Below are 461373 nucleotides of genomic sequence, written 5' to 3'. Positions count from 1 at the left end.
ATTGGCTATCTCCTTATGTCCATGGCCGTACTTGTCTATATGGTGTGTAAATGGTGGAGGTTGCATTATGAGTTTAAAAAGAAGGCGATCGTTTTCCACGAAGGCGTTTTCGTCCGTAGGGAAAGAATAGTTCCGGTCGATAAAATCCAGAATCTCCACACCAAAACGAATATCGTCCATCGGATTTTCGGGCTCACGTCGTTGACGATCGAGACGGGTACTACGATGGGTGAATCCGCCATTGTGTTCAAAGTGCTTACACCGGAAGAATATGATGCTATTGCCGTTTATCTTAACAGCTTGGATACAGGCGAAGAAGCCGAGCCAGCTGTTCCGGTTCGTGAGGTTATGTTCAGATCGACAATGAAGGACAATGTGAAAGCGGCATTCACTTCTTTTAGTTTTTTGGCGATCTTTCCGGTCTTGTTGGCGGTTTATTCGAAAATAGATGAAGTCTTCAATTTAGATAAGAAAGCGGGTTCTATTTTCTCCTTCTTCGGCGACCATCTATTGTTTTTGCTTCCTTTGGCGATTGTTGCTTTGTTGTTGTCGGCGGCCTTCGGCTTTGTCCAAACAATGATTAAATACGGCAACTATGAGATTTCAGAGGATGAAGAAAGGATTTATATTAAGAAAGGGATGCTTGAGCACAGTTCGTTTTCTATCCAGAAAGACCGTGTCCAGGCGATTGAAGTCAGGCGCCCATTGCTTAAACGGCTGTTTGGCATGGCTGAGATCAAGTTAATTTCAGCTGGCAATATAGGAGATGAGGACGATCAAACAAATTCCTTATACCCATTCATGCCAAAGGATGAAGCGTATGAATTGGTCAACGCTTTGCTGCCAATGTATGAAATTGAAGAACAAATGATGAAGCTGCCGAAAAAAATCCTTTGGCTGCGGTTGATCCGTCCTTATTATGTAACACTGGCTGTCTTCATTGTTATGCTTCTCTGGCTGCCTGAATGGCTGTGGATTGCTGCGGCTGTTTTCTTGATTGCGGTCGTCTTCCGTATTCTTGATTTTGTGTGGACAGGCTACAGGCGAAAGGGGGCATTCATGCAAATCCGGAAAGGGGGCTTCATGAACGAGACCTTCCTGACAAGAGTGGAGAAAATCCAGGAAATCCAAGTCCGCCACTCTTGGCTCCAGCGTAAATTCAATGTGGCCACTATTGAATTTACGAACCGGGCCAAACCAATCAGGGTCAACGAATTGAAGGACCTTTCCATCGACGAGGCGAGCGGATTTTTTAATTGGTACCATGAATCTATAAAACAGACAAAAAAACGCACCTGAACTAAATATCAGGTGCGTTTTTGCCTATGGTTCTATCTATTTATTTAAGGGAGTATGCGGATCATTGTTCACTGTATTGTTGTTTGTATAGTGCGTAGACTTCTTGCGGATAAAAGCAGCGTATGAACAATTCAGCCTGTTCCGGTTTAGTTGTGAATAAAAAATCCAGGATACGGGGGAAGAATGGATTTTTAGATAGATAAGGGCGCTTTAATTCAAGCGAGAACTCTTTGGACAGCTCATCTATAAGATGGTTGACCGTTTCATTCGGAAAATGGGCTTTCCAAAGTTTTAACCGTTGCCCGGCCGTTTGGGCAGTGATCATTTTTTGTTCTGCGTTTGCTGTGATGGACATCTAAATCACCTCGAATGGTTGAATAATATACGATGATTTTTCTACGAACCAATCATACTAGCAATCTGTGTAAATCCCGTGAAATTCATGTAGATATTTATCATATATTCCTGGAAATGTATATTAAATTATAAATATTCAGAAATAAAAAAGGTTGAAAGTAAGCTTTAGTGATTCTGTGAATTAATAAAGAGGATGGGGGATTGGCGAGTTTGTGCGAAAAGCCTTAATTGCAATGAAAGGTGCGGAGGTGAGATTTCCGCTTTTTTGCTTGGTTTGAAAAGAGAGGGGAAAGCAGCCGTTTATGAAAAATGTTTTTTTGCACATGAAAGAAGCGGATCCGTCCTATTGGGGAATCCGCTCCTTCAAAAAGCTTTATTGTTTCTTTTTTTGTTCCCGGGTTTCTTCGGCCGCCCGTAAGACTTCATCAAGGGATTTGCCCATTCCTGCTTCGACAGCTGCTACATAGCTGCCTTCGACGAATGGGGCATCAGCAATTTTAATGGAATCGTCTTCTGCCAGCTCCACCGCCATTTCGGCATTCATCAGTGAGCTCCCGAGGTCAAACAGCAGCAGCGTTCCTTTATCGGAATGCACCTTTTCGATGGCTTGCTGGATCTTTTCCAGGCTGGTGCCGATTTCTTCTTCATCGGTCCCTCCTGCAGTCGCAATCGCCACGTTTTTGACGGCCTGCGAGAGCAGATCTTTTAGCCCATCGGCTATTTTGGGGCTATGGGATACAAGGACAATGCCGACTGTACTCATAAGGACACCTCTTCCTCATCGATGATTTGGGCAAGAGTGCTTAATACATAGTAAGAGGATACGGATCCCGGATCAAGATGGCCGATTGACCGTTCCCTCAGATAAGAGGCGCGACCTTTTGCCGCCTTCATGTCTTTGGTTCGGTCCATGGCCTGTTTGGCTGTTCTAAGGAAGCCTTCTGTATCCATTTCATTCTGTGTCTCCATATAATATGCGACTGGGGACCACACATCGATCATCGTCTTCTCCTGTTCAGCTGCCTTGCCACGTTGCTTGATGCCATCGGCGGCTGCAGTGATGGCTTCAGAAAGGGAGCGGTAGTCGATTTCTTCCTTGCCTTTCAGAGCCAGCGCCATCTTTAGGAAAGCGGTACCGTAAAGAGGGCCTGAAGCGCCGCCCACCTTGGAAATTAACGTCATCGAGCAGTCTTTAAGGACATCTGCCGGTTCGTTGTAGGAGCCTTCGCTGAGTTTTTTTGCTGTTTCCTCAAAACCGCGGGCCATGTTGAAGCCGTGGTCGCCGTCACCGATTGCTTGGTCGAGGTCGGACAAGTATGCTTTGTTTTCCTGGATCGTTTCGTTTGCCTTTTGAATCCATTTAATCATCTGTTGAGTGGTCAGTCCCATGATATCCTTCCTTTCTGTTATTGGATCGTAAAATGTTGGGCGTCTGAAGGGGCAAGGAGCAGTTCTTTTAGTTCTTCATCGAGCTTCAACAGCGTGACTGAAACCCCGGCCATATCGATTGCCGTCATATAATCGCCTACGAAGGTTCGGCAAACATTCAGTTTCCTGCTTTTCAAGCGGTCCAGGACATTACCTGCCAGGATATATTGTTCCATAAGGGGCGTGCTGCCCAGTCCATTAATCATTAAGGCGACTTCATCGCCTTCCTCATATATGCCTTCCTTTAAAATTGGAGCAAGCAGCTGATCGGCGATTGCATCGGCGGGTGAGAGGGGAAGAGTCTCGATGCCGGGTTCGCCGTGAATGCCCATTCCCAGTTCCATCTCATCGCTTGCAATCGTAAACCCTGGTTTGCCAGCCGCCGGGATGGTGCAGGCGCTGAGTGCCATTCCCATGGACCGCAAGTTTTGAATGGCTTTTTCGGCTGTTGCTTTCACTTCGGCCAATGAGGCACCGCTTTCCGCTTTTGCGCCGGCAATCTTATGTACGAATACAGTGCCGGCGATTCCTCTTCTGGAAGCGGGGTCCTCGATGGCTACATCATCGTTGACGATGACTTGTTCTACTTCAATCTCTTCCATTTTGGCCAGTTCCGCCGCCATATCGAAGTTCATTACATCGCCGCTGTAATTCTTAACAATCAACAACACGCCTGCGCCGCCATCGACCGCTTTGATGGCTTCCTGTACTTGGTCGGGTGTCGGTGATGTAAAAACTTCTCCGCAGACAGCGGCATCAAGCATGCCCTTCCCGATATAGCCGGCATGTGCCGGTTCATGGCCGCTTCCGCCGCCGCTCACCAGCCCGACCTTGCCTTTTACCGGGCTTTCTTTCTTCGCCACAACGGTTGTGCCGGGCAGCTGCTTCAGTACACCGCCATGCGCCGCTACCAGCCCGGCTAACATATCCTTCACAACTTGGTTGGGGTCATTAAGGATTTTTTTCATACAATCGCCTCCTTGTTTTTTGGTATTTTCATGGTGTCTAAAAAGCCTTGGCAAAAACTCCGCTGTAAGATGTATACCCATATCAAGACAAGTTTTGAACCTAAAAAAGGAGATTGACAGATCTATTTTTATATGACATATTTTTCCTTAAAATAGTATGGAATTTTATTGGTACAAGAAAAGGCAGGAATAAATGGACACATTAACGGTAAGAGTTAAATGGAAAGAAAAAAGCGAGATATTGGAAAACTTGGATGGTTGCCGGTTCAACGAGTTTCCGATGAAGCAAGGCCTGGAAGCGGAAGTGAAAATGGTGGAGGCTTGCGGGCACTTTTTCGTTCTGAAAATCTTGAATAAACAAGCAAAGCCGGATGCGGAAAAACAATTCCGGCTGTTGAAGGCATTGGCTTGCCAAGGCATCGCTGTTGCCGAACCGCATGGATGGGGAACGGCGGAAAATGGCGCCCCGGTTCTGTTGACTAGTTATGATGGAGAATGCATGCGTGAAGTGGCGCCTGATAAGCTGGTATCCATGGCCGATGCGCTTGCGAGTCTGCATGATATTCCAACCTCTATGAAGAATGAAATGCAGCTTGGGGTTAAAGATTTTCCGTCTTACTTTTTTCCGGCGTGCTCTGAATATCCAGATTTGCAAGAGAAACTCGAACAACTGTTATCCATGGTGGATATTCGGCAGTTTGATATGATCCATGGCGACCTTCACTGGGAAAATGTCGTTGAGAATGAAGGGGAAATGACCATCATTGATTGGACGAACATCCAGTTTGGCGACCGCCGTTATGATGTCGCCTAGACGCTGCTTTTGATGCAGATCTATCCGTTGCCTGGAGATGTACCAGGTCTCTTCCTGGAGCACTATTTGGCGCGCATGCCGATGACTAATGATGAGCTCATCCTATTCGAAGGAATCGCTCTCATCAGATGGATTCTTCTGTATCGCAGGAGCGGTATACCCGTCATTGACGGCACCAAACGAACGGCTGAAGCCATCATCCGCAGGAACCGATATATGAATGATGTCCGGCTGGATGGAAGGCTTTAGCCCAAAGTGGAAGGAAGATGAACATGGAAAGCGATGTTCTGTTCGGCCAATTCCCTGTGCTGAAACATAGCGGCATCCTCTAGAAAAAGATAGAGGCAGTACATCTGGATGAGCTATTTGTGCTTTATGACAGAGCGTGTGTTCCGTATGTGCGGGATTACGCCGAAGCATATAAAAAACGGTGGAGAAGACAATCGGCCATTTCGAGCGCGCGACTATGGGAGGCATTCTAAATTGAAGTGGGGAATATGTGAGGACAGGAAGGAAGAGTTAATCGGCTTTATGGATGTGTTCGCCCTCGATAAAAAAGTTAATGCCTTAACAATTGGATACCTTGCTGCAGGAAAAGCATTGGGCAAGGGGATTGCGCAGGGCGATTGGCTGTGCACTCTCCTTCCTTTTCACGGTAGCGGGGGTCAACCGCGTCCAGGCAGAAGTTCTTCCGGAGAATAAGGCCTCTAAAAAGTGCTGTTGAAAAACGGATTTAGACTGGAGGGGGCACTTCGCCAATTTGCTTTCTGGGGCAATCAGGGTATGGTAGACCTGGAAATCTGCGGCATATTACGTGATGAGTCTATCACTGGGCATATTGAATAATGAAAGCTGCCATGGCGATGGCGGCTTTTTCTGTATTCGTTTTTTTAAATATTTATCCAAAAAATAGGGGTATTATGAATAAATTATTGAATAAAATAGGTTATTTGAAAAATCGTTCGGTGCATGGGTTGTATATTTACTCAAATTTATTACAATAGAATAGAAGGCTGCTGCTGCAGCAAGGCTAGGAATAGCAACTCTGAGATAAAGTGAAATGTTGAACGGTGAGGGGTTTCATTTTCCATGCCGCTCATTCCTTGAACCACCCTAAGTTCTTACTGGCGCTTGATGTCTCGCTTCCCTTCTTCGTCGAGCAAGTGGGGGAATCAGCTAGTATTGGGGAAATGAATAAAGGTTATTTCGCTTTTATCTCTTTTTATATATAATGAAAGAGTTGAAAACGCATAAAAAGAGGGTCTTATTTCATTGATGCATAATCAGGCTTATACATTAAGGATGATATGCAAACAGGGGAGGCAATAAGATGGACAGCGAAATTAGAATTTTAGTAGTGGATGATGAAGAAAGAATCCGCAGGCTATTAAAAATGTACTTAGAGAGAGAAGAATATATGATTGACGAAGCGGCAGACGGTAATGAGGCATTGGCCAAAGCATCTGCGAACGACTATGATCTTATCCTTCTAGATATCATGATGCCGGGCAAGGATGGCATTGAAGTGTGCCGTGAACTGCGAGAGAAGAAATCGACTCCGGTTATCATGCTGACAGCAAAAGGAGAAGAAATCAACCGTGTCCAGGGATTCGAAGTGGGTACGGATGATTATATCGTCAAACCTTTCTCACCGCGTGAAGTTGTGCTGCGCGTGAAGGCATTGCTGCGCCGGTCTTCCAAAACAACCTTTATTCAAGCGGATACAACGACAAAGGATATTATCGTCCTTCCGCATTTGACAATCGATAATGATGCCCATCGTGTGACAGCCGACCAGAAGGAAGTGTCGCTGACACCGAAAGAATATGAATTGCTGTATTTCCTAGCGAAAGCTCCGGACAAGGTGTTCGACCGCGAGCAATTGCTGAAAGAAGTTTGGCACTATGAATTCTTTGGAGATCTCCGTACAGTCGATACGCATGTGAAACGATTGAGAGAAAAGCTGAACAGGGTATCCGAAGAGGCTGCCAAAATGATTGTTACGGTTTGGGGAGTTGGATACAAATTCGAGGTTGTGAATGAATAATGATATTTCTAAGGAGCGTCGTTGGTAAGCTATGGCTTACCATTCTATTGTTAGTATCTTTTGTACTGCTCATATTGACGGTGCTCCTCCTGGAGTTTTTTCAAAATTTTCAGGTTCATCAAGTGGAAGATGATTTGCTTGTGACAGCCAACCGGATTGTACAGATACTTGAGTACCATGAAGATCCGCGCTATACCTTAGAGATATCATCACAATTATTAGGCCGTTCAAAGAAAATCATGATTGTAAAGGACAAGGATCATATCTACTTCTCTGACAATAGCGATAAAAAATTTCAGCTGTCATTACATACAATCGAGAAGGACAAGCAGCTTTCGTCTGTATTCGAGGACGGCAAAACAGTGAAGAAGGAACTTGTGCTTAACAAGTCGACGGAGGATGAAATGCCGGTTATGATTGTCGGTGTCCCGTTGAAGGACGACAAGCAGCAGGGTGTTATATTTGTGTACCAATCCCTTGATACGATGAGGGCGACCATCCAGTCGACAACTAAATTTATTATCCTTGCTGCCGGTGTAGCCATTATTCTGACGACGATTTTCGCCTTTTTCCTCTCGACCCGGATTACTGCTCCGCTCCGTAAGATGAGGGAAGCCGTTTTTGAAGTGGCCAAGGGGAAATTCGACACAAAGGTGCCGAGCCCATCCAATGATGAAATCGGTGAATTGGCGCATGCCTTCAACAAAATGGGCAAGCAGCTGAAATTCAATATGGATGAGTTGAGCCGGGAAAAAGAGAATCTTTCCAGTATCTTGAGCTCGATGGCGGACGGTGTCCTCACCATCCGTGTCGACGGTACAATCCTTTCTACTAATCCTCCTGCAGATGTATTCATGGACTATTGGAATAAAGGAAAGCATGGGGCCCGTTCGATCAAAGAAGCTCCGGAAGAACTGCAGCAGCTCTTCCAGGCGACGGTCGAAAGGGAAGTGGAACAGATCGGCGAAATCAAGTTGTCGGACCATTATTGGGTAATCATTGTCAGCCCATTATATAATAATGAAAATATTCGCGGCGCCGTGGCTGTTCTTCGCGATATGACCGAAGACCGCAAGTTGAATAAAATGCGAAATGATTTTATCGCGAATGTTTCCCATGAATTGCGGACGCCGATTTCCATGCTTCAGGGATACAGCGAGGCGATTATTGATGATATTGCCCAAACGGATGAAGAGAAGAAGGATATGGCACAAATCATTTATGATGAATCTCTCCGGATGGGAAGATTGGTGAATGATCTCCTTGACCTGGCAAGGATGGAAGCAGGTTATATTAACCTGAGTTATGAGGAAGTTGAGCTCCGGGATTATCTAAAACGGATTGCTTCCAAATTCTTCGGGCTTGCTAAAGAGAAAGGCATCACGGTCCAAACGGATCTTCATGACCCTGACTATATCTGGGTCATGGATCCAGACAGGATTGAACAGGTCCTGACGAATTTAATCGATAATGCCATCCGCCATACACCGGCACCAGGCACAGTGACGGTCATACAAGACATCGTGAATGACCAATTGATGATCCAGGTGCAGGATTCTGGTTCCGGCATTCCACAGGAAGACCTGCCGTTCGTTTTTGAACGTTTCTACAAAGCGGATAAAGCAAGGACACGCGGCCAATCTGGGACTGGGCTTGGTCTCGCAATCGCCCAGAATATCATCAAAGCTCATAATGGGGACATTTCTGTCGTTTCCGAAATGGGAAAAGGAACGACATTTACTTTCACCATTCCGCAAAGTACGATCGTTTATGATGCTGATTAAAATGTTTGCCGAAAAATATCGTTACATAAGAAACGGCTTACTTTTTTGGTACATTAGGCAATAAATAGGCTATCAAAGAGATCCTTGTGATCTCTTCTTTTTGTTTCTTGGGACCAGAAGGATGAAAAAATGGTTTGTTCAAGATGTCAGATGGGGTGATTAGTCTCTTTTGGTGAGGAAGAAGGCCGGAATGCGATGAGAAACCATATGAAATGGACCAGCATCCCGGCTATGCAAAGACCGATGATGGAAGTTAAATAAACCCAACCGATCTCTTTAAATTCCGCCATTATAAGTGCGAAGACCAGAAAGAAGGAATTCGCCAGCAGTCCTATGCCGCAAAACAAGGCTAAGACGAATTTCATCATGCGAAGCCCCGCCGTATAGATGATTAGGGGAAACAAATAAAACAAAAGCACCATTCCTAATTCCATCCACATTTCGACTGACCCAAATTGGTTGGCATGCTTGCCGGTTTCCGCTAGAGGAGACATGGAGGTAATGGTCAATAATGCACAAAAAAGGATGGCGGATAGGAACGTTGCGGTCAGTATCCCTATTCTTTTTTTCATGGGTAGGCACTTCCTCCTCTAATGTATAAATGTAAAAATTATACATTATATGTTACCATAAAAAGAATGGTTATGGGCTTGCGGATAGGTGAAACCTTGTTTAATATTTTTCTTCACTACTCAGCCAAATAATTGTTCATGCCAGCCTAATAGATGAATAGCAGGTACAAGCCCTGATCATGTGGTCAGGGCTCATTCCATTCACGGCAGCCTGCTGGGCAATAGCCGAGGTGGCACAAATAGGTAAGGGATGGTATGATTGAACACATCGTTTATGATGCAATTATAGGTACAGCAGGCTTTTTTCTAGAATGCTTGATATAAAAATGAGAACGATAGACAGAAGGACGAGAGGGAAGAACAGCCAATATTTCGTTATTATGCTGCGTATTCCAGGGGTGTTTAGGGGAGTGTAACCTTTTCTCGAAAGAATACGACAAACTAATGACGGAGGGGGAAGAAATATGGACTCCGTTTTCCAAAATTTATACGAGAAGTATCATCAGGAACTTTTTCAATTTTTATTTTATATGGTGAAGGACCGTCAGACTGCAGAGGATTTAATGCAGGAAGTTTATATCAAAGTGCTTCACGCATATCATCGTTTTGAAAATAAAAGCAGTGAGAAGACATGGCTATATTCGATCGCTAGAAATACAGCGATCGACTATTTCAGAAAGCACAAAAGCTGGAAGCAGCGGCTGCTGGATAATTTTGATTGGAGCAGGGACAGTGTGGCCGACATTCAGCCGTTGCCTGAGGAAATCGCGGAAAGCAATGAAGAAACAAGAATGGTTTATAGATGCTTGGAGAAATGTTCGACTGACCAGCGGATGGTTATCATCCTTCGTTATATTCAAGCATTGTCAATCACAGAAAGCGCCGAGGCTCTTGGATGGACGGTCGCTAAAGTGAAAACCACACAGCACAGGGCATTAAAAAATTTGAAGAAAATCATGGAGGAAGAACAGCGAAAGGAGGCTAAGGCCGATGAAGGAGTCAGATTGGAACGGAAATAGGCTGGAAGAGTACTTGGCGCAGATGCCATCTATTCGTGACCGCAGAGATCCTGAATGGGTCAGGAGCCGAATTGAGGAACGGATGAACCAGGACCGGCTCAGAAAAAAACGCAGATGGTTGCCATTCGCTGTTTCATCGGCTGCTGTTGCCTGTGTGGCTACATTCGCAACCATTTCACTTTGGCAGGATACATCTGGGGAAGAAAAGAGCGATAGCCTCCAGGATAGGCAGGAGTTATCCCTAAAACCGGAAACACCGCAAAAGGATCAGGTGAAGGAAACGGACGATGCTAGAAAGGCATCTGTAGCGAAAAAGAAAGCAATTCCCACAAAGGAGGAAACCGGAAATCCGCCTGCGAAAGCCAAACAGAATGCCAGCCAGGGAATCATGGCGGCGGGTGTAGGAAGTGCTTCTTTCTATAATCAAGAAGCAGTGCAGTCGAGCTATGCTACGATAGCGCTTCCCCTGAAGGACAAGCAGATGGTCGTGCCCATTACAGTCCCTGTCAAGGATGCGACAGTAGAAGGGAAATTAGCTGCTTTTTTAGCGATGATCAAAGAAAAGGATTACAGTAAATACGGTTTAGATTCATTTAGCCGGGATATGGGATTGCTGTCCTATCTCCCCGACCACCAAGCTGTAACTCTTGAGACATCCGGACAGCTAGGCGGAGAAAGTGATCCTGATAAGCGGTGGCTTGATTCGCTTATGGAGACAATGAGATATATAGGCATAACCAGGCTGATCATACAGCAGGACGGTGAATCTGGCGAAATGGAACAGTCCATTGCTGTCAACCCCTATCCGCAGAGGGCTGTATTGGTCTATCAAGGCCAACATTCCTCCTCTTCTTTATTTGTTCCAACTCAGGAAAGCTTCAGCGACTTGCTTCAAGCTTTGCAGGCGATGAAACAGGGAGGGGAAGAGCCGGGAATGCTGGCTAGTATTCCTGATTATGTAGACTTTAAGGATATACAGAAAGAGGGGGATGCGGTCGTTGTCACTTTTGCTGATGGCTGTTCGATGGAAGATAACGAGGAGGGGATCACCGGTATTCATGCGATCTTGCTGGCTGCACGCGAATTCGGCTTTAAAGCGGTGCGTTTCCTTAACGCTGGACTGCCTATGATTGGCACCATCAATTTGGAAGAAGAAGTAGATGTGCCAAATGCACCTAATATGCTTGCCGCCGATTAAAGGCTGATTAGAGAGTCGTGAAGTGCGCCTCTCTTTTTTTGTTCCTTGTGGCTTATTGGCGAAATAAGGGCCAGGGGAGATGAAAAAATGCCCTAAAAGGTCCATGCATACTTTTTAAGGGATGGAGAAAGCTAGTAAACGTGGTTATTTTGGTAAAAAGATTGCCAATTGGTACATTTGCAGTTCTGAAATTCTCTCTTTCCGCATACGTTAGGGAGGAATGAATTCAGTAGGAGGCACTTTATTATTATGCTTGATTACGGCAAAAGAGTATTGATTGCATTAATTGTTGCAGCTTTTATCGGCATGCTGTTTATAGGCGGCACAACTGGTAAAGCAGCAGCCCCTTCCCATGAAGGGTTTGGAGAAGAATGGATTTGGCCCGCCCGCGGGGAAATCAGCGACCATTTTGGCGCCCGTGGGGGCACTCATAAAGGCATCGACATTGCCGGTGAATATCGTTCACCGGTCGTGGCGGCGAAGGACGGGGTGGTTTCGAAGTCCTATACATCGCAAACGTATGGAGAAGTTGTATTTATCACCCATTCTAACCATTCATATGAGACCGTATATGCACATCTTTACAAGCGGTTCGTTAAGGAAGGACAATCTATCAAGAAGGGGCAGCGTATCGGAGAAATGGGTAACACCGGTGCATCCGATGGCGTCCATCTTCACTTTGAAATACATAAGCCTGAATGGACATTTGATAAACAAAATGCGATTAATCCTTCAATGGCTGTTGGAGGCGTACCGTCAGAACAAGAAGCCATGCCAGTCATGAACAGCAGAAGCCAGATGAAATATATCGTGAGGGAAGGCGATACATTGAGCAGCATCGGCAACCGCTATCATGTGCCGGTGTACAGGCTGCTTCAGCTCAATAAATTGGATTCTGACCAAATTTTTATCAATCAGGTACTGATTCTTAATGAATGAGGAAATAGAAAAAGCGCCCCCTGAAAGGAGATCCCTCTTTCCAGAGGGCGCTTTTGATTTTGGCTGCTCTGTAAGAAGAGAATTGTTTGGCCGTTAAATCGGTTGTCTTCTCTTCATAGGGAAATCCGGTGGAGCGATGTGATATCTTCTGCTGCCATCAATAATGACAGCATTTGATCGGAAAGCGGCTTATCGAACGACAAGACCATAATGGCTTCTCCGCCGATTTGTTTCCGGCCAACCTGCATGGTAGCAATGTTGATAGCATGATCTCCAAGGATCTTGCCTACCCGTCCGATTACGCCTGGGCGGTCAGTATGTTGGATGTAAAGAAGGTGCCCCTCTGGTACAAAATCAATGGCGAAGCCGTTCAGGCTAACAATGCGGAGACCGTAATGGTCTATATATGTTCCTTTGATCTCTAATTGCGTTTTATCGCCTTTTACTGTGGCGGAAATGATATTTGTGTAGCCGGACGTGTTCTGGGAAATCTTTTCCCCGACAGTAATGCCGCGTTCTTGGGCGACAAGCAGGGCATTCACTTCGTTGACAGCATGGTCGATCCGTTGGTTCAGGAAACCTGACAGCAAGCTTTTGGTCAGCAATGTTGTTTCGAAATCAAGCACCGAGCCGGCATAGGTCACAGAAATTTCGTTGACGCCTTCCTTGATCGCTTGGGAGGCGATTTGGCCGATTTTTTTTGCCAATCCATAGTATGGCTGTATTTTTTCGAATATTTCCTTCGATATAGCAGGAAGGTTAATTGAATTGGAGACAGGGTTCCCCTCAAGGTATGCCAATACTTCATGGGCAACCTGGGTTGCTACATTTAATTGGGCTTCTTTGGTCGATGCGCCGAGATGAGGGGTTGCAATCACCGAATCCAGTTCAAGCAGTTTATTAGTAACGGCTGGCTCTTCGACGAATACATCTAGCGCGGCACCGGCCACCTGTCCCTGTATGAGGCACTCATAAAGGTCATCTTCATCAATGATTCCTCCACGGGCACAGTTCAGTACATAGAGGCCTTTTTGCGCTTTCATCAGCATTTCTTTATTGATGAGTCCCTTTGTCTCCTTAGTCAAGGGCGTATGGACGGTGATGATATGGGATTTGGCCATCAATTCATCCAATGAAAGATTGAGAATGTTCAGTTGCTTGGCTCGTTCTGCCGTCAGGAAAGGATCGTAGGCAACGACGTTCATGCCGAAAGCTTTCGCCCGCTTCGTGATTTCTCCCCCAATCCGCCCCATGCCTATGATTCCGAGGGTTTTCCCGTTTAATTCTGTCCCCACATAAGCTGAACGTTTCCATTCTCCTTGTTTGACGGAGGCGTAGGCCTGCGGAATATGGCGTAAAAGAGAGGCCATCATCGCAAAAGTATGCTCGGCTGTGGAGATCGTATTGCCGTCCGGCGCGTTTACGACGACGATCCCTCTCTTTGTTGCTGCATGGATATCAACATTATCCACTCCAACGCCTGCCCGGGCGATGATTTTTAAGTTGGGCATTGCTTCAATCAAGTCGGCGGTCACTTTTGTTGCGCTTCTTACAAGGATTGCATCTACTTCATGAAGTTGTTCAGCTGCTTTCTCTACGGTCTGTTGGATCAATTCGATTCCTGAAGCGTGGAGAAAAGGTGTCAGCCCTTCAGGTTTTATAGCATCAGCCACCAATATTTTATACACTGACATACACCATCCTATAATAGTCAAAATATTTTAAAAAATGAATTAACGACATTCTACCGTTGAAAAAAGCAGTTGTCAATTTGGCACGGATTATGTAAACGCTTTATTATGTATTATTTTTAAAAAATAATGCGGCTAATAGAAAGTGGGCTATTAGAGTTTCCTGTCGTCCTTTACACTATTTGAAAAATTTAATTTCTTGTATTTTAGATTTCCTTGAGCTAAAATATAATCAACTAGATAGCTATAGGTGCATACTTATGTGCTATGAAGTTATAATACTAAAACAATTAAATGATCTACTTTCGGGGCAGGGTGTAATTCCCGACCGGCGGTGAAGAAATATTTTCTGAGCCCGCGAGCCTTGAATCTGCAATTTGGGTTCTTGGTTGATTTGGTGAAATTCCAAAGCCGACAGTATAGTCTGGATGGGAGAAGGTGGAGGTTCGAGCGTTTTGCTTTTTAAAAATGAAAGGCACAACGTTTATTTGACCTTGGAATTTTCTCCCTTTAGCGTAAGTAAGCTAAAGGGTTTTTTAATGCCATCGTCACAGAACCTGTCCTCTTTTCGTGGAATAGATCAGAAAAGAAGGAGAGAGTTGTATGAAAGACATGAATTTGAAGAGATTTGTAGCAATCGCTATGTTCAGTTCCATCGCCTATATCTTGATGCTGCTGAACTTCCCGATGCCGGGATTCCCAGTGTTCCTCAATGTTGATTTCAGTGATATTCCTGCCTTATTGGCAGCAGTCATTTACGGGCCGCTTGCCGGGATTGTCGTTGAAATGCTTAAAAATATCTTGGATTATGCCATGACGGGAAGCGAGACAGGGGTTCCAATTGGGCATATGGCTAATTTTATTGCAGGCATCGCGTTTGTTTTGCCTTCCTACTTTATCTATAAAAAATTCACCAGTAAGAGAGGCTTAGTGGCCGGTCTTTCAGTCGCTACTGTTTTTATGGCAGTACTGATGGGAGTTTTGAATTATTTTGTCATTCTGCCGGCGTATGCCACTTTCGCCAACTGGGGAGTGATGACATCTGCTGAAACAAGAGCAATGGTCATAACCGCCATTTTTCCATTTAACTTGATTAAGGGCGTGTTGGTAACAAGTATCACATTGATTTTGTTCGGCAAGCTGAAAGGTTGGCTTGAACGATTGTCGCCAATTTACCAATTAAATAAATAAAGAATTGACATATATACAAAACAGCCTTGCTTTGAAGTGAGGCTGTTTTGTTTTTCGTATTTGTTTGTTTCTTAACCATGCTGAAAAATGGCGTTGCTCAATATAACTAAGTATTTAGTATTTTGGAAGGGAAATTGAATGGGGAGATTAGGGGTAGCTCTGTTGTTTTTACTTTTTATTATGTTGGCCGCTTGTAGTAAGCAAAACCTTGTAGTTAAGCTAATAGCAAGCGAAAAAACGTTGCCCTTTCATTTTAATACGATAGCACATAAAGAAACTCACGGTTGTTGAAGACGAAGTAGAGACCGATGTTCCGCTAACAGAGCCGTTTTGATCCTACGTTAAAAACCACTAAATAACCAGTGCTCGATATTCATTCGGGCCATGGGTATTTAGTGGTTTTCTTTTTGTTTGGTACTTGGGTCATGAAAAAAGCCTTTTGTTTGTATGGAGCAAACTGAGGGCTACCGCTTTTCTGATCCAGCTCCGGCGGCCAGGGACCTCGCATCTTCTTCTACGATAAGTCAAAATCGGCTCGTACCTTCGCCGTGTTTCCTTTATCTCAAAGAAAGCTACTCCAGTTTGTACGTCGCTAAACGGAGGGCTTCTGCTTTTCGGTGATCCAGCTGCAGGGCACAGCTCCTAGCAAACTTTACGTTTTTCTCTACGATAAGTCAACATCAGCTCTCTACGTTCGCTGTGTATCCTTTATCTCGAGAAAAACGCTCCAGTTTGTACGTCGCTAAACGTGCCCTTCCGCTTTTCTACATTATTCATTCAAATTTGAAAGGGTCGCCTTCAAATGGTTCTTCTGCAACTTTGATGGATTCTGTTGGGCATCCTTCGAATGCGTCCATCATATCGTCTTCCAGTACTTCTGGAATGGCTTCTGTTCCTTGGTTGTCGTCAAGGATGTTGAAGGCGATGCCTTCGTCGTCGTAATCGTAAATATCAGGCGCTGCGGCTCCGCATGCTCCACAAGCGATACATGTGTCTTTATCGACAATTGTATACTTTGCCATGATATAACCTCCCAATCTATGTACATGAATCGTACTGATATAATAATTAAACCACGTGTTTTATTGTATATGTGTGCAAATAACTTTTCAATAGTATTTACTTTGTTTGTGTGGAACTATACTGGTATTGTCTAGAAATTGTTCCTGATTTTTCACTGAATGTACAAAAAATGTTTTTCAGCAAATTATGCTAAATTCTGATAAAATTAATGTATCAATACGACAAAGTTTAGGATTGTGATTATAATGGTGCATTCGTATTTGGAGGCCATCATTCTGCATTGCCTGGCGCAGATCGGCGGGGAGCGGACGGTCTATTCGGTCTACCATATCCTCTACGGAAAGAAATCTTCGCAGACAATCCAGGACAGCCGGTTTTTTTATATAGAGTCTTTTTTCAGGACTTGTCCCTCCCTTGGCAGAGAGCAGTTCCAGCAGCGAGTCGATTCCCTTGAACGGGAAGGCCTGCTTTCGATTTTGAATGAAAAAGGCAATTTATACGCTGACAGATAAAGGATGGCGATCGTTGAAGGCGTATGTGGAAAAGAATCCTTTGCCGATCCATATGAATGGTTTTGCTTTTCATATGGTAGCCATTCCTTTTTGGAAACGGCTTTCGTTTTTGTTTCAAGTTTTATCGAATGGCGTTCATGGAAACGCATCTTATTATCCGATTGAACAGGATATCATCATTCAGAATTGGATCAAGCATTTGTTATTTAAATATAGTAATATGAACGTCTTGGCAGGACTGCTGCATGCCGAATTGAAAGCTGTTCTTGAGGAATGCCCGCCGGAAACGGCGCAGATCTTTCTGTGGAAGCTGACAGGGTTCCATAGGGCGGGTTACAGCAACGGACAAATTGCCGACCGATTAGGGAAAGATGCCTACTTTGTCCATTTTGCTTTTTTGGATTGCCTGCATTTGTTGCTTCAGCGTTCCATTGAGGAAAGTAAAAGTAATCTCTTATCGGAATTGACGGCGGATTTGTTTGAAAATCTTTCCTCCCCTATTACGCGAAGCAGTATGTCGACGCTCGTCTATCTAAAAAAAGGCTATAGCGTTTCTGAGATAGCAGTTGTGCGCCAATTGAAAGAAAGTACAATCGAAGACCATATCGTGGAGCTGGCTCTTCATACGTCAGAAATCAAATTGGATGACTATGTAAGTGAGCCGTTAATTGAGGAGATACGGCGGGTTGCAAGAAAACTGGAAACGAAATCACTTAAAGCGATCAGACAGGAACTGGCCGTTGAAGCCAGTTATTTTCAAATCAGGCTTGTGCTTGCGGAAGGGAGATGAGAGCGGTGAATCAGGAACTGGAACGGCAATTGAAGCATTACTTCGGCTATAGTGCTTTCCGGCCCGGCCAAAAAGAGACGATCGAATCGGTCATGAACGGCAATCATACGATTTCCACCTTGGCGACAGGGACAGGCAAGTCACTTTGCTATCAATTGCCGTCCTATCTGATGAATAAACCGGCGGTCATCGTTTCTCCTTTGCTGTCCCTGATGCAGGACCAGGTCGACCAGCTGAAAATGAATGGAGAAAAGAAGGCGGTTGCGTTGACTTCTTTCCTGAATTTCGGCGAGAAGGCAAGCGTCTTAAGAAGGCTAAATGAATATCGTTTTATTTTCCTGTCGCCTGAAATGCTGGCTATGCCCAGTATCATTTCGGCCCTGCAGCGATTGGATATTGGCTTGTTCGTCGTCGATGAAGCACATTGTATATCGCAGTGGGGTTTTGATTTCCGCCCCAATTATCTGCAGCTGGGAGAAGTTAGAGAACGTCTTGGCAATCCTTTGACTCTGGCTTTGACTGCCACGGCGACAGAGGAAGTCAGAAAAGATATTGGCACATTTCTTCATCTGGAGGAATGCAGGGAAATCGTCAGCTCAGTCGACCGCCGCAATATCGGGATAATGATCGAAAAACTTTCGACGAATGAAAATAAGCAGAATCGGCTTCTGCAGCTGGTCGAGTCTTTGCGTAAACCGGGAATTATTTATTTTTCTAGCAAAAAAACGGCAGAGAGCATGTCACGCTGGCTTGCGGACCAAGGTGTGGAAGGGGTCGGTTTCTACCATGCGGGTATGGAGCAGGAGCAGCGGGTGTTGATCCAGCAGCAATTCCTCCAGAATCAGCTGCAGATTATATGCGCCACGAATGCATTTGGCATGGGAATCAATAAGGATAATGTCCGTTTTGTGATCCATTACCATCTTCCGTCCAGCATGGAAGCTTATCTGCAAGAAATCGGAAGAGCTGGCCGCGACGGCAAGGAAAGCGCCGCTATTTTGTTATACACAAGCGGTGATGAATCGTTGCCACTGTTTTTGATGGAAAGCGAACGGCCGACCCCGATGCAGCTGGACCTTTTTATGGAGTTTATATCAGGGATGTATGGCGATAAGATTTCAGGCCTTTCAGCGGAACAACTCCAGGCGGGCTTCGACCATGTGCAGTTTTCTGAAGTGCAAACCAGGCTTCTGCTGTATTTTATCCAGCGGGAAAATGGCGCCATCGCTAGGGCCGTGCATGAGCTTACTCAGTCCATGGAAGAGGTGGCCCGTAAGAAGCAGGTAAAGTGGTCGAAATTTTATCAATGGCTGATGGACGAAGGTTGCTACCGGAAAGGCATTCTGCATTATTTCCATGAAAAGACTGATCAGCCACGCCCTGTCCCTTGCTGTACGAATTGCGGTTACGAAGCGTCGCATTATTTTGGTAAGGAAGATGAAGGGATGAATCTTGAATGGCGGGTCCTCGAAAATGACTGGCGGAAGGAGCTGGATTATTTCCTGACACCGCAAGAGGCGGAGAGACATGAACAATAAGCAGGCAGATCTCATTAAAGAGTTATCGGATGATGTCCTTCTAATGAATGTATGGCTTACACAGGGGATTGTGTTGGCGGTGGCGTTGGTTCTTAATTTGATCCTGTTTGATTCGTTCGGGGACTTTTTTAGGCTGTTTGATTGGCATGACAGCCGAATCCTCCTGGTTGGGGGAGGGGTGGGCGTGTTGGTGGTGGCACTTGATTGGCTGATGATGAAAATCGTGCCTCCGCGTTATTATGACGATGGGGGAATCAATGAAAGGATTTTCAGCAGTTCCTCGTACGGGCAGATACTTATATTGACGGCTGCCGTATCGGTCTGCGAAGAGCTGCTATTCCGCGGTGCCATCCAGACACATACGAACCTGTGGGTGGCGAGCATCATTTTTGCGCTTGTGCACTATCGGTATTTATTCCATCCGTATTTATTTATAAATGTGATGGTGCTCAGCCTATTATTCGGCTGGATTTTTGAGCAAAGCGGGAATTTGCTGGTGACGATCGCCATGCATTTCGTTATTGATCTTCTTCTAGGATTATACATAAAAAGGAAAGCTGTGAAAACAACTTCACGTACTGATGATTATTGTGGAAGTGAGTGATGCATATGAAGGATTTAAGACAGAAAGACCAAGCTGATAAATTGCGGGAAAAGGTCCAGTCCGATCGGGACGATTTCGAATGGAACACCTCTTCCTTGCCTTCAAGGAAGGAAGTCCATAGCCGGAAGAAACAGAAGGTGAAGATGAAAATCAAGTTTCCGTTGGTTAAACTGCTGGCCCTATTCTTCGTATTGTTGGTTATAACGACTTTTGCCATTTATTCGTTTTTGACAAAAGATGACGAACCAAGCAAAAAAGCAAGCGGAAACGAAGATTCTTATTCTGAGAAAATCATCATTAACCATTCGTCTTCTGACAAAAAAGCTGTGAAAGAAGAGGCTTCTGAACCAAAGAAACAAAAAGAAGAGGCAAAAGCTCCAGAAAAAAAAGAAACGGCTGTAAATGACAGCAAAGATCAAGAGCAGAATAAAGAGACAGAAAAAGCGCCGGAAAAAGCGCCAGATCAAGATCAGACAGATGCAGGCCAAAAGCAGCCTGTTACTATTAAGCCGGAGAAGAAAGAAGTGGCTTCCGGGACAGCAGGGAAGGAAAGTAATCCGGAAAACAATCCAGCGGAAAACAGTCATTATACGATGGAAAATGGGTATAAGGTGTATAAGCATACCGTTCAACCAAAGGAAACTGTCTTTCGCATTGCAATGAATTATTACAAGTCGCAGGCAGGCATCGAGTTAATCAAGCAATGGAATGGCTTAGCGGACAATAACATTTCAGTAGGACAAGTATTGAAAATCCCGGTTAAGCCATGATCTTGTGACATCCAGTTCTAAAGATGGGGTGGGCGGACATACACTTCTTTATTATGAGGAGTGTGAATGATATGGATCCAGCCATCATACAATTGGATGATTCAGTGACTGACTTGGCAACGAAGCGGATGCTGCAGAATGTAATAGAACGGAAAAGGAAGTTCGACCGTCTTAAGAAAAAGCATTTCAGGACAACCATCGTTACCTTAATTTTGGGTTTATTACTGATTCTGTATATATACATTCTCTACGTCCGGCCCTATTCTTCCTCGTTACTCGATGTGCTGACTGAATTCATGGGCCACAACACTTCGCTGCTTTACTGTACCGTTGCCTTTGGTGTATATGGCTATATGCTAATCCTGAAAAAGAAAATGGATAAGGCAGAGAAAGAATACCATGCGCTGCGATGTGAGATTGTGGACCGCAGCAAGGACTTGTGGAAGCAGGAAAACGCCTGGAAGGAGCGCCATAAGATTTTTCAGGTAATGAAGGAAATGTACGATATCAACCTGTTCCATCAGAATAAATGAAAATTTTTGACTGTCCGCTCTGAAAGGAGACATGTTCGATGTTTGTTAAAAGCATTATGAAGCCAAGCTTCGAGTGTATAACTGTCCAAAGTTCAGATTCATTGCGCCTCACGTTAGACCGGATGGATGAAAACGGAATTGATGCGGTTCCGGTACTTGAAGGAAAGAAGTACAAAGGGATTATTACCAGACACCATATTTTTGAATATTATTTCAACAAAGGTGGAGACCGTACTTCTTTTTTGAATGAGAACAAAGCAGGCGAAAATGTGACGCATCAGGAAGAATTCTTGACGGGGGATGAAATTTTCGAAAATACGGTCATTGCGCTCAAAAATTTTCCGCTGCTGGCAGTGGTAGGGCCGCAGGGCGACTTTCGGGGCATCGTCACCCGCTTTGATGTTCTTGAACAGTTCCAAAGTGCATTCGGCATGCAGCGGAAAGGTGTTCGGATTGCCTTTACATCGGTCGAAACAGAAGGGCGCTTGGCAAAGTTTACGGATATCGCCCATCAATACCATGAACATATCATTTCTTTGGTCACTTTTGATGAAGGAGACCGGCTTGTCCGCAGGATTGTCATGAAGATTGAGCAGACAGCGAACCTCGATAAATTCACAAAGAAACTCGAGGAAGCAGGGTTCCGTATTCTGAGCATAACGGAAGATTGACCCATATTTATAGCCCTTTCCGACCGTAGGAAAGGGCTTTTTTCTGACTGGTACAATCAGAAGTGCAAGTCATATGCTAAACAGTGCAGGTGTGATATGATTTTGGTAGTTTGATGTTAAATTTTTTTTGGAAATAAGGAGTTTATATGGAATATATATTATGGAGCGCTGTTGCCATAGTGGCAGCCGGTCTGGCTGGCTGCCTTTATATGTGGCGGCTCGCTTACGAAAATAATGTGATGGAACACTCTTTCTCATTTATGGATTTCCCTGCCGGCTTCGGTACGGTTTCTCTTTTCTTCATATCGGATATCCATAAGCGGTCCATCCATGACAGTATTATTAAAAGTGCCAAAGGAAAAGCAGAATGCGTGATCATTGGAGGCGATCTTGCTGAAGGGGGCGTTCCTTTTTCATTGATAGAAGAAAATATCCGCAAACTGAAAAGTATTGGACCGGTATACTTTGTCTGGGGCAATAACGATTATGAGCTTGATTATCATGAACTGGACGCCCTTCTCCTAAGCTTAGGCGTAAAAATCCTCGATAATACCTCTGTAACCTTCGAATCCCCGACAGGAGACAAAATGTCGCTGCTTGGCGTCGATTATTGTGACGGGGGCAAGGCAAGGCTGGATTTAGCCTTGCAGGACAGCGAAGAAGGCACCTTTAAGATATTGGCCAGCCATAGCCCGAGCATCATGCGAAAAGTGGATCCGGCCCACGGAATTTCATTCATCCTTGCCGGCCATACCCACGGCGGGCAAATTCGGCTATTCGGTTTCGGACGGTACGCCCATGGCGGAGTGACAGTTAAGGGCAATACTACAATGTTTACATCGAACGGATATGGAACGAGTGTCTTGCCGCTGCGCCTTGGAGCAAAAGCGCAAACCCATATCATTCATTTATCCCGATGTAACTAATCCGAACCCGCTTCATGGATGCTTAAAGAATTCGTGAATGGGCACCGCTTATTTGAGTGTCTCTTTAAATGATGGTCTTTCCATCGAATCTAACAAAGGATATGCACAGCGCGCATGGCTATTCATATGATGATGTAGTAAATTGTATTTACCGTCGGGAGGCATGTGCGTTGAAGCTTGAGCGAATGAATCAAAATGTGCTTAAAATCTTTCTTACCCTTGATGATTTGTATGAGAATGGATTGGAGTTGGAAGACGTCAAAAGTGATAGCCTTAAGGTGCATGCCATCATAAAAGGGATGATCGAACAAGCTTGCCAGGAAGAGGATTTTCCATTCAAGGGATTGATCGAGATCGAAATCTTCTCTCTCCATGCCCAGGGCGTCATCATGATCATCAGCAGGGATGATGAAACAATCTGCGAGGAAGATGACCTCTTGGATCTGCGGCTGTATAACGCCACAAGGAAAGATTTCCTGTATTGCTTCCAGTTTGAAGAGCTGGTCCGATTCGCTGGGATGGCAAGGAATAAGATGATGGATGTGGAAAATTCTATTTATTTTCTGCAAGAAAGATACTATCTTTATATAGATAAAATGGATGCTGGCCATTATGATTTTATTGTTTCGCTAGCATCTGAATTTGGCGAGGCAAGTACGATCACACTGTCCCGCTTGCAGGAGTATGGAAAAATAATTGTGGAAGGATGTGGGGTTTCTACTTTCTATGATTACTTTACCTAAATAATGGATTTTGTAAGCCTCTTATCGAACAGCCATTTACGACCGGGAAAAGACGTTTTAACGGTTGAAAAGAAAGGAATAAACCAGTAATCTATTATTTCTGAATGTTTCATATAATGGCTTGATTAAAAAATGCAAGGTGTATACTAACAACTGGATGTTGGTATATATTTTACCAATCGTTGATTTTCTAGGAGGTCCTTACATGGCAGCTCAAAATAATACAGACCAAACAAAGTCTACTCAGACAAATAAAAATGATGTGTTACTTTCGACCCAAACAGTGATCCATAAGGCGTTGGATAAATTAGGGTATCCCGAGGAAGTGTATGAACTTCTGAAGGAGCCATTGCGTATGCTGACGGTCAAGATTCCCGTTAAAATGGATGATGGAAGTGTAAGGGTATTCACAGGCTATCGGGCCCAACATAATGACGCGGTCGGGCCGACAAAAGGAGGCATTCGCTTTCATCCGGGCGTCACAGAGCGCGAAGTGAAGGCGCTGTCCATCTGGATGAGCCTAAAATGCGGAATTGTGGATTTGCCTTATGGCGGCGGTAAAGGAGGAATCGTCTGCGATCCCCGCACGATGTCCTTTGGTGAATTGGAACGTTTAAGCCGTGCCTATGTGCGTGCCATTTCCCAAATTGTCGGGCCTACGAAGGATATACCGGCACCTGATGTTTTTACCAATTCGCAGATCATGGCCTGGATGATGGATGAATATAGCCGGATTGATGAATTCAATTCACCGGGCTTCATTACGGGCAAACCTTTGGTCCTAGGGGGTTCTCATGGACGTGAATCGGCTACAGCAAAAGGTGTCACAATAGTCATTAGGGAAGCCGCCAAAAAGAGAGGAATCGATTTGAAAGGCGCCAAAGTAGTTGTCCAAGGATTCGGGAATGCGGGCAGTTATTTGTCGAAGTTCATGCATGACGCCGGTGCAAAGGTTGTAGGCATTTCCGATGCATACGGGGCACTCCACGATCCTGAAGGTCTGGATATCGATTATCTGTTGGACCGCAGAGATAGTTATGGAACCGTAACAAACTTGTTTGATCATACGATCTCTAATAAAGAATTGCTTGAGCTTGATTGCGATATCCTTGTGCCCGCTGCCATTGAAAACCAGATTACTGAAGAAAACGCTCATAATATCGCTGCAAAGATTGTGGTGGAAGCGGCAAATGGCCCAACCACTCTGGAAGGGACGCAGATCTTAACCGACCGCGGTATATTGCTTGTTCCGGATGTTCTGGCTTCAGCCGGTGGTGTGACTGTCTCTTATTTTGAATGGGTTCAGAACAATCAGGGATATTACTGGACAGAAGAAGAGGTAGAGGAAAAATTAGAAAAGATTCTCGTAAAGTCTTTTCAGGCGATCTATGAAACCGCCCAGACAAGACGCGTCGATATGCGCTTAGCCGCCTATATGATCGGCGTCCGTAAAATGGCCGAAGCTTCACGCTTCCGCGGATGGATTTGACCGAGTATTCTGCATGGCGGGTTCTTTTTATTGAATTATTGTAAGAAAACTTCTATCTTTAAGATAGGAGTTTTATTTTTTATCTAAGGAGAAACTATTTGTCCGTAGGTGAGCCTTATGAGGAGTGATCATGTGGAAAAGAAAGATGCTATCATAATCGGTGGTGGCCCGTGCGGACTGGCGGCGGCCATCGCTTTGCAGGAAATTGGATTACAGCCGGTCGTTATTGAAAAAGGAAATGTGGTCAATTCCATTTATCATTATCCTACGCACCAGACGTTTTTCAGTAGCAGCGACCGCCTGGAAATCGGCGACGTTGCGTTCATTACCGAAAACAGAAAGCCTGTCAGAAACCAAGCGCTGTCCTATTATAGAGAAGTAGTGAAACGCAAACAAATCAACGTCCATGCTTTTGAAAAAGTCCTAAAGGCCACAAAGGAGGCTGATGGTTCTTTTGTAGTGGAAAGCGACAAAAATACGTATATAACGCCTTACGTAGTCGTGGCAACCGGGTATTATGATCAGCCTAATATGTTGAACGTTCCCGGCGAAGAGCTTCCCCATGTCTTCCATTACTTCAAAGAGGCGCATCCTTTCTTTGATTGCGATGTGACGGTCATCGGCGGCAAGAACTCAAGTGTGGACGCGGCGCTCGAACTTGTGAAAGCAGGGGCAAGAGTGACGGTCCTGTATCGCGGAAGCGCCTATTCTCCAAGCGTGAAGCCGTGGATTCTTCCTGAATTCGAATCGCTTGTCCGCAATGGCACGATCAAAATGGAATTTAATGCAACCATCGATTCCATCACAGAAAACGATGTACATTATCAAATTGGCGGCGGTGCCATACAGAAGGTGAAGGCAGATTATGTGTTCGCTATGATCGGTTACCATCCCGACCAATCGTTCCTGAAGCAAATGGGTGTGGAAGTGGATCAAGAGAGCGGCCGCCCTGTATTTGACAGTGAAACGATGGAATCCAACGTAAAAGGGTTGTTCATCGCTGGCGTCATTGCGGCCGGGAATAATGCGAATGAAATCTTTATCGAAAACGGCCGATTCCATGGCCCGCAGATTGCCGCATATATACAATCACAAAGAGAGAACGACTGAGCAGTCGTTCTTTTTTTGTATCAACGTTAGTGGGGCAGGGAAAGGTCCCAATGGCGGGGATGCTCACCGTTTGCTCTACGGAAAGGGAGCATCGGGAGCAGTTTTTTAGGGTGGTTCCTACTTGCAAGAAGGGACGTTTTGGCTGATTGGAGAAATTTACTGCAATCAGTCAAACTGGTTAGGAAAACACTAATAATATGCCGGCAAAACGGCGATATTGTTTGTTAAAACAGCACTACCGCTTTTTGGGTTTGATATAGTATCATAGTGGTGAGGTGTAGATATGATTAAGAAAAAAATTACGCTTATAACAACCGGCGGAACAATCGCCAGCAAAGAAATCAACAAAGGCTTGCTTGATTCCGGGGCAATTAGCGGTGAAGAGTTAGCTTCATTATGCGATTTGCCGCAAGGATACGATATCCATATCGTCGATATCATGGGCGTCCCTTCCATGCATATCAATTTTTCCAAAATGGATTTAATCAGGAAGGCGATAGAGGAAGAACTGAAGGATGAAAGTGTCAGTGGAATTGTGGTTACACATGGTACTGACAGCCTTGAAGAAACCGCTTATTTTCTGGATATAACTATAAATGACCACCGTCCCATCGTGGTGACGGGTTCCCAAAGATCCCCTCAAGAGGTGGGCACGGATGTGTTTTCCAACTTGAAAAACTCGATCTATACGGCTTCCAGCGAGCTGCTGCATAATGTCGGCGTTGTCGTGGTTTTCAATGAACGGATCTACTCGGCTAAATACGTCAAAAAGGTCCATGCCTCCAATCTGCAGGGCTTTGAATCGTTCGGCTATGGATATTTGGGCATTATCGATAATGATATCGTGTCCATTTACCAAAAACCTGTCCGAAAAGAAAGTTTCGACTTGTGCAGGCCATTGGGAAGGGTCGATATTATTAAATGCCATACTGGACAGGATGGAGTGTTCATTGATGCCAGTGTCGCTGCGGGCGCTGAGGGCATTGTACTGGAAGGCGTAGGGCGCGGCCAGGTGACGCCGATGATGATTCCGTCCATCCAGGCAGCCCTTGATAAAGGGATCACAGTCGTAATGACTACAAGTGCCGAGGAAGGGAAAGTCTATCCTTCTTATGGATATGAAGGAAGCGCGCATGACCTCAAGCAAAGAGGCGTCCTTCTCGGGGAAGATTATGACAGCAAAAAGGCGCGGATCAAATTGGCAGTACTGCTAGCCTCCCAGGATCGGGTAAGCCAATCCGATTTTTCTTATTAAAGCCGAATAGCTACTTAACGAGTTCATATACTAGACATACAGCAAGTAAAACTTTGATTGGTGGGCGTTTTTATTCATTCACCATCGGTCTGGCTGGAGCTAAGACTTCCGCTAATACTTCTTCGTTTCGTTCAGCATTTGAAGTGGGAGTCTAAGCTTCATTTATAATGGGATCATCTCCGTGAAAGGCGAAGCTGGCTAAGCCCAGCTTCCCCTTTTTACTGTTTTTCTAGGTCTGAGGAACTCGTTTTTGTATATGGGCTAAAATGTTTAAAAAAGATTCAAATGCTGATTTTTTTCGTTCATCATGATACGATAGTAGTAAAATTGCCATGAAATGGGGTCGGCGGATGCTGGTCATTTTTACAGCTGGTCTTGCGCCTGGACTGGCATTGTTGAGTTACTTTTATTTAAAAGATTATTATGGGACCGAGCCGATTTTTGTGGTGGTTCGGACATTTCTATTCGGGGCCGTACTTGTCTTTCCAATTATGTTCATTCAGTATGTGCTCGGGACGGAAGGCTTGATTTCCAATGATGCAGTGTCGTCGTTTTTGGCGACAGGCTTTCTGGAGGAGTTTGTCAAGTGGTTCGTCCTCATGTACACGATTTATTCCCACGTGTCATTTGATGAACCTTATGACGGGATTGTCTACGGATCAGCAGTTTCTTTAGGGTTCGCCAGTGCTGAAAACATCTTCTACTTGATTTCAAACGGCGTTGAATTTGCGTTCGGCAGGGCATTGCTGCCGGTATCAAGCCATGCGCTTTTTGGCGTCATCATGGGCTATTATCTAGGCAAAGGAAAGTTTGCCAGCAACAGGGAACGTGCATTTATGTGTTATGCTTTAATAATTCCGGTCTTTCTGCATGGGGTATACGATTATATTCTCTTGAAGGAAAGCATTTGGTTGTATGGCATAGCCCCATTCATGATTTTCTTATGGTGGTTCGGCTTGCGGAAATATAAAAAGGCGAGAAGGCTTTCGGATGTATATGCTGTTGAAATGATGAGGTAAAAGAAGCATTTTTTTGGAAGATGCTTCTTTTTTGGTGTCCGGAACCATATAAGCGTATTTCTTGATGTTCTCCGCCTAGGTCTGTATCCTATTAAACATGGCTTTTTAATTGGGATTAAAGGCTAATTGTTTAATGGCTAGACAGAAAGGGTGGTAACATCAAGAATAAGCATACTGTTTTGACTGTATCTGTATCAATTATCGCGTTATTTATCGTGTGGGGCGTACTTCCGGCCAGTTGGGCAGGATCATGGTCATTGGAACGGACTATGTCTGCCGGAAATCAGTTCTTACTAGAAAAGTTCGGCTGGTTTTACAGCATGCTGTTGACAGGGATTGTCATCCTGGCCGCTTATTTTGCTTTTTCTAAATACGGAAAAATTCGCTTGGGAAAAGACACAGACCGTCCGGAGTTCCGTTATCTGACCTGGCTATCGATGCTTTTTGCAGCCGGAATGGGTATCGGATTGGTCTTTTATGGTATATCAGAGCCAATTACGCATATGACTTCGCCGTTAGTCGACGGCCAAAGCGACAGCGAAAAAATGAATTTTGCCATGCGTTATTCCTTCTTTCATTGGGGAATCCACCCCTGGGCCATTTATGCAGTGGCCGCTATGGTTATCGCCTATTTCACCTTCAGAAAAGGGAAATCAGGCACGATTTCATCGACCGTTGCTCCTTTATTTAAGGCATCTTCTTCCTCTGTATTTGGCCGGATCATCGATATACTGTCCGTGTTGGCCATCGTGTTTGGGGTTGTTCCGACTGTGGGAATCGGGGCGCAGCAAATTGCGGGAGGATTGAGCTACTTGTTTCCGGGGATCGAGAATACAACTGGTTTGCAAATTTCTCTGATTGCAGTATTTACGGTTATATTCCTGCTTTCGACTCAAAGTGGCATAAAAAGAGGGATTAAATATCTGAGTAACTTCAATCTCATCCTGGCAGCATGTTTATTGTTCTTTGTGCTGTTCGCCGGACCGACGTTGTTTATCATGGATTTTTTCACCGATTCATTGGGACGGTATATTCAGACTCTGCCAGAAATGACGTTTAAGTTGAATCCGCTGAATGAGGATGAATCATCCTATATACGCAGCTGGACGATCTTTTATTGGGGTTGGTGGATTTCTTGGACGCCATTTGTGGCCAATTTTATTGCCCGGATCAGTAAAGGCCGAACCATCCGCGAATTCATCAGTGGAGCTGTATTGGTTCCAGCGGTGATTGGGACTTTCTGGTTTGCGGTTTTTGGCGGAACCTCCCTGCATTTGGACGTGGCAGAAGGGGCGGGGATTGCCAAGGACATCCTTACGAACGGACCAGAAGTCGGTTTGTTCTCGTTGCTCAGCAACCTGCCGTTTGCGCAAATTACACAGGCACTGGGTATCGTTCTGATCGGTACTTTCTTTGTTACGTCCGCCGATTCTGCTACCTATGTAGTCGCCATGCAAACGGCGAACGGTTCGCAGACTCCAAGCAATAGGCTCAAATTAAGCTGGGGAATCATTATTTCTGTATTGGCTATGATTCTTCTTGGTGCAGGCGGACTTAACGCCTTACAGACGACCGCGCTCGTTGGCGCCTTTCCATTCGCTTTTGTCATCATCCTGATGGTGGTTTCATTCATGAAAGAACTGAGAAAAGAAAACGTGGGATAACCCAAAGCATCCGGAATGTCCGGATGCTTTTTTCTTTGTGGAATTATTCCGTATAAAAACGGCCTGATTGAAAAAAATAGGGATACTTCCATTATTACTATTGTTAGGAGTGTTCCTTAGTGAAATTTATATTAAGTAAGCATCTTCGTTTGGCATGCCTTAGCTTGATGTTAGCCGGGGCGTTTTTGATGGGGCCCAGTGGCGCGGGCGCTTTTTCTCCCCAGGTCATCCAGAAAGGGGCTACAGGCGATGACGTAGTCGAACTTCAGGCGAGGCTCCAGAATATCGGTTTTTATCATGGAAAAATCGATGGTGTATTCGGTTGGGGTACATACTGGGCATTGCGCAACTTCCAGAATGATTTCGGTTTGCCGATCGACGGCTTGGCGGGTTCCGCTACCAAGGCTAAATTGGTGAAAGCTTCGCATTTCAACAGGGAATTTGTGCATGGCCAGATCAACAAAGGAAATGAGTTTACGTATTACGGCAACGTGCCGATCGAAAAGCAAATAAAGCCAAGAAAACAAACAGGGACAGCCAATAAGCAACCTGCTTCAACGAAAAAAAATACAGCCCAAAATATTCCGGCCGGTTTTTCGGAAAATGATATTCAGTTGTTGTCAGCGGCGGTATTCGGTGAAGCACGCGGTGAACCGTATGAAGGACAGGTGGCTGTAGCTGCGGTAATCCTGAACAGGCTGGAAAGCCCTTCATTCCCGAATAGCATATCCGGGATTGTCTTTGAACCTTTAGCCTTCACGGCAGTGGCGGATGGCCAAATTTATCTGCAGCCCGATGAAACCGCCAGAAAAGCAGTAATCGATGCCATTAATGGGATGGATCCTTCTGAGAACGCAACGTACTATTTCAACCCGGAGACTGCAACAAGCAAATGGATCTGGTCCCGTCCGCAAATCAAGAAAATTGGTAAGCATATATTTTGCAAGTAAGAGGAGCGAAAAGTATGGCTAAAAATATTATTATTGCCCTTTTGGCTATAGCCGTGGCAGGAACAGGCTTTTACGGCTATAAAGAGCATAGAGAAAAGAACGCAGTATTGGTGCAGGCAGAGAATAATTACCAAAGGGCTTTCCATGACCTATCTTATCAAATGGACCTTCTGAATGATAAGATCGGGACTACGCTGGCCATGAATACAAGAAAATCGCTATCCCCCGCCTTAACGGATGTGTGGAGAATCACTTCTGAAGCGCAGAGCGATGTCGGCCAGCTGCCTTTGACACTGATGACATTCAACCAGACTGAAGAATTCCTGAACAATATCGGCAACTTTAGCTATCGCACAGCGGTAAGGGATCTGGAAAAAGAACCTTTATCCGAGGAAGAGTACAGCACGTTGCAGAGACTGTATAAACAATCAGCCGAAATCCAGAACGATCTGCGCCAAGTGCAGGCAAATGTGATGGCCAATAATCTGCGCTGGACAGATGTGGAGCGGGCCATGAATACAGGCAACTCACCGAAGGATAATTCGATTGTAGATGGCTTCAATATGGTTGAGAAGAAAGTCGGCGGTTATGCAGAGGCTTCGCAATTTGGCCCGTCATTCGTTGCCCACAAGGAAAAGGATGAACAATACCGCCAAATAAAAGGCAAAGAGATCACTAAGGAAGAAGCAGTGAAAATCGCCAGAAAACTGGTTCCGAACAGCTCTTCGGCCCAAGCAACTGTCGTTGAAAACAGAAAGGGATCCGATTTCCCTTTTTACAGCGTAACGCTGAAAGACACTAATTCAGACCAAGTAAGCACTGTCGATTTAACAAAGAAGGTCGGTTATCCGATTATTTATATGAACAACCGTGACGTGAAGGAAGCGAACATCAGTTTGAATGAAGCTGAGAAAAAGGCGAAGAGTGTACTTGATAAGCAACACTTCACGTCTATGGAGATGTATGAAAGCTCCCAATATGATTCAGTGGCGATCTTCAATTTTGTGCATGTTGAAAAGGGTGTCCGTGTTTATACCGATTCCATCAAGGTCAAAATAGCACTGGATGACGGAGGCCTCATTGGCTATTCGGCGGAAAATTATTTGAAGACCAATAAAGAGAGAAAATTGGATAAGCCGAAGCTTTCATTAGAAGAAGCGAAAAAGAAATTGCATAATAAAGTCAAATTGATGGAAAACCGCCTTGCAATCATCACTGACCCGGGTGGAAAAGAAGTATTGTGCTATGAACTGCTGGGAGTCATGAACAATGAAACATACCGGATTTTCATCAATGCAGATAATGGCGATGAGGAATTGGTTGAAAAGTTGAATGAAAGCGAAGCGGTCAGCTCTCTATGACGGAATTCCAAGAAAGGAAAAGTGTTTTTCAATACTTTTCCTTTTTTGGATTGTCTGTCATAATAAAGATAGTGCAAACGATGCGTGCCATATTACATATATCAATTGGGGAAGAGTGGGAGATTAGAATGAAGGTCGGAGATCGCCTTGTATTAGAGAAAAAAGGCGCAGGGACAGTGGAAAAGTACAAATCAAAAATCTTGGAGATGACAAGGGGAAGCATTTTTATTGATTATCCTTTAAATACGAAGACGAATAAAACCGCTTTTTTGGTGGACGGAACTAAATTGAAGGCGACTTATGTCGGACAGGAAGATGTAGCTTATTATTTTTCGACTGAAGTAATAGGGAAAAGAAAAGCGGCTATACCGCTGATTCAATTAAGCTGCCCTCCCGAGGACCAGCACCAGAAGATACAGCGCAGGGAATATGTAAGAATTGAAACGAATGTGGATGCGGCGGTGCATAGCGCGAATCATGAATTCCTCCCTTTTACAACGGTATCAGAGGATATCAGCGCAGGCGGTGCGGCTTTGCTAGTGCCGAAGCAAGTGCAGGTGAAGGAAAATAGCATGGTCTCCGTATGGATGGCCCTCCCGGCGAGAACAGGGGAAATAAACTACGTGAAGGTGGAAAGCCAGGTGGTCCGGTTGATTGATCGGCCCCAGGGGAATCACCGAATTATGACGCTGCAATTCCATGACCTGTCCGATAAAGAGCGCCAGCAGTTAATCCGATTCTGTTTCGAGAAGCAGTTGGAGCAACGGAAAACGAGAGATTGATGTATGGCATTCCGTCTAAACGACCAAACTAATCACCAAAAAGGTGACAAGAAGATGAGACGGATAGAAAGATGGTTGATTAAGCTTATATTGATCCAATTTGCCTTCCTTGTATTTTTTCAGTTTGGCTTTCATCGTGCCGGCACATTCGAAGAATGGAAGAGACTTTCCTTATACGAAGGCGTCTACTTGGATCATTATGAAAAAATTGCCGAGGTTTTCGATGCGCAGCTGAAATCCTCCGCCGGCATGAAATAACTTCAACTTTATGGCTCCGTTTTTTTCTTAGAGCCCCCTGGCTGCGGGAAAATAGCATAAGTGCTGTAAACGACCTGTGCACACTGTTTATTTATGATAGAATAAAGGGTGAATTTTATTTATGGTGTAACAGTTACAGGAGGAAATATGGGAAAAAACATTTCAATCGCAATCGATGGACCTGCCGCAGCCGGGAAAAGTACAGTGGCCAAAATTGTGGCAGAACATTTTTCATACGTTTACGTAGATACGGGTGCTATGTACCGGGCACTAACATTAAAAGCTTTAAAACAATCAGTGGATGTGGAGGATGAAGAAGCGCTATACCATTGCCTGCTTAATAGCGAAATCGTGCTGGAACCGGGTATCCAAGGCCAAATGGTATTCCTTGACGGCAAAGATGTGTCCAAGGAAATACGTATGGCGGAAGTGACAAGCAACGTATCCGCCGTGTCCAAGCATGCTTCAGTGCGCCGAGAAATGGTGCTGAAACAGCAAGCAATGGCTGAAAAAGGCGGAATCGTCATGGATGGCCGCGACATCGGTACGCATGTATTGCCGAACGCGGAGCTCAAGGTATTTCTCATTGCGTCCGTCGATGAGCGCGCAAAACGCCGCCATGCGGAAAATCAGGCGAAAGGATTCCCGTCCGACCTTGAGACGCTTAAATCCGAAATCGCAGCCCGCGATAAATATGATTCTGAGCGGGAAGTCTCTCCATTGCGCAAAGCGGATGACGCCATCGAAATTGATACGACTTCTTTAAGCATAGACGAAACAGCAAAGCGCATCATATCTCTTATTAAGGAAAGGGCCTTGTGATATGACCTTTTATAATTTTGCCAAAAATGTCGTCTATGCTGTGTTGAAGCCAATTTATCGCTTTGAGGTGATCGGCCGGGAGAATTTTCCGAAAGAAGGGGGAGTTCTTCTCTGTTCCAATCACATCGACAATCTGGATCCGCCGGTAGTCGGGGCCAATGTTCCCCGTCCGGTCCACTTCATGGCGAAAGAGGAACTGTTTTCCGTACCGGTCCTCAAAAAATTGATGCCACATATCAATGCTTTTCCGGTTAAAAGAGGGATGAGCGACCGGGAGGCGTTGCGTACGGCGCTCAAGTTGCTCAAGGATGGGAAAGTTGTGGGGCTGTTCCCTGAGGGTACCCGTTCCAAGACCGGCGAACTAGGAAAAGGGCTGGCTGGTGCAGGCTTCTTTGCTCTGCGGACGGACGCGGCGGTTGTGCCATGTGCGGTAATCGGCCCTTATAAGGCTTTCAGAAGATTGAAGATTGTCTATGGCGAGCCAATCGATTTTTCCAAATATAAGGAAGAAGGCGTAAAAATGCACGCAGAGCAGGCAACAGAAATCATAATGGAACATATTGCCACGCTAATTAGGGAGAATAAATAAGCCGTTTCTCTTGACAAAAAGAGTAAATTATAAGAATTTTATTTATAAGGATATTTATTCCTAACAAATTATGACCGCTACGGAATAATGTTGTGGTTGCTATTAATAATTGCGCATTTTATGTTTGAACCTAGCAATAATAGGATATAGCATGGTTAATAGTATATATTAAACCTTTCAGCAGTCATGGGTAAGGAGGAGTACATATGAATGAAGAACAATATGAAGTAAAAGATTATAAAGTTGGCGATCATGTAACAGGTACCGTTACTAAGGTAGAAGACAAACAGGTGTATGTTGATGTAGCCGATAGTAAAATTGACGGTATTATTCCGATCAGTGAATTAAGCAGCTTGCATGTTGAGAAAGCATCTGATGTCATTTCTGAAGGCGAAGAGTTGGAGCTTGAAGTGACAAAGGTGGAAGAAGAAAGCTTGATCCTATCTAAACGTAAGGTGGAAGCCCATAAAGCATGGGAAAGATTATATAAACAATTTGAAGACGGAGAAATCATTGAAACTGAGATTAAGGATGTCGTAAAGGGCGGCCTTGTTGTTGACTTGGGCGTTCGCGGTTTCGTTCCTGCTTCATTAGTGGAAGATTATTATGTAGAGGACTTTTCTGACTATAAAGGGAAAACCCTCAGCTTTAAGATCGTTGAAATCGATCAGGAAAATAACCGCCTGATCCTTTCCCACCGTGCAGTGGTACAAGACGAAAAGAATAAGACTAAACAAAGCCGCCTGGAAGAAATCGAAGCGGGCCAAGTGCTTAAAGGGACTGTCCAACGATTGACTGATTTCGGTGCTTTTGTTGATATCGGAGGCATCGACGGCCTTGTCCATGTATCGCAATTATCGCATGAGCATGTAGAAAAGCCGTCCGATGTTGTCAGCGAAGGCCAAGAAGTGCAAGTGAAGGTTCTTTCCGTGGATCGCGACAATGAGCGCATTTCACTTTCCATCAAGGAAACATTGCCTGGACCTTGGGAAAACATCAGCGAAAAAGCACCAAAAGGCTCTGTTCAGGAAGGGATTGTACGCCGCTTAGTTTCCTTCGGTGCGTTTGTGGAAATCTTCCCTGGCGTGGAAGGATTGGTACACATTTCCCAAATTTCCCACAAACATATTGGCACTCCGCATGAAGTGCTTTCTGAAGGCGAGAAGGTGAAAGTAAAAGTGCTTGACGTCAATGAAGATGAAGAGCGCCTGTCCTTGAGCATTAAAGATCTTCAAGAAAAAGAGCCGCAAGACCATGATTACGAACTTCCGGAAGAAACAACAGGCTTTTCTTTCAGCGATGTAATCGGTGATCAGTTAAAAAAATTAAGAGATTAAAATGGTGATAAAATTTGTCAAGAACACAACGTAAGTTAGAGCATATTGAATACGCCCTTAAAACCGGCCAAAGTAGGTTGACAGGGTTGGATGATATCTCTTTTGTTCATATGAGCTTACCGCAAATGTCTCTTGATGAAGCTAGCCTTTCTGTAAAATTGGGTGAACTTACTTTAAGTTCACCCTTTTTTATAAATGCCATGACGGGCGGGGGCGGCCAAGAGACAGAAAACATCAACCGTGATATGGCAATCGCCGCGCGAGAGACAGGGATCGCCATGTCAGTCGGTTCCCAGATGGCCGCATTAAAGGATAAAACGCAGGCCGCTACCTATAAAATTGTCCGAAAAGAGAACCCCAAGGGAATCATCATCGGAAATATCGGCGGGGAAGCAACCGTTGACCAAGCGAGACAAGCAGTTGACCTATTGGAAGCGGATGCTTTGCAAATCCATCTGAATGTTATTCAGGAGCTTGTCATGCCTGAGGGGGACAGAGATTTCACGGCTATCCTGCACAATATAGAAGCAATCAATGAAAAAATCGATGTGCCAATTATTGTGAAGGAAGTTGGCTTTGGCATGAGCAAAGAAACGGTCGAAACATTGTCTGGAATAGGCGTTAGATATGTGGATGTGGGTGGATTCGGCGGCACCAATTTTGCGGCCATCGAGAACCACCGGAGAAGCCGGATGCTTTCTTATTTCAATAATTGGGGCATTCCTACCGCTGTATCCGTCCGGGAGGCAGCGAGCGTGCAGGGAATGACTGTCCTGGCTTCTGGCGGCATTCAGCATGCTTTGGATGCTGCAAAATGTCTTGCGCTTGGAGCCAAAGGAGTCGGCATGGCAGGCCGTTTGTTAAAAGTCTATAAAGATAACGGCCTGGAATCGCTTATTGAAGAAATCCATTTTTTGCATGAAGATTTGATGATGATCATGACTGCTTTGGGAATAAAGACATTGGTGGATTTTCCCGACGCTAAGCTTGTGATTTCCGGCCCGACCTATCATTGGCTGTCACAAAGGCAGATGGGCTTTTCGGGCTTGCACGGGCAGGCACCAATGGCGGGAATACAAAAGAATGATTAATAGGAAAGGCGGTCCCTGTAGCCAGGGGCCGTCTTTTTGCTGCTTCCACGTTTTATGGCGAGGAAGAAGGATGCTTCCTGAATCATTAAATCAATCTATAAACTATACTAAGAAACAGAGAAGGCCCCCTGCCTTGGGGGCTTTCCGGCTTAATTATGTTGATTGATTTTCCTTGCTTCTGCTGGTGTATCAAGGACAGTAGCTCCATCGTGGTGCAAAGACTGGTCACGGTCTGACTCGACTCTTTTGCTTTGCTTCAGCTTTTTCTCCTGGCGATCTTTTCCCATAAGCTGCACCTCCTACGTTAAATGTCATGGTAGCTTGCCTGAAAATATTATGCGCCTTCCGGTTTTATCAGCCGGAAAGCTGACCATACTGAATCTGAAAGGAGTGTTTGTATGGAAGGTTTGATATTTGTATGGAGTTGCTGGCTGTTGCTCATTTTATTCGTTTTTTTCTTCCACACTAAAGTTCCATCCTCCTTCAGCATACATTTATTATGTCTCTTGTTCCTCTCTCAATTCACGTTGGGCGATGATCGCCTGACTGTAAACGCAGCAGCGCTTTATGTCGTTCTGGTGCTCTGCTTTTATATGTCTGTTTTACGGTTCAAAGCAATGAACATGCAGATTATGGCTTCCATTACGATTGCACTCTGCTTAGGCAGCTATGAATTATTCCGTATGATGGAACCCATCACATTTCTATGGATGCCTGACTGGTCAATTGCGGTACCCATGGTGCTGATCAGCATAATCATGTTAAAAGACAGCAAACAGCGTATGCTAGCCCTTATGATGGGGATGATTGTACATGAGGTACTATTTTTGCTTCTATATGGGCGTTTCGGCATTATATATCCGGTTTTCTCGCTGTCATGGCTGGACCGAGCGGCAAGTGTGACGCTCTGCTATCTTGTGTTTGCGCTATGCCAATTATCAGCATTCCGTTTGATGAACTCTAGTAAATTAATTCAGCATAAGAAAGAGGTATGACCAGATGCATGCATATTTTTGGCCCATTGTTGTTGGCGCGCTAGCCGGCATTATAACCCGTTTATTCATGTTAAAAAGCGATTACCGCCAGTATCCCACCTATCTGCACGGCAAAATCATCCACTTGGCGTTAGGGGTGATTGCCGCTGGTTTGGGTAGTATTGTTGTGCCCGCCCTCTTATTGGAGGAATACACGGCTATCACCTTCCTGACGGTTGCCGCTTCCCAGTTCCGCGAGGTTCGCAATATGGAAAGAAACACGCTCACTGGCCTTGACGAATATGAACTTGTCAAAAGGGGCAATACGTATATCGAAGGTATTGCCATTGCGTTTGAAGGACGCAATTATCTCGTCATCTTTACATCTATACTGGTGACTGCTGCTTATATTTTTTTCAATGTTTGGGTTGCCCTTGCCGCCATGGTCGCCTGCATAATCATTTCCAAAATGCTGATGTCCGGCTCGACATTAAGGGACCTGGTCGATATCGAATACTGTGAACTGCGCTTCGATGGAGCGGGCTTATATATCGACAATATTTATATTATGAATATCGGTATTCCGGAAAGGCAGGAAGAGATCCTCCGCCACGGCCTAGGTTTTATCCTTAAGCCGAAGAACTTCAATGTCCGGACAACAATCTCCAATCTTGGGCAGCGGCAGGCGATTCTCCATGATTGCTCGGTTGCTCTTGGTGTATACAGAGATTCGGGCACACCTGCGCTCGTTCCCCTTGCGAAAAGGGACTTGGACGATGGCCGAGTGGGAGTCTTCATTATTCCGCAGGAGAGAAATATTCAGAAGGCGATCAAAGTGATCGGAAATGTGCCAACTTTGGAAAATGCCATCCGCCTGCCGAGCAAAATCGATAAAGAAAAGGAAGGGTTGCTCTAATGGTGTTAGAAAAATATATTCTGGCAGCCGTCACTACTGCCAAACAAAAAGTTCCTATCGCCCCGGCACTCTTCTATTGTGATACAATAGAAGAAATGGATACTTTCGCCGTTAACCTCGAAGCGATTCTCGACGGAATCGCACATAAATTATCGGACGATGTGTACATAATTGTGAAACATTAGGCATCCGCCGGTATGGATGTTATTGTTGGAAACAAAAAAATTTGGTACTATAGGATAGTTGCACCCTTCTTATTTTAAGAAGGGTTGTTTTGCAGGGCGAGAAGTTAAATGAAAATAAGAAATGTGTCAGAAGCACTGAACTAATAATCATTTCCTTCCAAAAAAATAAAGTGTCCATAGATGATAAATGAAAGGATGATGATCATGCCAAAACCTGTAGTTGCCATAGTGGGTAGACCTAACGTTGGTAAATCAACAATCTTCAATCGGATTGTAGGAGAAAGAGTATCGATTGTGGAAGACATACCAGGAGTGACCAGAGACCGGATCTACAGTTCCGGTGAATGGCTTAATCATGATTTTAATATAATTGATACCGGTGGAATTGATTTAGGGGACGAGCCGTTCCTTGAGCAAATCCGCCAACAAGCGGAAATCGCCATTGACGAAGCGGACGTCATTATTTTTATGACGAACGGCCGTGAAGGGGTTACCGCTGCTGATGAAGAAGTGGCAAAAATCCTTTACCGTTCGAAAAAGCCGGTCGTGCTGGCGGTAAATAAAGTCGATAACCCTGAAATGCGCGACCAAATTTACGATTTTTATGCCCTTGGTTTTGGCGAGCCTTTCCCGATTTCCGGAACGCATGGCCTAGGCCTTGGGGATTTGTTGGATGAAGCAGCCAAGCATTTCCCTTCACAGGGCGGCCAAGATTATGACGAAGGTGTCATTAAGTTTTCTTTGATCGGGCGTCCGAATGTAGGGAAATCTTCACTTGTTAATGCCTTGCTTGGCGAGGAACGTGTAATCGTCAGCGATATTGAAGGCACAACCCGGGATGCGATCGATTCCCCTTATAAGTACAATGGCAAAGAATATGTCATTATCGATACCGCCGGGATGCGCAAAAAGGGCAAGGTATACGAAAGCACAGAAAAATACAGCGTTCTTCGTGCATTGCGTGCGATCGAGCGTTCCGATGTGGTGCTCGTTGTCCTGAACGCGGAGGAAGGAATCCGCGAGCAGGATAAGAAAATCGCAGGTTATGCTCATGAAGCTGGGCGTGCGATCATTATTGTCGTGAATAAATGGGATGCGATCGAAAAAGATGAAAAGACCATGAAGGATTTTGAACAGCAAATTCGCGATCATTTCCTTTTCCTTGATTATGCGCCGATTATTTTCTTGTCGGCCAAAACAAAAAAACGGATTCATACGTTGGTGCCTGTCATCGATCGGGTGAGTGAAAACCATGCATTGCGGGTACAGACTAATATCCTGAATGAAGTCATCATGGATGCTGTCGCTATGAATCCAACGCCGACCCATAAAGGCCAGCGCCTGAAAATTTATTATACGACGCAAGTGGCGGTTAAGCCGCCGACCTTTGTTGTCTTTGTGAATGATCCAGAACTGCTGCATTTCTCATATTCGAGATTTCTTGAAAACCGAATCCGTGACGCCTTTGATTTCGAAGGTACACCGATTAAAATCTATGCAAGAAAAAGAAAATAAGAAAGTAGTGATGAACATGGAGAAACAGAAAAAAGTGGCAGTTGCCGGAGCAGGCAGTTGGGGAACTGCGCTGGCAATGGTCCTTGCTGACAATGGCTGCGATGTGAGATTGTGGGGAAACAAACCTGCCCAGATTGAAGAGATTAACGGCAAACATACGAATGAGGCGTATTTGCCGGGAGTCACCCTTCCGGAAAACATTGTAGGGCACTCGTCGCTTGATAAAGCGCTTGAAGGCGTCGATACAGTTATCGTGGCTGTGCCCACGAAAGCAATCCGCGATGTGGTCAAGCAGATCAATGAAGCTGCTAAGCAGCCGCTGACAGTAGTGCATGTAAGCAAAGGGATTGAGCCGGGAACACTCATGAGGATCTCCGAAATGATCGAAGAAGAGGGCGATGCCGCCGTTGTCAAGGATGTGGTTGTTCTTGCGGGTCCTAGCCATGCTGAAGAAGTGAGCTTGCGCCATCCGACAACTGTAACGGTCTCTTCAAAGAACATGGAAGCTGCAAAGAGTGTCCAAGATCTGTTCATCAATCACAATTTCCGGGTTTACACAAATCCTGACCTAGTGGGAGTGGAAATCGGCACCGCCTTGAAGAACATCATTGCGCTTGCTGCCGGTATCACAGATGGCCTGGGCTACGGGGATAATGCCAAGGCAGCCCTTATGACCCGGGGGTTGGCTGAAATAGCCCGCCTCGGCACCGTGATGGGGGCCAATCCGCTCACGTTTGCCGGTCTGACTGGCGTCGGCGATCTAATTGTCACCTGTACGAGCGTCCATTCACGCAACTGGCGTGCGGGCAACATGCTCGGCAAAGGGCAAAAACTCGATGATGTCCTTGAAAACATGGGAATGGTGGTCGAAGGTGTACGCACTACGAAAGCCGCCTACCAGCTGGCTGAGAAGTACAATGTGAAAATGCCGATCACCATGGCATTGTACGGCGTTTTGTTTGACGGCAAAGACGTCCGGGATGCAGTAGATTCTCTTATGTCCCGTGACAAGAAGTCGGAAATGGATGATTTAGTGAATATCCTGCAGGAAAGCAAGTAATCTTTGCCGGAAAATCACACCGACGCGGGCACCTGCTTTACCAAGAATGCATATGATGCATGGTAATGCACAGATAAAAGTGATAGACCTGGAAGGAATATGGATTTTAGTCGATTGACAGGGAAAAGTAATTTGCTTTTCCCTGTTTTTTTATGTCCATGAGGGGATGGAGTGTGCCGTAGCCGGAAAAATTTCTTTTTAAACAGGTAATTATGCAAGTATTGCATTCATTCATGTAAATTTTATACTATAATGGAAAAGATGGCCGGTGTGCGTTTTTGGTTATTCAGTAATTATTTGGGGGAGTGACACTAAGGATGACGCCAGGATTGCAAAAAATGTGGATATCGTTTATAGCGATGGGATTTATGATTATCTCGCTATTCAGCATTTATTTCAGCCGCTATAAGTTGAAAGGTTTTTTTAAGATTGTTACGGCTGTTATTGCCTACATATTGATGGTATTGGCAGGGCTTATTATTCTGTTTGTCGTGCTTAGCGGGCCTACAAACTAAGAAAAGATGGGGATCATTTATGAAGAAAACATATCTGGCAACAATGGTGATGGTGATGCTGGCTTTGCTTTCGGGCTGTATGTATCCGCAGAGCGAGAAAAGCGAGAATAAGATAGGCTATGAGGATCAGATCGCATCGGTCCAGAAGGCGGTGGATCAATACCGTTCCGATTCGGGTGGCCTGTTGCCGATTAAAAACCAAGAGGCGACGGTGCCTTATTACCAAAAATACCCGATCGACTTCACTAAATTGAAAGCAAAATATTTGGCCGAACCGCCGGGCAATGCCTATGAGAGCGGGGGAGTGTTCCAATATGTCCTTGTTGACGTGGAAAAGAAGCCAACAGTCAAAATCTATGACTTGAGGATCGCTGATGTGATCCAGGATTACCATATGCGCCTGTCGGTGTACCTCGATAAAAACAAATATCCGCCTTATAAAGAAACATTGGCTAAATCGGTGTTTCTGCTGGACTATAAAAAGCTCGGATATAAAGAGGCACCGGTTGTGGAAAGCCCTTACACCCATGCGAAGCTTGGGCTTGTCTACGATGCCAAGGGAGGAGTTTATGCCGATTATACGCCGGACCTGATGGCATCGCTTAAGGAAAGCAAACATGTTTATAAAAAGGGAGAGGATATACGGGCTGTATTGATGGAAGATTCATTTTATGCTCCCGCATTTTCATTGCCCTATACAATTGATGAAAAAAACGAGCCAGTATTCTTATTGAAATAGGCATAACCCTTTTTCTGCAAAATATATTGTAGAAGAAGGGTTTTTTTATACATGAAAATAAGGAATTTCTATCACCTTTTCATACATCATCCTGCTGTTTTATGTTTGTTGAGCAAGCGGATGAATGGCTGGCGGGGGTTTAAAATACTGAAGTTTGGCGGTTTTCGGTATGGAAGAACCAAGCAATGACTGCCAGATCTTTTCGGTGAAGGAGGAAAAAGAAAGCATATTTTTATAGGACAACATCATAGATATATATTGTTTTAACTAAATACATCTGGATATCATATCCCAAGCATTCTAATATCGGGAGGGAATCTCGTGGAAAAAGTCGATATTTTTAAAGATATAGCCGAACGGACCGGGGGGGACATTTATCTGGGGGTTGTTGGCGCCGTTCGGACAGGTAAGTCAACTTTCATTAAGAAATTCATGGAATTAGTTGTTATTCCTAATATGGAGAACGAAGCCGACCGGGCGCGGGCGATGGATGAATTGCCGCAAAGCGCAGCCGGCAAGACGATTATGACAACAGAGCCTAAGTTTGTTCCAAATTCAGCGGCAACCGTGCGGGTGGAAGAGGGGCTTGAAGTGAATATCCGCCTGGTGGACTGCGTCGGATATACGGTTCCGGGAGCAAAGGGCTATGAGGATGAAAACGGGCCGAGAATGATCAATACGCCGTGGTACGAAGATCCGATCCCCTTTCACGAGGCGGCAGAAATCGGTACCCGCAAGGTCATACAGGACCATTCTACGCTGGGTGTCGTCGTTACGACGGACGGGACGATCGGTGAGATTCCGAGAAAAGATTATCTGGAAGCGGAAGAGCGTGTCATCGAAGAGCTGAAAGAAGTAGGGAAACCCTTCATCATTATCATAAATTCTGTGCAGCCGTACCATCCTGATACGGAAAATCTCCGCCTTAAGCTGGAAGAGAAGTATAATATCCCAGTGCTGGCGATGAGCGTTGAGAGCATGCGTGAAAGTGATGTCATGAACGTCCTCAGGGAAGCCTTATATGAGTTCCCTGTACTAGAGGTGAATGTCAATCTTCCAAGCTGGGTAATGGTGCTGAGAGACAATCATTGGTTAAGAGAAAGCTACCAAAACGCTGTGAAAGAAACGGTTAAAGATATTAAGCGGCTCCGGGATGTAGACCGGGTCGTCCATCAGTTCGTAGATTTTGAATTTATTGCGGACGCTAGTTTGGCGGGGATGGAAATGGGCCAGGGTGTAGCTGAAATCGATCTTTATGCGCCGGATGAACTGTACGACAGCATCCTGAAGGAAATCGTTGGGGTAGAAATTAGGGGCAAAGACCACTTGCTTGAATTGATGCAGGACTTCTCGCATGCGAAGGCGGAATATGACCAGATTGCAGACGCGTTAAAGATGGTCAAACAGACCGGCTATGGTGTTGCGGCGCCTTCATTGGTTGATATGAGCCTGGATGAACCGGAGATTATCCGCCAAGGGCCTCGTTTTGGGGTCAGATTGAAAGCTGTCGCCCCTTCTATCCATATGATTAAGGTGGATGTTCAATCAGAGTTCGCGCCGATTATCGGAACTGAGAAGCAAAGTGAAGAGCTTGTCCGTTACTTGATGCAGGATTTTGAGGAGAATCCTTTGTCAATCTGGAGTTCAGATATCTTCGGCCGCTCCTTAAGCAGCATTGTGCGCGAAGGCATTCAGGCTAAGCTTTCATTGATGCCTGAAAACGCCCGCTACAAGCTGAAAGAAACACTTGAGCGCATTATCAATGAAGGATCGGGTGGACTGATCGCAATCATTTTATAGGCAAAAAGGCTGTTCCATAACTGGAACAGCCTTTTTGGTATGCATGTCATAAAGAAAAATCAAGAGATTTGCTGCCGATCCCAACGGGAGTAACAATTGTCACAAATATTTAATAAAAAAGGGATTATGCCACCCTTTTTGGGGAAGAATGGCATAATAACATGGTAATTCCAAAATAAATGCAACAATTCCTCAAAAGATTACCATTATTTATTGAATTCTCTTGATAACGAGATTTTATTATGATAATCTACATACAGTAAATCAGATAAAGTGTTGATTTTATAGGGTTTTACTCCGTTTTTTAACTTCTAAGGCATGTTGTCGGGCTCGATTGCCACTTGATTTCTTTTTGGAGATAGAGTAGGATAAAAATCGACTTTTGACAGTCTTTACTGTCTGGAAGTTATTAATAAACATAACATTAAAACGAACTTTCATTCTACAACATGTATGGATTAATACGGATGTTGAAAATGAAATTCCCTTTGGGAGGAGGTGAATGGCATGAACAAGACAGAACTAATTAATGCAGTTGCAGAAGCTAGCGAACTTTCTAAGAAAGATGCAACTAAAGCTGTTGATGCTGTTTTTGATACAATCTTGGATGCTTTGAAATCTGGTGATAAAGTACAACTTATCGGATTCGGTAACTTTGAAGTGCGTGAGCGTGCTGCACGTAAAGGTCGCAACCCTCAAACTGGGGAAGAGATCGAAATCGCTGCAAGCAAAGTGCCTGCATTCAAACCAGGTAAAGCACTTAAAGATGCAGTCAAGTAATGCTAACCTGTTAGTGCGGGAGGCTTTATAAGCTTCAGCATTAATCAGGCACTGCCTGGCATATCTACATAAAACCCCTCGCATGCAATGTGTGCGAGGGGTTTTTTCTTTTGTTTGGCACAGAACAGGAAGAAAAAGGACCGGCGGAAAGTGCCCCTTTTTTTGATTGTGTTTTCGTATCTGTGCTAATATGATAATATGACTTTTTTATGATGGATAGGAGACAGAACAGGAACCGGGCTGCTTGATGGAAGAGGCAGCCGTCTAGCTTCATCTCTTTCTTGGATGGAGGCAGCTTAGTTACGCCTTTTCCCATACAGGGCAAGGCTGTTTCCCAAAATAGCTTGATAAATACATACGATAATCATTTGACTGATAGATGGTTTGATTGATGGAGGAAGAAATGGGTATGAATAAAGTAGACCATGCGAAAATTGAACAGGCAATTACGATGATTCTTGAAGCAGTAGGCGAGGATCCTGAACGTGAAGGGCTTGTGGATACGCCGAAAAGGGTGGCAAGAATGTATGAGGAAATTTTTTCGGGATTGAATGAGGATCCAAAGGAATATTTCCAAACCGTGTTCGGCGAAGAGCATGAGGAATTGGTGTTAGTGAAAGATATTCCTTTTTATTCCGTTTGCGAGCACCATCTTGTTCCTTTTTACGGACATGCCCATGTGGCATACATTCCCCGAGGCGGAAAGGTCACCGGTTTAAGCAAACTGGCTAGGGCGGTGGAATCTGTTTCGAAAAGGCCGCAGCTGCAAGAGCGGATTACATCGACAATTGCAGACAGTATTTTAGAAAGCCTTGAACCGCATGGTGTGATGGTTGTCGTGGAAGCAGAGCATATGTGCATGACGATGAGAGGTGTCAAAAAGCCAGGCGCTAAGACAGTCACCTCGGCTGTGAGAGGAATATTTGCCTCCGATGCCCGGTCGCGTTCAGAAGTGCTGTCACTGATCAAAAACTGAATGGATTTTTAGCGAATGGAGGTGGATTAGAGTGGCAGAGAAAAATGAAGAGTATGTCATCATTAAGGCGAAGGAAGACGGCGTAAATGTGATCGGATTGACAAGAGGGTCCGATACTCGTTTCCATCACTCGGAGAAATTGGATACAGGCGAGGTAATGATTGCTCAGTTCACCGAGCATACATCAGCCATTAAAGTACGGGGCCATGCTCAGATCTTGACGGCGTTCGGTGAAGTCGAAAGCGAACGTAAATAAGAGCGTCGTTACCTAAGTCCCCAATAGGGAATGGTGTGGGGGACAAAATCTCTGCACTGGCAAGAACCTACTCAAGTTTTTTTATGCTATAATAACAATGGCTTTTCGTTGTGAAAAGCCTGTTAATAGTCAAACATAATAGGAATACCTATCCTATTTCACTATCAAGGTACAAGGGTGATAAATAATGGAAAATATTTTTTCGTACAGTAGGGACTTGCATGAGTACATCATTTCAGAAGCATATCATCCATACTTGCGCCGATACTTAAATGAGCCTGTGATTGAAGAACAGAAGCTCTTATTGCTGATTTTAATTTTGAATGAACTGAATATCCCTGAGGAAGATAGAAAACAATACATAACCGCCACTCTCCTTGTCCAGGCCGCGCTAGATGTCCATAATGACGTCACATCGCCGGATGGCCATGCTGAAAACGATGCATTGAAATTGCGGCAGCTTACCGTGCTTGCAGGTGATTATTACAGCGGATTGTACTACAGCCTCCTCGCAGAAACGGAAAATAATGATTTGATCCGTCTGTTGTCGGAAGGCATCATGGATGTCAATGAAAAGAAAATCATTTTTTATGAACAACACTATAGCGATCTGGCGTCGTTGTTGGATGCGGTTAAGGTGATAGAAGCTGCGTTGATTGTTAAGCTTGAAGAATGCTTCACCGTTCCGCGCTACCGGAATTTCATTGAAAACTTCCTGTTGCTTGAACGGCTGAAAAAAGAGCGCCAGGCTTTTATCGAAAAGGGAGATGCGCCATTCTATCAAGCTTTGTCAGGATTGCTATTTTCAGAGAAACTGGCCAGCCTTGCAGAAGAACAGATAGAGAGCTTGAAGCAGCAAGCTGAAACGATCATGCAGGAAGTCCAGGCATTATGCATAGAAGAACTGCATCAACAGGAATTGAAAGGATCGTCGGTAGCTGGTTTTTATGCTGGGCGACTGGCAGAAGAACCAGTAATTTTGACGTCAAACGGGGAAGAAGGGTAAACATGCAACCATCAAAGAATGAAAAGGAAGAAAAAGTACATAAAGTCTTTGAAAATATTTCTCAAAATTACGATAAGATGAATTCTGTCATATCGTTTCAACAGCATATTAAATGGCGTGACCGTACCATGAAAATTATGGGCGTCCAACCGGGAAGCAAGGCCCTGGATGTCTGCTGCGGGACTGCCGACTGGACAATCGCATTAGCTGAAGCTGTCGGCAAGGATGGGTTTGTCACCGGTCTGGACTTCAGCGAGAATATGCTAAGTGTCGGACAAGAGAAAGTGAAGCAGCTGAAGCTGGATAACGTCAAACTCATACACGGCAACGCGATGAGCCTTCCGTTTGAAGACAATAGCTTTGATTATGTGACCATCGGTTTTGGCTTGCGGAATGTGCCTGATTACCAGACAGTGCTTAATGAAATGAACCGTGTGCTGAAGCCGGGAGGAATGGCAGTCTGCTTGGAAACATCCCAACCGACCATGCCGGTATTCCGTCAAGGCTTCTACTTTTACTTTAAGCATATCATGCCGCTATTCGGAAAGTTCTTTGCAAAGAGCTATCAGGAATACTCCTGGCTTCAGGAATCGGCTTCGGAGTTCCCTGGAATGAAGGAACTTGCCAAGATGTTTGAAAAAGCAGGCTTTACGAATGTGGCCTATAAAGCCCATACTGGCGGTGTGGCTGCCACACATATTGGTTATAAAGCAAGAAATGAAAGCAATTGATGAAAATAAAGCTGGGTGGTTCGTATGAAATATAAAATGTTGTCCTCCTTGTTGAATGGAGATTTGCAAACAATTGAAAAAGAGTTGGAAAATAGCATCCAAGCGAGCGATCCTCTGCTCCATGAAGCATCGCTTCATTTGCTGCAGGCAGGGGGCAAGAGAATCCGTCCGGTTTTTGTTTTGCTTGCCGCCAAGTTCGGTACATATGACATAGATGTTGTCAAAAAAGTGGCCATGGCGTTGGAATTGATCCATATGGCTTCGTTGGTCCACGATGATGTTATTGATGAATCGCTTCTCCGCAGGGGGGCGCCGACCATCCAAGCAAAATGGAATAATAAAGTTGCCATGTATACGGGCGATTATATATTTGCCCGCGCCCAGGAACTGATGACGGAGGTCGGAAAGCCGGCAGCCCATAAATTGATCTCTAACACGATCGTAGAGGTATGCATTGGCGAAATCGAGCAAATCAGGGACAAGTACATATTTGATCAAACTGTGAGGAATTATTTTCGGCGCATCAAGCGTAAAACAGCTCTGCTAATTGCGACAAGTTGTCAGCTGGGCGGCATTGTCTCCGGCGTGGATGAGCGGACCCATAAGACCCTTTTCCGATTCGGATACTATGTAGGCATGTCCTACCAGGTGATGGATGATATCCTCGATTTCACGGCTTCTGAAAAAGTGCTCGGCAAACCGGCTGGAAGCGACCTGAAACAAGGCAATATCACCATGCCGGTATTATTCGCCCTTAAGCATAAAGAATTGCGGGAAAAGATTATAACTGTCCACGAAGGCATTTCCGATGAGGAAATGCAAGAGATCATTGAGGAGATCAAGAAATCAGGCGCAATTGACCAGTCCATCGAAATCAGCGACAGATTCCTGCAAAAAGCCTTCGATGAGTTGAAGAAGCTTCCGAACGGAAGACCGAGAAAGAATCTCCAGGATATCGCTAAATATATCGGCAAACGCAAATTCTAGCCGATTGATAGATCACGCTAAAACAATGTCCAATGAACTGCAAGGGTTTAGGGCATTGTTTTTTATGGAGTTTTATAGAGTTTTAGGTTAATAGATTTGGGAACCTCGCATCTTTTTTCTACGATAAGTCAACAATGAAATGCTAAACCGGTGCTTACCCCCGANCTATCAGGAATACTCCTGGCTTCAGGAATCGGCTTCGGAGTTCCCTGGAATGAAGGAACTTGCCAAGATGTTTGAAAAAGCAGGCTTTACGAATGTGGCCTATAAAGCCCATACTGGCGGTGTGGCTGCCACACATATTGGTTATAAAGCAAGAAATGAAAGCAATTGATGAAAATAAAGCTGGGTGGTTCGTATGAAATATAAAATGTTGTCCTCCTTGTTGAATGGAGATTTGCAAACAATTGAAAAAGAGTTGGAAAATAGCATCCAAGCGAGCGATCCTCTGCTCCATGAAGCATCGCTTCATTTGCTGCAGGCAGGGGGCAAGAGAATCCGTCCGGTTTTTGTTTTGCTTGCCGCCAAGTTCGGTACATATGACATAGATGTTGTCAAAAAAGTGGCCATGGCGTTGGAATTGATCCATATGGCTTCGTTGGTCCACGATGATGTTATTGATGAATCGCTTCTCCGCAGGGGGGCGCCGACCATCCAAGCAAAATGGAATAATAAAGTTGCCATGTATACGGGCGATTATATATTTGCCCGCGCCCAGGAACTGATGACGGAGGTCGGAAAGCCGGCAGCCCATAAATTGATCTCTAACACGATCGTAGAGGTATGCATTGGCGAAATCGAGCAAATCAGGGACAAGTACATATTTGATCAAACTGTGAGGAATTATTTTCGGCGCATCAAGCGTAAAACAGCTCTGCTAATTGCGACAAGTTGTCAGCTGGGCGGCATTGTCTCCGGCGTGGATGAGCGGACCCATAAGACCCTTTTCCGATTCGGATACTATGTAGGCATGTCCTACCAGGTGATGGATGATATCCTCGATTTCACGGCTTCTGAAAAAGTGCTCGGCAAACCGGCTGGAAGCGACCTGAAACAAGGCAATATCACCATGCCGGTATTATTCGCCCTTAAGCATAAAGAATTGCGGGAAAAGATTATAACTGTCCACGAAGGCATTTCCGATGAGGAAATGCAAGAGATCATTGAGGAGATCAAGAAATCAGGCGCAATTGACCAGTCCATCGAAATCAGCGACAGATTCCTGCAAAAAGCCTTCGATGAGTTGAAGAAGCTTCCGAACGGAAGACCGAGAAAGAATCTCCAGGATATCGCTAAATATATCGGCAAACGCAAATTCTAGCCGATTGATAGATCACGCTAAAACAATGTCCAATGAACTGCAAGGGTTTAGGGCATTGTTTTTTATGGAGTTTTATAGAGTTTTAGGTTAATAGATTTGGGAACCTCGCATCTTTTTTCTACGATAAGTCAACAATGAAATGCTAAACCGGTGCTTACCCCCGAAAGCATAAGAACCCTCTCTACAGGAAACATGGGTTTCGTTTCCGAAAGAGAGGGGCTTATGACTCGAGGGGGTGACCGGTGAAGCTAGACACATCGGCTCGTACCTCGCCGTGTTTCCTTTATCTCAAAGAAAGCTACTCCAGTTTGTACGTCCCTAAACGTGCCCTTCCGCTTTTCTCGGTGTCCAGCTGCAGTGACCAGGGACTAGCAAACTTCGCATCTTTCTTCTACGATAAGTCAACATCGGCTCGTACCTCGCCGTGTTTCCTTTATCTCAAAGAAAGCTACTCCAGTTTGTACGTCCCTAAACGGTCACTTCCGCTTTTCTGTGGTGTCTAGCTCCAACGGTCAGCGACTAGCAAACTTCGCTCTTTTCCCTACGATAAGTCAACATCAGCTCTCTACGTTCGCTGTGTTTCCTTTATCTCAGGAAAAGGGCTCCAGTTTGTACTGATATGCTCCCCATTAGGTAGACAGATAAAAAAACTAAATCTGTTTAGCTAAGGGGAGTATTTTTATGGCACGAAGTAAGCACCCATATGAATTGAAATTAACGGTTCTTGATCTATTAAGCCAAGGCCATACTTCTTTACGTGAACTGAGTAGGCAATTCCAAGTATCACACAAAACCATTAAACGGTGGAAGATTAGATATGAAACGTTTGGAGAGGAAGCTCTTAGAGAAGCGACTACATGGACCCGATATCCAAAAGAATTAAAAATGGCAGCCGTACAGACCTATTTAGATGGTGGCTATTCGTTGACCCAGGTGATCGCTAAATATGGAATTACCAGTGAGTCTGTTTTAAGGAGATGGATTAACCAGTATACTAGTCATAGTGAATTAAAAGATTCGGGTAAAGGAATGAGCCAATCTATGACTAAGGGAAGAAAAACAACCTTACAGGAACGCCTTGAAATCGTTTCTTATTGTCTTAGCCACCAGAAAGACTATCAGTTAACAGCTGACACTTTTCAGGTGTCTTATTACCAAGCATATAGCTGGACAAAAAAGTTTGAAGCAGAGGGCGAAGAAGGATTAAGAGATAAACGTGGACGAACAAGGAGCGAAGCTGAATTAACGCCTGATGAAAAAATAAGATTACAGATGAAACGGTTAGAAAAGGAAAATGAACGTTTGCGTGCAGAAAATTTATTTTTAAAAAAGTTAGAGGAAATCGAAAGGAGGCGTCGTTAGCGAAGATTCGCCACAAAACCCACTATCAAGCGATTCAAGAATTACACGAGAAAGACCATCTCCCTATTCTTTTATTATGTGATATTGCGGGCGTTTCGCGCGCAGCTTATTACAAATGGCTTCAGCGTTCCCCTTCCAAACGAGAGACAGAAAACCGTTCAATCCTGGAAGAAATCCAAGCGATCTATACACAGGTAAATGGCATTTATGGATACCGTCGAGTAGCCTTAAACATCAATCGGAAACGCCAAGCTGAAAACAAACCAAAGGTGAATGTGAAACGCATATACCGCCTTATGAATATAAGGGGGTTAAAGTCGGTCATCCGCCGAAAACGAAAACGGTATGTGTCTTCGCCTGCCCAGCACTTAGCTGAAAATAGGCTGAATCGGGAATTTACAGCTGACAAACCGAATGAAAAATGGGTAACGGACGTGACAGAACTCAAGTATGGCCAGTCACAAAAGGCTTATTTAAGTGCCATTTTGGACCTTTATGACGGCTCCATTGTCAGCTATGTATTAAGCCATTCGAATAATAACCCATTAGTATTTGATACACTTAATCAAGCAATCTCATCGTTAAAAGAAGAAAAGCCTTTGATTCATAGTGATCGTGGCTATCAATACACATCGCATGGGTTCAAGGAAATCATCACTAAAGCCAAATTAACACATAGTATGTCACGGGTAGGGAAATGCATCGACAACGGACCCATGGAATCGTTCTGGGGCACATTAAAATGTGAAAAATATTATCTACATACATATAAGACGTATGAAGCGTTACAAAAAGCGATTGATGAATACATAGATTTTTATAATAATGACCGTTTTCAAAAACGATTAAACGGCTTAAGCCCATTAGAATTTAGGGCTCAAGCCGCTTAAAGCATTTTTGTTATTTCGGCTGTCTACTTGACAGGGAGCAGTTCATACGTCGCTAAACGACCGTTTCCGCTTTTCTATGATAGTTTGCTAAAATTCTGAATATGTGGTAGTATTTTGGAGGAATTGTGCTGTTTTGTGTGATTCTTATACATAATTAAAGGTTAAGGAGTGTTTTACGATGGAAAAAACTTTTTTGATGGTTAAACCTGACGGTGTTCAGCGTCAATTGATTGGCGATATAGTATCACGTTTTGAAAGTAAGGGTTTCCAATTGGTTGGTGCTAAGTTGATGCAGATTCCTACAGAGCTTGCAGAACAGCATTACGGTGAGCATAAAGAACGGCCTTTCTTTGATGAATTGGTGGATTTCATCACTTCTGGTCCGGTATTTGCTATGGTTTGGCAGGGTGAAAATGTAATCGCTGCTGCACGTACAATGATGGGTGCTACAAATCCGAAAGATTCCCAACCAGGAACAATCAGAGGCGATTATGCAGTGACTGTTTCTAAAAATATCATCCATGGTTCTGATTCTCCTGCAAGCGCTGAAAGAGAAATTGGCCTGTTTTTCAAACAGGACGAGCTTCTTGAATATTCAAAAGTAAACAATGAATGGATCTATTAATTCCCGGTGAAGGAATGAATAGATCATAAATCCTGCGATCTAATCGTAGGATTTTTTTTATCTGGATGCCTATTTTTATTAAAAAACTGTCATCCAGTCGTCCGTAATTCGTTATACTATAAAGAAAGAATTCCAGTCGAATGGAGCATGGGGGATATGGGGAACGATTTCGTAGAATTTATACAAAATATCAAGAAATTATGTGGCATTGACCTGGCGCTCTATAAGGAAGCGCAGATGAAGAGGAGATTGATCTCTTTATATGAAAAAAAAGGATTGAGCTCCTTTCAGCAATATTTCCGATACATAAAAGAAGAACCGCAGGGTTTGGAAGAGTTCCTTGATCGAATGACGATTAATGTGTCAGAATTCTATCGCAATGCCAAGAGGTGGGACGTACTGGACCAAAAAATCCTTCCCCGCTTGGTGAGCCGCAATGGGGTGCTTAAAGTATGGAGTGCAGCTTGTTCGACCGGGGATGAGCCTTATACGCTGGCGATGCTTCTATCCAAGCATCTTCAGGCCGACCGGTACCATATCCTTGCGAGCGATATTGATGAAGCTGTGTTGAACCAAGCCAGGTTGGGGCGCTATCATGAACGTTCAATGAAGGAGCTTCCGCTGTATTTGAAGGAAAAGCATTTCACTCAAAATGGAGATTACTATGCCATACATGAAAATCTAAAGAAGAATATTCTTTTTAAGAAGCAGAATCTATTATCAGACTCTTTCGATACGGGCTATGACTTGATTGTATGCCGCAATGTAATGATTTATTTCACTGAGGAAGCGAAAGATATGCTTTACCGCAAGTTCAGTGCATCGATGAAACCCGGAGGCGTATTGTTCGTGGGAAGTACGGAGCAAATATTCAATGCCGCCCAATATGGGTTCGAAAATGAGGATACATTTTTCTATAAAAAGATATAGATGCTTTTATCATATTTGAATGACAATATTGAATATTTTGTGATATATTGTTACATAAAAGCTTTAAAGCGCTAAAAGGAGATGAGGATTGTGCGATATTTGACAGCGGGAGAATCACATGGACCACAATTAACAACCATAATCGAAGGGATGCCTGCTGGTATGCCCCTTACTGCTGAAGACATCAATCAAGACCTTGCCCGTCGACAGAAGGGACATGGACGCGGCAGAAGAATGAAAATAGAGAAGGACCAGGCCAAAATCACTGCCGGTGTCCGTCATGGAAAGACGTTAGGCTCACCGATTGCATTGGTTGTAGAGAATAATGACTGGAAGCATTGGACAAACATTATGGGTATTGAACCAATCGATGAACAGGAAACTGAAGAGATGGGCAGGGTGGTTACACGGCCGCGTCCGGGGCATGCAGACTTGAACGGCGGCCTGAAGTATGGGCACCGCGATTTGCGCAATGTTCTTGAACGGTCGTCTGCCCGGGAAACCACGGTCCGTGTGGCGGCAGGGGCCTTGGCAAAAACCTTGCTTTCACATCTTGGGATCAAGATTGGTTCGCATGTTGTTAAAATTGGCGGAATACAATCGAACGTGAACACCTATGAATCAATAGAAGATTTGCAGCGTATTACCGAAGAATCTCCTGTCCGCTGCCTTGACCCGGAAGCGGGGCAAAAAATGATGGATGCTATTGACCAGGCAAAAGCGGCTGGCGATTCCATCGGAGGGGTTGTCGAGGTAATCGTTGAGGGCATGCCGGCAGGAGTAGGCAGCTATGTCCATTATGACCGCAAGCTTGATTCAAAGCTTGCCGGGGCAATCCTAAGCATCAATGCGTTCAAAGGGGCGGAAATCGGCATCGGTTTTGAGGCCGCCGATCGTTTCGGATCAGAAGTGCATGATGAAATTGCCTGGAGTGAAGAAAAAGGTTTTTACCGTCTGACTAATCGCCTTGGGGGCGTGGAAGGCGGTATGTCTACAGGCATGCCGATTGTTGTCCGCGGTGTTATGAAACCAATCCCAACACTCTATAAGCCACTCAGAAGCGTGGATATCAACACCAAAGAGGAGTTTACGGCAAGCGTGGAGAGATCCGATAGCTGTGCGGTACCTGCAGCAGCAGTGGTAGCGGAAGCGGTAGTGGCATGGGAGCTTGCGGCTGCAATCGTGGAGCAATTTCCGAGTGATACGTTCACTGGATTGGCGGAATACTTGGAAACCTATCGGAAACAGCAAAAGGAGTATTGAAGCCATGAAGCAATTGACAATTAACACAGCATCTAAGACATATCCGGTTTTTGTAGGCAAAGACGTGCTTGATTACTTGGGGGAATTTATGCAAACCGAGCTGGATGAGATATCCAAAGTCTGGGTTATTGCGGATGAACAGGTAGCTGGCCTCTATTTGCAGGAGCTATTAGATGCCATTGTTCCTTATTACAAGAAAAAAGTGGTGACGACGATTGTTCCTAGTGGAGAGAAGGCCAAATCGTTTTCTGTTTTTGAGTTTTGCCATAAAGAAGGCCTGGAACATGAGATTAACAGAAATTCGGTTGTCCTAGCTTTTGGCGGGGGAGCGATCGGTGATCTTGCCGGTTTTGTAGCGGCCACGTACATGAGGGGAATCCGGTTTATCGGTATCCCGACAACCTTATTGGCCCATGACAGCGCCGTGGGAGGAAAAACTGCAATCAATCATCCACTGGGCAAAAATATGGTCGGGGCCTTCCATCAGCCCGAAGCTGTTTTTTATAATTGGCGTTTTATCAGCAGCTTGAGCGAGCGTGAGCTTCGTTCCGGTTTTGCCGAAGCGGTGAAACATGGATTAATACTGGATAAGGATTTCTATCTTAAACTGTTGGATGATGTACAGGATATATCCGATTTGCACGGTGATTTATTGGAACATATCATCATGAAGGGGATCGCCATCAAAGAATCCATTGTCAGTCAGGATGAGATGGAGAAAGGCGTCAGGGCTTTTCTTAATTTCGGGCATACGCTGGGGCACAGCATTGAAGCGAATGCAGGATATGGAAATGTGACCCACGGAGAAGCGGTCTGGACAGGCATGTGGTTTGCTTTGCAAATAAGCATGGACAAACTTGGATTGGCATTCGATTTGGGGCAATTTGAACAATGGAGCGCTAAATTGGGCTATCGTCTTGACTTGCCGCAGTGTTCGCATGAGGATTTACTTGAAAGCATGAAGAAGGACAAGAAAACAACTGGGGAAAACATCACTTTTGTTTTACTAAAGAAAGTCGGAGAGCCTGTCACTCTTTCTTTGACAAAAGAAGAAGTTCTAGACAGTTTGAAGAGGTATTTCGATTGATGGGAGGAAAATGTATGACACGTGGAGTCAGAGGAGCAACCACAGTAGACCGTAATGACGAAATTGAAGTGATCGGCAAGACGGAAGAACTTCTGTTGGAAATGATTGCGCAAAATAATATTGTGGCTGAAGATGTCTGCTCTGTTCTGATTTCTGTAACAGCTGACCTTACTGCCGCGTTTCCGGCAAGGGCTCTCCGTACGATCGAGGGATGGACATATGTTCCTGTGATGTGCGTGAGGGAAATAGAAGTGCCAGGCTCGCTCACACAATGTGTGCGTGTTATGCTTCATTGGAACACAGATAAAAAGCAGCGGGAAATCCGCCATATTTATCAGCATGGAGCTGTTTCCCTCCGGCCTGACCTCGCTGAAAAGCATACATAGACACCCGAGTTCTATAAGAGTTCTGCTAAGCTGGCAATCTGCATTAAGGTATATAGCGATGTAAAGGGAATCTGTTGTTTCTCTATCGTTTTTATATAGATAAAGTGGTGGAAAATTTGAGTTGAAAAGGGGACGATCCATATGAAATGGAAAGAAAAAATTATCGGTTTGCAATCCTACCAACCAGGAAGAACGATTAATGAAGTGAAGCAGGCTTACGGGTTAGAAAACATTACAAAATTAGCAAGCAATGAAAATCCATATGGCTATTCACCGACTGTAAGGAAAGCCTTGCAGGAAGGCACCACTCAATTCGAACTGTATCCTGATGGCGCGGCTTCCTCTTTGAAAAAAGCATTATCAGATTATCTGCAACTTCCAACTGAACAAATCATTCTCGGCAATGGTTCCGATGATCTCCTGAGCATCATTTCCCGCAGCCTTTTGCAGCCTGGCAATAATACCGTGATGGCGAACCCTTCTTTCTCTCAATACAAACACAATGCAACAGTGGAAGGGGCGGAAATCAGGGAAGTGCCCCTAGTGGACGGTAAACATGATTTGCCTGCCATGCTTGAGGCCATTGACGAGGATACTGCAGTTGTGTGGGTATGCTCACCGAACAACCCGACAGGTGTCTACATAACGAGCGAAGAATTGACTGCTTTCTTGGATGACGTGCCCCGCGACGTTTTGGTTGTGCTTGATGAAGCATACCGTGAATATGTCACTGCCGAAGATTACCCTGATAGCTTGGAGCTGATCAAACGATATCCTAATCTGATCGCAGTGCGCACCTTTTCCAAGATTTATGGATTGGCCTCTTTCCGTGTAGGCTATGGCTATGGCAATCTAGACATCATTTCTCAATTGGAGCCTGTCCGCCAGCCTTTTAATGTGAATACACTTGGCCAGGCGGTCGGCGAGATTGCTTTGGGCGACCAAGATTTTATTAAGGATTGCCGGGAGAAAAACCGAAAAGGCTTGGAGCAGTTCTATTCATTCTGTGAAAGAGAAGGATTACACTACTTCCCTTCGCAAGCAAACTTCATTCTAATGGACGTGAAGGCTGATGCTAATAAAGCTTTCGAATATCTTATGAGCAAGGGATATATTATCAGAAGCGGCCAGGCCCTTGGATTTCCTACCTACATCCGCGTGACGGTTGGCAGTGCTGAGGAAAACGAAGGATTCTTGGAGCAGTTGCAGGGCTTCCTTGAAACACAAAGAACGGGCAAATTAGCCTAATAGCAAAGGAGAGATCTTCATTGAGAGGAGAAGTCTTTGTCATCGGGCTGGGACTGATCGGCAGTTCGGTTGCTTTGGCGATAAAAAATACGCATCGCGATGCGACAGTCAGTGGTTTTGATATCAACCAAAACCATTTGCAGCTGGCCAAAGCCCTTGGTATTATCGACCATATTTCCTCGAATATGAAGGAAGGGGCGGAAAGAGCTGACTTAATCATAATAGGCACTCCAGTCAAGCAAACGGAGGCCATCCTAAAAGAGTTGTCTGCCTATGATTTGAAAGAACGGTGCATTATAAGCGATGTCGGAAGTACAAAAGTGAAAATAACAGAAACGGCTGCTGTCCTTGACGGGACTGGAGCCACTTTTATCGGTGGGCATCCAATGGCGGGCTCCCATAAGACCGGGCCGGCTGCAGCCAAAGCCCATCTTTTTGAGAACGCTTTTTATCTACTGACACCCGGAACCGGCGTGGAAGAAAAGAAGACGGCCGAACTCAAGGCATGGCTTCGGGGGACAAAGGCCAAATTCCTGGTCGTTTCTCCCGGCATGCATGATCAATTAACGGGCATCATCTCGCACTTTCCCCATATCATTGCTGCTAGTCTCGTCCATCAGGCGAAAAAGGGAACATTGGAAAATGAATTGATCACCCGGTTGGCTGCTGGCGGCTTCCGTGATATCACGAGAATTGCGTCAAGCAGTCCGGCAATGTGGCGGGACATTCTTCTGCACAACCGCGATATTCTTCTCGGCCTTTTAGAGGAATGGATGGTCGAGATGAAGGCGGTTCAGGCGTTTTTGCTGGATAATGACAGTGAGCGGATTTATGCTTTTTTCCAAGAGGCCAAAGAGTTCAGAGACGACCTGCCGGTACGGTCCCAAGGCGCTATTCCAGCCTTTTTTGATTTGTATGTGGATGTACCGGATTATTCGGGGGTCATTTCCGAAATAACAGGCTACTTAGCGAAAGAAAAAATTTCCATCACTAATATCCGAATATTAGAGACAAGAGAAGAACTATACGGTGTGCTCGTTATTTCGTTTCAATGTGAAGAAGATCGCAAAGCAGCGGAAGCATGCCTTGAACGTTATACAAATTATGGCGTATATATTGCCTGAAGAAAGAGCAGGGTGAAACAATGAGTCAATTATCCTTACAAACAGGAGCCAACAAACTTCAGGGAACTATAGCGGTCCCCGGAGATAAGTCAATTTCGCATCGGGCCATCATGTTCGGTTCTCTGGCTGAAGGACGGACAGTGGTCGAGCATTTTTTGGAAGGGGAGGATTGCCTGAGCACAATCTCTTGCTTTCGTAAATTAGGCGTGGATATCCAAAGGGAAGGTTCACGCGTAATCATTAACGGCAAAGGGATAGACGCGTTGCGGGAACCGGGCCAAGTGCTCGATGTAGGCAATAGTGGAACAACCATCCGCCTGATATCGGGGATACTGGCTGCCTTGCCCATCCATACGATTTTGGTAGGCGACGAATCCATCGGCAAACGCCCGATGAACCGTGTAGTGGACCCTCTGCGTGAGATGGGAGCGGCGATCGATGGCCGCGAGCATGGGAAATTTACGCCATTGAGCGTCCGCGGCGGCTCGCTGAAAGGCATCACTTATGAAATGCCTATTGCCAGCGCCCAGGTGAAATCGGCTATCCTGCTGGCAGGATTGAATGCGGAAGGGACCACAACAGTCATTGAAAAAGAGCCGACAAGAAACCATACAGAAACCATGCTGCGGATGTTCGGCGTTAAGGTCCGGACAGAAGGCAAGAAGGTTTCCGTTGAAGGCGGCCAAAAGCTTAAGGGGACAAGCATAGAAGTGCCCGGCGATATTTCATCTGCTGCGTTCTTTATGGTAGCAGCTGCCATCGCTAAGGACGCTGAATTAGTACTTGAGCGTGTGGGACTGAATGAAACCAGGGCCGGAATCATTGATGTGATGAAGGCAATGGGAGCGGATCTCCATATTGAACAGGAATCTTCCGAGGAAGGCGCCGAGCCGATGGGAACCATCACAGTGAAGCATTCCAAGCTAAAAGCGACTGAGATTAAGGGGAGCATGATTCCTAGATTAATTGATGAAATTCCGATTATTGCGCTTATGGCCACCCAAGCGGATGGGAAAACGGTTATAGCCGATGCTAAGGAATTGAAAGTCAAGGAAACCAACCGGATCGATACGGTCGTTGCCGAGCTGCAGAAAATGGGAGCGGATATCCGCGCTACAGTTGACGGAATGATCATTAATGGACCGACACCTTTAAAAGGCGCAGAGGTGGACAGCCACGGCGACCATCGCATCGGGATGATGTTGGCGATAGCAGCCCTCATTGCAAACGGTGATGCGACACTAGCAAATGCAAACAGCGTGGCGGTATCATATCCTTCATTCTTTGAAGATTTAAAGAGTGTGATTAGACAGTAACGCGAAATCCAGACTGCCTTCCCATGAATCTGGGAAGGTTTTTTGGTTGATTGGTTTCTGGCAGTCTCCAATCTCTATTTAAAAGATTTTCCAAAAGTGTTATTCTGTTAAAAGCATTTAAAAATCAGATATAATATAGTAGAGGGAGAAAAGTCCTCTTTTCGGGATGAGGCATGTGTTTTTAGAATATTGGGTTCATCATGTTCATATATTGGCGTATAACCGAAAGGAAGAGGTCTTATGCCATATATTGTTGAACATTTGTCTCTTTATGAGAACGGCATGCTGAAGAAGACGAATTTGGTTGTGAAGGGTCAGGTCATCCATGCGAGAGATGTGTCTGTAAAGAGGATGAAATATGTCCGCTTAAACATGGACAGGCAGATTATGATTGCGGCGGAAACAATATTCGGAAATCTGGAAAGCTGGGAGCAGCAAGGGATGTATTATGCCAAGGAGTGTCTATCCAAAGGTGCGACCACTGTCATCTTTCCCGTTTCATTGGATTACGAAAAAAAGCTCGATCTGCGCCTTGATCAAGCAAGGAAATCGCTGATGACCTTTCCATTGGACTATGTACTGATTCTCCGTATTCCTTTGTCGCTAGTGCGGCCTTCTCTTCTAAGACGCTGTAAGCAATTGCGCATCCCGGCGTTGCTCGTTGCCTTTCATTCAACGGAGGAATTAGATGCTGTTGCCTGGAGTTGGATGAGGGAGGCGGTTTTTCCGTATAAGCTGGTTCTGGTCCCAGAGTACCTTGATGGATCCTGCGAGCCCTCACGCTGGGAAGAATGCATGATAAAGGAGAAATTCCCTTATCTGCCGCAAGCAGTTTTACACGAGCCTTTGCCGAAAGACAGCCTGAAGAAGCTGGGGATTTTCCCATATAGGGGCATAATCCGCCACGATGGGGATATTTCCTATAATGTGATAGAAGAAAATCGTCTGGAATGTTTAATTCCTGACAAAAAAACGTATGATGATTATATACAATACACGGTATTCCATAATAGGGTGATCCGTGCCGGCGACCGGTTCTTCCTTGACGAGGGGCCGGGCGAAGAGCTGAGGATCACAGTGCCGGGGTATTTCCAATAAGAAAGCTTTAAAGCAGGAAGGATTAATATGATAACGGTTGATAAAGTAATAGAAAAGATAAATAATGGTGAATTCGATGAGGCCTACCGGCATATACATACAATACAAAATAGCGGTCTTGAAGACGATATCTTTGTATTGGCAGAAAAATTGTCGGAGATGGGTTTTCTTGAACAAGCTTATCAATTATACGAACAATTATTAGCGGTGCATCCTGATGAAGGGGAGTTGCTCCTTTCATTGGCCGAAATCTTAATTGAGCTTGACCGCGAGGATGAAGCGTTGGATTTGGTCAAAAAAGTAAAGAAAGATGACCCAGTCTATCCGAGCGCATTGCTGTTGGAAGCCGATCTGTATGCTCTGACCGGAATGGAGGAAGTGGCGTACAATAAATTGAAGGAAGCGAAGAAAATCATGCCGGATGAACCGCTGGTGGATTTTGCGCTTGGCGAGCAATGTTATATGCAGGGAAGCTTTCTTGAAGCGATTGAATGCTTTGAATCTGTGCTGAAAACGGAAGATGAAGTAGCGGGAATCTCTATTAATCAACGGATTGCCGAGTCTTACAGCAATATGGGCAAGTTCGAAGAGGCTCTTCCATATTATGATAAGAGCCTTAAGCAAAAGACTGAGCTCCACACTTTATTCCAATACGGTTTGACAGCTTTCCAGGCAGGCCAATACCAGACTGCAGTTGATAAACTGACAGAACTGAAACAATTGGACCATGAATATCATTCTCTGTATCTGTATCTTGCATCGGCCTATGAACAACTGAATGATTATAAAAATGCCTATGAAGTAGTGAAGGAAGGCATCAAGCAGGATGAATTCAATAAGGAGCTCTATTTCAAGGCGGGAAAAATGTCCATGAAGCTCCAAAAAGAAGAACAGGCTATTTCTTATTTCCGCCAGGCGATTGCCCTAGATCCTGGTTATCTGGAAGCAAATATCACGCTTGCGAAGCTGTTCATAGCGAAGGAAATGTATGAGGACTGCATCGAAACAATTGAGAGTGTGCAGGAATTCGGGGAAAACGACCCGCAATTTGCTTGGCTGCTCGCCCAGTGCTACCATGGGCTCGAGGAGTATGATAAGGCGCGCTCCTGCTATGAAGAAGCGTATGAGACTTATAAAGAAAACACTGATTTTCTGCTTGATTACGGATATTTTTCATTAGAGGAAGGAAACCGGGCGATCACTCTCGAAATATTTAAGACGCTACTTGAGAGTGATCCTTGGAATGAGGAATATCTTTCTGTAATAGAACAATTGGAGAATTGATTGAAGGACGGCGGCAGTGCAGTTGAGGCCGCCCTTATCCCGAAATGATGAATCCCAAATAAATGCTACAGAGGAGGGAAATACAATGGCAGCCCCTGTTTCTGTGAACGAGAAAAAAGAATTTATCCGATGGTTTCTGAACCATTACCAATTAAAGCGAAGAGAATGCGTATGGATTTTGAATTACTTAATGAGCCATGACCAGCTGATGAAGAATGTGCACTTTGTGGAGGACGCACAGTATTGTCCGCGCGGATTAGTGATGGCTGCTCACTGCGTGGAAGAAGCACCGTTCAAATTTTATAAATCCAACGTAATGACAACGGATGCGGAAAAATCCTTTCACGATATTCGGCTGAACCGTGAAGAAGATATTTATATTACTCTTCATTTTCGTTCCGCCTATTCTTCTTATCATTATGCAGCGGTTCTGGAAAAGAATCCTTTTGTACCAGAAAAGATGGAAAGTAATGAGAAGGACAAAATGATTGCGGAGCAGCTGCTTGAGCAATCACTAGTTGCTTTTCAACAGGACGCATTGCTAAAGCAAATCGATGATGCACTGGACCGCAATGATTTTGAAGCGTTTAAACGGTTGACCGACACGCTCAAGAGCGTCCAGCGTAAATAAGCGATAGGCCATTTTCATATTAGTGAAAATGGCCTATTTTTTATATTTTTTTAAATTGCCCAGCTGGTAGGACGATTAACAGATGGAGGAGTAGCTTCAAAGCTCTTTATAACAGGCAAAAGTTTTTTTATACTGTTAAATCAAAAGCAGCCAACAGAATTTAGGGCTGATTTTTCTGGGGGAAAAGTGTTATTATGGTATTGTTTTACAGTTTTAGTAAAGGGGTGCACTTTTATGAAATGGACAGCCAAAGATATGGAGATGTACAGCAATGCCAAAGAATATGTGGACACGGTGATTCTGCCGCTTGTCGGGATTGATTTTCGCCGCCTTCAGAGCGGAAGTGAAGCAGATTATATAACAATCCTTGCCCAAGAGATTGAAAGGCAGTTCAAGGGCCGTGTATTGCTTCTTCCTGCCATGATTTACAATGCGGGTGAAGAATCTGCGAAAAAGCAGGTACAGGCGGAGGAATGGGTTCGCCTGCTTACGGAAGAGGGGTTTGCACACGTCTTTTTGTTGACGGGAGACCCTTTTTGGAAGAAGGAGGCCAAGGAGCTGGATGAGCAGCTGATCACCCTTCCTGCGGTCCCGCTTGAGACGATGGATGAATCATATAAACGTGATATTATAGCGGAACAAGTAAAAAAAACATTGAATATGATTATCGAAAAATGGGCAGGATGACTGTCTAAGTAATTAGGAGATATGACACATTCTTGCCATTTATTGTGTTGTCGGAATATTGACCAAATTTCCATATTGATATATCATTGTAATGTCCTAGTTTTATAGAATATTTTGGTAAAGTTGGTTGGTCTTAGTTTATCTGACAGAAGGGGGGAAATTGTATGAGCAAACAACGTGTTTCCAGACGCCAATTCCTTAATTATACCTTGACTGGAGTTGGAGGGTTCATGGCTGCTGGCATGCTGATGCCGATGTTAAAATTCGCTGTCGATCCTGTTTTGAAAACGGATGCAAAAGGAAATTTTGTCGCGACCAAGCTGAAAGAAAGCGAAGTGACGGAAGAGCCTCAGCGCGTGAATTTCACCGTTGATCAAGTCGATGCCTGGTATGAATCCGAAGAGACGAGAACTGCTTGGGTGTATAAGAGAGGTGACGAAATCGTTGCACTTTCGCCGGTATGCAAGCATTTGGGCTGCACCGTGGATTGGAATACCGATAAGAACAATCCGAATGAATTCTTCTGTCCTTGCCATTACGGCAGATATAAGAAGAACGGGGCGAACATTCCTGGCACACCGCCTACAGGACCGCTTGATATGTATGAAGTAAAGGTGAAAAAAGGAATTTTGAACTTAGGGCCGATCGTCCCTAATAAGGAGGTGTAAACTGTGCTGAACAAAATCTATGATTGGGTCGATGAGCGTCTGGAAATTACGCCGCTATGGCGGGATGTCGCCGACCATGAAGTGCCTGAACACGTCAATCCGGCACACCACTTCTCTGCCTTTGTTTATTGCTTCGGCGGGCTGACTTTTTTCGTCACAGTCATCCAGATTCTCTCCGGAATGTTTTTGACCATGTATTATGTGCCTGATATTAAAAACGCCTGGGAATCCGTCTATTACTTGCAGAATGAAGTCGCTTTCGGACAAATCGTCCGCGGTATGCACCACTGGGGTGCGAGTCTGGTTATAGTCATGATGTTTTTACATACATTGCGTGTATTCTTCCAAGGAGCCTATAAAAAACCGCGTGAGCTGAACTGGATTGTCGGGGTACTAATTTTCTTTATTATGTTGGGGCTTGGTTTTACAGGCTATTTATTGCCATGGGATATGAAAGCGCTCTTTGCCACTAAAGTAGGCCTGCAGATTGCCGGCTCGGTGCCTTTGATCGGCGAACAGATCAAGGTGCTCTTAGCGGGTGACGCCTCCATTATTGGCGCGCAAACGCTGACACGTTTCTTTGCAATCCATGTGTTCTTCCTGCCTGCCGCATTGCTCGGTCTTGTGGCTGCTCACTTCCTGATGATTCGTAAACAAGGTATTTCAGGGCCGCTATAAAATGATTGAATGTTTAGAATATGATTTATGACCTTTTTTATGAACGAAGGAGGGAAATGACATGCATCGTGGTAAAGGGATGAAGTTCGTTGGGGACTCGCGTGTTCCTGTTGAACGCAAACCTAATATTCCGAAGGATTACTCGGAATATCCGGGAAAAACGGAAGCTTTCTGGCCAAACTTCCTTTTGAAAGAATGGATGGTAGGTGCTGTTTTCCTGGTTGGATTTTTATGCTTGACGGTAGCTCATGAGCCGCCGCTTGAAAAGATGGCCGACCCGTCCGCTAGTGGATATATTCCGCTTCCTGACTGGTATTTCTTATTCTTGTACCAGTTGCTTAAGTATACTTATGCTTCAGGGCCGTATAATATTGTCGGGACACTGGTCATTCCCGGACTTGCTTTTGGCGGATTGATGCTTGCGCCGTTTTTGGATCGCGGTCCGGAAAGACGCCCGTCCAAGCGCCCATTTGCAACCGGTTTTATGATGTTGGCGGTCATTGCGATTTTCTATCTGACTTGGGCTTCAGTAGCCCATCATGATTGGGATGCTGCCAAGAAACAAGGGGAAATTGTAAAAGGTCCGCAAATCGACAAAGCCGACCCAGGCTATGCGGTGTACCAGGCACAAAGCTGCATCGGCTGCCATGGAACCAGCCTGGAAGGATCGGCGATGGCTCCTAAGCTAAGCGGCACAGGGCTGTCGGCTGAAGAAGTCGCAAAAATCGCTAAAGAAGGTAAAGGCAAGATGCCTCCCGGACAATTTAAAGGAAGCGACGATGACTTGAAGAAGCTGACCGAATTTATTGCCAATCTAAAAGAATAACGATTGTTTGAGCTGACGGCTAAAGGGCCGTTGGCTTTTTTTGATTCAGCCAAAGATACCATGAAGTGATATCTGCCAAAAAGATGTGCGTTTTCTTTTGTGTTGAAGTTGTTTTATTATGGAGGTAATACATAAGGTTCCACAGAATGCAGGTAAGCTACTATTCTGGCAGCCTTTCTTGCAGCGGTGGACGAAAGAGGGAGATCAACGATGATAAACATTCTTGTAACGGATGATGACAGACATATCCGCGGATTGGTAGCCACTTATTTACGCAGTGAAGGATTTCATGTCTTTGAAGCAAGTGATGGCAATGAAGCTATTGCTGTGCTGGAGCGGAATCCGGTTCAATTGGCTGTCGTAGATATTATGATGCCGAACAAAGATGGGTATGAAGTGTGTAAGGAAATCAGGGAATACTACGATATCCCTGTTATTCTCCTGACAGCCAAAGACCAGTTGCCGGATAAAGAGAGAGGGTACTCAGCTGGGACCGATGATTATTTGACGAAGCCATTCGAACCGAAAGAGCTCTTATTTCGAATAAAAGCATTGTTGCGCCGATATGAGATGGCCAGCGCGGAAAAAGTCGTTTTGAACCGTGTGATGATTGACCGTAAAAGCTATGAGGTCAATTGCGGCGGTAAAATTTATATGCTTCCTATGAAGGAATTTGAACTGCTATTTCAGCTGGCGAGCTATCCGGATCGAGTGTTTTCGCGTGAGGAACTGATCGAGCTGATATGGGGCGCTGATTTTGAAGGGGATGACCGGACAGTGGATGTCCATATCAAAAGGCTGCGCGAACGGTTTGCGGCCTACAATGAGGATTTTCGGATTCAAACAGTGCGTGGAGTCGGCTATAAACTGGAGGTTCCGGTTCAGTGAAAACCTTATACCATCGTATCGTGCTCACGACGATAGTTGTCATGCTCTTGAGCAGCACCATCGCATTTGTCATTTCAAATGCATACTATCAGTATAACTTGAAACCGAATAACGATCAGAAATTAACCCATATGGCCAACGATATCGTTTCCTTCTACAAGGATAATCCTTCCGTGGATGTCGACGACTATTTAGATAGTATCGGGAAATTGGGCTATCAAATTTATGTAGCGGACAGCAAGGACAATGGCACTTTTTACGGTGGTGAGTTCCGGCTGAAAAATCTGGACTCATCCATCGTCCAGCAGGTAGCTGCCGGCAAACCTTATCATGGTATTGCCGCTTTTCCATCCAGCGCTTTTATCACAGGTTTCTTTGATAATACTTTGTCCAATACGGTCGGCGTCCCGATTACGCTGAAAGGCGAGAACTATGCATTGTTTATACGCTCCGACACGGAGGTGCAATTTGGGGAACTCCGTGTTTTCTTTGCTCTCTTATTGGTTTTGACAGCTGGCTTGAGCGTGCTGGCATTCGTTATTAACACCCGCTTCCTTGTAAAGCCGATTACCAAGTTGACTGATGCAGCTAAAAGAGTATCCAAAGGACAATATGATATTAAGCTGCAGGTAAAAAGGAACGATGAAATCGGAACGCTTGCCAATCAATTTTCAGAAATGGCGCGCGAATTGAATCAAGTAGAATCGATGAGGCAGGAATTTGTTTCAAATGTCTCCCATGAGATCCAGACGCCGCTTGCATCGATAAAAGGGTATGCACAAATGCTGCGATCCGGGCATCTGACTGAAGAAGACCTGTTCCGCTATTCATCTATCATTGAAAATGAAAGCAACCGGCTTTCCCAATTGAGCAAGCAGTTGCTCGTGCTTGCTTCTCTTGATAAGGAAGGCCGCCATCTGGAGAAAAAAGAATTCAATGTGTCCCAACAGATTAAACAAATTATATCCATGACTGAATGGAGCTGGAGGGAAAAGGACATGGTGATTGAATTGGATTTGCCTCCCGTGTATGTGAAGGGTGATCAGCAATTGCTCCATCAAGTATGGAGCAATCTGATCACAAACAGCATCAAATACTCCGATGAAGGCGACCGCCTTTCCATTTCCGTCCGGAAGGTGAAAAAAGGGTGCCAAGTCACCATTTCCGATACCGGAATCGGCATTTCTGCAGAAGACCTGCCCCATATTTTCACGAGATTCTATAAAGCGGATAAATCCCGGAACAGAAAGGAAGACAGCAATAGCAGCGGTCTTGGGCTTGCCATCGTGAAAAAAATTATTGATTTGCATCAAGGCAACATCTCGGTGGAAAGTGAACCTTTGAGAGGGACAACATTTGTAATCGTTCTACACGACTAAAGCTGATTGTTCATGCTGCGTTCATATTTCCTTTATATACTATTGCTTAGTTAGAAAAATGGTTTCAGCTTTCCATGCATGCACGTATATAAAAAGAAATGGAGTGAACGTAGATGTTTTTAGCAATCAGGGAAATGAAACACAGCAAATTCCGTTATCTTTTAATCGGTCTGATTATGGTGTTGATTTCCTTTCTGACCTTATTTATAACAGGGCTGGCAAATGGGCTTTCAGCGGATAATGCTTCTGCTCTTCAGGAAATGAAGGGTACCCACTTTGTCGTTGACAAAAACGCGGACCAGCGATTGACTCGTTCGCAGCTGGCTTCTTCGGAGGCTGATAAGATTTCCAAAGAAGCAGGAAAAGGAGCGGCGGCGCCATTGAATGTCATGATGGCCACATTGCTGAACGGCGATAAAAAAATAGATGCCACTTTCTTTGCTGTCGATGCCAATAGCGATCTTTTGCCTAAAGTAACAGAAGGAGAGAGCATCACAAATAACAGCAGCAATGAAGTGGTGGCAGATGAATCATTAAAGGAGCACGGTCTATCCGTCGGTGATAAAGTGAGGGATGAACGTTCCGGCCGTGAATTCATGATTAGCGGGTTCACAGCCAATGCTTCTTTCTCGCATTCTCCTGTCTTATTCATGAATTTCAAGGTTTGGTCGTCCTTGCAAGGAACGCATGCAGTTGATGGGAAAAGCAATGGCATCAGTGCCTTGGTCCTTCAAGTCGATCAGAAGAAAGGAGAGGAATTGGCCAAGAACCACTCTGGCGTCGAAATCATCACCAAGGATCAAGCTCTTAAGGGAATACCTGGTTATTCGGAAGAACAGGGATCACTGCTCATGATGATTGCGTTTCTGTTCGTCATCGCCGCTTTTGTATTGGCCGTATTCTTCTATGTGATCACCATCCAAAAGCTGAATCAATTCGGTGTGATGAAAGCAATCGGCGCGAAAACGGGATACTTGGCGCTTAACTTAATTTCACAAATACTGGTTGTAACCGTCCTAGCACTGGCTTTTAGCATTGCATTGACATACGGAATCGCTGCTTTGCTGCCTGCATCCATGCCGTTCCAGTTGAGCGCAGGCATGGTTGGATTATGTTCCGGATTGTTCCTGGCCGTTTCATTGATAGGTTCACTGATTTCCTTATTTAAAGTGGCAAAAATTGATGCAATCGAAGCAATCGGGAGGGCTGCATAATGTCTGGAAAATTAGTATTGAAACATGTAACCAAGGAATATGGTGACGGGCAATCGACCATCAAAGTATTGAATGATGTGAATCTGGAAGTGAAGGAAGGCGAATTTGTAGCGATTGTGGGACCTTCAGGATCCGGCAAAAGTACATTCCTTTCCATAGCCGGTGCCTTATTGTCGCCTACATCCGGTTCAGTTCTTCTGGATGGGGAGGAAATTCAGCATTTTACCAGCAGGCAATTGAATGAGATCCGGCTGAATAAAATCGGTTTTATCTTTCAGTCCGCCAATCTTATTCCCTATTTGACGGTACGGGATCAATTGCTTTTGATCGGCAAGCTGGACGGAGAAGACCGTGCAGAAGTAGAAGAGCGTGCTGACGGATTGCTGAACCGGCTTGGGCTAGAACACCGGAAGGATCTCTATCCTGAGATGTTATCGGGCGGTGAGCGCCAAAGAGTGGCAATTGCCAGGGCCTGGATGAACAATCCGGAAATCATACTTGCGGATGAGCCTACTGCGAGCCTTGATTCGGAACGTGGCCGGGATGTCGTCGTGATGCTGGCCCACGAAGTTAAGCACAGCCGAAAAGCGGCAGTGATGGTGACGCATGACCATCGGATGCTTGATTTGTGTGACCGGGTTTTATTCATGGAGGACGGCTGTTTAACTCCATATGACCCTGCAAAACAATAAGATAGCTGTAATAGGGAAGAGTATGTATATACATGCTCTTTTTTGCTATCATGCTAGAAGTTGGTTTTTTACTGGTAAACTTGTAGAATGAAAGAAGTCGGGACTGTTTTGATGCGAACCCGGCAGATGATTTTAGAAAGAGGTTACATACATGAATATAGTTTATGCGATGCTGCGCAGTAAGCCGGTCCTGTGGCTTTTGCTGGTGGTTAATATTCTAGGGACTATTTATGGCTATTACTGGTATAAAGACCAGTTGGCCTACAGCAAACTTGTTTTTATTCCTTTCATTCCGGATAGTCCGACCGCTTGCCTGTTTTTTGTCTTTGTACTGGTAGCTTTTCTGTCAGGAAAGAATTGGGGTTTATTTGAAGCGCTTGCGATGGTTTCCTTATTCAAATACGGAATATGGGCTGTGCTGATGAATCTATTTATGCTGATCGTGGAGGGCTCTCTGCATTGGACGGGCTATATGCTGATGGCATCCCATTTTGCCATGGCACTTCAAGGGCTTTTGTATGCGCCGTTCTACAGAATCAAGGCATGGCACTTGATGGTTGCAGCCGTGTTCACCCTACATAATGAAATAATCGACTATGTGTTTTTGCAAATGCCCTGGTACGGCGAACTGGAATTGTATATCAAGCAAATCGGTTATGCCACTTTCTGGCTCAGCATTCTCTCCATTTTCATCTGTTATTATGTTGGCATGAAAAAGCCCAGATGGAAACTTACCATGTAATCCATACAATAGGTCTACTCTTGTCCTTTCCTTCATATAAGTAGTATGAAAGAGGAGGGACATAGAAATGTTCAAAAAAATAGTTGTGCTGTTAATGATCTTCCTGCCTTTGACGATGCTAAACCATGTAGCCAGTGCCTCTTCGCAACTGGATTTATTTGATAGAAAGAGCGATGAAGCCTTGCAATTGGCCAAGTTGCAGCGCTATGAAGATAGTATGGGGGCATTAGAGGCCTTTTCTGTGGGCGCCTTGCAAAAAATGACCAGCCGGGCGGGTTTCAAGGTGGAAGAACAAGAAGTGGCGATCAGTGCCTACAACCAGGCCATTGAGGCTCTGGAGGATAGCAATGCCGATCTTGCCGATAAGGTGACCGCCTTGACCAAGCTACGCCTGGTTGCAGATGCCATTCAAACAGTCCGGCATCCGCTTTGGACAGAGATGGAGGGGCAGATGATGGCGACCTTCGAAGAGGCGAAAAGGGCGGTGGAGGAAAAGGATCAGAATCAGTTCCATTCATCGCTGAATAAGTTGCTGTCGCAGTATGATTTAATTTATGACAGTATGAAACTCAACCTGAATGCTGAAACAATGCAAGGCCTTGATTCTAAATTTCAGTATATCAATGTGATTCGCCCCCAGCTGTTCAAGCAGGGAGCCGATCAAAAAGAATTGGATGTCCTTCAATACGATATGAAGCAAATTTTTGATAAAATGAAGGAAGATGAAGCGGATCCTTCCTTGTGGTGGGTTATTTTCACAACCGGAGGCATCATTATTTCTACATTATCTTACGTGGGATGGAGAAAATACAAAGGGTTGAAAGAGAAAGTAAAAGGCAAAAATGATTTGAATGATTGACATGGTGAATACTTTGTCACTAGAATAGAAGGTAATACATTACTAGGAGGTTAAAATGGGTAGCTATTTAATTTACTTGGCGATCATCGTTTTGATTCCAATCTATGCACAAGCTAAAGTAAAGGGAACTTACAATAAATATTCCAAAGTTGCTTCTTCCACAGGCATGACCGGCGCTGAAGTGGCCAGACGGATTTTAGACGATAATGGGCTGTATAATGTAACTGTAGAAGAAACTAGGGGGTTCCTGAGCGACCACTATGATCCGCGTTCGAAGGTCGTTCGCCTGTCTTCTGACAACTATCATGGACACTCATTAGCTGCTACGGCCGTTTCTGCGCATGAGGTGGGACATGCCATCCAGGACCAGCATGATTATGCATTCCTTCGTGTCCGTGCATCGCTTGTGCCAGTTGCAAACATCGGTTCCAATCTTTCGTGGATCCTGATCATGATTGGGATTTTTGCCAATCTTCCGGGCATGCTGTTATTTGGGATCGCAGCCATGTCTGCGGCTGTTTTATTCCAAATTGTGACGCTTCCGGTGGAATTCAATGCATCCAACAGGGCAATGGACCAAGTAGTATCATTGGGGATTATCTCCAACAGGGAAGAACGTGAAACCAAGAAAGTCCTGAATGCTGCGGCGATGACATATGTTGCAGCAGCAGCAGTAGCTGTTTTGGAATTGGTTCGTCTAGTGCTCATCTATACAGGTATGACAAGAGACGAATAGACATAAAAAATACCCTTAGTGAAGTGACTCTTAAAAGGTAGATACGGTTATTTCATTAGGCAGCGTCTTAGGCATGAGTTCGATATTGGTTCGGACTCATGCCTTTTACTTTTTGTTTTTAATACTTTTAGTATAGGTGTTCTAATACCCATGAAGTAACGGTGATCAGTTTAAAAAAGCACCTCCAATTGTTAGATGGTATGTCTAACAATTGGAGGTGCCGTTTTTTTAATGCCGTTCAATCGGATTTTTGTTTTCATCGAGCGTAAAGCCTTCTCCAAGTACGTCATGGACGACCGACACAGAGACGAATGCATGCGGATCGACTGCCATGATGCAGTTCCGCAGGCGGACGATCTCATTCTTGCCGACGACGCAATAAAGAACTTCGCGGTCCTGCTTAGAATAAGAGCCGTATCCTTTCAACACTGTCACTCCACGTTCCATTTCTCGCATGATCGTATCTGCAATCTCGCTGTTTTTCTCCGATATGATCATAGCTCCTCTTGCTGCATAGGAACCTTCCTGCATGAAATCAATCAGCCGGGCGCCGATAAATACGGCAATCAGCGTATACATCGCTTCACGAAGTTCCAAATAGGTAACGAGGGATAACGTAATGACGCATGCGTCGAAGATAAACATGGTTTTGCCCATGCCCCAGCCGACATATTTATGGACAAGCCGGGCGATAATATCGACGCCGCCGGTTGTGCCTCCGTACCGAAAAATGATCCCCAAGCCGATTCCAATGAAGCTTCCGGCAAACAGGGAAACCAGCATCATGTCGTTTTCCAATGGAATATGGAATTGATATTTCTGGAAGATCCATAGCCAGACCGATAGGCCGACAGTCCCTAAAATAGTATAAATAAATGAAGTTCGTCCTAAAAACTTCCACCCAATAAAGAAAAGTGGAACATTCAAAATAATATTGGAATAGGAAGGGTCAATTTCCCACAGTTGATAGAGGATCAGCGTTATGCCTGTGAAGCCGCCTTCTGCCAAATGATTTTGCATGTTGAAATGGACCAGACCGAAACCGAATATGGCAGCGCCCAAAATAATAAAAAAGATATTTTTAATTTTTAATCCGTAAACCATCGACTACCTCCTTTTAACTGCTACGTTGCAAATCCAATGCGTTCATTATTATATAGGAAAAATCATGAAATAGCCAATGAAGCAATCATTTCATGCAAGCATGCATGGGTGTTTTATACAAATACGGTAAGATTCCGAGAGCATGCGGGTATCCTATAGCATGTCTTTTGCATAATCACTTTATCCCATTCTAACTGGGCTAAAACGCTTGCTTCCATCTTATATAAAGGCAAAGATGCGTAGGTTGAGATCAAATCGCCAGTTGGAATCGGTTGGGTTCAACTAGGATAGTAGGGGGAATTTAATGAAATTCACCATTTCATATTGTAAAAAAGAAAAGAAACGCGCTTTCCATCGTGTTGGCGAAATCTTTTGTTATAATGAAGAAGGATGGCCATATGCCTGCCGTTTCCGGGTAAAAAGGCCAGGTAGGAATCATTGGGGCATATGTATGAACAACCTTATACGTTTTTTTGGAAGAAGGTGTTTTTAATGGCTAAAAGTATGGAAAAGATGCAAAAGGAAGTCGATCAATACATAAGCCAGTTCAAGGAAGGGTACTTCAGCCCTCTAGCTATGCTGGCCAGAATGACGGAAGAACTAGGCGAACTTTCGCGCGAGGTGAACCATTATTACGGAGAGAAGCCGAAGAAAGCAAGTGAAGATGAAAAAGAAATAAAAGAAGAATTGGGCGATATGCTCTTTGTTCTCATCTGCTTCGCCAACTCTTTGGATATTAATCTTGAAGAAGCCCATGACTTGGTTATGGAGAAGTTCCGCACCCGCGATAAAGATAGATGGACCAAAATTGAGGAAAATGAAGGGCAGGATTGACATGAAGACGATTAAAATTGTTGTGGCTGGGCCACGTGGCCGCATGGGCACTGAAGCGGTGAAACTCGTACATGAAACGGAAGGATATGAGCTTGCTGCTGTCATCGACCGTAAGCATGACGGCCAAGACTTGAAAGACATCGGCGGCTTTGGCGGCATCAGCGCGAAAATATATAGTGATATCGACCGTTGCCTTTCAGAAGTTAAGGCTGATGTACTGATTGACCTGACAACACCGGAGGTTGGCATGAAGCATACCACTGCCGCGTTGAAGCACGGGGTAAGGCCGGTTGTCGGAACTACAGGCTTTACTGATGAAAATCTAGCAGAGCTCGAATCCCTTTGTGAAGAAAAAGGATTGGGATGCATCATCGCGCCTAACTTTGCTGTCGGCGCCGTGTTAATGATGAAATTTTCGCAGATGGCAGCGAAATATTTCCCTGATGTAGAAATCATCGAAATGCATCATGACCGCAAATTGGATGCTCCTTCCGGGACAGCTGTGAAGACAGCGCAGATGATTGCGGAAGTAAGAGAACAAAAGGAGCAAGGGCATCCCGATGAGCATGAAACATTGAAAGGCGCACGCGGGGCAAACATGCAAGGCATGCATATCCATAGCGTCAGATTGCCAGGCCTTGTCGCTCATCAGCAGGTGATGTTTGGCGCTGATGGCCAGACGCTGACTTTGCGCCACGACTCCTATAACCGGGCATCATTCATGTCAGGCGTCAAGCTGGCTGTCGATGAAGTAATGAAAATCAATGTCTTGGTGTACGGCTTGGAGAATATTATCGAATAAGCAAAAAGGAGAGGTCATCATGAATATTGCTTTGATTGCGCATGATCAAAAGAAGGAAGATTTGGTACGCTTTGTGACTGCTTACCGCAGTATTTTTGCCAAACATACACTATTCGCTACCGGAACAACAGGTTCGCGCGTGAATGAAGCAACCGGTCTTCCGGTAACCCGCTATCAATCAGGCCCGCTTGGGGGAGATCAGCAAATCGGCGCCAAAATTGCGCAAGATGACATGGATATCGTGATTTTTTTCCGCGATCCATTGACAGCGCAGCCTCATGAACCTGACGTATCAGCATTAGTACGGCTATGCGATGTCTATTCGATTCCGCTGGCCACCAATATGGGGACTGCTGAAGTTCTCATCCGCGGTCTGGATCAAGGGGACATTGAATGGAGAGAGATTAAAAAGTAAGGTGATTAGAATATGCAGACAGAAGAAGTAGACATCCTGGCGTTCGGCGCCCATGCAGATGATGTGGAAATCGGAATGGGTGGAACGATCGCTAAGTACACCGAACTGGGGAAGAAAGTAGTTATTTGTGATTTAACAAAGGCTGAGATGTCTTCAAATGGGACAGTCGAAAGCCGCTTAAAGGAAGCCGAGAAAGCGTGCCGGGTGCTTGGTGTTGCCAAAAGAGTGAATGCCGGGCTGCCGGACCGGGGGTTATTCCTCACACCGGAACATATAGAAATGGTGGCTGGCATTATCCGTAAATATAAGCCTAAAGTCATTTTTGCGCCTTATCCGGTCGATCGGCATCCTGATCACGGCAATTGCGCTAAGCTTGTGGAGGAGGCTTCCTTTTCCGCCGGTGTCCGTAAATTCCGTGATTCGGAGCAGCAAGATCCGCATAAAGCGGAAGCCATTTATTATTTTATGATCAATGGATTTCACAAGCCTGATTTTGCAGTGGATATTTCCGGCCAAATCCACCAGAAGATCTCCAGCTTGGAGTCCTACAGCAGCCAATTTAAAGTGAAAGAAGGCACTTTTCAAACGCCACTTGTCGGCGACTATATAGATAGTGTAGTATCAAGAGAAAAAATGATTGGAAAAGAAGTAGGCGTTGACTACGCAGAGGGATTTTTCAGTACAAAGCCTCTTTTACTATCAGAAGATCTATTAGGGGGCAGAAAATGAGTCTAAATATTGGTATCATTTGTTACCCGTCTGTGGGCGGGTCTGGAGTTGTAGCTACGGAACTGGGAAGGCAGCTCGCAGATAAAGGGCATAACATCCATTTTATTTCGAGTTCATTGCCGTTTCGTTTGAAGAAAATGCATCCGCGCATCTTCTTTCATGCGGTTGATATGAATTTTTATTCGGTCTTTCAATATCCACCCTATGACCTTTCACTGGCCAGCAAGATTGCCGAGGTTGCAAAGCGGGAGAAACTTGATGTTCTGCACGCGCATTATGCGATCCCTCATGCGGTATGCGCCATATTGGCCAAACAAATGGTCGATCATGATCTGAAAATCGTCACTACCCTGCATGGTACCGACATTACGGTGCTGGGCCTTGAGCACAGTATGCAATCGCTCATTAAATTCGGCATTGAAAAATCCGATTATGTGACGGCAGTTTCCAATGCGTTGGCTCATGAAACGAATGAATTGATCCATCCTGACCGGCAAATCCACACGGTCTATAATTTTATAGATGAGAACGTCTATAAGCCGCAGCCTGCCAACAACCTTAAGGAAGAATTGGGGCTGCATGACGAAAAAGTGCTGATCCATGTCTCCAATTTCCGGGAAGTCAAGCGGGTCCACGATATTGTTAAGGTATTTGCCCGTGTTCAGGAAAAAGTACCATCCCGGCTTTTGCTTGTCGGGGATGGGCCGGAAATGAGTTCAGTATGCGAATTGGTGGATGAACTGGGCTTGAACGATTCTGTCTTGTTTATGGGGAAACAGGATAATTTACAAGAATTATATAGCATTTCCGACTTGATGCTTCTGCTTTCTGAAAAAGAAAGCTTTGGCTTGGTTCTCCTAGAAGCGATGGCATGCGGGGTTCCTTGTATTGGCACAGATATCGGCGGCATCCCGGAAGTGATTGACCATAACAGCACCGGGTTTGTATGCGGCATGGGCAATATCGAGGAAATCGCCGAGCATGCTGTCTTGCTTTTGACGGATGAAGACATGCACACCAGATTTTCTCTTGCCGCCATGGCAGCCGTGCAAAATAAATTCCAGTCTTCGCAAATCATAGAGCAGTATGAAGCCATTTATCATCATTTATTAGCAGGAGCGAAGGCATAAGATGATGAACGAGCAATTCAAGAAGGCAGTGCCAGTCCTTGAAACTATCGAAAAACATGGGTTTGAGGCGGTTTTTGTGGGCGGTTCCGTCCGGGATTTGATTTTGGGAAGAGACATCCATGATGTAGATATCGCAACGTCTGCCGTTCCCGAAGAAGTTAAACGCATTTTCCCGGCTACGGTCGACGTGGGGATTGAGCATGGAACAGTCATTGCGCTTATGGGCGAAGATGCATATGAAATTACAACCTATCGCGCCGAAAGTGAGTATAAAGACTTTCGCAAGCCGAATGAAGTAACATTTATACGCTCTCTGAAGGAAGATCTGCAACGCCGTGATTTTACGATGAACAGTATAGCGATGACGAAAGAAGGGACCCTTATTGACCCTTTCCACGGAAAGGAAGCCATCCAGGCCAGAGTGATCGATACGGTCGGGAAGGCGGATGACCGTTTTTCAGAGGATGCCCTCCGTATGATGAGAGCGCTGCGGTTCATGAGCCAGCTTTCTTTTTCATGCTCGCAGGAGGTGCTTTCATCTTTGGAGAAACAGCATCACCTTCTCCGGCATATTTCCACTGAGCGGATAACCGCCGAGTTTGAAAAATTGCTTGAAGGAGAAAACGTCAAGCAAGCATTTTCATTATTGCTGGATACAGGTCTCTATTTGGAATTGCCTAGATTCTCAGATAGGGGCGATCAATTGAGAGCGGCGGGCGGATATGATTTTCGCCATCTGCCAGGGTCCATTGAAAAATGGGCGGCTCTTATGGTTCTTCTTACTGTACCGGAAGAGATTGACCCGTTCCTGCGAGAATGGAAACTTCCTGTCAAAAAAATCCGCCAGATCAAAACGGTTGCGTCCTTGGCCAAAGAGGCTGTATTCGATGATCCTTATCTGCTTGTGACCCACGGACTGGAAACAATGAGGAGTGCGGTTGCGGTCGCTTATTTTCTAAAGCATGCCTCTTGGGAAGAACCGCTTTTGCGCCTGGAGGACATGTGGAACCGTCTTCCTGTGAAGCATAGTTCTGAGCTTGCGGCCAATGGAAACGACCTGATTAGGTGGTCCGGGCGCAAACAAGGCCCGTGGCTAAGGGATCATCTACAGCATCTGTTGCGCTTGGTAGCAGAAGGAAAACTTGCGAATGACAAAGAAGAGATCTACAAGGAGGTGCAGCGATGCAATCCCAAATAAGGAAAAAATTGATTGAAGCACTCTCCAGGGATGATCATCAGTTTGTATCCGGCCAGCATATTGCTGAATTGACGGGTGCCACGCGGACAGCGGTGTGGAAGCATATCGAGGACCTGCGCAAAGACGGCTATGAGATTGAAGCCGTCAGACGTAAAGGGTACCGCATTGTTTCGGTGCCTTCCACCCTATCGGCAGACAGCATTCGAATGAACATACATAGCGCTGTCTTCGGAAAGAACATCCATTACCAGGAAACAATAGGATCTACCCAGAAAACAGCGAATGAACTTGCGAACGAAGGGGCAGAAGAAGGCACGATTGTCGTAGCGGATGAACAGACGCTTGGAAGGGGAAGGCTGGCACGAAAATGGCATTCGCCCAAAGGGACCGGCATTTGGATGAGTCTTTTAGCCAAGCCGCGCATCCCTCTTCAGCAAGCCCCGCAGCTGACCCTTCTGACCGCAGTCGCTGTTGTACAGGCGATTGAAGAAGTGACAGGCTTGCAAGCACAAATTAAATGGCCGAACGATATCCTGATTAAAGGGAAGAAAGTCACTGGCATCCTGACGGAGATGCAAGCGGAAGCTGATGGTGTCCATAGTATCATCATTGGAATCGGCATGAATGTGAACCAGGTCGCAGCCGATTTTCCTGAGGAACTTAGCGACAAGGCTACATCACTGAAAATCGAAACAGGTTTAACGCATTCCCGCGAACAAATCATTGGGGAAATCCTTTATAAATTTGAAAATCTATATCATATCTATCAAAGCAAAGGATTCAAGGTGATCAAGGCATTATGGGAAAGCTATGCGGTCAGCATTGGCAAGGTCATTACTGCTACAACCATGAATGATAAAATCATAGGCATTGCAATGGGCATAACGGATGAAGGCGTCCTGCTTATCAAGGATGATAAAGGCCGAGTCCATTCCATATACTCGGCTGATATTGAAATATAACTATCAAAAGATGCGATACATAGATGTGTATCGCATCTTTTTTGATTCTTAATTTTTTGAAAATAACTCTTTGAATTAGGCCTGATTTGTTTTAAAAGGACTAACAGATTTGCTTATAATATTTTGGAATTGTAGTCGCTAACTATTTCTTTTTTAGCTTTAAGTTGCGAAATGAGATATTGTGAGATGATCAAACCTGATTAACTAATCGGCATAATTTTGTTAATAAAAGTAATAGTTAATAAAATTACATACTAATTGTCTAAATAATTTTTAAGCTCGTTATCAACTTTTAAAATTATCTCAAGAATTTGTTCATTACTAAATTTTTCTAATCTCTCTAGAGGAATATATGAAAGACTATTTAAATGAAATCTATTTATACTAATTAACATATCTTTTGCTTCATTATAATCTCTCTCTCTTGTATAAATGAATAGAAGTGCATATTCCTTTGTGGCATGGGTAATTGTATTTTCCATTGATTTTTCTAGTTTGAAATTAATTTCTTTAAAAATATATTTACAATAAAGTAAAAAATAATAACAAATCTTATACTGTAAATATTTCTCTAAACTTTTATAATTACTAGGATTCACATCATCCATATAAGCAAATGTTTTATATGATAAAAACGCTGACTGTAAACGTTTATCTCCATAATGAATTTTTTTGAACATTTCATCCAAATTTTTAGAAATATCTATTTCCTTGTCTATTGATTTATCATCAATTAGGCGGGTGACTGCTGATGGATATCTCAATACATCAATTAAATGTTCCGATATAAATTTTTCAAATATTTCCTGTTTATATTTCTTTTTTTCTCTTTTATAAATTAACCAATTGTTTAAAAATTGAGCAATTATTGCTGCTGTTAATGCTACTGATGAAGTAATAATAGCTGGAATATAAGTTTCCGGAATTATATCTTTTAAATACATTAATTTCCTCCTTTTTCAATAAACATGAAAGAGCTTTCTAGGCTCTTTAATTTTATACTAAAAGGCTGTTCTTTCAATAACTTGTTTTATTATTCTTCTGCAACTATTTTTATTGAATATTTGCGATAATTAAAAAATAACGATATAAACCAAGTACTTGTATAGCTTAAGAAAATGCATGTCTATCAATAAAAGGCGATGATCTAATAAGATGACTGTTATAAATATCACGTTCAGTTAATATTTTCAATTTCAGTCTCAAGAAAAGAAACACATCTTTTGCAAAGGATATATTAGATAATAACTTTACAAACTTTTCTCATCTATATATTGCACTTATACAACTGGGAATGTAGAGCATCGTTGCATGGCAAGTCAACTATGAAGGATTAAGATTGGAAGGGGCTGACCGGTGAAGCTAGACACATCGGTTCGTGCCTCACCGTGTATCCTATATCTCAAAGAATAAGGCTCCAGTTTGTACGTCCCTAAACAGTCACTTCCGCTTTTCGATTTGTCTAGCTGCAGGGCACAGCGACTAGCAAACTTCACGTTTTTCTCTACGATAAGTCAACATCAGCTCGCTTTGTTCGCTGTGTTTCCTATATCTCAAGAAAAACGCTCCAGTTTGTACGTCGCTAAACGTGCCCTTCCGCTTTTCGATTTGTCTAGCTCCAGACCTCCAGCTCCTAGCAAACTTCGCACCTTTCTTTTACGATAAGTCAACATCAGCTCGCTTTGTTCGCTGTGTTTCCTATATCTCAAAGAAAGGCACTCCAGTTTGTACGGAGCTAAACGGAGGTCTTCCGCTTTTCGGGGTTCCTTGGTATACTGTATTTGGGCAGTATCGTTTGTGAACTGCACCTGGCGCTTTTTGTTTATTTGGATAGTTATGAAAAGTCTGCCTAGATCCGTTTGAGGACCAGGACAGAGGGATGAAACGTATGCTTTTTTTGGCCTGCATTCCTTCTGTGTTCAGAAGGTTTTTTTGTTGGCTAAAAAGCAGCGAATGTGTTTTGTCTCCTCTAAAAAAAGGAGGAAAAAACATGAAGCTTTACAGTGAGTTTGTCAAGATGAAAGAAAGTAAGGAAAAAATCGTGATGCTGACTGCGTATGATTATCCGTCTGCGCTGCTTGCGGAAGAAGCGGGAGTCGATATGATCCTAGTCGGCGATTCTCTGGGGATGGTCGTTTTGGGTTATGATTCTACCATACCTGTGACTGTCGATGATATGATCCATCATACGAAGGCGGTCAAGCGAGGGGCTAAGGATACGTTTATCGTCACCGATATGCCTTTTATGAGCTATCATCTTTCGGTTGATGAAACACTGAAAAATGCCGCCCGCATTATGCAGGAAGGCCAAGCAGATGCTGTGAAGGTCGAAGGAGCGGGTGATGTTTTATACAAAATCTCTGCGCTTACAGCAGCCGGAGTCCCTGTGGTTGCCCACCTGGGTTTAACGCCGCAATCTGTCGGTGTTCTGGGAGGATATAAAGTCCAAGGGAAGAGCGCTGAGGAAGCGCGGGCGTTGATGGAGAATGCGAAGAAATGCGAAGAAGCAGGCGCAATTGCGCTTGTTTTGGAATGTGTACCTCATCAAATAGCCAGAAAAATCAAAGAAGAACTACACATCCCGACCATTGGCATCGGAGCCGGAGAAGGGACTGACGGCCAGGTGTTGGTCTACCATGATGTGATTCAATATGGAGTGAAGCGTTTGCCTAAGTTCGTTAAATCCTATATGAATGCAAATGAGCAAATTTCCGCTGGGTTGGCTTCTTATGTGAAAGAAGTCAAATCAGGTGAATTTCCATCGTTACAACATTCATTTTCTATGAAGGAAGAAGAACTGACGTCATTATATGGAGGCAAATGATGAAAATTATTACGAAAATCAAAGATTTGCAGAGTGATTTGTTACTGTTGAAAAGCAATGGGAAAAAAATCGGCTTTGTCCCGACCATGGGCTATCTCCATGAAGGGCATGAGGCACTTTTGGCCCAGGCAAGAGCGAATAATGATGTGGTGGTGCTCAGCATTTTTGTCAATCCGCTTCAATTTGGAGAAGGGGAAGATCTGGACACTTATCCGCGGGATATCGTCCACGATGAGCAAGTAGCCAAGAAACATGGGGTGGACTATATTTTTTATCCGACCGTTCAGGAAATGTATCCGGATGATATGTCTGTAACTGTCAAGGTGCACAAGAACACCGACGTACTTTGCGGAGCATCAAGACCGGGGCATTTTGACGGTGTAGCAACAGTATTGACGAAGCTGTTTAATATTGTTCAACCGCACAATGCTTATTTCGGCATGAAAGATGCCCAGCAGGTTGCTGTAGTAAAGGGATTGGTCAAGGATTTTAATTTTCCAATCGAGATTATTCCTGTCGACATTGTGCGTGAGGAAGACGGCCTGGCAAAGAGTTCGCGAAATGTCTATCTGTTGAGCGAAGAGCGCGAAGAAGCGCCGCACCTCTATAAGAGCCTGCAAAGCGCTGCCGAAAAGATTGCCGAGGGAGAACGCAACGCGAACCGGCTTAAGCAGGAAATCCGGGGATATATCGAAAAACATACCAGCGGCATTGTTGATTATATAGAAATCTATAGCTATCCGGAGTTAGGGGAACTAACAGAGTTGAAGGGCCAAATCATCATTGCCATTGCTGTGAAATTCAGCCGGGCGAGATTGATCGACAATGTAACGGTAGAAATTGGATAGGAAAAGCAATAGGGGGAATATACATGTTTCGAACGATGATGAATGGCAAAATCCATCGTGCCACTGTGACGGAAGCAAATCTAAACTATGTCGGGAGCATTACCATCGATGAAGATATTCTCGATGCGGTCGATATGCTGCCCAATGAAAAAGTGGCTATAGTTAATAATAATAACGGCGCACGGCTTGAGACATATATCATACCGGGCAAAAGGGGAAGCGGCGTTGTCTGCCTGAATGGCGCTGCGGCCCGCCTAGTGCAGCCTGGAGATATCGTCATTATTATCTCTTACGCTGTTCTTTCTGAAGAGGAAGTGCGCACCCATCAGCCTAAAGTGGCTATAATGGGAGAAGGCAACGTCATAAAGGAAATAATCAGCGATGAACCGGAAGCGACTGTGATTCTTTAGAAGACTGATAGGTTGGAGAGGCTAAAACTCTCTGAATTAAAGCTGACTGCATTGTATTAAAGCCTTATAATCATGTAATATAGATTATATAGCTTTGGCAAATATGCAGTTGGCTTTTCTTGTATCGACAGATAATTGACTGTCACTGAAGGGCCAATGCCCACTCTGCGAAAGCGTAAGCTATTTACTCTGTTTGCAGAATAAGGGGAAAGTTATAGAGTATGCTTTCTTTTTGGGAAAAACATGATTTACCAGATTGTTTCTCGCTTAGGAAGCCATTGATTTTGAGGTGTACAAACATGACACAACGCTATGTTGTTGTGGATTTAGAGACGACAGGAAACGCAGTGAAAAAAGGCGATAAGATTATCCAATTCGCCGCTGTAGTGATCGAGAATGACCGCATTGTTGATACATATTCCACTTTGATCAATCCGCAACAGCCTATTTCACCATTTATAGAGGAATTAACCGGCATTAAGGAAGAAGATGTAAAGGATGCGCCCTTATTTGAAGAGGTAGCGCCCACCATCAACTCATTGTTGAGACATTCTACCTTTGTTGCACATAATGTGCTGTTTGACCTGCCTTTTCTGCAGGATCAATTGCAGGAAGCCGGATTTGAAGGGTTTTTCGGTTCGACCATCGACACGGTCGAATTGGCCAAAATTATGAGGCCCGGCGCTACAAGTTATAAATTATCGCATTTGGCGTTGGATGAAGGGTACGAACATGACCGCCCGCATCAGGCGGATAGCGATGCGTATGTAACAGCGGAGCTTTTTTTGCTTTTTAAAAGGGAAATGGCCGAGCTTCCTCTCGTGACATTAAAGCAATTGAATAAGTTGTCTTTTTCGTTGAAAAGCGAAATCTCCGACTTATTATCACAAATCCTTCAGGCCCGGATGGCACAAAGCCCGAAGCATCACCCTGGCCTTGCCATTAATAAAGGGATTGCTTTCAATAAACCTGTGTCAGAAGATGCCCCAAAGCAGGATGTTAGCCAACACTACCCGGTAAGCAAAGAAGAAAAAATGGAGATGCTGTCGAAGGCGTTTAGCCGTTTTGAACAGCGCAGCGACCAGCTTCTGATGATGGATCAAGTATATAAAACATTGACCGAGGGGCAAATATCATTGATTGAAGCAGGAACAGGCCTTGGCAAAACGCTTGGCTATTTGCTTCCAGCTGCTTACTTTTCAGCACAACGCCAACAAAGCGTTATGATATCGACCTATACAATCGATTTGCAGAACCAGCTGCTTCACAAGGAGCTGGACAATCTGAAGAAGATGATCCCGTTTAGCGTGAAATCAGCTGTCCTTAAAGGGCGCGCCAATTACCTGTCCTTGGCCAAGTTCGACCGGGCATTGCGGGCAAGAGATGATCATTATGACAGCGCGCTGACCAAGATGCAGATCTTGGTATGGCTGCTGAAGACAACTACAGGCGATAAGGATGAACTAAATCTCACGAGCGGCGGGGAACTGTTTTGGGAAAAGCTCCATTGTTCGCCAGGACTGGCGAGCGAACACACAAGTTCCTGGGAAGCCTATGATTTTTATGAGAGAGCCCTAATGGCAGCAGGAAATGCAGATTTAATCATCACCAATCATTCGTACTTGATGTCGGATGTGTTCGGCAAGAAGAATCCGTTATTAAAAAGCCGGACGCTGATCGTCGATGAAGCGCACCACTTAGAAAGTGCGGCCTTGAAGTACCTCGGATCATCCATCGACTATGTCAGTATGAAGATGCTGACCAACAAACTGGGGCAGCTGGGACAGAATCAATTGCTTTGCAAACTTGAAAAAATGGTGTCCGGTATTGATGCCTGTTATAAACAAAAGATCGGTGATGTGGATTTTCTTCTTCAGGAGGCTATTTTTGAATGGGAGCAATTCTTTACGCTTCTTTCAAAAATCTGCCAAGAAGAGAGTGAAAAGCAAGGCTTTAAGCAGGCATTGCCGCTCGGGCTTCTGCTTGAAGGCACCCATCAAAGCCAGCCTTTGTACATGCTGGCAGAGCGCTTGGCCGAACATTTCAAACGGATCGCCTCCGCATTAAAGGAAATGGTTCAGTTGGTCGTCCAAAAAGGGCATCCAGGAAAAACGCAGTTGTTTTACTTGAATGATATTGAAGACATCGCTTCTTCATTGAGGGAATATGCGGGGTTATTGCAGGAGTTCTTTTTGCGCAATAAGGAAGACATCCTTTATTGGGCTGAGTGGACCCGGAACAGCCCAAGCCAATATGTGTATTTATATTCACAGCCTATCACCGGTGGGAGCGAGATGTGGTCGAATTACTTCTCACAGCTGCAATCGGCTGTGCTGACATCGTCCACGTTGACCATCAAAGGTTCTTTTGAATACATGAAGAAGAAGCTCGGTTTCGATGGCCAATCGATCGAGACGGCTATTTATCCTTCTCCTTTTGACTATAAAAATAAAGTGCGTTTGCTTGTTGCTGAGGATATTCCGGAAGTGAGCAATGTTGCGATGGATGAGTATGCATCGCACATCGCCGACTATATTGAACAAGCGGCAATCGCCACCAAAGGCAGGATGCTGGTGCTTTTTACCTCCCATGAAATGCTAAAAGCGACACATGAATATGTGCGCAATAAAGAGGAGCTGATGGATTTCAATATCCTCTCACAGGGGATTTCCAGCAAAAGCAAGACAAGGCTGATCAAATATTTTCAGAACTACGATAAATCAATCCTGCTTGGTACGGCGAGTTTCTGGGATGGGCTTGATCTGCCCGGAGAAACGCTTGAATGCCTGATGGTCGTCCGGCTGCCTTTTTCACCGCCGAATGATCCGGTGACCGAAGCACGCTTGCGCAAAATCAAAGAGCAGGGAGAAAATCCATTTACAGCATATTCACTGCCAGAAGCGATTGTCCGTTTCCGGCAAGGGTTTGGAAGGCTGATCCGGACGGCGGAAGATAAAGGTGTTTGCATCATTTGCGATAAAAGGATTGTTTCCGCTTATTACGGCCAGGACTTTTTGCAATCCATCCCGGCGGTGCAGACTGATCGAGTTGTGGCGGGAGACTTGCAAATGAAGATTAAGGATTGGTTCAAGGGCCAGGAAAAATAAACTGAAACTTTGGAGGATGGGATTTTCTTTCTTCCCTCATCGGTCATTCGTAGAATCGATCGATTTTTCGGGCGCTAAGACTCCTGCTTCTTCTTCCTTTTCGTGAGGAAGCGGGAGTCTTAGCGCCAGTTAGAATGGGGGGATTCGCATTTTCCCGTAACTTTTAGATAAATGTTTATTTTTTCAACAGAAAAACTGGTATAATGTTGACAGAATCACTCGGTGTAGCGTTGGCTGGCACTGATGAAAATGAGAAATGAAATACATAATTCTGTTGCCGGGGGGCATATGCATGCAGGATAAACCAGAAGTGATTTCAACGGTAAAAGTTCAATACCAGCCTGATCTGTATAAGATCGTGGATGCATTGAACCGCAATCTGAAATATGATCAATTAATGTTCGGCCTCGCTCTTGACAGGGAGAATCAGGAAATGGCCGTCATTACGATCTATCGAACATAAAGTGAGTGGTTTTATTGAAAAAATGGATTTGGATTATTAGTTTACTCATCATTCTGATAATCGGCTATGTAATCGCCAGTTTTATGGTAGGCGTTAAAGGCCACACCAAGGAAGAAGAAAAAGGAATCGCCCTTGCCAAGGAAAAAGGCGGATTGGAAAGCGTCAGCGAGTTTTATAAATTTAATGGCAAGAAGGCATATTACGTAGCAATCGGCAAAGATAGCAAAGGGGTCAAACAAGTAGTTTGGATTCCTAAAAAGGGTGATGATCCTGCTATCTTGAAAAGGAAGTATTCCGAGGGTGTAACCAGAAGTGAAATCCTGGAAAAGGCCAATTCCCTGAATCCTGCTAAAATCATTTCCGCCAAAATCGGCATGATTGAATTTAAAGGTGATAAAAACAGGGAGATCTGGGAAGTTGTCTTCAAGGATGATAAAGGAAAACTGAATTATTATTATTATGATTTCTTTACAGGAGAAATGTTGAGAAATTATGAAAACATATAGGTAGGGGGAGTATTTAAGATGAAATTGGCAAAACGTGTTCAAGCTCTTACACCATCATCTACACTTGCAATTACCGCTAAAGCGAAGGAGCTTAAAGCACAGGGACTGGATGTCATTGGACTGGGTGCAGGGGAGCCTGATTTCAATACACCACAGCATATCATCGACCAAGCGGCTAAATCCATGAACCAGGGGCAAACAAAATACACGCCTTCCGCAGGATTGCCGCGCTTGAAGCAAGCCATTGTCGATAAGCTAAAGAGAGATCAGAACCTGGAATATAAACCATCTGAAGTAATTGTGACATCCGGCGCCAAGCATGCGCTTTACACATTGTTCCAGGCGATTTTGGATGAAGGCGATGAGGTGATCATCCCAACTCCATACTGGGTAAGCTATCCTGAACAAGTGAAACTGGCAGGAGGCGTTCCTGTCTATTGCGAAGGCAAAGAGGAAAATGGATTCAAGATTACACCGGAGCAACTCCAGGATTGCATAACAGAGGCCACACGAGCTGTTATTATCAATTCTCCGAGCAATCCGACAGGCATGATTTACACAGCTGAAGAATTGGCAGCCATCGGAGAAGTTTGCCTGAAGCATAACCTGACGATTGTCTCGGATGAAATCTATGAAAAGCTTGTATATGGTGAGAGCAAACACGTCTCCATTGCCCAGCTTTCTCCGGAATTAAAGGAACATACCATCATTATCAATGGTGTCTCCAAATCGCATAGTATGACCGGCTGGAGAATTGGCTATGCTGTTGGAAATGAAAAAGTCATCAAAGCGATGACGAATCTTGCCAGCCATAGTACGTCCAACCCTACGACAACCGCCCAGTACGGGGCGATTGCAGCCTATGAAGGCCCGCAGGATGCGGTAGAGGAAATGAGACAGGCGTTTGCGGAAAGATTATCGATCATCTTCGAACAGCTCACAAGTATACCTGGCGTTTCTTGCATCAAGCCGCAAGGGGCGTTCTATCTGTTCCCGAATGTGAAGGAAGCGGCCATTGCATGCGGCTATCAAAATGTCGATGAGTTTGCGACGGCGCTGCTCGAAGAAGCCTTGGTAGCGGTCATCCCGGGTTCCGGCTTCGGATCAGAAGACAATATCCGGCTTTCATATGCGACTTCACTGGAACAATTGGAAGCAGCTGTCGACCGTATTTCTGCATTCGTAAAAGAAAAAATGAAACATTGATTGGCTATTAGTTGAACCAATCGAATTCTTAATTGTTGCTTATGATTCTCTTTTGAAGGGGAAGTCCTAAAGCAACAGTGAAAATTGGACAAAGTGACCATAAATAAAGGTTCAAGGGGGCTAAGCGAACGCTTAGCTTTTCCTTTGCTTATGATTTTTCGCCATTTTCAGCTAAACTGATTCGACAATCATTGATAGTCAGCAAACTGGAAGGTATAATGGTAAAGGTACAAAGAAGTGCTTTGTAAAATATGGAGGGAATAAGCAATTGAAAACGACTATTTCGCAAGTAGATAAATATGTAGATCAAGAAGTGACAATTGGTTGCTGGATTGCCAACAAACGTTCCAGCGGCAAAATCGCTTTCCTGCAGCTTCGTGATGGAACTGGCTTCCTTCAAGGCGTTGTGGTGAAAGCAGAAGTTGGAGAGGAATTATTCCAAAAAGCTAAATCTCTAACTCAGGAAACTTCATTATATGTTACAGGCAAGGTAACTGTAGATGAGCGTTCGCCGTTTGGCTATGAGCTGCAGGTGACAGGCCTGGAAATCATTCATGAAGCAACAGATTACCCAATCACTCCGAAAGCACACGGAACCGAATTTCTGATGGACCATCGCCATTTGTGGCTGCGTTCCAAACGCCAGCATGCGGTCATGAAAATCAGAAATGAAATCATCCGTGCTACATACGAGTTCTTTAATGAAAATGGCTTCACTAAAGTGGATCCGCCGATTTTGACAGGAAGCGCCCCAGAAGGGACAACCGAACTATTTGCAACAAAATATTTCGATGAAGATGCCTTCCTTTCCCAAAGCGGACAGCTTTATATGGAAGCGGCAGCAATGGCGCTAGGCAAGGTATTCTCATTCGGCCCTACCTTCCGTGCGGAAAAATCGAAAACAAGACGCCACTTAATCGAATTCTGGATGATCGAGCCGGAAATGGCTTTTGTTGAATTCAACGAAAACCTTGAAGTGCAGGAGCAATATGTATCTTATATTGTCCAATCTGTCTTAAAGAACTGCCAATTGGAACTAAAAACATTGGACCGCGACATTTCCAAATTGGAAAAAATCCAAGCTCCATTCCCACGCATTACGTATGATGATGCGTTGGCATTCCTTCATGAGCAAGGTTTCGATGATATTGAGTGGGGAGATGACTTCGGATCTCCGCATGAAACGGCGATTGCTGAGCATTATGAAAAACCGGTTTTCATTACGCATTATCCAACATCGTTGAAGCCGTTCTATATGCAGCCTGATCCTGAACGTCCAGAAGTCGTACTATGCGCGGATTTGATTGCTCCGGAAGGCTATGGGGAAATCATCGGTGGCTCAGAGCGTATCCATGATATGGAAATGCTTGAGAAAAACATCGAGAAACATGGTTTGGATGCTGCGGCTTACAAATGGTACACAGAATTGCGCCAATACGGTTCTGTTCCTCACTCAGGCTTCGGTCTTGGATTGGAACGAACAGTCGCATGGATCAGCGGCGTTGAACATGTCCGTGAGACCATCCCATTCCCTCGTTTGCTTAACCGTTTATATCCTTAATAGGAAAATCAATCAGAAAGCCCGGAAGCCTTTATGGCAGCCGGGCTTTCTACATTGAAACCGCAGGCAGAGAAAGCAAGATTTACTTGTTCTTGCTGGTCCATTTTTCGTGATATACTAGTGGAGAGGTGTCTCTATATGATAAAAGAACAATTACTATCTTGGCTGCAGGAAGGAACGGTCTCTATTCCTTCTTTTCTTTTCGTGCATTACGCCGAAATGGGCTTGAATGAGCAAGAATTGATGCTGCTTCTGCATCTTCAGCATTTCCGCGCTGCCGGAAATGAATTTCCGACTCCCAACGAGCTAAGTGACCGTATGTCCATTTCGCCGATTGAATGCATGAATTTATTGCGTAAGTTGATCCAAAAAGGATACCTGGAGATACAAGAAACTTTATCACCGGACGCTGTCATGTCAGAAGCATACAGCATGGTTCCGTTGCAGAAAAAAATGATTGACCATTTCCTTTATAAACAGAATGTAGAGGAAAAAGTGAAGCAGGAAAGCAATGAAAAAAGCTTATATTCCATCTTTGAACAAGAATTCGGACGTCCGCTTTCTCCTTTCGAGTGCGAAACGTTGGCGATGTGGTCGGATGACGACCAGCACGACAGCGCAGTGATCAAACAGGCGCTCCGTGAAGCGGTTGTTGCGGGAAAATTAAATTTCCGCTATATTGACCGGATTCTTTTTGAATGGAAGAAGAATGGCATCAAAACGGTGGAACAAGCAAAGTCCTATGGAGAAAAGTTCCGTTCTTATCCTAAGCGGGAGAAGAAACAAAATTCGCCCTCTAAAGAGGTACCATTCTATAATTGGTTGGAAAACTAACTGTAAGTAAAAGGGGAAAAGGCTGAATGCTGAATAAAACACAAACCTTATTTTGCATAGAAAAAATGAAAGAGATGTTCCCGAATGCCCATTGTGAGCTGGTGCATGCCAATCCTTTTGAATTGGTCATTGCTGTTGCTTTGTCTGCGCAATGTACAGATGCATTGGTGAACAAGGTTACTGCTTCGTTGTTCCAAAAGTACAAAACGCCGGAGGATTATTTGGCGGTACCACTGGAAGAGCTGCAGGAGGATATACGTTCAATCGGCCTTTTCCGCAACAAAGCGAAGAACATCCAGAAGCTATGTAGGATGCTTCTGGATGAATATGGGGGAGTCGTGCCATCAGAACGCGATGAACTAGTCAAACTGCCGGGAGTAGGGCGGAAAACGGCCAATGTCGTTGCCTCTGTGGCTTTTGGCGTGCCTGCCATCGCAGTCGATACCCATGTGGAAAGGGTGTCCAAACGTCTCGGTATCTGCCGCTATAAGGATAGTGTCCTTCAGGTGGAAGAAACATTGATGAAAAAGGTGCCGAAGGAAGAATGGTCATTGACGCACCATACGATGATTTTTTTCGGCCGGTATCATTGCAAGGCGCAGAACCCCAAATGTGAGATTTGCCCGCTGAATACGCTCTGCCGAGAGGGGAAAAAACGGCTGAAGGCGAAGGAAGCGGCGAAAGGGAAGTGAACAAAGTGGGAAATATCGATATACCCGCTCAATTGAAACTGGAATATTTCGATCATAAAATAACTGCAGCAGAATTGGAAGGAGAGCAATATAACTCGCTTTGTATGGAGCGGCTCGATATTTTTCCTTATGAGCTTCTCCACTACACAGGCATTGCGGCTTTTAAACCATGGAAACAGCCCGAGGAAACAGTCCCTTCCTTATTTGCACAGTGGAAAAATATACGCTCTGAATTAGAGCCGCTGTATCAACAGAGGGATGTTAAAGCTGCCGCTCCGCTGATGAAACAGGGGATTGCGCTTTGTTTTTCAGCTTTATTTTGGATGAATGAAGAACCGGTGACTCTTATGCAGTGGCAGGAAAAAACAGCCTCTTTGCCATTCAGTACGGTTAATTTTGCGGAAAGGATGCAATTCATTCTTCAACGGCCAGCATTGTTTCAATCGTTCAAAACGTTAGAACAATTAATGATTGAACTGGAAAAAGCCTTTGCCCGCAGTCTGATCAAGAAGAAAAAAAGATAAATGCTAAAAGAGCAGGTATCAAGATATTCCTGTTTTTATGTTTATATATTTAGAAAAGAGGACCATTCCATTTCAAGGGATGGTCTTTTTGATATTGAATGACCGAAACGTTTAACCTATTCTAAACTGGCACTGCATTCATTTCACAAGGAGATCAGCTTGGGTTTTCAACACACAATGAAAAGGACCATTCCTCTTATGGAATGGTCCTTTTCGGTCTATATGCTTATAGCCATGGGAACAGTTTTTCTAGCTTGCTTCCGAACGTGAACAGCATGATCTGTTGGATGACTGTAGCAGATCGCTCTGTATTTTGCTGATTGGTTTTGTTTCCGTTGGAATTGGTTCCTGAATTCTGCTGGCTGACAGCAGCAGATCGCTCTGTATTTTGCTGATTGGTTGTGTTCCTGTTGGAATTGGTTCCTGGATTCTGCTGGTTGCTGTTAGGCGTTGTTCCGGAGCCGGATGCCCCGCCAGTGCCGCCAGTACCGCCAGTAGCGGGAGCGGTATTGCTATCGCCTGAATTGCTTCCGGAGCCATTTGTGCCGCCGTTATTGGCTCCGTTATTGGCTCCGTTATTGGAACCATTTCCACCGTTATTGGCATTATTTCCGCTGTTATTGGAGCCGGAATTATTGGAATTTCCGTTATTGGTTCCGTTCCCTTGGCCGTTTTCATTATTGTTTCCTGGATTAGGGTTGGCGTTAGAACCGCCGTTATTGGAACCATTGTCTTGGCCATTGCCTTGGTTGTTCCCATTATCAGGAGTTGTTGTTTCTTGATCCTCATTGTTTTCAGCATCTTCGTCCGGATTTTCGTTCTCTTCGTCATCGCCTGGCTCTTCTTCTTCACCGCCAGGGATTTTGATGGTAACGGACGCTGGATCGCTCTTAGAACCGCCGACGATTGCTTTCACATAGAGTTTATAGGTAGAGCCTTCTATCGGGTTAGAAATGGTCAACTCTTTATCCCCGGTCGTCGTGATGACTTGTTGCGCTCCGCCATCTACGCTTTGTGAAACTTCGAATGTCGGTTTTTCCTCATCTTCGTTGTCTTTATAATTCCAAGACAGCTTCAATGCTTTTGCCTCATCGTCATATTCGACATTGAGACCGGTAGGTTTTGCTGTTTTGTTATAGGCTGTCGAGGTTTTAGTCGGTCCATAGCCTTTCACGAATAATTCGTATACTTTCATATTATCCGGTGTATTAGGGCCCGCTTTCTCGGCAGGATCTGATCCTTTGGCGATTGCATATTCTTCTACTGAGTTTGGTTTCTTGAAATCTTTCGTATGCTTGTCTTTGGAAACTTCGCTTATTAATGCCTTGAACATTTTCTTTGCAATTGTTTGTGACTGGGTTCCCAGATAGTCTTTTCTCTTTTCATAGCCAGTCCAGATAGCCGCCGTATAGTTAGTCGTATAGCCGGCGAACCATGAATCCGGTACGGCGTCTTTCTCATATATGCCGAATTTTTGTCGATCTTCTTCTGTATAGTTGGTAGTACCTGTTTTACCGGCAATATGCAGTCCAGGCACGTTTGCCATTGTACCGGTACCTGATGTCATTACACTCTTCAGCATATCGGTGATCATATAGGCAGTGTAATCCTTCATGGCCACTTTCGGTTCAGGTTTCATGTCGATTGTCGTCTTTTTATCGGCAAGGACAATTTTTGTGACCGCATGCGGTTCATTGTAGATTCCCTCATTACCGAATGCACTGTATGCTCCCGCAAGGAGTAATGGCGACATATTGGCTGCACCACCGATTGAGTAGGACTCATAAAAATGCTCTCCAAAATCGAGACCGAGCTTTTCCCCAAATTCCCGCGATTTATCTGTCCCTACTGCTTGCATCGCTTTAAGGGCAGGGATGTTCAAAGACTTCGCTAATGCATCACGAGCACTCATCTTACCTTGATGGCGGTTATTGTAGTTGTTGATCGGCGTTCCATCCGTATATTTATATGGTTCGTCGACGATTTGTTCATAGGTGGACCAATGCTTATATTCGATAGCTGGGCCGTAGTCGAGAATCGGCTTGATTGTCGAACCTGGTTGTCTGCGCAAATCTGTAGCGTAGTTGAAACCGCGTTTGACGGTTTGCTTTCTGCCGCCGCCGATCGCTTTGATTTCACCGGTTTTTGTGTCAAGCAATGTAATGCCGGCCTGCAGCTTGTCGTTCGGATAGTTGATGACCTCATCGGTATTCAGCATTTTATAGACATATTTTTGTGCGTCCGGATCCATTGTTGTATAAATCTCCAAGCCGTCTGTGAACGGGTTATAATCCGTTTTCGTTTGGACTTCTTCGATGACCTGGTCAATGAATGAATCATATTCAGTATCGTCATTCGTTGCCCGGTCTTTTTCCGGTAAGAGAGTAGATTCAATCGGTACGTTTTGAGCTTCCTTCATTTCGCTTTCTGAAATATAGCCGTGGCGATTCATCAGTTGAAGGACGACGTTTCGTCGTTTTTCAGCGCGTTCCGGGTGCTCGAACGGGTTATAACGTGATGGGCTTTGCGGCAGTCCGGCAAGGGTGGCAGCTTCCGGCAGAGTCAAGTCTTTCAGGTCTTTGCCGAAATACGTTTTAGCCGCGGTAGCAACACCGTTCGCACGTGAACCGTAGAAAATCTTATTGATATACATTTCGAAAATCTCTTCTTTGGAGTATTTTTGCTCCACTTTCAAAGAAAGCCATAGTTCTTGCGCTTTCCGTTTTAATTTCTTTTCATCGGTAAGAAATGAACGTTTCACAAGTTGTTGCGTGATCGTACTTGCACCCTGTGAACCGAAGCCGTTCGTCACGTTCGCAACGACTGCGCTCCCTAGTCGAAGGGGATCTACGCCGTGGTGCTTGAAGAAACGGGAATCCTCAGTGGCAAGAACAGCGTTCACCACTGTATCGGGAATCTGGTCATACGTGACATAATCACGTTTTTCCTTACCGACTTCGCCGATTAGTTTCTTATCTTGCGTATATATTTTGGATGATACAGGGTCCTTAAGTAAGGACTCATCCAATTTAGGAGCCGAACTGACATAGTAAGCAAATGTGGCAGCTCCGCCTATGATGCAAATGACAATGAACGCCAAAAGGCTAAGCATGATTTTTTTGAATAGACCTTTTGGTTTCTTCTTTCTGTTTGAACTGCCTGCTTTTTTCTGCTGTTGCATACTTCTGCGCCGTTCTTCTCTTGTTTGAAAATTATCAGCCATTACAGCTAACCTTCCTTTCTCGAAACCCTTCTATTCTTTCGCAATCAATTTATCTATGACTTTGATGTAGTCAATTCTAGGTTGAAAGGTGATAGGGATCTTATAAGAAGTGGATTCCACTTCTTGTTTCGTTATTGATTTTCTCCCTCCGGAGAGCATTCGATTCCAAAAAGCAATCAAATGGTGAGCTTCCATAAGGTAAATTTCTTCAAGGGTCGCAAACCGGATGATGATAAATGCAATCCCTTGTTGCCGGAGAACTTGCTCCATATGAAGTATCTGGTGTTCATGGACATTTTGCAAGGGGAAGGATGTTGAATTCCGCGTTTCCTTCGCTTCGAAATCCAGGTATTTACCCTTGTATACTCCATTATAGTCGGTTGTGGATGCCTGTTTAAAATAAGCTTCCTTTATGACTGCCGCACTTCTCTTCGGATAATGGACGTCCACGATCTGGATGGGCGTTGGTTTTTTATGGACCACTGCGATCGATTGCGACAAATAGTATTGGTTGCTTTCATTGAGATCTTCTTCAAGCGTCATCCCACGTTTGCCATAGTTGATCTGCAATGGCCGAGAAGTGCTTAAGTCCCCATACTTGGTTCCGCTAGCATACTTTCTGCCGTTCGGATAATGAAAGACCATTTTGCTACCCCCTTTACCACTCATCTATGATACCAGATATAGAATTGAAATGTTGAATAAAATAATTGGAATTCTTTCAACCTATACATGATTATACACTTTTTGTATTTATTTGAGGAAGGAGGAAATCCAATGTGGCCCGTTTCTAGGGATTTAGGCGCTTGCAATAGCGACCCATCTCGCCTTGTTGCAAAGATCAACAACCTAACAGCCCTATATAATAAGGATAATATTAGCAGAACTGCTGCCTATTTCTCATTTTTTCAACTATATCCTGAAATCAAATGGGCCTTTCTTGCTAGCATGGTATCGCGGAATGCGGGATGGAATATGTGCGATCTTGAAGGTGCGACTTTGCCGAAGGTGCTTTCTCTTAGTTACAGGAGAAGCTTGTTCATGACTTATGAAGTGGCTAATTTTCTAATCTTTCGAGATGCATTTCCCCAACTTTTGCTATACCACTATTCGACGAAAGTAAACAGGTCTTTGTTTCATTTTTTGCCTTCTTTTTCTGTCAGTTCATTTATGGCAGAGGAGTGGGGCGCCTTTTTGAAGGGAAGGGATGAAGAAAGGCTGGTGACGGCGTTGATTATCAATGAACAAAATGTCATTCAGAAGCCGGTCATTGAAGGGGTTGATCTGCAGGAAAACGTATTCCGCTCCTCTTTATTTGCCGTCCAGGACAGACTTCATTTCAGCACTGTCATCTTCCCGACTGAGAGAGGGGAGTTATACGGGGCTACAGTAGCTGGATTCAGAAATGTGTCTTCCCGCATTGAACTGGGCAAACAGTTGGCCAGCATTCTATTCCATTCCGAACAATTTCCGTTATTCTTTCAATTTGCAAAATCGACGGAACATACCGGCTCCCGCTGGGATTATGAACAGTATTATCCATACAGAAAACAAAGGGAAACACCGTACTTACGAAGTATTTATCCAGTCATCCGCCATGAATTGGCCCATCGGGAATGCTGGGACCGGTATACGCCCATCAAGAAAAAATGGCGGAAACCGGCCCCGCTGCCTGATTGTATAAATATGACACATCAGTATGAACAAAAGCAAAGGAATATCCGTCTATTATCAGCTATCAAAAATTTTTTTGTCCCATTCTAATTGGCCTAAGACTCCGGCTTAAATGGATAAGAAGTGTAAGTTACCTTGGCCGATCAAAGTTTCGCATTATGTAAAAGAAGAAAGGCTGGAACCTTCAATCGCCTCTATGGGCGGTTGCGGGTTCCAGCCTTTTTAAATCGCATTATGTGGATGGATGGTCAGGGCGGTCGAGCTTCGGATTTCCTTGCCCCGCTCTATTTGGCTGTTGCTGTTTATTTTTTTGCTTTTTCATTTCCTGTTCTTTTGAATCATTTCTTCCCATGATCAACACCTCCTGAAGATAGTTTTTCTCTCTGTCCGGAAAAAATGCATTGTATTTGTCGAAGGAAGTCCCCGTTCCGCTTTCTTTGCCGATATAGTTCTAGTTTTGTCAAAGCCAAAGGAATCATTTTCAGAAAGGAGAATAATTATACTATCAAAGATCTTGGAGGAGGAAATGCGATGGGTGAAAAAATGGCAACAGCCGGTGAGATGATTGCGCTTATAGATGAGATTACTGCTATATTGGATCGTTTGGAAAGCAAGCTGCAGCATGCGGTTGAAAAAGAAGCGACTGCTTTGCATGCCCAGCAAAAGGAAGCGTTGGATCAATTGGAGACACGGTTGGACCGCACTGAGGAAGATTGGCTGAAGCTGGAGAGCAATAAACAGGTTCACTGTGTTGCGGCTAGCCGAGCGGGCTTCAGTTATTGACAAAACCGCCTTCTTTTTTCTTTGAGTAAATGCCTGTTTTCCTTTATTCTTAATAAAAAGGCATATAGGAGGTAGAAGGCCTAATGGAAAAGACAGTAATCGAAACCCAGCTTCTGTATGATAAGCTCCAAGAAATCAATGATATTTATGATAAAACACGACAAACGCAAGAAGAATATGATTTTTATGAAGTGGTGGAGCCTTTTGCAAATGAGGTGAAGCAGTTGTCAGAAGAGTGGCTTCGTTCGATTAAAGAAACCATTTCTTTGCAAAAAGGATATATATATGGTGAAAAGCAATTAGATCAAGTGGTGGATAATATGTGCCAACTCAGTGTACAGGCTTTCCACTACAAATCCAGCTACAATCGTTTTAAAAGCTATGTACAATCAACCAAGTTTTTGTTAAGCACATTAGAGCGCCAGTTGAAAAGCTGACGTTTTTTCTTTTATCCCGTTTTAACTGGAAGGTGTAAGTGGGGAATTAAGCGCCAATAAGAATCTGATTGGATCCACTAATAATTGGTGGATGAAAATGTTACTTTATCTAGTTCGGACTGGCCCGCTTCGAAATAAGAGTGCGGGCAAAGAAGCCTAAGTGGGAAATTAAGCGAAAGTATGCGTAATGCGGGCACTCACCCTTAAGGCTCTGGATACATAATATGAAGCGTAGAGGTCTGCCATATTCTAAAGAAAGGAGCTTTCGTTCAATGAGTAGACAGATGATTAGAATGAGGGTGCCGTCCGGCCAGGTGCCTCCGATGCCCATGCAGCAAGACGGGGTTTATCACGCGGGTTTCCAGCCATACAATATGCATTTATACGAGGGCGGCAATGCACAGATGCCACTTTATGCGGATGATTCTTTGATGCAGACGATGCCTTACCAGTTGCCTTATGGCCAGCAGATGCCATCATCTTATATGCAGCAAAGCGGTTATCAGCCTAATTACGGACCTTATGGACAAAATCCTTATCCATCAGCTCAAACGGATATGTATTCACAGCCATTTCCACAACAGCCAATGGCAGTAAACCAGGCTTATAGCCCGTCCAATCCATCTTTTAACGGAGTAACTCCGTTTTCACAGCCTTTCCCTATGGCAACAGCGAATAAAAAAGGGCTTTCTCCTTTTGCTAATCCCTTGCAGCAAAAAGGGCCTCAACCATCGTACAATGGAATCCCGCACCCGTATCCTAAACAAGCAAGCATACAAAAAGAACAGCCATCGGGCTTTAAATCGATCATGAATCAATTTAAGACACAGGACGGCTCAATAGATGTCACTAAAATGATGAATACGGCCGGCCAGATGATGGGGACTGTGAATCAGGTGCAGAGTATGTTTAAAGGAATCGGCGGTATATTTAAGACGACCGGAGGCAGTGTATGATTTATTATGCTATAAAGGGCTTCTCCAGTCAGTTTGATTCCGGGCAATAAAAAACGGCAAGCTCACGAGCTTGTCGTTTTTTATTGGCTGATCCGTATTTCTTTTCCTTTCACTTTCGGAACGGTGATTTCTAGTAGGCCATCTTTGTGTTCGGCTGTGATTCCTTGATCGTTAATCGGCTTGACAAATGTAATATTGCGCTGTATATGTTGGTATGCTTTTTGGGAACGGATTGTTTCTCCCAAAGTATTTTTCTGTTCGAGTGATTCTTCGTGCCGCACAACGATGTGAAGCGATTGATTGATGACTTCGATGTTGATCCGCTGCCTGCTGATGCCCGGCAGCTTGGCTCTTACGATATAAGCGTGTGATTCTTCAATCATTTCAATTGGGAAGCTTCGGTTCAATTTAGAGTTCTGGAAAAAGCCGTCCATCGACTGAAGAATATTTCCTAGCGGCTTTCCGCTGAACAATTGATCCATATTCAGTACAAAATCGGACAGGATCTCCGGATTTTTCTTTTGGAGAGAAGAAGGGCGTTTTTTTTGTTCCTCATTTTGCATAAACGGCACTCCTTTTGTCGGGATATATAGTCTATTTCTTCATTATTACCATATGTTTTAAGAGCGGGGGATGTGACAAATGACCAGATGTTAATAACATATTGAATGATAAATGTCAAAATTAAGAGTTGTTGGCTTAGAGAAGAACGTGTAGAATGGATAGCGGTAACTATACGCTTTAATGAAGTGAGGGAACAAAATGCATAAGGCGATTCTATTCATGTTTTTCTTTATTCTTTGTTTGACGATTGTCTTGTTTTCTGTATTGAAGGGAAGCTCATACGCTTTTTTAGGATAGATAAAGGGAAACAGTCGATGGGGATTTTTGTCCATCCACTGATCATTCGTCGGACCAAACCGAGTTCATTCAGGGACTTAACATTCTACTAAGATTTTTTTGTCTTCATCCACGTGCTGAAGTGGGTGTTTTAAGCTCCAGTTAGAACCGGATAAATGAGCCATAAGGCACCGGATTGCTCCTGTCGACATATTCTGTATAGTCAGATTAAAAGTCTGAAAGGGGAGAATCAGCCATGAGGCCGATCAACGTAAGAGGAAGAAACAGGCCATTTATGGGCTGGCGGGCTCATCGGACGCCATCAGGATTATACAGCCAGCCTATTGCCCGGCTGCCGGCCATGCAAATCCCGGCCCAGCTTGCGAGTAATGGAACGAGTGATCAGACGGTAACAGAGCAGGTAGCCGCTCCGGTTATCCATCCGGTCACCCATTATGTCAAAACGAATATTATTAAGCATGTCGTCCCCCATTACCATTTTGCCAAACCGTACAAAGGCCATCATATGTTGCCGGGAGGCGGGGGAGGAGCCGTGGAACCGGGGTACTGGACAGGAGGCCTGAACAAGCCTTTTTCGTGAATATATATGGGGCTGCACTATTTACAGCCCTTTTCTTTTTTGCCCTGCGTATGGTACACTACAGCAACAATCTACATGGCTTTGCTGATTCAGGAATGAGGAAGTGGTGTTTTGAAGGTCCTATATGTAACAGGTTACAAAAGTGCGGAGTTGGGTATTTTTAAAAATGACGCACCGGAAGCTTTGGTTATCAAGAAAGCAGTACATAACCGACTTCAGACGCTGGCAGAGGAAGGTTTGCAATGGGTCATCATCTCTGGTCAATTAGGGGTGGAGCTATGGGCCGCAGAAGTGGTCCTATCGATGATGGAAGAATACCCGGATTTGAAATTGGGCGTTTTAACGCCATTCCTGGAGCAAGATAGCAAATGGAATGAGAAAAACAAAGAATATTACGAATACATATTGGCGCAAGCAGATTTGGTTGATTCTATTTCAAAAAAACCATATGAAAGTCCGCAGCAATTCAAGAATCGAGATCAATTCTTACTGCATAAGAGCGATGGGCTGCTAATCGTTTACGACGAAGAGAACGAGGGATCGCCTAAATTTTTATGGAAAGCAGCAAAAGAATACCGGGAAACGCATGAATATGAGATTATGCAGATTGATTTTTATGAACTTCAGCAAATAATAGAAGAAGCGACCTATGAACATACTAATGAATGGGATGGACAATAGGCTTTCAGCAATAATATTTTTACGAATTGCATAAGATAAATTGACAAAGTCTGATGTTTTTGAAAAAATAGTACTAAAGATAATGAATGGCATATGTATAGAGGTGAATCCAATGCTGTCAGATAAAATTAAGTTAACTGCAAAAGATATATTAGAAAAAGAATTTAAAGCAGGTATGCGTGGTTATAAACCAGAAGATGTCGATCAGTTCCTTGATTTGGTTATCCGCGATTATGAAACATTCCATCAAGAAATCGAAGAATTGAAACAGGAAAATCTAAAATTGCGCAAGAAGCTGGAAGAAGGCGGCAGCCGCCAACCGGCATCCTACCAACAAGCTGCTCCAGGGACAACAAACTTCGATATTCTCAAACGTTTGTCTAATCTTGAAAAACATGTTTTCGGCAATAAATTATACGAATAAGACATTGTTCTAAAAAAAAATGGATTTAATCACATTTATCTCTTGATATTTATGTGAGAAGCCCATATAATAATTAGTGTTATGTTTGATGACGTTCGGGTAATCGCTGCCGCCTTTCGAGAGCGGTAGAGGAAAGTCCATGCTCGCACAGGCTGAGATGCCTGTAGTGTTCGTGCCTAGTGAAAAAATAAGCTAGGGCAGCCTTGATGGGCTGACGGCCGGGATACTGCCTAAGTCCTTATGGATATGGCATGACCCTATAAAAGTGCCACAGTGACGTAGCCTTTCCAGAAATGGAAAGGGTGGAACGGGTAAACCCCGCGAGCGAGAAACCCAAATTTAGGTAGGGGAACCTTTCACCGCGGAAATGAACGGGGTAAAGGACAGAATGTTTTTTCTGTAGATAGATGATTGCCGCTTTTGTACGAGGCCTAACAATGGCCATTTGCAGTACGAAAGAACAAAACATGGCTTACAGAGCGTTTTTCAATCTAATAACATTGACTATTCAAGCAAAGGCTCTCCTTTCAGAGGAGAGTCTTTATTGTTATAATAGTGTCTATACTGTTAGACAGAATAACCATTAGGTTTGTTACTATAATTAAAAGGTGATGTAATGGCTCAATATACAATAATTGCTACAGCGGCTATGGGTCTAGAAGCGATTGTAGCACAAGAAGTACGTGATTTAGGCTATGAATGTACGGTTGATAACGGGCGAGTGACGTTCAAAGGCGATGAAAAAGCAATAGCTCGTGCCAATATGTGGCTGCGGACGGCTGACCGTATCAAAATAGAGATCGGCCGCTTTAAAGCGTTCACCTTTGAAGAGCTGTTCGAGCAAACGAAAAAACTTCCGTGGGAAAACTTCATTACGGAGGACGGGGAGTTCCCTGTGTCAGGCAAGTCCGTGAAATCAAAGCTGTACAGCATTTCTGACTGCCAAGCCATCGTCAAAAAAGCGATCGTCGAACGGTTAAAAGTGGCATACAAACGAATTGCCTGGTTCGAGGAAAACGGTCCGCTTTTTAAGATCGAAATATCCATGTTGAAAGATGTGGCAACATTGACTTTGGACACATCAGGTGTCGGCCTGCACAAAAGAGGATACAGAGCTGAACAGGGGGAAGCACCGTTGAAAGAAACGCTGGCGGCCGCATTGATCCTAATTAGCAGATGGACTCCTGACCGACCGCTGATCGATCCATTCTGCGGTTCCGGCACCATTCCGATTGAAGCTGCATTGATCGGGCAAAATATTGCTCCTGGCTTCAACCGTGAGTTTGTATCTGAACAATGGCCATGGATTCCTGCCTCCGTGTGGGAAGAGGTGCGCGAGGAGGCCGACCAAAAGGCCAACTACGATCAGCCACTCAACATAACCGGTTGCGACATCGACCACCGGATGATTGAGATTGCTAAGAAAAATAGCTTGGAGGCTGGATTGGGCGACTTGATTACGTTCAAACAAATGCAGGTCAGCGATCTGACTATCAATGAAAAGTATGAACAATCAGGCGTCCTGATCGGGAACCCTCCTTACGGCGAACGTCTCGGCGACAAGCCAGAAGTGGAAAAAATGTACCGTGATATGGGAAGGATCTTTTCCCAATATGAAACTTGGTCTGTCTATATGTTGACATCCCATGAAGGCTTTGAGCGCTTTTATGGCAAGCCCGCTACGAAAAAACGTAAACTGTTTAATGGTTTTATACGGACCGATTTCTATCAGTACTGGGGCAAGCGGCCGAAACGTAAAGAACGGGACTGACACGATACATAATTGCTTCCGCGTTGGCATATAATGAAGATATTGCTAATGAGGGAGAGAGTAGACGTGATTAATCAAACCCATGATTTTCAGTGTATACTGAAAGCTATTTCGAATACGTACAATCAGCTGCAAGCTATACCTGACCATCCATCAGAAGGGGAAAGGCGGATCGAAGAAGCAAAAGATGATGCTTCCAGGGCGCTGATCCATCTATTGATGAAAAAGGGATATCAGTGAAAAATGAAATTGGCAGAAAGGAAGCTTTCTAGCCAATTTTTCTTTTGTATAACGTATTTATCTAAAGTAGGAAAGGAACCACTATATGCTGAAAACTCTCCCATTTACTGTCTCAAAAAATGAGGCTTTTTACGATAAGCTCTCCGAATGGATCGGGGACGTGTTCTATGACATCCTTCCGGAAAAGGGATTCGAGGAACGAGATGAACAAATCTATATGGCCTTTCAGCTAGAGAAAGCCTTCAAAGAGAAAAAGACGATATTTGCCGAAGCCGGTGTGGGTACAGGCAAAACGATTGTCTATCTTTTGTATGCGATCTGCTATGCCAGATACCGCAATCAACCCGCTATTATTTCTTGCGCAGATGAAACGCTGATCGAGCAGCTGGTAAAGGAAGAAGGAGATATTGCCAAAATTTCCGAAGCATTGGGCCTGGATATTGATGTCCGTTTGGCTAAATCGCGCGACCAGTATGTCTGCCTGAATAAATTGGAGAAGGCGGTCATGAGCGAAGACAGCGAGAATATCGACATGCTTCATGATTCGCTTCCTGATTTTGTGCATGACCATTCCAGCATGAATGCTTTCGGCGTGTACGGCGACCGCAAAGAATATGCCTATCTTACGAATGACGAATGGAATAAGGTTGGCTGGGATTCGATGCAGAATTGTTTCTCTTGTGAAAAACGCCACCGCTGCGGCCAAACATTATCGCGCGACCATTACCGCAAGGCGCAGGATTTGATTGTCTGTTCCCATGATTTCTTTATGGAGCATGTATGGACGAAGGAATCCCGCAAGCGTGAAGGCCAATTGCCATTGCTTCCGGAATACAGTGCGGTCATTTTTGACGAAGGGCATCTGCTGGAATTTGCGGCGCAAAAAGGGCTTACGTATAAGATTTCTGAAGATATGATCGATGAAGTCCTTACTGCCTTGCTGGCGAATGATATGCGTGAGGAAACATTATTGTTGATTGAAGACACCATCTATCTTAACGAAATGTTCTTCCGCAATCTCAAGGAGACCAGTAAGCATATTGAAGGATCGCACCGATATGAGTTGCAATCCACAGCTTCCTTGCAGCAGAAAGCGAAGGAACTGCAGGACCATATTGAAAATGTACTGGAGAGCCTTGTATTCGAAGCCGAACTGCATACGGTCGATGAATATAGCGTGAAGATCAGTGAAGAGTACCTCGAACAAATTTCGTACTCGTTTTCCTTATTTTCGCGGGGCCAAAATGCTGTTGTCTGGCTGGAGCGGGATGATGTGAAAAGTTCTTTGGTCGTTATGCCTCGATTGGTCAGTGACATCCTTGCAGAGGAGGTCTTCTCTAAGGATATTCCTTATATCTTCTCTTCAGCGACACTTTCTGAAAAAGGCTCCTTCGATTATATTGCCAGCTCTCTTGGCATCAAGGAATATGCCCATTTCTCAGTCGATTCGCCATTCGATTACGATGAAGTCATGAAGATTTCCCTGCATTCATATGCAAAGAATGACACGGCAGCCAAGAATGCCAATACATTTGAAAATATCAAAGCCAATAACGGATCGACACTGGTTCTGTTCCCGTCCTTTGAAGAAATGCAGCAATTCAAATCGTATATGGTCCAGCAGGAACTGCCTTATCCGGTCTATTTCGAAGGTGACGAGGAAATCAGTGAAACGGTGAAGAAATTCCAAACACATGATGAATCGGTCTTCTGTACACACCATCTTTGGGAAGGGCTTGATATTCCGGGCAAATCGCTCAATAATGTCATCATTTACGGCTTGCCATTCCCTCCGAGCGATCCTGTCTTCCAGGCGAAACGCCAAGCGGTTAAACAGCCATTCGAAGAAGTCGATCTTCCGTATATGCTGCTGCGTTTGCGCCAGGGGATCGGCCGCTTGATCCGTACGAGCAGCGACCACGGCCACGTGCATATCTATTTGGATACAGAGCTTCCGGCAGATGTACGGCAATCGGTAAAAGATGTTCTGCCTGTAGAACCTGTCATTCTATAAAAATGCAGTAAAATTAGCTCAAAAAAACGCTTGGGATTTGAAGTGCATCTTCAATTGTTGTGTTTAACAATCGGGGTGCAATTCACTTCCAAGCGTTTTTTATTTGATTTTGTCTAAAATCGCTTTGATGAAATCGGTTTTTTCCTCCGCATATTTATATTTGTTATTTTTGTTTAAAGCTGACAGTGTTACTTTAAGTTGTTCATATTCAGATTTTGCGTTCTCGTTGTTTATCAAATAATCCCTGAATTTCAACTGTTCAAGTAAATATCTATTTCCGCTTTCATACATATGGATTTGGTGGGTTCGGGGTTCACCTTTATTAAAATAATACCTGTCAGGCAGAATATGTGTTCCTTTGCATGAATAGCCTAATTCCTCTAGAGGCGAGATACATGTTTCGCCTTCACTAAAGCCTTTGATTTCAATTGCAATATCAATAATTGGTTTTGCGCTTAATTGTTTAACAGCCGTGCTCCCAATGTGATGGATATCAACTATGTATGTACCTATTTTATTTTGTATTTTTTCCTTTTCTATAAAGAATTCTCTTTCCCATTCTTCGGTCCAAGGAATTAAAAAAACTTCCCCTTTTGGCAACCCTAACATCTTCAACACTCCTATTCCCCGTTATTCATTAATTGTAACATTCTACCAAATCAATTGCTATCCAGGGCATTCGGCCGATCAACATAATAATAGTGTCTATTGGTGTACAGAAAGTTTCGGTATACAAAATAATAGCATCCCCTATTAGGTGCTTTATGGTAAAATAAGAGGAAAAAAGGGGGAAAAAGAATGACGATTAAACAAGAAGAAACCAAATTTCTTGAGTTGGTCAAAAAAATGGCCGCATATAACGAAGCACTTGCCTTGATTTATTGGGACTTGCGTACCGGAGCGCCGAAAAAAGGAGTGGAACAACGTTCTGAAGTCATAGGAATGTTATCTTCGCAGATGTTCGAAATGAGTACTTCCGATGAAATGAAAGCATACATAGAAGTGTTGAGCACAGACGAAGCCAAGGAAGAATTATCTGAAATTACTAACAAATTGGTGCAAGAGTGCCGTAAAGAATATGACCGCAATAAAAAGATACCGGCTGATGAACATAAAGAATATACGATGCTGGTCAGCAAGGCGGAAAGCGCTTGGGAAGAGGCAAAGGAAAACGCTGATTTCCCGTCTTTCCAGCCGTATCTTGAAAAAATTGTGGAATTTAACCGCAAGTTCATTGAATATTGGGGGTATGAAGGCAATAAATACAATACTCTGCTTGATATATACGAACCGGGCATGACCGTAGATATTTTGGATGATGTATTCGGCAAATTACGAAAGGAGATTGTTCCGCTTGTCAAAAAGATTTCTGAGAGCGCGAACCAGCCGGAATCTTCTTTTTTGTTCAAACATTTCCCGAAAGAAAGCCAGAAGGATTTCAGCTTAGGAATTTTAAAGCAGCTGCAATATGATTTTGGCGCCGGCCGTCTGGATGAAACAGTCCATCCTTTTGAGATTACGATCAACCGGAACGATGTGCGGATCACCACCAAATACGATGAGAATGACTTCCGTTCCGCTGTCTTCGGCACAATCCATGAGTGCGGGCATGCCATCTATGAGCAAAATGTTTCCACTGATTTAATGGGGACGCCGCTGGCATCTGGCACATCAATGGGTATCCATGAATCCCAATCATTATTCTTTGAAAATTTCATTGGCCGCAATAAATCCTTCTGGAAGAAAAATTACAAAGATTTGCAGGCGGCATCTTCGCAATTCGAGGGTATTTCCCTTGAAGACTATTACCGTGCCATCAATGAGGCGAAGCCGTCCCTTATCCGAATTGAAGCGGATGAATTAACGTATCCGTTACATGTAATGGTCCGCTATGAAATAGAAAAGGCTCTTTTCAATGGCGAAATTGAAGTAAAGGATTTGCCTGCCATTTGGAACGCCAAGTATAAAGAATATCTTGGCGTTGAACCGGCTAATGACGGAGAAGGAGTGCTGCAGGATGTACACTGGGCAGGAGGAAGCTTTGGATATTTCCCTTCATATGCACTCGGCTACATGTATGCCGCTCAGTTTAAGCATGCCATGTTAAAAGATCTTCCACATTTCGATGAATTATTGGAAGGAGGAAACCTAACACCTATTAAAGAATGGCTTAACACCCATATCCACCAATATGGCAAAATGAAGGAACCGCTTCAATTATTGAATGACATCACGGGCGAAGGATTGAATGTCCAATATTTAATCGATTATCTCAAAGAAAAATACAGCACTGTCTATTCATTATAAAGACCAGCCAAGGGGTATACATTCCCCGACGGTCATTAGATGAACCAATCGGATTCTAAAAGTGACTTGAGTTCAACGTTTTTTAGAGAATGGTCTTATAGTTAGAAATGGATATCATTAGAACAAGGGAGATGGCTTCATCTCCCTTTTCTTTTCATAGGGGGTATTATGGGAAAAACAGCCTTAACATCCAGCTTGTTCGTATTGCTGGCGGCCTTTTTTTGGGGATTGATCGGTGTGTTTGTGAAAGGCATTGGACAGGCGGGGCTCGATGAATTGGAAATTGTAACTGTCAGGGTGCTATTTTCTGCACTTATTTTGTTTATGATTGGCATGGCCAGCTTCAGGCAGGAATTGAAGATCAAGTGGAAGGATTGCTATCTATTCATTGGCACAGGCCTTCTAAGCATCGCTTTTTTTAACTGGGCGTTTTTTACGGCAATCAATATGCTCTCCCTGTCGGTGGCAGTCATCCTCTTGTATACAGCGCCTGCTTTTGTCATGGTTATGTCGGTTCTTTTTTTGAAAGAGAAACTGACCCTCGGTAAAATCGGACTTCTTGCAATGACATTGATCGGTTGTTTGCTCGTGGCTGGTTCAGGCGGCCTTGTTGGAGGGGGAGGCAAACTAGGTTATGTGATTGGACTTGGAGCAGGGTTCGGATATGCTTTGTACAGTATTTTCGGGAAATTCGCCTTAAAGAGATATTCTCCGTTTACAATTTCATTTTATACTTTCTTTGTCGCTTCACTTGTGCTTGTTCCTTCCGTAAGAATTTGGGAAGTGCTGCCGAGATTGCTGAATGTAGAAATGGTGATGTTCATTATTGGTTTATGCGGGTTGTCGACCGTACTGGCTTTTTTGTTATACACGGAAGGATTAAAAGGGATAGAAAGCAGCAAGGCCTCTATTCTATCAACTGTGGAGCCGCTGACCGCCATGCTGATCGGGATCCTGTTTTTTGGTGACCGGATATCGGCAGTCCAGCTGGTGGGGGGAGTGATTATTTGCTTCAGTGCAATGGCCGCTAGTTTTGATAAAGGTTTGTCTTGGCCGCGTAAAACGGGCATAAACAAAGAAAAGGATCATTCTGTTAATGGATGATCCTTTTTCGTCATTCTATTTGCAAGATTGGCTAAGGCAAGTTAATCAGAAGAACTTATAGCCTTTAGAACCCGGCGGTGCATTTTGTATCATATCGATAAAAGGAATCGTATAGGCAAATAAAATCAATACGACTGTTATGCCAAGCCACAGCTTCCAGTTTTCGAAAACCATCGGGGCCTTTTCTCCATTTTCTTCGCTTTCGCCGACAGGGAATTCCTGATCGCCCTTCGGAGCAAAGAAAGCTAGTTTGATAAAGATATAGAGAACGAGAATAATCCCGATGAATAATATGGTTCCGCCGATTGCCTGGGCGATTTGATAAGGAATCCAATCAATTGCCTGCTGTGATTCCCCGTAAGTTGAATAAGAAGAACGGCGCGGAGCACCCAGCAAGCCGGCCGCATGCATGGCACCCGACATGAAAGCCATGCCGATCGACCATAGAACAGCTTGGATGATCGCCAGCTTATTCATTTGTGGAGTAAGCACTCTTCCGGTCAGATGCGGTACAAGCCAGTACATGATGCCAAAGAATGTAAGCACTACTGATGTGGCCAGTGTCAGATGGAAATGGCCTGTTACCCAGACAGTGTTATGGACAACTTGATTTAACTGGTTGGATGCATTGACCATTCCGCCTGCTCCGGCAGGAATAAACGCAACCATCCCGATAAATGGGACAACGAATCGGGCGTCTCCCCAAGGAAGTTTCTTGATCCAGCCGAACATTCCTTTAGCCCCTTTTGAGCGTCCATACATTTCGAAGGTGCCGAATAGCGAGAATGCCGTCATAAGAGAAGGGATAACCACCAGGAAGGTCAGGATGACTTGTAGGAACTTCCATGCAGGGTCGATTCCTGGCTCAAGCAATTGGTGATGGAATCCGACAGGCACTGAGAATAACAGAAACAGAATGAAACTCATCCGTGCAAGCGAATCGGAAAATACTTTTGTTCCCAATACTTTAGGGATGACGACATACCAGCACATATAAGCAGGCAATAGCCAGAAGTATACGAGCGGATGCCCGAAATACCAGAATAAGGTACGGCTGACAAGCACGTCGATTGTGTCGACCAATCCTAGGGACCACGGCAGCATTTGCAATAGGACCGTTGCTGCGACGCCGATTGTAGCTACTATCCACAAAACAGTATTGATGACAGCCATGAAGGTCAACAGAGGGCTGATTTTCCCCGGATTTTGCTTGCGCCATCTGACATAATTGGAGATCAATGCCCCTCCTGAAATCCAACTTCCCACTACCACCAAGGTAAGGCCAATATAGAAAATGGGATGCGCTTGCAATGGGGCATAGAAAGTGAATAGGACAGTCGCTTTATTGAGCAGCACCATCGCGGCAGCCATTGCGGTTCCAATGGTCATCAGCGTAAAGCCAATCCATCCGGCTTTACGGGCCTTGTTTCCCAGCGCGCCCGTTGTCCGGCTCACCGCGGCCAATTGAAAGCCGATAATGAAAAAAGTAGTAAGAATAAGCCCTAAAAGTACTCCGTGGACAGTAAGGACTTGGTAATAGGTAATGCCAAACGGCAGCTCGAACTTGCCGGAGCGCACCAATACCTGCAATAGCCCGGCCAATCCGCCCAATGCTAAAGCGGTAAACGCGACATACAAATGGGCCATGGATAGTTTTGCATCCTTGGGATCAACTTTAACATTTGGACTATTTTGCATGGTCAACCACCTCGATTCTTGAATTCATCATGTGATGGCCGACACCACAATATTCATTACAAATAATCAGATGTTCACCCGTTTTATTGAATGTTGTTGTATATTCAGAGATGAACCCTGGCTCAACCATCATATTGATATTTGTTCCTGCTACTTCGAAACCATGAATGACATCCTTGGTGGCCACCATGATTTTTACTTTCGCCCCTTTAGGTATTTCGATTTTCATTGGAGTATAGGAGAAAGCCTGTGCTACCAAGACAAGCTCGTAATCCCAGTCCTTGCCTTTGACCTTATGCAGCCCAGGTTTATCGAATGGAGCCGTTTGATCCACTTTCTCAGGATCGATCGTAGCAAGGCAGCTTGGCGGTTGGTTTCCTAAATAAAAGGCACTTATGCCCAGGACGGTAAGAAACACTAGCAGTGCGCCTACCCCGAAAATAAGCCATATTTTTTCATATTTATGCATATGCATGGCATGGTTCCCCCTTAACGTCTATAAACGATTCACAAAAAGAAAATAAACACTTACCCAAGTTACAAGAATGACGAGTCCGACTATAAAAACAGAAGCGAGCGTTCCTTTAAGGGATGAATGTTCGTCCGTATGGGCCTCCGGTTTTTTCTTTAATTGAGTTTGTGCCATTTTTTTCACTCCCTTCAAAAAATTAGGAATTACGATGAGTACATGTTTATCATACAAAAGTCCGATTGGTTTGCCAGACGCTTTTTTCCACTTCACAAATTATTCAATTATCATATTTTCACTGCCTAAATGGTGTAAAGTTTATTTATGAGGAAAAATAACCCTTTTTTCTGAAGTTGAAATGTGAAATTAGTGTGAAGTGTGGTTCCTGCCAAGGGCGTATGCCTTGTTGTATTTATGCTTTTAGAGATACGCTACTATTTTTAGGCAGACAAAAAATAGAAACTATGTGATTTACTATTAGAATACGAATGTACTATGCAAATGCGTATAATGTGATATAATATGCAAATATAAAACAATAAACTTTCTCTCATATAATCGCGGGGATATGGCCCGCAAGTTTCTACCGGGTCACCACAAATGACTTGACTATGAGTGGACATTTTTTCTTGAGATGATATAGGCTCAGGCTTGATTGTTGCACTCTTTTTTTGAGAGTCCGGCAGCAAAGCCTGAGCCTTTTTGCATACAAGGAACAAACATGGAGGGTTTAACGATGGAATTATTGAAAAAGAAAATTCAACAAGAAGGTAAAGTATTATCGGAGACGGTGCTAAAGGTCGATTCATTCATCAATCACCAAATGGATCCGGTGCTGATGAAAGAGATTGGCAAAGAATTTGCACGCTGCTTCAAGGAGGCAGGGATCACAAAAGTGCTGACGATTGAATCTTCGGGAATCGGGCCGGCGCTCATGACTGCTCTCGAACTTGAAGTGCCGATGGTTTTTGCACGCAAGCGTAAATCGTTAACCCTTACTGAAGGGTTGATAACGACCAAAGTTTACTCTTTTACCAAACAAGAGACCAATGACGTCACTATTTCCAGCCATTTCATTGAAAAAGGGGAACGAATTCTGATTATTGACGATTTCCTGGCGAATGGCCAGGCCGCCCTTGGTTTGATCGATATTGTGAAACAAGCAGGTGCAGAGCCTGTCGGAGTAGGAATAGTGATAGAAAAATCATTCCAGGATGGCCGCCAGCTCATCCTTGAGACAGGCATCCAGTTGGAATCCCTTGCAAGGGTCGCTTCATTAGCAGATGGAACAGTTACGTTTGTAGACTAATTATTGGGAGGAACTATAATGAACATGAATCCGTTTAAAATTGCCTCATTGGGTATCCAGCATGTCCTGGCTATGTATGCCGGAGCTGTTATTGTTCCGTTGATCATCGGCGGCGCCGTCGGCCTGTCGCAGGAGAATTTGACGTTTTTGGTGTCGGTCGATATTTTGATGTGTGGCGTTGCCACTATCCTGCAGCTTTTCCGTAATAAGTTCATGGGCATCGGTTTGCCGGTGATGCTTGGTTGTTCATTCACTGCCGTTGCGCCTATGATTGCAATCGGCAATGAATATGGATTAGGCAGCATGTACGGCAGCATCATTGCTTCAGGCATGATCGTCGTCCTGATCAGTAAATATTTTGGGAAATTGGTTCGTTTCTTCCCGCCGGTTGTAACAGGTTCTGTCGTAACAATAATCGGCATCACGCTTATACCGGTTGCCATCAATAATCTGGCAGGCGGCCAAGGAGCCGAAGATTTCGGTTCACCGGCAAATCTTGCTTTAGGTTTCGGTACGTTATTATTCATTGTTATTCTCTATCGTTTTTCAACAGGTTTTATGCGATCCATCGCTGTTTTGTTAGGATTGGTGCTGGGAACGGTCGCTGCTTACTTTATGGGAATGGTTAATATGGAATCAGTTGCGGAAGCATCATGGCTCCATATGCCGCAGCCTTTCTTCTTGGGCACGCCCACTTTTCACTTAACTCCTATTCTAACCATGACGTTGGTGGCGATTGTGAGCTTAGTAGAATCAACAGGGGTATACTTTGCGCTTGGCGATATCTGTGAAAAGAAAATTAGCGAAAAAGACTTGGCCAATGGTTACCGGGCAGAAGGGACAGCGATTGTTTTAGGGGGAATCTTCAATTCATTCCCGTATACAACCTTTTCCCAAAATGTAGGTTTGGTTCAGATATCGGGCGTCAAAACGAAGAATGTCATCTATGCCGCAGCCGGATTCCTGATTGTGTTTGGCCTTGTTCCGAAAATCGGCGCTTTGACCACAATCGTTCCTTCAGCTGTATTGGGCGGAGCGATGGTAGCCATGTTCGGCATGGTAGTGGCTTCGGGCATTAAAATGCTGAGCCAGGTAAATTTTGCTTCACAGGAAAATCTGTTGATTATCGCTTGTTCTGTTGGCATGGGCCTTGGTGTAACAGTAGTGCCGGATTTATTTGCACAGCTTCCTGAAAACATTAAAATTTTGACCAATAACGGAATTGTGGCTGGAAGCTTAACTGCTATTTTCTTGAACATTATCTTTCACGAACTTTCTGCTAAAAAAGAAACAAGTTATACAGGAATAGAAGCAAGAAAAGCATCTTAATAGAGTAAGCCCGCTGCTGACAGCGGGCTTCTTTAAATTCCCGAAAATATCAGATAATTAGGGATTATTATTTCACTATCTGGGGCGTTGATCTAAGAGATTAATGCTTTTTTGAAGTTCTTATTGGACAGACGAGATTGATTAGCAGAAGAAGGAAAAGAAACTTTGAGTGTAGAAAGGAATTAGATGGGTGTTATTTTTTAGTGATGGGGGATGTATATGTCATTTGAACAATGCCGGAGTATTCATTCATTAATGTCAGGCTATGATAAACCGTGGTTTATTGCTGGTGGCTGGGCGATTGATCTTTTTATTGGTAAAGAAACAAGGGAACATACTGATATTGAGTTTGCTGTTTTTAGAAAAGACCAACTATATCTAAAAGATTATCTAAAAGAATGGAAGTTCAAAAAGGTTATTAATGGTGAATTTTATACTTGGGAAAATGAGTTTTTAGAGTTGCCCATTCACGAAATACACGCTTTGCATTTGAGAAACAGAGACAAAATAGAAATTCTTCTTAATGAAACAAGTGAAAATGATTGGGTCTTTAGAAGAGATTTAAGGATTTCCTATCCACTTAAGTCCATTAGAAGTTTTACTGTAACTGGTATTCCGTACTTAAATCCTGAAATTGTCCTTTTATATAAGGCGAAAAATCCAAGAGAAAAAGATGATCAAGACTTTTTTGCCATAAAGGATGATCTTGAAGAAGAGAAGAAAAAATGGCTTCTACATGCTTTAGAAATTTACGAACCGGAACATAAGTGGATTGAATTTTTAATCTAAAATTTTATTTAACTAAAGTTATCCAACCTGTAAAACAGAGTTGTCTTTGAGACTGCTTTTTCTTATGCCGTTAACGGGACAGCACAGTTTATCAAGAAATAGTAATGGATGGGGACAAAAATGGGGAAATATGTGGTGAAGCATATAAATAATCTCTTGAATTTTGATTTGGATCGTTTAGTAAAGCAAAGCAAAGAAGAGGGGTTTCGTTTTGTAGAAAGATTAATAAATGAATATAAAAATGGGAGTAATACGTTTACCCATTTTGGCGAAGGTTTATTTGGTGTGTTTAACGAAGAGGGTGTACTTGTTGCTATTGGTGGGTTAAATAAAGACCCATTTTCAAATGGACAATATATTGGTAGGGTGAGAAGGTTTTATGTCGGTAAAGAGTATAGAAGAAAGGGTATAGGAAGCCTTTTGGTGAAAAAGATAATTGAAGAAGCAAAAAGATATTATACAGTTTTGGTGCTTCATACAGATACGGAACAAGCTGATCAATTTTATTCTTCTATCGGATTTATAAAGGGAAAGCTTTATCTAAATTCAAGTCACTTTATGGAGTTTAAAAGTTAAAGTGTTATTTAGCAAATGGGTGTGTCTGTCCAATAAGAAGTAAAAAACTTTATTATTCATTTTTTAAGTATCTTGAACAGATCAATGTCGTTTGAAACAACTTAAAAGAGCCTTGCTGCGTATAGTACATATCAAATCTAAGGAATGATGTTCCAATCAAAGCTGCTGCAATAAAAGTGGAGAATGCTGTCACTTTCTTTGGTAAGAAGAAGGCATTAAGGAAAGGAATTTAGCAGGAGGAAAAAAGAAAGGGCTAACCAAATTATGGTATAATATGGATTATTAATTGTGTTTGAAAGAAGAGGTTTGTACAAGTGGAAAAAAGGAACAAAAAGAAAAAAGATAAGTGGTATTATTTTATGATCGAAGCAGCGGTTGAATTTGCCGAATTGCTTTTTATGCTTGTTAGATGGATCATTAAGGGTATTTTACATCTCATACCATGATTACGCTGGGTAATTGAGTGAAAAAGAAGATATGAAGGCAGTCAAAAAGGCAGCCTCTAAACGAAGCTGCCTTGGATTAGTAATTTAGGTTAATTACATTTTTTGAACGTTAGTTGCTTGAGGTCCGCGTTGTCCTTCTTCAACTTCGAAAGTAACAGTTTGACCTTCGTCCAAAGTTTTGAAACCTTCAGATTGGATAGCTGAGAAATGTACGAATACGTCTTCTCCGCCTTCGCGCTCGATGAAACCGAAACCTTTATCTGCGTTAAACCATTTTACTTTACCTTGTTCCATGTTTGTTGCCTCCTAGTGTGATCTTCACACATTGTATTACTATCTTTGTCTCTTTTTTGACGAAAAGTGATACACTTTAACATTCAATCCCGAACAAAAATAATTCTCCTTTATAATAACAGAAAAGATTTCAAAATGCAAATTCAATTAATCAAAGCATTTTTTTTGCTTCTATTTATTTTTGCTTCTTCACGTCAACGGTTCTTTATATATAAGATGAAAGAATATTGTGATATAATAAATAATAGAATAGGCAAAAGAAGGGATCAGATATGAAAATCATTTGTTTCGGTGACAGCCTTACCAGGGGAGTATCCTTTGCAAAGGGCCGTCTCCGCATATTGAAGAAAAATTATCCTGCCATTTTGCAGAACATCTTTTCACGGGGCGGACATGACATAGAAGTAATTAATAAAGGTGTGTTCAACGATGACTCTGACAAATTGCTTGAACGCGTGGATAAAGATGTGATTGAGCTGAAACCGGATTTGGTGATCATTGGAATCGGCGGGAACGATTGCAATTTTCGCTGGAAGGAAGTAGCTAAAGATCCCGAAGGAATCCATCATCCGATTGTGCCGATTGACCGTTATATCGAAAATGCCAAAAAGTTAGTGGCGATCCTGAAAGAAAAAAATATTGTTCCTGTTTTCTTAACGTTGCCGCCTTTGGATCCTGCCCGGTATTATCAATATTTAACGACACAGTTCGGATCGGCTCTGGGACACTGGATAAGCAGAATCGGAGGGATTGAACATTGGCATGGCCTTTACAACAGAGCCCTCAATAAATGGACCGAAAAAGAAGGCGTTTTAAAAGTGGATGTCAGAAATGCAATCAAGCAATCTGGAGAGATCAGCGATTTGATCAGTGATGATGGCATTCATTTAACAGAAGAAGGCTACCGCGCTTTGAGTACGATGCTTGCTGAAGCATTGGTTCCTATTATAGCTTCAAGGGAAATCGATTATCATACTATATGAAGAAAAGCCGCTTCCCAAAGAAGGCGGCTTTTCTTGATGATCAAAACGGAAACCGTTACGCACCAGCTACCGAGGAGATTGCGGCTGATTGCTATGATTGGATTGCTTGTATTATGGATGGAAACATCACGGTTAATACTTTGACTTCTTCGCAGGCAACCAACCCTGCACTGGACATATTTCGCTGTTTTTTCTTATTCCGGTTATTCCAATCCATTTATAAGTGAGAGAGTTTCTGCTGTATCCCATTATTCTTTTGATCATGTCTTTCTGATTTGCTTCTATGGCTGCGGAAGCCTCCATTTTATTCCTTAGGTATGCAACAGCCGGCATGTTTCATAAAAAAGGGACATACCTTTATATGATTGCCGCTGTAATGCTTCTAAATCGATGAACATACGCATATATCTAAGAATACATTGTAAAAAAGGATGTGTTCAAGATGGAGAAAAAGTATTGCGTACATTGCCGGCGGTTCATAATGGGTGAGAGCATATGTGAAGGGTGCGGTAAGGACCATTTCAAGGATATTGTGATCTCGGTGCAGGCACAGCCGGATCACTTCAAAAACAATAAGCGGTAAGCCAGAAGTATACAGGCTGTTGGCAATATATATGTGCAAGAAGGATTGTTGAAAAGCAGTTCTTCTTTTATAAGCCTTTTCCTGAAGAAACGCATATTCTTGGTTGATAATGATTATCATTTCTGATAAGATGAAATTAATGATAAGTATTCTCAATAAGAATTCAGGAAGGTGATTGAAATGACTGCTGTGTTTGTAGCTGGGACAATAGCTGTTTATTCATTTGTAACCGTTCATGTCTTGAAGAATGTCAGTAAACCTACAGAGGTTCACTCTCGATAAATAAGTGGTATAGAAAGAGGCTTTCCTAAACTGCCGTAGCGTAACGGGATTTTTGGAAAGCCTTTTTTGGCGTGTCTTGGTTTATTGGCTCTAAGTAGAGATACATGGTCATCCCTTTTCCTTTGTGTTTTAGCTAGGTTTCATTCATCCGTGTAATGCTCGTTCTCTCTATTCGTTCCTTGATTTTTTGTTCAGATAAAGAAAGATCTATATAAACCTCACTCAAAGAATAGATGAATGAGGCTGGCGGATTTGTTTAGATGCTCTAAAAGCTTTCTTTCCAATTTAAAAACATCACGACATAACAACAACTATTTGAAGCATCTTTCGGTAACAACGTAATAGAAATTCCTCCTGGAGTGTACGAGACAACAGCCCTGTTTTCAATGGCAAGGTTATTGATCATATAATGAACGGTTTGGTGATCCGATTGTGAAGCCGCATTTACAAGGCGCTGGGAAAACTCAGGAGAAGTCCTTATTGTTTCATTCACTATAACTAAATCAGACAAAAGGGTTTTAGTATGTTCAGCTGATTTTCGTAGTCGTTCGGGTTGAGTAGGGGGAAGAATTCTTTGGTGATCTTCACTTAAAGGGTGTTGTTGATTTTGAGAATATTGGTTTGCCGGTAAAGGAATATTGTATTGAAAGTAAGGAGAATAAGGATTATTCATTGTATACCTCCCATGTAAAATGTAATCCTTATAGTGTATTGTCAGGGGTGGCAATTTGTGTATGGCTGAAATTCTTTTACCCAATGTAGAAGTAGGGGATCAAAGTTTCGCTTTATACAATTGTATTATTTACGATCATGGGTAATTTTGTGACCATGTGGTGCCGCAAGAAAGGGAAATAACCTGAAAATGAAGGCTTGTTTCTTTAAACGCAATGTTAATTCTGGGAAATAGGTTAAAAATGGATTACAATAGAAGAGACGAAAATTGCGGAACAAGGGGAATGATTCATGACAAATACAACAACGAATCATACAGGGGTGTTAAATCTGCTTGCAGCTCTATTCAACGAGATGGAGAGCAGGGGAGATTCACATACGGCCGCTAAGGTGAAGCAGCTATTGCTGAAAGCGGATGAGAAGGAAGTCCAGCTTGCATTTTGCGGACATTTTTCGGCAGGCAAGTCCAGTATGATCAATTATTTAATGGGACGGCAGGTACTGCCTTCGAGCCCTATACCGACAAGCGCGAATATTGTAAAAGTAAAGAAAGGGCAAGATGCATTCACCGTTTATTTCTTTGATGGCACGCACACTGTTTTTCCCGGCAATCATGATGTGAATGAAATAAAAGCATATTGTAAAAATGGAGAGAGCATCCAATCTATACATATTCATTCCGGCCTTTTTCCGCTTCCGGAAGATTGCGCAGTCCTGGATACTCCAGGGATTGATTCAACGGATGATGCCCACCGTGTTTCGACAGAGTCGACGCTTCATCTGGCGGATATCATACTATACGTAATGGATTATAACCATGTGCAATCGCAGGAAAATTTCCTGTTTGCGAAAAAAATGCAGGAGAGCGGCAAAAAACTGTATTTGGTAGTGAATCAAATCGATAAGCATGATGCGCATGAATTGGATTTTGGCCATTTTAAAACGAGTACGGCTGATGCGTTTCGCCAGTGGGGGATTCGCGCCGAAGAAATCTTTTATACATCACTTCGCGACCTAAGCCATCCTAATAACCAGATTGGAGAGCTTAAGCAATTCATCCATGAAAAGATTGAGTATGAACGGGGCCACCTGGATGAATCGGTTCTCCGTTCGGCCGCCCAGCTGGCCAAAGAGCATCTGGCTTTTGTATATGAACAGCAGGAAGGCGAACGAAGCCAGGCGGAACATTTGTTAAGGGATTTCGATGAAAAGCGGCGGGAGACCATACCGCAGGAGTTAGCCAGATATGAAAGCCAGCTTCATGAACTGCAATCTTTGCCAGAGCAAAAACGATTAAAGTCAATCGAGGCTTTGAATGAACTCTTGAAGAATGCATATTTGCTATCCGCGGATAGCCGCCAGTTGATCAAGGACTATCTGGAATCTCGGCAAAAAAACTTCAAAATCGGGATGTTCTTCACGAAAGGCAAAACAGACACTGAAAGAACGAAGCGGGAAGATGCACTGCGGGATGAGTTGGAGGAAAGAATAAAGACACAATTGGTCTGGCATTTGCGCGAGTTCGCCGGAAAGGCCCTTGCCCAAGCAAATGTGGAGTCTACCTCATTGGAAAACGCTGCGCAAAACATTTCGATTGAAGTGGATATGGATGAACTCAAACAGCTGGTCGCCAATCAAGGAGATATTACCGGCCAATATGTACTTAGGTATAGTGAGCAGGTCGGGGATATCATCAAGAAAAAGGCAAAAAGCCAGATGCTTCTTTTTTTGGAAGAGGTGAAGCAGACCTCCCTGCAACAGCTTAGCGAGGAAGTGTCTGAGCTGGATGGGCTTGTCCGCCATTTCCGGCGCCTGCAGGAAGCTCTTTTGGCTGTAGGGAAATTGGATGAAGAATATCGGGTGATACAGGAAGGGCTCCAATTCATTATTGACAACAAACGAGTGGCGTCCGATCAGGAGACTGCCGGATTAATGGAGGCTTTTAAAGCGGAAGAAGAAGCTATGTGTATTTCAATGCCATTACCGGAAGAAGACGATCAACCCATTGACAGGGAAGCCACAGCGAATCAGCCTATGGCAATAGAAGCGGAAATGGCCGGCTCCCGCGGAGAGTCGCTAACGCACTGGAGTATGAAGCTCAAGCAGGCGGCAGAGGACCTGGAGAATACGGCCGGTTTTGCCACCCTTGTTGAGGAAATGAAAGAAAAAGCAGAGCGTATGGACAACCAATATTATACGATTGCTTTATTTGGTGCTTTCAGTGCAGGGAAATCTTCCTTCGCCAATGCGTTGCTGGGGGAAAAGATCCTGCCTGTATCGCCGAATCCGACAACTGCGGTCATTAATAAAATTATGCATTCAAGCGATGAAGCAGAGCACCGGACTGCCCGAATTGAGATGAAAAGCCGTGAAATGCTGCTTGCGGATGTCAAGCTGGCTTGTAATGCCCTTGACTACTCTCCGGCCGATTTAGAGGATGCGTTTGTTTTTTCTGCTTCTTTGGAGATGGACTCGTTTAAAGGGGATGGCAGGGAAAAGGCGCATTTATCGTTCCTTAAAGCTTTCTCAACCGGATATGAAGCCTACAAGCAGAAACTTGGCTCAACATTTATAGTTGATTACGAGGAATACACCGCTTTTGCAGCGGAAGAATCAAAATCTTGCTTTGTGAATGAGATTGTTTTGTACTATGATTGCCCGATGACACAAAAAGGCATTGTTCTAGTTGATACACCTGGGGCGGATTCTATCAATGCCAGACATACGAATGCGGCTTTCCATTATATCAAGAACAGCGATGCGATTTTATTCGTCACATACTATAACCACCCTTTTGCCAAAAGTGATAGGGAGTTCCTTATTCAACTGGGCCGGGTAAAAGATTCGTTTGCCATGGATAAAATGTTCTTCCTGTGCAATGCGATTGACTTGGCTCAAACGCAAGAGGAATTGGATGATGTAACAGGATATATCAGGCAGCAATTGGAAAGCTTCGGTATCCGGTTCCCGCGCCTGTTCCCGATTTCGAGCAAAGAAGCCTTGCGCGAACTTCACAGCGAAGATGCCGCCATGGAGCACGCTTTTCTTGAAGATAGCGGCATGCCTCGTTTCCAGCAGGCTTTCAATCATTTTATCCAGCATGAATTAATAGAGCTTGCGTGCAGTTCGGCACGGTCAGCTATTAAACGCGCCGCCGATATGCTTCATGAACTGATTGTCACAGCGACGTCTTCGGAAGAGGAAAAGGCCAAGCGGCTTCAGGAAGTGAAGGAAGAGTACACTGATTTGGCATCTAGCATTGAACAGATGCCGACTGAAGTAGAGGAAAGCAAATTGGCGAAAGAAAGCGACGAGTTGCAATACTATATCTTCCAGCGCGTGTTTCTCCGCTATAATGATTTCTTCAAGGAATCTTTCAATCCAGCTGTTTTGCAGGATGATGGCAGGGATTTGAAGCAGGCGCTCCGCAAGGCATTACGGGAACTGATTGATAGTGTCGGCTTCGATTTGGAGCAAGAAATGCGGGCCACTTCTTTACGCTTGGAGCGTTTTATCGCGAAATTGATTGCAGAAAAGCAACAGCAATATCAGCATTTGCTCAACAAAACATGGAAAGCGGTACAATTGGGGGAGTTCCGTATACAGTCATATGAAGTCCCGGACTACGGGAAAGCATTTGCATCCCTTTCCTCCGCTGATTTCAAGAAAGAGCTGGCGCTATTTAGAAATCCGAAATCATTTTTTGAGAAAAACGAAAAACAAAAAATGGCCGAACTGCTGCAACAGGCATTGCGGCACCCTGCCCAAGAATACCTTGAAGAACAAGGATTGGTAGCCAAGGGCGTCTATAACCATCATTTGCTCTCAGAACTGGATGCTTTGAAAAAACAAACGCTCCATTTAATCGAGGAGGTTTGGGAAAGCTATCAGGCGGCGCTCGGCAGCCAAACAAACACGGAAGAACTATTAACAAAAGAAAAAACATTAGTCCAACTGCTTTCATAAAGCACGCTTTGTTTGGCGGGGTTTTCATTTCCCACAACAATATTAGCTGCAGCATCCATCGTTCTTACTGGTGCTTGATCTCTCCATTTATATTCCTTCATCTTTATGCATTTGTGGGATTAGCGCTAGTTTGAACGGGATAAATGGAGCAACAAATGAAAGGAGAGTGTGAACATGATCAAAACGGCCGAATGGCTAACTAATCATCTGTCTGATAGCCGGATACGGATTATTGATTGCCGCTTCAAATTAAACGACCCGCTCTACGGACGGAAAGCCTTTGAAAAGAGCCATATACCGGGTGCTGTTTTCTTTGATCTGGAAAAAGACATTTCCGGGGAAGTACGAGAACATGGCGGGCGCCACCCGCTCCCCGATGTGGATGAATTTGCGGCAAAGCTAGAAAAAGCAGGCATTAGCAATGATTTGATTCTGGTCGCATACGATGATGGAGAATGCTCATACGCATCTCGATTTGTGTGGATGATGCATTATCTGGGTCATAAAGAGTCATATGTATTAAACGGCGGCTTCTCACAATGGATCGAAAACCAACTGCCCGTGGAACAATCAGCCTATAAGCCAGAACCGACGAACTTCCAGGTGAATATCCAAGAGACGTTGTTGGCTTCCTATGAGGAAGTGAAGGAACTATCGGAAAAAGGGAGTAAGGAAAAAGTGCTCGTTGATTCCAGGGATAGACGCAGATATGAAGGACTAGAAGAGCCGATCGATAAGAAAGCCGGCCATATACCAGGTGCGGTCAATTACCCGTGGACGGATGGTTTGGAGGATCGTCAATTTTTGGATGGGGACCGGATGAAGGCACGCTTCAAAGAGCTGGATCCCAATAAGAAAATCATCGTTTATTGTGGTTCAGGAGTCACGGCTTCCCCTAATTATTTGGCACTGAAGCAAGCAGGGTTCCCGAACGTAAAAGTATATATCGGCAGCTACAGTGACTGGGTATCTTATGAGAATAACCCAGTGGCTACAAACTAATCGCTAAATCCCCAAAAGCATGTATCGCTTTTGGGGATTTTTAAGTGCAGGAAAAAGGAACAGATTGGGGAATATATCTTCTATTTTAACTATGTTAAGATTATGATAGAACAATATAGAGGTGAATAGACTTTGATGAAAACAGATAAACCGTCTTTTATGATAGTAGATGGCATGGCGCTGTTGTTCCGTGCTTTTTATGCGACAGCCATGTCCGGGCAGTTCATGGTTAATTCTAAGGGACTACCGACGAATGGTGTCCAAGGGCTACTTAAGCATTTATTGCTGGCAGCAGATCAATTCCAGCCGGACCATTTGGTTGTATGTTGGGATATGGGCAGCAAAACATTCCGCACAGAGATGTTTAAAGACTATAAAGCAAATCGCAGCAAGCCTCCAGTGGAAATGATACCGCAATTTGATCTCGCTAAGGAAGCCGTGGCGGCATTCGACATCCCCAATCTCGGAATTGCAGGCTTTGAAGCCGATGATTGCATCGGTACATTGGCCCGTTCGCAAAGCCAGGATTTCCAGATCAGCATTTTAACGGGTGACCAGGACTTCCTTCAATTGATTGATCCGGATATTTCCGTTATTCTGCTGAAAAAGGGCTATGGCAATTATGAAGTCCATAACGAAGAAACCTTTTTCGAATGGAAGGGAATTACGCCTAGACAGATGATTGATCTCAAGGGAATGATGGGTGATTCAGCGGATAATTATCCGGGAGTGAAAGGGATCGGAGAGAAAACGGCCATTAAACTGTTGCAGCAATACCAGAGCGTCGAAGGCATCCTGGAAAACTTGGATCAGTTAACAAAGGCCCAACGGACGAAATTTGAAAACTCGCTTGAGATGCTTCATATGTCACGTGAACTGGCTACCATCAAATGCGATATTCCGCTTCAGTGTCCGTTGGATGACTCTATTTTTATGTTCGACCACAATAAAGTCGCGGATATGGTTCGTGAGCATGAGTTAAAAACCTTATACCGCCGCTTTTCATAAAGCAAGAGAAAAAGGCTGCCTTTTGCAGCCTCTTTTTATGTCTAAATTATTGTGCCCGACTGCTTATTTCAGATGAAACGAAAGCAAGTTCCTCCTGGAGGTTAAGTAATCTAGTGGCTTTATCGTCTTTATTTTGGATAATTCAGGTAAGTGAATTATGATCTTCGACAGATTGGCTAAAATCTCCCTTTTTCCATCTCTCCGCTATTTGTAGCAATTCTTCTTTAAAGGGAGGATTTTCAAGGCGGATGACTCGTAGAATCAGTTCTATATTAGCCTGATCCATCACAAATGCTCCATATCCACGGTTTGTGTCCACCTTTTGATGCACCATCATATCCATTGTCCTTACGATTATTTTCATGTTTGGTTTTTTGCCAAGAAGGCCGTTATGGCGCTGATCAAGTTTCTCTTTTGTTAACATGCCTGTTAATTCATTTCGTTCTTGTACATATTCTAACCAAATTTTATCCTTTTCTTTTTCTTGCTGATTGTAAGTCCACCAATAAGTAACTAGAATGAGCAAAGCCGCTATTGCTATGGCGCGCATTATCCTGACGATTGCGGTTGCTTGTGTTTTCCTTACCATTTTTCCACCTCACTTTATACCCATATATTAACAAAAATAGATTTTTTACACTATATGTAATTGAGCCGCTATAATGAGTTTTGGCAGCGATTATGAGGCATTGGAAACTTTTTCATTATTTAATCGTATACAAAGAAGGGGGGAATCAAGAATGAATACATATGAATACAAAACAATTAAAATTGAAAGTAAAGGTTTTTTTAAAACAACAATCGATAACGATGCTTTATTGAATGAATATGGGGAAGCGGGATGGAAAATGGTTACTTCCTTCGCAGAACAATTTAACGGAACCACGACAGCTGTGTATTATACATTCATGAAGGAAAAATAATGGGAAGATAGGGCGGTTTTCTTGGCTGTAGAATCGCCCTTATTTCGCATGGGTTTTAGCATAAAAATAGGCGGAAAGCCGTGAATGCAAATAGTGATATAAGCTACATTCAGAATGACGAAACATACAGAAAAACATAGTATTTTGAATCATTTTACGATAAGATGGTGATAGAAAACGAACTTTGTCGAAAGGGTTGTCGCTTAAGGATGACTGTAGATCAGTATATTGAAAAGCTTAGCTATAAGGGGTTTTCTTTTGGAGAGGATGCCTTAGGTTTCATTTATTTTGGCAAGGAATTGACCGGTTCCAGTGATTTAGTAGTCAATACAGCCATTGAAATTACATTGAAGGCGCAAAAAACATTTGATGGCAGTTTCTATGTTTCGTTATTGGAAGGTCTGAAAAAAGAAGGGATCACGACCCGAAGAGCGGCTTTCAGATTTGCGGAATCATACAATTTGCTTGTATAAGCATGGAAGGTAGCCGTAAATGGCCATGCAAGAGCCTAAGATGAATATTATTTATAAATGTATTTCGTTCTTGGATATACCTAAACCACAAATAACGCCGCAGGGGATCGGGGTTATTTTTTATGTTGTCGTTAGGCTGGCCAATGCAAGGAGGTTGATTTGGAGCGTGCACGCATTGGCCCGTAAAAGCCGAATGCATGCACTTCATTAACTAACTTCCTCCATTATTTCTTCATCCGGCATCTCTTCTTTCTTTTTCACAGGGATTTCGGCTGCGATGATACCAGCAAAAATCAAGCAACAGCCCACAACCATGCTGATTGTGAATGTTTCGCCGATCATGATGAATGATGTCAACGCAGCGAAGACGGGTTCCAGTGAAAAGATAAGGGCAACCCTGGCGGCTGTGGTATATGCTTGGAAATACGTCTGCGCCAAAAAAGCAAAGGCTGTAGCGAAGATCGCCGTGATCAATAAGGCAAAGACTACTTCTTTTTTCAGCAGAATATCCAGTTGGAACTGGGTTTTCGGATGTTCGAAAAGCAGGCTGCAAATAAAGGAAAGGGCAGAGACGGTTCCGATTTGGACCAGCGTTAAAGGAAGAGCACTACAGTGTCTAGCATATTTTCCGGTCGTAATGATGTGCATCGCAAAACTGATTGCGCTGAGCAGTACGAGAAAATCACCCATGCCGAACGAAGATGCCTGCAGCGCAGTGATCATATAAAGGCCGATCGTTGCGCTAGCTACCCCGATCATCATATTTTTGTTTAAACGTTGTTTTAACAAGAAGAAAGAAAGGAGCGGAACAAGAACTACGCTTAAACCGGTAATGAAGCCGGCCTTGGCAGGGGTGGTATAGAGCAAGCCAAGCGTCTGCAGGCCATAGCCAAGACAAAGCCAGAATCCCAGGATGATACCTGAAGTAACGCTTTTTCTTGTAAAGTGGCTTTTCTTTTTGTCCGTAAAAAAGAGATAAAAAAGAAACAATGCCAAGAATGCAAGGAAGAATCGGATACTGTTAAAGCTGAATGGGGCCAAAAAAGAGATAGCGTCCTGGACGACTACAAATGTCGCCCCCCATACAAATACCACCGCCAACAAGGATAGGTCGGCAGTTACGGATTTATTCATTACGCATCCCTTCTTTACTTTTAATGATAGCCCGGCGCGCCAGCTCATCGGCGCTTTTATTTTGAGTGCTTGGAATCCATTTGATGAAGAACAGCGGGATATTCCTGCTCAATGAGACTGCTTGTTCGAGTAAATCGGCATATTTTTTATTTTTGGCGAATTCCTTTTCCATAGCGGACCAAATCGCTTGTGAATCGGTGCGAAAGGAAACGGACTGGATGTTTTTTTTACAGCAGATTTCAAGCGCTTTAATCAGGGCCCAATATTCTGCTTCATGATTATCCATCATGCCGAGCGGAATGGAATAGCGTTCGACCGTTCCATCGATCTTCATGAAAATGCCAGCGCCGCTTGGACCGGGATTACCGGCGCTTGCCCCGTCTATATATACTTCAATCACTATATTCTCTTCCTTTCAATGTATGTTTCTTTCTTTTTACTATATCTAAATTTTTAACCGTTTAAAAGGGTAAAGAAAGTTAGTTTCCAATCGGTTTCTCCTTATTTTCGCAAAAAAAGGAAGCATTACGCTTCCTTCGTCATAGTTTCATCTTTAAATGTAAATCGTTTCGCGATGTAGCCGAATGGCGTATCAAGTACGGAAACGATGAATTTCAGCAAGTAAGTGGTAATAAAGATTTCAATCCACACATCCATAGGATACTCCCCGATAAAAGCGATGGATGTAAAAACGAGCGTATCAAAGAATTGGCTGATAAGAGTGCTGCCGTTATTGCGGATCCAAAATTGGCGGTCTGTAGGGAATTTTGTGCGTATCCATGAAAACAAATGTACATCGAGGAATTGGCTTACTAAAAATGCGGCTAGACTTCCGACAGCCAAACGAGGCAATAAGCCGAATAGCGTTTCCATCGGTTCCTGTGCAAAATCGCTGCTGCCTGGTTCGAACAACAGTACCATCTGCATGATCAGCGTCATGCATAACAACGTAAAGAAACCCATCCATACAGCTTTCTTGGCTTCTTTCGCTCCGTATCGTTCATTGATAATATCCGTGACAAGGAACGCGCTTGCGTACATGGCATTTCCCAATGTCGCGGTCATCCCGAAAATCTCAATCGTCTTGACCACCTGAAGATTAGCCAGGACGGTCGCAAAGCCAACCCACACAAATAATCCTGTTTTACCGAATAAACGATAAATCAGGAGAACAAGTGAAAAGTTGATCAATGTAAAAACCAACCCAAAAATTTCATTAAACATATTGGTCCTCCTTAGTTTTGGTGACGGGGGAGTTTGCGAACCCCGGTGTTAAAGTTGTGGTTGAAAAGCCTTGTGAAGCGTTGATATATAAGGGTTTGTCCAACTTATTCGTTTTATTTCATTGCCTAAATCTTCCTGGTTCTTACTACTAAATTCTAAGGTTTTCTAAAAAAACGTGACCATAAGTGTGACCATATATACTAAATTCATCAGGGCATTTTCAAAGCAACATTATTAATGATAGGCTAATACGAGAATGATTACAATAGATTTTTCAATAGGTAATTGAAGGAAAGTAGTATTGTTACGTTATACTCCCTTATAAATTTGAGACGAGATAAATCGTCTCTTTTTTTTACATTGAATGAGAACGTATGTTTTGGTATATTATATAGGAACAAATGTTCTGTAAAGGTGGGATAAAAATGAAGGGGATATTGATAAGAGGTTTTGAAACTGGAGAGCTGTTAGAAATGATTTATATGGCGAAAGATAATGCAATCAGTCAAAGGAAAATTAAAATATTACAAATCAACAACACATATATACGAGCTTATTGTTACCTAAAAAATCAAATTAGAATCTTCAAGCTTGAAAATATCTTGTCAGTATCTCCAACGATTAAGAGGGGTGCTTAACGTGAGTAATGATCCATTTAAACGAGTTAAGGATAGGGGAATAGTAAAGTGGCAGGGAGCTTTCTTTATGCCTGAACAAGTTGGTATGATGAGGCAAGCTGAACATGATTCATGGAAACAAGCGAAACCAGAACATGCAAATGAGTTACTAAAATCATTTGTGAAAAGAATTAAATACCATAGAGCAGTGCCACCACATTTGAAAGATTTTCATCCGAACACTAAGGAAAGAAGATCGTTAGGCTTTAATATCGAAGTGGAATTTTATGATATTTAACTAATTTTGAGACAGTGTAATTTATACCCTGTCTCAATCCATTTTTAGGATATCAAAAACTTATAACAACATTTTGAAGGGCTACCACGTTATCTTTTTTGGTTAATATTAACTACTGAAAGTATTATTTTCCTAAAATTTTAGGTATTTATCATTTAGTGTAAAATTAAGAAATGAAGTAAAATTATATCTGGATTTCATTATTTAGGGATTCAGAAAGGGGATATTATGAATAAAAATAATATCAGAAAATATTTAATATATGTTATTGTGTTTGCTTTAACGTTAACATATATACCATTTAATAATTTTGTTGTCCGTGCTGCTGAGTCAAATGATGGAAAATCAACAAAAGAGTTAAAAAGAACAGAAGAATTACCTGATAAGAGGACAGAAAACTCAAAAACTTTCCTAAATTCGGATGGTTCATACACAACTAAGATTTCGCAAACACCTATACATTTTAAGGATCAAAAAGGTGCTTGGAAGGAAATTAGTAATGAGTTAATAGAGACTCAAGATAAAAAAGAATACACAAATAAAGCGAACGATTTTTCTGTTAACTTTCGGAAAGAGTTTGCAAAGGGTGATCAAACAGTTAGTTTAGAAGATGGGGATAAATCTATAAATTTTGGTTTAGAGTCTTCAAATAGTGACAGCCTTACAGCAAAAAGTCGATCCGTTGTAAAACCTATTTTGGGAATAGTAGACGGTGATTCTATCACTTATCCATCCGCAATGAAAAATGCAGATGTACGATATAGCGTTGGCACAGACCGTATTAAAGAGGATATTGTTTTTAATGAAAAACCTTCAACAGATTTCCCTGATAAATTCACATACAAAATGAATTTAAATGGACTAGAAGTACAAAAAGAAGAAGATACCATTTACTTGGTTGACCCTAATACAAATGAGAAATTATATTATTTTGATGCTCCTTTTATGTATGATTCATTTAAGCCTAATGGCTATACTTCGACTGATGAAATAAAATCAATTCCTGAAGAAGCTTTATCCTATGATGTTAATTTAGACTATGAACTAAAGGGTGAGGAACTCATCATAGAAGTGATTCCTAATAAAGAATGGTTAAATAGTCCGGAGCGTGTTTATCCTTTAACTATTGATCCTACAATTGTGAGACTTCAATCAACGCCATTTGCTGAGGATACTAATATCCGAAGTGGATTTCCTACGCAAACTGGTGGAGACGATCTTGAATTAGGTGCTGGTACATCGGGTGGAAACGTCATCAGAAGCTTGGTGAAATTTGATCTTTCTTCAATCCCAGTAGCATCAGAAATCCTCTCATCAAGTTTGAACTTGTGGTTCTCTTCCTCAAATAATATTGCTGAGACAACTGTAAGTATGTATAAAATGAAAGCTGATTGGGAGGAAAACCAGGCATCTTGGACTTATGGGAAGACACAAACTCCTTGGGTTAATAAAGGCGGGGACTATGTTACAAGCAATAAGCTAGGTTCTGTTACACTAGGTATCCCAGGGAACATTGATGAAAATATGAAAAAATGGAATCTTCCTACAAACATAGTGCAGGATTGGTTATTAAATCCTTCTAATAATTATGGAGTAATGTTAAAAAGTGATACGGAAAATGTAAACTACTATAAAAAGTTTGTAAGTAGTGAACAATCTATTGCTGCAAAATATAAACCTTTATTAACAATTACTTATAAGACTAATGCTCGTTTAGGTTTAGAAAATTATTGGTCTTATGATAGCCATCCTTTAGTTGATGGTTCTAGCTATACCAATTTAACAACTAGTAACAATGTTGTACAATATGATGATCTCTCACTCTTAGGACGTGCGGGCTTTGGGTTTACATTTAGTCGAACATACAATAGTAAAAGTAGAGAATCTTCGGCTTTGGGCTATGGTTGGACATTTACAGGTAATCAAAAACTCTTATTAAATGTTAAGCAAACTGCTAATATAATTAATTATCAAGACGAAGATGGTACTGATCACGAATTTTTGTATGACGAATCTACTGCAACTTATTACGCACCAGCTGGTAGATATGAAAAAATAAAGAAAACCTCAGCGGATATGTACACGATGTATGACAAGAATGGTCTACAAACTATCTTCAAAATACGTGGAGTATCATCAGATACTGATGTAAAAGTAGCTTATATAGATAGTGAAATTGATCGTAATAATAATAAAATTAACTACAGATATAATAGTCAGAATCAGTTGGTGGAAATTAGCACAGACCTTGGGGAGTCTTTAAATAAAGTATTAGATATTAGGTACAACAGCCAAGGACTTATAAGTAACATCAACTATGACGGAAAGCAATTTGTATATCGATATGAGAACGGTTTTCTTGAATATGTAGACGAATTAAAAGAAGAAGGTGGTACAAATACCACTACACAATTTGTCTATAAAAATGAAATTCTTGATACTATTATTGATCCTAAGGGTAGAAAAACAAGCTATACGTATCAAAACGGTAACATAACAAAAGTTCAAGAACCTCAACAAGATAAAAGTACAGATGATACTGATCGTCCAGGAACATTTTACACTCTGGATATTCCTAATAAAGTCGCAACAGTAACGGATCCTGAAAATAATACAACAACTTATTGGGTTAACGATAATTTTGTAAAAATAAAAGAATCAGATTATTTGGGGAAAATTACGAGTTATCAGTTAGATGAAAATTATAATGTGTTAAGTGAGAAAGAGACAGAAGAAAGTAAAATTATAACTGTTCAAACAAATACTTATGATTCAAATGGTAATTTAACATCAACTAAAGATGCAGAACAAAACACTGAAACTTATCAATACACAACATTTTCGAATATATTAAGTCATACTGACTCGACACAAAAGGAAAGTACGTATGAATACTATGCAAATGGGAATTTGAAAACATCCATTGTACCAAATAATTCGGATTTCCTAACTACTAATTTTGAATATGATTCATATGGAGACGTGAAAACTAAGTCTTCCTCAGATGGAATTAAAGAGACGTATAACACGGACTACTCAAATTCAATTAGGACAACACAACATAAAGATCCAAATGATATTGTAACAGAGTTTAAAACTGATTTAAGTGGTAATCTTTTATCTAATAAAGATGGAAAAGAGCAAGAGACGAATTATCATTACAATTTAAAAAATGAATTAGATAATGTGAAAGATGCTAAACAAAAAGATACAAAATATACCTATGATAAAAATGGTAATTTAGAAACTATTACTAATGCTCAGAAAGCGGTAACTAAATTTGAATACAATGGCCAAAACTTAATCTCAAAAGAAATAAATCCATTAAATAAAATGGTTTCCTACAGATATGATGAAAATGGCAATACTACAACTATTGCTAAAGCAGATGGTAAATCACTGCACTATGCTTTTGATACTAACAATCGATTAGAAGGTGTATTTTCTGGTACAACTCAACTATGGAAATATAAATATGACGAAAATGATTTGGTTATAACTGGAGAAAACGACAAGTTTTTAAAGCAGATTTCGTATTATGATAATGGGTTATTAAAATCAGTGAAATATGATGGTGTAAATGGAAATACAACCTTTACATATAAAGGTGATCAATATATTTCTGGTGTAGAATATCCCGGTTATAACGGTTTTGCTGAAATTGAATACATTCCAGATAACTCTTATAAAACTTCAACGATAAAACGAAATGGTACTACATTAGTATCTCTTGGATATGATAAATCCGGTATGCCAGCTGTAACTACATTTGCAAATGGGAGTAGTTTAAATAAATCTTATGTTAATGGAAGGTTAGATACTGAAATCTTGCAATCAAAATCTAATATAACATTTGATACATTTAAGTATGACTATGACAAGAACAATAATATAACAAGTAAGACAACCAATAAGGGGAAAATATTATATGAATATGATTCCTTGGATCAATTGACAAAAGAAACGTTACTTGATGGAACTCAGGTTACTTATGCCTATGATAACGTTGGTAATAGAACTTCTAAGCAAATTATCAAAAATGGACAAAATACAACAATTATTTCTAAATATAATGCTGACAATCAGCTAGAGCAGGTTGGTGATAAAGATTAAAAATATGATGACAATGGTAATTTAATTTCAGATGGCTTAAAAACTTACTTTTATAATGATTTGGATCAACTAATTAAAATTTCAGACTTGACGGGAAAAGTTATTGCAGAGTATGGCTATGATGAAAAAGGGAACAGAGACTTTAGCAAAGACAGTAACGGCATTACTTTTTATCAATATGGAGCAGCCGATCAAGTTCTCTATGAAATGGACAATAACTTAAAAATAACTAAAGAATATACTTATGATGATAATGGAGTACCTGTCACTCTAATTTATAAAGGTGTATCTTACTATTATCTAACCAACTATCATGGCGATGTTTTAGGATTGACTGATAAAGACGGTAATTTAGTAGCTTCCTATTCCTATGATGCATGGGGAAACATTTTATCACAAGATGGAGAGTTAGCAGAAGTAAACCCGTATAGATACGCTGGGTATAGATATGATGAAGATACTAAATTATATTATCTACTCTCTCGCTATTACAATGCTAATGATGGAAGGTTTATTACAAAAGATTCTTTTAAAGGTGACTTAAAACAACCATTATCCTTAAATCTTTATGCTTATACAGAAAATAACCCTGTTAAATATGTTGATCCTAATGGATATAGAAAAATCATTTCCATCAAACTAGCAGGTGCGATATTTAATACTATAATAGGGCTAGCTGTTGGTGCAGGTGTACTAGGTATTCAATCATATATCATAAAAAAAGGTGCAAAAGCAGCGGCAAGAGTATTTACCAGAACAATAGTTAGTAGATTGCAGGCATGGGGAGCTAAAAAGCTTGCATTTGCCGTTAGTTTTGCAGTTACCACCGCAATGAATTATTTAGATGTTGGCACACGGATAGCTAAGGTTATTGATAGATATGATCGTCATCCTAGAAATAATTGGCTGGACGTTTAATTGCAGACTACAAAATAGAAAATGAGGTAGTAATTTGAAAATTAAAACTGTTTTACAATTCATTGCACTATTTATTTGGTTGGTAATTTTTGGTTATATAAACGAATGTTTTGACATCCGACAAAATTTATTATATTTTACCTTTTATTCAATTTTTGGATTTTTAGTCGCCATATTTATTTATAAACTTTTTGGAAAAAATAAATAAAATGAAGTTCCTCTAAGTGTTTATTATATTTTTTTCAATAAGGTTATCGATATGAAAGGATACAAAGCTAGTTGTTTTCATGTACCTTTGATTTTATTCTAAAAGGTATTAATGAATAAAATATTCTAATAGTCAAGTGAAAGGAAGTCCCTACTAAATAGTGCAGGGACTTTCTTGTTTAATTCTTTAGTTTATCTTATTTACTGCCAATAAACAATCCACGATCATAAGCAACAAATAACAATGCCAGAGCATCATCTAATGTAACCGAAAAGGGAAAAATACTTTGCTAATCAATTGAAGGAACATTGCTATCCAGTCCAGCGATGACCGCAAAATGGGAATCGTATTTTAAAAAAAATCGGGAATGCCGAAGGTTCTCAAGAAGTCTTTCTAAGAAATATTGAAAAGTTTATCAATAAATTGATAACAGAAGCACCGAAACAGTTAAATGTAACGAACAGTATTAATCAAAGCATAAAGGCTATTCAAGAAGCTGACTCCATTGCTATTTGCCCTGCTTGTAAGAAAGGACATATAAGCTTTAAACGCTCGTTCTATGGTTGCTCTGAATACTCCAATGGATGCAAACAAAGCTTCCCTTCTGAAAAGCTTGGTAAAAAGATAACAGAAAAACACGTTAAAGACTTGTGCGTAAAAGGAAAGACTGCTGTTATCAAAGGACTACAATCCAAAAATAAAGAGAAAAACCCTTTTGATGCTTCTTTGATTCTTAAAGATGATGGCTCTTTGTCTTTGGAGTTTGCTTCAAACAAACCAAAACCGAAGGTGAAGAAATATGCTAAATGATGATTTATGTTCTAAATTTCCTGATTGCAGATATACAGAAACAATAAATTTCAAATAAGAGACAGAGGCTGGGACAGAACCCTCCTCTAAAATGAAAAAGCCGGTGAAATTTTACAATGAGTAAAATTTCACCGGCTTTGATTTTTTTCAAAATAAAATAAGGACATTCTCTGTTAAAATTAAGTTACCACACAAAACCAAACAGAAAGAAGTGTCCTTATGTTTAAAGATTATAACATGAATCAATTAATTTTGCCTTTAGATTTAGAAGTCAGATTACAAAAGAATGATATCGCCTTCCATGTACACCACTTAGTTGAAAGTATTCCTCATGAAGCGTTTGAACCATTTCTGCGGAATGAGGGTTGTCCTGCCTATCATCCACGCATGATGTTGAAAATTATCCTATGTGCCTATACACAATCTGTCTTTTCAGGTCGGAAAATAGAAGCCCTTTTAAAGGACAGTATTCGTATGATGTGGCTGGCGCAAGGATATGAACCAAGCTACCGCACCATCAACCGTTTCCGTGTTCAACCTGAAGTAAAAGAATTAATCCGCCAATGTTTCGTTCAATTCCGTTGCCAGCTCGTCCAAGAAAAAATCATTGATCAAGAAGCCATCTTTATTGATGGAACGAAGATTGAAGCGAATGCGAATAAGTTTACGTTTGTTTGGAAGAAATCCATCGAGAAGTATCATCAGGGATTAATCGAAAAATCAAATCATCTATATAAAGAGCTGCTTAAAAATGAAATCATGCCTCAAATTGTACAGGAAAGTGAAGAAGAGTTAACGTTGGAAGAGCTCACTCAAATCGTTGAAAAAGTAGATGAAGTGATTTCTGAGTACGATCAAAAAATAGAGGCATCAACGAATGGAGCCGAGCGAAAAGCGTTGAGAAGTGAACGGAAATTCCCAAAACAAGCACGAAAACAATTAATGGACCATATCCAACGAAAACAGAGATATCAAAAAGACTTTGAAATATTCGGCACACGAAATAGTTATTCAAAGACAGATCCCGACGCGACCTTTATGCGTATGAAAGATGATTATATGAAAAATGGTCAATTGAAAGCCGGTTATAATGTACAAGTGGCAACAGAAGGACAATACGCGCTTGCCTACAGCCTCTTTTCGAATCCAACTGATACCCGTACATTAATCCCGTTCTTAGACCAAATTGAACAACATTATTTTGAGTTGCCAAAGCACATCGTCGCAGATGCAGGATATGGAAGTGAACAGAATTATGATGATATCCTTTCAAATCGTAAACGAGAAGCGTTAATTACCTATGGAATGTACGTGAAAGAGCAAAAGAAGAAATATAAACAAAACCCATTCAATACAGCGAATTGGCAGTATGACAAAGAAAAGGATGTATACACGTGTCCCAACCAACAACAACTTGTCTTTAAAAATTATTCAGTACGAACAGATAAAGAAGGCTTCACACGTGAATTTAAGATTTATGAGTGTGAAAACTGTTCAGGATGCCCATTGCGTTCCTCATGTACAAAAGCAAAAGAAGGAAACCATCGAAAAGTAATGGTGAATGAAAAATGGGAACAACAAAAAGAATACGTAAGAGCGAAGCTTTCAGAAGAAGAAACGAGTTCCATTTATCGTAAAAGAAAAATAGATGTGGAACCAGTTTTTGGATTCTTGAAGGCTAATTTGCATTTCAATCGATTTTCAGTTCGAGGAAAATCGAAAGTTGAAAATGAAATGGGCCTTGCATTAATGGCCGTGAATTTAAGGAAATTCACGGCTAACAGGTAAGGATGATTAGAGAAGAATAGAAAAAAGTGAAATTGAGCGCACTCAATTTCACTTTTTTCATTACTTTTTTCATTATTGAAGCTAGTTCTGTCCCAGCCTCATCTCTTATGCTGTATATTTGAAATAAAGAAATTGAATACCTGAATAGTGAGGAGAGTAGAGGAGATGTACGAAGAGTATAGCAAGCAGTGTTTACCGTCAAAGGAGTACAGAGAATTAATTGGTAGTGCAATTTGTATTTTCAATTCTAACAATGCATTTATCATAGAGAATATACTCAGAAATGATGAAAGCGATAAGTATAATTGGCATAAATTAATTGATTACCCTTCGGGAGAGTTGAGTCAACCAATAAAAGAAACAATAACTAAGATTTCCGGAAAAAAATATCTGCTTGTTTTTCCGATATAGTGCCAATGAGAAATAGGATTGTACATAGCTTTCAAATCACTTTTAATGATGAGCAAATTTTAGCTACCAAGCAAAGGAATGGAAAGCAATTTCATATTACAAAGGAATATTTGTATGATTTTATTCAAAAGAATGATGAATTAAGCAGATTACTTTATGAATCTATAGAATAATTGCTTATTCAAAAGGACGCAATTGTTGCAGATTAAAGGGAAACGGGGGTTGGAATTATGAAAAGAATAATATTTTTTGTTTTAGCATTTAGTTTACTTTATGGCGCCGAATCGGAAGCAGCTAGTTTTTCAGACGTTACAAAACAACAAAGGTTCTATGGTGATATAAAGTTTTGGGGAGAAAAAGATGTCCTAGTAGGATATTCAAATGGTACATTTCGTCCATCCGAATTTATTAATAGAGGTCAAACAGCTATTGTTTTAGGAAGAGCATTCAAGCTAGAACCTAACGGAGTTTCAAATTTTCAAGATATAAAATCACCCGTTACTAGTTCATATGTTGCAGCTGTAGTTAAAGCAGGTTTTATGACGACAAAAGATACAAAAAACTTTTATCCTAATGAAGTAATAACTCGCAGCCAAATGGCTCAAATATTATCTAAAGCTTTTAAAATTAACACAATTAAACCCAATAGACCTTCTTTTCATGATGTGGATTCTAATACCTATGCATTTAAAGATATAATGAAAGTAGCATCTTCAAATATTTTTACAGGTTATCCAGACGGATCTTTTCGACCAAATAATCCTGTAACAAGAGGTGAGATGGCACTTCTTTTATCAAGAGGATTTTTTCCATATGCAAACAAATAGAGATGAATAAACCATTACAATCAAAATAGCTATCTATTTCATGATAGCTATTTTTTTGGTGCGCCCGGCATGAGTGTAAGCTTTAGGGTGAAAGTCCCGAGCCTCGAAGGCAGTAGTAGGGGTTAGCCAAAGACAAGGGTGTCCGTGGTGACGCGGAATCTGAAGGAAGTCGGCGGCAAATCTCCGCCCCAAGGAACACGAACTGCATACAAGGCTAGCTATCATTGAGTGAGTTTGCCAAACAAAACAAAGCTCTTACTGCCAAAGGTGATAGAGAGTAAATGCAGTGGGGACATGGAGAGAAAGCGTGCATCCTTACCCGGGGAAAAAAGCCAATGCGAATAAACGTATTCGTACAGAACGTGTCCAAGTTAAAGTAGTCCAAGAAAATGAACAGGACCTTGCCATCATTAACGGGTTTCGCGCGCAGTACGGAAAGAAGCCGTTAAAAAGAAAAGGGGATCAACAGATAGAAAAGAGAGAGCTGATTAGCCCTGTCGATCCCGATGCCCGTTTATCAGTCAAACATGATGAAAGAGGAAGATTTGCCTACTATGAACATCGGCTGGTGGATTCCCTACATAACTTCATTATCGCTACAGATGTTACAGCCACCAATGTGCCTGGACATCGAGTATTGATTCAACAACTGGACACACGGAGGGATTTCTTTGGTCAATATGCCAAGGAAATCGCCCTGGATGCCGGTTATTATAACACAAAGTTGGCGAAGCAATTATTTGAGCGTAAGCTTTTTGCCTATATCTCCTATCGTCGTTTTCCATCAAAAGAACACCCTCAGTGTAAACGTGTGCAGTTTACAAAAGTGAAGGAAGACTTATATGCCTGTCCTTGTGGAGTTCCCTTTTACTATAAAAACACGACTAGGCAAGGATATCATGAGTATAAGCCGCCAAAAGGAAGCTGTGCTCATTGCCCTTTTGCCAAAAAAGAAAAGGAAGACCGCGTCTTACGAATATCGATCCATCAAGGAACCTACGATCAATTAAGGGAGCAACGATTATCATACAGAGGGAAGATCCTTCGAAGCGTCAGACCATCGACGGTGGAACTTAGTTTCGCGCATAGTAAAGAACTCCACGGCTTACGTTATGCACGTTACCGTGGAGTTCAAAAAGTAAAAACACAAGTTTTGTTGACCGCCATCATACAAAACTTGAAAAAGTGGACCAAACTGCGTTCACTCAAGCAAATTGGCCTACACTTAACATACAAAATTATAGAAGAAACTGAATAAAAAAACAACAATACCACAAAAATGTTGTGGTATTTATATTGACTTCATCTTTTTTCAACAGCGTGCCTCCTATAAAATAGGAGGGCACTGAAAAAGTCCATATAGTTGTTCGTTGCGAGGTATTCGATGATTTTATCATCGAATACCTCGCTTTTTTTCATTTATACTAAAAGGACTAACATTCAGGTGGTGTCCCAATGATTTCAAATCAAGAAACCCTTCCTTTAAGTCCCTTTATGGCTATTTATGATATCGTCGTGCCGAAGGATCATATGCTTTGTCAAATCAATGAACTTGTGGATTTTTCCTTTGTTTTAGATGAATTAAAAACAAAATATTGTTTGGATAATGGACGCAATGCCATCTCTTCGATCCGTATGTTTAAGTACCTATTATTGAAGGCTATTTATGACCTGTCAGATGTAGACTTAGTTGAACGCTCAAAATATGACATGTCTTTTAAATATTTTTTAGATATGGCACCAGAAGACAATGTCATTGATTCCAGTTTACTTACAAAATTTCGTCGACTTCGTATACAGGATGTGGACTTATTAGACATGTTTATTGGGAAAACGGTTGAAATCGCACTTGAAAAGAAAATTATTAAGAGTAACACCATTATTGTGGACGCCACGCATACGAAAGCACGATACAATCAAAAATCACCAACAGAATTTCTGAAAGAGAAATCAAAAAATGTTCGAAAAGCTGTCTATAAAGTAGATGAATCTATGAAGGAAAAATTCCCTGAGAAAACCACTTCAAAAGAAGTAAAAGATGAATTGGCTTACTGTAAGAAAGTCATTTCAGTCATTGAACAGGAACCACAAATCGCAGAAGTCCCAGCAGTGAAAGAACGTCTGAATATGTTAAAAGAAGTGGTGAGTGATTATCAGGAGCATCTATCCTATTCGCATGATACAGAATCACGAAAAGGCCATAAATCAGCTGATTCTTCTTTCTTCGGCTATAAAACACATATCGCGATGAACGATAAACGATGAACGTCTGATTACTTCAGCGATTATTACCACCGGTGAAAAAAGTGATGGAAAGTACCTACAAGAGTTGATTGAAAAAAGTAAACGAGCAGGAATGAAGATAGATACGGTTATTGGTGATACAGCCTATTCAGAAAAAGGAAATATTGAATACACTAAAAAGCAAGACATCTCACTTGTCGCAAAGTTGAATCCGGCTATATCAGAAGGTGGCCGAAAAGACGAAGATAAGTTTGACTATAACAAGGATGCCGGCTTATTTATCTGTAAAGCTGGGCACATGGCCCTTCGTAAAGCGCGTACAGGAAAGAAAGGGCAAAGTAAAAATCAAACAGAGACACACTATTTCGATAGTGAGAAATGTAAAGTTTGCCCATTGAGTGCTGGCTGTTACAAGGAGGGAGCTAAAAGTAAAACGTATTCGGTCAGTTTAAAATCCGAAACACATAAAGAGCAACTCGCTTTTCAACAAACAGAAGAATTCAACCGTTTAGCAAAGGAACGGTATAAAGTAGAAGCGAAAAATAGTGAGTTAAAAAATGGACACGGGTACGATACGGCATCGTCAACGGGTCTCTTTGGGATGGAAATTCAAGGGGCCACCGCGCGGTTAACTTAAAACGAATATTGAAATTAATAAATGAAAAGTAGTAAGAAATAAACAAAGAAACAAGGCACTTTCTGTTCAAAATTGAACAGAAAGTGCCTTGTTTCATTTTGAAGAAAATTACGCTATTCAAAACGTAAGTTTTTCAGTGCCCTCATAAAATAGGAGGATATCGTTACAGACAGATAAGTGTTGCGCTCTTATCGGATAGCCAGTATAGCATTATGGTTGAATTTATTTCAATCATAATGCTCGCCATCCACTTGAAAGGCATGGTGTTGGCTTGTTACTGTGCATCGGACGCACTATACTGATTAGTAGAGCAAACCATCCAAACTTGCTGCAAGAATAGTACTTAACGGTCAGGAGGGCTATATATGAAATTGGTTGCAATCGATTTTGACGGAACTTTATTGTCAGCTGATGGAACGATCAGTGAGAAGAACAGAGAAGCAATTATTGATTGCCAAAGAGCGGGGATAGTCGTCGCCATTTGTTCAGGGCGATCGCTGCATGACACAAAAGAATTGCTGAAGCGCGCAGGTCTTGACTGCCCGGTTATAACAGGCAATGGCGCATTGGCTTTTCATGGCGAGGAATTGATCCAGAAACTGATTATGTCGGAGTCGGTGCTGATGGAGCTTCTGCCTTGGCTCGATGAAAGAGGCTACTATTATGAGTTGTACACAAACCAAGGGGTCTATGTGTTAAACTCGGGCAAGGATATGTTGGATCGAGAAATCGGCACTGTGTCGGATGATCCTTCGTTTTCAGCTTCATGGGCGGAAAATGAAAGAGATATCCAATTTAAGCAATACGGCATTCAATTTATGGATACCTATAAAGAACTGCAAATCGCCGAATTGGACATCTATAAAATTTTTGTGCTTTCATTCCACCGTGATAAACTTCAGTTGTTAAGGGATAGACTTAAAGATAGAAAGGATCTCTCAGTCACCACTTCGGGCTGGACGAAAGTGGAGATCGCCCATGAAAAAGCAAATAAGGGAAGCGGGTTGGCTTCGCTTGCTGCCTATCTTCATATTCCCTTGGAAGAAACAGTTGCAATCGGAGACAATTTTAATGATGTACCCATGTTTGAAGTGGCGGGCATGAGCATCGCTATGGAAAACGGCGATCCAGAAGTGAAGAAACAAGTGGATTATATAACAAGAAGCAATAATGAAGATGGCGTTGCTTTCGCTTTGTATAAATATGTATTAAAACCATAATACATAAGAGATAAAAAAAGGTGCGGATTTTCATGGATTCGCACCTTTTTTATGGCTTTAGCCTGAAAGCAGGCTAAAATACTATGCTTATTTTAAGAATAGCCGCGATAAGCCTTTTTTGGATTTTAGTTCTTGTTGTTTCTCGTAATGCGATCGATTCATCGCTTGGATCAGATATTGGTCACGGTCCCTGACAAGCAGGCTTTCGATTAATTTCTGCTGTGCTTCGATTTTTTTCAATAATTCTCGGTTAAATGCCTCTTGGCATGCGAGCGAATGGTTGATCTCCTGCAGTTGGTCCTTTACTGATGGATCAATTGGCTGAGGGGATCTATCCGATTCTCGTTTTTTGCCGCATTGAGTGAGGAAAAAACGGATTTGTTTAAGGGTGAAACCTTGGTTCCTGCTCAATTCTTTCACAAAAGCCAGCGTTTCGATGGCTTCGGCGCTCAATGAATCGGAGAGATCACCGGTAAGCGGGCCTGGTATAAATCCATTCAATTCTTTCAGCCAATTCCTTATGACGTTCACGCTCTCTCCCAAGGCGAGCGCCGCTTCCTCCAGGTTCAGTTGTGAATCATTGTTAATTTGTATAGCAACTGCCATTATGTTCACATCCTTCCGTAATCTGCGGTTTATACAAAATGGACGGGAAATCGGTTTATTCAAAAGAATACCTATGGTACTTTTAGATTTTTGCATAGAGATAGTATTCTAGGATGCGGCTGTCATTTCCTCCGTTGTTTTTTGTCTAGTTTTGTATGTATGTTCTGGAATATTGTCGCAATGCCGCTTATTCTGAGGAATGAAAGCAGACAATTTAAAAAAGCAGCCTGTTCCATTGGAAAGGCTGCTTTGATGTAATTGGGAAAAAGGCCCGCCAAGAATGAACATCTAGTTCTATTCCGTCTTAGCCTCTTCTTCATCCAAGGCCATGAATAAGCGATGGATGCTAACTTTTTGCGCTTTGTCACGATCGAGGTCTTTGCAGTACCCCATTAGATTATTGTCTGGAAATTTGGCGGTAAAAGCCCATTCCTGTGTATCTTTATCCTGTATAAATGTTAATTCTACTGTTTTTCCCTGTACGATCGTTTTTTTCTTTTCTGACATGAGCATCTCCTCCAGTATTACTATGTACCCTGATATTTCCTAGTTTAAGCGTCTCGCTGTTGTCTTACTAATCAAGAAGGTGACTGGTTCTTTCCTTTTTTTTGTATCGTCCAATGGAAAAATGATCCAGCTCCGCCCTTCGTATTGGGGACAGAAAGAACGATGAATGCCTGTTTATTTTTCTATTATAGCAAAATAAAAGATAAATATATGAAGCGTTTTTGCGGCAAGAAAGGCTGTGGACCGAGTATAGTCGGCATAGAGGGAATACAGTCTCCGTTGTGCTATACTTAAAAGCATTATAAATGTAAAAAGGATGATCAGAAAATGAGTTGGCATTTAAAACGATTCGGTGAGTTGTCGAGGGAACAATTGTATAGCATCTTGCAGGAGCGGGTGGCTGTGTTTGTTGTCGAGCAATCGTGCCCCTATCCGGAAATAGATGGCATGGATCCGGAATGCTGGCATCTGTTCAAGGAAGAGGGAGGAACAATAACAGCATATTTGCGGATCGTGCCGGCGGGGGTAAAAGGGGAATACGCCTCCATTGGGCGGGTATTGGTGAATGCCTCCAGAAGGGGAAGCGGACTTGGCCGCGATTTGGTGGCCAGAGGTATGGAGATATGCCGGAAAGAGCTGGGCCTAACGCGGATCGATATTCAAGCACAGGCCTATCTGAAGGATTTCTACGGCTCTTTTGGTTTTGAAGCAGTATCCGATGTCTATTTGGAAGATGGCATTCCTCATCTCGATATGGTGTGGAAAAGGGGAAGAAATGCATAATTGCAGGCGTATATCCGTACAGTAAACATAAAGATAGAATGGTACACAGGAGGTCCGGTTTATGAAGGTATCTATGTCGTGGACATATCGGAACAAGAAAAAACCATCATGTGACTTTCAATCGGACATGATGGATGCGAAGCAGGCGCTGATCATAGCGGATGATTTGGAAAAGACCGGAAGAGCGCATTCCTTTTATTTTATCGACAATCAGCAAGTTTCATGGTCAAAAAAGGAGTTGTCAAAGCTTCTGGAGGAAATACAGGAAGAACCTCAGGAAGTGGAAGTCTATTTCGACGGCGGTTATATGAAAGACGAAAAATTGGCTGGACTGGGCATCATTATCTATTACTTGCAGAATGACAAACGATACCGGCGCCGCCTGAATAAACGGCTGTCCGGATTGCTTTCAAACAATGAAGCTGAGTATGCCGCTTTTTATGAAAGTATCTGCGTGTTGGAAGACATGGGCATCCACCACCAGACATGTGATTTTTTCGGTGATTCCCAAGTTGTTTTGAATCAGCTTGCAGGTGAGTGGCCATGCTTTGATCCAGATTTGAACGGATGGCTGGACCGTATTGAAGAGAAAATGGCACAGTTGGCCATCAAGCCCGTATACCACCATATTGGCAGAAAACAGAACAAAGGCGCAGATGGATTGGCCGTCCAGGCATTGGAAGGAACCGATGTGGACAGCACCTTGCTGCTTTAACAAAAAGGAGATATTATGAACAGAGAAGGATCGAGGGAAGATATTTTGAAACAAGTGGATCGTACATTAAGCACCTATTGTTCTGGTTGCTTTCTGTATGCGCAAAACCGAAAAGATATGGGAAGGGCGAAGGCCCATCAATTTTGCTTGGCATCTTGCACGGTAGGCGAACAATTAAAGAATTTGGGCAAGTCATTGTTGGAATAAACGAATATATTGTAAAAATTTGGTTTGGTGGCGGAAGTTTGATAGAATAAAAGAAAAAAAGAATGGTGAATTTATATGCCGCTGAATGAAAAAGAACAAAATACGGATCCATTTAATGAGCTCACGCCGTTCACAATGGATGAAATAGAGGATTTGCTAGAACAGCTTGAGGATTCGGAGTTGAACGGCAAAGAACAGATCAACGAGGAAATAAGCACAATCGATTCGGTAAAGTTAACTTATATATCAAAAATGGTCGATGATGCCTCTTCACAGATTGAAGAGATTTTTAAGACAGTCAAACAAACAAACGCCCTTCCGTTGGATGAAATCAAATCGGAAATTATCCCGGTTATCGAAGAAGTGACTGAAATCCCCCACGTTTACCATCTGTTCAAGGAGCTGCATTCCAAAGATGAATATACACACCGCCATAATATTTGTGTAGGCGTTATTTCTGGCATGATCGGCAAATGGCTCGGCATAGAAGGGCAGGAATTGCAGGATTTGGAGCTTGCCGGCTTATTGCATGATATCGGCAAAACAAAAATCCCGGAATCGATCCTGCTGAAGCCAGGCAAATTGACAGAACAAGAGTATCTAGAAATGAAAAGGCATACCGTATACGGGTACCAATTGATCAAAAAAGTGCCTGAAATCAATGAGAGTATTGCCTTGGCTGCTCTCCAGCACCATGAGCGCGAAGATGGAACCGGCTTTCCGTTTCATTTAAAGGGCCATCAAATCCATCGCTTCGCAAAAATTACGGCAGTGGCGGATGTCTTCCATGCCCTATCTTCTGAAAGGGTATACAAACCTGCCTTCCCGTTTTACCAGGTAATTTCTGATATGAACAATGGAGTATATGGTGAATTCGACCGAACCGTCCTATATGTATTCATACGCCACATGATGGCCACCCTGGTAGGCAAAAGGGTTGAATTATCCAATGGGAATAAAGGCAGAATTGTCCTGAATGATCCGTATGATCCCATGTACTCATTGGTGCAGATTGGAGAGAGGGAATGGGTGGACTTGCAGGTTATGAAGGACATTTCTATTTCAAAAGTGCATCCTTAGTAAGATTGCCGGAAAAACAACTAGTGGAGGAGGAAAGTGGTATGGCAACCAAGATACAGCCGCAGCCTAATACAGTCCGCAGTCTTGTATCCGATTTTCAATCATTGGGCGTGCAAAAAGGCATGACCATCATCGTCCATTCTTCGTTGAAGTCCCTTGGCTGGGTATGCGGGGGCGCTAATGCCGTCGTTCAAGCCCTCATGGAAACGGTCGGAAGAGAGGGGACAATCGTCATGCCGACACAATCTGCTGAACTAAGCGATCCTGCTTATTGGGAGGAGCCGCCGGTACCTGAGGAATGGTGGGAAACAATCAGGAACGAAATGCCGGCATTTGACCCTAAGACGACCACTACGCTTGGCATGGGAAAGATAGTCGATTGTTTCCGTTCCTATGATGATGTGATACGGTCATATCATCCAACCACCAGTTTCGCAGCTTGGGGAAAACATGCACACTTTATTACAGAACATCATTCTTTAGAGTTTTCGCTTGGAGAGGAATCGCCTCTTCAGAAGATTTATGACTTGAATGGCCATGTCTTATTGATAGGGGTAGGCTATGAACATAATACGTCTCTGCATTTGGCGGAATGCCATGCAAATGCATGCTACACCTGCCAACAAGGTTCCCCGATTATAGAGGATGACCGGCGCGTTTGGAAAGAGTACGAAGAATTTTTATACGATACGGATAAATTCAATGAAATCGGCTTTCTTTTTGAAAGGAATGGGCTGGTTTCGACAGGGCAAGTCGGAATGGCGGAATGCAGGCTGATCCCGCAAAGGCAGCTGGTCGATTTTGCCACCGCCTATTTTGAAAAAAGAAAATATATCAATCAAAAACTGTAATCTGACGATTGCAGTTTTTTTATTTGACGTGTGAAAGGGTACTGAAAAGATAGCTGGCTGAAGAATAATGTCTGAATGTTTGAAAGCGAACATGTTTGGGGCTGATGTTGGGTAAAGTACAAGTAAGCAAATTCCATTACATATGAGATTACTTAATCGGCAACAGCAGAGGAGTGTTTGTGATGAAGAAGGTTTGGGACATATACATATTGGATTGGCGGCGCGTATTCCGGTCGAAAGCGGCTATTTTCCTGATGGTGTCGCTCATGGTGCTGCCTTCCTTGTATGCATGGTTCAATATAAAGGCATTATGGGACCCGTACGGCAATACGTCCGGAATCAAAATCGCTGTTGCCAATGATGACCAAGGGGCAACAATCAGTACCGGGATCGATAAGGAAAAGCACATCAATATCGGGGATGAACTCGTCCGGAAATTGATGAAAAATGAAAATCTTGGCTGGACGTTCGTCAGCAAGAAAAAAGCGGATGAAGGCGTCCGGAATGGAGATTATTATGCAAGCCTGTATGTTCCAAAAGATTTCTCGCATAATCTATCCAGCATTTTGACTGATTCTCCTGAAAAAGCAAAAATTATTTTTACGATCAATGATAAAATCAATGCCATTACACCAAAAATCGCTTCTACTGGAGCGAATGCAGTTACTAAGCAAATCACCCAGGAGTTTATCAATACCGTATCGAAATCGCTGTTGAGCGAATTTGATAAGGCAGGCGTCCAGCTTGAGAAAGACCTTCCGACAATCCGGCGTTTGGAAACGAAATTATATCAGGTGAGAGATGCACTGCCTGAAATCAACGAATTCGGCGAACAAGCTAAGGAATTAAAATCACGGCTTCCGGCAATACAGCAAAAAGCGGACAAATTGGTTTCTTTGACAGGTTACATACCAACCATCAACTCTGCCGGGCAAAGTATATTGAAGGTGAAAGACGCTTTGCCATTGATCAATCAGGCGGGCCAGCAAGTATTAGCGGTCCAAAGCAAGATACCTGAAATCAGGAATATGGCCGCTAAAATAAATGAATTGAATAATAATTTCGATACAATCAAAAACACATTGGATGATGGATTGACAGAAGCTAATCAAGCACTGACGGTTGTCAACAAAACACAATCATTGCTGCCTAAAATCCAGGAGCTGGCTAATAACAGCCAGGGTTATGTAAATGTTGCCAATGACTTTCTCGATAGTCTTGATGGTTCATTCGATAAAATATCAAGTACGGTTAAAATGAATTTGCAATTCATTAATCAAATCGCTGGAAGTGTGTCGACGGTTGCGGACCAGCTGGGCAATCATGCCATCACCCCTGATCAGGCGCTGCAATTGCTTACCCACGCTGACAGTTTACTGACTCAGGAAGTTGATTTGCTAGCCCGCCAGATCACATTCGTCCAAAATTTAGCGAATGCCGGGATCAATGGGCAGCCAATCCAGAATTTGCTGTCAACATTGACTGTTTTATCGGATCGTGTGCAATCGCAGCAAGATCTTGTCCAGAAAGCGATTGGAGCGATTAAAGCAGATCCTGGCCGCCTGCCGGCAAGTCTGCAACAAATTCAAAGTACAGCGAATCAAGTCCAACAGGATACAGGCAGGATTGTCGCTGATTATGATAGTGTTATTTTACCGACAATCCAAGCGAAGCTTAATCAGATCAAAGGCGATATTGCGAACGCTAATGATGTGGTGGCTGCAGCCCAAAAGGAATTGCCGAATGTTTCCAATCTTCTCGGGAACACTAAAAAGACGCTTCAGGATGCCATAGACATGCTTTCCAAATATCAGCGCGAGCTTCCTGCTTTGGAGAAAACGTTAAACAATGCTACGGTCCTGATTAATAATAATCTTGACAAGGTCATTGATGAAGTCAACTTCGCGGCTAGTTTCTATCAAAACGATTTTCCTGCCATGCAGCAGCAAATCGAAAAAGGAGCGGCGTTCGTCAAGAATGATTTGCCAGGTTTGACAAGCGATCTTACGCGGGCTTCGGCATTGATTTCTGAAAAAATGCCTCAATTAGTCGATGCGATTAATATCGCGAGCTCTTTATCGCAGAATGAGCTGCCTGAATTCAATAAGACTGTCCAGAATGCGGCCACAAAATTGAATGAATTGAAAGAGAAGACCAACCTTGAGGGAATTATCCATATGCTCAGACGGGATGTAAAATCCGATAGTGATTTTCTGGCGGAACCGGTACAGCTAAAAGAAGTGAAGGATTTCCCAATCGCTAATTACGGTTCAGCCAGCTCTCCATTCTATACCGCATTAGCAATATGGGTAGGGGCGCTTTTATTGGTGTCTCTGTTGTCGGTAGACGTGGAAATGCCGAGAGAAATGTACCGGCCGCACCATTTTTACTTTGGAAGAGGGCTGACCTTCCTAACGGTAGCCCTTATACAGGCAGCGATCGTCTCGCTCGGTGATATCTTCCTGCTCCATGTGGATGTGCACAATAAACTGGCTTTCTTTCTGTTCAGCCTTTTGATCAGCTTTGTATTTATGTCGATTGTTTACACACTTGTTTCGATTTTCGGGAACATTGGAAAAGGGCTGGCCATTATTCTCTTGGTCCTTCAGATTTCCAGTTCGGGAGGGAATTTCCCGATTGAAGTATCATCTGAATTTTTCCAGCGCATCTATCCTTTCCTTCCTTTCACCTACGCCGTCAAACTTCTTCGTGAAGGGCTAGGCGGAGTGATTTGGCATAATGCGATCATCTATATGATTGTGTTGCTATCCGTTGCTGTTATATTCATTTTGATTGGAACAGCATTGAAGAAGCCATTGATGAAATTGGTTAACCGTTTTACGGAAGATGCACGAAAGAGTAAAATTTTTCATTGAAAAGGCTGCCGCCGTCCATGTGACGGTGGCTTTTTATTTGAGTAAATGCTTGAACGGCCCACTAATGATATAATAGTTGAGCATAATTCAAAAAGAATAGCACCAAAGCATAGAGGAGGAAAAAGATGAAAGCGGTCATTATAGCAGAAAAACCTTCCGTTGCTAAAAATATTGCTGATGCATTGCATATCCGCACGCGGCAGGACGGATATTTTGAAGGGCAGGAATATATTGTCACTTGGGCTTTCGGACATTTGCTACAGTTGTTTGATGTAAAAGATTACGACAGTTCATTGGCCCAATGGAAAATGGAAAATTTCCCTTTCATACCGTCTAAATTTGAATATAAAATTAAAAGTTCGCCGAAAAATCGCGATAAAAGCGATCCGGGAGCGCAAAAACAATTCAAGATTATTTCTTCCTTGTTGAATCGGAAAGATGTCGACCGTATTATTTCGGCATGCGATTATGATCGCGAAGGACAGGTGATCGGCGACAGCATTATCTATAAAATTAAGGCGCCAAAAGAAGTATACCGCCTGTTGCTGAATGAATGGACGCCTGAGGAAGTCATCAAGGGCTTGAATCATTTGAAGCCCAATACCGAGTTGCGCCCCCTTCAGGATGCAGGAGTCAGCAGACAATGGGCGGATTGGGTAATCGGCATTAATCTAACATCCGCAGCTACTCTGAAATATCAAAAAGGGCGGGGAAAAGTAATCAATGTAGGGCGCGTCATCCTGCCGACTTTAAAAATCATTTATGACCGGGACCAAGAGATCAAAAACTTTGTTCCGGAAACGTATTACAAGCTGGCAGCATCTTTTGTGACAGAAAATGGCGAAACGTTTGATGCCGTTTACAATGAAGGAAAAAAGGATAAATTCCCCGTCCAAGAAGAGCTGAATATCATCAAGAAGTTGGTTGAAAACAGCGCTGGAAAAGTAGAAGAGAAACAAACGGAGAGAAAAAAAGAGTACCCGCCTTTCTTATTCAATCTCTCCAATTTGCAGGGATACGTCACCAGTAAATACAAAGGATGGACTTCGGATAAGGTCTTGAAGGTTGCTCAATCCCTTTACGAAAAGAAGTTTATCACCTATCCCCGAACATCCAGTACAGCACTTGAGGAAAGCCTTAAGGAACGGACAGCCAAGGTATTGAATGCTGTAAAACGGGGGTTGCCATATGAGGATGAGGTTACATTTTCCGCCTCTAAGCGTTTATTCAATAATGCTAAAGTGGAAAGCCACAGTGCGATCGTCCCTACATATGTCATCCCGAAATCGCTTAGTTCAGATGAACATATTGTCTATCAGGCGATCAAGAACCGTTTTATCATGCAATTCATGCCGCTTGCAGAACATGAGGAGACAAAGGCGTCCATTTCTGTTTCTGCCGAGGAAGTGAAGGGATTGTTCCATGCCAAGGGCCGCGTGCAGATTGTGGAAGGCTGGCGCAAGGTGGAGAAAATAGAAACGAAGGATACGATTCTGCCGGCATTCGAAAAAAGCGATAAGCTGGACGTCAAAGAAGCTAAGGTCACATCCCACGATACAAAGCCGCCAAAGCACCATACAGAAAAGACATTGCTTAGGGTGATGGAAACATGCGGCAAGAACTTCGATGATGAGGAGGCCATTTTGAGCGGTTTTTCGATTGGAACAGCTGCCACAAGGGCTGAAACCATTAAGCGCCTTAAAGACATCGGTTATATCTATGCAAGCGATAAAAGCCTTCTATGCAGCGATTTGGGGGTCCGCATGGTCGAAACATTCCCCATCCGGGAACTGTTCGATTTGGAGTTTACCGGAAGGCTTGAAAAAGCATTGGCGGATATGGAAAAAAAGAAGTACAGCAGAGGCGTTTTCTTGCAGTTTATTTTTGACTTCACGAAGAAATCAATCGATAAGATCAAAGAAGATGGAGACCACATCATCCAGACAGTCGAAAGTGGAGCCGGCAAAACTGAAGGGAAAACCCCCGACTTTCTTGGCAAATGCCCAGCATGCGGCGGTGCAGTGATTGAGGGGAAAAAAGGGTTCGGCTGTTCGAACTGGAAGGAAGGCTGTAAGTTTGTCATCTGGAAAAACGATAAGTACCTGGCATCCATGAAGAAAAAACCGACAAAAACCATGGTGAAAGCCCTTCTCAAGAATGGCACAGCTCCAGTCAAAGGATTAGTCAGCAAAAAAGGCAATAAGTTCGATGCGCTCCTCTCTTATGAAAAAAACCAGGATAATGAATACTATGGCTGGAGGATGACTTTCCCAGACCAAGATACGAAACATGAAGCGTAATAGCTTCATGTTTTTTTTATCGGCATGGCCAATCCAAATGGGTGATGTCTAAAGTATATGTCCATCATATCAGGAATGTTTTCTAAAAAAGCTAACGGGGCATATACTTGAATAATAAGGAGATCAGAAAAAAGGCATTACAAAGCCATCTTGAAAAGGTATAATAAAGTAAGAATATTCTTTCAAACTTTATAATTGTCATTGTTGTCTATTTAATGATAATTTTAAAGAGATCGGCTCAATCGGGCCGAGTGCGAGTATGGTTGGAGCTGCTCTCTGCATACACGTTTATGTGAATGAGGAAAGGGGGTACAGAAGTGAAGAAGGATGCTAACAACCAATTTAATATCATAAGCGGGGATGCCACTAAAGGCGACGGTGGATTCGGTGCCGGAACATTAAGCCTGGACAATATTACCCCCATTATCGTAGACCCTGAACACAGCGAAGTCTATATTGATATGGATGCCCTGCATGGAAGGAGCAAGATTGAGAAAAAAGTCCGGTTTACGGGGATGCGCGATGAATTCATCGGCGAGTGCCCCGACTATTCCCAGTATTGGATCGCTTGGGTCAAACTTGACCGGAATGTAGACGGTCCTTATTATGCGGGCTTGGGAATCTGCGAAGTCCTTGTATCGAAAGAAGAGCGGCGAATTCGGCAAGGGTATAAATCAATGCCGGAACATGTCAATACATTGGATAAGGCGCTGAAAAGCAAAGTGGTCACCGATCGGGTGGATCAGCTATCCAAACGGTTGTTGAGAGATTATTTAAAATCCTTTAATGAAGAATATTGGAAGCATTCAGGCGAAGCGTTCAAGCAAAGCCTGGAATGATATTTAGCAGGAGTCTACTTTCAACAGATTGTCAGTGAAGGATTGTATCCATGATGGGAACAATGGGTTCTGTTGAGAAAAGATAATCGTTATGGTGATTATACTTTTCAATCGTACATATAACTCAGGGAGCCCTTTTATAAAACGGTTGTTTTCAAAAAGGTAAGGTTTTAAAATCCGTTCAGTGATGAAAGCCGGATCGTAGATTGATTGGCCGATGGGCAATGCTGAAGCGTATGGCAAACCTCTCGCCACAATCAAAACAAACTTTGCGGAAACAGCCTAAAAATAAATAGAAAAGGAGTCATTTATTATGGCATTTGTGATTACATCTCCTTGTATTGGAGAAAAAGCTTCAGATTGTGTAACTGTTTGTCCAGTAGATTGTATTGTTGAAGGGGAAGACCAATACTTTATCGACCCTTCCATTTGCATAGACTGTGGAGCATGCGAAACAGCTTGCCCTGTTGAAGCCATCTTCCATGAGGATGAACTGTTGGATGAGGATAAAGTTTTTCTTGATAAAGCGAAAGCATTTTTTGAACAACAATAAAGTGAAACTACAATCGGTGGGGGCATTCATTTCCCACCGATTATTAGTTGAATCAACCTGAATTCTTATTGGCGTTTGATTTCCCTTATACTTTTATGTCTTCATTTTCTTGGTGGAGCTTTGAGGTAAGATATAAACAAAGGAAAAAGTAACCATTTGGTTACTTTTTTTACTTATGGGTTCAGTTGATGGTGGAGATGCAGCATTTCATTGGCCAACGTTTCAATACGCAGCAGAACATCGAGATTGGTAATTTCATTGGTGTTGTTAAAACATTCGCTCTGCAGGAACACAGACGTGGTTGCCACATAGGCACGAAAGAATGAGAGGATCGGCTTAAGCTGATATTCCGCCACGAGCATGTGGTTTTTTGAGCCTGCTGTAGAAACCATGCCGACCACTTTTGATTGCAGGGCGGTCACGGGCAGATGGTCCAGCATATTTTTTAACGCCCCAGTTATAGAAGCCTGATAGATAGCTGTTCCGAATAGAACCGCATCAGCTTCCACAATCTTAGCGACCACATTTTGAGTATCTTCATTATATAAAGCCAGTGGTTTTCCGACGACAAACTCAATATCGTAATCCTTCAGGTCAATCAATTCAATATCAATGGATGGATCCGCTTTTTGAGCAGCATGGAGAACCTGTTTGACTGCAGCCGCTGTTTTATGACCGGTCAGCGAACCGGATACCCCAACCAATTTCACGCATATCTCCTCCTACTATATGTATGTATATCAGCTATCATTTATCCTGTTCACACCGGCACTACAGACGCCCGCTTCAAAAGCCACGTAAAGGCAAAGAAGTAAAAATGGGAGTCCAAGTGCCTGTATGAATACTGGTTGGTTGAACGAATGATCGGCAAGGGATGAAAAATCCCCCGGTCAACGTTTCATATGTTTGAAGAGGAGATTTCCTTTCAGGCCATCACAAAAACAATGATAACTCTTCCTCTATTGCTTCTTTAATTAAGCCAATGCATTCTTCAATGCTTTTAGCGTAAATTTGTTTTCCGTTTACTAATGCATAAGGGCGCATTTTGCATAGTGAACATCTATTTAAGCATTCATACCGCATGACAGCAGCTTCTGGGTATTGGCTGAGCAGCTCTTCAAGGTCTGCGGATGAAAGTAGATTCGAATCACAAACTTCAACAATAATAAAACCCAATTTTATCACTTCTCACGTTTGAAAATAGGAGTCCTAATGCCCATAACTGAGAATTAGTTTCATCTGCATTATACAATGTATTCATATAAAAGTCAGTAAATGAGAATTAAGAACTGTTGGAAGTATGTCACAATTGTACCGTTTTTATTATTTAAATAACATAGAACACTTGCAATTGTTAGAATAAAAACGTAAAATTTTCATGTGCTTTTTGTATCTTGCTTATGAAAGAGCAGAGGGATGGCTATTATTATAAAGTGACACTTTGATCGGTGGATTTTTCATTCATCCCCCGCCGATCATTAATTGAACCAATCAGATTCTTACTAACGCCTAATTTCCCGCTTCCGCTTTTTCATTTTCACTCTCGTGTTGAAGTAAGGAGTCTTAGCGCCAGTTAGAATGGGGAAAATAGTTCTATTGAAATAATGAGTAAAGATAAGGGGTAATAACGATGTCAGAACAAAAACCATATAGAGTCTTATTATATTATTTATATGTACCGATTGAAAATGCAGAAGAATTCGCCGCCGAGCATTTGGCATTCTGCAAGGAATTGGGCTTGAAAGGGCGTATATTGGTCGGCCAAGAAGGAATCAATGGAACAGTTTCGGGAACAATTGAACAAACAGATGAATATATGAAAACCATGAAAGAAAATCCGTTATTTTCAAAGATTGTCTTTAAAGTGGATGAGGCAGATGGACATGCATTCAAAAAAATGCATGTTAGACCGCGCAAAGAAATCGTTTCGCTTAGATTAGAAGATGATATCGATCCGAATGTGACTACCGGTAAATATTTGAGCCCGAAGGAATTTCATGAGGCTATGAAAGATGAGGAAACAGTAGTCATTGATGCGCGAAATGATTATGAATATGACCTTGGCCACTTCAAGGGAGCCGTTAAACCAGAAATCCAAAATTTCCGCGATCTGCCGGATTGGATCCGTGAACACAAAGAAATATTGGAAGGAAAAAAAATCCTTACATACTGTACAGGCGGAATTCGTTGTGAGAAGTTTTCAGGATGGCTGCTTAAAGAAGGCTTCGAGGATGTAAGCCAATTGCATGGCGGCATTGTCACTTACGGTAAAGACCCTGAAGTGCAAGGGAAAGATTACGAAGGGCAGTGCTATGTATTCGATGAGCGTATCTCCGTACCGGTCAACCACGTAAATCCGGAAATTGTCGGCAGAGACCATTATACAGGCGAACCGTGTGAACGGTATGTAAACTGTGCCAACCCGGATTGCAACAAACAGATCCTATGTTCAGAAGAAAACGAACATAAACATCTTCGCGGTTGTACGTATGAATGCAGCGCTTCTCCACGGAATCGTTATGTGATCGAAAATAAATTGACTTCCGAAGAGGTAAAAGCACGGTTGGAAGCAATCAAACCAGCCTATCAGCAATAAATGAATCTTTAATTTCTACATCGATCATTGGTTATACCAACTGAGAATCCATCCTGGCATACGGATCATTCACTACATATGCACTCTCGCGTTGCAGTGGGTATCTAAGCGCCAGTAAGCGGAATACACAATAAGCCCGGTGCAAATAGCCGGGTTTTTCCGTTTGTAACCCTTTTATGGTGCTGAACCAGCCTAATGTGCAAACGGTCCAGTATGTCCTTGAAGCTATCTTATCTTGTGATAGAGCAGAATATATAGTAAAATTTTTATGATATGCTTTGAATGGGAGGATACAGGATGGCAACACCTAGTATGGAAGACTATATTGAACAAATCTATATATTGATTGATGAAAAGGGCTATGCCAGAGTATCGGATATTGCTGAAAACCTAAATGTACATCCATCCTCAGTGACAAAAATGGTTCAAAAACTAGACCAAGAAGAATACTTAGTATATGAGAAATATCGTGGACTTATTTTGACTCCTAAAGGAAAGAAAATCGGGAAGAGTTTAGTATTCCGCCATGAACTGCTGGAGAAGCTTCTGCGGATCATCGGTGTAAAAGAAGAACTGATTTATGAAGATGTGGAAGGAATTGAACACCACTTGAGCTGGGATTCCATCGACCGCATCGGGGATCTAGTCCAATACTTCGAAGACAAGCCTGAACGGATTGAGGAACTGAAGAAGGTCCAGAATGAAAAAGATCAGCGTAATCAATAAAGTGAAACGTTGATTGGCAGAAATTTTATAGATTGCCAGGCGATTATTATCCATTGAATCAAACTCATTCTTCCTGGCGTTCTCTTTCTCTTCGACTTCATTCTTATGTTGGTGCTAATTTTTAGCGCCAGTTAGAACGGAAAAAAGAACAGCATGTTTAAAACTCTGCAATTGGCTAATTGTGGAGTTTTTTGCTATAAGAATCTTGCAAAGGGGAGGAAGTAAAGGGAACGTGCGGGTTGCAGGAAATCAGACAGATGATCCGCTGCCGCGCATGCGTTGGCATCTCTGGGCCGGCAGCCTGGCCAAGGCAGAGCGCCTGTACCGGGATTTACAGAAAAAAAGGGATCATGAGCACAATGCAAGGAGTTCAAAAGAATAGCTGGAAATATAAGAACGAGCATTGGGTGGAGAAAAAGGAGCATCAAAAAAATCCCTTGCTTTTTTTCCGGTTGAATGGGAGCAGGCATCATTATGCTCATCCTGGAAAGTGAAAAAATAAGCATGGGGAGACGTTTCCACGCTTATTTTTTTGCTGGTTTGGAAGAATAGCTACTATCCGCATCCAGGGAACTTAATCCCACTGATAAGGCGTTTCTTGGTACACATAATAATTAAGCCAGTTAGAAAAAAGGAGATTGGCATGGCTTCTCCAGCGATGTGCCGGTTTATACTCAGGATTGTTATGGGGAAAATAATTCTTTGGCAAGGCGATTGCTATCCCTTTTTTCTTATCCCGCAGGTACTCCTGCAGTAAGGTGGTATTGTCATACTCTGGGTGCCCCGTCACCATGATGTGCCGTCCGTCTTTGGAGCTGATCAAATAGGCGCCGGCTTCCCGGGATGAAGCGAGAATCTCCAGGTCCGGGTGCTGCGTGATCTGATCATTTTCAATATTGGTATACCGTGAATGCGGTGCGTAAAATTCATCATCGAAACCCCTGACCAACTTTTCCTTTTGTTTCCTGACCGTATGCAGGAATACACCGGAACATTTTTTGCTTAGTTTATATTTGTTGATTCCGTAATGATGATAAAGAGCTGCCTGTGCTCCCCAGCATATATGCATCGTGGAAGTGACGGCAGAAACAGACCAATCCATGATTTCGGTAAGCTCATCCCAATAATCAACCTGCTCAAAAAGCAATTTTTCCACAGGTGCGCCTGTGATGATCATGCCATCGTATTTACGGTGCCTGATTTCCGAGAAGTGGGAATAAAATTGGTCAAGATGATATTTGCTGGTGTTCTTTGAATTATGCGTCTTCATTTTAAGAAAGGTAATGTTGACCTGTAGAGGGGTATTTCCCAGCAGCCTAAGAAGCTGGGCTTCGGTTTTTTCTTTTTCGGGCATTAAATTGACAATCAATATATTAAGGGGCCGGATGTCCTGCGAAATGGCCCTGCTATCATCCATGATAAAAATATTTTCTTTTTCCAGGATTTCTTTGGCCGGCAATAAGGCCGGCAGTTTAATCGGCATCGCGCATTCCTCCTGTATAGGTCTTTTTTCTCTTTGCTACGCGCTTCATTAAGCTTAGGAAACAAAGCGCTTGTCCTAAAACCCTTTTGGTTCATTTAATGAAAAATTCACTTTATTGCCATTATAAAGAAGCTGAAGAAAAAGTAAATAGAAATAACTGTATTATTTGAATATTTAAATTTTTAGGTTGTTCAATGGTTTCTGTCCTGTAAAGGTATGGGCCGTGTTACAATCAGTTAAAAGAACATTCATTTTGGAGGGGAATTATGAGTAAATCTTCAACAACGACGTACAAAACAGACTTGGAAATCGCAAATTGTTCGGAAATGAAAAAAATTGATATGATTGCTCATTCAATTGGATTAACGGAAGATGAATACGATCAATACGGTAAATACAAAGCAAAAATTTCCCTTGGGGTTTTGGAGAAAAATAAGCAGACAGAGGACGGTAAGCTTATTTTAGTGACGGCAATCAATCCGACACCGGCTGGAGAAGGAAAATCAACCGTTACTGTAGGCTTGGCGGATGCTTTTGGCCAGATTGGCGAGAAAGCTGTCATAGCAATGAGGGAGCCCTCTCTGGGACCTGTTATGGGCATCAAAGGAGGCGCTTGCGGAGGCGGCTATGCCCAAGTGTTGCCCATGGATGACATCAACCTTCATTTCACAGGTGATCTTCATGCGATAACAGCTGCAAACAATGCATTAGCCGCGCTGATTGACAATCACCTTCAGCAAGGCAATGAATTGGGGATTGACCCAAGAAGAATCGTTTGGAAACGTGTGGTTGATTTGAACGACCGGGCGTTGCGGAAGGTTATGATCGGATTGGGCGGGCCTATGCAGGGCGTTCCCCGCGAAGATGGATTCGACATTACGGTTGCCTCGGAAATTATGGCGATTCTTTGCCTGGCAGAAAACATCTCCGACTTGAGAAATCGCCTGTCACGGATCGTGATCGGATATACATACGGCAAGGAGCCGGTCACAGTAGCCCAGCTTGGAGCGGAAGGGGCATTGACACTCCTTTTGAAGGATGCAATCATGCCGAACCTGGTCCAGACAATTGAACATACTCCAGCCATTATCCATGGTGGGCCCTTCGCTAATATCGCCCATGGCTGCAATTCAGTCATTGCCACTAAAACGGCCTTGAAATTGGGCGATTATGTCGTTACGGAAGCAGGCTTTGGAGCGGACCTTGGGGCGGAAAAATTCCTCCATATCAAATCGAGAAGTGCCGGTTTGAAGCCAGATGCCGTTGTAATAGTGGCTACAATCCGAGCGTTGAAAATGCATGGGGGCGTACCGAAAGACGAATTGACCAAGGAAGATCCGGAAGCGTTAAAGAGAGGCTTTGCGAATCTTTTGAAACACTGTGAGAATATCGCTTCTTTCGGCTTGCCTTTTGTTGTTGCCCTCAATCGATTCGTAAGCGACCATGAAAGCGAACTGCGGACTTTTGCCGAACTATGCAGCGCCCATGTGATTGACTATGCTTTGACCGAAGTATGGGAAAAAGGGGGAGCTGGCGGTGTTGAACTTGCTAAACGGGTGAAACAGATCATCAAGGCGAATGAAAACCATTTTGATTATTTATATGATGTAAGCGACTCAATTGAATCCAAAATCAGAACCATTGCAACCAAGTTATATGGGGCAGCGGATGTCGAATTTCTGCCAAAAGCTAAAAAACAACTGGCGGAAATGGAAAGCAACGGCTGGGATCATTTGCCGGTCTGTATGGCTAAAACACAGTATTCTCTTTCTGATGACCCTAAAAAGCTTGGAAGACCGGAAGCGTTCACCATTTCCGTCCGTGAGCTAAAGCCATCGATTGGTGCCGGCTTTATTGTCGCACTGACAGGGGATGTCATGACCATGCCGGGGCTGCCGAAAAAACCGGCTGCGCTGAATATGGATGTGAGCGAAGACGGCAAGGCAGTGGGCCTATTTTAAGTGAGGGATGCATATGTTCGACCCAACTGCCTATGAAAACTTTAAGATTATCCTTGAAGGATCTGTCTATGATTATGATATGGCAGGAGACATTTTGGTAAGCGGACGATCGGAAATAATCGATTTGGCTGTTTTATCAAGGGCCTTCACAATCAGCTTCCACTTAACTGGCCAAGATAGGATCAGGGCTGCCATTCTCCTGCGTTCTTCGCTCAAGGAGCTTGCAGATGAAATACTTGAAGAGAATACCTTGCAGCCGAGCGCTTTTGTCGATATTGAATTTATGTGGGAATCCGATGAGCCCCATTCAGCTGATAGGCTGGCAGCCCTGAATGACTGCCTTTGGAAAGTCTGGGGCCATGATCGCCAAATCACACTCGAGGAAACAAGAAAAATGGTTGATGGAGAAAAAGGCCGCTACTATTATAAGATGGCTGTTTCCTTTCGCCGCAGGATAACAGAAGAACAGAGCGAAGATCTCTATTCCTTGGCCACCTATTGCATCAAGGCGTTGGACGGCCTACTGGCCATTGTGCCTTAATGACAAAGATTGAGCGGAGGAGGCCTTCCTCTCTTATTGATTATTTGTTGAACCAAGCGGGCCTCTCCTGTTGATTCATTTTCCAATTACACTCTTTTAGTTGCAGTTGCGATAAAACTTTACGTGAAAGTTGAGGAGACAGGCTCGTATTTCGTACAATTAAAGCAGCTATTATGTAAGGAGAGTTGTTGTATGGCCACGATTTATGATTTCGAAGCAAAAAGGATAAATGGGGATTTGATTTCCTTGGAGGAATATAAGGGCAAAGTCATCATGATTGTCAATACGGCGAGTAAATGCGGATTCACGCCTCAATATGAACAGTTGCAGACGTTGTATGAAAGATATAAAGATGAAGGGTTCGTCATCCTGGGATTTCCATGCAACCAGTTTATGGGGCAGGAGCCCGGGGATGACATGGAAATCGATAGCTTTTGCCGATTAAACTATGGCGTCACCTTCCCGATGTTCGCCAAAGTCGATGTGAAGGGAGACCATGCTCATCCAATCTTTCAATATCTGACTGCCCAAGCTCCTGGTGTGCTTGGCTCTAAAGGCGTTAAATGGAACTTCACTAAATTCCTCATTAATGCCCAGGGCGAAGTCGTGAAACGCTTTTCTCCGCAAACGAAACCATTTGATATTGAATCGGAAATTAAAAAATTGTTATAATGTAGTAAGGAAAAAGCTTTTTACTTTCGGTAAAGAGCTTTTTTCGTGGTTGCTACACATATACAACCAGCTTTAGTGGAAGCTGTTATAATAGAATGTTGGGCAGCATGCATAAGCATGCTGAAGAATAATCTAAGCAGTGCTACATATTAAGAAGCAGTAAAGTGAAAGAGAAGGTGTGCGTGTATGAAGATTTTGAATGCAGAGCATTTATCGAAGCAAATGGCTGAAAAAACCTTATGGGCCGATATTTCTTTTTCCATAAGCCAAGGAGAAAAAATAGGGATTATCGGTGTGAATGGCTGCGGGAAATCTACCTTGATGAAGATGATTGCCGGCATTGAGGAGAGTGACCAGGGTGAAATCATCAAACCGAAGGATTACACGATTTCATTTCTTGCCCAGGAGCCAGAATATGATGATCATGTAAGCATTATAGATTTCCTGTTTGCTAGCGATACGCCTTTGTTTAATTTGATAAGGGATTATGAAGATGCTTTGCATGAACTTCAGGAAAAACCTGAGGACGATGCCCTGCAAGAAAAATGGATGAAGCTCCAGCAGCGGATGGACGCCGAAAATGGTTGGGACAGAAGCTCGGAAGGAAAGGCGATCCTTTCGAAACTCGGGCTGGAAGACCAATCCGCTAAACTCGGTACCCTATCCGGCGGCCAGAAGAAACGTGCCGCGCTAGCAAAGGCATTGATTGAACAGCCGGATCTGCTTATCTTAGATGAACCTACAAACCATCTGGATGCATCCAGTATCAAATGGCTTGAGGAATACCTGGTGAAATATCCGAATTCTGTTCTATTCGTAACGCATGACCGCTATTTCCTTGACCATGTCACCACTAAAATATGGGAGCTTGATCAAGGGAATCTATATGAATATAAAGGGAATTACGAAACATTCCTGGAAGGCAAAGCCATAAGAGAGGAAAACGAACAGAGCACAGCGGCCAAGAAGCAAAACCTGTTTAAAAATGAGCTGGCCTGGATGAGACGGGGAGCGAAGGCGCGAAGTACAAAGCAAAAGGCCAGAATCCAACGCTTCGAACAATTAGAGAGCGATGTGAACCGCAAATCATCAGATGATCAAATGGAGATTGAATTGGCGGGCTCGCGTTTAGGCCGAAAAGTCATTGAGTGCATCGATATTTCTAAAAGCTTTGGCGCCAAAAAAGTGCTTGATCATTTTTCACGGCTTTTCAAACGCGGGGACCGGATCGGCATCGTCGGCAATAATGGCACTGGGAAATCCACCCTTCTTCGCATTTTGGCGGGGCGGGAAACGGTCGATTCGGGCATCATCGAACATGGCCAGACGGTGAAAATCGGCTTTTATACACAGGAAAATGAAGACATGAACGACCAATTGCGCATGATTGAGTATATTCGTGAAGAAGCTGAAACCATCCAATTGAAAGATGGGAGTTATTTATCCGCTTCCGCCATGCTGGAAAAGTTTTTGTTTCCAATGAGCACCCATGGTACGCCTATTTATAAACTTTCGGGCGGAGAGAAGCGCCGCCTTTATCTGCTTCGCATTTTAATGTCTTCACCGAATGTATTGCTGCTCGACGAACCTACCAATGATTTGGATACCCAAACGCTGACGGTTCTTGAAGAGTTCCTGGAGCATTTCGCGGGAGTGGTTGTTACTGTATCCCATGACCGGTACTTCCTTGATAAAGCGGCGAGTGAGCTATTGATTTTCCGCGGCGGTGGAGTCATCGATTCCTATTATGGAGCTTACAGCGACTTTTTGGCTGCAGACACTAAGGAAAAAGCCGAAAAAGCTGAAAAAGCCATCGAGAGCAAACCGGCCGAACAGCCGAAGGAAAAGAAAAAGAAATTGTCCTATATGGAGAAACGTGAATGGGAGACCATTGAAGATGACATCCAGCATGCGGAAGATGAGCTGGAACGAGTGGACTCTGAGCTTGCTATGATTGGCAGCGACTTTGAAAAAGGGCAGGCTTTGATGGAGGAACAGGCTCGATTGAATGAAAAGCTCGAAAAGCTGATGGAACGCTGGGAATACCTGTCCGAGTTGGCTGAATCCTAATTAACGCAAGTATAGTAAAGAATCTGCGGGATTGTCTGCAGATTCTTTTTGCCTAACGGCCAGTCATGCTGCATGACTTTTATTGCAAAACCATTTATAGTATGCTTATAGTATTTACGAATTAGATTTGGAGTGGATATGAATGTCTAACGCTTATGAAGAATATATGAAACAAGTTGCACAGCCGATGCGCCAAGAACTAACAAATGCCGGTTTTGAAGAATTGACAACGGCTGAAGAGGTGGAAAACTTCTTCAATCAAGAAAAAGGATATACATTCGTTGTTATCAACAGTGTCTGCGGTTGTGCCGCTGGACTTGCCCGTCCGGCAGCGATTAAAGCTGTTGCAGAGAGTGACAAGAAACCGGACCATATTGTGACAGTTTTCGCTGGACAGGACAAGGAAGCAACAAGCAAAATGCGTGAATTGATCAGCGGCCATGCACCTTCATCGCCAAGTATGGCGCTTATGAAAGGAAAAGAATGCATCCACTTTATTCCCCGTGATGAAATAGAAGATTTCACCGTTGAAGAAATTATGGATAATATTCAAAATGGCTTCAGCCAACATCTTGCTTAAGTAAAAATGGCATATAGAGCGATTGTTACGACAGCTGGACGGCCTACTTCTAAAATGGTAGAGGCAGCTTTGGATACTGCCAGGGAACTCGGTGTGCCGTTTGTTGAACGGAAGAAGAAATCGATTTCCTCCTTGCTTCTCGGCTGTGATATTGTCATTGTCCGGAGTGCGGATTCAGTACAGTTGTATCACGCCTCCTCTAAAGATCCCTATTTCTTTCATCCAAACCTCGCACGAGTAAGGGTGAAGGCATTGATGAATGGAGGAAGGGATGCTTTTATTGAAGCATGCGGACTGCAGAAGGGCGATACATTCCTCGACTGTACGCTTGGCTTCGCCTCCGACAGTATTGTCGCCAGTTATGCTGTGGGCGAGGACGGCAGTGTTACAGGTCTGGAGGCCAGTCCTGTGCTAGCATATGCTACCTCACTAGGATTGCGCAACTGGAATGATGAGGAATCCGCAATCCGGAATGCGATGGGCAGGATTACAGTCAAGCATGCGGATCATCTGGAATATTTACGCTCTCTGGAAGATAAATGCGTGGATATTGTTTATTTTGATCCCATGTTCGAAGAAAGCATAGATGAATCCAATGCTATGCAATCAATGTCGCCTTTTGCGGATCATGGTTTATTGCTTATCGAGTCAGTGGAAGAAGCAAAGCGTGTATCACGGCGTAAGGTTGTGTTGAAAGATCATTTTCGAAGCACCCGTTTCAAGGAATTCGGTTTTCGGCAGCAGGTCCGAAAAACCAGCAAATTCCATTATGGTATTATCGATTTGGAAGGATAACAAAAAACAGGCAGCCCTCTGCCTGTTTTTTGTTATATTGTTAGAATAAAATGGTGTCTTTGTAAATGCCGAAGTTTTTCTAATGAAACGTTCCATTCTTTGTTGGCCGATATTTACCAAATTAGGAGATAAATCTTCTAGCATAAGACGATTTTCTAAAAAAGGATCGTTTTTAAACAAGGTGAGTGATTCATTCATCATAAAGTTGATTGACAGGAGCAGAAGGTGCGAGATTCATGCTTAGATCAGCGGCACAGGCGAGATCCTACAGGCGATTTACACGAGGATGCTCCCCGACCCGCGGAAAGCGAGCATCCTGGAGCGGGTATCAATCGTTGCCGGAAAATAGATGAAACCTTTCTGTTTTTCATTCGTAATAATGAGTAAGATCATGTATAGTAGGTTTATAGAGAATGAAGCAAGCGAGGGATTGTTTCTATGAATGTACCGAAGTGGATGAAGAAAAGTTTAGTCATACTAGTATCGATTCTGACATTAGGTATGGTTTCACCTGACGATTTCCAATGGCAGGACGATGCAGCTGCGCATAAGCCGGATAAAAAGAGCTTGCAGGCTGAAGAAGAGAAAGCCGGCAGTTATTCCTTTCAGAACAGCCTTGAAGAACAGGAACCTGAATGCGACAGGGAACAGCTGGCGCAGGAATTTATTCGGGTAGCGGAGGAGTCTAGCTATGCCAAGTTTGGGGAACGAATCAAACCGAGAATAGAGGATGAATTCATGGAGGTCATTCTCCCGCAAATGGAAAAGGCGATTACCTCTTACATAGAAGCCTGCCCTGAGGAAGATTTGTCCAATCTTGCTATTTCAGAAAAACCTTCATCAGGCTATGGGGAAAAGATATTCAATGTCTATAATCAGCAGACTGGCAAGGACGTTATTCGTTTTCACGTTCGCCGAGAGAATCCTCCGCAACAAGGGTATTGGTTCAATTTCCATTATCATACCGATCAAGATCAATTTATAACTCATCATGAATTAGGAACCATTTATTGGGATAAAAATACACCCCCTAAATGGTCAACGTTAAATTAAGGAGCGTCCGGTTTCCTTTCAATTAAGCTAACCGGGCAAAAAAGCGGTGACGGGCTAAAAACCCGCACCTTTTTTGTTTTTGCCATCAATCTATTCTTTTGCCGGAAACAAATCGGAAAATAGACAGGTAGATCCATTAAAAATGGGTAAAGGATGGACAAATGCCATTAGGCGGAATTCAATAGATGGAGGGTTAGGAATGATCACATACCATAATGGAGACTTATTGAAAAGCGGCTGTGACATCATCTGCCACCAGGTGAATCTGCAGGGAGTAATGGGTGGGGGAATCGCATTGCAGATCGCCCGCAAATACCCTATGTGCGAGGTGGGCTACAAACGGTTTATACAGGAGTATAGGGAAAGAAATGGCCATATGGATACGGGACAGGTCTATATATATACAAGTGATACAGACCATACGGTGATTGCCAATTGCTTCAGCCAGGATGCAGCATTCAATACGGATTACAGAGCGTTGGAGAACTGTTTTGAAACCGTTAAGAAATACGGGGAAATGAGTCATCTAAAAACGATCGGCGTTCCCCACGGTTATGGATGCGGCATAGCGAACGGGGACTGGGGCAGAGTGCAAGCGATTTTTGAAAAAATAGTTGGCGAAGAAGAGAGAATTGAATTGCAGATATGGAAGTGGCCTGGATTTTAGGTTGATATGGGATAATGCAGAAAAAGACACTATTTTCAAAATGGATGTAGTATCTTTTTTTAATGACTGATAGAAGGGCAAGGCAGAGGTCTTTTTGAAATAGGACCATCAAGCCTTCCTTTTGGCGATCGCATTTATTTATTTTGTGAAGGATTGGTAGGATGAGCATTATTCTCGCGCTACTGGCTGCATTGTTTGCTGCAATGACATCCATCTTGGCGAAACTGGGCATAGAACGGATTAATTCTAATGTCGCAACCGCTGTTCGCACAATCGTGGTGGTCGTTATGGCCTTTGCGATAGCGGTTTTCACTGGACAGTTATCCGGCATGGCCGTTATATCCGGAAAAGCATATTTGTTTTTGATTCTTTCGGGACTGACAACAGGCCTTTCTTGGCTTTGTTATTTTAAGGCCATTAAGATCGGTGATGTATCCAAAGTAGTGCCGATTGATAAATCAAGTGTGGTGATGACGATCCTGCTGTCTTTTGTCATTTTGGGAGAAAAGGCGACGCCTCTCGTAATCACTGGCTGTGCTGTCATTACGATCGGGACGTTCATCTTGATCGGCAAGGTAAAAAAGGAGAAGATCAAACAGCCATCGCAATCCTATTTGTTTCTGGCTATTCTATCGGCTGTCTTTGCGGCTTTGACTTCTATTCTAGCAAAAATAGGAATTGAAGAAGTTGACTCCAATCTTGCAACGTTCATCAGGACAGTAGTCATATTGATTTTTGCCTGGGGCATCGTCTTTGCGCAAGGCAATCAAAAAGAAATTAGAAGGATAAACAAAAAAGAATATGTATTTCTTACGTTGTCAGGTGTCGCAACCGGCTTATCCTGGCTTTGTTATTTTGGTGCCATTTCCATCGGCAATGTATCGGTCGTAGCACCTATTGATAAATTCTCGGTTGTCATCACAATGGTCTTGAGCTTAGTCCTGCTTAAAGAAAAACCGGCAAAGCATACGATTCTTGGAGGGGTGCTGATCACATTGGGTACCATCCTATTAATCTTATAAGCCATACAAAAAGAGTTTCACACTAGTTGGTGAAACTCTTTTTGCGTTAATGGGATCCATTCTTTTTTCGGATAGCGAGATGCGTTGCTAGTGATCGGGTTTATCCTTGAAAAACAAATGGAAAATGAAAACAAAAAAGAGAAAGAAAACGATTGATATCATGATAGGGGCCAGCCAAACATGCATTTGTGAATAGAGCAGGAAGCCAAGGAAAGTAGAGAGTAAGACGAGGTCAAGATAGACGAAAAGAGGCCAATTCATCACATTATATACTTCATTAATTTTTTCCAAATCATGATTTGTTTTTTGTGATTTGTTCATATGAATCACCTGTAAAAAGTAGTTACATTTATATTATGTGCCTTTTTGGGAAAGGTGATTCAGCATGGTCCCAGATAAATGAGATGTCCACCGCATCGGCAGTCGGAGGAGCCGAACTGTTTGGGGTAGCATGAACCGTGGCGGGCAAATTCTGCAGCCAATGCACATTCCCCTTTGTTTTCCGGGTAGGTCTTTACATATGTGACTGTACATGCGGGACGGAAATAGTCGATATGCCATCGAAGTTTTTTGTCTGTTGACATATGCCTTTCAATCCGTTTTTCGATATGTTTCTTTGCACTTCCTATGTAAACATAGTTGCCTGCAGGGAAGGTGAATGTTCCAAGAGCCCCTATTTTCAATATCCGCTCTTCGGCAAGGGCATAATGGATACTGTAGAGTGAATGGTCCGGGTTTATGTCTTTGATCATTAAACTGTATCGCTCCTTTCATGAAGTGGTAAGAGATTGTTCCGTTGGTGTGGGTGGAAAAGTTCCCCTAATGGAAGTTTAACTTTATCCAACCTAAAATATTGGTATAATGAAATCAAGTAATAAATGTGATTGAGGTGCTTTTGCAGTGAAACAATATCTGGAACTATGTAAACATGTCCTTTCAAATGGCGTCAAGAAAGAAGACCGTACCGGTACAGGTACCATTAGTACGTTCGGATATCAAATGAGGTTCGACCTTCAGGAGGGATTTCCGCTTCTGACGACGAAGCGTATCCCATTCCGGCTGGTTGCAAGTGAATTGCTTTGGTTCATTAAAGGGGACACAAACATCAAATATCTTTTGCAGAACCGCAACAATATTTGGAATGAGTGGGCATTCAAGAAATGGGTTGAGAGTGATGAATACACCGGTCCTGATATGACGGACTTTGGGCTCCGTTCCCAGCAAGATAAGTCGTTTGCCAAGGATTATCAAGCGCAAATGGATCTCTTTATAGAGCGTATATTGGCTGACGATGCATTCGCAGAAAAGTACGGTGAATTAGGGAACGTTTACGGGAAGCAATGGCGCAATTGGACAACTACCCAAGGGGAGACGATCGACCAATTGCAGGATGTTATTGCTACAATCAAAAAAAATCCGGATTCCAGAAGATTGATTGTTTCTGCATGGAACCCTGAAGATATACCTTCCATGGCTTTGCCGCCTTGCCATACCCTGTTCCAATTTTATGTGCTTGAAGGCAAACTTTCCTGCCAATTGTATCAAAGAAGCGGCGATGTGTTTCTTGGAGTGCCTTTCAATATTGCCAGTTATGCCTTATTGACCCATTTGATTGCGCATGAATGCGGCTTGGAGGTCGGTGAGTTCATCCATACGCTTGGGGATGCCCATATATACAGCAATCATATCGAACAGGTCAAATTACAACTGACACGCGAACCGAAAGAATTGCCGCAGTTGATTTTGAATAAAGACAAAAAAAGCGTTTTTGATTTTGAAATGGAAGATATTTCTGTCGAAGGGTATGATCCGCATCCGGCGATTAAGGCACCGGTTGCCGTTTAACCGAGCAGAAAAGGAGATGTGCGCCATGATTGTTTCCATGATCGTAGCAATGGATGAAGACCGAGTAATCGGCAAAGACAACAAAATGCCTTGGAGGATTCCGCGCGAGCTGCAGTATGTTAAAAAAGTAACGATGGGCCATCCGATCGTGATGGGCCGCAAAAATTATGAAAGCATCGGCCGACCTCTGCCCGGCAGACGGAACTTGATTCTCACCCGTGATCCTGATTTCAAGGCCGATGGATGTGAAGTCCTCCACAGCAAGGATGATGTGTACAAAGCATGTCAAGGGGAGGATGAAGTATTCATTTTTGGCGGCGAACAGATCTATAAGCTTTTTCTTAACGATTGTGAACGGCTTTATATAACAAGAATCCACCATTCGTTTGGCGGTGATACGTTCTTTCCGGAAGTCGATTTGGAAGATTGGGAAGAGACGTATCGTGAAAAAGGCATTCGGGATGAAAAGAATGACTATGATTATGTTTACCATGTGTATGAAAAGAAAGAAGCTTAACAGCAAAAGAGCGCAGCATTTTGCGCTCTTTTATTATGTAAATAGGGTTATGGCCAAGGCATGCTAGGTAAGTGCACCGAACATCTTGGTAAAGGAAAAGGTTTCTCCGCAGTGGAAGAAACCTGGATTTTTTATTTTAAGCTAACATTTCAAGCGTATAGCCCATGATGGGTGTGCCGATGATGAGGGCCAAGGCCGTAGAATAAAGAACCATACAGGCTGGCCGTGATAACTTATGTATGCCTTTGCCGGTATAATAACCGGAAAATTGCCATTTGTTGCGGTAGAGGATAAATAACAGCAGGTAGATTCCGATGCCACCCAACCATTTATATGAATTCATCGGTATAGAAAAATGTCCATAAACGAACATTAATAATTGGCCTAATAAACTTCCGAGTATGCCAAAGATCAATATGATCCTTGCAAGTTCCAACACAACCTTCATTCCATTCATTTCCCTCCTTTCCATTATTTCTAGTATAGCATAACTCCTTTCTTAAAGGATGTGCCTAATCAAATATTTGCTAGGGAATATATGCAACCACTCTTTTACCAAAATGCACTAATAGTCACTGGGCACTCTATTCTATATAATGGGATAGGTATTTTGCATCAGGAGGTTACTGAATTGAGAACAATCGCGTTCTATCTGTATTTTTTCGGCTATTTGATTTATAGTATTCCGTTTTTAAAGAAAATCCGCAACCAGGAGGATTCTTCTCTTTCAATTGAAGAACAAGATAAGAAGAAGCATTTCCTTGCCAAACATTGGTCCAAGACATTGGTGCGTATTTCAGGGACAAAGGTGACGGTGATCGGCGAAGAAAATATGCCAACAGGCGCAGTCCTGCTGGTTTCTAACCATGAAGGGAATTTTGATATTCCGGTCCTTCTTGGTTTTTTGGAAAAACCGTTTGGTTTCATCTCCAAAATAGAGGTATTGAAAATCCCGATTGTACATAAATGGATGAGGATCATGAATTGTGTGTTTATGGATCGAAAAGACCGCAGACAGTCGATTCAAGCCATTCGACAAGGCATTGCCATCTTGAAAGAAGGTCATTCTTTATCTGTATTCCCGGAGGGGACAAGAAGCAAGGGAGGGCCAGTTGGCGAATTTAAAGCAGGCAGCCTTCGATTGGCTTCAGACGCCCAGGTTCCGATCGTACCGATTGCTATTAAAGGAACTTCTGGGGCGATGGAAAAAAACAAAGGTTGGATCAAGCCTGCCGAGGTGACAATCTCTATCCTGCCACCGCTTACGTATGAACAATATAAAGAGATGGCCATGGTAGAGCTGGCAAAAAAAATAGAAGCTGAAATAGCAGCAGAAAAAGCAGGTTTGTAAGAGAAGGAAAAGCTGAATGACCGTATTCAGCTTTTTTCTTTTGCTTAACCTTAACAAAGAGGAAGCTGTTATGCCGTTCTATCAACGCGAAACAAAGTTAGAATTTTTAGAAAAATCTGTTGATTTATTGGCGATGAGTGATATAATTTACGAAATTAAGAAGACTAACAAGGAAGAAGGGTCATGATGAATTCATCTGTCGAATTGAAAAAGCCGTTACAATTGGAGGATATTTTGATCGCACACCAGCAATTGAAAGAAATCGTCTTACATACGCCATTACAAAAAAACATGAGGCTATCCGAACAATTTGATTGCTCTGTTTACCTGAAGCGGGAGGATCTTCAGCATGTGCGGTCATTCAAGTTGCGGGGAGCCTATTATAAAATGAAATGCCTTTCTAAGGAGGATAAGGATAAAGGAGTTGTATGCGCGAGCGCCGGCAATCATGCCCAGGGTGTCGCATATGCCTGCCGAAAGATGGGAGTCGAAGGGAAAATCTTTATGCCAGCGACTACTCCCCGCCAAAAAGTGAATCAGGTAAAGATGTTCGGCAAGGAAATGGTGGAGGTTTTTTTGATTGGCGACACATTTGACGATTCTTATTCCAAGGCTATTGAGTTCTGTGAAAGAGAAAAACGCACATTCATCCACCCATTTGATGATGAACAAGTAATGGCCGGTCAAGGGACGGTTGCCGTGGAAATTATGAATGATTGCGATGAACCGGTGGATTACGTCTTTGCGGCGATTGGAGGAGGCGGATTGATGGGGGGAATCTCCACTTACTTTAGGAGCATCTCCCCCCAAACGAAATGCATCGGCGTGGAACCGCTGGGCGCTAGTTCAATGAGTGCTTCCATCACCAAAGGGCAGGTCGTAGCGCTGGAAGAAGTCGATAAATTTGTCGATGGGGCCGCAGTAAAATGTGTAGGTGAAAAAACATTTGGTTTATGCCGCAGCCAGGTGGATGATATTGTGGTTGTGCCAGAAGGGAAAGTATGCAGTACGATTCTGAATTTATACAATGAACATGCCATCGTGTCTGAGCCGGCTGGTGCCCTTTCTATAGCTGCATTAGAACAATGCCGGAGCCAGATCAAAGGGAAAAATGTCGTCTGTATCATAAGCGGCGGCAATAATGACATCGATCGGATGCAGGAAATTAAGGAACGGTCCCTCCTTTATGAAGGACTCCTTTATTATTTTATTGTTAATTTTCCTCAAAGGGCCGGAGCACTGCGCGAATTCCTGGATGAAGTGCTGGGGCCGAACGACGATATAACGAGATTCGAATATACCAAATCAAACAATAAGGAATCAGGTCCTGCGTTAGTGGGGATTGAACTAAAAAATCCAGAAGATTATGGCGGGATGATTGAGCGGATGGAGAAGAAAGGGCTATCCTATGTAGAAGTAAACAAAGATGAGAAATTATTTAATTTGTTGATATAATCTGGAAAATAATGAGTTTGTGGTATACAATGGAAATAGATAGGCCAGGCAATATGGATTGTTTTTATGTTGAATGATTAGTTGTTTTTTCTAAATGTTTTTTAAAAATAGTATAATAATAGCAACGCTACTCTATTACCGAAGGGATTGTTTTGCATGTTTCAAAATATTGGCTTTCCAGGCTTAATTCTGATCCTTGTATTGGCGCTCATTATTTTTGGGCCGAAAAAATTGCCGGAAATCGGGCGCGCTTTTGGCCAGACATTAAAAGAATTCAAGAAATCAACCCGTGAATTAACAAGCGACGTTATGGAAGAGTTCGATGAAGATAAGAAAAAAGCAATGAAATAAGAAGGCTAGGAAGTGTAAGATGGCTGCCATCTTACACTTTTTTTGAAAGGTTGCACGTCTTCGTGAGACGTCCGATGAAGATAAAGCTTAATTGAAAGCGGGTTTGTCATTTTTATGAAAGATAAAGAGTTGAATATCGTTGACCACTTGGAGGAGTTGCGCCGGCGCATCCTTGTAACCGTCTTGTCATTCTTGGCATTTTTTATAGTAGGATTTATGTATGTAAAAGAAATCTATCAATGGTTCGTCAGGGACCTTGACGGAAAACTGATGGTGCTTGGCCCGAGTGATATTATCTGGGTATATTTTAAGATTGCGGGCTTAGTCGCTGTTGCGGCGACCATCCCGTTGCTGGCTTTGCAAATTTGGCTGTTTGTAAAACCTGCCCTTAAGCCGAACGAGAGAAGGGCGTCTATTTGTTATATCCCCGCTTTATTTCTCTTGTTCGTCGGTGGCTTGGGTTTTGGATATTTCATTATTTTTCCTAATGTCCTTTCATTCTTGATGGACTTGGGAAATGATTTGTTCGTCACTAATTTTACCGCAGATCTATATTTTAGCTTTATGTTTAATATGACTTTGCCGTTTGGCATTCTGTTTGAATTGCCAGTCGTTGTCATGTTCCTTACTTCGATTGGCCTGATTAATCCTTATGTTCTGGCTAAAATCAGGAAGTACGCATATTTTGTGCTTGTGATTATTGCCGTGGTCATTACGCCGCCGGAATTCATGTCTGATTTTCTCGTGACGGTTCCTTTATTGTTATTGTATGAAATCAGTATTTCATTCAGTAAGATTGTCCACAAAAGAAGGATGAAGAGGCTTGCGGCGGAAGAATTATTCATGGATGAGAGCGAATATGGGCACTTGAAGCAATAGGCGGGTTATAAGGAAATGAATAAAGGAGAGCCGTTGATTCAGGCTCTCCTTTATTGTACGGTCCTTATTAAACGTTAGGCATTGGAGTTGGCGTTGGTTTCGCATATCCTTCTTTGTAAGCAGAGTCAACATAGTCCCTGATCTGGGCTGGGGTTTTTCCGTCGTTGAATTGAGTAATGCTTTCTGCTGCGATATCAAGGCATACCTTACAGCGTGTGCCATGATCATCCCATACGATGCTGCCGTCCTTGCCAACTTTAGCAACAAAACAATTCAGATTGCTTTTATGGCCTGCAGATTCCCCACAGCCGCAATAGCAGGGAATGTATTGCAGAAGATCCGCATGTTTAGCGGATGCTTGATAGATTGTTTTCATATCGTCAGGTTTTCCGTCGAGAAAAGAAGGCAATTGCTCTGCGCTTCCGGTCTTTTCTTGCAGGTCCCCATTGGCTGCATGCTGGACATGGCTGTTGTCTTTTTCTTTCTGGGATGTCGGCGATGAACTGTTCGAGCAGCCTGACAGTAAGACTGCGAATAGTATGAAAGCAGTAATTACATATTTGTTAATCATTTTAATTCACCTTTACCATTTAATGTATTATTCTTTCCATTTTAACATAGAAAGCATGCAGAGATAATGAAGAAGCTAAAAAATGTTAAAATAAAGAATGATATAAAATAGTTGATTCTTTCAAGTGGCGAAGAGATAGCAAGTCTTTTCATTTTTGCAATAGTTTGATAGAATGTTACGGAATATTGGAAAAAGGATGATTGAAATGGTTTCGAAGGGAAAAGGCATATTGGTTCTCTTGCTGTCCTCGGTGTTTATGCTGGTTGCATGCAGCAACAAGACGATTCCGGACAGTACGGACTGGCCGATCGAAACATTCACATTTACCAATCAAGAACAACAAGAGCTGTCATCAAAAGAGTTGAAAGGGAAAATATGGGTGGCTGATTTTATTTTTACAAGCTGTGACGATGTTTGTCTGCCGATGACCTCTAATATGGTCAAACTGCAGAAGAAATTGAAAGAAAAGGGCATGAAAGATATCGAACTCGTTTCATTCAGTGTTGATCCGGCAGTGGACACGCCGCAGACATTAAAAAAATTCGGTGATCAATTCAATATCGATTACCGCAATTGGAATTTCCTGACCGGCTATGATCAAACGTTCATTGAACAGTTTGCCGCTGATAATTTTCATACCCTTGTCAAGAAAATTCCTACAGGTGATCAGGTGATGCACGGTACGGAAATATTCCTTGTGAATAAAGAGGGAAAGATCGTCAAAAGTTACTCTGGCACAAAGAATTTCCCGCTTGAAGAAATTGTGGACCATATCGCAATTCTTCAGAACTCTTAAACAGGCAGAGAACTGCCTGTTTTTTCACGGTCATAGCAGCTGTTAAAGCTGCCAACCAACTATCATGGCACGTATAAAAAGGAATAAACATTAAACAATACATACATGTATGGAAACTAAAGAAAGGGGGGACGGCATTTATGAAGAAAGTATTACTGCTAGCGATCATTTGCTCCCTTTTATCGGCTTGTTCCATAAAGGAACTGACCTCGCTGCCGTCATCATCGAACAAACGGGGCGTTAACCTCGAAGAGAAAGAACAAGTATATGAGCATTATTCACCTGTTGACCTTAATATTACGGCTATCGGCGACTCATTGACAGAGGGTGTGGGGGACCATACGAAAAAAGGCGGCTATCCGCCCCTATTGATCAATCTGCTCGAAGATGAACCAGCCATAAAAGATATTCATTTAACACAGAATGGCAAGCGGGGGCTTACTTCAACAGAATTAATTCCGAAAATCCAAACAAAAGGCGCTGTCCATTCAATCAAAAATGCGGATATCGTACTCATTACTATTGGCGGCAATGACGTGATGGATGTGGTCAGAAACCATTACACCCATATTAAAACAGCCCATTTTAATGAAGGATTGGCCCAATATGAGAAGAATGTCCGCACAGTCTTGTCTTTCATAAGGGAGCAGAATAAAGATGCCGACATTTATCTGATCGGATTGTATAATCCCTTCCAGAAATGGCTGGCTAATATTGATGAATTTGGGGAAATTCTAAAAAAATGGAACGGGAAGAGCAAGGAAATTGTAGGAAGCTATAAAAACGCGTATTATGTAGGTATCAGTGACTTATTTGAAAAAAATACAGAACATCTGATTTATGAAGAGGATTCTTTTCATCCCAACACAGACGGTTATGATAAAATAGCAGACAGCGTTTACCGATCCATTAAAAAGCACAGCATTCCGGCAGTAGAAAAAGAAGCTGAGAACTAATATGGCTCAGCCGGGAAGGAGAGCAAAAATGCGAAGTGAGAAAAAGAATAATGCGACAGCTTGGAAAATCAGCTTTTTTGCTTTGGCAGGCATCATCGCACTGGCATTCCTGATTCTTTTTATTAAGATAGGCATTCCTAAAGACCAGCCTTTACCGGTAGCGGAAAGTACAAAAACAAGCCAGGAAGCCTCGTCGATTAACATTAAGGCAGATAAAGATACATTAAATAAATTGATCGCCAACTATATCCGGAAAGAAAGCGATCCGGAAGCGTTCAAATATCAGGTAATCCTTAATAAAACCATTGAATTTTATACGGAAATCCCTGTTTTCACCAAGGATCTTCAGTTAAAGATGACCTTTAAGCCTGTTCCGCTTGACAATGGAAATCTCGTTCTGAAGGAACGTTCAATGGAACTCGGCAATATGAACTTGCCGGCTTCCTATGTGTTGAATTTCATCGATAAACAGAAATCGTTGCCGGAATGGCTTATGATCAACCCGAAAAAAGAAGAGATTTATGTAAATTTGCATGACATAGACCTTTTCGACGGAGCGATCCTTAAAGTGGATACATTTAATTTGAAGGAAGACGATATATCCTTCAAATTGGTTGTCCCTGAGTTATAATGCGGCAACAAACGCCCCGGATGGCAATTCTTCCGGGGCGTTTGTTTATTTTTGCTGTGTTCGTGCAATATATAAATAAGGCATTATGGCACTAGGATGATAGCTTCCAATGGTTCGTTGCCTCTCAGCGTGCCTATAGCAAAGATGGTGTAGGATGTATTCGGCTGAAGGGATATATTCGGCAAGGGCAGTATAACGTCCTTGGACCCGGTCGGCCTTACCTCAAGATCGACCATCATTGGCGTCACACCAAGGTAATCTGCCGCTTTTCGGAACGGCACTTCCTTGAATACCATGTCCCCGTGCTTGACCGCCACATCTACAGGCGGAGCGTCGGTGACAAGATGGATAAAACGCATTTTCGATTCGCCGGTCGGTACTTGAGTGCTATCTAAATATAGCTGGATACGCATGTCTTTTCCAGTTCCTGTTATAGCTGCCGTGTATAAAATTCCTGGTTCAGCATCTACCCTTCTGCTGACTAGGGCTGCTGTCAGGTCGCCGGTCGGATAGACGTCGATGTGGTATTTGCCCGGTGGAAGCGTTAAGTAATCTGAGGCTTTCTTATAAGGAAAATCCTGAAGTATCCGTGTTCCGTTTAAATAGACATCTACATTCGGTTCTCCGTCTGCTGCATGTAGGAATCGGATCCTTGCTGGCTGGGTGTTGCCTGTTTGCCTATTGTCGCCATTGCGCAGCGCCATTGCTTTTTGCATCGCCTTTAGCTGCTTTTGGTAATAGTGTATATGCATAGCGGGATTGCTGTATTTATAATAGTCGGCAAGCAATGCATATTTGGAGGCTTTTTCAAAATATCGGTGGGCATTTTTCCCTGGCATGGTGAGGCTCCTTTCATTATGGGCTATCCTTCGTAATAAATGTATGCAGGATGACTTGGCTCTGTGAGGCGCAAAGTTGAAAAAGAAGGCTGCCGATGTGTTTAAAAGGTAAAGGAAAGGGAACCTTTATACTTTAAGAACGCATTTATTCACGGTAAAATAAAGGATGGGATATGAATCTGTCCCTACATACAAAAGGAATAGGAGGGATTTTAAATGAATGGGCAACTGGAGAAGGCTACATTTGCTGGAGGTTGTTTTTGGTGTATGGTGAAACCATTTGACCGTTATGACGGTGTAGTTTCGGTTATATCCGGCTATACAGGCGGTTATAAGGAAAATCCAACCTATGAACAAGTATGCAGTGATACGACAGGGCATTACGAAGCTGTTCAAATCACATTCGACCCAAATGTGATTTCCTATAGAAAACTATTGGACATTTTCTGGATGCAAATCGATCCCACCGATGAAGGCGGCCAATTTTACGATAGAGGCAGCTCCTATAAAACAGCTGTCTTTTACCATAATGAAAAGCAGCGGGAAGAAGCGGAACAATCCAAAAAAGAGCTTGAAGAAAGCGGAAGATTCTCGAAACCAATCGTTACTCCCATCATCCCAGCGACAACCTTTTATCAGGCGGAGGAATACCATCAGCAATACTACGAAAAGAACCCGGCACATTACCAAGCCTATCACAAAGGTTCAGGAAGAGCTGGATTTATTGAAGAGCATTGGGGGAAAGAAAAATGAACAAAGAAGAATTAAAGAAAAAACTCAGCCCCATCCAATATGAGGTTACGCAAAATAATGGAACTGAGCCTCCATTCCGCAATGAGTACTTCGACAATAAGGAAGAAGGCATTTATGTCGATATCGTTTCAGGGAAACCATTGTTCTCATCCAAAGACCAATATGATGCAGGCTGTGGCTGGCCAAGTTTTACGAAGCCAATCGAAGAAGAAGAAATCATTGAAAAATTCGACGAGAGTTATGGCATGCGTCGGACAGAAGTGAGAAGTAAAGAAGCAGATTCACATTTGGGACATGTGTTTCCAGATGGCCCGGGGCCGAATGGGTTGCGTTATTGCATTAATTCTGCAGCGCTGCGGTTCATTCCAGTTGCTTCTTTAGAAAAAGAAGGTTATGGTAAGTATGTGAAACTGTTTACATGAATAATGTTTTTGTGATAAAGTATTATCTTGTTGAATGGTTTAATTTATCAGTTCAGAATTAGAAAGGCGGAAGTTTTATGTTTTTTAAAAAACTTTTCGGAAAAAACGAAGAGACTAACAATAACGATGTATTGGCAGCACCTGCTACAGGGAAATTTGTTCCTTTAGAAGAAGTTCCAGATCCAGTATTCAGCCAAAAAATGATGGGTGACGGAGTTGCGGTTGATCCAACTGAAGGCTTAATTGTAGCACCTATCGATGCTGAGGTACTTCAAGTATTCCCTACTAAGCATGCTGTAGGATTAAAAACAAGCAATAATACAGAAATCCTTATCCATATCGGTTTGGAAACTGTTGCATTGAAAGGTGAAGGCTTTGAAGCGCACGTTAAAGAAGGCGACAAAGTGAAAAAAGGCGATAAGCTGATTTCATTCGACCTTGATATTATCCGTACAAAAGCTAAAAGCACTATTACTCCTGTAATCATCACTAACACTGATGCTGTAGGTTCTATCACTAAAGGAACTGAAACAGCATTAACTAAAGGCCAAACAACTGTAATGACTGTAACGCCTAAACAATAAGGGCTACATATAAAGAAAAACGATAGCCGGGAGCTTTTTCCCTTGGCTATCGTTTTTTTTTGCGTTTAGGTTAGCAAATCGTTTATACCAGTCTAACTAACGCAAAGTCAAAGTAGGGCAATCAAAGTGCCAGAAAGTATTCGATTGGTTCAACTGATGATCGATGGGAGACATATATCCCACCGATCATGTTTCATTTTATTTTAAAATGGTTGTAAGGCTTGCTGTCCAACAAAGGTTTTCCCTCGATTTTCTTTGTCATAATTACCGAAGATAATTGGATGAGGGCTTTATTGCTTATATTATTTTTACTGCTCTCGCCCGTTGCCTCAAAGCGGACGGTGTGTTTGCCAGGGCTTAAGCCGCTCGCTATATAAATATAGCGTTCCCTTTGAAATGGCCACCAAGTGGATACGGTTGTATAGTATTTGCCGTCAATCAGGACTTTTATTTGCCCTCCTGCAGGTGACCGAAGCAATTTGATGCCGAGCAAACTGCCGTAAAACGGAAACTCAATATAGCTGCCCTTCGTTTCGCTCGTATAATAATTGTCGGTGTTTAAGAAGCCTTTTTGCTTTGTGACACCAGTGTATAAATCAAATGTGATATCACTATCCTTAAAGAGCGGCCGAGTTAAACCGGCTATTTTCTTTTTCTGCCTTGTATTTGCCATGAGCTGTTTATACAATTCGCCAGCATAGATCGTGTAACCTTCATCGTTGGGATGGACTCCGTCTTTCGTAAGAGAAGCGGGGGCCTTGCCTGTGGCTCTGAAAGCCTCTGCCATATTGACATTCGAAGCTTGATAATGGGCCGATATGGTTTCGATCGCTTCAATGAAAGCCTGATTACGCAAAGGGTTTTCAGTGACCGTAATAATATCTGCCTTTGGGTAAAATACTTTGATTTTTCGGATTAATGCTTCGTACAATACACCAAATTCGTGCGCATTCATATATTTTCGATCGTTTTCACCAAATACGACAAAGACTAAATCATATTTTCCCGGGTATTCCTGCTTGGTGGTTTGCAGTTTAAACAACCCTTCGAAAGCTGTAGCCCCGCTTTGGACAATCTGGTTGCCGCGCATTGCAGTAGCATTGGCTTGGAGCATTTTATGTTCAAGCTGTTTAAACCATTTATAAGAATGGCTGCTTGCGCCGCTGCCGCGTCCGATGCTGTCGCCGACTACTAAGTAGCTAATTGATTTGCCTGCTTGAATGCGATCGTAGACAGTTTCATGTCCTCGTTGTTTTTTTTGGGCTTGATAGGCGTTGCTTAAGTAATAGCTGCAGCCGGCAAATGCCAATGTTGCCGCCAGCAATGCCGATATCCGCTTTAGTTGTTTGTTCACGTCTATTCCCCGATTTCTTGTGTTTATTTAGCCCGTTTCTGCCGCTAGGATTCTTATTTAAGCTTAAGAAGTATAAGAGAAAAAATCAAGCGGCAGGAAGAACAAAGATTGATTCAACGAATGATCAGCGTAGAGAAGAATCCTGGCCGATCAATGTTTCATTGTATCTTCATTATAATTTTTCAGTTCATTAAAAAGCAAAGAAGAAATACTCTTTTATAAAGGGGAAGCTAAATAAATGAGACGCACTCCGCCATCCCGCCTAATCCGCTGTCCCCTCGTAACTTTACCGGAATGCAGAATTGCTAAAAATCGGCTTTTTCGAAAAAATAGGCGAATGCACATGCAGACACAAGCCCTCCTTCATAAAGTATCAATGTAGTAACAAGTTCAAAGAAACTTTGAGGAGTGAAAAAATATGTATGGATACGATGGATGTTGTACAGGATTTGGATACGGTGGCGGTTACGGTGGCGGCTGCGGTGGGTATGGCGGCGGCTGCGGCTGGGGCGGAGGAAGCTTTGCTCTGATCGTTGTACTATTCATCCTCTTGATTATCATCGGCGCTTCCTTCTGTGGAGGATATGGCGGCGGTTATGGTGGCGGAAATTGCGGCTGTTAACAGCATAGGCTGAATAAAAGGCTTGGAGCCCGAGTGGTTCCAAGCCTTTTTGCAGTGTGCCGGCAGAATCCGTTTTACGCTTGCCGCCAACAGCTAAAAAACGATTGGCATGGAAATCTTTTTCCCATTCCAACCGGCGCCTAGGCTCCCTTTTAATTGAAAAAAGGAGAACACGGAGGTGTTAGTAGGAGACCCAGAGATTGGTTTAGCTAATGACCGGTGGGGAATGAGTGAAAACTCTCATGGATCAAAGTTTCACTTTATTCGTTAGCAAGAAGGCGGTAATTGCTTCATATAGTAATAGAGGAAATGAATTCGTAAGGAGGGGATCCAAATGTCAGATTCTTCGCTCATCAAGCCGGCTTTGGACGGGACATATACTAAGATCGATTATGGAAAAGGGGTCTATCTATACGATGAAAACGGGAAGAAATATCTCGATGCTTCTTCTGGTGCAGTGACCGTCAATATTGGACATGGCGTTGAGAGCATCCGCCAGGCGGTTGATGAGCAAATGCAAAAGGTTTCTTTCGTATACCGCTCCCAGTTCACTAGCGGGCCAGCCGAAGCATTGGCTGATAAAATTGCCGAAATGACTGCTGAGGGGCTGCGCTATTCTTTTTTTGTGAACAGCGGTTCTGAAGCGACTGAAACAGCTATGAAAATTGCCCTTCAATATTGGCAGGAACGGGGAAAGCCTAAAAAAACGAAAATCATTTCGAGATGGATGAGCTATCATGGCATTACAATGGGGGCTCTCTCCATGTCAGGCCATTCTTTCAGAAGGGACCGCTTTGTACAGCTGCTTGAAAGCTACCCATCCGTGAATCCGCCATATTGCTACCGTTGTCCTTTGGGAAAAGAGTATCCATCCTGTAAAGTGAGTTGTGCGGACGATCTGCAATCAATGATCCATAAAATAGGAAAAGAAAATATCGCTGCCTTTATCTGCGAGCCTGTAATCGGAGCAGCTGGCGGAGCTATTCCATCTCCCCGTGGCTACCTTAGAAAAATCAAGGAAATCTGTGATGAAAATGACATTTTATATATATCGGATGAAGTTATGACAGGGGTCGGCAGGACAGGCAGAATGCTGGGCTGTGATTATGAAGATGTTGTCCCTGATATAGTCGCTTTGGGAAAGGGAATGAGCGGGGGATATACGCCGATTGCAGCCGCAGTGGTGCATGAACAGATTGTTGAATGCATCAAGCAAGGTTCAGCAAGCATCATGAGCGGACATACGTTCAGTGCCAATCCGTTATCCTGTGCAGCCTCCCTGGCTGTGCTGAATTATCTGGAAAAAGAGAAGTTGATTCCTCAAGTTCAGGGAAAAAAAGAGCATCTTATCGAAAAACTGGTGCAGTTGCAGCAGAAGTACCCTTGGATGGGCGATATACGTGGCGAAGGACTTTTGATAGGCGTAGAGCTGGTGCATGAAGCTCAATCAAAACGGCCATTCCCGCGGGATTGGAATGTTACAAATACGCTGATATCGATGGCTCAAGAGAATGGATTGCTGTTATACCCGGCCCAGGCTGGTATTGACGGAATGCTTGGCGATGCTTTTATCATTTCACCGCCATTATCGATCACAATAGCTGAACTAGACGACTTAATGGGGCGCTTAGAAGGAACATTGGAGCGATTATCTCTTTATCTTCAAGATCAGAGTGGGAAGGAGTGATAAAGCGTGCGGAATGTTTTTGGCAAAATCGTCGAGTTGGCAGACCTGTCGCCGCTTTTCCAAGATGATATGACCATCCTATTTGGCGGATTCGGCGGTGTAGGCACTCCTCCCGGCCTAGTCGATTTTATACTGGAAAGCGGTTGGCAGGACTTGACGCTGATCGGGAATGATGCGGGATTTCCTGAAATCGGAATTGGCAAATTAGTGACGGCAAAAAGGGCGAAAAAAATGATTGTTTCGCATATCGGTTCCAATCCAAATGCGGGCAATCAGATGCATGAACAGTCATTGGATATTGAATTCTCGCCCCAAGGCATCTTGATGGAACGGATACGTGCCGGAGGGTATGGCATACCTGCCATTCTTTCTGATATTGCCGTCGATCATCCAGCTGTCAATATGGGCAAACAGACTCTTTCAATCGATGGGGAAGATTATTTGATCGAAAGATGCCTGCGCGGCGATGTCAGCATAGTCTATGCGAAAGCTGTCGATGAATACGGTAATTGTATCTATGATAAAAGCGCGCGCAACACCAATCCGATAATAGCAACTGCCTCCGATGTGACGATTGTGGAGGCAGAAGAAATTGTTAGCCTTGGGGAGCTGGATCCTGAACAGATTGTCACTCCGGGGGTTCATGTGGATTATATTGTTAAATCGAAGGGGGTCAACTGGAAATGGGCTTGGGAAAGAACATAAGGGACGCCATTGCAAGCAGGGCTGCTCAGGAAATAGCGCCTGGGATGGTCGTTAATCTCGGGATCGGCATACCTTCGTTGGTCCCTGATTTTGTGATGGACAAGGAATTGGTCTATTTTCAGAGTGAAAATGGCATTCTCGGAATCTCTGATTCTCCGCACGCAGATGAGGAAGATGAGAATCTGTGCAATGCCGGTGGATTTCCGGTCACATTGCGACCAGGCGGTTGCTATTTTGACAGCTGCGAAGCGTTTGGCATGATCCGCAGCGGAAAAATCGATCTGTCCATTTTGGGGGCCCTGCAAGTAAGCAGTTCAGGCGATCTTGCCAATTGGATTGTGCCGGGAAAGCGCGTGCCTGGCATGGGAGGAGCGATGGAACTGGCCTCCGGCGCAAAAAAAGTGATCGTGACGATGAACCATTGTGATGGGCAAGGCCGGCCTAAAATAGTGGCCAACTGTTCGCTGCCTCTGACCGCTCCCAAGTGCGTACACATGATCATTACGGAAAAAGCGGTCATGACGATTGAAAAAGAAGGATTGGTATTGCGGGAGATCTTTACGCCATATTGTTTAGCGGACGTGTTGGATACCATCGCTGCGCCTGTCATTATTTCAGATGATTTGAGCATTCTTTAAAGGAGGAAACTAGTATGAATGAGAAAAAGCGGGTTATCGGATATATCCGCAGCCAAAAGGAAGAAATAGTCTGGCTGCTGAAAAAATTGGTCCAGCAGCCTTCAACCAGAGGCAGGGAAGAGAAGGCTCAGGCAATTGTCGTGGAAAAATGCCGGCAGCTGGGATTGGAGATCGACCTATGGGACCTGGATGAAAATCCGCAACTGAAGAAGCATGAGGGTTTTCATTGCGACCGCGAAGAGTTTGCAGGAAACCCTAATCTGGTGGCGGTGAAAAGGGGAAGCGGGAAAGGAAAATCCCTGATTTTGAACGGCCATATTGACGTTGTCCCGGAAGGAAGCCGTTCTGATTGGGATGACCATCCATATAGCGGAAAAGAAATGGACGGGAAAATTTATGGTAGAGGCACCACTGATATGAAGGGGGGGAATGTGGCTCTTCTTCTGGCAATGGAGGCTATTTTCGTCAATGATATCCGTTTGCAGGGAGACTTGATCTTCCAGAGTGTCATAGAGGAAGAAAGCGGAGGAGCAGGAACGCTTGCGGCAGTCCTGAAAGAATATAAAGCCGATGGAGCCATCATCCCGGAGCCTACTTCCATGAAGTTGTTTCCTTATCAGCAAGGGTCATTATGGTTCCGGCTATACATACGGGGCAAATCGGCACACGGGGGAACGAGATATGAAGGCGTCAATGCAATCGAGCTCGCGCATCCGGTCATGGAGCATTTGAAAGGCTTGGAAAATGAGCGCAATAAAACGCTCAAAAACGAAACACTCTATCAGGGAGTCGAAATCCCAGTGCCTATTAATATAGGAGTCTGCAAGAGCGGCAACTGGCCATCTTCCGTGCCTGACCTGGCCGTATTGGAGGGCCGCTTTGGCGTTTCGCCATATGAAACGGTCGAGGAAGCAATGAAACAGATGGAAGACAGCATTCAGGACCTGAACAGCAAGCATAGCTGGTTTTCCGAAAAGCCGGTCGAATTGGAATGGTTCGGGGCCAGATGGCTTCCCAGCAAAATGGACGCAAGTCACCCGCTGCTTTCATTGCTAAAGCAGAACTACCGTGAAGTTATGAAAGAAGAGCCGGTGGTGGAAGCATCACCATGGGGGACGGACGGCGGAATCCTATCGGCCTTTGGCGACACGCCTGTCCTCGTATTCGGGCCAGGGATCACAGAAAAGGCACATGACAGCAATGAGTACATTGTGATCGACGATATCCTGGACGCCGCTGAAATTATCGCTTTGACCATCATGGATTGGTGCGGCATCGAACGTCCATGCAACGAAAAAGGAGTTGTTTGATGAATGAAGGATTTAGCCTATACAGAGGAAAAACATACAAAAGACTATTCCGTGTCCTATACGGTCGATCCATTCAATGAGCGCATTCGCGTGGATGATTATTATGGCTGTATTGGCCAGATTTTGGATTTGTGCCATGAAAAGATGCTTCATCATGGCTTCAGTAAGTTGATCTTCAAGGCAAGGAGAGAGCAGTGTGCCGATTTGCTTGCCAGAGGCTATGTTTTAGAGGCGATGGTGAAGGGGTTTTTCGGGGGGAGCGATGCTTATTTCTTTTCCTGTTATTATTCTTCGGATCGCAGGAACAGCGCTGGTTGGGCAGAAGAAGATGAGCTGATGCTGCGTGTCCGCCTTCATAAAGGGGAAAAAAAGGATCCAAAGGAGAGCTATCCGCTTGTGCTGTGCACGGAAGAACATGCAGAGGCGTTGGCTTCTTTATATCAAAGCGTGTTCAATGTCTATCCGGTTCCGATGGACGATCCTGCCTATATTGTATCCTGTATGGAGAAGGGAAGTGTTTTCCTTGCTTTTCAAGATAGCGACTCTCTGATCAGCGCTGTTTGCGGGGAAATAGACAAAGAAAGGCGGAATGCAGAAATCACAGATTGTGCCACGAAACCTGAATACCGGCAATTCGGATTGATGCAAAAGCTTATACGTCTTATGGAAACTGAATTGCGCCAGCGTGCTATACATTGCCTGTATTCGATTGCCCGCGCTAAATCTTTCGGTATGAATGCTGCTTTTGACCGTCTTGGTTATGCCTATACGGGCCGCCTGGCGAATAATTGCTATATCTTCGATGACATGGAAGATATGAATATGTGGTGCAAGCAGCTCTGATGCCCAATTTTGGGCAGAAAAATGGCAAGAATCCGGCGCTTCTCCATATACATAGAGGTATGGATCGGTTAAAGGATGTGAAAAAGAGACTGTGATGGATGAAATGACGTTAAAAAGCTTTCATTATTTATTGGATTCGATTGATGAAGGGATTCATGCGGTCGACCTTCAAGGAAGAACGATCGTATATAACAAGTTTGCCTCCTTTTTGGATGGGATGGAAGTGAAGGAAGTGATGGGAAAGCATATTCTAGAAGCATTTCCCTCGCTGACGTCTAAAACAAGTACTTTATTGCAGGTGATTAAAACCGGTAAGCCGGTCCGGCAACTCAGCCAATCTTATGTCAATCTTCACGGCAGGAAAATTGATACCATTAATACAACATTGCCGATTATCGCTGACGGAGTGCTGATTGCAGCCGTAGAGGTGGCAAAGGATTTTTCGAGGATCAGGGAGCTTTCGGAGAGATTGCTTGATTCAGAGAATAGAAGCAGGAGGCCGAAGAAGAGGACGGCCGGCAAAGGTACCGTATATCGATTCAGTGATATCAAGAGCAATCATCCAAGGATGTTAAATGAAGTTGAGCGTGCCCGTAAAGCTGCGCGTTCTTCTTCATCTGTGCTCGTATACGGCGAGAGCGGCACAGGCAAAGAGCTGTTCGTTCAAGGCATCCATCAGGCTTCCGGCAGGGAAAACGGCCCCTTTATTGCCCAAAATTGTGCGGCCCTTCCTGAATCTCTGCTTGAGAGTCTTTTATTCGGCACCACAAAAGGAAGCTATACAGGAGCCGTTGACAGGCCAGGGCTATTTGAGCTTGCCGATCGCGGCACCTTATTTCTGGACGAAATCCAATCAATGAGTTTGGGCGTGCAGGCCAAATTGCTGCGTGTTTTGGAGGACGGGATGATCAGGCGAATAGGCGGGACAAGCTCCGTTAAGGTGGATGTAAGAGTGATTGCTGCTATGAATATGCCGCCAACCGTCGCGCTCCAAGAAAAAATCATCCGGCCGGATCTTTTCTACCGTTTGAATGTGCTCAGTTTTCGCCTCCCTCCTTTAAGGGAAAGAAAAGGGGATGTCCTTTTGCTGTGCCGGTATTTCATCGATTATTTCAATGAGATACTAGGAATGGAGGTTGCCGGCATGACTGCAGAATTGGAAAAAAGAATGGAAGCGCACGATTGGCCGGGTAACATCCGTGAATTGAAACATTGCCTGGAATATATGATGAACCAAAGCGAAGCGGCGCTGCTGGACTGTGGCGACCTTCCGCCGGCGCTCAATAATAATCAGGCAGCTTGTAAAAGCGAAACGCTGCCGTCCCTGCGCGAGGCATTGAAAGAGAAGGAACAGGAATTAATCAAATCGGCGATCAGCCAGGCCGGAGGGAATGTGCAAAAGGCGGCCCGGATGCTGCAGATCCCGCGCCAGACGCTGCAATATAAGCTGAAAAGATTGGAAGAATGATAGGGAAATTGCCGGCATCAATGGAATTTGGAACGGCACTTGCATAGTAATATTACAAAGTGCAGGGAGGCTAGAATTATGAACCAACTATTATATAAACCTAAAAGACATTGGAAAGACATTGAGCTGTGGAAGGATGTTACTGAAGAACAATGGAATGATTGGCTTTGGCAATTAACGCATACAATACGGACGTTGGATGACTTGAAAAAGGTAGTGAATTTAACGCCTGAAGAAGAAGAAGGCGTTTTTATCTCGACGAAAACGATTCCCTTGAATATTACCCCCTACTACGCCTGGCTGATGGATCCAGATGACCCACGCTGCCCGATCAGAATGCAGTCTGTCCCGATTGGAAAGGAAATCTATAAAACGAAATACGACCTCGAGGACCCGCTCCATGAAGATGAAGATTCGCCGGTTCCTGGTTTGACGCATCGCTATCCTGACCGGGTATTGTTCCTGGTGACGAATCAGTGCTCGATGTATTGCCGTTATTGTACGCGGCGCCGCTTCTCCGGCCAAATCGGGATGGGCGTGCCGAAGAAACAGATCGACGACATGATTGCCTACATCCGCCGTACACCAGAAGTAAGGGATGTGCTCATTTCCGGAGGAGACGGACTGTTGATTAATGATACGATCTTAGAATATACGTTGAAGAACCTCCGAAGTATCCCTCATCTTGAGATTATCCGGATTGGAACCAGGGCTCCTGTCGTATTCCCGCAGCGCATAACCGAAAATTTATGCAATATCCTGAAAAAATACCATCCCGTCTGGCTGAATACCCATTTCAATACCAGTATTGAAATAACGGAAGAATCCAAGAAAGCATGTGAAATGTTGGTGGATGCCGGCGTCCCTGTGGGGAATCAATCAGTCATCCTTGCAGGGATTAACGACAGCGTTCCAATCATGAAGCAGCTGGTCCACGATCTTGTCATGATCCGCGTACGTCCGTATTATATTTATCAATGCGATCTTTCAGAGGGTATTTCCCATTTCCGGGCGCCTATCTCAAAAGGGCTAGAAATTATTGAAGGATTGCGCGGCCATACCTCCGGCTATGCTTGCCCGACATTTGTCGTCGATGCCCCTGGAGGTGGAGGGAAAATTGCCCTTCAGCCGAATTATCTCTTGTCGCAATCGCCGGAAAAGACGGTTCTCCGTAACTTTGAGGGAGTGATTACAACCTACCCAGAGCCGGAATCTTATGTGCCTGGATTGGCTGACGACTATTTCAATAAAGTGTATGCCGAACGCACACCGCTCCAGCCTTCAACCGGAGTGGCCGGACTTCTGCATGATGCTGGCTTCAATCTTGTCCCTAGGAATCTTGAAAGATATAAGAAAAGAGAAGACTATGGCGAAAACCCCGACCATGCGACCATAAAAGACAAACGGGAACGGAGAGATAACATCCGCAATAAGAAGTTCACCGATCAACTGAAAGCGAAAGTAAGCAATGCACCGGTGACAGCGGAAGAGGAGGCCTGAATATGGAGGAATTATGCATGTGGTGCGAAGAAACGCCTGTAACGGAAACAGAAGATACAGTCTATTGGGAATTGCCAGACGGGTCCCGTGCAATCGAGATTAAAGAAGTGCCGTCCCGCCATTGTCCGTCCTGCTCTTGCACCTACCAAGATCATGAAACCATTAAAGGCATCGAAAATCATTTGTTTATCATTAATACCTCTATTCTTGCCAACACCCTGTCCTACAAGGAGCTAATGGAGCAACCGAAACTGTTGAAGAAAAATTATTTTGATTTTACGTAAGAAACTGAAACAAAAACCATTTTTCACAAATATTTCAAGTTTCTCTGCCGGTTGAATATCTACTTTTCTATACAATAGGGATGAGGGGATTGTTCGACAAGGGGGAGATTTGAGTGTATTTGGCTATAACCATTATGATGGTAGCTGCCATGTTTGCATTGTTCATGTGCGGCTATTATACAGGTGTGATTAAAGAAAAATATGGGCGAAACTGGTTGTTCGCTGTACCTTTTACGATTGCTTTGCTGATGTTCAATGTCATCTGGGCAATCGTAGAGATGGGGAAAGCAGGGCGTTGGTGAGGGGCACTTGCCAATTGCACTGAATGTGGGAGAAACCAACGATTTTGGAAGCTAGATAGGCATACGGATACATCCATCAGGGCATACACAGAACGGTATCTTCATGCCGACAGGAAATAGAGCGCTCTAAACGAACCGTCCGGTAATCCGGCCGGTTTTATTTTTGTTTTGGAAACTCATACTGGACGTACGTCTTACATCCGCTATATTATAAAACAATCGAATGACGTAGGAAGGAGAGGAAACATGAAAACATTTTATCAATTCCTGCAGACGTATCGGCAGCCTAAATTGATTGATGATATCACGAAGTTTGCAAATGACGCGTTTAATGACCATACATTCCCGAAGCAATCGAAGGATTATGACGAAATCAGTTCTTATCTAGAACTGAATGGCCATTACCTTTCGAGCATGAGCGTGTTTGATGAAGCTTGGGAGAAGTATACAAATAATATGATTCGTTAAGGCAGGGATTTCTAGATTTTTGAGACAATCGCCTTTGCCTATTACCCACAATATCAATAACCTGCCTTCAAATTGTGCATATACTATTCGTAAATACAGTATCAGCTTTGGGGGATGTCCTGCATGGGGAACAAAAAGAAAGCAAGGTATAAAGTTGGTGATACGGTTGTCATTACGATGTACGGCACTGTTGGCAAGGTAACAGATGTTAAATTCATAGAGGGGTCCTTCGTATATGAAGTGAATTACAGCGAAGGATTGTACTTGGAGCCTCTCCTCGTTTCGGTGGAGGAATACGACGGAAATCTGGTACAGGATAAAGAGGAAATCAATATTGAATATCGGTTCTTTTTCGGTGATCTTGTCCAGGTGGACGGATATGAGGAAGAGTATTTCAAAGTGATCGGTTTTCGTACGGAGATTTGGAGATACAAAGAAAACGCATGGGAAGATGTCGTTTATGAGCTTTCCCGCTTATCGGATGGGGAATGGCTCGAAGCCCATGAAGATGAATTAATACTTATAGCGGATGCTGAAAGTGCGGATGCCCACTTTCAGGATTTGGGCTTGATGTATCCTTTGAAAAAGACAAAGCCGGCCAAAGAAATGAAAAAGCAAGAGGCGGCGCTGAAAGCTGAGGTGCGCACATTGCAAGAGCTGCAGGAACAGAAACTTGTGATTGATCAATTGCTTGATCTTTACAATGATTATGCCGCTTTGTACCAAACATTCCGGGATGAAGAATACAAAAAGGTCATGCTGCTTACTCTCCTCAAATTAAAGAATCTTTCCTCGCATAGCCGTAAGCCGATCGATAAAAACTCCAAATAATGAGTGCGGCTCCTCCACAGCCTTAAAAACAGCCGATTTTTGTTTCTGTATTTCGGTACTATCAAGGATTTATATGGCATAAAGGTATATTAAAGGGGGCGGTTTTTTTGAGAGAGATTGAGGTCGTAATCGATACCGAAGAGATAGCCGATTATTTCTTCGAAGAATTAACCAAGCGTGGTTATGCGCCAACTATAGAAGAACTCGAAGAAATTGCCGATATCACTTTTGAATATTTGCTTGATAAATGTATCATTGACGAAGAGATGGAAGAATAGATAGCAAAACGGCGGCAATAATGCCGCCGTTTTATTGTATAAGTAACGGATAATGATATAATGGTATTCTGTCGGTGGCGGCTAAAATGATACGGTCAGACATCTTACCATTTAACTACTTAAAAAAACTATGGTATAGTGGTGTTTGGAAAACGTTTTTTTAGGAGGAATTTTTAATGAGTGTACATATTGGGGCTAAAGCGGGAGAGATTGCAGATACTATTCTACTGCCGGGAGATCCTCTACGCGCAAAATATATAGCTGAAACTTTCTTGGAAAACCCAGTTTGCTATAATGAAGTCAGAGGCATGTATGGGTTTACAGGTACATATAAAGGGCACAAAATCTCTGTTCAAGGGACAGGCATGGGTGTTCCTTCTATCTCCATCTATGTGAATGAGTTAATCCAAAGTTATGATGTAAAGAATTTGATCCGTGTAGGTACTTGCGGCGCTATCCAAAAAGATGTGAAGGTAAGAGATGTAATCCTGGGTATGGCGGCATCTACGGACAGCAAAATGAACCGCGCTACATTTGGTACAGTGGATTATGCTCCAACTGCTAGTTTTGACCTGCTTAAGAAAGCATATGATGCAGGTATTGAAAAAGGTCTAGATATGAAGGTGGGCAATATCTTTACTGCCGACCAATTCTATAATGACAATGCGGAACATGAAAAATGGGCACAATACCAAATTCTTGCGATTGAAATGGAGTCTTCAGCTCTTTATACGCTTGCTGCTAAATTCGGCAGAAATGCGCTTTCAGTGTTGACTGTAAGCGATCATTTGTTGACTGGAGAAGAAACGACAGCACAGGAAAGACAAACAACATTCAACGATATGATCGAAGTGGCGCTTGAAGCAGCAATCAAAGGAAAATAAGCAATTTCAGATGAGAATGTACCGGTCACTTTCAATTCATTACAGAATAATGGAGGTGCCCCTGTGCATTCTCTTTTCCATTCAATTTGGCAAATGAAGGATAAAGGTGAGGGTGAACATGAAGAAAAAGCATCTAGCAACTGCATTCGCTGCAGTATTACTGTTAAGCGGCTGCCAATCGCAATTCAATGTATCTGGCGATGAGAATCAATCACATCCTGAGAAGAAAGCCACTAAGGAGGAAAAAGTGGACAAGCAGACTTCCAATGAGTTTTCTATACCCGATTCCGCCTTCAATGTGATTAAGGAGATCGGCGGCAAGAAAATCATCCAGAATCCGGATAATATGTATGCGCTTGTCAATAAAACGTACGCATTGCCGGAAAGCTACATTCCCCGTGATCTGGTCCGTGCCAATGTAAGCTACTCCTTTGGGGATGCCCAAATAGAAAAAGCATTGATGAGAAAAGAAGCGGCAGAAGCATTGGCTGATATGTTCAATGCGGCCAAACAGGAAAACATTGAGTTGTTTGCCGTTTCGGGATATCGATCCTATGTCAGACAAGAAGCTGTTTTCAATAATGATGCGGCCAAAAAGGGCATCGAAGAAGCAAAGAAATTGGTGGCTGTACCAGGGGAGAGCGAACATCAGACTGGTTTAACGATGGACATTTCCGCGCATTCAGTGAACCTTGACGTTGTGCAGGAGTTCGAAAATACAGCAGAAGGCAAATGGCTTGCCGACAATGCGCATAAATATGGTTTTATCCTGCGTTATCCAAAAGGGAAAGAAACGATCACACAATACGAATATGAACCATGGCATTTTCGGTATGTAGGCAAAAAGTATGCTACAATCATCTATGAAAATAATCTCACATTGGAAGAGTTTTTTGAACGAGCGCATGAAGCAAAATAATGTTCAGAAAGCACGATGGCGAAAGTGGTGAAAAGATGGATAATGAGAACAAACGTCCCGACGAGGGCCAATCGAATAAGTATATAAAGTTTAAGAAATTTCACTTTATAATGGGCGTGTTTTTTATCATCTTCGTCACAGCAGCGGTTACGACAATCGCCTTGACGTTCGGAGATAAGAAGGTCCAGCCGACAGTGACAAGCAATGATCGAAGCGAGTTCAACAAATTGTATGCTACATACGATACAATCAAGAATGAATACTACACGGATGTTAAAGACCAAACACTTGTCAACGGTGCAATCAACGGCATGATGGAAGCACTTGATGATCCTTACTCCGACTATATGAATGAAAAAGAAGCATCCAGCTTCAACGAGCAAATTTCCGCCTCCTTTGAAGGGATTGGTGCGGAAATCCAGGAACAGAACGGACAAATCAGCATCGTTTCGCCGATTAAAGGCTCTCCTGCTGAAAAAGCAGGCCTGAAGGCGCATGACATCATTGTCAGCGTTGACGGAAAGGCATTGCAAGGCGTGAGCTCATCTGAAGCTGTCTCGAAGATCCGTGGGAAGAAAGGATCAAAGGTAACCCTTATGATCAAGCGCGGCAACAGTGACCCTTTCAAGGTTACGCTGACCCGAGACACCATCCCGATCGAGACAGTCTACAGCGAAATGCTGAAAGACGATATTGCCCACATCCAAGTGACCAGCTTCTCGGAAAATACATCGACTGAGCTGGCTAAGGGCATGAAAGAAATGAAAGAAAAAGGAATGAAAGGCCTTGTCTTGGACCTGCGCGGCAATCCGGGAGGAATCATGCAGGAGGCCGTTAAGATCGCCAGCATGTTTGTGCCCAATAATAAAGTCGTCCTGCAGGTTGAGGACAGAGCGGGAAACAAACAGGCTTTCAAGTCAGACAACAAGGGTGAAAATAACTTCCCTGTCGTCGTTCTTGTGGATTCAGGAAGCGCCAGCGCATCCGAAATTGTTGCAGCGGCGATGAGCGAATCGGCCGGCATCAAATTGGTCGGCGAAAAAACGTTTGGTAAAGGCACGGTACAGACCGCCAAGGAGTTTAAAGACAAGAGCAATATCAAATTTACGACAGCTAAATGGCTGACGCCGGACGGCAACTGGATCCATAAAAAAGGAATCCAGCCCGATGTGAAAGTAGAGTTGCCTTCATATGCCCACTTGACCGTTATTTCGCCTGACCAGGAAATGAAAGTGGGAAGCAGCTCGACGGAAACAAAAACGGCCGAACAGATGCTAGAAGCATTAGGATACAACACAGGTGCGGTTGATGGCATTTTTGACGAACAGACAAAGGCGGCAGTCATCCAATTGCAAAAAGATGCCAATCTAAAACAGGACGGCATCTTGAAAGGCGATACAACTGTTGCCTTGATGAATAAATTGCGCGAGAAAATCGTATCCAATGATACACAGCTGAATAAAGCAGTTGAGATTTTGTCGCAAACATTGAAGAAATAAAGTGTAACCAGGAATGGAGCATGGCTATGCTCCATTCCTTTCTTTTGCCTATTCTAACTGGCGCTAAAACGTCCACTCAGCACGGAAGGGAAGACGAAGAAGTGTAATTGGGGAGATTAAGCGCTAGTAGAAATCCGATGGGTTCAACGAATAATAGTATGCTTTTTTTCAGAGGAAGCAAGGAGTGAAATATTTCCATTCGCTCTCGCTGTGCTCTATAATGCACATTAGAAACCCTTCTTTGTAAGCAGTAAAGAAGGGGATTTTACATAGTATAAAAAAGCAGATAAATCAGATTTGAAGAATGGAAGAGGTGTTGAGTCATGAAAAAAGCAGAAGTGTATATAATCGGCGGATTCTTAGGGAGCGGTAAGACCACTCTATTGCAGCATATCATGAAACAAGAGCGGAAAGAAGGCCGCAAGATCGCTGTCTTGTTGAATGAACTGGGCAGCATATCCATCGATTCGGCCATCATTGAGGAAGAAGGAGTTCCTTTTCGTGAATTGTTTGACGGCTGCATTTGTTGTACAATCTCTGAAAAAGTGGAAGCGCAGCTTCAATCGTTGACACAAGAAAATGACCTGGACGCCATTTATATTGAAACGACAGGGGCTGCCCATCCGGTTGAGGTAGTCGACAGCATTCTTTCACCTTTATTGGTTGAGGCCTTGGAGTACCGTGGCATTTTGACCGTGGTCGATATTTCACGGTGGGCGGACCGTGATAAACTGGCCCCGCAAATCAGACAACTGATGATTGAACAGATTGCCCATGCAGATACCATTGTGCTGAACAAAGTGGACCTGGTCAGCGAGCAGCAAAGCGGTAGCATCCTTTTTGAGATTCAATCGTTGAATAGCGAGGCATTGTGCTTATTCACCCATGAAGGGAAGATAGCACTGGTTGATTTCCAGCAGCGGACAATCAAGAAGGATCCGAAAACAGGGGACAGTAAGCATAGTATTGCTGATTTGCAATTACAGACGGTGCTCTATACCTTTAATACCTCCATTCAGTATGAATCGTTTGAAAAATGGCTGCGGGCACTGCCGGATACCGTATACCGGATCAAAGGGTATATCGGTTTTACACATTCGCAGTACCCATTTCTTTTCCAATATTCTTACGGAACACCTGTCATGTTGCAGGAGTTGATTAAAATGCCGCTTAATCTTGTCATGATCGGCCAAGGATTGGATGAAGACTTGATTCATAAAGGATTGCATGCTTTGGAAAAAGAAATGGAGGTGTGAAGCTTCCGTTCTGCCAAAAGGTTTTGCTTCGGAAAATAAGGGTAAAAAAGGACCATACTTTTTATGGGGGGATTACAATGCCATGGAATAATCACGATTATCCGCCGAGCATGAAAAATTTGGACTCCGATGTCAGAAAAAAAGCGATCGAGATTGCCAATGCACTTCTTGATGAAGGGTATGAGGAAGGCAGGGCGATTCCGATAGCGACCGAAAAAGCAAAGGAGTACGTCGCCAAGCACAATCCGCATAAGGAACGCTATGAAGTAAAGCCGCACGAAGATGGCTGGCAGGTCATCAAGGAAGGTGCTGAGCGTGCAAGCTTTGTTACTGAGTCAAAAGAAAAAGCGTTGGACCGTGCGCGGGAACTTAGTGATAAATATGATACCGCCGTTGTTACCTATAAAGAAGATGGATCCAAGCAGTCTGATTAATTGGAAAAAAATCCAGCTGCCTTCGGGCGAGCTGGATTTTTTTATCTGGATTAGATGACATAAGGCCGTATATGTTGTCGTTATCTTTTATGTTTTGCATTTTTAGCACGGAATATGGATCCGAGGACAAACAATGCCAATACAGAAACAGCCGCTAGAAAAAAGGTGTTAGTCAGGAGATTCATCATGTGAAAAGGCGCTTTATGTGCATATACAGCCTTAACCCAATGGCCATCGTCTTTAATGGCAATAGCCTTTGAAGTCGGTATCCCTTTTATTTTATAATAGTTGGCCCCTATCGGATAATAGTTTGAAGCGTTTCCGTAAAAGCTTCCCCTCTCATTTGGTCGGGTTTCACCTCCATAACCTTGCCAATTTGATCTTCTTCGATTAGAACTTCTTGTTTACTTTTAATTGCAGAACAAAATACTACCTTATATAATTAGATATGGCAAATATTGTCATATGAAGTTTTAGGAGGTAAATATACATGAATTGTAAAAATTGTGATGGAGATTCGTTTGTACAAGCAACAGATTATATTAATCTTCGTCCTTTAGATAAAAAAACGGGGTTTGGTTCAGAAAAAGTCTATACCGTTTGCATGGATTGTGGAGAAGTCATGTCAATAAAAATAATGAATCCTGAAAAATTAAAATAAACGCTTACGAATCGAGGAGCTGTGGTAGCCATAGCTTCTTTTCTTTTTAACGGTTTCTCTAATGCAGCTGTTACGGAAGTCCATGAATTTTAATCATCAGAATGTATAAGAGAGCATATGAAAAGGTTCATATGCTCTCTTATTTTAGGGCAGCTGCCCATATGCTTGGAAGGTCTGCTCACTTTCTACTAAGCCGCAGGCTGCACATTGAACACGGATATGCGGGCCGTTGTACGCCATATGGAAAGGTTCAGTTTCACCGGACACATATTCCTTGATAATGTCGCCGGTATGGGCATCAAGTTTAACCGGCTTTGGGACTTGTTCTAGCAGATTAAATCTTGTTCGGTTTGTTTTGCATTGGGGGCAACGATATTTCCCTGCCATTTTCCGATCCTCCTCATCGTTATTGATTCCGAATGGCAAAAAGCTTTTTCTTTATTCTTTCTGTTATACGGGAAAGTATGTACAAATAATTCTATGAATTTGTTTAAAAACAATATGAAAATTCATCAACAGCACATACATATTTCACAGTCGTCAGGTAAAATGGGGTAGGGAGATGGGATGGTGGGAAAATGAGGAAAATGGGGTTTGTTGTTATTCTTTCGGTATGCTTGTTAGGTGGGGTTTCTATGGATACTTTCGAAAAAGTGCCAAGGGGGATGCCTTTTATTGCAAGTGTGAACCTGAAGGATAGCAGTATAACATTCGTAGATGCCGAGACGAATAGCAGAGAGATGTCCTGGCAATTCTACGAACCGATTTCAGGTGCCTGTTTGCTGCCTGATCAAGATCACTTGGCTGTTTACGGAAAAGAGATGGACGCTATCCATATTTTTTCATTAAGCGAAGGGAAACAGACTGACATTTGGCCAACAGGGGAAGGAATCGTGAATATGTCTCTTCTTAAGGGAGGCAACCGTTTGGTGCTGGTTGACCAAACGCACGATGAGATTCGCCTTTATTCGTTGGACGGCAAAGAAATCAATGCTAAAAAAGTAGGCAATCAGCCTAATTCAGTACTGGAATATGACGGTAAGTTATATGTCAGTAATTTTTATGATACGAAACTATCCGTTTTGGACAGCCGGACGCTACAAAACTTTCCGGCAATCGGAGTGGAGAAATATTCGTCAGGTATGGCGATTGAACCTGGAGGAAGAAACCTTTGGGTTGGCGGACACGGGGCCGGCAGTGAATTGGAACAGAATGTGCATATCTATTCTTTAGCAACAGGAAAGCTGGTTGCCCGACAAAATGCGCCGACGATGCCTGTCAAAATTTTAACAATTAAGGATTCTATATTTATTATTAGCCATGGCAATAGTACAATCTACAAATGGGAAGCATCCGATAAGTCCGTTCAGGCACTGAAGGTCGGAGTAAATCCATTTGAAATCGGAACATACCGAGAGATGATTGTAGTGGCATCCTATGATAATAATCGCATGTATATGCTTAATTCGGAATCCATTCGTATACAAAAAACAATCAAAACAGGAAAAGGTCCATTTCAAGTTGTAGTAAGGGAGTCGTGAAAGTATGTTGGATATTAAAGTATTAGTAGTCGATGATGAAGAGGATATGAGGCATCTGGTAGAGATGTATTTATTGAATTCTAACTACCAGTGCATTCAGGCTAGCAATGGCCAAGAGGCGCTTGAAGTCATCCAAAAGGAACAAGTGGATGTTGTCTTGCTTGATATCATGATGCCTGAACAGGACGGTTTTGAGGTATGCCAAAATATCCGTAAGCATTCTGAAGTGCCCATTATCTTTGTAAGCGCCAAAGGAGAAGAGTGGGATAAGGTTAAGGGCTTAAAATTGGGCGGCGATGATTATGTAGTGAAGCCTTTCAGCCCAGGCGAATTGATTGCCCGTATCGAAGCTCTATTGAGAAGATCAGGGAAGAAGAGCGACGCAGTCAACGAAGATATGATTGTATACGGGGAAATATCCATCAACAAAAAATCCAGAAAGGTAACAGTCTCCGGACATACTGTTTCATTGACACTGAAAGAATACGAGCTTTTGAACTTCTTAATCAACCATGCGAATCAAGTGTTGAGCAGAGAACAGCTGCTTGAGCGGATTTGGGGCAATGATTACTGCGGATCGCTAAGAACAGTCGACACGCATGTAAAAACATTGCGGATGAAACTGAAGAATGCGGATTACATCCAGACAGTATGGGGCATAGGCTATAAATTCGAGGGTGGAAATGAAGCATAGAAAGTTTACATTGCAACACAAATTATGGCTGACTGTTTTTTGCATTATCATATTGAGCATCGGTTTTGCCTATTATTTGTCACAATTATTCTATGAAAAACTGTATGTTGATTATGTGAAAGAAAATCTTTATTCACAAGCAGAGCAGTTGGCCCAGGATTATCAGGGCGGGGCTTTGACCGATGAATATAAAGAACACGTCAGCTGGCTGAACAGCAAAACTCAGGGGGAAACCTTTGTCGTTAATAATCCTAAGGAATTGGCGGCTTGTGTCCCTTTTGACCTTAATTATAAAACACTCATATCCGAAAGAGAAAGACAGGTGTTGCTTGATGGCAATCCAGTCTTTAAAAAGGATTTTGAAGAACGTTTCCAGCGTGATATTGTAGCGGTCATCTATCCTTTGCTTGATTATGGCGATTTAAAAGGCATTATCTACAGTTATATTCCACTAACAAGCATAAAGGAATTAACCAAGGAATTCACCTTTATATGGCTTATAGCCGGCATATTATATATGATTATTACGCTGTATCTGGGCGTGAAAATCATCAATAAGATTGTGAAGCCATTAAAAGAAATTGAGCAGGCGGCAATCAAAGTATCCAAAGGGGATTATTCGACCACCCTGAATGACAGCAGCGAGGATGAAATCGGCAGTCTGGCAAAAGCCTTCAATAAAATGAGCCTTGCCATTCAAGAGGAAGACGAAACGAAGAGGAACTTCCTGGCGGATATTTCACATGAACTACGGACGCCGCTCAGCTATGTGAAGGGATATACCCAGGCGCTGTTGAATGGGCTTGTGCCATCTCCCGATGACCAGGTCAAATATTTAAAGCTGATTGACAGGGAGACCTTGCAGTTGCAGAATTTGGTACAGGATTTATTGGACCTGACAAAGCTGGAATCCAATACATTTGTCATCAAACCGACACCTATCGCATTTGCCCAATTTGTCGAGGATACGTTGGAAAAGTATAAAACCATTCTTTTAGATAAAAATCTAACGTTAGAAATGGAATTAGATCCTGAAGCTATCATTCTTGGGGATGAAAGACGGTTGGAGCAAGTGATCCAAAACATTGTGGAAAATTCAATCCGCTACAGTAAAGAAGGCGGAAAAATTATTGTAGGGCTTTCAATAAAAGAGGAAAAATGCTTCTTGGATATTGCAGATAATGGGATAGGGATCAGTGAAGAACACCTAAAACACATTACAGAGCGATTCTACCGAGTAAATAAAGCGCGGTCGCGTTTTAATGGGGGAACCGGCCTCGGCCTTTCTATCGTGGAAAAGTTAATGCAGTTACATAATGGAGAAATGCGCATCGAAAGCCAGATTAATGTAGGAACAAAAGTAAGCCTGATCTTCCCTATTCTGGAAGACTGGCAATAAGCAGGGATGGATAGAGAATATTCTCGTTCAAATAGATACATTAAAACAAAGGGGTAATCATATGAAAAAGCGATTGATATTGGCTGGCATTTGCTTGCTTGTTTTGGTTTTGGCGGCTTGCGGGACAAAAGATTCAGCTGCCAAAAATCAAAACAAAGAGCAATCCGGCGAACTTCCGTATCTTGATGTTCAGCTGCGGGTTAATCCCGGCGAAGTGAATTCAAACGAAGAGGTTACGTTTACTGCAAAAGTATTGTATGGAGGTAAACCGGTAAAGAAAACGGATGAGATCAAGTTTGAAATTTGGCGCTCCCAAAGCGAACATCACCAGAAAATAGATCCGCGTAATAATAAGGATGGCACCTATACGGTAACCAAATCATTTAGCGAACAAGGTACATATTACATATATGCCCATGTAACTGCCGAAGGGATGCATAGCATGCCCAAAAAAGAGTTCATTATAGGAGAGCCGAGTGAACCTGAAACAAAAGAAGACGCATCCACAAATATGGGGAAGATGGAGCATCATAATAATCATTAATAAAGTTGAACTAACCTTCTTTGTCTTCAATTCCGTGTTAAAGTAGGCGTTTTAGCGCCAGTCAGATTGGAATCACTAAAACCGTATCTTGATGTTCAGATACGGTTTTTCACGTTTTTTAGTTGGCCAAAGTATGGGATCACGGTTCTTACTGTACAAAAACTTGAATAATAGTAATCATATCGTTCAGTATTGTGAGGCGGGAATATGAGGAAGGACCAACGCAAATATGAAGAGGAAGAATTTGCATACGAAGAAGCCTTTCGCCAACAAATCGAGGTAGGTGAGGAAATACCAAATCAATGGTCGTTAAAATTAAAAAAAGTCGAGAGTATATTGATCCCCGACCATATGCGGCCTGAAAACAGCCAAGAAAAGTGTACAGTCGATATTAAGCGGAGTGTTATATTGAAAAAGGATGGCAAAGCAAGTATTACTTTTGATGTATCTCGTCTCCAGAAATATAGTATCGCCGTTATAAACGAAAGTGAACATTCAATCGCCTTTAAAGTTGAAATCAGCCCCGACCAGTTTCATTATGCGACACAATCAGATTTTCAAGAAGTTGGGGCAAATAGAATGGGATATGTCCATTCCGAGGAATATATGAAATATACACGCGTCCAAGTGAAAGGAACACATATCTCAACAGCAATCATCATACTTCAAGGCATCAGATGAATGCTGTATTCCTTATATATATATTGTAACTAAAATGTAAAATAAGTAATAAAATAGGATGTTCTAAAAGGCTGTCAAGCTATTTTTCTTAGTGGAGAATTGGAAACAGATTGAGAGTTTTACCAGTATATCCTGTAATTCATATAATCAGGAAATCATATGAAAGAATAAGAGAATGCCGGATAAATGGGCATTCTCTTTTTGTTGGTCACCTAAATATGGTAAACGAGGCATTAAAATATTGGTTGAATAGAGATCTGCTAAAATATGGTTCTATTATTACGGAAAAGCCATGATACGATATGTTTGCAAATAACAAAACAGCAGGAGGAATTGACGAATGAAGAAAAAAGCAATCGTATCATTGGCTGCAGCGGCCGTACTTAGTTTAGGAATCGGTAACGCCCAAAGTACATTCGCAGCTTCTAAATCTGAGAACTGTGGCGTTTATCATTATTCTCAATACCAAAACATGCAACAAGCAGTTAATAATAAGACTTTTAAACTAGTGCCATTCAAAAATGGTTTTGGATTTGTCGGGGTAATTACCCTCAATACAAACTGCATAACGACTCCACCGGTTAATCAGCCAGAACAAAACCAACCAGAAGTAGATAACACACCAGAGCAAAACCAACCGGAAGTGGACAACACACCAGAACAAAACCAACCGGAAGTGGACAACACACCAGAACAAAACCAACCGGAAGTGGACAACACACCAGAACAAAACCAACCAGAAGTAGATAACACACCAGAGCAAAACCAACCAGAAGTGGACAACACACCGGAACAAAACCAACCGGAAGTGGATAACACACCAGAACAAAATCAACCAGAAGTAGACAACACACCGGAACAAAACCAACCGGAAGTAGACAACGAGCCGGAACAAAATCAACCGGCAGTAGACAACAACCCGGGGCAAAACCAGCCTGAAACAGAAAATAAACCGCAAGAAGAAAAGCCTTCAACTTCCTATGAAGTAAGTGCTTATGAACAACAAGTCGTTGAATTGACAAATGCAGAACGTGCCAAATATGGATTGCAGCCATTGACACTAGATGTTGAACTGAGCAAAGTAGCACGCATTAAATCACAGGATATGAAAGACAAAAACTATTTCGACCATACAAGCCCGACATACGGTTCACCTTTCGATATGATGAAGCAGTTCGGCATTTCTTATAAGAGCGCAGCAGAAAATATCGCACAAGGCCAACGTACGCCGGAAGAAGTGGTAAACGCCTGGATGAACTCATCAGGCCATAGAGCAAACATCCTTAATGCAAGCTATACGCACATCGGTATCGGCCATGTGAGCGACAACAATTACTGGACACAAATGTTCATCGGTAAATAAATGAATAGGCAGTTGCCAGCCTGCTGCTGGCTACAAAAGGATAGCAAACCCCACTGGCGGGCAAGCTATCCTTTTTTATTGCATACTGGTTTTTGTTGTCTAAAAAAAGGAATTATTTACATGATTGAAGAAATAAAAGAGAATGTAGTCAGCTTAGAAAGTTCCAAAAAGTGGATATAACAATCCTTTTACCCCAAGTTTTTTCGTTGGTCTGGGACATGAACGGATGGCGCGGGACTCCTTGCGGGAATAGTGGGGCCAGAGGGTCAAGAAATACGTACAAAGAAAGGGAGTTTTTTAATTGATACATACGTTAAAAAAGCGTATTAAAGATTTATCTGAAAAGGAAGCAAAATCGCTTCTGCTTCAATTTTTTATACATATGCATAGGGCAGAGGATGCAAACAACCCGGCACAGCTGGCAGCCGATCTTAAAGAATTATATGCGGAGTTTCTGAAGTCAAGTTTGGATTCCTTTCCTCAACCAAATGACAAGGCAGTCCATATTGTATTCGGAGCGTCTATGGCTGGTAGTTTACGTGTAGCGCTAAAAGAATTGGATTTGGATACAGAAGAAAAAATAATCGGTTTTTCGGACCTTTTTTCCATTGGTCCTATTTGGCATTTGCAAGAGGAAAAAGGGCTGGTCTTAAGGCATGAATGGCTTAAAAACCATCTGATTCTAGATGATGAGTATATCCACTTCTATCTGGAGGAAATGGATCGCGAGCGCTTAATGGTCGAAATGCTTCCTGCTGAAGTGCCAATCATCATTTGGACAGGCGACAATGCGCACGAGCAAACGGCTTCAAGATATATGGTTGATATGCTGAAAAACAAACCAAATCCCATTGCATTATTGAACACATCGGTCTTGTACGAACAACTTTTTTATCGGCCAGACTTGGATTACCAGCCGTTATATTCCGGTGAAATATCGCCTGAAAAAATCAAGGCTATTTACAAACAAATCAAGAGGCGGGTATCTTGATTAAAGAGGAAAGAGCCTTATATGCGGATGAATGGAAAGAGTTATCGGCGAGCAATGCCGTTCTTCGCATATGGGAGAACGGGGCGATCCGCCATGTGGATGAAGATTTTTTCGATGATTTTATCATTCGTTCAGCTCAACGATTGCATCAAGAGGCTGATAGCTGTACATTCATGCCGGCGGCTCGGCTGATCGGCGAAGTCCTTGGGCATATAGATCAATACATCGAGGACGCGTTCCTTCAATATCGAGTGAGGCAGCTCATCGAAAAGGGCATTTTTGGCCTAAAAGGAGTGCCAAAAGCGATGCGGTTCTATTGGGTAAGGCTTTATCAACGTTAGATGTTTGGAAAGGATTGCCTCGTCGAAAAGGCGCTTATCAGATCAGGCTGGTAGGTGCCTTTTATTTAAGCGTCCGCTATAGCTCAGTTACATTGATTTCAGAATACTGCAGGTCGTTTGCTTTGGGCAGCCGTATTTCGAGTACCTGGTCCCTGTATTGTGCGCTTCCGCCTTTCTTCTTGACAATGGCAGGCAGTGTCAGCACATGGCGGTCGTCTTTATCAGGGAATCCTTCAATGATGAAGGTATTCGACGTATGGAAAATTTTCAAATCCTTCAGGGAAGCTTTATCTTTAACGGGCAGGCGGACATAGACGTCATGGTGCGTTTCAAATATTTGGGCGTCAAGGGTAGGAGAATCTGCTGCTTCCTTTTGCTTGAAGTGTTCAAAAAATGGGTTGCTGATTGTATATGGGGAGGAAGCTTGTTCAGGATTCTGTTGTTTTTGCCACTCGTTGAACATATTTTTTATAAAGGATTCCATATCTTTTGTTTGTGGCATGCCTGAGAAGTTTTTCATATATTTTTGAAATGGAAACAGAACATTCCATGGGTTCATGAGAAGTCCCCCTCAATACAAAAAAGCCGGTTTTATTTACTATATGCATATGTTAGCCTATGTGCCATGGCGTTTATGAAAAGGAGAACGTCAAATGGAGCGGGGGGCTTAGCGCCAGCTAGAATAAGATAAAAAAATCCCGGCTATTCGGCCGGGAAGGTATAGGAGATGGGATAGTGGTTGCTGCCCTTGGCAATCGTGATGGCCAAAATGCCATTCTTATAAGATGCCTGAAGCTCTTGCTGGCCAATGGGGAAAGGAACGATCACCGAGCGTTTAATCTGTCCTGAAAAACGCTCATTGAGCAGTGTCTTCACCTGCTCTGGATGATAGGGCCTGTTGATTTGCCCTTCAATTATCAAGCTCTGCCCGTTTATGGAGAGTGACAGTTCCTCTGGTGCATTCAGGCCGGGCATGTCTATGTAAATGAAACCATGTGTAGCTGTTTCAACAATATCGACCGGTGGGTGTTTCTTCGGGAATATATGCTCGAAATCCTTCCAAAAGTCCTGGCCAAGAAGGTTCTGCGTTTCATTGCCGAGCATATTCCAGTCAAACCCTTGTTTTGGATTGTCTGACATATAAAGCCCCTCCTTCATGATAGCAATATATGAAGAAGGGGCTTTATCTATGAATCAGGCAGGCTTATTTTGCGGAAATTTTTTCGTTTGTACATAAAAGAGCCTAGAAGCCAGCGACAAAGCGCCTACAGCAAGGCCGATAATCAAGCCAATCCAGTAGCCGTATGCGCCCAGCGATGTAAAGTTCGCGAGTGAATAGCCGGTTGGCAGACCAATAATCCAAAAAGAGACCAACGACATAATAAACGTGATATTAACATCCTTATATCCGCGCAGCGCTCCTTGGATGGGAGCCATGATGGCATCCGATAGCTGGAAAAACAATGCGTAGATCAGGAAGCTGGACGCCAAAGAAATCACTTCAGGATCTTTACTGTAGATTCCCGCTATCTCTGTCCGGAAGAAGAAGAGGATGATTCCGAATAATAAAGCCATGGAAACTGCTAATGATGTCCCGATTCTGCTGTACTGCTTAGCGTCCCTATAGCGTTTGCCTCCGACTTCAAAGCCGACAACAATCGTCATGGCCATTGAGATGCTTAAAGGAACCATGTAAAGGAAAGAAGAGAAGTTCATGGCTGTCTGATGGGAAGCAATCGTAATGGTATCGAAGCTGCTCATCAGCAGTGTCACTGCTGAGAAAATACTTGTTTCAAAGAAAATCGATAAACCGATCGGTATGCCGATGGTTAAGATAAGCTTAATTTCACGCGGCGATATTTGTACCATTCTGGAAAAGAGTCCATATGTTTTAAAAGGATGGACCTTGATGACTACAAGGATAGAAATCGCCAAAATGACCCAGTATGTGATGGCCGATGCCACTCCTGAACCTACGCCGCCCAATTCAGGGAAATTCCATTTACCATAGATGAATAGAAAATTAAGAGCCACATTTATAGGTAAAGCGATCAAAGTGATGAACATCGATACTCTTGTTTGGCCAAGCGCATCCATATAGGCACGTAGGACGCTGTATAGGAACAATGGAATAATCCCCCATGCAAGCGCCAGCAGATAATCGTGTGCCACTCCCCTCACATAGGGCTCTAATTGCATATTATTCAGGAGGGGATTTAAGGAAAAGAAACCTGCCATAAGGACCAATATGGAAATGATAAGTGCCAGGTAAGAACCCTGTATGACTGCGGCCGGAACTTCTCCTTTCTTTTTGGCTCCCACCAATTGTGAAACGATGGGAGTGATTGCAAGCAGGATCCCGCTCAATCCTGTATTGATCGGCACCCAGATGCTGCTGCCGATGGCGACGCCGGCAAGGTCGTCTGCTGAATAATTGCCGGACATGACTGTATCGGCAAATGTCATCGAAAACATGCCCAGTTGTGTGACGAGAACAGGAAGCATGATTTTGAGAAAAAGTTTCAATTTTTCTTTGAGTGTTTCTGTTGTATTCATTCACTTTCCTCCGAAATATATAACATCAAAAAATTATATCATATAAGCCCTTTTTTCGGTGTGAAAAGAAGAGCCGTTTTGGCATATTGGCCATTTTACCGCATATAAATAGGTCAAGAACAAAAAGGCCAATGGAGGGGTTGGAAATGGCGTACAAGCATTCAAAAGGATGGTATGTGGCACAGTTGAGAGAGCGTGGGATTAAAAATCATCCGGTGGAACTGAAGAAACTTCAGCATTACCGGACACATGTGCTTAGGAATCTTTACTTTCGTTTAACGAAAGCGGAATAATAATAAAGGCGGTAATTTCATTGTTTAGGCGAACCAATCAGATTTAGACGATTGCTTAATCATCCATTTAAATTGTGGGGACTTTCTTAGGTGATGAGTTAAAGCGGAATCTAGTGACCGTTTAGAATGAATAAAGTGAATACAAAAAGCCGTTTCTTTCGTATAATAATAGTATAGAATGAGCCGTTTTTTACGAAAGGAGTTGCCTAAGATGGTTTCCCGCGATGATAGGCTATTAGCGGCATTGATTTATATCATCAGTTTTTTCACTGTATTTATCGGTCCATTGTTGATTTGGCTGCTGCAAAAAGACAAGTCAGCATTTATTGATTATCACGGCCGTGAATATTTGAATTTTTTGATTTCCTATACGGTGTATATGATTGTTGCTTCTTTGCTTACAATTGTGCTGATCGGATTTCTTATTTTGCCGATTATCGGAATAGCTGCCTTTATTTTTACCATTATTGGCGCGTTTAAAGCGTATAACGGAGAAGAATATAGATTTCCATTTATTTTCCGTATATTGTAAAATAGAAGAAAACAATCCTTGGTGTGAACATGAACATCAAGGATTGTTTTGTAATTGCTCATTCCGGCGAATTTTATTCTGTCCCATCCACAAGCAAGATTCCGGAAGCAGCTGAAACAGGGTGATGGTAATTCAAATTAAAGACTATTATAAACAGACAGCCTCCCAGTCCCTTAATATGGCGTTGTTTTCCCTTTTGCTCAGCATCGGCCTTTTCTTTGTCAATTATTATTTTTTCCAAAAGCAATACATCTGGACGACAGTCATCCCTTTTCTTTTATTATCCATCCTTTTCTTTTTCCTCTTTCGTCTCAATATGGACAGGTTCCGCCATGTACCCGATACGATCCGCACAAGCCAGAACGGCCCATTGGCAGAAAGGAATGTATTGTTATTGTTCATGCCAGCTCCAGCGATCAGAGTATTGCTTTTCAATAGCGAAGGTTTAATGGTGGGTGAATTATCGGAAGAAAAAAATGTCTGGTATAAATGGCTTATTCCAGGGAGCATGTCTGCCTTAATGCCTGCAACCTATGTATTGTCGAATCAAGAGCAAAAGATTCTTGGCCGATTCCGCAATCATAAATGGCTCAGCGATGAATGGACGATTGAGAGCGGAGATGGCGTCCATCTGTATACATATAAAGAAGAGCGTGCCAAATCCCTGCTCCGCTACAAGGGTGTGATCATGACGCCAGACCATACAGCTGTCATGGATGTGGATATAGGCGGTTTCCTGCAGCAATTTTCCATCCCCTACAGCGGCAGCAAAAAAGACGTGGCAACGTTTCAGAAAGGATGGATGCCGGTTGAGTGGGCAAAACGGTTCAAAGAATTGAATACGCCTATTCTGTCTTTTTCGGATCAGGCGACCGAGGGGGAAAGAATGGCTGTATATGGTTTGTGCATCCGGCTTTTGCGAAACTATAACCATTAATGCTTGAGGCTTCTGGCGGGATTATGATTTCTAATTCTGTTATACTATTCTGTAAAAAGAAAAAGAGGGATCACATTGAAAGCATTGGATGAAATCTTGTCGTTTAATGAAGAATTTGTACATAATAAAGAATATGAAACGTTCCAGACGGATAAATTTCCGGATAAGCGGATGGTCATTCTCAGCTGCATGGACACTAGACTAGTAGAGTTGCTTCCTAAAGCGATGAATATCAAAAATGGCGATGTTAAAATTATAAAAACAGCTGGCGCAATTGTCTCACACCCCTTCGGCAGCGTAATGAGAAGCATTTTGGTCGCCATTTATGAATTGAATGCAGATGAAGTCTTTGTCATTGGCCATCATGATTGCGGCATGTCTTCGGTGGATGGCGATCGGGTTGTCGCCAAGATGAAGGATCGCCATATTGATCCCGGCACATTATCTACCCTTGAGCGTTCCGGCATTAACATCAAAGATTGGCTAAGAGGCTTTGATAATGTTAAAGACAGCGTGGCCAACTCTGTGGATATTATCCGTAATCATCCATTGATTCCAGCTGATGTGGCCATTCATGGACTGGTCATTTCGCCGGAAACAGGAAAGCTTGAGCTTGTAACAAGCGGATACGAGGCATAAAGAAAAAAACTCCTGTGCACAAAGGCGCAGGAGTTTTTTTCGCTTACACAAAATTTCGGTTAGGCTTGATATAGCGGCGCAGCTCAATCAGCAGCATGCGCTGGGCCGATTGGGGGACAGTAACGGCTGCTAGATCTTTTGGATTGGGCCATATACCGACTGAATTCCATTTTACGGATATATTGCCTTCCCATAATATTTCTTTTTGCGCTGACATGACTTTTGTCACGACTACGGCTTCCTTGGATTGAAGCTCATCGTCAAGGGTGACGGCATCTTCCACAAAGAAGTCGAAGATATATGTGAAACCTTTCCATTCTCTTTTTACCTTCAAAATAGAATCACCTTGTAGTATTATTTGCTAGAATTATATAAAGTAATAGCTATAAACACAAATAGTTGATTTAGTGAAGTGGAGGAATACAGATGAAATTAACGGCACTTAAATGCCATGGGTCGGGCAATGATTTCTTGCTGATTGATGAGTATACGGATTCTTTAAATTATAGCGACGCCGAGCGGGCTGAGATGGCGGTCCGTTTATGCGACCGCAGTGAAGGACTTGGGGCGGACGGCATCCTTTTCTTCCAGGATAGCAAGATTGCCGATGGAAGAATGCGTGTCTTTAATTCCGATGGTTCAGAAGCTTCGATGTGCGGAAATGGCTTGCGCTGCGTGGCGCGATACGCGTGCGAGAAACTAGGCATGAAAAAACTTCGCATTGAAACGATGAAAGCCGTGCTTGAAGTAGAAGAAATGGAACCTTTAAGCGAAGGGGTCGAAACGTACAAGGTCGAAATTTCGCCTGTCTCTTTCCGGACGGCTGATCTGCCGATGAAGGCGCCGAATGAAACGTTCATTAATCAAACATTGGCAGACTGCAGCGACTTGCCATTTACGGCAATAGCGGTTCCAAATCCGCATTTTATTGCGATTGTTGACGATGCTGATGCCAAAAAGGATGAACAGCAAAAGCTGGCTGCCTATTGGAATGGGGAAAACCCTTATTTTCCTGATGGGGTGAATGTGAGTTTTGTTGAAGCGCTGCGCCCACAAGAAATATTCGTCCGGACATTTGAACGGGGAGTAGGCTTCACCAACGCCTGCGGAACGGCGATGAGTGCTTCCAGCTTGGTTGCCTGTCTACAGGGGCTGGCTTCATTCGGTGAGGAATTGACGGTCTACAATCCGGGAGGAAAAGTGAAATGCGCCGTCCACCAGCAGGAAGACCAATACACCATTGATTTGATCGGCAATGCCACCTATGAGTATAAGGTGGAAATGGAATACCAACCAGACGGGTACAAAGTCGGCAGCCGCGTCGATTTTCCGGAAGAAATCGCGGCTTACCAGCAGATGGTGAATAGAAAATAATAATGGAATAGGAGCGGGAGGAGCGAATCGGTGCATTCGCTCTTTTTGCTTATCAAGAGGAGAAATCGGATGATTTTTATTTTGTTCGAGTGAGCCTAATGTTCCACTTTCTCACTTATTTATTATATGATAAAAATTATGTTGCCTGTATAGACAGGCAGATGCGAACGTATTCAAAAGGAGAATGGTACATGAATATATATGAGACTTTGCCTGCGGGTATCCAACAACTGATTGATAAAAAGAAAAAACAGCATACAAAGACAATTCCAGAGGAAAAAGTCTATATGGCGCCTGATCAGGCTATGATCGAGGATGCTGCTGTTGCTTTGGCGCAGGGGAAAAATATTTTATTGAAGGGGCCTACCGGGAGCGGAAAGACGACATTTGCTGAAACGTTGTCCGGCTTGTTCCAAAACCCGATGCATATGATAAACTGCTCTGTCGATCTGGATGCCGAAAGCCTGCTCGGATTTAAGACGCTGCAATATAACAGCAATCACGAACAAGAGATCGTTTTTGTACCTGGTCCTGTAGTGCAAGCGATGGAAAAGGGGGAATTCCTCTACATCGATGAAATCAATATGGCCAAACCGGAAACGCTGCCGATTTTGAACAGCGTCCTAGATTACCGCAAAAGCCTGACCAACCCATTTACTTCAGAAACCGTGAAAGCGAAAGAAGGATTTGGGGTAATCGCCGCTGTCAATGAAGGCTACATCGGCACGACACCGCTTAACGAGGCATTGAAAAACCGGTTTATCGTCATTGATGTCCCTTATATTGAAGGGGAAACCCTCCGCAATGTGCTGAAAGAGCAAAGCCTCATTAGCGATTCAGAACATATTGAGTTCTTTATCGCGCTATCAAAGGATTTAATTCAAGCTACCAGACAGGGCACTTTGTCTGAAGAAGCTGCTTCCGTACGTGCCTTGTTGGATGCGGCAGACCTATCGGTGGCTATTCCGTTGAAGAGGGCTGTTCAGCGTGCAATCATCGATAAATTGGATGAAGACAGGGAAAAAGAATTTTTGGACAATATTGTCGAGATGTTATTGCCTTAAAGATGGGGAGCTGAAGCAATGAAATACATCAAATTCAATGATACAGTGGTCGATGCATCGATGGCGATTTCCCTCCGCAATATGGCCAGATTATTATCGGGCAATGAAGAGGTGCAGTTTGAGTTCGGTTTCGGGCACCAGATTAAACTTCAGGGGCCTTCCATATCTGCTAGCCATTTTTGGGACCATTACAGTGAACAGGACCGTAATGCCGGATATAAAAGCGATATTGTGCTGCGTGCATTAGGGACCTATCAATATAGCAATCTGCGCGTTCTGGATTTCTTCGGATCGCTGGCCAAAAAAATGAAAGCGCGAAACTTTGCCACCGCCTTGTTTACTTTTCTTGAAGACATTAGGCTGGAGGAAATCTGCAAAAAGAAAAAGCCTGGTACGGCCAAGTGGTTCAATGTGAGAAGGAAGCTTCTGTTATCTTATTACCACTCCCAAAGCGATGCCAATTATACGAGGGGATTTCCGGTCGATTTATTTTTCTGCATGATTGTGATCACTCTGTTGAGTGACGAAGGCGCCGTTGCTTTCAAGGTGGATGTTCCTCTTGAGCTGGAAGAGGCGCTTGAACAAATCAAACCTGATTTGTTTAAGGTGTACGAGCTGTCTTCAACGGCGGAGGTTGCCGGACTGATGGAAGGCTTGCTGTACAGAATTACTGCATTATTCAGCGAGGATATGCTCAATCCTTATTTGGTTATGCCGGTCGAGGATGATCGGGAATACAAACTTGAGTTGTCGCATACGTTTGCTGACCTGAAACGGAAGGACCGCCTGCGCAATGACGATCGTGAAGAGGAACCAGCAGACGATGCAGACACATTGGATGAGGCATTTTCAACATGGCATAGAGAACAAAAAAGCGAGCAAAAAAAGCAGACATTCCTGAGATTTGAATTGGAAAAAGGCGTGAACACAGCCATCCTCGGCAATGGTGCCAGGGAAGGAAGCGATGCAGACCAGGCCATGGCATCGGTGCAAGGATCGTCGCGGCAATCCAAACAGAAGGATTATGAAGATCTAGAGGCTTTGGACGAACAGAAAACAGCTAGCGAAGCAGAGAACAAAGTCTATCCATATGGTGAACGCAATCAATACGCGGTCCATATCCTCAAGAAGCCGCATCAAGCGACGGCAGAAGAGACGGAGAATTATCACGAATTGAAAAAATCAATCCAGCAAGAAAAACGGGCACTGGAGAAAACATTGCAGAAGAACATGGAACATAAACAGAATAACCGCCGTTCAGATTTGCTGTACGGCCGCCTTTCCCGCAAGCTGGTGCCGATAGTGACAGACCCGCTGCCGCGTGTTTTTCAGAAGAAAAACGCGATTGCTAAGGAACAGGATGTTGTGTTCACTTTACTGGTTGACTGTTCAGCATCTATGTTCGATAAGATGGAAGAGACAAGAAGGGCGGTGGCGCTTTTCCATGAAGTGTTGAAAGACTTGCAGATCCGCCATAGCATTGTCGGTTTTTGGGAGGATGCCAACGAAGTAAGGAAAGAGTATTTTCCGAATATCTACCATGAAATCACATCGTTTGATCATTGCCTGCATAATGGCAGCGGGGCGGCAATCATGCAGCTTGAACACCAGGAAGACAACCGCGATGGTTTTTCCATCCGCAAAGCGGCAGAGCAATTGAAGACCCGAAGTGAAAAGCATAAATTCCTGCTGGTGTTTTCTGACGGAGAGCCGTCGGCTGAAGATTACGAACAAAATGGGATTGTCGATACGTATACGGCAGTCAAGGAAGCCCGGAAAAACGGCATCCACGTCATGGGGATGTTCCTTTCTGACGGCGATGTGCAGGATAGCGAAGAAAATATGATGAAGAATATTTATGAAAAAGAATATATGATCATTCCGCAAATGGAAGAGTTGCCTTACTTGTTTTCGCAATTATTGAAGAAAATCCTGCTAAAAAGCATGTAGCCGATTTAAGGTTGTTTTCCTTTCTTCGTTTTGGGGGATTAATAGACTGAATGGCAAAGGGGATTTGCAACTGAAGAATTAGACATCCAAGGAGATCATACGTATGAAAAAAATGGCGTTGTTCATGAAAAACTATAAAAAGCAGTTATATATGGTCTTTTTCGCTGTCCTCATCGTAGCTTTTACGGCGATCTTCATCGATTTGCTGGAAGATTTGAAAGAAGCCGAATTAAGGGCCTTCGACCACAATGTCATTGCCTATATCCAGGGGCATGTTTCGGCCAGATTGACTGCCGTCATGAAAGTCATCACCTTCTTTGGCGGGAAAGTTTGGCTGATTGCCGCTGTCCTTGTTATTTCATTGGTTGTTGGCTTGAAGAAAAGAAGATACGGTTTCTTCCTGTTGCTTACGTCTGCTACAGGAAGTGCATTTAATCTGATGCTGAAAAATATGATCCAGCGTGAACGCCCGGATATTTTTCCAATCATTGAAGAAAGCGGCTATAGCTTTCCAAGCGGCCATAGCATGGGCTCACTGATCTTTTATGCGACTCTTGCTATTATCCTCGCGAAGATTTCCCGCAGAAAATGGGTCGACAGTATTATTATTGCTTTTTTTGTCCTCTTAGTGCTGGCAATCGGAATCAGCCGCATATACCTTGGCGTCCATTATCCAAGCGATGTTATTGGAGGCTACACGGCCGGAGCTTTCTGGGTATTGATTTGTTGGTTTATCTTTGATTTTTATGAAGAACGGACAAAAAAATAAGCATTACCATTGTATGTGGAAGTCTGCTCTGAAACAGTGCAAAATGAAAGACTGGCGGAACTTTTTCTTATTGGAGAGCGCAAAAAAATGCCTGGAAATCCAGGCATTTTTTTGCGTATATTCAGTTGGTTGGTTCAGTTTCTCGGTCTTCCTCATCCTCAAGGTAGGTCGTGCAATTAGGGCATCTTGTCGCATGGAGAGGGATCTCTGTTAAGCATGCCGGACATTCTTTTGTAGTGGCAGGCTCTTCCTTTTTTAGTAAACTGAATTTATTGACTTGCCTTAATACCAGAAAAATGGCGAAAGCGATGATTAAAAAGTTAACTACAACATTGAGGAAAGAACCATAGTTAATGGTCACATCGCCCGCTTTTTTTGCTGCATTGAGCGATAGGGACTGGCTTCCGGTCAAGTTGATATACAGATTGGAGAAGTCCACCTTGCCGACAATTAAGCCGATCGGCGGCATCAGGATATCATCGACAAATGATGATACAATTTTGCCGAAAGCCCCGCCAATCACGATGCCGACAGCCAGTTCGATTACATTGCCGCGATCAATAAATTTTTTGAATTCTTCCCACATGATGTTTCCTCCTGACAGACAGCGATTACGGATATTCACTCTATGACTCTTTCAATATTCCATTTTAACATATAATAAGAAAGTTCAGAAGGTTGTTGACAAATAACCAATAACTCTTTATGATGGTAAAAATGAAATATTTTGAATTAACTGAATAATGAACTCTTATCTAGAGGAGTCGAGGGATATGGCCCTGTGACGCTCCGGCAACCATCAAATATTGAACGGTGCCAATGCCATAGGAATTTATTCTAGTCGATGAGAGAGAAGTTGCTTTGGCTGATTGAAGGCGCTCTTTCTCTGAAAGGGCGTTTTTTGACGTTAAAATGGCTTTCAAGTTTCCCGACTTAAAGGAGGAATGGCGGAATGAAAACAGAAACGAAGCTGGTGCAGGCCGGCGTAAAAAAAGATGCAGCGACAGGAGCTTTAAGTACGCCAATCTATCAGTGTGCTACATTTGAACATCCTGAACTGGGTAAAAGTACAGGCTTTGATTATTCAAGGACAGCCAATCCGACACGGCAAGCCTTGGAAGAGGCAATCGCCGCTTTGGAGGAAGGGGACCGGGGATTTGCTTTTTCTTCAGGGATGGCAGCCATCACCGCCATCATGTTCCTGTTCAAGCCCGGCGACCACATCATCATTTCCGATGATCTGTATGGCGGTACATATCGTTTGCTAGAAGAGACATTCCGCATCTATGGAATCCATGCATCGTATGTCGATACCACCTCGATTGAAAAGATAAAGCAGTCCATAACGGATAGAACCGCGGCGATTTTCATTGAGACTCCATCCAATCCCCTAATGAAGGTGACTGATCTCGAGGCTGTTTGTTCGCTGGCAAAAGGCCATTCCATTTTAACCATTTGCGACAATACTTTTTTGACCCCTTATCTCCAAAAGCCGATTACCTTTGGGTTCGATCTGGTAGTCCATAGCGCTTCTAAATATCTCGGGGGCCATAATGATATCATCGGTGGACTTGTTGTGGCGGCCCATCCGGAATTGAGCGAAAAAATCGCCAAGCTGCAAAATGGGACCGGAGGCATTTTAGGCCCACAGGATAGTTGGCTTTGTTTAAGGGGGCTGAAGACATTGGCGGTGCGTATGGATAAGCAGCAGCAAAATGCCGCCGCTATCGCCAAATGGCTGGAGAACCATGATGCAGTCGAGTCCGTCTATTACCCCGGCAGCAGCACACACCCGCAATACGAACTTTCGGTACGGCAAAGCAAGGGATTTGGCGCCATGCTTTCTTTCGAGCTGAAGGATGAAGCTGCGGCCGCAGGGATACTGAAGCACGTCAAACTGATTTCTTTTGCAGAAAGCCTGGGCGGGGTTGAATCGTTGATCACCTATCCGGCTACCCAGACTCATGCGGATATCCCTGCTGCCATCAGGGAAGAAAAAGGAATCAGTTCAAGGCTGCTTAGGATGTCTGTCGGAATCGAGCATGCGGATGACCTGATAAAAGATTTGGAGCAGGCACTAAGCCTCGTTACACAAGCTGTTTTATCCTGAGTAAGCGCATAACGGGCATATTAACCGAATAAGAGGGGAATACTTGATGAATTTTCGCGATGAAGTACAAAAAAGAATATTGATTGGAGAAGGGGCCATGGGGACGCTTCTCCATGCAACCGGTGTAGATCAATGCAATGAAGAGTTAAACCTCACCCATCCAGAATTGATCAAGAATATCCACACGGCATACGTACAGGCCGGAGCCGATCTCATTCAATCCAATACATACGGAGCCAATCACTATAAATTGAAACGGTATGGGCTTGAAGATGATGTGTCTTCCATTAATAGAGAGGGCATGAAAATCGCCAGGAGCGCAGCAAGCAACGATTCCTTCGTATTTGGGACAATCGGGGCATCCCGGGGCTTAAAAAAATCGGATTTAACCCATGAAGAAATCAAACGCAATTTTCGCGAGCAGTTGTTCAGCCTGTTGCTGGAGGATCCAGACGGTTTATTGCTCGAAACGTTTTATGATTTTGAAGAAATCGAAACCGTTTTAAAAATAGCCAGGCAGGAAACCGATTTGCCGATCATCGCTAATGTATCGATGCATGAGGTCGGCTACCTGCAAAACGGCATGCATTTGGCTGAAGCATTGGCGCGGCTTGAGGACCTTGGGCCGGATGCGGTGGGGGTCAACTGCCGCCTAGGCCCCTATCACATGATACGGGCGTTGGAACAGGTTCCCATTCCGACCCGGGCGGTTCTATGCGCCTATCCAAACGCCAGCTTGCCTGAATACAGCGACGGCATACTGACTTATGGAGAAAATACAGAATATTTTGGCAAGAGAGCGTTGGAACTGAGAGAACAGGGAGTAAGAATAATAGGCGGCTGTTGCGGGACAACTCCGAAGCACATCAAAGCTGTCAAAGAAGCACTTCAAGGGTTGCCGCCAGTGACTTTGAAAAAAGCCAGGGCTCCCAAGATAGAGGTAATCGAAAGCAACCGAAAGGGCGAAAAACAGGCTTTCTACAATAAGGTGCGACAGGAACGGACCATCCTGGTGGAATTGGATCCGCCTAAAAAATTGGAAACATCACTTTATTTGGAAGGTGCTGCGGCCATTATGGCAGCTGGCGCCGATACCATCACACTGGCCGATAATTCGCTGGCCACGCCGCGTATCAGCAACATGGCAATGGGCATGCAACTGCAAACAATGGGAATCAATCCCTTGATTCATCTTGCCTGCCGCGACCATAACCTCATCGGCCTGCAGTCCCATCTGATGGGTCTCCATACGCTTGGAATGGAAGAATTATTGGTGGTAACGGGTGATCCCTCCAAAGTCGGCGATTTTCCAGGAGCCACCTCGGTGTATGATGTATCCTCCATGGATCTGATTGCGCTAGTGAAACAATTCAATGAAGGGATCTCTTACAGCGGGAAACCACTCGGCAGAAAAACAAATTTTAAGGTGGCCGCTGCCTTTAATCCCAATGTCAAGGTTCTTCATAGAGCGGTCGCCCGCATGGAGAAAAAAGTGAAATACGGGGCGGATTCCTTTTTGACACAGCCTATTTATTCCGTCGGGCAAGCAGAAGAACTCTATCAAGCTGTAAAACATTTACCCGTGCCTGTTTTTGTCGGGATTATGCCGCTCACCAGTTACCGGAATGCTGAATTCATCCATCATGAAGTCCCAGGCATCACATTGCCGGACCAGGTGCTTCGGGCGATGGCAAAGGCAGAGACGCCGTTGCAGGCGGAAAGGGAAGGAATGGCGATCGCTAAAGAATTGGTATCCGCAGTGATGGACCGCTTTAACGGTATTTATCTAATTACACCGTTTCTTCGCTATCGGATGAGTGTTGAGCTAACGAAATATATCCGCATACAGGATGCAATCAAAGTTGAAGGAAGTGTTCTCTATGAGTAAACCAAGTCTGCAACAATTAATGAAGGAAAAGATACTCCTGTTGGATGGGGCCATGGGAACGATGATCCAGAAAGCAGACCTTTCTCCCGCCGATTTTGGGGGAGAAGCGTATGAAGGATGCAATGAATATGTCACACTTACGGCGCCAGATATCATAACAGGCATTCATGATGCCTATTTGGCTGCCGGCTCGGACATTATTGAAACCAATACATTCGGCGCTACACGGATTGTCCTTGCTGAATATAATCTTGGGCACTTGGCGTATGAACTGAATGTCGCTGCCGCCAGACTGGCAAAGGAAGCTTGCAGCTCATACCAGTCTAAGGAAAAGCCGCGCTATGTAGCCGGCTCGATCGGTCCAACGACGAAGACATTGTCTCTGACAGGGGGAACAACGTTTGATGAGCTAGTCGATTGCTACCGCGAACAGGCGAAAGGGCTGATTGATGGCGGTTGTGATTTGTTTATTTTGGAGACATGCCAGGATTTCTTGAATGTAAAAGCTGCCTTTAACGGCATCGAACAGGCTTCCGAAGAAACAGGGCGCAAGTTGCCGCTGATTCTATCGGGAACAATCGAACCGATGGGCACAACGCTTGCCGGCCAGCCAATCGATTCTTTTTACCTTTCTGCTGAATATATGAAGCCGTTGGCAGTCGGATTGAATTGTGCGACCGGCCCGGAGTTCATGAGCGACCATATCAGAACACTGGCAAGCCTCGCAAATACAGCAATCAGCTGCTATCCGAATGCCGGCCTTCCCGATGAAGAAGGCCACTATCATGAATCACCCGAATCACTAGCAGAAAAAGTGAAACAGTTTGCATTAAAAGGATGGGTAAACCTGATTGGCGGGTGTTGCGGCACAACCCCTGCCCATATAGAAAAGATGGCAGCCGCTTTAGAAGGAATCCCGCCGCGGGCAATCCCTGCAGAAAGGGAGCATCACGGTGTCTCCGGCAACGATGCTCTATTCTATGACGACAGCATGCGTCCGCTGTTTGTCGGGGAACGGACCAATGTAATCGGATCGAGAAAGTTCAAGGAATTGATCAGGAATAAAAAATTCGAACAAGCTGCTGAAATTGCGCGCTCCCAAGTCAAAAAAGGAGCTCATGTCATCGATATTTGCCTGGCTGATCCGGATGATGATGAACTGAATAATATGAAGGAGTTCGTCCAGGAAGCCGTCAAGAAAGTGAAGGTGCCTTTAGTGATCGACAGTACCGATGATGAGGTCATCGAACAGGCCCTTAAACACTCCCAAGGAAAAGCGATTATCAACTCTGTCAACCTGGAAGACGGGGAAGCCAAGTTTGCGTCGGTGAGCAAGCTATTGCACCGCTATGGCGGGGCGCTTGTCGTGGGAACAATCGATGAAAAGGGCATGGCTGTTACGGCTGAAGATAAATTGCGGGTGGCAAAGCGTTCATATGAACTGCTCGTCCATAAATACGGCATCCATCCGAATGACCTTATTTTTGACCCGCTCGTCTTTCCGGTAGGAACAGGAGATGAGCAGTATATTGGAGCGGCTGCAGAGACCATCAAAGGGATACAGGCAATCAAAGAAGAACTGCCGGGCTGCTTGACCATCCTCGGCATCTCCAATGTATCATTCGGCTTGCCGCCGCGCGGGCGGGAAATCCTGAATGCCGTTTTCCTTTACCATTGCACAAAAGCAGGCTTGGACTACGCTATTGTCAACACGGAAAAATTGGAACGCTATGCTAGCATCGGAGAGGAAGAACGCGATCTTTCTGATCAACTCATTTTCGAAACAAATGATGGTACTTTGCAGCGCTTCATCGCTTACTATCGTGGCAAGAAATCGGAAAAACGGGCTGAAACTGCTGAGCTTCCACTATTAGAAAGGCTTGCCTATTATATCATTGAAGGCACAAAAGAAGGGTTGATCCCTGACCTGGATGAAGCGCTGGGGCTGGGGATGAAGCCGCTCGATATTATTAACGGGCCGCTGATGGACGGAATGGCAAAAGTCGGCGAGCTATTCAATGACAACCAATTAATCGTAGCGGAAGTGCTTCAGAGTGCTGAGAGCATGAAGGCTTCTGTTTCTTATCTTGAAGGCTTCATGGAACAAGGAGACGCCGGCGGGGCTTCCAAGGGGAAAATCATCCTAGCGACTGTCAAAGGGGATGTCCATGACATCGGCAAAAATCTCGTTGACATTATCTTATCGAATAATGGGTATGAAATCATCGATCTCGGCATTAAAGTTCCGCCACAACAGATCATTGAGGCGGTCCGCGAACATAAGCCGACTATGATCGGCCTTTCCGGATTATTGGTGAAGTCGGCGCAGCAGATGGTACTGACTGCGCAGGACCTTAAGGAGCAACAGATCGATACACCAATCATGGTCGGCGGTGCTGCCCTGTCCCGGAAATTCACCGATACAAAAATTGCGCCCCAATATGACGGTACGGTCATTTATGCGAAAGACGCGATGCAGGGACTCCAGCTGGCTAACACCTTGCATGGCGAGCAAGCGGAAAAGGAAAGCTATCTGCAGGAACTGGCCGATAAACGGCAGAAAGCTGTTGTGACTGCAACTGCCGAAAAGCAGGGTGCAGTAGCGGTATTATCAAAGCCTAAAGTCGAAATGGCGCCGGCAGTTGTCAAGGTGCCGGAAAACCTCGACAGGCATGTTCTAGCTGGATATCCGCTTGATTTCATTCTTCCTTACGTGAACAAGCAAATGCTGTTAGCCCACCACTTGGGGTTGAAGGGAAGGGTGGACCTCCTATTGCAACAAGGGGATGAACGGGCCATCATGTTGAATAATCTGGTACAAGAACTAATTGAGGATCTGAAGAGAGAGCGGCATCAAGTGAATGGCGTCTATCGGTTTTTTCCTGCCCAAAGCTCCGGGAATAAAGTGTTGATCTATCATCCGGATCATCAACAAGAGATATTAGAAACCTTTGACTTCCCTCGCCAGGAAAAAGCCCCTTTCCTATGTTTAGCGGATTACTTGAAACCGGTCGATTCCGGGGAAATGGATTATGTGGGCATGTTTATCGTGACAGCCGGTGCCGGCATCAGAGAACGCAGCGAGCATTTTAAAGAACAAGGGGAATTCCTCAGAAGCCATGCGATTCAATCGCTGGCCCTCGAAACGGCCGAAGGCTTCGCTGAGCGAATCCACCATATCATGCGCGATAAATGGGGAATTCACGATCCCGTCGATATGGCCATGCGCGACCGTTTCGCAGCCAAATATACCGGACAGCGCTACTCATTCGGCTACCCGGCCTGCCCGAACCTTGAAGACCAGGAAAAGCTATTCAGGCTGCTACAACCGGAGGATATCGGCATCCAGTTGACAGAAGGATGCATGATGGAACCGGAAGCAAGCGTTTCGGCGGTGGTGTTTGCCCATCCGGAAGCTAGGTATTTTAATGTGGAGAGATAAGTTGGCAGATCAACGTTTTGGAGATCTCCTGATCGGTTTGCCCCATTTTAGCTGGCACTAAGACTCCCGCTTCAACAGGGAATGAAAACAAAGAGTGTAAGTGGGCGATCAAGCGCCAGTGAAAATTCGATTGGTTCCATTCATAATCGGTGGGGATGAATGGAACCACCGATTAAAGCCTCACTTTATCATAGAGTAAAAACATAGGGAACATACAGTATATTATGGCCTGGTCTCTTACTATAAGAACAGGCCTTTTTTTGTTGTACACTGTATAGGTGTAACCCTTAATTGGATAGTCCACATTCAGTGAAAATAGAATTAAGTCTAAACGTTGGAATGTGAAACCTTTTCTTGTCTTGAGGAAGCCGCCAAGCGAGGAATAGCGAAAAGAAGCTTTCCCATTCATTTTTCTGGCATCCAGGCAATGAGTTTTATAGAATGAAAGAAAGAGTATGATTGATTCATACACATCCATTCAAAAGGGGAAGATGCATGAAGAAACTTATAAAATGGACAATTGTGATCATTCTCTTGCTCATGGCCTGGACAGTCTTCAAATCCTTTATGCCGGTTTCCATTCCGGCAGAGAAGATGGAGGATATAAAGACAGCAACAGAAAAAGCAAGCCAGGGAAAGATACAGGTCGATTGGAAAACAATAGCGGCTGTTGCGGCAGTCGAGTATGACATAGATACATTGACTGATGAGCAAATCGTACGGATCGTCGATTTGTTCATTGTGGAAAACGAAGGGCGGTACTCCGTCAAATCCATTGAAGAAGTGGCGGCGATGCTTGATTTCAACATCAGGCAAAAGCAGGAGCTGGCGGCTTATGAGAAGTATCTGGCGGGAGTGGGACGGTTTTTCGTAAAGGATGATACGAGTATGCAGACACAATTCATCGCGAGCATCGAGAAAGCTGGCATCGAGAATTACCGAGAATTCGGCGTTCTGCCTTCCGTCACGATCGCTCAGGCTATTCTGGAGTCTAATTGGGGGCGCTCGCATTTGTCAACGGAATATAATAATCTGTTCGGCATCAAGGATCATGGCTGGAGCGGAAAAACGGCAAGCCTCCATACCAGCGAACAATATGATAGGCAAATAACGGCAAAGTTCAGGGTGTACGATTCGATTGATGAATCCATCAAGGACCACGGCCGATTCTTGAAAGAGAACCCCCGCTATACAAAGCACGGCTTGTTTGAAGCTGAAACTTACGCCGATCAGGCAATGGCATTGCAGGCGGCAGGCTACAGCACGAAAGAAAACGAAAACGGCGAAAGAATATACGGCCGCCAACTGATGGGAATCATCGAACAATACCGGCTTTATGAAATAGACAACGATGTGCAGAGTGCCAACGTATAAAAGGCTTGGGAATACCCAAGTCTTTTTTTATGCTATTTTCGTGCAGTTGGTTGTTTTATTGTAAAAAAAAGGTATTCTTTTAAGTGAGGCATAGAAAACGAGACAATGAATGTCTTTTCTTAAAATGACAGGGGGGAATCGATATGACAGCCGCTATCATACAGTTAATGGTTATACAAGTGGCATTACCGGCCGCTTTTATTATTGCGTTATGGAGAAAATCGTTCCATAGCAGGTTGGAATGGCTTGTAGAGGCACTGTTTACGGTGTTGTTTGTAATTGGGTTGTTTGTCCGGTCTCCATGGGATTGGCTTAGCTATTATTTGCGGTATGTATGGATGATTTTAATGATAGCTGCCATTTACCGATCATGGAAAAAGGGGAGGGTTTTGCCTTTCCGCATCAAATACCGCCGCGGCCAGAAATGGTCCTTAGGTATCTATGTGATCCTTTTATTGTTTCTCGGCCTAAATAATGTGTGGGCATTCAGCGGCTTTACTACGGATGACTCCCCAATTGAACTTGGATTCCCGTTAAAAGACGGGACATATTATGTTGGCCAGGGAGGAAATTCTGTACAAATCAATTATCATAATGCATATCCGCCTCAGAAGTATGCTCTGGATATTGTGAAGCTTAATGGACTGGGGATGCGGGCCGGCGGTATTTATCCGAAGGAGCTGAATCGGTACGCTATTTATGGAGAGGCATTATATAGTCCATGCTCCGGTAAAATAATAGAAGCACGCCATGATTTGCCTGATTTGATACCACCGGAGGCAGACTCTGGCAATCCAGAAGGAAATTACGTAAATATACGATGTGATGATGGGAATGTGAATGTCATAATCGCCCATATGCAAGAAGGAAGTAGTAGTGTAGAAGTTGGTGAAATGGTACAACAAGGACAGGACATTGGATTTGTGGGAAATTCAGGAAATACAACAGAACCCCATTTGCATATTCATGCCGAAAAAGACGGAGAAGGAGTTCCAATCGAGTTTGATGGCAGATTCCTCAAAAGGAATAGTTTAGTGAGATAGCTGAAAATTTTGCCTCAACTAGTATACGAAACAATTTTTCGCGCTGATGCACCAGAAAAGCGACAGAAATCGCAATAAATATAAATAAGGCAGTCAATCACATAAATTGACTGCCTTTCTTCATTTTCCCTTTGTTTATTCCATCTATTAAGTTAAGCGATCCCCTTATACTTGCTCACTTGATTGTGATAGCCATCAACAGTAAGGAGGCAAATAGCAGAATGACGACTGAAAATATGGATAAAAAGCTGAAGTACTTAATCCAGCCCGATTCTTTTTTGATGATGGCCACGATACTGAGAACGATGCCGGCGATGTACAGTCCAATGGCGACATACCACATAAATGAAAGCGGGTTAAACAAAAAGGAAGCTGCCAGTGATAGGATGGCAATAAGTGAAAACCAAAATGACAGTTTGCTGAAGGACAAAGAGACTTCCTCCTCTTCAAAAGGGTATATGCCAAATTATAGCAATAGAAAGGGAGAGGGTACAATATATATCTGAATATTCTCTAAAAATATTATGCAGCCAGTTAATTGTTCCTCAACAATCAAGGCAAATTTAACAGAATGAAAAAATCTTTTTTCAAGGGATAAAGTCAAAGCCTGCAAAATGAAAGGGACAAAGGAGAGAATATATGAAGAAAAGGAGCTATCCGTACTACGTACTAAACCCAAAAAGCTAGATTAAAAGTTAAGCATCCAAGCGGGCGTATTGCTGTAAACAAAAAATAGCCATGAATCCGATTATTAGAAAACGGAACATGTAGAACATTGATAGTCAATATTCATTATATTAAAATAATAAAAGAATGAGGCATAGAAAGGAAGGGGATCACGCTTTGGAAATGTATCGAAAAACAGTAAGCGAAACGGTCAAAGAATTGGACTCTTCCTTGGAAGGTTTACAGCAAGAAGAAGTGAGCCATAGGCAAAATGCCTATGGATTCAATGAGTTGGAGCAACAAGGGAAGGAGCCTGTCTGGAAGTTAGTGCTAGAGAATTTCAAAGATGCCATGGTCATTGTGCTCTTAATCGCTGCCATCGTGCAATTCTTATTAGGACAAAGCGTGGAGGCTGTGATTATCGTCATTGTCCTGCTAGTCAATGCGATTATTTCCGTGCTGCAGACCAAGAAAGCTGAAAATTCTTTAAATGAGCTCAGGCAGATGTCCGCCCCTACAGCCAAGGTGGTCCGGAATGGCATGAAGCAAACAATAGATGCACGCGAGCTGGTCAGGGGCGATATTGTCCATCTGGATGCTGGAGATTTTGTCCCTGCGGATGGCCGACTGGTGGAAAGCGGGAGCCTGAAAGTTAATGAAGGAATGCTGACGGGAGAGTCGGAAGCTGTGGAAAAACAGACCGAGCCCATCTTAGAAGAAGTGCCATTGGCAGACCGTACAAATATGGTTTACAGTGGGTCCTTAGCGGTTCATGGCAGGGGTGTTTTCATTGTCACTTCTACAGGAGCGCAATCGGAAATCGGAAAGATTGCCGCCTTGCTTGAAAGTGCGGAGGCCAAGCAAACGCCTTTGCAACTGAAGTTGGAACAGTTCAGTAAAAAGCTGGGGCTGGCCATCATGGCTCTTTGCGTATTTATTTTTATTGTCAAAGCAATTCAGGTGTTTATTTCCGGCCATCCGGCAGATATGAAAATCGCTCTCTTCAACGCACTGATGTTTTCTGTGGCAGTGGCGGTTGCCGCAATCCCGGAAGCTTTGTCTTCCATTGTTACGATCGTGCTAGCGTCAGGCATGAATAAAATGGCAAAACAGCATGCCATTATCAGAAAATTGCCTGCCGTAGAGACACTGGGTTCCACCACGGTCATTTGCACTGATAAAACAGGGACGCTCACCCAGAATAAAATGACGGTAGTGGATCACTATCTGCTGGAGCACAGCAATACTCCTTTTCTAGTGGCCATTGGGGCTTTGTGCAATGACGCCCATATTAATGAAGACGGAAAAGAACTGGGCGACCCGACTGAAGTAGCATTGCTTGCTTATGCCGATCGGCAGGTTGAAAACGCACAGACGATCAGACATGATTCCCCACGGCTTGCGGAGCTTCCTTTTGATTCTGACAGGAAAATGATGAGTACCCTCCATAAAATAAATGGGAAAAATCTTATGGTGGTTAAGGGAGGGCCAGATGTCATTTTCAGCAGATGCACCACAATCTTAAAAGGAAATAGGGAGGAGAAAATGACGGAGGAGATGCTGGCACGCCTGCGTATGGAAAATGAAGCATATTCAGGCCAAGCACTCCGTGTACTGGCATTTGCCTATCGTGAGTTTCCGGCTGAAAAAAGCCGCTTGGAGCTTAAGGATGAAAAGGAATTGACGTTCGTTGGATTGATAGCCATGATGGATCCGCCTAGGGAAGAAGCGGCAAAAAGTATTCGAAAAGCGAAGCGGGCAGGCATCAAGACAGTGATGATTACCGGAGACCATAAGACAACAGCTGAGGCAATTGGCCGGCAGATCGGCTTGATGGATGACGAAGATCGGGCTTTATCCGGCCAGGAATTGGACCGCCTAAGTGACCGTGAGCTGGAAGAAGTCCTAGAAACGGTGTCTGTATATGCCAGGGTTTCTCCGGAAAACAAAATACGGATTGTTCAGGCCTGGCAGAAGAAAAAGAATATTGCTGCTATGACAGGCGACGGTGTCAATGATGCACCTGCTCTTCAACAGGCGGATATCGGCATTGCCATGGGCAGCGGGACAGATGTGGCTAAGGATGCTGCTGCCATGATACTGACGGATGACAATTTTGTATCCATTGTGTCAGCGGTTGAAGTGGGCAGAACGGTTTTTGACAATATCAAAAAGAGTATTTCTTACTTGTTCGCCGGCAATTTAGGCGCCATTTTCGCCATTCTGTTCGCGCTGGCTTTCAATTGGGTGAATCCGTTCACCGCTCTGCAGCTGTTGTTCATTAATTTGGTGAACGATTCTCTTCCGGCTATCGCACTGGGGATGGAAAAAGCGGAACCAGGGATTATGGACCGGAAGCCGCGCCTGCTGGACGAAGGTATTTTTGCCGGCGGCACCATGAGAATTGTGCTTGTCAGAGGTGGGTTAATCGGTTCAGCCGTTATTCTTTCGCAGTGGATCGGCCTCGGGCAGTCGGAGGAAATCTCTGTGGCGATGGCTTTCACCACGCTCATATTGGCAAGGACCTTGCAGACATTTGCGGCCCGGTCGAATTCCCAGACGATCTTTCGCATAGGCTTTTTCAGCAATAAATACGTTCTAGGAGCTGTGTTTGTGTGCCTATGCTTGTATGGGTTGACCGTGTTGCCGGGAATCCGGGAAATCTTCGCTATTCCTTCGTCCTTCGGTTGGAGGGAATGGGGCTGGGCAGCTTCACTGGCTGCAGCTTCCGTTTTACTGATGGAAGCGACTAAATGGATCAGACCTAAAAATGAGGGACATCTTTAGGATGTTCCTTTTTTTGCTGTCTATTTCCGCATAGGAAAAGGAAATGCGTGCAAAATAAACAGCAATAAAGAAAGGGGCTCACGTTATGGGCGAAAGAAAACGTAGATATAAACACCTCTTTGTCGTTGTGATTATATTATTGACTGTTGTAGGTTTCGCAACCGAGGGCTATGCTGCAGGGGCTGTGGATGATGGGCTGCTTCCAGAAGAGGCCAGGGAAGCGGAAGGCAAGGTAGCCTATTTGACATTTGATGATGGCCCTTCCTCAAATACTATCCCTATTCTTGATATTCTCGACGAATATAAAATCAAAGCGACCTTTTTTGTTATGGCGAACCCGTCGGAAGAAGGAATGCAAGGCTACAGGGAAATGATGAAAAGGGGGCATGCGATCGCGCTTCACACCTATTCGCATGATTACAGGAAGATCTATACCTCCCCAGACCAGTTTTTTCATAATATTGCACAGCTTGAAACATTCCTTCAGAAAAATTTCTCGATCAGGACAAAAATCCTTCGCTTTCCCGGTGGTTCTAGGAACTCTTCTAGTAAATTGTATGGCGGGCCTGGAATCATGAGGAAGATCATCGATGAATCAAAAAAACGGGGCTATACTTATTTTGATTGGAACATCGATTCAACAGACGGCATTTCCCCTGCCATATCGGTGTACACCATAACTTCAAAGGTCATTAACGGAGCGAAAGGAAAGGAAAAGGCAGTCATCCTTCTCCATGACATAAACGCCATGGATCATACGGTCACCGCACTGCCTACTATCATCAAAGGGTTGAAGAAACAAGGATTTTCTTTCGATGTCATTCATGAAGGGACGCAGGCTGTGCAATTTAAATAGAATCTGTTCGAAACAGAGTATAGCAACTACGATTGATCGGTTTTACTAATTATGATATGGAAGTGCAGCTTGAATTCTGTTTTTAGGCTATCAGAAAAATGACTGATCAAATAACTGATCAAATAACTGTTCAGCCGGAAGAAAGGAGGTGGCTCTTTCTTCCCGGCTCACTAAAATATATTGCTATAGGCACACGATTCCTAGTTACTCCATTATTGTTTAATGCCAAGCATTAGCCAGACAAATGCATTAAGCTGTGTAAATGTTACACGAAACTGATGTTTTTCCATAATAGATTTCATATAGGGAATCGTTGTGTAATATTCGGTTCGTAAATCTTCGGCCAAACGATCAAATCTGTTTTTTTTAGCTGTTTCAATGGTTGCTTGTTTATCCTCTTTTGTTAAAAACATTGTATCGGCAAAGACAATTTTTCCGCCTGTTTTTAGATGCTTGGCGTACAAGGCAATGGCCTTTTCTTTTTCATCATCCGTTAGATGATGAAATGCATAGGTGCTTACAAATGCGTCTACCCCATCTGCTTCTAGTGGAAAGTGAAAGAAATCACCATCCACAATGGATAAGGAACCGAGTTTTTTCTTTGCTTTTTTTCTCATTTCTGTAGAAGGTTCGATCCCAAGAACGTGGATTCCTTTTTCAATTAGGCGTGCAGTCAAATTTCCTGTTCCAACTCCAAATTCAATCACAGAGCCTTTCGCATGAGAAGAAACAGCTTCAAGTATATGGTCATAATTTAAAAAAACATCGGCATATTGGTCATCAGAACCGGATACCGTTTCGTCATAATTAGCAGCCCACTTATCAAATAATCGATCAAACTCTCTGCCCATCATATCCCTCCACTTTGTTCCAATTATTCATATTATATTTATATGATTAATGTAGAATTAGTTGCAAAGTTTACCTGAAGATGAATGTTCCTCTTCTTGTAAAAGGGGACTTGTCCATAATAAAGTTAAATGCGCTGATTAAACGATAACGAGTTAAATGGTTATTGGCAGGACAGTCAACTGATTGGAAATTTAAAGGGAATATTTCTATTTATCTATGATTTTGCTTATGTAAGCGTTTTATTTCTCTTATTTTATGTTTAATATAATAAATATAAGAAAAAATTGAAAATTCTCGTGTCAAAATTTTGAACTCCCATGCAAGAAATGGTAATATATCTTTGAAAACGTTTTATCCCTTATTGGTTGAATATTCTTATTTTCATTATTATCTCTACATAACTATTAGAACATGAATCTTAGTTGGACAACAAAGGGTATTGGGGGATGCCAAATAGGGCTTTGTTTTCATAACTTCATAAGGTGGGGGTTTTTAAAATGGCCAGCCAGAAAACAGGCGGGAATCCATGGGAGAGTTTAACCGGACCAAACTACGCATATTTACTGGAACAGTATGATCGATATATGCAGGATCCCGATTCAGTGGAAGATGATGTGAAAGAAGTCTTTGCCGAATGGGGCGGTCCATCTGAAAATGTGTACGCTTTCCAAAAACAAGGGGAAATAGGCGCAACTCAAACGATGAGTGCGGCCAATGTGAAAAAAATTATGTCTGCTGTGAAACTAGCGGACCATATCCGGACATACGGGCATCTTTCGGCGAATATCTATCCTTTGTCGGAAGAGCGGGATGACAAGGAATTGTTAAACTTGAGTAAATACGGATTAACAGAGCAGGATTTGCGATCCATCCCTGCGTCATTGCTATGTGAGCATGTACCTGGCTCTGTGCAGGACGGATATGAAGCAATCAAATATTTAAAAGAGTTGTATACGAAAACGATCGCTTTCGAATTCCACCATGTGCATGAATTGAAAGAGCGCATGTGGCTGACTGAAATGGTTGAATCGGGAAAAATGTTTCCGTCCATCTCTAAGGAGAAAAAGAAATCCGTTCTTCGCCGCTTGAGTGAAGTGGAAGATTTCGAGAAATTCCTTCATAAAACATTTGTGGGACAGAAGAGATTTTCTGTAGAGGGATTGGATGCACTCATACCTGTTTTGGATGAATTAATCAGCGAATCAGTGCAAACTGGTACGAAACATATAAATATCGGCATGGCCCACCGCGGCCGCCTTAATGTATTAGCGCATGTCCTTGGCAAACCGTACGAAATCATTTTTTCGGAATTCCAGCATGCACCAAATAAAGAGCTTGTTCCTTCCGAAGGTTCCATCGGGATCAATTACGGATGGACTGGCGATGTAAAATATCATCTTGGGGCAGACAAACAAATCAAAGATGACAATGTGCTGAAGGCCCGCCTTTCTTTGGCCAATAATCCAAGCCACCTTGAATTTGTCGGTGCTGTCGTGGAAGGGTATACAAGAGCAGTCCAGGATGACCGTACAGAAGCGGGATATCCGCAGCAGGATTTCTCTAAATCCCTGGCTGTTCTTATCCACGGGGATGCGGCATTCCCAGGTGAAGGCATTGTAGCCGAGACGCTGAACCTCAGCAGATTAAGAGGCTATCAAACCGGCGGTTCCGTCCATATTATCACCAACAACATGATTGGATTCACGACGGAAAGTTCCGACTCCCGCTCAACTAAGTATTCGAGCGACCTGGCGAAGGGATATGAAATTCCAATCGTGCATGTGAATGCCGATGATCCGGAAGCTTGCCTTGCTGCTGTTCAATTGGCCTTCCTCTACAGACAGGAATTCAAGAAGGACTTCTTGATCGATCTACTTGGCTATCGCCGTTTCGGACATAACGAAATGGATGAACCATTGGTCACTCAGCCGGAGATGTACCGTCTGATCCATAAGCATCCGACGGTGAAAGAAATCTATGCGAATAAATTGATCGCAAACGGAGAAATCACTGAAGAAGAGTTCAAGGAAATGGATAGCGCGATCCAAGACCGCCTTAAAGCGGCTTATAACAAGATTTCCAATAACAAGAAGGACAGCTTATTCAGCATGGTTGCGCCAGAAACCGTTGAACACGGCATTCCAAAGCTGAACACAGCAGTCAGCCTTGACCGATTAAAAAATATTAATAACGAATTGCTGAAATGGCCAGAAGGGTTCAATGTATTCAAAAAAGTTGAAAAAATCCTACAAAGACGACTTGAGGCTTTTGAAGAAGAAGGGAAAGTCGATTGGGCGCTTGCTGAAACATTAGCATTTGCTACCATCAACGAAGATGGGACAGCTGTCCGTATGACAGGGCAGGATTCGGAGCGGGGGACGTTCTCTCAGCGCCACCTGGTCTTGCATGATAGTGAAACCGGCAAAAAATATTCGCCATTGCATACATTGTCTAACTCAAAAGCTTCATTTGATGTCCATAATAGCCCATTGTCCGAGACGTCTGTATTGGCATTCGAGTATGGCTATAATATCTTCTCGCCTGAAACGCTCGTTTTATGGGAAGCACAGTATGGGGATTTCGCCAATGTAGCGCAAACTATATTTGACCAATTCATTTCCAGCAGCCGTGCGAAGTGGGGGCAAAAATCAGGCCTAGTCATGCTATTGCCTCATGGATATGAAGGGCAAGGCCCGGAACACTCCAGCGCTCGCCTGGAACGTTATTTACAGCTTGCTGCCGAAAACAATTGGACGGTCGCTAACCTATCAAGCGCTGCCCAGTACTTCCATATTCTGAGAAGACAGGCCCAAGTGCTTAAGATGGAAGAAGTAAGACCGCTTGTGCTCATGACACCTAAGAGCTTATTGCGCAACCAAAATGTTGCTTCATCTCCAGAAGAATTAAGTGAGGGCTCATTCCAACCGTTCATGGAAGATCCGCTTACTGCCGGAAAGGATGCTTCTTCGGTTACCCGTATTGTAGTTTCGACTGGCAAGATGAGCATCGATCTGCATGAATATGCATCTTCAATTGAAGATACGAAGGGAGTTAAATTAATCCGCCTAGAAGAAATTTATCCTTTTCCATTCCGCGATATCAAGGCTTATTTTGAACAGTTCAGCGAGCTGAAAGAAATCGTCTGGACGCAGGAAGAGCCGAAGAATATGGGGGCATGGTCATTCGTGGAACCGCGTTTGGCAGCAGCGGCCCCATCACAGGTGGCAGTTTCATATAACGGAAGAAAACGCCGATCCAGCACGGCTGAAGGCGATCCTTTAATTCATAAGGAAGAACAAGCGCGTATCATTGCGGAAGCATTCCAACAATAAAGCGAAGAGGGGAAACCAATCATGGCAGAAATTATTGTACCAGAATTAGCAGAATCCATTTCAGAGGGCACCATTGCCCAATGGCTGAAAAAACCGGGTGAAAGCATTGAAAAAGGGGAATACATCGCCGAGCTCGAAACAGATAAAGTAAATGTGGAAATCATCTCCGAACATAGTGGAGTCGTTGGAGATCTTCTGAAAGAAGAAGGGGATACTGTCCAAGTAGGAGAAGCAATCGCTGTTGTAAATGAAGGCGGATCAGGTGCTGCACCGGCTCCAAATCCTTCTGAACCAAAAGCTTCATCTGCAGAGACTTCACAGGAACAACAAGGAGAAAAAGAAGCAAAAGCAGCTGGCAATGCAGCTGAGCCGACTGAAGAAAGCAGAAAAGGCCATACATTCATCGCATCCCCGGCTGCCCGTAAGATGGCGCGTGAAAAAGGCATCGACCTTCATGCAGTCACTGCAAGCGATCCAATGGGCCGTATCCGTGTCCAAGACGTTGAAAATGCCGGGTCCGTTCCACAAAAAACAGAGGCGCAAAAACCGGCAAAAGAGCAGCCAAAATCAGCTCCAGCCGTTACGGAAGCACAATTCTCCAAACCAGTTGAGATCGTTAAGATGTCCCGCAGACGCCAAACGATCGCTAAGCGTTTGGTGGAGGTTCAGCATACATCCGCTATGCTGACAACATTTAATGAAGTAGACATGTCTGCTATCATGGATTTGCGCAAACGCCGCAAAGATGCATTCCAAAAGAACAATGATGTGAAATTAGGTTTTATGTCCTTCTTCACGAAAGCCGTTGTTGGAGCTTTGAAGAAGTTCCCGTTATTGAATGCAGAAATCCAAGGAGACCAATTAATCTTGAAAAAATTCTATGATATCGGCATCGCTGTTGCTGCTCCGGACGGCTTGGTTGTTCCGGTTGTCAGAGATGCAGATAAATTAGGATTCGGCGGAATCGAAAAATCAATCGCTGATTTGGCGGTCAAAGCACGCGAAAATAAATTGGCCATTTCCGATCTTCAAGGCGGTACGTTCACCATCACAAACGGTGGGACTTTCGGTTCATTAATGAGTACGCCGATATTGAACGCCCCTCAAGTCGGGATTCTGGGCATGCACAAAATCCAAATGCGTCCTGTTGCTATTGATGATACTAGAATGGAAAACCGTCCGATGATGTATTTGGCACTTTCTTATGATCACCGTATCGTAGATGGCAAAGAAGCGGTTAGCTTCTTGGTTAAGATCAAAGAATTGCTTGAAGACCCAGAACAATTGCTTTTGGAAGGTTGATTTTAAAGAAATAGATATGGAAGCCTGCAGCCAGCACTGCAGGCTTTTTTTACGTTTAAATTTTATGCTGTTAATGCCTTGAGATGGGAAGCTTCCAGCAGTAGTTGTCCATCTTTTTTTATGAAAATATACATCCAATTTCAGGAAAATAACAAGTAATCATGGCTTTACGATTAGAGGTTCATCCATTTTTATCCAAACGGATGAAAACTAAGCGCTGTAAGAGTTCAAGCTGTGTTCCTCTAGTGCTATAGTTGAAAAATCCTGATTTTGTAAAAACTATCTGACATTTTACTGGAAATTTTTTAACGGTGAACACCACTTTGTCTTTTGTTAGAGTTAGGGGGACTTAGAAAAGAGGAGGAAATAACTTGAAAAGAATTATTTCACTAGCAATTGCAGCATGTCTGGTACTCCTTGCTTCTATTGTACCGGCTCATACAGAAGCACAAACGGAGAAGGCAACTTCTTCTTCCTATAAACGTAACAGTAAAGGTGAAATAATCCATGTGGCTCAGGCAAAGGAATCAGTAGCCGAAGTAGCAAAAAAATACGGTGTTTCACTGGAAGACCTTAAAAAGAAAAATAATCTTATAACAACGGCAACCATCGAAAAAGGGGAAGAACTAGTATTGCCAAGAACATTTACTTCCCAAGAAAAAGATTTAATGGCCCGTTTAGTCAACGCTGAAGCAAAAGGGGAGCCATACAAAGGCAAGGTGGCTGTAGCTGCAGTCGTATTGAACCGTGTCGAAAGCGATAAATTCCCAAATACAATCAGCGGTGTCATCAATGCCAAAAGACAATTTACGCCTGTAGCAAACGGACAAATAAAAAAGCCAGCTTCAACTGAATGCAAGAAAGCAGTCAACGAAGCGATTGCTCTGCAGGAACAGCTGACTGAAGCGACTTTCTTCTATAATCCTAATAAAACCAATGACAAATGGATTAAATCATTGCCGGTTCTTGAGAAAATCGGAAACCATAACTTTGCCCGCTCATGAGTTGTATCAGGATTTAGCCCACAGATAATTTTTGCTTCCTGGAAAGCTGCCATGATATACTTTCTACATGCCAAAAAGCCCATTCATGGGGCTTTTTGCTTTTTACATATCTTGCTTAGCTGCACAGATGAAAGATACACGGACAGGGTGAACAAGGATGGAATTAACATCGATTCAATATATAAAAGCATGGACTAAAGCGCTGCAAGCGGAAATCGCCCATCTTAAAAAATATGGAAGCAACAAATATGCATTGCAGAACGGCAGGCAATTGACCGGCACGGAAGAAGAAACCTATTATTTTGAAAGCCGCCAGACGATCACAGTCCCTGCGGGGGCCCAGATTAAATTGCAGTGGGGCAAAAAGATCGTTGAGGGGCGAATTTTGTCCTCTGAAGGTAAAGGGATCATTCTTGTGCTGGATGAGTCATTGGGTGACCATTTATCTGAAGCCTACTTGATGTACGATCCATGGCAATTGCTTGATGAGTTGGCGGGCAGACTGGCTGAAATAAAAAAAAGCAAGATTAAACGAGCCCGCATCAAGCGGCTGCTGAACCCCGATATGCCGAATAAATACAGGGCGAAACAGGGGGAAACATCGGTAAAAGAATTATATAATCGCTCCCAAGTCAATCCGGTTACATACGTATGGGGACCGCCGGGCACAGGCAAAACCTATACACTGGCCCGGGTGGCGGCAAATAAATACCTGCATCATAAAACCGTGCTCGTCCTCGCCCAAAGCAATGCCGCAGTAAACGTACTCATGGCCGAAATGAGCCATTTCCTCGAAAAGACAAAACATTTCAAAGAGGGGGATATCATCCGTTATGGCGCCCATACGGATGCCAATCTTCCTGAAAAAATAACTCTTCATTATCTGCTTGAACAGAGTGATCCTACTTTGGTGCATGAAAAGAACGAGTTACTGCTGGAAAGGAATATGTTGAAGCAGGACTTGCAATCTTCATTCAGCAACCGTGATTCCCAAAAGCTTCTTAAATTAGAGACAAAATGGGCTTCAATCATGGAGAAAATGAAGAAAAAAGAACACAGCCTCATTAAGGATGCGAAAGTGCTCGGTACCACGCTTGCGAAGGCAGCTATGGATCCTGCTATTTATGAGCATCAATTTGATATAGCCATCGTCGATGAGGCGAGCATGTGCTATGTGCCTCAGGCTGCTTTTGCAGCTTCACTGGCAAAAAGAATCATTGTTTGCGGCGATTTTAAACAGTTGCCGCCGATTGCAAATAGCCAGCATCCGGAAGTGGCACAATGGCTGAAGGAAGATATTTTCCATAAATCAGGCGTTGCCGATACAGTGCGGAACGGTCCTTTTCATCCCCACCTATTATTGCTGAATGAACAGCGGAGAATGCATCCTGATATATCCGCCTTCACGAACAAACATGTGTACCATTCATTGGTGCATGATTATCCAGGTATGGCCGAGTCTACTAATAGGATTGTAAAGAGAGGGCCTTTCAATGGACAGGCCTCTATTTTAGTGGATACCAGTTTTACAGGCTATTACGGGACATATGACAAAACGTCCCGTTCCCGTTGGAATCCGTGGCAGCTGTTCCTTTCTTTCCAATTATTGCACGAAGCAATCCTTGGCGGGGCAACCAGCCTTGGCTATGTGACTCCTTACCGTGTACAGGCGCAATTGATGGATGATTTGTTGGAAGATTTCTATCCAATGGAAAAAGCGGCGGGTCAAATTGTCTCCGCTACTGTACATCGGTTCCAGGGGAGCGAAAAAGAAGTAATGGTGTTTGACAGTGTAGATTGCTGGCCGCAGGAACGCCCGGGCATTCTTCTGGTGGGCAAAGAAAGTGAACGTCTCATCAATGTAGCGATTACCAGAACGAAGGGGAAATTCATCCATGTAGCAAACTGTGATTATATCCGTCGAAAAACCGGCCAGCGGAAAACCCATAGGCTACTTGTTGAGCATCAGATGGCGATGGGGCAGGCAGTCAAACATCAAAGTATTGGTATGTGGGCAAAAAACCATCATGAACGTCTCAAATGGGTGCACGCCAAAAAGCTGGACGACGTTTTTACAGATGTGAGACAGGCGAAGAAAGAAATCATTCTTTCTTTACCGCGAGAGCACAATGTCTCACCGGTTTGGCTGAAAGAGTTGAAGAAAATCAATGATTCAGTGGCCATCAATATTCTGTCCGATGCCCCAAGTGATATGGAGTTTGGAGAACCTTACTTTGCTGAAGTCCCTTTTCCGTTCGTCTTGATCGACCGACGGATCCTTTGGCTGGGACAGCCTTTTGAGCAATCCAAGGGCGTTCTTCCGCCTTATGTCGCCATCAGGCTTGACTCCATGCCGTTTATTGCTTCCTTTTTGGGCCATTTAGGCGTAGAAGGGCTTGATTGAGCATTTCTTTCTTCTTTGTATATTTTTGGGAAAGACAAACATACTAACCTTACAACACAAATTGTGAGGGATGTTAGATGAGAGAGATAAAGAAGTGTTTGGCGATCTTGTCAGTAATGGTTCTCCTGGCGGCTTGTTCATCCGGGGAAACGCCTTCTATTGAACAGGGGAAAAAGGGCCATCATAACGCAAGCGGCATGAAGGAACCGATGCATATAATGATTGTTGGCATCGACACAAGAGGCGAAGATAAGTCCAGGAGCGATGCCATATTAGTGGGACAATACGATGAACCGAAGAGAACAATAAAAATAGTTTCACTCATGAGAGATACATATGTCAGAATTCCCGGCTACCAAAAAGGCTACCATAAATTGAACACAGCTTATTATTTGGGTGGAAAAGAGTTGCTGGCCAAAACGATTCAGCAGAATTTCGGCCTTAAAATAGACCATTCTGCTGTGATCGACTTCAAGGGTTTTACAGAAGTAGTTGATGCGATCGCACCTGAAGGCATCGAGCTTGATGTCTCCGAAGAGATGATTGCAGATATGAAGATGGAAATGGAACCAGGCCTGCATATGCTTCATGGGCGGGATGTCTTGAAGTATGTCCGTTTTCGCCATGACGACGATAATGATTTCGGAAGAGTCAAACGCCAGCAGGAGGTTCTCGTGAAGCTGAAGGATACAATGACAGCAGATCTGTCTTCCCTTCAGCAAATGGCAGCCATGCCAAAACTGGTTGAAGGAGCATTGAAGTATATAGAAACAGATATAGGCCTGGGTGAATCCTTGGCGCTCGCTACATCTCTGTTGATGCACAAGGTCGATTCGGTGGAAACAATGACCATTCCGATTGCAAATGGCTTCGAAAACAAAACCTATGACCATGCGGGAGCCGTCCTTCAGATAGACCGCCAGAAAAACATCAATGCGCTAAATGATTTTTTCTCCAAATCACGAGCAGTCACCAAATAGAGCTCTATATGGAATAAAAGCAAATCTTCTCAAATGGCAGTCTTAGTGGAGGTTTGCTTTTTATTTTGTAAGCAAACTGATCATTGCAAAATAATCCGGTTTAATCAGCCTGCAACGAGGGTATAGAAAGTCCAGTTGTGATTAGCAAAAAAGAAAGTTTACAGTATAGTATAATTAAGAATACAACAATGGTGCCTTAAGGGGATGAGAACGATGAATGATAAAACGCATGTATATACAAAAAAAGAGGAGATTGTGAATGCTCTAACACATGGAATCGGTGTATTGCTCAGCCTGGCTGCTCTCATTTTCTTGATCGACCATGCAGTGGAATACGGCACTAAATTGCATGTTGTTTCTTTTGCCATTTATGGGATATCGATGCTTCTCCTTTATCTGTGTTCTACGTTGGTCCATAGTTTCCCTGAAGGAAAAGCAAAAGACATTTTAGAGATATTTGACCATTCCGCTATTTATATTTTCATTGCCGGGACCTATACGCCATTTATGCTGATCGTCATTAATGGGCCGCTCGGCTGGACATTGCTGGGTATCGTTTGGGCAGTAGCAATCATCGGGATCGTCTTTAAATCATTTTTTGTCAAGCGCTTCATGTATCTTTCGACTCTGCTTTATATAGCGATGGGCTGGCTGATTGTTGTGGCTTGGGGCCCGCTTGCCGATACATTGCCGAAAGCAGGCATTGTTTTATTGGTCGTCGGGGGCCTGCTTTATACCATTGGCACTGTTTTCTATGTGTGGCGCGGTTTTCTGTTTCACCATGCCGTTTGGCACTTATTTGTCCTAGGCGGTTCCGTGGCCCATTTCTTCGCCGTTTTATTATATGTCACGCCAATCAAGTACTGATGAAAAGGTTCCGCAAAAAGGGTGTATTTCATTATTGTGCCAAAAAGAAATTTGTGTCATTAGATATTTCATATAATTGTAAACTATTGAAATTTATTGTATAATGAGAAGTACAAAGGGAGAATGAAGGTTTAGAACAAAGGGATATTTTTCTAAGTCACAAGGGGATTATTATAGAATATTATTTATGGATACCTTATAAGCAATCAAGCGTATTTGCCGATGCGATGCCTTCTTTTTTTATAAGCTATTCAGGAAAATGTGTGTTCTGATTGGTTGCTGTATTCGCGCGTTTTTAACCTAGTACACAAATAGTTCCTATGCAAGCCTGCCAAGTTGCAGGTTTTTTGCGTTCTGCGGCCCCAGCAAAGAATGGCATATGAATATAGAGGGATATCCATTATAATATGGGTATAAAAGGGGGGTGAGGTGAACAATGGAAAAAGAAGTGGATGTATTATTTGAGGCGTCATTCCCGGAGGAGGCTGCTTTAAGATTTGGCATAGCTCCCGAAAGCCTGGCATCTCTAGGGGATTATGAAAGCTATATATTTGCCGGCGACAGGAACGGGCTGCCGGTCATTTTGAGAATATCGCACAGCAGCCATAAAAGCGTGAGCCAGCTTTTAGCTGAAGTTGATTTTGTTGCTTATCTAAAGAATAATGGCGTTCGGACTTACAACCAGTATACTTCGACTGCAGGACAGTTTGTTGAAACCATCCCGGCTGGAGATGGAAGCGAGTTTTATGCAATGGTTTATGAAAAATTGCCAGGAAAAGAAGTCAAAGGAAGTGACATAAAAGGCAATGAGGCCCTGGTAAACGAATGGGGCCGGACCATCGGCAAAATGAATGCATTATCCGGTTTTTATTCACCATCGGCAGGGATTGAAAAACGACTCGGATGGCAGGAGGAAGAATTGCTGGACTTTACTGCCTATGGAGAGCAAGTGCCGGCATCGTTCCAGAAGTATAGCGACCATGTAGTGAAACAGTTGCTGAACCTTCCTGTAAACGAAGGGAACTATGGGTTGATCCACTCAGATCTTCATCAAAGAAATTTCCTATTTGATCATGGAAAACTGAATGTGTTTGATTTTGATGATTGTTCCTATCATTGGTTTGCCAGTGATATTGCCATCCCTTTATATTATTCGCTTCTACAACAGCCGACAGAGGATAAGGATGAATATGCGCAGTGGTTCATGAAGCATTTTTTGCAGGGTTACCGCAAGGAGAAAGAAATAGGAAAAGAGGAGTTGGAGAGCATCCCGCTATTCCTTCGCCTCCGAGATCTAACGCTTCTTTCTTCCATGTATAAAAAATTTGATTTAGGGAATATGGATTCAGGCCAGGAAAGATTGTTTAAAAATGTGTATAAAAGAGTGAAGTCTGAACAACTTCTTACATCCATACATTTTTCAAAATTCTAGTTTAATGAACACCATGGAACAATGAAGTGAAAGTTGGATCCATGGTGTTCAAGAGAGCGCTTTCTATTATCATACTCTTTTATTATATTTTGAAAACGACAAATTTCGTTCAATTTTTCAAAATCTTTTCTTCATATCTGTCGCTTATAATGAATTCATAAACAGAGATAAGCAGTATAAAAGGAGAGATGATCATGTTGATTTGTGAATGGAAGCCATTCAGTACAGATTTAAAAATGTACAATCAAGATGAATTCGAAAAAATGATGGATGACACGTTTGAAGCGATGCAATTCGAACAGAATGATGAGATTCCAAGCATCATCTGGACCAAGAATTATGTTTGCCTGATCAAAAAGAATGCTAGGATTATAAATGATATCTCTATTACTAAAATACCTCGCAATCCGAAGTGCAGTCAATTGGTGTAATTTAGGCAATCTGCACGATGTTTTATCAAAGAAACTTGCTCAATATTTCACAAAGTTTTTTGCAATGTACTATTCTTAGGAGGCAAGATCCATTATGACAGTTGCTGTAAAAGAAAAGAAACCAGAAGTAGTAAAAGAAGAAAATAATGTTGAAGTAATGATCAATGAGCTAGCAAGAAAAGGGAAAGAAGCATTAAAGCAATTCATGGAACTAGATCAGGAGACTGTAGACAATATTGTCAGAGAAATGGCTCTTGCAGGTCTTGATGAACACATGCGATTGGCAAAAATGGCTGTTGAAGAAACAGGAAGAGGCGTATACGAAGACAAAATCATTAAAAATATGTTCGCCACTGAATATATCTACCACAATATCAAGTATGATAAAACAGTCGGCATTATTAACGAGCGTACTCAAGAAGGATTGTACGAAATCGCAGAGCCGGTAGGGGTAGTGGCAGGTGTAACACCGGTAACAAATCCTACATCCACAACTATGTTTAAAGCAATCATTTCCATCAAAACTCGTAATCCAATTATCTTCGCTTTTCATCCATCTGCACAGAAATGCAGCTCTGAAGCAGCGCGCATACTGAGAGATGCTGCAGTTAGGGCGGGAGCTCCGGAAAACTGTATCCAATGGATCGAGACTCCATCCATCGAAGGAACTAAGTTATTGATGAACCATAAAGACATTGCTCTTGTATTGGCAACCGGAGGAGCAGGCATGGTGAAATCCGCTTACAGCACAGGAAAACCGGCTCTTGGAGTAGGGCCTGGAAATGTGCCTTGTTACTTCGAAAAAACAACGAATATCAAACGTGCCGTCAATGACTTGATTCTCTCCAAAACATTTGATAACGGAATGATCTGTGCCTCTGAGCAGGCAATCATCGTTGATAAAGAAATCTATCAAGATGTTAAAAATGAGTTGATCGACAATAACTGTTACTTTGTGAATGCCGAAGAAAAGAAAAAGCTTGAAAAATTAGTGATCAATGAGCATTCTTGTGCAGTAAATGCAGACATCGTCGGCAAATCGGCAAATGTTATCGCCCAAATGGCTGGCATCAAAGTGCCTGAACATACAAAAATTCTGATTGCTGAATGTAAGTCAGTAGGCCCTCAAGAACCGCTATCACGCGAAAAACTGTCTCCGGTCCTTGCTTGCTTCCAGGCTAAGGATACGGAGAACGGCATCCGTCTTGCGGAAGAAATGCTCGAATTTGGCGGGCTTGGCCATTCCGCAGTCATCCATTCGGAAAACCAGGATGTAATCGAAAAATATGGCCTGCGCATGAAAGCATGCCGCATCATCGTTAATGCACCGTCTTCCCAAGGGGCGATCGGCGACATCTATAATGCCTATATGCCATCATTGACACTCGGATGCGGATCATATGGAAATAACTCTGTCAGCACAAACGTAACCTCTGTCCATCTTTTGAATGTGAAAAAAATGGCAAAAAGAAATGTGAATATGCAGTGGTTCAAAGTGCCGCCAAAGATTTTCTTTGAGAAGAATTCCATCCAGTATCTTTCTAAAATGCCTAATATTTCGAAGGCCTTTATCGTAACAGACCCTGGTATGGTTGAGCTGGGTTATGTGGACCGCATTCTATATTACTTAAGAAAACGCCCGGATTATGTCCACTGTGAAATTTTCTCTGATGTTGAGCCAGATCCATCAATCGATACAGTCATGAGAGGCGCTAAGATGATGGCCGAGTTCAAGCCGGATTGCATCATCACACTTGGCGGAGGATCAGCGATGGACGCTGCCAAAGGTATGTGGTTATTCTATGAGCACCCTGAAATTCCTTTCCATGGCTTGAAGCAAAAGTTCCTGGATATCCGCAAGCGTGTATTCAAGTATCCTAGCTTAGGAAAAGCCGCGCAATTTGTGGCCATTCCGACTACATCGGGAACTGGTTCTGAGGTGACTAGCTTCTCCGTTATCACCGATAAAGAAAACAATGTGAAATACCCATTGGCTGATTACGAATTGACACCGGATGTGGCCATTATCGACCCGCAATTTGTCATGACGGTACCTCCTTCAGTGACTGCCGATACAGGAATGGATGTATTGACTCATGCGATCGAAGCCTATGTCTCTAATATGGCCAATGACTACACAGACGGCCTGTGCATGAAAGCAATCGAATTGGTATTCAAGTATCTTCCGCGTGCATACCGTAATGGCAGCGATGAGTTGGCCCGAGAAAAAATGCATAACGCATCCACAATCGCTGGAATGGCTTTTGCCAATGCATTCCTGGGCATCAATCACAGCCTTGCCCACAAAATGGGAGCGGAGTTCCATATTCCGCACGGCCGGGCGAATGCAATCTTGTTGCCGCATGTCATTAGATACAATGCGACAAAACCGAAGAAATTTACCGCATTCCCTAAATACGAGCATTTCATTGCCGATCAACGCTACGCGGAAATCGCCAAAATGCTGGGCTTACCGTGCAAAACAACCCAAGAAGGGGTGGAAAGCCTTGTTCAGGCAATCATCTCCCTTGCTAAAGAAATGAATGTGACTATGAGTATCGCTGAGTGCGGCGTATCTCCTGAAGAGTTCAACAGCAAGGTGGATTACTTGGCTGATAAAGCATTCGAGGATCAGTGCACAACTGCAAATCCTAAGTTGCCGCTTGTAACGGAATTGGCGGACATTTACAAACAAGCTTATAAGGGAGTTTAACGCTCCTTTATATAGATCATCTTCTCCTTTTGGCCCTAGCCGTTCGGTTAGGGTCTTTTTTATCCCATTCTAATTGGCGCTATGCTCCGCTTCAAAACGAGAGAAAAAAGNCATTGAACCGACATCAGGGATATGCCCAATAAAAACACGATCGACAATATTGTATAGTGCATTCACAATCATTCCGATTATGGCAGGAATCGAATACTTCATTAGTAGTTTTGCTATTGATTCTGTACCTAATACGTTTTGATTAATCAATTGTTTTCTCCTCTCATTAAGCTATTCGTGATTTTTTGCAATAAATAAATCATTTGTGCTTCTTCTTCTTTAGTTAAACTCTGTTTGATGGTTTCGTCCCAAGCATGAACTTTATTAAATACTTCTTCTTTAATGTCCAATGCTTTTTCTGTAATAAAAACTTTATAATAGCGATTATCTTTTTGATCACGAACCCGATAAACTAAGTTCTCCTCTTCTAATTTTTTCATTGCTCTGGCGACGGTCGCTTTGTCCACTAAAAGCAGCTTCGATAGCTCCTCTTGACTGATGCCGTCCTGGCGGTAAAGCTGCAAAAGAAACCTGTATTGTCCGGAGCCAATTCCGAATTCCTGAAGCTCTTTAGAAATAATCGCTGAACCTTTGCAATAAATTTGTGCAATATAACGTCCCATCTTCTCATCGTGGTTGTTATTCATATTGTCTGGTTACCTTTCATGGAAAAATTTGATTAAAAACAGTTGTTAGCGCAACTATTTAGGCGGTTTTTATGGATTTAATATCGTATGTCGGTTCCTCAAACACTATATTAATATAATTATAAATAGTTGATAACGCAACTATTAATTAGTACTATGGATAAAACTACCCGCTTTTCCACTTCATTCAGATACGAAAAACTTTGGTTCTATACTAAATGTTGGGGTGTCCACTTAAAAATGGGCAAAAAAAGAGCACACAAGCTCCTAATTTCTTATACTTGAATTGACGAGAAACAAGATAGAAAAGGAGATGTGTGCTCTTGCATTTTAACATGATTCTGCCCGGACTTGAAGGGGCAACCATCATCAAAACCGACATCAATGAAGGAATCTACCAAATATATATTGAAATGCCGATTAAGGACCATGCCTGCCCTTCCTGTTCGAAGGAGACCAAGCGTGTCCATGACTACCGTATCCAAAAGATTAAGCATCTGAAAATGGCGGAACGCCCCACCGTGATTATCTATCGGAAAAGGAGATATGCCTGCTTGTGCGGGAAACGTTTCTATGAGGAAAATCCTTTTGTGGAGAGGTATCAACACCATTCGAAGGAATGGAATCAACAGGTCCAGATCCGTACCGTCAAAGCCAAGACATTCACCGAAATTGCGGCCCAATACCATACATCCGTCAGTACGATCATACGGCGTTTTGACCGGATTATCCCCCAATCAATCAAGGGAGAGAAGGCCTTGCCCAAAGCGATTGCCATCGACGAATTCAAAGGGGATTCCGGAAAGGAAAAATATCAATTGATCATTGCCAATGCCGTGACCCGCGAACCGATCGACATCCTGCCAAACAGACGGAAAGACACAATTAAAGAGTACTTGCGGAAACATGGGGCCAAGGTGGAAGTGGTTGTCATGGATATGAGCCACGCCTTCAAGGCAGCTGTCAAACAGGCCTTGGACGGTCCTGTGATCGTGGCGGATGGGTTTCATTTCGTCCGGTATATGAATTGGGCGCTCGACAAGATCCGTGTGAGGGAACAAAACGAGTGGCATGCATACGACCGTAAAAAGTGTAAGAAGGTCCGTTACGTCTTTCATAAAGCTTCCCACAAGCTTACAAAAACAGATAAATGGTATCTGGAAAGATACTTTGCGCTGTCCCCTGAATTAAAAATAGCGTATGGGTTGAAAGAGGCCTTTTATGAGTGGTTTAACGAAGCCAAACGGCGGGGGCCAGGCCATATCGAGAAGACAAAAGAAGCGCTGCATGCGTTTTATGAAAAGGTGGAAGAAAGCAGGATTCCTGAGTTCGTGAAAACCGTCCAGACCTATCGAAATTGGGAAACGGAAATCCTTAACCGTTTTGAATTTGGGTACTCCAATGGGTTTGTGGAAGGGTTGAACAACTTGACAAAGGTCATGAAACGGAATGCCTTTGGGTTTAGGAACTTCGCTCGTTTTAGGGCACGAATCCTCCTGCATCACCACTATAAATCAATAGGCAATTCATTAGGATAAAGGGGCAGAGAAATGTTCTCTACCCCAACACTTGAAAAAGAACCAAAAAAGAGGGAGTAGGAGATCAAGCGATTGTAAGAACGAAAGCTGGTTTAAAAAATGCCTAGCGTTAATCGATCCATGTTTCACTTTCTTTTCAAACAAGCAATATCGTATATTTGGAGCACACTAGGCCATAAGCTGATAAAGCTATAAGCTAGGGTAGCCCTGGTTGTGAAGAACCATTTTCCGATAGCAAAGGTAGTGGAAACGAAACTCATCAAACAGGACTTTTTCTACATCAAACTCATATTTATCCAAAAAAGACTGCAGGATTCCTGCTTCTTCCTCCGGAATTAATTGTGTGATGTATAAGGGGTATTCTAATCGGTCGAGAATATATTCATAGCCAATAAAAGCATGTCGGATTGATTGTGGCAGCATATAGGAAGCTCCTTTCCGTAAAGGTATGCCCGCAGGGGAGGAAAGGTATACAATTGTTGTATAAGAAAACGCAAAAAAGCAGCGGACTGGTCCGCTGCTCCTTTTGTGTTCATTTTTAATTGGCGCTAAGTTCCCCTTTATAATCCGGGAGCTGTGCAAGTGGGAGGATAAAATAAACCCTTACATAAATTAACGTTTCACTTTATTTATACATCTCTTCAATTTGGGCTTGCAGTTCTTTGTTTTCCAGGTATTCATCGTACGTCATCATTTTATCGACAACGCCTTGAGGAGTGATTTCAATGATCCGATTGGCGATTGTTTGAACAAATTGATGGTCATGCGATGCAAAAATCATCGATCCTTTATAGGAGGTAAGCCCATTGTTCAAGGCCGTGATTGATTCCAAGTCCAAGTGGTTTGTCGGTTCATCCAATAAGAGTACATTGGCACCGCTAAGCATCATTTTGGAAAGCATGCAGCGCACTTTTTCTCCTCCAGACAGGACGCTGGCTTTCTTAAGAACCTCTTCGCCAGAGAACAGCATGCGGCCAAGGAATCCACGAAGGAAGCTTTCACTGTCATCTTGCGGAGAGTATTGGCGGAGCCAGTCTACAAGCGTAAGATCACAGCCTTCGAAATACTCGGAGTTATCTTTAGGGAAATACGCCTGAGAAGTCGTTACGCCCCATTTGTAACTGCCGCTGTCCGCTTCTAATTCCCCGGCAAGGATTTTGAATAAAGTCGTTTTAGCAAGTTCGTTTCGGCCGACGATCGCAATTTTATCGCCTTTATTCATAATGAAACTCACATTATTCAGGAGTTGTTCTCCGTCAATCGATTTAGTCAGATTTTCTACGCGCAATAGATCATTGCCGACTTCTCGGTCCTGTGTGAAGTTCACGTACGGATAACGTCTTGAAGAAGGCTGGATATCTTCAAGCGAGATTTTATCCAGCAGTTTTTTTCTGGATGTAGCCTGCTTCGACTTAGAAGCGTTGGCACTGAAGCGTGCGATAAAGTTTTGCAGTTCTTTGATTTTTTCTTCTTTTTTCTTGTTTGCTTCCTGGGATAGTTTCAAAGCCAATTGGCTGGATTCATACCAGAAGTCATAGTTTCCGACATAAATCTTGATCTTTCCGAAATCCAGGTCGGCAATATGCGTACATACTTTATTTAAGAAGTGCCGGTCATGCGAAACAACGATGACTGTGTTTTCAAAATTGATCAGGAATTCTTCAAGCCATTGGATCGCCTGCAGGTCAAGGTGGTTGGTAGGCTCATCAAGCAGCAGGACATCCGGTTTGCCAAACAATGCTTGTGCAAGCAATACCTTCACCTTTTCAGAACCTGTCAACTCGGCCATCTTTTTGTTATGAAGTTCCTCGCCAATCCCCAGGCCTTTAAGAAGGATTGCTGCTTCAGATTCTGCTTCCCAGCCATTCAGGTCTGCAAATTCGCCTTCCAGTTCAGCTGCCCGGATGCCATCTTCGTCTGAGAAGTCTTCTTTCATATAAATAGCATCTTTTTCAAGCATAATATCATATAGTTTTTTGTGGCCCATGATGACAACTTTCATCACTTCTTCTTCTTCGTATTCGAAGTGGTTTTGTTTAAGGACGGCCAATCGTTCATTCGGCCCCATCGATACGTCGCCGGTCTGTGCCTCAATTTCCCCTGACAGGATTTTAAGGAAAGTTGATTTTCCGGCGCCATTTGCGCCAATCAAACCATAACAGTTCCCCGGTGTGAATTTAATATTAACATCTTCAAATAATTTGCGGTCGCCGTATCGCAGGCTGACATTACTCACGGTAATCATGCAGTGCATTCCTCCATCGCTCATTTATCTATTAGTGCATTTCTTTGTTTCTTTAGGCAGCAATCCGGAACATCGTAAAATAATCTGTTGCCAATTATGAAGGAACAGGGATTATGTAGTCGTTATGCCGGCCGGATCGCCATTCTGCTTATTCTAATACGTTCAAAACCTAATTCTACAGTATGGACCTTTGTTATTCAAGGATTCTTTCAGAGCTTTGAAGATTGGCTATGTCATGGATTTACAGGCTGTTATCCTATTATATCTGGAATGGGTGCGCTAATCGGCCGAAAAGGAAAAAACGTGGACAATCTGTTTTATATAAAGGGTAAATGGCTATGTTGAACTTCGGGTGATGGGGTAATATAGGGGTTGAGCAATCTCGCATGCAAGGGGAGCTTACCTAATTTGAACGTTACACTTAGGAAAGAAGAGAAAAGCATGGGCAAGTGGGGAAACTTAAAGATCATGTTGGTTCTGGGTCATCCAGAATATTATCCCAAGTGCAACTGTAAAAAAGGCGCACTTATAGGGGAAGAATGTTGCCTTTCGAAGTGCCGGATCCAGCCTTCACGGCCATTGGATAAATGCAAAATGGGCGCGCTTATATCAGAAACTGTGCGATGTATCCGTCTATTGTACGTGATTTTCAAGAGAGTCTTAATGCCAATCAGTATCTGGTTTTTAGCTAATGATTGATGGGAGATGAATAAAAACTCCCACCAATCAACGGTTCACTTTATCGGTTTTCAAGAATGTTCAATGCCTGGGCTAAGGAGGCTGTAGTCAGCAATTGGTCAAAAGTCAATCCAAGCTGAATGGCGGTTTGCGCTATTTCTGGACGGATGCCGGATATGATAGCCTCTACGCCAATGAGTCGCAAAGCATTAATCAAATTGAACAATTCATGGGCGACCATAGTGTCAATGATGGCTACCCCGGATAAATCGATACAAAGGAACTCAATATTTTTCTCGGCACATTGGGAGAGGGTTTGCTCCATAATGATTTGGGCGCGTGTTGTGTCAATATCCCCAACTAACGGCAGCAGGGCACGTTGTTTTTGCAGCAGGATAATAGGCGAACTAAGCTCTGCAATCATCTCGTTTTGGGCTTTCATTTTACCTTGGGTATTTTTATGGTACGTTTCAATAAAGATGTTTATAGAAATATCAACGGCCTTGACAACAATCTCGAACCATAAAAAGACCTGTTCAATTTGGATTTGCTGGCGATGTATCATTATGTATTTCTTAATATATTGCAATAAGATCTCTTGGCAGCTCAAATATTCTCTCACAACATGCTGTAGAGGGGTATTCAAATGGCGCGGATCGTTCGCTAGATTCTCGGACCACTTACGGAATTCGCCATATAGGTAGGAATCATCCTTTATGAATATCTGATACACATGCTGAAAATAATCCTGGTTTTTGTGCTTCAGTTCTGTAACAATGGTGGGGTCTTTCGAGCTGTAAACCGATTTTACATCATTGTCGTCAATGGAATTGTACCAATCTTCTGTTAAATCAACAGAATGCATTTTAAGATATTCGTATAATTCGAAATTTCTATGCATCTTTTTTCTCCTTCATATTATTACATATAAAAAAGAATAGCCCCTTTTTTATCGCAAATCTTTCGATCAAATTGCGTATGACCAAATTTGTCATTTGACATAAGCTCTTTTATTATTAAACCAGTTTCTGGGCGTGATGACAATTTTTAAGAATATTTTTAACGCAAAAAAAAGTGAAGCGGTTTAAGTATGGCTTCACTCTTTTCGTCTTGCCAAGTTATCTGATTCCAACAGGCGTTAAGACTCCAGCTTCAACTAATAATCGGCGGAGGATAACTGAACCCCTCAACGATTAAAATCTCACTTTATAAACATTATTGGATACAAGATTACTCCTTTGTTTTTGCCGGCATTTGTATCTTTGCTTTACCCATCAGAAAGACAAAAACCGCCGCAAATAAAACAACGAAGAAAGCGATCCGGAATACGCCGGTGATGGATGAGGACATTGCCTGGACAATCGGATCCAGGATATCGGAAGGGATCATTTTTCGCTGGCTGCTTTCAAAAATGGTACTGATATTTTGGTGCCCATCCATTAATTTTCCTGCTGCCGGAGTCCCTTGAAAAGCATCTTTCATCTTGTTGGCCAAAATAGAAGATTGAATGCTGCCGAATACCGTTATCCCGACAGTCATCCCGAGTGACCGGAAAAAGGCATTGGTGGAGTTGGCAGAGCCCCGATGGGATGCATCGATATCGTGGATGCTTGATGTCGGCAATAAAGAGAATGAAAAACCAACGCCGAAACCTGACAGCGCCATATAAATCGTCACTAAAACCCGGCTGGTTTCCGGATCCATCGTGCTTAACAAAAACATGCCGATGGCAAATGAAATGACGGATAACGTCATTAAGCTCCGGAAACTTGTTTTTGTCTGGAATATCCCGGCGATGGCACTTCCGGCAACGGACCCAAGCATCATAGGCGTTAAAATCAAGCCTGCATTCGTGGCGCTTCCTCCAAAAACCGCCTGAACAAAGATAGGGATGTAGACAGTCAATGGAATGAAAGTAGCTCCGTATAGAAAAGCAAGTGCCTGTGAAGAAGCGAATAGTCTCTTTTTAAATAGCGAAAAAGAAATAATCGGATCCTTTGCTTTTCGTTCAACAAAGATGAAACAAATGAAAGCAATGGCAAATACAGAGAACAAGGTGATGATCTGCGGTGAAGACCAACTGTATTTATCTCCGCCAAGTTCCAGGGCAAACATAAAGCTTACCACCGAAATAACCAGTGTGGCTGCGCCTCCCCAGTCAATGATTTGTTTGGCGTGGTTTTTCGATTCATGGTAAGACTTCCAAATTAGAATAATGGCTATCAAACCGATTGGTATATTCACATAAAAAATCCAATGCCAAGATATATATTCAGTAATATACGCCCCAAGCAATGGGCCCAATACGCTTGAAATTCCAAAGGTTGCTCCCAAAAGAGCAGTCAATTTGCCTCGATTGTGGGGCGGAAACACATCAAACACAATCGTGAAAGCAATCGGCATTAAGGCGCCGCCGCCAATCCCTTGGATCGCCCGGAATAGGCTCAATTGTACCATGCTTTGCGCAAGCCCACAGAGTGCCGATCCAATCAAGAAAACAATTAAGCCAAAAATAAAAAACCGTTTTCGGCCGAACATATCCGATAGTTTGCCGAAGATGGGCATCCCAGCCATCGTCGCCACCATGTATGCGGATGTAACCCAAATAAAATTGCCGAAATCACCTAAGTCGGCTACGATCGTCCCCATGGCAGTTGCGACAATTGTATTGTCCATGCTGGCGACAAGGATGCTGAGCAATAAACCCGCGACAAGCAATTTAACATTGCTTTTTTCTGCATTCATTTATGATTCCTCCTATTCCATAGTATGAAGCATGATATCAATAGTAATACGGTTTACAGAATTGGAAAAGCATCATTTGAAATGATTTCCAAAAAAGTATCATTTCTTTTTAGAAAAACAGCTTCGGCACAGGGCTGAATAGGAATCGTCATTAAAAAGCGGCCGGGTATAACCGGCCGCTTTCTGAATGTTAGCGATTATGCTACTATGAGTCTGCTAATTATACGACGGCTGTTCGCTGTTCCATATACATCTGCAAACGAAGGAGAGCTTCTTCAATTTCTTGTTCATTTTGGACAAGTGCCATGCGGACATAGCCTTCTCCGGATGGACCGAAAATAATGCCGGGGGTGACTGCTACATTGGCCTTTTCGAGTAGATCAAAGGCGAATTCCATGGATGGTCGGCTATCAGGGATTTCCGCCCAAACAAACATTCCAGCTTCCGGTTTTTCTGCTTTCCAACCGATTCTATGAAGTCCTTCCACAAGGCAATCTCTCCGCTTACGGTAAATCTTACGCGTATTGGCAGTGAATTCAGAACCCTTTTGAAGCGCCTGTATTGCAGCATATTGGGTGGGAAGAAAAACGCCGTAGTCCAGGTTGGATTTTAATTGTTTTAAAGCACTGATGATTTTTTGGTTGCCGATTGCGTAGGCAATCCGGCATCCGGCCATACTGAAGCTCTTGGATAATGAATTTACTTCAATTCCAACTTCCTTGCTCCCTGGTATAGATAGGAAGGAAATCGGTTGTTCATCTGTGTAATAAAACTCGGAGTAGGCAAAGTCATGGACAATGACAATATTGTACTGTTTGGCAAAAGCGATCGCTTCTTTAAATAAGTCTTCCGTAGCTGTGACAGGTATCGGATTCCCAGGAAAGTTTAAAAACATGAGTGCCGTTTTTTTCGCTACTTCAGGGGGGATACTAGAAAAATCAGGCCTGAAATGGTTGTTTTTTAATAATGGCATGAAATACGGAATGCCATCGGCCATTGAAATACCTGTTTCGTAGGCTGTATATCCTGGATCGGGAACTAATACATATTCCCCCGGGTTGACAAGCGCCATGGGCAAATGGACTAGACCGTCTTGCGATCCCATTAATTGGATAGCCTCTGTTTGAGGTTCAATATGTACTTGATGTTTATTGCTGTAGTAAGAGGCAACAGCTTCATGAAATTCAGGTATTCCCGTTAATGAGTAACGGAATTGCTTATCTTCAAGGGATAAAGAACTGATGCATTCTTTAATGAAAGCAGGGGGCGCTAAATCAGGACTCCCAATGCTGAAATCAAAGACATGTTCTCCTTTTTGTTGTTTTTTCTTGGTTGCTGTTGCAATTTCATTGAAGACGGATGAAGAAAAGGAAGTCATCCGTTTAGCTGTGTTGATTTCCATTTTACTGCCTCCTAAAAAAATAACTAACCTACATAAATTGTACCATATTACGAATTATGATACTTCATTTACATAGAGGAATACGGTTATTTAGTCAACACAAGCGAAAGACAGGAGAGGTGAGGGCGATAAAAAAAGCAAGTTTAGAAGGCCAGTGAATAAAAGCCCTATACTCAGTCTTTAAAACATGTTACAGTAGGAAGCAGTGCCCACATGAATTAGAAAGTAGAGGGAGGACCATTTAGATATGAGTCGATTAGTACCAGGTGATGTAGTCACTTTACAAGTTGAAAGACAAGCTGAATACGGCTTCTTTTTAAAAGATCCGGAAAGCGGGAAAACTGTTCTTTTGCATAGAAACCAAATAATCCAAGATATTGAAATAGGGATGGAGATAGAGGTCTTTTTATACCAGGATAAAGATGTACGTTTGACAGCCACAATGAGGATTCCGGAAATCCGCAACGGAGTATACGGATGGGGCGAAGTGGCTGGCTACAGGAAAAATCTCGGAGTATTTGTTGATATCGGCGTAGAAACGGATATGCTTGTTTCGGTGGATGAATTGCCAATTATGTATAATGTTTGGCCAAAACGGGGAGACCGTCTGTACATAACATTGCGGACAGATAAGAATGGCCGTTTGTTCGGGAAATTGGCTGATGAGGATACTATTTACAGTATATCCAAGCCTGCACCTGAATCCATGTATAATCGCCCGGTAAAAGGATATATTTATAAAACTAAAAAAGTCGGTTCATACCTTTTTACCGAAGAAGGCTATATCTGTTTTATCCATGAATCACAGCGGGAAAAAGAACCACGATTGGGACAGTATGTTGAAGGCCGTGTGATTGATGAAAAAGAAGATGGAACATTGAATGTTTCATTGCTGCCGTTTAAACAAGAGAAAATGCAGGGCGACAGCGAAATCATCCTACAATATCTTGAAATCCGCGGCGGAGCGATGCCTTACGGCGATAAAACCGATCCAGACACGATTATGAAGCATTTCGAGATGAGTAAAGGAGCTTTCAAAAGAGCCCTCGGTAAGCTCATGAAAGAAGGAAAGATCTATCAGGAAGATGGGTGGACCTACACAAGCGACCGCCGCTAATAAAGCGACACTTTAGGTTATTGATAGAAGCAAATAGAATTTTCAATACAGCGAAAATACGGCCTCCCTAAGGGACGGCCGTATTTTTTACGCTTTTTTCTTCAAACTTTTCGGATTATGTTTCGAAAAGGGCAGCCACCAGTTCCAATCGCCTAATAACTTCATTAAGGAAGGAACAAGGAGCAGCCTTATGATGGTTGCATCAACAAAGATAGCAAGTGCGATGCCGATGCCGATCTGTTTGACAGGAACAACGCCTGTGAAGGCAAACGCGCCTGTTAATACAATCATAATAAGCGCGGCTGAGGTGATGATTTTGCTGGTCGAAGCCAGCCCGGACACGGTTGCTTCGTCGTTGTCCCCTGTCCGTAGGTATTCTTCATGAATCCGCGAAATCAAGAAAACTTCGTAATCCATGCTTAGGCCAAAAACAATACTGAATACAAATACCGGTATGATGAGCGCTATATCCATTGGCTGCAACCCGAAGTGGCCTTCCTGGAAAATCCACACTAGGATTCCGAATGTAGATGTAAGCCCTAGGATATTCATGATAATCGCCTTTAATGGAATAATCGCCGACCGGAACGCGAACATGAGAATCAGATAGGTGCTGATTAGCACTAAAGCGATTCCGTATCCGACTTTGTTTGTGATTTCCTCAAAGATTTCTTGGTTGAATTTTGCTTCGCCGCCAACTTTCAAATGAAAGTCGGTATGTTTTAGACTCCATTTTTTAACCCATTGCTTTGCCTCTTTGCTTTGTGATTCTGCATCAAGCGTGACGGGCAGTAATAATTGATCGCCTTTTATGAATTGTTTAACCGCCGGTTCTAGCTTTTCTTTGCCTTCTGGCGACTGCAGGAATTGGTATAGCAACTTGCTATCTTCAAGCTTACTGATTGAAAAGAGGGAATCAACCGATTTGACAATAGATTCGCTTTCTACATGATCGATCAGTTTCTTCAAATCTTTCAACCCTTCTTGGCTGTCCCAAGATCCCTTCCTTTCGGCAATCATATAAACTGTCGATTCCTTTTTCAGGTGAAAAGCATCATTAATCTCCGTAAACGCTGCGCGAGAATCATAGGTGGCAGGCAGAGATTGCTCATCAGGTATGCTCAGCACAATATCTTTAATTGGCAGGATGCCTGCCAATAAGATAAGGGTGGCGATGACGGTGATGATGATCGGGCGTTTCATGACTGCTTCTGCAAATGAACGCCATTTATGGCTGCTATCGTTGGTATTCTTGAAAACCTTCCCTTTATAAAGACGTTCTCCCAACAGCAATAATATAGAAGGAAGCAGAGTAAGGGACGAGATGACGGCCACGGCGACTACCACCATGCCGCCAATCGCTACAGTCTGAAATATGTCTATATCAATGACAAGCATAGCTGCCAATCCAATAAAAACACAGAGTGCCGAAAAAAGGATAGACTTGCCGGCTGTGCCCATTGTGTGGATGACTGCTTCTTTAATCGGCATTTGGTCTGCTTCTTCTTTATAACGATTAATGAACAAAAGGGCGAAATCAATGCTTAATGCCAATCCAATCATAGGTGTTACATTCAATAAGAAGACCGATAGATCCATATAATCCTCGAGCAATGTTAAGATGCCAAGGGCCAATACTACGGTCAACGCTCCGACCACAATAGGGACGACGGCAGCCACTAAACTACCAAAAGCAAATAATAGGACAATGAGTGCAACCGGCAAACCGATCATTTCAGCCACCTTCAGGTCATGCTGGCTGGCCTCATTCATGTCTTCGCTGATGACAGCTTGGCCTGTCAATGATGTCCCTTTATAGGAATCCGTTACTTCTCTTACTTTCCTGACCGCATTTTTCATTTCTTCATCGTTTCGGTCGAAATTCAAAAGGGCATAGGCAATATCTTTTTTATATTGGCCTTTTGTCTCCAAGGGAGAAACGATGCTTGAAGTTGTGGAGATCGAGTCAATATCCTTTAAAACGGCATCGATGTTTTTCTTGAAATCTGTTTCTGATTGCTGTGTCTGCCTCTCGAATACAACAAACAAAGTGTTTTCGGGAAAATTAAAGGATTGTGACAGTTCTTCCTGCACTTCTTTGTATTCTCCCTCCATTTCGAAGCCATCGCCTTTCAATTTGGATGGAAGGTCTATTGCATAAAAAGCGAGACCGCAAGCAAGCAGAATCCAGATGATGAGGAAGAACTTATAATATGTAATGATGCGTCGGGCCAATTTTTCCATTATCAAACTCCTTTCGTTGCTCTTATCATTATTATGTTAGATTCCACTTCAAAGATAAAGAATTTCTTGGACGGCGAATATAAATACTTACCCCGGTGCAGCAATTTTATGCAGCTGAAAATCAATAAAAAAAGGAAAACAGAAAGAACCGTATATTATTTTTGGAAATTTAGCATAAATGGATCAAAATGACATATACTTATTATGTAAACCGTATTGACTATAACGCGCGAATTATGGGAGGTTCCACCATGTATTTTTCTAAAAAGCAACAAGAATTAGAGCAAGTGGTCATTGAAGATACTGCTGTGTTTGCCTGTACTTCTGAAGAATGCAATGGGTGGATGAGGATGCAATTCGCTTCGGATGGTCCTTCATGTCCTTTGTGCGGCAGCAACATGGTAGAGGAAACTCGGCAATTACCGAAAATCACTTGAAAGAAGCTTCCAACAACCTGATTTGTTGGAAGCTTTTTTTATGTAGCAGAAACGATAAAACGCAACATATATGGTTGTAAATGGAAAATAAGGAAAAATAGAAGGGATTAATAACTATTTATCAGAATATTCTTTCTGATTGTTATAGGAGCGTTAACTGTATGTAACAATTGTAATAGATTATTAATTGCGCTGTTCTATATGTTATGAAAATTCATGTTATGATTATCTTCGTTAGCTACTAGAGCAAGCTAATTCATAGGAGGGGAACTATTATCAACATGAAAAAAACACTACTATCATTTTTAGCAGCAGCAACTATTTCCACTACTGTAGGGATGAGCGCACATGCTTCTGAAATTGTGGTCAAAGATGGAGATACTCTTTCTGGCTTATCCAAACAACATGGAGTTACAGTTAATGATATAAAACAGTGGAATGGTTTATCATCTGATCTTATTCTTGTAGATCAAAAGCTTTCTATTTCACCAGAGCAATTTTATTCTGTAGTAGAAGGTGATTCTCTTTGGAGTATCGCTCAAGAATTCGGCGTTACTGTTAGCCAATTGCAAGCCTGGAACAAAATGAGCGGGGATATGATTTTCCCTCGTCAACAATTAGTTATTAAAGAAGCCCATAAGGCAGCATCAATTGCTGTAAAACAACCGGCTAACAATCAAATAAACCAGGCACAAGAGCAACAACGCCAAGCTCAAGCACAAGAGCAACAACGCCAAGCTCAAGCACAAGAGCAACAACGCCAAGCTCAATTGCAAGAGCAACAACGCCAAGCTCAAGCACAAGAGCAACAACGCCAAGCTCAAGCACAAGAGCAACAACGCCAAGCTCAAGCACAAGAGCAACAACGCCAAGCTCAATTGCAAGAGCAACAACGCCAAGCTCAATTGCAAGAGCAACAACGTCAAGCTCAATTGCAAGAGCAACAACGCCAAGCTCAATTGCAAGAGCAACAACGCCAAGCTCAAGCACAAGAGCAACAACGCCAAGCTCAAGCACAACAACAACAACCAACTTCTGGAACTAGCATGACAGTTACAGCCACTGCTTATACAGCCGATTGTGCTGGATGTTCTGGAATCACAGCTACAGGTGTTAACCTTAAGAGCAATCCGAATGCTAAAGTGATCGCTGTAGACCCTAGCGTTATTCCATTGGGATCTAAAGTGTATGTAGAAGGGTACGGATATGCTACAGCTGCTGATACGGGCGGTGCAATTAAAGGAAACAAGATTGACGTTCTTGTTCCATCTCAAGGTGCTGCAACACAATGGGGCGTTAAACAAGTCAATATTAAAATTGTGGACTAAATCCACTTACTATAAAGTTAAAACGTTGATTGGCGAAGATTCATACATCTTCGCCGGTCCTTCGTTGATTGATCCCAGTAAAACGTATAATGAAAGAAAAAGCTATCCAAAGAGGAATTATTCCCGAATGGATAGCTTTTTTTGTATGCTAACAAAAGAAAATGCAATAATGGGATGTGATTATAGAGGGCTATCGGTTTTACATACAAATTTTAAGGAAAATATGCTATTGTTTATGAGATGGACAGCTGGATTTATAGAAATTTGCTTGATGTTTTTTGGAGATGATTGAATAATGATCGAAGATTTTTTATTATCCCTTAATCCCATTATTATTATGGTCGGGATTATGTTGACAAGTATGGCGGTTTATACAGCTTTGGATTTGTTTACGCATATGAACGTTATGGAAGGGAGCAAAAAATTCATCTTTTTTGGAAGTACTTTTTCTTTATCAATCGGTATATGGATGATGAACTTTTTTGCTATCATGGCACTTGATATGTTGACTTCGGGCAATCATATCATCTTGATCCATTTCATATCCATGATTTGCAGTTTTATTTTGACGGGCTGCGCTTTATTATGCATACTCCGTTCCCCACGTGTTAAAAATTTGGCTATCGCATCCTTGATCTTGGCTTTTGCCGTTCTTTTAACGCATGTAATCGGCATGTTCTCAGTGGATGTGCATCTAAACTTTCATTTTTTTTGGCTGGCTTTTTCCTTTTTGTTAATTGCCGCCATCATACTATTTGCTTTAATGCTTGTTTTTCATTCGAAGGATTATTCTTCTTCGCCTATGATTTACAAGACTTTTTCCGCATTTATGATGACCGGGGCAATCGGCCAAGGGTTATTGCTTGTAATGAAAGCTTCCGTTAAAAAAGGAAATGGGGAAAACATCTTATCAAATCTTACTTTAAACGGATACTGGCTGCCGTATATGGTATTATTTTTGTCAATCATTATTTTTACAGGCTTTGTAATTGCTTCTACCTATGCCAGCAAGAAAATGCAGAAGAGTAAATTGTATGCGAATGATATCATGTCCGCCTTGGATATGTCATCCATTGTGGTGATAACAAATGCAAAAGGGCGCATCACCTATGTCAATGATTCTTATGCTGAGTTGAGCCAATATTCAAAGGAAGAATTAATCGGACAGGAAAATAGGTCGTTGTTCTCCGGCCTGCGGGGTGAGCCAGGCGCAAATCCAATCTGGGAAAAGGTCAATAGAGGAGAAGTATGGCAAGGGGAGCAATACAATACTGCCAAAGACGGTTCACTTTATTGGGTGGATACCACTATTATTCCGTTTATTAATCGTAAGGGGAAACCCTACCAATATGTTTCGATCCATAAGAATATTACACAACAGAAAAAAGTGGCTAAAGAGTTGGAAGCAACACTAAAAGAAGTCAAGGATTACAAGTATGCTCTTGATCAATCCTCTATTGTAGCGATTACCGATGCGAAAGGAATCATTATGGCAGTCAATGATAATTTCTGTAAAATATCGCAATACAGCGAAGAAGAGTTAATTGGAAGTGATCATCGCATTTTAAATTCCGGGCTTCACCCGAAAGAATTCTTTAAACATTTATGGAGAACGATCGGCCGTGGACATGTCTGGAAAGGAGAAATACGGAACAGGAGAAAAGATGGCCAGTTTTATTGGGTGGAAACAACCATTATCCCTTTCTTGAATAAAGACGGAAAGCCCTATCAATATGTATCGATACGCAATGATATTACAGCCAAGAAAAAACAGGAAGAATTGTTGCACAGGCAAGAAAAATTGTCTGCGCTTGGCCAATTGGCAGCTGGTATCGCCCATGAAATACGCAACCCGCTTACTTCGATGAGGGGATATACAGAGTTTTTGCTGACGGAAGAGGAGAATCCAGGGAAAAAAGAATATTTAACGATTGTTATGGAAGAAATACAGCGGGTGAATGAAATTGTCGAAGAATTTATGCTGTTGGCCAAACCAAAGGCTGATCAGTTTGAAACGGCTGATTTATTGACCATTATTACTCATACCATTTCCTTGCTTGCCTATGAAGCCAAAAAGAAAAAAATAAAAATTATTCTTGATTCAATCGACGATGAAATACAAATTCTGTGCGACCAAAACCGCTTGAAGCAAGTTTTTCTTAACATGATTAAGAATGGAATTGAAGCGATGCCGGATGGCGGTCAATTGACGGTCCATATCCGCAAAGACAGCACATCTGTAAAAGTCATTTTGCGTGATACAGGTACAGGCATATCCCAGGAAGATTTAAAGAAAATCGGTGAACCTTTCTTCACAACAAAAGAATCAGGTACAGGGCTCGGGATGATGATGAGCTTTAAGATTATTGAAACCCATCGGGGCAAAATCGAAATCGAAAGTGAAAAAGGGAAAGGGACTGCTTTCTATATCACATTGCCGCTTCATTGAACGAATGCCATTTTTCAAAGCCAATATTAGGCCATTAAACAGAGGAGAAGAGGAGATGCCTGCTTCTCCTCTGTTTTTGTCCATCCTCCTGGAATGGGGATGAATGCCCTTGCCGGTTAACGTTTCATTTAATCCCGATGGTGCCGGGATAGATATTCCTTCGCTATTAACTCTTTAATCTGGTTATAGGTCAATCCCGATTTGGCATTAAGCTCTTTCACTTCTTGAATGTTTGTTCCAGTAACGGTGAAACCGCTCTTTTTGTTTTGCATATTTGACTCCTTTCCGGCTCCTCTTTAGTGTGTTTTCCGCATGCAGTTCTATTCAGCTAGCGAAGAAAATGTAAAATTCTTTTTCGCTTAAATAAGTGTAAATATAAAGCTATAAGGGTAAAGATTACGAAATAATCAAAGGGAGGAAACGAAAATGAAATCAAGAAATTATTTGGCAATAGGCCTTGGCTTAGCAAGCGCTGTAGGTGTGACAACATTATTGAAGGATAAAGAAAAGCGGACAAAAATGATGCATCTATATGAAGATACAAAAGACAAGATGGCCAACATGTGGCAAAAAGAAAAACCGCAAACATACAGCGACGTAGTCGATAAGGCAGGAAACCCTGACCCGTACGATATTCCCGATAATAAAATGGTGGATGAGGGCGCCATGTATGGAGTACATTATTACAATGAAAATGAACAACAAAAATAATGTTCGGAGGAGCCGCTTGTAAGAGCGGTTTTTTCCATGTTTTGGCCTGCTTGTAGACCCTCATAAAACGAGTTGTTTTTAGGCAACTTAAGTAGAGTTAAATGAAAAAATGAGGAAAACAACATGACCAGCCAAAAACAAGCAGTCAGTAAATTATGTATATTATCCATAGCTTCAATCCCTCTTGTCATGACACTAGGGAATAGCATGCTTATTCCGGCTTTGCCTATGATTGAAAAACAGTTACATATTTCTTCTCTGTATTCCAGCTTGCTGATCACAGCCTATTCGGTCTCATCCATTATTTTGATTCCGATTGCTGGTTTTCTTTCTGATTCATATGGCAGGAAAAAAGTCATTTTACCAAGCCTTATTTTGGTATTCGTTGGCGGATTAATCGCTGCTTTTGCATCATGGAAGATGGAAAACCCTTATTCTACAATCATGATAGCTAGAATTATTCAAGGGATAGGGGCAGCAGGAGCTGCGCCTATTGTTCTGCCATTGGTAGGTGACTTATATAAACAGGATGAGCAAGCGAGTGCTGCATTGGGTATTGTAGAAACGGCTAACACATTTGGTAAGGTGCTGAGCCCGATTATAGGATCACTATTGGCGGCCATTGTATGGTATATTCCCTTTTACGGAATATCTGCTCTAAGCCTGATTTCTTTTCTGCTTGTAGTGTTTTTTGTTAAAACGCCGCCGCGGAAAGTAAACAAAGTAAAAATAGGCAAGTTTCTGAAGAACACCATGCAAATCTTTAAGCAAGAAGGCAGATGGCTTTTCCCTTTATTTTTAGTAGGCGGATTTGTTATGTTTATTTTATTTGCTTTGCAAGTCTATCTATCCAATACATTGGAAAGCACCTTTCACCTGAAAGGTGTGAAAAAAGGGTTTATCTTGGCTATTCCACTAATGGTTTTATGCATTTCTTCCCTTGTTGGCGGGAAGCTGATCAAAGGAAGTAAATCAAAAATGAAACAGGTCATCATTTTTGCCTTACTCCTGCAGGCTTGTTCTTTATTTTTATTTAGAGGGTATGATTCCCTTTTATTGCTATTAGTGATTATCAGCATGAATGGATTAGCGATAGGGTTGTTGCTGCCGACGCTTGATGCCTTGATTACTGAGAATATTGAACGGAAGGCGAGGGGCGTAATCACTGCGTTTTATAGTTCAGCCCGATTTATTGGCGTAGCGGCCGGTCCGCCTGCGACTTCTTTGCTTTTGGGTGACCATATTGGGCTAACAAGTGTGGTCGCAGCCTTTTTTACACTCTACTTGGTTTTCTTATGTTTCAAAAAACTACAGATCTAGAAACATATCCAGAGCACTTTCCTTATTAGATGAAAGGGCTCTTTTTTAATTCTGTATATAAGAAATTTGTTGTATAACAATTGTTGTTTTATAAATCTGTTTTAATTTTATTTTTTTCTAAAACGTTGATATATAAAGGTATTTTAAACCTATATAAAAATCTGTGTTTATTTTTTATAAAAAATTCCAAAAAAGAAGTGACAAATTTATCCTTGTTGTTATACAATACAAGAGAAATAAAAAATACTGTATTATAACAAAGTTCGAATAGTTGCCAAAGGGGATGAAGGATTCAATGAAAACAGATGAAAAAGGGCTCCAATTAGAGGGTAAACTGGCCCCGGGTTATGAAGAAATCCTAACAGCTGATGCATTGGCATTCATCGAGAAATTAGAAGAACATTTTGGAGAACGCCGTCTGGAATTGTTGGCACAGAGAGAAGAAGTTCAAAAACAGCTTAATCAAGGCATGGTGCCCTGTTTTCTGGAAGAGACCAAGCATATAAGAGACGGTGATTGGTCGGTAGGGAATATACCGAGCGACTTGCTCGACCGCAGGGTGGAAATCACCGGTCCCGTGGATCGGAAAATGATTATAAATGCTTTGAATTCAGGTGCCAAGGTATTCATGGCTGACTTTGAAGATGCGAACTCGCCTACCTGGAATAATGCGATTGAGGGGCAAATGAATTTAAGAGATGCGGTTCGGGGAGTCATTGACTTCACAGGACCGAACGGCAAGAAGTATATGCTGAATGAACAGCATGCCGTATTGAAAATCCGCCCACGCGGCTGGCATCTTGAAGAAAAGCATGTGACTTATAAAGGAAGGCCGGTGTCAGGCAGCCTGTTCGATTTTGGATTGTATTTCTTCCATAATGCCAAGGAATTGATTGAAAAAGGCAGCGGTCCTTATTTCTATCTTCCTAAAATGGAAAATCATCTGGAAGCCCGTTTATGGAACGATGTCTTCATTTATTCGCAAAACTATTTAGGCATTCCGCAGGGAACCATAAAAGCAACCGTTCTAGTTGAAACAATCATGGCAGCATTTGAAATGGACGAAATATTATTCGAATTGAAAGAACATTCTGTCGGCTTGAATTGCGGCAGATGGGATTATATCTTCAGCTATATCAAAAAACTGCGCAACCACGAAGATGTCATATTGCCTGACCGTTCTCAAGTGACGATGACAGTCCCGTTCATGCGTGCGTATTCACAATTGGCCATACAAACATGCCATAAGCGGAATGCCCATGCAATTGGCGGCATGGCTGCGCAAATACCAGTCAAAAATAATCCGGAACAAAACCAAATCGCCTTTGATAAAGTGAAAGCAGATAAAGAAAGGGAAGTAAAAGACGGCCATGATGGATCGTGGGTAGCGCATCCTGGAATGGTGGCAACCGTTCTTGCCGTCTTTGATGAATATATGCCTGAACCCAACCAGATTGACCGCAAGCGGGAGGACATCCAAATCACAGCTGAACAATTGCTTGAAGTGCCGACAGGGAATATCACTGAAGAAGGATTGCGCACCAATATCAATGTCGGCATTCAATATCTTGCTTCCTGGCTCAACGGCAGAGGGGCGGCCCCCATCCATAACCTGATGGAAGACGCAGCTACTGCGGAAATTTCAAGAGCACAGGTTTGGCAATGGATTCGCCACCCGAAAGGTATTTTGTCCGATGGCAGAAAGGTAACATTCTCCTTGTTCAAGGAAGTTAAAGAAGAAGAAATGAAACGGATCCTTCAGGAAGTGGGCACTGAGCAATATGTAACCGGCAAATACGAAGAAGCGGGCTACATATTCCAGCAACTGATTGAAGATGATAATTTTGCTGAATTTTTGACTATACCAGCCTATCAAAAATTATAATCGGGAGGAAATAAAAATGAGAGAAGCTAGAATTAGAGAATTGGAGAAAGAATGGCAAAGGGAAGAGCGATGGAAAGGAATCGAACGCCCTTACACGGCGGAAGAGGTTATCAAATTAAGAGGGTCGATTGATGTAGAACATACACTAGCAAAAAAAGGATCAGAAAAACTATGGGACTTGGTCAACAATGAAGATTATGTAAACGCTCTGGGCGCATTGACAGGCAATCAGGCTATGCAACAAGTAAAAGCTGGCCTAAAAGCAATCTATCTGAGCGGCTGGCAAGTTGCAGCAGATGCCAACCTTTCAGGCAATATGTATCCTGACCAAAGCTTATATCCAGCTAATTCAGTGCCCCAGGTCGTTAAACGCATCAATCAGGCGTTGCAACGCGCTGACCAAATTCATTTTATGGAGGGCAATGAAGAAATCGATTGGTTCGCTCCCATTGTAGCAGACGCAGAAGCTGGTTTTGGAGGGCAATTGAACGTATTCGAACTTATGAAAAGCATGATTGAAGCAGGCGCTTCCGGTGTGCATTTTGAAGATCAATTATCATCAGAGAAAAAATGCGGCCATCTTGGAGGCAAAGTGTTGCTGCCGACACAAACAGCGGTCAAAAACTTGATTGCAGCCCGGTTTGCTGCTGATGTAATGGGTGTGCCGACTGTTCTGATTGCACGTACGGATGCAAATGCGGCCGACTTGATCACAAGTGATGTTGATCCGTACGATGCCCCATTCATTACCGGGGACCGGACGCCAGAAGGATTTTACCGAACCAAGGCCGGCATCGACCAGGCAATTGCCCGCGGCTTGGCATACGCGCCGTACGCTGACCTGATTTGGTGCGAAACATCTGAACCGAATATTGAAGAGGCTAGACAATTCGCCGAGGCCATCAAAGCGGAGTATCCAGGGAAATTGCTCGCATATAATTGTTCCCCATCTTTCAATTGGAAAGCAAAGCTGGATGATGACACCATCGCCAATTTCCAAAAAGAATTGGGCAAAATGGGCTACAAATTCCAATTCGTCACTTTAGCTGGCTTCCATTCACTGAACCACGGAATGTTTGAATTGGCCCGCCAATATAAAGAGAGAGGGATGGCGGCTTATTCCGAATTGCAGCAAGCGGAATTTGGCAGCGAAAAATATGGTTATTCTGCAACACGGCACCAACGCGAAGTAGGCACAGGTTATTTTGATGAAGTGGCTACCGTCATTTCTGGCGGCATGTCATCTACAACGGCGCTTAAAGGATCTACGGAAGCAGCGCAATTCCAAGGAACAAAGTAAATCGGATAAAAGAGCTATCCCCCCTGAATAAAAGGGGGGAAATAAAATAATGGAGGGTTCATGTATGAAACACGCAAAGAACAGCCAATATTTCACTATTTCTGCCGAAAAGAAGTGCCCAGAGTGCGGAGCGACAATCCATATAACGCAGGAGTGCTACCTAATGGAATGTGACCGCTGCCTGGCCAAAAAACAAGAATCCTAAAGGACGGGGTGAAGCCCCCGTCTTTTTTTGTTCATTCATGACTGTGGATGCCAAGTTCCCAAAAATAACTACTTTCCCAAAAAGCGGAGATACTACATACTATAAAGTGAACTTAATCGGCGGGGGCATACAACATCCTTCACCGAACATCAGTTAGAATAACCTTCGTTCTTACTGTCGCTCAAGCCTCCGTTCTTACTTCTTCTCTACTCTTCTTTTGAAAGGGGGGCTTAGCGCTAGTCGGAACGGGAAAACTGAATACGATATTCAGCAACAAGGAGGAAACTCATTGGCTAGCAAGAATGTAGACGATTATATTGAACAAGGTATACATGGACCAAAAGAAATCAATCCGGCGGAACGGCGCAAGTTTTTGGGGACGCTCAGGGAGCGGATTGTCCTGGCGATGACAATTGATCAAGTAATGGAGAATAACGTATATAAAGAAACGGAAGATGCGCTAAAAGCCAATAAAGATGCTACTCTCTTTTTGAATGGCGAAATCGCCTATGAACATCTCTCGAAATATATAAAGATTGCCAAGGGGAATGATGTGGATTTCACAATTGTCAATAACCAAGAACATGTAACGGAAATAGGGCTTGTTCTTGCCCATAGCTATGCAATTGACAAAGAACATATTTATATCTCTTCAGGCTCCTTTGGAACAGAAAACGGACAGGAGCATAACAATCTAAAAAAGAAAGGCTTTTCCCTGCTGAAATGGTTGAAGAACTGAAAATTCACTTGTTAATTGGAATAATAAGGCTGGGACAGAACCCTCCTCNTTGCGTTCCATAGTTTCTTTCCATCCCGCTTCTCAAGCGGCTTTGACTTGTTGGCGGAGAAGATAAATTTAGACGGTTTGATTCGAAATGCCAGCTTAGTCATTACCGGCGAAGGCAGAATGGATGAACAATCCCTCCATGGCAAAGTGCCTGGAGGGATAGGCAAATTGGCCAAAAGGCATGGCAAGCCAGTGGTCGCTTTTACAGGCAAAGTGGATATAGATGCCAATGTGGCGAAACGAGAAGGAATCGATGCCATCCTTCCGATCGTGAATGGACCGATGTCCCTGGAGGAAGCGATGGAACACGCCCCTGCCCTACTTTATGAAGCGGCCTGCCGGATGTGCCAATTGATGAAGCTCACATTCGATTGAATGAATCCATAAACAATAGAGGCTGGGACAGAACCCTCCTCTAAAATGAAAAAGCCGGTGAAATTTTACAATGAGTAAAATTTCACCGGCTTTGATTTTTTTCAAAATAAAATAAGGACATTCTCTGTTAAAATTAAGTTACCACACAAAACCAAACAGAAAGAAGTGTCCTTATGTTTAAAGATTATAACATGAATCAATTAATTTTGCCTTTAGATTTAGAAGTCAGATTACAAAAGAATGATATCGCCTTCCATGTACACCACTTAGTTGAAAGTATTCCTCATGAAGCGTTTGAACCATTTCTGCGGAATGAGGGTTGTCCTGCCTATCATCCACGCATGATGTTGAAAATTATCCTATGTGCCTATACACAATCTGTCTTTTCAGGTCGGAAAATAGAAGCCCTTTTAAAGGACAGTATTCGTATGATGTGGCTGGCGCAAGGATATGAACCAAGCTACCGCACCATCAACCGTTTCCGTGTTCAACCTGAAGTAAAAGAATTAATCCGCCAATGTTTCGTTCAATTCCGTTGCCAGCTCGTCCAAGAAAAAATCATTGATCAAGAAGCCATCTTTATTGATGGAACGAAGATTGAAGCGAATGCGAATAAGTTTACGTTTGTTTGGAAGAAATCCATCGAGAAGTATCATCAGGGATTAATCGAAAAATCAAATCATCTATATAAAGAGCTGCTTAAAAATGAAATCATGCCTCAAATTGTACAGGAAAGTGAAGAAGAGTTAACGTTGGAAGAGCTCACTCAAATCGTTGAAAAAGTAGATGAAGTGATTTCTGAGTACGATCAAAAAATAGAGGCATCAACGAATGGAGCCGAGCGAAAAGCGTTGAGAAGTGAACGGAAATTCCCAAAACAAGCACGAAAACAATTAATGGACCATATCCAACGAAAACAGAGATATCAAAAAGACTTTGAAATATTCGGCACACGAAATAGTTATTCAAAGACAGATCCCGACGCGACCTTTATGCGTATGAAAGATGATTATATGAAAAATGGTCAATTGAAAGCCGGTTATAATGTACAAGTGGCAACAGAAGGACAATACGCGCTTGCCTACAGCCTCTTTTCGAATCCAACTGATACCCGTACATTAATCCCGTTCTTAGACCAAATTGAACAACATTATTTTGAGTTGCCAAAGCACATCGTCGCAGATGCAGGATATGGAAGTGAACAGAATTATGATGATATCCTTTCAAATCGTAAACGAGAAGCGTTAATTACCTATGGAATGTACGTGAAAGAGCAAAAGAAGAAATATAAACAAAACCCATTCAATACAGCGAATTGGCAGTATGACAAAGAAAAGGATGTATACACGTGTCCCAACCAACAACAACTTGTCTTTAAAAATTATTCAGTACGAACAGATAAAGAAGGCTTCACACGTGAATTTAAGATTTATGAGTGTGAAAACTGTTCAGGATGCCCATTGCGTTCCTCATGTACAAAAGCAAAAGAAGGAAACCATCGAAAAGTAATGGTGAATGAAAAATGGGAACAACAAAAAGAATACGTAAGAGCGAAGCTTTCAGAAGAAGAAACGAGTTCCATTTATCGTAAAAGAAAAATAGATGTGGAACCAGTTTTTGGATTCTTGAAGGCTAATTTGCATTTCAATCGATTTTCAGTTCGAGGAAAATCGAAAGTTGAAAATGAAATGGGCCTTGCATTAATGGCCGTGAATTTAAGGAAATTCACGGCTAACAGGTAAGGATGATTAGAGAAGAATAGAAAAAAGTGAAATTGAGCGCACTCAATTTCACTTTTTTCATTACTTTTTTCATTATTGAAGCTAGTTCTGTCCCAGCCTCATTTCTGTCGGGTTTGGTGTTTGATTAAATATTTGAATAGTTAAAAAGGGGTGATTGGATGAAGTTCAGTCCGGTAGAAGCGATGGAAGTGAAAGCTAAAGAGCCTAAACCATCCTTGCTTGGGATCATGGTAAAACCAGTTGAACATTTTGAACGCATAAGAAAGAATCCGGTTATCTGGATGCCAATCATTGTTTTGGCAATCCTTTTTGCCGCAGGAATTTACTTGAACTATGATCAAGAGGCGGTAATGAAGGAAATTAACAAGACCAGCAGTATAACGTTGTCAGAAAGCGACAAGGAACTAATGAAAACAACTTCGATGATTTTCGCTATTATTGCCGGCATAATAGCCCCTCTGATAGGCGCCCTGGTGAAAACGATTGTGTATCAAATCGCGGCTAAAATCCTGAAAGCGCCGGTAGCTTTTAAGCAATTGTTTTCAATGTGCCTGCATATTAGCTTCCTGTCTGCAATCGCCTTGCTTGTCAGCGGGGCGATCAGATTCGCATTCGGCCTTTCCGGTTCCGGTATGCTGACGGGCATTTCTTATTATATGGGCGAAAGTGGAAGAGCATGGGGTTCAATTGAGTTATTTTCCATTTGGACATTGGTCCTATCGGCAATCGGCTTATACAGAACGGCCCATTTCTCGAAAAAGGCTGCATGGGGAATTCCAATCGTGTTGTTTATCATCGGTATGCTTTTTCATCTTCTGGGTGCCAGCATCTCCTAGCTGTTTCAGGGATCCCTTCCTGCCCAGGTAGGGATTTTCTTATTTAAAGAACGGCTCTTTCTGTGATAAAATGTCTATGTTGGTGTTCGCATCAAATTATTGTAAGCATTTAAGGAGAGAATCGTACAATGGATAAAGTGTTAGTCTTTGGACATAAAAACCCGGATACAGATACTATTTGCTCAAGTATTGTGTATGCCGACCTGAAAAAACAACTAGGCATGGATGCTGAAGCGGTCCGTTTGGGAGAAGTCAATGCTGAAACGCAATATGCACTGGACTATTTCAACGCCCAAGCGCCAAGATTGATTGAAACGGCAGCCAATGAATGCCAGAATGTCATTCTTATTGACCACAATGAACGCCAGCAAAGTGTTGGGGATATCGATCAAGTTACAATCAAGGAAGTAATCGATCATCACCGTATTGCCAACTTTGAAACAAGCGACCCATTATACTACCGCGCAGAACCTGTCGGATGTACAGCTACAATCCTTTTGAAAATCTTCAAAGAAAAAGGAAAAACGGTATCTAAACAAAATGCAGGATTGATGTTATCTGCCATTATTTCTGATTCATTATTGTTCAAGTCACCAACCTGCACAGAGGAAGATATCACAGCCGCGAAGGAATTAGCTGCCATCGCTGAAGTGGATGCAGAAACATACGGCTTGGAAATGCTTAAAGCCGGCGCTAAACTTTCAGATAAATCAGCACAGCAATTGATTAGCATCGATGCGAAAGAATTCCCGATGGGCAATTACAAAGTGGAAGTCGCACAGGTGAATGCCATTGACGTAAATGAAGTGCTTGCCCGTAAAGAAGAATTGGAACAGGCAATCTTCCCGGTCATCGAGGAAAAAAACCTAGATCTTTTCCTATTGGTAGTCACAGATATCCTGAACAGTAACAGCACTGCGCTTGCTTTAGGTCGTGAAGCAGCCGCTGTTGAGGAAGCATATAATGTGAAATTGGAAAACGGGGTAGCGCTTCTGGAAGGCGTAGTATCGCGCAAGAAGCAAATTGTTCCAAACTTGACTGATATTTTCACAGCAAAATAAGTGGGCTTAAAACAGGCATGCGAGGAGCATGTCTGTTTTTTTGCAATTCGATCTCCTTTTTATAGTTATGTAAGCTATATTTTTTGGCAAACGTAGACCATTTCGTAACTGTCATTATCCAGGAGTGTGCCTTGCCAATCTTTATAGATCTCAACAATCTTTAAGCCATGGGCTGGCAACAATCTTTCCATCTCTTTCGGGAATACATATCGTAAGGTAATAGTAGTCCGTTTTTCCGCTATCGTTTTTTGGTTTATGCCCTTGTACTTTCTGATGGTTGTGTAATGCTGTGTTTGGGAGAGGGAGTCATAACGGCTGATGGTAAAAACGTCAACTATAAGATGGCTTTTGCTGTCTGTATAGCTTCGCCAATATTCTTCAGTCGGCGGCTGCAAAAGTTCTTCTGTACTTGGAAATCTTGTATTGAAAATGAATAGGCCATCTTTTTTTAAAAGCTTATGAACGGATACCAGCAATCCATCCTGCTCTTCGTTTGTAAGAAAATGCTGAAACGAGTTGCCGACAGAGTAAATAAAATCAGTTTTTATATCCATATTTAATCTGGTACAGTCTTGTTCCATCCACTCAATCGGCAAGTTTAAAGAAGAAGTTTTCTTTTTGGCTGCTTCAAGCATTCCGGTATGTATGTCAATTCCAATTATATGATGTCCTAGTTTGGCCAAAGGTACCGTTGCCCTTCCTGTCCCGCATGCCAGGTCGATTATTGGCCCGCTGCACTTTTCAGCCATTTTTGACAGGAAAGAAATATCTGCTGTCAGACTGCTATTTTCCTGATCATATAAATAAGGGTCCTCATATTCTTCAAAATTATCCATGGGTATCTTTTCTCCTTTGTAATTATTTACAGGATTAACTATAAATAGTTTACATTGGAAATGTTGGTGGAGGAATAGTTACATGTAAATAAGGATGTGTTCCAAACATATTTTTTTATTGCTTTCTTCTCTCATGCTACACTATTTATAAAGAACAAAAAGGGAGTGAAACCATGAATATCACATGGGATGCACAAGCGCTAAAGCAGGCAAAGAAATTGACTGCCGGTAAACCAGGTTTTTTTAAATTAATTTATGATAATGAAGACTGCGGCTGCAGCGACGGTATTACCACTTTATGGTATATTGCAGAGCCGGAAGGGAATGAAGGGACGATTGAGTCGAATCTAGGGCCGATTCTAGCAGACCGGGACCAGATGGCGTATTTGGAGGAAGAGATGCAAATAACATGGGTCGAAGATTACAGCAGGTTCCGCTTAAAGACAGCGGATGGAATAATAAATCCTTTTATGAAATTTTATAATTGGGTTAAATAAACAGAATTGAAAATTTTGGATTGTCCTCAGTTGGGCCTGTAGGATACATGCCTATCTGTTTTTTGGTCTTTCTGCATATGATGCAGAAAGCTAGAAACAGAGGAGGATTTTTTATGTATGATGATCCCTATATTCATTTACCGATAAATCTATCCGATACCAGGCGGCCATTTTGGGGTGGGCGTCCAGGCTGGGGAGTCCGCCCAGGTTGGGGTTGGGGAGGACCCGGCTGGGGCTGGGGAGGCGGATTCGGAGCTCCTTTTGTTGGCGGTCTTGTAGGTGGATTGGCTGCATCTGCTTTAATAGGCGGGCCTTATGGTTTCGGATATCCGTACCCATATTATGGCGGGCCATTCATATTTTAAGATAAGTGTTGAAAGCCTCTATAACAGAGGCTTTTTTGCTGGGATTTGTTTTATGGTAATCATATTTAAAGGGTCGGCTTTGGGTTTGGAAGCAGATTAATGGGGATGTGCTCATATTTTATATAATTGGTATACACATGTTTTGGTTATATTGATATAATATAAACAATGTTTTAACGATAGACACGCCTACATAGTGTTGAAAAGGATATTTTATTTGTAAAATTTCCTTTTTTTCTTGATACATGCCTTATATAGGAGTAAAATTGAATTTATCATATTTTTCTGATAATTAATTGATCCCGTTACCACTGTCACTAAGGCTTCTACTTCATTAGGAGAGTGTAGGCGAAGAAGCAGAAGCGGCGACAGTAACAACTCGGGTTGGTTTAACGAATGACTGGCAGGGAACGAATGAAAATTTGAAAGTCCCTGCCAATCAGATTTTCACTTTATCAGTAAATAAGCAAAGGAGACATAAATATGACTGAAAATACCATCAAAGTTTTGCTTAGTGACGAAAGAAAAGAGAAACCGCAGGACGATTCCCTGCAGTTCGGCAAAGTTTTTACTGACCATATGTTTGTAATGGATTATATGGAAGGGAAAGGTTGGCATAATCCACAAATCATCCCTTACCAACCGATTACTTTGGATCCTGCATGTATGGTCTTCCACTATGGCCAAACTGTTTTTGAAGGGATGAAAGCGTACCGCACAAAAGATAATCGTATTGTTCTGTTCAGACCGGAAAAGAATTTCGAGCGCCTAAATCAATCTAATGACCGCATGTGCATCCCTCAATTCGATGAAGAGTTGGCTTTGGAAGGGTTGAAGCGGTTGATCGAGATTGAGAAGGACTGGGTGCCTTCTGCTCCGGGAACATCATTATATATCCGTCCATTCATCATCGCAACCGAACCATTTCTTGGCGTATCTGCATCCGACCGTTATAAGTTCATGATCATCCTTTCACCGGTTGGCGCTTATTATAAAGGCGGTATCAATCCCGTTAAGATCACAGTCGAAAATCAATATGTCCGTTCAGTGAAAGGCGGAACTGGAACAGCTAAAACAGGCGGCAATTATTCTGCCAGCTTAAAGGCACAGGAATTAGCCGCAAAGAATGGTTCTTCGCAGGTTCTATGGCTTGATGCCCTTGAAAAGAAATATGTTGAAGAAGTTGGCGCTATGAACATCTTCTTTAAAATCAACGGAGAAGTTATTACACCAATGTTGAATGGCAGCATTCTTCCAGGTGTAACGCGCAATTCTATTATTGAGTTGCTTAAGCATTGGAATATTCCTGTATCGGAACGCAGAATCAGTATTGAGGAAGTATTTGAAGCTAGTGAAAAAGGGCAATTGGAAGAAGTATTTGGCACCGGAACTGCCGCTGTCATTTCTCCTGTCGGCGGACTGGTATGGGGAGACAAAGAAATTGTGGTTAACGGCAATCAAACAGGTGAGCTGTCGCTTAAATTATATAATACATTGACTGGAATCCAAAACGGGGACATTGAGGATCCGTTTAACTGGGTACAAGAAGTCGGAATGCATACTTACGCATAATGCCATCCAAAAAAAGCGGATCTTTACTGCTGGGAAAATCAGTAAAGATCCGCTTTTTTGCGTATTTGCTACTCTATCCGTTCTGCTTCGATAGCAGGTTTCCGCAGATAGGTTTGCAATTCCATGCTATTGGATGTGATATCTGCAAGCGTGTAGGCATCAAGGACAGAAAAGAAGGAATTAAGAGCTTGATTGAAGATTCCCCGTAATGAACATACAGGGGCGATCGGGCAGCTGTTATGGTTATTGGAGAAGCATTCAACGATATAAAAATCTTCTTCTGTTCTTCTTACCAATTCTCCTATGTTGATTTCCGCAGGGGCTTTAGCCAAGCGGTTACCACCGTTTCTTCCTCTGATTGTCTCGATATACCCCATTTTTCCTAATTGATAAATAATCTTTGTAAGATGGTTTTTACTAATGCCATAAGCATCGGCCATCTCTTGTATTTGAACAAGCTTATGGTTATTAATAGAAAGATATACCAGCACCCGGATGGAATAATCACTAAAACTGGTTAGTTTCATGTGTATCTCCTCACTTAAAAGAACCCTTTTGTTCATTTTATCACAGAAAAGACACACTTTACAAAAAAGCGTGAAAAAGATGTATTTAAAATATTGCTTTATGGAAAAAAGAGGCTATAATAAACATGTATTTAAAATACTTCTTTAAGACAAAGGGGATTAGAACAATGTTATCTCAACAAACAATCGATATCGTCAAATCAACCGCTCCAGTGCTTGAAGTAAAAGGCACGGAGATTACAACCGCTTTTTACAGAAACTTATTTAAATCACATCCTGAATTATTGAATATATTCAACCATGCCAATCAAGAAAAAGGAAGACAGCAAACAGCGCTAGCCAATACGGTGACTGCAGCCGCATATTATATTGACCAATTGGAAGTATTGTTGCCTGTCGTAAAACAGATTGCCCATAAGCACCGCAGCCTGTTGGTCGCACCAGAGCATTATCCGATCGTAGGTGAACATTTGCTGGGGGCGATTAAAGAAGTGCTTGGAGATGCTGCAACGGATGAAATTATCCAAGCATGGGCTGAAGCTTATGGAGCAATAGCTGACGTGTTTATTTCAGTTGAAAAGGAAATGTATGATGAAGCAGCTGACCAAGAAGACGGCTGGAAAGGGCATAAAGAATTTGTCATTGATCGGACTGTTAAAGAAAGTGACATTATCACTTCCTTCTATTTAAAAGCGGCAGACGGTTCTGCATTGCCTGCGTTCCTGCCTGGCCAATATGTGACTGTGACAGTCAAAATTCCAGGCGAACCATATACGATGAACCGCCAATATAGTTTAACGAATGCTCCAGGGGAAGATTACTACCGTATTTCTGTTAAGAAAGAAAAAATCGAAGGCAATCCGGATGGCAAAGTTTCAAACTATCTTCATGATCTAGCTAAAGAAGGCGATCTTGTGCAGCTAACAACACCTGCAGGAGAATTCACTGTGGATATCGCTTCTGGCCAGCCGATTACATTCTTATCTGCCGGTGTCGGAATTACGCCATTTATGAGCATGTTGCATACAATGGCAAACGAAAACCCAGAGAGAGAAGTTCATCTTGTCCATGCAAGCAAAACAAAGAATGTTCAGGCGTTCGCTGAAGAAATTGAATCACTCCAAGATCGGATGCCGAATCTTGACGTTGCATTCTATCATGACGGAGAAAAAGAAACAGACAACGCAACTACAAATCATAAATATGGCCGGATTACAGGAGAGGTTATTGCCCACTATCCGAAAGAGAGTGTCTTTTATGTTTGCGGACCTGTTGGATTTATGCAGTTTGCAGTAGAGGAATTGCAAAGTCAAGGAGTCAGCGCAGACCAAATTCACTACGAATTTTTCGGTCCGGCTATGGAAATCAAAGAAAAAGCGGTTTGATCGCAAAGCAAAAAGAGAAGGTGCCATTCACCTTCTCTTTTCTATTGGCTCAAAATCTATTAAGGAATCATCCATGATAAAATGCCGTTTTGCAGTGTTGTAATGATTGCTACAAGGAGCAAAAGGAAGAAACTGTGCTTCAATGTGAAGCGTAGCAGTTCTGATTCTCTGCCTGCCAATCCAACTGCCGCGCAAGCAACTGCAATTGATTGAGGCGAGATCATTTTTCCGGTTACTCCGCCGGATGAATTAGCTGCAAGTGCAAGGACCGGTTCCATGCCTATTCCGTTTGCGGTAACTTGTTGTAAAGTAGCAAACAAAACATTGGCTGATGTATCGGATCCTGTGATAAATACTCCGAGCCATCCAAGGAAAGGCGAGAAGAACGGAAAGAATGATCCCGTTTTTGCCAGTGTCATGCCGAGCGTAGTTGTCATTCCAGCTGCATTCAGTACATATGCGAAAGCGACGACTGAAATGATCGTTAAAAGCGGGAATTTTAATTCATTTAAGGTTTCAAAGAAAGTCTTGGCCCAGTCCTTGAATGAAATGCGGACGATAAACTTAGTGATCAAAGCCGCAATCATAATGGCCGTACCGGCTGCTGCAAGTAATTCAATTTTATATAGCGCGCTAATAGGCTCCCCGCTAGAGTTTAAAATCAGATTATTTAAAAAAGGCACTTCAGGAGTAAAAGTGATGGAATGCCCAACGCTGTTAATAAGCTTTAAGATGGCATTTCCACCTTCATAATGGCCGGCAAGAGCCAGTTTGATTTTTGGTATGCCCCAAAGAGAAATCATCATCGTCAATACTAGGAAAGGCGACCAGGCTTTAAATATTTGGGCGCCTGTGTAAGATTCATTTTGTTTTTCCATTGTTGCAGCAGCTTCATTTTCATGTTTGAAACGATAAATTGTTTTTGGTTTCCAGAACTTAAGGAAAATAGCTAGAGCAAATAGAGATACTAGCGCTGATAATACGTCAGGTAGCTCTGGCCCCAAAAAGTTCGATGACAGGTACTGTACAGCGGCAAATGAAATGCCGGATACCATGATGGCAGGCAAAACTTCCAGTGTTCTTTTCCACCCGACCATAATCATTACTAAATAAAAAGGAATGAATACGGAAATAAATGGAAGTTGTCTTCCGACCATTTTGGAAATTTCAAGCGCAGGAATCCCGGTCGGACCTTCCATAGCTGTAATCGGAATTCCGATTGCTCCGAAAGCTACCGGAGCAGTATTTGCAATCAAGCAAAGCCCGGCGGCATAGAGGGGATTAAAACCAAGCCCAACCAGCAAAGCAGCTGAAATCGCTACCGGTGCCCCGAACCCAGCTGCACCTTCCAGGAAAGCCCCAAATGAGAATGCCACAAGCAAAGCCTGTAGTCTTCGGTCTTCTGTAATCGAAAGGACAGAGGAGCGAATGATATCAAATTGGCCGGTTTTAACCGTCAGTTTGTATAAGAATACCGAAGTAATAATAATCCAGCCAATCGGAATGATGCCATAAACCCCTCCTTGCGTGGCGGACATGACAGCTTTACTGGCCGGCATTTTCCATAAAAATACGGCAATGATAATAGCGACAAGCAATGTTAATAAACCAGCTGTATGCCCTTTCATTCGTTTGATAGCCAAAGCCCAAAAGAAGAAAAGGATTGGAATAAGTGCAACGATGGCAGATCCATATAAAGAATCCATCACCGGCGAAAAATTTTGTGACCATGTCAATGATAACATCCCCTTTGTTTAAGCGTTTCAGTGATGAAGCAGTCCAAATGGTTATCCCTGGCCATATGAACCGAGAGTGCCCAGCTATAACGGGCAAACAAAATTTCCCCCTTAAAAGTCAAAAATCCAAAGTAAGCCCTTACAAAAAATCTAAAGTAAGGTCATATGATGACTGAATGACAAGATGACTATATTTGTTTCTCATTATATGTTACAGTTTTATCGGAATGCAATCATAATTTTCTATTTTTTGAATATAAGGGAAAATAGATGGTTGCCAGATTAGTTCTTGCAGCCATTACGGACCTAAGAGACGGCAGGATGTGTCTATTTTAAATACAGGAGAGACTACAGATGGATATAGAATACAGAGCAATTAAGCCAAGAAAATTATACGAGGAAGTTGCAGAAATAATCCACAATATGATTAAACAGGGGACACTTAAACCAGGGGATAAATTGGAATCTGTCCAACAATTGGCGGAAAACTTCCAGGTGGGGAGATCGGCCATTCGGGAAGCGCTGAGTGCGTTGCGGGCAAAGGGTTTGGTTGAAATGAAACAAGGTGAAGGCACATATATAAAACGGTTTGATGCAAGTACGATCGATTTTTCCTTTTCTTCCGCTGTATTGATGAACAAAGGCGATATTGTCCACCTGCTAGAAGTCAGAAAGGCGGTAGAGATTGGCGCTGTCAGGCTGGCTGCCCAAAATCGAAAAGAAGATGACATCAAGCAATTACGGGAAATATTAGGGAGAATGAAAGACGCATTTGGGGATGATGTAAAAGAGGAAGCGACAGATATTGAATTCCATTTGGCGATTTCAAAAGCTACACAAAATCCTATGTTTTACCAACTGATGCAAACGGTTTCTGGGATGATGAGCGCCAATATGAAAGAAACAAGGAAAATTTGGCTATATTCCAAAGAAACAACGATTGAAACCCTATATGAGGATCATATAGCGATACTCGAAGCGATCTGTTCAAGGGATGGGGAAGAGGCAGAAAAGCGTATGTTCAATCATTTAACCGTTGTCGAAAAAAATATGGCCACCTATTATTATGATCGAGAAAAAGAAAACTAAAGGCGCAAAAATTCTGTTGTACATCGTTGGAGTATAATGGTGTCCAATAAACATAGAAACCTTTTATGGCTTTGCGCCGTGGATGCTCACCGCCCGCCATGCGGAAAGTGAGCATCTTGATCTTAATCGTCGCTTGCCTTTTTTCAGAAGGAGGTGTGCAAGCGGTTTTTCATTTTGAACATGAACAAGTTTGTTCTTCAACACTGTGAGGGGAAATTTTCACCTTTTCAAACTTAGATATCGAAAAATTAGGAATGATATGTTAAATTATATTAATAAGCATTCCTATTTTAGGGTGTTATGGATGAATATGACTGTATATAAGTCATCTGATGACCTGTCTTTTGGGTGATCTCTAATTCGAATGGAGTGGGAGAAATGAAAGTAACACTTTTTGCAACTTGCCTGGTTGATATGTTTAACACATCTGTAGGCAAAGCAACGGTGGAATTATTGGAGCGGCTGGGCTGTGAAGTGACTTTTCCGGAATCGCAGGTTTGCTGCGGCCAACCTGCATATAATAGCGGTTATGTGAAAGAATCGAAGGAAGCGATGAAAAAAATGATTGCTACTTTTGCGGATAGTGAATATATTGTGACACCTTCAGGATCTTGTGCCACGATGTTTAAAGAATATCCGAAACTGTTTGCAGATGATGAAAAATGGAGAAAAAAAGCAGAAATGCTTGCAAGTAAAACCTATGAATTAACCCAATTTATTGTGGATGTGCTTAAGGTCGAGGATGTGGGAGCAACCCTGCATGCTAAAGCCACTGTACATGCATCCTGCCATATGACAAGGTTGCTTGGAGTAAAAGAAGCGCCTATGAAATTATTGAAAAATGTGAAAGGGCTTACGCTTGTTCCTTTGAAAAATGTCCAAAACTGCTGTGGTTTCGGCGGGACCTTTTCGGTAAAGATGGGAAAAATCTCTGAACAGATGGTGGATGAAAAAGTGTGCCATGTGGAAGAAACAGACGCTGATCTGCTAATTGGCGCTGACGCAGGCTGCTTAATGAATATTGGCGGCCGAATTGAGAGAACCGGAAAAGCCATTAAGGTAATGCATATAGCGGAAGTATTGAATTCAAGAGTGTAATAGATATTGTAAACGCTTTAAAAGGGGACTAAGGGAAAAGGAGTGAACATGTATGGCTATGAAAATAGGCAATGAGAAATTCGGCGAACGGGTTGATAATGGCTTAGGAAACCAATTTATGAGAAGTGCGGTTTCATCCGCCCAGGAAAGCCTTTATGAACGCCGGCTGGCCGCTGCCGAAGAGCTGGGCAATTGGGAGGAATGGCGGTCGCATTCTGAGGAAATTAGACAGCATGTATTGGAGAATTTGGATTATTATTTATACCAATTAAGCGAAAATGTTGCAGCACGAGGAGGGCATGTATTTTTTGCCGAAACACCTGAAGAGGCAACAGGATACATAAAAGAAGTGGCTCAGAAAAAGAATGCCAAGAAGATTGTAAAATCAAAGTCTATGGTCACTGAAGAAATCAATCTTAATTCGGTGCTTGAATCGATTGGCTGCGAGGTGGTCGAGACGGATTTAGGCGAATATATTCTGCAAATCGATGAACATGATCCGCCTTCCCATATCGTGGCACCGGCTTTGCATAAAAATAAAGATCAAATCGCAGATGTGTTCCGTGAACGGTTGGATTACAAGAAAACATCTGATCCCAGTGAATTAACTTCACATGTAAGGGGAATTCTCCGTAAAGAGTTTTTATCAGCAGATATTGGTATAACAGGCTGTAATTTTGCCATTGCTGAAACCGGCTCTATTTCCCTTGTTACCAATGAAGGCAACGGCCGCATGGTTACTACGCTGCCTAAAACTCAAATTGCTGTAATGGGCATGGAACGAATTGTGCCAACACATGAAGAATGGGAAGTGTTGGTTAGTATGCTGACAAGAAGTGCAGTTGGCCAGCGGCTGACCAGCTATATAACAGCAACGACCGGTGTCAAGGCTGCCGGTGAAGTGGACGGTGCAGAGGAATTCCATTTGGTGATTGTGGATAATGGAAGGTCTAACATTTTGGGAACTGCTTTTCAGCCAGTCCTTCAATGTATCCGTTGTGCAGCCTGCGTAAATGTTTGCCCGGTATATCGTCATATCGGCGGACATTCTTACGGAAGTATTTATTCAGGGCCGATTGGGGCTGTATTATCCCCATTGCTTGGGGGATACGAAGAATATAAAGAGTTGCCATATGCCTCCTCTTTATGCGGTGCCTGCACCGATGCCTGTCCTGTGAAGATCCCTCTGCATGAATTATTGCATGAACACCGCAGAGTCATCGTCGAAAAGGAAGGAAAAGCGCCAATTTCAGAAAAGCTCGCAATGAAAGCTTTTGGCTTGGGGGCGGCATCGCCAATGCTCTATAAATTAGGAAGTAAAATTGCGCCGGCAGCCATGAGCCCTTTTACAAAGGAAGATAAGATCTCAAATGGCCCGGGACCGCTTAAAGCATGGACCGAAATTCGTGAATTTCCTGCGCCGAATAAGGAACGGTTCAGAGATTGGTTTAAGAACAGAGAGAAAGGAGATGGGGAGCGATGAAAGGGACCATTCAAAACAGGGATGCCTTCCTGGATAAAATAGCAGCCAGTTTAGGCCGGCAAAGAAAGCATAATATGGAGAAGCCCCATTACCGGTTTAACCCTCAAGCAAAAACCTATAGTGATTGGGACGAGAATCAACTGATCGAGATGTTCCGCAACCATTGCCGAAACATCCATACAGATTACTACAGCTGTAAGCGGGAACAATGCAGCGACATATTAAAGAAAGTCATCTCCCAGTTTGGAGGAGGCCCCATTATAGTGGGGAACGATGGCCGTTTCGGCGAATATGGATGTGGGCACTTACTTGCTGAGGAGCTGCCGTCAGAAGGGGAAACTGTTTATACATGGAATCCTGAACTTAAAGACGAAAATATCGAGCGGGCTGAACGCTCAAATATCGGCATTACGTTCAGTGAAATTACCTTAGCGGAATCGGGGACAGTGGTGTTGTTTTCTTCTCCAGATATAGGGCGTTCCATCTCGCTATTACCGACTACCTATATTGCCATCGTCCCAAAAAGTTCAATCGTGCCTCGGATGACACAAGCAGCCCAAATGATCAGAAAATCCATTTCAGAAGGCAAAACTGTGGCTTCGTGCGTTAATTTCATAACAGGGCCAAGCAATTCGGCGGATATCGAAATGAACCTTGTCGTTGGTGTTCATGGCCCAGTGCGGGCGGCATATATTGTAGTAGAGGATTGCTGATTTCCAAGTGTTGAGCAGTAAAGACTGTAATTGGATGGATAACCGTTATAATAGAGACTATATGATCGTAAAATCTGGGAGGAATACAGACATTGAGTAAGAAGATCAAATTAGTCGCATTGGATATGGATGGTACCGTTCTTAACAGCAATGGGGAAATATCAACAGAAAACGCTGAAGCGATCAAGAAGGTACAGAAAAAAGGTGTTACAGTTGTGTTCAGTACGGGCCGAACACTCTTGACATGCAAGACATTTGCGGAGGCATTGAATTTATCTTCGTATTTAATCACAGTCAACGGAAGTGAAATATGGGACAGCGAAGGTAATTTGCTTGAGCGTAATTTCATTGAAACGATGTCGATGGACTGGATGTGGCAGCTGTCCAGAAAACATCAGATACCATTTTGGGCAGTCGGGGATGACCGGATTTGGGATAATGAAATGCCAGATGATCTTGAAGCAGTTCAATGGTTAAAAGGGCGTTTTGAATTCGGCGATAATCCTTTGCGCGATCAAGTTATGAAAGAGATCGAAAAAAGAGGGGAATTTGAAGTAACGAATTCGTCGCCATCAAATCTGGAAGTGAATGCACTGGGTGTAAATAAAGCGGCAGCCATCCAAAAGGTTTGCTCCTATATGGATTTATCAATGGATGAAGTGATGACCATGGGTGATAGCTTGAACGATTTGGCTATGATCAAGCAAGCGGGTTTAGGCGTGGCAATGGGGAATGCCCAAAGGACGGTAAAAGAGGCAGCGAATTGGGTCACAGCTACCAATGATCATCATGGTGTCGCTGTGGCACTTGAAAAATGGGTGCTATAAGAAAGAAAAAGGAATTTCCATAAACTTTATTCGGGAAAAGCATCATTCATTTAATTGCCAAAGAAAGAGGTCCAAGAATAATCTTGGGCCTTTTTGGGTTGGCCGGCGTGATCGTAAATGTGCTGGTTGAAGCACAAGCAGGAAGCCTGGCGATTAAAAACAAAGAACAGAAATCATGGTCTGCTATTTTATACATGGCAATCGGTCTACGCCGATACTTAACAAGCGTTGGGCTATTCATCGAGGTGTTTGGTTGTTTCATTGTCATATTTAAAAATAATTCGTGCGGAGAGAAATGTTTCGAATGTTGAAGTTGGCAGACAGGGTAAGGCAGAAACCGGAAAATTCGGCTGTTGGTTGGCATAAGATCGTTTAGTTGATCAGCAGCAATGTGAGAAAGAACCCGCGGTAAGCAGGTTCTTTCTGATGGAATCATGTTTGTTAGTTATTGGAAAGGGTAATAAAGCTGGTAGTACAAGCTATTTTTGCAGCTGGTATTCTTTTTCTGTTCCGTCACTATAGGTAATTTCCAGGTCGAATTTTTTGAAATCATTCTTTAGGTCAAAAGAGTCGAGTACTTCTTTGATGACTGTGTCTGTATCTGTATTTTTGTCAAAAGTATAATGCTGGAATTTATTTTGTAATTCCTGCAATGCTTCATCTCCACGCAAGGTACGGTTGTTGATTTCATCTTCCACTTTCACTGACAGACCGTCATCTTCGTTTTCATAATCGACTTCAAATGATTTAAAATTGCTGTAATCCACGTCTAAGTCGAAAGAGGTGAAAGGCATATTCTGTGTAGCGGTACCTGTCTGGTTTGTTTGATTGTTAGTTGTTGTACCGTTGCCGTTATTTGCAGCATTGCCATTTTGGTTAGTTGAAGTCGGGTTCTTATCGACATTCTGATCATTATTATTATTGTTGCAGCCGACCAATGCTGCCATGCAAATGCACACAAGAAGCATACATACTTTTTTCATTGAACAAAACCTCCTAATTTGTTATCTCAATAAAATTATTGCCTAAATATCGCCGGAATAATCATTCTGGTAAAAATTTACTAACGAGAAATAATTTCGGTTATGTATTGATGTGATAATGCTGATTTATTGAACAAATGAAATAATAAAATTTTTGCTATAATTAATATTTTAGGGTATTATTATTTAAGTATATAAAGGAGGGGTCTTTTTTGACACATGAAGAGAAAGACAGGATAGTCCAAAGTGTCCCTCAAAAAGGCTTTTTTGGACATCCTAAAGGTTTATTCACACTATTTTTTACAGAATTTTGGGAAAGGTTTTCTTATTATGGAATGAGAGCCATTCTTCTGTACTATATGTATTCAGAAGTGAAAAATGGCGGATTGGGAATGGAGGAATCCACCGCTCTGTCCATTATGGCCATTTATGGTTCTTTAGTATATATGTCAGGTATTATTGGCGGATGGATCGCCGACCGTTTGTTGGGATCTCTGCAGACAGTCTTTACCGGTGGAGTCCTCATAATGATGGGACATATTTTCCTAGCGTTTCCTTTTGGCAAAATGGGTTTATTCGCGTCTATGTTCCTCATTATTATGGGTACGGGATTATTGAAACCAAATGTTTCTAATGTTGTAGGTGATATTTACAGCGAAACCGATAATCGCCGTGACTCAGGATTCAGTATTTTCTATATGGGAATTAATTTAGGTGCATTCATTTCACCGTTAATTGTCGGAACACTCGGACAAAAATACAATTATCATTTAGGCTTTTCTATTGCAGCAATCGGTATGCTTTTAGGTTTGATTGTTTTCGCCGTTACGAAAAGAAAGAACTTGGGCCTTGCAGGTACATATGTTCCTAACCCGCTAATGCCGGGAGAAAAGAAAAAAGTTTTCAGTATAATCGGAATTAGTGCGCTAGTTATCATTGCTCTTGTTGTTGTTGCATCTGTATCAGGTTGGTTGACAATTGATGGGTTCATTACTTGGGTCAGCATACTTGGTATTGTGATTCCAATCATGTATTTCATCGTGATGTACAGAAGCCCTAAAACGACTTCTGACGAACGTTCCAGATTGCTTGCGTACATTCCGCTATTCATTGGAGCGATGATGTTTTGGGCAATCCAAGAACAAGGTTCTATCATATTGGCGCAATATGCGGATAAACGTACCCAATTGGATTGGGCGGGCATCCATATCCAGTCTTCCTGGTTCCAGTCCTTAAACCCGCTATTCATCGTTGCATTGGCTCCGGTGTTTGCATGGCTATGGGTGAAACTGGGCAACAGACAGCCATCCACTCCTAAGAAATTCGCCATCGGCTTATTATTTACCGGGTTGTCTTTTATCGTTATGATCGTTCCTGCATATGTGAATGGAACAGAATCATTGGCGAACCCTTGGTGGCTTGTTTTAAGTTTCTTCCTGGTAGTCATCGGGGAGCTTCTCTTGTCTCCGGTCGGTCTGTCAGCAACGACGAAATTGGCGCCTGCTGCGTTTTCTGCACAGACGATGAGCTTGTGGTTCTTATCTAATGCATCTGCACAGGCAATCAATGCCAATATCGTTAAATTATATACTCCGGAAACAGAAATCCTTTATTTCGGTGTAATCGGTGCTTTCTCTATTTTGCTTGGATTGATCTTATTCTTGCTTTCTCCTAAACTGCAAAAAGCGATGAAAGGCGTCAGATAAAATAATAATAAAATACGCCATCCACTGTGCGGTGTCCAAGCTTTCTTTCTTCAATGGAGAGCCGCGGATCAAGCTGGTTGATGGCTGATGGAACGGCTCCTTAAAGGTTTAAGGAGCCGTTTTTATATGGTCTGTTATTTTTTCCTTCCTATTTAGTGTTGTCTGAATGGAGATACCCGGTTCTCCTAAAATCAAAGAAAATGAAAAAAATAATGAACGATTACGATCTGTTGTCCGTATTATAGGTGAATGGAAATAAGGAGGGAAGATGTTGGATGTACATGAGCCAGGAAATGAGCAGCTATTGATTCAGAAAGCGCAGCGAGGAGATGCAGACGCATTTGCTGAACTGTTCCAGATCCACTATTCTTTCTTGTACAAATACATTCTGAAAATGACCTCCGATCCCCATATAGTGGAAGATATTCTTCAGGAGACACTTTTGAAGGGATACTTGGCCATCCAATCATACGATGGCCGTTCCAAATGGAGCAGTTGGTTGATCACAATCGCCACTAGAACGTATGTTGACTTGCTGCGCAAGAAAAAAAGGGAAAAGTGGTTTTTTCGGAAAGAAAAAGAGCATCAGATTGATTTATTCAAATGGCAGCTCCAGCAGAAAAAGCTGGAATTTGCAGATGTAGTTGAAAGCATTGCACGGTTGGACCCCGATATTCGGATTCCTGTGCTGCTGAAACATTACTATGGCTATAGTTATCCAGAAATCGCCCTTATACTCAGGATCAAAGAAGGAACTGTAAAGTCGAGGGTACATAAAGGGATAAGGATTATAAGGAAGGAGCTGGACACCTTTGGGAACGAGGAAGGAAGATGAAATTAAACGAGCGTACAGCGAGTTTGACCAAAAGGTGGACATCGAGGCACCGAACAAAGCTGCAATTGCTTGGATGCTGCACCAAAAACAAGCGCAGCTGCAGCTTAAATTAAGAAGGGAACTGTTTGCATTTATTCTAGTTGCATGCTTGGTCATTGTTGTGTCTCTATTGTTGATAGTAAAGGCAGCTGCCGTCTATTGGTGTCTCCAGGCTGCCGGAATAGTTGCTGTGCCATTCTATGTTCTAATTCACAGAAATTCGGAAAGGGAGAGTCTATGACTGTCGATTTCAATTCATTACCAGTGAACACAAGGATCATATTGGCGGTATGTGTGGGGACTGCTCTTCTTGTCCAGAGCACATGTATTTTTCTTTCTGCGCGGAAAAGGGGATATAATCCGTGGTTTTGGGGGTTTGTTGGCCTGCTGAACATTCCTTCCGGGACGATTATTTATCTTCTTTTTATCTTGTATTCCAATAGACAGAAGAGGGGGGATTAATGTGGATACAACTCGATTGATTCAATTATTATGGCCAGTTGTTGTTCTGCAGTTGATTTTGATGGTTACAGCTTTAGTGAGCCTTTATAAGCGCCCACACACAAATGGCCCTAAATGGTTATGGACGATTATCATCTTATTTGTGAATATTGTTGGCCCTGTCGCTTACTTTACAATCGGAAGAAAGGAGAAATGAGCCATGGATATCATTGTGAAGGAAGTCACAAAAAAATTTCCGGCGGTCCATGCGGTTGATCGGATTTCTTTTCATCTCCAACAAGGTAGATGTGTGGCTCTTATCGGAAGCAATGGAGCCGGAAAGTCGACTTTGCTGAAGATGATTGCTGGGTTGATTCGGCCGACAGCAGGCACTATTTCTTTGCATCAAGAAAAAGATTGGAAAAGGAGAATCGGTTACCTGCCGCAAGCACCGCACTTTTTTGAAGAAATGAAAGCAGTAGAATTTCTGCGGCTTATGGGCGGGCTTTCAGGTATGGAGAAGAAAGAGTTGCTTAGCCGAATGGATGAAGTGATGGAGATAACAGGCATTAGCCATGCGGCTTCTTTGCAAATTGCCGGTTTTTCCGGGGGGATGAAGCAGCGCCTCGGCATAGCGCAGGCAATCCTGCACAGGCCGGATATCTTGCTGTTGGATGAACCGGTTTCCGCATTGGATCCCATAGGGAGGAGGGAATGTATGGACCTGCTTTCCAAGTTGAAAAAAACAACGACAATCCTATACTCTACTCATGTGTTGCATGACGCTGAAGAAATAAGTGACGATGTTTTGCTGATGCGCAAAGGAAAGCTGGTGGCCCAGGGGACTTTGGAGAGTCTTCTCTCCAGCCGAAACCATACCTTGCTTATTGAAACGGCCACTGAAACAAACGTGGAATGGGATGCATGCCCTTTGGTTCAAAATTGGGAAATGCTCGGCCATAGACGGTACGGCATTGTCATAAAAAATGAGTATTCCAACAGTGAATTTTTACGTTGGTGCCTTGATCGCTCTATTACCATCCGCTCTTTCAGCGAGAAAAAATATTCGCTGGAAGACGTATTTATGGAGGCGATGAAAATTGGTTAATATGAAATGGCTGTTTTTGAAAGAGTGGAGGACACTTTGGCGCAATTATAAATGGATTTGGCTTCCGGCAGTCATCAGCCTCCTAAGCATCATGCAGCCAATCAGCAGCTTTTATATGGAAGATATAATGAAATTGAGCGGAAGCCTTCCCGAGGGAGCTATTTTTAAAATCCCGGTTCCTACGGCTGAGGAAGTGATGGCTTCCGTGCTTTCGCAAAATAATAGCATCGGTATATTGCTTTTCATCGTGGCGACAATGGGAGCTGTGGCAGATGAGCGGAAAAATGGTTCGCTTGTGTTCCTGTTGACAAGGCCTGTTGCAACCTTCCATATAATAGGAAGCAAACTGGTGGCATATTGCCTTCTTGCCATTCTGTCTGTCACATTCGGCTTTTTATTGTCAGGTTACTATACGTCGGTGCTCTTCGGGGATTTGAACTGGGACTACGCTTTATTGGGGCTCTTGGTCTACTTGCTTTTCGTTTGTTTTGTGGTGGCGGTAATCTTGGCGTGCAGTTCAATTTTTCTTAATAATGCTACGGTTGCGATGGTTTCGGCGGTCGTATTGGGTGCCTTGATGATAGCCGGTGGCTGGTTTTCTGTTCCGCTCGCCTGGCTTCCGACACAGCTGAGTGACTACGCCGTTTCAATGATCACGGAAGGTTCAATGCCGTCTGGGTTTACAGGTTGTCTTTTGGTGACGTTGATTGCTATAATACTCTTACTCTTTGCAGCATCATATGCTTTGAAAAGGAATATAAATGCTTGAAAAGAATAAAAAGGAGCGAATCTTTTGGTGTACTTGGCCAAATCAAATCAGATTTGCTCTTTTAGGTTCTTGACATACAAGTAAATCAGCAGCTAATTCTATTAGGGGATGGATACGTTGAAAGCAAAGAGATCATTAATTTGGCAGCGAGAGGGGATACAGATATGAAAGAAGATATAAGAATCGCAGTGCTGGAAACCGTTGAAGAACTGAAAGAAGTCCAAGAACTTGAGCATCTGGTGTGGGGCACAGGCAGCACTCCGATTCAGCAAACATTTACCGCTGCTAAAAACGGGGGGATTGTCCTTGGGTTATATGACCAAAACGTGTTGGCCGGCTTCCAATACAGTTTTCCCGGGTTCAAAGATGGACAGGTCTATCTGTGTTCACATTTATTGGGCATCCATCCCGAATATAGAGGAAAAGGCTATGGCCTCCGCTTAAAATTGGCTCAGAAAGAAGTGGCAGCAGCCAAAGGATATGATTTGATTACCTGGACCTATGATCCCTTGGAGAGTGTTAATGCCAATTTGAATATATCTAAATTAGGCGCTTTTTGCCGTTCCTATAAAGTCAATTGTTACGGCGATCTCGGCGGTCCCCTGAACCATGGCTTGGAATCGGATAGATTTCAGGTAGAATGGTTGCCTAAAAGCCGCCATGCAGTAGTCCCTCCCGTCTTGGATAAAAAGATGATGGATAGGATTCCGGTCACTTATGGGGCAAATGGATTCCCTATGTTGGGCTGCATAGACGAGGAAGCAATCAAAAGCATGATCGACGCAGAAGACACTATTTTTGTACCCATTCCTGCTCATTTCCAACAGGTGAAGAGAGAGAATATGGAATTGGCGAGGGAATGGCGGCTGAAAACGAGGTTTTTGTTTAGCCTGTTGTTTGAAGAAGGGTATGCAGTTGTTGAAACGGTCCGCCAACCAGAAGCCGGCATGATCTATTATGTTTTAATGCCACAGACTTCTTTGGGGTTAGAACCGACTGTCATTGCCGGTAAAACGGTAAAACAGGAGAAGCGTGTACGTGTGTAAACCAGAGATGTGGAACATGGAATAAAAAGGACATTTCAATCTGTTGATTTTCCGGCAAGAAAAGAGTATTATACTAACAGAAGCTGCGTTGTTCGTACTGACTAATTAAGTTTTAACCTTTAAGATAAAATAGGGAGTTTTATTATAAGGACGGAAATGATAGGCCTCTGTCTATATGACAAGGAGGACGGGCAGGAACGTTCTTGCGAACACCCACTTTGTGAAGTGGTGGTTTAAAACTTTCTTACTTGCATACGGCAAAAGCGGCTTGTCTATATGTAGACTGAAACAGTTCAGGAGATGGACTGTTTTTTTTATGCCCGTAAAAAGCTGTGGTTATATTTTGAATTTAAAGAATTGACTATCATTTTTGCGTTGTTTTTCACATCTTTCTTCTATACTGTAAGAATCAGATCTAATATGGATGCACAGTGATTGTGGTGGGAAAATCATTCATCCAACTCAGTAAAAGGAGTGACAAGAGATGATTTTAGTAATAGGAGGGGCAGGGAAAGCAGGCAGTGTTTTGGTTAACAAATTGATTGCCCAGTCGGAAGATGTTATTGTTCTCGATGATTTATCATCAGGGAATAGAGATTATGTCGACCATCGCGCTGTGTTTATTAAAGGAGATAGCTCCGATAAAGAGGTTCTGTCATTAGTCTTCGATTCGTTTTCCATCTGTGCGGTCTATCTTTTTACATCGTGCTGGCCAGCAGGAGCAACGGAAGCTGAAGCGAAGGATTACTATAATAAACATATCGCATGCCCTCTTGCCATATTGGGGCAGATGAAAGACCATCACATACAATCTTTCCATTATTGCCTGTCGCCCTTGAACGTGGAGAAAAGCGAGATACATGAACATAAAAAAACAGAAGAATTGATTGTCCAAATCATAACGGCTTATTGCGAATCATATGGAATCTCACTTGAATGGATCAATCAAGAAAAATTATCTTTGAGTTCGATTTCAATAATGGGATAGAAATAAATGAGAAACAGAATTTGAATGAACCTGTATATGCGATATATACAGGTTTTTATGTGTATAAAAGTATGAGGTTTTTGTCAATATAAATAGAAAGGCAGGGAAGAAAAAAATTTATTAAAATGTCACAAAACAGACACAAAATCTGAAACCGCTTTCCAGTTAATTGTGATATAGTATGAAAGCAGGTTAACCGCTTAACTAAAGAGGTTAACTTGTTAACCAAGTGAAATAGAAAGGGAGAAATTAATATGTTTAAGTATTTACAACGTATCGGTAAAGCCATCATGTTACCGATCGCTGCGTTACCCATTGCAGGTATCTTACTGGGCATAGGTGGAGCACTGTTAGGTATCGCTAGTTTAGAAAACGCACCGGCTATTTATAACCCATTAATTTCATTCGTAAATATCGAAGCCGTTAATGGTATTTTAACGGTCATGAAGAATGTCGGGGATATAGTCTTCGGTAACCTTCCGCTCTTATTTGCTGTCGGCGTGGCAGTAGGGCTTGCTAAAGAAGATAAAGGAACAGCCGGTCTTGCTGCTGTATTCGGATTCTTCATCATGCACCAAGTTATTTCCACAATCCTAGGACTTGGATACACTAGCCTAGGCGCTATCACTCCAGATAATGTGGGAGAATACGGTACATATGTAACAACTACCGTAGGTATCTTCACACTGAATATGTCCGTGTTTGGCGGTATTATAACAGGTCTTGTAACATCTGTTCTGCATAATCGCTATTATAATATCAGCTTCAACCCAATGTTCTCATTCTTTGCGGGATCACGTTTTGTTCCGATTGTTACAGCATTGGTTATGGCGCTTGTCGGTGCTATCCTTGCATTCGTTTGGCCGATTGTTCAAGATGGTATCGCTGCACTTGCTGAACTTGTTAACACTTCTGGTGCAATAGGAACATTCCTATATGGATTGATTGAGCGTTCATTGATTCCATTCGGTTTGCACCATGTATTCTATACACCATTCTGGTTCTCTTCATTTGTTCAAGCAAATGTAATCATCGATGGTGTTCCAACAGTTATTGACGGAGCTAACACTGCTTACTTTGCACAACTTGGCTCAATGAAAGACCTTGTCGGAGCAAACTCTGATACAATGAGCGAAATCGTTAATGGTACAACCCGCTTTATGGCTGGTAAGTATCCATTCATGATGTTCGGTCTTGCAGGTGCTGCACTTGCAATGTATAAAACAGCAAAACCAAGCAAAAAGAAAATTGTCGGTTCACTTTTATTCTCTGCTGCTGGTACAGCTGCAATCACTGGTATCACAGAACCGATTGAATTCACATTCTTGTTTGTTGCACCATGGCTATATGCAGTTCACGCAGTACTAGCGGGTCTATCATTCATGTTGATGGATATTCTTAATGTATTCGTAGGTATGACATTCTCAGGCGGATTGATTGACTTCACTCTATTCGGCTTGTTACCTGCCGGAGCAGGCGTACCAACTCATTGGTACTACATTCTTCTTGTCGGCGTTGTCTACTTCTTCATCTACTTCTTCGTATTCAAACTTTTGATCCAAAAATTGAATTTGAAGACACCAGGACGCGAAGAAGACGAAGAAGAAACAAAACTTTACACAAAAGCAGATTTCCAAGAGAAAACTGGCCAAACTTCTGCTGGTGCTGCACCTAAGGCTTCAAAAGGAAGCAAAGATGACGAATTGCGCGAAATTGCTCCTTTAGTGCTTGCGGCGCTTGGCGGAAGCGAAAATATCGAAAACATCGATGCTTGTATCACAAGACTTCGTGTTGAAGTAAAAGATTCAAAAGTCGTTGATAAAAACGAATTGAAAAGATTGGGAGCAGCTGGAGTTCTAGAAATTTCCGGTGGTGTTCAAGCTATTTTCGGTGGTAAATCAGATACATTAAAGAACTATATTAAAGAAATTATGTAATTTTGCATAATGCCAACGAAAATGAGCAAGGGCAACCTTGCTCATTTTCTATTTACAAATCAAGATATTTATTCGACAATAAAAGAATGAGCAGTCTATATCTTGGGGGAGTTAAAGTGAATGCACGAAGAGTAACCATAAAGGATGTTGCGCTTAAGGCCAATGTTTCCAAAGCCACTGTTTCCTACGTCCTTAACGATGTGGATAAGGTTTCCGAAGAAACAAAACAGCGAGTGTTGAATGCCATTGAAGAATTGGGATATGTTCCAAGCACGACTGCCAGAGCATTGGCTAAAAACACCTCCAAGCCTATAGAAGAGAAGCAAAAAACGCCAATGAAAGAAACATTGCCTTTTTATCCAGATTTCATTGATTCTTTTATCCAGAATAAAGTAGGTAAAGTGCCTTCTGAAATAAAAAATAAAATGGTGAGGACAATCGGGGAATGGGGATATATCCCGAGCAATGTCTTGAATCAGATTATTGAACCGCGTAAAACAGTGATTGCGGTGTTTATGGAGATGGATCGGGATTTACGTTATTCCATTCAGCAGGAAAACCCATTCTATCAGGAATTTCTCGCTTCTGTGGAGCGTGCTGTCCAGGAATTTAATTTAGGGATTCGCGTATATAATACGAATGATTTTAATCAGTATGAAGACATATTTATTTCCCATGATTTTTTGGGGGTCATCGTGATCGGAAAGTTGCCAGTCCATTTATCATTGAAGCTTATGCAAATGGAGCTTCCCGTAGTAGTGGTAGATGAATACCAATATAATAAGGCGTTTATTACCATTACATCAGATGACAAGAGAGGGGCTTTCGACAGTATCGAATACCTCATCCTACGTGGACATAAAAAGATTGCATTTGTAGGGTGTGGGGAGGAAATGGGCAATTTCATCGATAAGCGGATTGCTGGGTACAAGGAAGCGCTAGAAGCATACAGATTGCCTGTCAGTAATAATCACATCTATCTGTCTGAGGTTGCATACAGTTATGAGGAGGGAATCCGTATAGCCAGCCGTATCGCGGCAGCTCCATATACATATGATGCTGTATTTTGTACGTCCGATATCATGGCGATTGGATTGATGAAAGGCTTGATGAAGCTGGGGTATAGAGTTCCTGAGGATATATCCATCATGGGATTCGATAATATCCAATTCAGCAAATACAGCAACCCTGAACTGACGACGGTCGACCAGAATATATTCCTTAAAGCCGAAACGGCGGTGACATTGATTCGCCGCAAGGCAAAGGGAGACCATGTGAAAGAAGAGTATATATTACCTGTTTCGATTGTAGAGAGGGAATCTGTCAGCAACCGGACGAACCAGGAAAGGCAATGAGTTCACTCATTGCTTTTTTTGTGCTGTCTGCCATTTCCAATTATTCAGCGGCGAATCTTTCTATTTTTATGTGAAATTTGCGCGGCAGGGGATGAATGCTTCCTACCGAGCAACCTTTTTATCGAATCTACTTTCGTAAAATACAGAGCGTTTCTCCCAAAAGATGTTTACGCAACTCCGACGAAGGTTAAAGAATATGTATTAACTAAGACTCTTGTCCATGAAAGCAAGAATAATTAATACGAAAAGGGAGCGGTTATATAATGGGAGCAAAGAAATTTTTTGCAGCACTTGTCTTGCTTGTGATGACAGCGGGCATTTATGGTTTGGGCACAGCGCCAGTTCAAGCTTCTGGCGGCCAAGTCGGCACAGTTGATGCGGTGAATGGAGTATGGATGAGGGCAGAGCCAAATGAGAAAGCTACAAAAATCGCTCTATTGAAAAGAAGCGATAAAGTCAATGTCATTTCTCAGGAAAACACAGATTGGTATGTAACAGAATTCAATGGAAAAGAAGCATTTATTCCGGCGTCGGCTCTCCGCTTTTATAAAACGACTTCCCAAGGCAGCGTGAAACAAGTGACAGACCGTATCATTTCGTTGCAAAGGGATACCTGGAAGGGGAATATGTCAAAAGAGGCTGTATACAAAAAAATGCAGCCTGGATTTGATAAAGCATACATAGATCATTACTTTGCTGAGCATATGCGCCCGGACGGCAAGAAGAATGGGATGCAAATGTATCACATTAAAGAAACAGAGATCTATGGATATGCAATCAGCGAATTGAATTGGAATAAAGAGGGAAACGGAAAACCAACTTATCAATTCTATCTCAAGGACGGCAAGGAGTATTTATCAGTTTCCCAATCGAATGTAAATGAAGAAAGCGGAAATGATACAATGACTCTTTCGTTACAAAAGGAACCTGGTTCTACTTGGAAAGCCTACGGAATTAATCGAGTTTACAAATAAAAAAAAGAAACTGGCGTGAGGTGACCCACAAAAGTTTAGAGTTGAAACTCTTACTTTTGGGGTGCAGTACAGCGCCAGTTTCTTTTTTATTTGCCTATTTAAGTTCAGATTCTTCCCCGTAGAACCAAAGCGGATCCTCATTATCTACTTCCCCGTTGTAATTAATGAGGATTTCTTCTCCAGCTTTGATATCTGTATGGGCAAAGAAATTGAATGTATGGTTCTCAAAAACAATTTCATAATCGGCATTGGGTGTATAGGAATGATTGAATAGCATTCCATATCCCAGTAGGATGGCTGAATGATTAGCGCCATATTCAAACGCATAATCAGCCAGTAATGTTTTCTCTATATGGATATGCTCATCATTCGGATAAGGAAGGACAGGCGCCACATGAAGCAGCTCTCCTTTTTTGATATCCTGTGTGGCAAATACGCCGCGATTCAGTTCACCGTTGCTTAATGTGGAAATTTTAACTTCGATCATACGATCACCTACTCAATCTTTGCCGTTTTTTTCGTTCGTGTTTGAGGTTGCGTTTTCTCCTTTCAGGCAGGAGTGCGGGCATCTAAAGCGAATATGCAGCAACCATAGAAGCCGTTTAGCCAGAAGAAAAACCATTCTCTTCAAAAAAGTTAAACTTATTAAACTTATAGTACAAGAGTGACAGGTTTATATGAGAAAAGCAATGTTTTTTATTCCATTGCAAGAAAAAATGCTTAATTTGCTGTCATGGGATATCAAAAAATCATAAATAGGTGAAAAATTAGATGATAATAGGTTTATGAACCTGTAAAAAGGGATATGATTTATATTGATACTAGTTATCAGAAAAGTAGCCGTCCTTTACTTCAACCGTGGGGATGGCTATTTTTTTGTCTAACGAAAAAATTCTGATTGCCACTTTCTCCTGAAGAGGCAATAATAAGCCAAGTCCTCATACTTGCCATTGTGGTAGCGATGTTCCTTCATAGTTGCTTCAAGCACCATTCCTACTTTTTCTAAAACTCGGATAGATGCATGGTTACGGCAAAGGACAGCGGCCCATATTTTATTCAACTGAAGATTCTTGAAAGCAAAATTCATAAGTATTCTAACAGCTTCTGGAGCGTATCCTCGCCCCCAAAAGGATGCTCCGATCCAATAACCGATTTCTCCCATTCGATTGGCTTTATCAACCCTAAGAGTGATCGTTCCCACCATTTGCCCGCAAATACGATCAATGATTGCCAATGGATATTCCGTTCCGCTTGCAAGGAGGGAAGGATGGGACTTGATCCACTCGTCAGCCATTTCCACTGTGTATGGATAAGGCAGCCCAATGATTGCTCCTACTTTCCTGTTGTTAGCCAATGCCTGAAGTGCAGCTGAATCTTCTTTGGCAAATTGCCGCAATATTAATCGGTCGCTTATACATAAAGTATTATACATGGGTATTAGTCTCCTTTAAGCATTTTTCTCCATTTTAATAGTGAATAGAGGGTGATGAATGAATCTTCTCCGATTGAAGTTTCACTTTATACATTGTAATTGAATGGCCAAGCGATCATAGGGATAAATAAGTGAAAGTATATCATACAGATTTCCTCGCTTAAAGGATAACAAAGAGAAAAAACCCCCTTTTTCCTAAGGAGGCTGACGGATCTATGATTAAAAATGTCATTGGATTAATAACGGAGTAAATAAACTCTAGGCATACGTTTCGCTTGATAAAACATTAAATCTCTTTTGTTTTGATGCCAAACGATAATGCTTCCGTTAAAAGCGCGATATCGCTCTGTATCGCAAGCTTGACGGACTGATCATCGCAATGGTCATAATCATTCACCAATCGATTTAATTCTCTAGTAAATAAAGTGCACTCATACGCCTCCATTCTGGCACCACCTTTCTTAAGCAGCTAGGTTGATTTTTCGGGTCTTTACAGATGCTACGATTCACATTGAAAATAAACATAATGGCATTTTTTAGTTTCATTTGATTGTATCTGGTTTCTTTGTTTATACCGTAAGCAATTTTGTGATCTCCATTTTCAATCTTGCCTGCAACCACATGAGATATAAGCAATGGATGTTCTTGGATGGGGAACATCCTGTCTATATTACTTATTTCCACATAGTGATTTTGTTAAACGGATATATTTTTTTGGATTGTTAATATATATGTTTAAAAAATAAAAATAGAATGAATATTACATAAAAAGCATCATCAAAAAAATGGCTTTCTAAAGAAGGCCATTTTTTTGATGAAGTTATAAGTTATTTGGTGATAATGGTGCTCACAATCAAATAAACAACAAGAGCCACAATAATGCTTTCCAAATAGGGGTGGCGTTTTTGTGCGTTAGGGTTGCCGGTCAATTGGATAGTACGGAAAGTCCCGTATACGATCCCCGTAAAAACGGCAGCAATCAATGGTATTTTCATAGAAGGATCATCCTTTCTGCTGTCTCTTCTATCGTACCATAATTAAGGCTTACTTACAGGCATAAAGTGGGTAAACATAAAGAATTCGATTGGTTGGTCAGGCCCAATATATCTTCTTTGCAAATCATGATTGCTTCCTTTCGGATCGTTAAACGTTTTCTGCGACTATCTTTCATATAATCGCCTGATACTGAAAATAGATAAAGGCAATATTTTAATGGATTTCACGGCACTCCTTTTTATAGCAATCTTAAAATGGTAGATTCTGTACTCATTGCGGCTCTCTACATCAATACAAGGGTGATGACGAAGAGGAGATCAAGCGACAGAAAGGTCCGGTGGGTTTAAACGTTGTTGTAAACTGTGTTAAACTAGTAATGGATGATTTTGTTAATTGATTGATAGGAAAGTAATAAGTAGAGGTTAAAGAAGCATGGGCAGGATTCCATGAGTTCCTTTTATTCTTATAATTGGACAGGAAGTCTCAATGAGCGATTCTTTAATGGGGAAAGGGGACCTAGAGACTGATGAAAAAGAAAAAAAGATATACCTTAATATGGATTATTTTAATTGTTGCCTGTTTAGGAGTCGGCGCTTATTATATTGTTCCTTTGATCGTTCAGGATGAATCCACTGCTTCGAATGGAGCAGAAGATTTTAAGTCAATGAGCAAGCAGGAACTCGATCGTTTGCAAAAGAGCAATCAGCGTTCGCAAGAGTACTTGGAAAAGCTCAATGGGCAATCGTCGGAAGAAACCATTATTGAGGCAATGCATAAGATGACCCACCAAAAAGTCAGAGCAAAAGAAAAATGGGGGGCGTTGGAAATGAATGCTGCCAACATTCAACAGATCAAAAATGTTCTTTTGGCCGATTCTAATCACTTTGAGGAAAGGGACAAATTGCTGCATCTGATTGAAAAATGGGAAAAAGGGGATTTTACGGGGATTGACGAAGACCATAATAAACTTTGGAAGCTTCAAAAGGGGAATATCGGCAAGGCAACCGGTATTCTGTCTCCACAAGAAGAAAAAGAATTCATTGAAGCAAACTTTTCCGGCAAAACATCGGATCCAGCCGAACATTGAATCGATTCTAAAGAAATGTGTCTCCTGCACATAATCGCCTGCTTTTGGACCGCCTACTTTTGGTTGGCGGCACTCTCCTATATCCGGCAGAGGCGTGATATAGGAGAGATAAATAGTAAGCAAAAAAGCACTCCAAATGAATTGGAGCGCTTTTTTGGGAAGTAAATCGCAATAGGCGGCTGACTCAGATAGATTTCTTCATGCCGCAGTTACGGCATTCTCGCAAATAGACATAATCTTTAACTGAACTTTTAAAGGTAGCCTCGCCGCAATTATCACATCTTCCGGATACTTTGTCCGGATATTCTTTATAATCATAGATAATGGTCGTATCATAGCCATTATAATTTTTTGGTTGGTTTTCAGACAAAATGATTCATCTTCTTTCTTTAGCGGAATGTAGTAAAGAGACTTTGACCGCGATGGGCAGGATCAACGCCAATGTGCATCGCAGTATGTATCATAGCAATCAGCCTAATTTGACGGCTGTTGTTAATATGATTCCTATCGAAGAAACCGTGAAAAGGGCGATAATATTAAAAATTAAAGCAATTGATTTATTGGTTCCTTTCTCGCCCCTGACGGCATAAATAATTCCAATGACAGGGCAAAGCGTCATAACAGCAACGAGATAACGGGCAATCAAAGCCTGGATAGGAAATAAGACGATAATAAAAAACAATATAATAGAAAACGCAAAGAATGTAAAAGATTTAATCAGCCTAGGTTCCAAGATCGTATACCTCCTCCAGCGAACAAAATGTATGTATTTATTGTACCATTAAATGAGCTTTTCCGTGGAGCTCTTGGTGGTTAAACATACCTTAAAGGGGAGGTGGGCTGCCTATTGCTTATAATCCATTCACTTAGCAGCTTTTTTTTGAATGAGCAGATGAATTGTTGGGAATGATCACTAATGCCTCATTGATTTATATGTTAAACCGTTAGTGAAATTAAAAAAATTCTATTTACTAGCTGTTGTCGATTACTACCACTACAAGCATTTTCTCAGTTATTAAAGTTCCAAGCAAATTAAGTTCCAAATTATCAATAGAAGATAAAAACCAAATAGATACAAGCAATAAGGACAAAATTAAACCAACTACCATAGAGGATAGTTGGTTTCAGACAAAAGTCATTGTGCTCCGTTCAATTTTTGCTCAAGTTCATGTAAAACCTCGTCCGCGGAAAGGCCTGATGCCTCGATTACAGATGCTTTGGTGGATGTGTCATCGATACCAAGCATGTTCGAATTTAGCCCTGTAACGATACAGCAGTCTACGTTTTGCGCATCGGCTTCTGAATGAAGCTGCACGACATCATATCCTTGTTGAGTTAATGCATCTTGGATATTGGTCAACGATTCTTCTACTCCTATTTTTTTCATACTTACACCTCCCTTACATAGTAAATAATGTCTCCCGAATTCCTATTTTTACTCATTGTCCAAGAAGAAATATCGTTTAGCGGAGATGCTGCTTTAAGAACAGCCTACCGGGCGTTTTTTTCACTGGGTGAATGGAAGGGAGAAAATAAAAAAGCCGATGCCTCAGAAAAGGTCATCGGACTATATGGCAGAGCATTCATTTCAGACAGTGACTGGTTTTTTTAGGATGAATTCTTCCACTACCTTTGCCACACCGTCATTCATGTTGGTATCAGTGACGAAATCAGATTTTTCCTTTATATCATCAGGGGCATTGCCCATTGCAACTCCCAAGCCAGCGAATTCAATCATGGCCAAATCATTGTAACTGTCACCCATTGCGATTACTTCATCCCGGGTTATGCCTAATACGTTGATTAATTGATTAAGGCTTGTTCCTTTTGTTACGCCACATTCTGTGAATTCCAGAAAATAAGGCTTAGAACGCATAACGCTGAACGATCCGTTGAGCTCGTTTTGAAGCTTTGCTTCTACGGTTTTCAATTTTTCGGGTTCCTCTACCATCAACGCTTTAACGACCGGTTCTGAGACAGCTTTTTTGAAATCCTCTACGATTTTGACCGGTAAGCCTGTGATGGCTGATTCAATGTCCGTATAGGGATTTTCGTCTTCTGTAAAAATCTCATCTCCAACATATGTGTGGATGAACACGCCTTCCCGGCGGCTGATATCAAATAGAGAATGGGCTTCCTCAGTGGAAAGGGTGCTGCTAAAAATTTCTTCGGATGTTTTGCAATTGATGATTTTGCCGCCGTTGAAAGATAGAATATAGCTGCCATATGTTGAAAGCGATAGCTCTTCTGCGATATGCCTCATGGCAAAAGTAGGGCGCCCGGATGCAAGCACTACCTTCACGCCCATTTCCTGAGCTTCCATCAGGGCTTGCTTAGTACGGGGGGAGATTGTCCCGTCTTCCTGCAATAATGTGTCGTCTAAATCCAAAACAATCATTTTGTAATCCATGGTGTCAATCCTTCCTTATTGTGCAATATTATAATCCTACTATAAATTGTCATGGATTGGGAAGAGAAAGATAAAGAGTTTATTTTTGCCGCAGGTCAATGATTGGTTAATGAAAAGTGTTTGAGCGGGTAGTAGGTGCACTTCACAACTCCGATTACAGATTCGGACTGGATAGTCCCGAAAATCCGGCTGTCATTGCTTACTTTCCGGTTATCTCCCAGAACAAATAGAGTATTGTCCGGTACGTGGATGTCAAAATCATTTGTCAGATAATCTTGGCCATCCAAAGCTGATTTGGCAGATTTCAAATAAGGTTCATTGTATTTTTTTCCGTTGATAAAAAGCATATCTTTCTGCATCTTGACATGGTCGCCAGGCAAACCAATGACCCGTTTGATATAATCGTCGTTTGTCCCAGGGGCATGGAATGTGACAATATCAAACCGTTTCGGTGAACTTGTTTTGCTGACAATCACTTTTTCTTTATTAGTGAAGGTTGGCTGCATGGATGATCCGAGTACAGTCATGGGAGTAAAGATAAATTGCTGGCAAATAAAAACCAAAATAACCGCAAAGAGCAGTGATTTAAACCAGGATAGTATTTCTTTTTTTAAGGATTGGCCCATCTTTCTTCCTCCTGCTTGTTTTTTATGAAAATTATACCATATATCTTTTGGGAGCAAATGACAATCAGAGTTGTTTCCTATTTAATGCTAGGGCCATAGAGTGGACTTTTGAAAATATTCAATTAATGAGGTAAGATGGTACCTATAACTTCAGGAGAGGTGTTTTTATGTATGATTCTGTAGGGTTTTGGAAAAGGTTTGCCGCCACATTGCTGGATATCGTCATCTTCTTAGTTGTAGCAAAGATTATTGGGTTGGTGGTATCTGACAACGATGCGAGGGAGATGACCAGTTCAATATTACAGGTTTTTTATATGTTGTTAGTGCCTATATTCTGGAGCGGTTACACAGTCGGCAAAAAAATGATGGGTATCCGGATCGTCAGAAAAGATGGAAGGAAGCTAGGAATCGGAACGATGCTCTTGCGCTATCTTGTAGCCGGCATAATATACGGATTAACATTTGGGATTGCTACTATTGTAAGTGCGTTCATGGTGGGAATTCGAAAAGACCACCGCGCTATTCATGATTTCATTGCCGGGACGTATGTAAGTTCGGACAGACCTTAATCGAAATAATGACTAAGACTAAAAGCCAGTTGTTATTATGCTGGCTTTTTTCTGTGGAATAGCAAGCGTTAATAAAGATTTTTTCTATATATAGGAAAACAGTCGCTTTGAAAGATACATAGGTCTATTCCCTTCCTGAAGCCGCTTTGAGATCATCTATAGCAGACTGTAAAATGTCCCCTCAATAGATATAATAGAGGTATGCATTAAGGAGGAAGAAGAGTCATGTATATGTTAAGGAATGAAGCCGGTGAAATGAAGATATATAAACATTTGCAAATAAGGCCCCGCAAAGGCTTTTTGATTAAAGTGGTGAAGCCGGCTGCGGAAAAAACGATCAGAGAACTGAATACGGCAACCAATCGCTTCAGAGACATAACATTTGACCGGGTTTATAAAATTTATAAAGTACATAATGTCACCCAAGCCCTAATCAAGGACGATGTCGGCAATATCGTCCAATTGTATCCAAGCCAATACCATATCATAGAAGAAGTCTCGGTTACCGATCTAAAAATCATGGAAAATGAAAAGAAAGGGTTGTTTCCTTCCTGAGGCATTATTAAAAGGATATGATCAAACCGGCAATAATAGGATGATGATGCTCTCCAGTAAACGGACTGGGGAGTTTTTATTTTGCGCCGATTTTGGCGGTCTATTCTATTAGCGAATCTAGTACATATACATAGAAAGGAGGAAGGGAGAGGTTCATGTGGCTATTTTTAAGCGTACATTAGAGAGTCAACTCTATATTTTATTATTTTTCCTAGTGCAAGTTCCTTTGGCTTGCAGCATCATTTTTATGCTTAGCAAATAAGCGCCTATAACCCCAGTTAGAATGGGAGAAAAAGCATCAAACGTATATAGAAGCCGCCATTTCGTATGAAACAAGCAGAGACACCATGTTCTCTGCTTGTTTCATTTTGCATGCCATGTAAGGGAAGCCAGTATAAATATTGCTAAAAAAGCTAGGAGAGGTGAACACATTTGTTCGAAGGAATCTTATCCTTTTAAGAGAGTTCTTCCAAAGCCTGTGAAAGAAGGGCAATGTCTTTATTGATTTCAATCTTTATCATTAAATCTGTACATTTATTTAAATCATCTATTAACCTACTTAGTTCGACAGTAAACAAAAAAATTTCTTCTATATTCATAAAAACACCCCTTTTGTCGATTAGAGGAGAAATATACTATATGATAGCATAGAAAAGCACACAAATGAATATTTTTACCTATTATTATATCCATATTTTATAAAATTTCGAATTATTTACATAAAAAATCCGCGATTTATTATGTAATAGTACCCATAATTGGCTATTCGTTCGCACAACATTTTAATTCTGAAGATAGCTGAAAAATAGATGAATGAAAAAAACAGATAACAACACCTAAAAAATGGTAATTTAAATTTGGAGGTGGAATTTTTGAAACGATTCAGTATCTTGTCAATAGGCTTGGTGGTTTTAGGATTGTTATTATTCGGATTAAATGCGGCAATGGAGGGTTATTCTGAACCGATTGTTCTTTTGGGTTTTGTTTCCTTTGTTTTTGGGGTTATATTAAGTTTCATAGCGTTTGCTAAACAAGAAGAAGGAAACTTGAAATTTATTTCTTGCATTTCTTGTTTTATTGTCTTGTTTTTAATTACTTGGTTTGAACCATTTCAGATCTTCCGGATCATTACTTGGCTTAAAAAAAGCGTTTAAAGTCGGATGGAAGGCGATAAGTGGCAAAAAAAACAACGGACAAGGAAGCATCCTTTTTAGTCCGTTGTTTTTTTGTCTTGAGTAATTGAAATTGGCTCGATATCCCCTAATACCACTGTATAAAAGAATAGACCGATTATGAGTACAACACCGGCTATGATAAACGAAAGATTGAATGATCCTGTCAAATCGACCAAGTAGCCGGTAATCAATGCAGCGATGATGCCGCCGAAAAGGTTGTTGGACAGATTGACAATTGCACTCATATTGGCTGTTGTGCCTGGTGGAGCGATTTTTGCAGCGATTGTCCAGCCAACTGGCGCTGTGGCCGATATGCCGGCGAGGCCAATTGTGATAAAAACCATTGAAAAAATCGGATTTGATGTAAAAATGCTGCCCAGAAAAGCAAGCCCAAGGGTCATGCCGACTATGATGACTCCGCGATATACTTTATTTGCTTCATAACCTCTTTGTATCAATGAATCAACCAGCCATCCGCCCACGATAACACCGACCATGGCAGCGATTAGCCAGGGAATGGCCGTCATTATTGAGGAAGTGAGAAGATCCATTTCAAATTTTTCCTTAAAGAATGTCGGAAGCCACTGTAACAATAAGTTAAATGTATAGCCGTATCCTGTGAAACCGATGGCGACTCCCCAAACTTTGCGGTTACTGAATAGTTTTTTCATAATAAAACCAAACCGATAGGGCGATTTACTTGATGATGTCGCTCCGTTTTTCATAATATAGTTCAATTCTTCATTCGAGATTCTTTTATGCTTGTTCGGTTCATTGTAATAGGAGAAAAAAATGATCGTAAAAATAACATTGATAATCCCTATTGAAAGAATGGCTGTTCTCCAATCAAAAACGGTTATGATTATTGCGACCAAAGGCGCTCCTATGACATTGGACAATTTTGCAGATGAATCAAAAAAGGCATTGGCCAGGCCTCTTTCATGTAAAGGAAACCAGCTGGCTGTTGCCTTGGATGCAGCCGGAAAAGCTGATGCACTTGTTATGCCCGTCAGGAACCGAATGATATATAAGAGCAATTTTCCTTGGATGAATGCGAATGAAATCGTCAAGATACTCCAAAGGACCAAGCCAATCCGGGTTACCCAGCCGACACCTTTCTTGTCAAGCAGCCATCCGATTGGAAGCTGCATAAGTGTATATGAATAATTATAGACGGTAAAAACGAGGCCGATTTCAAATGCCGACAGCGCAAAGCTTTGTTGCAGCTCAGGCGCAGCCACTGCCACAGCTACGCGGTCAAAATAATTGAGGATAATCATAGTGCTGAGCAATGAAGAAATTGCCCAGCGCGTATTTTGGCGCGGACGCATGATTTTTTCTTTATTTTTCATGATGTTGACAACTCCTTCTTGATGTAATCCATAGTTTTCTAATTCCCTTAGGCGGTTTATAGATAAACGTATTTTCTTAGATCATTAAAGCGATGAGCTTTGATTAGCATCAACAAAAAGCGGCCGTTCATTATTGTGCTTTTCCTGCGGTAACGCAGTAATCGTTTTTGTGCCATCTTTCCTCATTTAATATGCATGCATTATAATGAAAGAAAAAATGAAAAGAAGCTGTCGTTTTTTCATTGGGATAGGAGTTTGGTTGATGATTAAAGCGATTATTTTTGATTTTGATGGATTAATTATTGATACAGAATCCGTTTGGTATGAAGCGTATAAAGAGGCCTTTAAAGAATGTAATATAGAATTGCTCCTTGAAGAGTTTGTCCGTTGCATCGGAACGAATGATGATATTCTTTCCACCATTATTCGTGAAAAAACAGGCCGTGATACAGAAATTGAGTTAATTAAAAAACGGGCTATGGCATTGCATTCGAATAAAATGGAAAACCCCGTGGTTAGGGAAGGAGTGGAGTCTTATTTACAAGAAGCAAAAGAGGCAGGATATTCGACAGCTATAGCTTCGAGTTCCACGTTTGCCTGGATAGATGGTTTTTTTGAAAAAATTAGGTATTAAGGATTATTTTGACTTCATTGTGTCCAGGGATGATGTCGAACATGTTAAGCCTGCGCCGGATCTTTATAATAAGTCATTGGAAATCCTAGGTGTATCGCCAGATGAAGCGATTATATTTGAAGATTCTCTCAATGGCCTTATAGCTGCAAGAGCTGCCGGCATTGCGTGTGTGATTGTCCCTAATCCTGTCACTAGAGCACTTCCTTTTGATGGACATTTCTTGAAGTTGGACTCAATGGCCGCTATGCCGCTTGCTGAGGTGGTCAAACGATTGGAAAATAAATAGACCGTCTTCTTGACAGAGCCTTTTGGGCGCTGTCTTTTTTTATATCACTAAAACATTCCCAGCAAAATAATTTATTCCTATAATATATACCGCTTTATAAGGCGGTTAATGCCCAATTCATTTGAATGCATGCAAATGCGCGAATGAAAAATAGGCCCATGGGTGGAAGGGGTTTATTTGCCCCGAAGAGAAACTAGTAAAGAGCAGGGCAAGGCGGGAGGTGGGGTTGGCAAGAATGTAATCTTTACAGGATAATAGGCTGCTATTGTACAACTTAATGGAAACTATTCGGTCTTAAAGACTTATATTTTTTATAAAAAATGGTTATTTTCATGCTGGAGGTGGGTAGAAAGTAATTAACTAAAAAATATTTATTTTAGGATAATTAGCAATAAAATTTGCATTCTGTCCATGACGAGAGTAAAATAACCACGTATTAATAAAGTTTTACATATTTGTATAAAGTACAACATGGTGTAAACAAAATGAAATTAAATATGCATAGAGCAATTAGTTAAACATATGCATAGATGATGGAGGTATTTTGCATGTCACGCTTTTTTTCAAAAAGAATGACCTTTTTTTGGCTTGCAGTTGTGCTGTTTACAGTCAAAACATATGTTTCATATCAAATAGAATTCAATTTAGGAATTAAAAATGTATTGCAGTCGTTCTTATTGGTCATTAATCCGATCAGTTCGGCTATCATTATCTTTGGGTTGCTGTTTCTGTTCAGCAAGTCAAGACGTGCCGGTGGATATCTATTGACAGGTTATTTCCTGTTAACTTTCCTTTTGTATGCGAATGTCCTGTATTACCGCTTTTTCAATGATTTCTTTACTTGGCCGACCATCTTCCAGGCAGGAAATTTAGGCAATATGGGCGGGAGCATCACCGGACTTATGGAATGGCATGATGTCCTTTATTGGGTGGACTTTGCTTTTTTAGTGGGAATGTTCCTATGGAGCCGCAAAGCGTGGCCGAAAAGAACGGCTACCCGCAAACGTTCCGCCCTGGTTTTGGTTGCAGGGGTTGCTATTTTTCTTCTGAACCTTGGTTTGGCAGAAGCGGATCGTCCGGAATTGCTCTCCCGGACTTTCGATCGAACCTATTTAGTTAAGTATCTTGGATTATATAACTATACTGTCTATGATGGCATCCAGTCGATTAAGACATCCGGACAGCGCGCTTTGGCAAGTGCACCCGATGTGGATAAAATTAAGAAGTATACGGAAGAACATTATGCAGCGCCGAATCAGGTGACTTTCGGCAAGGCCCAAGGCAAGAACATTATCAAAATCCATTTGGAATCTTTCCAATCATTCTTGATAAACTATAAGCTGAATGGCCAGGAAGTAACGCCTTTCCTTAACAGCTTGATTAGCTCTAAAGAAGTCGCCTATTTCGATAATTTCTTCCATCAAACTGGCCAGGGTAAAACGGCTGATGCGGAATTGATTATGGATAATTCATTGTATGGCCTTCCTCAGGGATCAGCGTTTTCTTTAAAAGGGCGCAATACGTATCAATCTGCTGCGGGCATCCTTCATCAAAAAGGGAACTACACCAGCGCGGTTATGCACGGTGATTATAAAACATTCTGGAACCGTGATGAAATCTATAAGAGCATGGGGATCGATAAGTTCTATGATGCAAGCTATTATGATATGACGAGCGACCAGGTTGTAAACTATGGATTGAAGGATAAACCTTTCTTCAAAGAGTCCATTTCTCAATTGCTAGAGTTGCCGCAGCCGTTTTATGCTCACTTAATTACACTGACCAACCACTTCCCGTTTGAAGTGAGTGAAGAGGATACGGACTTTCAACCGGCTTCTACGGGTGATGGCGTTGTAGATCGCTACTTCCAGACTGCTCATTATCTGGATGAGTCATTGCAGCAGTTCTTTACTGACCTGAAGAGCTCCGGATTGTATGATAAATCAATTATTCTTATTTATGGGGACCATTATGGTATTTCCCAAAATCACAATAAAGCCATGGCGAAAATAATGGGCAAGGAAATTACGCCGTTTGAGAATGCTCAATTGCAGCGCGTACCATTAATGATTCACGCGCCTGGAGTGGCTGGCGGCGTGAACCATACGTATGGTGGCGAAATTGATGTCCTGCCGACTTTATTACATTTGGTAGGTATTGATAGTAAAGATTATATCCAGTTCGGAACCGATCTCTTTTCAAAAGACCACGATTCAACAGTGGCTTTCCGAAATGGCGATTTCATTTCACCTGCCTATACGAACGTGGATGGAGTCTACTATGATAATGCAACAGGCTTAAAAATAGAAGAACCTCCAGCTGAAGCAAAAGAAGCGAAAGCAAAGGTTCGTAAAGAGTTAAGTTTGTCAGATGAAGTTTTGTATGGCGATTTGCTCCGCTTCTATAAACCGAAAGGCTGGACTAAAATCGACCGCAATAAATACTTCTATGAAACTGGCGACGGTAAAACCGAAGACGGTGAAGTAGATAAAAATGAATCAAAGTCTGAAGAAGATTAATCAAAAAAGCCTCGCTTTTGCGGGGCTTTTTTTGATGCCTCTGTTATTGGAATCTTATGCTTCATTTAACCGGATCGCTTCCAACGCATGTTCCACTGTATTAAAAATATCCACCTGATCAATCGAAATGCCTAATTGAACGGCGGTTTGGGCGATGCTGGGACGGATACCTGTCAAAATAGACGTTACGCCGATTAATTGCAGAACATCACGGATCTTAAAAATATGCTGTGCAACATAGCTATCAAAGCTTTCAATTCCGGAAAAGTCGATTATTAACAATTCCAGGCCCATTTCTGACGCTTTTTGGGCCACTTTTGCGTTAATAATGGCAGCACGCTGATCCTCGAATGTGCCGATTAGCGGTAAAATAGCCACTTTCTTCGAAAGGGGTACAAGAGGAGCAGTCAATTCGAGGACCTGTTCTTCGAACTTATGAATCGATTTGAAATGGGCTTGGTTATATTGCGTAGATACCTCCCTTATTGCTATATCGAAAACATGGACGGCATGGTCTACTGCTTTAAACAGCTTATGCAAATCGATATTCAAAGTTATTCCCTTAGACCTTATCAGATCCATTAAACCCAAACGACAGCTGCACAGAATATCAATTAGCTCTGTCCAAAAGGAATCACAAACATAGGAACGATCATATAATTCGTCATTCAAGAAGTCTTTTTGAGTAACAAACGTATCGCTAGCGATACTTGAAGCTGTTTGGTTCACTAAAAGCTGCAAAAAGTCATGATACCGCTCAGCGGCCATAGAAGAAATATGGCTGCCTGCTGAAGCCTGCTCAAGCAATTGCTGCGTGATTGCAGATTTTTCTTCTTTTAGATATGTTGACAATGTATTCAGTCCATTCACTTTTAGTCATTCTCCTCTCCGGTACTAATTCTTGTGAGCACCTGTATTCCCCGATAGAATAATTGTATCAATTCAAAGAAAGGGTGTATATTTACTCTGGGTTTTTTCTATGAATTGTTGCTATGTGTTAACAATATTTTTATAATTCAATCAAAAACAAAGGGGGTTTAGTACGGAATCCAAACAAACATAATTGGGGGAATGAGAGGCGAATGAGAGATATTTGGAAAGAGATAAAAGAGTGAGTCCGTTAAGAAAGAGAAGAAGCCGGCCGCATAAAGAACGGCCGATGTCCGGTCATTGATTGATTAGCTGCAGGAATTCCTTTTCTGTCAATAGTTCAATCGGATAGCCCTGATGCATAAGATCAATCGCTTTCGTCTCTTTGGTGCTCATGCCGTTGGGCCCGACAATTTTCATATCCTGTAAACCGACTACTAAATAATTAGTCTTTTTGCTGACTCCTGATTTGACCTGGGCTCCTAAATCAATGGCACGCTGCATCGCTGTTTTGCGGTCAATTTTCTCCAAGTCTCCTGTAAAGACAATATTTTTGCCGAACAAAGGATGGGATTCATCCACTATTCCGGAAGCGGGCTTTAAATCACTGATCTTAATGTTTGGAGCAAAGCTTCGGGTAGCAACGGACTGTTGTTTTCTGGCCGGAAACTTGGCATGCCCTTTTAATTGGGAGAACTGTTTGACAGGCAGCGTTTTATAGGTTGCACAAAAAGATGCAAGGGAATTACGTTTTTTTAAACCCACGCTTTTAATGACGATTTCAGCACAGGCTCGTGCATCTGAAAGGGCATTGTGATGATCGGTCAGCTGAATGCCGAAAAAGTCACTTCTGGCTTTGAGAGATTGTCCGACTTTAAAGCCGTTTAAAGCGCGGCTGCTGATCTGCATACTATCCAAGTAAGGGAAATCTGGCTGTTCTATGCTGTATTCTTCTAAGCAAGCTTTTAGGACACTCATATCAAAATAAGCATTATGGGCAATAATGGTCGTCCCTGTAAAATAGCTTTTTATTTGTGGCCAAAGTTCTGCAAATGTTTTTTCATTTTCTACCTCTTCGGGCGTAATCCCATGAATAGCTATATTTTTGGGATGGAAATAGAGGGCTGGCGGCTTAATAAGGTAATATTTTTCATCTACTATTTTATTCTGATCAACGAACACCATGCCCAATGAACAGGCAGAATGATTATTTGAATTGGCGGTTTCAAAATCGATTGCAATAAAATCCATCTATACATCACCTTCATATTCGATCAATATACCCCTATTTTAGCACGTGTTCTTACGTTAGTAGAATGTTTTACCTCCCTTTTCGTGAGATATGGAAAAAGTAGAAATATCCCTTTGCCGGCAGGAAAAACCTAATTTGTATGTAATATAGTATGCATGGGAATCTGACGGACATTATAAGGCATCCTTTCTATGGATACCTTCTGATGAGGAAAAGGAGGGACCCAATTTGCTAGAGAGAATTGATGATGGTTTGAACGCAATGGCCCATATACCGGCCCCTGAACCTTTTTGCATACAAGCAAAGTATGCGGAATTGGCCAATAAAGTCAATGAATTTATTATCTTTTGCGTATTGAATAAAGGAAGTTCGCGGACAGAAGCTTCAACGGAGGCAACTTTCTCTGAAGGCATATTTACATATGAAAAACATTCCGTTTCTTTTGTTCTATGGGATGATACGTACAAACAAAGCAAGGATGTGTTTGCCGGTTTGCGAATAGCAGCAAGAGAACAAGCCATTCTAAGCATATCCCGTGTCATTTTCCGCTATTTGATGCAAAACATTGGGGAACCAAGATTAGGAAAGTCCGGCCAAATGGATGTAGAAAAAGGCATATCGGCCATACAGCAATTATTAAAGCAAAAAACATTCCTGATGGAAGATTCTACATGGGAAGATTTTTGTAAGTGGTCCCGAATGCCGCTAATGGAATGGGTGTTCGAGAAAATGGAACGCCATCTCGGTTTACAGAAAATGAGCCAGCTAGAGGATGCTGAGCTTAACGAGCTCTTTTATGAGTATTTGACCAAAAGCATTGCTGAGGATCAAACCTTTACACGCCGCTTTGCATCCATAGCAAATGAGTATGCTAAGGGTTGGGTTCGGCGAATAGTCAGGATGATTGATGTTAAGCATATGCAGCGGCAGGAGTTGGCAAGTTTGCTCGGCTTGTCTGAACGTGGGCAAAGGGATTATACAAAACAGCCAATAAAAATGCCCGGCAGACAAGAAGCGGACGTCTCTTTTATACAAGTGATGAGCAATGCACCCTATCAATACGCACGGGAAGCATTGTATAAAAAGAATTTTTCCGTAAGCGCCCAATCGCTTTGGCCATCAGTCGACATAAAAAGGGCATTGATTGAAGGTTCGATCCGGATTATACCGGTGTTGCAAAATAAGAACAGTGATGAGGCGAGAGACAAGGCTCTCTCTTATGCGCGTGATATATCAGATTTGGATGTTGACTTGTTTGATGCACTATGCAGTCTATTTTTGGAGAGTGCCAAGCATATGGATGATAGGGTAGAGATTTATATTGATGATTTACTGCTGATGAGAGGCCTAAAGCCAAAACTGGGCGGCGAAGGCAGGAGAGGCGGTTATGAGCAGAAACAACGGGAACAGGTTTTGAAATCGCTTACGCGAATTCAAAGTCTGTGGCTGGATCTGCGGAAGATGGTCATGTATGACAAAGGAGCGCCCACTGTCGAAAATATCGATGGCAGGACCTTTTTGTTTACAGATGAAAAAGGGAAGCGAATCAATCTGGAAGACTATCCATTACAGCAAAAGATCTCTTTCGGAATTGATAAGGTGTTCGGTAAATTTCTCTTCGGCTCTGGCCGGCAGGTGGCCTTGCTGCCCACAAAATCGCTGCAATATCATATCCATCATTATAAATATGAAAAAAGACTATCGAGGTACCTAAGTTGGAGATGGCGTACACAAGCGAGGAAGGGCCAATTTATGCAGCCGCATAAAATCGCCACTTTATTGGATGCCATCGGTGAAAAGGTAAATGACCGGCTCCCTTCCCGAACAAAAGAAAGGATGGAGAAAGCGTTGGATCTTCTATGTGAGGACGGCATTATCTCTTCTTGGCAGTATGATAAATGGGATGAAACCGCTGCTTCTTTTAAGGGGTGGAGGCGTAAATGGCTAAACAGCACAATCATTATTTCACCGCCTGCTGCCATATTGAATCGATACAGTTCTATTCAGAGCAGGAATAAAAAAGGCACTCTAGCACATAATAACCCTTCGTCTATTATGCCTGATCCAAATAGTGAATTAGCAGAAAATATCAGAATAGTTAGGAGAATGAACGGCCTGACATTAAAAGATGTATCACTAGAGTTGGATATCTCCACCTCTTATTTGAGCAATATTGAAAGAGGCATTAAGCGTCCTTCTGTACAGATTCAGCATAAGATTCATAAATGGCTGGAAATGCATGGAGACCATCAATTGCTGTAAAAACAGGAAGCGGGAAACCGTTTCCTGTTTTTTTGGGCAAAAGATGATCTCTCGCCTTAGTTGGGGTTATAACGCGAGAAAGTCGGGGCTATGATGAACACAATTTTTTTATAGCCATTTTCGTCTTTAGGCGGAGAAAGGATTCGCAAAGATTTTTTATGGTTCGCCAATCTAATAATTAAAGAATTTAAGAAAACAAAAGGAAAAAAGAAAGTAATTCCTCTGTAATACAATAATCGAAACGTTTGTTAGTTACCCTTTTAATAGAAAGAGAGGAATGCAATTATGCAAACTAAAACACAATCCTACATGACATTGGAACCACTATTCCAACCTCGTTCGGTCGCCGTGATCGGTGCCTCTGCCAACCCCCATAAGATTGGCTCGATTCAGCTGAAGATGTTGATAGACGGAGGGTTTGCCGGAAATATTTATCCGATAAACGCCAAAGCAAATGAATTACAGGGCCATATATGTTATCCTTCGCTGCAAGAAGTTCCCGGTGATGTGGATACGGCCATTTTGTGTGTTGGAGCAGACCAGGTTTTGGGAAGCCTACGTGAATGCGGCGAAAAAGGGGTTAAGGCTGCGGTCGTATTCGCTTCCGGTTTTTCTGAGATAGGGGAAGAAGGAAAAAAACAGCAGATAGAGATTGCAGAGGTGGCAAAAAAATACGGCATCCGGATGATCGGCCCGAATTGTGTAGGGATCGTCAATACGATGAATGGTTTTTTTGGCACTTTTTCGCCTGCCATTCAATCTGTCCCGATGAATGATCAAAAATCGGTCGGATATATTTCGCAAAGCGGTGCATTCGGCGTTTTGACCTATATGGCGGCAGCCCAACATGGTTTAACGTTTAATTATTTTGTCTCTGTCGGAAATGAAATGGAGACAGAGTTTTCCGATGTGGTGGAATACATGGTGCATGATGACCAGACAAAGGTAATCAGCGGCTATCTAGAAGGAGCCAAGAATCCAGATAAATTAAGAACAGTCGCAAAGGAAGCTCTTTCAAAGAATAAACCGATCGTCCTTATGAAAACAGGCCGCAGTTCTGCTGGCAGCCGGGCCGCCTCTTCCCATACCGGTTCTTTGGCGGGCTCTGACCGAATATACGATGCATTTTTGAAGCAGACAGGCATTATCAGAGTGGATGATTACGAGGATATACTTTCTTTTTCCAAACTGTTCCTATCCGGAAAATTACCGAAAGGAAGAAATACCGTCTTGATCACCAGCTCCGGTGGCCGGGGCATAAACGAAGCAGATCGGTGTGAAGCAAATGGTTTGAACATTATCGAGCTGAAAGAAGAGACAGTTAAGGAAATAAAAAAAGCCATCCCTTATTATGCAAGCGCTTCCAACCCGATTGATTTGACTGCGGCTGCTTCCGTATCCAATCCAGAACTATTCACTGCCCCTATCAAAGCGCTTTTGGCAGATGATGAAGTCCATAACATCATATTCACTGAATTTCCTTTGCAATGGTCAGAGGAAACATCTTATGTACAGGAACTGATCGAGATGTGCAGCAAGAGTGATAAATTTGTAGCTGTCACGACATTCCCGTTAGAAGGCATGTCAGTCCCTAAGGCCACCGCTATTCTCGAGAAAAATGGAATTCCGGTCATACCGGGAAACTTAAATCCAATCAAATCGTTGGCCCGTTTGGTTGATTACAGCGAACAATACAGAAAGCATCTTAAGGAGAAAGAAGGCCCCGAGGAAGCAGCAACAATTTATACGGCAGGTGAAGGAAGGCTAGAGATGGAGGGAAAAGGGTCGATAAGCGAATCTGCCGCTACCAACCTGCTTGAGTCTTATCGTATCCCTGTTACAAGAAGAGCGGTTGCCCAAACCGAAGAAGAAGCGATTAGAGCAGCAGAAGAGATTGGTTACCCGGTTGTCCTAAAGATTAATTCTCCAGATATTCTGCATAAATCAGATGCCAATGCGCTCGCTCTGAATCTTCAATCGCCCGAAGAGGTGCGCAAAGCTTTTGCCTCCGTTCATGAAAACGCCAAGAAAGCCAATCCGGATGCAGATCTCCAAGGGGCCCTTATCCAAGAAATGCTGCCCCAAGGAGTGGAAGTGATTATCGGAAGCACAAATGATCCTGTTTTCGGTCCGGTCATTATGTTCGGCTTAGGCGGCATATACGTAGAAGTTTTTAAAGATGTGGCTTTCCGCATAGCTCCTTTGACCAGAAAGGACGCGTACAACATGATTGATGAGGTGAAAGGAAAAGCAATCCTCGATGGTGTGCGTGGAAAGGGGGCTGTCGACAAGGAAGCCGTTGTCGATGCGCTGCTTAATATTTCAAGATTGGTTATGGACCATAAAGAGTCGATTGCTGAATTAGATTTGAATCCTTTGATCGTCTACGAAAAAGGAGCAAAAGCAGCCGATGCGGCAATCGTCTTAAAGCGCAATCAATAAAGGGAAATGGTGAATGGTGGGGGTATTCATCCCTCACGATTTTCTGAAAGGGGAATAGAAATGAAGACGGAAAATAAGATCACAGTCTATGAAAATATCATCGGCGGGAAAAAGATTGGTTCCTCAACCGGGAAAAAGCTGGAGAGCTATGATCCGGCTACAGGAAAGGTATGGGCCATAGTGCCGGCTGGTTCTGAACAGGATGCATTGGAAGCTATTAAATCTTCCAAAGAAGCATTTCCAGCATGGGCGGCCATCCCCGCCATGGAAAGAAGCGCATACCTAAGGAGAATAGCCGATGCCATCACTGAATATGGCCAGGAACTTGCTGAATTAGAGACGAAAGATAATGGCTGGGTTTTTCGCGAAACAACTTACGGGCTTATACCAAGCCTTGAAAGCATCTGGCATGAGGGGGCTGCCGCCTGTATGGCGGCCGGCCGTGGAGAAACAGTGCATCTGGGCAAATCGACAATTGGCTATACATTACGGGAACCGCTTGGTGTTGTGGTGGGCATCATACCATGGAACGCTCCGTTGTTCACCTTTTCGATTAAAGCCGCCGCTGCATTGGCGGGAGGCAATACGGTCATCATCAAGCCATCTGAATTGGCAGCGGTTTCTTCTCTGCGGCTAGGAGAGTTGATCAACGACATCCTGCCGCCGGGTGTGCTCAATGTTGTTTGCGGGGAAGGAGAAGCGCTCGGCAAAGCGTTAGTGAGCCATCTTGATGTCAGCAAGGTGAGCTTGACTGGTTCAGGCAGAACGGCGAAAGCAATCGCCCGGGCGACAGCCGATTCCCCAAAGCCTATGACATTGGAGCTTGGAGGGAAGTCACCGAATATTGTCTTTGCGGATGCTGATTTACAAAAAGCGGCCTACGGCGTGACGTTGAATGGCATTTTCACCGGCAATGCAGGGCAGATTTGTGTCGGAGGATCAAGAATTCTTATTCAGCGGCCAGTATATGAAGAAATGGTCGCCTTAATGAAACAACAGCTGGATCAACATATTAAGCTGGGCGACACGATGAATATGGAGACATCAATGGGGCCTGTCGCCAATGCCCAGCAATTTGAAAGAGTGAAGAGTTATATCGAACTCGGGGGTAAAGAAGAAGGGACCATTATCTATGGCGGACGCACCGGAGGGGAACGGCTAGTCAACGAAGACAGCCGAATGAGCGGTGGATATTGGGTCGAGCCGACTTTAATCGAGGTAGACAGCAACTCTCGCCGCGTATGCCAAGAAGAGATATTTGGCCCAGTAGCCATTGTTATGCCATTCGATCATGAAGAAGAAGTGCTTGCGATTGCCAACGAGACGGCGTATGGTCTTGGGGCAGGTATCTGGACCAAGGATTTGGAACGCGCCCATCGGATGGTGGCGTCTTTAGAATCAGGAAATGTCTGGGTGAATACGTACAGACGTGTCGGTCCAGAGTTGCCATTTGGCGGACAGAAGGAAAGCGGCTTCGGAACAGATTCATTCCTTGAATTCACCAGGGAGAAGACGTGCTATATTGAGATAGGTTAAGGTCATTGAAAATTAGGATGGAAGAAGGGATAGAAGTTCACTATGCCAATGGTCAATAAAGGTATTTTCTATGGTTGGTATATGGTATTAAGCGGGTTTTTTATCATGTTTTCCGGTTTTTCAATCGTAAATTCATTGCACAGTCTGTTTTTTGTGCCCGTAACGGAAGAATTGAATTTAAGCAGAACTACTTTTAGTATCATATTATCAATAGGAGGCCTCGGCATGGCGTGCGGATCGCCGATTATGGGGAAATGGCTAATGAAAGGCAATATGAAAATGATTATGTCTCTTTGCATCATTTTAGCGGGGCTTGGATTCATGTCTTATTCATTTGCGCAATCCGCATGGTATTTCGGTTTTATAGCATTCTTCATCGGCGTATGTGTATCCGGATTTTCAAGTATACCGATTTCTATTTTATTGACCAATTGGTTTTATGAGAAAAAAGGTTTGGCAATGGGACTTGCTTTTGGCGGTTCAGGTATAGGGGCGGCAGTGCTCAGCCCCATCCTGTCCAGTCTTATATCGAATGCTGGTTGGAGAACAGCTTATTTGATTTCTGGAGCTTTGATAATCGTTATTGCCTTGCCTCTTGTTTTGGTTTTTGTGAAGAAATCACCAGCCGACAAGGGAATGGTTGCTCTTGGGTCTGAAAAAAACATCTCGGAAAGCCAATCGCCAAAAGATGTTCAAGGTGGCCTTACTTGGAATGAAGCTAAACGTTCAGGATTCTTTTGGCTGTTTGTATTCGGCGTCGTTTGCTTTTCACTTGTCTCAGGCGGTGTCCAAATGCATATTCCTGCTTATCTTGAGGATATCGGGCATCCAGCTTTATTTGCGGGAACCATTTTCGGATTGCTTTCACTTACTAATACGGTGGGCAAGCTTGTTCTGGGCAGTATTTTTGACCGCTACAGAACGATGGGAGGAATCTTGTTTGTGGCCATTGCCATGTCGATTGCCATGCTTTCACTTATGATGGCTGGTACTGCATTCTTTGCTTTTGTTTTTGCGGTGGCTTATGGTTTCAGTATTGTCATAGCCACTATAGGTCCTCCATTCATAACCGATGACTTATTCGGCAAAAGAGATTTTGGCACTATTTTTGGTGTTGTCCAGGTATTCTTTGTGGTTTCCGGGTCATTGGGAATTATTGTTTCAGGTATCATCTATGATGCGACAGAGAGTTATCTGGTTGCCTGGATTTTCTTTTTGGGTTTATTTTTGCTCAGTATGTTTTGCATTGCTTTAGCAGCTTTTTTCCGAAATAAAAGCAACAAACTCCCTATTGATGGGACCGTTCAAAAGATTCTTTAACAAAATAGGATTTCTTCTTTTCATGAAAGTATACCGCAAATATGATACAGTTAACAGCGAAGAAACGGAGTGTACGTAATGAAAGAAGAGCAATATGATGCGTTATTGGCTATCATGACCGAAGGCAATCAGCAAGGGTTCCATGAATCTTTCCATTATCACCGCTATGAACCGACTCCTTATAAGGGCTTAAAGCAATTGTTTGATTCTCTTGATTTGAACAAGAACGATACGATTGTCGATTTCGGTTGCGGGAAAGGGAGATTATCTTTTTTTGCCCACCATTTCTACCATATTAAAGCAGTAGGGGTTGAAATGGATGATGGCTTTTATAAGTGTGCAGAATTAAACAAAGAACATTATTTCCACGCCCATAACGGGAAAAAACAAGCAATCCAGTTTGTCCACTGTCTGGCGGAAGACTATGAGATAAGGCTTGAGGATACGGTTTTTTATTTCTTTAATCCTTTTTCAGTCCAGATCTTCATGAGGGTTGTGGATAGGATTCTGCAATCGGTGGAGCAACATTACCGGGATATTACCCTCATTCTTTATTATGGGTCTGATGACTACGTGTATTTCATGGAAAATCATAGCCTATTTGTTTTAAAAGAGGAGATTCCAATTCAAGGGCTATATGAGCACAATGATTACGAACGCTTTCTGGTATATAAATTGATGTATTGAATAAGCAAAACGCGGCCAACCGGATGGATTGCCGCGTTTTACTATTAAAACGACCTTTTGGTTATAGGGAAATCTACATGGAAATACATATAGAGTAATCCTGAGCGACATGCTGAATATACGATTGCATGTTCGAAATTTTAAAATGTGGGTATACTTTTCTTAAGATACATATAGATGTGCAAAGAAAAAGGGAGAGGGGAGAGTATATTAAAAATTTTTTCTATATAGTAAAATGAAAGTATGATTATGAAATGGAGTGATAAAGTATGAATTCTAGAATCATAAAGTGGCTGATTCCAATTGCTGTCTTGGCCGTTCTGGTCATTATTTTCTTCAGTTCCTACAATAGTTTTGTTACGAAGGAAGAAGAAGTGAATGCCAGCTGGGCCCAGGTGGAAAACCAACTACAGCGCCGGTCGGACTTAATCCCAAATTTAGTGGCTACTGTTAAGGGATATGCTTCACAGGAAAAAGAAATATTTACAGACATTGCAAACGCAAGGGCAAAATTAGGGGGAGCTTCAGGCCCGGAAGAGCAGGCAGCCGCCAATGACCAATTATCTGGTGCCCTAAATCGGCTGTTGGTAGTCGTTGAAAAGTATCCGGAACTAAAATCCAATCAGAATTTCCAATCACTGATGGATGAATTGAGCGGGACAGAAAACCGACTGGCTGTCGCCAGAAAAGATTATAACGACCTTGTCGCTTCTTATAATACTAAGGTAAAAAAATTCCCTGGTGTTTTGTTCGCAAGACTGGGCGGCTTTGAGGAAAAAGAATACTTTAAAGCAAGTGAAGGCAGTAACCAGCCGGTAAAAGTCGATTTCGGAACAACGGAGTAGGTGATTGGCGATGGGGTTTGCCATTAGACGGATCATCTATGTTTTCTCCATTTTCTTTTTTCTCATGTCAGGTCCTATCCAGGCTTCAGCTGCAGCTGAAGATGCCGTGCCTGCTCCAACAGGTTCTATATATGTGCAAGACCCGCATTCTTATCTTTCAGCTGCAGCTACGAATGAATTGATCAGGCAAGGAGAGGCCCTGTATGACCGGACATCCGCTCAGATTGGCTATCTATTGCTTAACAAAAATGATTTACAGGGTTATTCATTGGAGGAAGTAGCACTTGCTGCTTTTCGCCAATATGGTTTAGGAAGCGCTGAACGAAATAATGGAGTCCTCATCCTACTGGTAAAAGATGAAGAGACATCGGAATGGAAAAAGCGCATCGAGGTGGGATACGGATTGGAAGGCGCCATCCCGGATGCCAAAGCCGGCCGGCTGATCGACGAATATATTACGCCTGCACTCAACCGGGGCCATTATGATGAAGCGGTATTAAGTGTCAATGAACAACTGTCCACCATCATTATGGAAGAGTATAAAGGCGAAGGTGGGTCATCAAACAGCCAAGATGAGATGACAGGAGCAGATCTGTTCAAAGTAGGTGCCGGTGGGGCAGTTCTCCTGATTCTGATCATTTTCATATGGAGGAAAGCGACAAAAAATATGTCGTCTGAAGAAAAAGGCAATCTGTTAATCTTGCTTTTCCAAATTCTTATCCAATTGGTCGGACGGGGAGGAAATGGCGGAGGCAGAAATGATAAAGGAGGCGGAGGTTCTTCAGGAGGAGGGGGAGCCAGCCGTTGATTTGTGGAAGCATGCTGATTGATCGCATGCTTCTTTTTTTATTTCTGTGAATCGGTTTGTGCAGCTCGCTGGAGACAGTACACCATATACATGTCTAAAAGAAGCAGTTGCTGATATTACTTCCCAATATATTGGATATCACGCTTATTTTTCTCATTTAAATAATATATATATGAGAATAAATTCTTCTTTTTAATATTTTAAAAATAAATAAAATTATTGATAACCAGTAAGTGACAGAGGATTAATAGCAATAAAACATTAAATGAACGGGGAATAATAAATAAAGGCAAAAAAATATTCTTCACAATAATTATTTTAAAATAACTATTGACTTATTATTTAATGATAATTATTATAAAGAAAGGATAAATATAAATTAAAAGCTAGGAGGACATGCACGATGTCATTAATCAACAAACAAATCGAAGACTTTAAAGTACAAGCTTATCATGATGGAGAATTCAAAGAAGTTACATTGGATGATGTAAAAGGAAAATGGGCTGTATTCTTCTTTTATCCAGCTGATTTCTCATTCGTTTGCCCAACAGAGCTAGCTGATTTGCAAGATAACTACGAAAAGTTCAAAGAAATGGGCTGCGAAATCTACTCTGTATCTACAGATACTCACTTCACTCACAAAGGATGGGCGGATGCTACTGAAACAATCGGCAAAATCAAATATCCAATGCTTGCTGACCCTGCAAACGTTCTTTCACGCCAATTTGAAGTATTGATTCCTGAAGACGGCTTAGCGCTTCGCGGTACATTCATCGTGAACCCAGAAGGCCAAATTAAATCTTATGAAGTGAATGATCTTGGCATCGGCCGCAATGCGGAAGAATTAGTGCGTAAAGTACAAGCTGCCCAATTCGTTGCTGAGCATGGAGATAAAGTATGCCCGGCTAAATGGACACCAGGTGAAGAAACGCTTGAACCAAGCTTGGACCTTGTAGGAAAAATCTAAATCCCTTACACTAAACTCCCTCATAAATCGCAATTGGTGAATTGGAGAGAACCAACAACAAAAAATGAGGCACTTATCTATTTAAGTGCCTCATCCATTTTTTACTTAATTTTAACTACATTCATAATACAATATGGAGAGAGAATATGAAAAATGTTTATGATTTAATCATTATCGGTGCTGGGCCAGCAGGACTATCTGCAGGTGTCTATGCCGGCCGCGCAAAATTAAAAACAGCGATTGTTGAACGAGGCAATGCCGGTGGACAGGCAGCAACTACGTCTGAAATCGCCAACTATCCAGGAATCCGTAAAACATCCGGTCCCGCTTTGATTGAGGAAATGAGAAAGCAAAATGAAGATTTTGGCGTCGAATTCATCAAAACGGAAGTAACAGATGTAGACTTTTCTAAAGAAGTGAAGCAGATCAAAACCGTCAATGGCGATTTGTATGCCCGCTCGGTTATTATTGCAACAGGAGCCGCTCCTCGTAAACTTGGATTCCCAGGAGAGCAAGAGTTTACAGGAAGAGGTGTCGCGTATTGCTCAACATGTGACGGTGAATTCTTCCAAGGATTAGAAGTGTTTGTAATCGGAGCAGGATTTGCAGCTGCAGAAGAAGCGATGTATTTAACACGCTATGCGACAAAAGTGACCATCATTGCCCGTGAGCCTGAATTCACATGTGCTCCATCGATTGCTGATAAGGTTTTCGCCAATGAGAAAATCGAAGTGAAGTTCCACACAGAGCTGCTGGGCGTATACGGAGACGGGATGATCCAAAAAGCTCGTTTCATCAATAACGAGACAAAAGAGGAATGGGAATACGAAGCTAAAAAAGAAGACGGAACATTCGGTGTATTTGTATTCATCGGTTATCAACCGCGCACAGAATTATTTAAAGGGCATGTTGATATGGACCCAGCTGGATATATCCTTACCAATGATGATATGCAGACAAATGTAAAAGGCGTTTATGCAGCTGGAGACTTGCGTCCGAAATCATTGCGCCAAATCGTAACAGCGGTAGCGGATGGAGCAATCGCTGCTTCTGACGCCGGAAAATATGTGGCTGAGGAAAAAGAACGCTTAGGCATTAAAGATGAGCCTCAAGAAGAGAAACCTGCAAAACAGGAAGAAACAACCCAGAAATCATCCGGTAAATCCTCTTTGATTTCTGAGGCGATTGCCGGTCAGTTGAAAGGAATCTTCAATAAAATGGAGAACGATGTCACGCTGGTGACGATCGTGGATGAAAAGCTGCCAAAATCGATCGAACTGCGCAATTTCCTTCAGGATGTTGTAGAACTCGGTGATAAACTGCATCTGCAGATCTATAAAAAAGGCGAAAACAAAGAAATGGAAGCAAAAGTGAATGCCGATAAATACCCGATTGTCGCAATGTTGGACGCTAGCGGTAATTATAGCGGCGTAAAATATCACGGGGTACCGGGCGGACATGAGCTTAATTCCTTCATCCTTGCCATCTATAACTTGGCTGGTCCAGGCCAAGCATTGGATGCTGCTATTCTAAGCGAAATTAAACAGATCTCTAAAAAAGCGAATATTAAGGTAATGGTGTCTCTTGCATGCCATTATTGTCCTGATGTAGTGGTGGGGGCGCAACGGATTGCGATCGAAAATCCGAATGTGGAAGCTGAAATGGTGGATATCAGCCAATTCCCTGACATCAAAACAAAATATAAAGTAATGAGTGTACCGGCTATGATCATCAATGACAAAGAGGTTGTATTCGGTGCCAAAAAGATTGATGAAATTGCTTCTCTATTGAAATAAGAGACAAAAGGTGCCGGCTATTTGCCGGCATTTTTTTAGCTATTGTTTATTCACGGCAATTGAATGGTTATAAGCAGCGGTATAGGCATCCGCCAATGCTTTGATCGTCCGGTTCAATTCATCCATGGTATTATCGACACCGCCCAATTCGACGAGAATCGCTTTGTCCGATATGTTCTGATTATAGACTCCATTTCCTTCCAAGCGACTTTTCCCCAATACACCTCTGCTTAGTCCAGGGTATTTTTCCTCAAGCGCAGAATTGATTTTTTTTGTGAATTCCAGGTTTTTTTGATAGTCTTTATTCTCTTTTCCGATGATGAAATACAATCGTGCGTATGATTTCCCGTTAATGACTTTCGTTGTTAGTTTTTTGCGGGCTGCATCCCTGTGGACATCGATAAAATACTGCATTTTTGTATTTTGTGCTGATGCAGCCTTGACGATCTCACCAGAAATGTCATAGGAATGATAATAATTCATATTGCGTTCAACTAATTTTTTATTCACATCGGTCGTATCATGATACACTTTGAGTCCATTGGCGATTAATTGCTCCGCCAACAAGCTGCCTATCTTAACGACGTTGGCTCGTTGGTCTGAACTTGACGCTTTGTCCGGGTCGTTCGTCCCTTTTAAGAAAGGCAAAAAAGATTCTCGATTATGCGATTGATAGATAAAAATATCGCTCTCGGCCAGTGTATATGTTTTTTTGGCGGCAGGAGGAGCAGTGTCCGAAGTCGTTTTTACCTTTTCTTCCGCCACGGGGCTTTCATTTTTTTGCTCGGTCTCCGTCAAATGGGGTTCCACAGGAAGATTGGTGATATTGGTCCCCTCACCAGCAACAAGGATCTCTGTATCATAATCGGCTAAACCGGGAATTTGGTTGATCAAGTAAGAACGGGCATCAGTCGGTTTGACGTTTGCGGCCAGCGAGAAGAATAAATCGGTTAAATGCATCGCTGAGAAAGGATTGTTTTCTTCGGCAAAATAAAAATGGTTGGATGTTTGAAAAAAATAAGTAAACAGGTCTTTCCCTTGTACTTCATCTATCATTTTCTCGATGGTCCTTGAGCCATAAGAGTAATTTAGTATCAGCATATATAACACAATGCTAGCGGCAATTAGCGTAATAGTGAAGGAATTGATTATTTTTTTTCTGATTATGCTTATTCGTTCCATCGTTCATATTCACCTCTCTAATACAAGTTATGTGGCAATTAAGAGAGTATGACATATTCTTGCATTAGCAGAAGGGAAGGCAGAGGGGATTAATAGAAGCTTTCATAGAGATACATATGTAAAATGGGCATAATCAAACAACTTTTTAATAGGAAAGCAGTGCTCCGGAAAGCGAAATGCCAAGCTGAAAATCCAACTGAAGGCTGTATGAAAAAAAGGATTTTCCGACACCCTGGTTTGCCTGCGCTATTCTTTTAAAAGGAGTGCTACTATGAAAAACGAAGATAGTTGATTCAGATTGCTATTGCGTTTTATCTTTTATACCTTTCAAGATATGAAGACCAATATCAAAGGGGGATGCATAAATGGCCAAAAGCTTGATAATGGCTGACCTTTACTTGGCGTTATAATCTTCTATTTACTATTGTGATTTTAATACATAAGAGATAAAATTTGTCTGTAAGCGCTTAAACACATAGGGGGAATCGATTATGGCAGGACTTATGGTAGGAAAAGCGGGACTCGTCACAGGCGCAGGTTCAGGAATCGGAAGGGCAAGCGCCATAGCTTTCGCCCGTGAAGGCGCACAAGTCATGGTGTCTGATATCAATGAAGAAAGCGGAGTGGCAACGGTTAAAATGATAGAAGATGCAGGCGGTACGGCTGCTTTTTTCCCGTGCAACGTAGCCAAAGAAGAAGAAATGGCTGCCCTTATTCAGGCGGCGGCCGATTCATTTGGAAAGTTGGATTTCGCCCATAACAATGCAGGGATCGGCTCCATGACTGCACCGATTGCAGAAACAGAAACCGATGATTGGGATAAATGCATTCAGATCAATTTATATGGCACCTATTACGCGCTAAAGCATCAGGTAAGAGAAATGCTTAAAAATGGCGGGGGAGCCATTGTGAATACCGCTTCCACTGCAGGATTGCAAGGGATGCCAAATCTAGCTGCCTATTCAGCGTCCAAATGGGGCATCAACGGCTTAACAAAAACAGTTGCGTTAGAATACGGCCAAAAGGGGATTCGTGTAAATTCCATTTGTCCGGGGATGACCTTGACTCCCGCCATTGAATATTGGTTTTCAACCGCACCTGAACAGGCTAAAGCCGTAGAAGCGTCCCTGCCTTCAGGGAAAATTGCCACCCCTGAAGATCAAGGGAATGCAGCTGTCTTTTTGTGTTCGGATTTTGCTAAGCAAATCAACGGGGTCACCCTTCCTGTTGATGGCGGCGGCGTAGCTGGTAAACTGGAAAAATAATAGTACAGGAAACGGGCGTTGACCAGGAGCCGTTTTGAAACATGTATTCGTTTTGATATTTAGTTTTACATATAATTAGAAAAAGTTCATTTGATTTCTCTAAAATATATATCAGGTTTATGTTTCGTTAGAGAGAAAAAATGGTATAAAAAACGGAAACAGCTATTTAGCTTGTTTCCGTTTTTTATATTGTGTTTATGACAAAAGGCTTAACGAAGCTTTTGCCACTTTATTTTTTTACTGGAAAGAGAGATTTCTTTAGAATAACCATAAATAAAATCAATCCAAGTGACAGTACGATATGGCTCAATCCTGCCATACCTGATATTGCTGCATCCAAGCCGTCCGATAAATCAAGGCTGCCCTTTATAACCATAATGCTGACATAGCCTCTGATCAGCATCATTAAAGTGGCCGTGATAACGCCGATATGGTATACGATAAAAAACAAATTGAATTGTTTATGTGCTGAGATATGAAAGATTCTTTCCATAATGATAAATAGTAAGAACATGATGAATCCCAATGTCATTAAATGGCCATGTACTTTGCCGAGTGACGTCGCTTCTGTGACATCATTAAATTTTGCTAGTTCTCTCCACAAGACTCCACTCACTAAAGCGGCAATTAAATAGGCCAACGCCGAGTAATATAGTTTCTTCACTATGTATCCCCCCAATTTGGTTCTTTCTGTCGATTGTATATATAAAGAATGCTTGATGAATATGAACAACTCATGAACAAAAGATTACATTTTAAGCAATATTGCTTTTAAAGCCACCTTATTAGTGGAAAGGAACAATAAATGTATAATCCACAATTGCAGAGAAATACTAATTGGCAGGCAACTTCATTTTTAAACGTTTAATTTCCATTAAGAGGAAACTTTAGACAAATAACAACTATTTTATGAATTTTAAGGGGTATTGCTTTATTATGCAAAAAAGTAGGGGTAAACTAATAAAGTTAAGAACTTTCGACGTGTTTTGATACATATCGACATATTTTTTGAATCGTGAGGGATATTATATGGTGTTTAAGTCAAAAAAAGATAAGTTTGCAGTTATGTTAAGCAATATATCTGTTAACTTGAAGGAAAGTGCTGATTTTTTTGTTGATTATAAGTTGAAAGACGTCAGCGATTTAAAAGTGTTTGCGGAAAAAATGAATGAATTTGAGCACAAAGGCGATTCTTTTATCCATGAAATTATCCAGGAATTGAATAAAGCATTTATCACTCCGATTGAGCGGGAAGATATTCTTCAGCTTTCTATGAGTATGGATGATGTACTTGATGGGCTGGAACAATGTTCAGCTCTTTTTGAGATGTATTCTATTATCAATGCGGATGAATATATGGTCAAAATGGTAGGCCATATCTGTGAAGCGGCACATGAAATAGATGTTGCGGTTAATCTGCTGACATCCACTAAAAAATTGCAGAGCATCAGTGAACATGCGATCAAAATCAAAGAGCTTGAATCAAAATGCGATGCCTTGCACCGTCAAAGCATGAAAAATCTCTTTGCCATCGAGACGGACCCAATCAGGGTTATCCAATATAAAGAAATATATGAGAATCTCGAAGAAATTGCTGATTTTTGTGAAGTAGTTGCGAACACACTTGAAACCATTATTATGAAAAATTCATAAGGGGGCTGAATCATGGACTCATTAATGCTCATAACGATTCTGATAGTTATCGGCGCTCTGACATTTGATTTTATCAATGGATTCCATGATTCTGCAAATGCCATTGCTACATCTATATCAACGAAGGCACTCTCTCCAAAGAGAGCGATCACGCTAGCGGTCATAATGAATTTTCTCGGGGCAATCTCATTTACGGGCGTTGCGCAAACAATTACAAAAAATATTGTAGATCCTTTTTCATTAGAAGATGGGTCAGCCGTCATCCTTTCAGCATTGATTGCCGGGATTTTATGGAACCTATTGACATGGTATATGGGGATACCCAGTTCTTCCTCGCATACGATCATTGGCAGTATAGCCGGGGCGGCTGCTGCGTCATCCGGTTTTCATGTTTTAAAGTGGGCCGGATTCATGACTATTATAGAAGCGCTTATATTGTCGCCAATCATTGCCTTTTGTCTGGGCTATCTTGTTTATAGCATTTTTAAGATTGTTTTTAAGAATAGAAATTTGCCTAAGACAAACCGCCGTTTTCGCCATATTCAGATTTTTACAGCAGCTCTGCAGTCTTTTACACATGGTACAAATGATGCCCAGAAGACGATGGGGATAATAACCATGGCTTTGATGGCAAATGGTTATATACATGAATCACAGATTCCTTTTTGGGTACAGGTGGCCTGTGCAATTGCCATGGGCTTGGGGACTTCGGTAGGCGGTTGGAAAATCATAAGAACGGTTGGCGGAAAAATCATGAAAATTCGACCGATCAATGGAGTAGCGGCCGATGTAACCGGAGCGGGCATTATCTTTGGCGCTTCTGCTCTCGGCTTGCCTGTTTCGACCACCCATGTGATTTCAACCTCTATAATGGGTGTAGGTGCAGCGCATAGAGTAAGGGGCGTCAATTGGGATACAGCCAAGCATATGGTTGTTACCTGGGTGATCACGCTGCCGCTGTCTGCTGCGTTGGCTGCGGTTATCTTTTATGTGCTTCGTTTGTTTTTATAGATATTCGTAGATTAGATAAAAAGGCTTCCAGTTTAAGGGAGCCTTTTTTGCGTGGAAATGGGGAAGAAGATAGATATTCCGGATATTTTGAATATAAAAAGATAGATTTAGACTTTAAATGAAAATTCGATTCGACCCGTACATATATCCTTTCAATCCACAAATAGAGAGAATATATGCATTTATTATTAAAATTGTAAAATTATTCATTCGAAATAGCGCTAAATATGATAGAATAAGACTATCGCGAACAATTTTCGACCTTTTTTGAATGATCAAAAAGGTACATTTAATGAAGAGGGGGACTTTTGTGAAAAAAGTAATGAGTTTATTTATTGTTGCTTCTATTATGTTCAGTTTCTTGCCCTTTCGAAGTTCTGCGGCGGCATCCGTAACAGGGAACGACATAGTGAAGCTGGCCAGCCAATATATCAGCGCGCCTTATAAATTTGGCGGGAACACGCCAGCTGGTTTTGACTGTTCGGGTTATTTACTGTATGTATTTAACCAGGTTGGCATTTCGTTGCCAAGAACTTCTGCCGATCAATACACGTCAGTCGGGTTAATGATTGATGACAAAGATTTGGCTCCTGGCGACTTGGTCTTTTTTTCTGATACATATAAGAAAGGCATTTCACATTCAGGCATTTACATAGGAGACCAAAAGTTTCTATCAGCCACTGATAGCGGAGTTGTTGTTTCCAGTATGACTAATTCCTATTGGAAGCCTAAATATGCTGGAGCTAAAAGAGTGGTAGGTTCTCAGGGAACGGCAATGAATTTCACCGATTTGGACAAAGGCCATTTCGCTTATAACGCTATAGCGGAGTTATCTAATAAAGGCATCATATCAGGCTTTGAAGACGGCACATTCAGACCGGCAGATTCTGTCACACGGGGACAAGCGGCGGCCATCATTAATCGTCAGTTGAAACATACCGCTTCTAGTACTTATTCATATAAAGATGTAAATACAAACAGTGTGTTTGCAAAGGATATTGCTGCAATGAAAGAACTGGGCATTATTAACGGCTTTGCCGATGGTACATACCGTCCGAACGAAACCATGACAAGAGCCCAAATGGCTGTGATCGTTAAAAATGCGTTCAAACTTAAACAGCCTGTTGCCTCCAGTTCTGATGCTGCGAATATATACAGCGATTTATCACCATCCTATTGGGCATTTGAAGCAATTGTCACAATGAATGTCATTGACTTGACTAAAGGTTTCAAAACGAATGTCTACCGCCCTTTGGATCATGCCACAAGAGCTGATTTCTCTGCAGCAGTCTATAATGGAATCAAAGCTAAATAGCCAAAAACTGATGGAGCTTGGGTAAATCAATCCTCGCTGCCCATCAGTTTTTTGTTTAACCATTTTTTGTTATTAAAAAGGGCCTAATTGCACAAAAAAAGAAAAGTGAATAATTAGGTCGGAAGTTTTAGTTTTTCTGTAAATGTGGGTATAGTATAAAAAGATTTGACTAAGGCAGAAATGCATCTTTAGACGCCAATATTCTCATACCAAAGAATGGAGTGGTTGACCATGAATATTAACGGAATGGCAAGAGGATATATGTCAGTTTTTCTGAACGAAGAAGATTTTTTGCATCATGTAGCTGTTACTGTTGAGCGCCAACTGAAAGAATGGGATCCAGCTTATGAGGTCTATGTGTTAAAACTGGAAAACTATCAGTTGACCGTAAAGAAAAAGGGGTTGTATTATTCAGCTTCTTTAACACCTGGGCAGTTAAAAAAACTACAGTCTGAAAGCGCGTATTCGCTTGATCGATATCTGTGGGCGGCTTTGCGGAACGAAGGGCTGGCAATCCAAAAAGGTTTTGGCAACTATATCGATTATGTCTTTCAATAGATCGGCCAGGAACGAGAGAAAGAGTTGATTCAACTAGGGGCATTAAAAGCAGATTTAGGAGCTCTAGACATATAGACCACTAAAGACCATCCAAACCTTTTGTATTCAAAAAAAATTATGTTCCAAATTATCAATAAGGTAATATTCATTAGATTTAACTGCTTTTAGAATCCTTTTATACTATTAATCATTCATTTTTGCAGGAGAATAATACCGTTAAAATTATCATCCAAAATCAGTTTTATCCCAACAGGAAAGGGGGATTACCTCTATTTTCTTCAGATACCTGGCACTGGTAATAAGATATGACGCTACAAACAGATGATAAGTTATGTTAAAATAATTTAGACAAGTATTATTTTTTGAAAAATATAGTTATCTATTTTTATTAAAAAAAGTCTATACAGATCGATTTTATGTCTATTTTATGCTGTTCAAAGAGGGGAGGCAAAAGGATCAACGTTTATGGCTGATCATATTTAGTTCAGATAGATAGGAATTGAATAGAAAAGAAGAGTGAAAAACCTTCAATCAGCTGGCAGACGATGTCTCAATTATTCAGGAGGAGAAAATCATGCTCAAATTCGAAAATGTTTCTAAGATCTACGCAGGCGGCAAAAGAGCTGTCGATCATATCAATTTAGATATTAAAAAAGGCGAGTTTGTTTGTTTTATAGGCCCGAGTGGGTGCGGAAAGACAACGACGATGAAAATGATTAACAGGTTGATTAAACCATCTGAAGGACAAATATTTGTTGACGGAAAAAATGTTATGGAAAGTAATGTCGTCGAATTACGCCGCTCAATCGGGTATGTAATTCAGCAAATTGGCCTATTCCCTCATATGACAATCCGTGAAAATATTGCATTAGTGCCTAAATTATTGAAATGGCCGCAATCAAAACGGAATGCGCGGGCGGAAGAATTGCTGAAACTTGTCAATATGCCTCCCGAATTTCTGGATCGATACCCACACGAACTCAGTGGCGGACAGCAACAAAGAATCGGTGTTCTTCGTGCTTTGGCTGCAGAGCCTCCCCTTATTTTAATGGATGAACCTTTTGGCGCTTTGGATCCTATCACAAGGGATTCCTTGCAAGCGGAGTTAAAAAATCTACAAAAAACACTTGGTAAAACAATCGTATTTGTCACGCATGATATGGATGAAGCAATCAAATTGGCAGACCGGATCGTCATCATGCGGGAAGGGAAAATAGTCCAGCAAGGCAGCCCTGATGATATCCTGCTGCATCCAGCCGATGAGTTCGTCGAGAATTTCATAGGCAAAGATCGATTGCTGCAAGCTCAGCAGTCCATCCAAACCGTTGGAGAAATCATGGTAAAAAATCCGGTCAGCTTCAAAACGACTGGCAAATTAGCCGATGCCATCCAACTGATGAGAAAACGGCGAGTCGATTCCTTATTGATTGTGGACGACAACAATGTATTAAAAGGACTGCTGAACGTAGAAGCCATCGAACGAGGCAAAGACCTAGACGCAGAGGTCTCAGCGTTGATGAATAAAGAATTCAAAACGGTTCATGAAGATACCCTTATTCGTGATGCTACCCGCAAATTCCTGACTCTCGGCCTGAAATATGTACCTGTTGTGGATGGTCAAAATCGTTTGGCCGGCCTGCTTACGCGGACAAATCTGGTCGACGTAATCTATGACTCGATCTGGGGACTGAAAGAACAGGCGGAAACAAGTCAAGAATTGCAGGAAACGAGATAAGGAGGCGGTATCATGAATGCTATATCAGATTTTTTTTCAAGCAACGGACAGGATTTATTGGTGAAAACCGGTGAACATCTTTTTATTTCATTTACTGCTTTGATTATAGGGATCATTGTAGCGGTTCCTATAGGCATTCTTTTGGCGCATTTGCCGAAAATCGCCGGGTTTGTGATCGGAATCGCGTCGGTTGTCCAGACATTTCCGAGTTTAGCTATTTTGGCATTTTTTATCCCATTGCTAGGCATCGGAAAAATCCCGGCGATTGTCGCTTTATTCTTTTATTCAATGCTTCCCATTTTGCGGAATACATACATAGGTGTAAAAGGTGTGAACCGAGATTTAATTGAAGCATCCCAAGCCATGGGCATGACAGGTACAGAAAGGGTGTTCAGCGTGGAACTGCCGCTTTCTATTCCGATCATAATGGCTGGTATCCGGCTGTCTGCCGTTTATTTAATCGGCTGGGCCACTCTTTCTTCCTTTATTGGCGGCGGCGGTTTGGGTGATTTCATTTTTGATGGTTTGAACTTATTCAGAACGGATTTGATCCTGGCTGGAGCCATACCGGTCACCCTTCTTGCCCTCGTGGTAGATTTATTGTTGACTCGTCTGGAAAATGCTGTGACACCAAAAGGAATCCGCAACCAAAGAGAAATGTACTAATGGAGGAGTGAAACAAATGTGGAAAAAAGGAAGAATGGCTGTACTATCGATCGTGGCGGCATTCACTTTAAGTGCATGTTCACTTCCCGGTCTTGGCTCGAATAGCGATGAATCGGTCCGTATAGCCACTTTAAATACATCTGAATCGCAAATTGTAGGGCAAATCATCAAAAAAATGATTGAACATGATACGGATTTGAAAGCAGAAATGATCCAAAACCTCGGCTCTTCCATTGTCCAACATCAAGCGTTGACTGAAGGACAGGTGGACATTACAGCGACACGCTATACAGGAACGGATTTATCCGGTGCGCTTGGTCTCGACCCGGTGAAAGATCCTAAGAAAGCAACACAAATCGTGCAAAAGGAATTCAAGGACCGCTTCGATCAAACATGGTATGACTCTTATGGGTTTGCAAATACATATGCCCTGACTGTCACACAGCAGTTGGCTGAAAAATACCATCTACAAAACGTTTCGGATCTAGAATCCATCGCCGGAAATTTGAAACTGGGTGTAGACAATGCTTGGCTGAACCGTAAGGGCGATGGCTATGATGGTTTCACTGAGGCGTATGATTTCCGTTTCGAAAAGGCTTTTCCCATGCAGCTTGGACTCGTGTATCAAGCAGTCAAAAGCGGAAAAATGGATGTTGTGCTGGCATATAGCACAGATGGACGACTGAAAGCATTCAATCTTAAAACCTTGGAAGATGACAAACAATTCTTCCCTCCATATAATTGTTCACCTGTCATTAATAATGACGTGTTGAAGGAACATCCGGAATTAGATAAAGTCCTAAGAAAATTGGTGGGCAAAATCGATAATGATACGATCACAGAACTGAATTACCAGTCAGATGTAAAGAAAAAAGAACCAGCCACTGTGGCGGAGGACTTTTTGAAGAAAAATAACTATTTTGAGTAAGATCGGGAGGTGCGGAATTTGGATACCATCCATGAATTATGGATCTACTATTTAGATAATGGCTCTTATGTACTGGAGCAATTTTTTAGACATTTTTTGATGTCGGCCTATGGGGTGCTGTTCGCTGCAATCATCGGCATACCGGTCGGCATATTGATAGCCAGATACCGGAAATTGAGCACCTGGGTATTGTCGTTGGCTAATATTATCCAGACGATTCCTGCTTTGGCGTTGCTGGCGGTACTAATGCTGGCCATGGGGCTCGGGGCAAATACAGTTATTGCCTCCGTCTTTCTATACTCGTTGCTGCCGATTATCAAGAATACGTATACGGGCATCAGAAGCGTTGAAAAACCGGTGCTTGAGTCAGGAACATCCATGGGAATGACGACATGGCAGCTTTTATATATGGTCGAGCTGCCTTTGGCTTTAAGTGTAATCATGGCTGGTTTGCGCAACGCACTTGTTGTGGCTATTGGCGTCGCAACCATTGGAGCATTCATTGGCGGTGGGGGCCTTGGCGATATCATTATCCGGGGCACAAACGTCACGGACGGTGCAGCCATTATACTTGCCGGTGCCATACCGACTGCGTTGATGGCTGTCATTGCCGATGTATTGATGGGATGGCTAGAAAAAAGGCTTTCACCTGCAAATAACAAGAAAAAGAAAATAGATTTGGAAATACAAATTTAAAAAATACAGGAGAAGCAATTGTTTCTCCTGTATTTTTTTGCGGGTAAGACAAAAAGAAGGATGGTTTCCATTTGTCCAGAATGCATGTTAAAATAGACAGGATAATTGAATCCGTTAAGGAAAGGTCTATAATCTAGGCATGTACCTTCTTTAATAAGTGCAGGTCCGGTCAGAGAGACTTTTTTCTAGCGTGCTTCTTATCTCACTATACATGGTACATACATGACCAATACATAGAGTTCATGTGCAAATAAGAAAGGAAGATGATAATGTCTAAAACAGTAGGAACAATTACAATGGAAAACGGTGGAGTCATTCGCATAGAATTTTTCCCGAATGAAGCTCCTGGCACAGTGGCAAACTTCAAAGAACTTGCAGATAAAGGTTTTTATAACGGATTGACATTCCACCGTGTAATTCCTGGGTTTGTTGCGCAAGGCGGATGCCCGCAAGGAACTGGAGTCGGCGGCCCTGGCTACACAATCAAATGTGAAACTGCCGGAAACCCACATAAGCACGTAGCGGGTGCCCTATCAATGGCACACGCAGGAAAAGACACTGGCGGAAGCCAATTCTTCATCGTGCACGAACCACAACCACACTTGGATGGCGTCCATACTGTATTCGGACAAGTAAACCCTGAAGACATGGACACCGTTTTATACATCAGACCAGGCGATGTAATGAAAGAAGTTAAGGTCTGGGAAGAATAAGCCGGTTGTATGGATAAAAGGGAGCGGAATTTGCTATTCCGCTCCCTTTTTAATAGTGGATGAAAGTCTAAGTTTTAAGAGAAGATTGAACTTGGTTCATTTGGGTAAAGCAGTCCTTGAAGCGAACGGCTTTTTTGGATAGATGCCGTTCTTTGAGCCATATAATGGCTGATTGGGATTCGATGGAAAAATCAGTGACTTCAATCATCTTCAATCCATCCAAAGCAAATGATAAAAGGGTGGATCTCGGCAATATGGCAACGCCTATTCCTGCTTTTACTAATGACAATAACATAGCCGCGTCTGAACATTGGCAGACGATGTTTGGTTCAAGGCCATGCCTCTTCCATTCATTTAGGACCAGTTCATATAATCCTACTCCCCTGACCCTGTGCAACAGCATAAGAGGAAGGCATTTGATTTCGGCTATTTGGACAGGGCTTCCTAATCCTGTATCAGAAGAGGCAACCAGAACAAAATCATCAGTGAGTAAGGGAAGGTGGAAAAAGTCATTCAAATCAAGGGGCAGGCGGACAATAGCAAGCTCGATATCCCTATTTCTTAAGTGGTTGGCTAATTGATACGAATCCCCTTCATATAGGCGGAAGGTTACCTCCGGGTATGTTTCTCTGAATAATCTGATTTTTTCAGGGATATAGGCAAAGCATGTCTTTACAGACCCGATTTCAAGCTGTCCTCTAATTCCGTCCCCGATTTCTTTTATTTCTGCTTGTATGGCTTCTATTTTTTCCAGCACTTCTCGGGCTCTTGTATACAACACTTTTCCCGCTTCAGTCAATTCGATGCTGTGTTTTTTTCTTTCAAGCAGTTTGATTTCCAGTTCTTCTTCAAGCATTTTGAGCTGCTGGCTTAGGGGTGGCTGCGCCATATGCAGCTTTTTTGCCGCTCTGGAAATCTGCCCTTCTTCAACAATGGCCGCGAAATAACGAAGCTTTTTTACATCCAAGCAAGATCCTCCTTTTAAAATATATAATTTTTATACTATTTTTTAATTTAATACATATTTTCCATATATTATATTACATGTTACCTTAAAATTGTATCCGCTTACAGAATAAATCCATTATTCCATTGGGAAAGGAGTGGCAGTAAATGGCGGCAAAAACAGGCCAACAATATATTGAAAGAGTCAATCAAGCAAAAGCGAACGTTTGGATAGACGGGGAAAAAGTGAAAGGGAATATTTCAGAGCATCCAGCATTCAGCGGTGTTATGAAATCACAGGCTGAATTGTATGATATGCAACATGATCCAGATAAAAAGGAGTATATGACATATATCTCGCCAACTACCGGTGATCGTGTCGGAACTTCCTTCATTCAACCCAAAACAAATGAGGACTTGCAGAAACGCCGGAAAATGATGCAGGAGTGGGCCAAGTATAATGGAGGAATGATGGGGCGTTCCCCTGATTATATTAACGCCGGGATGATGGCCTACGGTTCCGCTGCGGAGATGTTCGGAAGCCAAGATCCGCGCTTTGCGGAAAATATGCGCAATTACTACGAATACTGCCGGGAAAACGATCTTTCTCTGACGCATACGCTGATTCAGCCCCAGGTGAACAGGGGAGTGAGCGCCTCCCAGCTTTCGGATCCATACATTGCAGCCCGCATCAAGGGCCAGACAGACGAGGGTTTAGTGATCAAAGGGGCAAGGCTGCTGGCCACACAAGGAGGAATCACAGATGAAATAATGGTATTTCCTTCAACATTACTGAAACAGGGTGAAGAAGAAAATCCGTATGCCTATGCTTTTTCCATCCCTAACAATACACCGGGGCTGAAATTCATTTGCCGTGAATCCTTTGACTACGGCAAATCCAATTGGGACCACCCGCTAGGATCCCGATTTGAAGAAATGGACACAATCGTTGTATTCGATGATGTTGTAGTGCCTTGGGAACGCGTTTTTGCCCATGGGGATGTCTCTGTGTGCAACCGCGCCTATAATGAAAGCAACGCGGTTGTCCATATGACCCACCAGGTGATTTCGAAAAATGTAGCGAAAACAGAATTCATACTTGGCATTCTCCAATTAATGGCAGAGACAATCAATATCGGCCAATATCAGCATATCCAGGAGAAAATATCGGAAGTCATCATTGCTCTAGAAACGATGAAGGCTTTTGTCACCGCGTCGGAAGCGAATGCGGCATTAGACAAATGGGGCATCATGACACCAGAATTCGCACCGCTTAATGTGGCAAGAAATTATTTTCCGAAAATCTATCCGCGTTTTACTGAAATCATGCAGCTGATGGGCGCCAGCGGATTGATGGCCATTCCTTCTGAAGCTGATTTTCATTCGGATATCCGGCCAGATCTGGATAAATACTTGCAGTCTGCTACCGGGGATGCCTATAACCGTGTGAAATTGTACCGCTTGGCATGGGATGTTTGTGTCAGCACATTTGGTTCTCGCCAGACTTTATATGAACGTTTTTTCTTTGGCGATCCAATCAGAATGGCTAGCGCTTTGTATAATGGCTATGATAAGCAGCCTTACGTCGACAGAGTCAAGGAGTTTTTAGAGCGGTCTGAACAGCTGGCACAGACAATAAATACAAATTTTTCCTAATAATTGTTATCGTATATGAAATCCAGGAAAATAAAACCAAATCAATAAATAAGAAGGACATCTGTTTTTACAATCGTCCCGAAACGTGCTGCCCAGTCTTTTCAGGAACATGGCGAAATAATCACTCTTTTAAAAGAGAAAGCTTCTTTTGAGACAATCGAAGTTGCGGTCAGAAAGCATAAGATGAACACAATCGCTTACTTCAAACAGCGCAGCGCAAAAAACATCGATAAGCCTATATATGGCAGGAAGTTTTGTTTGCAATCAGGAAAAAGCTGCTTTTTTCTTATCAATAATCTGAATATACAAAATATTATGTAAAGGTGGTCTTTCATTTGTATGAAGAAATCAAAAAGCGGTTGCGAGGGTCCATCGCCCCTATTATAACCCCTTTTGACAATCAGTTAGAGGTGGATGTAGAGGCACTTAAAGGATTGGTGAATTGGCATATCGAAAGCGGTTCACATGGCATTTCAGTTTGTGGGACTACGGGCGAGCCTAGTTCTCTGACAATCGCAGAACGTGAGCTGGTTATGGAAACAGCCATCAACACGGCAAACGGAAGGGTGCCGGTAGCGCCAGGCACTGGATCAGCGAACCAAAAAGAAACACTGCATCTGACTAAACGGGCGCAAGAAATGGGAGCGGATGCCGCGTTGGTGATTGTCCCCTATTATAATAGGCCCAACCAACAGGCATTGTATAACCACTTCAAAACGGTCGCAGATTCTGTTGATATTCCCATTATTGTGTACAACATACCGGGAAGAACAGGGGTCAACCTGGAAGTCCAAACATTGGCCCGATTGGCGGAGGATTGTCACAATATCATCGGAGTCAAGGAATCAAATAAAGACTTTGAGCATGTGAACCGTGTGTTGCTGAATTGTGGAAGGGACTTTTTGCTCTATTCCGGCATTGAATTGCTCTGTTACCCAATGTTGGCAATCGGCGGTGCCGGGCATATAAGCGCGACAGCTTGTGTGGCCCCTAAAGAAGTGGCGGATCTTTATAATTATTGGAAAGAAGGAGACTTGGAAAAAGCACTGGACCTTCATTATAAATTAATGCCTTTGAATGATGTGCTGTTCAAGGAAACAAACCCAGGGCCATTAAAGACAGCAATGGGATTGATCGGTAAAGCTAATCCAGCCTTAAGGCCTCCGCTTGGCCAGCCTTCCGACACATTAATAGATGAAATCCGCCAGACATTAGATAAATATGGATTGATTAAGACATTAAATAGGTAAACTGGCAAAAGCCCATATAAGCGGGAGAAAACCCAAGAAGTGAGTTTTCTCCCCGATTTATATATTAAGATCGCAAGAATGGAGGAAAAAGCATGAAAACATACCCAGTCACCGATATCCAGCATTATATCAACGGCGAGTTTACAGATGGGGTTGCTGGCAAATCTTTTCAAAATATCAATCCTTTTAATAATCAGCCAATTAATGCCGTTGCAGAAGGGTTTAAAGAAGATATTGACCTTGCTGTCGCCGCTGCAAGAGAAGCTTTCGACCATGGCCCGTGGAAACATATGACGGTACAGAAAAGGTTGAGCTACTTGGTGAAAATCGCTGATTTGATTGAAGAAAATGCTGAAGAGATTTCGTACTTGGAATCATTGGATACAGGATTGCCCATCAGCCAGACAAAAAAACAGGCCGCCCGTGCTGCAGAAAATTTCCGCTTTTACGCGGAAATGGTCAAAAGCAGATTGGTGGGAGAAGCCTATCAAGTGGATGATACATTTATCAATTACACGGTCCATAAGCCTGTCGGGGTAGCTGGATTAATCACTCCCTGGAATGCGCCGTTTATGCTGGAAACATGGAAGGTTGCTCCCGCTTTGGCGACCGGAAATACATGTGTGCTAAAACCCGCCGAGTGGTCTCCATTGACGGCCAATAAGCTGGCCCAGATCATTGATCAATCGGGTTTGCCAAAGGGAGTTTTTAATGTCGTCCATGGTTTTGGAGAAACAGCAGGCGCGTCACTTGTTGCCCATCCAGATGTACAGCTGATTTCCTTCACGGGCGAAACCACCACTGGATCGGAAATCATTAAAAATGGCGCCGATACACTGAAGCGAGTGTCAATGGAATTAGGAGGAAAATCGCCGGCTATTATATTTGAAGATGCCGATTTGGAAAAGGCGCTTGATTCGATCATATGGGGGATCTATTCCTTTAATGGCGAAAGATGTACGTCTAATTCCAGATTATTTGTTCATGAATCCATAAAAGATCAATTTATCGAGTCCCTAAAAGAGCGTGTTCAAAACATTTTGGTGGGAGACCCAATGGATGCAGAAACAGAAGTTGGGCCGCTTATCCATCGGCAACATTTTGGAAATGTGTCAAGGTATTTGAAAATAGCCGAAAAAGAAGGTGCCACAATTGTGAGCGGCAGCATACCTCCTGAATTCAAGGAAGGCAATTATATTGCTCCTACACTTCTGTTGGATTGCACGAACGATATGACCGTGGCACAAGAAGAAATTTTCGGGCCAGTTATGGCAGTGATTCCTTTCAGTAGCGAAGAAGAAGTCTTAAGAATGGCAAATGACATCAAATATGGCCTTGCCGCCTTTATATGGACCAATGACATGAAGCGTGGCCACCGGTTGGCACAGTCGGTCGACAGCGGCATGGTTTGGGTCAACTCCCAGAATGTCCGTGACCTCAGAATCCCTTTCGGCGGATCTAAATCCAGCGGAGTCGGACGGGAGGGGGGACATTACAGTTTCGATTTCTATACGGAAACACAAGTAATCCATGTAGCGATTGGCGACCACCATATCCCTAAATTTGGAGTGAAAAAACATCTTTCGGCAAACGGGATTGAAAAATAACAAGAACTTTTCGAAGTATGAAAGGGGCAATTGAAATGGCGTTTTCAATTATAAGGGTAGCCCGTACAGTCCTAAACGTGACAGATTTGGATCGCTCCCGGAAATATTATGTCGATGCTTTAGGGTTTATTGAGACGGAAAGAACGGAAAGCCATATTTATCTGCGCGGGCTGGAAGAAGCGCACCATCATAGCCTTGTGCTGCAAAAAGCGGCGGAGCCTAGTGTGGAAGCGATAAGCTACAAAGTTGTATGTGATTCTGATTTGGATGAGTTGGAAGCCCTGTTCAAATCCAAGGGCCTCCAAACAAAGTGGATGCAGGAAGGCAGCCAACATGCTTTGGGAAGAGCATTGCGAGTCCAGGATATTTCCGGCTTGCCGGTTGAGTTTTTTTGCAAAATGGACCAAGTCGAACGGATGTTGCAGCGTTACGACCAATATCGGGGATCAAGAGTCCAGCGCATCGACCATGTGAACTGTGCAGTGGCAGATGTGCAGAAAGCCTATGATTTTTATGTGGATGAATTAGGATTTCTGTGTTCTGAAGATACAATAGATGAAAACGGCCAGTTATGGGCGAGCTGGCTGCACAGAAAGCCAGGCGTACATGACCAGGCTTTCATGAATGGGGTAGGCCCGCGTCTTCACCATGTCGGTTTCTGGCTCCCCGATCCATTGGCACTTATCCATACATGTGATGTATTAGCCTCACTCGGTTATGCTTCGACAATAGAACGAGGACCTGGCCGTCATGGATTGTCCAATGCATTCTTTTTATACCTAAGAGATCCGGATGGGCACCGCATCGAATTGTATAACGGCGATTATCTCACTTCAGATCCTGATGTAGGCCCGCTTCATTGGGATCTTAATGATCCGAGGCGCCAAACGTTTTGGGGTGCCAAAGCGCCTGATTCCTGGTTCGATGAAGCCTCCGCGGTCTTGGATATTTTTACGGGGGAAGAAATAGCTGCGAAAGAGCCGCTGCTCGAAAAAAAGAAGCCGGAGTTTATCATTTGATTTTTGTGCAAGCAAAGAAACCTGGAAAAAGAGATGAACAAGAATAAAAATTTAGTGGGGAAAGAGGGATGATTATGGATGACCGTGTCTTTCGGAATGCCATGGGAAAATTCGCAACAGGCGTCACGGTAATTACAACAGAGGTGGATGGTGAATCGCATGGCATGACGGCAAATGCATTTATGTCGGTTTCTTTAACGCCGAAACTGGTACTGATTTCAATTGGCGAAAAAGCAAGAATGCTTGATAAAATCCAGCGTTCCCAAAAATTTGTCGTCAATCTGTTGTCGGAAGAACAACAAGAGATTTCCATGTTATTTGCCGGACAATTAAAGGAAAAAAGGGAAATTGAGTTTGATTATATTGACGGATTGCCGCTGATACAAAATGCCTTGGCTAACATTGTCTGTGATGTCTATAGTACGCAGGTAGCCGGCGATCATACACTGTTCATCGGGGAAGTGAAAGAACTTGTTTTAAAAGATGGTGAGCCTTTAACCTTTTTTCAAGGCAAATATGGTGGTTTTATAGAAAAAACGCCGGCTGTATAAGGAAGTAGAGCAACCATTCTATCCCTTTTTGTGATGAAAACATCGGGTAATAAACGAAATTAGTCGTTTTAATGAGAAGGAGCGTTCATCGTTTTGAAAAGAGCAATCCGTTCATAGATCAATAGATACGATTATGGCAGCGGTATCCAGTACTGTTGCCTTTTTTTAAAATGTAGCCCTGTTTCTTCTATTAGGGAAATAGTTCGTTTAAATCCAAAGGCCTATTAGGATTATTTTCAATAAAGTCATTCGGAAATATGAGGTGATGGCGATATGGTTCAATTGAATGAAAAAGTAAAAGAAAAAAATCAACTGAATTATGAAAAAATAGCTTCTTCCCCTGAGTTTACCCAACTTATCACTAAAAAGAAAATGTTCATTATCCCTTATACTCTCTTTTTCATATGCTATTCTTTGCTATTGCCTTTTTTATCTTTCTATACCAATATACTTAACCACAACATAATCGGCGATATCACTTGGGGCTGGCTTTATGGCGTTTCCATAATTGCCATGTCACTCTTTGTCTGCAGCATCTATGTGATCAAGTCACAGCAGTTTGATGAAGACATTCAAAAAATCATAGAGAAGGAAGGGTTATAGAATGGGCATAAATGTCATAATCCTCTTTGCCATCATGTCCGTGGGCACACTTTTAATCACCTATTATGCATCGAAAAAAACAAAAACAGCCAGTTCATTCTATACAGCAGGGGGCGGTTTAACAGCTCGGCAGAATGGACTTGCCCTTGCAGGCGATTTCATGTCAGCTTCCACATTTTTAGGATTGATCGGTGCATTTGCTTTAACAGGATTTGATGGCTTTTTCCTTATGTTTGGTGCCTTGGTCTCATTTCTGGTCGTCTTGTTTTTGGTTGCAGAACCATTAAGGAATCTGGGGAAGTACACATTGGGAGATATGATTACAACCCGCTATAAATATAAGCAAGTCAGAGGAGTGACAGCTTTCAACACGTTGTTCATTTCTATCTTTTATATGCTAGGGCAATTGGTGGCCGCTGGAGCTTTATTTAAATTGCTTTTAGGCATTCCCTATAATGTGTCCGTTATTATTGTAGGGATTGTTATGCTGATTTTTGTATTATTCGGCGGTATGACCGCGACAAGCTGGGTCCAAATCATAAAGGCTGTATTATTGGTAGGAGGCACGTTTATCTTATTTTGTTTGGTGATGTGGAAGTTTCATTTTAATTTTCTTGACGTATTTACACAAGTAAAAACAGCAACGCCATTTAAAGGCGACTTTTTGCTTCCGGGGATTAAATATGCCAGCGGGTGGGACGCTGCATCCTTAAGCTTAGGCCTTATTCTGGGAACAGCAGGCTTGCCGCATATACTCGTCCGGTTTCTGACAGTGCCGAATGCCCAAGTCGCCAGAAAGTCGGTTGTATGGGTCATGTGGATTATGGGCGGCTTTCACATTATGGTCATCTTTCTTGGCTTGGGTGCTACTAAATTAGTTGGATTGAAATCGATTGTGGAAGCCAATCCTGCAGGAAATATGGCGGCCCCGTTGCTTGCTAAATTAGTCGGAGGCGATTTCTTATTCGCTTTTATCTCAGCCGTTTCTTTTGCTACCATTCTTGCTGTTGTAGCGGGGATTGTAGTGACAGGAGCATCCGCCTTTTCCCATGATTTCTATAATGAAATCATAAAGGATGGAAAAGCAACAGAAAAACAGCAAATGTTCATGGCCAGAGGCGCATCCATCGCCATTACGGTGATTTCGATTTTATTATCGTTATTCCTGCAACAATTCAACGTTGCCTTTCTGGCATCCATTGCCTTTACCATTGCAGCCAGTTCTAATTTGCCTGTCATTTTATTTACGATTTATTGGCGTAAGTTCAATAAAACAGGCGCTATGATCGGCATGATTGCCGGTTTGGCCTGTACAGTTCTGCTGGTGGCGATTGGACCGAATGTGTGGAGTCCGGTTGAAGGGGCCGCTTTGTTTACAGGAAAGCCGTTATTCCCATTAGCATCGCCAGGTATCGTTTCCATCCCATTCGGGTTTCTGGCTTGTTATATAGGAACGGTGATCGGAGCTAAAAAGAATGCAGCTTCAGATGATAACTATGCGGAAATCCTTGTTAAATCGACAACTGGAAGCGATATAAAAGGCATTGCAAATCATTGATAGATTGGACGGTTAATGAAAGAGACACAAAATCCCCCGGAACATTATTTTCCGGGGGATTTGTTGGCTGTTAAGAAATAGGTCATTACGCTTGCGATTTAAAACGCTGATGGATATTATTTTTCTTATAGGTTCCCGACTCATTGAATTCGTATAATTCCATCGAGAGCGCTACATATCTTTTGGAGAAGAGGGGGGCTAAATGGGTTTCCATCATGCTGAATAGTTGATCGCAGACCATTTTTTTATTGTCTTCCGTACGGCCTGCCCCAATCTTTAAAGTGGCATGGACAAAAGCATCATCCTCGGAACCATCGGCAATACAATAATGAGTTATTTCGATTGCTCTTGACCGGATGCCGCCTATAGGAAAAATAGCAGGATGCGCCATAAGGATCTTATTCACTTTTTTCAACAAGTCGTCAATTTGGATATCGTCTGCAAGATTGTTGGTATATTCGATAATCATATGTGGCATAAAAGGTATCCTTTCTTTAAGGAATCATTGATTTATCTGTAAAGAGTTCATCGCTTACAATTGTGTTGGCGAGCCTGCCTATACCTTCTATTTCCGTAATTATTTCATCCCCGACCGCTGTTTGCGCCAAGCCTTCCGGTGTTCCTGTCAATATGATATCGTTGGGCCTAAGTGTCATAAATCCGCTGAAGTACTCAATCAAATCGGCTATGCTGAAAATCATGTCCTTGGTAGTGCCTTGTTGTGTAAGCTTCCCGTTGATATACGTTTTGAGCGTCAGATTCATAGGGTCTGGTATATCTTCCTTATCTACCAGCCATGGCCCAATCGGTGTGCAAGTATCCCGGTTTTTAACCCGGAGATTCGGCCTGTAATAGTTTTCAAGATAATCCCGGATTGCATAGTCATTGGCAATTGTATAGCCTTCAATATAATCATAGGCTTCTTCTTTTTTGACATGTTTGGCCGTCTTGCCAATGACAATTGCCAACTCACATTCATAATGCATATTGTCCACATCACGGGGCCGCTTTGTTTGGCCGCGGTGTCCGATAAACGTATTAGGGCCTTTCAAGAACGCCAATGGTTCAGAAGGGGCATTGAAAGCCAATTCTTTAGCATGGTCCGCATAATTTAATCCCAATGCAAAAACGGTCCCTGGTTCCACAGGAGGAAGCCAAACGACTTCTTCTTCATCCACCAATCGGCCGTCATTCAAACGCAAGCGACCATTTTCTTCGTATGCTTCATGGATCGCCCCGCTATAGGCGACACGCGCTCTCTTCATAGAAATCCCTCCAATGAGTAGGTTTCTTCCGCTATAATCTTATTTTCCAGGCAGCCGATTTCATCACTTTCAATGACAACCCGGTCGCCGATTTTTGCCAAGGGAGCGTTTTCTGGAATGCCGGCCAGCAGCAAGTCCCCTTTATTCAACGTCATAAATTCCGTTATATCCGCTATCAATTTAGGGATCGGGCGGACAAGATTGGCTGGGGAATGGACTTGCATCAGTTCACCGTTGATATAAACACGTATGGTTAATGCTTCAGGATGGGGGAGGGAATCTCTATCCACGATCCACGGACCGATTGGACAAAACTTGTCGCGGGCTTTAAACGGGATTGCTGGCCGGTAAACGCTTTTATGAGGGATGCTGATATCATTTACAAGAGTGTATCCTTCTATATATTCCATTGCTGTTGCTTCCGGTACCCTGGTTGCCGTTTTGCCGATGACTATGCCAAGACAGGCTCCAATCTCCAATTGTTCGCAACCTTCCGGCATTGGCACAGGCTCTCCAAAGGATGTAAACGTATTATTCGGTTTGATATAGAGAATGGGGGCTGAGGGAGGTTTGTTGTACGGCGGTTTATGCATGATATCTTGCAATGCGTCAATTGAACTTTTGTAGTTAAGCAATGTTCCATAGACAGTTCCATTGATCGGCACATCCAACGGCATACGGTTAATCGCGAACTTTTTACCTTTGTAAAGGATATGTCCATCGCTCGTTTCAGCTGCTTCTAAATAGGGGCTGCTTTTGAACTTAAGCCTAATATTAGCCATTTTGATCGCTCCTTAAAAAAGAAATCATATATGATATGATATATGGTTAGTTCACAATATTCAATAAATATGTAAAATTGTAATAATTATACAAAAGTATTCTTATGAATTTGTTTTAAGGGGATAAGGATCGTGTTAGGTAATGCAAAAACAGGAATGCCTTATTGGAGAAAAATACATTTAAGATATGAACGTTATTTGTAAAGAATATACCTAAAGTATGATGCTTTCCGGCTGTTTTTTATGGTACATAGACACGTTATTTTTGGTGCTTTCTCTAAAGAATTGAAGCTTTCTAATCGTACATGTATAGGCCATTGTGTTTAGAAAAATAAGTGTATTTTTTGGGGGATTGCGCCACATATTTTTAAATTGACTTCCTATTAATCATCAGCTATGATGTTCAGAGAACAAACCGAGACCATATAGCAATATTTATTTTAAGGTTTTTAGAAATGCAACGGAGAGAGTTAAAACAGCAACGGAAATAGGTCATTTTGATGTATAGGGGGTAAATGCAAAGTGTTAAAGAAATGTATGCGTCTTTTAAAAATTGGTTGCACCAATGTCAATCTAGTTCTGGATACCAAGGAGTATAGATGCGGAGATCTTGTTTCTGGGCACTTTCAATTAACCGGCGGTCGGATGAACGAAACCATTAAGAGACTTGAATGCGATTTATTGATCAAAGACTGCAAAAATCAGAAGGTCTTGTCTCGGGAAAGTGCGGCAACCATATTGATGACTAAGACCTTAGGCAATGAGGAAAGCATCCGGATTGCTTTCAAGTATCAATTGCCCGATAACCTGCAGCCAAGTTCCGATCAAGTCGTTTATATGTTTCATACACGAGTTATCTTTTATGATAACCATAAAGGAATGGATTATGACGAGATCAGAATTTGTTCCTGATATAGGCTCTGATTGTTAATTTAATGGATTTTTTTTAATAGGTATCGAAGAAAGGAGTTTTGTTACGTTATACTCCTTTATATATTACTGGCGCTAGATCTCCCACATACATTGCCTCGTTTCGCGCATCAGTTGAAGTGGGTCTTGGTGCCGGTTGGAATGAGATAAAATGGAAATTGAAATAACACCCGGACTCTTTTGAGTTGGGTGTTATTTGTTTTATAATAAGGCTTTTTATACATAAAGTCATCTATCCTGTTTATACAATGTGTATCCGGAAAATTCTAAGGCGTTGGGTTCCCAATGTGCTAGTAGAGTTGTGTTTCCAGGCACAAATGTGAAAGGCAAATAATCGTGTGCTAGAAGAAAATAGGAAACGATCTGCACAATTCAAATTTTATGAAGTACGTAAAATTTATTGCTGCTGATATAACTTCACCGTTTTTCATGCTCTATAATTCGCCGTTTACAGCAAAAACAACTGTTCCAAAGTTTAAGGAATATACCAAACACGGTAAAATAGATGTAAAGAGGGATCGTACTCTAATACAGAGCCAATGTCCCCGTACCAAGAAATAAGCCCCGCTCATTAAGAAGATAGTTATTAAAGAAACTATGGGTTGTAAAAGGAGTAGGCTCTTGATTGTCTAGACTTTCTGGAGCGTAACAGCCATTACTCATCGCTCTTCAAGCCCCTCCATGTTCTACGATTCTTATTGCATAAAAAGCAAAGGAGGATAACAGGATGAATCAAAAGGAGAGAATTGAACAGTATCTACACAAACTTTGTAAGGAAATTGGGCCGCGGCCTACAGGATCTAATGCTAACCGTGCGGCGGTGGAATTTGCATGCGCGGAGTTTGAAGCGGGCGGGTTGTCAGTGGAACGACAGGAATTCGACTGTATGAACTGGCAGAATCATGGTGGCACTCTAAAGGTTGACGGACAGAGCGCCACGATTGCTCCGGCTCCCTACTCCCTTCCATGCAGTGTGCAGGCCGAGCTTATCTGTATCAGATCGGTAAAGCAACTGCGAAAAGCTGACCTCACCAGCAAAATTGTGGTTCTGTATGGAGAACTGTGCCAAGAGCCTCTAATGCCTAAAAGTTTCATGTTTTGGAATCCGGAGGAGCATCAGGAAATTATCGCCCTGTTGGAAAGAGGAAAGCCTTGCGCCGTGATCACAGCTAGCCTGGATTCCAACGAATTGATCCCGGTGATTGAAGATGGAGATTTTGAAATTCCCTGTGCTGTGGTGTCGAAGAGTAGCCTCTCCTTGCTTTTATCCGGTGAAACCGCGGAGCTGACCCTTCGCACAGACCGCAGTGCCACACGGGCGGCCAATGTGATTGCTACTTATGGCGATGGACCGCAAAAGGTTTGCTTCTCTGCCCATATCGATACAGCACCCGGGACGCCTGGTGCTTTGGATAATGCTTCTGGTGTCGCGGTTCTGCTTGCGCTTGCGGCCAGTCTGAGGGGAAACGATTACCCCTATCGTATTGAATTTGTTCTCTTTAACGGCGAGGACTATTACTCGAACGCCGGTGAAATGATCTATCTCCGTTCCAGTTTAGCCACTCCTGACGAATATATATGCGCTTTTAATGTGGATGGCGTTGGACTGCGAGGCAGCAATATCTCTTACTCGTTTTATGAATGTCCCGCAACCCTGGAGGAGGCCGTGATAAATCTTGGCCGGCAGACACCGGAATTTGAGCAGATCGACCCGTGGCCTCAAGGCGATCACACGCTGTTTGCCGTTTCCGGCGTTCCAGCGATAGCTATAACGTCCTCCAAAATATTTGAATTGTTGAAATCCATACTTCATACGGAAAACGATAAAATTGAGCTGCTAGACATAGACAAGTTGGAGCGCCTCGTCGATTTTCTGCAGCATTCAATCTAAAAATGGCAAATGCCATGGATTCTATTCAGGGCATGTGCTCTAGCCGTTGAAAGTTTAAATATGTTTTTCTTCTATCTCCATCATTTGGAATGATAACGTAAAATTAGACACTTAATTTAAGGAATGTTTTCTTTAAACCAGACGAAGTATAAAGCTTAAATATACCAATGTTTCATGAATTCTGAAATGTTTAAGCCAAGGGATGTGATCATATAATTCGGTACTTAAAGTATTCTTGACATTTTATATTCGCTATCATAAACAGAGAGAATATAAAAGCACAACACCCTAAGGCATTGTGCTGGATAAATTTATAATTGCTTAAGCTTAAGTATTAAGATTATTTAAAGTAGTGTTATCTGGATTAGTCTGTTCATACCCAGTATCTCCACCTCTCCAATATCCATCAACATGTGTTCCATCTGATCTATCATAGGCTTGTACATAGTGAGAGTCAACATGGTGTGTATCAGGATTTGGATTAATATCTTCTACACCAACAACTCCAGTTTCTAATACACTTGCTTGAGCCACATTGTAATCTGTTGCATCAGTTTCAGCAACATCTACGTCACTTACATCGACTCCATCTACAATATCAATTACACCAACGGCTAAAGCACCTACTGCAACAGTAGTAACGATACCAGCAGCACCTTTTTTAACACTATCCATATCTCCCTCAATAGCACCAACTATGATGTCACCACTGTTTTTTAATACATTTTTAGCAGAGTTATAAACTCCTTTTGCTGTCTGACCTACAGCGGTACCCATTTCAGACAAACCTTGATCTCTCTTTGAAGGGTCATCATTGATAAGTCCTGAAACTGTACCTAATGCACCGTCAGTAAAAGTACCAAGGGCTTCACCAGCAAATTTAGAGGAATGCTTAACACCATTTCCTATATTCTCTAACATTTTTATTTCAGTTACTTCCCCTATAAATTTAATTGGGCTACCTATAACTATGCCAGCTAATCCTCCCAACCCTTTACCTAATTCATTAAATATACCCACTCTAAATACCCCCATCTTTTACCTACTTTTCTATTATATTACAGTTATGGGGACTAGTCATTAATTCGTTTCATAATTAAATTAAGTGAATTTTATTCTGAGATTAAAAGGAGAAATAGTTGGAACTATAACACCTTTTAATGGAATAAAAAATGGAGTTTTTTAGTCTGAAAGAGATTTATTAAAGAAGAATGTGAGTTTAGTTTCAAATCCAAAATATAAGCTATTGACTGAAGAAGAAAAGGAATACCTTGATGCTGCAGTATATTCTGTTAAAATGGGGCATCATCGGTTCGAGAGAAATGCGATTGAATATGGCTATGAAACAATAGAAGAAGCTAACAGGGCAAGTAAACCTGTATTGTTCGTAATATTATTTCATTTGAATTGATTTTTTAAACTGTCTATTTAAAGGATAGTATTAAAAATGCTTTTTAAATATTTTATATTGTTTCCTAATTAGGAAAATGTTACTATCTTTTAATGGGCCTATTAGGAAATGGGGGGGAATATGTCGATATTGTTTGGAATACTAATTGCAATCATTCTTTACTTTAGAATTAAAAGAATCATCAAGATATTTTTTTCTTTAAGATTTTGGTTAGGTTTGGTGTTAAACGGGGCTTTTTTTTATATTGTTTCATTGTTCTTTTCAGACATGGTAGAAACTTTAAGTTATTACATTGATAAATATATTCATTATTTCGCTATAGAAGATTTAGATTTCGTTGCAATGATATCAGCATATGCATTATGTTTTATTGTTTGGGTGTTTTTATGTAACAAATCTAAAGCATTTGCTACACCTTTTATATTTGTTTTATCAGTGGTTACATTAGGTCTTGTAATCTTTAATATATCAGATGGTTTCGATTCATCATTTGAGGATGGCGATAATTATGATTCTAATGATTCTTCTTCCAATCAAACATGGATAGATCCTCATGAGGTGAGGGGTTATGAAAGAAGTGATGGTACATATGTTGAATCATATTATCGAGATGGTGATGGTAATACCAATATTAATCGAGGATTAGATGAAGGCGGGGGTTATTACCGAAAATATTAACTTATAAAGTATTTTAATTTAATTCATTTTTTGAATGTGAAATAAAGATAATCTGGTGAGGAGAATAAAGTATTTTTCAGTGATTATTTTTTATCTAGTCGATGAGCAAAGTAATGTACTTTTTAATTGCCATCTAGGGGAAATAAATTGATTGATATAGGGACTAAGGAGAAAGTACCACAGTCGTTTTATAATTGAAGAAATTTAGTATAATCAATATTTTAATATCTACTTATCGAGATGTTAATCTTATGTTGAAGAAGCTGAACTTGTTAGAGCTTTTAAAGAATATCTACGGTCCGAAAGTGACTTATACAATACATACATATAAAAATTCTTGAGGGAGACAAAAGTTTGCAGATAATTGAGTAGTACACGGAAAGGGAAATTGCATATAAAAAAATGGCTATGTTCGTATAATTTGTTGCTGAGGACGGCATACTGTTATAATAATTGAACTTATTATGACAGGAGCGATTCTATTGATGTGGCTAGATATGTATGAACAAATTTCAGACCTTACCAAAGAGGAACAGAGAAAGCTCTTCTTTGCTATGAAGGAAGATTTGTTCCCAGATTCTGCAACCAATATTTCTAACAAAATTGTGGATATTCGGGAGAAACGTTTTTCTAATGGATTAGCCTGTGTACATTGTGGGAGTATGTCTGTTAAAAGAAATGGTACATATAAAGCTCGTCAACGTTATCTTTGCAAAGATTGCGGTAAATCGTTTAACGATATGACAGGCAGCCCTTTGTCTGGTACGAAATATCCTCAAAAATGGCTTAAGTACATTGAAATGATGGTGGAAGGTTGTTCATTAAGAGCTATTGCTAAAGAATTGAAAATTCACCTGAGTACCGCCTTTTATTGGAGACATAAGGTGCTGTTTGCCTTGCAATCACTTGGTCATCGGAAACTTTTAGGTGTAGTTGAAAGTGACGAAACCTTTTTCTTGGAGAGTAATAAAGGGAAGAAGAATCTTATTCATCGAAAACCTCGAAAAAGAGGCGGTTCTGCTTCTAAAAGAGGCATATCTAAAGAACAAATATGTGTGGTTGTTGCTCACGATAGAAACGGTCAAATCCTCTCTGAAGTTGCTGGTAAAGGGCGAATAACAGCACTTGAGATAGATACTGTACTTGGTGATTATTTAGATGATTCTGCTTTGTTATGCACAGATACAGCAACAAATTATAAGAAATTTGCGGCTATGAAAGGATTAAAGCACGAGGCTATTAATGCACGTAAAAAGGAATATGTTCGGCAAAATATTTATCACATCCAGCACGTTAATAGTTATCATCGTCGATTAAAAGATTGGATGCTCCGTTTTAATGGTGTGGCAACAAAATACCTAAACGGCTATTTGATATGGCATCGGTTCTTAGAATTAAACAAAAGAATTCCCTCTAAAGAAAATACAGATGAAATGTTGCTGAACGCCTGTAAAAAAGCTAATTTCACTACTGTAATCGAGATTAGAAATTTCAAATGATGTATTTTGCTAATATGTCTTATTTCACTATTGTTCAGGTTGATTGATGTGGTAATTTGAGGTTTATGGTAAAATAATACATAAGAAAGAATTGACAAAAAAGGAGTGTTTTCGTGAAAAGTAGACTGTTTATTATAGTGTTATTATTTTCTTTGTTTTTAGTTGCTTGCCAATCAGAATCAAAAGAAAATAAACCTACGAATGTAACCTTTAAAGGCGATACTGATATTTGGTCGGCTGAACTACATATGGTAAACAACCAAGAAAAAGAATTTGTTTTAAAGTATAAAGAAGAGGCTATCGGGGTTGAGAATATTGAGTTTAAACTTAATGCTCCAAACTGGGCTTGGGGTATGGGTGATATAAAATTAAATACTGAAGGCATATATGTGACACAAGATATTAACGCTGACAAAATTTCTACGTCCGAATCAGACATTATTGAAGTAGAAGTAATCTGGAATGATAAAGTTGAAACTTTTGCATTGAAAAATGAATAAAGAAGTTCAATCATAAAAGAGCACAAAGATTGTATTTAAATTAACGGGGCATTAATTCAAGAACGGAGACAGCCAAAAAGGGCTGTCTCTATTTTATTAATGTTAGCAACAATCTTTACGAACAGAGCCAAAAAAATATATTAGCTGGCAAGTTAGAAACGATTTAAAAAGGGATAGGCATATTCATTTAAGGATATGCCCTTTTTATGCTGTAAAAATACGGATATCAAATTTTTATATTGTCTTCACTTTCCATTTTCACATATTTTTCCGCTAATTCTTTAGATACAATACAAAATTCCGCAATATGGATATTGTTATGCGTATTATAGTCGAAATCATCTATTTTGGTAATCGGCAGTTTTTCTATATTTTCACTTATATAATTGGTGATTTCTTTAGCGAATTTCTTCTCGAGAAATGTTGTATAAACTCCTGCATCAGCAAGGCATGTTTGTTCATGTGGCGGTACGATTACTTCAATTTTCACTTCATGGATATGATCAGTATTGGCCATTTAATCTTCTCCTTTTGTTTGTTTCCTTTATTTTTCGTAAAAAGGAAATAATTATGCTTCTGGAAAGAAGAATGGATCCTTATCCAGCCAAAATAAAGCTAAGACTCCTACGTTAACATGAAAAAGATAGGGAAGAGATCAAATAACAATTAAAGCTAAGTTGGTTCTAGAGAAGGAAGGATGATGAACCCCAAAAATTCTACGTTTCACGTTATCGTATAATTATTGCCTTTCATTAACATAATGAATCTATAGCTATAATGATTCTGGAGGTAACAACGTTGAGTGAAGCGAGCTTAGGTTTAATTGCCATGAAGGTTTGTATTGGTTTTGCCTCCTTGTACATCATCCTTATTATGACAGGAAGAACTTCATTATCCCAATTAACACCTTTCCATTTTGTGTTTATTCTCATGCTTGATGATTTTTTAGGGCATATCATATATGAAAATAATGTAAGCGTGATAAAATTTCTTTACGCTATTGGCTTATGGACAGTCCTTATGTTGATTTTAAGGATTACCGCGCAGAAAAGCATAAAAATTAGATTTATGCTGCAAGGGAAGCCGGCAATTCTGATCAGGAACGGAATAATAGACCCTGAAGTAGTCAAAAAAAGTAAGTTGGACATCAATCAAATATTAAGTTTGCTCCGGCAAAAAAGTGTGTTTTCAGTAAGGGAAGTTGAGTTTGGTATTTTGGAACCCAATGGCCAAATTAGTATTGCTTTCAAATCTAAATATCAAAAACCAAATATGCAGGATTTTCATTTCACTGAAAAACAAGTAGAATTACCGATCACATTGATAATGGATGGAGAAATCATAATGGAAAATTTGCATGAAACTGGCCATGATGAAGAATGGTTACTAAAAGAACTGAATACTAATGGGTACAAAGGCTTAAATAATGTCTTTTATGCTGACTGGAAAGAAGATGGGGGATTATATATTTCACCTAAATAATGTAGATCGTTGAAGAAGGTCATACTTCTTCATATTTGATGGACGAGAATCTATCTTTTTATCCTAAAACAGAAAAATGAGGATGGTACAATATGGTGCTGTTTTCATTTTTTCTTAAATGGTTATATCAATCTATCTTTATCGTGCCGGCCATTCAAACTTGACTTATAGCCTGGGCCTCGGAGAATGGGAAGCTGTGTTAAGGCGCCCTCCCTTAGGGCCTGTTGCCCCTAAAGCGCATGATATGGAAAGGGAATTCACCGTCCTTACCCATTTGCATCCAATCTTTCCGGCAGCTCCTAAGCCTTATGCCTTTTGCGATGATGAGACTATAATAGGCAGCCCTTTTATGATTATGGAAAGAAAGCGGGGAATCGTGCTGGATACTGCTTTTTTCAGAAGGAGTGGCAGCTACGGAACAGGTGTGCAAGCAACTATCGGAAATCATGGTCAAACAACTGGTGAATCTGCACGGGATTGATTACCGTTAAACTGGTTTCAAGGAAATGGGCCAGCCCGACGGATTCATGGAAAGACAAGTTTATGGTTGGATAAAGAGATACAATGCATCTAAAACGGATGACATTCCGGCGTGGAGAAACTTATGGATTGGCTGGTCAAACAATTTATTTTAAATGATATCTGTTTAAACTACATCACCATTCTGTTGGGCAGCAAGAAGAAATCATGCGGGACGATTCTCTGGATTGTGAAGAAAAGCTTAATAAATTGGTATTGATGCTGTTGCGAAGTATTAAAGACCAGCGGAGCAGTGCCCGTATTTTTTTTCGGGATATGAGAAATTTGGAAGATTCGCAATTTGAAAAGATCCAGGAGCAACGGGATCTTTTCAGGGAAAACTATCAGACTGTTATAGATGAAGGTATTTCTTCCGGCGTATTCCGGAAAGATTTAAACGGTGATATGATTACGTTTGGCATCCTCGGCATGACGAATTGGACATACTATTGGTTTGATCCTGAAGGCGAGGTGTCGGAGGAGGAACTCTCAACGATTTTCCTTGATATGATTTTAAATGGCATCCATGCACAAAAATGAGATGTCATACTTGCCGGGATTCCATTATCTTTACGGATGTTTGGGTCGCTCGCATTTGATGAAAAAAGCTCCCGTTATTATTAACGGGGCTTTTTTCATTTGCAACCCCTTTTATAGGGCTTGCAGATTGCTATTTAATTAAATGTTGTTGGTGCTACACTTCAAGTTCCATAAGCTTATAAAGGTCCATCTCTTCTTTTATATTCTTCATTTTGTGGTCAAGATAATGGACCATTTCTGCTGCCGCTTTAAGTTCGGATGTCAATGAGGCAGGCACTTCCTTTTGGAACTTATAATAAATCTTATGCTCCAAACTCGCCCAGAAATCCATGGCAATTGTTCTGATTTGGATTTCGACACAAACGTTTTCTGTACGGTCAGTCAAAAAGACCGGCACCTCGACAAGAATATGCAAGCTTTCGTAGCCATTGGGCTTCGGTTCAGCGATATAATCCTTAACTTGAAGCACTTTTACGTCATCTTGGCCTTTAATGATTTCAAAAATGGTGTAGATATCCGAGATAAAGGAACAGATCACCCGGATTCCAGCAATGTCTTTAATATGCTTGTCAGCGTTTTCGATGGTGGGTTCCAACCCTTTTCGCCTTAATTTCCTGATGGTGCTATCTGGTTTCTTGATGCGGGATTTAATATGTTCTATTGGATTATGGTCGTGCAGGAATTGGAATTCATCATTGATAATATTCAGCTTCGTGTTCATTTCATCTAGTCCAAACTTATATTTCATCATGAAGAATTGCCATTGTTTTAAAGTTTCTTTATCCATTTCCATCATTTGCGTAATCTCCTGTAAGTCATTTAATTTCTATATAGGGTTTATACACTATCATTCTAGAATAGCGAAGGTAAGAATAATAGTGGAAACTCTTATGAAAATTCTTTTTGTTTGTGTTGGACAGAACGTTTTGGCCAATCATATGGGGGAGGGCGGATCTTTGATTCAACGTTGACAGCAGGAATTTGATTGCATACTATGGATACAGGAAAATAGTGGTGAAATATCTTGAGAACATAGACGGGAGAGATCGGATGAAACCATACAAAAGAGTGCTCATAAAGCTGAGCGGCGGTGCGCTGTCTGACCAAAATGGAAATAGCTTTAACAATGCCATGCTCGACCATATTGCAAATGAAGTGCTTTCTATTATTGAATCGAATATTGAAGTGGCCATTGTGGTGGGTGGGGGCAATATTTTTAAAGGGAAATTTGCGCAGGCTTGGGGGATTGATCGCGTAGAAGCTGATAATATCGGTACATTGGGCACAATTATCAATAGCTTAATGCTGCGTGGGGTGTTTAAGTCAAAGACAGTCCGAGACGTTCGGGTGATGTCGTCTATTCCTGTGACTACGGTTGCTGAACCGTATATCCGGCTAAAGGCGATCCGCCATTTGGATAGGGGCAGCATTGTCATCTTTGGCGGCGGTAACGGGCAGCCTTTTGTAACGACCGATTATCCAAGCGTCCAGCGGGCAATCGAGATGGGCTGCGATGGCATATTGGTCGCAAAGCAAGGAGTGGACGGCGTGTATACGGAGGATCCCAAATCAAATGGAGACGCCAAGATGTTTAAGACCTTGAATTATAATGATGTCATTTCGAATAATATTCAAGTGATGGACCAATCTGCATTATTATTGGCGAGGGATTACCAGTTGCCTGTACATATTTTTAATTTTGAGCAAGTCGGGGCTATGAGAAGCATTTGCTTGGGAGAACAGCAAGGGACATTAATATCGGCAGGAATGACAGAATTTATGCTAGAATAATTATCTGAATAATCTGTTTTTCCATAGTGCTGCCTACACTAAGAAAAAGATGAAAGATTCACTGATCGATCTGACACTTGTTTACGTTTCAATGGTTGCTTTAGTCGTTATTCTTTTTTCTTTTAAAAACGTAAGATGCTCTAATGTGAAATACAAAGCGCATAAGAAAGAGGGGAGACACTATGGATAAGAAAACGAAAGAAATGGGCGCTTCGATTGAGTACCGGCCGGACGGGGAAGAATTGGACCTTAAGAATAATCCTGGATTCGGAAAGCCCTTGCCAAAAACATTTTTCAAAGGAAATGTGTATGATTCTTTTGTAAAGATTGCCAAGGATGCCGGCTACTTGCCTCCATGGCTGGAAAAGAAGAAAGCAATCCATAAAAAGCTGTTATTATTAATAGAGCATGTCGATCAACACGCAGCAATAGAAAAAATAGAGGAAGAAATCGCTTCCGTAAATAAAGAAATCATCTCTTATAACGCATTATGTCCTGTGGCTATGCAAAAGCCTCCTATCTATTTTGATAAAATAAAGGAGCAAGAGAAATCTTGGCAATGAGTGATAAGGAGTGAATCAAATGATCATAGCTGCTGCCCAAATCAGTACAACAGAAAATAAAAAAGAAAATTTGGATAAATGTTTGGCCTATATCAGGTTGGCTGCCCAGCAAAATGCTCGGATAATCGTTTTGCCAGAAATGAGCATGGCATTGGTTACGGCAGAGAACGGGATTAAACCAACGGTGGTTGCAGAGCCGATTGACGGCCCTTTTGTAAAAGCTTTGCAAAAAGCAGCGGCAGTTGCAGAAGCCTATGTGATATGTGGGATTTTCGAATGTGTCGAAGGAAATGAAAAACAGGCATATAATTCGTTGGTTGTTATCAATCCTGACGGCAGCATTGAGCGTGTATATCGTAAAACACATCTTTATGACGCTTTTTCATACCGTGAATCCGACACAATCTTAAAGGGTGACGAACTGTTTGAACCGTTAGATACGCCTTTCGGGAAAATTGGCTTGATGGTCTGTTACGAGCTTCGTTTTCCGGAAATCGCTAGACAGCTCTCAATCCAGGGGGCAGACATGATTATTATCCCGGCCGGATGGGTGAAAGGACCGATGAAAGAAACGCATTGGGACATCTTGCTGAAGGCCCGGGCAATTGAAAACACAGTCTTTGTTTGCGGGTGTAATCAAACCGGCTCGATTTATACGGGCAGAAGTGCTTTGGTCGATCCAATGGGCAAGATCCTCAAGCAATTAGAATCAGAAGAAGGTGTGATATCAGATTATATTGATCGCAATCTAGTAGCGGAAACAAGAAAAAAAGTTCCTTGTTTGGCTAATCGGCGACCAGATATATATCGCATTTGACACCGCTTGGCCGGGTATGACATATACTGCCAAAAAAATGTTCTAAGGCAGGTAACATATCGTATGAAAAAAATCATTGGCGGCGTTTTTGGGCGACAGGAATTATTCAAAACAGCAATTCGGGATAAAGTATCCGAACAATCCGTTCCTATCCCGATCGGGGAACAGGGGCTTCAATGGTTATTGAACAGGCACAGCAACTCTATCACGGGGTTAAATATTCAATTGGATGATGAGCGGATAACGCTGTCAGGCAGCTACCGGGCAGGCATCTTAAACCTGCCTTTTGAGATTAAATGCAAGCCGATATCCGCAGAACAAAGGACTATTTGCCTTTTAATCGAGCAAATGAAGCCTTTTAATAAGGAATGGATCAGGAAGAAGCTGTTTAATAAGCAGGAAGGAATCCGCTATAGGGATGGAATGCTGTTCGTGGATTGCAATCAATTGAAGGGAGTCAAGGCAGTCCCTGTGGGATCTATAAAGGACGTTTACTTGAAAAACAAAAAACTATGGCTGAGGATTGGCCTCTAAGACGATGAAAAGCTGCAGATGCGGCTTTTTTTATTGTATCAAGGAATCCTCACAGGGTATTATTAATGAATGCAGTGTTTATATGCAGACAGCAGTCAATCACGCCAAGTCCACATACATATTTCATGGGTATGAAAACAACAATACTACCATTACTTGAGTTCAAAGGAAGTGTACAAAAGAAAGAAAGGTGACACAATGATTTATAAGGATCTTTTTATGGCTTTTTTCCGTGTGGGAATGCTTAGCTATGGAGGTGGTCCATCGGTTATTCCACTAATAAAAATAGAAGCGGTGAATGGTCACAAATGGATGGACGACGAAGAATTTTCTGATTTAATTGCCCTAGCCAATGCTTTGCCTGGACCGATTGCGACTAAATTAGCTGGTTATATCGGCTATCGGCAGAAAAGCTGGCTGGGCATGCTAGTGGCTGTCATAGCTTCCGTGATGCCGACAGTACTCATCATGATTGCGTTTTTGGGCCTGATATCGAATTATCGCGATCAAGGCTGGGTTCAAGGTATGACCTCTGCTGTCATACCGGTTGTGGGTGTCATGCTCGCAACAATGACTTGGGATTTTGCCGATAAGTCATCAAAGACGATGGGCTGGATAAAAACGTTATTTTTTATGGCAGCTGGTTTTTTCTTGATGGAAGTCATCCATATCCCGACCCCGATTGTCATTATAGTAGTCTTGGTCGTTGCTCTTATCTTGCCTTCTTCAAAAAATAAAGGGGAAGCTAAGGAGGGGAAAGCATGATTTATTGGCAGATGTTTCTGGCCTTTTTTATTCCAGGCATGTTAGGCTACGGAGGCGGTCCGGCGAATATTCCCTTGGTAAAGGAACAGGTGGTTGATACATATGGCTGGATGAGCGTATCGGAGTTTAGTGAAATGATTGCTGTCGGGAATGCGCTTCCCGGACCGATTGCTACCAAAATGGCAGGTTATGTCGGATATGAAGTAGCCGGTGCAGGAGGGGCGGCCGTTGCATTGTTTGCTACCGTGGCGCCAAGCCTCATCATGATGGTGTTGTTGCTTGCGGTGATTATGAAGCATAAGGACTCCCCAAAGGTCAAACGGCTCACTAACTTCATCCGGCCGATCATTGCAGTGTTGCTCGGTGTGATGGCCCTTCGTTTTTTTATAGAAGGGTATGAAACAGTCGCGCTGGCACAGACAATCATCATTGCGGTTGCTGCCTTCTTGTTGATGGAAAAATTCAAAATCCATCCCGCATATGTCATCGCTGCTTCCTTGCTATACGGTGCGCTATTTTTGGGTTGATGCAGTTTTGAATCATATCAATAAGAGAGTTTCAGCGCCTTTTCGCTACAAAAAAGGCATTTAACATAGTATAGTAGCCTTAGACTATATGTGGGGGAGCATAATAGAATGTTGAAAATGGTATCATGGAACGTGAATGGCATTAGAGCGTGTGTGAAAAAAGGGTTTCTCGATTATTTTCACAGCGTGGACGCCGACATTTTTTGTATCCAGGAAACAAAACTGCAGGAAGGGCAGATTGAATTGCCACTCGATGGTTACGAGCAATACTGGAACTATGCAGAGAGAAAAGGCTATTCCGGTACGGCTGTTTTTACTAAGCAAAAGCCGTTGTCGGTATCGTATGGCATTGGAGGCAAGGAATCTGAATTTGAAGGAAGATCATTGACCCTCGAATTTGAACAGTTTATCTTATTGAATGTCTATACGCCGAATTCAAAAAGGGATTTATCCCGCTTGGGCTACCGTTTACAATGGGAAGATGAGATCAGGGCCTATATGAAAAGCCTGAATACCATTAAACCAGTCATATTATGCGGTGATTTAAACGTGGCGCACCAGCCGATCGACTTAAAAAATGCGGCTGCCAACCGAGGCAATTCCGGCTTTACGGATGAAGAAAGAAACAAAATGAGCCTTTTACTGGAATCCGGCTTTGTGGACAGTTTCCGTTACCTCTACCCTGATGCAGCGGAGCGTTATTCATGGTGGAGTTATATGAATAAGGTTAGGGAGCGCAATATTGGTTGGCGCATCGACTATTTTATTGTTTCAGAATGTTTGGCTCCCAATTTGAAGGATGCTTTTATACATAGTGATATTTTAGGAAGCGATCATTGTCCGGTGGGCATACTGTTAGACTTGTAATAGCCAAAAACAGAAGAAACCGCCAAATCGCAACAGGAGGAAATGAATCATGTTGAAAGAACAGGTAAAAGCCTATATTAAAAAGGCAGAAGAGCATAATCGCGAGTGCATCGTATTATATGAAGAGGAAAAGCGTTATGCAGCGGAACACGGACTGATTCCCGAAGGTTTGGCTGTCAAAGAAGGAAAACAAGATGAACGGTTTGCTTCTGCCTATCTAGAGAGAGGCGACAAAGAAACGGAAAATTTTATTTCTGAGGAAACCTCAGATTTCTTGAACCAGCCGATCTCTTATTTTAAAGAGCATAAAGAAGAGTTTCTTTATGCGGAGTCTTCCTGGTTTGATTGCATTGGAATCGATGGGCTCTCTTTTGAAGAGGATGATGTGTTCAAAACGTATAATGTCATGACAGGACTGAAACTCCCGAAAAAATGCCATTCCAGCATTACACAATTTCTCGACAGCTCCCTGAAAGGGGAAATACCGCTTTATTCCTTGATGTTCAGCCAGAATGATGGTTTATGGGAATTGAATTTTACATTGGATTATGTAGATGGTTTCCGGGAAGAGATGAATATCCGCGAAGCATTTGAATTAATCTATGGATTTCTTTTCACATTGGGAAAAACAGTAGAAGGCAATCAGTGAAGCAAAGATGTATTTGATTCATGCAAAAAACCGGCAAAAATGGATTGCCGGTTTTTTGCATATGGCCGATTCAGTGAAGAAAATCGTTTACAATGGCATTTTTACTTGCGTTTTGCTGAAAAAACAAGCAATATAAATAGCAGTATGCATATTGATGCACGGAACACAATAGGAAGCAGGGATAAGATTTGTCTGAATTTACGACATTAGGGCTTTCTGAAAAAAGAGCCGCCCAATTAAAAAAACAAAGCATAACCGAACCGACGCCGATCCAAGAAGCAGCTATGCCGCTTATTATGTCTGGCAAAGATGTAATTGCCCAAGCCCAGACGGGGACTGGCAAAACACTTGCCTTTTTATTGCCAATCCTAGAAAAAATAGATGCCGGCAGTGAACATATTCAAGTGTTAATCCTGACCCCGACCAGGGAACTTGCAATTCAAATTACAGCAGAACTCAAAAAATTGTTACTGGATGATGAAGAAATCAATATTCTTGCTGCCTATGGAGGGCAAGATGTCCAAAAACAATTGAATAAGCTAAAACGAAATATCCATATAGTCGTTGCCACACCAGGACGATTATTGGACCATTTGCGAAGAAAAAGTATCGATCTATCAGAAATCGCGTATTTAGTGTTGGATGAAGCCGACCAAATGTTGCATATTGGCTTCCAGCGCGAAGTAGAAGAAATCATTGAATCCACCCCTTACAGAAGGCAAACACTGCTTTTTTCCGCTACGATGCCCGATACGGTCAAGAAATTGGCCAAAACTCATTTGCATGAACCGCAAACGATTCAAATAGAGAAGGTACAAGGGCCGGCGGATACAGTGGAGCAGACTGCCTATCTAACAACCGACAGAGGCAAACAACCGTTAATTATCTCTTTGATTGAAGAGCAAAATCCTTTTCTTGCTGTCATTTTCTGCAGAACGATCAGACGGGCAATGAAACTAAACAGCATCCTACAGGCCTATGGCATGGAATGCGATGAACTGCACGGTGATCTTTCTCAGCCAAAAAGGGAAAGAGTGATGAAACGTTTCCGTGAAGCTAAATTGCAACTGCTGGTGGCAACAGATGTAGCCGCACGTGGGCTGGATGTCGAAGGGGTAACGCATGTATACAATTATGATATCCCGGAAGATAGCGAAAGTTATGTGCACAGAATCGGCCGGACAGGGCGCGCAGGGATGCACGGAACATCTGTCACTTTTTATACGGAAGAAGATGCAAAAGCCTTGAAGGATATCGAACAAGAACTGCATATCCAGATGGAGCAGATGCCTTTGCCTGATGAAAAACACTTAAAACAGATTGCTGCTAAGCTCCATGCACAACCAAAAGCCGATCCCAGCAGCAAACGGAAAAACAGAAAGCAAATTCGCCATAAGTCGAGAAGATAAAACCACTGATCAGTGGTTTTATCTTTAATCTTATAGTTCTTGTTAAACTATGTTCTAAATTATCAATAGTAATTTTAAAATTCAATATAAATTTAGTAAAAATTGATCATAATTCAAAAGATTCTCGCTGAACGAGCGATCTTGCAAATAAGCAAAGTATAGTGAGCATTTGGACGTAATTAAATCCTTGTGCATAGCTAACAAATAGTTTGTGGCATAGTTAAATATAAAATTAAGGTGGAAAAATTGCAGGATTTACCGAAAAAGATATAGAATTAACCATTATAGAACAATTGGAACATCATTTTAGGAAAGGTGCTGGAAAGATGAACGAACAACAAAGCAGAGGCTTTCTCTTAAAACAACGGGCTTTCTTGAAGCTTTACTTATTGGGTTATATTGAGAAACAAAAAGGTTACGGATCTCAAATGCTTGAGGATTTGCGCAAAGAATTTAAGCAATATGGCTATTCACCGAATCACTCGGAAATTTATAAATCATTACATGAGTTATATAAAGAAGGGATGGTACGCAGGGAAAAGAAAATCAAAGGAGAGCCAGGCGTTGACTTCCAGGAAATCGTCATTTATCACTTAACGGATAAAGGCAAAGAAGAATCAAGGCTATTCAAGAAACAGATGAAAGTTGAATTAGATAGATGCATAGGGCTATTAAGTAAAGCGATTGAAGACCATTATAGCCCTTTAAAGAATACAAGATAACAAAGACGGAAGTCAGGGATATTACCGGAAAAACGGTTCATATCTGCCTTTTCATCATCGATTTCACTAGTAAGATCTATTGCTAACCCGCATCTTCTCTTCAGATTGTTTTCATAGGAACTGCAGAGGGTAAAACGTACTAGATAGGCAATTGGGAGTGGTTTGTCCAAAAATAAAAGGGGGCGTTCTGTAGGATTTAAAAAGACGATCCTAAAAGAGCCATCCTGTTCATCTTCAAGGAACATCTCTGGAGATCATTGAAGGAGAGAGAACATGGATACAATACAGTATGACGCAATTGTAATCGGATTTGGCGAAGCGGGAAAAAGCATTGTAGCTGACTTGGCGAATAGGGGAAACACGGTTGCTATGATTGAACAATCGAAGGGTAGCTATGGAGGAAAATGTATAAATATCGGATGCATTCCTTCCAAGAATTTGATCCAAGAAGCATCTCAAATAAAAAAGTGCCAATTGAAAAATTACAGACAAAAGGCTAAAGCATATAGACAAGCAATTGAAAAGAAAAGGCAGTGGGAATCGGCTCTCCGCAATGAACATGTTCATACATTGGCGGATAGAGAAAATGTCACTGTTTATAATGGGGTTGGTTCTTTTGTTTCTGATTCTGTTATAGCAGTCAACGATGGAGACGATGAATGGAGGCTTACAGGCACGCATATCTTTATCAATACAGGTTTTGTTGCTGATAACGAGCCGCCTATTAAGGGACTGCATGAAAGCAAGCATGTATTCAATAGCACGTCAATCATGAATCTAAAACAATTGCCTCGCCGCATAGCGATTATTGGGGCTGGTTCTGTCGGCCTCGAATTTGCGAGCATGTACGCGAATTTTGGAAGCAAAGTAATGGTCTTTGATTCGTTGAACACTTTCATGCCTATGGAAGATAGGGATATGGCAGACACTGTTAAAGAAGTGATGGAGAGACAAGGCATCGATTTTCATCTGGGAACCATCGTGGAAAAAATGAAAGATGTCGAACGTGGTTCTATCATTTATTATAAGGATCAAACTGGCCATCCTCAGGAAATGATTACTGAAGTCATCTTAATCGCTCCAGGAAGAACGCTGAACACAAAAGAGCTGCAAAGTACGGATATTCAGCAAAATGAAAATGGTTCCTTCACAGTCGATGGCCATTTGCAATCTTCTTTTCCAAACGTGTATGCTATAGGGAATGCTGGAAGAGGCAGCCGATTCATGCACGCTTCTCTTGATGATTACAGAATTGTGATGGATGATCTCGAAGTCCAAAGAAACAAAACGACAAAAGAGCAGGAAATCGTTCCGTATTCCCTATTTTTTGATCCACCGTTTTCCCGTGTCGGCCTGACTGAAAAGGAAGCAAAAGAACAAGGATATTCCTATAAAGCGATCCTAATACCGGTCTCTTACATACAAAAAGCTGAATGGCTTGAAGTAACAGAAGGAAAGTTGAAAGTAATAGTAGACGAAATGTCAGGTTTAATTTTAGGTTGTGCATTATTCTGTGCGGAATCGCAGGAATTAATCAACCTAATCCACCAGGCAATGAAATCAAACCAGAGCTATGAAGTATTGAGGGACCAAATTTTCACGAATGAAATAATGAGTGAAGCGGTCCATGATTTATTTAAAACAGTAAAAGACTTAAAAAATGAAACTATTTAGTTTATCAAACGTATATATAATGATAGGATCATTATATATAAAATGATACCAACAAATATTATTGGAGGAATTTAAGTAATGATGAAGAAAGTATTAGCAGCATTTTTGACGCTTTCTTTGGCTTTATCGCCATTGGGAAGCTATGTATTCCAGGATCAGGACCACCATGCGAGTGCCAAATCGTATAAATCCGGTAAGCGTGGATTCAACAGCAATAACGGAGGTATATCAAACTTCCAAAATAATAAAAAAACAACCAACCAGCAAAATTCTGTGACCAATAAAGATAAAACCAAAAACAATCAGACGAACACTGCTTCTACTAAACGGGGCGGCGGCTTTATGAAAGGGATGCTTTTCGGAGGATTGGCCGGAATGCTGTTTGGCGGACTTTTCGGTAACATGGGAGCGTTTGGTGCTTTACTTGGTTTAGTAGTAAACGTACTGGCAATCGTTGTCTTGATTTCAATTGTCGTGAAGATTATTTCTCTTTTCACTAATAAACGCCGACGTGAGGAAGACCGCACATGGAGAAACTAAAGCTGGATGAACAAGATATCATCAATAGTATCTGTCTGTTTTCCGCCAATAACAAAAGGATGAATCCGGAAGATATTGAAGTAGAACTGGAATATGATGATGAAAAGTATGGTTTTTCAGCAGAAATTTACTTTGCCGGCCGTAACCAGATTCTTTCTCATCGCGATATGATTGAAGCGATGCGCTATTATATTGAGCATCAGCTAGGCGGCAATCCATACGCCGGAATTGAATTCGTACTGGATGATGAAGAAGGCATAATCGCATATATCAATCAATAATGAAAAGGCGTTTGCATAGGCAAACGCCTTTTCTGTACACAGGTAATTCCCGGTAATGCAAACGACTCTGTATACAGTTGGGGACGAATTTGCTACGATTCAATAGGTTTATTTATAATTTTGATGGAGTCGTGTAAAAATGAAAAAATTAATTAGTATCCTATTAATCCTGGCAGTTGTGATCGTAATCGCCCTTGCCGGAGTGAGCAGCTATTTCTATCAGGTTGCTGTAGAACGCGGGCCAAAACCATTTCTGGAAACGAGCGAGGACATGGAAAAAACGACGGATGACTCACTACATGCAGACGCTCAAAAATGGCTGGCAAAGCAGCCGGTCCAGACGATCAGCATAAAATCAAATGATGGCTTTAAGCTAAAAGGCTATTATTTACCGGCCAAAGGCACTAGCGATAAAACAGTCATCCTTGCTCATGGTTATGCGGGGCAGGCTAAGGATATGGCGCGGTTTGCGAAAATGTACCATGAAGAATGGAAGTATAATGTGTTGATGCCTGATGCAAGGGGACACGGGGAAAGTGAAGGAAATTATATCGGTTTTGGATGGCATGAAAGAAAAGATTATCTGAGATGGATCCAAACCGTCCTTAATATGAATGGTAATTCTACTCAGATTGTCCTCCATGGTGTCTCTATGGGGGGAGCTACAGTCCTGATGACTAGTGGGGAACAATTGCCTCAACAAGTAAAAGCAATTATTGATGATTGCGGCTATACATCGGCAGAAGATGTCCTGACGTATCAATTGAAGCAATTGTACAATCTTCCGCGTTTCCCGATCGTGCCTAGCACAAGCTTGTATACGAAGATAAAAGATGGTTATTCATTCAGTGAAGCTTCCGCACTTAAACAAGTGGAAAAAGCAAAACTGCCAATCCTATTTATCCATGGCGACGAAGATACATTTGTTCCAGTCGAAATGGTCCATCGGTTGTATAAGCAAGCAAAAGTAGAGAAGAAGTTGTATATTGTGCCTGGGGCGCAACATGGCAATGCGTATGATGTAGATCCAGGAAAATATCAAGATGAGGTTGAAGGATTTTTATCAAACTATATTAAATAAAATGACAAGAAAGCGGGGAATTCCCCGCTTTTTTTGTCATTTATTGTCGTCCATCCAAGAAAAATGCAGAAATGAAAAGGAATTTTGTAGAAAGAATAGAATTGGATAATATAGGTAAAAAATAAAATGGGGGAATGGCAATGAAGAGAGTAGTCGTAACGGGGATGGGAGCCGTCACCCCGCTCGGAAACACAATAGAGGACACATGGAAGGCGGCATGTGAAGGGCGGACGGGAATTGGCCCGATCACGCACTTCGACTGTACAGACTTGCCCGCCAAAACAGCAGCAGAAGTAAAGAATTTTAATTTAAAAGATTATACAACTGCCAAAAAACAGCATCATATGGACCGGTTTACCCAAATGGGCGTTGCATCCGCCCTTATGGCCATTAGAGATGCGGGGATTGTCATCGGAAAAGATGTGGAGAATGACCGAATCGGTGTTTCTTTCGGTACGGCGATTGGCGGGGTATCAAGCTTTGAACAAGCTGTGTCATCTTTCCAAAAAGGAGGATATAAGAAACTCTCTCCGTTTGCCACTTCGTTGATTATGCCCAATATGGCAGCTTGCCAGATTTCGATTGCATTAGGGACCAAGGGTGCTAATAACTGTTCTGTCATGGCCTGTGTTTCCAGCGCCAATTGTATTGGTGATGCCTATCATACAATCCAGAGAGGAGAAGCCGACTGCATGGTAGCAGGGGGTGCCGATGCTTCACTAACTGCGCTAAGTATAGGATCTTTCTGTTCAATGCGTGCCATATCCACAAATCCGGATCCCGAAACCGCTTGCCGGCCTTTTGACAGGGATAGGAACGGCATCGTCATGGGTGAGGGGGCAGGAGTGGTCATACTTGAATCCTATGAATCGGCCATTCGGAGAAATGCAGATATTTACGGCGAAATTGTCGGTTACAGCTCGGTATCGGACGCTTATCATGTTACCTCGCCTGCACCCGGCAGCGAAGGGGCAGTGAGAGCCATGAAACTGGCCTTGGCTCAAGGGGGCCTTTCTGCAGAAGACGTGGACTATATAAACGCCCATGGCACCAGCACTAAATATAACGACCAATTTGAAACGGAAGCAATCAAGACCGTCTTTCAAGACCATGCTTACCGAATCCCTGTTTCCTCCACGAAAAGTATGACTGGCCACATGATGGGCGCTTCATCTGCAGTAGAAGCGATGCTGACATTGAAAATGATGAACCATACTATCATCCTGCCGACACTGGGATTAAAAAATGCTGATCCGCAATGTGATTTGGATTATGTTCCTCTGCAGCAGCGTGAAGGAGTCATTGATGTTGCTATTTCGAATTCATTGGGGTTCGGCAGCCATAATAGCGTCCTTGTCTTTCAAAGCATGAGAAAGAGTTCCTGACTTTCTTTTTAAGCATAATCCCGTTCATTCTCAACATACTAACAACATGAAGATACACGGGAGGAAAGTCACACCATGAAAAAAAGATATGTGATTTATTTTTTTGCTGTAATCGCTCTATTGAGTGGATGTGGAACAAGCCATAATAATGATGAAATAACAGTAAAAGACATAATGAATGACATCAACATGCAAATAGCCAAGGATATGAAAGCGAAAGGAATAGATCAAGAGTACAAAGTAAACGGTGAACTCAAAGGTTATCAGCTAATAGACTTGGTTGATAAAGAGGGAAATAATCAGCATGGAAGCCAGTTCAGGGAAAAATTAAAGCTGAACAAGGATGAAATCGTTGAAGGCTTGGCTTTAGTGCCTCAAGGAAACAATATCTCGGACGAAATTATTATTTTGAAAGCCAAGCATCAACATATGGCAGACACATTGGAGAAAGTCTTAGAAAAGGAAAAAGAAAGTCAAATGGATATCTGGTCTGGTGATCAAATCGCTCAATACAAAAAGGTTAAAAAGAACCGTATTGAGGTGAAAGGGAAATTCCTGATTTACGTTACATATGAAAAACCTGCTAAAATCATTAAGATCTTCAATAAGGCTTTTAAAGATAAGCAATAGGATGATAGGATCGGATTTAGTGTCTGTTTTTTATTAAAATGTAAGAAGAGATAGCCGCTAACGGTTAAGCTTTTGAAGCAATACAGATGTGAAATTAACAGAAAAAGTCAACAGTACACTGTTGGCTTTTTAATTTTTTACTACGATCATTTTCATTAGCCAAAAAGCTCTTACAAGCGATGATTGTTTCGCTTGTAATTAAAATATAGTTGATTTCTTACGTTGTCCATGAGTATAGTAAATAGTCGGGACAAAAACAAGAGAAGGTATGCTAGGGGTAATGAAAATGAAAAAATTTAAAAAAGTGTATGTAGAAATCACAAATATATGTAATTTGAAATGTAATTTTTGCCCTAGTGCAACGCTGATGAGAACAAGAAAGCTAATGGACCACGAGCATTTCACCCATATTATAAACGAAGTGAAAGAATATACGGACCATGTTTATTTCCATTTAATGGGAGAACCTTTCCTCAACAAGAATATCGGTGACTTTCTTGATATTTCAGCGGAAAATGGGTTGAAAGTCAACATAACCACGAATGGTACGATTATCGCTAAAGTAAAAGAACGGCTATTATCAAAAAAAGCGTTGCGCCAGGTGAATATCTCGCTTCATAGTTTTGAAGCAAATGAATTTCATAAAGACTTGGATACTTATATATCCGATATTGCCGATTTTATCAATGAAGCCCAAGCTACAACAAATGTCATCTCGGCAATACGGCTTTGGAATATGGATACCGCTGAATTGAAGGCATGCAATGAATTGAATGACGATATATTAAGTATGCTTGAAGAGAAGTTGGGGCTTGATATCCGTCTCAGTGAACAGCTTCAGCATACGAATAATATTAAACTGAAAGATCGTGTGTACCTGAATATGGCTGAAAAATTCGAATGGCCGGATATGGATCGCGATGTGATTGATGAAAATATCTTCTGCTATGCATTGCGCGACCAAATCGGCATCCTTGTGGACGGAACGGTGGTGCCGTGCTGTCTGGATAGCGAGGGCCATATCGGGCTTGGCAATATTTTTGAATCTCCGCTGGAAGACATTTTATCAGGAGAACGCGCAAGAAATATGTATGATGGCTTTTCACGGCGCTGTGCAGTAGAGGATCTTTGTAAAAGATGCGGGTACGCCAAAAGACATAAAAAATAAGTAGTTTCAAAAGAGTTATTCCATATAAATATGAAATAGCTCTTTTTTGTGACTTATGGATTATGACTTTAACCCTATTGTAATGGTATAATTTACATAAGATTTGCCAGCATATCTCAATTGAAAGTATAATCCAGGGGGAAATAACATAATGTTCAAGCGAAAAAAAGAACAGCCTGCACAAACGCAAAGGGATTATCAAGGGAAAATATCACTTCCTGAGAATAGTGACTTCATCAATCAAATTAAAATGATTGATCTTCAACCTCAGGATTTATCTTATTTGCATCAAATCCAGCCTTTTATCCAATCATCGATTTCTGAATTGATTAATTGTTTCTATAAGAATTTAGAGCATGAGCCAACATTAGTTGCAATCATTGATCAGCATAGTACTGTGGGTAGACTAAAAAAGACACTGAGTAAGCACATCATAGAAATGTTTTCAGGAATCATAGATGAACAATTTATAGAGCAGCGATTTAGGATTGCCCACATCCATGTAAAAATCGGCTTAGATTCCAAATGGTATCTAAGTGCTTTTCAACATTTATTCAGCGGTATAGTGCGAATCATTAATGAACAGGTTGAAGATCATCAGGCTGTCATTAACTACATAATGGCTGTTGCCAAAATCATTAACCTGGAACAGCAGCTTGTCCTTGAGGCTTATGATGCGGAAAGCTTGAGAATTAAGTCCCTGGAAGAAGAGAAGAAAAGAGCAATAACGAAACAAGTAATGGATACGGCAGATCATCTGGCAGGCATTTCCGAAGAAACAAACGCTGCCTTTCAGCAACTACAGGCACAATCGGAAGCCATTTCTGCTTATGCCAAGTCCGGCACAGACTTGTCGAGCCTTGCAGAAACGAAAGCCCAGGAAGGAAAATTGCAATTGAGCCAGCACCATAAAAATATGGCGAACATAGAAAAACTGACTGGCAATATTAAGCAAGATATTGAACAGCTTTTATTCATTTTGAAGGAAATGAAAGGGATTGTCGGTTTAGTAACAGCAATTGCTGATCAAACCAACCTCCTTTCACTGAATGCTGCTATCGAAGCAGCAAGGGCTGGAGAATATGGAAACGGCTTTTCCGTCGTGGCTGGAGAGGTAAGGAAACTATCGGAAGAAACAAAGCAATCTGTATCTACGGTTTCTGATTTAATCGCCAATATCAATACACATGTACACAAGCTGAGCAATTCTTTGCAAAACATTAGCTCAGAAGCAGATCAAGGATATCAAAATATGATTCAGGCAACTAAGCAATTCGAGGAAATCCTTCAAACCGTTGATGAAACAAAGACACACAATTCCAGCATTGAGAGCGAAATCAATTCCTTTGTGAATGTCGTGCATGAGCTAGGGGAAGCATTTGTGGAAGTAGCAGGATCTGCGGATCGTTTAACCGTGGCCATGCATGGGTAATAAAGGAATAATTTTCCGGGTAATCGCACAAAATGACAAAATTAGATTGTATTCTCGCCACTGAAGAGAACTTTTGCAAGCAAAATAAAGAAGGAAAAACAGGCATTTATATATGTTTTTCCTTCTTTATTTTTATTTTGCACAGAGAAAAAGCGGCATTTCTGGACATGAATCGCAAAAATCCAGGAAGTGAAGAGTATAATGAGAATGTTCTATAATTCTAAAACAACTATGTTCCAAATTATCAATAATAATTAAAACAACAAAACACATTAACACTATCAAAACCACTCAAACAATAAAAGGATAATTTTCACTTTTCTGTAACTTCCACTGAACTCCCATTACCACTAATACCCAAGCTCTTTAGCGATTTGCTTGATATTCTGGTCATGTGATTCTATTTGGCCTTTATGATAGGGATAGTGCTTGATCAATTCCAACGATGAATCTTCTGTTTGTCCGGTTTTAATCAAATCTCTAACTTGTTGGATATATACTAGTCCTACTTTTTGGCGAGTGAGCATATCAACTTGTTCCAGCGCCGGATTTCCATGGCCGGGAATCAGCAGGCGAAGCGTGTGGTATGTTCCTATTTCTGTGAGTTTTTTCAATGTGTTTTCGTAATGTCTGCTGTCATCATAGATAAAAGGAAATTCTACATCAGAGAAATAATCGCCGGCAATACAGATACCTTGAGGTTCTATTATTGTAATAAGACCATCATTTGTGTGGCCCGGAGCTTTATAAAAAGTGAGATTCATATCACCGATTGAAAGAGTCTCTTGATCGTTCTGTATGGGATAATCTACAACAGGGTAGGCATGTTGATAGGATCGGGCACAATAGTACTTTTGATCAAATAGGTTTACCTGCTCCAGAATAGTCTCTTTATCAGGATGGTCAGCCAATTCCTTACTCGCAATTACTTGTGCATCAGGGAAGGCTCCAAAGCCTATAATATGATCAAAATCGCTATGTGTAAAAAGAAGATATAGAGATCGTCCATTACGTATCTCTTCCACATATTCTACAATGGTTGCAACTTCAGATGGCAGCCAATTAGGGTCAGCTATAATAATAGCTGTAGAAGTCTGAACAATTGTACTCGTTGTTGCATATAACTCGCTTTGAAAAACAGTGCATATTTGATCCTGATAGACGATTTTCATTTCTTTTTCCTCCTCACTTTCTATCCTATTTTCTTACTTCTTCTTCATAAGATACTCTTGGATGACAAAAGCCAGGTCATCGTTTCCATACGAAGCAAGAACGTCCAGCAAAAGCTGGCTAGAAATGTGATATGCTTCTTCTTTTGGTACAGTCAACGGCAATATATCCGTCAATAGCTTATTTTGGCCCTGTCCAGGATACGCCTTGCTGTATAATTCCATCGGATTTACATCATTATTAATGCACCATTGAGCGAACAGAAGCACCATTTTAGATTCCTCTTGTTGGTATGCGGCTATAATTTGTTTTTCTTTTTCGATATTCGACATGTACATCTCTCCGTCCTGCTATTTGTTCATTCATCTATTATACAAAACCTTGTATGGACATATTAAATAATTTGGTCCCACCTTGTATTGGTGTATAATATTACTGTTATTATTAATATACCTTATCATTCTTCAGGTGTATTCAGCAGGCGGAGGTAATGGAAATATGTACAGTTTTAAAAATGATTATAGTGAAGGAGCCCACCCAGCCATTCTTCAAAAATTAATGGAAACCAATATGCTGCAAGAAGAGGGCTATGGATACGATTCTTTCACGGAGCGTGCCGTGCGGTTGATACGTGAGCAAATGAACAAACCGGATGCGGATGTTCATCTATTAATGGGAGGGACACAGACAAACCTTACCGCCATTTCAGCATTTCTTAAACCTTGGGAAGCTGTAATTGCTGCCGAAACGGGACATATCTTTGTCAATGAAGCTGGTGCGATTGAAGCAACAGGCCATAAAGTCATTACGGTCCCCGGTACGGAGGGAAAACTAACTTGTGATGCCATTCATCCGGTCGTCGCTCAATTGACGGATGAACATACGGTTGAGCCAAAATTAATCTATATTTCCAATCCGACAGAGATTGGTACCATATACAGCAAGCAAGAACTTAAGTCGCTACGAGATTATTGCACAGAACACGGACTGTATCTATATGTAGACGGTGCCCGTCTGGCATCAGCGCTCAGTGCAAAAGACAATGATGTTACAATATCCGAATTGGCATCAATGGTAGATGCTTTCTATATAGGCGGCACAAAAAGCGGCGCCATGTTTGGAGAAGCATTGGTCATCTGTCATAAGGATCTAAAACAAGGGTTCAGAATGAATATGAAACAAAAAGGGGCCATGCTCGCGAAATCCCGTTTGTTGGGCATCCAATTCAGTGAATTATTCAGCAATCATCTTATGTATGATCTGGCTGAACATGCTAATGCGATGGCTGAACGGCTTCAGAAAGGCATAGAAGAACAAGGTTTTTCCTTTCTTGCCCATTCTACCACAAACCAGGTATTTCCGATTCTGCCTCATGCGTATATAGAAAAACTACAGGAACAATTCCTGTTCTATGTGTGGGAAAAAATAGATGACACACATTCGGCGGTTCGTTTAATCACTTCTTGGGCTACAGATGTGAAACAAGTGGATGCTTTTTTAGAAACGCTCAAAGCGATTCGAAAAGAAATAAATATTACCGACTCATCAGTATTGGTATAAAGATAGGCCTCCAACATAAGTGGAGGCCTTTTTGCATGGACTTTTTTAAAAAGAAATCAGTATTAACAATATTAATCCTTTCGTTGAAGCATAATAGAAATTATTACAAATATTCAATCAAACAATATTCGTGTACAATTAATTATACAAATATAACGTTTTTGGAGAGGTGGAAACAATGTTAGTACATAAAGAGTTTGTGGAGAAAGTATATCAGTATCAAAATTTAGTAAAAGCTATTGAGGCGACAGAATTAGAAATCAAAGAGTATATTGTCAAGGATGCGACTTTAACTAAAGAAGAAAATGAAAAAGTCTGGGATGAAATCCATAGAACCTTAAAAGAAGGGGCTCTTTCGGACGACCTTGAATTGGTGATTGCCCAATTAGACCTGTTGTTGGCACAAATCCGTGTACAAACTTTGTCTTCAAAACCTCGTAGCCACTCAGACAACAACAAAGTGATCCTTTTCGAGGAATCAAAAACCAATTAAAGTGGTAAAGAGATTGAACATGCATCTTGCAGGTTTAATCTCTTTTTTAATCCAGGCCCATACAAGCAATCCATCTTTTATTTGCCTAAACATAAACACACATACCTCGATTTTCACCTCTATACTAGTAACCCATTCTATAATGTAAGAAGGAGATCTCTCTTAGACATTTTTGCAGGATAGAGAATAGAAAAAATAAGGATCAGACAATAGATGTCTGATCCTTATAGAATCCTATTATAGCTTTCTTAAATAAACATGTTCTACGCTGTGATCTGCCCCTTTTTGAAGAATCACATTAGCTCTGCCCCTGGTTGGCAGGATATTCTCATGGAGATTGATTGCATTGATTTCAGACCAAAATTGCATAGCACGCTTGATAGCGCTTTCTTTTGATAAGCTGGTATAACGGTGGAAATACGATGCTGGATTTTTGAAGGCTGTTTGCTGCAATGTGCAAAAACGTTCAATATACCATTGTTCGATATCCTTTTCATTTGCATCGATATAAAGAGAGAAATCAAAGAAGTCACTCATGAAAATGGTATCATTTTTATTTACCTGCAGTACATTAATCCCTTCCACGATTAAGATATCAGGATTAGATATTACTTGCTTTTCTTCAGGGAGGATATCATATTCCAAATGGGAGTATATAGGTGCTTCCGTTTTCATCTTGCCGGCTTTGATGTCCGAGATAAAATCAATCATTTTTTCGGTATCATAGCTTTCCGGAAACCCTTTTCGATTCATTAGTCCTTTTTCTTCCAATATCGCATTATTGTATAAGAATCCATCCGTTGTGATTAATTCAACATGGGGGTGGTTCGCCCACCGTGACAGCAATGTCTGAAGCAAACGGGCTATCGTGCTTTTGCCCACTGCAACACTGCCGGCAATCCCTATTATATATGGTACTTTTTTGGGTGGCTGGTCCAAAAAAGAAAATGTTGCTTTATGTAATTGTTGTGAAGCTTGGACTTGTAAGTTAATCAACCGGGTTAGCGGCAAATAAACATCTTCTACTTCTTTGATCGAAATGTTTTCATTTACGCCTTTTAACTCTTCAAGCTCTGACTCTGTAAGCCGAAGCGGGGTATGGTTGCGCAGTGTTTTCCAATTATTACGGTCAAAAATGTGATAGGGAGAATAAGAGCTCATCGCTTCCCTCACCTCAATTCTGCAAGTTTCTGAATATTAGCCATCCACACTATTATAATGAAAAAGAAGGAAAAGGGATATGAAAATTTTTTCATTAAGAAAAATGATCATATCCCTCCTTTGCTAAATACAGCAAAATCTTATTCTTTTTTCTATTAAATCTGCATCATCCAAATGAGGACAGGACCAATGATCGAACCCATAATAGCACTTAGTGTCATGGCGACTGAACTCATCGAAAAAGGCAGTTCACCGTATTCTGCCGCTTTGGTTGTCCCAAGTGCATGTGATGCGCTGCCGAGTGCAATTCCTTTTCCAAGCAAGCTTTCTATGCGGAAAAACCGTAAAATATATGGCCCGAATATAGCTCCGGACAATCCGGCGATCATAACAAAGAGTGCCGTCATGGCCGGTACGCCTCCCAGTGAAGTAGCAACCTGGACAGCTACAGGCGTTGTCAATGATTTTGGCATAATCGAAACAAGCAGATTTCTTGTCAAGCCGGCTGCATGCCCAAGCAAAATGCCGCTCAACATCCCGCCGACCACACCAGTCACTACCCCGCCTATGATGGGAACCATATACTTGGCAATCGTTTTACGCTGTTTATATAAAGGAAAAGCCAAGGATACCACAGCTGGCCCAAGCATCATATTAATATATTGGCCGCCAATCATGTATGTTTTATACGGAATATGGAATAAAACCAATAATAAAACCAATATGAATGTGGTTGTCAAAATAGGCAATAGAAGCGGAATGGTGTATCGAAAATAGATTTTTTTGCACAACAGGAAAACGAGAACTGTTGCCGCAATGAATAAGATAGCCAAAAGAATGGTCATAGGTGTTCAACTTCCTTTTTATGCTGGAATCTTTCAATTATTTGGCTGGCAGAGCCTGCCAAGACCATGGTGATCGCTGTGCTGACAATTATTAAAATAAGCAATAATATTCCTTTGAGAGACAAGAGAGACGAATAATTCATGACACCTATGAACACGGGAACAAACAAAAGCGGGAAGAACGCTATTAAAAAATTAGCGCCTTGGTCCACAAACCGTGATGGAAGTATATTGAATGATAGAGCTACGAATAATAACAACAACCCTAAGATGCTGCCGGGTATGGGGATATGTATGGTATTATGCAAAAATGAACCAACGGCAGAAAAAATAATTAATATACAAACTTGAAAAATAGTTTTGATCATCATATTTACTATGCGCTTTTTTCAAAAGCGGCAATTCACCTTCTTTAGTATTTTTCCGAAAATTACTTGTATCGTGCAACTATATGGTTGTATTATACAAGTAGCAGATTATATGTCAAAAGAAAAGTGCTGTAGCGCTTTCACCAGAAGAGTTAATAAAAAGGAGTCCTACTATTGGAACAGCTACACCAAAAAATAAAAGATGTTGAGAGAATCGAATATCAAATGACAACCTTCATCAGACGGGCCATGTATGTCGATCAAACAGAGAAAAAAATAGGATTGCTTGAACGATCAAGCTATTTATTGATGAGGCATCTGGATGAACATGGCCCCGATCAAGTGAAAGGAATGGCAGCTGCATTTCGCCTCGATCTTTCGACCATAAGCAGACAGGTAGCTGTATTGGAAAAAAAGCAATTCATAGACAGACAAACCAGCAAGACGGATAAGCGAGTGAGCGTTTTCCAACTGACACCGCTAGGCGAAAAAACATTGCGGAAAGACCGGGCGTTGCGTATGGAGAGATACAGCCAAATCGTTTCCGATTGGTCCCCTGAGGAAAGACAAAGCTTCGGCTGCCTATTAGAAAGGATGAACCAAGCTTTTTTTGATCTGTAAGAGAATGATTTGGTTATTGACATAACAGGAAATACTATGCATACTATTAAAAAACAATAATGAACGTTACGTAAGGAATAGTACGCGGAACAGATTGCCAAACAGAGAATGGAGTTTACCAGCTGAAAGACTCCTTGGCGAGGCTGCCGCTGAACCTGCCTTCACAGTCCCGATTAATAACCGGGCGCATACCTGAGCGTTATCAGTTAAGCGGGATTCTTTCGAATAGAGGGAATTCAAGTAAGGTGGTACCACGGGAACAGTGCTTTTCGTCCTTTCATAAGGATGATTGGCGCTGTTTTTTTTATTCTATACGTCGTTAAGCGAAGTAGGAGGTACAAAAAGTGGATAAAAAAAGAATCATCATCAAGATTGGCAGCAGCTCTTTAACCAATGCAAAGGGCGAAATCGACCAACAGAAATTCAGCGACCATATCCAAGCTATTGCGATGCTTAGACAAAAGGGGCATGAAATAGTCCTTGTTTCTTCTGGAGCGGTTGCGGCCGGCTTCAAGCAGCTTGGATATCCATCCAGGCCGGTAACGCTAAAAGGCAAACAGGCAGCAGCTGCTGTCGGGCAAAGTTTATTAATACAAACATACCGGGAGCACCTGCAGCCCTTTGGCATACTGCCTGCGCAAATACTGCTGACAAGGGATGATTTCGCCGATAAAGCGCGGTACCGAAATGCGTATGCGGCCATCAGTGAACTCCTTGCCCGAGGAATAATGCCAATCATCAATGAGAATGACACCGTTTCGGTCGCTGAATTGACTTTCGGCGACAATGATATGCTTTCGGCATTGGTAAGTGGGATGGTCCACGGCCACCAACTGATGATCATGACAGATATCAACGGTTTTTATACCGCCAATCCGCGAAAAGATCCGCAAGCCAAGAGAGTGGATTACATTGACGAGATCAGCGATGAAATGATTGCCCTTGCCGGTGGTTCCGGAAGTTCGGTCGGCACCGGAGGAATGAAGTCGAAGTTATTGGCGGCGAAGACAGCGTTAGCCTTAGGCGTAAAAGTCTTTATCGGAAACGGCAGCGGACCAATGAAATTCTTGGACATTGTCGAAGGGAAGGGCGACGGAACCTATATTGGCAAAGAGGTGGAGAGTATCAACACCACCAAACAATGGATTGCCCTTCATTCGCCTATCTCTGGGAAAATTTATGTGGATGCAGGTGCGGAACAGGCTCTTCTTCATAAAGGCAGCAGCCTTCTTCCCGCAGGCATTCAGGCGCTTGATGGTTCCTTCAGCAAGGGAGACGTTGTTGAGGTATACGGCAAAAGCGGCATTCTGGGCAAAGGCGAGGTTCTTTATTCCTCCGAGGAACTTCAGATGGCAATCGATCGAAAACTTCGAATGATGACCGATACCACCATCGAAATATCAGAAGTGATACACAGAAATCAATGGGTTCAAACCCAATAATGGAGGGAAATACAATGACAGAAATAATGGAAAAAGGATTTTTGGCTAAAAAAGCAAGCATGGTCATGCAGACTCTTTCTACGGAACAGAAAAACCGGGCTCTTGTGGAAATGGCTGAACAGCTCCGAATAAACAAAGAAAAAATAAAAACGGAAAATCAAAAGGATCTGCAGCAAGGAAAATCGGCAGGGTTAAGTGAATCCGTTCTGGACCGTATTCTTCTTAATGATGAGCGAATCGAGACAATGGCAGAAGCGCTTGAATTATTGGCAGGGCTGAAAGACCCTGTAGGAGAGGTGATGGAAACTATTAAGAAAGAAAACGGCCTTCTAATCGAAAAAGTAAGGGTTCCTCTAGGTGTGATCGGAATGATTTATGAAGCACGCCCGAATGTGACGATTGATGCCGCTTCTTTAGCTTTGAAGACAGGCAACAGCATCCTTTTAAAGGGTAGTTCATCCGCTTTCCATTCAAATGCAGCACTTGTTGCTTGCATCCATAAAGCCTTGGCTCATACAAATCTTCCACTGGATGCTGTCCAACTGCTCCATAATAATAGCAGAGAGGCGGTTAAAGAATTATTTCACTGCAATCAATATCTGGATGTATTGATTCCAAGGGGCGGGAAAAATCTAATCCAGACTGTACTCCGGGAAGCATCTGTTCCAGTGCTTGAAACAGGAGCGGGCAATTGCCATCTTTATATAGATGAAAGTGCGGATCCTCAAATGGCCATTTCGATTGCCCTTAATGCAAAAGTCCAACGCCCAAGTGTCTGCAATAGTATAGAAACTGTATTGATCCATAAAGGCTGGTTCGAGCAATTTGGCCAGGAGTTGTTTGATGCATTTCATGATGCAAATGTGAAAGTCTTTGCTGATTCTATCATCGGCGCTTGCAGAAACGATGTATACAATGCTACCGAAGAAGATTGGGGATGCGAATATTTAGACAAGGCACTTTCTGCGAAAGTCGTGGATCATCATTTGGAAGCCATTGAGCATATCAACAAATATGGAACTAAACATTCCGAATGCATAGTAACAGAAAACGCCGACCATGCAGCGCTGTTCCAACAACTGGTGGATGCAGCAGCCGTTTATCATAACGCATCGACTAGGTTTACCGATGGGTTTGAGTTCGGTTACGGCGCCGAAATCGGCATATCTACCCAAAAATTGCATGCAAGAGGGCCAATGGGTCTGCCGGCATTGACATCATCCAAATTTCTCATCAAAGGAAATGGCCAGTTACGCCAGTGAGCAAGTGTCGTTTTATCTAATGCAAAAAAACATTTGCTAACTTAATAGATATTGAATGCTGGTTAATGCATTCATAACAGGACCTTCTCTGTACTATTCGGGAAGGCCTTTTTCTTATGAGGAGTCCGCTATCCCATAGGCTTATGAGGGAGGGTATTCAATTCTTCAAACATTTTGCGTTGCGCCATTTGTTTACGGTTGGTTCTTTCTGGAAGTTGCTGTTTTTAATAGAGAATTGTTCATTACTAGTGTTTGTTCACTATATCGACATAATTAATAATGTAGTAAATGCAGCCATTTTTATTAGAAAGTTTTGTTAAGCTGACACAATTTATGTAAAGTTAAATCCTTATTTATCAAACCTTCGAGCGATCTTTAGGCCAAAAGGCACTTTTTGAAATTGTGTCTATTATCTTACAAAAAATAAATACGGTAGATATTATAAAAGAAAAGCAATAGAATATCCGTATCGGAATCGAACCAAACGTCAGAAAATGTATATCTATTATAAATAGCGGAAATAGTAGTGCGCCTAGTTAATAAGATTTTCACATTGGAAACCTTGGTGTGATTCCGGACGTATAGTTAGATGGGTATTATAGTAAATGGTCATATGTGAAGAAATGAGCACCATCGTTTAGTGTAGTGACTTATCCGATTGTACTGAATGATTGAGGGGGAAACATCATGGAAATTCTTGATTTAGCTCGTTTTCAATACGCAGCTACAACTATTTTTCACTTTTTCTTTGTTCCACTTTCCATCGGCTTGATTTTCTTAGTCGCCATTATGGAAACATTGTATGTGGTGAAGAAAAAGCAAGTGTACCTTGATATGGCAAAGTTCTGGGGAAAAATATTCCTGTTATCCTTTGCAATCGGGGTTGTAACCGGTATCCTGCAGGAATTCCAATTCGGTATGAACTGGTCAGAATACTCACGCTTTGTCGGGGATGTCTTCGGAGCACCACTGGCAATCGAAGGTCTATTAGCATTCTTTATGGAATCTACCTTCATCGGCGTTTGGATTTTCGGACGCGACAAATTGCCTAAATGGGTTATTGCTTTATCCGCATGGCTGGTTGCACTCGGCACTATTTTATCAGCGCTATGGATTTTGGCAGCAAACTCATTCATGCAACAACCTGTCGGCATTGAGATCGTTGATGGAAAACCTGTATTGAATGATTTTATGGCCTTGCTAACGAATCCGCAATTATTGGTTGAATTCCCGCACACTGTTTTCGGTGCGTTGGCAACAGGTGCATTTGTCGTCGGCGGTATTTCAGCATATAACTTATTGAAAAAACGCAATTTGGACTTTTTCCGCCGCTCATTTAAAATTTCAATGATTATTTCTTTGATTAGTGGAATACTAATCGCATTCAGCGGTCATATGCAGGCACAACATCTTATGTCAGCACAACCAATGAAAATGGCTGCGAGTGAAGCGTTATGGGAAGACAGCGGCGACCCTGCAGCATGGTCATTGATTGCCAATATTGATGCAGATGAAATGAAAAACAAATGGAGCATCGATATTCCTTTTGCATTAAGCATTCTTGCATACGATTCACTGCACGGATCAGTGGAAGGTATGAAGACGATACAAAAAACATATGAAAAATTATATGGAGAAGGCGTGGATTATATCCCACATGTAGAGACTGTCTTCTGGAGTTTCCGTATCATGGCCGGATTTGGCGGTTTAATGGTTGTCCTTTCATTAGCATCTCTATATTTCATGCGTAAAAGAACATTGGAAGCAAAACCATGGCTTTTAAAAGTCTTAGTGGCTTCAGTGGCACTGCCTTTCATCGCCAACACAGCAGGATGGATCATGACAGAAATCGGACGCCAGCCATGGACAGTATTTGGATTGTTCACTACTGCACAGTCCGTTTCTCCTAACGTAACAGCTGGAAATCTCCTGTTTTCTATCATTGCTTTCTGCGGATCATATTTGATCCTTGGCATCATTATGGTGTATATGACAATCCGCGTTGCCAAAAAAGGACCTTATGATGGACCGGATAAGAAAGCGGATGTTGACTTATTGGATAAGGAGGCCTTTAACCTATGACTTTAAATGAACTTTGGTTTATCCTTGTCGCGGTTTTATTCGTTGGTTTCTTCTTCCTGGAAGGGTTTGATTTTGGCGTAGGGATGCTGACACGTATCCTAGGGCGCAATGAAAAAGAAAGAGAACAATTGATCAACACGATTGGACCATTTTGGGATGCCAACGAGGTTTGGCTAATCACTGCCGGAGGAGCGCTGTTTGCAGCCTTCCCTCATTGGTATGCAACCATGTTTAGCGGTTACTATATTCCATTTGTTTTCTTTTTGCTGGCATTGATTGCAAGGGGCGTGGGTATAGAATATACACACCATGCCTTAAGTACGAAATGGAGAAATGTATGGCAGTGGCTTGTTTTCATAGGAAGTGTGCTAGCTCCATTCTTACTGGGCGTATTGTTCACAAGCCTTGTAAAAGGAATGCCAATCGACGAAACAATGACTTTATACGGCGGCTTCACTGATTATGTCAATGTATATTCTGTAGTCGGCGGCCTGGCAGTAGTTCTCTTGTCTTTGGTGCACGGTTTGACATTTGTTGGATTGCGGACGGAAGGCAGCCTGCGCGAACGTGCTATTTCATTGTTGAACAAAGTCTATATTCTCTTGTTTGCCGGGTTAGTGATTTTTGCAGTGCTTACATATTTCCAAACAGATTTGTTTGATGTACGCCCTGTAGCTACACCAGTATTCCTGGTTGTGATTGTTCTTTCTGCCGTGCTTGGCTTTATTTTCTCCCAAAAACGAAAAGAAGGCTGGGCGTTTGCTATGACAGGCTTAACAATCATTGCAACAGTTGCCATGCTGTTCGTCGGTTTGTTCCCGAGGGTAATGATTTCTTCTATTGACCCTGCGTTCAATCTGACGATCACAAATGCAGCCAGCGGCCATTATACATTGTCGCTGATGACTAAGATTGCTTTCACCTTGCTGCCATTTGTGCTTGGCTATCAAATTTGGAGCTATTATGTTTTCAGAAAACGTATTAGCGATAAAGAAACGGTGAGTTCTAAATGATGGATAAATCTTTATTATCATTAAAAGGTTTTAAATCAACGATGGTCCTGTTGACGGTATTGGCTCTCTGCTCGGGAGCCGCCATCATCTTGCAAGCGAAGTATCTTGCTCAGGCAATCACTGGTTTATTCAATGGGGAGAAGCTGTCACAACAGTTTCTTCCCATCCTTTTATTTATAGTTTTCTTTCTACTTCGACAATTGCTTGCTTTATTGAGGGACCGTTATATGCAATCTTTCTCGGTGAAATCCGGGTCAGCTATCCGTCAGTCTTTTACGGCTAAGCTGTTCAATCTAGGGCCGAACGCAACAGAAACAGAAGGAACGGGAAACCTGGTCACTATGGCGCTTGAGGGAATTTCACAATTGGAAACGTACATAAAGCTCTTTCTTCCAAAAGTCATCAATATGGCGCTCATTCCTCTCATGATTGCAGCTTATACGCTGACCTTAGATATACGCTCCTCAGTCATTCTAATTCTTGTCTTGCCTACCTTAATTTTCTTCATGGCCATACTCGGATACGCAGCTCAAAGAAAAGCAGATAAGCAATATGAATCGTATCAAACGCTCTCAAACCATTTCGTGGACTCCTTGCGGGGATTGGAAACACTTCGCTTGCTGGGCCTAAGCAAACGCTATGACCGCAACATTCGCCAAGTGAGTGAACAGTACCGCAAATCGACAATGGGCACTCTGAAATATGCATTCCTGTCCACGTTTGCTTTAGATTTCTTTTCAAGCCTAGGCGTGGCAATTGTAGCTTTATTCTTAGGATTAGGTTTGTTGGGGGGCGAGATCGTCTTATTGCCGGCATTAACCATCCTGATTCTAGCTCCTGAATTTTTTGTGCCGATCCGCGACTTCGGCAATGATTATCACGCAACATTGGATGGCAAAAATGCACTTAAAGCAATCAATAAAATAATCAGCCTTCCAGCAAGTAAAGTCGATGAGGATACATCTATTACTCAATGGGGCCATTCTTCCCGCTTGGAAGTCGATTCATTGACCTTTCAATATGAAGAACATGAGTCGTTAACAGATCTATCATTTTCTTGCAAAGGTTTCAGTAAAATAGGGATCATTGGGGCAAGTGGTGCGGGAAAATCCACTTTGGTGAATATATTGGCTGGTTTCATCCAACCAAATGAGGCAGATATTCAAATCAATGATGTTCATGTGCCTGATTTTTCGTTAGTGGACTGGCAGAAGCAGATTCTGTATATCCCTCAGCATCCTTATATTTTCAATGATACAATTGCGAATAATATTTCGTTTTATACGAAAAACGCCACAAGGGAAGATATTGAATCGGCCTGCAAGCGAGCTGGCCTGGCGGAGTTCATTCAATCGCTTGAAAAAGGACTGGACGAACAGATAGGCGAGAGCGGCAGAAGCCTTAGCGGAGGACAACAACAACGGATCGCGCTGGCACGCGCCTTCCTTGACAGCAACCGCCGGATCCTTTTGTTCGACGAACCTACTGCTCATTTGGATATTGAGACAGAAGCGGAGTTAAAGAGGCAGATGAGCCCTTTATTTAAGGACCGTTTGGTATTTTTCGCTACCCATCGGTTGCACTGGATGATGGAAATGGATCAAATTATCGTCTTGGAGCTTGGCAAGATTGTCGAAATAGGCACACATGAACAGTTATTAGAGCGTAAAGGACATTATTATGCATTAACACAAGCTCAGATGCAAGGAACAGAGGTGCAGAATGGATAAGAAAAATAACCCTTTTAAAACGATTTTACAACATTCTTGGGTTAGGCCTTATATACAGCAAAATAAGAAATTGCTTGCCCTAGTCCTCATTCTGGCTACCGGAACTTTCATATGCGCAGGTTCGTTAATGTTTTCATCCGGCTATCTGATTTCGAAATCGGCGACAAGGCCTGATAATATTCTCCTTGTCTATGTGCCGATTGTGCTTGTAAGGACTTTCGGTATTTTCCGGCCGGTGTTCAGATACCTTGATCGTCTTTCCAGCCACAATTTGGTTTTGCGCATTCTTTCTTCCATGCGTGTACGCCTGTACCAGAAGCTGGAATCCCAAGCGCTTACATTTTCTTCGCGGTTTACAACCGGAGATTTATTGGGCGTACTGGCGGATGATCTGGAGCATTTGCAAGATCTCTACTTGAGAAGTATTTTCCCAAGCGTCGTCGCAGTTATTTTATATGTTATTTCTGTGATTGCCTTAGGCTTCTTCTCAATTCCATTTGCATTGCTGATGCTATTATTGCTATTTGTTTTGGTTGTTCTGTTTCCGCTCGTTTCTCTTTTGATTACCCGTAAAAGACAAGCTCAGGCTAAACAGGCAAAAAATGCACTGTATAATACGTTAGGCGATGCTGTGATGGGCATTGCCGATTGGAGAATAAGCGGAAGACAGGCAGATTTCCTGGCAAGCTACGAAGAAGAAGAGCATGCCCAGGATGAATTGGAGGATAAAATCGACCGATTCAATGCCTATCGTAATTTTCTCTTCCAGCTAGTGGTTGGCATCGTTATCATCAGCATGGTGATTTTCGCTGCTAATAGTGCGGCCGACGGCGTATTTACGCATGTTTGGATTACTGCATTCATATTGGTGGTATTTCCGGTGACAGAAGCATTCGCTCCTATTCCAGAAAGCATCAGCCAATTGCCTGGATACGAAAACTCTCTTTCCCGTCTTGATGCAATCGAACAAACGGCCAAACAAACAGATCAACCCGAAATGGATGTCCAAATGCGCCTCCTGGAGGAAAGTGACTCCTATGAAATATCTTTTAGGGATGTCACCTTTTCATATGGTGATGCTTTGACGGCAACAGTCCTCAAGGATGTAAATGTGACGTTTGCTAGCGGGGAGAAAATAGCCATTCTGGGCCGCAGCGGGGCAGGTAAAACAACATTGGCAAAACTAATGCTTGGTATATTGAAGCCGGCTAAAGGAACCGTTACGATCAATGATGTGAATGTCGTTGAAATAGAGAAAGAATTGCCACGATTTATTTCAGTCTTGCAGCAAAAGCCCCATTTGTTCGATTCGTCTGTTATGAACAATATACGCCTGGGCAACCCCGCTGCAAGCGATGAAGATGTCATTTTAGCTGCCAAACAAGTAGGTATGCATGATTATATCAGTTCGCTTCCCGATGGTTACGATACGCGCATGAGGGAGCTGGGGGCCCGTTTTTCAGGAGGGGAACGGCAAAGGATTGCCCTTGCCAGAATACTGCTGCAGGATAATCCGATTGTTATTCTTGATGAACCGACAGTGGGCTTGGATGCCATTACGGAGCGCAATCTGCTAAATACTATTTTTGCCGTTCTGCAAGGGAAAACATTAATATGGATCACCCATCATTTGGTTGGCGTGGAACAAATGGACCGCATCTTATTTGTTGAAGAAGGTTCCATTAAAATGGAGGGCACACATCAAGCACTTCTCCAATCGAATGAACGGTATAAACATCTATACCAGCTAGATTGCCCGATTAAATGGAATGGATGAATAGAAAGCCTTGGACGCTTGCGTTCAGGGTTTTTCATGTGTTAAGAATATTTCTTTGGGAAAGAATGAAAAAAGACAGTATCGTTTCGTTGTAATAAAGAAAATGGAGTGAAAGAATAAAGGAAGGAAAAGAAATACTTTTTTAAACCGTTCTATAGATATTTATTTTTCCGAATATTAATGTTTTAATGAAAAAGATAAGGTAAAATGAACTTTCGGCAGAGAAAGCCAGGCCAATGGCATACTCTTTTCCGAGGGAGAATATACATTTACATAAGATATTTATTTTAGACTAATTGGGTATTTAGAGAGGAGAACGATTGCTTACATGTCGGAACTGATTGCTTTTTTCCGTACAAAGACTTTTTCACGAATTATGACACTCGTTGTTTTAATTCTTTTTCTTTACAGCATCGGGAATTTAATTAATTTACTGTTGTTTACCTTTATTTTTGCTTTTTTAATGGGAAGATTGCAAACGATCATTTCCCATTTTACAGACCGCTTCGTCAAAATCAATCCCAAATTGATCCTATCCGTTATTTATTTGGCGTTTGTTGCTGCACTGGCGTATGTCCTGTATAAATATTTGCCGGTTATCACCATCCAATTGACAGAATTGATCACCCAGATTGTCCATTTTTATCAACACCCGCCAGACAGTGGAGTGATACGGTTCTTGATTAATTCGATCAATAGTCTGCCATTGAACATACAAAGCAATATCAATAAGATTTATCTGTATGTTTCTGGAATCGGAGCGATTGCTCTGCAGGCTTTGCTCGGAATCATTCTTAGCTTATTTCTCTTGTTGGAGAAAAAGAAAATCATTGCTTTTACGTCACGATTCAAACATGGCAATTTCAGTTGGTTTTTTATCAATTTGGAACACTTCGGCAAAAAATTCATCAACTCGTTCGGCAAGGTGATTGAAGTCCAATTTTTGATTGCCATAACGAATGCTGTCATTTCAACGATTGTTCTATCGTTACTGGGCTTTCCGCAGCTGATTGGTCTGGGAATCATGATTTTCTTTCTTGGACTTATACCGGTTGCCGGTGTCGTTGTTTCATTGATCCCATTAAGCATGATCGCCTATAATCTCAATGGCATGACAACCGTTATTGCAGTGGTCGTCATGGTGTTGTTAATCCATGGACTGGAAGCGTATATATTGAATCCAAAGTTCATGAGTGTGAAAACAAATCTGCCGACCTTCTTTACCTTGGCTGTTTTATTATTATCTGAGCATTTCTTTGGCATCTGGGGATTGATTATCGGAATACCGATCTTTATTTTTGTTGTGGATATGATGGAACTCCCGGATGAAGATCCGACTACGCCTATTGAAAAATAGCTCTCCTGTTTGGAGGGCTTTTTTGGTGCAAACATGCGCACAGCTGATGAATCACGGCAATCGCTTGCCAAATACATCGTAATAATGGACTGGATGAACAGGATTCCTGTATAATAGCTCTTAAAAGATGTATCCTTTTTTAGGAAACAACTACATACATTTAAAAATCCATTAAATGAGGTACTGTTATGAAAAAAATACAATCAAAAGAAGAATACAATAATCTAGTTAACAGCGACAACTTAACGGTTGGCATATTTACGACTACTTGGTGCCCTGATTGCAAACGGCTGGATATGTTTATAGATGACATTGTTTCTACGAATAGCGATAAACAATGGTTCACAATCGATCGTGATGAATTTCCGGACATATCCGAAGAACAAAATGTTATGGGCATCCCATCGTTGCTTGTTTTCAAGAATGGCGACAAACTGGCCCATCTTCACAGTGCTAATGCCAAAACGCCGGAAGCGGTCCAAGAGTTCTTGTCTAATCTGTAAGATAAAAAGCGGCATGGTCAGTCATGCCGCTTTTTATTGCGCTACATTCCACTAAAGCCGTGCCCTTTGAAAGAAGTTAAGCCTTCAGCCAGTATATAAGCTGCCAATTGCACCGTCCGATTTGATTCGTCTGTCTGTGGATTCACTTCACATATATCAAAACTGCAGCAATTCGTAAAACCTACTGCGTGCTTGACTAGCGCCCTGAGCGTGTAAGGGCTAAGGCCAAAAGGCGAAGGTGCACTTACTCCAGGCGCAGACGAGGCATTCAACACATCCATGCATATAGTCAGAATCACGTATGTATGCTTTGAGCTGAACTCTGTCATTTTCTCTAAACAGGAAGCTAAACCATCATGATGGGCAATCTCTTCCTCTAGTATATACGTGCAGCCTGCTTCTTTAGCACTGTGAAACAAAGAAGGCGTATTTCCATGTTTTTGGATACCAATCGCCATATAGCTGCAGTTAGGATCTTGATCCAGTATTTGATTGAACATCGTCCCGGATGAAGGTCCATTATGATAAGGCCTTAGGTCAAAATGGGCGTCCAAATTAATGATGCCCAAAGATTCATCAGGCCCTATTGCGTTCCTTACTGCCAGGTAATGGCCGAAGACTGTTTCATGGCCGCCGCCAATTATAACAGGAATGCACTTCTTGCTGTATATGGATGAACAGAAAACAGCGAGTTCTTTTTGTGCTTCTTCAAGCTGGCCATTCAGACAGGCGATAGAACCTGCATCGACGATCCCTATATCTTGCCCAAAATGGCAAGGCAGCTTAGCCAATGCTTGTTTGATGTATAAGGGGGCAATCGCCGCACCTGCTTTGCCGTGATTTAGCCTGACACCTTCATCGCATTCGAATCCTACTAAGCAAAAGGTTTTTGTATATTCCGAGTCGTCCACCGATTTCTCGATGAAACGAATGCGCTGGTGGTAGCGAAAAGCAGCAGGATCTAATCCATCGTCAACCCTTCCTGTCCAACTAGCCATTTCCGGTTTCTTATACATAACCATCCTCCAATCTCTGAAAGTCAGAGCAAATTTATGATTTTTAACAAAAAGGTAGGGCAGTTGTAAGGCAAACAGTTTCATTTTAAGGTTTTTTTTGAATATATATTAATGGTATAGTTGAACTATGATTTATTCTGGTGAATGGATCATTAAAAGATCAAAAACTAAGTTATTCAGGATCCCTTCATCATATGGTAAAGAAGAGAAGAGAATGGAGAAGCTACTATTAACTTAATGAAAGAAAGAAGACATGTATGAAAAAACAAATACCTAACTTATTAACGCTCGGCAATTTATTCTGCGGGTTTCTATCCCTTTATTTTAGTATGAATGGTGATCTGAAAAATGCAACTATCTTAATTTTTATATCGATTATGCTGGACGCTGTCGATGGAAGGGCTGCACGCATATTGGGAGTGGCAAATGATCTAGGCAAACAACTGGATTCATTGGCTGATATTGTCTCTTTTGGTGTCGCGCCTGCCTATATTGCGGCACAAACATTTCTGGGTGGAATGGGTGTATGGGGAGTTGTTCTTTCTTCCTTGTTCCCACTATTCGGGGCCTATCGACTGGCAAGGTTCAATCTAACAAAGACGGAAGAATCATTAGAATACTTTACTGGCATTCCTATTACGATGGCAGGAGGAATCGTTACATTCATCGCTCTTTTCCATCATTATATACCAACCGCACTCTTTTTGGTGATTTTCTATGCTTTAGGACTTTTAATGGTTTCAACCATAAAAATCCCTAGCCTGAAAGATGTGAAGCTGCCCAAAAATGGAATCATCACGACAATATTCATGATCTGTATGATTTTTTATTTTTGGAAGACCGATTTTAAGGATGCTTCCATTTTCTTTTATTTAGCCATCCTTTTATATATTGGTTTCATCACTACGCGATTCATTAAAGAAAAAGAACCACTCCGCCAAAAAACAAAAGGGAAAAAGCGAAAAAAAGCGGCAAGGAATAAATAAAATGGAACTTGTAGGGAAAGAAACACAAGAAACAGTAGTCATATGAAATGGTATTCAGCCGATTTTACGAACAGATTCAACCGAGTTACCGAACTCTCGGTTGAATTTTTTTACCCTTTTCCGACGAATTCTGCGATTTTGACTGCCAGAGTGCGCTACAGGGAATGGGTTTGTTCGTTTATTTGCTATAGGAAGGGTTGGATCGTAGGTTTGGGCTGCAAAAGTGGAGCTTAGATATATTATTGTTTTTCTTGACTGTTTATTTTGAAAAAATATAATGGTGGTTAAAGGAGGGGGAAATTGGGAAGGAATAAAGAGTTTGACACGACTAGTACTGCATAAAGCTATGGAAGCATTTGGCGATTACGGCTATGAGGGGGCCACACTGGTTTGCGGGCACTAGCACGGTGTTTGCCCTTTATATAAAACAAGGTGACACAAACGGTTAGGTTGACGGATAATAGGCCAAGTCATCAAACGGATGACAGCGGTTACGTTGTCTATACTGGATAAAAATGAAGCGGCGCAAAAATCGTTATTATAGTTTGTTAAATACAGATCGAATGGCCAAGATAAATTGTAGTATTGGTGAGAGTATGCAGGCAAAGGGGATAAGAAAGCAACCAAATCCACAGGTTTGGCGCTTTTAATTCTATAGGTCTTCTTGTAATTGAAAATTCCAGTCCCGAAGAGTTGGTTACAAAATGAGGGACGTTAAAAAATGATAGGAAGGTTGTTATATGTCTATGGCAAAAATTGAGGATTTTTATCAATTAGATATGCGCGTTGGCACGGTCATCAAAGCCCTGTCTTTCCCGGAAGCAAGGAAACCTGCTATAAAACTACAAATTGATTTTGGAGAAGATATTGGGATTAAACATTCGTCAGCTCAAATTACAAAAAGATATTCTCCGGAACAACTTTGTGGACTTCAGGTAATAGCGGTGGTTAATCTTCCCCCAATCCGTATCGCAGGGTTTAAATCTGAGGTATTGGTGATAGGCGGTGTTCCTGAAGAGGGAGATGTTGTTTTATTAAAGCCCGATCAACCAATTGCAAATGGAACACGGATTTCCTAAAAGAAATGTGGAGAAGAAAGTCGTTCTGTACAGAAGCCAGGGCTGTTTGTACAACTGTGGAAAGTAAATAGTACAGTTATTAGATGAAGGGAGGATGATAGTAGCACGTTGTACTAATTGTAACTATAAATGGAGAATAAAAGATGTCTGGCTTCTTGGTTTTACAAGAAAAGGGGAAGGGTGTCCGAGTTGTAATACCAGACAATTGTTATCTTTTAAGGATAAAGGTCTACTAGTAGGATTAGGATATTTAAGTGGAACAATTGCATTATGTATGATTCGTTTTTTCCCCTTCCTTCTTAAATTAAGCGATCAAGATGAGACTATATTTTAAAGGATAGGGATTTAAAAAGTACGCGTAGTAACTAATTGAAGGAAATAGCCCATTAGGAAGCGAATGATCTATTATTACTAAAAAGCGAGGAATATCTATGCTGCTTCAAAATGGGAATTTAATGATTCGGAAATTAGAAGAAAAAGATAAGTTTCTGTTAATAAAATGGCTTTCAAATCCATCGATTCTCGAATTTTATGAGGGGAGGGACAATCCGTTTAATTTAGAAAAGGTTGAAAAAGCTTTTTATCCCCCTGAAGATGATGAAGTTAGATGTATAGTGGAATTTAAGGATCATGATATTGGATATATTCAATTTTACCCATTGGATGAGGAAACCAAAAATGACTATGGATATGTTGAAGAAAATATTTTTGGTATGGATCAATTTATTGGCGATGTTGGGTATTGGAATAAAGGAATTGGAACATTACTTGTCTCCTCTATAGTTGATTTTTTAACGGAAGAAAAGAAAGCAAAAAGAGTTGTGATGGATCCTCGATCAAGGAATACAAGGGCTATTAGATGCTACGAAAAATGTAGGTTTAAGAAAGTTAAAATACTGCCTAAGCATGAGTTACACGAAGGCGAGTATCAGGATTGTTGGTTAATGGAATACCATAAATAAATGAACTATTTGGGGCATTGATCTAAGAAGGATTAATGGCCTTTTTTGTTGAAATCATTATGTAAGTAATGGCAGATTAATTGAACAAGCAGAGAACATAGAATGACCATATATTTCCGTCGAGGATAGGATTGTGTATAAAACTGGGGTGTTTGGATGGTACTTATGGATATAAACATTAAGGAGCGTATGCAGCATTATAATGTAACTGGTTTTAGCATGACAACAATTATGAATGCTGAGATTAGTATGGCAGAACAATATGGTCTAAATGAAGCAGGAACGACAAGATTTCTAAATAGTCATTCTATTTTTTTGTGCTTGTTCACTGAGTAAGTTCGTAACATCGATGCTAGTTATGTTATTAAGCGAAAAAGGGTTAGTTGATTAGTGTTTTTAGATGGTTCAGGAAAAGAGCTCGAAATTTCTTCACTTGGTTGGGGAGATGGCTTTCAATGTATGTTGGTTAGATATCCCTATAAAGAAACTGGATTAATCATAATGACAAACAAAGATTTAGGCGTCCATCAGTTGAAAGGAATAATTGGAGAAATATATCAATCATTTGTTTCTGGATCTGAAAAATGTACTCAAAATTAATCAAACGTTGCAGGATAGAATAAAAATGATAAAAAGGGGTGGATACAATTAGAAAAAAGGTTGCTTTGATTAGTATTATTGGATTAATCATTATTGGTTTAATTGTTTTTGAACCATTTCGTACAGAACCACCTACACCAAATATAAAGGCTGGATATACTATAATTCCTACTATACGAGGATCGTATTGTTGGCGAGGATTCATTTCTGCTAAATGTGAAGACACAGTTTATAGAAGTCCGTTAGAACTGTCAAAAGAACATAAACCAAAAGTTGTATCACCCAATGAAAAAATAAAAATAGAATTTTATAAAGAACCCATTCCAGGGACATTGGGAGTGGAACAATGGATTGATGAAGATAGAGTCGAAGACATAAAAATGAGAAATAACGCAATAGTTGCTTCAAAAGAAAAAGGGGTTTATGCCTATTATTTATATGCCCGATGGAAGAAAGGTGGCGGAAGCTATACGTTCTTGGTAGAAGTAAAATAAAAAATCTTTTTCCATAAAACAGCGGCAAGAGCAGAAAATCAGAGCTGTCATTAGATGGATTTTCCTTTAGCCGTTAACGTTTCAGTTTAGTCAGATACTGTTTTATAATTGTTAATTTTTGTCATTTATATTATAATAAACTGAATATATGCGTAGAGGATGGATACGGATTTTCATTCATTTAAAATCTATTTAGGGTAGGTATAAAATGGAGAAATTGTTTCAGAAAGGTATAATATACGGATTTTTAAGCGGATTAGGGTTTGGCATTCTATTTGTAAAATATAAAACAGTTACACATCCAACAGCTGATGTCATAGTGACAGATTATTTACCTATTTCAGAATATATCATATCGATCTTACAGTACGGCGTTATAGGCAGTATTTTAGGGGTATTATGTTGTATCTTTTTGAAAACAAAAAGAGGAAAAGCCAATACTGATCATAAACCAAGGACATATTATATCGAAGTTTTTTTTATCGTTTTAGTAGTAAGTATACTTGTAGGTTTATCCAGAAGTCTCTAAGGCTTTTGAATAAATGTACGTAAACAAACTGGGGCAATAGCATAAGATTAAGGCTGTCAGTATGACGGTCTTTTTTTATGCTGTTTCAGTAGCAAATTAGTGTAAAAAGGATTAGCAGATCATTCTTTTGGGCTACCGAAACCTCTATGGAGGCCTAAAAACCATTGAAACAATATACTCTTTTAGTGTAAAATTACATTATTAGGATAAATTTGGTTTATCCTTGGAGATAAAATACGTTCATTATAAAGGGATGCCTATGAAAACGCTAACGGTTCGTCGCTTAATAGTTTCTTTTTTCATTGTGTTTTTGGTGATTGTGCTGTCCATATTTCTTTTTATTGCTAGTGTCATTTATGTTTTAAATAATGGTAATCCATACACGAATTTTCTTTTCAATAAGCATTTGCCACCTTACCTAGAGGAGAAAGGTTACAGTGATGAAGATATTTCACATCAACATATCGTTGCTGGCATGGATCGCAAGGATTATTATTATGATAACTACAGAGTCATTTTCAAGGATGAGCCTAATGTGTCTTATTATTATGGCATCAAGAAAAAAGGAAAATCGATTGCCCAATTTTGTGAGAAAGAAATGAAAGTTAATAATATCTATACAACAATAATTACAGAAAAAACAAAGCATAGTGAAGAGGATTGTATAAGTAAGGATTAGATTAAATAGATCGTTAATCAAATAACGTTGTACATACATATACTTAAACAAACTGGTGCATTAACAGAACATGAGATACAGCAAAAAACTGTATCTCTATTTATATTTTTGAATATTAAGAAAGTTGACGATTCCTTATGCTGAATTTTACATTTTAGCACACACTCATCATATGCTTACAAGAGCGAATGTTAGACTAAAAGGCTTCCCGAATCACCACATTGCTGCAGGGTCACTTTCCAAGAGGTTTGTCTGCCGTTTGGAATTGGTCTTAAGGCAAATCTAAGCCAAGGAGTTAGATTTTATGGAAAAAGCGAAATTATCCAAGGGAACAAAAGTCGCTTTAATCATATTCGCGATTGTAGAAGTGATCGTACTCTTAATTATTGGTACCATTTGTTTTATTTTTATTCAAGTAAAAATGGATAAACATAAATTGGAGGAAGCTACTGCTAGCTATTTGCAAAAAACGTATGAAAAAGATGAAATTAAAAGTATTGAAGTCTTTTCAACAACACCGGGCCCTGGTAATTATGAAGCTAGAGTTATCTTTACCGATGAACCAACACATATTTATTACTATGTGTTGAATCAAGGAAAAATAGTCCAAAGAGAAAATCCATCTGTACGAAAAACGGAGTATAATCATTTAGAATGAAAACGGTCAAAATGATAGCATCCCCTTTAGGAAAAAGGGTTCTTGTAAATAAGTGTTGAATATTTACAAGAATACAGAAAATAGGAGGGGCAAAACAATGAATCAGATTTGTGTTATAAGCATTTATGTGCCGAATGTAAACGATGCCATTGACTTTTATACGAATACTTTAGGATTTGAATTAAATAAGCGGTATGGTGCTACTATTGCATCACTTGTCCATGGAGAGTTACCTATTATTTTAGAGGAGACCAATCATACAACCTATAATCAAGAATATAAAAATACCGGGGTTGTATTAGGATTACGAACGGAAGATATTGATGAAATGGTTACATACTTAAAGGAGAAAGAAGTGGATTTTATTGTAGATAAACCAACTAATTGCCCTCCAGGAAAATATATTAGCTTCAGAGATCCCTTTGGGAATATTTTGGAATATCTTCAATTTGAAAATAGCTAACGAGCATCAAACGTTCAATTATATGGATCAATCCCTTTTGCTAATCTGTCAAAAGGGCTGCGGATTGGTATCCTCATTCATCTTTATTGGGCTTGAAAATACCATTATATCAATAACAGAAGAAGTCCAATTCATTTGAGAATCGGACTTCTAAATGGTGCGATCATTTAGTTTTGTCATCAAAATCCGAACCTGTTAAGGACATCCGGTTCGTTTGTTGTTTGATTTGTTACTCTTCGCATGCTTTTGCCAATAGGTCGACGATATGGACGGCCTGGACAATATCCGATAGGCCTTCCCGTTCGATTCCGAGCTTCATTTGCAGCAGGCAGCCAGGATTGGCAGTTACGATCGTATGGGCATTGGTCGCTTTTGCTTTCGTCATTTTGTGGTCAAGAATCTGCATCGACATGTCAGATTCGACAATATTGTAAATTCCGGCAGAGCCGCAGCAGCTATCGGCATTTTCCATTTCTCTGTAGGTTGCTCCTTCAATGCTGTTCAGCAACGCCCAGGGAGCCTTCGATGTATGCATGACATTGCGCAAGTGGCAGGAGTCTTGATAGGTGATTACTTGTGGATCAATCGCCAAGTGCACTGTGTGATGGAAATCGAGTTCATAAAGAATTTGTGTAATGTCTTTTATCGAATCGACAAAGCGAGTTGCCCGTTCAGCGTAAGCGGGATCGTCTTTAAGCAAGTGGCTATAACCAAGCAAAAAGGCGCCGCAGCCTCCGGCATTTGTGATGATATAATCCGCTTTTGCTTGTTCAAAAGCATCGATATTCCGCTTGGCAAGCTCGATACTGCCCGCTTTTTCGCCACTATGGCCGTGCAGGGCGCCGCAGCAAGCTTGCCCATCGGGAATAACGACATCGCAGCCGGCTTTTTGCAGAAGGGTAATGGTTGAACGATTGGTTTCCATAAACATCGTATCCATCAAGCATCCGGAAAAAAGCGCCACCGTCGCTTTTTTGTCTGTTAAAGCGGGCTGTGTCAGGTGTTTCTCTTTCATTTCTTTTTTCTTCGGAACCTGGGGAAGCGCCCGTTCCATTGCCTGCAAGCTTTCAGGGAACAACTTCATAAACCCTACTTTTCGTACTGCCTTTTGCAATCCGCTCCGCTGATAGACAGCCAGTAGGCCCATCACGTTTTCCATGCGGTTCTGATGGGGGAATAATCCCTCGAATACCGTTTTTCTCATCGCTTTCACAGACAAAGAATACTGGTTATAATCATTGAAAATTTCGCGTGCATCCTCAAGCAAGTACCCATAATTCACGCCTGCAGGACAGACTGGCTCGCAAGCCCGGCAGCCCAGGCACAGATTTAATGATCTTTCAACTTCTTCATCCGGTGCAATCAAACCATCGTGGACGGCTTTCATCAATGCAATGCGGCCGCGTGGAGATTGCGATTCATCAAAGCCTGTTTCAATATAGGTTGGGCAAGTAGGCAGGCAGAACCCGCATTGCATGCAATTCAACAGCTCTGTTTCATTCATCCGCTCCTTAAAAGCAGTTTGGATGGCTTTTTCTCTTTGCGTCATCTCTTTTGTTGTCATTTGGAGATCACCGTCCGTTTCCGGGTTTCTTTGGCGAAAATCTTGCCTGGATTCATGATGTTATCTGGATCAAAAGCCTGTTTAATCGCTTTCATGATGCTAATCCCTGGTTCGCCGAATTTCCATTCCAGGTAAGGGGCTTTCATCAAGCCTACCCCATGTTCACCGGTGATCGTGCCGCCAAGCTCAATTGCTTTTTCGAAGATATCGGCAAATGCGGCTTCCACACGTTCCATTTCATCATGGTCGCGTACATCTGTCGTACAGGTCGGATGCAAATTGCCATCGCCGGCGTGGCCGAACGTACAAATCGTCACATTATGTTTAAAGGCAATTTCATTGATGGCTTTTACCATATTGGCTATTTCTGATCGGGGAACGGTGGCATCCTCCAAAATAGTCGTCGGTTTCAGCCGCGCCAAGGCTGATAAGGCTGAACGGCGGGCAGTCGTCAATGCTTCTGCCTCTTCAGCAGAGACGGCAATTTGAGCGGAGACGGCATGTTCACTTAGGCAAATTTCAGCCATTTTCTTCATATCTCGGTCTACGATTTCAGGCGGGCCATCCTGTTCAATAAGAAGAACAGCTTCCACATTAGTAGGCAAGCCGATTCTAGCAAAATCTTCAACAGCGGCCAGAGTAGGGCGGTCAAGGAATTCAAGCGTTGCCGGGATTATTTTATTAGCTATGATTTTTGACACAGCCCGCGCTGCGCCATCCATGTCCTGATAGAGCGCCAGCATGGTTTGTTTCGATTCAGGCTTTGGAACCAGCTTTAAAGTTGCTTCGGTCACAACAGCAAGAGTCCCCTCAGAACCGACCAACAGTCGAGTCAAGTCATAGCCAGCCACATCCTTGGCCAGTTTTCCGCCGGTCCGGATGATCTCTCCATTAGGAAGGACAGCTTCCAATGCCAATACATAATCGCGGGTAACGCCGTATTTCAATCCGCGCAGACCTCCGGAGTTTTCGCTTATATTGCCTCCGATTGTCGAAATCTTCATAGAACTCGGGTCAGGAGGATAGAATAACCCGTTGGCTTCGGCAGCATGGATGATCTCTAACGTGAGCGCTCCGGGTTGTACGGTCATGGTCAGGTTTTCTTCGTCGATTTCCAATATTTTATTCATATGCTTGAACAAAAGGACAATGCCGCCTTCAACTGGGACAGTGCCCCCGCATAAATTCGTGCCCGATCCTCTCGGAACAAGCGGGATTTTTTCTTCCCGGCATACTTGGATGATTGCAGCAACTTCATTCGTATTGCGCGGTGCAAGCACGGCATCGGGCATCGATTGAAAGTTAGGCGTAGCATCGTACGAATACACAAGTCTGCCTGCAGAAGAGTCAATCACGTTTTCATGGCCAACAATTTGAATGAACTTTTGCTTTAGTTTTGTTGTCAACATAGAGGTTCACACCTTTTTTGAGTAAATTATGAATGGTTAATAAATAGCCATAATTGTAGATTAGTATATAATTGGTATCTATTTCTATGGATGAACATGCAAAAAAAGCGCTTAAATCCCATTGTTTTTTGTCTGTTCATCCAAAAACAACAAAGCAAGATAGCCATTTGTCAGGTCTTCGATTTGTTTCAGGTTTAATCCGGTCATCTGTTCAAACTTTTTTATGCGGTAATGAAGCGTATTGATATGTATATGCAAATCTTCGGCCGTTTTCTTAACGGACATATTATTCTTATAGTATGCCCTTACGGTAATAAGCAGTTCTGGTTCGGTGATTGCCTGTTGGAGGATTCGCCGTGTAAAGTCTTCACGGGTCGAAGGGTGTATATCCCCCAGGCATAATTCAATGCGCAAATCTTCTTCACAGACAATCTGCTTATTGGGGTTGGCTGCTTTCAGAGCTTTTTCAGCCTGATTATATCCTGCGGAGAGATTCCTGCTTGAAACGGCCCTACCGATCCCAAGAGAAGATGAAACTTGCCAGATGTCATTTATATACGTTTGCAGCTGCTGAGCCTTTTGATAAATATCTTCTTTATTGGCGTGTACACTATGAAGAAGCAAAAGCCGGTCATTTCCCCAGGGGACCAATATATCTTCTTTATAGGCATCATTCCAAAGGTGGGTCAATTGCCATAAACTTTGGAATAAATAGTCGGTGGGTTTGATCACTTGGACAAGAATGATTTGACGGTCGCTTGCAAGATTCACGTCCAGTACTTTCGCCCTTTCTTTGAGCTGTTCCAGAGAAACAGCCGGCTGCATCCAGTCATAGACGAACGACTCCAGCATCCTTGCACGCCATTGGACCTGTTCGGAATAGTAACTTTCCTGGATTAACAGTTCTGTCATCTTACGGAGCAATTCGCCATAAGGCAAGAATTTATGCGGTTCCCCTGTAATGCCGATCACGCCAATGACATCTTTAAGAAAGAATACAGGCAAATTCAAACCTGCTTTAACGCCTTTTAGCCATTTTTCATCCTCTTGTCCGATCACTTTCTTCTTTTTTTCCTGCGCACAAAGGAATGCGCCTTCATGAAAGGAGCCGATTCGTTTATCTTCAGTCGAGGCGATAATAAGCCCCTCTGTATTTGCTATAATAATTTCTTCATCGAACAATTTTTGTACTTCTGAAACGATTCTCTTTGCTAAAGATTTTGATAATAGCATTAAAACACCTTCCCGCCATCCTTTTTGTCCTGCTGCTATCATATCAAATATAAAGTGAAAACAGGCAATATACATACCGCTTGGGAAAGGCAGTTCTATATGCATGGGATGTGACAATCTTATATACTAAAAAGAGAGACAACCAGAAGAATCAACAGAAAGGATGAATAACTTGAACCAACTTGATAAGGCACAATATCTTGCAGAAAAGGCGCATGCCGGGCAAACGCGCAAAAACTCAGACGAGCCATATGCCGAACATCCCAAACGTGTCGCCCGAATCCTACAGGAAGCAGGTTTTCCGGATGCTGTTATTATAGCGGGATACTTGCATGATACAGTTGAGGATACAGAAGTAACCCCAGCCGTAATCGAAGAGCAATTCGGCCCGGACGTAGCCCGCCTGGTAGCGGCCCACACGGAAAACAAAACATTGTCTTGGGAAGAAAGGAAAGAGCATACAATCCAAACCGTCAAGGAAGGACCGATGGAAGTCAAAGCTTTAATTGTGGCGGATAAATTGGATAATTTACAGGCTCTACAAAAGCATTACGAAGAACAAGGCAGCCGTGTTTGGGATGCATTCAAACGGGGACGCGAAAAGCAGGCTTGGTATAACCAGTCTATTGCCGACGCCATTAAGGATATCCCACAGCCACCCGCTTTTTTCAAACAATATATCGATTTGGTGGAGACTTTCTTCGGCGATCGTCCAGACAAAAGCATGTAAAGCCTTTGAGGCTGCCTTTTGCAGAGGATATAAGGGAAGGGAGGGTTATATAAAAAGCCTGCACCGCATAGACGGAGCAGGCTTTGGCAGACACTTTATTTTTTATTTCCTGTATCGTTCGATTGGTTCTTGGATTCAAGAAGCTGGCTGAAGCTGCTTTCTTCCAATCGGCGATAGATCGGCTGGGTTGGGGCCAGCCACACTTCTCCTGTCCCTTCAAACGTCTGAAGCAGACCTTCGCCTGAGGTGAAGGTACCGATAAGACCCTTAGTGGATTTCTGTACAGAAAAGCGGATATCGCCCCTGCGAAGCAACGCAAAATTGCCGTCAACCTGCAATTTTTCATTTTGAAGCTGGGTGACCAATACTTCCTCGCGCGGAACAGGAATCTGAAGGATGCATAACCCTGTTCCCGAAATTTTGGTCTGAAACCAGCCTTCTCCGCCTAGGAATCCGCTCGATAGATTCTTCTGCATAGCCACACTAATGTCAAGAGTCGGTTCACAGCCAAGGAAAAGCCCTTTATCAACGACGATTGTTTCATCATGAAGCTCAACAAACATATAATGGCCAAAGCTTGGTTCAAGGAAAATTTCACCGGAGCCTGTGTAAGTTGGCTTGAATGTGGATTCCTGCGTTAAATAATTTTTAAACGCCTTTTTCATCAAGCCAGTGGCGCCGCCCATTTTATTTTTGGCTTCAATATGGCCCTTCATGAAGTATAAGGCGCCGGATTCAGTGGTGAAGGAACTGTCTTTTAAGGTGATTTTGACTTGTTTAAGCGTAATTCCGCCTTCTTTAGCCAAAAAGATTTCACCGGCTAGATTAATATCTTTCGCTCCTCTTAATGCTTTCAACTCCAATATTTCCGCTTTGAAGCTTTCATTTTCAACACAATCTATAACAGTCGTATTTTCATAAAATAACGGATTCATCCAATCACTCCTTTAAAACCATTATACCAGAAGGATGTTCTGTATCTGCTGTATATTATCTCAAGATAACATACAATAAATGGTATCCTAGCTATCTATTCCATCAAAATTAGCAAATTAGGCTTAACAAAATGCTGTTCCCGATACATAATGGTTAATAAAGAGGTCGAGTGAAGGGAGAAAAGACATGAATACTGCTTTTAAAGTCATTATTGGCATATTAATCCTGCTTGTTGTACTGAATATAATCGGAGCGATCACACATATATTAGCGGGAATCGTATCATTCGTATTAAAATTAGCGATTATCCTATTATGTGTGTACTTGGTTATGGCGGCTATCCAGAAATGGCGCAGTAATCACCATAATGAATAATAGCAAGCTTCACCGTTATGCCTGGAAAGGGACAAGCAATCAATCAATTACGCCAAATAAAAGACATTCCATGATACTCTGGAATGTCTTTTTTACGTTTGGACAATATCAAATGCTGAGCTATATTTTCATGACGCCGCCTGTATGGGCGGATGTCACAAGTTTCGAATAGCGGGCTAAGTATCCGTTTTTTACTTTGGGTTCAAAGCCTTGCCATTCCGCTTTCCGTGCCGCAAATTCTTCATCCGATATTTCCAATTGAATCGTGCGTTTATTCATGTCCAATTCAATGATATCCCCGTTTTGCACAAAGGCGATCGGCCCACCCTCGGCAGCTTCCGGTGAAATATGGCCGATGCTGATGCCGCGGGATGCACCGGAGAAGCGTCCGTCAGTGATTAAACCGACTTTGGCGCCAAGTCCTCTTCCGACAATTTGGGAAGTGGGAGCAAGCATTTCCGGCATGCCCGGTCCGCCTTTTGGCCCTTCATAGCGGATCACGACGACATCGCCTTCTTTAACTTTGCCGGTTATGATTCCTGACAATGCATCTTCTTGTGAATCGAAACAAATCGCAGGGCCTCTATGGTATCCGCCGACGGACTCATCAACCGCGCCTACTTTGACAATCGAGCCTAAAGGAGCTAAATTTCCGAATAAAACGGCTAGCCCACCTTTCTCGGAATGAGGGTTATCCAATGGATGAATGACATTCGTATCGATGATTTCGCAGCCTTCGACATTTTCACGCAATGTTTTTCCAGACACAGTCAAGCAATCCCCATTAAGAGCGCCTGGTTTTTTCAGTAATTCATGGATGATTGCACTCACGCCGCCGGCATTATGGACATCTTCTATATGATAGCTGGATGCAGGAGCAATTTTGGCAAGATGGGGAACACGTTCCGCTACTTCATTGATCCGTTTCATCGGATACTCAAAACCGGCTTCATGCGCCAGCGCCAATGTATGGAGTACTGTATTAGTCGATCCTCCCATGGCCATATCCAGTGCAAAGGCATTATCAATTGCATCCATTGTGACAATATCGCGCGGTTTGATATCTTTCTTGATCAATTCCATCAACTGTTTGGCTGATTGCTTCACAAATTCCTTGCGTTCCTCGGCTACCGCTAGAATTGTTCCATTGCCAGGCAGTGCTAATCCCAATCCTTCAGCAAGGCAGTTCATTGAATTAGCGGTAAACATGCCCGAACAGGATCCGCAAGTAGGGCAGGCCACCTGTTCGATCTCCTGTAGCTTCTCTTCGTCGATTTGTCCGGATTGGTATGCACCGACCCCTTCAAACACTGAAGTAAGGGAGAGGGAGTTGCCGTCTTTATCTTTACCGGCTTTCATGGGTCCGCCACTGACAAAGATCGTTGGGATATTCACCCGCAGCGCCCCCATCATCATGCCCGGCGTTATTTTATCGCAGTTCGGGATGCAAACCATGCCATCGAACCAATGAGCGGATACGACGGTTTCGACTGAATCGGCAATGATTTCACGGCTTGGCAGGGAATAGCGCATACCGATATGGCCCATGGCGATTCCATCATCTACACCAATCGTATTAAATTCAAAAGGGACACCGCCAGCTTCCCGAATCGCTTCTTTCACGATTTTTCCGAATTCCTGCAAATGGACATGGCCGGGAACTATATCAATATATGAATTACAAACGGCAATAAACGGTTTGCCGAAGTCTTCGTCTTTAACGCCGGCCGCTCGCAGCAAACTGCGGTGGGGTGCACGGTCGACACCTTGCTTGATCATATTACTACGTAATTCTGTCATGATATCCATCTCCCATATCTATTAACTTTTATGTAATACACCTATCTTAAAGTAAATTAATTAAAAAATCAAAAAATTTTAAAAATAAACAACCTAATGTGATTTACATCAGTCTATACTATTTCTTGGGGTATTAGCATGAGTAGCGCTAGGAGTTCAAATCGATCTATTCAACTGGTTGCTCCAAAAACGCAGACAAGCCATATTCCAAAAGGAAGACGGCTTGTCAGGGCTTAATATAGTTTAAAAATATGTCCTTCATAATCTGTAATTGATTCAAGGGAGAAAGAGCCGGTTCGATTAAATTGGTACTCCCAATCAGCGAAAGCTTTAACGTGAACACAGAAAAATTGCTGAGCATCGTCGGCAAAATGGCGACAGGATCCAAATCGCTTCGAAGGGTGCCGTCTGATTTTCCTTCTTCAATCATGCGGATGCACACTCTATTGATTTCTTTTCTTGCTTTCGTGTACATATCCATTTCTTTCATTTCTTCCTCTGAAACGGCAGCGTAATTGATAAAATTGTCCAATATTTTAGGCAAAGCCGCTTCAGGTTCCATCATTTTATGGATGAAGAAATCAAGTACTGCTTCGATCTTTCCGTAGCAAGAAAGAGGTTCTTGTTCAATGCGATAAAATTCATCAAGCATGATATGGATTTTTTCTGTGGCAATTGCAAGGATGATTTGGTCTTTTTTCGGAAAATAACGGAATAAGGTGGCAATGCCGATACCAGCGTGGTCGGCTATATCATTCATTGTCGTATTATCGATTCCTTTACGGAGAAATAATTTTTCTGCGTGATATAAGATCGCATTATTCCTTTTTTGCTTTGCGGACTCTCTGGCCGTTGGTTGTTTGGTCATTTGTTTTCACCCTTGTATCGTAAAATTCGTATTGACTTTGTCTGCATGTAAATTTCACTTTATCATAGAACAATGCCAGAAAGAATAAAAAAGAAAGGGTTTGCAATCGCTATAGTAATTTGTTACTATGAAACTGAAATGATAGTACAACTATCATTTTCTGTAAATTCCTAATTATTTTTGTCTTCTAAATTACTTACACAAATAGGGGATATTACTTACACAGGGGGAATCATTATGCCAGCAAAAAAACCTGCACAATGGGATCGTGAGGTTGATGTAGTCGTTTTGGGTACCGGCGGAGCGGCTTTGACAGCTGCTATTACCGCGCATGATCAAGGTTCAAAAGTACTGATTTTAGAAAAAACACATCAAATCGGTGGAACTACAGCTTTTTCAGGAGGCGTTCCATGGATTCCTATGAACCGTTACATGAAGGAAGCAGGAATAGAAGATAATCGCGAAGATGCATTAAAATATATTCGCCGCATAACAGGGGGGAAAGAACCAAACCCTGACCTTTTAGAAGTTTATGTAGATAACGCTTACAAAGCAATCGACTACTTACATGAAAATACACCATTGCGTTTTGCCATTCCGGAAAATTACCCGGAATATTACAGCTATTTTGAAGGTACAAGAACTGGACGTTCACTCGACCCGATGCCATATGACATGAATGCAATCGGAGAATATGGTGAATTGATCCGCAACAATCCAACATTCCCTCCATTAACACTTGAAGAAGGCGGCGCTGTTGGCGGCATCGACTTTGTCAAAATTGCTGAGCGTATGGAGAATAATATCGTCACAATGGGACGTTCACTGATCGCTTCATTAATAAAAGCCTGTTTGGACCGAGAAATTGAAATCCTACTTGAAACTCCAGGCAAAGAACTTGTTTTGAATGATGAAGGCGATGTAATCGGCTTAGTAGCAGAACAAAACGGTGAAAAATTATACATTGGCACGAAGAACGGCGTTGTTTTGGCATCTGGAGGTTTCGAATGGAATAAAGAGCTGGTGAAGACATTCCTTAAAGGTGAAGTTACCCACTCACTAACCCCATGGGGCAATGAAGGCGATGGGTTAATCATGGCAATGGAAGCCGGAGCGGCACTTGGCAATATGAGTGAAGCATGGTGGTATCCAGCTATGCAGGATCCGACCTTCGAATATGAAGACCGTGTTATGAACCAACTCGGCGGATCAGGCCGTTTTGGACCGAACAGCATTTTTGTCAACGGAAGAGCCAAGCGTTTTGTGCATGAAGGAACAACATATAATGATCTTCCTAAATCTTTCTACGAGTTTGATCCGGTAAAAGTCGAATGGCCGAATGAGAAGAACAACTGGATGATTTTCGACCAGCAACTGAAAGACAGAACTATGATCATTACGATGATGCCTGGTGAAGAAGCGCCTGAATGGGTGAATCAAGCAGCCAGCATCAAGGAATTAGCTGAACAAATTGGCTTGGATCCTGTTGCGTTAGAAGAAACAATCGACCGCTGGAATGCTCAATGCGAAGCGGGAGAAGACACCGACTTCCATAGAGGAACCACTTTCTTCGAAGGGCTAGAAGTTGGAGGAGGCAGTGCTGAACGCAATCTCGGCAAGATCGAGAAAGGGCCTTTCTATGCAGTGCCTGTATACTTCGGTACATTAGGAACAAGCGGCGGACCGCGCATCAATGAAAACGGACAGGTCCTTAACCACCGCGGCAACACCATTAAAGGCCTTTATGCTGCCGGAAACGCTGCAATGGGCATTTTTGGACAAGCCTATATGAGCGCTGGCGGAACAATCGGGCCTGCTATCACTTTTGGCTATTTAGCAGGTAAAGCAATTGGGCAAAAAGAAAGCAACGTGGACAGCAAATCAGCACTAGCATAAAAATTCCAAAAAAAGGACGTGCAGCAATATGCCAGCAGGAACTCATACCGTACAATTACCATTAGGGATCAAAGAAATTTGGGATTTCGTAAGCGATATGGATAAATGGGCACCGCTTGTTCCAGGCTATATCAACCATGAAATCATCAACGATAAAGAATCTACATGGGAATTCAAAGGCGATCTTGGTTTTATGAAAAAGAAAGTAAAGTTAAAAATCGATATAACTGAATGGAAAGAACCAACTACCGTAACATTCAATTTGAAAGGTATTTCCGATAACTTCAAAGGCGGCGGCTATTTCGAAGCGGAATCCATTGATGAAAAGACGACAAATATGACAGGCAATCTAGATATTACAGCAGGCGGCGCTATGGGTCCGATGATCAATACAATCTTGAAAAGCTTTGTGCCCAAAACAGCGGAAGAGCTAACAGATGCTGTTGCGAATAAAATCAAGGAAGAATCAGGCGTAGCGTTATAATGAAAAAACATCCAGCTGGCTAAAAAAGCGGCTGGATGTTTTTTTGATGCCTGTTTATTTCCGATTCTGCTTTCATCATTTGTTTGTGTTTATCTATCAGAAAGTGTAAGACTAGATACAACCTAAAAAGTGAAAAACACAAATAAGAGGACTGAATAAAAATACATTCAGCCCTCTCAAATCCGTACAGTAAGTGCCATGGGTTACACTTATTGATTAATAACCTTCTCTTCTTCTTCTTCGTTGACGGCGGCAATTACAGCGACAAATAAAACGATTTCTTCTGCGATTTCTTCTACGATTTTCATTTCTGCTTTCCTCGACAAAGCTTTCTTCGTCTCTCCATCTGTCATCTCTGCAGCTTTCGTTTTCTTCAAAAAACATTTTCTTCACCTCCTGCTTTAGATTCTTTATACTCTATTCTTTAAGTGCTATTATTTCCTGTGTTAAATCATCATATAAAGTGAAAAGAGGCGCTTGTACACAGCTGCATAGCAATACGGTATTGTATGGCTGGGACAAAAGAAAATAAGAAAAGAAGCTTCAGAAAAAAGCTTCTTTTAAGGTTGTTTTATATTATTTTCTCGAAAGCTACTCTTTTGCTGTTATTCTGCAAGTAAATGACACCGCAATAAGTAAAACCGTTTTTCTCTAGAAGTCTTTGCATAGGCATATTCTCTTCATGTGTATCTACTTTGATGCTATGTATATGTTTTTCGGCACACATTCTTTCTGCCTGTTTCATAATTACTGATGAAATGCCTAATCCTTTGTATTGGCTATCGACAGCAAGCCTATGGATTACTGCTGAGTCGCCGGTGCTTAGCCATTGGCCATCATAGATATTCCTATACGTTACTTCTTCATCAAATGAAATAACAGAAGTCCCAATGATTTTCCCTTCCTTCTCCAATACATAACTGCATCCATTCGCAATGTCTTGTTTGAACGTTTGCCGATTTGGATAGTTATCTTGCCATTGATCAATTCCATTTTGCTTAAAATACAATTGTGCTTGTTTTATGATCATCATAATACGGTCGATGTCTGATTCTACTGTTTTTCTAAACTCCATTTCTATTCTCCTTTAGCTGCTGTTTGCATTCTCGGGAAGATTCTACCAAGAATGCATGCAAACGGCAAATGACAACTTCTATCTTATCTGTGATTTTCTCGAATGTTTACTCTAGAGAAGCGGTGTAGTTGAATTTTGTGCAAGGGATCTTTTGCCTTGTGCTGTGACTATTAAAAAGATGGGCCTTTTTGTGGATGGAAAAGGATCTGTACCGCTATCATAATGATTTGAAAGATCCTATTCTGATAAGAAAAGAGAAAGACATGAAGCTAAAAAAGAAGGTTCTTCCATCAATAAAAGAATTTTTCATTGAATTAATAGGGGAAATACTCTGGAATATTTTCTTATTCATTCCAAGACTGATCATCCGCTTGTTCATGAGGCTGTTTAATGCTTTGGACTTATAGGGGAGCAGTAGTTAGCGCACTTATATAAAAGCATTCTCAGCGAGCGGATTTGAAGGCTTTTAACAACGGATATTGTAAAGTACCTAACCGCTACAATTATCACATCCTTTCTTTCATCAAGATGGATAGTTGATTAATGAAAGAAAGGACTTCCCGTTATGAGTAAATATAGATTCCTATACGGTTATTTTCTTATCAAAATGGGAAGCAATCAGTTGCGACGGACATATAGACAAGTGTATATGGCATTTGTTCCTTTTTATGATCGTTCTGGTGGTGGGCACTTTTTGAATGGTTATCATCGCTTTGCTTACTTTTTTAATCACAGTCGTATTTTACTTGATTGATTTAGTTAAAGAGGATAAACAAAAATGACCCAGGTAAGGTGGAGCAAGTAACATATGCTTCATAAAGGGGGCTTGTTTGCTTAGAAAAAAGAATGCTTCATGTGTATGTGGTGTGAAGTCTAAAAAAGAGGAACCTACGCTATTTATACTGCACCTGGGTGCCTACACGTTTCATTACTTTCTAGAAACGATTTACGGACGTATGCTAATCGTACATTGTGTTATGGAAAAATAGGCCTTTTTACGAAAAATTTCTATAAAACCACTGTTCAGCAGCACAAATCAATATTATCCACCAGCGGGGAAGCGGAGGCTTTTTTGCTGCTGGTTGGTTAGCAAGAGCCCTATGGCCATAATCGGATATTTTAAATACTTCCAATCCCATAATAAAAATGACAGGGAAGATACATCCTAGGAATGAATTCATTTCCGAAGGAGTAAGAAAAAATGGTTATACGCAGATTGTTCATACATATATGGCATATTTTAGATCCAGTCTATAGTTCATTCACCCGACTTCAACCCATTATTGCTAAAACGGAAAAAGGGGCAACTTTTCGTGTAAGATTAACAAAATACCGCGGAAAAGATATCGTGTTATCAGACGGCACGAAGGTATGCAAAAATGATATGATGTTAAAAATTCACCTATATAACGTAAAGATCATGAGGGATTGTATGTACATCAAAAATGAGCTGACAAAGGGAAGAGCTATTTTTAAACGAGTCAAAAACGCTATGCCCCATTTAGCTGAATATATTCAAAACCATCCGCAAGAAGCAAAAATCAAAGGAATTGTTGGTATAACCATGATTAATAAAGGTTTTTTGCCACTCGGTTTTGAATGCGTATATCCTACAAGCAAATTTTATGCTATTTACAAAAAAGCTACCCATATTCCTATCTTTTTGCTTTCTAACGCCAGTTTCTCAAGAGGGAAGCTAAATAAGCATCAAACTGTTTATTTAATGATGTCTAAGGATAAATTACTTCATTTTTACGGTAGGGCTAATAATAATACATAGGTATCAATCGCTTGTTGTATAAATGCCTACAGTTTTAAGCGGCTTTATGCCTACTCAATAACGGCGCTAGGGACAATTCAATAATATGTCCTGATGAGACATTATAAGTCCGTTATTGACTGTATAAATCAACTCTATGAAACTTAGATCATCCTAATGCGCAAAACTTTGGAAAGTATGATCAGTTCTAAAAGTCTCTCACATCTATAAATGTTGTTTATTTTAGGCACAAAAGAACCTCAACGGTACCTCAATGAAAACCTTATTGATCTTTCAGCGGGTAAAGATAGCCTCAAAAATAGTACCATTTATTACGGTTACACTTTGATCTCAACTATTGAAAACATCTGATAACCAGCAAAGTTAGAAAGAGAACTAAAAACGAACTTTTGTAACTTTTAATTTTATAATCGTTCGTATTTATTGGGGTAAAATGCGATTTCTCCACTGAAGAAATACAAAGCAAAATGCTATAAAGGCGAACAACACTAAAGAAGGGGAAACTAAACCATTTTTCTTTACCCATGGACCTGCAAGATGGTTCATGAATCTGTACGGGTTCTCTCCATACTTATATACAAACGATACAGCGTAAAGCGGTAGGGAGGGGGGCAGAAGAGGCAATCATTTTCCTGCAAAACAATCTTCGTTTTTTATAAGGCGCCATAGACCTCTTGTAAGCTGTCAGGAGCGGAATAAGAAGAGATTGCTAAAGAAGCAAAGAGCAGCAGATAATATATAACGGCATATAAGCTATATTGATTGATTTGGCGAGCGGAATGGTTACTGCAATCCATTTAGTGACAGTACCCATGAATAGCGGCTCCGTTTATGTTAGAATCTAAATGGAATAATAAACTTTAAGATACTCAAAAAAGCGAGGACGTAAGATGATTGCAAAAACAGAAGAAGATTTCAATGGTTTGAAGGAAATTGGCAAAATTGTTGCCTCTATTAGAGATGAATTGGTACAAAGAACAACCCCTGGTGTAACGACCAAAGAACTTGATGATATTGCCGGAGAGCTTTTTGAAAAAGCAGGTGCCGTTTCAGCACCCAAAGGTGAATATGATTTTCCTGGTTATACGTGCATTAGTGTGAATGATGAAGTGGCACATGGCATTCCTGGCCCTCGGGTTATTCATGAAGGAGATTTAGTAAATATTGATGTGTCTGCTTCAAAAAACGGATATTTCGCAGATACAGGAATCTCATTTGTCGTAGGCGAAGGAGAAGAACTAGCAATCAAAGTATGCAATGTTGCTAAACAGGCATTTGAAGCAGGGCTTAAGAAAATAAAACCTGGATCCAAAAAAAGCGGAATCGGAAAAGCAGTATTCCAAACAGCGAGAGAAAATGGATTAACGGTTATCAAAAACCTTACAGGACATGGTATTGGCCGTTCCATACACGAAGCGCCTGACCATATTTATAATTATAATGATACATGGGATGATGAATTATTGAAGGAGGGAATGGTGATCGCATTCGAACCATTTATCTCCACCTTGGAAGAAGAAGTATTCGAAAAGGAAGACGGCTGGACCTATGCTACAGAAAAAAGCTATGTAGCCCAAATAGAACATACGATTATCATTACTAAAAACGGACCAATTATTTTGACACTTTAATTTGTATTTTAGCCATAGAAAAACTGCCCTTTATTTGTTAGACGCATATTACAAATAGAGGGCAGTTTAAGGATTTGTACTTATTTTTCTTCTAATACATTAAGTAAGGCACGTCTTTCCTGATTTATTTCATTGGAAGTGCGGACCTTGGCTCTTCGAATGATAGCTAAAGGAGGGCACCAACCCTGAAGTGCATGTTGTAAGAGAAAGCTTCCAACTACTGCTGGCATAATAGCCCATTTTTTATTAACGGTCATCGCCAATATACTGCCAGCTATTACAAGGCTGGATGCATTTGTTTCCAGGACTCTCTCAGTGTCCCATTCCTTATCTAATTGACTGATTCGATCTAAGATTTCCTTTTTGTCTTTCGTTTTATAGAAATCAATTCGTCGTTCTATCTCTTCTTGAATTTCATCATTGATATAATCTTGACTACTACGCTCAACTCTTGTTGCTGTCGGTTTCATAAAATCCTCCTTCACTAGATGATAATATTTACATACCCGCATGGTTACTCTATCTAACATATTTCCGAAACACACCGAATTCAGCTCTATAAGCCGCCTTTTTTAGAAGCTTTTGGGACAATCATCAGTTTCTATTTATACAGAAATATCTGCTTTATTAATTGAAGCCTATACGGTTCAAGCAATTTTGAATTGGAATGGGCAAGGAAAGCTTAGCTAGGGTAGTAAGTCTATCCTTATCTTCATTTATTTGGGGCGTATTTATTACAAACGATAACACTCTCAATCCTAGCGTACATTTTTATTAGCTTACAGTTCCTATAAATTATAAATTATCGTAAAAAACATAAACTCTATTTTTATATTAAAAGGATTATGGTGAAGGAGTTGAATTATATTTATAGAAAAAGTAAATGAATTATATTAAATATTGATAAAGAAAGTGAAAGGGTTGAAGCAGATGACTAGTGAAGAATTAAGAAATCAACTAATAGAGATATTAGAACATGAATTTCCTTTAGTACAATACAAAAAAACAGTCTTGAAATCAGGTAATATTAGAGTATCTCCATATTTACCTAATAACCGAAAAAATAAGCGCTGGATGCAATTAGATGCAAACCCTGAATATTTATCAATTGCAATGGATCATTCAACAGGTGATTTTAAATACACTGATTTAAATAATCTTAATTTAACTTACGGACTAAATGGGTTTCAATCAGCAATACAAATTCAACCTAATAACGATGCTATAAATATTTCTATTTTCACTGATGTTCCATATCCTTTTTCTAATAAAGCCTTTATTGATTTTTTACATAAACACTATGAATCCTATAATAAAATTATATTTTAGATAAAATAGTACATTCATCAGTCTGCTAACATTGTAGACGGAACAGGTAGGGAGCTAGAACGGGCATTCATTTTAAATGGAAAACGTTTATCTGGCGAAATGGATTCAAATCGATCCTTCTTTGCTGTTTAATGACTACTTTGAGGTCATAGAAACGAATTTTTCAAAGAGCAGCTTCATGATCCAAAAGTTCTTTGAGCGTACGCACATCCACGTTTTGCTTATTTTCTTGCAACATAAGTGTCTCAAACGTATGACGAAAATGATGTTAGGAAAAGCGGGAGGGAGGAAGACGAGCCATTTTTAAGGCGTTTTTAAGGATCAGATGCAAACCACAAGGATCCAGCGCATTCCAGTCTTTATTCAAAAACACAGGCTCTGTTGTATTCGTTTTAAACGGTTCAAGAGATGCTTTATAAGCCGTCAGAAGCGGGTGTAAGGGTAATAATCTTTCCTTTTTACCTTTCTCTAAAAGCGGACGGTTTGATTGCTGAAATCTAATTGTTCCACGTGAGATCCACCAGTTCGGAGTATCCCGGTTGTGGCCAATAGCTTAAATATGGTTTCATTGCGTAAAGAAAAGGGCGAATCATTTTGTTCCCATGAGCGGAATAGTTGCTGCAAATCGGCTAACGTCATATACACAGGCACTTTATCATCTGTTATAGGTGTTTCAATACCGTTCATATAGTCATACTGCAGGTATTTTTCTTGCAGGCAGTACTTGGTAAACGATTTCAAACTGGAAATCTTTCTATTCATGGAACGCGGTTTTTGCTGGTGAGTACCCAATTGATATTGAATAAAACGACGTACATTAGTTTTGGTAATATACGTAAGTTCTTTTGAACAGTTATAATCACATAGTAAGGCTAAGAATTGCTGTAAATCGTATTCATAGCTAATCACGGTATGGTAAGAGCGATTTTTTCAATCTGAATGTACAAAATGAATTCATCAATCGCAGCTTTTAGTTGCAAAGAAATGATATCGTGAAAAGTTGTTTTAGACGATAACTCATTATCCGTACAAAATCATCCACCACATGAAAACGATCCGAAATTATAAGGAATCTGCGAGCCGAATGTACCAAAGTACAGACAGTATAGGCGCTTTAGGGAATACCACCAGTTCTAGTATTAAATAATCCTAGTTTACATAATATATATTATAGGAAGTAATGAAAACTTGAATATCTCACGTCTCACAAACTAAGTATACTCTTGATAGTGAGACGTGAGACGTTTTTTTAAGCTGATCTATTATTAGCTGCGGGATTTTTAATTAGGATTTGCCAAGCTCGTTACGTGACAGAGTTTACGTGCTGGTTGGTGCTTGTGGGCTTTTTACGAAGTGCTTTGCCATATTATTTAGCATGATCCATTGCAACAAGTTGATTGCAAGATTGTATGAATCGGTTGTTCTAAAATGCTGCAATTAATCCCTTTGTAAAATATGAATTCATCTAACTCTCCGGTATTTTTCTGATAATTCTTATATAGAAATATGCATAGTTAAAAAACAGTTAGCAAATAGCTTCCTGTTTTATTTGTTCAAAAGTGTCCATTTACTTGAGTGCTTTTTTATGAATCTTAGGAGATGTTCAGTATCCCTTCTTCTGCTGATCTCCATTGGTGAAGTTGTTGGTATCGGGGTAAATACGGTTGTTTTCCTGTGGAATGATTTCATACTCATCCCTCCATCTATGTTGTTTAAGATAGTATATGACAAAAGAAGGATAAATATGAAAAAGGCAATAGCACCAATGGCTATTGCCTTTTAACTAACGTTCATGTAAACCTTTTTATTTTTTGAAAAACATCTTTAGTGGGTTTATGACTATATTTTTTGATGATACGTTCATTTTCTTCCATTAATTTCAAAGTACTCGGGCTGGTGGCCACTTCCGGAACAGTTACTCTTGATTTACGGATAAAGGATTTCATCGTCTTTTCTTCACTTTCAGGAAGCAAGATAGCTTCATTTTGATTCATGACTATTCACCACCTATTTCATTCCATTCTTGTCCTTCTGGTACTGCAAAATCATAAATGTGGATCATTACGACAAAGAGCAGACAATCCATTTCTGATATTTCTCTTGATCCAGCTATTTTTAATACATATAATTCATCGCCAAAAAGATAAATTGGGTGCAGGGCATATTTCAATTCAGTGTTGTAAACTGTTTCTAATCTGTCTAATTTGGAACGGATTGCTCCAGAATTCGTATAAGCCATTAATGCTTGTTCTTTTTCTGTGGGATCCGTAAATGGCCAAACTTGAATATTCATATCCTCTTTTTGGGCATATGACTGGAGGACTTCTTTCAACCCCAATAAGTACCCTTCTCTACTCCCATAATACCCGTTTATCCCCTCTTTATTCAAGATATGGAGCATGTTTTTTGCCATGGATAGATTATCTTTAATCAAGGTTTCATTAGCGGTGACGGTCTTTGTGAATCGATCCAGTTCATAATTGCCTGCTTTGCGTAAATACATATTTAAGAAAATGAAAGCATCTACCGATAGAAAAATCACAAATACAATAATGTAATTTTTCCAGTCCGTAAATATGCTGTCAGGGTACTTTGTCCAATACAATACTGCCCCCAACATATAGAGCAAATACCATATCTTGCGGAACAAAAACACCTTTTCTTCCATCTTTGCTTCATTCTTTCCATACAGGTATGTATAAAGAAGCAATCCTGCGAAACAGAACCAAACAAAAATCTTAAAAAATAATACCATGTTCCCCCACCTTTTATTTCCTTCCTTTTTGCCCCGCTGATTTCATTTTTCTCTGTTGCTTCTCCCTAAAAAGAATGAAAATCTTTAAATCTCTATTAAATTTTAAGTATACCATGAATTTCTATAAAAAATAGAAAGTTCCTTTTTTTAAATGCTCTTGTCTATTTACGTACACAAAGAAAAAGCCCAGCCAATTAGGTTGAGCTTTTATGAATTAGAATCTCGGATGATTGTATCTTACAGAGCTTGTAGACCATAAAGATGGCATGCTTCACTTTTTGCAATTATCTGTCCCCGCTTTTAATGAATTGGTGGATATCGAACATTGTTTGCTTCAAATGATCGAGCGATTTAAAAAAATCATTTGGATTTTCCAAAGAAGAATCTGCATTAGGGATGTATCGTGTCATCAATTGGCTGTTCGCTGATAAAGCTTTAAAACGGCGGCTGTGAAAATTAGGGTCTTTCTCCCCAATGACCAGATAACCCAGCTGCGAGCATTCTTTAATCGCTTCAAATACTTCTCTCCGTTTCAGCAAAGGAGTCAACCAAATACATCTTGCCTGAGCGAATAAGGGGTTGCTAAGCACTTGTGCTAAAGCAATGGTTCCGATCGACTTACCAATGAGGTCAAATTGTGAGTATGACCTTTCTTCCAACACCTTTTCCAAAACAGCTTGTATGTCGCAATCCATAGCTGTAAATAATTCATTGCTTGAATGGACTTCAACCCGTTCGTGATAGTCGTAATTGATCTGAAGAACATCAATATTCTTTTGCAAATAAAGTAATGTGCAATAGTGAAATAGCGGCTTCTCCACATGATAGCTTGAACCAGGAAGCATGATGGCGAGATGCGATGTTAACCGGTTATTATGAAGTAGCTTATACGAAACTGGAATATGCCGATAGCCATTGACGGTATGTTGCTGGATTTCAATCACAAGCCTCGCTCCCCTTTCATTCTTAAATAACGTCCTATTCAGGCCATGCCTGTACAATAGAATTCCCATTCCACTTTAAAAAATGCGATTTTTACACTATCAGAGCATATGTTCCCGCACCCGTATTTTCGTCATATATTGTTTTTTCTCTATTTTATGTAAATAAAAACCAGGTTATTAACTTTTTTGCTCTTGATCCTTTATTATTTTAGTGCTCTTTCCACTACAAAGGAACATATGTTCTCTTTGGGGCTAAGTTACAACAACCAATAAAGATCATAATCGATTAACATGAATCGTTTAGCTGGAGTTATGTCCTCATTTATCCACTGCAAAAATAAAGAGTCCAATTCATATGCGAATTGGACTCTAAATCATGTTAAGATCTCACTATGGCTTTTTTATGTCAGAATAAATCAAATGGTATTGTTCTTCATCTTTAATGAATTTATAGAAGAAAACACCGCTGAATAATAACAGCATGCCGAATATAAAGGTCTTGATGTCGGCTGTTCCGGCAATCAGCACATAAATGGAATATGTGCAGGCGATAAAACCGATAATACCATCTCCGAACCGATGCATGCCGTTTTCGTATGTTTCCCCTGTATACACCAATTTCAATTGGAATGCCGAAGCAATCAAATATGGTACCAAGTAAGATAAGGTTGCGATATAGATGACAAAATTAAAAGCTGTCGAAATCGAATTCGAAACGGTTGAAAATATGAACAACTGTCCCAATCCATTGGTGACGATCAACGAAAAGACAGGAAGTCCGTTCTTGTTCTGCTGCATGAAACGTGGCATGAACAATCGCTGTTTAGCAGCTTCAGCAGGAATTTCCGCTGATAACATAACCCATCCGATTGTGGAGCCCATCAGACTGATTAATCCTAAGGCTGCAATCAATTTTCCGCCAATTGGTCCCATTACTAATGTAATCGCATCAATTAATGGTTTTTCGGATGTGACCAGCTGATCGTGCGGAAGAATGCCCATTACAAGCGTGCTAATGCCGATATAAAGAGCCAACGCAATCAACAAACCTAGAATCGTCGCTTTTTTGACATCGGACTGCTTTTTTGCTTTTGAAGCGAATACGACTGCAGATTCAACGCCTACAAATGCCCATAATGTAATAACAGCCGCTGCATTGACTTGTCCCAGCAATCCCGTTGTGTGGCCCGATTGGGAAACCTGATCAGTAATGAAAGGAACGATATTGCTCTTTTCAAAAGCGGTAAGCCCGATAATGATGAAAAGAACAAAGCCTGCCACTTTGGCAATAGTCGCTGCCAAGTTTAATTTACCGGCTCCTTCCATGCCTTGTAGAACGATAAAGTGCGTCCCCCATAAGACAATCGTACAAACAGCAAACGTAAGTGCATTCCCAACCTTTAATTCAAAGTTACCTATTGAAAACCAGGTGGACTGGCTAGTTAAAACAGGAAAGAATGTTGATAGATAACTTGCAAATGTAGTGATGATCGCAATATTTCCGGCAAGGTTACCGATCCAATAGCCCCATGTTGACATAAAACCTGATAGTGTTGCTGCGTTTGAACCTTTGGCGAATAATTCTTTCGCATAAATCTGCGGTCCTCCCTGCAGCTTAGGTTTTCTTTTACCCAGATTACCGAAAACCAATGTGACGAACAAAACACCCAATCCAGTGAATACCCAAGCAAGAATAGCCCCGCCAGGACTAGCTACGGTCGCCAATGATTGGGGAAGCATGAAAATCCCCGATCCGACCATATTTCCGATTACTAATGATGTTAATATCCAAAAGCCCAACTTTTGTTGATTTCCCACTTGAAACTCTCCTCTTCTCCCTAATGAAGGGATTTCTCTAGTTAGTAACAGACAATTCTCATTGATGTTGGTAGAGTTTTGGCCTTTTTTCACAAACAAAAAAACACACCGATAAAATGGTGTGTTGTATGTACAGAAACCAACGGCACCATCAGACTTTGTTGTGATAGTTCTTCATGGCAATCGCTCACCATGACAGTCCTGTCCCTATTATGGCACAGTCCCAGCTCTCCGCATGCAGAAATCATGCAGCGCTTCGGCGGTGTTCCCTTTCCATAGACGTCAATGAGCTTTCTGTCTCTCTTTCTATGTACTCTTAAAAACCGCAACCTCTACCTCACCTTCATCTGATGAGGATCATTTATTAACACTATTATCGTATAGTAATCAATAAGATCCGTCAATAGATAATTGGCAAGCAAAGGATTTGGATGGAATGGTTTTTAGTAAGTGTACATGAATCCTATACCCACTACTTTCAAGAAGAAAAACTTATTGAGGCATGCAATTAATGCCAGTATGGTATGCCGCTTGCCCTCCCTTCTTTCCATTCGGCCCTTTTATAGATATAATAGATACAGTTGAACAGGAAGGATGTAAAAAATGATTGAAATCACAGAATATGAAGCCGAACTAATCAATGACCAATTTGGCATTTTGCCTGGAAATCGATATGAGTTCTTGTTATTTATAGACGTACCTGAAGACGATGAGCTATTTCACGAAAACGGAGTCTATGTACGCGTGTTGTTCAAAGTAGACGGGGACCAAAAAGAGATTCTATCATACACCTTGCATGAACGCAGCGAAAACAAAGCGTTGGATTTTGAGCTGGAAGAGGATGAATTAGCTCTGTTAGAAAACTTCTGCATGCAACATTATGAAGAAATTCTCTAAGGAGACCAAAACTACCTAAATGCCAAGCTAACAAGTCTGGATTTAGAATAAAAAAGTAAACAAACGATCAAAAAAGAGGTGCCGCCAGCGCCTCTTTTTATTTTAAATAAAAGATCCAAATCCAATGCGATTTGAACCTTTTATGAGTACTCTCATTGTCCTTTTAAACCAAAACGGTTCCTTAGTTAGTCTTGACGCTTTTTTTCATTTCCTGGATGCGCTGGAGAGCCAATCCCTGTATAACCATGTCGTCCATAGGGGGATTATGCAGGCCTGCCCTAACATCCCTATAATAGCGTTGCAGCGGATTGGTCATTTGCAGGCTCTGAGCCCCTACAATTCTCATGGCCTGATCGACAATCGAGATGCTTTGGTTTGTAACAGCTGTCTTAACCGCTCCAAGTTGCAGCCTTAATTGCTTTCTATGCGCAGGTTGCTGTTCCCACTGGGCGGCTACGCTATATAAGAAATGGCGGCTCTGCAGGAGTTCCAATTGCATATTGCCGATCTTAGCTTGAACATTCGGCAAATCGCTGATGGTTCCCTGTATGCTGTTGGGGGAATAATGGGCGGCAAACTTTACCGCTTCGTCTGCCGCTGCCTTGGCGATTCCAATATAACAGGCAGGGATATGCAACAGCCAGCTTGAGTCATACATTGTGCCTTTCTCTGCATATTCCACCAAGTATTTTTCCTCTACGGACACTCGATCTAAGATTAAATCTTCACTTCCGGTCCCTTGCATACTCATTACATTCCAGGTGTAATTAATCGAAACACCTTTAGCTTCGCTATCTATTAAAAACCAGCCGACTTTTTCCTGTGAAGGAATCCAGGCACTGACAAGGAACAGATCGAGCGCCGGCGCCAATGAGGTATATGTCTTTTTGCCGGTGATCACCCATTTCCCATTTTCCATGATGGCGGTAGTTGCCGGTCTGCCCCCTCTGGTCGGGCTGCCAGTCTGCGGTTCCGAAGCAGCACGGTTGATTAAAGCGCCGTTGCTAACCTTTGTGAAGAGCTTTGCAAGGACATCCTTATCCCACTTTCTCTTAGGATCTTGAAGCTCCAAAAGAATCCCGCAATGCCAGCCGATCGCCAAAGCGGTTGGCCCGGAATACTGGGCAATCGTTTCCTGTGCCAGCAAATACGTATAGACACCCAAGCCTTTGCCGCCATAAGCAACAGGCAGGGTCGACTTTGTATATCCTATTTTGATTAAATCTTCAATATCCTCTTTATGAAAAGACCGTGTTTCATCATAATGGCGGGCGCGGGCGGCAAATTTTTCAGCCGTGTGCTCGAGTTCTTGCAAAAATGAGTGTTCTTCTTCGTTCCGGTAAAAAAACATATCGATCATCCTTCCGCTACAGAAAAATTCTAAGTCTTTCTATTTCTTTTCTTGGTATCAACTTTATATGGATGATCATCGTTTTTCCACCTATTTGCCCGCGACAAAGTCTGTACCATAAGAATGATCAATCGCTCATAGCCATTTGCCTTTATCGTTTTTCATAAACGCATAGGTTGCCATTCTGTCCATTGAGTACACTGATTCCTTTTCATCTGCAAACCAAAGCCGTATCTCCCGCTTTTAAAATAAGTATTTCCCCTGTGTTGGCATAAGACTATTGCTGAAGCGGCGTCTTTTATTGACGACGGCTCAAATATGCCGTCTCAGTACGACCTTATCGCAGCACTGAATGCCGTTTTCATAAATGGGTTCCGGGTAATGTTTAATGAAATAATCCTTTTCTATATGATGGATCAAAAAGCCGCATGATTCATATAAAGCAATTTGATGCTTGCTTGAATTGCCTGTTGCAATAGATAGATACATATAAGGAGATTGCTTGCCGTACTCAATACATGCCTCCAATAGGGCTCTTCCATAGCCTTTCTTTTGGTGTTTTTCTCCGACAGCTATGTTCTTTATTTCAAGGGAATCAGCTGTCATCTCCTTACAAACAGCGATTCCGGCCAATTCATTGCCGACCCTTAATTGGAAAACAGTACTCCCGGTTACGTATGATTGAATCATTTCTTCTGAGGGGTCAGCCAACAACAGCAAGTCCATGGCCTCATCCCCAATTCGTTGGTCTTTTTCAATTCGATAAATGCTCATGGCGAACCTCCGCTATCTGCAAGATCTTTTTTCTCGCCTGTACAATAAAATAACAACCAAGCAGCGTAACGAAGCCCATGCAGATAAAGGCATAGGATTGGCCAGTACCTACTAACAGCGTTAACAGAAAACCGCCAAAACTTGGTCCGATTACTTGCCCGATGGATGTGAAGCTTAGAGCGCCAAAATAAAGGCCTTTGGTTTCCGCTGGTGCGATTTCGTCAACGAAAAAGTCAGTCATCGTAAAAATAAGAATTTCTCCGGCTGTAAAGACAATGGTGCACACAACTAAGCTCCATGTATGCGAAATGAAAGACAACCCGAATAGGCTAAAGCCCGTTAATGCTATGCCGCAAAAGATAGACACTAATGCCGAGAATTTCTTGCCGATATGCAGCAACGGATATTGTAAAATGAGGACGGTGACTGCATTCAAACTCATCATATAGCCATACAACTTCACACCGTCCAAAAAGGCGTCCGAGCTTGCTAAATACTGCGGCAGCGTAGAGGAAAACTGGGAATATCCGATATTGCCGCAGATCATGCCCAAAAGCGTAAAAAGCAATACCATATCCTTGCCGACCAGGCCGATTGATTGCTTAAAGGAAGATGGTTTAATGACGGCCGTTTGCCCTGGGTTTGATCGGTTTTGTTCAAAGCGGGCGAACAACATGATTAAAGCTAGACCGTATAATGTATAGATGGCCGCTGTCACCAAGAACGGGACGGTTAAGGAAGACTTACCCAGCTGCAGCCCGATTAACGGTCCGGCGACTACTCCTATATTGATCGCCGTATAACGCAGATTGAACACCTTTAATTTATTTTCTTTCCGGGTATAATCAGACATTAACGCTCTTGAGGATGGTTCAAAAAAAGACTTGCAGGCGCCGTTTAGCGCATTGCAGATAAAGAACGCCGGAATGCTGTCTGCAAAGGCAAATCCGCAAAAAACGGCAATCCAGACGGCGAGTGATGCCAGCATGATGGTTTTTCTTCCGTACCGGTCGGACAGATGCCCGCCAATAAATCCCGTTAATACGCCCACCAACGCACTTATCCCAATAATCATACCGGTGATCCCCGGAGAAATTCCTTTAGCAACCGTCAGATAGACCGCTAAGAAAGGCATGCTCATCGAGGAGGAAAGCCGGGAGAAAAAAGTACCGATGATGACTCCATATACAAGCGGGTGAAGACGCTGCTTATCCATTGGGTTCCCTCCTATTTATTTCACTTATCAGATTAGTATAATCTTCCATATCATACATGAATTTTTGCGCAACGAAAAGAGCCCCTTGCACAATATGCAAAGAGCTCTGCTTTGATTGCTATACGGTTATTTGAACTTTTTGTCCACATTATATTTGGCATCTAATGTATTGATCAAATACGTTTCATAAATATCGCGCTCCATCGGATCATTTACAATGCAAACATCGATCGTGTAGACTTCATCGCGGTGGTTCTTCATCGGCGAAACTGAATCTTCAAAATGCTTTTTGATTCGCTGTCTTAGTTTGCGGGCTTTTCCGACGAAAAGAAGCTCATCATGAATATTGTAAAACATGAAGATTCCGCCTTTATCACGCGGGATTTTATGAAAATCAATAAACCCATAAATATCTTTGATAATTGGCTCGTCTTTTGTACGGATTTGTTTACGTTGTGTAATTGTTACATCCGGATTAGGAATTTCAATTTTAATCACGTTCATTCACTTCCTCTGTATGTGTAAAGTTAAATGCTATCATATTTTACGAGTAAAAGCCATAGCAGCCTATGAAAAATCAATCAGAAAGAGAGCGTCCTGAATGTGGGAAGACGTTGGATTCGTTCTTCTTTTCCCTTGATCCGTTCCCTTTACGAATTATTCTTGTCACCATAATCATGGAGGCAACCAATGTTTTGTTTTTCCGATAAGCTAAGTATTTGCCATGCCAAACTGGATGGTACTTCTCCTTGAACTTGCGCAGACCGCTGAAACTGTACATATACTGAATATTGTTAAATACAGCTGCAGCTATCCGTTCAGCAAAGAATGCCTCGTTTTGCGTTCCGACATTCGACAGGGGCGCCATCCCCAGATTAAATTGCCTGTACCCTTGTTTTTGGGCATAGCCCAACAAATAAGTAAACATGGCCTCCATTGTCCCTTCAGGAGCATCAGGCAGATAGCGCATCAAATCGATTGAAATCTTTTTCTCCTGATACATCGGCATAATGGTCGCAAAGGCGACTGCCTTTCCTTCTTGGTCGCGGAAAATGGCCATCGGCGCTTCCTGAATATAGGCCTGTTGGAATTCCCCGATTGAAAACCCTTTTTCTTTCCGCTTGCCCAGCCATTCATCCGATATCTGTTTGATTTCCTCATATTGCATGTCATTTACCTGGTTTACCACCTCAAACTGGTAGCCTTCACTCTCGAACCGCTGAACATTAGCCTTAAGCTCCGCTTTTTTATCTTCGGTCAACACAAAGGTATCCAGGTCGACATAGGCTTCTTCCCCCAATTTGAAAAAACGGTAACCAAAGTCGTGGTAAAGATGCATATACGATTGGTCGATTTGGTAAAAGACAGCCACATACCCTAAACGATTCGCTGCCTTCATGAATTCGTTCAAAACGAGCGAAAAAGAAGCCTTGCTGCCGCTTGGATCGCCCAGCACAATTAAACGGTTTTTGTATTTCCTGAATAAAATGAGCGCTTGTCCATCGCTGGAAAAAAACATGCGTTTATCCCCCATATAACCAAGATGGGCCAGTGAACTTCCCTTATGGGTCCGGAGAAAACCGTTGAATGTATCGCGGTTGAAAGCCATGCCGATTTCCTTCTTGCGGAACCGGTTGAAGAGATAGGTGCCAGCAAACATGACAAGAGGGATAAAAATGGCGCTAAAGACGGTGGACCCTAAAACGGAGTCGAATGTCCGGAGATTGTCTGGCTGATCTAAAGTCGATAAAGCCGTCCCTGCCATGAAGTATCCCGCCAAGATAAAGACAACGAGGACCGTGTTCCAAATGTAATAGAAAAAGGACACGATCATATCTTCCACCTGGAATTGTTTTCTGACAGCGACCATTACACCCAAAACGACAGCCAACACCAAAGACTCATGAAAATCCAACGACTTCAGCAAATGGGCAACGATCGAAAGGGCAAGTGCCGTTCCTACATAGATAAACGATTTTTTGGTCCGGTGATAAATCCCTTTTACATGCAGAATGAGAATGATTGCACACATGAGGATCACATCACTGCAGAAATCAAACACGCCGACTGAAAAAATCCGCTCGTCAACCGGCACGAGAAAGACGGATGTTAAGTTGAGCCAAGCGGCATAAAGCACCAGTATGCTCAGTGCCCAATATCCTGCCTTGGATAAAATATCACGATAGATGGACCATAAGACGCCCGACGTCTCAATGGCGGGACCGATAAAGGGCTTATCCTCTATCTTTTTGATGGTCGCCCCTGTTAGATCAAGCACTGCCATGAACAGAGACAGCAAGAATGGGATGATGTAATAGACGATTCGGTACATCAGCAGGACAGTCAGCGTCTCCGATTCCGGTACTCCATAGAAGCTCATACCCAGCAAAAAGGTTAGATCGAATGAGCCAAACCCTCCGGGCACGAAACTGACGACGCCAATGATAGAGGAAATCACATAAATGCCCATGGCAGTCGGCAAATGGATATCAATGCCGAGCATAAACAGTAAAATCAACACAACGACAGCAGCAAATAACCATTCGATAAGGGACGCGACTGAAAAAAAAGTATTCATTCTAAAAAATTGCCGCAAGGTTGAACGATCCATGTCTTTTCTCGTTCTAGCCCTTATGTATGTGAGCAGGAAGTAACCCGGCAAAAAGCAGGCCATGCCGATGACAACGAGCCAGATCCACGGTTTATCCCCCAAAAACTTCATGGATGGGAAAACTTGCACTACAACCAATATGGCTAGGAAAGCCAATCCGCTTAACGAAGCGGATGTCATCCAAGTGATATTCTGCAGCAATGTTTTATGGTCGCTCGTATAATTGCGGTATGTCACATGCCGCAGGCTAGCGCCTGCAAGGCCGCCAAAGCCAATGATCGAATTCATGCTGCTGGCTATGAATCCTGTCCGCAGATACTTTTTAGAAGGGATCTCCAGCTTCATCGCTTTCACCAAGACCAAGTCATATAAAGACAAGCTCAATTGGGCGACCAACCCATACATAATAATGAAAAACGTATCAAACGTACTTAAACTTTTCAACGTATGTAGGGCTTCCTTTAACGAGATTGATTTTAATGCTGTGCCTGAGCGATAAACAACAAAACCAATCACTAGAATAGGTATGATCACCTTGGCATACTTTTTAAATTTCTCCATATACACCTCTCCCCCGATTGCATCTGCCTTCTCTTTTAATAATTGCACTGAAATGAAAGCCTAAACCTTTTCCTTTTAAGGGCTTAACCTTAAAATGCCCCGCTGCTTCGTCTACGTTCTCGTTTTGGGGGCTAAAAACAAAAACCGCCATACGCCTTTCTCTGCGTATAACGGCTTTTGTTCAGTAGAGAGAAAACTGGGCTTCATTCAGTTTGGTGTACACGCCATGACGGTCCATCAATTCCTGGTGGGTGCCTTCTTCCGCAATCCCGTCTTCGTCAATAACAATAATTCTGTCCGCGTGTCTAATGGTGGCAAGCCGATGGGCGATAATCAATGTCGTACGGCCTTTTGCCAGTTCATTCAGCGATTGCTGGATCAGCCATTCGGTTTCTGTATCCAAAGCGGATGTGGCTTCATCAAGGATTAAGATCGAAGGGTCCTTCAAAAACATTCTGGCGATGGCAAGCCGCTGTTTCTGCCCTCCAGATAAGGTGACACCTCTTTCACCGATGACCGTATCCAATCCCTTCGGCAATTTTTGAATGACATCATCCAAATGCGCCATCGAAACAGCGCGTTTTATTTCTTCTTCGGTCGCATCTAGTTTTCCATACTGGACATTTTCCCGTATCGTTCCCGCGAATAGAAAAACATCTTGCTGGACAACCCCTATTTGCCTGCGGAGAGAATCCAGCGTCATGTCCTGTATCGGCAACCCATCAATGGAAATCGTGCCGCTCTGCACATCATAAAAGCGCGGCAGCAAATTGCAGATGGTTGATTTTCCGGCCCCCGACGGCCCGACAAAGGCAATGGTTTCCCCTGCCTCGATATGCAGGTTGATATTGTTCAAGACAGGACGGTCAGCTTCATAACCAAACGTGACATTTTGATACTCAATCATTCCGTTCAAGCTTATCACGTCGACAGCATCAGGCTTATCGACAATGGCTGGCGGCGTATCAAGTATTTCAATAAAGCGTTTGAAGCCAGCAATGCCTTTCGGATAACTTTCGATGACGGCATTTATTTTCTCAATCGGGCGCATAAACACATTGGTCAACAAAATGAATCCGATAAACTCTCCATAACTTAGTTGGTTATGGATCGTGAAATAAGCACCGAATAATAGCGCGAATAACGTGATCAGTCTCATCAGGAAGTAATTGAACGAAAAAGAAGCTCCCATCACTTTATAGAATAATAACTTAGCATTTCTGTATGTGCCGTTTAAAGCGGCGAAGCGTTCTTTTTCATAATTTTCATTGGCAAAGGCTTGAACAACCCTTATGCCGCTTACAGCATTTTCCACGCCAGCATTGAACTCACCGAGATTCTGGAATATAGTTGTGTTGACTCCTGTCATTTTTTTATTGAAGAATATGATTAATACCGTTAGGATAGGGACAAGAAAAAAAGTCGCCAATGCAAGTTTTACATTAATCGTAAGCATAAGGGCAAAAGCGCCGAAAAGCGACATGACGGCAATGAACAGATCCTCCGGGCCATGGTGTGCCACTTCCCCGATTTCGAAGAGGTCGGTTGTCAGCCGGGACATTAACTTACCGGTCCGATTCTTATCATAAAAAGCAAATGGCTGTTTCTGCATATGGGTAAATAAATCCCTGCGCATATCCGTTTCGATATTTACCCCCAGCATATGGCCCCAATAGGTCACAATATATTGCATGAAAGTATTTAGGATGTAAAAAGCCAACAACGCTGCTCCGGCAGTCAAAATCAACCCCCAATCATTACTCGGAAGCAAATCATCGATCACCTTATTAACAGCGACCGGGAATGCCAGCTCCAAAACAGCCGCGAACACGGCGCAAGTAAAATCAATGGCGAATAACGTTTTATATGGTTTGTAATAAGAAAAAAAGCGTTTGATCATAAATTTCCCCCAATAGACCTAAAATCCGTAACAAACACTATTATGATAGTGCAAAAAATAGATATCTACAATATTTTTTGAAAAATATAAATAGTGCTATCGCTGGTCTAGCAGTGCCTGGGATTGCCTTTTTTCTTTTATTGTGATATAGTAGCGGAGCGATGAGCTAATTGTGTAAGCCGATAGATATTCCTTTAAGGAAATGTGCGATGTGGCGCGCATTCTATCGCCTCAAATTCGATCAGAAAGGCACCGTTTACGGTGCCTTTTTTGATGCCTTTAAATAGCGAAATGTATGAATTTTTTCTAAAATATCTTTCTATTATTTTTTGGTTGGTATACAATATTTTGGCAGCAATCATACATATCATGCTTATTTAGGAGGAATGATCTTGAAGAAAATGAATGCAAAAAAGAAAGCAATTGTCTCCGCGGCGGTCGCCCTGGGCATTGTCATCCCACAAGCTGCCCCATCTATCACCTATGCGGATGTCATGAAGCCTCAAACAGTCAAATTGCGGATCATGGAAACAACGGATACACATACGAACCTGCTTCCATACGATTATTATAAAGGGGAAGCAAATGACAAAGTCGGTTTGACCAAAACAGCTACCCTTGTCAAAGAAGCACGCGCTGAAGTGAAAAACACTGTATTGGTGGATAACGGCGATACAATCCAAGGAACGCCGCTAGGCAATTATTTTTCAAAGATTAAACCGGTCAAAAAGGGCGAAGTACATCCCGTCATCAAAGTCATGAACGGCATGAAATACGATATGGCCAACCTCGGCAACCATGAATTCAACTTTGGTTTGGATTATTTAGAAGAAGTGTATAATGACGCTACTTTCCCGCATGTAAATGCAAACGTTTACGTAGATGATAAAGATGATAATCCCGACAATGACAAAAATGTCTTCACTCCCTATCAAATTGTCGAAAAGAAAGTAACAGATGAAAACGGCAAAGAAGCCACTTTGAAAATCGGATACCTCGGCCTTGTTGCACCGCAGATCACCAATTGGGACAAAGCGAATCTAGAAGGCAAAGCCATTTCCAAGGATATTGTAGCCACCGCCCAGAAATTCGTACCGCAAATGAAAGCTGAAGGCGCCGATATCGTTATTGCCATGGCACATTCAGGCTTTAATGCTGCCGCTGAAGCCAATAATATGGACGAGGATGCTGTCCTTCCTTTAAGTAAGGTCGAGGGAATCGATGCGATTACATTCTCCCATACGCATCAAATATTCCCTACCGGCGATGAAAAGTCATTGAATAGCATTTTCAAAGACAAAGAAGGCAAGACCGACCCAAGCCTTGATAATGTCAAAGGGACCATCAATGGCGTTCCTGCTGTCCAAGCAGGGGTAGCTGGCGAGAAACTTGGCTTGATTGATTTGACATTGCAGCAAGTGGATGGCAAATGGAAAGTAGTAGATTCCAAATCCAGCACGAAACAAATCTACGACAATGCTGCCAAAAAACCAGTCGCTGAAGTGGACAGCGCTCTTGCTGAAAGCATTAAAGCAGATAGCGACGAAGTAATCGCTTACACAAATGGGAAACTGGGGACAACTACCGCTCCAATCCATAGCTATTTCGGATTGGTACAGGATGACCCTTCCATCCAAGTCGTAACGGCAGCACAGAAATGGTATGCCGAAAAACATATTCAATCTTTTGCGCCGCAATACAAAGACACACCGATCCTATCAGTTGGCGCTCCATTTAAAGCAGGGCGCAACGGCGTGGAAGAATACACAGAAATCCAAAAAGGCGATATCACCATCCGCAGTGCCGGAGATCTGTACCTATATGACAATACGTTGAAAGCAATCCTTGTCAAAGGTTCTACCGTTAAAGAATGGCTGGAGATGTCTGCCGGCAAATTCAATACGATCGATCCTGCGAAAACAGAAGAACAACCTTTATTAAATCCGTCCTTCTATGTATTTAACTTTGACGTCATCGATGGTGTCACTTATCAGGTCGATGTCACCAAACCGGCCAAATACAAGCCAGACGGCAAAATCAATGACGCTAACTCCAGCCGGATCGTTCATTTGCAATACAACGGCAAAGCGATTGATCCAGACCAGGATTTCATTGTCGTAACGAATAACTACCGTGCAACTGGCGGCGGCAACTTCCCTGGCGTGAACGGCAGCAAGATCATCATTGATTCCGCTGATGAAAACAGACAGATCCTGATGGATTATATTGCTGAAAAAGGCGAAATCAATCCGTCTGCCGACAATAACTGGTCCATTGCGCCGATCAAAGAACCGGTGAATGTCACATTTACAACAAGCCCTAAAGCAGAAACCTATGCCAAAGAGACAAACAATATATCCTACACCGGCCAAACAGATGACAAAGGATTCGGCATCTTTAAACTAGATTTGAGCAAAGCGGCTGAAACAACCCCGGCACCAGAACCAACACCGACTCCAGTACCCGAGCCTGCGCTTACGTTTACAGATGTTCCGGCTGGATATTGGGCTAAACCTTATATCGATCAATTAGTCTCCAAACATATTATCAGCGGAAAAGCCGATGGCACATTTGGCGTGAATGAAAGATTAACAAGAGGCCAATTTGCTGCCATGCTGACGCGTGCGCTAGGCTTGAGCGACGGTACACTGACAGTGGAAAAAGAAATCGAATTGGCTTACAAAAACGGATTAACCAGTTTAACACCGGCTGCTTTTAAAGCCAAAGACGGCATTACGCGCGAACAAATGGCGCAATTGGTTATGGCTGCCTACAAAAAACAAACAGGCAAAGCCTATACAGCCAAGAAACATACAACCTATAAAGACCAAAAGAAAATAAACAAACGATTTGTAGCAGCGATTGATGCAGCGTATGAACTTGGGATATTAACAGGCCATACAAATGGCAAATTCCAGCCAGCTTCTATCGCAACCAGAGCCCAAGCGGCAAAAGTGATTTCATCTCTCCTTGAGAAAAAATAAAGGAATACAAAAAGGATGGCTATTTAATCGGCCATCCTTTTTAGTAATGCTTGACGATATGATCCTCTGCTTTCCTATAATACTTAGCAGACAGTTGCAAATAATAGTTTTTCCTTTCCGGTGTATACTGATCGCCTTTTGACTGAATGGCACGAACGAAAAAGCCGGTAAAAACAGCGCCGTTTAACTATTCATAGCTCTCAATCCCTATATTTGATGTGAATTAGTCACCATTAAATATAGGGGAGGTCAATCTGGTTAAATATTCACTCAGCGGCTTCTTTTGAGTATGTGAATAGAGAGCCATTCCATCCACAATCTGTTTTTGAACGGCCTCTATCAACAGGGTATTTCGTTCAACAAGCTCACCTGTTTCAAATGCTGATTGTTCATATTGTTTCTTTAAGAGCAAAAGCCGTTCATCCTCCACATCTTCCTTCCCCATGATGAATTGAAGTTTCTTTTTATATTGAAGGTATCTTCTTAGAAATAGTTCTGTGTGTTGTTGGCTGATTTTTATTTCCTCATACAATTTCATTTTTTGATCAGTTAAAGATTTTACTGCTGTTTGTCCTTTATTCAAAAAAACCTTCATGCTGATCACTCCTTTATTAGTATCATTTGTTTACCATCAGCTACACTATATTAATTATAGTCTAGGAATTACATTTCTATTTTTCAATAAATAACGAATAGTTTTACTATTTTCTACAAAGGCCTTGTACTTTTGCCACACATACAGCCTTTTTATGATAAAAGTATGGGATTAGATATAGAAATATGTCTTATCTAAGCCTAATCGGGCGTGCATTCATTGCATTAGCACGCCGCCTGCAATACTTTGAACTTTCCCTTCTATTGCTGTAGTATAAAGTTATACACATGATACCAGCAGATGGGAGAAGACAAATGAAAGTACGTTTTGAAATCCAAGATATGAAAATCACGCTAAGTAATGTGACCCTTCCGGAAGCAATAGAAAGTTATGTTCTAATGAAAGCCGTTGACGATTCCGGCAATGAAATTACGCTAGAGATGAGCCATGAGCAGGCTGTCTTTTTGCAAGATGAATTTAAAGATCTTAATCGGCGCAGACTTGAGCATGTATATGAAGGGGCATCACAAATGCCGGAAACCTATGACTTATTCAATTTTGACGAATCTGATTCAAATTAAAAGCACCGCTCTCTTTTCGAGAATGGTGCTTTCATATAAGATTATTCTTTTTTAGAGCCACAATGTCTATGATGCCCTCTATGCTCCTGGAAAAAATGCGGCTGATCTTCAGCGAACGGGTAAATATGCAGCTTCTGCGCTTGCTGGACATGATTTTCCATGATTTCTTCAAATAACGCCTTACTATCTTTTCCTTTCACATCAATCCCAAGTTTTTTAGCTGATTGGATGGTCAATGCGTCCCTCACTTCTTTACTAACCGTTTTGAAATCTTTATCCGCTGTCTCGATATGCAGTTGTTTCGCCAGATCCATCATTTGGGCTTTGCGGACTTCATTTGCCAGCTCGAACCTTGTTTTTCCTTTGGCGGTTATTCCATATTTGGCAGCTAATTGTGCCAATCGTTTTTCATGCACTTCTTTAGCCAACTCTTCCAACGACTTGTTTGCCGCAGAAATATGATATGTTTTCGCTTCTTGATAGATCCGCCGTTTAAAGATTTCCTTACGCAGTTCATCTGCAGATTTCCCTTCGGTAGTGATACCAAGGGATTTTGCCCTTTCTTTCAGCATCGCTTCGTTCGGCTTATGTCCTTCTTTGCAGCGGCACTCTTCCTTTTCGTTAGACAAAGCGAACGTAGGGGAAGCTGACAACAGTCCTCCAAGCAATAGGGTGCATACAACCAACATTATTCTTTTTGGAATCATTCCTTACGCCTCCAAATCAATTTATGTCTTACACCAGATAGCTTGTCCAGAAAATATGTCCAAATTATGAACAAACCGAGAAAATTTTCATACCATCATAAAAAAATGGATAAAAAAAACAGGGACCCATATCCCCGCTTGGTTTCTTTCTATTAAAAAATGATCGTTTCTGCTGGCAAGTATTATTGTTGGTACTTCGTTTTATATGTCATGCCCCATTGTCTTTTTAATTGCTTGTATGTTTGCAAGTCAACAAGTCTATCTTCTTTCTGGCATAAATAATGATAATCCCTTTTCTTCAACGTAAGATAATCTTTTTCAAGCATAGACAACAACTCCTAGAGTTCCAATTTGACTCTTTCCAACCATTATAACACATTATGTCGAAATATTCATTATGTTGTCTTACAAGAAAAGGAAATCATTTATAGAGGCCTATATGAAAAGGGCCCATTAGATGGACCCTTTTGTTTACGATTCAAATGTATTCTTAATTTTATAGGACTTATTTTTCTTCTCAAGCCATGTTGCGTATTCCGTATTTAGTTTCTCATCAAAGAGCACTTCTTTAATTTCGTCTTTAACGTCTTTAAAATTAGCCTCTTTTTCTTCTTTCTTGCCCGTTACTTTAATAATATGGTAACCGTAATCCGTTTTGACAGGCTCGCTTATTTCGCCGGATTTCATTGCAAAAGCCGCTTTTTCAAATTCCTCTGTCATTTCACCTTTGCCGAAATAACCGAGTTTGCCGCCATCTTCAGCAGATGCTGTGTCAGTGGAGTTTTCTTTTGCCAGTGTAGCAAAGTCCTCTCCTTTATCCAACTTCGCCTTGATTTCTTTTGCTTTTTCTTCCGTATCCACTAAGATATGGCTTGCTTCTACTTGTTCTGGTTGCTTATAGTCGTCCTTATTCTCCTCGAAGTATTCTTTCATTTCCTTATCGGTAATCTTGATTTTTGGAGACAGGATCTCTTTCACTTTCAAATAATTACGGATATCTGTCTTAAAGTCGGCAAGCGTAAGGCCGCTTTGCTCTAGGGCAGCATTGAATGTGTCTTCACCGCCGTATTCCTCGATGAACTTATTCAACTCTTTTTTTACATCTTTTTCATTAATTTTAACGTTTTCTTTTTCAGCTTCTTGTTCGATGATTTTATTGTTTATGAGCGTTTTAATAACAGAACTGCCATATTGCTTAGACAGCACCTGATATAGATCATCTTTAGTAATCTTTTCGCCGTTTACAGTCGCTACTACGTCCTTTGCAGCAATGGCATAAGCTGTAATAGCCGTTCCGGCAGCAATGATCAATACCAGCAATACGGCCATTAGTTTTTTGCTTTTTAATTTTTCTAACATTCATTTCCCTCCAGCACTTTCATCCCATCAAAGGGTATACAAACAGTTTATCGTGAAATTATGAACAAACTATTAACAACTTTAAAATTCCCTGTGAAAAATATTGCCAATCGAGAGAAAGAAAAAGAAGCACAGATGAGTAGGTTCACCTATGCTTCTTTGATTATTACTATTTGTGTTGTTTCGTTCGATAAGGGAGGGTAATCGTAAACTTAGTCCCATGATTTTTTGTGCTTTCCACATTGATTTCACCCTGATGCAAGGACACAAGCTGCTGAACAATGGAAAGTCCTAAGCCGAATTCGCCATACGGGTTGGTTGTCCTCGACAGGTCCGCTTTGTAGAAGCGGCGCCAAATATTTTTTATTTCGCTTGGGTCAATTCCGATGCCGGTATCTTCAATTTCAATAATTGTTTGGTCGTGGTCCATATATCCGCGAAGCCAAATGGAACCTTTCTCGGTAAATTGGATACTATTTTTGGTGATATTGATCAGGATCTGAGTCAGCCTGTCGTAATCCGCTTGAACAAACACATCGTCTGCCACTTCAAGTAAGATTTCATCCTGTTTCTCTTCTGCCAAAAATTCTAGCTGGTCCTTGATGATTTCGAGAAACTCGCTTAATTGAATATCTTCCTTGATGATTTTCACTTGATTGGAACGAATCTTTTCGTAATCTAGGTTTTCGTTCACCAATCGAATCAATCGGTTTGTTTCCTTGCTGACAAGATTGATTCCTTTTTCTTTCTCCACTTCCGGAATCATATTATTGCGGATGCCGTCAATCACACCTCTTATCGTCGTCAATGGCGTACGCAATTCATGGGAGACATCCGCCATAAATTGCCTTCTTCTGTTTTCCAATGAATCAATTTCTTCCATCGAATGATTGATTTTTTTGACCATCGAGTTGAAATCCTCTGCCAATTCCCCGATTTCGTCAAAATTGGAGGAAGGTATTTGGACCGAATAATCCCCGCCTGCTACGGTCGAAGTCGCCTCCTGGATCCGTTTAATCCGTTTGACATGAAAAGTCGACAGAAGCCAGCTTAACAGTACGGAAATAATCAGCGCTAAGATCACCGTGTAAAAAAGGTATTTATTGATCTCGTTGATCATTTCGCGCGAGCCGCTGATTGGGGAGCGCAACAGGATTGCGCCCGCAAATTGGTTATTCTGTATATAAGGCACAATCACTACCGTGTTGCCTTCCTGGTCGAAGCGCTGGTCTTCGTTCGCAATGATGGTTGTACCGGCTCTGATTTTATTCCATTCTCTGTCTTTGATGATAATCCGGATGCCAGAAGGATAGATTAGCCGTTGATTCTCATCAAAAATGCCATAAAAAATCTTTCTGCCATCCAATACCTGCTTATAGTTATTTAAAACGGCAAATTCATCAGGCGAATAAGTAAGATCGCTCAAAATATTATGGCCGTATGAGATGAGTTCATTCGCTTTGTTTTCATACACCAGGCCTTTAATGTAATGGGAGAACAACAGGCTTAAAATAAGGAAAGCAACAATAATCACACTTAGATGCGAAATGATCTGTTGGTAGATATATTTAATTTTCATTTGTGTCTATCTGCGTTTCGTCAAATTTATAGCCCACTCCCCAAACAGTATGGAAAAATGGCTGATTTGTCGAACCAACTTTTTTCCGCAGCCGCTTGATGTGGACATCCACAGTGCGTTCATCGCCATAAAATTGATAGCTCCAAACCTGTTCTAGCAGCTGTTCTCTTGTGAATACCTGTTTTGGGTGGCGCAGAAAATAATAAAGCAGCTCAAATTCTTTTGGGGTAAGATTCGTTACCGGCTCTCCATCCAAAAGCACTTCACGGGTGTTTCTATTGATCCTGAAATGCTCTGTCTGCAGAACATCTCTATTCTCGTCCGCGTTTGGTTGCGCACTGTGGTAGCGGCGTGTGACCGCTTTTATGCGCGCCATCAAAGCAAGCGGGCTGAAAGGCTTTGTCACATAATCATCTGCACCCATCTCCAAGCCGAGCACTTGGTCGGATTCGGAGTCCTTGGCCGTCAACATGATAATCGGCACAGTGCTTTTCTCTTCGCGGATTTTGCGGCAGATTGTCACGCCATCCATCCCCGGCAGCATCCAATCAATAATCAAAGCATCCCAATTACCTTTTTGGTAGGCTTGATAGCCTTCTGTTCCATTGTCGATAAATACTCCCTTAATTCCTTCTTTCGCAAAAAACATCTCTATCATGGAAGAAACGCTTTCGTTATCTTCTATCACCAATATTTTCATACATACATCTCCTTGTTCTTCCGTTCATTTTCATTTTGATCCATTCAACTAACGCTAGACTCCCGCTTCAACAGGAGAAAGAGGGATGAAGAAAACCTCCAACGATTCAATTTTTACTTTATATGTATTCAACTTATAACGAAAAAGGGCATTAATCAATATCCTGCATAAAACTTCTATGTTTTTTACATGTTTGGTCATGTGCCATTCATAGTTTATTCATAACTCGATGATAATCTTGCTAGCGTGGGCTATTAGATACATGTATGACAGTTAAAGGAGAATACGGTTTGGATACTTTTAAACAAGCGGTATTATACATCGCCAGATATAAAAAGCTTACGCTGCTTAAACTGCTGGCCCTTTTGCTGCTTTTTGCCAGCACATTTACTTATCTTAATGTGGTTTCAGCTGTGCAGCAAACAAAAAAAACAGCCAAACAACATGTAGGGGTTACCTATATGCTGAATAACCGTGAAATAGAAAAAGGGATCGACCTGAAAACAGCAAATAAAATAGCATCGTATCCCCAGGTTAAACACCATAATTATTATGTAATGGCTAAAGCCAAAGCTACAAATATTACTGCTCAAAGCGAGCCTGGCCAGTACGCTGGAGAAAAACGCCTTCTTTCCAGCAACCAAAAGGCCTCGGGTTTATTGAAAGTGGAAGGTGTTTCTTTTTCTGAATATATGCCCTCTTTTACCGATCAACACCATTCTCTTGTTAAAGGGCGGCATTTAACAGAAAAGGACAGCAATCAAGAAGTTGTCCTTATTGAGCGAAGACTGGCTGAAGCCAACAACTTAACGCTTGGCAGTAAACTAGAAATCGAAAGTGCAACAAGCAACGACCGTGCTTTATCCTTAAAGGTTGTCGGCATTTATACAACAAGCTTCTTCCGTCCCGCCAAAATAGGATTGGATGGCTCAGATGGCAATCTGTCCAATAAAATCATCATTCCTTACTCATATGCCGCTTATTTAAACAATGGCCACGAGAACGATAAAATAAGCCAAGCCATCTACACATTGAAAGATGAGAAGGAAGTAAATGAATTTCTGAAAACGGCGGAGAAGGATTTAAATAATAGCAGTCTCACACTATCAAAGGAGAATACGCGCTATAAGCAACTCACAAAAGATGTTGCTTACGTTGAAAAACAAGCGAATAAGCAACTGAAAGGCCTGATCCTATTAGGCGGCGCTCTTTATGTATGCATAGGACTTTATGAAAGATCTGTACTGTTGCGCCGGATGAAAAAGACAGTGAATATCCGCAAACGCCTTGCAGTTGCAACGATCATCACTTGGACAGCGTTTATGCTGCCTTTTTTTATCACGCCTTTTTTAAGCAATCAATTCACCCAGTATTATATGAGCATAAATAAGCCTTCATTGAAGGAACCTCTCACATTCCAGCAAGCAGCACAAGAAAACAACAAGATGGCCTTGGTCGATTCAGCGGCTATTGAGCCCATTGATGATCTATATATCCGCCAGAAAGCCAGTACCGTAATCTGCGGCTCCACTATCGTTTTCTTATTTGTTTTGGGTACTACCGTTCTGCTTGTCCCTTACCGATCCAAGCAGAAAATACTCTACTGAAGCTGCTTCGGCTTCAGTAGAGTAGTAACCCCATTATCACGGTATTGTAATAGATCCCATTGATGCAATTATCCTCGCGCAGCAATCCTTCTTTCTGAAATCCGAATTTCTCGTATACATGGATGGCTCGTTCATTATCTTCCCGAACCTTCAGCTCAATGCGGCGCGTAATCTGGTTTCCTTCTGCCCATGAAATCAGATGTTTCATTATGCTGGTTCCCACCCCTTTATTGCAATGTACGGAATCAACGACAATACCTAGTGTCCCCACATGCTTCATTCGTTTCTTAGAAGAGCTGTCAATTGTACCGATTCCGATGATCATTCCGTCTACTTCCGCCAAAACGATTGTCGAATGCACGGACCGCAGAACCGCCGATAGATGAAATTTGAATTCATTCAGGGCAATGATATATTCGTTTCTTCCGAAAGAAAGAAAATCCGTCTCACCTCCCACTCTGTTGTAGAAGGAAATCATTTCTTCAGCATCTTCAAGCGTGGGCTTGCGCAGAATAATCGTTGAAGGCCCCTTTTCTGTTTTTATTCGATCCAAGCTGCACCACCCTTTCTATTTAATTGCACCGGGACGCAGGAAACCCGGTTGTTGTGCGCCTAGGCATTAACTCCTTTCAGCATCCCAATCAATCAATAAGATTTTCGCTTTTATACTATTAATCTAACACGGTTTTCTTCAGTATGTATATGTTTTTGATAAGGGACTGGAAACACAGAAAAACGAAAACGGCTAAAGATTCATTGACTTTTTTTCTTTTCTTATTTGCGCTAAAGTCTCTGTTAGCTTTAAACGAAGTTGTTTGTTTTCACTATATATTCCAAATCTTAGATTAGGTATTCTTTATATACTATGGTATACTTAACCTACCATTTTGAATTACTTTTGTTTCAGTTTTTGTTGCATGTAGACCCCATTCAATTATTGAATGGGGTTTTTCACTTATAAAACAGTAAAAAAAAAGACCCTTTAAAAGGGCCTTTCATCAGTAGCTAATCTACTATTAAGCTTTTTGGACATTTGTAGCTTGTGGGCCACGTTGTCCTTGTTCTACTTCAAACGTTACACTTTGTCCTTCGTCTAAAGTTTTGAAACCTTCGCTTTGGATTGCTGAGAAATGGACGAATACGTCTTCTCCATCTTCACGTTCGATGAATCCAAAACCTTTGTCTGCGTTAAACCATTTTACTTTACCTTGTTCCATAAATGTTGCCTCCTGGTATGGGTATTACCCACACAATATATTACTACTCTTGCTCAAATACCTTAGACGAAAAACAAATTTTATTTTCAATCTGAAACCGAACAAAAATAATTCTCTCTTAGAATAACATGCTTAAAACAAAATAGCAAATATTTAAAACGGTCGGAATATTTAGCGTTGTAAAATCCATGGTTTCTTATGTCGACATTCCGTTTGATTACTTCAAAAGGGATCAATCTTTATTTGGTTTCTTTGGAAACAATAGACGCTTCATTTAATGAACCGCCAATGACAAATAAAGCACAGTATACGATTAACCAACCATACTGTGCTTTAGTGAAAGACATATTACTGACTATTATTTTTTCTTGCTTTGGCTCTTTGATCTGCGGCCTTTGAACGTTCTTGAGCAACCAGATCATCCTGATCAGCGAGCTCTTGCGAAAATTCAACATCTAGGCCATCCGATTGAAAAGCCCCAGCTGTATTTGAAATCTGATCATTATCCTTATTTTGTAGCATTTTAAAGCCTCCTATTAAAATGTAGTACTCATATAGAATGTGTCTTTTTTATTCACTTCATTCATTTTTTGCTAAGGGCTTTGTTCGTAGATAGTAGCTCTGAAGTCTTTTATTTTTTCGCTTCTTTTCTTTTTTACGAATCAGCTACGATCTGCCTCAAATTGACACAATGGGAAAAGAGTATACATTAACTAAAAAGGGGCCTATATAACTTAAGACATAATTTAAGTTTTTACTAATCCTATTAATAAGTGAACGACCGCAAAAAGAAGAATACTCATCCATTTCTTTCCTTCCATTATTGACATTCCGTTCATTAAAAAAATGTTCGTTTTATCCCATTTTAACTGGTGCTAAGACTCCCGCTCAAACATGAGTGTAACCATAAAATATAATTGGCAGATCAAGCGCCACTAAAAAAAACCATCTTATCAAAGTTTCGCTATATCAGAGAAAATTCCTATGTGTACAGAAAAATTGATTGTATCCCTACTAAAAAAAATCGCAACGATATTCCGCTGCGATTTTTTTGGATATGATTACGTTATTCACTTAATGGCTCAGCCTTCTTTTGTTTTTCTTTGCCTTCAAAATAAGCGTCCATAACCTGGCGGCCGATATTCTTATTGATAACGCTTGATGAACTATTGATATTATTCACCACAACAGCCATGGATATTTCCGGATTTTTGAATGGTGCATAGCCGACCAGCGTTAGATTGTAGTTGTAACCGCCACGGCCATTGCTGACTTGGGCTGTACCTGTTTTCCCGGCTGGGTCATATGAGGCCGATTGAAAAGATGAGGTTGCTGTACCTTGGCTGCCGTGCATAACCAAATGGAAACCTTCCTGTACACGTTTAATTTGGCTCTCTGACATCGGCAGTTTATTCAACATGACTGGCTCAAATGTTGAAATCGTTTTAGCGTCTTTACCGGTTTCGTGGGAAGGCTCACGAACCTCCTTCAGTAAATGAGGCTGCATCCGTTTGCCGTCATTAGCGATGGTTGACACATATTGCGCCAATTGAAGCGGCGTATAGGTATCGAACTGGCCGATTGCAAAGTCCATCAGGTTCCCTAATCGTTGCACTCCGCCATTATAACCGGTCGCTTCATTCGGAAGATCGATGCCCGTTTTGACGCCTAATCCGAACTGAGCAAAATGCTTTCTCATTTTGTCATAGGCTTCTTCCGGATTTTTAAAGCCTGATCTTGTGTCATAATTATAATGGCCGATTTTCATGGCAACATGGAACATATATACATTTGAAGAGCGTTCCAATGCGGTTAAATCATTGATATAACCCATATTGGTCCATGATTTCTTAACAGGAGTCCCGCTTAATTTCACCGGAGCGTCCAAGAATATTTGGCCTGGCTTGATAGCGCCAGTGTTATAGCCGGTTAGCAGGGTCGCTCCCTTGACTGTAGAACCCATCTCATAAGAGTTTTGCAGTGTTCCATATGTTTCATCTTCTATTTTGCCATCATTGCGGCTTTTGCCTGATAAGGACAGGACTTCCCCTGTTTTTGGATTCATCAGGACAACGTATGCGCCTTTAGCACTCGGCTCTTTGCGCAACTCACTTTCCACAATCGAATCTACCTTCTTCTGGAGGTCCATGTCGATGGTCAAAAGAACATCTTTTCCGGTACTGCCTTCGGTTTTCTTTGAGCTACCGGTTAGTTCACCAGAACTGTTCTTTTCGAATGTTTGTTTCTCTTTTGTTCCTTGCAGGATGGATTCATATTGTAACTCAAGGAAGCTTTTGCCGACATTATCATCCATGTCGTATCCTTGTTTTTTATATTCATCCGCTTTTTCCAATGGTATGGCTGCGACTTTGCCAAAGATTTGCTTGAAAGTGTCGCCATGTTTATACTTACGCTTGGAATCAAGCTTAACATCGATGCCTGGCAATTCATCCAGATGTTCGTTCACCACTGCGATTTCTTGATCGGTCAATCCCTCTTTAATGCGGTTGACTCCTGCGTGGTCTTGGTCCATTTTGCTTTTAATCGTATAAATCTGCATTTCTTTTGGCGTGATGGAAGCGATATCTTCATCTGTTATCCGGTCAAGCAGCATATGATACTGCTCTTTGTCGTCTTTACCTTCACGTTCTTTATCTGACACCTTTTTTTGCGCCTCTTCCGGATGAAGAAGGATCCAATAGTCCTTTTTATCGCGGTCGCGCACTTTGGACGTGTCGATCGTCAGCATGGAGGACAGCTTTTTTGCTGTCTCCAATGTATCCGTTTTGGACGTATCGTCCGCTTCTGAATAGGTCAGTGTATAAATAGGCTCGTTTTCCACAAGCACATTACCCCCGCGGTCATATATTTTACCGCGAGGGGCATTCCATTTATAGGTTGTTTTAGTTACTGCGTTGCTTTTTTCGAGGAATTCATCACCTTTGACAATCTGGATAAATCCTAAGCGAAGGATGATGGCCGAAAATAAGATAAATACGGTAACAAAAAGTAAATTTAGTCGGAGGATCGTGCTGTTGTTTTTATTCTTTTTAGCCACTGTGATCAGTTAGCCGATTTGCTGGCTGTGCTTGTTAAAGTGACGGTCGCTGTTTTTAACTGTCCGTCCCGGTAAAATTTGATTGTTGCTCGATCTCCAACTTTTAGTTTTGAATACAGATACTGGCGAAGCTCCGTTGGACTCTTCACTTTCATATCATTAATGGCTACAATAACGTCCTGTACTTTTAATCCTGCTCGATAGGCGGCGGAGTCTTTGTCGATATTTGTTACAATCACACCGCCGTCAACACTCTTAGGAAGGTCCTGCAGATACATTTCTGGTATTTCATCAATGGAGGCCAAACCTACTCCCAAATAAACACGTTGCACTTGGCCTGTCTCGATAATTTCGTTCACAATCGGCACCAATTCATTGCTTGGAATAGCGAATCCAAGGCCTTCCACGCCGTTTTCAGAAATTTTCAAAGAGTTGATGCCGACCACTTGGCCGCTTGGATTCAGCAGGGCTCCACCACTGTTCCCAGGGTTAATGGCCGCATCGGTTTGGATTACATTTAAGTTCCACTCACCGGCGGATGTATTCACGGCAACAGATCGATTGACGGCGCTGACAATCCCTTGAGTTACCGTTCTTGATAAATCAAGGCCGAGCGGATTTCCAATGGCAATCACTTCATCGCCTGCACGCAATGCACTTGAATCAGCAAACTCCAAAACAGAGGTTACGTATTTTGAAGGTATTTTTAGGACAGCTAAATCACTGAGGGCATCTGCACCGATTAATTCAGCAGTAGTCTGTTTGCCGTCAGCCAAGGCAACTTCAATCTTCGAGGCACCTTCAATGACGTGATTATTGGTCACGATATAGGCGTAATTGCCTTCCTTTTTAAAAATGACGCCTGAACCCGAACCGCTTTCTATTTCCTCGCCATCGGCATTTGATTGCTGCTCGCTTCCACGGAAGAAGGATCCAAAGCTCTGCTGTTGTCTTTGCATGTTGACAACTCCGACAATGGCTGGAGACGCTTTTTCAACCATATCGGCAATAGATGCCTTCGCGGTAGAAGTTTGTGTTACTTTCATCGGCTTTGTTTCAACCTGTGCATCTTGGCTGGCTGATTGGCTGCTTGAATGGTCCCCTTGGAACATATCGGGATAATCCGTGAACGGAATAACTGAAAGAGTAATAACTGATCCGATTACACCTGCTGCAACCGTGCTAAGGAAACCTTTCGTTTTAGGTTTCATCTTTCGCTTTCGCTGTTTTTCGTATTGTTCATCCGAAATAGGGATGAATGGTTCCTCTTGATTTTCTTCATCTTGCATGCTCCGTGCTGATGTATAGCTGTTGTCGGCTTCTCTATATGTAGAAGATTGCTCAACGGCCTCCCTTTCATCGAATCGACCGCTTTCATTTACGTCATCATTCGTTTCATTATTTATATTGTCATCATTTACATTCATTTTGCGTGGATCATTATCATTGGAATGATTCATGATTCAAACCTCCTGATTATAGAAACATTTCTTCATTTCTTTATCTGAGATAATCATATACCCTAAATATGAAAAAAATATTAACAAACCATTAATATACTAAAAATATTATATGATTATTTGAATCGTATTTAAACCGTTTGAATATATTTCATAGAGAATCATTCGACCTTTAGTTTACATAATATTATTATTGAATACTAAAAAGAGCCTCTTCATGAAAGAGGCTCTTTTCGTGCTGATCACTGATTGAATAAAGAAGATATCGGCATATCTCCGGAAAATAAATTGAACGATTTATGATAAGCTTTTGGATTGCCTGCACATTCAGCGATGACAGCCGCCACGTCTTGTCGTGGGATTTGCTTAGATGGCTTGTCCAAGGAAATGTTGCTAGTCCCTTCTTCATTAGATAAACCTGTTGGCCGAAGGATTGTAAAAGCCAACGAGCTATCCAACAATTCTTTATCCGCATAATATTTGGCTACATAATATGGTTTAATGGCTTCAGACCAAGTGCTCCGCTGATCCGCTCCGTATGCGGATACCATAATGAATTGTTCTGCTCCGATGCTTTCAGCGGCTTCGATGGTTTTAACCGCGCCATCCAAATCAATCAATAATGTTTTGTCTGCTCCAGTACTTCCTCCAGAACCAGCAGTAAAGACAACGATTTGATTGCCCTTGATTGCTTCTGTGATGTCCTTGAGCGGAGATTCCAAGTCTAACATCACCGTTTCGACTCCCAGGTCCCGGAAATAGTCTTTCTGGCTTTCTTTCCGGATAGCGGCCCTTACAGTATGCTGTCCTTGCTCTTTTAATTTTTTGACGGCTTCCCGGCCGATTTGGCCATTCGCGCCTATTACGATAATATTCATAAACTCCCATTCTCCTTTTAATTCATTTATTCTTATAGAAAGTTGCTATAATCGCTTTTTCCTGTCTGGATGGAAATCCATTTTACATCTGTGAACTCTTCCAAGGCCCATTTTCCGTTGAAGCGGCCCAAACCTGATTGCTTCACTCCGCCGAACGGCATATGAGGTTCATCATTAATGCTTTGATCATTTACATGAATCATGCCTGTATGGACTTTTCGGGCCACCCTTACACCATGTTCAATGGTTGAATGAACCGCTCCGGACAATCCATATGGATAGGCATTTGCCATGGAAATCGCTTCTTCCTCATCTTTGAAGGTAATGACAGGAAGAACAGGCCCGAAGATTTCTTCTTTGGCGACTGTCATAGTGTTCTTAACATTCGTTAAGACAGTCGGCTGTATTAGATTCCCGCTTATTTCGCCTCCGTAAGCTAATACAGCTCCTTCTTCAATACTTTTGTCTATTTTTTCTTTTATCCCTGCTACTTGGGAAGGATTAATGATGGGTCCCACATGGGTATTCGAATCAGCCGGATCTCCATACTTTAATTCTTTGACTCTTTCAATCAAGCGATTGGTAAACCGTTCAGCTATCGACTCTTGGACCAATACTCTATTCAAAGCGACACATACTTGTCCTTGATGCATGAATTTTCCCATGAGTGTGGATTCAACGGCATTCTCAATATCAGCATCTTCTAATACGATCATGACATTATTGCCACCGAGTTCTAAAGCCGTTTTCTTCACTCCTTCTGCAGCGCCTTCAGCGATATGTTTCCCGACCGGCGTTGATCCCGTAAAAGAAATCATTTGCGGAATTGGATGTTTGACGAAGTCATCTCCGATTTCTGATCCTTTGCCGGCAATCACATTCAATAGCCCTTTAGGCAATCCGGCTTCCTCAAAAATACTGGCAATCAACAATCCGCCTGTGACAGGTGTATCGCCCGCCGGTTTGACAACAACGCCATTGCCGCAAGCAAGAGCTGCGACTACGGATCGCATCGTTAGATGGAACGGGAAATTCCATGGGCTAATGACACCAACTACGCCAATCGGCTCCACAATCACAGCGTTGATTTTTCCGTTTACTTGCGAAGAATTGATTTTCCCTTCCATTTCATAAGGGAATCTGCTGGCTTCCTTCATGAAAGCGACAGCCGTTGATAATTCTCCGTTCGCTTTCTTGAAGGTACTGCCGGACTCTTTGATCAGCCAGTCCACCAACATATCATGATGCTCTTCTATAACGGCAATCGCCTTTAAAATGATTTCTTCTTTCACTTGCGGCAGCGTTTGGTTCCATTCTTGTTGAGCACGTGCGGCTGCATGATAAGCTTCGTCTAAGTCTTCTTTATTCGCTGTGGAAATGGTGGCAAGATCTTCTCCTGTATATGGATTTGTATCTGAAATCGTTCTTTCTCCGTTTCCTTTGCGCCATTCACCGTTAATATATAGGGTGTTCCAATCATTATGTAGCATGCTGAAATTGCTCCTTCCATATAAAAGTTTCTACTTTTATTTGTATATCCATTATGCTCAATATCAAACATCAAGCTGTTTACAATCCGCGGTAGTTGCGGCTTATAAAGGTCATTTCAGAAAATGGACACTTATCGCCCAACGCTTCTATCGGTACCTACTGTATAATAAGGGTAAAAATTCCATATGGAGTGGTGAATAATGTATGCCCAACAGTATATTTATTTAATCCTTGCCGCTATTTTTTTGGCGCTCATTCTTTATTTAGGAAAGTCATTTTATAAGATGATCCGTAACGATGAATTGATCACCACAAATAAAACTTTCAATGGTAACCCCGCTGGCAAGAATAAGAACAGCCCATTATAATCTCAATTTCACATTCAATAATCTTCTTAATGAGAAAGGTTCATCTGTTATGTCCAGACGAACCTTTTATATTTTCATAGGTTAATTATAATTTTATGTTACTATCAATATTAAATTCTAATAGTGTTAGGTGATCGTTTTGAAATTAGTCCTTATAGTTGGACCCCAAGCAGTTAGTAAAATGACAGTTGGGCAAGAAAGAGTATAGTCGAATAGAAAAAACGCTTGAATTTTGAATTGCACCTCCAATGGTTGTGTCTCACCATCGGGGTGAAGTTCATTTCCAAGCGTTTTATTTTTGGATTACTTACCTTTAAAGCTATTATCTTTCTTAGCTTCCTCTTGATTCGAATTAGAGAAAAACAAACGTGAAATTCCAACACCGATTGCTCCTACTACCAAGAAAAGCAATGCCCTGATCGTCATACTCACAAATGGAAGGTCCATAAAGAACAATTTGACGATTGTTAGGCAAACGACCGCTAAACCGAGAATGACCAGTTCGTTCTTTTTAAATGTAACCGCAGCATGGTCGCTTCTTCCGTACCAGATTACAGATAGGGCCAGGACCATCCAGCTAACGGAAACAGCTAAAGAGTTAATATCTGAGTTGATGGTTGCCGCACCAGCCAATTTGGTGATTAAAATAAAAGATAATAATATACACCCATACACAAGCAGTTGATATGCTGTTTTTGCATAATCAAATATAAAGCGACCAGCTTTCCAAAAAATAAGGACAAAGGAGACAAGGACGGCGATATGGGACAAAGCTTCCACTGATACTAATTGCTCTACCGAAACCGCCAAGACCAGTAAAATTCCCAGCACGTAGATCATACCGCCAATTACTGCTTTTATTTTATCTTTCCACACATAAGCCCCGGCAAGCGATACGAGACCTTGAACAAGATAAAGTAAAGGCTGCATGTCTCCTTCTGCCTTCTTGCCGATGACGACCATGACGGATAGCATGCCCAATCCAAACAAAACGGTTGAAAGCAGAGGGATCTCTTTGTTTTTCAATTCTTTCCACATGATAGCAAAATAGATCACCGCAGCAACTGTCAGGAGACTGGCCGAATAATGGGGAAGATCCTGCAATGAAAGCAACAGCAGGCCGCCGTTAATCGAGAAGAGGCTAATCCTCTGCTCGATGATGTATCCACGGTATACCTTTAAATGAAGATAGAGGCCGACTTGGTAAACCGTATACATGATCGACAATGGGCCGGACAAAGAAGGAAAACCAGTGAAGAAGGAATAAATGCCCAATACGATTAATCCTGTAAAATAGGCGACCATATATAATAATTTATAGGACTTACTGGCTGCCAACTGAAATAGCCCCAGTGTCAGTATCGCTTCATAAACCAGAAAAACGGTTGAATTCGGTTGGTCGCTGTTCAGCAAGAAAGGAACAAAAAATGCCCCTACACCTACGAATATCGACAAATACTCGGAACGGTGTTTGACTGCCAAAAGAATGCCAGCCGAAAACCATATAATATTGAGCACAAGCGCAATAACAGCTGGGAAATAGTGAAATAAATAATGGGCAGCAAATGTAGTGACCACAATGCTTGCGATACTTGCCCCAATCAATACCAAGCCTAATGTCTGCCGCTCTTTCTTAACTTGCTTCTCCCCCGTTAACCAAAGGCCGACCGACAGCAGAACGCCGAATAAAATACGGTAGATCGGTTTCATGACGCCATTATCTATGCCAGCTTTGAACAACCAGACAACACCAAGGAGCATAATAAAAGCAAATAGACGCGGAAGCCATATTTGGCACATTTTCAATAAATCAAACGGTTCTTTTACTTGACGGTCGTGAACAGTTACAGACGTACGATCAGCACTTGTTTGCCGGTTCTCCTGCCCTTTTTGCAGGCGGATTTGTTTTAATTCTTCCCTAACATTATCCTGACGGCCCGAAACGTCTGCCGATTGAGGAGACACCTCTACTTGCGTTTTTTCTTCTGCTTGAACTGGATAATGGGTTTCTTGGTCTAAGTACTGTTTTTGTTTTTTTAAATCCGCCAATACATGGCGCAATGAAACGAGTGTCGCTTCCACCTGCTGGATATGCCGATCCAGTTCATGTTTATCCATTGCTGTCGCACCTCCTCCTTGTTAACCTACATTTCAAATAGTTGTTCTTCCGGGTGTTTTTCAAAATACTCTTCTTTTACAATACGATAAAAATGGGCATTAGCTGCATTCATATAAGGGGCCAAAAAGATAAAGCCAATTCCAAGAGTCAGAAGGCATAACAGCGCCCATCCTAAAAAAGTAAGTTGCAGGATAAATGCCCTACCCTTATTTCCATCCATTATTTTTCTGCTTAATGTGATGGCTGCATTGTATTTCAATCCCGGGTAATCTTTCATCAAATAATTGGTGAGCATATATGAAAAACTTTTTATAATAGCTGGAATAATAAACAATAAACTCCAAAAGAATATATATATATTCCTTAACAGTTGGGTACCTAGTGTACGGGCAAAATTCCCTTGCTCGTAGCCAGTGAAGATCATGTCGACAGCGGGATTTTCCTTCCGTGAAATACTAAGGAAAAACCATTCAACTGCCACCGTGATCGGGAATAAAAGGATTGAAATGACATACCCAATATACGGTATAAAATTGACCCCAATCGATAGAATGATTGTAATAAAAATCACACCAATAGAGACGCCCCATTTTCCTTGCAAGCTATTTCTTGCCAATAATCGTATTTCCTTACTCGTAATATTCATCCAAAATCCCCTTTCCTTTTAACTACTGTAAGGAACCTTCACGTTCCCCCTATTTATTCATATGCCATCTGTTCAAATTGAGAAGTCCATGCAGAAAAGGTCGACAGCCCGGAAAGTTCCCGTTTTTCTATATATATTCGACCTTTTTCGATTTTTCCCTTCTAATTCGACATAGACATAAAAAAAAACCAACCTACATATTTGTAGATTGGTTAACATTAAGCCGTTTTTCTTGCTGTTTTCGCTTCTTTATCTTTTTGAGTCCAGTGGAACCAACGATCAAAAAAGGAATAAATAGTGTTCGATTTTTTCGTCAACAATGGGCCGAAAATGGCTAATAAGAGCACATATAAAGCAGAAAAAGGTTTAATGACCTCCATCAGATTTCCTGCTATCGCCATATTCGCCAAAATAATAGAAAATTCCCCTCTTGACACGATGGTTAGCCCTATATTATTTGACGCTTTGTATGATAATCCTGTTTTTCGGCCAACGAGCATCCCAGCAAAGAAGTTTCCGATTATGCTAAGGACGACTGCACCGATCGCCAGCCAAACCGCACCACCCAATTTAGTCGGGTCTATGCTTAATCCAAAACTGAAGAAAAACAATGCGCCAAAAAAATCTCTGAATGGAACAACCATCTTCTCGAGACGGTCACTTTGATCCGTTTCAGCGAAGACTAACCCTAACAATAAAGCGCCAATCGCTTCAGCTACATGGATTTTTTCAGAAATACCGGCGATAAAGAACAACAAGGCAAACACAATAATGATGAAAATTTCGTTGGATCGAATATCCAATAATTTATTTAATAAACCAATGCCTTTTCTTGCCACAACAAAAAATAATAAGATATAGACCAGTGACATAAGGATGGAAACAAGCATTTCTCCAATGGACTGAGATTTGCCAAGTACCAATCCTGACATAATGGATAAATAAACAGCTAAAAAAATGTCTTCAAACATGACGATTCCAAGAATCAGCTCAGTTTCTTTATTGACCGTTCGCTTCAAATCAACAAGAACCTTAGCGACAATAGCAGAAGAAGAAACAGATGTAATCCCGGCAATAATGAAGGTTTCTAGCAAAGGAAAACCTGTCATCCAGCCATACAGTAATCCTAAAACAAAGTTAATCCCGATATAAATGCTTCCTCCGGTAACAATGCTTTTTCCGGATTTCATTAACTTTTTAACAGAAAATTCAAGGCCTAGATAGAATAAGAGAAACAAAATTCCCACACGGCCAAGAAAATCAATAATTTCGTCACTGTCAACAAAGCGTAAATCGATAAAACCAATTTTAGGGGCATGTGACCCAACCAACATTCCAACTATAATCAAAAAAGGGATGATGGAAAATTTCAATTTCCCCGCCAAAATAGCCGCAAAAGCAACTAACAAGAGAGCGATGCCTACTTGAAGCACTAAGTCATTGGTCATTGTGTCTCACTTACTTCTTTCAGCATTTCAGATACAAAAGCCTTTACATCTGCGCGTTCGCCAGCCAATACAAGCGTATCGCCCGCTTCAAGCTTTGAATTCGCCCCGGGGCTGAATTGTTTTTTCATATTATTCTTAACGACTGCCACAACATTTACCTTATAATTATTCCGAATATCCATATCGCCGATTGTATGCTGAGAGATCCGTGCATTTTTTTCCACTTTGAACCATTCAATCATTAAACCTGAGAAAGCCATCTCGATTGTTTCTAACTTCTTAGGTTCATATACCATCCCCCCTAGTATGGCTGCCACTTTTCGTGATTCTTGATCATTAAAGGTGATACTTGAAATACTTTCATCTTCTTCGAGATCGAAGTGATACATTTCCCTTCTACCGTCATCATGAATGACAATCACAATTTTCTCTCTTTCCTGCGTTATAATTTCGTATTTCTGCCCTATACCGGGAAGTTCAGTTTCTCTAATGTCCATGTTTCCCCTCCTATGATGTGTACTTGCTTTATCTTAAGGATAATATTCGAATATAATCCTATTCCTTAATATTACAAGTGATATATTGATGTTACGGACTTTTAACCGATTGACGAACCTCTCTATTAGTTTTTAACCATAATAATCTTATGTAAACATATCCAGCTACTTTTTCTGATAAATCCTATAAAAATAATGAGGCTGGGACAGAACTAGCTTCAATAATGAAAAAAGTAATGAAAAAAGTGAAATTGAGTGCGCTCAATTTCACTTTTTTCTATTCTTCTCTAATCATCCTTACCTGTTAGCCGTGAATTTCCTTAAATTCACGGCCATTAATGCAAGGCCCATTTCATTTTCAACTTTCGATTTTCCTCGAACTGAAAATCGATTGAAATGCAAATTAGCCTTCAAGAATCCAAAAAACTGGTTCCACATCTATTTTTCTTTTACGATAAATGGAACTCGTTTCTTCTTCTGAAAGCTTCGCTCTTACGTATTCTTTTTGTTGTTCCCATTTTTCATTCACCATTACTTTTCGATGGTTTCCTTCTTTTGCTTTTGTACATGAGGAACGCAATGGGCATCCTGAACAGTTTTCACACTCATAAATCTTAAATTCACGTGTGAAGCCTTCTTTATCTGTTTGTACTGAATAATTTTTAAAGACAAGTTGTTGTTGGTTGGGACACGTGTATACATCCTTTTCTTTGTCATACTGCCAATTCGCTGTATTGAATGGGTTTTGTTTATATTTCTTCTTTTGCTCTTTCACGTACATTCCATAGGTAATTAACGCTTCTCGTTTACGATTTGAAAGGATATCATCATAATTCTGTTCACTTCCATATCCTGCATCTGCGACGATGTGCTTTGGCAACTCAAAATAATGTTGTTCAATTTGGTCTAAGAACGGGATTAATGTACGGGTATCAGTTGGATTCGAAAAGAGGCTGTAGGCAAGCGCGTATTGTCCTTCTGTTGCCACTTGTACATTATAACCGGCTTTCAATTGACCATTTTTCATATAATCATCTTTCATACGCATAAAGGTCGCGTCGGGATCTGTCTTTGAATAACTATTTCGTGTGCCGAATATTTCAAAGTCTTTTTGATATCTCTGTTTTCGTTGGATATGGTCCATTAATTGTTTTCGTGCTTGTTTTGGGAATTTCCGTTCACTTCTCAACGCTTTTCGCTCGGCTCCATTCGTTGATGCCTCTATTTTTTGATCGTACTCAGAAATCACTTCATCTACTTTTTCAACGATTTGAGTGAGCTCTTCCAACGTTAACTCTTCTTCACTTTCCTGTACAATTTGAGGCATGATTTCATTTTTAAGCAGCTCTTTATATAGATGATTTGATTTTTCGATTAATCCCTGATGATACTTCTCGATGGATTTCTTCCAAACAAACGTAAACTTATTCGCATTCGCTTCAATCTTCGTTCCATCAATAAAGATGGCTTCTTGATCAATGATTTTTTCTTGGACGAGCTGGCAACGGAATTGAACGAAACATTGGCGGATTAATTCTTTTACTTCAGGTTGAACACGGAAACGGTTGATGGTGCGGTAGCTTGGTTCATATCCTTGCGCCAGCCACATCATACGAATACTGTCCTTTAAAAGGGCTTCTATTTTCCGACCTGAAAAGACAGATTGTGTATAGGCACATAGGATAATTTTCAACATCATGCGTGGATGATAGGCAGGACAACCCTCATTCCGCAGAAATGGTTCAAACGCTTCATGAGGAATACTTTCAACTAAGTGGTGTACATGGAAGGCGATATCATTCTTTTGTAATCTGACTTCTAAATCTAAAGGCAAAATTAATTGATTCATGTTATAATCTTTAAACATAAGGACACTTCTTTCTGTTTGGTTTTGTGTGGTAACTTAATTTTAACAGAGAATGTCCTTATTTTATTTTGAAAAAAATCAAAGCCGGTGAAATTTTACTCATTGTAAAATTTCACCGGCTTTTTCATTTTAGAGGAGGGTTCTGTCCCAGCCTCTATTTATTTTCCAATCGCTTGATCTTTAAATAACGGGAGTGGCACTTTGTTCAGCCAACCGGAAATTCTCTTGGATTCCTTTGTTAATAAGGGGCCTATAATCGCTAATAACAACACATAAAGCGCGGTAAATGGCTGGATTGTCTCCGACAGATTCCCTGCAATGGCTAAGTTAGCGATAATGATTGAAAATTCTCCTCTTGAAACAATAGTGAGCCCTATATTCGCGCTCGCTTTGAATGAGAGTTTAGATTTTTTGCCGACAATCAATCCAGCGATTAAATTACCAAAGATGGTAATTACCACCGCTCCCAATGCGAGCCAAACGGCACCGGTCAAGGAAAATGGGTCGATGCCTAAACCGAAGCTGAAGAAAAATAAGGCACCAAAGAAATCACGGAAAGGTATGACCAATCGTTCCATACGTTCACTTTGGTCGCTCTCAGAAAAGACTAATCCTAGTAACAAGGCGCCGATTGCTTCTGCGACATGGATGGTTTCCGAAAGTCCAGCAACGAAAAACAGCGCGGCAAAAACAACGATGATAAACACTTCGTTCGAGGTAATATTCAATAACTTATTGATGAGCGGAGTTGCTTTGCGGGCGATGATAAAAAAGAGCAACATATAGCCCAGCGAGATGCCAACCGAGCTAATTACGCCTAAAATGGATGTGTTGTCCCCTAAAACCAGACTGGAGATAATAGAGAGGTAAACGGCCAGGAAAACATCGTCAAACATAATGATCCCTAAAATCAATTCTGTTTCTTTATTGGATGTTCTTTTTAAATCAACAAGGACCTTAGCGACAATCGCACTTGAGGAGATTGTTATGATTCCGGCAATCATGAATGTTTCAAGCAGAGAAAATCCAGTTGCCCAACCATATAACAGTCCTAGACTGAAGTTAATAGCAATATATATACTGCCGCCTATGATAATATTTTTCCCGGATTTCTCTAATTTCTTTATAGAGAATTCCAACCCAAGGTAAAAGAGGAGAAAGAGTACACCAATCCTGCCGAGAAATTCGATTACTTCAAAGCTTTCAATGAAGCGCAGATCAATAATTCCCAGCTTGGGGGCATGGGGCCCTACTAGCATACCGATAATAATCAGAAATGGAATAATGGTGAATTTAAACTTGTTCGCAAGCAATGCGGCTGCAGCCACAAGGAGCAGACCTGTGCCCACCTGCAATATAAGATCATTCGTCATTATGGATCACCGTCTTCCTGAGCAGCTCTTTTACGAATAATTTTACTTCCGGCCGCTCGCCGGAAATGACGAGTGTATCCCCCGCTTCAATGACATCCTCCGGTCCCGGTGTATTCATCTTTTTCATATTTTTTTTAAGGATTGCAATGATATTAACTGAATAAGAAGATCTTATATCTATATCGCCGATTGTTTTCTTAATGATGGCTGCCCCTTCCTCCACTTTAAACCATTCAATCAACAAGCCTTCAAAAGCCATTTCAATCTGTTCAATCGCTTTAGGTTCATAGACCATCCCGCCTAAAATGGCTGCTACCTTTTTGGATTCCTCATTATTCATGGAGAAATTTGAAATGCTTTCTTCATGGTCTTTGTCAAAATGGTAGATTTCTCTCCTGCCATCATCATGGATGACGATTACTAATTTTTCATTCTCTTTCGTAACGATTTCATATTTTTTGCCGATTCCCGGCAATTCACTTTCCCGAATATCCATACTAAATCCCCCTTTAATGATTTATAACAATGAAAGAAAAGTAGGCTTACAAATGGACGTCAATTTCAGTTTTAATGTCTTCATCCTTGGAAATACCAAGATATTTTAGTGTTTCACTCTTCGTGCTGTGGTGAAAGATTCGCTGGAGCAGCGAGATGGCGACACCTTGTTTATAGGCATGGTAGCCAAATGTCTTTCTCATCGTATGTGTACCGATTTTCTCCGACAGCCCTGCTTTCACAGCGGCATCGTGAATGATGCGATAAGCTTGCTGCCTGCTGATCGGTTTATTTGTTTTCGGGGACGCAAACAGATAATCATTCATTTTAAGTTCTTTGTGGGAAGCATACTCCAATAAACTTTCTTTTACGACGGAATTAAGATATACCTCCCTCAATTTTACCGGTTGGCCTGAATCGATCCTGATGAAAGAATAAACCCGTCCGTCCTGATTCATGACGTCCTGTTTTTGAAGCTTCAGCATTTCGCTCAGCTTCATCCCTGTGTTGATGCCGAGAACAAATAATAAATAATCCCGATAAGAATGCTCCAACAAATATTTTTTCATGGATTCAATTTCTTCTTTTTTTCGCAAGGCTACAACGTATTCCATTTGTCTCTCCTCTTTCATGTTACTTAATATTAGTTTATATCAGTATTAAGTAACATGCAAATCATTTACCTATATATTCTGATTATTTTATACAAATAAAAAATGGCCTTTCTCTGCTTCTTGAGCAAACAAACATAAAAAAGGCCGTTTCTAAAAAGAAACGGCTTCAAAATGCTGAAAGACAGATTTGAACTGTCGACCTATCGCTTACGAGGCGATTGCTCTACCACTGAGCTATTTCAGCTGGATATGTATTATACTTATATTTTAATATATTGTTTTTCAAGTTGTAAAGGGATATGCTTTTATTTCGTTATTTTTTGTAGGATCAAAAGACTTTTTTCTGTCTCCTTCATTGGCTAAAAAACCGCTCTACATATTTTGATTTAGAGACCATTTTCTTCGTATAAGGTAGGCGACAATGACGCACAAAAGAATGCCACATAATAAGGGCACGGCTATCATGCTGTATTTAATGAAGCAATCCTCTACCAGTTTGATTTGGTTAGCAAATAAATGCCCCAATGAAATAAAAGTCGTTGCCCAAGCAATTGCACCCGATAAAGCATAAAAGAAAAACTTCTTATAAGAATAGCCGTGAATCGCGGCCAAATAGGCAATAATATGGCGAACGCCAGGGATAAAAAAACAGATGACAAGCAAATAAGATCCCAATTTAGAAAACAGCTTGCCCGAAACATGAAGCCTTTTCTCGGTAATGTTGAACTTAGGGCCAAACTTTTTAAGAAAAGGCAGACCCAGTTTATGGCCTAACAAAAAACTGAGGGAAATGCCCCCCATTGCACCCAAAATAGCAACAAGCAAGGCAGGGATTAATAATAGGTTTCCCTGATAAACGGTATATCCAACATACGTTAACAGAAACTCATCAGGAATAGGCAAACCAATCATACCACCTATTAACGCAATCACAATTCCAAAGTAAGCAAAATGTTCAATAAAATACTGGACGTTGAAACTCAATATAGCAGCACTTCCCTTAATTTCTGATCACAAAGCTATTTCTACTTACCAACCATACCATTATTCCCAACATAAGGAAACTGTTATTATGCTTTTTAGTTTACATAATATAATTATGATTAACTAAAGTTTAACGGATTGTTTTCGAGAACTTTCTTGATCGCTTCGTCTTCCACATGGGTATAGATTTGCGTAGTAGAGACATTTGAATGGCCCAATATATGCTGCAGGCTTCTGATATCCGCTCCGTTACGGTACATAAGCGTTGCAGACGTATGGCGCAATTTGTGCGGCGACAGTTTTTCCTTATTAAGGCCGGATCGTTTGTTGATGGATGCGACAACTCGCTCAACACTTCTTCTGGTGATTCTCGTCTTC

The 461373-nt window shown here is 42.1% G+C and carries 454 protein-coding genes, 1 tRNA gene, 2 other RNA genes, 8 pseudogenes and 4 riboswitches (2 of these 469 only partly in view); of the genes and pseudogenes, 340 read left to right on the top strand and 125 right to left on the bottom strand.

Annotated features, from left to right (window positions below; genetic code table 11):
- Nucleotides 1-1299: the 3' portion of a PH domain-containing protein gene (locus BN1765_RS12660; RefSeq protein ID WP_050615478.1), read on the top strand. Its footprint begins 141 nt before the window's first position; the window shows 1299 of its 1440 coding nt (coding positions 142-1440); its start codon lies off the left edge, out of view; it ends in the stop codon at nt 1297-1299.
- A gap of 61 nt (nt 1300-1360) precedes the next feature.
- Here the strand turns inward: BN1765_RS12660 and BN1765_RS12655 are convergent, their stop codons facing one another.
- The 4 genes from BN1765_RS12655 to dhaK form a co-directional block, all read right to left on the bottom strand.
- Nucleotides 1361-1654, bottom strand: a complete 294-nt coding sequence (locus tag BN1765_RS12655; RefSeq protein ID WP_050615477.1) for a hypothetical protein — start codon at nt 1652-1654, stop codon at nt 1361-1363.
- A 375-nt stretch (nt 1655-2029) separates the two neighbouring features.
- The gene (gene dhaM / locus BN1765_RS12650; protein ID WP_050615476.1) at nt 2030-2419 is read right to left on the bottom strand and encodes a dihydroxyacetone kinase phosphoryl donor subunit DhaM; all 390 of its coding nucleotides are present in this window, start codon (nt 2417-2419) and stop codon (nt 2030-2032) included.
- Entirely contained in the window at nt 2416-3045 is a 630-nt protein-coding gene (gene dhaL, locus BN1765_RS12645) for a dihydroxyacetone kinase subunit DhaL (protein ID WP_050615475.1), read from the bottom strand. The genes dhaM and dhaL overlap by 4 nt, the downstream gene beginning before the upstream one ends.
- A gap of 17 nt (nt 3046-3062) precedes the next feature.
- On the bottom strand, nt 3063-4052 hold the full coding sequence (gene dhaK / locus BN1765_RS12640; protein ID WP_050615474.1) for a dihydroxyacetone kinase subunit DhaK: 990 nt from the start codon (nt 4050-4052) through the stop codon (nt 3063-3065).
- A gap of 193 nt (nt 4053-4245) precedes the next feature.
- Here dhaK and BN1765_RS12635 point away from each other — a divergent pair, with 193 nt between their 5' ends.
- The 5 genes from BN1765_RS12635 to BN1765_RS12615 all read left to right on the top strand — a co-directional run bounded on the left by BN1765_RS12635 (nt 4246) and on the right by BN1765_RS12615 (nt 8697).
- On the top strand, nt 4246-4866 hold the full coding sequence (locus BN1765_RS12635) for a phosphotransferase family protein (protein WP_050615473.1): 621 nt from the start codon (nt 4246-4248) through the stop codon (nt 4864-4866).
- 9 nt (nt 4867-4875) lie between these two features.
- Nucleotides 4876-5115, top strand: coding sequence for a hypothetical protein (locus tag BN1765_RS12630; protein WP_147554192.1), 240 nt, complete (start codon nt 4876-4878; stop codon nt 5113-5115).
- Between the two features lie 234 nt (nt 5116-5349).
- Nucleotides 5350-5568, top strand: a complete 219-nt coding sequence (locus BN1765_RS20445) for a GNAT family N-acetyltransferase (protein ID WP_050615471.1) — start codon at nt 5350-5352, stop codon at nt 5566-5568.
- 628 nt (nt 5569-6196) lie between these two features.
- The gene (locus tag BN1765_RS12620) at nt 6197-6913 is read left to right on the top strand and encodes a response regulator transcription factor (protein ID WP_050615470.1); all 717 of its coding nucleotides are present in this window, start codon (nt 6197-6199) and stop codon (nt 6911-6913) included.
- On the top strand, nt 6913-8697 hold the full coding sequence (locus BN1765_RS12615) for an ATP-binding protein (RefSeq protein WP_050615469.1): 1785 nt from the start codon (nt 6913-6915) through the stop codon (nt 8695-8697). The genes BN1765_RS12620 and BN1765_RS12615 overlap by 1 nt, the downstream gene beginning before the upstream one ends.
- 146 nt (nt 8698-8843) lie before the next feature.
- On the opposite strand, the gene BN1765_RS12610 is transcribed toward BN1765_RS12615, so the two are convergent.
- Nucleotides 8844-9269: a DUF5391 family protein gene (locus BN1765_RS12610; protein WP_050615468.1), complete on the bottom strand. Its 426-nt coding sequence runs from the start codon at nt 9267-9269 to the stop codon at nt 8844-8846.
- 464 nt (nt 9270-9733) lie between these two features.
- On the opposite strand from BN1765_RS12610, the gene sigX reads away from it, so the two are divergent.
- From sigX to BN1765_RS12595, 3 genes are all read left to right on the top strand, one after another.
- Nucleotides 9734-10288, top strand: coding sequence for an RNA polymerase sigma factor SigX (sigX, locus tag BN1765_RS12605; RefSeq protein WP_050615467.1), 555 nt, complete (start codon nt 9734-9736; stop codon nt 10286-10288).
- Nucleotides 10260-11486 (top strand): hypothetical protein, encoded by a 1227-nt coding sequence (locus BN1765_RS12600; protein WP_050615466.1) that lies wholly within the window; start codon nt 10260-10262, stop codon nt 11484-11486. The genes sigX and BN1765_RS12600 overlap by 29 nt, the downstream gene beginning before the upstream one ends.
- A 249-nt stretch (nt 11487-11735) precedes the next feature.
- Nucleotides 11736-12425, top strand: a complete 690-nt coding sequence (locus BN1765_RS12595; protein WP_050615465.1) for a peptidoglycan DD-metalloendopeptidase family protein — start codon at nt 11736-11738, stop codon at nt 12423-12425.
- Nucleotides 12426-12538: 113 nt separating this feature from the next.
- Here BN1765_RS12595 and serA read toward each other — a convergent pair whose 3' ends face one another.
- A complete protein-coding gene (serA, locus tag BN1765_RS12590; RefSeq protein ID WP_050616763.1) occupies nt 12539-14113 on the bottom strand; it encodes a phosphoglycerate dehydrogenase in 1575 nt (524 codons plus the stop codon).
- Between the two features lie 300 nt (nt 14114-14413).
- A riboswitch (FMN riboswitch) is annotated at nt 14414-14560 on the top strand.
- A 159-nt stretch (nt 14561-14719) separates the two neighbouring features.
- Between serA and BN1765_RS12585 the strand changes: the two genes are divergently transcribed.
- The gene (locus BN1765_RS12585) at nt 14720-15307 is read left to right on the top strand and encodes an ECF transporter S component (protein WP_050615464.1); all 588 of its coding nucleotides are present in this window, start codon (nt 14720-14722) and stop codon (nt 15305-15307) included.
- A gap of 773 nt (nt 15308-16080) precedes the next feature.
- On the opposite strand, the gene BN1765_RS12580 is transcribed toward BN1765_RS12585, so the two are convergent.
- Nucleotides 16081-16329 (bottom strand): ferredoxin, encoded by a 249-nt coding sequence (locus BN1765_RS12580; RefSeq protein WP_050615463.1) that lies wholly within the window; start codon nt 16327-16329, stop codon nt 16081-16083.
- 246 nt (nt 16330-16575) lie between these two features.
- On the opposite strand from BN1765_RS12580, the gene BN1765_RS12575 reads away from it, so the two are divergent.
- The 22 genes from BN1765_RS12575 to fni all read left to right on the top strand — a co-directional run bounded on the left by BN1765_RS12575 (nt 16576) and on the right by fni (nt 37144).
- Nucleotides 16576-16842 (top strand): YpbB family protein, encoded by a 267-nt coding sequence (locus BN1765_RS12575; protein WP_050615462.1) that lies wholly within the window; start codon nt 16576-16578, stop codon nt 16840-16842.
- A 13-nt stretch (nt 16843-16855) separates the two neighbouring features.
- Entirely contained in the window at nt 16856-17632 is a 777-nt protein-coding gene (locus tag BN1765_RS12570) for a YpbB family protein (protein ID WP_050615461.1), read from the top strand.
- Entirely contained in the window at nt 17629-19170 is a 1542-nt protein-coding gene (locus tag BN1765_RS12565; protein ID WP_050615460.1) for a RecQ family ATP-dependent DNA helicase, read from the top strand. Before BN1765_RS12570 ends, BN1765_RS12565 begins: the two co-directional genes overlap by 4 nt.
- Nucleotides 19160-19774: a CPBP family intramembrane glutamic endopeptidase gene (locus BN1765_RS12560; protein WP_050615459.1), complete on the top strand. Its 615-nt coding sequence runs from the start codon at nt 19160-19162 to the stop codon at nt 19772-19774. Before BN1765_RS12565 ends, BN1765_RS12560 begins: the two co-directional genes overlap by 11 nt.
- 5 nt (nt 19775-19779) lie before the next feature.
- Complete coding sequence (locus tag BN1765_RS12555) at nt 19780-20544, top strand: LysM peptidoglycan-binding domain-containing protein (RefSeq protein ID WP_187119447.1); 765 nt, start codon at nt 19780-19782, stop codon at nt 20542-20544.
- Between the two features lie 71 nt (nt 20545-20615).
- Nucleotides 20616-21077, top strand: coding sequence for a YpbF family protein (locus BN1765_RS12550; protein WP_050615457.1), 462 nt, complete (start codon nt 20616-20618; stop codon nt 21075-21077).
- A 38-nt stretch (nt 21078-21115) separates the two neighbouring features.
- A complete protein-coding gene (locus BN1765_RS12545; RefSeq protein WP_050615456.1) occupies nt 21116-21748 on the top strand; it encodes a CBS domain-containing protein in 633 nt (210 codons plus the stop codon).
- A gap of 146 nt (nt 21749-21894) precedes the next feature.
- Nucleotides 21895-22674: a metallophosphoesterase gene (locus tag BN1765_RS12540; RefSeq protein ID WP_082195468.1), complete on the top strand. Its 780-nt coding sequence runs from the start codon at nt 21895-21897 to the stop codon at nt 22672-22674.
- A gap of 170 nt (nt 22675-22844) precedes the next feature.
- The gene (locus BN1765_RS12535; protein ID WP_050615455.1) at nt 22845-23417 is read left to right on the top strand and encodes an adaptor protein MecA; all 573 of its coding nucleotides are present in this window, start codon (nt 22845-22847) and stop codon (nt 23415-23417) included.
- 205 nt (nt 23418-23622) lie between these two features.
- Entirely contained in the window at nt 23623-24906 is a 1284-nt protein-coding gene (locus BN1765_RS12530; protein ID WP_050615454.1) for a Glu/Leu/Phe/Val family dehydrogenase, read from the top strand.
- Nucleotides 24907-25038: 132 nt separating this feature from the next.
- Nucleotides 25039-26016: a YpdA family putative bacillithiol disulfide reductase gene (locus tag BN1765_RS12525; RefSeq protein WP_050615453.1), complete on the top strand. Its 978-nt coding sequence runs from the start codon at nt 25039-25041 to the stop codon at nt 26014-26016.
- A gap of 283 nt (nt 26017-26299) precedes the next feature.
- Nucleotides 26300-27271, top strand: coding sequence for an asparaginase (locus tag BN1765_RS12520; RefSeq protein WP_050615452.1), 972 nt, complete (start codon nt 26300-26302; stop codon nt 27269-27271).
- A gap of 350 nt (nt 27272-27621) precedes the next feature.
- A complete protein-coding gene (gene prsW, locus BN1765_RS12515; protein ID WP_050615451.1) occupies nt 27622-28290 on the top strand; it encodes a glutamic-type intramembrane protease PrsW in 669 nt (222 codons plus the stop codon).
- A gap of 158 nt (nt 28291-28448) precedes the next feature.
- Entirely contained in the window at nt 28449-29954 is a 1506-nt protein-coding gene (locus BN1765_RS12510; RefSeq protein ID WP_050615450.1) for a BCCT family transporter, read from the top strand.
- Between the two features lie 128 nt (nt 29955-30082).
- Nucleotides 30083-30904: a spore cortex-lytic enzyme gene (gene sleB / locus BN1765_RS12505; RefSeq protein WP_390621199.1), complete on the top strand. Its 822-nt coding sequence runs from the start codon at nt 30083-30085 to the stop codon at nt 30902-30904.
- 14 nt (nt 30905-30918) lie between these two features.
- Nucleotides 30919-32265, top strand: coding sequence for a germination protein YpeB (ypeB, locus tag BN1765_RS12500; protein WP_050615449.1), 1347 nt, complete (start codon nt 30919-30921; stop codon nt 32263-32265).
- A 128-nt stretch (nt 32266-32393) separates the two neighbouring features.
- Nucleotides 32394-33047: a flagellar brake protein gene (locus tag BN1765_RS12495; protein WP_069203087.1), complete on the top strand. Its 654-nt coding sequence runs from the start codon at nt 32394-32396 to the stop codon at nt 33045-33047.
- Nucleotides 33048-33050: 3 nt separating this feature from the next.
- Nucleotides 33051-33305, top strand: coding sequence for a DUF5359 family protein (locus BN1765_RS12490; protein WP_187119446.1), 255 nt, complete (start codon nt 33051-33053; stop codon nt 33303-33305).
- 147 nt (nt 33306-33452) lie between these two features.
- Nucleotides 33453-34127: a (d)CMP kinase gene (gene cmk / locus BN1765_RS12485; RefSeq protein ID WP_050615446.1), complete on the top strand. Its 675-nt coding sequence runs from the start codon at nt 33453-33455 to the stop codon at nt 34125-34127.
- A 1-nt stretch (nt 34128) separates the two neighbouring features.
- Nucleotides 34129-34716, top strand: a complete 588-nt coding sequence (locus BN1765_RS12480) for a lysophospholipid acyltransferase family protein (RefSeq protein ID WP_050615445.1) — start codon at nt 34129-34131, stop codon at nt 34714-34716.
- 206 nt (nt 34717-34922) lie between these two features.
- Entirely contained in the window at nt 34923-36053 is a 1131-nt protein-coding gene (rpsA, locus tag BN1765_RS12475) for a 30S ribosomal protein S1 (RefSeq protein ID WP_050615444.1), read from the top strand.
- Nucleotides 36054-36067: 14 nt separating this feature from the next.
- Nucleotides 36068-37144: a type 2 isopentenyl-diphosphate Delta-isomerase gene (fni, locus tag BN1765_RS12470; RefSeq protein WP_050615443.1), complete on the top strand. Its 1077-nt coding sequence runs from the start codon at nt 36068-36070 to the stop codon at nt 37142-37144.
- Nucleotides 37145-37293: 149 nt separating this feature from the next.
- Here the strand turns inward: fni and BN1765_RS19335 are convergent, their stop codons facing one another.
- The gene (locus tag BN1765_RS19335) at nt 37294-37431 is read right to left on the bottom strand and encodes a YpzI family protein (protein ID WP_069203027.1); all 138 of its coding nucleotides are present in this window, start codon (nt 37429-37431) and stop codon (nt 37294-37296) included.
- Nucleotides 37432-37542: 111 nt separating this feature from the next.
- Between BN1765_RS19335 and BN1765_RS12465 the strand changes: the two genes are divergently transcribed.
- From BN1765_RS12465 to BN1765_RS12275, 39 genes and pseudogenes are all read left to right on the top strand, one after another.
- Nucleotides 37543-38139, top strand: a complete 597-nt coding sequence (locus tag BN1765_RS12465) for a YphA family membrane protein (RefSeq protein ID WP_050615442.1) — start codon at nt 37543-37545, stop codon at nt 38137-38139.
- 4 nt (nt 38140-38143) lie between these two features.
- Nucleotides 38144-39034: a YIEGIA family protein gene (locus tag BN1765_RS12460; protein ID WP_050615441.1), complete on the top strand. Its 891-nt coding sequence runs from the start codon at nt 38144-38146 to the stop codon at nt 39032-39034.
- Nucleotides 39034-39219: a capping complex subunit for YIEGIA gene (locus BN1765_RS12455; protein ID WP_050615440.1), complete on the top strand. Its 186-nt coding sequence runs from the start codon at nt 39034-39036 to the stop codon at nt 39217-39219. Before BN1765_RS12460 ends, BN1765_RS12455 begins: the two co-directional genes overlap by 1 nt.
- Before the next feature lie 204 nt (nt 39220-39423).
- Nucleotides 39424-40734: a ribosome biogenesis GTPase Der gene (der, locus tag BN1765_RS12450; RefSeq protein ID WP_050615439.1), complete on the top strand. Its 1311-nt coding sequence runs from the start codon at nt 39424-39426 to the stop codon at nt 40732-40734.
- A gap of 16 nt (nt 40735-40750) precedes the next feature.
- Nucleotides 40751-41794, top strand: a complete 1044-nt coding sequence (locus BN1765_RS12445) for an NAD(P)H-dependent glycerol-3-phosphate dehydrogenase (protein ID WP_050616760.1) — start codon at nt 40751-40753, stop codon at nt 41792-41794.
- Nucleotides 41795-42111: 317 nt separating this feature from the next.
- Nucleotides 42112-42309: a DUF2768 domain-containing protein gene (locus BN1765_RS12440; protein ID WP_050615438.1), complete on the top strand. Its 198-nt coding sequence runs from the start codon at nt 42112-42114 to the stop codon at nt 42307-42309.
- Between the two features lie 19 nt (nt 42310-42328).
- Nucleotides 42329-43048 carry a hypothetical protein gene (locus tag BN1765_RS12435; protein ID WP_050615437.1) on the top strand — a complete coding sequence of 240 codons (720 nt, stop codon included), beginning with the start codon at nt 42329-42331 and terminating at the stop codon, nt 43046-43048.
- Between the two features lie 321 nt (nt 43049-43369).
- Nucleotides 43370-44848, top strand: coding sequence for a stage IV sporulation protein A (gene spoIVA, locus BN1765_RS12430; protein ID WP_050615436.1), 1479 nt, complete (start codon nt 43370-43372; stop codon nt 44846-44848).
- A 507-nt stretch (nt 44849-45355) separates the two neighbouring features.
- Complete coding sequence (gene hbs / locus BN1765_RS12425; RefSeq protein ID WP_019242034.1) at nt 45356-45628, top strand: non-specific DNA-binding protein Hbs; 273 nt, start codon at nt 45356-45358, stop codon at nt 45626-45628.
- Between the two features lie 409 nt (nt 45629-46037).
- Nucleotides 46038-46604 carry a GTP cyclohydrolase I FolE gene (gene folE / locus BN1765_RS12420; protein ID WP_050616759.1) on the top strand — a complete coding sequence of 189 codons (567 nt, stop codon included), beginning with the start codon at nt 46038-46040 and terminating at the stop codon, nt 46602-46604.
- 31 nt (nt 46605-46635) lie between these two features.
- Nucleotides 46636-46860, top strand: a complete 225-nt coding sequence (gene mtrB / locus BN1765_RS12415) for a trp RNA-binding attenuation protein MtrB (protein ID WP_050615435.1) — start codon at nt 46636-46638, stop codon at nt 46858-46860.
- 187 nt (nt 46861-47047) lie between these two features.
- On the top strand, nt 47048-47866 hold the full coding sequence (locus tag BN1765_RS12410; protein WP_050615434.1) for a heptaprenyl diphosphate synthase component 1: 819 nt from the start codon (nt 47048-47050) through the stop codon (nt 47864-47866).
- 2 nt (nt 47867-47868) lie between these two features.
- Nucleotides 47869-48597, top strand: coding sequence for a demethylmenaquinone methyltransferase (locus BN1765_RS12405; protein ID WP_050615433.1), 729 nt, complete (start codon nt 47869-47871; stop codon nt 48595-48597).
- A gap of 24 nt (nt 48598-48621) precedes the next feature.
- The gene (gene hepT / locus BN1765_RS12400) at nt 48622-49584 is read left to right on the top strand and encodes a heptaprenyl diphosphate synthase component II (protein WP_050615432.1); all 963 of its coding nucleotides are present in this window, start codon (nt 48622-48624) and stop codon (nt 49582-49584) included.
- Between the two features lie 166 nt (nt 49585-49750).
- Nucleotides 49751-49918 (top strand): annotated as a pseudogene (locus BN1765_RS19590) (class I SAM-dependent methyltransferase); the annotation flags it as partial.
- A 24-nt stretch (nt 49919-49942) separates the two neighbouring features.
- Nucleotides 49943-50905 (top strand): heptaprenyl diphosphate synthase component II, encoded by a 963-nt coding sequence (gene hepT, locus BN1765_RS12395; RefSeq protein ID WP_050615432.1) that lies wholly within the window; start codon nt 49943-49945, stop codon nt 50903-50905.
- Between the two features lie 681 nt (nt 50906-51586).
- Nucleotides 51587-53157, top strand: a protein-coding gene (locus BN1765_RS19820) for an IS3 family transposase (protein ID WP_147554191.1) whose coding sequence is annotated in 2 segments (ribosomal slippage) — nt 51587-52229 and nt 52229-53157 — 1572 coding nt in all. Because the reading frame shifts where the segments join, the coding sequence is not laid out codon by codon here.
- Between the two features lie 178 nt (nt 53158-53335).
- Nucleotides 53336-53782, top strand: a complete 447-nt coding sequence (gene ndk / locus BN1765_RS12380) for a nucleoside-diphosphate kinase (RefSeq protein ID WP_050615430.1) — start codon at nt 53336-53338, stop codon at nt 53780-53782.
- Nucleotides 53783-53938: 156 nt separating this feature from the next.
- Complete coding sequence (locus BN1765_RS12375) at nt 53939-54712, top strand: CheR family methyltransferase (protein ID WP_050615429.1); 774 nt, start codon at nt 53939-53941, stop codon at nt 54710-54712.
- A 90-nt stretch (nt 54713-54802) separates the two neighbouring features.
- Nucleotides 54803-55975 carry a chorismate synthase gene (gene aroC / locus BN1765_RS12370; RefSeq protein ID WP_050615428.1) on the top strand — a complete coding sequence of 391 codons (1173 nt, stop codon included), beginning with the start codon at nt 54803-54805 and terminating at the stop codon, nt 55973-55975.
- A 4-nt stretch (nt 55976-55979) separates the two neighbouring features.
- A complete protein-coding gene (gene aroB / locus BN1765_RS12365; protein ID WP_050615427.1) occupies nt 55980-57062 on the top strand; it encodes a 3-dehydroquinate synthase in 1083 nt (360 codons plus the stop codon).
- A 14-nt stretch (nt 57063-57076) separates the two neighbouring features.
- Complete coding sequence (aroH, locus tag BN1765_RS12360) at nt 57077-57448, top strand: chorismate mutase (RefSeq protein ID WP_050615426.1); 372 nt, start codon at nt 57077-57079, stop codon at nt 57446-57448.
- Between the two features lie 141 nt (nt 57449-57589).
- Nucleotides 57590-58696 (top strand): histidinol-phosphate transaminase, encoded by a 1107-nt coding sequence (hisC, locus tag BN1765_RS12355; protein WP_050615425.1) that lies wholly within the window; start codon nt 57590-57592, stop codon nt 58694-58696.
- 20 nt (nt 58697-58716) lie between these two features.
- A complete protein-coding gene (locus BN1765_RS12350; RefSeq protein ID WP_050615424.1) occupies nt 58717-59820 on the top strand; it encodes a prephenate dehydrogenase in 1104 nt (367 codons plus the stop codon).
- Between the two features lie 20 nt (nt 59821-59840).
- Nucleotides 59841-61136 carry a 3-phosphoshikimate 1-carboxyvinyltransferase gene (aroA, locus tag BN1765_RS12345; RefSeq protein WP_050615423.1) on the top strand — a complete coding sequence of 432 codons (1296 nt, stop codon included), beginning with the start codon at nt 59841-59843 and terminating at the stop codon, nt 61134-61136.
- Nucleotides 61137-61376: 240 nt separating this feature from the next.
- Complete coding sequence (locus BN1765_RS12340) at nt 61377-62234, top strand: hypothetical protein (protein WP_050615422.1); 858 nt, start codon at nt 61377-61379, stop codon at nt 62232-62234.
- Nucleotides 62235-62261: 27 nt separating this feature from the next.
- Complete coding sequence (locus BN1765_RS12335; protein ID WP_050615421.1) at nt 62262-63518, top strand: tetratricopeptide repeat protein; 1257 nt, start codon at nt 62262-62264, stop codon at nt 63516-63518.
- 85 nt (nt 63519-63603) lie between these two features.
- Nucleotides 63604-64149, top strand: a complete 546-nt coding sequence (locus BN1765_RS12330) for a ReoY family proteolytic degradation factor (RefSeq protein ID WP_050615420.1) — start codon at nt 63604-63606, stop codon at nt 64147-64149.
- A gap of 234 nt (nt 64150-64383) precedes the next feature.
- The gene (locus tag BN1765_RS12325; protein WP_050615419.1) at nt 64384-64836 is read left to right on the top strand and encodes a YpiF family protein; all 453 of its coding nucleotides are present in this window, start codon (nt 64384-64386) and stop codon (nt 64834-64836) included.
- A gap of 164 nt (nt 64837-65000) precedes the next feature.
- Entirely contained in the window at nt 65001-65504 is a 504-nt protein-coding gene (locus BN1765_RS12320; RefSeq protein WP_050615418.1) for a QcrA and Rieske domain-containing protein, read from the top strand.
- A 3-nt stretch (nt 65505-65507) separates the two neighbouring features.
- Nucleotides 65508-66182 (top strand): menaquinol-cytochrome c reductase cytochrome b subunit, encoded by a 675-nt coding sequence (gene qcrB, locus BN1765_RS12315; protein WP_050615417.1) that lies wholly within the window; start codon nt 65508-65510, stop codon nt 66180-66182.
- Nucleotides 66183-66243: 61 nt separating this feature from the next.
- A complete protein-coding gene (locus tag BN1765_RS12310; protein ID WP_050615416.1) occupies nt 66244-67008 on the top strand; it encodes a menaquinol-cytochrome c reductase cytochrome b/c subunit in 765 nt (254 codons plus the stop codon).
- A 210-nt stretch (nt 67009-67218) separates the two neighbouring features.
- Nucleotides 67219-67896 (top strand): response regulator transcription factor, encoded by a 678-nt coding sequence (locus tag BN1765_RS12305; protein WP_050615415.1) that lies wholly within the window; start codon nt 67219-67221, stop codon nt 67894-67896.
- A complete protein-coding gene (locus tag BN1765_RS12300; protein ID WP_050615414.1) occupies nt 67893-69275 on the top strand; it encodes a sensor histidine kinase in 1383 nt (460 codons plus the stop codon). The genes BN1765_RS12305 and BN1765_RS12300 overlap by 4 nt, the downstream gene beginning before the upstream one ends.
- 113 nt (nt 69276-69388) lie before the next feature.
- On the top strand, nt 69389-70489 hold the full coding sequence (locus BN1765_RS12295) for an ABC transporter permease (protein ID WP_050615413.1): 1101 nt from the start codon (nt 69389-69391) through the stop codon (nt 70487-70489).
- Nucleotides 70489-71181, top strand: a complete 693-nt coding sequence (locus BN1765_RS12290; protein ID WP_050615412.1) for an ABC transporter ATP-binding protein — start codon at nt 70489-70491, stop codon at nt 71179-71181. Before BN1765_RS12295 ends, BN1765_RS12290 begins: the two co-directional genes overlap by 1 nt.
- Nucleotides 71182-71332: 151 nt before the next feature.
- Nucleotides 71333-71923, top strand: coding sequence for a lipoprotein heptaprenylglyceryl N-acetyltransferase LhaT (gene lhaT, locus BN1765_RS12285; protein ID WP_050615411.1), 591 nt, complete (start codon nt 71333-71335; stop codon nt 71921-71923).
- Nucleotides 71924-71990: 67 nt separating this feature from the next.
- Nucleotides 71991-72782 (top strand): sporulation protein YpjB, encoded by a 792-nt coding sequence (locus BN1765_RS12280; RefSeq protein ID WP_050615410.1) that lies wholly within the window; start codon nt 71991-71993, stop codon nt 72780-72782.
- 55 nt (nt 72783-72837) lie between these two features.
- A complete protein-coding gene (locus tag BN1765_RS12275; protein WP_050615409.1) occupies nt 72838-73518 on the top strand; it encodes a zinc metallopeptidase in 681 nt (226 codons plus the stop codon).
- Nucleotides 73519-73746: 228 nt separating this feature from the next.
- Here the strand turns inward: BN1765_RS12275 and BN1765_RS12270 are convergent, their stop codons facing one another.
- The gene (locus BN1765_RS12270) at nt 73747-74622 is read right to left on the bottom strand and encodes a YitT family protein (RefSeq protein ID WP_050615408.1); all 876 of its coding nucleotides are present in this window, start codon (nt 74620-74622) and stop codon (nt 73747-73749) included.
- A gap of 492 nt (nt 74623-75114) precedes the next feature.
- Between BN1765_RS12270 and BN1765_RS12260 the strand changes: the two genes are divergently transcribed.
- Genes BN1765_RS12260 through BN1765_RS12230 form a run of 7 tightly spaced genes read left to right on the top strand, consistent with a single transcriptional unit; the run spans nt 75115 to nt 80692 of the window.
- Complete coding sequence (locus tag BN1765_RS12260; protein ID WP_050615406.1) at nt 75115-75456, top strand: nucleotide pyrophosphohydrolase; 342 nt, start codon at nt 75115-75117, stop codon at nt 75454-75456.
- Nucleotide 75457: 1 nt separating this feature from the next.
- Nucleotides 75458-76258: a 4-hydroxy-tetrahydrodipicolinate reductase gene (gene dapB / locus BN1765_RS12255; RefSeq protein ID WP_050615405.1), complete on the top strand. Its 801-nt coding sequence runs from the start codon at nt 75458-75460 to the stop codon at nt 76256-76258.
- A 19-nt stretch (nt 76259-76277) separates the two neighbouring features.
- Nucleotides 76278-76673 (top strand): methylglyoxal synthase, encoded by a 396-nt coding sequence (gene mgsA / locus BN1765_RS12250; RefSeq protein WP_050615404.1) that lies wholly within the window; start codon nt 76278-76280, stop codon nt 76671-76673.
- Nucleotides 76674-76685: 12 nt separating this feature from the next.
- Nucleotides 76686-77402, top strand: coding sequence for a bacillithiol biosynthesis deacetylase BshB1 (gene bshB1 / locus BN1765_RS12245; protein WP_050615403.1), 717 nt, complete (start codon nt 76686-76688; stop codon nt 77400-77402).
- The gene (gene bshA / locus BN1765_RS12240) at nt 77399-78532 is read left to right on the top strand and encodes an N-acetyl-alpha-D-glucosaminyl L-malate synthase BshA (RefSeq protein WP_050615402.1); all 1134 of its coding nucleotides are present in this window, start codon (nt 77399-77401) and stop codon (nt 78530-78532) included. The genes bshB1 and bshA overlap by 4 nt, the downstream gene beginning before the upstream one ends.
- A gap of 1 nt (nt 78533) precedes the next feature.
- Nucleotides 78534-79730: a CCA tRNA nucleotidyltransferase gene (locus BN1765_RS12235; protein ID WP_230199525.1), complete on the top strand. Its 1197-nt coding sequence runs from the start codon at nt 78534-78536 to the stop codon at nt 79728-79730.
- The gene (locus BN1765_RS12230) at nt 79715-80692 is read left to right on the top strand and encodes a biotin--[acetyl-CoA-carboxylase] ligase (RefSeq protein ID WP_050615401.1); all 978 of its coding nucleotides are present in this window, start codon (nt 79715-79717) and stop codon (nt 80690-80692) included. The genes BN1765_RS12235 and BN1765_RS12230 overlap by 16 nt, the downstream gene beginning before the upstream one ends.
- Before the next feature lie 254 nt (nt 80693-80946).
- Here BN1765_RS12230 and BN1765_RS12225 read toward each other — a convergent pair whose 3' ends face one another.
- Nucleotides 80947-81636 carry a hypothetical protein gene (locus BN1765_RS12225; protein ID WP_050615400.1) on the bottom strand — a complete coding sequence of 230 codons (690 nt, stop codon included), beginning with the start codon at nt 81634-81636 and terminating at the stop codon, nt 80947-80949.
- A gap of 1046 nt (nt 81637-82682) precedes the next feature.
- On the opposite strand from BN1765_RS12225, the gene panB reads away from it, so the two are divergent.
- The 11 genes from panB to BN1765_RS12175 all read left to right on the top strand — a co-directional run bounded on the left by panB (nt 82683) and on the right by BN1765_RS12175 (nt 93667).
- The gene (gene panB, locus BN1765_RS12220) at nt 82683-83516 is read left to right on the top strand and encodes a 3-methyl-2-oxobutanoate hydroxymethyltransferase (protein WP_050615399.1); all 834 of its coding nucleotides are present in this window, start codon (nt 82683-82685) and stop codon (nt 83514-83516) included.
- Nucleotides 83516-84364 carry a pantoate--beta-alanine ligase gene (gene panC, locus BN1765_RS12215; RefSeq protein WP_050615398.1) on the top strand — a complete coding sequence of 283 codons (849 nt, stop codon included), beginning with the start codon at nt 83516-83518 and terminating at the stop codon, nt 84362-84364. The genes panB and panC overlap by 1 nt, the downstream gene beginning before the upstream one ends.
- Before the next feature lie 23 nt (nt 84365-84387).
- Entirely contained in the window at nt 84388-84774 is a 387-nt protein-coding gene (gene panD, locus BN1765_RS12210) for an aspartate 1-decarboxylase (RefSeq protein ID WP_050615397.1), read from the top strand.
- Between the two features lie 299 nt (nt 84775-85073).
- Nucleotides 85074-87881 (top strand): ATP-dependent DNA helicase DinG, encoded by a 2808-nt coding sequence (gene dinG / locus BN1765_RS12205; protein ID WP_050615396.1) that lies wholly within the window; start codon nt 85074-85076, stop codon nt 87879-87881.
- Nucleotides 87882-88173: 292 nt separating this feature from the next.
- Nucleotides 88174-88344, top strand: coding sequence for a YpmA family protein (locus tag BN1765_RS19330; protein ID WP_069203026.1), 171 nt, complete (start codon nt 88174-88176; stop codon nt 88342-88344).
- A gap of 14 nt (nt 88345-88358) precedes the next feature.
- The gene (locus BN1765_RS12200) at nt 88359-88850 is read left to right on the top strand and encodes a cell wall elongation regulator TseB-like domain-containing protein (protein WP_050615395.1); all 492 of its coding nucleotides are present in this window, start codon (nt 88359-88361) and stop codon (nt 88848-88850) included.
- Nucleotides 88851-88868: 18 nt separating this feature from the next.
- Nucleotides 88869-90056: a pyridoxal phosphate-dependent aminotransferase gene (locus tag BN1765_RS12195; protein ID WP_050615394.1), complete on the top strand. Its 1188-nt coding sequence runs from the start codon at nt 88869-88871 to the stop codon at nt 90054-90056.
- 268 nt (nt 90057-90324) lie between these two features.
- A complete protein-coding gene (asnS, locus tag BN1765_RS12190; RefSeq protein ID WP_050615393.1) occupies nt 90325-91617 on the top strand; it encodes an asparagine--tRNA ligase in 1293 nt (430 codons plus the stop codon).
- Between the two features lie 138 nt (nt 91618-91755).
- On the top strand, nt 91756-92451 hold the full coding sequence (locus BN1765_RS12185; protein WP_050615392.1) for a DnaD domain-containing protein: 696 nt from the start codon (nt 91756-91758) through the stop codon (nt 92449-92451).
- Between the two features lie 26 nt (nt 92452-92477).
- Nucleotides 92478-93143, top strand: coding sequence for an endonuclease III (nth, locus tag BN1765_RS12180; protein WP_050615391.1), 666 nt, complete (start codon nt 92478-92480; stop codon nt 93141-93143).
- Nucleotides 93144-93148: 5 nt separating this feature from the next.
- The gene (locus BN1765_RS12175) at nt 93149-93667 is read left to right on the top strand and encodes a YpoC family protein (protein WP_147554189.1); all 519 of its coding nucleotides are present in this window, start codon (nt 93149-93151) and stop codon (nt 93665-93667) included.
- 226 nt (nt 93668-93893) lie between these two features.
- Here the strand turns inward: BN1765_RS12175 and BN1765_RS12170 are convergent, their stop codons facing one another.
- Entirely contained in the window at nt 93894-96890 is a 2997-nt protein-coding gene (locus BN1765_RS12170) for a transglycosylase domain-containing protein (protein WP_069203025.1), read from the bottom strand.
- A gap of 30 nt (nt 96891-96920) precedes the next feature.
- Nucleotides 96921-97535 (bottom strand): Holliday junction resolvase RecU, encoded by a 615-nt coding sequence (gene recU, locus BN1765_RS12165; RefSeq protein ID WP_050615389.1) that lies wholly within the window; start codon nt 97533-97535, stop codon nt 96921-96923.
- An 87-nt stretch (nt 97536-97622) separates the two neighbouring features.
- Between recU and BN1765_RS12160 the strand changes: the two genes are divergently transcribed.
- The 4 genes from BN1765_RS12160 to BN1765_RS20085 all read left to right on the top strand — a co-directional run bounded on the left by BN1765_RS12160 (nt 97623) and on the right by BN1765_RS20085 (nt 100740).
- Nucleotides 97623-98654 (top strand): DUF2515 family protein, encoded by a 1032-nt coding sequence (locus BN1765_RS12160; RefSeq protein ID WP_315969831.1) that lies wholly within the window; start codon nt 97623-97625, stop codon nt 98652-98654.
- Between the two features lie 441 nt (nt 98655-99095).
- Entirely contained in the window at nt 99096-99347 is a 252-nt protein-coding gene (locus BN1765_RS12155; RefSeq protein ID WP_050615387.1) for a hypothetical protein, read from the top strand.
- Nucleotides 99348-99430: 83 nt separating this feature from the next.
- On the top strand, nt 99431-99784 hold the full coding sequence (locus tag BN1765_RS12150) for a DUF1798 family protein (protein WP_050615386.1): 354 nt from the start codon (nt 99431-99433) through the stop codon (nt 99782-99784).
- Nucleotides 99785-100056: 272 nt separating this feature from the next.
- Nucleotides 100057-100740, top strand: coding sequence for a YppG family protein (locus BN1765_RS20085; protein WP_050615385.1), 684 nt, complete (start codon nt 100057-100059; stop codon nt 100738-100740).
- 80 nt (nt 100741-100820) lie between these two features.
- Here the strand turns inward: BN1765_RS20085 and BN1765_RS12140 are convergent, their stop codons facing one another.
- Nucleotides 100821-101303, bottom strand: a complete 483-nt coding sequence (locus BN1765_RS12140) for an Hsp20/alpha crystallin family protein (RefSeq protein WP_050615384.1) — start codon at nt 101301-101303, stop codon at nt 100821-100823.
- 533 nt (nt 101304-101836) lie between these two features.
- Here BN1765_RS12140 and BN1765_RS12135 point away from each other — a divergent pair.
- The 7 genes from BN1765_RS12135 to BN1765_RS12115 all read left to right on the top strand — a co-directional run bounded on the left by BN1765_RS12135 (nt 101837) and on the right by BN1765_RS12115 (nt 107311).
- Nucleotides 101837-102181, top strand: a complete 345-nt coding sequence (locus BN1765_RS12135; protein ID WP_050615383.1) for a hypothetical protein — start codon at nt 101837-101839, stop codon at nt 102179-102181.
- Nucleotides 102182-102292: 111 nt separating this feature from the next.
- Entirely contained in the window at nt 102293-102862 is a 570-nt protein-coding gene (locus tag BN1765_RS12130) for an SLOG family protein (protein WP_050615382.1), read from the top strand.
- A 112-nt stretch (nt 102863-102974) separates the two neighbouring features.
- The gene (gene gpsB / locus BN1765_RS12125) at nt 102975-103286 is read left to right on the top strand and encodes a cell division regulator GpsB (RefSeq protein WP_050615381.1); all 312 of its coding nucleotides are present in this window, start codon (nt 102975-102977) and stop codon (nt 103284-103286) included.
- Nucleotides 103287-103377: 91 nt separating this feature from the next.
- An RNA gene (gene rnpB / locus BN1765_RS19325) (RNase P RNA component class B) lies at nt 103378-103766 on the top strand.
- A 136-nt stretch (nt 103767-103902) separates the two neighbouring features.
- Nucleotides 103903-105057, top strand: a complete 1155-nt coding sequence (locus BN1765_RS12120; RefSeq protein ID WP_050615380.1) for a THUMP domain-containing class I SAM-dependent RNA methyltransferase — start codon at nt 103903-103905, stop codon at nt 105055-105057.
- A 66-nt stretch (nt 105058-105123) separates the two neighbouring features.
- Nucleotides 105124-105297 (top strand): hypothetical protein, encoded by a 174-nt coding sequence (locus BN1765_RS20080; RefSeq protein WP_154666088.1) that lies wholly within the window; start codon nt 105124-105126, stop codon nt 105295-105297.
- A gap of 85 nt (nt 105298-105382) precedes the next feature.
- Nucleotides 105383-107311 carry an ATP-dependent DNA helicase gene (locus tag BN1765_RS12115; protein WP_050615379.1) on the top strand — a complete coding sequence of 643 codons (1929 nt, stop codon included), beginning with the start codon at nt 105383-105385 and terminating at the stop codon, nt 107309-107311.
- A 99-nt stretch (nt 107312-107410) separates the two neighbouring features.
- On the opposite strand, the gene BN1765_RS12110 is transcribed toward BN1765_RS12115, so the two are convergent.
- On the bottom strand, nt 107411-107920 hold the full coding sequence (locus tag BN1765_RS12110) for a GrpB family protein (protein WP_050615378.1): 510 nt from the start codon (nt 107918-107920) through the stop codon (nt 107411-107413).
- 189 nt (nt 107921-108109) lie between these two features.
- Here BN1765_RS12110 and BN1765_RS12105 point away from each other — a divergent pair, with 189 nt between their 5' ends.
- Together BN1765_RS12105 and BN1765_RS12100 are read left to right on the top strand one after the other, a co-directional pair.
- On the top strand, nt 108110-109618 hold the full coding sequence (locus tag BN1765_RS12105) for a carboxypeptidase M32 (protein WP_050615377.1): 1509 nt from the start codon (nt 108110-108112) through the stop codon (nt 109616-109618).
- Between the two features lie 168 nt (nt 109619-109786).
- Nucleotides 109787-110722 (top strand): DMT family transporter, encoded by a 936-nt coding sequence (locus BN1765_RS12100; protein ID WP_069203024.1) that lies wholly within the window; start codon nt 109787-109789, stop codon nt 110720-110722.
- 45 nt (nt 110723-110767) lie between these two features.
- On the opposite strand, the gene BN1765_RS12095 is transcribed toward BN1765_RS12100, so the two are convergent.
- The 3 genes from BN1765_RS12095 to BN1765_RS12085 are packed head-to-tail and all read right to left on the bottom strand — an operon-like array spanning nt 110768 to nt 113066.
- Complete coding sequence (locus BN1765_RS12095; RefSeq protein WP_050615376.1) at nt 110768-112420, bottom strand: b(o/a)3-type cytochrome-c oxidase subunit 1; 1653 nt, start codon at nt 112418-112420, stop codon at nt 110768-110770.
- Nucleotides 112410-112895 (bottom strand): cytochrome c oxidase subunit II, encoded by a 486-nt coding sequence (locus BN1765_RS12090; protein WP_050615375.1) that lies wholly within the window; start codon nt 112893-112895, stop codon nt 112410-112412. The genes BN1765_RS12095 and BN1765_RS12090 overlap by 11 nt, the downstream gene beginning before the upstream one ends.
- A 21-nt stretch (nt 112896-112916) precedes the next feature.
- Nucleotides 112917-113066 carry a cytochrome c oxidase subunit 2A gene (locus BN1765_RS12085; RefSeq protein WP_050615374.1) on the bottom strand — a complete coding sequence of 50 codons (150 nt, stop codon included), beginning with the start codon at nt 113064-113066 and terminating at the stop codon, nt 112917-112919.
- Between the two features lie 353 nt (nt 113067-113419).
- A riboswitch (purine riboswitch) is annotated at nt 113420-113521 on the top strand.
- A 104-nt stretch (nt 113522-113625) separates the two neighbouring features.
- Here BN1765_RS12085 and BN1765_RS12080 point away from each other — a divergent pair.
- The 5 genes from BN1765_RS12080 (at nt 113626) to BN1765_RS20580 (ending at nt 117338) form a co-directional block, all read left to right on the top strand.
- Nucleotides 113626-114198, top strand: coding sequence for a xanthine phosphoribosyltransferase (locus BN1765_RS12080; protein ID WP_050615373.1), 573 nt, complete (start codon nt 113626-113628; stop codon nt 114196-114198).
- A gap of 18 nt (nt 114199-114216) precedes the next feature.
- The gene (locus BN1765_RS12075; RefSeq protein WP_050615372.1) at nt 114217-115527 is read left to right on the top strand and encodes a nucleobase:cation symporter-2 family protein; all 1311 of its coding nucleotides are present in this window, start codon (nt 114217-114219) and stop codon (nt 115525-115527) included.
- A 219-nt stretch (nt 115528-115746) separates the two neighbouring features.
- Complete coding sequence (locus tag BN1765_RS12070; protein WP_050615371.1) at nt 115747-116316, top strand: nucleotidyltransferase domain-containing protein; 570 nt, start codon at nt 115747-115749, stop codon at nt 116314-116316.
- Between the two features lie 120 nt (nt 116317-116436).
- Nucleotides 116437-116892 (top strand): GNAT family N-acetyltransferase, encoded by a 456-nt coding sequence (locus tag BN1765_RS12065; protein ID WP_050615370.1) that lies wholly within the window; start codon nt 116437-116439, stop codon nt 116890-116892.
- Nucleotides 116893-117206: 314 nt separating this feature from the next.
- Nucleotides 117207-117338 (top strand): hypothetical protein, encoded by a 132-nt coding sequence (locus tag BN1765_RS20580; protein WP_261797561.1) that lies wholly within the window; start codon nt 117207-117209, stop codon nt 117336-117338.
- Nucleotides 117339-117431: 93 nt separating this feature from the next.
- Here BN1765_RS20580 and BN1765_RS12060 read toward each other — a convergent pair whose 3' ends face one another.
- A complete protein-coding gene (locus tag BN1765_RS12060) occupies nt 117432-117632 on the bottom strand; it encodes a cold-shock protein (RefSeq protein WP_050615369.1) in 201 nt (66 codons plus the stop codon).
- 272 nt (nt 117633-117904) lie between these two features.
- Between BN1765_RS12060 and BN1765_RS12055 the strand changes: the two genes are divergently transcribed.
- Nucleotides 117905-118615 carry an SGNH/GDSL hydrolase family protein gene (locus BN1765_RS12055; RefSeq protein WP_050615368.1) on the top strand — a complete coding sequence of 237 codons (711 nt, stop codon included), beginning with the start codon at nt 117905-117907 and terminating at the stop codon, nt 118613-118615.
- A gap of 442 nt (nt 118616-119057) precedes the next feature.
- Nucleotides 119058-119198 (top strand): hypothetical protein, encoded by a 141-nt coding sequence (locus tag BN1765_RS20280; RefSeq protein WP_187119445.1) that lies wholly within the window; start codon nt 119058-119060, stop codon nt 119196-119198.
- A gap of 547 nt (nt 119199-119745) precedes the next feature.
- On the opposite strand, the gene BN1765_RS12045 is transcribed toward BN1765_RS20280, so the two are convergent.
- The gene (locus BN1765_RS12045) at nt 119746-120153 is read right to left on the bottom strand and encodes a YuzC family spore coat inner layer protein (protein ID WP_050615366.1); all 408 of its coding nucleotides are present in this window, start codon (nt 120151-120153) and stop codon (nt 119746-119748) included.
- Between the two features lie 290 nt (nt 120154-120443).
- Here BN1765_RS12045 and BN1765_RS12040 point away from each other — a divergent pair, with 290 nt between their 5' ends.
- The 3 genes from BN1765_RS12040 (at nt 120444) to BN1765_RS12030 (ending at nt 126128) form a co-directional block, all read left to right on the top strand.
- Nucleotides 120444-124118, top strand: coding sequence for a dynamin family protein (locus BN1765_RS12040; RefSeq protein ID WP_050615365.1), 3675 nt, complete (start codon nt 120444-120446; stop codon nt 124116-124118).
- A gap of 174 nt (nt 124119-124292) precedes the next feature.
- Nucleotides 124293-125120, top strand: a complete 828-nt coding sequence (locus BN1765_RS12035) for a sulfurtransferase (RefSeq protein WP_050615364.1) — start codon at nt 124293-124295, stop codon at nt 125118-125120.
- Between the two features lie 135 nt (nt 125121-125255).
- On the top strand, nt 125256-126128 hold the full coding sequence (locus BN1765_RS12030; protein WP_050615363.1) for a 5'-3' exonuclease: 873 nt from the start codon (nt 125256-125258) through the stop codon (nt 126126-126128).
- Nucleotides 126129-126270: 142 nt separating this feature from the next.
- Here BN1765_RS12030 and BN1765_RS12025 read toward each other — a convergent pair whose 3' ends face one another.
- Nucleotides 126271-126717: a DUF6241 domain-containing protein gene (locus BN1765_RS12025; RefSeq protein ID WP_050615362.1), complete on the bottom strand. Its 447-nt coding sequence runs from the start codon at nt 126715-126717 to the stop codon at nt 126271-126273.
- A 151-nt stretch (nt 126718-126868) separates the two neighbouring features.
- Between BN1765_RS12025 and BN1765_RS12020 the strand changes: the two genes are divergently transcribed.
- Nucleotides 126869-127051: a DUF4177 domain-containing protein gene (locus tag BN1765_RS12020; protein WP_050615361.1), complete on the top strand. Its 183-nt coding sequence runs from the start codon at nt 126869-126871 to the stop codon at nt 127049-127051.
- A gap of 209 nt (nt 127052-127260) precedes the next feature.
- Entirely contained in the window at nt 127261-127524 is a 264-nt protein-coding gene (locus BN1765_RS12015; protein WP_050615360.1) for a DUF6123 family protein, read from the top strand.
- A gap of 207 nt (nt 127525-127731) precedes the next feature.
- On the opposite strand, the gene BN1765_RS12005 is transcribed toward BN1765_RS12015, so the two are convergent.
- The 3 genes from BN1765_RS12005 to BN1765_RS11995 all read right to left on the bottom strand — a co-directional run bounded on the left by BN1765_RS12005 (nt 127732) and on the right by BN1765_RS11995 (nt 129882).
- Nucleotides 127732-128658 (bottom strand): DMT family transporter, encoded by a 927-nt coding sequence (locus tag BN1765_RS12005; protein ID WP_050615358.1) that lies wholly within the window; start codon nt 128656-128658, stop codon nt 127732-127734.
- On the bottom strand, nt 128651-129058 hold the full coding sequence (locus BN1765_RS12000) for a reverse transcriptase-like protein (RefSeq protein ID WP_050615357.1): 408 nt from the start codon (nt 129056-129058) through the stop codon (nt 128651-128653). Before BN1765_RS12000 ends, BN1765_RS12005 begins: the two co-directional genes overlap by 8 nt.
- A gap of 125 nt (nt 129059-129183) precedes the next feature.
- Complete coding sequence (locus BN1765_RS11995; protein WP_050615356.1) at nt 129184-129882, bottom strand: queuosine precursor transporter; 699 nt, start codon at nt 129880-129882, stop codon at nt 129184-129186.
- A 425-nt stretch (nt 129883-130307) separates the two neighbouring features.
- On the opposite strand from BN1765_RS11995, the gene BN1765_RS11990 reads away from it, so the two are divergent.
- The 11 genes and pseudogenes from BN1765_RS11990 to BN1765_RS11940 all read left to right on the top strand — a co-directional run bounded on the left by BN1765_RS11990 (nt 130308) and on the right by BN1765_RS11940 (nt 143973).
- Nucleotides 130308-130520: a WYL domain-containing protein gene (locus BN1765_RS11990; RefSeq protein WP_050615355.1), complete on the top strand. Its 213-nt coding sequence runs from the start codon at nt 130308-130310 to the stop codon at nt 130518-130520.
- Between the two features lies 1 nt (nt 130521).
- Nucleotides 130522-130797, top strand: a complete 276-nt coding sequence (locus tag BN1765_RS11985; RefSeq protein WP_050615354.1) for a hypothetical protein — start codon at nt 130522-130524, stop codon at nt 130795-130797.
- Nucleotides 130798-131025: 228 nt separating this feature from the next.
- Nucleotides 131026-134910 carry a DNRLRE domain-containing protein gene (locus BN1765_RS11980; RefSeq protein WP_050615353.1) on the top strand — a complete coding sequence of 1295 codons (3885 nt, stop codon included), beginning with the start codon at nt 131026-131028 and terminating at the stop codon, nt 134908-134910.
- A gap of 60 nt (nt 134911-134970) precedes the next feature.
- Nucleotides 134971-135828 (top strand): RHS repeat domain-containing protein, encoded by an 858-nt coding sequence (locus BN1765_RS11975; protein WP_050615352.1) that lies wholly within the window; start codon nt 134971-134973, stop codon nt 135826-135828.
- Nucleotides 135829-136459: 631 nt separating this feature from the next.
- The gene (locus BN1765_RS11970; RefSeq protein ID WP_050615351.1) at nt 136460-136846 is read left to right on the top strand and encodes a topoisomerase C-terminal repeat-containing protein; all 387 of its coding nucleotides are present in this window, start codon (nt 136460-136462) and stop codon (nt 136844-136846) included.
- Between the two features lie 219 nt (nt 136847-137065).
- Nucleotides 137066-138634 carry an IS1182 family transposase gene (locus BN1765_RS11965; protein ID WP_050614516.1) on the top strand — a complete coding sequence of 523 codons (1569 nt, stop codon included), beginning with the start codon at nt 137066-137068 and terminating at the stop codon, nt 138632-138634.
- Between the two features lie 165 nt (nt 138635-138799).
- Nucleotides 138800-139045 carry a hypothetical protein gene (locus BN1765_RS20440; RefSeq protein WP_230199524.1) on the top strand — a complete coding sequence of 82 codons (246 nt, stop codon included), beginning with the start codon at nt 138800-138802 and terminating at the stop codon, nt 139043-139045.
- A 230-nt stretch (nt 139046-139275) separates the two neighbouring features.
- The gene (locus BN1765_RS11955; RefSeq protein ID WP_050615350.1) at nt 139276-139872 is read left to right on the top strand and encodes an S-layer homology domain-containing protein; all 597 of its coding nucleotides are present in this window, start codon (nt 139276-139278) and stop codon (nt 139870-139872) included.
- A 286-nt stretch (nt 139873-140158) separates the two neighbouring features.
- Nucleotides 140159-141130 carry a transposase gene (locus tag BN1765_RS11950; RefSeq protein ID WP_147554186.1) on the top strand — a complete coding sequence of 324 codons (972 nt, stop codon included), beginning with the start codon at nt 140159-140161 and terminating at the stop codon, nt 141128-141130.
- Between the two features lie 197 nt (nt 141131-141327).
- Nucleotides 141328-142785 (top strand): annotated as a pseudogene (locus BN1765_RS11945) (IS1182 family transposase).
- Between the two features lie 333 nt (nt 142786-143118).
- The gene (locus tag BN1765_RS11940; protein ID WP_050615348.1) at nt 143119-143973 is read left to right on the top strand and encodes a Cof-type HAD-IIB family hydrolase; all 855 of its coding nucleotides are present in this window, start codon (nt 143119-143121) and stop codon (nt 143971-143973) included.
- Nucleotides 143974-144060: 87 nt separating this feature from the next.
- Here the strand turns inward: BN1765_RS11940 and BN1765_RS11935 are convergent, their stop codons facing one another.
- Together BN1765_RS11935 and BN1765_RS11925 are read right to left on the bottom strand one after the other, a co-directional pair.
- Nucleotides 144061-144579: a MerR family transcriptional regulator gene (locus BN1765_RS11935; protein ID WP_050615347.1), complete on the bottom strand. Its 519-nt coding sequence runs from the start codon at nt 144577-144579 to the stop codon at nt 144061-144063.
- Nucleotides 144580-144873: 294 nt separating this feature from the next.
- Nucleotides 144874-145086, bottom strand: coding sequence for a hypothetical protein (locus BN1765_RS11925; protein WP_050615345.1), 213 nt, complete (start codon nt 145084-145086; stop codon nt 144874-144876).
- A 327-nt stretch (nt 145087-145413) separates the two neighbouring features.
- On the opposite strand from BN1765_RS11925, the gene BN1765_RS11920 reads away from it, so the two are divergent.
- From BN1765_RS11920 to BN1765_RS11880, 9 genes are all read left to right on the top strand, one after another.
- Nucleotides 145414-145869: a GNAT family N-acetyltransferase gene (locus BN1765_RS11920; protein ID WP_050615344.1), complete on the top strand. Its 456-nt coding sequence runs from the start codon at nt 145414-145416 to the stop codon at nt 145867-145869.
- A 61-nt stretch (nt 145870-145930) separates the two neighbouring features.
- Nucleotides 145931-146584 (top strand): ribonuclease H family protein, encoded by a 654-nt coding sequence (locus BN1765_RS11915; protein WP_050615343.1) that lies wholly within the window; start codon nt 145931-145933, stop codon nt 146582-146584.
- Between the two features lie 15 nt (nt 146585-146599).
- Entirely contained in the window at nt 146600-146791 is a 192-nt protein-coding gene (locus BN1765_RS11910; RefSeq protein WP_050615342.1) for a zinc-finger domain-containing protein, read from the top strand.
- A 75-nt stretch (nt 146792-146866) separates the two neighbouring features.
- On the top strand, nt 146867-147871 hold the full coding sequence (locus BN1765_RS11905) for an HD-GYP domain-containing protein (RefSeq protein ID WP_050615341.1): 1005 nt from the start codon (nt 146867-146869) through the stop codon (nt 147869-147871).
- A gap of 41 nt (nt 147872-147912) precedes the next feature.
- Nucleotides 147913-148722 carry an AAC(3) family N-acetyltransferase gene (locus BN1765_RS11900; protein WP_050615340.1) on the top strand — a complete coding sequence of 270 codons (810 nt, stop codon included), beginning with the start codon at nt 147913-147915 and terminating at the stop codon, nt 148720-148722.
- A gap of 182 nt (nt 148723-148904) precedes the next feature.
- A complete protein-coding gene (locus tag BN1765_RS11895) occupies nt 148905-151598 on the top strand; it encodes a YhgE/Pip domain-containing protein (protein ID WP_050615339.1) in 2694 nt (897 codons plus the stop codon).
- 125 nt (nt 151599-151723) lie between these two features.
- Nucleotides 151724-153898: a type IA DNA topoisomerase gene (locus BN1765_RS11890; RefSeq protein ID WP_050615338.1), complete on the top strand. Its 2175-nt coding sequence runs from the start codon at nt 151724-151726 to the stop codon at nt 153896-153898.
- Nucleotides 153899-154215: 317 nt separating this feature from the next.
- A complete protein-coding gene (locus BN1765_RS11885; RefSeq protein ID WP_230199523.1) occupies nt 154216-154737 on the top strand; it encodes a YwhD family protein in 522 nt (173 codons plus the stop codon).
- A gap of 313 nt (nt 154738-155050) precedes the next feature.
- On the top strand, nt 155051-155290 hold the full coding sequence (locus BN1765_RS11880) for an indolepyruvate ferredoxin oxidoreductase subunit alpha (RefSeq protein ID WP_050615336.1): 240 nt from the start codon (nt 155051-155053) through the stop codon (nt 155288-155290).
- A gap of 173 nt (nt 155291-155463) precedes the next feature.
- Here BN1765_RS11880 and BN1765_RS11875 read toward each other — a convergent pair whose 3' ends face one another.
- Together BN1765_RS11875 and BN1765_RS11870 are read right to left on the bottom strand one after the other, a co-directional pair.
- The gene (locus BN1765_RS11875; protein WP_050615335.1) at nt 155464-156000 is read right to left on the bottom strand and encodes an NADPH-dependent FMN reductase; all 537 of its coding nucleotides are present in this window, start codon (nt 155998-156000) and stop codon (nt 155464-155466) included.
- 223 nt (nt 156001-156223) lie between these two features.
- Nucleotides 156224-156475: a YuzB family protein gene (locus tag BN1765_RS11870; protein ID WP_390621178.1), complete on the bottom strand. Its 252-nt coding sequence runs from the start codon at nt 156473-156475 to the stop codon at nt 156224-156226.
- Between the two features lie 445 nt (nt 156476-156920).
- Between BN1765_RS11870 and trhO the strand changes: the two genes are divergently transcribed.
- Together trhO and mntR are read left to right on the top strand one after the other, a co-directional pair.
- A complete protein-coding gene (gene trhO, locus BN1765_RS11865) occupies nt 156921-157886 on the top strand; it encodes an oxygen-dependent tRNA uridine(34) hydroxylase TrhO (protein WP_050615333.1) in 966 nt (321 codons plus the stop codon).
- 297 nt (nt 157887-158183) lie between these two features.
- Entirely contained in the window at nt 158184-158612 is a 429-nt protein-coding gene (gene mntR / locus BN1765_RS11860; protein WP_050615332.1) for a transcriptional regulator MntR, read from the top strand.
- Nucleotides 158613-159186: 574 nt separating this feature from the next.
- On the opposite strand, the gene metA is transcribed toward mntR, so the two are convergent.
- A complete protein-coding gene (metA, locus tag BN1765_RS11855; protein WP_050615331.1) occupies nt 159187-160095 on the bottom strand; it encodes a homoserine O-acetyltransferase MetA in 909 nt (302 codons plus the stop codon).
- A gap of 266 nt (nt 160096-160361) precedes the next feature.
- Here metA and BN1765_RS11850 point away from each other — a divergent pair, with 266 nt between their 5' ends.
- The 9 genes from BN1765_RS11850 (at nt 160362) to BN1765_RS11810 (ending at nt 169456) form a co-directional block, all read left to right on the top strand.
- Entirely contained in the window at nt 160362-162056 is a 1695-nt protein-coding gene (locus tag BN1765_RS11850; protein WP_050615330.1) for a formate--tetrahydrofolate ligase, read from the top strand.
- Between the two features lie 13 nt (nt 162057-162069).
- Nucleotides 162070-162597 (top strand): hypothetical protein, encoded by a 528-nt coding sequence (locus tag BN1765_RS11845; RefSeq protein WP_050615329.1) that lies wholly within the window; start codon nt 162070-162072, stop codon nt 162595-162597.
- A gap of 192 nt (nt 162598-162789) precedes the next feature.
- Entirely contained in the window at nt 162790-163269 is a 480-nt protein-coding gene (locus tag BN1765_RS11840) for a glutathione peroxidase (RefSeq protein WP_050615328.1), read from the top strand.
- A gap of 186 nt (nt 163270-163455) precedes the next feature.
- Nucleotides 163456-165339, top strand: coding sequence for an ABC-F family ATP-binding cassette domain-containing protein (locus tag BN1765_RS11835; RefSeq protein ID WP_050615327.1), 1884 nt, complete (start codon nt 163456-163458; stop codon nt 165337-165339).
- A gap of 142 nt (nt 165340-165481) precedes the next feature.
- Entirely contained in the window at nt 165482-165919 is a 438-nt protein-coding gene (locus tag BN1765_RS11830) for a BrxA/BrxB family bacilliredoxin (RefSeq protein WP_050615326.1), read from the top strand.
- 6 nt (nt 165920-165925) lie between these two features.
- Nucleotides 165926-166714 (top strand): class I SAM-dependent methyltransferase, encoded by a 789-nt coding sequence (locus BN1765_RS11825; RefSeq protein ID WP_050615325.1) that lies wholly within the window; start codon nt 165926-165928, stop codon nt 166712-166714.
- Between the two features lie 438 nt (nt 166715-167152).
- Nucleotides 167153-167767: a YpjP family protein gene (locus tag BN1765_RS11820; protein ID WP_050615324.1), complete on the top strand. Its 615-nt coding sequence runs from the start codon at nt 167153-167155 to the stop codon at nt 167765-167767.
- Nucleotides 167768-167966: 199 nt separating this feature from the next.
- Nucleotides 167967-168434, top strand: coding sequence for a macro domain-containing protein (locus tag BN1765_RS11815; RefSeq protein WP_050615323.1), 468 nt, complete (start codon nt 167967-167969; stop codon nt 168432-168434).
- Nucleotides 168435-168595: 161 nt separating this feature from the next.
- The gene (locus tag BN1765_RS11810; RefSeq protein WP_050615322.1) at nt 168596-169456 is read left to right on the top strand and encodes an EamA family transporter; all 861 of its coding nucleotides are present in this window, start codon (nt 168596-168598) and stop codon (nt 169454-169456) included.
- Between the two features lie 380 nt (nt 169457-169836).
- Here BN1765_RS11810 and BN1765_RS11800 read toward each other — a convergent pair whose 3' ends face one another.
- On the bottom strand, nt 169837-170208 hold the full coding sequence (locus tag BN1765_RS11800) for a GIY-YIG nuclease family protein (protein ID WP_050615320.1): 372 nt from the start codon (nt 170206-170208) through the stop codon (nt 169837-169839).
- A gap of 148 nt (nt 170209-170356) precedes the next feature.
- On the opposite strand from BN1765_RS11800, the gene BN1765_RS11795 reads away from it, so the two are divergent.
- On the top strand, nt 170357-171301 hold the full coding sequence (locus BN1765_RS11795; protein ID WP_050615319.1) for a thymidylate synthase: 945 nt from the start codon (nt 170357-170359) through the stop codon (nt 171299-171301).
- Between the two features lie 25 nt (nt 171302-171326).
- Nucleotides 171327-171818 carry a dihydrofolate reductase gene (locus BN1765_RS11790; RefSeq protein WP_050615318.1) on the top strand — a complete coding sequence of 164 codons (492 nt, stop codon included), beginning with the start codon at nt 171327-171329 and terminating at the stop codon, nt 171816-171818.
- A gap of 136 nt (nt 171819-171954) precedes the next feature.
- Here the strand turns inward: BN1765_RS11790 and BN1765_RS11785 are convergent, their stop codons facing one another.
- Entirely contained in the window at nt 171955-172266 is a 312-nt protein-coding gene (locus BN1765_RS11785) for a hypothetical protein (RefSeq protein ID WP_050615317.1), read from the bottom strand.
- A gap of 183 nt (nt 172267-172449) precedes the next feature.
- Between BN1765_RS11785 and BN1765_RS11780 the strand changes: the two genes are divergently transcribed.
- The 5 genes from BN1765_RS11780 (at nt 172450) to tatC (ending at nt 175854) form a co-directional block, all read left to right on the top strand.
- On the top strand, nt 172450-173169 hold the full coding sequence (locus BN1765_RS11780; RefSeq protein WP_050615316.1) for a lysophospholipid acyltransferase family protein: 720 nt from the start codon (nt 172450-172452) through the stop codon (nt 173167-173169).
- A gap of 16 nt (nt 173170-173185) precedes the next feature.
- A complete protein-coding gene (locus BN1765_RS20075) occupies nt 173186-173356 on the top strand; it encodes a hypothetical protein (RefSeq protein WP_154666087.1) in 171 nt (56 codons plus the stop codon).
- Nucleotides 173356-174624, top strand: a complete 1269-nt coding sequence (ilvA, locus tag BN1765_RS11775) for a threonine ammonia-lyase IlvA (RefSeq protein WP_050616757.1) — start codon at nt 173356-173358, stop codon at nt 174622-174624. Before BN1765_RS20075 ends, ilvA begins: the two co-directional genes overlap by 1 nt.
- A 156-nt stretch (nt 174625-174780) precedes the next feature.
- The gene (tatA, locus tag BN1765_RS11770; protein ID WP_050615315.1) at nt 174781-174975 is read left to right on the top strand and encodes a twin-arginine translocase TatA/TatE family subunit; all 195 of its coding nucleotides are present in this window, start codon (nt 174781-174783) and stop codon (nt 174973-174975) included.
- A 114-nt stretch (nt 174976-175089) separates the two neighbouring features.
- Nucleotides 175090-175854, top strand: coding sequence for a twin-arginine translocase subunit TatC (gene tatC, locus BN1765_RS11765; protein WP_050615314.1), 765 nt, complete (start codon nt 175090-175092; stop codon nt 175852-175854).
- 67 nt (nt 175855-175921) lie between these two features.
- On the opposite strand, the gene BN1765_RS11760 is transcribed toward tatC, so the two are convergent.
- Nucleotides 175922-176425, bottom strand: a complete 504-nt coding sequence (locus tag BN1765_RS11760; RefSeq protein WP_050615313.1) for a PCYCGC motif-containing (lipo)protein — start codon at nt 176423-176425, stop codon at nt 175922-175924.
- A 205-nt stretch (nt 176426-176630) separates the two neighbouring features.
- On the opposite strand from BN1765_RS11760, the gene BN1765_RS11755 reads away from it, so the two are divergent.
- The 3 genes from BN1765_RS11755 to BN1765_RS11745 all read left to right on the top strand — a co-directional run bounded on the left by BN1765_RS11755 (nt 176631) and on the right by BN1765_RS11745 (nt 178808).
- Nucleotides 176631-177221 carry an SCO family protein gene (locus BN1765_RS11755; RefSeq protein ID WP_050615312.1) on the top strand — a complete coding sequence of 197 codons (591 nt, stop codon included), beginning with the start codon at nt 176631-176633 and terminating at the stop codon, nt 177219-177221.
- A 140-nt stretch (nt 177222-177361) separates the two neighbouring features.
- Nucleotides 177362-178177: a DUF459 domain-containing protein gene (locus BN1765_RS11750; protein WP_050615311.1), complete on the top strand. Its 816-nt coding sequence runs from the start codon at nt 177362-177364 to the stop codon at nt 178175-178177.
- A gap of 28 nt (nt 178178-178205) precedes the next feature.
- Nucleotides 178206-178808 (top strand): YpmS family protein, encoded by a 603-nt coding sequence (locus BN1765_RS11745; RefSeq protein ID WP_050615310.1) that lies wholly within the window; start codon nt 178206-178208, stop codon nt 178806-178808.
- Between the two features lie 83 nt (nt 178809-178891).
- Here BN1765_RS11745 and BN1765_RS11740 read toward each other — a convergent pair whose 3' ends face one another.
- The gene (locus BN1765_RS11740; protein WP_050615309.1) at nt 178892-179647 is read right to left on the bottom strand and encodes a DUF4397 domain-containing protein; all 756 of its coding nucleotides are present in this window, start codon (nt 179645-179647) and stop codon (nt 178892-178894) included.
- Between the two features lie 216 nt (nt 179648-179863).
- On the opposite strand from BN1765_RS11740, the gene msrA reads away from it, so the two are divergent.
- From msrA to BN1765_RS11725, 3 genes are all read left to right on the top strand, one after another.
- Complete coding sequence (gene msrA / locus BN1765_RS11735; protein WP_050615308.1) at nt 179864-180400, top strand: peptide-methionine (S)-S-oxide reductase MsrA; 537 nt, start codon at nt 179864-179866, stop codon at nt 180398-180400.
- Entirely contained in the window at nt 180397-180822 is a 426-nt protein-coding gene (msrB, locus tag BN1765_RS11730; protein ID WP_050615307.1) for a peptide-methionine (R)-S-oxide reductase MsrB, read from the top strand. The genes msrA and msrB overlap by 4 nt, the downstream gene beginning before the upstream one ends.
- 77 nt (nt 180823-180899) lie before the next feature.
- Entirely contained in the window at nt 180900-181406 is a 507-nt protein-coding gene (locus tag BN1765_RS11725; RefSeq protein WP_050615306.1) for a PTS sugar transporter subunit IIA, read from the top strand.
- Nucleotides 181407-181599: 193 nt separating this feature from the next.
- Here the strand turns inward: BN1765_RS11725 and BN1765_RS11720 are convergent, their stop codons facing one another.
- On the bottom strand, nt 181600-182760 hold the full coding sequence (locus BN1765_RS11720) for an SGNH/GDSL hydrolase family protein (protein ID WP_050615305.1): 1161 nt from the start codon (nt 182758-182760) through the stop codon (nt 181600-181602).
- A 418-nt stretch (nt 182761-183178) separates the two neighbouring features.
- Here BN1765_RS11720 and BN1765_RS19585 point away from each other — a divergent pair, with 418 nt between their 5' ends.
- The 19 genes from BN1765_RS19585 to BN1765_RS20275 all read left to right on the top strand — a co-directional run bounded on the left by BN1765_RS19585 (nt 183179) and on the right by BN1765_RS20275 (nt 199349).
- The gene (locus BN1765_RS19585) at nt 183179-183382 is read left to right on the top strand and encodes a YjcZ family sporulation protein (RefSeq protein WP_075050807.1); all 204 of its coding nucleotides are present in this window, start codon (nt 183179-183181) and stop codon (nt 183380-183382) included.
- Nucleotides 183383-183716: 334 nt separating this feature from the next.
- Complete coding sequence (locus BN1765_RS11710; protein ID WP_050615303.1) at nt 183717-185069, top strand: aspartate aminotransferase family protein; 1353 nt, start codon at nt 183717-183719, stop codon at nt 185067-185069.
- Nucleotides 185070-185075: 6 nt separating this feature from the next.
- Nucleotides 185076-185774 carry a CoA transferase subunit A gene (locus BN1765_RS11705; RefSeq protein ID WP_050615302.1) on the top strand — a complete coding sequence of 233 codons (699 nt, stop codon included), beginning with the start codon at nt 185076-185078 and terminating at the stop codon, nt 185772-185774.
- Nucleotides 185753-186412 carry a 3-oxoacid CoA-transferase subunit B gene (locus tag BN1765_RS11700; RefSeq protein WP_050615301.1) on the top strand — a complete coding sequence of 220 codons (660 nt, stop codon included), beginning with the start codon at nt 185753-185755 and terminating at the stop codon, nt 186410-186412. The genes BN1765_RS11705 and BN1765_RS11700 overlap by 22 nt, the downstream gene beginning before the upstream one ends.
- Before the next feature lie 14 nt (nt 186413-186426).
- Nucleotides 186427-187722: a peptidase gene (locus tag BN1765_RS11695; RefSeq protein WP_050615300.1), complete on the top strand. Its 1296-nt coding sequence runs from the start codon at nt 186427-186429 to the stop codon at nt 187720-187722.
- 3 nt (nt 187723-187725) lie between these two features.
- The gene (gene ablB / locus BN1765_RS11690; RefSeq protein WP_050615299.1) at nt 187726-188565 is read left to right on the top strand and encodes a putative beta-lysine N-acetyltransferase; all 840 of its coding nucleotides are present in this window, start codon (nt 187726-187728) and stop codon (nt 188563-188565) included.
- Between the two features lie 94 nt (nt 188566-188659).
- Nucleotides 188660-190033, top strand: coding sequence for a sigma-54 interaction domain-containing protein (locus BN1765_RS11685; protein WP_050615298.1), 1374 nt, complete (start codon nt 188660-188662; stop codon nt 190031-190033).
- Nucleotides 190034-190111: 78 nt separating this feature from the next.
- Nucleotides 190112-191533 carry a lysine 2,3-aminomutase gene (kamA, locus tag BN1765_RS11680; RefSeq protein WP_050615297.1) on the top strand — a complete coding sequence of 474 codons (1422 nt, stop codon included), beginning with the start codon at nt 190112-190114 and terminating at the stop codon, nt 191531-191533.
- 17 nt (nt 191534-191550) lie between these two features.
- Nucleotides 191551-191817 carry a YokU family protein gene (locus BN1765_RS11675; RefSeq protein WP_050616756.1) on the top strand — a complete coding sequence of 89 codons (267 nt, stop codon included), beginning with the start codon at nt 191551-191553 and terminating at the stop codon, nt 191815-191817.
- 113 nt (nt 191818-191930) lie between these two features.
- Nucleotides 191931-192119 carry a hypothetical protein gene (locus BN1765_RS11670; RefSeq protein WP_050615296.1) on the top strand — a complete coding sequence of 63 codons (189 nt, stop codon included), beginning with the start codon at nt 191931-191933 and terminating at the stop codon, nt 192117-192119.
- Between the two features lie 246 nt (nt 192120-192365).
- Nucleotides 192366-192587, top strand: coding sequence for a YozE family protein (locus BN1765_RS11665; RefSeq protein WP_050615295.1), 222 nt, complete (start codon nt 192366-192368; stop codon nt 192585-192587).
- A gap of 123 nt (nt 192588-192710) precedes the next feature.
- Nucleotides 192711-193418 carry a hypothetical protein gene (locus BN1765_RS11660; RefSeq protein ID WP_050615294.1) on the top strand — a complete coding sequence of 236 codons (708 nt, stop codon included), beginning with the start codon at nt 192711-192713 and terminating at the stop codon, nt 193416-193418.
- 107 nt (nt 193419-193525) lie between these two features.
- The gene (locus BN1765_RS19320) at nt 193526-193696 is read left to right on the top strand and encodes a YozD family protein (RefSeq protein ID WP_069203022.1); all 171 of its coding nucleotides are present in this window, start codon (nt 193526-193528) and stop codon (nt 193694-193696) included.
- A 176-nt stretch (nt 193697-193872) separates the two neighbouring features.
- Nucleotides 193873-194580 carry a purine-nucleoside phosphorylase gene (gene deoD, locus BN1765_RS11655; RefSeq protein ID WP_050615293.1) on the top strand — a complete coding sequence of 236 codons (708 nt, stop codon included), beginning with the start codon at nt 193873-193875 and terminating at the stop codon, nt 194578-194580.
- A 118-nt stretch (nt 194581-194698) separates the two neighbouring features.
- Nucleotides 194699-195499, top strand: coding sequence for a M15 family metallopeptidase (locus BN1765_RS11650; RefSeq protein ID WP_050615292.1), 801 nt, complete (start codon nt 194699-194701; stop codon nt 195497-195499).
- On the top strand, nt 195499-196998 hold the full coding sequence (locus BN1765_RS11645; protein ID WP_230199522.1) for a lmo1851 family serine protease: 1500 nt from the start codon (nt 195499-195501) through the stop codon (nt 196996-196998). Before BN1765_RS11650 ends, BN1765_RS11645 begins: the two co-directional genes overlap by 1 nt.
- Nucleotides 196999-197321: 323 nt before the next feature.
- The gene (locus tag BN1765_RS11640) at nt 197322-198254 is read left to right on the top strand and encodes a CobW family GTP-binding protein (protein WP_050615291.1); all 933 of its coding nucleotides are present in this window, start codon (nt 197322-197324) and stop codon (nt 198252-198254) included.
- 77 nt (nt 198255-198331) lie between these two features.
- A complete protein-coding gene (locus BN1765_RS11635) occupies nt 198332-198688 on the top strand; it encodes a DUF2188 domain-containing protein (RefSeq protein ID WP_050616754.1) in 357 nt (118 codons plus the stop codon).
- A gap of 490 nt (nt 198689-199178) precedes the next feature.
- Nucleotides 199179-199349, top strand: coding sequence for a hypothetical protein (locus tag BN1765_RS20275; RefSeq protein WP_187119444.1), 171 nt, complete (start codon nt 199179-199181; stop codon nt 199347-199349).
- 144 nt (nt 199350-199493) lie between these two features.
- Here the strand turns inward: BN1765_RS20275 and BN1765_RS11630 are convergent, their stop codons facing one another.
- Nucleotides 199494-199736 carry a hypothetical protein gene (locus BN1765_RS11630; protein WP_050615290.1) on the bottom strand — a complete coding sequence of 81 codons (243 nt, stop codon included), beginning with the start codon at nt 199734-199736 and terminating at the stop codon, nt 199494-199496.
- Between the two features lie 248 nt (nt 199737-199984).
- Here BN1765_RS11630 and BN1765_RS11625 point away from each other — a divergent pair, with 248 nt between their 5' ends.
- The 8 genes from BN1765_RS11625 (at nt 199985) to BN1765_RS19810 (ending at nt 206903) form a co-directional block, all read left to right on the top strand.
- Nucleotides 199985-200890 carry a YncE family protein gene (locus BN1765_RS11625; RefSeq protein ID WP_050615289.1) on the top strand — a complete coding sequence of 302 codons (906 nt, stop codon included), beginning with the start codon at nt 199985-199987 and terminating at the stop codon, nt 200888-200890.
- A gap of 4 nt (nt 200891-200894) precedes the next feature.
- Nucleotides 200895-201584, top strand: coding sequence for a response regulator transcription factor (locus BN1765_RS11620; RefSeq protein WP_050615288.1), 690 nt, complete (start codon nt 200895-200897; stop codon nt 201582-201584).
- Nucleotides 201574-202983: a sensor histidine kinase gene (locus tag BN1765_RS11615; protein ID WP_050615287.1), complete on the top strand. Its 1410-nt coding sequence runs from the start codon at nt 201574-201576 to the stop codon at nt 202981-202983. The genes BN1765_RS11620 and BN1765_RS11615 overlap by 11 nt, the downstream gene beginning before the upstream one ends.
- A gap of 61 nt (nt 202984-203044) precedes the next feature.
- The gene (locus BN1765_RS11610; RefSeq protein ID WP_050615286.1) at nt 203045-203527 is read left to right on the top strand and encodes a FixH family protein; all 483 of its coding nucleotides are present in this window, start codon (nt 203045-203047) and stop codon (nt 203525-203527) included.
- Between the two features lie 207 nt (nt 203528-203734).
- Entirely contained in the window at nt 203735-204208 is a 474-nt protein-coding gene (locus tag BN1765_RS11605; RefSeq protein WP_050615285.1) for a DUF6385 domain-containing protein, read from the top strand.
- A 709-nt stretch (nt 204209-204917) separates the two neighbouring features.
- Nucleotides 204918-205571, top strand: a complete 654-nt coding sequence (locus tag BN1765_RS19580) for a CAP domain-containing protein (RefSeq protein ID WP_230199584.1) — start codon at nt 204918-204920, stop codon at nt 205569-205571.
- 301 nt (nt 205572-205872) lie between these two features.
- Complete coding sequence (locus BN1765_RS19815; RefSeq protein WP_050615284.1) at nt 205873-206562, top strand: DUF1835 domain-containing protein; 690 nt, start codon at nt 205873-205875, stop codon at nt 206560-206562.
- A complete protein-coding gene (locus BN1765_RS19810) occupies nt 206559-206903 on the top strand; it encodes a DUF3658 domain-containing protein (protein ID WP_050615283.1) in 345 nt (114 codons plus the stop codon). Before BN1765_RS19815 ends, BN1765_RS19810 begins: the two co-directional genes overlap by 4 nt.
- Before the next feature lie 76 nt (nt 206904-206979).
- Here BN1765_RS19810 and BN1765_RS11585 read toward each other — a convergent pair whose 3' ends face one another.
- From BN1765_RS11585 to BN1765_RS11575, 3 genes are all read right to left on the bottom strand, one after another.
- Nucleotides 206980-207462 (bottom strand): Hsp20/alpha crystallin family protein, encoded by a 483-nt coding sequence (locus tag BN1765_RS11585; RefSeq protein ID WP_050615282.1) that lies wholly within the window; start codon nt 207460-207462, stop codon nt 206980-206982.
- Nucleotides 207463-207605: 143 nt separating this feature from the next.
- The gene (locus BN1765_RS11580; protein WP_050615281.1) at nt 207606-208043 is read right to left on the bottom strand and encodes an Hsp20/alpha crystallin family protein; all 438 of its coding nucleotides are present in this window, start codon (nt 208041-208043) and stop codon (nt 207606-207608) included.
- A 54-nt stretch (nt 208044-208097) separates the two neighbouring features.
- Nucleotides 208098-209459: an MATE family efflux transporter gene (locus tag BN1765_RS11575; protein ID WP_050615280.1), complete on the bottom strand. Its 1362-nt coding sequence runs from the start codon at nt 209457-209459 to the stop codon at nt 208098-208100.
- A gap of 146 nt (nt 209460-209605) precedes the next feature.
- Between BN1765_RS11575 and BN1765_RS19575 the strand changes: the two genes are divergently transcribed.
- From BN1765_RS19575 to BN1765_RS11560, 4 genes are all read left to right on the top strand, one after another.
- Nucleotides 209606-209752: a DUF2639 domain-containing protein gene (locus tag BN1765_RS19575; protein WP_075050805.1), complete on the top strand. Its 147-nt coding sequence runs from the start codon at nt 209606-209608 to the stop codon at nt 209750-209752.
- Nucleotides 209753-209963: 211 nt separating this feature from the next.
- Nucleotides 209964-210284: a DUF4870 domain-containing protein gene (locus BN1765_RS11570; protein WP_082195456.1), complete on the top strand. Its 321-nt coding sequence runs from the start codon at nt 209964-209966 to the stop codon at nt 210282-210284.
- Nucleotides 210285-210405: 121 nt separating this feature from the next.
- The gene (locus BN1765_RS11565; RefSeq protein ID WP_147554185.1) at nt 210406-211221 is read left to right on the top strand and encodes a hypothetical protein; all 816 of its coding nucleotides are present in this window, start codon (nt 210406-210408) and stop codon (nt 211219-211221) included.
- Between the two features lie 75 nt (nt 211222-211296).
- Nucleotides 211297-211860 (top strand): beta-class carbonic anhydrase, encoded by a 564-nt coding sequence (locus BN1765_RS11560; protein WP_082195455.1) that lies wholly within the window; start codon nt 211297-211299, stop codon nt 211858-211860.
- Between the two features lie 43 nt (nt 211861-211903).
- On the opposite strand, the gene BN1765_RS11555 is transcribed toward BN1765_RS11560, so the two are convergent.
- Nucleotides 211904-212194 (bottom strand): hypothetical protein, encoded by a 291-nt coding sequence (locus BN1765_RS11555; RefSeq protein WP_050615276.1) that lies wholly within the window; start codon nt 212192-212194, stop codon nt 211904-211906.
- A gap of 92 nt (nt 212195-212286) precedes the next feature.
- Here BN1765_RS11555 and dapF point away from each other — a divergent pair, with 92 nt between their 5' ends.
- From dapF to BN1765_RS11535, 4 genes are all read left to right on the top strand, one after another.
- Nucleotides 212287-213234: a diaminopimelate epimerase gene (gene dapF / locus BN1765_RS11550; protein ID WP_050615275.1), complete on the top strand. Its 948-nt coding sequence runs from the start codon at nt 212287-212289 to the stop codon at nt 213232-213234.
- Nucleotides 213235-213425: 191 nt separating this feature from the next.
- On the top strand, nt 213426-214298 hold the full coding sequence (locus BN1765_RS11545; RefSeq protein ID WP_050615274.1) for an ATP-binding protein: 873 nt from the start codon (nt 213426-213428) through the stop codon (nt 214296-214298).
- An 18-nt stretch (nt 214299-214316) separates the two neighbouring features.
- Entirely contained in the window at nt 214317-216248 is a 1932-nt protein-coding gene (locus BN1765_RS11540; protein WP_050615273.1) for a nitric oxide reductase activation protein NorD, read from the top strand.
- A 103-nt stretch (nt 216249-216351) separates the two neighbouring features.
- Nucleotides 216352-217017 carry a phosphatase PAP2 family protein gene (locus BN1765_RS11535; RefSeq protein WP_050615272.1) on the top strand — a complete coding sequence of 222 codons (666 nt, stop codon included), beginning with the start codon at nt 216352-216354 and terminating at the stop codon, nt 217015-217017.
- A gap of 121 nt (nt 217018-217138) precedes the next feature.
- Here the strand turns inward: BN1765_RS11535 and mscL are convergent, their stop codons facing one another.
- Nucleotides 217139-217603 carry a large-conductance mechanosensitive channel protein MscL gene (gene mscL / locus BN1765_RS11530; RefSeq protein ID WP_050615271.1) on the bottom strand — a complete coding sequence of 155 codons (465 nt, stop codon included), beginning with the start codon at nt 217601-217603 and terminating at the stop codon, nt 217139-217141.
- A 162-nt stretch (nt 217604-217765) separates the two neighbouring features.
- Nucleotides 217766-217868, top strand: a riboswitch (SAM riboswitch).
- Between the two features lie 101 nt (nt 217869-217969).
- Between mscL and BN1765_RS11525 the strand changes: the two genes are divergently transcribed.
- The 5 genes from BN1765_RS11525 to BN1765_RS11500 all read left to right on the top strand — a co-directional run bounded on the left by BN1765_RS11525 (nt 217970) and on the right by BN1765_RS11500 (nt 226874).
- Nucleotides 217970-219127, top strand: coding sequence for a trans-sulfuration enzyme family protein (locus tag BN1765_RS11525; RefSeq protein WP_050615270.1), 1158 nt, complete (start codon nt 217970-217972; stop codon nt 219125-219127).
- Nucleotides 219128-219173: 46 nt separating this feature from the next.
- Nucleotides 219174-221015, top strand: a complete 1842-nt coding sequence (locus BN1765_RS11520) for a bifunctional homocysteine S-methyltransferase/methylenetetrahydrofolate reductase (protein ID WP_050615269.1) — start codon at nt 219174-219176, stop codon at nt 221013-221015.
- The gene (metH, locus tag BN1765_RS11515) at nt 221008-224457 is read left to right on the top strand and encodes a methionine synthase (protein ID WP_050615268.1); all 3450 of its coding nucleotides are present in this window, start codon (nt 221008-221010) and stop codon (nt 224455-224457) included. The genes BN1765_RS11520 and metH overlap by 8 nt, the downstream gene beginning before the upstream one ends.
- Before the next feature lie 495 nt (nt 224458-224952).
- Complete coding sequence (locus tag BN1765_RS11505) at nt 224953-225831, top strand: glycoside hydrolase family 73 protein (RefSeq protein WP_050615266.1); 879 nt, start codon at nt 224953-224955, stop codon at nt 225829-225831.
- A gap of 143 nt (nt 225832-225974) precedes the next feature.
- On the top strand, nt 225975-226874 hold the full coding sequence (locus BN1765_RS11500; protein ID WP_050615265.1) for a M23 family metallopeptidase: 900 nt from the start codon (nt 225975-225977) through the stop codon (nt 226872-226874).
- A gap of 175 nt (nt 226875-227049) precedes the next feature.
- Here the strand turns inward: BN1765_RS11500 and BN1765_RS20070 are convergent, their stop codons facing one another.
- Nucleotides 227050-227304 (bottom strand): hypothetical protein, encoded by a 255-nt coding sequence (locus BN1765_RS20070; protein ID WP_147554184.1) that lies wholly within the window; start codon nt 227302-227304, stop codon nt 227050-227052.
- 413 nt (nt 227305-227717) lie between these two features.
- Between BN1765_RS20070 and BN1765_RS11490 the strand changes: the two genes are divergently transcribed.
- Nucleotides 227718-230327, top strand: a complete 2610-nt coding sequence (locus tag BN1765_RS11490) for a cation-translocating P-type ATPase (RefSeq protein ID WP_050615263.1) — start codon at nt 227718-227720, stop codon at nt 230325-230327.
- Between the two features lie 85 nt (nt 230328-230412).
- A complete protein-coding gene (locus tag BN1765_RS11485; protein WP_050615262.1) occupies nt 230413-231183 on the top strand; it encodes a polysaccharide deacetylase family protein in 771 nt (256 codons plus the stop codon).
- Between the two features lie 212 nt (nt 231184-231395).
- Here BN1765_RS11485 and BN1765_RS11480 read toward each other — a convergent pair whose 3' ends face one another.
- Nucleotides 231396-232034, bottom strand: coding sequence for a class I SAM-dependent methyltransferase (locus BN1765_RS11480; RefSeq protein ID WP_050615261.1), 639 nt, complete (start codon nt 232032-232034; stop codon nt 231396-231398).
- 498 nt (nt 232035-232532) lie between these two features.
- Between BN1765_RS11480 and sucA the strand changes: the two genes are divergently transcribed.
- The 9 genes from sucA to adhE all read left to right on the top strand — a co-directional run bounded on the left by sucA (nt 232533) and on the right by adhE (nt 246500).
- Nucleotides 232533-235367, top strand: coding sequence for a 2-oxoglutarate dehydrogenase E1 component (gene sucA / locus BN1765_RS11475; RefSeq protein ID WP_050615260.1), 2835 nt, complete (start codon nt 232533-232535; stop codon nt 235365-235367).
- Nucleotides 235368-235388: 21 nt separating this feature from the next.
- Nucleotides 235389-236669: a 2-oxoglutarate dehydrogenase complex dihydrolipoyllysine-residue succinyltransferase gene (gene odhB, locus BN1765_RS11470; RefSeq protein WP_050615259.1), complete on the top strand. Its 1281-nt coding sequence runs from the start codon at nt 235389-235391 to the stop codon at nt 236667-236669.
- Nucleotides 236670-237040: 371 nt separating this feature from the next.
- On the top strand, nt 237041-237673 hold the full coding sequence (locus tag BN1765_RS11465; RefSeq protein ID WP_050615258.1) for a cell wall hydrolase: 633 nt from the start codon (nt 237041-237043) through the stop codon (nt 237671-237673).
- 157 nt (nt 237674-237830) lie between these two features.
- The gene (locus tag BN1765_RS11460; protein WP_050615257.1) at nt 237831-240077 is read left to right on the top strand and encodes a DEAD/DEAH box helicase; all 2247 of its coding nucleotides are present in this window, start codon (nt 237831-237833) and stop codon (nt 240075-240077) included.
- 77 nt (nt 240078-240154) lie between these two features.
- Nucleotides 240155-241057, top strand: a complete 903-nt coding sequence (locus BN1765_RS11455; RefSeq protein ID WP_050615256.1) for an LCP family protein — start codon at nt 240155-240157, stop codon at nt 241055-241057.
- Between the two features lie 213 nt (nt 241058-241270).
- Entirely contained in the window at nt 241271-241924 is a 654-nt protein-coding gene (trhA, locus tag BN1765_RS11450; protein WP_050615255.1) for a PAQR family membrane homeostasis protein TrhA, read from the top strand.
- A 436-nt stretch (nt 241925-242360) separates the two neighbouring features.
- Nucleotides 242361-243356 (top strand): phosphotransferase enzyme family protein, encoded by a 996-nt coding sequence (locus tag BN1765_RS11445; protein ID WP_050615254.1) that lies wholly within the window; start codon nt 242361-242363, stop codon nt 243354-243356.
- Between the two features lie 194 nt (nt 243357-243550).
- Complete coding sequence (locus tag BN1765_RS11440) at nt 243551-243787, top strand: hypothetical protein (protein ID WP_050615253.1); 237 nt, start codon at nt 243551-243553, stop codon at nt 243785-243787.
- Nucleotides 243788-243881: 94 nt separating this feature from the next.
- Nucleotides 243882-246500: a bifunctional acetaldehyde-CoA/alcohol dehydrogenase gene (gene adhE / locus BN1765_RS11435; protein WP_050615252.1), complete on the top strand. Its 2619-nt coding sequence runs from the start codon at nt 243882-243884 to the stop codon at nt 246498-246500.
- Nucleotides 246501-246757: 257 nt separating this feature from the next.
- Here adhE and BN1765_RS11425 read toward each other — a convergent pair whose 3' ends face one another.
- Nucleotides 246758-247198 (bottom strand): MarR family winged helix-turn-helix transcriptional regulator, encoded by a 441-nt coding sequence (locus tag BN1765_RS11425; protein ID WP_050613695.1) that lies wholly within the window; start codon nt 247196-247198, stop codon nt 246758-246760.
- Nucleotides 247199-247515: 317 nt separating this feature from the next.
- On the opposite strand from BN1765_RS11425, the gene BN1765_RS11420 reads away from it, so the two are divergent.
- Nucleotides 247516-248736: an ISL3 family transposase gene (locus tag BN1765_RS11420; protein WP_082195396.1), complete on the top strand. Its 1221-nt coding sequence runs from the start codon at nt 247516-247518 to the stop codon at nt 248734-248736.
- 189 nt (nt 248737-248925) lie between these two features.
- On the opposite strand, the gene BN1765_RS11415 is transcribed toward BN1765_RS11420, so the two are convergent.
- From BN1765_RS11415 to BN1765_RS11390, 5 genes are all read right to left on the bottom strand, one after another.
- Nucleotides 248926-249159: a hypothetical protein gene (locus BN1765_RS11415; protein ID WP_050615250.1), complete on the bottom strand. Its 234-nt coding sequence runs from the start codon at nt 249157-249159 to the stop codon at nt 248926-248928.
- Between the two features lie 202 nt (nt 249160-249361).
- Nucleotides 249362-250981 (bottom strand): ABC-F family ATP-binding cassette domain-containing protein, encoded by a 1620-nt coding sequence (locus BN1765_RS11410; protein ID WP_050615249.1) that lies wholly within the window; start codon nt 250979-250981, stop codon nt 249362-249364.
- 739 nt (nt 250982-251720) lie between these two features.
- Nucleotides 251721-252560 carry an STAS domain-containing protein gene (locus BN1765_RS11400; protein ID WP_050615247.1) on the bottom strand — a complete coding sequence of 280 codons (840 nt, stop codon included), beginning with the start codon at nt 252558-252560 and terminating at the stop codon, nt 251721-251723.
- A 329-nt stretch (nt 252561-252889) separates the two neighbouring features.
- Nucleotides 252890-254404 (bottom strand): MDR family MFS transporter, encoded by a 1515-nt coding sequence (locus tag BN1765_RS11395; protein ID WP_050615246.1) that lies wholly within the window; start codon nt 254402-254404, stop codon nt 252890-252892.
- A 220-nt stretch (nt 254405-254624) separates the two neighbouring features.
- Nucleotides 254625-255806, bottom strand: coding sequence for an LL-diaminopimelate aminotransferase (locus tag BN1765_RS11390; protein ID WP_050615245.1), 1182 nt, complete (start codon nt 255804-255806; stop codon nt 254625-254627).
- A 247-nt stretch (nt 255807-256053) separates the two neighbouring features.
- On the opposite strand from BN1765_RS11390, the gene BN1765_RS11385 reads away from it, so the two are divergent.
- Entirely contained in the window at nt 256054-256923 is an 870-nt protein-coding gene (locus tag BN1765_RS11385; RefSeq protein WP_050615244.1) for a CvfB family protein, read from the top strand.
- Nucleotides 256924-257010: 87 nt separating this feature from the next.
- Here the strand turns inward: BN1765_RS11385 and BN1765_RS11380 are convergent, their stop codons facing one another.
- Entirely contained in the window at nt 257011-259167 is a 2157-nt protein-coding gene (locus tag BN1765_RS11380) for an MMPL family transporter (RefSeq protein WP_050615243.1), read from the bottom strand.
- Between the two features lie 251 nt (nt 259168-259418).
- On the opposite strand from BN1765_RS11380, the gene BN1765_RS11375 reads away from it, so the two are divergent.
- From BN1765_RS11375 to BN1765_RS11365, 3 genes are all read left to right on the top strand, one after another.
- A complete protein-coding gene (locus BN1765_RS11375) occupies nt 259419-259604 on the top strand; it encodes a cold-inducible protein YdjO-related protein (protein ID WP_050615242.1) in 186 nt (61 codons plus the stop codon).
- A gap of 281 nt (nt 259605-259885) precedes the next feature.
- A complete protein-coding gene (locus tag BN1765_RS11370) occupies nt 259886-260932 on the top strand; it encodes a 3D domain-containing protein (protein ID WP_050615241.1) in 1047 nt (348 codons plus the stop codon).
- Nucleotides 260933-261227: 295 nt separating this feature from the next.
- Nucleotides 261228-263381: a PAS domain-containing protein gene (locus BN1765_RS11365; protein ID WP_230199521.1), complete on the top strand. Its 2154-nt coding sequence runs from the start codon at nt 261228-261230 to the stop codon at nt 263379-263381.
- A 128-nt stretch (nt 263382-263509) separates the two neighbouring features.
- Here BN1765_RS11365 and BN1765_RS20270 read toward each other — a convergent pair whose 3' ends face one another.
- Nucleotides 263510-263653: a hypothetical protein gene (locus BN1765_RS20270; RefSeq protein ID WP_050615240.1), complete on the bottom strand. Its 144-nt coding sequence runs from the start codon at nt 263651-263653 to the stop codon at nt 263510-263512.
- 154 nt (nt 263654-263807) lie between these two features.
- Between BN1765_RS20270 and BN1765_RS11355 the strand changes: the two genes are divergently transcribed.
- The 10 genes and pseudogenes from BN1765_RS11355 to BN1765_RS11315 all read left to right on the top strand — a co-directional run bounded on the left by BN1765_RS11355 (nt 263808) and on the right by BN1765_RS11315 (nt 273603).
- A complete protein-coding gene (locus BN1765_RS11355) occupies nt 263808-264092 on the top strand; it encodes a hypothetical protein (protein ID WP_050615239.1) in 285 nt (94 codons plus the stop codon).
- A gap of 123 nt (nt 264093-264215) precedes the next feature.
- Nucleotides 264216-265412 carry an MFS transporter gene (locus tag BN1765_RS11350; RefSeq protein WP_050615238.1) on the top strand — a complete coding sequence of 399 codons (1197 nt, stop codon included), beginning with the start codon at nt 264216-264218 and terminating at the stop codon, nt 265410-265412.
- A 295-nt stretch (nt 265413-265707) separates the two neighbouring features.
- On the top strand, nt 265708-267297 hold the full coding sequence (gene aceB / locus BN1765_RS11345) for a malate synthase A (RefSeq protein WP_050615237.1): 1590 nt from the start codon (nt 265708-265710) through the stop codon (nt 267295-267297).
- Nucleotides 267298-267313: 16 nt separating this feature from the next.
- The gene (aceA, locus tag BN1765_RS11340) at nt 267314-268597 is read left to right on the top strand and encodes an isocitrate lyase (protein ID WP_050615236.1); all 1284 of its coding nucleotides are present in this window, start codon (nt 267314-267316) and stop codon (nt 268595-268597) included.
- A gap of 64 nt (nt 268598-268661) precedes the next feature.
- Nucleotides 268662-268802, top strand: coding sequence for a protein YhfH (gene yhfH, locus BN1765_RS19570; RefSeq protein WP_075050804.1), 141 nt, complete (start codon nt 268662-268664; stop codon nt 268800-268802).
- A 289-nt stretch (nt 268803-269091) separates the two neighbouring features.
- Complete coding sequence (locus BN1765_RS11335; protein ID WP_069203021.1) at nt 269092-269541, top strand: YueI family protein; 450 nt, start codon at nt 269092-269094, stop codon at nt 269539-269541.
- Between the two features lie 63 nt (nt 269542-269604).
- Nucleotides 269605-269964, top strand: a pseudogene (locus tag BN1765_RS11330) (glycerate kinase); the annotation flags it as partial.
- A gap of 173 nt (nt 269965-270137) precedes the next feature.
- A complete protein-coding gene (locus BN1765_RS11325; protein ID WP_050614516.1) occupies nt 270138-271706 on the top strand; it encodes an IS1182 family transposase in 1569 nt (522 codons plus the stop codon).
- Between the two features lie 158 nt (nt 271707-271864).
- A complete protein-coding gene (locus tag BN1765_RS11320) occupies nt 271865-272542 on the top strand; it encodes a YknW family membrane protein (RefSeq protein WP_050615234.1) in 678 nt (225 codons plus the stop codon).
- A gap of 128 nt (nt 272543-272670) precedes the next feature.
- Nucleotides 272671-273603 carry a manganese-dependent inorganic pyrophosphatase gene (locus BN1765_RS11315; protein WP_050615233.1) on the top strand — a complete coding sequence of 311 codons (933 nt, stop codon included), beginning with the start codon at nt 272671-272673 and terminating at the stop codon, nt 273601-273603.
- A 74-nt stretch (nt 273604-273677) separates the two neighbouring features.
- On the opposite strand, the gene BN1765_RS11310 is transcribed toward BN1765_RS11315, so the two are convergent.
- Nucleotides 273678-274439 carry a class I SAM-dependent methyltransferase gene (locus BN1765_RS11310; RefSeq protein ID WP_050615232.1) on the bottom strand — a complete coding sequence of 254 codons (762 nt, stop codon included), beginning with the start codon at nt 274437-274439 and terminating at the stop codon, nt 273678-273680.
- Between the two features lie 173 nt (nt 274440-274612).
- Between BN1765_RS11310 and BN1765_RS11305 the strand changes: the two genes are divergently transcribed.
- The 3 genes from BN1765_RS11305 (at nt 274613) to BN1765_RS11295 (ending at nt 276873) form a co-directional block, all read left to right on the top strand.
- A complete protein-coding gene (locus tag BN1765_RS11305; protein WP_050615231.1) occupies nt 274613-274936 on the top strand; it encodes an iron-sulfur cluster biosynthesis family protein in 324 nt (107 codons plus the stop codon).
- Between the two features lie 113 nt (nt 274937-275049).
- Nucleotides 275050-275301, top strand: a complete 252-nt coding sequence (locus BN1765_RS11300; RefSeq protein ID WP_050615230.1) for a hypothetical protein — start codon at nt 275050-275052, stop codon at nt 275299-275301.
- Between the two features lie 483 nt (nt 275302-275784).
- Nucleotides 275785-276873 carry a branched-chain amino acid aminotransferase gene (locus BN1765_RS11295; RefSeq protein WP_050615229.1) on the top strand — a complete coding sequence of 363 codons (1089 nt, stop codon included), beginning with the start codon at nt 275785-275787 and terminating at the stop codon, nt 276871-276873.
- A gap of 68 nt (nt 276874-276941) precedes the next feature.
- On the opposite strand, the gene BN1765_RS11290 is transcribed toward BN1765_RS11295, so the two are convergent.
- Complete coding sequence (locus BN1765_RS11290) at nt 276942-277400, bottom strand: RrF2 family transcriptional regulator (protein WP_050615228.1); 459 nt, start codon at nt 277398-277400, stop codon at nt 276942-276944.
- A gap of 167 nt (nt 277401-277567) precedes the next feature.
- Here BN1765_RS11290 and hmpA point away from each other — a divergent pair, with 167 nt between their 5' ends.
- The gene (gene hmpA, locus BN1765_RS11285) at nt 277568-278785 is read left to right on the top strand and encodes an NO-inducible flavohemoprotein (RefSeq protein WP_050615227.1); all 1218 of its coding nucleotides are present in this window, start codon (nt 277568-277570) and stop codon (nt 278783-278785) included.
- A gap of 59 nt (nt 278786-278844) precedes the next feature.
- Here the strand turns inward: hmpA and BN1765_RS11280 are convergent, their stop codons facing one another.
- A complete protein-coding gene (locus tag BN1765_RS11280; protein WP_187119443.1) occupies nt 278845-280530 on the bottom strand; it encodes an L-lactate permease in 1686 nt (561 codons plus the stop codon).
- 345 nt (nt 280531-280875) lie between these two features.
- On the opposite strand from BN1765_RS11280, the gene BN1765_RS11275 reads away from it, so the two are divergent.
- The 6 genes from BN1765_RS11275 (at nt 280876) to BN1765_RS11250 (ending at nt 286042) form a co-directional block, all read left to right on the top strand.
- The gene (locus BN1765_RS11275) at nt 280876-281610 is read left to right on the top strand and encodes a FadR/GntR family transcriptional regulator (protein WP_187119442.1); all 735 of its coding nucleotides are present in this window, start codon (nt 280876-280878) and stop codon (nt 281608-281610) included.
- Nucleotides 281611-281988: 378 nt separating this feature from the next.
- Nucleotides 281989-282708: a (Fe-S)-binding protein gene (locus tag BN1765_RS11270; protein ID WP_050615225.1), complete on the top strand. Its 720-nt coding sequence runs from the start codon at nt 281989-281991 to the stop codon at nt 282706-282708.
- 52 nt (nt 282709-282760) lie between these two features.
- Nucleotides 282761-284191, top strand: a complete 1431-nt coding sequence (locus BN1765_RS11265; protein ID WP_050615224.1) for a LutB/LldF family L-lactate oxidation iron-sulfur protein — start codon at nt 282761-282763, stop codon at nt 284189-284191.
- Nucleotides 284188-284904 (top strand): LutC/YkgG family protein, encoded by a 717-nt coding sequence (locus BN1765_RS11260; RefSeq protein ID WP_050615223.1) that lies wholly within the window; start codon nt 284188-284190, stop codon nt 284902-284904. The genes BN1765_RS11265 and BN1765_RS11260 overlap by 4 nt, the downstream gene beginning before the upstream one ends.
- A gap of 83 nt (nt 284905-284987) precedes the next feature.
- The gene (locus tag BN1765_RS11255) at nt 284988-285731 is read left to right on the top strand and encodes a Cof-type HAD-IIB family hydrolase (protein WP_075050803.1); all 744 of its coding nucleotides are present in this window, start codon (nt 284988-284990) and stop codon (nt 285729-285731) included.
- An 83-nt stretch (nt 285732-285814) separates the two neighbouring features.
- Nucleotides 285815-286042, top strand: a complete 228-nt coding sequence (locus BN1765_RS11250) for a hypothetical protein (protein ID WP_050615222.1) — start codon at nt 285815-285817, stop codon at nt 286040-286042.
- 168 nt (nt 286043-286210) lie between these two features.
- Here the strand turns inward: BN1765_RS11250 and BN1765_RS11245 are convergent, their stop codons facing one another.
- Entirely contained in the window at nt 286211-286714 is a 504-nt protein-coding gene (locus BN1765_RS11245) for a YusW family protein (protein WP_050615221.1), read from the bottom strand.
- A 212-nt stretch (nt 286715-286926) separates the two neighbouring features.
- On the opposite strand from BN1765_RS11245, the gene BN1765_RS11240 reads away from it, so the two are divergent.
- The 12 genes from BN1765_RS11240 (at nt 286927) to BN1765_RS11185 (ending at nt 297912) form a co-directional block, all read left to right on the top strand.
- Nucleotides 286927-288420, top strand: a complete 1494-nt coding sequence (locus BN1765_RS11240) for a peptide MFS transporter (protein WP_050615220.1) — start codon at nt 286927-286929, stop codon at nt 288418-288420.
- Nucleotides 288421-288688: 268 nt separating this feature from the next.
- Entirely contained in the window at nt 288689-289255 is a 567-nt protein-coding gene (gene sigY, locus BN1765_RS11235; RefSeq protein WP_050615219.1) for an RNA polymerase sigma factor SigY, read from the top strand.
- Entirely contained in the window at nt 289233-289535 is a 303-nt protein-coding gene (locus BN1765_RS11230; RefSeq protein ID WP_050615218.1) for a YxlC family protein, read from the top strand. The genes sigY and BN1765_RS11230 overlap by 23 nt, the downstream gene beginning before the upstream one ends.
- Nucleotides 289536-289757: 222 nt before the next feature.
- Nucleotides 289758-289952 (top strand): PLD nuclease N-terminal domain-containing protein, encoded by a 195-nt coding sequence (locus BN1765_RS11220; protein ID WP_050615216.1) that lies wholly within the window; start codon nt 289758-289760, stop codon nt 289950-289952.
- Between the two features lie 3 nt (nt 289953-289955).
- Nucleotides 289956-290843 carry an ABC transporter ATP-binding protein gene (locus BN1765_RS11215; RefSeq protein ID WP_050615215.1) on the top strand — a complete coding sequence of 296 codons (888 nt, stop codon included), beginning with the start codon at nt 289956-289958 and terminating at the stop codon, nt 290841-290843.
- Between the two features lies 1 nt (nt 290844).
- Nucleotides 290845-291612 carry an ABC transporter permease gene (locus tag BN1765_RS11210; protein WP_069203082.1) on the top strand — a complete coding sequence of 256 codons (768 nt, stop codon included), beginning with the start codon at nt 290845-290847 and terminating at the stop codon, nt 291610-291612.
- Nucleotides 291613-291776: 164 nt separating this feature from the next.
- Nucleotides 291777-292658, top strand: coding sequence for a GNAT family N-acetyltransferase (locus BN1765_RS11205; RefSeq protein WP_050615213.1), 882 nt, complete (start codon nt 291777-291779; stop codon nt 292656-292658).
- A gap of 77 nt (nt 292659-292735) precedes the next feature.
- A non-coding RNA gene (gene ssrS, locus BN1765_RS19310) (6S RNA) lies at nt 292736-292932 on the top strand.
- A 210-nt stretch (nt 292933-293142) separates the two neighbouring features.
- Complete coding sequence (locus BN1765_RS11200; RefSeq protein WP_050615212.1) at nt 293143-293646, top strand: NAD-dependent epimerase/dehydratase family protein; 504 nt, start codon at nt 293143-293145, stop codon at nt 293644-293646.
- A 254-nt stretch (nt 293647-293900) separates the two neighbouring features.
- Nucleotides 293901-295583: a PTS transporter subunit EIIC gene (locus BN1765_RS11195; protein ID WP_050615211.1), complete on the top strand. Its 1683-nt coding sequence runs from the start codon at nt 293901-293903 to the stop codon at nt 295581-295583.
- A gap of 116 nt (nt 295584-295699) precedes the next feature.
- The gene (locus BN1765_RS11190) at nt 295700-296938 is read left to right on the top strand and encodes a LacI family DNA-binding transcriptional regulator (protein ID WP_050615210.1); all 1239 of its coding nucleotides are present in this window, start codon (nt 295700-295702) and stop codon (nt 296936-296938) included.
- 263 nt (nt 296939-297201) lie between these two features.
- The gene (locus BN1765_RS11185; RefSeq protein WP_050615209.1) at nt 297202-297912 is read left to right on the top strand and encodes an SH3 domain-containing protein; all 711 of its coding nucleotides are present in this window, start codon (nt 297202-297204) and stop codon (nt 297910-297912) included.
- Nucleotides 297913-298006: 94 nt separating this feature from the next.
- Here the strand turns inward: BN1765_RS11185 and BN1765_RS11180 are convergent, their stop codons facing one another.
- From BN1765_RS11180 to BN1765_RS20065, 4 genes are all read right to left on the bottom strand, one after another.
- Nucleotides 298007-298399, bottom strand: a complete 393-nt coding sequence (locus tag BN1765_RS11180; RefSeq protein ID WP_050615208.1) for an SET domain-containing protein — start codon at nt 298397-298399, stop codon at nt 298007-298009.
- 393 nt (nt 298400-298792) lie between these two features.
- Nucleotides 298793-299344 (bottom strand): GNAT family N-acetyltransferase, encoded by a 552-nt coding sequence (locus tag BN1765_RS11175; RefSeq protein ID WP_050615207.1) that lies wholly within the window; start codon nt 299342-299344, stop codon nt 298793-298795.
- Nucleotides 299345-299630: 286 nt separating this feature from the next.
- Nucleotides 299631-299789 (bottom strand): hypothetical protein, encoded by a 159-nt coding sequence (locus BN1765_RS20265; RefSeq protein ID WP_187119441.1) that lies wholly within the window; start codon nt 299787-299789, stop codon nt 299631-299633.
- Nucleotides 299790-300171: 382 nt separating this feature from the next.
- Nucleotides 300172-300339 (bottom strand): hypothetical protein, encoded by a 168-nt coding sequence (locus tag BN1765_RS20065; protein ID WP_154666086.1) that lies wholly within the window; start codon nt 300337-300339, stop codon nt 300172-300174.
- Nucleotides 300340-300866: 527 nt separating this feature from the next.
- On the opposite strand from BN1765_RS20065, the gene BN1765_RS11170 reads away from it, so the two are divergent.
- Entirely contained in the window at nt 300867-301427 is a 561-nt protein-coding gene (locus BN1765_RS11170) for a DUF6241 domain-containing protein (protein ID WP_050615206.1), read from the top strand.
- 184 nt (nt 301428-301611) lie between these two features.
- Here BN1765_RS11170 and BN1765_RS11165 read toward each other — a convergent pair whose 3' ends face one another.
- The 5 genes from BN1765_RS11165 to lepB form a co-directional block, all read right to left on the bottom strand.
- Nucleotides 301612-301797, bottom strand: coding sequence for a DUF8096 family protein (locus BN1765_RS11165; protein ID WP_050615205.1), 186 nt, complete (start codon nt 301795-301797; stop codon nt 301612-301614).
- Nucleotides 301798-301896: 99 nt separating this feature from the next.
- Entirely contained in the window at nt 301897-302160 is a 264-nt protein-coding gene (locus BN1765_RS11160; RefSeq protein WP_050615204.1) for a hypothetical protein, read from the bottom strand.
- A gap of 402 nt (nt 302161-302562) precedes the next feature.
- On the bottom strand, nt 302563-302814 hold the full coding sequence (locus BN1765_RS11155; RefSeq protein WP_050615203.1) for a YkuS family protein: 252 nt from the start codon (nt 302812-302814) through the stop codon (nt 302563-302565).
- Between the two features lie 201 nt (nt 302815-303015).
- Nucleotides 303016-303837, bottom strand: coding sequence for a Cof-type HAD-IIB family hydrolase (locus BN1765_RS11150; RefSeq protein ID WP_050615202.1), 822 nt, complete (start codon nt 303835-303837; stop codon nt 303016-303018).
- A gap of 95 nt (nt 303838-303932) precedes the next feature.
- A complete protein-coding gene (gene lepB, locus BN1765_RS11145; RefSeq protein WP_050615201.1) occupies nt 303933-304463 on the bottom strand; it encodes a signal peptidase I in 531 nt (176 codons plus the stop codon).
- Between the two features lie 167 nt (nt 304464-304630).
- On the opposite strand from lepB, the gene BN1765_RS11140 reads away from it, so the two are divergent.
- Both BN1765_RS11140 and BN1765_RS11135 read left to right on the top strand, forming a co-directional pair.
- A complete protein-coding gene (locus BN1765_RS11140) occupies nt 304631-305032 on the top strand; it encodes an RDD family protein (RefSeq protein ID WP_050615200.1) in 402 nt (133 codons plus the stop codon).
- A gap of 225 nt (nt 305033-305257) precedes the next feature.
- Nucleotides 305258-305587, top strand: a complete 330-nt coding sequence (locus tag BN1765_RS11135) for a hypothetical protein (RefSeq protein WP_050615199.1) — start codon at nt 305258-305260, stop codon at nt 305585-305587.
- Nucleotides 305588-306042: 455 nt separating this feature from the next.
- On the opposite strand, the gene BN1765_RS20260 is transcribed toward BN1765_RS11135, so the two are convergent.
- Entirely contained in the window at nt 306043-306186 is a 144-nt protein-coding gene (locus BN1765_RS20260) for a hypothetical protein (protein ID WP_187119440.1), read from the bottom strand.
- A gap of 273 nt (nt 306187-306459) precedes the next feature.
- Between BN1765_RS20260 and BN1765_RS11130 the strand changes: the two genes are divergently transcribed.
- The gene (locus tag BN1765_RS11130) at nt 306460-306741 is read left to right on the top strand and encodes a hypothetical protein (protein ID WP_050615198.1); all 282 of its coding nucleotides are present in this window, start codon (nt 306460-306462) and stop codon (nt 306739-306741) included.
- A gap of 56 nt (nt 306742-306797) precedes the next feature.
- On the opposite strand, the gene BN1765_RS11125 is transcribed toward BN1765_RS11130, so the two are convergent.
- Nucleotides 306798-308114: an MFS transporter gene (locus BN1765_RS11125; RefSeq protein WP_050615197.1), complete on the bottom strand. Its 1317-nt coding sequence runs from the start codon at nt 308112-308114 to the stop codon at nt 306798-306800.
- A 262-nt stretch (nt 308115-308376) separates the two neighbouring features.
- Here BN1765_RS11125 and BN1765_RS20435 point away from each other — a divergent pair, with 262 nt between their 5' ends.
- The 3 genes from BN1765_RS20435 (at nt 308377) to BN1765_RS11115 (ending at nt 311553) form a co-directional block, all read left to right on the top strand.
- Complete coding sequence (locus BN1765_RS20435; protein WP_230199519.1) at nt 308377-308748, top strand: HAD family hydrolase; 372 nt, start codon at nt 308377-308379, stop codon at nt 308746-308748.
- Complete coding sequence (locus BN1765_RS20430; RefSeq protein ID WP_230199518.1) at nt 308729-309034, top strand: HAD-IA family hydrolase; 306 nt, start codon at nt 308729-308731, stop codon at nt 309032-309034. Before BN1765_RS20435 ends, BN1765_RS20430 begins: the two co-directional genes overlap by 20 nt.
- Before the next feature lie 548 nt (nt 309035-309582).
- Entirely contained in the window at nt 309583-311553 is a 1971-nt protein-coding gene (locus tag BN1765_RS11115; RefSeq protein ID WP_050615196.1) for a lipoteichoic acid synthase, read from the top strand.
- 54 nt (nt 311554-311607) lie between these two features.
- Here BN1765_RS11115 and BN1765_RS11110 read toward each other — a convergent pair whose 3' ends face one another.
- Both BN1765_RS11110 and BN1765_RS11105 read right to left on the bottom strand, forming a co-directional pair.
- Nucleotides 311608-312423: an STAS domain-containing protein gene (locus tag BN1765_RS11110; protein ID WP_050615195.1), complete on the bottom strand. Its 816-nt coding sequence runs from the start codon at nt 312421-312423 to the stop codon at nt 311608-311610.
- A gap of 297 nt (nt 312424-312720) precedes the next feature.
- The gene (locus tag BN1765_RS11105; RefSeq protein WP_050615194.1) at nt 312721-313674 is read right to left on the bottom strand and encodes an exonuclease domain-containing protein; all 954 of its coding nucleotides are present in this window, start codon (nt 313672-313674) and stop codon (nt 312721-312723) included.
- Between the two features lie 229 nt (nt 313675-313903).
- Between BN1765_RS11105 and BN1765_RS11100 the strand changes: the two genes are divergently transcribed.
- The 9 genes from BN1765_RS11100 (at nt 313904) to BN1765_RS11060 (ending at nt 326338) form a co-directional block, all read left to right on the top strand.
- On the top strand, nt 313904-315937 hold the full coding sequence (locus tag BN1765_RS11100) for a helix-turn-helix domain-containing protein (RefSeq protein ID WP_050615193.1): 2034 nt from the start codon (nt 313904-313906) through the stop codon (nt 315935-315937).
- A 285-nt stretch (nt 315938-316222) separates the two neighbouring features.
- Nucleotides 316223-318379 carry an acetate--CoA ligase family protein gene (locus tag BN1765_RS11095; RefSeq protein ID WP_050615192.1) on the top strand — a complete coding sequence of 719 codons (2157 nt, stop codon included), beginning with the start codon at nt 316223-316225 and terminating at the stop codon, nt 318377-318379.
- A gap of 60 nt (nt 318380-318439) precedes the next feature.
- On the top strand, nt 318440-319915 hold the full coding sequence (locus tag BN1765_RS11090; protein WP_050615191.1) for an aldehyde dehydrogenase family protein: 1476 nt from the start codon (nt 318440-318442) through the stop codon (nt 319913-319915).
- Nucleotides 319916-319957: 42 nt separating this feature from the next.
- Entirely contained in the window at nt 319958-321235 is a 1278-nt protein-coding gene (locus tag BN1765_RS11085; protein ID WP_075050802.1) for an MFS transporter, read from the top strand.
- Nucleotides 321236-321313: 78 nt separating this feature from the next.
- Nucleotides 321314-321922: a class I SAM-dependent methyltransferase gene (locus BN1765_RS11080; RefSeq protein ID WP_050615189.1), complete on the top strand. Its 609-nt coding sequence runs from the start codon at nt 321314-321316 to the stop codon at nt 321920-321922.
- Nucleotides 321923-322191: 269 nt separating this feature from the next.
- Complete coding sequence (locus BN1765_RS11075) at nt 322192-322767, top strand: LemA family protein (protein ID WP_050615188.1); 576 nt, start codon at nt 322192-322194, stop codon at nt 322765-322767.
- A 10-nt stretch (nt 322768-322777) separates the two neighbouring features.
- On the top strand, nt 322778-323575 hold the full coding sequence (locus BN1765_RS11070) for a TPM domain-containing protein (RefSeq protein ID WP_082195453.1): 798 nt from the start codon (nt 322778-322780) through the stop codon (nt 323573-323575).
- Between the two features lie 403 nt (nt 323576-323978).
- Entirely contained in the window at nt 323979-324542 is a 564-nt protein-coding gene (gene ahpC / locus BN1765_RS11065; protein ID WP_050615187.1) for an alkyl hydroperoxide reductase subunit C, read from the top strand.
- A gap of 146 nt (nt 324543-324688) precedes the next feature.
- The gene (locus BN1765_RS11060; protein WP_050615186.1) at nt 324689-326338 is read left to right on the top strand and encodes an FAD-dependent oxidoreductase; all 1650 of its coding nucleotides are present in this window, start codon (nt 324689-324691) and stop codon (nt 326336-326338) included.
- Between the two features lie 39 nt (nt 326339-326377).
- On the opposite strand, the gene spoIIP is transcribed toward BN1765_RS11060, so the two are convergent.
- Nucleotides 326378-327520 carry a stage II sporulation protein P gene (gene spoIIP, locus BN1765_RS11055; RefSeq protein WP_069203020.1) on the bottom strand — a complete coding sequence of 381 codons (1143 nt, stop codon included), beginning with the start codon at nt 327518-327520 and terminating at the stop codon, nt 326378-326380.
- Between the two features lie 491 nt (nt 327521-328011).
- On the opposite strand from spoIIP, the gene BN1765_RS11050 reads away from it, so the two are divergent.
- Nucleotides 328012-328785: an SDR family NAD(P)-dependent oxidoreductase gene (locus BN1765_RS11050; RefSeq protein WP_050615185.1), complete on the top strand. Its 774-nt coding sequence runs from the start codon at nt 328012-328014 to the stop codon at nt 328783-328785.
- A 229-nt stretch (nt 328786-329014) separates the two neighbouring features.
- Here BN1765_RS11050 and BN1765_RS11045 read toward each other — a convergent pair whose 3' ends face one another.
- Nucleotides 329015-329449 (bottom strand): DUF2871 domain-containing protein, encoded by a 435-nt coding sequence (locus tag BN1765_RS11045; RefSeq protein WP_050615184.1) that lies wholly within the window; start codon nt 329447-329449, stop codon nt 329015-329017.
- 365 nt (nt 329450-329814) lie between these two features.
- Here BN1765_RS11045 and BN1765_RS11040 point away from each other — a divergent pair, with 365 nt between their 5' ends.
- The 9 genes from BN1765_RS11040 to BN1765_RS11000 all read left to right on the top strand — a co-directional run bounded on the left by BN1765_RS11040 (nt 329815) and on the right by BN1765_RS11000 (nt 338060).
- Nucleotides 329815-330438, top strand: a complete 624-nt coding sequence (locus tag BN1765_RS11040) for a DUF47 domain-containing protein (RefSeq protein ID WP_050615183.1) — start codon at nt 329815-329817, stop codon at nt 330436-330438.
- A gap of 12 nt (nt 330439-330450) precedes the next feature.
- On the top strand, nt 330451-331449 hold the full coding sequence (locus BN1765_RS11035) for an inorganic phosphate transporter (protein ID WP_050615182.1): 999 nt from the start codon (nt 330451-330453) through the stop codon (nt 331447-331449).
- Between the two features lie 310 nt (nt 331450-331759).
- Nucleotides 331760-332764 carry a C40 family peptidase gene (locus tag BN1765_RS11030; RefSeq protein WP_069203019.1) on the top strand — a complete coding sequence of 335 codons (1005 nt, stop codon included), beginning with the start codon at nt 331760-331762 and terminating at the stop codon, nt 332762-332764.
- A gap of 231 nt (nt 332765-332995) precedes the next feature.
- Nucleotides 332996-333322, top strand: coding sequence for a hypothetical protein (locus BN1765_RS11025; RefSeq protein ID WP_050615180.1), 327 nt, complete (start codon nt 332996-332998; stop codon nt 333320-333322).
- Nucleotides 333323-333896: 574 nt separating this feature from the next.
- Entirely contained in the window at nt 333897-335057 is a 1161-nt protein-coding gene (locus tag BN1765_RS11020) for a betaine/proline/choline family ABC transporter ATP-binding protein (protein ID WP_050615179.1), read from the top strand.
- Nucleotides 335058-335069: 12 nt separating this feature from the next.
- Nucleotides 335070-335723, top strand: a complete 654-nt coding sequence (locus tag BN1765_RS11015) for an ABC transporter permease (protein ID WP_050615178.1) — start codon at nt 335070-335072, stop codon at nt 335721-335723.
- Nucleotides 335724-335739: 16 nt separating this feature from the next.
- Nucleotides 335740-336651: an osmoprotectant ABC transporter substrate-binding protein gene (locus tag BN1765_RS11010; protein ID WP_050615177.1), complete on the top strand. Its 912-nt coding sequence runs from the start codon at nt 335740-335742 to the stop codon at nt 336649-336651.
- Between the two features lie 18 nt (nt 336652-336669).
- The gene (locus tag BN1765_RS11005) at nt 336670-337347 is read left to right on the top strand and encodes an ABC transporter permease (protein WP_050615176.1); all 678 of its coding nucleotides are present in this window, start codon (nt 336670-336672) and stop codon (nt 337345-337347) included.
- Nucleotides 337348-337616: 269 nt separating this feature from the next.
- Nucleotides 337617-338060 carry a peptidylprolyl isomerase gene (locus BN1765_RS11000; RefSeq protein WP_050615175.1) on the top strand — a complete coding sequence of 148 codons (444 nt, stop codon included), beginning with the start codon at nt 337617-337619 and terminating at the stop codon, nt 338058-338060.
- A gap of 67 nt (nt 338061-338127) precedes the next feature.
- On the opposite strand, the gene BN1765_RS10995 is transcribed toward BN1765_RS11000, so the two are convergent.
- Nucleotides 338128-339027 carry a LysR family transcriptional regulator gene (locus BN1765_RS10995; protein ID WP_050615174.1) on the bottom strand — a complete coding sequence of 300 codons (900 nt, stop codon included), beginning with the start codon at nt 339025-339027 and terminating at the stop codon, nt 338128-338130.
- 146 nt (nt 339028-339173) lie between these two features.
- Here BN1765_RS10995 and hpaB point away from each other — a divergent pair, with 146 nt between their 5' ends.
- The 7 genes from hpaB (at nt 339174) to BN1765_RS10960 (ending at nt 347249) form a co-directional block, all read left to right on the top strand.
- The gene (gene hpaB, locus BN1765_RS10990; protein ID WP_050615173.1) at nt 339174-340661 is read left to right on the top strand and encodes a 4-hydroxyphenylacetate 3-monooxygenase, oxygenase component; all 1488 of its coding nucleotides are present in this window, start codon (nt 339174-339176) and stop codon (nt 340659-340661) included.
- Nucleotides 340662-340996: 335 nt separating this feature from the next.
- Nucleotides 340997-341911 carry a 2,4-dihydroxyhept-2-ene-1,7-dioic acid aldolase gene (gene hpaI, locus BN1765_RS10985; protein ID WP_050615172.1) on the top strand — a complete coding sequence of 305 codons (915 nt, stop codon included), beginning with the start codon at nt 340997-340999 and terminating at the stop codon, nt 341909-341911.
- Between the two features lie 92 nt (nt 341912-342003).
- The gene (gene hpaE, locus BN1765_RS10980; protein ID WP_050615171.1) at nt 342004-343518 is read left to right on the top strand and encodes a 5-carboxymethyl-2-hydroxymuconate semialdehyde dehydrogenase; all 1515 of its coding nucleotides are present in this window, start codon (nt 342004-342006) and stop codon (nt 343516-343518) included.
- A 35-nt stretch (nt 343519-343553) separates the two neighbouring features.
- Nucleotides 343554-344537 carry a 3,4-dihydroxyphenylacetate 2,3-dioxygenase gene (gene hpaD, locus BN1765_RS10975; protein WP_050615170.1) on the top strand — a complete coding sequence of 328 codons (984 nt, stop codon included), beginning with the start codon at nt 343554-343556 and terminating at the stop codon, nt 344535-344537.
- A gap of 74 nt (nt 344538-344611) precedes the next feature.
- Complete coding sequence (locus tag BN1765_RS10970) at nt 344612-345088, top strand: flavin reductase family protein (protein ID WP_050615169.1); 477 nt, start codon at nt 344612-344614, stop codon at nt 345086-345088.
- Between the two features lie 273 nt (nt 345089-345361).
- A complete protein-coding gene (locus BN1765_RS10965; RefSeq protein WP_050615168.1) occupies nt 345362-345691 on the top strand; it encodes a DUF485 domain-containing protein in 330 nt (109 codons plus the stop codon).
- A 1-nt stretch (nt 345692) separates the two neighbouring features.
- Nucleotides 345693-347249, top strand: coding sequence for a solute symporter family protein (locus BN1765_RS10960; protein ID WP_050615167.1), 1557 nt, complete (start codon nt 345693-345695; stop codon nt 347247-347249).
- Between the two features lie 85 nt (nt 347250-347334).
- Here BN1765_RS10960 and BN1765_RS10955 read toward each other — a convergent pair whose 3' ends face one another.
- The 3 genes from BN1765_RS10955 to BN1765_RS10945 are packed head-to-tail and all read right to left on the bottom strand — an operon-like array spanning nt 347335 to nt 349296.
- Nucleotides 347335-347727: a 5-carboxymethyl-2-hydroxymuconate Delta-isomerase gene (locus BN1765_RS10955; protein ID WP_050615166.1), complete on the bottom strand. Its 393-nt coding sequence runs from the start codon at nt 347725-347727 to the stop codon at nt 347335-347337.
- 16 nt (nt 347728-347743) lie between these two features.
- Nucleotides 347744-348514 carry a fumarylacetoacetate hydrolase family protein gene (locus tag BN1765_RS10950; RefSeq protein WP_050615165.1) on the bottom strand — a complete coding sequence of 257 codons (771 nt, stop codon included), beginning with the start codon at nt 348512-348514 and terminating at the stop codon, nt 347744-347746.
- A complete protein-coding gene (locus tag BN1765_RS10945; protein WP_050615164.1) occupies nt 348511-349296 on the bottom strand; it encodes a fumarylacetoacetate hydrolase family protein in 786 nt (261 codons plus the stop codon). Before BN1765_RS10945 ends, BN1765_RS10950 begins: the two co-directional genes overlap by 4 nt.
- A 522-nt stretch (nt 349297-349818) precedes the next feature.
- Here BN1765_RS10945 and BN1765_RS10940 point away from each other — a divergent pair.
- Nucleotides 349819-350208, top strand: a complete 390-nt coding sequence (locus tag BN1765_RS10940; RefSeq protein ID WP_069203018.1) for a sporulation protein — start codon at nt 349819-349821, stop codon at nt 350206-350208.
- Nucleotides 350209-350953: 745 nt separating this feature from the next.
- The gene (locus tag BN1765_RS10935) at nt 350954-352117 is read left to right on the top strand and encodes a M28 family peptidase (protein WP_050615162.1); all 1164 of its coding nucleotides are present in this window, start codon (nt 350954-350956) and stop codon (nt 352115-352117) included.
- Nucleotides 352118-352444: 327 nt separating this feature from the next.
- Here BN1765_RS10935 and BN1765_RS10930 read toward each other — a convergent pair whose 3' ends face one another.
- Nucleotides 352445-353137 carry a hypothetical protein gene (locus BN1765_RS10930; RefSeq protein ID WP_050615161.1) on the bottom strand — a complete coding sequence of 231 codons (693 nt, stop codon included), beginning with the start codon at nt 353135-353137 and terminating at the stop codon, nt 352445-352447.
- A 511-nt stretch (nt 353138-353648) separates the two neighbouring features.
- Here BN1765_RS10930 and BN1765_RS19805 point away from each other — a divergent pair.
- From BN1765_RS19805 to BN1765_RS10910, 3 genes are all read left to right on the top strand, one after another.
- A complete protein-coding gene (locus BN1765_RS19805; protein WP_050615159.1) occupies nt 353649-354206 on the top strand; it encodes a hypothetical protein in 558 nt (185 codons plus the stop codon).
- 485 nt (nt 354207-354691) lie between these two features.
- Nucleotides 354692-355705 carry an IS1595 family transposase gene (locus BN1765_RS10915; RefSeq protein WP_050615158.1) on the top strand — a complete coding sequence of 338 codons (1014 nt, stop codon included), beginning with the start codon at nt 354692-354694 and terminating at the stop codon, nt 355703-355705.
- Nucleotides 355706-355818: 113 nt separating this feature from the next.
- Entirely contained in the window at nt 355819-356205 is a 387-nt protein-coding gene (locus BN1765_RS10910) for a hypothetical protein (RefSeq protein WP_050615157.1), read from the top strand.
- A 226-nt stretch (nt 356206-356431) separates the two neighbouring features.
- Here the strand turns inward: BN1765_RS10910 and BN1765_RS10905 are convergent, their stop codons facing one another.
- A complete protein-coding gene (locus BN1765_RS10905) occupies nt 356432-356722 on the bottom strand; it encodes a hypothetical protein (protein ID WP_050615156.1) in 291 nt (96 codons plus the stop codon).
- 281 nt (nt 356723-357003) lie between these two features.
- Between BN1765_RS10905 and BN1765_RS10900 the strand changes: the two genes are divergently transcribed.
- From BN1765_RS10900 to BN1765_RS10890, 3 genes are all read left to right on the top strand, one after another.
- Nucleotides 357004-357687: a DUF421 domain-containing protein gene (locus tag BN1765_RS10900; RefSeq protein ID WP_050615155.1), complete on the top strand. Its 684-nt coding sequence runs from the start codon at nt 357004-357006 to the stop codon at nt 357685-357687.
- Between the two features lie 118 nt (nt 357688-357805).
- Nucleotides 357806-358168 (top strand): phosphotransferase, encoded by a 363-nt coding sequence (locus BN1765_RS19800; RefSeq protein ID WP_050615154.1) that lies wholly within the window; start codon nt 357806-357808, stop codon nt 358166-358168.
- A gap of 206 nt (nt 358169-358374) precedes the next feature.
- Entirely contained in the window at nt 358375-358746 is a 372-nt protein-coding gene (locus tag BN1765_RS10890) for a TetR-type transcription factor C-terminal domain-containing protein (protein WP_050615153.1), read from the top strand.
- 154 nt (nt 358747-358900) lie between these two features.
- Here the strand turns inward: BN1765_RS10890 and BN1765_RS10885 are convergent, their stop codons facing one another.
- Nucleotides 358901-359542 (bottom strand): GTP pyrophosphokinase, encoded by a 642-nt coding sequence (locus BN1765_RS10885; protein ID WP_050615152.1) that lies wholly within the window; start codon nt 359540-359542, stop codon nt 358901-358903.
- 254 nt (nt 359543-359796) lie between these two features.
- On the opposite strand from BN1765_RS10885, the gene pyrH reads away from it, so the two are divergent.
- The 19 genes and pseudogenes from pyrH to BN1765_RS20760 all read left to right on the top strand — a co-directional run bounded on the left by pyrH (nt 359797) and on the right by BN1765_RS20760 (nt 375581).
- Nucleotides 359797-360537 (top strand): UMP kinase, encoded by a 741-nt coding sequence (gene pyrH / locus BN1765_RS10880; protein ID WP_050615151.1) that lies wholly within the window; start codon nt 359797-359799, stop codon nt 360535-360537.
- Nucleotides 360538-360719: 182 nt separating this feature from the next.
- Nucleotides 360720-361100, top strand: a complete 381-nt coding sequence (locus BN1765_RS10875) for a DnaJ family domain-containing protein (RefSeq protein ID WP_050615150.1) — start codon at nt 360720-360722, stop codon at nt 361098-361100.
- A gap of 19 nt (nt 361101-361119) precedes the next feature.
- Nucleotides 361120-361917, top strand: coding sequence for a carbon-nitrogen hydrolase family protein (locus BN1765_RS10870; RefSeq protein WP_050615149.1), 798 nt, complete (start codon nt 361120-361122; stop codon nt 361915-361917).
- A gap of 63 nt (nt 361918-361980) precedes the next feature.
- Nucleotides 361981-362451, top strand: a complete 471-nt coding sequence (locus BN1765_RS10865) for a hypothetical protein (protein ID WP_050615148.1) — start codon at nt 361981-361983, stop codon at nt 362449-362451.
- A 198-nt stretch (nt 362452-362649) separates the two neighbouring features.
- On the top strand, nt 362650-363216 hold the full coding sequence (locus BN1765_RS10860; protein ID WP_050615147.1) for a chromate transporter: 567 nt from the start codon (nt 362650-362652) through the stop codon (nt 363214-363216).
- Complete coding sequence (locus tag BN1765_RS10855) at nt 363213-363743, top strand: chromate transporter (RefSeq protein WP_050615146.1); 531 nt, start codon at nt 363213-363215, stop codon at nt 363741-363743. The genes BN1765_RS10860 and BN1765_RS10855 overlap by 4 nt, the downstream gene beginning before the upstream one ends.
- Before the next feature lie 111 nt (nt 363744-363854).
- The gene (locus tag BN1765_RS10850; protein WP_050616747.1) at nt 363855-364610 is read left to right on the top strand and encodes an exodeoxyribonuclease III; all 756 of its coding nucleotides are present in this window, start codon (nt 363855-363857) and stop codon (nt 364608-364610) included.
- Between the two features lie 49 nt (nt 364611-364659).
- Nucleotides 364660-365259 (top strand): hypothetical protein, encoded by a 600-nt coding sequence (locus tag BN1765_RS10845; protein ID WP_050615145.1) that lies wholly within the window; start codon nt 364660-364662, stop codon nt 365257-365259.
- 188 nt (nt 365260-365447) lie between these two features.
- Entirely contained in the window at nt 365448-366668 is a 1221-nt protein-coding gene (locus tag BN1765_RS10840) for a DEAD/DEAH box helicase (protein WP_050615144.1), read from the top strand.
- Between the two features lie 326 nt (nt 366669-366994).
- Nucleotides 366995-367390, top strand: a complete 396-nt coding sequence (locus BN1765_RS10835; protein WP_050615143.1) for a replication termination protein — start codon at nt 366995-366997, stop codon at nt 367388-367390.
- Nucleotides 367391-367663: 273 nt separating this feature from the next.
- Nucleotides 367664-369064 carry an FAD-dependent oxidoreductase gene (locus tag BN1765_RS10830; protein ID WP_050615142.1) on the top strand — a complete coding sequence of 467 codons (1401 nt, stop codon included), beginning with the start codon at nt 367664-367666 and terminating at the stop codon, nt 369062-369064.
- A 78-nt stretch (nt 369065-369142) separates the two neighbouring features.
- Nucleotides 369143-369604, top strand: coding sequence for a hypothetical protein (locus BN1765_RS10825; protein WP_315969829.1), 462 nt, complete (start codon nt 369143-369145; stop codon nt 369602-369604).
- Nucleotides 369592-369885, top strand: a complete 294-nt coding sequence (locus tag BN1765_RS10820; RefSeq protein WP_050615141.1) for a DUF2653 family protein — start codon at nt 369592-369594, stop codon at nt 369883-369885. Before BN1765_RS10825 ends, BN1765_RS10820 begins: the two co-directional genes overlap by 13 nt.
- A gap of 139 nt (nt 369886-370024) precedes the next feature.
- A complete protein-coding gene (locus tag BN1765_RS10815; protein WP_050615140.1) occupies nt 370025-370966 on the top strand; it encodes an alpha/beta hydrolase in 942 nt (313 codons plus the stop codon).
- 134 nt (nt 370967-371100) lie between these two features.
- The gene (gene fabF / locus BN1765_RS10810) at nt 371101-372351 is read left to right on the top strand and encodes a beta-ketoacyl-ACP synthase II (protein ID WP_050615139.1); all 1251 of its coding nucleotides are present in this window, start codon (nt 371101-371103) and stop codon (nt 372349-372351) included.
- Nucleotides 372352-372426: 75 nt separating this feature from the next.
- Nucleotides 372427-372981 carry a DUF4358 domain-containing protein gene (locus BN1765_RS10805; RefSeq protein ID WP_050615138.1) on the top strand — a complete coding sequence of 185 codons (555 nt, stop codon included), beginning with the start codon at nt 372427-372429 and terminating at the stop codon, nt 372979-372981.
- 286 nt (nt 372982-373267) lie between these two features.
- On the top strand, nt 373268-374149 hold the full coding sequence (locus BN1765_RS10800; protein ID WP_050615137.1) for a radical SAM/SPASM domain-containing protein: 882 nt from the start codon (nt 373268-373270) through the stop codon (nt 374147-374149).
- A 151-nt stretch (nt 374150-374300) separates the two neighbouring features.
- Nucleotides 374301-374771 (top strand): annotated as a pseudogene (locus BN1765_RS20765) (protoglobin domain-containing protein); the annotation flags it as partial.
- Nucleotides 374769-375581: a methyl-accepting chemotaxis protein gene (locus BN1765_RS20760; RefSeq protein ID WP_452082112.1), complete on the top strand. Its 813-nt coding sequence runs from the start codon at nt 374769-374771 to the stop codon at nt 375579-375581. The pseudogene BN1765_RS20765 and the gene BN1765_RS20760, both read left to right, overlap by 3 nt.
- Nucleotides 375582-375931: 350 nt before the next feature.
- Here BN1765_RS20760 and BN1765_RS10785 read toward each other — a convergent pair whose 3' ends face one another.
- Together BN1765_RS10785 and BN1765_RS10780 are read right to left on the bottom strand one after the other, a co-directional pair.
- On the bottom strand, nt 375932-376753 hold the full coding sequence (locus BN1765_RS10785) for an MBL fold metallo-hydrolase (protein ID WP_050615134.1): 822 nt from the start codon (nt 376751-376753) through the stop codon (nt 375932-375934).
- A gap of 33 nt (nt 376754-376786) precedes the next feature.
- On the bottom strand, nt 376787-377083 hold the full coding sequence (locus BN1765_RS10780) for a hypothetical protein (RefSeq protein ID WP_050615133.1): 297 nt from the start codon (nt 377081-377083) through the stop codon (nt 376787-376789).
- Between the two features lie 166 nt (nt 377084-377249).
- Here BN1765_RS10780 and BN1765_RS10775 point away from each other — a divergent pair, with 166 nt between their 5' ends.
- Nucleotides 377250-378311 (top strand): threonine aldolase family protein, encoded by a 1062-nt coding sequence (locus BN1765_RS10775; protein WP_050615132.1) that lies wholly within the window; start codon nt 377250-377252, stop codon nt 378309-378311.
- Between the two features lie 178 nt (nt 378312-378489).
- Nucleotides 378490-378804, top strand: a complete 315-nt coding sequence (locus BN1765_RS10770; protein ID WP_050615131.1) for a hypothetical protein — start codon at nt 378490-378492, stop codon at nt 378802-378804.
- Nucleotides 378805-379041: 237 nt separating this feature from the next.
- Here BN1765_RS10770 and coaA read toward each other — a convergent pair whose 3' ends face one another.
- From coaA to BN1765_RS10755, 3 genes are all read right to left on the bottom strand, one after another.
- On the bottom strand, nt 379042-379965 hold the full coding sequence (gene coaA, locus BN1765_RS10765) for a type I pantothenate kinase (protein WP_050615130.1): 924 nt from the start codon (nt 379963-379965) through the stop codon (nt 379042-379044).
- A 155-nt stretch (nt 379966-380120) separates the two neighbouring features.
- A complete protein-coding gene (locus BN1765_RS10760) occupies nt 380121-380810 on the bottom strand; it encodes an LrgB family protein (RefSeq protein ID WP_050615129.1) in 690 nt (229 codons plus the stop codon).
- Nucleotides 380807-381178, bottom strand: coding sequence for a CidA/LrgA family protein (locus tag BN1765_RS10755; protein ID WP_230199581.1), 372 nt, complete (start codon nt 381176-381178; stop codon nt 380807-380809). The genes BN1765_RS10760 and BN1765_RS10755 overlap by 4 nt, the downstream gene beginning before the upstream one ends.
- A gap of 225 nt (nt 381179-381403) precedes the next feature.
- Between BN1765_RS10755 and BN1765_RS10750 the strand changes: the two genes are divergently transcribed.
- From BN1765_RS10750 to BN1765_RS10710, 9 genes are all read left to right on the top strand, one after another.
- Nucleotides 381404-381799 carry a MarR family winged helix-turn-helix transcriptional regulator gene (locus BN1765_RS10750; protein ID WP_050616745.1) on the top strand — a complete coding sequence of 132 codons (396 nt, stop codon included), beginning with the start codon at nt 381404-381406 and terminating at the stop codon, nt 381797-381799.
- A 344-nt stretch (nt 381800-382143) separates the two neighbouring features.
- On the top strand, nt 382144-383241 hold the full coding sequence (proB, locus tag BN1765_RS10745; RefSeq protein ID WP_050615127.1) for a glutamate 5-kinase: 1098 nt from the start codon (nt 382144-382146) through the stop codon (nt 383239-383241).
- Between the two features lie 14 nt (nt 383242-383255).
- Nucleotides 383256-384503: a glutamate-5-semialdehyde dehydrogenase gene (locus BN1765_RS10740; protein WP_050615126.1), complete on the top strand. Its 1248-nt coding sequence runs from the start codon at nt 383256-383258 to the stop codon at nt 384501-384503.
- A 687-nt stretch (nt 384504-385190) separates the two neighbouring features.
- Complete coding sequence (locus tag BN1765_RS10735) at nt 385191-386585, top strand: cytochrome ubiquinol oxidase subunit I (protein WP_050615125.1); 1395 nt, start codon at nt 385191-385193, stop codon at nt 386583-386585.
- Nucleotides 386582-387598, top strand: a complete 1017-nt coding sequence (gene cydB / locus BN1765_RS10730) for a cytochrome d ubiquinol oxidase subunit II (protein WP_050615124.1) — start codon at nt 386582-386584, stop codon at nt 387596-387598. Before BN1765_RS10735 ends, cydB begins: the two co-directional genes overlap by 4 nt.
- On the top strand, nt 387598-389328 hold the full coding sequence (gene cydD, locus BN1765_RS10725; RefSeq protein ID WP_147554258.1) for a thiol reductant ABC exporter subunit CydD: 1731 nt from the start codon (nt 387598-387600) through the stop codon (nt 389326-389328). The genes cydB and cydD overlap by 1 nt, the downstream gene beginning before the upstream one ends.
- A gap of 22 nt (nt 389329-389350) precedes the next feature.
- Nucleotides 389351-391105 carry a thiol reductant ABC exporter subunit CydC gene (gene cydC / locus BN1765_RS10720; protein ID WP_050616744.1) on the top strand — a complete coding sequence of 585 codons (1755 nt, stop codon included), beginning with the start codon at nt 389351-389353 and terminating at the stop codon, nt 391103-391105.
- Nucleotides 391106-391433: 328 nt separating this feature from the next.
- Nucleotides 391434-392462, top strand: coding sequence for an AI-2E family transporter (locus BN1765_RS10715; protein WP_050615122.1), 1029 nt, complete (start codon nt 391434-391436; stop codon nt 392460-392462).
- A 188-nt stretch (nt 392463-392650) separates the two neighbouring features.
- Nucleotides 392651-392965, top strand: coding sequence for a thioredoxin family protein (locus BN1765_RS10710; protein ID WP_050615121.1), 315 nt, complete (start codon nt 392651-392653; stop codon nt 392963-392965).
- Between the two features lie 41 nt (nt 392966-393006).
- Here the strand turns inward: BN1765_RS10710 and hutG are convergent, their stop codons facing one another.
- Nucleotides 393007-393981 (bottom strand): formimidoylglutamase, encoded by a 975-nt coding sequence (hutG, locus tag BN1765_RS10705; RefSeq protein WP_050615120.1) that lies wholly within the window; start codon nt 393979-393981, stop codon nt 393007-393009.
- Nucleotides 393982-394238: 257 nt separating this feature from the next.
- On the opposite strand from hutG, the gene pssA reads away from it, so the two are divergent.
- From pssA to BN1765_RS10660, 11 genes and pseudogenes are all read left to right on the top strand, one after another.
- Nucleotides 394239-394967 (top strand): CDP-diacylglycerol--serine O-phosphatidyltransferase, encoded by a 729-nt coding sequence (gene pssA, locus BN1765_RS10700; RefSeq protein WP_050615119.1) that lies wholly within the window; start codon nt 394239-394241, stop codon nt 394965-394967.
- A 300-nt stretch (nt 394968-395267) separates the two neighbouring features.
- Nucleotides 395268-395355: pseudogene (locus BN1765_RS20060) on the top strand (TetR/AcrR family transcriptional regulator); the annotation flags it as partial.
- Between the two features lie 358 nt (nt 395356-395713).
- Complete coding sequence (gene csaA / locus BN1765_RS10695; protein ID WP_050616743.1) at nt 395714-396046, top strand: chaperone CsaA; 333 nt, start codon at nt 395714-395716, stop codon at nt 396044-396046.
- A gap of 431 nt (nt 396047-396477) precedes the next feature.
- Nucleotides 396478-397008, top strand: coding sequence for a GNAT family N-acetyltransferase (locus BN1765_RS10690; protein ID WP_050615118.1), 531 nt, complete (start codon nt 396478-396480; stop codon nt 397006-397008).
- 165 nt (nt 397009-397173) lie between these two features.
- Nucleotides 397174-397344, top strand: a complete 171-nt coding sequence (locus tag BN1765_RS10685; RefSeq protein ID WP_154666085.1) for a hypothetical protein — start codon at nt 397174-397176, stop codon at nt 397342-397344.
- Between the two features lie 54 nt (nt 397345-397398).
- A pseudogene (locus BN1765_RS19560) lies at nt 397399-397608 on the top strand (hypothetical protein); the annotation flags it as partial.
- A gap of 38 nt (nt 397609-397646) precedes the next feature.
- Nucleotides 397647-398102 (top strand): hypothetical protein, encoded by a 456-nt coding sequence (locus BN1765_RS10680; RefSeq protein ID WP_147554181.1) that lies wholly within the window; start codon nt 397647-397649, stop codon nt 398100-398102.
- Between the two features lie 208 nt (nt 398103-398310).
- A complete protein-coding gene (locus BN1765_RS10675) occupies nt 398311-398631 on the top strand; it encodes a hypothetical protein (protein WP_050615115.1) in 321 nt (106 codons plus the stop codon).
- Between the two features lie 259 nt (nt 398632-398890).
- Nucleotides 398891-399310 (top strand): DUF3139 domain-containing protein, encoded by a 420-nt coding sequence (locus BN1765_RS10670; RefSeq protein ID WP_050615114.1) that lies wholly within the window; start codon nt 398891-398893, stop codon nt 399308-399310.
- 304 nt (nt 399311-399614) lie between these two features.
- Nucleotides 399615-399968 carry a DUF3139 domain-containing protein gene (locus BN1765_RS10665; RefSeq protein ID WP_050615113.1) on the top strand — a complete coding sequence of 118 codons (354 nt, stop codon included), beginning with the start codon at nt 399615-399617 and terminating at the stop codon, nt 399966-399968.
- Nucleotides 399969-400065: 97 nt separating this feature from the next.
- Entirely contained in the window at nt 400066-400431 is a 366-nt protein-coding gene (locus BN1765_RS10660; RefSeq protein ID WP_050615112.1) for a VOC family protein, read from the top strand.
- Nucleotides 400432-400660: 229 nt separating this feature from the next.
- Here BN1765_RS10660 and BN1765_RS10655 read toward each other — a convergent pair whose 3' ends face one another.
- The 3 genes from BN1765_RS10655 to BN1765_RS10645 form a co-directional block, all read right to left on the bottom strand.
- Entirely contained in the window at nt 400661-401995 is a 1335-nt protein-coding gene (locus BN1765_RS10655; protein ID WP_050615111.1) for a (Fe-S)-binding protein, read from the bottom strand.
- A complete protein-coding gene (glcD, locus tag BN1765_RS10650; RefSeq protein ID WP_050615110.1) occupies nt 401992-403404 on the bottom strand; it encodes a glycolate oxidase subunit GlcD in 1413 nt (470 codons plus the stop codon). The genes BN1765_RS10655 and glcD overlap by 4 nt, the downstream gene beginning before the upstream one ends.
- 111 nt (nt 403405-403515) lie before the next feature.
- Nucleotides 403516-404637 carry a CdaR family transcriptional regulator gene (locus BN1765_RS10645; RefSeq protein ID WP_050615109.1) on the bottom strand — a complete coding sequence of 374 codons (1122 nt, stop codon included), beginning with the start codon at nt 404635-404637 and terminating at the stop codon, nt 403516-403518.
- 172 nt (nt 404638-404809) lie between these two features.
- Between BN1765_RS10645 and BN1765_RS10640 the strand changes: the two genes are divergently transcribed.
- Nucleotides 404810-405367: an HD domain-containing protein gene (locus BN1765_RS10640; protein ID WP_147554179.1), complete on the top strand. Its 558-nt coding sequence runs from the start codon at nt 404810-404812 to the stop codon at nt 405365-405367.
- A 95-nt stretch (nt 405368-405462) separates the two neighbouring features.
- On the opposite strand, the gene BN1765_RS10635 is transcribed toward BN1765_RS10640, so the two are convergent.
- Entirely contained in the window at nt 405463-406302 is an 840-nt protein-coding gene (locus BN1765_RS10635) for an AIM24 family protein (protein ID WP_050615107.1), read from the bottom strand.
- 187 nt (nt 406303-406489) lie between these two features.
- On the opposite strand from BN1765_RS10635, the gene BN1765_RS10630 reads away from it, so the two are divergent.
- The gene (locus tag BN1765_RS10630; RefSeq protein ID WP_050615106.1) at nt 406490-406678 is read left to right on the top strand and encodes a hypothetical protein; all 189 of its coding nucleotides are present in this window, start codon (nt 406490-406492) and stop codon (nt 406676-406678) included.
- 120 nt (nt 406679-406798) lie between these two features.
- Here BN1765_RS10630 and ilvD read toward each other — a convergent pair whose 3' ends face one another.
- Together ilvD and BN1765_RS10620 are read right to left on the bottom strand one after the other, a co-directional pair.
- A complete protein-coding gene (gene ilvD / locus BN1765_RS10625; protein WP_082195449.1) occupies nt 406799-408478 on the bottom strand; it encodes a dihydroxy-acid dehydratase in 1680 nt (559 codons plus the stop codon).
- A gap of 226 nt (nt 408479-408704) precedes the next feature.
- Nucleotides 408705-409346, bottom strand: a complete 642-nt coding sequence (locus BN1765_RS10620; protein WP_050615104.1) for a TetR/AcrR family transcriptional regulator — start codon at nt 409344-409346, stop codon at nt 408705-408707.
- Between the two features lie 237 nt (nt 409347-409583).
- Between BN1765_RS10620 and BN1765_RS10615 the strand changes: the two genes are divergently transcribed.
- Together BN1765_RS10615 and BN1765_RS10610 are read left to right on the top strand one after the other, a co-directional pair.
- The gene (locus tag BN1765_RS10615) at nt 409584-411242 is read left to right on the top strand and encodes an FAD-binding protein (RefSeq protein WP_050615103.1); all 1659 of its coding nucleotides are present in this window, start codon (nt 409584-409586) and stop codon (nt 411240-411242) included.
- A gap of 28 nt (nt 411243-411270) precedes the next feature.
- Nucleotides 411271-411726, top strand: a complete 456-nt coding sequence (locus BN1765_RS10610) for an SRPBCC family protein (protein WP_050615102.1) — start codon at nt 411271-411273, stop codon at nt 411724-411726.
- A gap of 209 nt (nt 411727-411935) precedes the next feature.
- On the opposite strand, the gene BN1765_RS20055 is transcribed toward BN1765_RS10610, so the two are convergent.
- Entirely contained in the window at nt 411936-412103 is a 168-nt protein-coding gene (locus BN1765_RS20055; RefSeq protein ID WP_154666084.1) for a hypothetical protein, read from the bottom strand.
- Nucleotides 412104-412297: 194 nt separating this feature from the next.
- A complete protein-coding gene (locus BN1765_RS10605; RefSeq protein ID WP_050615101.1) occupies nt 412298-412801 on the bottom strand; it encodes a GNAT family N-acetyltransferase in 504 nt (167 codons plus the stop codon).
- 1201 nt (nt 412802-414002) lie between these two features.
- On the opposite strand from BN1765_RS10605, the gene BN1765_RS10595 reads away from it, so the two are divergent.
- Nucleotides 414003-414581 carry a YkoP family protein gene (locus BN1765_RS10595; protein WP_050615099.1) on the top strand — a complete coding sequence of 193 codons (579 nt, stop codon included), beginning with the start codon at nt 414003-414005 and terminating at the stop codon, nt 414579-414581.
- Nucleotides 414582-415471: 890 nt separating this feature from the next.
- Entirely contained in the window at nt 415472-416212 is a 741-nt protein-coding gene (map, locus tag BN1765_RS10590; protein ID WP_050615098.1) for a type I methionyl aminopeptidase, read from the top strand.
- A gap of 80 nt (nt 416213-416292) precedes the next feature.
- Here map and BN1765_RS10585 read toward each other — a convergent pair whose 3' ends face one another.
- On the bottom strand, nt 416293-416682 hold the full coding sequence (locus BN1765_RS10585) for a YgaP family membrane protein (RefSeq protein WP_050615097.1): 390 nt from the start codon (nt 416680-416682) through the stop codon (nt 416293-416295).
- A gap of 460 nt (nt 416683-417142) precedes the next feature.
- Between BN1765_RS10585 and BN1765_RS10580 the strand changes: the two genes are divergently transcribed.
- A complete protein-coding gene (locus BN1765_RS10580) occupies nt 417143-417541 on the top strand; it encodes a hypothetical protein (RefSeq protein ID WP_050615096.1) in 399 nt (132 codons plus the stop codon).
- Nucleotides 417542-418009: 468 nt separating this feature from the next.
- Here the strand turns inward: BN1765_RS10580 and BN1765_RS20050 are convergent.
- From BN1765_RS20050 to BN1765_RS10550, 5 genes and pseudogenes are all read right to left on the bottom strand, one after another.
- Nucleotides 418010-418459 (bottom strand): annotated as a pseudogene (locus BN1765_RS20050) (tyrosine-type recombinase/integrase); the annotation flags it as partial.
- 872 nt (nt 418460-419331) lie between these two features.
- Nucleotides 419332-419535 (bottom strand): hypothetical protein, encoded by a 204-nt coding sequence (locus BN1765_RS10565; protein ID WP_050615094.1) that lies wholly within the window; start codon nt 419533-419535, stop codon nt 419332-419334.
- Nucleotides 419536-419537: 2 nt separating this feature from the next.
- Nucleotides 419538-420296 carry a type II toxin-antitoxin system SpoIISA family toxin gene (locus BN1765_RS10560; RefSeq protein ID WP_050615093.1) on the bottom strand — a complete coding sequence of 253 codons (759 nt, stop codon included), beginning with the start codon at nt 420294-420296 and terminating at the stop codon, nt 419538-419540.
- Between the two features lie 284 nt (nt 420297-420580).
- Nucleotides 420581-421240 carry a hypothetical protein gene (locus tag BN1765_RS10555; protein ID WP_050615092.1) on the bottom strand — a complete coding sequence of 220 codons (660 nt, stop codon included), beginning with the start codon at nt 421238-421240 and terminating at the stop codon, nt 420581-420583.
- 390 nt (nt 421241-421630) lie between these two features.
- Nucleotides 421631-423058, bottom strand: a complete 1428-nt coding sequence (locus BN1765_RS10550) for an amino acid permease (RefSeq protein ID WP_050615091.1) — start codon at nt 423056-423058, stop codon at nt 421631-421633.
- Nucleotides 423059-423217: 159 nt separating this feature from the next.
- Nucleotides 423218-423401: riboswitch (Lysine riboswitch) on the bottom strand.
- Between the two features lie 260 nt (nt 423402-423661).
- Between BN1765_RS10550 and BN1765_RS10545 the strand changes: the two genes are divergently transcribed.
- Nucleotides 423662-423955, top strand: a complete 294-nt coding sequence (locus BN1765_RS10545; RefSeq protein ID WP_050615090.1) for a DUF6509 family protein — start codon at nt 423662-423664, stop codon at nt 423953-423955.
- A gap of 181 nt (nt 423956-424136) precedes the next feature.
- Here BN1765_RS10545 and BN1765_RS10540 read toward each other — a convergent pair whose 3' ends face one another.
- From BN1765_RS10540 to BN1765_RS10515, 6 genes are all read right to left on the bottom strand, one after another.
- Entirely contained in the window at nt 424137-425306 is a 1170-nt protein-coding gene (locus BN1765_RS10540; protein ID WP_147554177.1) for an acyl-CoA dehydrogenase family protein, read from the bottom strand.
- A gap of 312 nt (nt 425307-425618) precedes the next feature.
- Complete coding sequence (locus BN1765_RS10535) at nt 425619-426080, bottom strand: GNAT family N-acetyltransferase (protein WP_050615088.1); 462 nt, start codon at nt 426078-426080, stop codon at nt 425619-425621.
- On the bottom strand, nt 426061-427296 hold the full coding sequence (locus BN1765_RS10530) for an MDR family MFS transporter (RefSeq protein ID WP_050615087.1): 1236 nt from the start codon (nt 427294-427296) through the stop codon (nt 426061-426063). Before BN1765_RS10530 ends, BN1765_RS10535 begins: the two co-directional genes overlap by 20 nt.
- Nucleotides 427297-427422: 126 nt before the next feature.
- Nucleotides 427423-427794, bottom strand: a complete 372-nt coding sequence (locus BN1765_RS10525; RefSeq protein WP_147554176.1) for a nucleotide excision repair endonuclease — start codon at nt 427792-427794, stop codon at nt 427423-427425.
- Nucleotides 427795-427873: 79 nt separating this feature from the next.
- Nucleotides 427874-430468, bottom strand: a complete 2595-nt coding sequence (gene mprF, locus BN1765_RS10520) for a bifunctional lysylphosphatidylglycerol flippase/synthetase MprF (protein WP_050615085.1) — start codon at nt 430466-430468, stop codon at nt 427874-427876.
- 181 nt (nt 430469-430649) lie between these two features.
- Nucleotides 430650-432368, bottom strand: coding sequence for an ABC transporter ATP-binding protein (locus BN1765_RS10515; protein ID WP_050615084.1), 1719 nt, complete (start codon nt 432366-432368; stop codon nt 430650-430652).
- Between the two features lie 401 nt (nt 432369-432769).
- Between BN1765_RS10515 and BN1765_RS10510 the strand changes: the two genes are divergently transcribed.
- Nucleotides 432770-435352 (top strand): bifunctional 2',3'-cyclic-nucleotide 2'-phosphodiesterase/3'-nucleotidase, encoded by a 2583-nt coding sequence (locus tag BN1765_RS10510; RefSeq protein ID WP_050616742.1) that lies wholly within the window; start codon nt 432770-432772, stop codon nt 435350-435352.
- Between the two features lie 223 nt (nt 435353-435575).
- On the opposite strand, the gene BN1765_RS10505 is transcribed toward BN1765_RS10510, so the two are convergent.
- Nucleotides 435576-435947, bottom strand: coding sequence for a hypothetical protein (locus tag BN1765_RS10505; RefSeq protein WP_050615083.1), 372 nt, complete (start codon nt 435945-435947; stop codon nt 435576-435578).
- Between the two features lie 314 nt (nt 435948-436261).
- Here BN1765_RS10505 and BN1765_RS10500 point away from each other — a divergent pair, with 314 nt between their 5' ends.
- Entirely contained in the window at nt 436262-436528 is a 267-nt protein-coding gene (locus tag BN1765_RS10500; protein WP_050615082.1) for a hypothetical protein, read from the top strand.
- 41 nt (nt 436529-436569) lie between these two features.
- On the opposite strand, the gene BN1765_RS10495 is transcribed toward BN1765_RS10500, so the two are convergent.
- The 5 genes from BN1765_RS10495 to BN1765_RS10480 all read right to left on the bottom strand — a co-directional run bounded on the left by BN1765_RS10495 (nt 436570) and on the right by BN1765_RS10480 (nt 440873).
- Nucleotides 436570-437235 carry a hypothetical protein gene (locus tag BN1765_RS10495; RefSeq protein ID WP_050615081.1) on the bottom strand — a complete coding sequence of 222 codons (666 nt, stop codon included), beginning with the start codon at nt 437233-437235 and terminating at the stop codon, nt 436570-436572.
- A 182-nt stretch (nt 437236-437417) separates the two neighbouring features.
- Nucleotides 437418-437561 (bottom strand): hypothetical protein, encoded by a 144-nt coding sequence (locus tag BN1765_RS20040; RefSeq protein WP_154666083.1) that lies wholly within the window; start codon nt 437559-437561, stop codon nt 437418-437420.
- A 145-nt stretch (nt 437562-437706) separates the two neighbouring features.
- The gene (locus tag BN1765_RS10490; RefSeq protein WP_050615080.1) at nt 437707-438594 is read right to left on the bottom strand and encodes a peptidylprolyl isomerase; all 888 of its coding nucleotides are present in this window, start codon (nt 438592-438594) and stop codon (nt 437707-437709) included.
- A gap of 169 nt (nt 438595-438763) precedes the next feature.
- The gene (locus BN1765_RS10485) at nt 438764-440173 is read right to left on the bottom strand and encodes a sensor histidine kinase (RefSeq protein WP_050615079.1); all 1410 of its coding nucleotides are present in this window, start codon (nt 440171-440173) and stop codon (nt 438764-438766) included.
- Nucleotides 440163-440873 (bottom strand): response regulator transcription factor, encoded by a 711-nt coding sequence (locus tag BN1765_RS10480; RefSeq protein WP_050615078.1) that lies wholly within the window; start codon nt 440871-440873, stop codon nt 440163-440165. Before BN1765_RS10480 ends, BN1765_RS10485 begins: the two co-directional genes overlap by 11 nt.
- Nucleotides 440874-441163: 290 nt before the next feature.
- On the opposite strand from BN1765_RS10480, the gene BN1765_RS10475 reads away from it, so the two are divergent.
- Nucleotides 441164-442480 (top strand): ABC transporter permease, encoded by a 1317-nt coding sequence (locus BN1765_RS10475; RefSeq protein WP_050615077.1) that lies wholly within the window; start codon nt 441164-441166, stop codon nt 442478-442480.
- A 13-nt stretch (nt 442481-442493) separates the two neighbouring features.
- On the opposite strand, the gene BN1765_RS10470 is transcribed toward BN1765_RS10475, so the two are convergent.
- The 7 genes from BN1765_RS10470 to BN1765_RS10445 form a co-directional block, all read right to left on the bottom strand.
- Complete coding sequence (locus tag BN1765_RS10470) at nt 442494-443033, bottom strand: GNAT family N-acetyltransferase (RefSeq protein WP_050615076.1); 540 nt, start codon at nt 443031-443033, stop codon at nt 442494-442496.
- A gap of 463 nt (nt 443034-443496) precedes the next feature.
- Nucleotides 443497-443697 carry a cold-shock protein gene (locus tag BN1765_RS10465; protein WP_050615075.1) on the bottom strand — a complete coding sequence of 67 codons (201 nt, stop codon included), beginning with the start codon at nt 443695-443697 and terminating at the stop codon, nt 443497-443499.
- A gap of 348 nt (nt 443698-444045) precedes the next feature.
- Complete coding sequence (locus tag BN1765_RS19550) at nt 444046-444219, bottom strand: YfhD family protein (RefSeq protein ID WP_075050799.1); 174 nt, start codon at nt 444217-444219, stop codon at nt 444046-444048.
- 544 nt (nt 444220-444763) lie between these two features.
- Nucleotides 444764-446755 (bottom strand): peptidoglycan D,D-transpeptidase FtsI family protein, encoded by a 1992-nt coding sequence (locus BN1765_RS10460; RefSeq protein WP_230199516.1) that lies wholly within the window; start codon nt 446753-446755, stop codon nt 444764-444766.
- Nucleotides 446756-446760: 5 nt separating this feature from the next.
- Nucleotides 446761-448215 (bottom strand): S1C family serine protease, encoded by a 1455-nt coding sequence (locus BN1765_RS10455; protein WP_230199515.1) that lies wholly within the window; start codon nt 448213-448215, stop codon nt 446761-446763.
- A gap of 242 nt (nt 448216-448457) precedes the next feature.
- Nucleotides 448458-449093, bottom strand: coding sequence for an SDR family oxidoreductase (locus BN1765_RS10450; RefSeq protein ID WP_050615073.1), 636 nt, complete (start codon nt 449091-449093; stop codon nt 448458-448460).
- 32 nt (nt 449094-449125) lie between these two features.
- A complete protein-coding gene (locus BN1765_RS10445; protein WP_050615072.1) occupies nt 449126-450583 on the bottom strand; it encodes an aldehyde dehydrogenase family protein in 1458 nt (485 codons plus the stop codon).
- Between the two features lie 201 nt (nt 450584-450784).
- Here BN1765_RS10445 and BN1765_RS20035 point away from each other — a divergent pair, with 201 nt between their 5' ends.
- Nucleotides 450785-450952, top strand: a complete 168-nt coding sequence (locus tag BN1765_RS20035; protein ID WP_154666082.1) for a hypothetical protein — start codon at nt 450785-450787, stop codon at nt 450950-450952.
- 303 nt (nt 450953-451255) lie between these two features.
- Here the strand turns inward: BN1765_RS20035 and BN1765_RS10440 are convergent, their stop codons facing one another.
- From BN1765_RS10440 to BN1765_RS10390, 11 genes and pseudogenes are all read right to left on the bottom strand, one after another.
- Complete coding sequence (locus tag BN1765_RS10440; RefSeq protein ID WP_050615071.1) at nt 451256-453070, bottom strand: DUF2339 domain-containing protein; 1815 nt, start codon at nt 453068-453070, stop codon at nt 451256-451258.
- A 26-nt stretch (nt 453071-453096) separates the two neighbouring features.
- Nucleotides 453097-453717: a DUF975 family protein gene (locus BN1765_RS10435; RefSeq protein ID WP_050615070.1), complete on the bottom strand. Its 621-nt coding sequence runs from the start codon at nt 453715-453717 to the stop codon at nt 453097-453099.
- A gap of 218 nt (nt 453718-453935) precedes the next feature.
- Nucleotides 453936-455165 (bottom strand): cation:proton antiporter, encoded by a 1230-nt coding sequence (locus BN1765_RS10430; protein ID WP_050615069.1) that lies wholly within the window; start codon nt 455163-455165, stop codon nt 453936-453938.
- Nucleotides 455162-455662, bottom strand: coding sequence for a cation:proton antiporter regulatory subunit (locus BN1765_RS10425; protein WP_050615068.1), 501 nt, complete (start codon nt 455660-455662; stop codon nt 455162-455164). Before BN1765_RS10425 ends, BN1765_RS10430 begins: the two co-directional genes overlap by 4 nt.
- 165 nt (nt 455663-455827) lie before the next feature.
- Nucleotides 455828-457529, bottom strand: a pseudogene (locus tag BN1765_RS10420) (IS1182 family transposase).
- 158 nt (nt 457530-457687) lie between these two features.
- Nucleotides 457688-458902, bottom strand: coding sequence for a cation:proton antiporter (locus BN1765_RS10415; RefSeq protein WP_050615067.1), 1215 nt, complete (start codon nt 458900-458902; stop codon nt 457688-457690).
- The gene (locus BN1765_RS10410) at nt 458892-459398 is read right to left on the bottom strand and encodes a cation:proton antiporter regulatory subunit (protein ID WP_050615066.1); all 507 of its coding nucleotides are present in this window, start codon (nt 459396-459398) and stop codon (nt 458892-458894) included. The genes BN1765_RS10415 and BN1765_RS10410 overlap by 11 nt, the downstream gene beginning before the upstream one ends.
- Nucleotides 459399-459444: 46 nt before the next feature.
- Entirely contained in the window at nt 459445-460011 is a 567-nt protein-coding gene (locus BN1765_RS10405; RefSeq protein WP_050615065.1) for a tyrosine-type recombinase/integrase, read from the bottom strand.
- A 172-nt stretch (nt 460012-460183) separates the two neighbouring features.
- Nucleotides 460184-460255, bottom strand: a tRNA-Thr gene (locus tag BN1765_RS10400).
- 128 nt (nt 460256-460383) lie between these two features.
- Complete coding sequence (locus BN1765_RS10395; protein WP_050615064.1) at nt 460384-460995, bottom strand: DedA family protein; 612 nt, start codon at nt 460993-460995, stop codon at nt 460384-460386.
- A 119-nt stretch (nt 460996-461114) separates the two neighbouring features.
- On the bottom strand, nt 461115-461373 hold the 3' end of the coding sequence (locus tag BN1765_RS10390; protein WP_050615063.1) for a tyrosine recombinase XerC. Its footprint extends 707 nt past the window's final position; the window shows 259 of its 966 coding nt (coding positions 708-966); the start codon falls outside the window, past its right edge; its stop codon occupies nt 461115-461117.

Source organism: Bacillus testis, from assembly GCF_001243895.1.
Classification (GTDB): Bacteria; Bacillota; Bacilli; order Bacillales; family DSM-1321; genus Bacillus_AD; species Bacillus_AD testis.
The sequence above is the reverse complement of the archived record's forward strand: the minus strand, read 5'-3'. Positions and strand labels throughout refer to the sequence as shown.

Bases quoted from the DNA above. Each gene is read 5' to 3' on its own strand.
- BN1765_RS12655 (WP_050615477.1), bottom strand. From the start codon at position 1,654: ATGTCCATCACAGCAAACGCAGAACAAAAAATGATCACTGCCCAAACG.
- dhaM (WP_050615476.1), bottom strand. From the start codon at position 2,419: ATGAGTACAGTCGGCATTGTCCTTGTATCCCATAGCCCCAAAATAGCC.
- dhaL (WP_050615475.1), bottom strand. From the start codon at position 3,045: ATGGGACTGACCACTCAACAGATGATTAAATGGATTCAAAAGGCAAAC.
- dhaK (WP_050615474.1), bottom strand. From the start codon at position 4,052: ATGAAAAAAATCCTTAATGACCCCAACCAAGTTGTGAAGGATATGTTA.
- BN1765_RS12635 (WP_050615473.1), top strand. From the start codon at position 4,246: ATGGACACATTAACGGTAAGAGTTAAATGGAAAGAAAAAAGCGAGATA.
- BN1765_RS12620 (WP_050615470.1), top strand. From the start codon at position 6,197: ATGGACAGCGAAATTAGAATTTTAGTAGTGGATGATGAAGAAAGAATC.
- BN1765_RS12615 (WP_050615469.1), top strand. From the start codon at position 6,913: ATGATATTTCTAAGGAGCGTCGTTGGTAAGCTATGGCTTACCATTCTA.
- BN1765_RS12610 (WP_050615468.1), bottom strand. From the start codon at position 9,269: ATGAAAAAAAGAATAGGGATACTGACCGCAACGTTCCTATCCGCCATC.
- sigX (WP_050615467.1), top strand. From the start codon at position 9,734: ATGGACTCCGTTTTCCAAAATTTATACGAGAAGTATCATCAGGAACTT.
- BN1765_RS12600 (WP_050615466.1), top strand. From the start codon at position 10,260: ATGAAGGAGTCAGATTGGAACGGAAATAGGCTGGAAGAGTACTTGGCG.
- BN1765_RS12595 (WP_050615465.1), top strand. From the start codon at position 11,736: ATGCTTGATTACGGCAAAAGAGTATTGATTGCATTAATTGTTGCAGCT.
- BN1765_RS12585 (WP_050615464.1), top strand. From the start codon at position 14,720: ATGAAAGACATGAATTTGAAGAGATTTGTAGCAATCGCTATGTTCAGT.
- BN1765_RS12580 (WP_050615463.1), bottom strand. From the start codon at position 16,329: ATGGCAAAGTATACAATTGTCGATAAAGACACATGTATCGCTTGTGGA.
- BN1765_RS12575 (WP_050615462.1), top strand. From the start codon at position 16,576: ATGGTGCATTCGTATTTGGAGGCCATCATTCTGCATTGCCTGGCGCAG.
- BN1765_RS12565 (WP_050615460.1), top strand. From the start codon at position 17,629: ATGAGAGCGGTGAATCAGGAACTGGAACGGCAATTGAAGCATTACTTC.
- BN1765_RS12560 (WP_050615459.1), top strand. From the start codon at position 19,160: ATGAACAATAAGCAGGCAGATCTCATTAAAGAGTTATCGGATGATGTC.
- BN1765_RS12555 (WP_187119447.1), top strand. From the start codon at position 19,780: ATGAAGGATTTAAGACAGAAAGACCAAGCTGATAAATTGCGGGAAAAG.
- BN1765_RS12550 (WP_050615457.1), top strand. From the start codon at position 20,616: ATGGATCCAGCCATCATACAATTGGATGATTCAGTGACTGACTTGGCA.
- BN1765_RS12545 (WP_050615456.1), top strand. From the start codon at position 21,116: ATGTTTGTTAAAAGCATTATGAAGCCAAGCTTCGAGTGTATAACTGTC.
- BN1765_RS12540 (WP_082195468.1), top strand. From the start codon at position 21,895: ATGGAATATATATTATGGAGCGCTGTTGCCATAGTGGCAGCCGGTCTG.
- BN1765_RS12530 (WP_050615454.1), top strand. From the start codon at position 23,623: ATGGCAGCTCAAAATAATACAGACCAAACAAAGTCTACTCAGACAAAT.
- BN1765_RS12520 (WP_050615452.1), top strand. From the start codon at position 26,300: ATGATTAAGAAAAAAATTACGCTTATAACAACCGGCGGAACAATCGCC.
- prsW (WP_050615451.1), top strand. From the start codon at position 27,622: ATGCTGGTCATTTTTACAGCTGGTCTTGCGCCTGGACTGGCATTGTTG.
- ypeB (WP_050615449.1), top strand. From the start codon at position 30,919: ATGGCTAAAAATATTATTATTGCCCTTTTGGCTATAGCCGTGGCAGGA.
- BN1765_RS12495 (WP_069203087.1), top strand. From the start codon at position 32,394: ATGAAGGTCGGAGATCGCCTTGTATTAGAGAAAAAAGGCGCAGGGACA.
- BN1765_RS12490 (WP_187119446.1), top strand. From the start codon at position 33,051: ATGGCATTCCGTCTAAACGACCAAACTAATCACCAAAAAGGTGACAAG.
- cmk (WP_050615446.1), top strand. From the start codon at position 33,453: ATGGGAAAAAACATTTCAATCGCAATCGATGGACCTGCCGCAGCCGGG.
- BN1765_RS12480 (WP_050615445.1), top strand. From the start codon at position 34,129: ATGACCTTTTATAATTTTGCCAAAAATGTCGTCTATGCTGTGTTGAAG.
- rpsA (WP_050615444.1), top strand. From the start codon at position 34,923: ATGAATGAAGAACAATATGAAGTAAAAGATTATAAAGTTGGCGATCAT.
- BN1765_RS19335 (WP_069203027.1), bottom strand. From the start codon at position 37,431: ATGGGAAAAGATCGCCAGGAGAAAAAGCTGAAGCAAAGCAAAAGAGTC.
- BN1765_RS12465 (WP_050615442.1), top strand. From the start codon at position 37,543: ATGGAAGGTTTGATATTTGTATGGAGTTGCTGGCTGTTGCTCATTTTA.
- BN1765_RS12460 (WP_050615441.1), top strand. From the start codon at position 38,144: ATGCATGCATATTTTTGGCCCATTGTTGTTGGCGCGCTAGCCGGCATT.
- BN1765_RS12455 (WP_050615440.1), top strand. From the start codon at position 39,034: ATGGTGTTAGAAAAATATATTCTGGCAGCCGTCACTACTGCCAAACAA.
- der (WP_050615439.1), top strand. From the start codon at position 39,424: ATGCCAAAACCTGTAGTTGCCATAGTGGGTAGACCTAACGTTGGTAAA.
- BN1765_RS12445 (WP_050616760.1), top strand. From the start codon at position 40,751: ATGGAGAAACAGAAAAAAGTGGCAGTTGCCGGAGCAGGCAGTTGGGGA.
- BN1765_RS12440 (WP_050615438.1), top strand. From the start codon at position 42,112: ATGACGCCAGGATTGCAAAAAATGTGGATATCGTTTATAGCGATGGGA.
- BN1765_RS12435 (WP_050615437.1), top strand. From the start codon at position 42,329: ATGAAGAAAACATATCTGGCAACAATGGTGATGGTGATGCTGGCTTTG.
- hbs (WP_019242034.1), top strand. From the start codon at position 45,356: ATGAACAAGACAGAACTAATTAATGCAGTTGCAGAAGCTAGCGAACTT.
- folE (WP_050616759.1), top strand. From the start codon at position 46,038: ATGAATAAAGTAGACCATGCGAAAATTGAACAGGCAATTACGATGATT.
- BN1765_RS12410 (WP_050615434.1), top strand. From the start codon at position 47,048: ATGGAAAATATTTTTTCGTACAGTAGGGACTTGCATGAGTACATCATT.
- BN1765_RS12405 (WP_050615433.1), top strand. From the start codon at position 47,869: ATGCAACCATCAAAGAATGAAAAGGAAGAAAAAGTACATAAAGTCTTT.
- hepT (WP_050615432.1), top strand. From the start codon at position 48,622: ATGAAATATAAAATGTTGTCCTCCTTGTTGAATGGAGATTTGCAAACA.
- hepT (WP_050615432.1), top strand. From the start codon at position 49,943: ATGAAATATAAAATGTTGTCCTCCTTGTTGAATGGAGATTTGCAAACA.
- ndk (WP_050615430.1), top strand. From the start codon at position 53,336: ATGGAAAAAACTTTTTTGATGGTTAAACCTGACGGTGTTCAGCGTCAA.
- BN1765_RS12375 (WP_050615429.1), top strand. From the start codon at position 53,939: ATGGGGAACGATTTCGTAGAATTTATACAAAATATCAAGAAATTATGT.
- aroB (WP_050615427.1), top strand. From the start codon at position 55,980: ATGAAGCAATTGACAATTAACACAGCATCTAAGACATATCCGGTTTTT.
- aroH (WP_050615426.1), top strand. From the start codon at position 57,077: ATGACACGTGGAGTCAGAGGAGCAACCACAGTAGACCGTAATGACGAA.
- hisC (WP_050615425.1), top strand. From the start codon at position 57,590: ATGAAATGGAAAGAAAAAATTATCGGTTTGCAATCCTACCAACCAGGA.
- aroA (WP_050615423.1), top strand. From the start codon at position 59,841: ATGAGTCAATTATCCTTACAAACAGGAGCCAACAAACTTCAGGGAACT.
- BN1765_RS12340 (WP_050615422.1), top strand. From the start codon at position 61,377: ATGCCATATATTGTTGAACATTTGTCTCTTTATGAGAACGGCATGCTG.
- BN1765_RS12335 (WP_050615421.1), top strand. From the start codon at position 62,262: ATGATAACGGTTGATAAAGTAATAGAAAAGATAAATAATGGTGAATTC.
- BN1765_RS12330 (WP_050615420.1), top strand. From the start codon at position 63,604: ATGGCAGCCCCTGTTTCTGTGAACGAGAAAAAAGAATTTATCCGATGG.
- BN1765_RS12325 (WP_050615419.1), top strand. From the start codon at position 64,384: ATGAAATGGACAGCCAAAGATATGGAGATGTACAGCAATGCCAAAGAA.
- BN1765_RS12320 (WP_050615418.1), top strand. From the start codon at position 65,001: ATGAGCAAACAACGTGTTTCCAGACGCCAATTCCTTAATTATACCTTG.
- BN1765_RS12310 (WP_050615416.1), top strand. From the start codon at position 66,244: ATGCATCGTGGTAAAGGGATGAAGTTCGTTGGGGACTCGCGTGTTCCT.
- BN1765_RS12305 (WP_050615415.1), top strand. From the start codon at position 67,219: ATGATAAACATTCTTGTAACGGATGATGACAGACATATCCGCGGATTG.
- BN1765_RS12295 (WP_050615413.1), top strand. From the start codon at position 69,389: ATGTTTTTAGCAATCAGGGAAATGAAACACAGCAAATTCCGTTATCTT.
- BN1765_RS12290 (WP_050615412.1), top strand. From the start codon at position 70,489: ATGTCTGGAAAATTAGTATTGAAACATGTAACCAAGGAATATGGTGAC.
- lhaT (WP_050615411.1), top strand. From the start codon at position 71,333: ATGAATATAGTTTATGCGATGCTGCGCAGTAAGCCGGTCCTGTGGCTT.
- BN1765_RS12280 (WP_050615410.1), top strand. From the start codon at position 71,991: ATGTTCAAAAAAATAGTTGTGCTGTTAATGATCTTCCTGCCTTTGACG.
- BN1765_RS12275 (WP_050615409.1), top strand. From the start codon at position 72,838: ATGGGTAGCTATTTAATTTACTTGGCGATCATCGTTTTGATTCCAATC.
- BN1765_RS12270 (WP_050615408.1), bottom strand. From the start codon at position 74,622: ATGGTTTACGGATTAAAAATTAAAAATATCTTTTTTATTATTTTGGGC.
- BN1765_RS12260 (WP_050615406.1), top strand. From the start codon at position 75,115: ATGGCTAAAAGTATGGAAAAGATGCAAAAGGAAGTCGATCAATACATA.
- dapB (WP_050615405.1), top strand. From the start codon at position 75,458: ATGAAGACGATTAAAATTGTTGTGGCTGGGCCACGTGGCCGCATGGGC.
- mgsA (WP_050615404.1), top strand. From the start codon at position 76,278: ATGAATATTGCTTTGATTGCGCATGATCAAAAGAAGGAAGATTTGGTA.
- bshB1 (WP_050615403.1), top strand. From the start codon at position 76,686: ATGCAGACAGAAGAAGTAGACATCCTGGCGTTCGGCGCCCATGCAGAT.
- bshA (WP_050615402.1), top strand. From the start codon at position 77,399: ATGAGTCTAAATATTGGTATCATTTGTTACCCGTCTGTGGGCGGGTCT.
- BN1765_RS12235 (WP_230199525.1), top strand. From the start codon at position 78,534: ATGATGAACGAGCAATTCAAGAAGGCAGTGCCAGTCCTTGAAACTATC.
- BN1765_RS12230 (WP_050615401.1), top strand. From the start codon at position 79,715: ATGCAATCCCAAATAAGGAAAAAATTGATTGAAGCACTCTCCAGGGAT.
- BN1765_RS12225 (WP_050615400.1), bottom strand. From the start codon at position 81,636: ATGTATTTAAAAGATATAATTCCGGAAACTTATATTCCAGCTATTATT.
- panB (WP_050615399.1), top strand. From the start codon at position 82,683: ATGAAGCTTTACAGTGAGTTTGTCAAGATGAAAGAAAGTAAGGAAAAA.
- panC (WP_050615398.1), top strand. From the start codon at position 83,516: ATGAAAATTATTACGAAAATCAAAGATTTGCAGAGTGATTTGTTACTG.
- panD (WP_050615397.1), top strand. From the start codon at position 84,388: ATGTTTCGAACGATGATGAATGGCAAAATCCATCGTGCCACTGTGACG.
- dinG (WP_050615396.1), top strand. From the start codon at position 85,074: ATGACACAACGCTATGTTGTTGTGGATTTAGAGACGACAGGAAACGCA.
- BN1765_RS19330 (WP_069203026.1), top strand. From the start codon at position 88,174: ATGCAGGATAAACCAGAAGTGATTTCAACGGTAAAAGTTCAATACCAG.
- BN1765_RS12195 (WP_050615394.1), top strand. From the start codon at position 88,869: ATGAAATTGGCAAAACGTGTTCAAGCTCTTACACCATCATCTACACTT.
- BN1765_RS12185 (WP_050615392.1), top strand. From the start codon at position 91,756: ATGATAAAAGAACAATTACTATCTTGGCTGCAGGAAGGAACGGTCTCT.
- nth (WP_050615391.1), top strand. From the start codon at position 92,478: ATGCTGAATAAAACACAAACCTTATTTTGCATAGAAAAAATGAAAGAG.
- BN1765_RS12170 (WP_069203025.1), bottom strand. From the start codon at position 96,890: ATGGCTGATAATTTTCAAACAAGAGAAGAACGGCGCAGAAGTATGCAA.
- recU (WP_050615389.1), bottom strand. From the start codon at position 97,535: ATGGTCTTTCATTATCCGAACGGCAGAAAGTATGCTAGCGGAACCAAG.
- BN1765_RS12160 (WP_315969831.1), top strand. From the start codon at position 97,623: ATGATTATACACTTTTTGTATTTATTTGAGGAAGGAGGAAATCCAATG.
- BN1765_RS12155 (WP_050615387.1), top strand. From the start codon at position 99,096: ATGGGTGAAAAAATGGCAACAGCCGGTGAGATGATTGCGCTTATAGAT.
- BN1765_RS12150 (WP_050615386.1), top strand. From the start codon at position 99,431: ATGGAAAAGACAGTAATCGAAACCCAGCTTCTGTATGATAAGCTCCAA.
- BN1765_RS20085 (WP_050615385.1), top strand. From the start codon at position 100,057: ATGAGTAGACAGATGATTAGAATGAGGGTGCCGTCCGGCCAGGTGCCT.
- BN1765_RS12140 (WP_050615384.1), bottom strand. From the start codon at position 101,303: ATGCAAAATGAGGAACAAAAAAAACGCCCTTCTTCTCTCCAAAAGAAA.
- BN1765_RS12135 (WP_050615383.1), top strand. From the start codon at position 101,837: ATGAGGCCGATCAACGTAAGAGGAAGAAACAGGCCATTTATGGGCTGG.
- gpsB (WP_050615381.1), top strand. From the start codon at position 102,975: ATGCTGTCAGATAAAATTAAGTTAACTGCAAAAGATATATTAGAAAAA.
- BN1765_RS12120 (WP_050615380.1), top strand. From the start codon at position 103,903: ATGGCTCAATATACAATAATTGCTACAGCGGCTATGGGTCTAGAAGCG.
- BN1765_RS12115 (WP_050615379.1), top strand. From the start codon at position 105,383: ATGCTGAAAACTCTCCCATTTACTGTCTCAAAAAATGAGGCTTTTTAC.
- BN1765_RS12110 (WP_050615378.1), bottom strand. From the start codon at position 107,920: ATGTTAGGGTTGCCAAAAGGGGAAGTTTTTTTAATTCCTTGGACCGAA.
- BN1765_RS12105 (WP_050615377.1), top strand. From the start codon at position 108,110: ATGACGATTAAACAAGAAGAAACCAAATTTCTTGAGTTGGTCAAAAAA.
- BN1765_RS12100 (WP_069203024.1), top strand. From the start codon at position 109,787: ATGGGAAAAACAGCCTTAACATCCAGCTTGTTCGTATTGCTGGCGGCC.
- BN1765_RS12095 (WP_050615376.1), bottom strand. From the start codon at position 112,420: ATGCAAAATAGTCCAAATGTTAAAGTTGATCCCAAGGATGCAAAACTA.
- BN1765_RS12090 (WP_050615375.1), bottom strand. From the start codon at position 112,895: ATGCATATGCATAAATATGAAAAAATATGGCTTATTTTCGGGGTAGGC.
- BN1765_RS12085 (WP_050615374.1), bottom strand. From the start codon at position 113,066: ATGGCACAAACTCAATTAAAGAAAAAACCGGAGGCCCATACGGACGAA.
- BN1765_RS12080 (WP_050615373.1), top strand. From the start codon at position 113,626: ATGGAATTATTGAAAAAGAAAATTCAACAAGAAGGTAAAGTATTATCG.
- BN1765_RS12075 (WP_050615372.1), top strand. From the start codon at position 114,217: ATGAACATGAATCCGTTTAAAATTGCCTCATTGGGTATCCAGCATGTC.
- BN1765_RS12070 (WP_050615371.1), top strand. From the start codon at position 115,747: ATGTCATTTGAACAATGCCGGAGTATTCATTCATTAATGTCAGGCTAT.
- BN1765_RS12065 (WP_050615370.1), top strand. From the start codon at position 116,437: ATGGGGAAATATGTGGTGAAGCATATAAATAATCTCTTGAATTTTGAT.
- BN1765_RS12060 (WP_050615369.1), bottom strand. From the start codon at position 117,632: ATGGAACAAGGTAAAGTAAAATGGTTTAACGCAGATAAAGGTTTCGGT.
- BN1765_RS12055 (WP_050615368.1), top strand. From the start codon at position 117,905: ATGAAAATCATTTGTTTCGGTGACAGCCTTACCAGGGGAGTATCCTTT.
- BN1765_RS20280 (WP_187119445.1), top strand. From the start codon at position 119,058: ATGGAGAAAAAGTATTGCGTACATTGCCGGCGGTTCATAATGGGTGAG.
- BN1765_RS12045 (WP_050615366.1), bottom strand. From the start codon at position 120,153: ATGAATAATCCTTATTCTCCTTACTTTCAATACAATATTCCTTTACCG.
- BN1765_RS12040 (WP_050615365.1), top strand. From the start codon at position 120,444: ATGACAAATACAACAACGAATCATACAGGGGTGTTAAATCTGCTTGCA.
- BN1765_RS12035 (WP_050615364.1), top strand. From the start codon at position 124,293: ATGATCAAAACGGCCGAATGGCTAACTAATCATCTGTCTGATAGCCGG.
- BN1765_RS12030 (WP_050615363.1), top strand. From the start codon at position 125,256: ATGAAAACAGATAAACCGTCTTTTATGATAGTAGATGGCATGGCGCTG.
- BN1765_RS12025 (WP_050615362.1), bottom strand. From the start codon at position 126,717: ATGGTAAGGAAAACACAAGCAACCGCAATCGTCAGGATAATGCGCGCC.
- BN1765_RS12020 (WP_050615361.1), top strand. From the start codon at position 126,869: ATGAATACATATGAATACAAAACAATTAAAATTGAAAGTAAAGGTTTT.
- BN1765_RS12015 (WP_050615360.1), top strand. From the start codon at position 127,261: ATGACTGTAGATCAGTATATTGAAAAGCTTAGCTATAAGGGGTTTTCT.
- BN1765_RS12005 (WP_050615358.1), bottom strand. From the start codon at position 128,658: ATGAATAAATCCGTAACTGCCGACCTATCCTTGTTGGCGGTGGTATTT.
- BN1765_RS11995 (WP_050615356.1), bottom strand. From the start codon at position 129,882: ATGTTTAATGAAATTTTTGGGTTGGTTTTTACATTGATCAACTTTTCA.
- BN1765_RS11990 (WP_050615355.1), top strand. From the start codon at position 130,308: ATGAAGGGGATATTGATAAGAGGTTTTGAAACTGGAGAGCTGTTAGAA.
- BN1765_RS11980 (WP_050615353.1), top strand. From the start codon at position 131,026: ATGAATAAAAATAATATCAGAAAATATTTAATATATGTTATTGTGTTT.
- BN1765_RS11965 (WP_050614516.1), top strand. From the start codon at position 137,066: ATGTTTAAAGATTATAACATGAATCAATTAATTTTGCCTTTAGATTTA.
- BN1765_RS20440 (WP_230199524.1), top strand. From the start codon at position 138,800: ATGTACGAAGAGTATAGCAAGCAGTGTTTACCGTCAAAGGAGTACAGA.
- BN1765_RS11955 (WP_050615350.1), top strand. From the start codon at position 139,276: ATGAAAAGAATAATATTTTTTGTTTTAGCATTTAGTTTACTTTATGGC.
- BN1765_RS11940 (WP_050615348.1), top strand. From the start codon at position 143,119: ATGAAATTGGTTGCAATCGATTTTGACGGAACTTTATTGTCAGCTGAT.
- BN1765_RS11935 (WP_050615347.1), bottom strand. From the start codon at position 144,579: ATGGCAGTTGCTATACAAATTAACAATGATTCACAACTGAACCTGGAG.
- BN1765_RS11925 (WP_050615345.1), bottom strand. From the start codon at position 145,086: ATGTCAGAAAAGAAAAAAACGATCGTACAGGGAAAAACAGTAGAATTA.
- BN1765_RS11920 (WP_050615344.1), top strand. From the start codon at position 145,414: ATGAGTTGGCATTTAAAACGATTCGGTGAGTTGTCGAGGGAACAATTG.
- BN1765_RS11915 (WP_050615343.1), top strand. From the start codon at position 145,931: ATGAAGGTATCTATGTCGTGGACATATCGGAACAAGAAAAAACCATCA.
- BN1765_RS11910 (WP_050615342.1), top strand. From the start codon at position 146,600: ATGAACAGAGAAGGATCGAGGGAAGATATTTTGAAACAAGTGGATCGT.
- BN1765_RS11905 (WP_050615341.1), top strand. From the start codon at position 146,867: ATGCCGCTGAATGAAAAAGAACAAAATACGGATCCATTTAATGAGCTC.
- BN1765_RS11900 (WP_050615340.1), top strand. From the start codon at position 147,913: ATGGCAACCAAGATACAGCCGCAGCCTAATACAGTCCGCAGTCTTGTA.
- BN1765_RS11895 (WP_050615339.1), top strand. From the start codon at position 148,905: ATGAAGAAGGTTTGGGACATATACATATTGGATTGGCGGCGCGTATTC.
- BN1765_RS11890 (WP_050615338.1), top strand. From the start codon at position 151,724: ATGAAAGCGGTCATTATAGCAGAAAAACCTTCCGTTGCTAAAAATATT.
- BN1765_RS11880 (WP_050615336.1), top strand. From the start codon at position 155,051: ATGGCATTTGTGATTACATCTCCTTGTATTGGAGAAAAAGCTTCAGAT.
- trhO (WP_050615333.1), top strand. From the start codon at position 156,921: ATGTCAGAACAAAAACCATATAGAGTCTTATTATATTATTTATATGTA.
- mntR (WP_050615332.1), top strand. From the start codon at position 158,184: ATGGCAACACCTAGTATGGAAGACTATATTGAACAAATCTATATATTG.
- metA (WP_050615331.1), bottom strand. From the start codon at position 160,095: ATGCCGATTAAACTGCCGGCCTTATTGCCGGCCAAAGAAATCCTGGAA.
- BN1765_RS11850 (WP_050615330.1), top strand. From the start codon at position 160,362: ATGAGTAAATCTTCAACAACGACGTACAAAACAGACTTGGAAATCGCA.
- BN1765_RS11845 (WP_050615329.1), top strand. From the start codon at position 162,070: ATGTTCGACCCAACTGCCTATGAAAACTTTAAGATTATCCTTGAAGGA.
- BN1765_RS11840 (WP_050615328.1), top strand. From the start codon at position 162,790: ATGGCCACGATTTATGATTTCGAAGCAAAAAGGATAAATGGGGATTTG.
- BN1765_RS11835 (WP_050615327.1), top strand. From the start codon at position 163,456: ATGAAGATTTTGAATGCAGAGCATTTATCGAAGCAAATGGCTGAAAAA.
- BN1765_RS11830 (WP_050615326.1), top strand. From the start codon at position 165,482: ATGTCTAACGCTTATGAAGAATATATGAAACAAGTTGCACAGCCGATG.
- BN1765_RS11825 (WP_050615325.1), top strand. From the start codon at position 165,926: ATGGCATATAGAGCGATTGTTACGACAGCTGGACGGCCTACTTCTAAA.
- BN1765_RS11820 (WP_050615324.1), top strand. From the start codon at position 167,153: ATGAATGTACCGAAGTGGATGAAGAAAAGTTTAGTCATACTAGTATCG.
- BN1765_RS11815 (WP_050615323.1), top strand. From the start codon at position 167,967: ATGATCACATACCATAATGGAGACTTATTGAAAAGCGGCTGTGACATC.
- BN1765_RS11810 (WP_050615322.1), top strand. From the start codon at position 168,596: ATGAGCATTATTCTCGCGCTACTGGCTGCATTGTTTGCTGCAATGACA.
- BN1765_RS11800 (WP_050615320.1), bottom strand. From the start codon at position 170,208: ATGATCAAAGACATAAACCCGGACCATTCACTCTACAGTATCCATTAT.
- BN1765_RS11790 (WP_050615318.1), top strand. From the start codon at position 171,327: ATGATTGTTTCCATGATCGTAGCAATGGATGAAGACCGAGTAATCGGC.
- BN1765_RS11785 (WP_050615317.1), bottom strand. From the start codon at position 172,266: ATGAAGGTTGTGTTGGAACTTGCAAGGATCATATTGATCTTTGGCATA.
- BN1765_RS20075 (WP_154666087.1), top strand. From the start codon at position 173,186: ATGACCGTATTCAGCTTTTTTCTTTTGCTTAACCTTAACAAAGAGGAA.
- ilvA (WP_050616757.1), top strand. From the start codon at position 173,356: ATGAATTCATCTGTCGAATTGAAAAAGCCGTTACAATTGGAGGATATT.
- tatA (WP_050615315.1), top strand. From the start codon at position 174,781: ATGTTTCAAAATATTGGCTTTCCAGGCTTAATTCTGATCCTTGTATTG.
- tatC (WP_050615314.1), top strand. From the start codon at position 175,090: ATGAAAGATAAAGAGTTGAATATCGTTGACCACTTGGAGGAGTTGCGC.
- BN1765_RS11760 (WP_050615313.1), bottom strand. From the start codon at position 176,425: ATGATTAACAAATATGTAATTACTGCTTTCATACTATTCGCAGTCTTA.
- BN1765_RS11755 (WP_050615312.1), top strand. From the start codon at position 176,631: ATGGTTTCGAAGGGAAAAGGCATATTGGTTCTCTTGCTGTCCTCGGTG.
- BN1765_RS11750 (WP_050615311.1), top strand. From the start codon at position 177,362: ATGAAGAAAGTATTACTGCTAGCGATCATTTGCTCCCTTTTATCGGCT.
- BN1765_RS11745 (WP_050615310.1), top strand. From the start codon at position 178,206: ATGCGAAGTGAGAAAAAGAATAATGCGACAGCTTGGAAAATCAGCTTT.
- BN1765_RS11740 (WP_050615309.1), bottom strand. From the start codon at position 179,647: ATGCCAGGGAAAAATGCCCACCGATATTTTGAAAAAGCCTCCAAATAT.
- msrA (WP_050615308.1), top strand. From the start codon at position 179,864: ATGAATGGGCAACTGGAGAAGGCTACATTTGCTGGAGGTTGTTTTTGG.
- msrB (WP_050615307.1), top strand. From the start codon at position 180,397: ATGAACAAAGAAGAATTAAAGAAAAAACTCAGCCCCATCCAATATGAG.
- BN1765_RS11725 (WP_050615306.1), top strand. From the start codon at position 180,900: ATGTTTTTTAAAAAACTTTTCGGAAAAAACGAAGAGACTAACAATAAC.
- BN1765_RS19585 (WP_075050807.1), top strand. From the start codon at position 183,179: ATGTATGGATACGATGGATGTTGTACAGGATTTGGATACGGTGGCGGT.
- BN1765_RS11710 (WP_050615303.1), top strand. From the start codon at position 183,717: ATGTCAGATTCTTCGCTCATCAAGCCGGCTTTGGACGGGACATATACT.
- BN1765_RS11700 (WP_050615301.1), top strand. From the start codon at position 185,753: ATGGGCTTGGGAAAGAACATAAGGGACGCCATTGCAAGCAGGGCTGCT.
- BN1765_RS11695 (WP_050615300.1), top strand. From the start codon at position 186,427: ATGAATGAGAAAAAGCGGGTTATCGGATATATCCGCAGCCAAAAGGAA.
- ablB (WP_050615299.1), top strand. From the start codon at position 187,726: ATGAAGGATTTAGCCTATACAGAGGAAAAACATACAAAAGACTATTCC.
- BN1765_RS11685 (WP_050615298.1), top strand. From the start codon at position 188,660: ATGGATGAAATGACGTTAAAAAGCTTTCATTATTTATTGGATTCGATT.
- kamA (WP_050615297.1), top strand. From the start codon at position 190,112: ATGAACCAACTATTATATAAACCTAAAAGACATTGGAAAGACATTGAG.
- BN1765_RS11675 (WP_050616756.1), top strand. From the start codon at position 191,551: ATGTGGTGCGAAGAAACGCCTGTAACGGAAACAGAAGATACAGTCTAT.
- BN1765_RS11665 (WP_050615295.1), top strand. From the start codon at position 192,366: ATGAAAACATTTTATCAATTCCTGCAGACGTATCGGCAGCCTAAATTG.
- BN1765_RS11660 (WP_050615294.1), top strand. From the start codon at position 192,711: ATGGGGAACAAAAAGAAAGCAAGGTATAAAGTTGGTGATACGGTTGTC.
- deoD (WP_050615293.1), top strand. From the start codon at position 193,873: ATGAGTGTACATATTGGGGCTAAAGCGGGAGAGATTGCAGATACTATT.
- BN1765_RS11650 (WP_050615292.1), top strand. From the start codon at position 194,699: ATGAAGAAAAAGCATCTAGCAACTGCATTCGCTGCAGTATTACTGTTA.
- BN1765_RS11645 (WP_230199522.1), top strand. From the start codon at position 195,499: ATGTTCAGAAAGCACGATGGCGAAAGTGGTGAAAAGATGGATAATGAG.
- BN1765_RS11640 (WP_050615291.1), top strand. From the start codon at position 197,322: ATGAAAAAAGCAGAAGTGTATATAATCGGCGGATTCTTAGGGAGCGGT.
- BN1765_RS11635 (WP_050616754.1), top strand. From the start codon at position 198,332: ATGCCATGGAATAATCACGATTATCCGCCGAGCATGAAAAATTTGGAC.
- BN1765_RS20275 (WP_187119444.1), top strand. From the start codon at position 199,179: ATGAATTGTAAAAATTGTGATGGAGATTCGTTTGTACAAGCAACAGAT.
- BN1765_RS11630 (WP_050615290.1), bottom strand. From the start codon at position 199,736: ATGGCAGGGAAATATCGTTGCCCCCAATGCAAAACAAACCGAACAAGA.
- BN1765_RS11625 (WP_050615289.1), top strand. From the start codon at position 199,985: ATGGATACTTTCGAAAAAGTGCCAAGGGGGATGCCTTTTATTGCAAGT.
- BN1765_RS11620 (WP_050615288.1), top strand. From the start codon at position 200,895: ATGTTGGATATTAAAGTATTAGTAGTCGATGATGAAGAGGATATGAGG.
- BN1765_RS11615 (WP_050615287.1), top strand. From the start codon at position 201,574: ATGAAGCATAGAAAGTTTACATTGCAACACAAATTATGGCTGACTGTT.
- BN1765_RS11610 (WP_050615286.1), top strand. From the start codon at position 203,045: ATGAAAAAGCGATTGATATTGGCTGGCATTTGCTTGCTTGTTTTGGTT.
- BN1765_RS11605 (WP_050615285.1), top strand. From the start codon at position 203,735: ATGAGGAAGGACCAACGCAAATATGAAGAGGAAGAATTTGCATACGAA.
- BN1765_RS11585 (WP_050615282.1), bottom strand. From the start codon at position 207,462: ATGAACCCATGGAATGTTCTGTTTCCATTTCAAAAATATATGAAAAAC.
- BN1765_RS11580 (WP_050615281.1), bottom strand. From the start codon at position 208,043: ATGTCAGACAATCCAAAACAAGGGTTTGACTGGAATATGCTCGGCAAT.
- BN1765_RS11575 (WP_050615280.1), bottom strand. From the start codon at position 209,459: ATGAATACAACAGAAACACTCAAAGAAAAATTGAAACTTTTTCTCAAA.
- BN1765_RS19575 (WP_075050805.1), top strand. From the start codon at position 209,606: ATGGCGTACAAGCATTCAAAAGGATGGTATGTGGCACAGTTGAGAGAG.
- BN1765_RS11570 (WP_082195456.1), top strand. From the start codon at position 209,964: ATGGTTTCCCGCGATGATAGGCTATTAGCGGCATTGATTTATATCATC.
- dapF (WP_050615275.1), top strand. From the start codon at position 212,287: ATGAAATTAACGGCACTTAAATGCCATGGGTCGGGCAATGATTTCTTG.
- BN1765_RS11545 (WP_050615274.1), top strand. From the start codon at position 213,426: ATGAATATATATGAGACTTTGCCTGCGGGTATCCAACAACTGATTGAT.
- BN1765_RS11540 (WP_050615273.1), top strand. From the start codon at position 214,317: ATGAAATACATCAAATTCAATGATACAGTGGTCGATGCATCGATGGCG.
- BN1765_RS11535 (WP_050615272.1), top strand. From the start codon at position 216,352: ATGAAAAAAATGGCGTTGTTCATGAAAAACTATAAAAAGCAGTTATAT.
- mscL (WP_050615271.1), bottom strand. From the start codon at position 217,603: ATGTGGGAAGAATTCAAAAAATTTATTGATCGCGGCAATGTAATCGAA.
- BN1765_RS11525 (WP_050615270.1), top strand. From the start codon at position 217,970: ATGAAAACAGAAACGAAGCTGGTGCAGGCCGGCGTAAAAAAAGATGCA.
- BN1765_RS11520 (WP_050615269.1), top strand. From the start codon at position 219,174: ATGAATTTTCGCGATGAAGTACAAAAAAGAATATTGATTGGAGAAGGG.
- metH (WP_050615268.1), top strand. From the start codon at position 221,008: ATGAGTAAACCAAGTCTGCAACAATTAATGAAGGAAAAGATACTCCTG.
- BN1765_RS11505 (WP_050615266.1), top strand. From the start codon at position 224,953: ATGAAGAAACTTATAAAATGGACAATTGTGATCATTCTCTTGCTCATG.
- BN1765_RS11500 (WP_050615265.1), top strand. From the start codon at position 225,975: ATGACAGCCGCTATCATACAGTTAATGGTTATACAAGTGGCATTACCG.
- BN1765_RS11485 (WP_050615262.1), top strand. From the start codon at position 230,413: ATGGGCGAAAGAAAACGTAGATATAAACACCTCTTTGTCGTTGTGATT.
- BN1765_RS11480 (WP_050615261.1), bottom strand. From the start codon at position 232,034: ATGGGCAGAGAGTTTGATCGATTATTTGATAAGTGGGCTGCTAATTAT.
- sucA (WP_050615260.1), top strand. From the start codon at position 232,533: ATGGCCAGCCAGAAAACAGGCGGGAATCCATGGGAGAGTTTAACCGGA.
- odhB (WP_050615259.1), top strand. From the start codon at position 235,389: ATGGCAGAAATTATTGTACCAGAATTAGCAGAATCCATTTCAGAGGGC.
- BN1765_RS11460 (WP_050615257.1), top strand. From the start codon at position 237,831: ATGGAATTAACATCGATTCAATATATAAAAGCATGGACTAAAGCGCTG.
- BN1765_RS11455 (WP_050615256.1), top strand. From the start codon at position 240,155: ATGAGAGAGATAAAGAAGTGTTTGGCGATCTTGTCAGTAATGGTTCTC.
- trhA (WP_050615255.1), top strand. From the start codon at position 241,271: ATGAATGATAAAACGCATGTATATACAAAAAAAGAGGAGATTGTGAAT.
- BN1765_RS11445 (WP_050615254.1), top strand. From the start codon at position 242,361: ATGGAAAAAGAAGTGGATGTATTATTTGAGGCGTCATTCCCGGAGGAG.
- BN1765_RS11440 (WP_050615253.1), top strand. From the start codon at position 243,551: ATGTTGATTTGTGAATGGAAGCCATTCAGTACAGATTTAAAAATGTAC.
- adhE (WP_050615252.1), top strand. From the start codon at position 243,882: ATGACAGTTGCTGTAAAAGAAAAGAAACCAGAAGTAGTAAAAGAAGAA.
- BN1765_RS11425 (WP_050613695.1), bottom strand. From the start codon at position 247,198: ATGAATAACAACCACGATGAGAAGATGGGACGTTATATTGCACAAATT.
- BN1765_RS11415 (WP_050615250.1), bottom strand. From the start codon at position 249,159: ATGCTGCCACAATCAATCCGACATGCTTTTATTGGCTATGAATATATT.
- BN1765_RS11410 (WP_050615249.1), bottom strand. From the start codon at position 250,981: ATGATTACCGTGAGTAATGTCAGCCTGCGATACGGCGACCGCAAATTA.
- BN1765_RS11400 (WP_050615247.1), bottom strand. From the start codon at position 252,560: ATGCATAGAAATTTCGAATTATACGAATATCTTAAAATGCATTCTGTT.
- BN1765_RS11395 (WP_050615246.1), bottom strand. From the start codon at position 254,404: ATGAATGCAGAAAAAAGCAATGTTAAATTGCTTGTCGCGGGTTTATTG.
- BN1765_RS11390 (WP_050615245.1), bottom strand. From the start codon at position 255,806: ATGGAAATCAACACAGCTAAACGGATGACTTCCTTTTCTTCATCCGTC.
- BN1765_RS11385 (WP_050615244.1), top strand. From the start codon at position 256,054: ATGAGTCGATTAGTACCAGGTGATGTAGTCACTTTACAAGTTGAAAGA.
- BN1765_RS11380 (WP_050615243.1), bottom strand. From the start codon at position 259,167: ATGGAAAAATTGGCCCGACGCATCATTACATATTATAAGTTCTTCCTC.
- BN1765_RS11375 (WP_050615242.1), top strand. From the start codon at position 259,419: ATGTATTTTTCTAAAAAGCAACAAGAATTAGAGCAAGTGGTCATTGAA.
- BN1765_RS11370 (WP_050615241.1), top strand. From the start codon at position 259,886: ATGAAAAAAACACTACTATCATTTTTAGCAGCAGCAACTATTTCCACT.
- BN1765_RS11365 (WP_230199521.1), top strand. From the start codon at position 261,228: ATGATCGAAGATTTTTTATTATCCCTTAATCCCATTATTATTATGGTC.
- BN1765_RS20270 (WP_050615240.1), bottom strand. From the start codon at position 263,653: ATGCAAAACAAAAAGAGCGGTTTCACCGTTACTGGAACAAACATTCAA.
- BN1765_RS11355 (WP_050615239.1), top strand. From the start codon at position 263,808: ATGAAATCAAGAAATTATTTGGCAATAGGCCTTGGCTTAGCAAGCGCT.
- BN1765_RS11350 (WP_050615238.1), top strand. From the start codon at position 264,216: ATGACCAGCCAAAAACAAGCAGTCAGTAAATTATGTATATTATCCATA.
- aceB (WP_050615237.1), top strand. From the start codon at position 265,708: ATGAAAACAGATGAAAAAGGGCTCCAATTAGAGGGTAAACTGGCCCCG.
- aceA (WP_050615236.1), top strand. From the start codon at position 267,314: ATGAGAGAAGCTAGAATTAGAGAATTGGAGAAAGAATGGCAAAGGGAA.
- yhfH (WP_075050804.1), top strand. From the start codon at position 268,662: ATGAAACACGCAAAGAACAGCCAATATTTCACTATTTCTGCCGAAAAG.
- BN1765_RS11325 (WP_050614516.1), top strand. From the start codon at position 270,138: ATGTTTAAAGATTATAACATGAATCAATTAATTTTGCCTTTAGATTTA.
- BN1765_RS11320 (WP_050615234.1), top strand. From the start codon at position 271,865: ATGAAGTTCAGTCCGGTAGAAGCGATGGAAGTGAAAGCTAAAGAGCCT.
- BN1765_RS11315 (WP_050615233.1), top strand. From the start codon at position 272,671: ATGGATAAAGTGTTAGTCTTTGGACATAAAAACCCGGATACAGATACT.
- BN1765_RS11310 (WP_050615232.1), bottom strand. From the start codon at position 274,439: ATGGATAATTTTGAAGAATATGAGGACCCTTATTTATATGATCAGGAA.
- BN1765_RS11305 (WP_050615231.1), top strand. From the start codon at position 274,613: ATGAATATCACATGGGATGCACAAGCGCTAAAGCAGGCAAAGAAATTG.
- BN1765_RS11300 (WP_050615230.1), top strand. From the start codon at position 275,050: ATGTATGATGATCCCTATATTCATTTACCGATAAATCTATCCGATACC.
- BN1765_RS11295 (WP_050615229.1), top strand. From the start codon at position 275,785: ATGACTGAAAATACCATCAAAGTTTTGCTTAGTGACGAAAGAAAAGAG.
- BN1765_RS11290 (WP_050615228.1), bottom strand. From the start codon at position 277,400: ATGAAACTAACCAGTTTTAGTGATTATTCCATCCGGGTGCTGGTATAT.
- hmpA (WP_050615227.1), top strand. From the start codon at position 277,568: ATGTTATCTCAACAAACAATCGATATCGTCAAATCAACCGCTCCAGTG.
- BN1765_RS11280 (WP_187119443.1), bottom strand. From the start codon at position 280,530: ATGTTATCATTGACATGGTCACAAAATTTTTCGCCGGTGATGGATTCT.
- BN1765_RS11275 (WP_187119442.1), top strand. From the start codon at position 280,876: ATGGATATAGAATACAGAGCAATTAAGCCAAGAAAATTATACGAGGAA.
- BN1765_RS11270 (WP_050615225.1), top strand. From the start codon at position 281,989: ATGAAAGTAACACTTTTTGCAACTTGCCTGGTTGATATGTTTAACACA.
- BN1765_RS11265 (WP_050615224.1), top strand. From the start codon at position 282,761: ATGGCTATGAAAATAGGCAATGAGAAATTCGGCGAACGGGTTGATAAT.
- BN1765_RS11260 (WP_050615223.1), top strand. From the start codon at position 284,188: ATGAAAGGGACCATTCAAAACAGGGATGCCTTCCTGGATAAAATAGCA.
- BN1765_RS11245 (WP_050615221.1), bottom strand. From the start codon at position 286,714: ATGAAAAAAGTATGTATGCTTCTTGTGTGCATTTGCATGGCAGCATTG.
- sigY (WP_050615219.1), top strand. From the start codon at position 288,689: ATGTTGGATGTACATGAGCCAGGAAATGAGCAGCTATTGATTCAGAAA.
- BN1765_RS11215 (WP_050615215.1), top strand. From the start codon at position 289,956: ATGGATATCATTGTGAAGGAAGTCACAAAAAAATTTCCGGCGGTCCAT.
- BN1765_RS11210 (WP_069203082.1), top strand. From the start codon at position 290,845: ATGAAATGGCTGTTTTTGAAAGAGTGGAGGACACTTTGGCGCAATTAT.
- BN1765_RS11205 (WP_050615213.1), top strand. From the start codon at position 291,777: ATGAAAGAAGATATAAGAATCGCAGTGCTGGAAACCGTTGAAGAACTG.
- BN1765_RS11200 (WP_050615212.1), top strand. From the start codon at position 293,143: ATGATTTTAGTAATAGGAGGGGCAGGGAAAGCAGGCAGTGTTTTGGTT.
- BN1765_RS11195 (WP_050615211.1), top strand. From the start codon at position 293,901: ATGTTTAAGTATTTACAACGTATCGGTAAAGCCATCATGTTACCGATC.
- BN1765_RS11185 (WP_050615209.1), top strand. From the start codon at position 297,202: ATGGGAGCAAAGAAATTTTTTGCAGCACTTGTCTTGCTTGTGATGACA.
- BN1765_RS11180 (WP_050615208.1), bottom strand. From the start codon at position 298,399: ATGATCGAAGTTAAAATTTCCACATTAAGCAACGGTGAACTGAATCGC.
- BN1765_RS11175 (WP_050615207.1), bottom strand. From the start codon at position 299,344: ATGTATAATACTTTATGTATAAGCGACCGATTAATATTGCGGCAATTT.
- BN1765_RS20265 (WP_187119441.1), bottom strand. From the start codon at position 299,789: ATGGAGGCGTATGAGTGCACTTTATTTACTAGAGAATTAAATCGATTG.
- BN1765_RS20065 (WP_154666086.1), bottom strand. From the start codon at position 300,339: ATGAAAATACCATTGATTGCTGCCGTTTTTACGGGGATCGTATACGGG.
- BN1765_RS11170 (WP_050615206.1), top strand. From the start codon at position 300,867: ATGAAAAAGAAAAAAAGATATACCTTAATATGGATTATTTTAATTGTT.
- BN1765_RS11155 (WP_050615203.1), bottom strand. From the start codon at position 302,814: ATGAAAAAAATAGGAGTAGAAGAATCGTTGACCAATATCCAAGATGCA.
- BN1765_RS11150 (WP_050615202.1), bottom strand. From the start codon at position 303,837: ATGGATTACAAAATGATTGTTTTGGATTTAGACGACACATTATTGCAG.
- lepB (WP_050615201.1), bottom strand. From the start codon at position 304,463: ATGGGCCAATCCTTAAAAAAAGAAATACTATCCTGGTTTAAATCACTG.
- BN1765_RS11140 (WP_050615200.1), top strand. From the start codon at position 304,631: ATGTATGATTCTGTAGGGTTTTGGAAAAGGTTTGCCGCCACATTGCTG.
- BN1765_RS11135 (WP_050615199.1), top strand. From the start codon at position 305,258: ATGTATATGTTAAGGAATGAAGCCGGTGAAATGAAGATATATAAACAT.
- BN1765_RS20260 (WP_187119440.1), bottom strand. From the start codon at position 306,186: ATGAATATAGAAGAAATTTTTTTGTTTACTGTCGAACTAAGTAGGTTA.
- BN1765_RS11125 (WP_050615197.1), bottom strand. From the start codon at position 308,114: ATGAAAAATAAAGAAAAAATCATGCGTCCGCGCCAAAATACGCGCTGG.
- BN1765_RS20435 (WP_230199519.1), top strand. From the start codon at position 308,377: ATGATTAAAGCGATTATTTTTGATTTTGATGGATTAATTATTGATACA.
- BN1765_RS11115 (WP_050615196.1), top strand. From the start codon at position 309,583: ATGTCACGCTTTTTTTCAAAAAGAATGACCTTTTTTTGGCTTGCAGTT.
- BN1765_RS11105 (WP_050615194.1), bottom strand. From the start codon at position 313,674: ATGGATTTTATTGCAATCGATTTTGAAACCGCCAATTCAAATAATCAT.
- BN1765_RS11095 (WP_050615192.1), top strand. From the start codon at position 316,223: ATGCAAACTAAAACACAATCCTACATGACATTGGAACCACTATTCCAA.
- BN1765_RS11090 (WP_050615191.1), top strand. From the start codon at position 318,440: ATGAAGACGGAAAATAAGATCACAGTCTATGAAAATATCATCGGCGGG.
- BN1765_RS11085 (WP_075050802.1), top strand. From the start codon at position 319,958: ATGCCAATGGTCAATAAAGGTATTTTCTATGGTTGGTATATGGTATTA.
- BN1765_RS11080 (WP_050615189.1), top strand. From the start codon at position 321,314: ATGAAAGAAGAGCAATATGATGCGTTATTGGCTATCATGACCGAAGGC.
- BN1765_RS11075 (WP_050615188.1), top strand. From the start codon at position 322,192: ATGAATTCTAGAATCATAAAGTGGCTGATTCCAATTGCTGTCTTGGCC.
- BN1765_RS11070 (WP_082195453.1), top strand. From the start codon at position 322,778: ATGGGGTTTGCCATTAGACGGATCATCTATGTTTTCTCCATTTTCTTT.
- ahpC (WP_050615187.1), top strand. From the start codon at position 323,979: ATGTCATTAATCAACAAACAAATCGAAGACTTTAAAGTACAAGCTTAT.
- BN1765_RS11060 (WP_050615186.1), top strand. From the start codon at position 324,689: ATGAAAAATGTTTATGATTTAATCATTATCGGTGCTGGGCCAGCAGGA.
- spoIIP (WP_069203020.1), bottom strand. From the start codon at position 327,520: ATGGAACGAATAAGCATAATCAGAAAAAAAATAATCAATTCCTTCACT.
- BN1765_RS11050 (WP_050615185.1), top strand. From the start codon at position 328,012: ATGGCAGGACTTATGGTAGGAAAAGCGGGACTCGTCACAGGCGCAGGT.
- BN1765_RS11040 (WP_050615183.1), top strand. From the start codon at position 329,815: ATGGTGTTTAAGTCAAAAAAAGATAAGTTTGCAGTTATGTTAAGCAAT.
- BN1765_RS11035 (WP_050615182.1), top strand. From the start codon at position 330,451: ATGGACTCATTAATGCTCATAACGATTCTGATAGTTATCGGCGCTCTG.
- BN1765_RS11025 (WP_050615180.1), top strand. From the start codon at position 332,996: ATGAATATTAACGGAATGGCAAGAGGATATATGTCAGTTTTTCTGAAC.
- BN1765_RS11020 (WP_050615179.1), top strand. From the start codon at position 333,897: ATGCTCAAATTCGAAAATGTTTCTAAGATCTACGCAGGCGGCAAAAGA.
- BN1765_RS11015 (WP_050615178.1), top strand. From the start codon at position 335,070: ATGAATGCTATATCAGATTTTTTTTCAAGCAACGGACAGGATTTATTG.
- BN1765_RS11010 (WP_050615177.1), top strand. From the start codon at position 335,740: ATGTGGAAAAAAGGAAGAATGGCTGTACTATCGATCGTGGCGGCATTC.
- BN1765_RS11000 (WP_050615175.1), top strand. From the start codon at position 337,617: ATGTCTAAAACAGTAGGAACAATTACAATGGAAAACGGTGGAGTCATT.
- hpaB (WP_050615173.1), top strand. From the start codon at position 339,174: ATGGCGGCAAAAACAGGCCAACAATATATTGAAAGAGTCAATCAAGCA.
- hpaE (WP_050615171.1), top strand. From the start codon at position 342,004: ATGAAAACATACCCAGTCACCGATATCCAGCATTATATCAACGGCGAG.
- hpaD (WP_050615170.1), top strand. From the start codon at position 343,554: ATGGCGTTTTCAATTATAAGGGTAGCCCGTACAGTCCTAAACGTGACA.
- BN1765_RS10970 (WP_050615169.1), top strand. From the start codon at position 344,612: ATGGATGACCGTGTCTTTCGGAATGCCATGGGAAAATTCGCAACAGGC.
- BN1765_RS10965 (WP_050615168.1), top strand. From the start codon at position 345,362: ATGGTTCAATTGAATGAAAAAGTAAAAGAAAAAAATCAACTGAATTAT.
- BN1765_RS10960 (WP_050615167.1), top strand. From the start codon at position 345,693: ATGGGCATAAATGTCATAATCCTCTTTGCCATCATGTCCGTGGGCACA.
- BN1765_RS10955 (WP_050615166.1), bottom strand. From the start codon at position 347,727: ATGCCACATATGATTATCGAATATACCAACAATCTTGCAGACGATATC.
- BN1765_RS10950 (WP_050615165.1), bottom strand. From the start codon at position 348,514: ATGAAGAGAGCGCGTGTCGCCTATAGCGGGGCGATCCATGAAGCATAC.
- BN1765_RS10945 (WP_050615164.1), bottom strand. From the start codon at position 349,296: ATGGCTAATATTAGGCTTAAGTTCAAAAGCAGCCCCTATTTAGAAGCA.
- BN1765_RS10935 (WP_050615162.1), top strand. From the start codon at position 350,954: ATGAATCAAAAGGAGAGAATTGAACAGTATCTACACAAACTTTGTAAG.
- BN1765_RS19805 (WP_050615159.1), top strand. From the start codon at position 353,649: ATGTCGATATTGTTTGGAATACTAATTGCAATCATTCTTTACTTTAGA.
- BN1765_RS10915 (WP_050615158.1), top strand. From the start codon at position 354,692: ATGTGGCTAGATATGTATGAACAAATTTCAGACCTTACCAAAGAGGAA.
- BN1765_RS10905 (WP_050615156.1), bottom strand. From the start codon at position 356,722: ATGGCCAATACTGATCATATCCATGAAGTGAAAATTGAAGTAATCGTA.
- BN1765_RS19800 (WP_050615154.1), top strand. From the start codon at position 357,806: ATGGTTATATCAATCTATCTTTATCGTGCCGGCCATTCAAACTTGACT.
- BN1765_RS10890 (WP_050615153.1), top strand. From the start codon at position 358,375: ATGCGGGACGATTCTCTGGATTGTGAAGAAAAGCTTAATAAATTGGTA.
- BN1765_RS10885 (WP_050615152.1), bottom strand. From the start codon at position 359,542: ATGATGGAAATGGATAAAGAAACTTTAAAACAATGGCAATTCTTCATG.
- pyrH (WP_050615151.1), top strand. From the start codon at position 359,797: ATGAAACCATACAAAAGAGTGCTCATAAAGCTGAGCGGCGGTGCGCTG.
- BN1765_RS10875 (WP_050615150.1), top strand. From the start codon at position 360,720: ATGGATAAGAAAACGAAAGAAATGGGCGCTTCGATTGAGTACCGGCCG.
- BN1765_RS10870 (WP_050615149.1), top strand. From the start codon at position 361,120: ATGATCATAGCTGCTGCCCAAATCAGTACAACAGAAAATAAAAAAGAA.
- BN1765_RS10865 (WP_050615148.1), top strand. From the start codon at position 361,981: ATGAAAAAAATCATTGGCGGCGTTTTTGGGCGACAGGAATTATTCAAA.
- BN1765_RS10860 (WP_050615147.1), top strand. From the start codon at position 362,650: ATGATTTATAAGGATCTTTTTATGGCTTTTTTCCGTGTGGGAATGCTT.
- BN1765_RS10855 (WP_050615146.1), top strand. From the start codon at position 363,213: ATGATTTATTGGCAGATGTTTCTGGCCTTTTTTATTCCAGGCATGTTA.
- BN1765_RS10845 (WP_050615145.1), top strand. From the start codon at position 364,660: ATGTTGAAAGAACAGGTAAAAGCCTATATTAAAAAGGCAGAAGAGCAT.
- BN1765_RS10835 (WP_050615143.1), top strand. From the start codon at position 366,995: ATGAACGAACAACAAAGCAGAGGCTTTCTCTTAAAACAACGGGCTTTC.
- BN1765_RS10830 (WP_050615142.1), top strand. From the start codon at position 367,664: ATGGATACAATACAGTATGACGCAATTGTAATCGGATTTGGCGAAGCG.
- BN1765_RS10825 (WP_315969829.1), top strand. From the start codon at position 369,143: ATGATGAAGAAAGTATTAGCAGCATTTTTGACGCTTTCTTTGGCTTTA.
- BN1765_RS10820 (WP_050615141.1), top strand. From the start codon at position 369,592: ATGGAGAAACTAAAGCTGGATGAACAAGATATCATCAATAGTATCTGT.
- BN1765_RS10815 (WP_050615140.1), top strand. From the start codon at position 370,025: ATGAAAAAATTAATTAGTATCCTATTAATCCTGGCAGTTGTGATCGTA.
- fabF (WP_050615139.1), top strand. From the start codon at position 371,101: ATGGCAATGAAGAGAGTAGTCGTAACGGGGATGGGAGCCGTCACCCCG.
- BN1765_RS10805 (WP_050615138.1), top strand. From the start codon at position 372,427: ATGAAAAAAAGATATGTGATTTATTTTTTTGCTGTAATCGCTCTATTG.
- BN1765_RS10800 (WP_050615137.1), top strand. From the start codon at position 373,268: ATGAAAAAATTTAAAAAAGTGTATGTAGAAATCACAAATATATGTAAT.
- BN1765_RS20760 (WP_452082112.1), top strand. From the start codon at position 374,769: ATGGCTGTTGCCAAAATCATTAACCTGGAACAGCAGCTTGTCCTTGAG.
- BN1765_RS10785 (WP_050615134.1), bottom strand. From the start codon at position 376,753: ATGAAAATCGTCTATCAGGATCAAATATGCACTGTTTTTCAAAGCGAG.
- BN1765_RS10780 (WP_050615133.1), bottom strand. From the start codon at position 377,083: ATGTCGAATATCGAAAAAGAAAAACAAATTATAGCCGCATACCAACAA.
- BN1765_RS10775 (WP_050615132.1), top strand. From the start codon at position 377,250: ATGTACAGTTTTAAAAATGATTATAGTGAAGGAGCCCACCCAGCCATT.
- BN1765_RS10770 (WP_050615131.1), top strand. From the start codon at position 378,490: ATGTTAGTACATAAAGAGTTTGTGGAGAAAGTATATCAGTATCAAAAT.
- coaA (WP_050615130.1), bottom strand. From the start codon at position 379,965: ATGAGCTCTTATTCTCCCTATCACATTTTTGACCGTAATAATTGGAAA.
- BN1765_RS10760 (WP_050615129.1), bottom strand. From the start codon at position 380,810: ATGACCATTCTTTTGGCTATCTTATTCATTGCGGCAACAGTTCTCGTT.
- BN1765_RS10755 (WP_230199581.1), bottom strand. From the start codon at position 381,178: ATGATCAAAACTATTTTTCAAGTTTGTATATTAATTATTTTTTCTGCC.
- BN1765_RS10750 (WP_050616745.1), top strand. From the start codon at position 381,404: ATGACAACCTTCATCAGACGGGCCATGTATGTCGATCAAACAGAGAAA.
- BN1765_RS10740 (WP_050615126.1), top strand. From the start codon at position 383,256: ATGACAGAAATAATGGAAAAAGGATTTTTGGCTAAAAAAGCAAGCATG.
- BN1765_RS10735 (WP_050615125.1), top strand. From the start codon at position 385,191: ATGGAAATTCTTGATTTAGCTCGTTTTCAATACGCAGCTACAACTATT.
- cydB (WP_050615124.1), top strand. From the start codon at position 386,582: ATGACTTTAAATGAACTTTGGTTTATCCTTGTCGCGGTTTTATTCGTT.
- cydD (WP_147554258.1), top strand. From the start codon at position 387,598: ATGGATAAATCTTTATTATCATTAAAAGGTTTTAAATCAACGATGGTC.
- BN1765_RS10715 (WP_050615122.1), top strand. From the start codon at position 391,434: ATGTCGGAACTGATTGCTTTTTTCCGTACAAAGACTTTTTCACGAATT.
- BN1765_RS10710 (WP_050615121.1), top strand. From the start codon at position 392,651: ATGAAAAAAATACAATCAAAAGAAGAATACAATAATCTAGTTAACAGC.
- hutG (WP_050615120.1), bottom strand. From the start codon at position 393,981: ATGTATAAGAAACCGGAAATGGCTAGTTGGACAGGAAGGGTTGACGAT.
- pssA (WP_050615119.1), top strand. From the start codon at position 394,239: ATGAAAAAACAAATACCTAACTTATTAACGCTCGGCAATTTATTCTGC.
- csaA (WP_050616743.1), top strand. From the start codon at position 395,714: ATGGCAAAAATTGAGGATTTTTATCAATTAGATATGCGCGTTGGCACG.
- BN1765_RS10690 (WP_050615118.1), top strand. From the start codon at position 396,478: ATGCTGCTTCAAAATGGGAATTTAATGATTCGGAAATTAGAAGAAAAA.
- BN1765_RS10685 (WP_154666085.1), top strand. From the start codon at position 397,174: ATGGATATAAACATTAAGGAGCGTATGCAGCATTATAATGTAACTGGT.
- BN1765_RS10675 (WP_050615115.1), top strand. From the start codon at position 398,311: ATGGAGAAATTGTTTCAGAAAGGTATAATATACGGATTTTTAAGCGGA.
- BN1765_RS10670 (WP_050615114.1), top strand. From the start codon at position 398,891: ATGAAAACGCTAACGGTTCGTCGCTTAATAGTTTCTTTTTTCATTGTG.
- BN1765_RS10665 (WP_050615113.1), top strand. From the start codon at position 399,615: ATGGAAAAAGCGAAATTATCCAAGGGAACAAAAGTCGCTTTAATCATA.
- BN1765_RS10660 (WP_050615112.1), top strand. From the start codon at position 400,066: ATGAATCAGATTTGTGTTATAAGCATTTATGTGCCGAATGTAAACGAT.
- BN1765_RS10655 (WP_050615111.1), bottom strand. From the start codon at position 401,995: ATGACAACAAAAGAGATGACGCAAAGAGAAAAAGCCATCCAAACTGCT.
- glcD (WP_050615110.1), bottom strand. From the start codon at position 403,404: ATGTTGACAACAAAACTAAAGCAAAAGTTCATTCAAATTGTTGGCCAT.
- BN1765_RS10645 (WP_050615109.1), bottom strand. From the start codon at position 404,637: ATGCTATTATCAAAATCTTTAGCAAAGAGAATCGTTTCAGAAGTACAA.
- BN1765_RS10635 (WP_050615107.1), bottom strand. From the start codon at position 406,302: ATGAATCCGTTATTTTATGAAAATACGACTGTTATAGATTGTGTTGAA.
- BN1765_RS10630 (WP_050615106.1), top strand. From the start codon at position 406,490: ATGAATACTGCTTTTAAAGTCATTATTGGCATATTAATCCTGCTTGTT.
- ilvD (WP_082195449.1), bottom strand. From the start codon at position 408,478: ATGACAGAATTACGTAGTAATATGATCAAGCAAGGTGTCGACCGTGCA.
- BN1765_RS10620 (WP_050615104.1), bottom strand. From the start codon at position 409,346: ATGACCAAACAACCAACGGCCAGAGAGTCCGCAAAGCAAAAAAGGAAT.
- BN1765_RS10615 (WP_050615103.1), top strand. From the start codon at position 409,584: ATGCCAGCAAAAAAACCTGCACAATGGGATCGTGAGGTTGATGTAGTC.
- BN1765_RS10610 (WP_050615102.1), top strand. From the start codon at position 411,271: ATGCCAGCAGGAACTCATACCGTACAATTACCATTAGGGATCAAAGAA.
- BN1765_RS10605 (WP_050615101.1), bottom strand. From the start codon at position 412,801: ATGGAGTTTAGAAAAACAGTAGAATCAGACATCGACCGTATTATGATG.
- BN1765_RS10595 (WP_050615099.1), top strand. From the start codon at position 414,003: ATGGTTATACGCAGATTGTTCATACATATATGGCATATTTTAGATCCA.
- map (WP_050615098.1), top strand. From the start codon at position 415,472: ATGATTGCAAAAACAGAAGAAGATTTCAATGGTTTGAAGGAAATTGGC.
- BN1765_RS10585 (WP_050615097.1), bottom strand. From the start codon at position 416,682: ATGAAACCGACAGCAACAAGAGTTGAGCGTAGTAGTCAAGATTATATC.
- BN1765_RS10580 (WP_050615096.1), top strand. From the start codon at position 417,143: ATGACTAGTGAAGAATTAAGAAATCAACTAATAGAGATATTAGAACAT.
- BN1765_RS10565 (WP_050615094.1), bottom strand. From the start codon at position 419,535: ATGAATCAAAATGAAGCTATCTTGCTTCCTGAAAGTGAAGAAAAGACG.
- BN1765_RS10560 (WP_050615093.1), bottom strand. From the start codon at position 420,296: ATGGTATTATTTTTTAAGATTTTTGTTTGGTTCTGTTTCGCAGGATTG.
- BN1765_RS10545 (WP_050615090.1), top strand. From the start codon at position 423,662: ATGATTGAAATCACAGAATATGAAGCCGAACTAATCAATGACCAATTT.
- BN1765_RS10540 (WP_147554177.1), bottom strand. From the start codon at position 425,306: ATGTTTTTTTACCGGAACGAAGAAGAACACTCATTTTTGCAAGAACTC.
- BN1765_RS10535 (WP_050615088.1), bottom strand. From the start codon at position 426,080: ATGAGCATTTATCGAATTGAAAAAGACCAACGAATTGGGGATGAGGCC.
- BN1765_RS10530 (WP_050615087.1), bottom strand. From the start codon at position 427,296: ATGGATAAGCAGCGTCTTCACCCGCTTGTATATGGAGTCATCATCGGT.
- mprF (WP_050615085.1), bottom strand. From the start codon at position 430,468: ATGGAGAAATTTAAAAAGTATGCCAAGGTGATCATACCTATTCTAGTG.
- BN1765_RS10515 (WP_050615084.1), bottom strand. From the start codon at position 432,368: ATGATCAAACGCTTTTTTTCTTATTACAAACCATATAAAACGTTATTC.
- BN1765_RS10510 (WP_050616742.1), top strand. From the start codon at position 432,770: ATGAATGCAAAAAAGAAAGCAATTGTCTCCGCGGCGGTCGCCCTGGGC.
- BN1765_RS10505 (WP_050615083.1), bottom strand. From the start codon at position 435,947: ATGAAGGTTTTTTTGAATAAAGGACAAACAGCAGTAAAATCTTTAACT.
- BN1765_RS10500 (WP_050615082.1), top strand. From the start codon at position 436,262: ATGAAAGTACGTTTTGAAATCCAAGATATGAAAATCACGCTAAGTAAT.
- BN1765_RS10495 (WP_050615081.1), bottom strand. From the start codon at position 437,235: ATGATTCCAAAAAGAATAATGTTGGTTGTATGCACCCTATTGCTTGGA.
- BN1765_RS20040 (WP_154666083.1), bottom strand. From the start codon at position 437,561: ATGCTTGAAAAAGATTATCTTACGTTGAAGAAAAGGGATTATCATTAT.
- BN1765_RS10490 (WP_050615080.1), bottom strand. From the start codon at position 438,594: ATGTTAGAAAAATTAAAAAGCAAAAAACTAATGGCCGTATTGCTGGTA.
- BN1765_RS10485 (WP_050615079.1), bottom strand. From the start codon at position 440,173: ATGAAAATTAAATATATCTACCAACAGATCATTTCGCATCTAAGTGTG.
- BN1765_RS10480 (WP_050615078.1), bottom strand. From the start codon at position 440,873: ATGAAAATATTGGTGATAGAAGATAACGAAAGCGTTTCTTCCATGATA.
- BN1765_RS10465 (WP_050615075.1), bottom strand. From the start codon at position 443,697: ATGGAACAAGGTAAAGTAAAATGGTTTAACGCAGACAAAGGTTTTGGA.
- BN1765_RS19550 (WP_075050799.1), bottom strand. From the start codon at position 444,219: ATGCTACAAAATAAGGATAATGATCAGATTTCAAATACAGCTGGGGCT.
- BN1765_RS10455 (WP_230199515.1), bottom strand. From the start codon at position 448,215: ATGAATCATTCCAATGATAATGATCCACGCAAAATGAATGTAAATGAT.
- BN1765_RS10450 (WP_050615073.1), bottom strand. From the start codon at position 449,093: ATGAATATTATCGTAATAGGCGCGAATGGCCAAATCGGCCGGGAAGCC.
- BN1765_RS10445 (WP_050615072.1), bottom strand. From the start codon at position 450,583: ATGCTACATAATGATTGGAACACCCTATATATTAACGGTGAATGGCGC.
- BN1765_RS20035 (WP_154666082.1), top strand. From the start codon at position 450,785: ATGTATGCCCAACAGTATATTTATTTAATCCTTGCCGCTATTTTTTTG.
- BN1765_RS10440 (WP_050615071.1), bottom strand. From the start codon at position 453,070: ATGGATAAACATGAACTGGATCGGCATATCCAGCAGGTGGAAGCGACA.
- BN1765_RS10435 (WP_050615070.1), bottom strand. From the start codon at position 453,717: ATGAATATTACGAGTAAGGAAATACGATTATTGGCAAGAAATAGCTTG.
- BN1765_RS10430 (WP_050615069.1), bottom strand. From the start codon at position 455,165: ATGACCAATGACTTAGTGCTTCAAGTAGGCATCGCTCTCTTGTTAGTT.
- BN1765_RS10425 (WP_050615068.1), bottom strand. From the start codon at position 455,662: ATGGACATTAGAGAAACTGAACTTCCCGGTATAGGGCAGAAATACGAA.
- BN1765_RS10415 (WP_050615067.1), bottom strand. From the start codon at position 458,902: ATGACGAATGATCTTATATTGCAGGTGGGCACAGGTCTGCTCCTTGTG.
- BN1765_RS10410 (WP_050615066.1), bottom strand. From the start codon at position 459,398: ATGGATATTCGGGAAAGTGAATTGCCGGGAATCGGCAAAAAATATGAA.
- BN1765_RS10405 (WP_050615065.1), bottom strand. From the start codon at position 460,011: ATGGAATACGTTGTAGCCTTGCGAAAAAAAGAAGAAATTGAATCCATG.